This window comes from Natrinema thermotolerans (genome assembly GCF_031165565.1).
Taxonomy (GTDB): domain Archaea; phylum Halobacteriota; class Halobacteria; order Halobacteriales; family Natrialbaceae; genus Natrinema; species Natrinema thermotolerans.
The window spans coordinates 2,736,208-3,180,675 of the sequence record NZ_CP101873.1 but is presented as its reverse complement, the minus strand read 5'-3'; the positions used below and the strand labels follow the sequence as shown (position 1 = coordinate 3,180,675).

Sequence of the window (444,468 nt, the reverse complement as noted above, 5' to 3'; positions counted from 1 at the left end):
TGACCGAGCCACCGACGTTCTCGTTCGTAACCGACATGAACAGTACGTCGTCGCCGACTCGCTCGTGGGCCTCAATGAGATCGGGCATCTGCTTGGAACAGGGCGGACACCACGTCGCGAAGAAGTCGATGAACGTCGGCTGATCGGATGCGGGCACGCGTACCTCGCCGGCCTCGCTGCCCGGCGCGGCGATCGTTTCCACCGTCTGTGGCTCGACGGGGTCGGCGTCTTCGGTATTCCCGAACGAGGGGACGCCGCCGATAGCGACCGCACTCGCGCCACCGACTATACCGAGGCTACCGATTCCGGCGAGTAGCTCGCGCCTGCGCATCTAGCCGTTCACCACCGTTTCGAAATCGTCGATGAGGCTGGATACCTCGATCGAATGGCCCTTGGGATACACACGTTCGACGATCCCCGCTTCGTTGACGAGGAAGATATAGGGGAGATGCGGGAAGGTGTACTCGACGTTTTCGTAATCGTGCTCGTAGTTCTTTTTCAGTGACTCCTCGGGGAGCCCGTAGGTCTCTCCGATGATCGATTGGGCCTTCTCGTACCGCTCGGGACGCAGGAAATGCCAGTTGTCGGCGTCGTAATCGACGCTACGTCGGTCGGCGAACGTCCGTAGTTGCTCCGCGGTATCCCGTTCGGGATCGAACGTCATCGCGAGGAACGCCGCCTCGTCCTCGTAGCCGTTTTCGACCGCAGCCTGCTGTGCGCGTTGCAGTCGTAACGTCAGTGCGGGACACATCCCGTCCGGACAGTTCGTATAAATGAACGTCATCAAGACAGTCCGGTCCCCCTCGAACTGCTCGACGGAAATCGTCTCGTCGGAAAGCGGGTCAGGCAGCGTGACCGACGGGTATTCGTCCCCGTAGCTCGGATGCGTCGCTGCGCTGAGGTCAGTTTCCGGCGGCCCGAGAACGGCATCGGGATGGCCCGCGTCCCCATTGTCGTTCTCGTTTCCCCCCAGCGCCTCACCGAGACAGCCGGCAATACTGGTAAGTCCCGTTATCCCGGCCGTACCGAGGTATGTTCGCCGGTCCATAATCGACTCGAAGGGTGGGCCGATCAAAGGTTCATTGGTTCGGTTCCCGAAGAGCGGGCGATCCTCCGTCCACGGGACACGGATCCGACCACTGATACGACCGGTGAACGAGAGTCACCCTACGACCGGTAGACGAGAGGTCTCTTCGACCCGCGAACCAACAGGCGTTTCATCACCGGTTTCCAACCGTGAGTCAATGAACCGTCGGCGTTATCTCCGCGGCGTTGCCGGGGTTGGAGCGGTCGGAGCCGCCGGCCTCGCCGGCTGTCTCGAGCGGCTGGGCTTCGAAGAGGAATCGGCGTGGGCGAACCCGCCGCTGGTCGAGGACCGCCCGGACGCCGTCTACCTGCCCGCCTCTCGGGAGGAGATGGGCATGTACGGGATGGACAGCGACGGAGATTACGCCCTCGGGCTCTCGTACACGTTTCCGCATCGATTCTGGACCGTCGAGGCGACCAGCGAGGGCAAACAGCTCGTCGAGGTCGACGCCGACGACAGCCTCCATCTCATGCTGACCGTCTGGGACCGGGAGACGGACACCGTCCTTCCGGTGGATCCAGTCATCGAGGTGCGACAGGACGGGTCGCCCGTCGACGCCGGCATCTCGTCGCCGTGGCCGATGATCTCCCAGCGGATGGGGTTTCACTACGGCGACAACATCCGCCTCCCCGGCGAAGGCGAGTACACGGCTCGAGTCCGTGCCGGTCCCGTCTCGGCCGACCGAACCGGTACGTTCGACGGCCGACTCGAGTCGGCCGCGACGCTCGAGGTCGACTTCGAGTACAGCCGCTCGTCGATCAACGATCTCTCGTTCCAGACGATCGACGAGGAGCGGCGAGGGAACCGCGGAGCGTTGCCCCTCATGTCCCACGGTGATGGCGGGGACAGCGACGGGGCCGGAGACGGAAGCGGCGGGATGCCACCGATGGGGCAAGGACCGCCGATCGACGACCTCCCCGGCGAGTCGCTGGGGACCGAACGCAGCGGCGACGCGGCGATCACCGCGATCAGGACCGACGCCGAGCGGTTCGTCGGCAGCGACGGTGGCGAATACCTGGCGGTCTGTCTCAGGACGCCGTATCACGGTATCAGCCTCCCGCTGACGTCACTATCGGCGGCCCTCGAGCGCGACGGCTCGGTCCGCCTGGAAGAGCGATTAACCGAGACGTTAGACGGCGAGTTCGGTCACCACTACGGGCTCGCGGTCGACGATCTCGCCGCCGGAGACCGACTGAGAGTCACCGTCGATTCCCCGCCGCAAGTGTCCCGTCACGACGGCTACGAAACGGCGTTTTTCGAATTCGAAGACGTAACGTATACGGTCTGAGTCGGGACGGGGTTCGCGTCCGCTGAATCGACACTGCGGGTCAACCGCCGGATTCTCCGGCCGTGCTGCCGGAAACAGCTTCTTTCGGGATTCCGGCTCGAGCCGCTGCTATTTTCACGGCAAACCGACGCGGTCCACGTCCGGTCGGACGACTACCGAGTGTCGCGGGGAATCGTTTTCCAGGTAAATCCGATCGTAGCGGGCGAAATCGTTCCGAAACGAACCGCAATAGTTCGGTACGGCTCCGATAACTATCGGGGAGTATCGAATACGACCAAGGCATGTCTCTGTCAACCAATTCGGATATGGATATCGGGTGCCCGGCGTGCGACGCGACGGTCGTCGCGTCCGTGCCTCCGGGGCCGGGAATCCACGCGGAGAGCGATTCGAATCGGCTCCTGGGGAAGGAAACCCGGTGTCGGAACTGCGGTCACGAACTCGAACTCTACTACTATTGAGCGGGCCGTACGGAATCGGTCGACCGAACTGGTCGCCGTCGGATCGGAACCTGAACATCCGGGATCGTGACGACGAGCGAGAGGGCTGCAGTCGTGTGCCACTGGCCCGGACTCGAGGGGGCCGACTACTGGCTCGAGCGGGCGTGTCTCACACCGGGTTTCCGGTGAAATTCGAGAGGGACGCTGGTACTGGCTCGGCATGGCCATGTGGAAACACACCGAATTTCCGGTGAACAGGACCGAATTTCCGGTGAGCAGGTCCAAGTTTCCGGTGGACAGGACTGAGATGGAGGACAGAATCAGTGCAAGAGACGACTCGGTTCGGCACCGATACGGCTGTGACTCGTTCTGATTCATAGTGGAGTCGGATCGATAACAGCCGTGGGGTCGAATCGGCAGTAACCACGGGTTCGAACACCGGGTTTCCGGTGAATCAGCGGAGCGTTTCCGAATCCCCGTTCCGCGGCGGTGCTGTTCTTTTTGTACCGGTACTGTTCTGTCACCGATTCGGTGACGTGAGAACTACCGACTCGACGGGTTTGGCTGGTCCCCGCTCGAGTTCGATCACCCATCGCTCGATGAGGGCCGCTCGATGAACCCGGCAGTTCGACCGGTCGCGCGGTCACACCGTGTTTCCGGTGAAACGGGGCGGCGGCCGCCGCTCGAGAGCGGAGTGGTGAGACACACCGTGTTTCCGGTGAAGCAGTCCGAGACTCATCGACTCACAACAATCCGGTGAATCCGCAAAGCCACTGTAGCCGCCATAGAGGAGTTAATCGACCGACTCAGCGTCTAAGAGGCCGTTCTGAGTAGAGACGAAGTTAGAGATCGAGTAGAGACCGGGTAGAGACCGGAGAATATCTCGAGGGCAATTGACAGCCCTTGATATCCTTTGACTGCCCTCGTGAGTGGTGATTGGTATCCTGTCATGATTATAGCCACATATAAGTAATAGATATGAGTATAGTCCACTAAGTGAATCGGAAAGTACTCTCGAGAGAGATCGAGAACGGATCCAGTCGAATCGGTGGATCACGCCAGCGGCGTTTCCGAGGGTTAAACCGCTCGTTCCACCCGGCTCGAGCGGGTGTGTACGTCCGGAGCGACCGTATTTCGAGCCGCCCCACACCGTGTTTCCGGTGAAACGCACCCCGACTTCGACTCCACCCCAACCCCCCAGTCGCCCCGTTTCACCGGAAACACGGTGTGTGTGTCCGCGACCGATCACCGATCGCAACCGAGGTTCCGGTCTCGAGTCTCCGGACGAGGACGTCCCGATCTGATCGTCAGTTCGGTCCGTAACCGCCCGCTCGGTGCCGAACACGCTCCGTGCGATCGATCCCCAATCCGCCGGGGCGGAACGGAAGTGCTATTTCACCGGAAACACGGTGTCCGACTATGTCGAGTTCCGGCGACGACCTGTTCACCCGCGACGACCCGATCTTCGAGAACAAGGAGCTACTCGAGATCAACCACCTGCCCGAGGAGGGGCGGATCGTCGGCCGGGACGACGAGATCGCCGAACTCGCGAACGCGGTCAATCCGGCGATCTTCGGCCAGAGCCCGAGCAACCTCCTCATTTACGGGAAGACCGGGACGGGCAAGTCCCTCTGTGCGAAGTACATCTCCGAACGGCTCGTCCGGGTCGCCGAGGACGAGGGGATCACGTCGGCCTTCGCCTACGTCGACTGCGCCCAGGACAACACGGAGACACAGGCGGTCCAGACGATCGCCCACACGTTAAACGAGCCGGCGATCACTGATGTCAGAATCCCCGATAAGGGACTAAGTACGTCGACCTACTACAAGCGCCTCTGGACGGTGCTGGACGCCCAGTACGACGTCGCCCTGGTCATCCTCGACGAAGTGGACAAGCTCGACGACGACGACATCCTCATGCAACTCTCGCGCGCGGGCGAGGCCGGCAAGCTCGAGTCGTGCAAGATCGGGGTTATCGGGATCAGCAACAAGATCAAGTACAAAGACCGGCTCGACGAGCGGGTCAAGTCGAGCCTCTGTGAACGGGAGTTCGTCTTCCCGCCCTACGACGCGACCCAGCTCCGGGACATCATGGAGGCCCGCAGCGACGCGTTCAAGGACGGCGTCCTCGAGCCGTCGGTCATCCCGCGGGCTGCCGCACTCGCGGCCCGGGAACACGGCGACGCGCGGAAGGCGATCGACATCCTGCGCTACGCCGGGGAGATCGCCCAATCGGAGGGCCACGAGACGGTTCGCGAGGAGTACGTCGTCCAGGCCCGCGAGCGGGCCGAGACCGACCGGTTCCGGGAACTCATCCGCGGCTCGACGCCTCACTCCCGCTACGTGTTACAGGCCCTCGCGGTCCTGTCGCTCAACACGCCCGACGAGGACGGGTTCCGGACCACCCGGATCTACGACGTCTACGAGGAGATCTGCCGGCAGGAGGGCTCCGATCCACTCTCCCTGCGCCGCGTCCGCGATCTCCTGAAGGAACACGCCTTCCTCGACATCCTCGAGCAGACCCGTCGCAGCGGTGGGAGCGCGGAGGGCAGCTATACCGAGCATCAGTTGCTCGAGGACCCCGAGGTCGTCCGGACCGTCCTCGTCGAAACCGACGAGCCGTAGCCGAGCGACAGATCGGCGGGGCCGCCGTGGAACCGACCCCATACGTGGAACCGACCCCATATCGAATCGAGTTCCGTGCAACGGATCGAACCCTGGAGACCGCAGTCGGCCGACATTTCACCGGAAACCCGGTGTCCCGGCTGCAGGAGCCGATCGTCCGGCACCGAACTCTCCCGCGGCATCACTGCCCCGTCGCCCAGCCCCGCGGGGTGTCGTTCAGCCGTTCGGCTCCGTCCTCGGTCACGGCGACGAGGTCCTCGATTCGAACGCCGAACTCCCCCTCGAGGTAGATCCCCGGTTCGATGCTGAACACCATGTCAGGCTCGAGTTCGCGGTCGTTGCCCGCGGCGATGTAGGGCGGCTCGTGGACCTCGAGGCCGACGCCGTGGCCGGTCCGGTGGACGAAGTCGTCGCCGTAGCCGGCATCCTCGATAACCGACCGCGCCGCGCGGTCGACCGCCCCTGCCGTCACGCCCGGCTCGACCGCCTCGACGGCGGCGTTCTGGGCTTCTCTGACGGTCTCGTGGACACGTTCGTACGCCGCGGGTGGCTCGTCGCCGACCACGATCGTCCTGGTTTGATCGCCCGGATACCGCCCTATAGTAGCTCCACTTCCCTCGAGGTCGGCCGCGACGAAGGCCCCGAAGTCCAGAACGACGGGGTCACCGTTCTGGATCTCCCGCGAGCCGCTGTGGTGGTGCGGTTGCGCGCCGTTCGGGCCGGCGGCGACGATGGTTTCGAACGCCGGTTCCTCACCGCCGTCCGCCGCGAGCAAGCGATCGATCTCGGTCGCCAGTTCCGCTTCGGTGGTCCCGATCAGGTCCGTCCCCCGCTCACGGATTTCGAGCGCGACCCGATCCGCGACCGCGCCGGCTCGCCGCAGCGTCTCGAGTTCGACCGCTCCCTTCCGGATCCGGAGCGGCTCGAGGACGGTCCCCGCCAGTCCGAACGCGGCCTCGGGACACAGGTCCCGCAGGTCCTGAGTAAACGTCGCCCACATGCGGTCGTCGACGAGGACGGTCGGCGGCCCTTCGATCTCTCCCGCGAGGGAATACCCATCGATAACGGCCTCGATGGCCTCGAGCGGGTCGTCCGCATCGGTCCAGAACCGCCGCTCGAGGTCCGGAATCGGAAGCTCGGACAGTTGCGCCTCGTACATCGCCGGCGCGACGATCGCGGGGTCGCCATCTCGAGGGACGAACAGCAGCAGGTGTCGCTCCGAGGGCGACTCCTCGAAGCCGGTCAGATAGGTCAGGTTCGGACTCGGGAAACAGACGACGAGGTCGGCCCCTTCCGCCGTGAGCCGGCGCTTGCAGGCTTCGATGCGGCGCTCGAACGGTGGTTCCATGAACGGGTGTTCGCTCGAGCGGTGAATCAACGTTTGGTTAGTCGGGTGTGAAGGCGGCTCCGGTCGTGAATATCGACTCCTGTCGTGAACATCGACTCAACGATATCGACCGTCCTGCTATCGTGGCAACACGGAGTGGCCACGCCCTCCCCAGCCGATTCGCTCGCTGCTCACGGCTCCCGTTGGTCACCGTTCGCTCTCGAGACCTCCCTCCGGTCGGCCTCGCACCGCTCGCTCATCCACTGACAGAGCAAGCTCTGACAAGCCTTCGCTCGTGAAACTCGCGAAGACCTCGCGCGGTGTCGTCGGCCGTCCTCGGTGGCACTCGTCCGGCCGACAGCGCACGCCACCGCCAGTCGTTTTCCGATTCCGACGACTCGTCCCATCGCCGACCGCACCAGTTTCCCGACGTGACCGTTGCCGCGGGCGGACGGTCACTCGAGGGCGAACGCCGTCGGAAACGTATTAACCCCCCAGCGACCGCAGGCCGCGAAGCAACCCGTCGGGACGCTGTGTCATTACAGCGAATGCGAGTTCCCGAGCGGTTGTCGTCGACGGCTGTACGGAATCGACAGTGCCGGGCCGACGGTCGAGGCCGAACGGACGACGAGTCCGCGACCGGCGGGCCGAGCTGTCCCGGTTCGCTGATCGTCGTCTCGAACCGGCAACCGTATCGTCACGAGTACGACGACGCGGGGCCGCCGACTGAGACTGACGGCGGTGCCCACTCGAGCGCTACTGCCCAGACCCGGTCGATCACGGTCGACGAGCCGACCGGCGGGCTGACAGCCGGGCTCGATCCAGTCGTCAAGCGGACCGACGGGACGTGGATCGCCTGGGGCGACGGCGAGGCGGACTTCGACGTGACCGACGAGCGAAACTGCGTCGCCGTCCCGCCCGGGGAGGAGGACTACACCCTCCGCCGGCTCGATCTCTCCGAGGAAGCGGTCGACTCCTACTACTACGGGTTCAGCAATCGCGTCCTCTGGCCGCTCTGTCACGGCTTTCCCGACCTGATCGAGGACCGATCGAACGACTTCGAGTGGTACCGGACGGTCAACGAGCGGTTCGCCGACGCGGTCGCCGACCACGCGACGGCCGACGCCGTGATCTGGCTGCAGGACTACCATCTCGCGCTCGCGCCGCGGATGATCCGGGAGTCCGTGCCGGCCGGCGCGACCGTCGCCCACTTCTGGCACATTCCGTGGCCGTCGCCGCCGACGTTCCGGCAGTGTCCCGCCGGTGGCCACGTCCTCGAGGGACTGCTCGGCAACGACCTGCTTGGCTTTCACGTCGAGCAGTACGCGGACCGGTTCCTCGAGTGCGTCGACCGGTTCCTGCCGACGGCGACCGTCGACCACGAGCGCCGAACGGTCCGGTACGATGGGGGGCGAACTCGCGTCGTCGCGACGCCGATGGGAGTCGACGCCGCGGCCTACGACCGGGACGCTCGGTCGATCGACCCCGACCGCCTCGCCGACCTGCTCGAGGAGTACGACATCGCCCCCGACACGACGCTCGGGCTGGGCCTCGACCGACTCGACTACACCAAGGGGATTCCCGAACGGCTGGCGGCCATCGAGCGGTTCTTCGAGCGAAACCCCGGCTGGCGCGGCGAGTTCACCTTCCTCCAGAAGGCGACCCCCTCGCGGACCGACATCGAGACCTACCAGCGCCACGGCGACCTCGTCCGCAGCGAGGTCACGCGGATCAACCGCCGCTTCGAGACCGACGACTGGCGGCCGATCGCCTACACCGAGGACTACCTCTCGACGGACGACATCTGCACGCTCTATCGGCGCGCGGACGCCATGGTCGTCAGCCCACTGGTCGACGGGATGAATCTGGTCGCCCAGGAGTACGTCGCGGCCAGCGTCGATGGCGACGACACGCTGGTGTTGAGCGACCGGACCGGCGCGCACGAACGGCTCGGCTCCCACGCGCTGACGATCGATCCGATCGACACCGACGGGTTCGCGGCCCAGCTCGAGGCGGCGCTCTCGATGCCGGCCCACGAACGCCGGCGGCGGATGAACACGCTGCGCCAGCGCGTGTTCGCCGGCGACCTCGAGTCGTGGATGGCTACGCAGTTCGACTGGTTCCGGCGGCTCCGCGACGAGCGGGGTCGGACCGACGCGGGCTCGGACAGCGATTCCGACTCGCGGGAACCCACGCCGCCGGTCTAACGGATGACCAGCTCCGAATCCGGAACCGCCGCTGCCGAGTCGTCGCCCCGGCCGCTCGAAGACGGATTCCCGGCCGTTCGGGAGACACTCGCGGACGCTGAGCAACTGCTCGTCTGTCTCGATTTCGACGGGACGCTCGCGCCGATCGTCGACGATCCCGACGCGGCCCGACCGACCGAGGACAACCGCCACGCCGTCGCGAGGCTGGCCGCCCACCCGGACGTGACGACGGCGGTCGTCAGCGGCCGGGCGCTGCGGGACGTCCGCGGTCGCATCGACGGGCCGGCGATCTACGCCGGCAACCACGGTCTCGAACTCGAGCGGCGGGGATCGATCGCCGTCCATCCCGTCGCGCGGAAACGGGCCGCTCGGATCGACCGCCTCTGTACGGTCCTCGAGACGACGCTCGCGTCGATCCCGAACGTACGGATCGAGAACAAGCGCCTGTCCGGGACGGTTCATTTCCGGTCCGTGCCGACGGCCGCCCGGCCGGTCGCTCGCCGGCTCACGACCGCCGTCTTCGAGGCGTTCAACGATGGCGCGCTCGAACTCTCCCGCGGGAAGCGGATCCTCGAGATCGGGCCGTCGATCCCGTGGGGGAAGGGGAACGCCGTCGAGTTGATCGCGGCCGACGAACCGCGGGGGACGGCCGCCGTCTACGTCGGGGACGACGTCACCGACGAGTCGGCCTTTCGTGCCGTCGAGCCGGACGGGATCGGGGTCCGGGTCGGCGGCGACGGCCCGTCGGCTGCCTCCCGTCGGGTCGAGTCGCCGGCGGGCGTCGCGTCGTTGCTCACTCGACTCGCGGACGGCATGTCGTCCGGTCCCGAGCGGCGACCCTGAGCCGGGCCCGAATCGCCGGGGGCCGTGCGGACATCCCGTCGTCGGCAAGGGGACCGGTTTCGCCACCCGAATAGACCACTCGAAATCTCCGAAAACAACACAAATAAGAAATTTGTTGTCCGGGGCCGAAAGTATTAGTTACCACTGGAAATACAATGGGGACGAGTGTGAACGTGTGTGAAACTCCGACAGCCAACTGATTTCCTGATCCTCGAGGCGCTCGAGGACGAGGGGCGAAACGTCGCGACGAACCTCGCGGCGCATACGGGAAAGAGTCGAAAGAACATCAACACCAGACTCCCGGTTCTCGAGGACTACGGGCTGGTCCGGAAGATCGGCCCCGCGGAACGCTCGGGACTCTACGAGATCACGTCGGCGGGGAAGGCGGCACTGGTGTATCGCGATCAGTACGATGAGGTCGACGACTTCGAGGCGCTGATCGAGGGGCCGAACGCCGGCACTGATGGGGAGGGAGAGCGGGCGAGTTTCGTCCGGGGGGGCGACGACGCCGACGACGGGGAGTAACGTTCGTTCTCCGCGCACCCGCTCCGTACCGACCGGACAACCCAAGGTTCCGTAGCCTGCGGACCGGAAAGCCTGCGAACCGAGTCGTCGCCGACTCGAGCGTCGGTCAGTCGCTGGCCTGGTGACGCGTCACCGGTCGGCCCCATCTCGTCCGTCGGCGGCGAGTTCCTGCCTGGCACACGCGGAAAAGGCGAAATCGAGTCGTCGCTCGCGACCGTCCGTCGGCGGAATCGCGCCTCCACACCGCGTCGGGGAGGGATCGAACCCCGGGTCCCAGGCGTAGGAACTCAGCATCGGCGTCGTGACGATCGCATCGCCCGATCGAACGGCGACGCCGTGGCGGTGGGCCAGTCCGAGCGCGTGCCCGACTTCGTGAAGCAGTACGTGCATCGTCCGCGCCGCCGTCGTGACCGGGACGATCCAGTCGTCGCCGAGCAGGTCGTCGACCGACTCGAGCCGTCCGATGTGTCGCGCGCCGCCGACCGACGCGACGTGGGGAACCCCGTAGCCGGTCGGCGCGTCCTGCATTCCGTCGTCGGTCACCAACAGGTTGACGCTCGAGACGGGGTCGATGTCACGGCGGCCGAGCCGCCCCGACGCGAGCGCCAGCGGCCATTCACCGCGACTGGTGAGACGTGCGGCGTCCTCGGTCGACACCGAAACCGTGCCCCCCACGGTCGGCTCGACGCGCCGCCGCTCGAGCGCGAGCGTCCGTGCGAGGAACGTGCGGACGCGGTCGGCTACCCCGTCGTAGCGACCGGCCCGCTCGGAGAGCCAGATCCGGACCGCGAGGGCGTCGTCGTCGGCCCGCGTCGTATACGCCAGCGTGCCGAGCGACGCCATCGAGCCGACTGCCCCCAGAAACACGCGGCGCTTCACGGCGACGACTTTCGCCGCCGCCGTTCAGATTCTGCGGGTGAACAGAGACACGCATTAGGGTCGATCAGTGACACCGCGTCCGCCCGGCGGCCGTCGGGTATCGACCACGCGGGCGCGGCGACCGGTGACTCTGATCTCGAGTCCGGCCGGCAGTGCGGTCGGCTCGACCGGACGGAGCATGAGCAAGGCGTCCTCGGCGGTTTCGACCAGCCGTCTGTCCGGCTCTCGCTGGCGCAGACAGAGCGCCCACTCGCCGGATCGGAGTTGGGTTCGGACTTGCCAGTCGGTGTAGTACCGACCGTTCGACCCCCTGAGGACGGTTTCATACGGCGACGTCACCACGGAACGCCCACCCTCACTCGGCCCGCCAGCCGCCGCCCGGAAACGGATCTCGGCATTCTCGTCCGAGCCGACCGGGGCCAGCCCCGTCGCCGCTTGGCTTCATATACGCGACTGTTAAGCGATCATGAGTGTCGTGCAAACGAGAACACGGGACACCGAGATCACGGAGTATAGTAGCGGCTCCCGATCATGTCTGTGGATACCATTATCAGGATCGAGTGACTGGGTTCGACCGGCGTCAGTCGGAGTCGCCGCGCGATTGTAACACCATTCGAAACACCACCACCTACCGCGTCGGGATGCGGCGTCGCGCGGTTCCGCTGGCGTCCCGGGACCGAGCGGGTCGAAGACCGGCCCGTCAGTGCCCGGCCCCGTCTCCCGACGCCGCGGTTCCGTGTTCCGCCCGAGTGAGATCCCCCACTCGAGCGGCGGCTCGACGCTCACTCGGTGCTGCTGCCGCCCTCGAAGAACTCGCTGAGGATCGATTTGAGCCCCTTTCGCAGGTGCTGGTGCATCGTCGGCGGCGAGATGTCCATCGCTTCGGCGATGTCCTCGCCGGTACTCTCCCGGGGCCAGTCGAAGAAGCCGCCGTAGTAGGCGAGTCGCAAAGTCGTGAGCTGTCGGTCCGTGAGTTCGTCGAGGATCCGATCGCGGCGCTCCGCTGCCGTCCGCACCGGTCGGTCGACCTCCCGCCTTGCGACGAGTTCGGTGTTCGCGTAGACGACGGTCAACGCGTCCGCGATCTCCCGGATGTCGGCGTCCTGTGAGACTTCGACCAGACAGCGTCCCACGCCGTTCTCGACGACGACGTCACAGATCGTCGCACCGTGGTTCACGAGCGTCCGAACACCCGATTTCGCGAGTCGGATCTCGACCGTACACTGGTCCTCGCCGTCGTGGATGAGTCGGCACTCCTCGACCGAATCGTGGGCGTCGGCCTCGTCGCGGACCGTCTCGCCGTCGAGACCCTCGATCGTGACGTACTGGAACGTTCGCCCGCCAGCGGTCGTCCCCGCCCACTCGAGCGAACAGGTACAACCGTACTCCTCGGAGAGATCGAAGGAAAACGTGTCGCCGCCGTCGATGCGGAACTCGAGTTCGACGACGGTGTCGGCAAAGAGCAGTTGGCGGTTCTTGACGGCCATGATGGTAAAGCCGATCGTCTCGCCGAGCAGGCGGAACCCAGCCCGTTCGCGTTCGCTGAAGGCGTCGTCCCGACTGGCGAGTACCGTCAACACCCCGTAGGTCGCGTCCTCGTGGGTGATCGGGACGGCGATCGCCGACCTGACGTCGTCCTTGCGGGCCGCCTCCCGAAGCGGCTCTGGCGTCGTTTCGTCGTCGAGGATGTGGTTCGTCGTCTGAATCTCGCCCGTTCGGGCGGCTCTGGCGACCGGTCGCTCCCGACCGGTGGCGTACTCGATACCGTCGCTGACCCGATCGAGGTAGGTATCGGCCTCGCCCGTCCCCGTTCGATAGGTGAGTCGGCCCTCGCCGGTTCGTTCGGCGATCCACGAGCCACAGTACAGTTCCGAGTCGACGAGCTGTGTACAGACCTCGCGCTCGATGGCGTCGCGAGCGGGTGCCTCCACCAGCGTCTCGATCACCTGCCGAACCACCGCGTTGATCCGGTTTAACGTCTCGAGTTGGTCCTGTCGGGATCGGAGCCGCCGTTCGCGTTCGACCCGCTCGGTGATGTCCCGGGCCAACCAGACGACGGCGCGTCGCCCCCGGATCCGCTCGTCGATCGGGACGACGCGGGCTTCGAACCGTCGGCGGCCGTCGGTCGTCTCGGCGTCGTACTCGACCGACTGGACCTCGTCCGTTCGGAGGGCCCGATCGAGACAGTCCTGTAACTCCGCGGCGACCTCGTCCGGAAAGGCGTCGTCGAGTCGGCTGCCGCGCAGTTCGTCGACACTGGTCCGGTACAGTTCTGCCGACTCCGAGCGTACTTTCGCTTCCAGATAGGTGCCGTCCTCGCCGATGACGAAAGCCTCGTCGGGCAGTTCGTTCGCGAGGATACGGTGCGGCCGCTCGTCCGTCGTCACACGGTCCCGCGACCCGATCGTCGAGACGATCCGATCGATCGGGTCTTCGTCGCGCTCGCTCGGGACGTAGTCGGTCGCCCCGGCACGGAGTGCCACCGTAGCGAGTCGCTCGCTGCCGTCCTGTGGGGCGACGATCGTCGGCACGTCCGGCGTCTCGGCGTGGACCCGTTGTAACAGCGTCTGGATTTCGCCGGGACAGTCCAGTTCGAGGACCACCGCGCCCGGTGGCGATACCCCCGCTTCGTCTGCGGACGTCAGAGCCGCTTGCTCCGTCGCCGTCGACTCGTCGTCAGTCGCGGGACCCGAGTCGTTCCCCCCGTCCGTTTCGGGCTCATCGACCGACGACTCGAGGATCGACCCGATGTCGTCGGCCGTCGACACCGCTCGAACGGCGCGGTCGGTCGCCTGTTCGAGTCGGGGTCGAAGGCGACTCCGTTCGCTTCGAGCGTCGATCACGACGACGATCGGTCGTTGACAGTCTCCAGTGGTCATCCGTATCTCTCCCGTCGCGTCCGCCGACACCGCTACCGCCTCGCTCCTTTCTGTCACATCGTGACTGTGAAATAAAAGCTTGCTGGTCAGACGGGGTCGATCGGCGCGAACTCGACCGGGCGTGAATGCGCCACGTCGACGCCGGGCGACTCCCTCGAGCGGAGGCCCGCCGAGGGAGCTACGACGAAACCCAACCCCCCCTGTCCCGGCGTCCCGCGACCGATTAGAGTTCGCCTCGTTCCCGCAGCGCATCGATCAGATCGTCCACGAGGGGGTCGACGCCCTCGTAGGGAAAGTCACCGCCGTCGGTCTTGGTGTACAACTCCATCGCGGTCATCGAGAACTCCCCGGTCTCGAACCGCGTACTCGGGCCGTCAGGGAGCGCCGGGATCAGCGTCATGGGGTCCGAAACGGGATAGTCAGCGCCCTCGAACGCGTCGACCAGCTGTTCTCGGAGGTCTGCTTCGACTGTCATGTTAGGTCGTGATTATCCCGCGGGCGCATTAACTTCCGGGTGCGATCGCGGTCAGAGCCGGCGCATGCACTCGGAGCGGAGTCCCCGCTCGGTCGACTCGCCGGCCCTGACCGCGATCGCACCCGTCAGGACGGTCGTTCGGTTGACGTCGGTCTCGTCGAGCGCCATCCTGAACACCAGCACCGCGAGCTGGATCAGCGGGGCCGCGAGCTACCATGGGAGGAAACTGAGGAGAACGCCGGGATTTTCGAGCTTCGATCCGCCGACAGGAACCGATCCCGTGGCTCGAGGATCGCCCTCACTTGCGACCGAAATAGTAGACCCCCAAACATATAGTCGAAACAGTGATTAATCAGCGGGGACGAGTGTTCCCCCATGGCGAAGGATACCGTCAGGTACCCCGACGACGTGGTCGAGGAAATCGACGCACTCGTCGACGACGGTATGTTCGAGAGCAAATCCGAGTTCTATCGCTTCTCCGCGGAATACGTCCTAACCCTGATCAACGACGACCACGACGTCAAGACGTTCAACTTCGACGAGATCAAGGGCGAACTCGATATCAGCGACCGCGACCACGCCGAAGCGCTCGGGGCCGACGGCGGGACCTTCTTCCTCGATGCCGTGATCAACGTCCGCAAACACGGGCTCCGGGGCAACTACGAGGCCGCGGAACGCTTCATCGACACCCACTACGACGAGACTGACCAGGAGTGTATCATCCTCGAGGAACTGCTCGGGACCTACCGCGACGAATCGGCGTAGCTGTCCGTTCGAAGCCCTTCTCCGGGTTCTCACTCACTCGAGAACGGCTCGCCGAGCGCCGCCAGATCGACGTTCTCGGCGACGAGCCGCGCCGCTCGATCGGACGGCGTCGCGCCAGTCCGTTCGGCTCCTCCCGACGGTGATCCGCCACCCACTCCGTTCGTCGGCCGGTCGACGCCGGCCGTCTCCGCGACGTACTCGAGAAAGGCCGCCCGGACCGACTCGTTGTCGAACAGGCCGTGCAGATAGGTCCCCAGCACGTGCCCACGGGCCGCGCTCGAGTCCCCGAGCGGCCGCGTCACGTCGCCGACCGCCTCCGTCCGTCCCGCGTGGATCTCGTATCCCGTCGCGGGGCCGTCCGCACCGGACAGCAGCGGCGACGCCGACCCGTCGACGGGCACCGCGGTCTGCTCGAGGCGCTTCTTACCCTCGAATCGGGTCTCGACCGGCAGCAGGCCAAGTCCCTCGACGACGTCGTCCTCGCCGGTCCCCTCGAGCGCGGCGTTGGTGATGCGCTCGCCAAGTAGCTGGTAGCCCCCACAGAGGCCGACGATCGGGCCGTCGAAGGCCGCGAGCGCGTCGGCGTAGCCGGCGGCCCGCAGCGCCAGCAGGTCGTCGACCGTGTTCTTCGTCCCCGGAAGGACGACTGCGTCGGCGTCGACGCCCGCGAGCGGATCGGTCGTAGCTGGGTCCCCGTCGCGGCCGCCCTCGTCGACCGGGAGATACACCACCGAGACGCCGGGTACCGCCGCCAGCGCCTCGAGGTCGGTCGCGTTCGAGATGCGGGGGAGCCGCGGGACGGCGATCCGGAGCCGTCGGTCGGCCGGCACGCCGTCGTCGTCCCCGACGACGCCGCGTTCCTCGCTGCCGGGGAGGCCGACACTGTCCTCCTCGGGGAGCCCGGGGTCGTCGTACGGGAGTACGCCCAGAATCGGCACCCCGGTACGGGATTCGATCTCCTCGATGCCGGGCTCGAGCAAGGACGGGTCCCCGCGGAACTTGGTGATGACCGCGCCGACGATGCGGTCCCGGAGGCCGTCTGGCACCAACTCGATCGTCCCGTAGAGACTGGCGAAGGCCCCGCCGCGCTCGATGTCGACCAGCAGGAGGATCTCGGCGTCGGCGAAGTCGGCCGTTTCGACGTTCGCGAGGTCCCGATCGTGGAGGTTGATCTCGCCGATGCTGCCCGCACCCTCGGCGATAATCACGTCGTTGTCGGCCGCCAGTCTGCGGTACGACTCCGCGGCAGCTTCGCGCGCGCGAGTCCAGTACTCTTCGTAGTAGGTGCCGGCCGGCACGTGGTCGTGGGCCTCCCCCTGCAGGACCAGTTGGCTCTCGCCGTCCCCGCGTGGCTTGAGCAGGACCGGGTTGCAGTCGGTGGTCGGGGTAGTCCGGGCGGCTCGAGCCTGCACGAACTGGGAGACGCCGATCTCGCCCCAGCGGTCGCCGTCGGCGTTCGCGTTCGGATCACCGTCGCCGCCCGGGTCGGCGTCGGTTCCGCCCTCGCCCTCGGCGTCCGGCCGCACGACGACACGGGCGTTGTTGCTCATGTTCTGGCCCTTGAAGGGGGCGACGTCGACCCCGCGGTCAGCGAGCAGGCGACAGAGGCCGGCCGCGACCGTCGACTTGCCGACGTGGCTCGCGGTTCCGGCGACGAGAAGCGTTCGTGTCATCCGCGTTGGCGGGAGTGGGGAAGCCGGGGGTATCGTCCTATCGGTTCGCGTTCAGCGTCCGATGCTGTCGCGACTCGCGGTCGTTTGCGGCCATTCCCGCAGGAACCGTCGTCACGGAAGCTCGGACGCACACTCGAGCAAATCGTCCTCCGTTTGCCAGGTGCGGAGTCGATCCGCGTCCGCGAGCATCTCGAAGATAGACGTCTGCATCCCGCTGTAGGGGCTTTCCGGGTCGGCTTCCGTTTCGATCTCGTCCGGTTCCAGGCCGTCGTACGTCCGCTTGAAAACGTACGTCTTTTCGAAGTACTGCTCCAGCGCAGTGAAATAGCCCTGTTCGACGAGAAACCCGCCGCTGTCGTGTTCGGACACGCCGACGATGTAATCGGCGTAGTCGGCGAGGAGACGGAACTTGAGGTAGGTATTCGTCCACTCGTTACGGATGTCGACCATCAGGAACGCGTAGCTATCCGTCCGTCGGTTGAGCCTGTCTTTGACGAGTTGCAGGCGATGGATCTCCGGCCGACCGTAGCTGCCGAGAACGAAATACGACCGCCCGGTCGTGAGAAGCGGCGCCAGTTCCGTGACGCTGTGTTTGAGCGCTTCGTACTCCGCCGGCGTCAGCGACGACTCGTGGAGATACGACTCGGCCTTCGCCGCGAGGTCGTCGACCGTCACCGGCTCCTCGCTCATCGCTCGGTTGCACGCCCCTTCGAAACTTCAATTTGCCGACCGAACGAGGGACCGAATCGTATACGACCGATTCGTATTTGAGCGAAACGCTTTTGCACGCACCGAACGAATCCATAGGTATGAGTACCCCGGACCGGCCGCCGGCGGACCTCCAGCGCGTCCGCGAGCGACTGAACGTCGTGACACAGGAGACGCGGTTCGCGCTCGTACAGGACCTCCTGGGTCATCCCGAAGGGCTACCGACGCTGAAGGAACTGGATTACGTGAACCCCAGTAAGAGTCGGACGACGATCCGACAACACCTCCAGCAGCTCATCGAGGCGGACATCGTCGAGGAGGTAACGCTCCCGAACGATCGTCGGCGGAACGATCTCCCCTACAAGTTCTACGGGATCAGCGACGAGGGGCGGGCGTTCCTCGAGGCACACGACCTCTTGCGGGCCGAAGAGACGTTACGGTCCGTCTACGATCGAGTCGAGAAGACCGACGAAATCGAGCGGTACGAAGCCGCACCACGACCGGAGCGATAGGGTCGGCGTCTCCGTAGCAGCTACTCCGTTCTGTATCTCGCGTCCCAGCGCGGTCCGGCTCGGCTCGAGAGGACGATCCCCACTGCCCCCATGACGAGCCCGCCGAGGACGAGGACCGCGGCCAACTCGAGCGACGGCGGGACGACGACGAAGCCGGCCACGAGCGTCGGGACGAGCGCGACGGCGACCCCGACGGTAAAGGTCGCGAAGCGGACGGCGTCGAAGAGGAACTCGTTGGGATCGAAGCCGGCGATGAAGACGGTGAGTCCGTAGTAGTACAGCGCATAGCCGGCCAGCAGCACGGCCCCGACGACGGCGTCGAGTGGCGTCGCGTCGAACCAGACGACGGCGGCGAGATACGGGATCACGGCCGTCGGCGCGCCGACCAGGAGAAAGGCCGTTCGCTTGGCCCGGAAGACATCCGCGATCGAGACGGGGTAAGTGAGGTAGGCCTCGAGCGAGTCGAACTGGGTGAGCCAGTTGTAGGTGGTAAACGCCGAGAGCCCGAGGACGCCGCCGAAGAAGATCCCCGGCGCGGGCGCGACCCCGGTGATCGAGTCGACGACGCCGACCAGGGCGGCCACGAGCGCAAGCAGGATCGTCGACGAGACGAACGGCTTCCAGACCCCGCCCGAGGAGCGGGCGAGATCGAGCAGCGACTTCGTCACGAGGGGCGAATCGGCGACCGGTAGGGCTGCACTGAGCCGGGCGAACCGGTCGGTCGCGGTCCGCGAGGGCCGGCCGTAGGTCGGGTCGTACAGCAGGAGCGAGCCCGCCGCGACGACGAGGGTCGCGGCGGCCAGTCCGCCCGCGGCCGGGACGGTGCCCTCGATCGGGACGAGGAGGCGACGAAGAACCCCGCCCGAGCCGAGCGCCCAGCAGCCGACGGCGGCGAGCCCGATTCCCAGTCCGATGGTCCACGGCGGCACGCCCCGCGTCCGGACCGCGATCAACGCGACGGTCGTCGCCATGCCGACGGTAAAGACCAGAAACAGCGATCCCCAGAACGCGACAAGCGAGAGCGGCGTCGTCGCGGAGAGGCCCTCGGCGACCGCGCCGCCGAGCGCCATCGGCAACACGAACGCGATCCCGTAGAACAGCGCGTCCTTCAGGAGGAAGACGCCGAGCAGCCGCCGGCGCGAGAGCGGCAGCGTCGTCGACGAGGACAGCAACAGCGAGAGTCGACCGAAGACGTTCTCGAGCATGTCCGAGCCGGCGAATCCGGCGGTGCCGCTGTAGAGTCCGAAACCGGCTGCGAGGACGTGGAGACCGACGACGACCGTCCCGGACGCGGTGCCGGTCTCGACGAGCGCGACCGAGCCGCCGACCGCGAGAGCGGCGATCACGAGCGGGAAGAGGGCGAACCGCCAGCCGCCGAACAGCTCGGTGTGCATGCGCCACTCCTCGCGAAAGAGGATCGCGAGCAGTCGACGCGTCGACAGGCCCGAACCGGAACGGCCCGTCCCCGTCGGGCCGGCCGGGTCCGTCGTCTCGCCGGTCATACGTCCAATTGCTCGAGCGCCGGCATGTCTCGCGCGTCCGCGCCCTCGACGCGGTCCAGGAAGACCTCGAGCAGCGACTCGTCGGTCCCGTCGTCGGCGACGGACCGCTCCGTGACGAGTTGACCGTCGGCCACGATGCCGACGCGGGTACAGATCTCCTCGGCGACGTCGATGTTGTGCGTGGAGACGAAAACGGCGTTGTCGCCGGCCGCGTAGGAGACGAGGAACTGCTTGACCTGTTCCTGGACGAGCGGGTCGAGGTTCGCCAGCGGCTCGTCGATGAAGACCACGTCGGGCTCGTGGAGGAAGGCCTGCGCGATCATCACTTTCTGTTGCTGGCCCCGGGAGAGGTCGGTGTGTAACGTATCGAGCTTGCTCTCGAAGCCGAGCCGTTCGGCCCAGCTATCGGTTCGCTCGGCGACCCGGTCCGCGTCGAGGTCCCGGACCTCACCGACGAACTCGAGGTACTCGCGCGGCGTGAGAAAGCTCGGCGGCGACTCCTGTTCCGGGAGGATGCCGACCCGCCGGCGCGTCTCGATCGGGTCCGTCGTCGGATCGGTCTCGAGAACGCTGACCTCGCCCGAATCGGGCTCGATCTGGCCGGTCAACACCCGGATCGTCGTAGTCTTGCCCGCCCCGTTCGGTCCGAGAAACCCGTACAGCTCCCCTCGCTCGACGGTGAACTCCATGCCGTCCACGGCGTCGACGGCGCCGTAGGACTTCTCGAGTCCGGCTACGTGAATCGCACCCATTGAACGCGAAACCGTTTGGAGGATTTGATAATAACTGTGTTGGTAGGGGTATAGTAACAGCGGCTCGAACGGATGAGTGCTGGACGACGCAGTCGGGGATGCAACTGATGTTACTCTCGGAAGTCGATGATGGGAAGTTGCGTCCGGAGACTCGCGAGTAAATACACCACGGACGAAACGAGGACGACCCAACCGACGACGGATGCCACCCCGTGGATGACGCCCGGATCGGCATCGGCAAGGCGGCTGAGGTGATACAGTACCTCGTTCGTGAGTACGACCAAGGTCGACAGAAGCAATAAGACGATCGCGAGTACCCGTTTCGTTCCTCCGCTTAATTCTGCCATTCAATACTTTCCTTTCGTGTTGAACGGGTGAAAGAAATCGTTTCAGTTGATGGCTGGAACCGCAGCCACCGGTGTCTCCGTCGGCGCTCAGAACTCGGTGCCCTGTCGCGCTCGCTGGCCGTCGTCGATCGGGTGTTTCACCTTGCGGACGTTCGTGATCAGGTCCGCGCTGTCGGCGAGATACGCGGGCTCGGTGTGGCTCCCCGAGAGGACGAGTTCGAGATCGTCGGGCTTGGCTTCGACCAACCCCAGCACGTCGTCCTCGGACAGCAACTCCCGGTCGGCGGCGTAGAGGACTTCGTCGAGGATGAGCATGTGCATCCCGGCCTCCGGCTCCGCCTCGAGATCGATCGGTGCGCCGAGGTCGGCCTCGCTGGCCGCCTCGAGCAGTTCGTGGGCGCGCTCGAGGCCGGCCTGTGCTTCGGCCTCGTGGTCGGCCTCGTCGCTGCCGTCGGCCATTCCGTGCCAGCCGTAGTGGCCGAGGTTTTCGTAGCTGATCCCCGGCAGGGCGGCGATGGCGTTGTACTCGCCCCGGACTGCGTCGACGCTCGAGGCCCCGCCTTTCATGAACTGGAGCATGTGGACGCGGTAGCCGTGGCCCGCGGCGCGCATCCCCATCCCCAGCGTCGCGGTCGTCTTCCCTTTCCCGTCGCCCCACCAGACCTGCACGCGGCCGAACTCCTCGGGCGCGGCGGGTTCGATCCGCTCGGCTTCGGGCGTTCGACCCTTCCCGGGCGTGTTCTCGATCGCGGACTCGACTGGCTCCTCGTCGCTCATACGCGGGCGGTCGGGCCGCGCCCACATGTACGTTGCTCCATCGCAGGCGGCATTCTGTGACATACGTAACCAAACGTGTCTTCCGTGTTCGCTCCTAACTCGCGGTCACCGATGTCCCTCGAGTTCTCCTCATCCGACGAGACGCCCGGCTTCGAGTGCGTGATCGCCGCGCTCGACGACTGCGCCTGTCGGGAAATCATCGCGATTCTCGAGGAGCCGATGACCGTCGAGGCGATCGCCGAGGCGACGGATTGCCCGCTCTCGACGACCTACCGCAAACTCGATTGCCTGACCGAGGCCGGTCTCGCCGAGGAGGCCGTCGGCGTCCGGGAGGGCCGCCACCGGAAAGCCCGGTACGTGGCCAACCTCGAGCGGATCTCGATCGGACTCGACGAGGACAACGAGTTGCGCGTCGACGTCGAGTACGCTTCGGGGGCCAGCATCTGGTCCGAACTGCAGGGCGGCCACTGACCGATGGTTCTCACCCCGCGTTAGCTCCCGACGAGATCCGCGTCCGTCGGTCCCTGTCCGTCGAACTCCCGGACGAACTCGTCGAGCCGGTCGGGATCGGACGCCGCCGGCAGCCGCTCGTCCGCGGTGGAACAGTCGGCGTCGACCTCGAGTCGCTCGCAGACGAGGTCCGCGGTCGCCTCGGCCATCCGCCGATAGGTCGTCAGCTTCCCGCCGACGACGCTACAGCAGTTCTCGACGCCGTCGTCCGCGTGATCGAGCAGGTGAAACCCCCGCGAGATGCCCCGGCCGCCCCGCGCGGCTTCGTCGGGTTCGTACAGCGGGCGGACGCCCCACCACGTCCGGACGCGGTCGGCGTCGGCCACCGGCGGGAGCATCGCCGCACACTCCCGGACCGTCTCGGCGATCTCCCAGTCGGCCCGCTCGTAGTCGTCCGGATCGTCGACCGCCACGCTCGTCGTCCCGAGGACGACCTCGCCGTCGTGGGGGACGACGATATCCCCGTCGGCCGGCTCGCGACACCGGTTGAGGACCGGCTCGAGGCCCGCGTATTCGACCGAGACCATGACGCCGCGAGTCGGTCGCATCTCGACGGAAACACCCGCCATCGCCGCGACCCGACCGGCGTGGGGCCCGGTCGCGTTCACGACGTACTCCGGACTGAGCGTCGTGTCGCCGCCGAGCGTGACGGACCTGATTCGGCCGTCCTCGGTCGTCATCGACGTGACCGGTGTGTGCGGACGGATTCGCGCGCCGTGGTCGCGGGCGTCGGCCGCGTTCGCCGCGACCAGTCTGGACGGCACGACGACCCCGTCCGGGACTTCCATCGCGCGTTCGACGTCGGTCGCCAGCTCCGGGACCGCTTCGCGGGCGGCCGCGCCGTCGACGACGTCGGTCGGGATACCGACGTTCTCACAGGCCGCTCGCTTCGCCTCGAAGTACGCCGGATCGTCGGCTGCGAGTTCCACGAAGAGTCCGCCGGTGTCCCGAACGCACTCGCCCGCGATCCGGCGGACGATCCGGTTCTCCTCGAGACACGCCCGGGCCTCCGGCCCGTCGGCCTCGGCGTAGCGTGCGCCGCTGTGCAACAGGCCGTGCGACCGGCCCGAGGTACCCGACGCGAGCCCGTCGCGCTCGACGAGCGTGACGTCGACGCCCCTGCGTGCGAGGTCTCTTGCGATTCCCGCCCCGGTCGCGCCGCCGCCGATCACGAGGACTGTGGGTCGCTCCATACCCGATCGAGGGCGTCCACACTGACGTAGCTTTCACCGATCGAGCGAGACGAAGAGCGAACGGGTCGTGATCCGCTGTAGTCTCTCGACTCGAGGACACCCTACACCCGGTCCTCGAGGATCGACGCCAGTTCTTCGACCCACTCGCGCGTGGGTTCGTTGACCGGGGCGCGGTCCCGTCGTCGCTGACAGAGCGTCTCGGCGTAGGCCTCGAGCCAGTCCGTCGCGGCGACGCCGCGGTCGTCCAGCGCCGACCACCAGCGCCGCCAGAACTCGTCGAAGGTCGTCACGCTCACGGTCACGCCGAACTCCGCCTCGAGGGCCGCGAGCCGGTCCTCGATGGCGTCGTCCCGGACCGGCTCCGAACTGGTCACGAACGCGACCGACTCGGTTTCCGGGTGGGCCTCGAGCTTCCCCCGGATCTCCTGGAGTTCGTTCAGCAGGTACGCCTTGCCGTACTTCGCGTCGTAGGCCTCCCGAACCCTGAACTCGTCGTCGGGGTCGACGACCTCGATGTCAGCGATGTTACCGTGTTTCTTGTCGGCCGAGCGCATCTGCGTGAGCGGCTTCAGGCGGCCGTCGAGCAGCCCCTCGTCCTCGAGGACCTGTGCCAGCGCGTGCATGGCGACCTCGTAGATGCGAGCTCCGTGCTGAGACTGCGCCAGGTGAATGTCGATGACCTGCTTGACCGTTTCGGGGGACGGCTCACCGGCGACGAACCGATCGACCAACTCCAGGGCGTCCTCGTAGACCTCCTCGGCGCGCTCGCCGCGATTCGAGAGGCTGACGATCATGTACTCGAGCGCCTCCAGCGCATCGACCGGGTTGTCGTCCTCGAGGGCCTCGACCAGGTCGCCCCACTGTCGTTGGGCTCCCCGAATGTTCGCCTTGTACTGTTTCGAGTAGGGGTAGTTCTCCGCGAGCGAGCGGGTCATCATCACGCCGTCGGCGTTGACCCGCAACAGGTCTCTGTCCCGGAGCGCCGGGGCGACGTAGTCGCTGTCGATCGTCCGCATCGACAGCCCCTCCCGCCACGAGAAGTGCGCGCTGTTCCGGCTCCCCTTATGGAGTCGGACGCTCTGTGCGGGCTCGAGGGACTTGATTACCAACTGAGTAACGGTCAGCCCGGCGATCGCACGCCCTCGCTCGCTGGTGATCGACTCGACGATCTCGTCGATGAGGGGCCGGATCTCCCCGTCCAGCGCGATCTCGTTCTCGGTTCCGGGGTCAGTGACCCGGTCGAGGACGTCCTCGAACCAGCCGTCCTCGAGGTCGTCTTTGATGCGGTTGTACCGTTCTCTCGCGGCCTCCGACTGCTTTCCTTCCCGATACTCGGTGGTGGTCCCGTCCTCGTCGACGAACACGACGCGGTCGGCGTAGTACCGCACGTGCGGCTCGACCCCGTCGTTCGCGTTCGATGTACTGTCAGCCATCTCTATGTGTCTGCTATGTTCCCCAATATAACTTAAACGTAATGTCCACTGTAACTTCCCGGATTAGTATATAAGTGTATAGTAGTACAATAACCACGCCTACTGATTACAGCGCAGTGTCGTCGGCGAACGGACCCGGTTGCTATCGACCGACCTGCGGCCGTCGCGACAGCCTCCACGTGGCGCGAGACTTCGTGGCTCAGAGCCGTGAGAGACGGATTCGAGGGCGAGATCGACGGCTCGACGGAGCATGGCGAGGCGACGCTAGGCCCGTCGGATTCGACCGGTCCTCGAGGTGCGAAACCACAAGCACTACACTCTTTCAACGCCGGAAACCTATCAACGATGACGCTGCTACCGGGTGGTGGAGATGAGTGATCGGATTCGCGTTGCCAGTCTGTTTACCGGCGCCGGCGGTCTCGATATCGGCTTTAGCACGCTTTCGGAGTTCGACGTCCGCTTTCATACCGACATCGACGATATCGCTATCGACACGCTTCGGACGAACGCCGAGCGGGGCTCCTACATCGACGACGACGCGATCATCGAACGAACGGACATCACGGAGTACGATGGCGGCGACCTCGAGCCCGACGAGGTCGATCTCGTCATCGGCGGCCCGCCGTGTCAGCCGTTCTCCGCGGCGGCCCGCCGTTCCGGCGGCTTCGCCGGTGCCGACAGCGAGGACGGACAGCTGTTTCGCGCGTACGTGAAACTGCTCGAGCGGTGGCAGCCGACGGCCTTCCTCTTCGAGAACGTCTACGGCATCACCTCAGACGAGGAGGACTGGCAGATGATCGTCGACGCCTTCGAGAACGAGGCTGGCGATCCCGGGTATCGCCTGACGGCTCGGACGCTCGACGCCGCGGACTACGGCGTCCCACAGCACCGCGCGCGGACGTTTATCATCGGCGTCCGGAAGGACGTAGACGAGGAGTTTCGCTTCCCGCGACCGACCCACGGTCCCGACTCGCCCGCCGACCGCGACCTCGTAACGGCTGGCGAGGCCCTCGCGGACCTGGACACGGCGGGCGCAGCCGAGGATCCGACCTACGAGATCACGTCGAAACACGCCCATCTGCTGGCCGATATCCCGCCGGGGCTCAACTACAGTTTCTACACGGAGAAGCTCGGCCACCCGGAGCCGGTCTTCGGCTGGCGCTCTCGCTTCTCGGACTACCTCTACAAGGCCGATCCTGACCGGCCCGTTCGGACCCTGAAGGCACAGCCGGGCGCGGCGTCGGGCCCCTTCCACTGGGAGAACCGGAAGTTCACCGAAGCGGAACTCAAACGCCTGCAGGCGTTCCCCGACGACTACGTCCTCGAGGGTTCGTACGGGCAGGTCGTCAAACAGATCGGCAACTCGGTCCCCCCGCGGATCGCCGAGGTGCTGGCGAAAGCGATCGCCGAGGAACTGTTCGGGGCCGACGGGTACGACGACGTGGTGCCGATGCCCGACGGGTACGACCTGAACTTCCGCTCGAGAAAGCGGACCAGTACGGAGGAGTACCGCCGGAAGGCGCGCGAACGGCTCGAGGAACTCGGGCTCTGGGACCCCCGCAACGAACGAAGCGGCCAGCAACGCGGGTTAGAGGAGTACGGCGACTCGAGCGACGACGAGACGGAGCCGGAAGCGACCCGCCGACGGGCCACGCTGCACTACCGCGACCACTTCGAGCGCGAGCGGTTGAGCTATGGCACCGCCGTCGAACCGGACGGTGCGGGCCGGACCTTCGATACGGAAAGCGACGTGGACGGCGCGACCCTCCGCGTGGACATCGAGCGACAACACGGCGGCGAGGGGACGATCGAGATCGTCCTCGAACCGGACGACGGCATCTGGAACGGGATCGGCTCTCTCGAGGTGACCGCGACTGGAGTCGATCTCGACGATGTCTTCTACGTCTGGGATATCGCCGCAACGGACGTAATCGAGCGAACGCGATACGAGAAGTTCATCGACGTCGTCGGGCACTACTCGACCACCCGGCTGGACTACTCGTCGTCGCTCGAGTTGACGGGCGTCGACGCGGGGCTGGTCCCGCGGACGCTTCAGTTTTTCAGCCGAGCGAGCAACTGCAACACGGAGTTTACCCTGGACGAACTCGGCCGTCAGTTGAACGCGACCCACGAGGAACTCGTGGACGCGCTCCGGCAACTTCGCGGGTGGCGCTACGAACTCCGGACGCCGGCGACTCACGAAACGATGCCCGAGGGGAAGGTCCTCTGTACGTACCCGTTCCCTGACATGAACGAACGGTCCCATTTCGATTCCGAGATCGAACTCGACGCGCTCGAAACGCGAACGAACTAACCCCCGACTGCGAGGACGACTCGAGTCCCTGCCACTGGCTGTTCGCGGGTGCATCCAACTACCGGCTAATATTACAACGGCGAACGCCACGTCTGACCCCCGCTAAACTGGGTCCGGATCGCGGTTCGTCCGACAGGGGGCGTGGCGCAACTCCCGCGCTCAATATCGTCGCAGCGAGCGATCGTGATGACACGGCGATCGACCCGGACGATGGAGTCACCGTCGCTGTAACCGGTTACTCCCCCGAAGACTGCCATCTTCTTTCGACAGAGATAGCGGCAGTAGTTTCCGAAACGCCCGAGTCGAGGTATCGCTTGCTCGGGAACCCGTCTTTATCCGTCCGACCGCGTAACCCGAACCCATGACAGCAGACGCGACGAAAAAACGGGGCTCCCGAACCGCGGCCACACCCGCTTTGCAAACCGGACCGGCCGCAATCACGTCGAGCCCGCGGTCGGAGGTGCCCGCGGAATGAGCGACACTGCCGAGTCCGGCGGTTCGGACGAGGAGTCCGATCGAGACGACGGCCACCTCGAGGACGTCGACGTCGGTGCGGGGTGTACCGAGATCTGGGAACACCTCGCCGAGGAGCGCGAGGACTGAGCGCGCCCGTTCACGATCGATTGCCCCCGAACCGCCCCGTGACCGAGCGGTCTCGCTATTGGTTCAGCGCGATTTTCTCCTCGAACCGCTCGCGGACCTTCTCGACTTTCGGGGCCGCGTGCATCTGGCAGTAGGCGTCGGTGGGGTTCTTCTCGAAGTAGTCCTGGTGTTTCTCCTCGGCGCGGTAGAACGTCTCGAGAGGCTCGAGTTCGGTCACGACGTCGTCGTCGTACTCGGAATCGAGGGCCTCGATGTAGGCCTCGGCCTGCCGGTGTTGCTCGTCGTCGTGAGCGAGGACGATCGAGCGGTACTGGGTTCCCACGTCGGGGCCCTGTCGGTTGAGCTGTGTCGGATCGTGCGTGGCGAAAAAGACCTCGAGCAGTTCGTCGTACGCGATGGCGTCGGGGTCGTACTCGACTTGGACGACTTCGGCGTGGCCGGTGTTGCCGGAACAGACCTCCCGATAGGACGGGTCCTCGACGTGGCCGCCGGCGTAGCCCGAGGTGACGGCGTCGACGCCTTCGAGTTCCTTCATCGCCGCTTCGGTACACCAGAAACAGCCGCCGCCGAACGTGGCTCGTTCCATACCCCACAGTAGGGCACGACCGAGGAAAGATGTGACGGGTGGGTTCGTTCGGGCTCCGCGACCCGACCGCTGCTGACCTCGCGAGCCGAATCGCGTGCCAAGGGATTTGACGGTGGCCGACGAACGCCGGGATATGTCCTGGGACACAGTCTCCCTCGAGTACGACGACGATGTCGCAACGCTGACCGTCGACCGACCGGACGCCCTGAACGCCCTGAACGTCGAGACGCTCGAGGCGATGGGGGAGGCGATCGAAACGGCCGCCGACGAGGGCGCACGCGCGCTCGTCTTGACGGGGGCCGGCGACGCGTTCATCGCCGGCGCGGACATCAAATACATGCAGGATCTCGGTCCCGAGGCGGCCCAGAAGTGGGGCGAACTTGGCCACGACGTCGCCGACGCGCTCGAGGCGTTCCCCGCGCCAACGATCGCCGCGGTCAACGGCTACGCGTTCGGCGGGGGCTGTGAGATGGCGCTGGCCTGTGACCTCCGCGTGGCGAGCGAGTCGGCGCTGATCGGCAACACCGAGATCGATCTGGGAATCATCCCCGGCTGGGGGGCCACCCAGCGGCTGCCGCGGCTGGTTGGCGACGAGACCGCTCGCCGGATGATCTTCCTCGGTGAGCGCCTCGACGCCGCGTCGGCCGCGGAGGTGGGGCTGTTCGGCGAGGTCGTGGCGGACGACGAACTCGAGGGGGTCGCCGCGGAACTGGCCGATCGGCTCGCCGCGAAACCGGCCTTCGCGATGCGAACTGCAAAAGCGGCGATTAATCAGGGCTACGAAGGCTCACAGGAGAGCGGCCTCGCGTACGAGCAACGCGCCTTCGCGAGCCTCTTTGGGACCCCGGACCAGCGCGAGGGGATGGCCGCGTTCGTCGAGGACCGCGAGCCCGACTTCGAGTGATCAGCGGTCTTCGACGCGCCACGTGAGCAGAACGCCCTCGTCGAGCCGGTCGACGGCCTCGAGCGCGAGTTCGGGGAAGTCGGCGACAAAGCCCTCGCCGTCGGCCAGCGTCGGGGCGTCCCGGCCACCGATAATCGTCGGGCCGATGAACACCCGTAGCTCGTCGACCAGCCCGGCCTCGAACAGCGAGAAGATGAGTTCGCCGCCGCCCTCGACCATGACCTGCTCGAGGCCCGCCTCCTGCAAGGCCGCGAACGCCCGTAGGAGATCGACCCGCTCCTCCCCCGCGGTGATCAGTTCGGCGGCGTCGGCGAGTGCCGCGCGGCGGTCGACGGGCGCGGCCTCGCTCAGACAGCAGTAGGTCGTCGCCGCGTCGTCGAGGACCGCGGCGTCGGTCGGGGTCCGCCCGCTCGAGTCGACCACGACCCGTGCGGGGGTTTCCGGCTCGCCCCGCTCACGCCGTCGTTCCCGCAGCCGCTCGTCCTTGACCGTCAGGTGCGGATCGTCCGCGAGGACGGTCCCGACGCCGACGACGACGGCGTCGCTTTCGGCCCGGACCCGATCGACGCGGGCGAAGTCCTCGTCGCCGCTGATCGCGAGTTGCTCCCGGCGTCGCGAGGAGAGTTTCCCGTCCGCGCTCATTGCGGCGTTGACCACGACGTGCATACCGCTGCTGCGGGGGGACGGCTAAAGAAATCCCCGCTCGCGGGCTGCCGGCGTCGCGTCGGGTGTCCGCCGACGGGGGTCGGACCGTTTCTCGTGTCGGCTATACGCTACTATATAGCATCGCGTATCCAACATATAAACGACTTATCCGGTTTCGCTGGACGGGTCGGACACGACGCGTGACGACCGCCACCACCCCAGCAGACGACGCGGTATCGTTCGACCACCGTCACATCGCCCTCGAGAACCACGGCGACGTCTACGTCATCGGCGACGTTCACGGCTGTCCGGACGCGCTCGATGCGCTGCTCGAGCGACTGGACCTCGGCGGCAACGACCTCGCCGTGTTCGTCGGCGACCTGGTCCGAAAGGGACCCGACAGCAAGGCCGTCCTCGACCGGGTGCGCCGGTCGCCGCGACTGCTCTCCGTTCGGGGCAACAACGAGCGAAAGCTCATCGAGGGGGCGGCCTCGCTGTCGGCGCTGGGGCCGGCCGACTACCAGTACGTGGAGTCGCTGCCGACCGCGATCTCGTGGGACGGCGGCCTCGTCGTCCATGGCGGGGTCGACCCGGCCCGCTCGCTGTCGGCGCAGTCCCGCGAGGACGTACTGACGATGCGGTCGCCCGAGGGTGACGGCTACGACGGCCCCTTCTGGTTCGACGCCTACGAGGGGCCGCCGCGGGTCTTCTTCGGTCACACCGTCCTCGAGACGCCGATCGAACGGGAGTGGGCGGTGGGGCTCGATACGGGGTGTGTCTACGGCGGCAGTCTCACTGCGTACGACGTCGGGAACGAGCGGTTCGTCAGCGTCGACGGCCCCGACCACGTCGAGCGATCGTCGTCGAAGATCGTCACGCCGGACGGCAGTTGCTAGGGGGTCGGGATGAACGAACGAGATGCGACAGCCGACGACGAGCGGGGTGGAACGACCCCGGAGGAACAGGCAAACGACCAGTCGACCGCCGACGGCTCCGAGTTCGCGTTCCGATCGCTGCTCGACGACGAAGGTGTGACCGCCTCGAGTCCGGCCGAGCGGACCGACGGCGGCGCCGAATCGGAGACCACTGATCGCGCCGGAGACCAGGAGTCCACAGCGGACACCGTGATCGAGGCCGAGTCGGACGCGGGAGCGGGCGCGCCCGGCTCGCGGACCGACGGTGCCGCGGAGACCGACGACGGCAACGCCGAGACGCTGCCTCTCCCCGAGCCGATCGGCGATACTTCGGCCGACGGCGACGGGACCGATCCAGTCGAAGGGAACGACCCGTCGTCCGGCATCGCCGACGTCGACCTCTCGAGCCCGGAGTACTACCTGAATCGCGAACTCAGCGAACTGGCCTTCCAGCGGCGGGTCCTCCACGAGGTCCTCGATTCGGACAACCCGCTGTTGGAGCGCGTGAAGTTCTGCTCGATCGTCACGCGGAACCTCGACGAGTTCTTCCGCAAGCGCGTCGGCGGCCTGAAACAGGGGATCGCCGCCGGCGTCACCGAGGAGACGCCCGACGGGCGCACGCCCCGCGAGCAGTGGGACGCCGTCCTCGAGGCGGCCCGGCCGCTGCTCGAGCGGCAGGCCGAGTGTTACTGCGAGGAGATCCGTCCGGCGCTGGCCGACGAAGGCATCGCCATCGTCGATTACGACGACCTGAGTGCGGCCGAGCGGACGACGCTTCGCGAGTACTTCGAGAGTTCGGTGTTGCCGACGCTGACCCCGCTGACGTTCGATCCGGCCCATCCCTTCCCGTTCATCTCGAATCAGAGCCTCTCGCTGGCGGTGCTGACGCGGGAACGACCCGACGCGGAACTGACCTTCTCGCGGGTGAAGATCCCGCGCAACCAGCTCCGGTTCGTCCAGCTCGGCGACGACCGGCGGTACGTCCTCCTCGAGGACGTCGTCCGGGCGAACCTCGATCTGCTCTTTCCGGACGTCGAGGTGGTCGACACTGCCCTGTTCCGCGTGACCCGCAACGCCGAGGTCCGGCGCAACGAGGAGGTCGCCGAGGACCTGATCGAGACCATCGAGGAGGTCATCGAGGAGCGGCGGTTCGCGGCCGCCGTCCGCCTCGAGATCGAACCCGACGCCCCGCAGGAAGTGCGCGAGATCCTCACGCGGGAACTCGAACTCGACGACCGGGAGGTGTTCGAACTCGCCGGCCCGCTCGATTACCGGGACTTCGCCGACCTGACCGAACTCGACCGCCCCGACCTGAAGCTTCCCGAGTGGTCGCCACAGCCCCATCCGCGGCTGGGCCGGTGTGACGACGCGACGAACGTCTTCGACGCGATCAGCGACCGCGACGTCCTCGTCCATCACCCCTATCACTCCTTCGAGGGAACCGTCCAGCGGTTCCTCGAAGCCGCGGCCAACGACCCCGACGTACTGGCGATCAAGGCGGCGATCTACCGGACCGCCAGCGACTCACGGGTCATCGAGAGCCTGATCGAGGCCGCCCACAACGGCAAGCAGGTCGCGGTCATGGTCGAGTTGAAGGCCCGCTTCGACGAGGAGAACAACCTCGAGTGGGCGAAGAAACTCGAGGAGGAGGGGATCCACGTCGCCTACGGAACGATCGGCTACAAGACCCACACCAAGACCTCGCTGGTCGTCCGCGAGGAGGCCGACGGCGTCCGGCTCTACTCTCACGTCGGGACCGGTAACTACCACTCCGAGACGGCCAAGAGCTACGAGGATCTGGGGTTGCTGACCGCCGATCGGGACATCGGACAGGACCTCGTCAGGCTGTTCAACTACTTCACCGGCCACTCGATGTATCGGGACTACCGGGAGCTGTTGATCGCGCCGGGGAACATGCGCGATCGGTTCGTCGAACTGATCCGGGCCGAGGCCGAGCGGGCCCGCAACGGCGAGGACGCCCGGATCGTCGCCAAGATGAACCGGTTGGAAGACCCCGAACTCGTCCGGGAACTCTACGAAGCCTCAATGGCCGGCGTCGACATCGATCTGATCGTCCGCGATATCTGTCGGCTTCGACCCGGGCTCGAGGGCATCAGCGAGACGATCGACGTCTACAGCGTCGTCGGCCGCTTTCTCGAACACTCGCGGATCTTCTACTTCCGGGCCGGCGGCAAGGACCGGTACTACATCGGGTCGGCCGACTGGATGACCCGTAATCTCGACAACCGGGTCGAGGCGGTGACACCGATCGAGGATCCGCGGCTCCGGGAGCGACTCGAAACGATCCTCGAGACGCTGCTCGAGGACGATCGGAACAGGTGGATAATGCGGTCGGACGGGAGCTACGATCGCTGCCGATCGACGGACGGTTCGTCGACTGACGTTCACGAGACGTTCATGCGGTCGGCGTTACGCCCCGCGGGTCGGGGGCGGATCGATCTCGGCGACTGAACGGTGGGGCGATCGCCGACTGCTGATTGCCAGTTTCAGACTACCAATCGCCGACTACCGATCACCGACGGTTCCCTTTTCCATTTCCGAAACGAGTGCCACCAGCGACGCGGCCCGTCCCTGCCGATACCGAGTCGTTCGAGGCCGTACGGATCCCTCAATAGCACAACTAGCAGCGGCTTTGTACGTTCCGTCGGTCGACTTCGATACGCGCTCTCCCCCGACCATGAACGGATCAACCGGCGGCTACGGCGATCGTTCGACGCGGCAACGGCTCTCGACGGCGACGCAGTACGCGACCGAGACGGCCACCCTCGAGTCGATCGTCGTCCGATACGAGGACCGGGCGGACCGATGTACGATTACGCCGCGTGAGTGTCCGGCCGACGATCAGCTGACGACGTGGCTGTCGGCCGATATCGAGGCGTTCGTCGATCTCGAGGACGTTCGCTGACGACGACCGGCCCGGCGAATCGATCACGATTCGCGCCGACTGTACCCCCCTCTTCGTCGGAGTGATCCCACTCGATATGTGTCTCTACAATTTCTATATAGCACTATGTTTGATAACTATTGTCGATAGATTCGTACTGATGAATAGTTATCTGAGACGGCCTAAAACGTCCGATAGTGGCACTATCTCCCTGGCTAATTCTCTCTATAGACTAGTGGATTTATATTGTTGTAATCAAAATCGGCCCGTATGGAGACGCGAAAGGTCCAGGTGACCGGTGGGTCGACGTATACCGTTTCGCTGCCGAAGACGTGGGCGACCGACAACGGTGTCAGCAGCGGTACGACCGTCGAATTCTATCCCGAAGACGACGAACTGCTTCTCACGCCGGAACGCGAGACGCGCCGGCAGGAAGGCACCCTCGACGTCTCCGGCCTCGAGGGCGAACAGCTCACGCGGGCCGTGATGACGATGTACGTCAGCGGCTTCGACGTGATTTCGCTCGAGGCCGGCCGGATCACGACCGAGCAACGAAGCGCGATCAGGAGTGCGACCCAGCGACTCGTCGGCGTCGAGGTCTTGGAGGAAACCAGCGATAGCGTCGTCATTCAGGACTTGCTCGACTCATCGGAGCTGTCGATCGTCAACGCCGTCACCAGGATGCGGCTGATCGCCCAGTCGATGCTCGAGGACGCGGTGACGGCCCTGATCGAGAACGACGACGCGATCGCCGAGGACGTGATCGAGCGCGACGACGACGTCGATCGGCTCTGGCTGGTCGTCTCGCGGATCTTCCGCGCGACGTTGCGCTCACCACGCGCCGTCGAGGAACTCGGCGTCTCCCGGGAGGACTGCTTCGACTTTCACTCGACCGCCCGGCAACTCGAGCGGATCGCCGACCACGCCGTCAAGATCAGCGACATCGCGCTCAAACTCGACGACCTGTCGGCCGACGTCGCTGATGCCGTCCACGGGCTCCACGCCGAGGCCGCGTCGGTCCTCGAACAGTCGACCGACGCCCTGTTCGCCGAGGAGTCCGACGAGGCCACCCGCCTCGGCCACGCGGCGCTCGAGGCCGTCGTCGAGATCGACGAACACACCCGCAAGATCGACGACATGCTGCGGGATCTCGAGCCCGCACAGGCCCAATCGCTGGGGCTGATCGTCGACTCGCTCTCGCGGAGCGCCGACTACGGCGGTAACATCGCCGAAACTGCGCTGCAGAAGGCCGCCCCACGGCCCTGACGACCGCGGACGATCGATTATCGGGGGACGGTACGCTCGTGGTGTAAACGGCAGAGCCGCAGCTGGCCGCGCTGGCACAACGGAAGAATCAGCGGGCGTTACTCGAGGAGAACGGCGTTGACCTGACCGGTCTGGCCGGGTCGGGACGTAACGCGGGCCTGCCCTTCGCTCGTCTCGATGACGGCACCCTTCGTGATGATGTTTCGGCGGACGTAGTTCGGGTTGGCGTCGTTCTCGACGACGTCCTCGATGTCGGCCGAAACCGTCTCGTCGCCCTTGTTGACGCTTGCGACGTTGGTCGCCAGCGCACGGGTCTTCGTCTCGTTCCCGCGGGCGTCGACGGTGCGGAACCGCGGTTCGCCGACCTGCGTCTCGGTGGGCAGCCGACCGAGTTCGTTCTTCCGGCGCTTTCGAACGTTCTTCAGTCGACCGCCGGTTCGCTTGCGCGTAGAGCGTCCCTGATCCTGCATACACGTACCCAGCCCCGGCGCGTATTTATATGCAACGAGATACACCCCGGCTGCAGGCCACCGGCGCAGTCGCCGGCCGGTCACTCGTCGGCGACAAGACAGTACGCGCGGCCGGGCTCCTCGAGGATCGTCTCCTCGTCGGCGTAGTAGTTCGAGAAGACGCCGCGCTCGGCGTAGTAGATCCGCCCGTCGCGGGGGATCGCACCGCTGGTGACGTGCCCGCGGTTCGCGACTCGCCAGCGCTGGTCGCCGGTCTCGCGATCGAGCGCGTACAGATGCGTATCGTAGGAGCCGACGAGAATCGTCTCGGCGGTGGCCGTGATCGAGCCGATGACGTGCCCGTCCACGTCGGCCGACCACAACTCCTCGCCGGTATCGGTCTCGAGCGCGTAGACGTGGTGGTCGTCGCCCCCGACGTAGACGATCCCTGCCTCGGGGTCGATCGCCGGGTTCGACATGACGACGTCGCCGGTGTCGAACGACCACTCCTCGCTGCCGTCCGCGAGGTCGAGCCGGTAGAACCGACCGTCCCACGAGCCGACGAACGCCGCGCCGTCGTAGACCGGGATCGTCCCCTTGATCTGTGCGCCGAGGTTGAACCGCCCGCCTGCCATCGACTTCCCGTCGGGGCCGCCCTCGCCGCCCGCCTGAAACGACCACGCGAACTCGAGGGAGGGGAACTCCCAGCAGTAGACGACGCCGTCGTTCGAACCCGTGACGAGCCGGCCGGCCTCGCAATCGATCGCGGGCGAGGGGTGGGGCATCCCCCAGAGGCGGTCGTCGCTCCAGACCGGCGTGCCGGTGGCGGCGTCGACCGCCCAGAGCGTCCCGCTGGCCGGGTCGCTGTACTCGGCGAGCAGGTAGAGCGTCCCGTCGACGTACGCGGGACTCGAGCCGATCGCGATCGCGCCGCCGAACTCGCGGGCGGTGGTTCGCCACTGCAGGTCGCCGGATGCGATATCGACGGCGTAGAGCGCGCCGTCGTAACCGCCGATGTAGGCGGTCCCGTCGACGATCGCCGGCGTCCCGTGAAAGCCCAGGCTCCGGCCGGCGCCGGTCTCGAGGTGCCAGCGCTTCTCGCCGGTCGGCGTGACGGCGTCGATCCGGCCGGTGTCGCTGGCCACGAGGACCGTCTCGCCGTCCGGCGTCGGTCGCGGCGTCGACTTGGCCGCGGTGTGTCCGATCCGGTTGGTCGAGAACGACCAGTCGACCCGCACCGCGTCCGGGACGGTCTCCTCGGGGTAGTAGCCGTACCGGCGCAGGCCCCGACGGAACATCGAGGTGCCATCGTCGGCCGGCAACGGAACGTAGCCGTCCGCGTCGCTCGCGGCGGCAGTGATCGCCGAACAGTCCGTCCGCGAGCGGTACCGCCGGTCGGCGCAGCCGGCCAGTCCGACGATCCCGGCCGTGCCGGCGGTGCCGAGCAGTTGCCGTCTGGTGACGCGCGCAGCCGCGGCTGTCCCGCCGTCGTGATCGGCGTCGGCTCGAGGGTCCGCGGCGCGGTCGCTCACGCGTCTACTCCTGTTGGGCGTCGACGACCGCCACGCCCGCGAGGTTCACGATGTCTTTGACCTCGTCGCCCCGCTGGAGGACGTGGACCGGCTTGTCCATCCCGACCAGCATCGGCCCGATGGCGTCGGCACCGCCCAGTCGCTGGAGGAGTTTGTAGCCGATGTTGCCCGACTCGAGGTTCGGGAAGACCAGCACGTTCGCGGGTTCCTCGAGTTCGGAGAAGCCGTACGTGCCCTCGAGGATGTCCTCGACGACGGCGGTGTCGGCCTGCATCTCGCCGTCGACCGTGAAGTCGACTTCGGGGTCGTCCTGCAACATCCGCGCCGCCTTGCGCGGTTTGCGGGTCCCCTCGTTGTCGACGCTCCCGAAGTTCGAGTACGAGAGCAGTGCCGCGCGGGGTTCGATGTTGAACCGCCGCGCCAGTTTGCCGGTCTGTTTGGTGACCTCCGCGAGGACCTCCTCGTTGGGGTCCTGGTTGACCGTCGCGTCGGCGACGAAGATCACGCGGTTCTTGAACGTCAGCATGTAGACGCCGGCGGCGTAGTCGACGTCGTCGTCGGTGCCGACGACCTGCAACGGCGGTCGCAGCGCCGAGGGGTAGTGGTGGGAGAGGCCGGTCAGTAGGGCGTCGGCGTCGCCCTGTTCGACCATCACGCTCCCGAAGTAGTTCGAGTCGCGCTCGACGAGTTCGCCGGCCTCGCTGCGCGTGATCCCCTTGCGGGCCCGCAGTTCGTGGAGCCGGTCGGCGTACTCCTCGTAGTCGCCGACCGAGGGGTCGGCGACGGTCGGATCGAAGTCCAGCCCGAGGTTCGCCGAGGTCTGCTTGATCTCGTCCTCGTCGCCGATCAGGACCGGCAGGGCGATCCCCTGCTCCTGAATCTGGTAGGCCGCGCGGATCATCTTCTCGTTTTCGCCCTCCGCCAGAGCGACCGTTTTGGGGTCGCTCTTGGCCTTGTTGAGGACGACCCGCATCATCTCGCGGGACTTGCCCAGCCGGGCTTCGAGTTCTTCCTCGTAGGCCTCGAGGTCGATCTCGGTACGGGCCGCACCGGACTCCATCGCGGCCTCGGCGATCGCCGGCGCGACGCGGAAGAGGACGCGCGGGTCGACGGGCTTGGGAATGATGTAGTCGGGGCCGTACTGGATCGGGTCGTCGCCGTAGGCCTTGACGACCGCGTCGGGAACGTCCTGGCGGGCGAGTTCGGCCAGCGCCTCGGCACAGGCGACTTTCATCTCCTCGTTGATCTCGGTCGCGCGCACGTCGAGGGCCCCACGGAAGATGAAGGGGAACCCGAGGACGTTGTTGACCTGATTCGGGTAGTCCGACCGGCCGGTGGCCATGATGACGGTGTCGTCGCGAGCGGCCTTGGCCTCCTCGTAGCCGATCTCCGGATCCGGATTCGCCATCGCGAAGACGATCGGGTCCGACGCCATCGACTGGATCATCTCCTGGGAGACGATGCCGCCGATCGAGAGCCCGACGAAGACGTCGGCCCCCGCCATCGCGTCGGCCAGCCCGCCCTCGGGCACGTCGCGGGCGAACTGCTGTTTGTACTCGTTGACGTCGCCGTCCGCGGCGCGGTCCTCGGTGATGATTCCCGAGGAGTCACACATCGTGATGTTCTCCTTCCGGACGCCCAGCGAGACGTAAAAGCGCGCCGTTGCGATGGCACTCGCGCCGGCTCCGGAGAAGACGACCTCGAGTTCCTCGAGGCTCTTGCCGGCGATGTCGGCGGCGTTGAGCAGCGCGGCCCCGGAGATGATTGCGGTGCCGTGCTGGTCGTCGTGGAACACCGGAATGTCGATCTCCTCGCGCAGCCGTTCCTCGACGGTGAAACAGCCGGGTGCTTTGATGTCCTCTAAGTTGATCCCGCCGAAGGTCGGCTCCATCATCTTGATGGCCTCGACGAGCTTGTCGGGGTCCGAATCGTCGAGTTCGATGTCGAAGACGTCGATGTCGGCAAAGCGCTTGAACAGCACGCCCTTGCCCTCCATGACGGGTTTGGAAGCCTGTGCGCCGATGTCACCCAATCCGAGAACCGCCGAACCGTTCGAGACGACGCCGACGAGGTTGCCCTTGGCCGTATACTGGTAGGCGTCAGTCTCGTCCTCGTCGATCTCGAGACACGGCGCGGCGACGCCCGGCGAGTACGCCAGCGAGAGGTCGCGTTGGGTGTTCGTCGGTTTCGTCGTCGAAATCTCGATCTTGCCCGGTGGATCCGTTCGATGGTACTCGAGTGCGTCCTCGTCTAATCCCATATCGGGGACACTGTGGGCGACTACAAAAAACAATGCGAAGGGGAGTTTCGACGGCTGTCGAAATAAACCGTTCCGCGGCCGCAGTTCGCCCGGACAAAAGACGGGGATTCGACCGTTTTATACACTCCGCGGAAGTGTGGTGGGGTATGGACGTCGCGCTTGGTGGGACCTTCGACCCCGTTCATGACGGCCATCGGCGGCTGTTCGAACGGGCGTTCGAACTCGGGGACGTGACTGTCGGCTTGACCAGCGACGACCTCGCCCCGAAGACACGAGACGTCGACCGGCGGGTTCGGTCGTTCGACGAACGGAAACGAAACCTCGAGTCGGAACTCGAGTCGATCGCGGCCGATCACGACCGCACGTTCGAGGTCCGGCTGCTTGAGTCGCCAACGGGGATCGCAACGGAACCGCAGTACGACTATCTCGTCGTCTCGCCGGAGACCCGCGAGGGCGGCACGCGGATCAACGAGATCCGCCGCGAACGCGGCCACGACCCGCTCGAGGTCGTCGTCGTCCCCCACGTACTGGCCGACGACGGCGACATCATCTCGAGTACCCGGATCGTCCACGGCGAAATCGACGAACACGGAAACGTCGTCGACGGGGAGTAAGCGTCGTCGCGGAGACCAACCCGTCGGTGACGAGCGTCAAGCCAACGGCCGATTGCCGTCGGACAGTACCGGCCGATACGGCTTCGTATCGTACAATTACGCCGGGACAGCCCGCTTCTGAGTCGTGGAACGGTCGCGCTACGAAACGATTACCAGCGCGGCGGCTCGAGACCCGCCGCCTCGAGCAACTCCTTCCAGCGCGATTGGATCGAGAGCCGGGAGACGTCGGCGGCGTCGGCGACCGCGCCCTGGGTGCGGCCGTCGCCGGCGACGAGCGAGCCGGCATAGAGGCTGGCGGCCAGGACCGCCCGCTTCGATCGATCCGACTCGGGCACGTCGGTCAGAAAGAGGTCGACCGCACACGAGCGAGCCTCCGTCGACAGCTCGAGGCGGTCGGCGATCGTCTCGAGTTCCGCGAGCCACGGCTCGTACTCGACCCGATCCCGGGCACTGTGCATACCTCCGAGTACCTGCTGAGCCGATATAAACGTGCGGTCACGACGAGCCGTTCGACGAGCAGCCGATCGGCTCGCCGTCCCAACGAGAGACTACCGACACAACGGTCGGCTACGATTCATGGAGTATGTGGACCGTTCGCGGCGGATTCAACTAGGAGCCGACTACTAAACCGCGTGTCGCCCCAACGATCCGTCGACGTACGGCGTGTCGAGTCCACCTCATGACAGAGCCAACCTGCAAACTCGTCTGTACCGGCTGCGGGCTCGAGTTGGCCTACCGGGAGCGCTCGCTGGCCGAACGGGCCGCAGAGTTACACCAGCTCCGGGATTCGGAACACGTGACGTTTATCGTCCCACCGGACTGGTCGCCCGAGGAGCCGGTGACCCACTGTTGAGCGCCGCTTGGCGCGGACCGACAGGTACTTACTCGATTCGTGAAAACTCGAGAGCGAGCGCGGGTAGCCAAGCCAGGCCAACGGCGCAGCGCTTAGGACGCTGTCCCGTAGGGGTCCGCCGGTTCGAATCCGGTCCCGCGCATTCTCCGCGAACAACTTCGTGAGCGAAGAATGCAGTCAGCGGATTCGAACCCTGCAAGGAACGCGCAGCGACCACCGGGAGCGAGCATTTCTTGCTTCGGTTCGAATCCGGTCCCGCGCACTTCCAACCCTGTGCTATCATTCGGTTTTCGCTCTGCATATTGTAATCGTCCCATTGGATAACGAAGACCGACTGTCTGAGAAGAAGTTCGTGGGCTACCACAGCTACCGCGAACAACTTTAGAATGGTTACTCCACTTGGGGAAGTCCGGACAAGGCCCTCCGCTACTCAGCAGACTATGAGAGTGGCTACAGGCCGCCGCGTTCGACTGATGGTCTGGGATTATCACAACGAATATTGGATAGAAGAGGAGAATCAAGGGAATACCGAAATAGTATTTCAAATATCTGGCCAACAAGTACGGGAATAACCATGTTTGGGAAATCATCATCATCATCATTGTTGGCAGAAGCCTTTCACTACTCCCCGAATATCGCGTAAATATTTTAATGAGTCTAAAACTCAAGTATAGTAAGATGGTTTAAAATCTATTTACAAATCTAGCTGTTCAGATTTCTTTCTTCCTAGCTAGCATACATAAAATCTATTCAAATATTTTATTATTGTTTTAGGCTGTATTTCAATACTGAAGAATCGCTTCTGACGGTAGATGGAAATGACTTTCTGCTATAAGATATTTTGATGCCCATATGCTAAAGTCAACAAAGGTACAGAACTACCGTTCAATAGTGGATTCTGGGACTGTTGAGTTAAACCAGAAAATGACCACTATTGTCGGTGGAAACGAAGCAGGGAAAACAAACTTCTTAAAATCGCTGACTTTACTGGGAGATCCGAACGAAATACCTAGAGAGAAGTTATGTGACTACAATAGTGAAAAAATAACTTCAAAGAAAATGGGTGATATACAGGTATTAGAGGTTGAATTACCTTCACAGTCATTAGCGTCAGACTCTAATGCTCATCTCTTCCATCGGAGAAGATATGTACGCGAGGAAGGTTCGAATGATGCCTATTTTATAGAACCGTCAGAGAGCGATGGGTCTTTGGCAACTGTTAAAAGGTATGCTGATGGTACTCATAAGGCAACATTCAACGATCAAGAGGTTGAAAAGAGATATCTTACATCTCTTCTCACAAGTCGAACCCAGCAGTTGGGTAATCAAATCACGGTGGAACAGATCTCGTCTGAATTAGGAATGAGAATCCGTCGCCTAAGAAGAACACCTTTTGAAGAAGACGCTGAGACAGACTTTCAAGATTCATTAGATGATTTGCAGAATTATATTCGTGAGAATAATGAGGTGATTGCAGGGCAGTATGATGAGGAAGAGTCAGCTGGTAGTCATAATGCCGAAAAGCTTATAAGTGAAATAATAGGCATAATAGAATCGTCTCGTGAAGAAAGTGGTATACGAATATATGAGTCTGATTTGCGCCACCTTCCAGATATCCACTACTATGGAGAGATTGATGAGATAAAAGATGAGGTCGCTATTGAGGAACTTAGAGAGAACCCAGAAGAGAATGCTGCCTACTCCGCGATACTGAGTTATGCAGGATTAGAACCGGAGGAATTAGACGACCTATCGTCTGGAGAAATAAGGGATAGGAGACAACGTGCTGGAGAAGAATTTTCGGACCTATTTAATCAGTATTGGAACCAATCAACTATTGATATTGAAATTGAACTTTCAGGTGGTAGGGTCTCACTCCAATTCTATGATGAGTCAAATAAACGAAAAGCGGCATCTGATAGGAGTAGGGGCTTAAGGCGGTTTGTCTCCTTCCTCGCACAGGTCATCTCACAATCAGACTCTCAGTTGGAGAATTCAATAGTTTTGTTAGATAGTCCTGGAGTCCATTTACATCCAGAAGGACACAGAAACTTGCGGAATTCACTAAGTAGATTAGCTGAATCTAATCAGTTAATATTTGCTACACATGCACCATATATGATTGATACGCAAAATCTCACAAGAATTAGAGTTGCACGCCGTCCGGGAGACGGGTCAGGGACAAAAGTACAAAAGTTAGGCCACCAAGAGACACCAAGTGACGATTCATTAGCCTCCGTGAGAGCATCATTGGGGGCAACCTTTTCGGATTCACTCTTTTCCAGTTCGAAGACAGTCTTGGTGGAAGGGTTTGAGGACCGTCTATATCTGAATAGTTTCTCGAAGCTATTCGACAAATTAAATGATGGTGAGTCTTTCCATCCGAATATCCAGATTATAGATTGCGGAGGTGCAACTAAAACGACTTACATGGGTAGATTAGTTGATGCTGAAAATTATGAATATGCTGTTTTCTTAGACGGGGATGAGGAGGGTCGGGTTGCGAATGACCAATTAATAGAAGACGGAGTTCCATCTAAGCATGTCCTCACAGTTTCGGATATACTAACTACTGATGCTGAAGTTACAGTGGAGGACCTATTCTCTCGGGAATTTTCCTCTAAAATTACTGCGGAAGTACATGGACTGTCCTTAGACGACATTGAAGAAGAATTTTACAACTCCGACAAGAGTGTCGTAGAATCGTTGAATGGTGAAATCAAACGAATCCAGGGCATCTCTGACGGCGGTCTGGTAGTGAAAAAGAAAGAAATAGCGAAGCGGATAAGCGAGAAGATATTAGAAAAAGATGATATCGACCTCGATGATGAAACGATTGACAACTTTTCCAACCTGATATCGGAAATAAATCGAATTGTTGCAGATGAAGACGATATTAGTAGTGGTGAACAAACTGGTGAGGGAGAAGAGGATGAAGAAACCAGAACTGAGCTCGAGAACGAAGAATAGGGCCAACATCGGAGGATGAGGCGAATACTACCGATCGCAATAGCGGTCGGCGACCGTCGACTACCGTACGTCTGACGGCCGCTTGGATCGTTTCGACCGCTCACTGCAGAGAGAAACGACGGACAAGCGTCAGACGCTCCATAACGCTTATTCGGGCAGAAACAGGTTGTATGTTCAATGGCCGGGTTAGACGACGTCTTCGGGGACCTCTTTGCGAGTGTCGATGCGGTCGTACTCTTCTCACCCAGCGGCTCCTACTACGAGCAGTTCGTGGACATCGAGGACCTCGACGTGATCGTCGTCGGGACCGAAAACGCCGTCGGTGCGGAGACGTTCGTCGAACTCCCCCTCGAGTTCGGGAACATCTCCGAACGGATCCGATACGGCCTCGAGGGGGCTCTCGAGCAGGGCGTGATCGAGGACGGCGACGAGTTGGCCTGTGCAAGCAGCGTCTTCAGCGACGGGATCGATACCGTCTCCCGAGTCCGGGCCGACGCGGAGACCCGGACGGGGATCTACGACCTGTTCGTCAAGTCTCGGGCCGACCCGGAAGTGGTCAAGTCGGTGCTGGAAGTGGCGATCGAACTGGGCAAGAAGGGCCAGAAGGGCAAGCCGGTCGGCGCGCTGTTCGTCGTCGGTGACGCGGGCAAGGTGATGAACAAGTCCCGCCCGCTTTCCTACAACCCCTTCGAGAAGTCCCACGTTCACGTCGGCGATCCGATCGTCAACGTGATGCTCAAGGAGTTTTCGCGGCTCGACGGTGCCTTCATCATCTCCGACGCGGGCAAGATCGTCTCGGCGTATCGCTACCTCGAGCCCTCCGCGGAGGGGGTCGACATCCCGAAGGGGTTGGGCGCGCGGCACATGGCCGGCGGCGCGATCACGCGCGATACCAATGCGATCGCGATCGTCCTCTCGGAGAGTGACGGCCTCGTCCGGGCGTTCAAGGCCGGAGAACTCATCCTGGAGGTCGATCCGGAGGCGTACTGATATGGTAGAGTGGCAGCCGCTTCTGAACGAACCGGCCGTCATAGCCGCGGCGGTACTGACGCTCGGCCTCGCCGTCGGCTATCTGGTCGGTCGGCTCAACGAGGAACTGCTCTCGGCGTCGGGCGTCCCGGAGGCCGTCGAGGGAACCCCCTTCGAGCGGACCGCCCAGTCGATCGGTACCTCGACGGTCGAGATCGTCGCCCGCCTGAGTTCGTGGTTCATCTACGGCATCGCGGTGTTGACCGCGATCCACATCGCCCAGCTGCTCGACACCGACGCCTTCTGGCTACGGGTCACCGAGTTCGTCCCGCAGCTGTTTATCGCCGTCCTCGTCCTCATTCTGGGGTTTATCGTCGCGGACAAGACGGAACTGATCGTCAGCGAGTACCTCCGTGGCGTCAAGCTCCCCGAAGTATCGGTCATCCCGAAAGTGGTCAAGTACTCCGTCCTCTATGTCACTTTCATCATCGCGCTCGGGCAGGTCGGCGTCCACGTTCTCGCGCTCTTGATCCTGCTGACCGTCTACGCCATCGGCATCGTCATCGTCGGCACCGTTGCGTTCAAGGACTTCCTCGTCTCGAGCGCCGCCGGAATCTATCTGCTTCTGAACCAGCCCTACGGGATCGGCGACGAGATCCGGATCGGCGACCAGACCGGTATCGTTCAGGAGGTCGATCTGTTCGTCACCAAGATCGAGGACGACTCCGAGGAGTACATCGTCCCCAATCGGAAAGTCTTCGAGGACGGGATCGTCCGGATGCGGGACTGACTGGGCCGAGACGGGAACCGACTACTCGAGCGAGAGGCCGGCGTGCCAGCGGTCGGCATCCGCCTCGCGTTTGACGGCATCCATCTTCGCCAGCAAGTGCGTCGCGAGCGTCGCGGTCTCGGCGGCACGGGACTCGCCTTCGGTCCGGAACGCGCCGGTCTCGCGGTTGGCATAGACGGTACAGACCGCGCCGGCCCGGAGCCCGTAGAGGTTCGCGAGGGTCAGGATGGCGCTGGCTTCCATCTCGATATTCTTCACGTTCGCCGCTTTGAGTTCGTCGACTAACTCGTCCGAACCGGCGGCCTCGAAGCCGTCGAACCCGGGCCGGCCCTGGCCCGCGTAGAACGAGTCCGAACTCATCGTCACGCCGGTGTGGTAGTCGTAGCCCAACCGTTCGGCGGCGGCGACCAGCGCCGAGACGACCTCGCCGTCGGCGGCGGCCGGGTAGTCCTCGCGGACGTACTCGTCGCTGGTCCCCTCCTGACGGACCGCGCCGGTCGTGATCACCAGATCGCCGACGGCCATGTCGGGCTGAATCGCCCCGCAGGAGCCGACCCGGAGGAAGGTGTCGACGCCGATCCGGGCCAGTTCCTCGACGGCGATCGCGGCCGACGGGCTGCCGATCCCCGTCGACGTGACCGAGATCGGCGTCCCCTCGTAGCTGCCGGTCGCGGTGCGGTACTCCCGGTGGTGGCCGCGGATCTCGTGATCGTCCCAGAACGCCACGATCTTCTCGAGGCGTTCGGGATTGCCCGGCAACAACACGGTGTCGGCCACGTCGTCGGGGCCGACCTCGAGGTGGTACTGTTCGTCGGCGTTCGGGTCTTCGCTGTCTCGAGTCATCGAATAGCGGCGGTTCGGTGCGACGCTGTATATAAACCCGGGGCGCACGTAGCGACGGTATGGCACGCGGGACGCTCACGGACACCTATGTCGCGGCGATCCAGCACGACCTGGCGGAGCTGCCGGCCGACGCGACCCGGGTCGGCGTCGTCCGCCGGCCGACCTCGTGGTTCCACGCGGCCGTCGACGAGAACCTGCCCGAACTCGGGCCCCCGGAACCGCTCCTCGAGTCGATGCGCGACGCCGAGGAGGACATGAAGATACAGGGGCTTTGCGAGGAGGGTGCCCACAACGCCGCGTGGGAGCAGGTCGGGTTCGGCGAGGCCTACCGGGACCATCTCGAGAGCGACGACAGCGCGCGGGCGGCGATCGAAACGCTCTCCGAGCGGTTGGCAGCGGGCGAGTCGCTGGCGCTGGTCTGTTACGAAAACACCGAGAAAAAGCGGTGTCACCGGACGATCCTCCGGGAGTACCTCGAGGGGTAAGTCGAATCCGTCTCGGGGCCGGCATCGATCGACCGGCGGCTCCGAGCCGCGACGGCGGGTTCGACGGCAGTGGTCTGTCCCGTCACTCGAGCGTTTCTTCGGAGATCGTGTTCGGCAGCAGTTCGCCCAGCGTGTACTCGGTCACGTCGTCGCCGCCCTCGTCACAGATCACGGCGAGGTCGTCGTCGCAGAACTCCGCCAGCGTCTGGCGACACATTCCACAGGGCGTGACGCCGTCGCGCCGATCGGAACTGACCGCGAGCCGCGAGAACTCGCGGTGGCCGTTCTTGACCGCCTCGGCGACCGCGACCTCCTCGGCGTGGAGGCTGTTGCTGTAGTTGGCGTTCTCGAGGTTACAGCCAGTAAAGACCGCGCCGTCGGCGGTCTCGAGGGCGGCACCGACGCGGTACTCGGAGTAGGGGACGTGGGCCCGGTCCTGTGCGTCGCGGGCGGCCGCGATCAAGTCGTTCATGGAGGCCGATTCGACCGGCGGGGACCAAAGGATGTCGGCTCCGACGCCGGTCGTCGACGACCGCTACCGGACGTCCTCGATTGCCGCTTCAATGACCCCGCTGGCCTCGTCGACGAGGTCGTCGACCGACTCGCTCTCGGCGTAGAGACGCACGTAGGGTTCGGTGCCGCTCGGGCGAACCAGCAGCCACGAGGCGTCGTCGAACTCGAGGCGGACGCCGTAGTCGGTGTCGACGGCGGCCTCGGGGAACGCGTCGGGCAGATCGCGCTCGAGGGCAGACATGGCGTCGCTTTTGGCCGTGTCGGGACAGTCGAGACTGACCTTTCGGTAGGGGCGTTCGGTGACCGGCTTCCGGAGCCGGTCGGTGTCGCCGGCCGCGGCGACGAGCGCGGCGACGACCGCCGCGCTTGCGACGCCATCGATCCAGCCGCCAAAGGCGGTGTGGATGTGTTTCCAGGGTTCGGCGGCGAAGGCGATTTCGGTGTCGTCCGAGCCGCGCTCGCGCTCCCGCGCGATCCCCTCGTGGAGTGCCCCGAGCCGGACGCGCTCGACCCGGCCGCCGGCCGCCCGGACTCGCTCGTCGATACGGGCGGAAGCGTTGGGTGTGGTGACGACGACGGGGTCGTCGGCGTCGCTGTCGGCCGTGTAGCGTGCCGCAACCACTGCGAGGATCGTGTCCTCGTGGATCACCTCGCCGTCGGGGTCGAGGACGACCAGCCGGTCGGCGTCGCCGTCGTGAGCGAGCCCGAGATCGAACTCGCCGTCCGCGACGAACGCCGAGAACTCCGAGAGCGTCTCCGGGGTCGGCTTGCTCCCCCGGCCGGGGAAGTGGCCGTCGACGGAGGCGTTGACCGCGACGACCGTCGCGCCGAGGCGCTCGAGGACCTGCGGCGTCGCGAGCGCGCCGACGCCGTTCCCGCAGTCGACGGCGATCCGGAGCCCCGCGAGCGGGTCCGCCGGGGTCGCGGCCTCGCCGTCGGTCCCGGCGTCGGCGAACCGCTCCCGGACGTAGTCGGTGACCGCGTCGCGATAGCGATCCACCACCGCGAGGCGTTCGCCGTCGCCCCACTCGTCCCAGTGGACGGGGCCGTCGTCGGCCGCGACGGCCTCGTCGACGGCCCGCTCGGCGTCGCTGTCGTACTCGACGCCGTCGGCGAAGAGCTTGATCCCGTTGTCCGCTGGCGGGTTGTGGCTGGCGGTGAGCATCACGCCCCGCCGGCCGCGCGAGGCGTAGGCGAGCGCGGGCGTCGGGACCTGCCCCACGCGGCGGACGTCCGCCCCGGCGCTCTCGAGGCCGGCTTCCATCGCCGCCGCGAGCGCCGGGCCGGTCTCTCGCCCGTCGCGGCCGACGACGAACGTCGCCCCGGGTTTGCCGGCGGCTTGGCCGACGGCGAGCGCGAGCGACGGCGTTACCTCATCGACGGGACCGCGAATCCCCGCGGTTCCGAACAGCGTCATATGCGCTCGTTCCGCGAGCAGCCACTTAGCAACGTTGCAACTCGTTGCGGACGGCAAGCGGGGGACTGATGCCGGGCGAAAAGGGGGTTACTCCGCGGGCAGGTCGTCGATCAGTACGACGGCCTCGCCGTCGATCACGGTCGCGTCGTCGTCCTCGTTGCGGACGACCGTCTCGAGGCGGTACTGGTCGTTGCCGAGGGCCTCGACGATCTCGACGCGGGCGGCGACGCGATCGCCGATGCCGACGGGGCCGCTGAACTCGAGGTCCTGTGAGAGATAGATCGTGAGTCCCGGGAGGCGAGCGAGGGCGGCACTGATGAGTCCGGAGACGAGCGTCCCGTGGACGATACGTTCGCCGAAGCGGGTCTCTTCGGCGAAGTCCTCGTCGAGGTGGAGTCTGTTCGTGTCGCCGCTAACCGCGGCGAAGGCCCGGACGTCCTTGTCGGTCAGCGCCTTCTCGAACGTAACGGTGTCGCCGACGCTGATGCCGTCGGGGTCATCGACCGTGCGATCGAACTGCCAGTCGAGGTCGGAGTACTCGATGGAGGGGATCGGCGGTACGATCCTGTCGCCCTCGGAATCGCGGTCGCCGTTGGCGGCGGGGACCATCGCGGAGACGGCCGCTCGGTTGGCCGCGGTCGCGGTTCGGAGGAACCCCCGCGTCATCGCCGACCAAGCGTCGGTCATGGCGGCGAAGTTCTCACCCCCAGTGTTCTCGTGTGACATCTACGAGCGGCTAAGCGAGGGACGTATATGACTTCTTTGGCTGCATTCCGGCCGATCCAAGCCCGTGTTACTGGCCACAAATCGCCGTAAAACTCGATTACGACTCGGTCGTATTCGCCGGTCATCCCGTCGCCATGACGGTCGTGATCGGCGAGCGGTCGGCACCGATGGGACTCGCTCGAGACGGGGACCGTCCGGACGGGTCGGCGACGTGGCCCGGAGTGACCCACTTCGAACCCCCTGAAACCATCTGCTGGTACTAGATGGTATCTAGTGGAAAGCCTTATCATGTCCGCGATCCAATGTACTGTTGATGACGGACGACTCCGACCGATCGCCCTGGTTCCCGCCTGCCATGTTTACCGAGCAGATGCAGGAAGCGGGCGAGCAGGTTGCCCAGTCCCAGCAGGAGATGATGAAGCAGTTGCTACAGGCCAGTTCGGCGAATCCGCTCGAGGACACGTCGGCCTTTGGCCCGATGAACATGGGCACGGCGACGTTCAAGGCCCGCGTCCAAAGCGGCGGTCGGATCAGCATTCCCGAACCCGAACGGGACGCCCTCGACATCGAGGAGGGCGATATCGTCCAGACGATCGTCGTCCCCGTCAAACGCAACCGAGAGGATCAATCATGACCCAGAACCCATTCACCGCAGTCTTCGACGCACAGCGCACCGCACTCGAACAGAGCCAGTCGTTCGCTCACGAGGCCCTCGAGGCCCAGCGCGCCTCGATCAGCGCCGTCGCCGACGTCGTCGAGACGTCGGGCTCGCTGGCCGAGTCCAACGCCGAACTGACCAAGGGCGCGATCCACGCCTACTTCGACGCCCTCGAGGCGTCGATGCCCGAGGAGGCCGCCGAGTTCGACGACCTCCGCGACCTCGTCGACGAGGGCTTCGACTCGGCCACTGAGGCCCAGTCGCAGTCGCTCGAGGCCGTCCTCGAGGCCCTCGAGGAGTCCGAACTCGCCTACGAGGAGTTCGCCGCGAACTACTCCGAAGTCGTCGACTCGTCGTTCGACGCCGCCCTCGAGGCCCACGAGCAGGTCGAGGAGAACGTCGAAGCGGTCGCCGAGGACGTCGAGACCGCCGCCGACGAGTTCGACGCGTCGGCCTGAATTAGGCCCACCCGTTTTTCACCCACCATCCCCAATTTCCGTATATGTCAGACCAACACCAGCCCCAGGCAGGAGACTGGAGCGCGTTCGCCGAACAGTGGAACGAGCAGTTCCTCGACGCACTCGAGGACAACATGGAAGCGCAGGCCCAGTTCGTCGAGCGCTGGTCCGAAAGCGTCGGCGAACTGAGCGAGGACGAGGAACTCTCCGACGGCGTCGAGGGCTATGCCCGTGCCTACGAGACGTGGATGAACGCCTCCCAGCAGATGGTCGATCGGATGAACGACCAGCTCGAGGGCGAGGACGTCGACATCGAGGAGTTCCGTGACATCTGGCTCAACACGGCCAACGAGGCGTTCAAGGACGTGATGTCGACGACCGCGTTCGCCAAGATGACCGGCGAGACCGTCGGCGACGTCCTCGAACTGCAACAGCAGGCCGACGAGGCGGCTCAGGAGACGCTGCACACGCTCGGCTTCGCGACCGAGGACGACATCGTCGAGGTCGGGGATCGGCTCGTCGAACTCGAGCGCCGCCAGCACGCCGTCGAGCAGAAACTCGACCGCGTTCTCGACCACCTAGAGGAGCAATGAAGAACCCCTTCGCAACCGCCCTGAACATGCAACGGCAGGCCTGGGAGGCGACCGCCGACCTGGCCGAGAAAAGCAGCGTCGCACCCGACCGGACCGAAACCGTCGAGAACGTCGGGGTCGGGCAAACGCCCAGCGAGGTCGTCTACGAGGAGAACAAGCTCGAACTCCTCCACTACGAGCCGATGACGGAGGAGCAACACGACATCCCCATCCTCATCGTCTACGCGCTGATCAACAAGCCCTACATCCTCGATCTCCAGCCGGACCGCTCGGTGGTCCAGACGCTGCTCGAGGCCGGCTTCGACGTCTACCTGATCGACTGGGGCGAACCCTCCAAGCTGGATCGGACGCTCGGTCTCGACGACTACGTCAACCGGTATATCGACAACTGCGTCGACGTGGTTCGGGATCGCTCCGGACTGGACGCGATCAACATCCTCGGCTACTGCATGGGCGGGACGATGTCGGCCATGTACGCCTCCTTGTCTCCCGAGAAAGTCGAGAACTTGGCGCTGATGGCCGCCGGGCTCTGCTTCGACGGCGACGGCGGCGTCCTCGAGCTGTGGGGCAGCGAGGACTACTACGACCCCGAGACGGTCACGGCGACGTTCGACAACGTTCCCGCCGAGTTCTTGGACGTCGGCTTCGCCCTGATGGATCCGGTCCAGAACAACGTGACCAAGTACGTCACGTTTTACGACAACATGGAAGACGAGGACTTCGTCGAGAACTTCGCCCGGATGGAGCGCTGGCTGGCGGAGGGGATCGACGTGGCCGGCGAGGCCTACGAGGAGTTCATCCGCGACATCTATCAGGAGAACAAGCTCTACGCAAACGAACTTCGGTTGGGCGGCGAACACGTCGATCTGGCCAACATCGACATGCCCGTCCTCCAGATCGTCGCGGAGTACGACCACCTCATCCCCCCGGCGGCCTCCAAACCGTTCAACGACGAGATCGCCTCGGACGACACCGAGATCCTCGAGTTCGCGACGGGCCACATCGGCATGTCCGTCTCCTCGCGAAGCCACGCGGAACTCTGGCCGGAGGTCTGTGACTGGTTCGAGGCGCGCTCGAACGGGACGGATGAAGGGTCACGCACCTCGGATCGGTCGACCGACCCCGACGCCGCGGACGCGGCGCTGGCCGAGGACGTCGCCGGCAACGAATCGGGTGCCAGCGACCTCGCCGACGGCGGCATCGACGTCGAGTCGGGGACGGATATCGACGCCGAGACGAGCGAGTTCCACGGTCAGGATCGCTCGGACGCGGAGATCGCCGATCGCGGCGAGGGAGACGTCCAGGCGGAACCGGCCGAGCCGGGCGAGATGACCGTCGACGAGGACGTCGTCGAGGAGGTCGCTGGCGAGGACGCGGCCTCGGAGATCGCGTCCGAACCCGACGATCTCACCGATCTCCGGGGCATCGGCGACGCCTACGCAGCGGCGCTCGCCGAGGCCGGGATCGAGACGTTCGCGGAGTTGGCCAACGCCGATGCCGCCGACCTCGCCGCCGAAACCGGGATCTCGCCGACTCGAGTCGAAGACTGGATCGACCAGGCTCGAGAGCGCTGAGGCCGGTGTCGACGATGGGGCGATCCGATCGCCCCGGTCGCCCTCCGGTCGTTTGCACTCACTGTATTGATAGCTAACAGGTCGTTATTTACCATCGGACGTTGAATGTGTGAGTTATGTCCATGGATGGTCGCACCTGCGTTATTACGGGCTCGGCGAAGGGGATCGGTCGCGGCATCGCCGAGTACCTCGGCGAGGAGGGAGCGAACGTCGTCATCAACTACCGATCGTCGGAGGGCGAGGCCTACGAGGCAGTCGACGCCATCGAATCGGCCGGCGGCTCGGCGGTCGCGGCTCAGGCCGACGTCTCCGACCGTGCGGCGGTCGAGAACATGGTCGAGGTCTGCCACGAGGCGTTCGGCCCGGCGGACGTCCTCGTGAACAACGCCGGCATCACAGCCGACAAACAGTTCACCGAGATGTCCCCCGAGGAGTGGAACCGCGTGATGGACGTCAATCTGGGCGGCATGTTCAACTGTACCCAACTGTTCTACGACGACCTCTGGAACGCCGAAGAGGGTCGATTGATCAACATCTCGAGCGTCGTCGGCAAACAGGGCAACTACGGCCAGGCAAACTACGCGGCCGCGAAAAGCGGGATGTTCGGCTTCACGCGGACGATCGCCCTCGAACTCGCGAAGGGGGGATCGACGGCCAACTGCGTCGCACCGGGCTTTACCGCTACCGATATGCTCGAGAGCGTCCCGGACAAGGTGTTAGACCGGATCATCGCGGGGATCCCTCTCGAGCGACTGGCGGAGGTCGAAGACATCGCCGCAGTAGTTCGATTCCTCGCGAGCAAGGACTCCTCGTACGTGACCGGCGAAGTGATCGACGTCAACGGCGGGATGGACCTGTAACGACAGTCGTCGCTTCGTTCTGCGTTCGAACGCGACTCAGTCTGCACTCCCCGGGAGTTTTGAAATCGCGTCCGCCGTTTCCGCGGCGAGTTCCGCGACGATCTCTCCTGCGGGACGAACGTCGTTCGTCAATCCGACGCTCTGGCCGGCAAACAGCGCCATCGATTCGACGTCGCCCTCGACGCCGGGCGTCGCGAGCGCCTCGTCGTAGCGTTCGATGGGGGCACCGTCACCGCTGTCGGTCCGCGCGACGACCTCGTCTTCGCCCGGTCGCTCGCCGGCGGGCGGTTCGCCGGCCTCGCGCCAGCGCTCGAGCGTCTCGTTCTCGAGGACCCGATGCGGCGTCCCCGGCCAGCCCTTGTCGAACAGCGTCGTATAGGCGGTATCAGTCTCGTCGCTCTCGCGGAGCCGCCGCCGGTACTCGTCGTGGACGCGCGCCTCCTCGCTCGCGACGAATCGAGTCCCGAGCCACGCGCCGTCGGCCCCGAGCGCGAGCGCGGCGGCGATCCCTCGGCCGTCGGCGATCCCGCCGGCCGCGACGACCGGGACCTCGTCGCCGACCGCGTCCGCGACCCGCGGCACGAGTGCCGTCGTCGCGACCTCGCTCTGGACGTGGCCGCCGGCCTCGAGGCCCTGCGTGACGACGAGATCGACGCCGGCGTCGACGGCATCGCGGGCCGCCTCGGCGCTGCCGACCGTCTGCATCACCGTCGCGTCCGCCTCGTGGACTCGATCGACGTACGGAGCGGCGTCGCCGAACGAGAGGGTGACGATCGGCGCGCCCGCCTCGAGGACGGTCTCGATGTGGTCGGCGGTGTCGATGGCCGTCGTCGCTTCGTCCAGCACGAGATTGACTGCGAACGGGTCGTCGGTCAGCTCGCGCGTTTCGCGGATCGCCCGCCGCGTTTCCTCGCGATCGCGCCACGTGACCGCGAGGTGACCGAGCCCGCCGCCGTTCGAGATGGCGGCCGCGAGTTCCGGTGTGGTCGCGCTGCCGATCGGTGCCTGGACGATCGGGTACTCGATTCCGAGCAGGTCAGTGAGTCGCGTCTCGAGCGTCATCCGTGACTACGCCTGCCGCTTTTCCTTCTCGAGGACCCGGACGTCCTCGATCCCGGTGTCGGGGTACTGGCCGTCAGCGTCCTTTTCGACGGCCTTGACCATGTCCCAGACGACGTTCAGGCCGGTCGTCACGCCCTCGAGGGCCTCCATCTCGCAGCCGGTCTTGCCGGTGGTCTCGACGGTGACCCGGAGTTCGATCCGGTCCTCGTCGAGGGCGAACTCGGTATCGACGTTCGTGATCGGGATCTGGTGACACATCGGGATCGTCTCCCAGGTGTGTTTGACGGCCTGGATCGCGCCGACGCGGGCGGTCGCGAGGACGTCGCCCTTGCCGACCTCGTCGGCCCGGATCGCCTCGATCGTCGCGGGCTGCAGGCAGATCTCGCCGGCCGCGACCGCGCGGCGCTCGCTGTCGGGCTTGTCGCCGACATCGACCATCTGGACGTCGCCGTCCTCGGTGGTATGCGTGAGATCGTCGGCGCTGCCGTCGTCCGCAGCGTCGGCCAAGCGGTCGTCACTCATCGTCACCACCCCAGAGGACCGCCGGGAGTTCCCCGACCAGTTCCGACGCGAGGAGGCCGTAGTCGTCGCGCTCGGCGAGGCGTTCGCCCGCGAGCCCGTTAACCTGAGCGCCCGCCGCGGCGGCCTCGAGCGGGTCGGCATGCTCGAGCAACGCCGCGACGATCCCGGCGAGCGTGTCGCCGGTGCCGCCGACTTTCATGCCGACGGTGCCCGAGCGACTGATCCGGGTCCGCTCGCCGTCGGTGATCACGTCGTTCGCACCCTTCGCGAGGACGACGTGTCCCAGATCGGCCGCGAAGGCCTCGATCTCGTCGGCCGCGGCCGCCAGATCGTCGGTGTCCGGGCCGCCCATCCGTGCCAGTTCGCCCCGGTTGGGCGTACAGACCAGCGTCGCATCGGTCTCTGACTCGGGGACGACTGCGAGCGCGTCGGCGTCGACGACCGCCCGGCCAGTATAGGCCGAGAGGAACTGACGAGTCGCCTCGAGGGTCTCGTCGGCGGTCCCGAGGCCGGGGCCGATGACGACGACGTTGTCGTAGCGTTCGGCCGTCTCGAGCAGGTCGTCGGCCACATCGGGCGTCAGAACCTCGCTGTCGTAGGGCTGGACGATCAGGTCCTCGCTGTAGCCCTGTATCTCGCCGGCGACGGAATCGGGGGCGGCGACGAAGGACAGTTCCGCGCCGGCCCGCAGGGCCGCCTGTGCGGCCAGCGCCGGCGCGCCCGTGTAGGGACCGCCGCCGATGACGTTGGGGCGGCCCTCGCGACCGTCTGGCCGCGCGAGGGCCACGTCACCGGGGCCGACGAATCGTTCTGCGGCTGCCGGGATGCCGATGTCCGCGACCGTGACCGCCGCGTCGAGATCGTCGAGCCCCGGCTTCGTCTCGTGGAAGGTGACGACCCGGTCGGCGTCGACGCCGTTGTCGGCGTGGTCGCCGCCGTCGGCATCGAAGCCGGAGGGGACATCGACCGAGACGACCGTCGCGTCGGCAGCGTTGATCGCCGCGGCCGCGGTGGCGGCCGGTTCCCGCAACTCGCCGCTGATTCCCGTCCCGAGCATCGCATCGACGATCACGTCCGCCTCGGGGAGGTCGACCGCACTCGAGTCCGTGATCTCGTGTGTCTCGTAGTCGGCCCGCTGGAGGGCCGCCCAGTTCTCGCGAGCGATCTCGGTGCCGATCCGCTCGGCCCGGCCCAGCAACAGCGTCGTGACGTCGTATTCATCGAGAAACCGGGCCGCGACGAACGCGTCCCCGCCGTTGTTGCCACGTCCGGCGACGATGGTAACGCTCGCACCCGGTTCCGCGACCTCGCGGACCGCGCGAGCGACGGCGCCCCCGCTCGACTCCATCAACTGCTTTCGCGGGACGCCAAGCGACGCGGCGTTCTCGTCGACGGCGGCCATCCGTTCGCCTGTAATCATGGCTACTGATTCGACCGGCCGACTGGTGAAGATTGCGGACGACCGGCAGCCTGAAACCGACGCGGCCCCCAGCCCGTCCGTGAACGTCTTCTGGCTCGACGAGGACCCTCGCCTCGCGGCGCGGTACCACTGCGACCAGCACGTCAACAAGCTGCTGCTCGAGGCCGCCCAGGTCCTGTGTACTGCCGCCCGCGAGAACGGCTACGAGGCCGAGTTCCTCTACGGGTCGACTCACGTCGATCACCCCGTCACGCGGTGGGCAACCGAATCGCGGGCCAACTGGCTCCGGCTGCGCGACCACGCCGAGGCGCTCAACGCGGAGTTCGTCGAGCGCTACGACAAGGACGAGCCCCACGCCAGCTGGTCGGTCATCGAACGCATCGACGTCGACGCGATCGCGTTCCCGTCCGCGGAGCCGACACCACGTCCCCAGGCGATGCCCGAGGAGTACAAACGACCCGGCGATCCGGTCGCTGCCTACCGCGCCTACTACGCCGGCGAGAAGGCCGACTGGGCCAAGTGGACGTATACCGAGAAACCGCCGTGGCTCGCGGCTCATTTGTCCGACGCCGAGTGAACCCACGGCATCTCGAGCGGTCTACTCACCCAGCGGTCCGTGATACGTGCCCTCGCGGCCCGCGGGACCCGGACTCGATAACGATTATTCGATTTAATTTCGCCCAGATAACTCTGAACGCATAAGTACTCCCGACCCGTATCGAACACATGAACACGCTCGAAGCAACCGAGCCGATCGACGGCGCCGACGACGAATTTCACGACCCCCCGCTCGCACAACCGGACCCCGACATCCATCTGCCCGGAACGCCGACCGTGTCGTTCATCGAGTACGTCGCGGTCGCTATCCGGACGCTGCGTCGCTGAATCGGCACCGACGTGGCCGCGAAAACGGGGTACCGCTCGACCGACCGTTCCGAGCGACGATTCAGTACCGGATCTCGAACCCGTCCTCGTCTCGAGGCTCCTCGTATTCGACCGTGACGTCGTCGACCTCGGCGGCGGGACTGCCCGTGTGACACCACTCGACCATCGCTTCGACGGCGTCATCGGGGCCCTCGAAGACCGCCTCGACGCGACCGTCCTCGAGGTTTTTCACCCAGCCGTCGACGCCGTTCTCCCGGGCCGTGTCACGGGTGTTCGCTCGGTAGTAGACGCCCTGTACCGTTCCGGAGACGAAAACGTGTGCGCGGGTTCGGTCGGTCATATCCGTGCCCTCGAGCGCGACGGGCAAAAATCCGCGGCCGTTCGGCCGGCGAGTGACGCGATGACGATGTGGCGAACGGCCTGCCTGCGCTTACCGCGGCTCTTCGTAGCGGCGAGCGCCGACGATCATCCGGGCGGCAAGTACGACGACGCCGACGGCGAACGCGATCCAGACCGCGTCCGACCCGCCGAACGAATCGGTGTATTCGACGGCGGCGACGAGGAGAACGAGCGCCGCCACGTACAGCGTATTGGTGCCGATGAAGTCCGCCAGCCCGTCCTCGTCGGTAACCCGCTCCGGATCGTAGCCCGCGATCAGTTCGACCACACCGAAGTACTTGATGAGGACACCGAACGCTCCGATGAACCCTGCAGTCACGAGGAGACCGATGACCGAGTCGGTGGCCATACCGAACAATTGACACTCATCTCACAAAACATTTGGTGCGTTAGTCGCGCGGACCAAGCCAGTACTCGCCGGGTCAGTGGGACGCCCCGTTATTCACCGGTTCGCAGGTGATGGAAGATATAGGTCTGGGCGTACCCCGTGTACTCCCCGCCGAGTCGTTCCCGGATCGCTCGAGAAGTGTCAGCGTAAGACCCGCGATCGCAGTCGGGGTAGTACTCCTCGATCGCCGATCTGATCCACGTATCGAGCGGGACGGCCTCGTCGAAGCCCAGCGAGAACAACAAAACGCAGTCGGCGACCTTCTCACCGACACCGACGAACTGCGTCAGATACTCCCGGGCAGCCTCGTACTCGAGGTCCCGTGCCGCGGCCGGATGTGCCTCGCCGTCGGCGACCATCTCGGCGGTCCGGACGACGTAGGGGGCGCGATACCCTAATCCGAGATCGCGGAGTTCGTCCTCGGTCGCGGCCGCCAGTTGCGCGGGCGTCGGGAACGCGTGGTAGGTCTCACCGTCGAAGGCGATCGGACTGCCGTACTCCCGAGCCAGCGCCCTGACCATCCCGTGGATCCGACTCACCCGCATCTGTGCCGAGCAGATGAACGCGATCAGACAGCCGAAGGGCGGATCCTGAACCAGACGCAGTCCGCGGTGAGCCTCGTAGGCCTCCCGGAGCAGGGGATCGTCCGGTCCGGCCGCGACGATCGCCTCGAGGTCGTCGTCCAGACACAGAAGTCGACGGACGGTCGGCTCGGCGTCGGTCGTCGATTCCCACTCGAGGCGATCGTCGCGAGACCGAACACGGATCACGTCGCCGTCGACGACCGTCGAGTACCACGCGCCGGGGGCGGGGTCCCCGTGATACATCTCGCCGTCCTCGCGTCGCCAGAGGTAGCTCTGTCCGCTCTCGAGCGTCCGATACAGATCGAGTCCACCGGCGAGTTCCGCGAGTTCGATCGTGCCCGTCGCCATTCGTTGGGGCCTTCGCGGGGGCAGGCTTTTGCCTTTCGAACCGACCGGGCCGACCCGGAGCAACAACGCGTTTCCGCCGCTTCCCGGTCGGGCGAACCTTCTTACTGTAGGCCACACATTGTCTAGGTATGAATTGCAGGGTTGTCGTCGAAGCTGCCGTGCCGGTATTCGACGTCGAAACACCGGACGAGGCGATCCGTATCGCCATCTCGAAGACGGGAGAGATGTTGAACCCTGACCTGAACTACGTCGAGATCAACATGGGCGAGCGTACCTCTCCGTCCGGAGAGGAACTGCCCCCCGCGTTCATCGCAGCCGACGAGGCACTCGTCGCGCTCGAACTGGAGATGACCGTCTTCAACGTCGAGCGCGAGGAACACGCCTCCCGAATCGCGCGCAAGGAGATCGGCCAACGCCTCGAGAACATCCCGCTCGAGGTCACGCAAATCGAGATCATCGAAGACGAAGACGCCGAGGACGAAACGGACGACGAATCGGCCGGGACCGAGTCGGCCGACGACGAAGCCGTCGAGTCGCCGACCGACGTCGACGAGGACGAGAGTGACGACGAGGAAATCCTCCCCGAGTTCGAGGATCTCGTCGAGTAGTCGTTTTCGGGGTCACGGACGGCGAATAGTCCGATAGTTGTCCGTCTCGAGTCGGTTGTCGGAGAACGTCGAACCGAGAGAGATGAGACTCCGCAGCGGTTGTGACGATCGGAGGATGCGACGAGTGACTCAGTCGGCAGTAGCGGCGACTGCTTCCTGCTCCCCTTCCTCACGCATGTTCTTCGTGATTCCCCCGGCGAGTGCAAAAACAGCGGCCTTGTGGTCGGTCTTCGATTTGTGGATGGATGTCGGTCGGATCCCTTTCGCTTCGTATTTCTCGAGATCGATCTGACAGTTGTCCCACTCGGCGCACTGGTTCGATACCTCCGCGAGAAGGCCGTGAAGGTGAATGAGCTCCTGCTTCTTCATAACCATCCAGTCCTACCCACTGCAGGGTTATATTATTATCTTGAGTTGCGTTAACACGCGCCTCGTGGCGATCGAACGGCCTGTCATCGTCCGGTACGGTTCGAACGGATCACCTACAACGGCGTAATCACAAGCCGGGATCGAGGTAGAGGTTTATTTCTCGCCGTAATAATTCGTTTCTCCCCACGTTCCGAAATGCTGGCTCCGGAGAGTTAAACGGTGACTACTCGGAGAACGACGGCGGGAGAAACCGTACTGCTAGCCGAGCTGTTTCAGCGTCTGGAGGTCACGATCCGTCCGCATGAACTCGGCGGTCCGGTGGGAGGCATGGCAGTTCGGGCAGTGGAACATCTCCGCAGCTGCGGGGAGTTCGTCCGGGGAGACCTGCCAGTCTTTGGTACATTCGGGACACAGTAACTGGACGGTCGTCGTATCCATGTGACTCCCTTTCACTGGGGGATAGAAAAACGTTGCCGCAGTTTCGGACGGTCGAGAATACCACCCGCTCCGAGCCGACCTGACAGATGACGGTCGGAAGCTTACGCAGGTGCGGCCGTATCGGAGGCCTCGAGCAGTTCCTTGTAGCGGTTGCGGATGGTGACCTCGGAGATACTGGCGACGTCGCTGACCTCGTTCTGGGTGACCTTCTCGTTGGTCAGCAGGGCGGCGGCGTACACCGAGGCGGCCGCGAGGCCGACCGGCGACTTGCCGCTGTGGACGCCCTCCTGTCGCGCGGACTCGAGCAGTTCACGCGCCATGCGCTCGGTTTCGTCCGAGAGGTCGAGGTCGCTGACGAAGCGGGGCACGTAGTGTTCGGGGTCGGCCGGCTTGACCTCGAGGCCGAGTTCCCGAATGATGTAGCGGTACGTGCGGGTCAGTTCCATCTTCTCGACGCGGCTGACCGCCGAAATCTCGTCGAGACTGCGGGGGGTGCCAGCCTGTCGGGCGGCGGCGTACAGCGACGCCGTGGCGACGCCTTCGATCGAGCGGCCCGGCAGCAGGTCCTCCTCGAGAGCGCGTCGATAGATGACGCTTGCAGTCTCGCGGACGTTCTCGGGGAGACCGAGGGCAGAGGCCATCCGGTCGATCTCGCCCAGCGCCTGCTTGAGGTTGCGCTCCTTGGAGTCGCGGGTACGGAACCGTTCGTTCCAGGTGCGCAGGCGCTGCATCTTCTGGCGCTGGCGGCTCGAGAGCGAGCGGCCGTAGGCGTCCTTGTCCTGCCAGCCGATGTTGGTCGAGAGCCCCTGGTCGTGCATCATGTTGGTCGTCGGCGCGCCGACGCGGGACTTCTCGTCTTTCTCAGCGGCGTCGAACGCACGCCATTCGGGGCCGCGGTCGATCTCGTCTTCCTCGACCACGAGGCCACAGTCCGTACAGACCGTCTCGGCGTGTTCGTCGTCCGAGACCAGTCGGCCGCCACACTCGGGGCAGTGTTCCTGCTCGTCGGATACCGCGGTCTCGTCCTCGGTCTCCGCCTCTCGCTCGTTCGTATAGGTTCGGATGCTCGTATCTGTCATGGTGTATCGGGTGGGTTACTCGGGGCTCCCGGGTGGGGTAACCAGAAGAAACCCGGTCGCCTCGGCTAACATAGGGTAAGGCCGAAACGCATATAAACCTTTCGCCTACTTTATAAACTGACCGTATTTTCTATTATATAGGTTCCGGTTACATAGTGATTAATCGTGTGGGATTCCCCACCTTGGACCGAGTGCCGTCGGACGACCCGAGTCGCTACTCGACGGTGAAGAGATGCCCCTCCCTCGGGACGTCGAACAGACCGACTCGGGCCCCCGCGTCCAGCCACGCGTGCCCGTACGAAAACGACGCGAGCGCGTTGACGAGGTCGCCCCGCTCCCGGAAGTGGTTCCCGTCGTCCAGGTACGACGCCGCCATCTCGTAGCAGTCGGCGGCCGCCTCGGCCATCGGCGTACCCTCGGGCGGCGCGACCGTCGCCTCCTCGAGCGCCTCCGCGAGCAACTCCCCGTACCGGTTCGTCTTCTCCTCGAGATCGGCGGCCATGGTCGAGCCTCGTCGCTCGAACCCGTAAGTGCGTCGCCTCTTCGATCCGATCGCTCGAACGGGGGACGGTCGATGCGTCGGGGAGGATGATCACGACGCGGAAATCACCCGAGCGGGAGCGTGAACGCGCCATCACGCCGTCATAGCAAGAGGGAGCGATTGCTGAGAACGCAAGCGGTTTAGGCGCTCTACCCCAACCGTAACACATGAGCGACCAGCCACGCGTCGAGATCTATACGAAGACGGACTGTCCGTATTGCGAGAAGGCGAAGGACCTCTTCGACAGCAAGGGCATCGAGTACGAGGAGTACAACGTCACCGGCGACGACGAACTGTTCGAGGAGATGGTCGAGCGCGCCGACGGCCGCCAGACCGCCCCCGAAGTGTTCATCGACGACGAGCTCATCGGCGGCTGGGACGACACCTCCGCGCTGAACGAAACCGGCGAACTCGACGAGAAACTCGGCATCGCCGAGGAGAGCGACGACGAGATCGTCGAGCACCGCAAACTGATCATCGCCGGCACCGGCATCGCCGGCCTCACCGCCGCCATCTACGCCGGCCGCTCGAACAACGAGCCGCTGGTCATCGAGGGCGACGAACCCGGCGGGCAGCTCACCCTGACCACCGACGTCGCCAACTACCCCGGCTTCCCCGACGGCATCGGCGGCCCGGAACTGGTCAACAACATGAAAGAGCAGGCCAAACAGTTCGGTGCCGACCTGAAAAACGGCATCATCGAGTCGGTCGAGCGCGTCGAGCAAAGCTCGACTGCAAACCAGAACGCGTCGCGTTCTGGTGACGACTCGAGCCGTCCCTTCCGCGTCGAGATGAAAGACGGCGACGTCTACACCGCCGACGCCGTCATCGCGGCCTCCGGCGCCAGCGCCCGCACGCTCGACATCCCGGGCGAGGACGAACTCATGGGCTACGGCCTCTCGACGTGTGCGACCTGTGACGGCGCGTTCTTCCGCGGCGAGGACATGCTCGTCGTCGGCGGCGGCGACGCCGCGATGGAGGAAGCGACCTTCCTCACGAAGTTCGCCGACACCGTCTACATCGCCCACCGCCGCGAGGAGTTCCGCGCGGAGGACTACTGGGTCGATCGCGTCCAGGAGAAAGTCGAGGAGGGCGAGATCGAGATCATGAAAAACACCGAACTGATCGAGATCCACGGCTCCCAAGAGAACGGCGTCGACCACGTCACCCTCGTCGAGAACGAGCAGGGCCACCCCACCGACCGTCTCGACGACCCCGAGACCGAGGAGTTCGACTTCGACGTCGGCGCGGTCTTCTTCGCGATCGGCCACACCCCAAATACCGACTACCTCGAGAACACCGGCGTCGAAACCGACGCCGACGGCTACCTGAAAACGAAGGGTGGCGACGGCGGCGACCAGACCGAAACCGACGTCCCCGGAATTTTCGGCGCTGGCGACGTCGTCGACTACCACTACCAGCAGGCCGTCACCGCGGCCGGTATGGGCTCGAAAGCTGCCTTGGACGCCGACGAGTATCTCGAAGACCTCGAGCGCGCCGAGTCCGCGGCCGGAGAAGCCGAACCCGCCGCGGCCGACGACTAACGAATCGTCCGTTCCGTCGGCTGGATCCCGTTCTTCGGCGCTCGTTCTCACTGCTGTCGCTGTGATCGGTTCGATTCCGTCACACCGAAGCGTCTACGTAGCCCTCGAGGCCGAACGGGGACGACGGTTCGACACCGACTCGGGAAACCAACGGATTATCGCTCACTGGTGCTCTGCTTCGTGGTCTTGCCGCTCGATCGGATAGCGTCTCTGCGTCGAGTTACTGCCGTCTCGATCGAACTGCGACCACAGAGCTAGCTCCGGGTGAACCCGGCAGTTCCGGTGTCGAGACGCGTCTGTCTTTCCCTCGCGGATCCGTCACCTGTCGCTGGTCGGTGTAGCGTCCGATAAAAAACCGCGGAAATTGAGGCCGGCGTGAGCCGGTAGTTGTCAGGCGTTAGTTCTGTCGGCGGAGGGCCAGCATGGCCGCGCCGAGGAGTGCGACGAGTGCGACGCCGACACCGAAGCCGGGCGTTCCGTCTCCGCCGTCGTCGCCGTCTTCACCGTCGTCGGTTCCGTCTTCACCGTCGTCGGTTCCGTCTTCACCGTCGTCGGTTCCGTCTTCACCGTCGTCGGTTCCGTCTTCACCGTCTTTCTCGTCGGTTCCATCTTCACCGTCGTCGGTTCCATCTTCACCGTCTTTCTCGTCGGTTCCGTCTTCACCGTCGGTCTCGTTTCCGTCGTCTTCACCGTCGTCGTCAGAGGTTTCCTCGACGAAGACGCCAGTTGCGTCGTCAACCGAGGAACCGCTGATACGGAAGTTGAGGTTTGCTTCCTCACCGACTTCGCGGTCGCTGAAGTCGACGGAGGCGCTTTCGAAGGTTCCGTCGTCGTTGACCGTGACTTCGGGGTTCTCGAGGAAGCTGCTGGTATCGTCAGCGTTCGTGACGCGGAGGTCGGCGTCCGTGCCGGGTGCGACGTTGGTCTCACCCGAGATGACGACGTCCTCGCCGTTCTCGATTTCGACGTTACCGTCGTCGTTGACGTTGTCGAACGTGGCTTCCGCGTCCTCGAACGTGAACGTTGCCGAGGTACTCTGCGTCGAGTCAGCCGAGTAGTACGGGAATGCCGCGTCATTGCCGTTGCCGTCAGCGCCGCCGAGGAGATCTCGGTTTTCGCCGGCACCGTTGTCACCGAACTTGAAGCGGTCATCCTCGTGCGTCTCGTACTCGATCTCGACGTCGAACTGGTCACCGTCGTCGATACTGCTGGTGAACGGTTCGTCGCTGGTGTCGACGACGATGTACATTTCACCGCTGACGTGGTTGGTCAGGATCCAGACCTCGTCGCTATCCGCGTTTGCGAGGTCGAGCTGGTTCGGTTCCTGATTGCCAGTGGTCGTACTGTCTTCAATAGCGATGTTGACACCCTCTCCCGGCAGATCATCGACGTCCTGGAGGGTGCTGGCTTCGAAGCCATCGCCAAGGGCACTGTACGGGTCGTCCGACTGCAGATTCATCGCGCCGTAGATACCGCTGGCTTCGGCGTTGATGACGAGCTGGTCGTCGATCGCGACGTTTTCGCGTTCGACGAGGTTGTTCTGAAGCTCTGAGATGTCGGAGGTGTCGTCAGCGTTTTCGCTCGGACCGACCCACGTGGTGACATCGCCCAGCTGGGGCGCGGTCAGGTCGAGGGTCGCGTAGCCGATTTCGTTGTTGACGGTGGACTCTCCATCTTCGCTGATGAACTGTCCGTTCTCGTCAACAGTCAGTTCGTAGGTGGCCGGCTGCATCGGCCGCACGAGCTGATCGAACTGATCTTCACCGTTGTTGGTGTTGATCAGGTCGAGGTCGTCCAGGTAGGACCGGTAGTCCGCCTCTGCAGTACCGTCTGCACCGAACGTCGAGTCGGTGTCCTCGTCGTAGAACGTTGCGGCGACGGTACCGGGGTTGTAGTTCATGCTGTTGACAATGTCGTCATCCGAGTAGACGACCTGTCCTTCCTGGACGGGAGTACCGCCCATGGTTTCGGCGCCCGCAGCACGGGTGTTCAGCCAGAAGGTGACTTCGTCGTCATCGTTATCGTCCTCGATGTAGAGGATGTCGATGTAGCCGGCTTCTTCGTCACCGAGCTGGACGTACGCATTGTCAGTGTCCTCGAGTTCGACGGTGAACTGCTGGAGGTCACCGGCGCTCTGCGAGTAGACACTCTGGTCGAAGCTCGCTTCGGCATCAGACTCCGAGACCGTGATGTCGGCGGTTGCCGACGCCTCAGTGTCGCTCACGTTGAAGTCGACCGTGTAGTCGCCTTCGTCAATGCCAGCGAAGTCGATGGTCTCTTCGTCGAGATCAGTATTCTGGACGAGAGCGACCTTTTCGTCGTGGGCGGCAGTATCGTCGTCTTCGTCCTCAGCGTATAGCGCAACGTTGAGGCTACCGAAGGTCTGAGCGTTATCGATATTGTCCGCAGAGGCACGGTCGTTGTTGCCCTGCTCAACGACGGTATCGATGTAGTCGCTCAGGCTGTTGAGGTTATTGTTGTTCTCGATCGTGTCACTGATGGTGACACCCTGAGCTGCGTAAGGGTCTTGAGCGGTCTCCTGATCGACTAGGATGTCGAACAGTTCGGCATCGCTGAGGTCTCCATCAGCACTAACGTTAGTCGTGTAGGTACCACGCGTGGATTCGAGCGTGAGATCGGTTTCGGCGTTCGGACCAGCGTCGGTCACCTGGTCGTCACCGAACTCAGCGGAGAGGTCCTGGACACGGACTTCGAAGGTGTCGGCCATGTCAGGGTTCCGCGGGAGATCGGCACCACGGAGGAAGTAGTCACCAGATTCGAGATCATCGGTCTCGACGACCGGGTTCCCAGCTGCGTCAGTCCCGGTGACTACTGTCTCGAATTCAGCGGTCGAGACTACCGTTCCGTCCTCGTTTGTACTCGTGACCCGGTATAGGTCATACTCTTTATTTTTGGTGATGTCGCCGCCGCTCACGGTGACATCCTGTCCTTGCCATGCTCGATCACTTTGGGTACCGTCAACGTTGTAGTTGACGTCAGCGTTTGCTGCCGCCGCCCCGCCCACGAACGCAGTGGACATGGCGACAACAGAAAGTACCATAAGCGCGGCCAGGATCGCTGCACGACCCTTTTGGCGATAGGTTGTGTCGTTTGTCATTTAGTGTTGTATTATTGTTGGATTTCGGTTGGTTAGCGTGCGATTCAGGAGTGTGAGTCATCGCCGACACTGCACCGCTGGGCTGTCGACTTGGTGACTCACACCGGGTAGGGGTGTCTGATATGTATTAAGCATCCAGTAATAAGCTTTCTGGAAGGGGAGTCATTTGGTAATACGGTACTAATCGTGGTCCGATGTCCGGGACTTCTCGAGAGCAATGCTATTCCTCTATTATCCGATCATCTATTCCGACGCAGATTCCCAGTCCCGTGATTACTCCGGAAAAGGAAACCCCCCAGCAGACGAAACCAGTAATCACATTTTAGACTCGAGATCCTCCCCCACCGTACTCGTGCCTCGAAACACGCGGAAACGGGCACCCTCGGTCGGAAGAAATACCGTCCTATTCTTCAAAATCGCCGTCCCTCTCTGCGCACACGCGTATCTGAAGGTATTTTTCTAACTCGTCGTGGACCTGACCGAGCCACTCGTCGCTGTCGGTACTCGAGCGTCGTAATCCGGCTCCGATGATTGTTGATTGGATCGTCTCCGCAACGGCATCGGGATCACACTCGGGGAAGTCACCGGCGTCGATCCCGGCACGGATCCCCGTCGCAATCGACTCACCGAATAGGCGATCGCTTCGAGTGAAGTGTTCCTGGAACGCTGGATCGTGAATCGCTTGAATCCGGAGTTCGAACATCGCCGATACGAACGCCATCCGTTTGTCGTCGACAGCCGGTGTGAACCACCAGTCGAGTACCTCTTCGAGCTGATCCGAGGGATCGTCGATCCCATCGTGTTTGAGTTTGCCCTCGAAGTGATCGAGAAGAAATTCGAGGCACTCGAGGACGAGATCGTCCTTACTGTCGTAGTGCTGGTAGACCAGCGACGGACTCTTCTCGAACTCTTCACCGATTGCGCTGATAGTAAGGTTCGCGTACCCTTGATCACAGAGTACCCGATAGGTCGCGGCGAGAATCTGCTCGCGCGTCCCGTCTGGGTCACTAAAGACTGGCTCTACCACTATCCTCACCGAATCGAGAGACGCCCATCGACACTTGCTGTGACTGGCTGTTCGAACTGATCCGTTCCGCGCGCAATCATGTGCGTAATCATATCACCCCCCCCATATAAGTACTATGATTGAACGTTCAATCACAATATCTATACGGCAACCATAACTATAGTCTACAATGAGTGAAGTGGGTACTGATAATTGCCTGCTGGTCGAACGTGATCGATTAGACGGTCTTTTTCGGACCATTCAGCCGCGTTTAGGAGGTGTTGTCGGTGCCGACTAATCGCCGAACTATCATCGTGGTTGCTCTTCTCGTAGGCGCCGTCGCCGGGACAACTATTGGCCCTTCGATTGTCGTCGCACAGGAAACCGGCACGAGAAGCGGTGAACTCACGCGTGGTGAACCCGAAATCGACGTTCTCCTCCCGGAACCTGAGGTCACTACTGGAGCCGAACAAACCCTCGAACTACAACTCCATAATGAAGGCGACCTCAAACTTGGCACCCAGCGCGGCCGAGTCCTCACAGCCCGCGGCGTGACTGTCGAGATCATCGACGGGGGACCGTTCGACGTAAAATCGGGGGCGTCATCCACCGGATCGCTGCCGGACGGACAGCTAACGACGGTTGCTCAGCGTGTCGCCGTCCCGGACGACATCGAACCAGGCGAGTACGAGATAACCGTGGAAGTGTCCTACTCCTATACGAGACAAGTTTCGGACGGGTCACAAACAGCCCAGCAACGGTCGGGGAGCGAGCGAGTTGATCTCACAGTTGAAGTACCGGATGAACCCCGTTTTGAACTCGGAACCGCCGAGACAGATGTCCAACCGGGCGCCGACGGCTCGGCGACACTTGCGGTCGAGAACGTCGGTTCCGAGACCGCTCGTCAGGCCCGTGCAACCGTTGCCGGAACCGGGGGGGTGACCGTCGACGGTGGTACCGCTGAAGAGGTACTCGGAAATCTGGAACCCGGTGATACCGAGCAACTCACTGTCGATATCGATATAGCCGAAACGACAAGTGAAGGCTCTAAACCCCTCGAAGTAACGGTTTCGTACCGCGACAGTTCGGGTATCAAGCGGAGCGCCCCACCGGAGATGACGAGCCTTGTTCCCGCTTCCAAACAGTCGTTCTCGATCCGGAACCTCGATGAAACCCTCTCAGTCGGCTACGAGGGGGAAATAACAGGCAAAATAGTTAATGACGGTCCCCGGCCCGTCGACGACGCCGTCCTGGTCGTCGAACCCATGAGCGAGTCGCTGTTCGTCGAGGACACCCGCTACGCGCTGCCGGCACTGAAGCAGGGCGAAGCGACCGAGTTCAGGTACCCCACCGACGTCAGCGGACAGGCCGACGCCGGCGCGCGTCAGCTTCGCTTTACCGTCGAGTACACCGGCAGCGGGGACGCGACGCTGACCGACGGCCCAATCTCCGAGCGGGTGGTCGTCGACGAGCGACGCGACGAGTTCTCGATCGCCGACGACGGCATCTCGGTCAGTCAGGGCGAGTCGAGCGACGCCGTCCTCGAGATCACGAACCAGCGGTCGGAGACGCTCTCGAACATCGACGCCAAACTCTACGCCGACGACCCGCTCGACGCGCCCGATGGCGAGGCGTTCGTCAACAAGCTCGAGCCCGGCGAATCGGCGGAGATCCGGTTCGAACTCGAGGCGACAGAGGACGCGACCGTCGAGACGCATCCGGTAGAACTCGACTTCGAGTACGAAACCGAACGCGGCGAGTCGATTCTCTCGGACACCTATCAGCATCCGATCGAGGTCACGGCCAGCGAAGACGATGGCGGGGGGGTTCCCTCGGTCGTCGTCGGGATACTCGTCGCACTCGCCGTGAGTACGATCGGGATCGCCCTCTGGTATAGACAGGACTGACGATGCCGGACATCGACGCGTTCCGCGACGACGACCCGGGGGAGAGCGAGCCGTCACTGACAGACCGGCTGGAGACGGTGATCACCGAACATCCCCTGAAAGTTGTCCTCGCGTTCGCCGTCGTGACCGTGCTGCTCGCCAGCGGCATCGGTGGCGGCGGGGAGCAACAGGCCGGGACCGATCAGTTCACTGAGGGTCTCGAGGAACAGGAGGCCTACGAGGAGATGCAGGCCGACTTCGCAAGCGGCGCTCGCGACGAGGGGAACGCAACCGCGAGCCTGTTTTTGGAGGACGGCCGGAACGCCCTCTCGAAACCGAACCTCCTCCGGATGCTCGAATTCCAAGAACGGGCGGAAAACGAGGATGGACTGCGGGTCGCATCGACGACGAGTCCGGCGTCACTCGTGGCACGACAACTCGATCCGAGCGCGACAACGCCGGAGACCCAGTACCGTGCCATCGAGCGCGCGTCACAGCGCCAGCTCGAGGCGGCGATCGCGGACGCCGACGAGACGGCGGGTCTCCCGGTAAGTACCGACTTCACCCGCGAGTCGGCCGCAGCGGACGTCGCTCAGGTCGCAGTGACCTACGACGTACCGCCGAACGCGGATACCGACGACACCGCCGAGCTACAGAGCCGAACCGTCGAACTGGCCAACGAGATCGACGGCTACGAGTCGGGGGATAACGTCGTGGTCTTCGGCGACGCGATCATCGAGGAGGAGATGCTGCAGTTGCTCGGCGATACCTCGATGGTCGTCTTCCCCGCGGCGCTCGTCTTGATCCTGTTTTTCCTGCTGGTGGCCTACCGGGATCCGATCGATCTCGGCCTCGGCCTCGTCTCGCTACTGCTGACTATAGTCTGGACGTTCGGGTTCATGGGTCACGCTGGGATTCCGTTCTCGGATTCGCTGATCACGGTCTTTCCGTTGTTACTCGCGGTCGGGATCGACTTCGGGATTCACATCATCAATCGATACCGCGAGGAACGCGCCGCGGGTGCGGCGATCGGCGACGCGATGGGTATCACGACTGGCCAGATGTCCGGCGCGTTCATGATCGTCACCCTCACGACCGTCATCGGGTTCGCCGCGAACCTGACGAGTTCGCTGTCACAGCTTCGCGATTTCGGTATCGTCGCCTCGGTCGGAATTGCGTTCACGTTCCTGATCTTCGCCGTGTTCCTGCCGGCCGGAAAGGTCGGACTGGACCGGCTCCGGGAAGGGACGCGGTTCCCGGCGTTCGGCTCGACCCCGCTCGGTAGCGACGACTCCATACTCGGCCGCGTTCTCCCCATTGGAACGAGACTTGCGAAGATCGCACCTGCCGTCGTTCTCGTGACTGCACTCCTCTTTGGCGGCGTTGCGGCCAGCTACGGGACGGGCGTCGATTCCGAGTTCTCTCAGGAGGCGTTCTTCCCGGACGAAACCCGACTCGATCAGTATGAACGGCTCCCGGGCCCGCTCCAGCCAGGCGAGTACACGTTCCTGACGGTCCTCGACTATCTCGAGGAGGACTTCGATCAGGGGTTCGTGGGGTCGGTGACGGTCTACGTCGACGATCCGGACGTCAGATCGAATACTGCCTTCCGTGAGGTTGATCGCGCGCTACAGGACCCACCGGATGCGTTCAAGGAGACCGACCGGCGCGCGGAGGCAACCAGCATCGTGAGCGTCACGGAACAGCGGGCGGCGACCGATCCCGAGTTCGCGGCGACGGTCAAGCGAACCGACTCGAACGGGGACGAGTTGCCGGACCGGGACGTCGACCGGGTCTACGACGAACTGCTCGAAAGCGACGAGGGGCCACAGTACGTGACCAGCGATCGAAGCGCCACGCGTATCGAGTATCAGGTGGAACCCGACGCCGATCAGTCCGAGGCGACGGCGGCCGCGAAAACGGTCGCCGACGGGATGGACATGGATGCGACTGCGACGGGAACGATGGTCGTCAACCAGGCCGTCATCGACCGGATCACCGAGTCGGCGATGCGGAGTCTGGTCGTCGCGTTCGTACTTACCGCCGTCTTCCTGATGCTCTCCTACCGGTGGCTCGAGGGACGGATGATCTACGGCGTGATCAACCTCGTCCCAGTCCTCGTGACGGTCGCGATGCTCGCGGGTTCGATGCGACTGTTCGACATCCCGCTGTCGCCGTTCAATGCGCCGATCCTGTCAGTCTCGATCGGACTCGGCGTCGACTACACGGTCCACTTTATGCACCGGTTCGTCGACGAATATGAGTCGGGTGCCGATGTCCACGAAGCGCTGCAGGTGACCGTTCGCGGTACCGGAGGCGCTCTGACCGGGAGTATGCTCACGACCGTCTGCGGTCTCGGTGTCCTCTACTTCGCGTTGATTCCGATGATCATGGAGTTCGGACTCCTCCTCGCGATGGGGGTCCTCTATGCCTACCTCACGTCGATCGTCATATTGCCGTCGACGATCGTTGTCTGGGACCGCCTCGAGCGACGGTTCGGTCCGATCGGCGGTGTTCCGTGGTAGGCTTTCGCCGTCCGTTCACACATGCCGGACGCGAGCGCTGTTCACCTACGATTTGCTCTCGCCATCGTGTTATGTGGTCGCGCCCCCTCGAAAACGGTACTCGACTCGCCCTCGAAACGCGACTGAGCGAACGGCCCATAGGGTTGTACACGGCGCGAACGACCGGACCTTCAGCGGTTCTCGCGTTGCTCGACCTTGTTCAGCTCGATCAACAGCCGGAAGATCGCCTTGACGAGGTTCGCGTCGACGTCGAACTGTTCGGCGTTGTCCCCCGCTCGGTCCATGACCTGCTGTTCCTGTGACTCGTCGGTCGTCGGCAGGTCCTGTTCGTCTTTGACCGCCGCGATCGTGTCCGCGACGTAGGTCCGCTGGGCGATCAGCTCGACGATCTCCTGATCGATCGAGCGGATCTCCTCGCGGAGTTCGTCGAGGCTCATCTCGTCGGGCGTGCGGTTCTCATCGTCGTCGGTCGGGTCGTCGGTTGGCTCTCGAGTCATAGTCGTTGCGTACCGTCGGTTCGCGTTTTCAGTAGCCGCGTCCGTCCGTCCCGGTCGGTCCAGTGTTCCTGTACGGCCTCGAGCGCGTCCCGTTCCCCGACGGCGACGTAGCTCGGACCGGTGCCGGACAAGGAGACGCCGGCGGCGTCGGGGAGGGCGTCGAGCATCGGTCCGGTCGGGAACTCGAGGGCCGCGGCGAACGCGAAGCCGTTGACAGTCATGGCCTCGCCGTAGCGGCCGTCGAGTGCGAGTTCTTCGACGAGTTCGGCCATCGGCGCGATCCGTTCGCAGGCCGAGACGTCGGCGTCGGCGCTGTAGGACTGTTCTGGCGGGGTATACACGAGCGCGTGCCAGTCGATCTCCTCGCGGGCGAGCAGGGCGTCGGCCGTGTTGTCGGTCACCGTCACGCCGCCGAGCATGCTGGCGCTGGCGTCGTCGAAGGCACCGGTTACGGTGACGCCGGCGTCGCGGGCGGCCCGGACGCCGAGCCGGCAGGCCTCGATCCGTTCGACCGCGTCGGCGACCTCGAGCGCGTCGAGCGTCGCGAGGACCGTCGCGTTCGCGGCGGCGCTGGAACTCTTCAGGCCGGAGGCCATCGGCACGTCGCTTTCGGTCGTTACGCGGGCGCCGACGGTGGACTCGTCCAGGCCCGCGGCGGCCGCGTACTCGGCGACCGTCAGTTCGACGCAGCGTTCGACGAGCGTCGTATCGGCCTCGGGCCGGCCGGCGACCTCGCCGACGACGTCACCGTCGCCCGTGAGTTCGACGCTGGCCGTCGTCTCGAGGTCGATCGCGAACGCCGACCCGGTGCCGGTCGCGAGCGCGTTGAGTACCGTCCCGGCTGCGGGTGCGACAGCGCGGCCGTCCATACTCGAACACTCTCAGAGCGCGTACTTACGGCTGACGGTCTCGTGGCTACGCGCGTCCGGGCTGGCGGGCAGATTCTCGAGCGGTCTCGATCATCCCGAGCGCGAACGCCTCGAGCGGCCGAACGGACGGGCGACGGAACGCACCCCTTTTCCCCGATCCGACCGAACGGGCGTCTATGAGCGCGCGCAACGACGTCCCCCCCAGCACGATCGGCGTCGATCTGGTCGACGGCGGCGTGGTCGTCGAGTACCACGACGGTCGGGAGGTCTTCTACCACGGCCCGCCGAAACCGGTCGAGGACGCCGTGACGACGCCGCCCGGCAAGGAGGTCCACGTCCTCGTGACCGATCCCGACGGCGTCGAGGGCGTCATGACCTACGTCAACGACCGCAACACCCACGACGACATCCTCGAGTCGACCGGCGTCGGCCGCGTGATGCTCGATCGCAACGACGAAGAAGAGCTGTTCCCCGGCGTAACCGTCGCCACGGAGGCCTACTCGATCCGTGTCGAGGCGGACCCCTCGGTCGTCGACGGCCGGGTGTTCGTCTTCGCCGAGGACGAGATGAGCGAACACGCCTACGAACTCGTCGAGGAGGCCGACTGATGCCGCTGCAGAAGTCCTGGCGCGACCTCGACCGGGACGCGGTCGCGGCCGCACCTGACCGTCCCGGCGTCTACGAACTCGGCGACGGGTCGGGCACAGTACTGGCGGTCGACCACGGCGTCCTCCGGGACGAACTCAAGAGCGCGCTGGCCTACGGGGACGGTGACCGCGTCCGCTGGACCGAAGCCCACACGCTCGAGCGGGCCGCGGAACTCGCCGCCGAGCATCGCGACCGACTCGAGTGACCTACTGGATGTAGGACGGATCGCTGTCGTCGCAGTGTTTCTCGTGGTCGGCGGCGTCCGCCTGTTCGTCGAACAACATCCCGCAGGTCTCGCACTCGTACCAGGTGGCGTCGTCGCGTTCGGTCTGGACGACCATGGTAGTCGTTGGAACGCGAACGACAAAAGGCGTTGCTCCGGTTCCATCGCCCGGGAACTGACCCGCGACGCTATGGTCAGTTCTCGAGTTCGGTCAGTTCCTCGACGTCGGGAATCTTCTCGCTGGCCGAGGTGATCTGTTGCATGCGCTGTTCGTGTTTCGTGTAGGCGTAATCGGCCAGTTCGGACGGGCTCGGGCCGGGGCCGCTCTCGGAGCTTGCACCGCCGTCACCGGCCAGACTCTCCTGGACGAGTGGCACCAGTTCGTCGACCGTCTCCCGAAGGAGGTCCGGCTCGACCTCGCCGTCGCCCACGAGCGACTTGAGTTTGGCCATCCCGAAGCCGACGTGACGACCCTCGTCGCTGCGGACCAGTTTGAGCCCCTCGACCAGCCCCGGTAGGTCGGGAAGTTCGGGCTCGTTTTCGCCGTAGGCAAGCGTGAGGCCGTAGTAGCCGGTCTGGGCGAGGATTCCTTCGATCGTCAGATGGTAGTGACAGTGTGCACGCGCACGGTTTTCGGGAGTATCGTCCTCGAGCAGCCGCGCCATCGCCCGCTCGTTGCGCTCGAACAGTTCGTCGTACGGCTCGTTGTACCACTTCTCGTCGGTCGGCGACGATAGCTCCTGCCCGCGGCGCTTCTCCTCGGCGTGGATGACTTCCCGCCAGTAGCGGTCGAAGAAGTCCGTGTGTTTCGACTCCTCGTAGAGCTGGGTCGTGAGGAACATCTGGTCGTTGATGTCCTCGAGGACGACGGCCAGCGGCGCGAGGTCCTCGGTCACCGATTCTTCGCCAGCGCCGAACAACGCGAGCGACTGCTTGAGCCCCTCGAAGGCCGGCTCGGAGAGTTCGGCCGCTCCCTCGCGGTCTGCCTCGAGATCGACCTCGTGGGGGTCCCAGTGTTTCTCGACCGCGTTTCGGTAGTAGTTGTGCGAGCGAATTCCCGTATCGAGTTGCATTGCCGGCTCGTCAGCGCTCATGCGTGCCCGAACATATGCGTCGGTTCCCGATGAGGCTGTATCTCATGTATTAGGGTGTTTAAGTGCTATCGGGCCGAACGCGACGTATGGGTCTCATCGCGGAGTTCCAACATAACTCGCCGGATATGCCGCTGACGGACGCCGTTGCGGCCGTTCCGGACGTGACGCTCTATATCGACCGAATCCTCGTCGTCGATCCCGATCGGCCGGTCGTCCTCTGTCGCGTCATCGGCGACGAGGAGCGGTTTTCGGCGGCGCTCGCGGACGATCCGACGGTCGAAATGGCCGAGACGATCGACGCGGGCGGGGACGAGGACGCGATGTACCGGATCAGACTCCGGAACCCGCCGCTGCCGATCTACCGAAAGTACGTCGAACTCGGGACGACGCCGCTGGGCGGTATCGTGACCGTCGACGGCTGGTGGGCACGCGCCCGATTCCCCGACCGGGAGGCACTCGCAGAATACCGGGCGTTCTGTACCGAGCGGGGCAGTGACTTCAAACTCGAGCGACTCACCCGTGAGTCGGCGAGCGACGAGCCGCCGTTCGGGCTCACGCACGAGCAGTACGAGGCCCTCGTCGAAGCCCGCGATGCGGGATACTTCGCCGTCCCGCGGGCGGCCTCCACCGAGGAGGTCGGCGATCGACTGGGTATCTCGGCACCGTCTGCCTCCGAGCGGCTCCGTCGCGGGATCGATCGATTGCTCGAGAACGCGCTGTGAGGGCGCTTCCGAGGGGACAATTCTCAAGGCCACCGGCGCGAAAGGAACGGGTATGAGTTCGTCGGAAGCGGACGGCGTGACGCTGTCGGTTCGCGCCGCGGAGAAAGGCGACGCCGGCCGGGGCGTCGCGCGCATCCCCGAGCAGGCGCGGCGACAGCTCGGAGTTCTCAGCGGCGATACCGTCGTGATCGAGGGCACAGAGACGACGGTCGCCAAGATGTGGCCGGCCGACGCGTCCGTCCCGGAGACGGCGATCCAGATCGACGGCGATACGCGCGCGAACGCGGGCGTCCACGTCGGCGATACGGTCGCCGTCCGGGCCAAGGACAAGTCGACGATCACCGACGCCGACCGCGTGACCCTCGTCGCGCCGCCGGGACTTTCCGACCGCCAGCAGCGGGCCGCCGAAACCGACGCGACGAAGCGACTCCGGAACCGACCGGTCCGTGCCGGGGAACAGATCCGGATCGAAGGGATCGACCAGCAACCGTTCAGGGTGACCGACACCGATCCGAACGGCGACGTGCGGATCACCGACGAGACGACGGTCCGGATCGTCGACGCCGGCGCGGGATCGGGTGCTGTCGGCTCGAACGACGCCGGCTCCGGTACCGCTGCCAGCGGCGGTTCGGATACCCGCAACGAAGGGGCCGCGTCCCTCCCGTCCGACGGCGCGACCGACCGCGACGAACCCGGGCCGAGTTCGGGCGTCACCTACGAGGACATCGGCGGCTTGGACGAGGAACTCGAGCAGGTCCGGGAGATGATCGAACTCCCGCTGTCGGAACCGGAGCTGTTCCGTCGTCTCGGCGTCGAGCCGCCGTCGGGCGTTTTGCTGTACGGCCCGCCGGGCACCGGGAAGACCCTGATCGCACGGGCAGTTGCCAACGAGGTCGACGCCAATTTCGAGACGATCTCGGGGCCGGAGATCATGTCGAAGTACAAAGGCGAGAGCGAGGAACGGCTCCGAGAGGTGTTCGAAACCGCCGAGGCGAACGCACCGACGATAATTTTCTTCGACGAAATCGATTCTATTGCGGGCGCTCGAGACGGCGAGGGTGACGCCGAAAACCGGATCGTCGGCCAACTGCTGACGCTGATGGACGGTCTCGACGCCCGCGGCGAGGTCATCGTCATCGGCGCGACCAACCGCGTCGATACGATCGATCCCGCACTCCGGCGCGGCGGTCGCTTCGACCGCGAGATTCAGATCGGCGTCCCCGACGAGGAGGGCCGCCGGGAGATACTCGAGGTCCATACCCGCGGGATGCCACTCGCGGACGACGTCGACGTCGACGCGATCGCGCGACGGACCCACGGCTTCGTCGGGGCAGACCTGGACGCCGTCTCGAGCGAGGCCGCGATGGCGGCCATCCGCGACCGGCCGACCGATACCGACGAGAAACAGGACTGGAACCGGAACCCGACGGTGCGAAAGGCCCACTTCGACGCCGCGCTCGCGTCGGTCGAGCCCTCCGCGATGCGCGAGTACGTCGCCGAGTCGCCGACCACCGACTTCGACGACGTGGGCGGCCTCGAGGCGGCGAAACAGACACTCCGGGAGTCGGTCGAGTGGCCGCTGACCTACGACCGACTCTTCGAGGAGACCAATACGAACCCGCCGTCGGGCGTCTTGCTGTACGGGCCGCCCGGCACCGGCAAGACGTTGCTCGCCCGGGCGCTCGCGGGCGAGACCGACGTCAACTTCGTCCGCGTCGACGGGCCCGAGATCGTCGACCGCTACGTCGGCGAGAGCGAGAAGGCGATCCGCGAGGTCTTCGAGCGCGCTCGCCAGTCGGCACCCTCGATCGTCTTCTTCGACGAGATCGACGCGATCACCGCCGCCCGCGGCGAGGGCCACGAGGTCACCGAACGCGTCGTCTCACAGCTGCTGACCGAACTCGATGGAATGCGGGAGAACCCCAACCTCGTGGTGCTGGCCGCAACGAACCGCAAAGACCAGATCGACCCTGCCCTGCTTCGACCCGGCCGGCTCGATACCCACGTCTTCGTCGGCGAACCGGACCTCGAGGCTCGGAAAAAGATCCTCGCGGTCCACGCCGAGGGCAAGCCGCTCGCCGACGACGTCGACATCGACGACCTGGCGGTCGAACTCGAGGGGTACACCGGTGCCGACCTCGAGGCGCTGGTCAGGGACGCCTCGATGCGAGCGATCCGCGACGTCGCGAGCGAGTACGGGCCGGAAACGGCAAACGAGAAGGCTTCGGAGGTCCGAATCGAGCGCCGCCACCTCGAGGCCGCGCGGGACGCAACCGACCGGCCCTAGCGTCGCGTCACGGGCCGGCGATCCGAGGCCGGCCCGTCGGCGTCGGCGGCTCGGTCAGTGTCGTCACGATCGTCCGTCCGGGGCCACCGAACGCAGTTCGTCGACGGTACCGAGGACGGAGAGGTCGTCGCCGGCCCGGAGGGTCAGGTTGTCCGCCGGGAACGGACGGACCTCGCCGTCGCGGACCACGGCGAGGACGGTCCCCGGAACCCACCCGACGAAGACGTTCTCGAGCGACCCGCCGTCGTCGACGGTGACCGACCTGACCGTCCCATCGGCCGCACGGAGCGCGGCGAGTAGCCGGAAACCGTCGTCAGGGGGGCCAGACCGAGCCGCGAGTCGATACCGGGTGTCAGGCTCGGTAGCGAGTCGGTCGGCAACGTCGGCGTCGACGGCGACGGTCGCGGCGTCGCCATCCGTCGCCCACAGCCGTCCGGTCGCGACGAGGCGACTCGATCCCTCGGCGGTCGCCCAGACTTCGACGGGGTCGCCCGCGCCGACGGCGGGCGCCGGCTCGCCGCGGATCGACACCGCGACGGTTCCCGGCGGGATGGTCGCTGCGATCCCCGACCGGGTTCCCCCGACCGCGAGCCGGTCGATCGCCCCGTCGGCCCCGACCGTGATCGAGACGTGGCCGAGATCGTAATCGCGCTCGAGCCGGCTCGAGAGTCGGGTTCGAAGCGCCGAGTGGGTATCGACCTGCGGTAACAGGACCGTGCTGCCGGCGAGATCGCGTTTGATCGACGGCTCGACGGATGGGGAGCCCGCCGCGTCGTCGATCCGGTCGGGCAGCCGGACGACCGACGGGAGCCGCGCCGACCGAACGAGTGCGGCGATCTCGCCGGTCGCGCCAAGTCGCTCGATGTCGAAGACATCGCGGGCGATCCGATCGCCCACCCGCCGGCCGCCCTCGGCGCTGAGGGCGCTCGCGGCGATCGCCCCGAGGAAGTACGCGGCGGTGGCGTAGTGAACGAGCGGCGTCCCATCGAGTATCGTCGACCGACCGAGCCCGACTGCGTTCAGCCAGCCGACGACGACGCCGAGCCCCGCGAACAGCCCCACGCCAACGGGGAGCGCTCGAGCGCTCGCGACGCGGTAGCCGAACGCGACGACCGTCGCGACAAGCCCCGACAGGAGCGCGAACCCGACGACGGTTCGCATCGCCGTTTCGGTCCACTCGGTGACGACCGCCTGAGCGAGGACGCTCATGGCGACACCCCCGTCGCCGCCTCGACGGGCGGCGGTGGACGCAAGTCGTGATCGTCATCGATGTAACGCTGGAGGGTGACTTTGTCCCCCGAAACGAACACCGATTCCCGGTCGTCGAGTGTCTCCGGATCCGGATCGAGCTGCCACCGGTTCCGGTCGGCAACGGGCTTTGCTCCCGTCGTCTCGGTCGCATCGACATCGGCCGGTGAACTCGCCGCAACGGGATGGATCGAATCGTCAGTCTCGCCCTTGCTCGCCTCGAGCGCCGATGCGATCGTCCCCCCGGAGACGTGCCGGACCGCGTAGTCCGCTCGCTCGAGGCGGGCCAGCGCCTCCCGCTCGGGGTCGTGACCGGTCGCGGGAACGGCGATGCGAGCGTGATCTGCGGCCAGGAGCGGCGTGGCGTCGGGTGCGGGAACGGCGACGGTAACGGTCTCGTCCACATCAGTCGAATCGTCGGCTCCCGTCTCTCGCCCCGGGCGGGCACACCCGTCGACGGACAGGACGGTTCCCGTCGTCGACGCGTCTCGAGTGACGACCTCGACGGTCGTCCCGGGCACCAATCCGGGCGGGAAGGGGGCGGAAACCGAAACCGCACGCCAGCCGTCCGGAACCGCAGCCGCGACGCCGTCGGTCGGCGGTGCAGCGGCGACGGTCGCCCGGCCGCGGCCGTCGATCGATACCGACACGGCGGTCAGGTCGTATTCGGTTCGGAGCCGCGTCGCTAGCCGGGTCTCGAGGGCCGAAAGCGGAAGGTCCGCGGGCAGTCGCCATGCGTCGGCTTCGATCGCCGTCCGCACGTCCGGTGACAGCGGCGGGTAGCCGTCGATATCGCGAACACCGCCGGTTGTCTGGATCCGCACCTGTCCCATGGCATCGACTGCGTCGATGGCTGCGGCCGACAGCGACCGCGTCCGGATAGTCGGCCGATCGGCCCCGATCGGGAGTTCCGCGGCGATGCGCTCGCCCTGACTCGCCGCGGACGCCGAAAGGAGGGCGACGACGAGCGCCGCGGCCCCGAATCGGGGGACCTGCGCTCGACTGACCCCTCCCTCGAGGAGGCCGACGAAATACCCGTTGCACCCGGCGAGGAAGACGCCGAGACCGACGGCGGCCGGGAGCGGGAGTTCGCGATCCCGGCAGTCAGTTACGACGGCGAGGGCACCGACGACGATCGCGGGACCGACGCCGACGACGAAGCCGAACGCGATACCGACGACGAGTTCCGTCGTAATTTCGATCATCGGTGGTAACGGCCGGCGATCATCGGGAAACGACCCGGATGGTCGGGTTCGGTTGCTCGTCGATATAGTTGCTGTCCGACGGCGGGATCACCTCGAGCTGGATCGCCCCCATGTCCTGATCGGCCCGCAGGCTCTGGTCACCGCTGAAATCGAGCTGTGCGTGATTGTCGTCGCCGGTCGGTTTGTCGAGGACGCCGTCGAGTTGCGCCGAGTCGGCGGTCGCGACGATGGTTGCGTCCGAGACGTTGTTCCCGTTCTCGTCGATCGCGTAGACGTCTACCTTCGCGTCGCTTCCGGTCGCGTCCGCCTCGATCACCTGATCGTCGTCGGCGATCTTCACGGTCACTTCCGTATCGCCGACGCTACCGATCCCGCCGAGCATGTTCAGCATGATCGCGAGCGCCGCGACCCCGACGACCAGCGCGATGACTAGCCGGATCGGCAGTCCCTCGATCGCGCGGTCGTCGCGAGCGAACGACGACAGTGATCGATGCGGTCCGTCCCTCGAATCGGACTCAGTCCGGTTCGAACTCATGGGCGTGCTGGCCGCGGCTTCCGTCTTAAACGGTGGGACGCGGGTTCAAATACGAAGCCGCGGGAGTCGGGGCCGTGAGCTTCGTACTCGGTCGCGATGCCGACCGCGAGGACGGCCCCAGCTGTCGGCTCGGTGTCTATCGGGCGCTCGACGGCAGCGACGGCGCCCCGCTCGCGCTCGATCTGGACTCTCCCCACGCGATCGCGCTCGTCGGCAAGCGCGGCTACGGTAAGTCACATACGATGGGTGTGATCGCGGAGGGGCTCGCACGGGCGCATGGACTCGCACCAGTCGTTGTCGATCCGATGGGAGCGTTCGCAACGCTCGCGGCGTCGGCGGACGGCAAGCCGGTTCCGGCGACGGTCGTCGCGGAGCCGACGGTCGCGCCGGCGTCGCTCGACCCCAGGTCGTGGTGTACGCTGCTCGGTCTCTCGCCGGAAAGTGCCGCCGGAAGCCTCCTCTGGCGGGCCGCACAGGCCGAACCTACGATCGACGGCATGCGAACGCACGTCGAATCGGCCGACGCGGCACGCGCCGCACGACGCGCGGCGACGAACCACCTGCGGCTGGCCGACTCGTGGGACGTCTTCGACGCCGACGGGCTCGGCGCTCGAGCGCTTGCCGGTCCCGAAATAACGGTCGTCGACGTCTCCAGTCTCTCGGCCGCCCCGATGAACGCCGTCTGTCGCGGGGTCGCTGAAGCGCTGTACCGCGCCCGCGTCGACGCCGCGGTCGACCGGCTCCCCTGGCTCTTGCTCGACGAGGCCCACACCTTCTTCGACGGCGTGGCCGCACCCGCCCTCGAGACGATCCTGACCCGCGGCCGCGCGCCCGGCGTCAGCCTCGTGGCCGCGACACAGCGTCCGAGCGCGCTCCCCGACGTCGGGATCTCACAGTCCGATATCCTCGTCTCGCACCGGCTTACAGCCGGGGACGATCTGGCGGCGCTCGAGGCCGCCCAGCCGACCTACGTCGGCGGCTCGCTGGCCGACGCCGACCGACTACCGGAGGCCCCCGGCGAGGTCCTCGTCATCGACGACGCCACAGAGACGGTCCACGCGGGGCGGGTGCGGGAGCGAGACACGCCACACGGCGGCGAGAGCCCGGCCGCGAGCGACGTGGTCGTTCGTCCCGACCATAGTAGCCACTGAAAGTCATTGCGCACCCGATCGCACGACGGCTGTGCGATCGGTGTGTAAATCGTTTCGGTTGTTACGATAGCGACCAAACGGCCGTCTCGCGGTTCCGTGGGTATCCGACCGGCGAAACAGCGACGAAAAGGGGGATTCGCGTTACTGGAAGCCGATCCGGCTGCCGCGACGACCCGTCGGATCGGGACCGCCGCCGCCACCGCCGCGGAACTCCTCTTCGATCCGCTCGTAGTAGTCGAGAATGTCGTCGGTGATCGTCGGCCGGACGTTCTCCATGGCCTGCCGGAAGTGTCGCATCTCGACGACGTCTGCCTCCTCGTCCTCGCGCAGCGCCTCGATGGCCGCCTCGCGGGCGATCGACTCGAGGTCGCTGCCGACGTAGCCGTCCGTGATCTCGGCGATCTCGCGCAGGGTGACGTCGGCCGCCAGCGGCGTGTCCTGGGTGTGGATCTCGAGGATGCGTTCGCGGCCGTCGACGTCGGGCTGGCCGATCATGACTAGCCGGTCGAAGCGGCCCGAGCGCAGCAGGGCCGGGTCGATCATGTCCGGGCGGTTGGTCGCGCCGATGACCATCACGTCGCCCATGTCCTCTAACCCGTCGAGTTCGGTCAGCAGTTGGTTGACGACCCGCTCGGAGACGTTCGAGCCGGTCTCACCGCCCCGGCCGGGCGCGAGCGCGTCGAGTTCGTCGAAGAAGATGACCGTCGGCGAGACCTGCCGGGCCTTGCGGAAGGTCTGGCGGATGGCTTTCTCCGATTCACCGACCCACTTCGAAAGCAGCTGCGGGCCACGCACCGAGATGAAGTTGGCGTTGGTCTCGTTGGCGACGGCTTTCGCCATCAGCGTCTTCCCGGTGCCAGGCGGGCCATACAGCAAGACGCCGGCAGGCGGGTCGACGCCGAGCCGATCGAACCGCTCGGGGTTCGAGAGCGGCCACTCGACCGATTCCTGGACCTGGTCCTTGGCGTCGTGGAGGCCGCCGACGTCGTCCCAGGAGATCTTCGGCAGCTCCACGAGGACTTCCCGCATTGCCGAGGGTTCGACCTCGTTCAAGGCGCCGCGGAAGTCCTCCCGTTTGACGATCATCCGGTCGATCAGGCTCGGCGGGATGTCCTCCTCGTCGAGATCGATCTCGGGGAGGTACCGGCGTAGCGCCTTCATCGCCGCCTCTTTGGTCAGGCTCTCGATGTCGGCCCCGACGAAACCGTGGGTCTCGTCGGCCAGGTGACCGAGGCTGACGTCGTCCGAGAGGGGCATCCCGCGGGTGTGGATCTGCAGGATCTCCTCGCGGCCCGTCTCGTCGGGGACGCCGATCTCGATCTCGCGGTCGAACCGGCCCGGCCGTCGGAGCGCGGGGTCGACGCTGTCGACGCGGTTAGTCGCCGCGATGACGATGACTTGGCCCCGGGACTCGAGGCCGTCCATCATCGTCAGCAGCTGGGCGACGACGCGGCGCTCGACCTCGCCGGTGACGTCTTCCCGTTTGGGCGCGATGGAGTCGAGTTCGTCGATGAAGATGATCGAGGGCGACTCCTCGGTCGCGTCCTCGAAGATCTCCCTGAGTTGCTGTTCGGACTCGCCGTAGTACTTCGAGATGATCTCCGGCCCGGCGATAGAGAAGAAACTGGCGGAGGTCTCGTTGGCGACCGCTTTGGCCAGGAGGGTCTTCCCGGTGCCCGGCGGGCCGTGCAGGAGAACCCCCTGTGGCGGCTCGATGCCGAGTTTCTTGAAGATCTGCGGGTGTTTCATCGGGAGTTCGACCATCTCCCTGACCCGCTGGATCTCGTTTTGGAGGCCACCGATGTCCTCGTAGGTGATCCCGCCACCGGTCTTCTCGAAGCCCGAGATCGGCTCCTCGCGGAGTTCGACATCGGTGTCCTCGGTGATGAGGACCACCCCCTCGGGCTCGGTTTCGACGGCGATCAGCGGGATCGCCTGGCCCGGCGACCGCATGAACGGATGGTTCGTCGAGGACATCACCGGAACGATGTCGCGACCGACGACCGGCCGCTTTAAGATCTGGCGTTTCACCATGCCGGCGGCGTCGGAGCCGAACTGGACCGACGCCTCCTCCGGCGGCGCGAGGACGAGCTTGTCGGCTTTCGTCGCCTCGGCCTTGCGGATCGTCACCCGCTCGCCGATACCGACGTCGGCGTTCTGGCGCGTGAAGCCGTCGATGCGGACGGTGTCGGTGTTCCAGTCCTGCCGGTCGGCACGCCAGACCTTCGCGGCAGTGGTGTCTGCACCCTCGATCTCGATGATGTCGCCCGGACTCAGCTTCAGATGCAACAGCGTGTCCGGGTCGAGTCGGGCGATACCACGACCCGAATCGTTCGGGTACGCCTTCGCAACCTCCAGTTGGACTTCGTTCATGATTTGGGGACGGCGATGTAATTGACTCCGATTCGTGCGCGGATAGGTTTTTTGCTAGGGTGAGTCATTTCCTGTGCTAGTATCTACCATACTCACGTCGGACGGGCGGTTACAAAGATGTACCGGCCTCGGTTGGTTTTGGCCCTATCGATACCGCCCCTCGAGCGAGGAGAGATGGCTTTTTGCGTTTTCCGCGCCGAGAACTGGCATGCGAGTCCTCGCGTTCGACGGCCGGATGGGAGCCAGCGGCGATATGATCCTTGCCGCGCTCATAGACGCCGGTGCCGACGCCGACGTCCTCGAGCCGGTAACCGAGGCACTGCCGGTGGCCTACCGGATCGACGACACCGAAAAGACCGGGATCGCGGCCACGACGGCCGACGTCGTCTTCCCCGACGACGATCACGCACACGACCACGATCACGCCGACACGGACGGTGCGCACGGTCACGATCATTCCCACGGCCACGATCATTCGCACGACCAGGCCGACACGGAGGGCGGGCACACACACGAGACGGCAGGCGACGGTACCGACACCCCCGCAGAGGGCCACGGCCCCCATCGCAGCTACCGCGAGGTCTGCGAGATCGTTCGGGAAATGGACCTCGAGCCGGCAGTCGAGCGCGACGCGCTCGCGATCTTCGAACTGCTCGGCGAGGCCGAGGCCGCCGTCCACGGCGCAGACCTCGAGTCGATCCACTTCCACGAGGTCGGGGCCGACGACGCGATCGCGGACGTGGTCGGCGCGGCGGCCCTGTTGCACGACCTCGAGCCCGATCGCGTCGTCACGACCCCGCTTGCGACCGGCGGCGGGACGGTCTCGATGAGCCACGGCGAGTACCCCGTCCCCACGCCGGCGGTGGTCGAACTCGCCCAGTGGGCCGACTGGTCGCTGCGGGGCGGCCCCGTCGACGCCGAACTCCTGACGCCGACCGGCGCAGCGATCCTGGCGCACGTCGCCGACGGCGTCGATTCGCTGCCCGCGCTGGATCTCGAGGCATCGGGCTACGGCGCGGGCGGCTACGATCTCGACCCCCACCCGAACGTCCTCCGCGCGCTGATCGGGGTCGGCGAGGGAGAACTGGTGAAAGACGACATCGCCGTCCTCGAGACGAACCTCGACGACGCGACGCCGGAAGTGCTGGGTGGCCTGCAGGAGACGCTCTCGGACGCGGGCGCGCGAGACGTGTCGATCCTGCCCGCGACGATGAAGAAGTCTCGGCCCGGGCATCTGGTGAAGGTCATTTGTAAACCGGCAGATCGGGAACGGGTCGCTCGAGCGCTGGCCGAGGAGACCGGGACGCTCGGCGTCCGGGATTCGGGGGCCACACACCGATGGATCGCCGAGCGGGAGTTCGAGACGGTGACGCTCGAGATCGACGGCGAGGAGTACGAGGTCAGCGTGAAAATCGCCAGCGATGCTGACGGTGATGTCTACGATGTGAGTGCGGAGTACGACGACGCGAAGGCAGTAGCTCGTAAGAGCGATAATTCGATCCGCGAAGTGGTTCATCAAGCAGAATCCGATGTTATAGCTGACTTGGAATAGAGGGCCACGAGCAGATAGATCTCCAATCGGGTTATAGAGTCCGGTCCAAGTTACCGGATAAAATAAAACCGAATAGGAGGAATTACAGCGTTATTAGCTGAGGATTCCAGCTTCGATCAGGAGTTCGATAATGCTGTCACCGCCGTTGTCGCCGTTGTCACCGTTGTCGCCGTTGTCACCGTTGTCGCCGTTGTCGCCGTTGTCGCCGTTGTCGCCGTCGTCGCCGTCGTCGCCGTTGTCGCCGTCGTCGCCGTCGTCGCCGTTGTCGCCGTTGTCGCCGTTGTCGCCGTCGTCGCCGTCGTCGCCGTTGTCGCCGTCGTCGGCACCGTCACCGAAATCGACGTCAATATCGTGGCCTGCGTCAGCAGCTTGGGTACCGCTCTGGCTGACATTGACGTCACCATCGGTGGTCGCCGTCTGTGCGTTCTGGTTCTGTTGTTGGTTCACCTGAACGCCACCGATGTTATCGTCCTGATTATTATCGTTTATCTGTGCGACTTCTTGGTCTTGATCGACGCTATGTGTTTCTACGTACGTGGAGGTGTCCCCTAGATCATCGAGTTCTCCTTGGGTTTCGACTTCAGCGTCGTTATTGTCATCGTCGTAGTCTCCGGCCGCGGCTGTTCCAGCAGCCCCCATGAAAGCGAGGCCGCCGATCACTGCTATCGTCAGTGCGAGCGTGAGTGCGCGTTTCATTGGTTCGGTCACCGTGTGTGGGCACCACGCGTCGCCACACTGGGGAGACTCTCGAGGGGGCTCCCTCGAGCGACAGTGCTGTCGCTAGTGGCGAATGCGGCTGTCGTCTCCCGGTCGCTCCCCGCTGTGGCGCGTTGCCCGGTCGCTACTCATCACGGGGACCCATTTGAATCCGGCAAACGGTTTCGAGCCGAATAGCGGCATTAGAAAACCTGATACGTCCGTTTATGCGTCCAGGGTAACCGTTCAGCGACCGTAACCAACAACGTGTCGTCGTTTCGACGACCCTATTCGGACTTCCCTCAGCGTTTCGAGGACGGGATTCCGCGCCCCCGTTGCCGAAATCCGCGGTGTGAAACGGTTGTTGATCCGTTTCGCGGCGCTAATACCCGCATTCGATCCCTGAAACGATCAGTAAGCAGATCAATGGCGCGCCAAAGCATTCCTCAATTTTCATTTTCAGTCGAGTGGCGATAAATACGCCCAGACAGGTTCGAGCAAGACGGTTCGGTGAACCGAAGCCGCCGATTTCTCCCCGTAAGTAGCCCCCTTCGGTCCCATAGGCGACTTCATACTCCGGCCAACCTGTCGATAACAAAGTCTGTAATGGGAGAACGGGGGTTTGCGTTGCACAGTTACAGAAACGAAAGACAATCACGACGAATATCAAACACTCAATGACAACCGATACGACGAGACGATCACGAGCTACGACGGTTCTTATGGCCTGTATGCTGGCCTTGTCGATGGCGATGGCTGGCGTCCCGGCCGCGTCCGCGGGCGGTGACGCCGCGTCCAACAGTGACACGGTACACACGCTCGAGGACGGCGACGAGCTGTATCTGGTCTTTGGCGCCGACCTCGGCGATATGTCGCTCGAGGAGTACGTCGAACAACACGCGGACGGGACGAGCAGCTCGGCCGCCGAAGTCATCCAGCACCAAGACGTCGATCAAGTCAACATCAACGAACAGGGGTCGGCGGTCTCGGTCTCGATCGACGGCGGCCAGGCGACGGCCGTCCAGGAGGCCAACCAGCAGAACGACAACGTCCAGACCGGTGAGGCAACGGCCGGCAACGTCGAGGTTCGAACCGCACAGACGCAGTTCGAAAACGTCGGCGAGGTCAACATCATCATCGGCAACGGTGGCGACCAGCAGTTCGACGGCTGGGGCATCAAAGACGAGAAGGGCGACGACGAGACGGTCACCCAGGAAGCCATCGCCGGCGTGACCCAGTCCCAGACGGTCGGTCAGGTCAACTACAACAACCAGAGTACCGCGTTCGCGTACGCCATGAACGACAGCGAGGCGACCGCGCTCCAGCAGTCCTACCAGCGCAACGAGAACCTCCAAGAGGGCATGGCCAACGCCTCGAACGTCTACCTCGGTGACGGCGAGTTCGGACACGCGAAGGACAAGTCCGGCGACGACGGTCCCGGTGTCGGCCAGAGTGCCGAAGCACTCGTCAACCAGTCACAAGACGTCGCCCAGCAGAACGTCAACGAACAGGGCGGTGCGGTTGCCATCGCGATCGGCGAAAACAGCACTGCCACGGCGATTCAGTTCACCGACCAGAGCAACCTCAACGAGCAGTTCGGTAGCGCAACCGCCTCGAACCTGATGGTCTCGTCCCTCGGGATGAACGTCGCCACCGCCGGCGATGTCGACGGCGACGTCCTCTCGACCACGACTGACGCACACAAGCCCGACAAGAAGGACAAGAACGACAACGTGAACGACACCGAACAGACCGCTACCGCGGGTATTGCCCAAGAACAGGCGGTCGAACAGCAGAACATCAACTTCCAGAACACCGCGATGGCACTCGCGGAGAACGGCAGTGAGGCCACCGCGATCCAGCTCGCCTACCAGCAGAACTACAACGCACAGGTCGCCTATGCCGACGCGCTCAACGTCTACGCGAGCCCGGGCTACGTCTCCGACGACGTCACTCGGACCTCGAGTACGACCGTCACGGTCGACGGGAACGCGGGCATGGGCGCCGGCACGTCGTACGACTACGCCGGGAACGCCACGCAGACGAACGACGTCGAGCAAGAGGCCAGCGCCGCGATCGCCCAGCAGCAGATCATCACGCAGCAGAACCTGAACGAACAGCACAGCTCCATCGCAGTCGCCGAAGACGGCGGCAGCGCCGGGAGTTCACAGATCAGCATGCAGGAGAACGAGAACGTCCAGCTCACGTCGGTCGCCTCGACGAACACCTGGGTCGGCGCGTAACCTCTCGATCCGTCACACGGTCGGTTTTCGACCGCAGTGACCGACGTATCCGTTTCTTTTGTCCGGTTTTCCGACGCTACGACGACGGCTCCGAGCCGTCGGTGTCGTCCGTCTCGCGCGACTCGGTTTCCGAGCCAGTTCCATCGTTGCGGTGTTCCGCGAGCGCCTCGTCGATCGTCAACTCGCCGGCGGCGACCCGCCGGGCCAGTGCCTCGTCGATCGCCCGGTTGTGTTCGCTTCGCTCGCGCGAGCGGTCCTTGATGACCTGAATCTCCCCTTCCGTCGGCTCGATCTCGCGGGCGTCGACGACCTCTCCCTCGAGGCGAGCGATGTTGACCGCGGCCAGCACGTCGCCCATCCCCCGCGAGCCCGTTCCCAGATAGGGGGTCGTCCCCGTCTCGTCGACGAGTTCGACCCGGACGTCCTCGAGGTCGGTGACGAGTTTCGCGCCCTCGAGGCGGGAGCCGTCGCCGATCCGGACGACCGGCGAGGGCGCGTCGCTGGCCTCGCGTTCGATCACGTCGACGGCGTCGGAGAGCGGGACCTGAAAGGCGGCGACGACCGTCTCGCCGGTGAGGACGGCGATGCCGGGTTTGCGACCGGGGTCGACGCCGATGATCGTCCGACCGCCGTCGCCGCGGACGGCCGCCAGCGCCCGGTCGACCGCGCGCCGGGGGTCGTCCGGATCGGCGACGACGGTCGTCGCGTTCGCGAAGGCATCGGCGTTGTCCCCGTCGGTGATGACGACGGCCGCCCGGTCCGGTAGCTCTTCATCGAGTTCGATGGTCGTAAACGTCGTTCCGCGGTCGCGAAGTTCGTTGACGACACCGTGGTACACCTCGAAGTCCGCCGTAGCGACGACGATCACGGGCGACTTTCGCCCCCATCGGAGATAAACGTACGCGAACGGATTCCATCGTCGAGACGAGCGGTCGGAGTCGCGAGCGCCGACAGTATCGGGCCACGATCGCCCGCGAGGCGGAGGCGAAGTCCTGCCCCGGCCGTTCCGGGGCCTTTTTGCGCGTCCCCAGTCAACTCGAACCGTGACCGACGAGGCGATCCCGACCGGCTGTGGCCCGGTCGACGAGTTGCTCGACGGGGGGTTCGAACGCGGGACCGTCACGCAGTTGTACGGCCCGCCGGCGGCCGGGAAGACGAACCTCGCGCTGTCTGCCGCCGTCCAGACGGCCGTCGACGGAGGGACCGTCGTCTACATCGATACCGAAGGCGTCTCGGTCGACCGCTTCCAGCAGTTGCTCGAGGGGAGCGTCGACGGGGAAGACCTCGAGGCCGTCGCCTCGCGGATCGTCATCGAAGACGCCGTCGATTTCGAGGAACAGGCCGAGGCCGTCCGCGACGCCGAGGGGTTCGCCGAGCGCGCCGAGTTGATCGTCCTCGATAGCGCGACGGGCTTTTACCGGCTCGAGCGGACCGCCGACGGCGACGAGGGGGAAGCGCTGCGAAGCGTCACCCGACAGGTGACCCATCTGCTCTCGCTCGCGCGCAAACACGATCTCGCGGTCGTGCTGACGAATCAGGTCTTTTCGGACCCGGACTCGGACCGGACCCGTGGGCTGGGCGGCAACACGTTGGAACACTGGACCGGGACCGTCGTCCGCTTGGAGCGGTTCCGGGGCGGGAACCGACGCGCGACGCTGGAGAAACACCGCTCGAAGCCGGCCGGTGAGTCGGTTCAGTTCCGGATTACGGATCGGGGGCTCGAGGGCGGCGAGGAGTCGGCGCGACATTGAGCCACCTCCGGCCGGCCGATGGTCGGTGTCCAGTCCGGAGTTGGAAAAACGAACCCGGGGTCGATGTCGACGCTACAGTTCGTTGAGTTTCCGCAGGAGCTGGCCGCGGTACTCCTCGTCGCTGGTGACGCCCTTGAGTTCGAGGACGTTGCGCTCGAGTTTATCGAGCGCGACGCGGAAGGCGTTCTCCGAGCCGTAGCCCTCACCGGTGCCGGCGACTTGGCCCTTGTTAGTACGCAGTCGGATCTGTGACTGCACGAGCGGCGTGCCGCGGAGTCGCTCTTGGTGTTCCTTGAATCGAACGTGGGCGTGCATCACCTGCATGTCCTGGTACTTGTCGACGACGTCCTCGATGTTCTCGACGATCCCTTCTCGAGTGATGGTATCGAGCATCGAGATGTTGGTGATCTGGACGTCCATGTGTTCCTCCTCGGTGAAGGTCAGCGCCCGCAGGACGTCGGTCTTGGTGATGACGCCGATGACGACCCGGTCGTCGTCGGCCGGCGTGACCATCAGCCCCGCGTAGTCGTTGCCCAGCATCCGCTCGACGGCAGCCTCCGCGGTCGTGTCCAGCGTGGTCGTCTCGACGGGGCTGGTCATGATGTCGTAGACCGGCACGTCGAGCAACCGATCGGAGTCGCCGACCCGATCGCCCGTCGTCGTCGTGTGGTTCTCCCGGATGACGAAGTCGGCGATGTCGTGGGTCGTGACGACCCCAGCGAGGAAGCCGTTCTCGTTCATCACGGGCAGGCGGGAGATGCCGTGTTCGCGCAGGAGATTGATCGCCTTGCCGATCCCGTCGTCCTCGGTGACCGTGACCGGGTCGGCGGTGTAGATGTCCTCGACGGTCAGCGCGTCGAGGTTCTCCAGTACTGCCTCGAGGATCGCGTCGTCGGTGATGACCCCCCACAGCTCGCCGTTCTCGAAGACCGGCGCGACCTTCGCGTTGCTCTCGACGAGGACGCGGGCGGTCTCCCGGACGTCTTCCTGGCGGTCGACCTTGGGCGATGGCGTACTCCGACTGGGCTTCGTGAGTGCCGCCACCTTGGCGTCGTCCTCGACGTGGGACTGGAGGATCTCCCGCTCGCTGATGACCCCCTCGTAGTCCCCGTCGTTCATGACGATAATTCCCTTGGGGTTGCCGTCCTCGAACATGGACCGGACTTTCCCCATTCGCGTCCCGACGTCGACTTCGATGAACTCCGTGGTGGCGATATCAGCGATATTCATCCTTCTACGTGAACGTAGTGCCGCCGGGGTATTTAAGATACTGCCCGTTTTATCCGGGTGGATCCAGCCCGGGTGTTTTTATACTGGCCGTTGAATGGCCGTCGATGTTCGACATCAGCGTCTTCGGACGCTACACCTACCTCGTCACCGAGATCGTCTGGGGGGCCGTCGCTGCCCTCCTGTTGCGCCGGGCCAACGCCGTCCGGAAGGCCGCCGTGACCATCCTCGCGCTGTACCCCATCGCCTACGTCTGGGACCGGTATACCCTCGCCGTCGGCGTCTTCGATATCAAACTCCGGACCGGGATCGACGTCGCCGGCATCCCGCTCGAGGAACACCTGTTCATGGCGGTCGTCCCCGGTCTCGTGATCGGCATGCACGAGACGATCTTCGGCGACGGGGCGGACGGGGTCGCGGTCACGGACCCGTAATCGGTCCCTACCGCTCTCACTCGCTGTAGTCCGTCCCGACGCTCTTGTACCGGCGAGTCGACGGTCGATCCGATGGATGGGAGCCGGTCCGACGGAACGGGACACGACCGCGCCCGGCGGTGCGACCGGGCACTGCTTCGGGGACTCCTGAGTCTCCTCGTCGCGATCGCGCTCGTCGTCTCCCTCGCCGTCGGAACCGCCGTGTTCGCCCCGCAGGTGACCGACGGGCTCGGCCTCGGCGAGGGGCCCGCGCCCAGTTCCGAGCCGCCGCCGGCCGGCGAACGCAATCCGCCGGTAACGGATCCCGACGACCCGGGTACGACCCGGTACGAAACCGACGTCGAGACGATCACCTCGCCGACCGTCGAGGACTTCGTCCACGCCGAGATCAACGAGCGGCGGGCCGAACACGGCCTCGAGCCCCTCGAGTGGGACGGGACCGCCGCGTCGGTGGCTCGCGCACACACTCGCGACATGGGCCAGCGGGACTACTTCGCACATACGAACCCCGACGGCGAGGGGCCGTACGATCGCTTCAGAGACGTCGACGACTACTGTCGGGCCTACGGCGAGAACATCGCCATGACCTGGGTCGATCGACGCGTCGAACGACCGACCGGCGGGGTCGTTCGCTACGAAACGGCCGAGGCCCTCGCGATCGGTCTGGTCGATCAGTGGATGAACTCCACCGATCACCGGCGGGCGATCCTCGAGGAGGGCGAGACGCCAACGTGGGATCGGGCGGGGGTCGGCGTCTACATCGACGAGGACGGCGCAGTCTACGCCGGCCAGAACTTCTGTCGCGAGTGGTAAGCATCGCCACGGGCACGAGTCGGTCGGCGGCTGCCGCTCTCCCCGATACCGGACGACAGGAACTGCGAACGATTTACACGTTCATAGTCCAGACCGTCGTACGAACTGTATGGAGCTTCCGGAGACGGTCACGACGATCTATCGGACGGCGAGCGACCGCGATCTAACCTTTCTCGCGGCCGGCTTCGCTTACTACGCGTTCGTGTCGCTGATCCCGCTGGTCCTGCTCGCACTCGTCGTCGGCTCGCTGCTGGGCGGCGAGGCGGCCGCCGAGCGGCTGATCACTGTCGCCGGGGACTTCCTCCCGGCGTCGGGCGAAGACCTCGTTACCGAAGCCCTGACGACCGAATCGGGACGGGCCGAGGCGACCGTCGTCGCGCTCGTCGTCGCCGCCTGGGGTGCGCTCAAGGTCTTTCGAGGGCTGAGTCTCGCGTTCGACAAGGTCTACGACGAGGTCACCGAAGAGAGCCTCGTCGGACAGCTCGTGGACGGACTGACGGTACTCGTCGCGGGCGCGGGCGCGATCGCGCTGATGATCGGGATCGGGGCAGCGCTCAGGCTCGTCACCGGTACCGTGCCGTTAGCCGACTTCCTCGGCTGGCTCATCCTGCTTGCCGGGCTCATCCTCGTCTTCTTGCCGATCTACTACGTCCTGCCGCCGATCCCCGTCGACGTGGCCGAGATCCTGCCGGGCGTGGTCTTCGCCGCCGTCGGGTGGACCATCCTCCAGTTCGGGTTCCAGCTGTACGCGGCCAACGCCGCCCAGTACGAGGCCTACGGGGCACTCGGTGCCGTGTTGTTGTTTGTTACCTGGCTCTACTTCGCGGGCATCATCATTCTGATCGGGGCCGTCCTCAACGTCGTCCGGGCGAACCCGGCGCTCGCGGAGTGATTCGCCCCCGCCGTCCGGACACAGCTACGGACCCGCCGTTCGACCACCGACAGGGGAAGGATTATGTCGTCGGCAGCGACAGCCACCACCATGAGCGACGAGCGACAATCCGGTCCCTCCACGGCCGACGAGACGGACGCGGCCGACGCCGACTCGGACGACGCCTTAGAGCCCGGCGGCGGTCCCCAGCGGGTCGTCTCCGAGGAAAGCGTCGACGACATCCTCGAGTCGCTGGATTCGACCCGGTCGGATCCCGACTCGAGCGATGGGAACGCCGGCTCGAGCGACGAGGCCGACGATACGGCGACCAGCGAGTCCGTGACGGCTGCGTTCGACGAGGACGACGTTCCGACAACCGATCCCGTGACCGACGACGGCGACGACGAGCAGTCGTCGGCGCGAACGGACACCGCTCCGGCCGACTCCACGGCCGCCGAACCGACCCCGGAGCCGAGTGCGGGCGAGGGTCGCGACAGCACGTCCGCGGACGCCACTGAGACGGAGCCGACGTCGATCGACGACGCTGCCGCTTCGATCCCGGACGACGCCGACCTCGAGGACCTCGCGGCCCGCGTCGAGGCGGGCGACGTGACCGGCGCGGACGTCCGCGCGGCCGAGGCCGGCGAAGGCCGCGAATCGACCCCCGAGATCGACGATGTCGATCTCTCGATGGACGACCTCGAGACGACGGCCGCGTCGGGGTCGGCGGACGACGACTGGCCCGACGACGCCGGCCCACTCGCCGGCTCGGTCGATCGCGACGGAAACGGCGACGGAAGCGACGACGCGTCCGACGACACCCCCGGTCTGCTCGGGCGGCTCAAACGCTTCTTTTCGCCGTAACGCGGCGTCAGCTTGTGATCCTTGCTCGAAGGAGCGCCCGCAGTCACTCAGCCGACCAGTGTAATGAGGACGAACAGCGTCGCGATCGAGGACAGCGTCGTGACGAAGACGTTCAGCGACGCGAACTCCGGGTCGCCGCCGAGTTCGCTCGCGAAGACGAACGTCGAGACGGCCGTCGGCGTGCCGAGCATCACGACGCTGGCGATAAACGTCGCGGTGTCGACGGCCAGCGCGGAGAAGACGAGCCACGCGAGGGCCGGCATCACCACGACCTTGCAGGCGACGACGGCCGCGGTCGTGGCCGCGTCGATCGAGGACCGGTCGATGTCCAGCGATGCGCCAACACAGAGCAACGCGACGGGCAGCGCCAGCGACCCGACGGCGTCGAGACCGACGGCGACAGGTGACGGCACCCCGAGCCCGAGCGACCCGATCGTCAATCCGGCAAGCAGCGTCACGAGGACGGGGTTCGTCGCGAGTCGCCGCAGTTCGCCGGTAACCGTCGCGCCGGCCGCGTTAAGTGTCGAAAGGATGACGACCGTCAGCGGGACCTGAGTCAGTGAGACGACGCCGAGTACCACGCTCGCGATCGCCGTGACCGTCGGATCGAACGTCGCGGCGACCAGCGGCAATCCCAGATAGCCCAGGTTGGAGTGATACGACTGCACGATCGCGACGCTTCGGCGCGCGCTCGAGTCCCGATGCCAGTGGACGACCCAGGCGACCCCCGCGGTTCCGAAGACGACGAGCAAGAGCCCGCCGAGCAGCGCCGGCGAGAGCAACGTGGCGATCGAGCGATCGAACGTCGAAACGAAAATCAGTGCCGGGAGCGCGACGTAGTAGGCGAGGTCGTTCAACAGCGCGGTCCGGCGGTCGTCGAGGACGCCGATCGCTCGGATGCCCGCGCCGCCCACCAGGACGACGAGCAGTGCTAACAGCCGACCGACGACCTCCATACCCCGTCCCAGTCGGTTCCGTGGTTTGTACCGTTCGATCCGGTTCAACGGGGTTTTATAATAGATAACGGGACTGGTATACGATCATGACTGTAAATCGCCGTGACGTGTTGAAGCTCACGGGTGTTTCGATGGCAGCGGGTGCCGCCGGCTGTCTCGGTTCCGGCGACGAGAGCGGCAACGGGAACGAAGACGGCGAGGACTCACCGCCGACGTACGCGCAGTGGCTCACCACCGACGACGAGGGCGCGGTCGGGTTCATCTACATCGACTGGTCGGACTTCGAGGACTCCGAAAGCGACGACGAGACGCAGGACGACGAACTGGGCGAAGAGTATCAGAACGACCCGATGATGGGACTGCCGATGGCCGGAACGATCGCGGCGGGGTTCGCCATCGGGTTCGGTCTCAGTTCGTACGGGCTCACCGGCGTCCTCGAGGCGACCGACTCCGAGGACGTGGAATCGCTCGAGTCGAGCGCCAACGCGACGCTCGTGACGAATCAGGCGGTCGTCCTGCCCGGCGATATCGACACCGACGAAGTGGCCGATATCCTCACCGCCGAACCCGAGTCCGCGTTCGCGAGGCAGTACGAGCGAACTGATGGGATCGACGAGTACGACATCTTCACCCCCGCCGACGGGAGTTCCGACGCGATCGCCGTCGGCGAGGGCGCGATCGTCTTCGTCAGCGGCAACGAGATCGCCGATCCCGTCGCCGCGGTCAAGACGCCGATCGAGGCCGCCGCGGGCGACGCCGAACGGGCGACCGAAGCGGTCGCGGACGTCGAGTGGTTCCTCTCGGCTGCCGGTCATGGTACCGTCGCATACGGGGGCTACGGTGACGAGTTCGAGACCAACCCCAGCGGCGACAGCGGTACTAGCGGTGACGGGATGTTCTCGGACGTGGAATACACCGAACTCGAGGGACTCGAGGGCGGGGTCAGCACGCTGTCGTTCGACGGCGACGGCGGCGGTTCCGGCGAGTTCGCCGCCGTTCTCGGCGACGCGGACGCGAGCGCGCTCGAGGAGTCGCTCGGCGCCTCCGCGGACGAGCGTTCGGTCGACGTCAGCGACGGTCGAGTGACCGCCTCGGCGACCTGGAACTCGGCGACCTGGAACGACGGCGAGTAAGCACCGCGACGAAAGCGACGCCTTCGATGGCGATTCTGCCCGACGGAAGACGCGGACTTCCGACGGGATCGCCCGTCTAGGGGTCGGCTCTTCGAAATCAACTGCTTCTCGAGAACGACGCCTCGAGCGGCGGGTCCCGCCAGTCGAAATCGCGGACGACTACCTCGACGTGATCTCGAGTTCGGTCGCAACCAGCGCTCGAGCCGTAGAAGTGGGGTAGAGCGGATTTGAACCACGTCGAGACGGTCGCCCTCACTACGTTCGGGCGCTGCGGCTCGCCTCGTTCAATCTGCCCGTAACAATCGTTCGAGCGACGCGCTCGTCGCTCAGTTCCTCACGATTTGTCGCTCGAAAAAATGGGTTGGAGCAGATTTGAACTGCCGGCCTCCTCCATGTCAAGGAGGTGTCGTAACCAGACTAGACCACCAACCCTGGTTCGACCTTCGTCCGTGGCCTGCGTCGCCACGTCCGCTGCACTCAATCGTTGCCGGGCACACTAATTGAAGGTTTCGAATCGACCGCCGTACGCGACTCGTCCGCACGCGGCCGGGCGACACGCTTAAGTCGATGTACTGATTTGGGCATTACAAGACAACTACGTACATTGGTGTTCACTATGCAGGACTACGTCGAACGAGTCACGGACGGGCAGGATCTCACGCAAGCGGACGCTCGAGCGGCCTCGACGGCCGTTTTCGAGGACGCGACGGAGGCACAGATCGGCGCGCTGCTGGCTGCGCTGCGAGCGAAAGGCGAGACCGAAGCCGAGATCGCCGGCTTCGCGGAGGGGATGCGTGATGCGGCCCGAACGATCTCGCCGGACCGGGCGCCGCTGGTCGATACCTGTGGCACCGGCGGGGACGACTACGACACGATCAACGTCTCGACGACGAGCGCGATCGTCGCCGGCGGGGCCGGGGTTCCGGTCGCCAAGCACGGCAACTACTCCGTCTCCTCCTCGTCGGGCAGCGCGGACGTCCTGGAGGAAGTCGGCGTCGACGTCGAGGCCGAGCCCCCGGCCGTCGAAGAAGCCATCGAGGAGGACGGTATCGGGTTCATGCTCGCGCCGGTCTTCCACCCGGCGATGAAGGCCGTCATCGGTCCACGCAAGGAACTGGGGATGCGGACGATCTTCAACGTCCTCGGGCCGCTGACCAACCCCGCAGGCGCGGACGCACAGGTCGTCGGCGTCTACGATCCCGACCTCGTTCCGGTCCTCGCGGACGCCTTGGCTCGAATGGACGTCGAGCGCGCGCTGGTCGTCCACGGCGCGGGCACCGACGAGATCGGGATCCACGGCGAGACCGTCGCCGCCGAAGTCGACGGCGAGTCGGTCGAGGAGTACACCCTCGAGCCGGCCGATCTCGGCCTCACTGAACACGACATCGCGGACATTTCGGGCGGCTCGCCCGAGGAAAACGCCGCGGACATGCGCGGGATCGTCGAGGGCGACGTGACCGGCGCGAAACGCGACGTCATCCTCGCGAACGCGGGCGCGGCGATCTACGTCGCCGGCGAGGCCGACTCGCTCGAGGCCGGCGCGGACGCGGCCCGCGAGGCCATCGAGTCGGGCGCGGCCGCCGAGAAACTCGACCAGTTACGCGGCGTCACGGCCCAGCCGACCGGGGACCGATGACCCGGGTCAAGATCTGCGGCCTGACTGATGAGACCGACCTCGAGGCGGCGATCGACGCGGGCGCGGACGCGGTCGGCATCATCTGTGACGTCTCGGTCGACACGCCCCGTGAGGTCTCGATCGAGCGGGCGACGGCGCTGGCGGCGGCGACCCCGCCGTTCGTCACGAGCGTCCTCGTGACGATGCCCGACGGGCCGGCGGACGCGATCGAACTGGTCGAGGAGATCGAGCCCGACGCGATCCAGATCCACAGTGACATCCGACCCGGCGACCTCGCGTACCTGCGCGCGAACCTCGAGGCGGAACTGCTGCTCGCGGTCGATGCCGACGACGCCGCGACCGCCGAGACCTACGACGAGATCGTCGACGGACTGCTCGTCGACACGGGCAGCGCCGAGGGCGGCGGTGGGACCGGCCGCACCCACGACTGGGACCGGACCCACACCGCCACGGCCGACCTCGAGTCGCCACTGATCCTCGCCGGAGGGCTCACCCCCGAGAACGTCGGTGACGCGGTCCGGACCGTCGCGCCCTTCGCCGTCGACGTCGCCAGCGGCGTCGAGGAGCGGGGCGGGGTCAAAGACCACGAGGCCGTTCGCTCGTTCGTCGACCGAGCCAAGACCGCCCGCAAGCGGGCGGAGCCCGACGCGTGACTCCCATGCCCGATCCCAAACCCACCCCCACCGACCGGTTCTCGTTCGATCTCGATCGGGAGGCGTTCTGTGAATACGCCGGCTCGAGTGCCGACCGGGACGACCGACCGGCCGTCGTCCGGACCGTCGCGACCCTCGAGGGCGAGACGACGCCGCTCGCGGCCTACGCCGCGCTCACCGGCCGCTCCGAGGCGAGCGACCGGGAACGCTCACCCTACGCCTTCCTCCTCGAGAGCGCGGGGAAGACCGCCTCGAGCGATCCCGACGGTGCGTTCCGGCCGAGTTCCGCCGACGCCGAGCGCCACGCGCGCTACTCCTACGTCGGCTACGACCCCGAGGCCGTCGTGACGGTCGAATCCGGCGAGGCGACCGTGGAGGCCCTGACCGACGAGGCACCGCTCGATACCATCGACACCGATGCCGAGGGCGACACCGTCGACGCGCTCCGGGCCGCGATGCCCGACGTTCGCCTCGAGAACGTGCCCGATCACGACCGCCAGCATCTCGAGGGCGGGCTGGTCGGCTTCCTGGCCTACGAGGCCGTCTACGACCTCTGGCTCGAGGAAGTCGGCTACGAGCGGCCCGATTCGCGGTTTCCCGACGCGCAGTTCCTCCTGACGACGAAGACCCTGACCTTCGACGAGCGCGACGGGACGATCTCGCTGGTCTGTACGCCCGTTCTCGAGGCCGACGACGACCCCGACGCGGTCTACGACGCGCTCGTCGCGGAAGCCGCCGAGGTGGCGGCGACGCTGTGTGCGGCCGAACCGCCCGAGACCGGCGGCTTCGTCCGCGACGAGGAGAACGCCGGGCCGAAAGCCGCCTACGAGGACAGCGTCCGTGCGGCCAAGGAACACGTCCTCGACGGCGATATCTATCAGGGCGTGATCTCCCGCACGCGGGAACTCTACGGTGACATCGATCCGCTCGGCTTCTACGAGGCGATGCGCGAGGTCAACCCCTCGCCGTACATGTATCTGCTCGACCACGACGATCTGACCGTCGTCGGGGCCAGTCCCGAGACCTTGCTCTCGGTGCGCGGTCGCGAGGTCATGTCGAACCCCATCGCCGGCACCTGCGACCGGGGCTCGAGCCCCGTCGAGGACCGCCGGCTCGCGGGGGAGATGCTGGCCGACGGCAAGGAACGCGCCGAACACACGATGCTGGTCGACCTCGCGCGCAACGACGTGCGCCGCGTCTCGGAACCGGGCTCGGTCCGAGTCGACGAGTTCATGAACGTCCTCAAGTACAGCCACGTCCAGCACATCGAGTCGACGGTGACCGGCCGGCTCGCCGCGGACTCGGACGCGTTCGACGCGACGCGGGCCTCGTTCCCCGCCGGGACGCTGTCGGGCGCGCCGAAGGTCCGCGCGATGGAGATCATCGACGACCTCGAGTCCGAGCCCCGCGGGCTCTACGGCGGCGGCGTCGGCTACTACTCGTGGTCCGGCGACGCGGACTTCGCGATCGTGATTCGGACGGCGACCGTGGAAACCGAGGACGAGCAGGATCGAATCACCGTGCAGGCGGGCGCGGGACTGGTCGCCGACAGCGACCCCGCCGCCGAGTACGAGGAGACCGAACAGAAGATGGGGGGCGTCCTCGCGGCCCTCGAAGAGATCGAACTCCCAGCCGCGGAGCAGCCGTCGGACGGCGAACCCGACGCGACGCCGGAGGTGAGCCGATGAGCGCGACGGCGGCGGACGACCGCGACGCGGCGGGCCGCGACGGCGAGACGGAGCCGCTGACGGTGCTGTTCGTCGACAACTACGACTCATTCACCTACAACCTCGTCGAGTACGTCAGCCAGCAGGCCGGCACCGAGACCGCAGTTCTGAAAAACACCGCGTCGCTCGCGGACGTCCGCGCGGTCGACCCCGATGCGATCGTCATCAGCCCCGGCCCCGGGCATCCGAAGAACGACCGCGACGTGGGCGTCACGATGGACGTCCTCCGGGAGATCAGCCCCGAGGTACCGACCCTGGGGGTCTGTCTCGGCCTCGAGGCCGCCGTCTACGAGTACGGCGGCAGCGTCGGCCGCGCGCCGGAGCCGATCCACGGCAAGGCCTCCGCGGTCGACCACGATGGTGAGGGCGTCTTTGCGGGCTTAGAGCAGGGATTCCGTGCGGGCAGGTACCACTCGCTGGTCGCGACCGACGTGCCGGACTGTCTCGACGTGACGGCGACCGCGGAACACGGCTCGGAGACGCTCGTTATGGGCGTGCGCCATGCGGAATACCCCCTCGAGTGCGTGCAGTTCCACCCCGAGAGCGTCCTCACGGCCGTCGGGCACGACGTGATCGAGAACTTCCTCGCGTTCGCGAAGGAGTGAGGGCGGCGAAAAGGGGGCGTCTCAGAAGAACGGGAGGAAGCCCAGGTCGGTGAAGCCGGTGGCGTACAGCGCCGCCAGCACGACGGCGGCGACGATGCCGATACGGACGGCCAGTTTGATTGCGATCTTGATCGCGACGACGGCGACGGCGAATGCGGCAAGCGCCGCCAGGACCAGGAGGATCGTCGGTCCCGAAGTCAGTGCTTCGATCATGTACGACCCCCCGCACTGGAGGGACGTAATCTTTCTGGAAGTCGTGACTGCCAGTCGCCGATGACTGACTCGCTCGAGCGATCGTTCGGCGCGTCGGACTGTGAGGTCATGAAAGAGAAAACCACCGGAGGGAACCGTGATCACGTCGCAGACAGTCACTTTCAGTCCGGTCTGAAAATGGTTAAGACGGTCGGCCACGTAGGTTCGAGCGACCACGGCAGCGGCCGTTTCACCGGTCGTCTGCTGACCGAACACGACAAGGTGACAGAGACATCTATACAACCTAATTTGTATTACTACAAGAACGGTAGGACTACAACACCACGTTTTATGATGGATGGATGAATACCGAACCTTCGTCACGAATGATGCAAGTCAGGACCCGGACCCACGCCACGATCGACGTACTGCAGCGAGGTAGCGACGAGGTGACGCGCGCATGAGCGACGCCGAGCTCTCCGCGGAAGAGTTGACGCTCCCGATCAAGCGCACCGAGGGGGAAACCCTCGAGGAGCGGTTGACCGACAACGCCTATCACGACATTCTGCCGGCCCGCTATCTCCGCAAGAACGCCGACGGCAACCTCATCGAGGCCCAGGAGGATCTCTTCGACCGCGTCGGCAAGAACATCGCGCTGGCCGAGGCCGTCTACGAAGCCGAAAACCGCGATACTGAGATTACGGTTACGCCCGACCAGCTCAAGCCCGACCACCCGCGACGGGACGAACTCGCCGCCGAGGTGTTCGGCGCGGGCACCACCGCCGAGGACGATGCCGAAGCCACGCTGTCTATCTACAACGTCAACAAGTTCGCCTACGACACCGTCGTCCCCGAACTCCCCGACGAGATCCGCGACCACGTCGAGGACATCGCCGACGAGTTCCAGGGCATGATGGAAAACCTGGATTTCATGCCGAACTCGCCGACCCTGATGAACGCCGGTGACGAACTCCAGCAGCTCTCGGCGTGTTTCGTCGACTCCCCCGAGGACGACATCGACGATATCCACCAGACCGCCAAGGAAGCCGCACAGGTCTTCCAGAGCGGCGGCGGGATGGGCTATGCCTTCTGGCGGCTCCGGCCCTACGGCGACGCGGTCGGCTCGACCGGCGGCATCGCCAGCGGCCCGATCACGTTCATGCGAACGTACGACCAGATGTGCGAGACGATCGCCCAGGGCGGCGCCCGCCGCGGCGCACAGATGGGCGTCATGCGCGTCTCCCACCCGGACGTCATCCAGTTCATCCACGCCAAGAACAAGGACGTCTCGCTGGCCGAGACGCTGCGGCTGAACGACCCCGACGACTACACGCACACCTCCTTCCAGGACGCCTTGGAGGAGGCCCGCGAACTCATCGACGACGACGGACGAGTCCCCAAGCACCTCCGGAACGCGGTCGAGGGTCACCTCTCGAACTTCAACATCTCCGTCGGCATCACCGACGACTTCATGGACGCCGTCAAGAACGGCGAGGAGTTCACGTTCACCAACCCCCGAACGGGCGAACCCCACATCGCCACGGCCGAGACGAAGGAACTCTACGGGATGTTCGGCCTCGGCGACCACGTCGAGGTCGGCGAAGAGCTGTCGATCCCGGCCGAAGAACTCTGGGACGACATCGTCGAGGGTGCCCACGAGAACGGCGAACCCGGCGTCGTCTACCTCGAGCGGATCAACAAACAGCACTCCTTCGACGTCGAGAAACACCCCGACCACCGCATCCTCGCGACCAACCCCTGCGGCGAGCAGCCCTTAGAGGAGTACGAGGCCTGTAACCTCGGGCACATCAACCTCTCGACGCTCGCCGATCTGGAGGCCCCCGACTGGCGCGTCTGGTACGACGACCACGGCGACGAGTACGAGTCGCGAGCCGAGGCCGTCGATGCCTTCCTCGAGGAGGCGATCGACTTCGAGGAGTTCGACCGCCGCATCGAGATGGGCACGCGGTTCCTCGAGAACGTCGTCACGATGAGCGACTTCCCAGTCGAGAAGATCGAGCAGAAGGTCCGGGAGATGCGCAAGATCGGCCTGGGCATCATGGGCCTGGCACAGCTGTACATCCAGCTCGGCATGGAGTACGGCAGCAAAACCTCCAACGAGGTCGCGCGCCAGCTGATGCGCCACATTAACCATACCTCGAAGTGGACCTCCCACGAACTCGCCGAAGAACGGGGCAGCTTCGACGAGTGGGACAACTCCAAGTACGCGAACCCGACCGAGTACCGCGAGTGGTTCGAGAAGCAGACCGGCCTCGACGCCGACGACTGGGAAGACGGCTTCGCCATCCGGAACCACAACACGACGACCATCGCACCGACCGGCACGACCTCGATGGTCGGCAACACCACCGGCGGCTGTGAGCCGATCTACAACGTCGCCTACTACAAGAACGTCTCCGACGACGTCCAGGGCGACGAGATGTTGGTCGAGTTCGACGATTACTTCCTCCGCGTTCTCGAGGACAACGACATCGACGTCGACGCGGTCAAAGAAGAGGCCAAAGAGCAGATGGCCACTAACCAGTTCGACGGGGTCGAGGGACTCTCGACGGTGCCCGACGCCATCGGCGAACTGTTCGTCACGACCGGCGACCTCTCGGCGAAGGAACACGCCGGCGTCCAGGTCGCCTGTCAGGAAGGCGTCGACTCCGCGATCTCGAAGACGGTCAACGCGCCAAACGACTCCACGCTCGAGGACGCCAAGGACGTGTTCGAGTACATCTACGAACACGGCGGCAAGGGCGTCACCTACTACCGCGACGGCACCCGCAGCAAGCAGGTGCTGACCACCCGCGCCGACAACGCCGACTTCGCCGACGAGACCGAGGCCGCACAGGCCCTCGTCGAGCAGATCGACGAGATCTTCGGCGGCCTAACGGCGTTCCTCGAGAGCGAGGAAGTCCAGGACGTCCTCGAGGCGGACGTCGGCGGACTCCTCGACGAGGACGGCGAGCCCGTCCAGGTCGACTTCACCGAGAAGCGCGAGCGGCCCGACGCCCTGCAGGGCGTCAGCCAGCGCATCGACACCGGCTACGGGAAGATCTACGTGACGATCAACGAGGATCCCGAGACCGGTCAGCCGTTCGAGCTGTTCGCCAACATCGGCCATTCGGGTGGCTTCACCAACTCCTTCACCGAGGCGCTGGCGAAGGTCATCTCGACCTCGCTGCGCTCCGGTGTCGACCCCGAGGAGATCGTCGACGAACTCTGTGGGACCCGGTCGCCGAAAGTCGCCTGGGACAAGGGCGAACAGATTCAGTCCATTCCGGACGCCATCGGCACCGCGATGCGCCGGTACCTCGAGGGTGAGATCGACAAGCCGTATCCGAAACAGCAGACCCTTGAGGAGTCGGCCGACGCCGAGGTCTACGACGGGCCGAAGACCGACGGCGGGGCGGCCGCCGCGTCCGCGGACGCCGACGACACGACCCAGGACCTCATCGAGGCCGGCGAGTCGCCGGAGTGTCCCGACTGCGGTTCGATGTCGCTGTACTTCTCCGAAGGCTGCAAGACCTGCGAGTCCTGTGGCTGGAGCGAGTGCTGAGCGCTAACTGAGGGTTTGGTTCCGTTTTCGCGGTCGTTTTTTCGGGACAGCGGACGGGAGCGTCACCGCAAACACCACACTTAGCACCGGCCGGCGCGAACGGCGTCGTATGACTGCCGACGCTGGGGACGGCTCCGCCGGTGGTAGGGAGACGGCGGCCTCGAGCGACGGTACCGGCGCGCCACGGTGTCCCCACTGCGAAGCCCCGATGTACAAGCGCCACTGCAAGTACGCCTGCCCCCAACACGGGGTCATCATCGACTGTAGCGACCCCTTCCGCTGAGCCGTTCTCGTTATTTCGAGCCGAACGCCCGACTCGAGACGCAACTCCCGGCGATGAGCGAGTCGCTGCTCGAGAGCGAGTAGCGACGAGCAGCGGTGGGCTGTTCGTTCAGTTGTCCGTCGACTGGCCGTTTCCCGTTCGGAGCGGGTCTCGCGATCGGAGCGTGCGGTAGGCGGGCCTGGCGAGTAAGAGACAGGCCGCGAGAAGGCCGGCCAGCGAAACTGCCAGCCCGGCGTCGCCGATCCCGCCCGCCGTCGCCGTCGCCGCGGAGGCCCCGACGACGACCGCAGCGATCGTCCATGGGAGTTCGCCGACCGCCGTGCCGACGAGAAACCACCGGAGCGAAACGTCGCTGACCGCCGCGGCACACGTCGCCACGTCCGACGGGATCGGGGCCAGCCGCGAGGCGACGACGCCCCGAAGCGGACCCGCGGTCTCGTAGTAACGACCGACGGCGTCGCCGGCGCGCTCGAGGAGTCCGTCCTCGTCCCACCCGTTCGACGCCGTGGTGACATCCTCGGTCGACTCGTCGCCAGCGAGCCAGCCGACGGCGACAAAGATCGGCAGGACGGTGACGACGACGCCTGCGAGTGCGACCGGAACGCCGACGGCGACACCGTACCCGTAGCCGACGACGGCCGCGAGCGGCGTGGTCGGCCACGCGAGCAGGGGCCGCACGAGATAGAGCCCGGCGACGACGAGGCCGAAGGAAAGCGGATCGGCGGCGAGCGAGTCGACGGCCCCGATTGCCGTCGACGGCGAGACGAGCAGACCCGCTGCGACCATGCCGCTGGCCACGACAGCACCTGCGAGCGCACGTGTTCGTCCCGACTGCATCGATCTGAGATTTCGCTCGAGCGTTGAAACCTTTGTGTCTCGCGGGGCGCGACGAGAACTGCCGCACGTGTTCGCGGCCGTGGCGTCTCGGTCGGGGAGTAGTCCGCAAACCTGTCACGCGGGACCGTCGTCCGCGTGTGATCCGGCCGCAGTCGCCGATCCAAAGGAAAGGGCTTTTATAATCACACTGGATACCATTGAGTGCAGACAGAGACCGCGAGCGTGGGTAGCCAAGCCAGGCCAACGGCGCAGCGTTGAGGGCGCTGTCCCGTAGGGGTCCGCCGGTTCGAATCCGGTCCCACGCATCGCACAGGTGGCTGAGCTCCACCCCAAACCGATGCAGGTGATTTCCCTTCGTGGACATCACCCACGCATAATCCTTTCCGACGCTACACCGACGAGCGACAGCAGTACGGCGCCGATGTGACGTGTTCTCGAGGAGAGCGGCGACAGCGCTATGAGCGGTTCTACTCGGCTCGATGACAGCGTTCGATACCGGGTTCGGTGTCAAACGCCGTCGTGGCTGTCGCGGAAGGTAACCGCTTTCCCGCTTCGCTCGAACGATCGCACATGGAATACGTCCCTCGAGAGCGCGTGCGCCTGCTCACCGGCGTGTTGAGCGTCGTGTCGCTAGCGGTGGTCTTCGCGGCCGCCGGCGGCCGGATCCCTGCCTCGAGCGTGCCCGCCGCCCCGGAGTGGGTCATCGATGTGATTCCGGCGGTCAACGCCGTGATCAGTGCGGTCGCGATCGGGACGATCGCGGTCGGCTGGCGGGCGATCCGCCGCGGTGCGATCGGCCGGCATCGAGTCGCGATGCTGTCGTCGTTCGGGCTGTTCGCGACGTTTCTCGCGCTCTATCTCTATCGACTGACGGTGATGGGCGGACCGTCGGACTTCCCGGGGCCGGCGACGATCGAGCAGTTCGTCTACCTGCCGCTGCTGGCGATTCACATCCTGCTGGCGATCGTCTGTATCCCGCTGCTGTACTACGTCCTCCTGCTTGCGGCCTCGCGGCCGGTCGCGGAGATCCCGGCGACGAGCCACGCCCGGATCGGCCGCGTCGCGGCGTCGCTGTGGCTGGTCTCGTTCTCGCTGGGGATCGTCGTCTTCGTGTTACTCCACGTGGTCTACTGACCGGGTCGGATTCAGTCCAGAATGTCACCGACGCGTCGTGGCTCACCCTGCAGGTTCGGCTGTTCGGCGACGATCTGTAACACCTCGTGGTCGGTCACGTCGTAGTAGGACTTCTCGGTGGCTTCCTCGATCAGGTCCTTCTCGAGACGGAACTCGGTGCCTTCGTAGACGACGTCGACGCCCTCGTCGTCGAATGCGAGCGTAGTCATGGCCGAGAGTACGCAGCGGGGGTGTAAAAGCGAGGCGACTGGTCGCGACGGCCGAGCGCCGGGACCGGCAGACGGGCGTCCGACGGACGACTGACGACGCGCGAGGTTTATTAGGTGGTGCCCCCTTTGGGCCCGAGTGTGGCCTTCAGCAGGGACCCGCTCGACGAACTCGTCGTTCCCGACGGGACGGAAGCCCAAGAGCGCGACCTCGTTACCGACGGGGACGTCCTCGTCGGGGCCCGCTCGACCGTCGGGTTCGGCGTGCGCGGCCGGAACGTGCTGGCCGGCGAGTCCGCCGAGTTCGGCGGCGCGATCGAGGCCGACGGCGACTGCCGACTCGACATGTGGTGTGACGTCGCCGAGAACGTCCTGGTCGGCGAGGACGCCTACGTCGGCGAGCGCGTTCACATCGGCGGCAGGCTCAAAGTCGCCGGCGATCTCGACATCGGCGACGACGTCGAGATCGACGAGGGGTTCGAAGCCAACGGCTGGATCGTCATCCGGAACCCGATGCCGACGATCGTCTTCCTGTTCGTCTATCTCAAGCACTTGCTGTTGATCGGTGAGGAAGACACCGCCCAGCGGCTCGTGTCCGAACTCGTCGAGGACGACGACGGCGACTCCGAGGCCGAACCGCTGGTGATCCCCCGGAACGCGACCGTCGGCGACGACGCTTGGCGCGTCTCGACGCCCGCGACGATCGGCGACGACTGCCGACTCCACGGCAACGTCCGTGCCGAACGGATCGCCGTCGGCACGGACTGCAACATTTTCGGGAGCCTCCGTGCGCGCGGCGACATCACCGTCGGCGAGGGGACCCGCATCCACGGCGACGTGACCACGCGCGAGGGCGACGTCGACGTCGCCGCCGACGCGCGGGTCCTCGGTGACGTCGTCTGTGCGGACCTCGAACTCGGCCCCGACGCCGAGATCGACGGGACGATCCGCGCTGACGGCGAGATCACGATGCGGACGACCGAGCGCGATCGCGAATGAAGCGGACGGCCGATCGCTCCTCGCAGTACTGATTGTCTCCGCTCGAGCGGACGCTACGGACGGAACCTCGGAGCGTCTCGACGGGCGGCCGACAGCGCCGACCCGCCGATCAGCGCTCTCTATCGGCGATTTTCACCCCTATTCTTAATACTGATACTATGATAGAAGGCCACAGCCATGTCAACAATGGTCATATACCGACGGGGGTATTCATGCGATCGATCGTACTGACGAAAGGCGTCCCCGACTTCTCCGAGGGGGCCGTCTCGTTCGACGAGGAGGGCCACTTAGAGCGGGGGAAGACGCCGACGGTGATGAACCCCAACGACGAGTTCGCGCTGCAGGCCGCGCTCCAGACGAAGATCCGCCACGGCGGCCACGTCAGCGGGATGAGCATGGGGCCGCCGGGGTATGCCGAGGTCCTGCAGGGGGCGATGGAGACGGTCTACACCGACGACAGCTACCTGCTGTCCGACCGTGAGCTTGCAGCCTCCGACACGTGGGCGACGGCGATCACGCTCTCGGCCGGCCTCGAGACCTACCAGGAGGAAGTCGCCGACATCGACATCGTCTTCGCGGGGTTCAAGACGGCCGACGGAGAGACCGGCCAGACCGGCCCACAGACCTGCTGGGCGATGGACTGGCCGATCGTCACCCACGTCGTCGCGCTCGACATCGATCCCGACGAGCGGATCCTGCGCGCGAAGCGACTCGTCGAGGGCGACGTCGACGAGATCGAGACGGTCGAAGCGCCCCTGCCGTGTTTCGTCGTCACCGATCCCGAGTTCGAGCCGACCTACCGGACGGCGTCCCAGCGGTTGACCCGCAAGCGGCTCCGGGCCAAGACCGAGGAGCGGGCCGCCGACCACGAGGAGTCCCTGACGACGTGGGACCACGCCGACCTGAACCTCGATCCCGACTACATCGGGCTCGACGGCTCGCCGACGATCGTCTCCTCGGTGGATCCGATCCCCAAAGCACCCTCCGAGCGCGAGGCGACGATGCTCGATCCCGACGCCGGCGACGGCATGGGCGAGGTACTCGAGGAGATCCAACCCTACGCCGCGGAGGCGGGTGATTGAGATGCCGGCCATCGATCCGGACGACCACACGGTAGCGGAACTGACCGACGAACTCGAGACCGTCGACGACGCGGACGAGCTACGGGCGCTCCTCGAGGCCGAGCGGGCTGGTCAGGATCGCGACACGGCCCGCGACGCGGTCCACGGCCGGCTCGAGGCGGTCGGGGCCGAGAGCGACGGCGTCGAGGCGGGCGCCGAGCCGGAAGACGAGTCGGACGCCGAATCCGACGACGCAGAGACGGATGCCGACGAACCCGAGACCGAGGCCGAGGAAGACGACGGCCTCTCCCACCCCACCCGCGACAAGCGACACGTCCGAGCGCTCGCGGACGGCGACTACGCCGACATGTGGGTGTTCTGTGAGACCCAGGGCGGCGAGTTGCTCGAGGTCTCGACGGAGATGCTGGGGAAGGCCCGCGAACTGATGGACGACTTCGCGGACGAGTACGGTGACGAGGAGCGGGTCGTCGCGTTCCTGATGGGCGAGGACTGCGAGGGACTGGCCGAGGAGTCGATCGCCTACGGGGCCGACGTGGCGGTCTATCACGACGACCACAGGTTGGAACGGTTCCTACACAAGCCCTACACCGAGATCGCCTCACACATGGCCCGCGGCGAGGGCTCGATCGAGAGTACCGACTGGCGCGACTACGACAAGCCCCGGTACGTCCTGTTCCCGGCGACGAACAACGGCCGCGACCTCTCGGCGAAGGTCCAGGCCGAACTCGACTCCGGGCTGGCCTCGGACTGTTCGGACCTCTTCATCGAGGAGAACGAGGTCTCGAACCCGGTCAAGACCGGCGAACCGGGCGTCAAGAAGACCTTCGAGAAAGTCCTGCACATGAAGCGGCCGGACTTCTCGGGCTTCGAGTACTCGACGATCCTCTGTCTCGACAACCCCGGTCGGGAGTTTCACCCACAGGGTTGTTCGGTCATTCCGGGCAGCTTCGAGCCCATGGAGCCCGACCACGACCGCAACGGGCTCGTCGTCGAACACGACATGGAACTGGACGATGACTGGTTCCGCGTCGAGATCACCGAGTACGATCAACTCGAGGCCGGGATCGATCTCACGGGCCACGACGTGATGGTCTGTCTCGGGCGCGGGATCGCGGACGATCCGACCCGCGGGATGGAACTGGGGCTCGAGCTGGTCGACGCCTTCGCGGACGCCGAACTCGGCATCACGCGGGGCATCGTCACTTCCTCCTACGAGTTCGAGGGCCACGTCGAGAGCTACGCGACGGAAGAACGCCAGATCGGCGAAACCGGCCAGGTCGTCGCGCCGGACGTCTACATCGCGGCCGGCGTGTCGGGCGCGGTCCAGCACAAGGTCGGCATGGACGAGTCCGACACCATCGTCGCCGTCAACACCGACACCGACGCCCGGATCCGGGACTTCTCGGACTACTTCATCGAAGGCGACCTCTTCGAGGTACTGCCGCGCCTGACCGAGGCCGTCGAGGCCGGTGAGACGGCGCTCGAGGCCGAAGCCGTCGCCGACGGGGGTGAGGACGATGACTGACGAGTACGAACACTACGAGGCGATCGTCGTCGGCTGTGGCCCCGGTGGGGCCGCGGCCGCGGCGCGGCTGGCCGACCACGGCGTCGAGACGCTCGTCTTGGAGCGCGGCACCGAGGCGGGCTCGAAGAACGTCTCCGGCGGCCTGATTTACGGCGAGGAGTCCGCCCCCTACACGCTCGCGGACCTCTTCGATGGCTTCCGCGAAGAAGCGACCGAACGGCCGGTGACGGACTACTACATCCACAACGTGGCCGGTAACAAGGTCAAAACGTACGATCTGACCGACCTCCACGAACACGACACCGACTGGTGTGACGCCGTCCTCCGCCGGGAGATGGACTCGTGGCTCGAGCGCCGCGTCCACGAGAAGACAAGCGAGACGGGCGGCGGCGTGCTGACGAACGTCCGAGTGAACGGCCTGCTCGAAGACGACGGCGAGATCGTCGGCGTCACCTGCGACGAACTCGAGCCGATCACGGCCGACCTGATCGTCGCGGCCGACGGCGTCAACTCCGAACTCGCCCGCGAGGCTGGCCTGATGGACTGGGAGGAGCCCGAGGAGTGGTTCCAGGGGGTCAAGGCCGTCGTCGACGTCGATCCCGACGCGATCGACGACCGCTTCGATATCGGTCCCGACGAGGGCGCTGCCCACCTGTTTTCCGGCGATCTCTTCGACGACGTCCGGGGCGGTGGCTTCCTGTATACCAACGAGGATTCGCTCTCGATCGGGACCGTCTTCCACCTCGATAGCCTCCTCGAGCGGGAGGCCGAACCGCACGAACTGCTCGACGCGTTGCTCACGCATCCGCTGCTCGCCGGCTGGTTCGGCAACGAGTACGACGAACGCGAGTACGCGGCGAAACTCGTCCCCGACTCGAAGAAGGCCGCCCACCGGGAGCCGTACCGCGACCGGCTCGTCCTCGTCGGCGACGCCGCCGGCCAGATGCAGGCCCAGGGGCCGATCATCAAGGGGATGAACCACGCCGTCACCGCTGGCGCGCTCGCGGCCGATGCCTTCGCCGTTACTCGGGGCAACGCCGACCCGGCGGCCGCCGGGCGGCGATACACAAAACTGCTCGAGGACTCCGGCACCATGGCCAAGCTCCGGCCCCGCCGGTACGACCTCGCCCGGACCGTCGGCGAGCGCGACGCCGTGACTGGGGCCATCGAGCGGGTCCTCGACTCACCGCTCGGTTCGCTGGCGGTCGGCAATCCGATCGCGGACCGGCTGCTCGAGCGGGCGTACAACTCGCCGTTGCTGGTGTCGATGCTGCCGGATACGAAGACCGGCTACGTCTCCCTGCCGACGCTGATCGCCGAGCAACACGGCAAGACGATCCACTGGGAGAGCGAGATCGAGCCGCCGACGCTCGAGGAGCGCATCGGCGACCTGACCTACGATACCGACGTGGGCAACCCACACATCGAGTTGCTGGATCAGTCGCTCGACGCCAGCGGCGCGGCGGTCACCGCCTGTCCGGTCAGCGCCGAGGACTTCGGCGGCGGCTGCTACCGCTCGGAGGCGGTCAAGACCAACGGCACCGAGGAGACGCTGGTCAGTCTCGACACCCAGCCCTGCGTCGAGTGTGGCACCTGTGCGGTCGTCGCCGACACGGAGTGGGAACACCCCCGCGGTGGCAAGGGCGTCGAATACAGGGAGGGGTGACGTGAGCCGGTACGGACCGCGGATCGCCGCGCTCGCACGCCGGGCCGAGCGCGAGCGGGCGGCGCTCGACGGGGACGACCGTTCCCCGACGGCGTCGAACCGCTCTCCGGCCCCCGGCGATGCCGACGCCTATCTTCGGGATGGCGTGGGCCCGGCCGTCTGGCTCTACGTCGAGGGCCGGACTGGCGGCCGCACGGTCCCGTTTACCGAGGCCGAACTGGCCGCCCTCGAGACCGCGATGAACCGCTGGCTCGAGTGTTATACGCGGTGTCACGGCGTCGACCTTGAGGCGGCGTTTACGGTCCGGGAGGCGGCGGAACTACTGCTCGAGACGCGAAACGTCGTCGACACGGCCCAGTTGCTGACCCGCGTTCCGGAACGCGACCGGGCGTCGCCGCCGACCGGGTAGTGACCCGAGCCAGTACTCCCGAACGGGAGCTATAGTAGCCGCTGAAACGATTCACACACTGATCGCAACGCCGTCGTTCGATCAGGTGTGCAATGACTTTCAGTGGCTACTATAGTCGGGAAACAGCCACAAATCCCGCGCAGACCGGCTCGTATATGAGTCCCACGCAGTAGACGGGTATTCGACTATTCCCGTTGAGCGCAAAGTCAGCCCGATGGCACGAGACGATCGGTTATCCCGACGGCGAATGCTTCAGTTGACAGGTGTCGCGGCTTCGACGGCAGTCGTTGCGGGCTGTGGTGGCGGTGGTAACGGTGACGACGGTAACGGCAACGGTAACGGGGGCGGTGGGGGCGAGACGATCGAACCCGGTACCCAGATCGAGTTCGACGGACAGACGGCCGGCTGGGTCGGTATCGCGCCCGACTCGATCGCTGACGAGGAGAACCCGACGATCACCCTCCAGGAGGGGGAAACCTACGAGATCGGCTGGACGACCGGCGACGGCGCCGAACACAACATCGCGATCTACGACGAGAACGACGAGGTCGTCGACGACCTCGCGACCGAGCGGGTCACCGAACCCGAAGACCAGTGGCTCGAGTTCGAGGCCAGCAGCGAGATGGTCACGTACATCTGTGAGGTCCATCCGACGACGATGGTCGCCGATATCGAAGTCGAAAGCGGCGGCGGTGGCGGCGGTAACGGCGGGGCCGAAAACGAAAGCGAGGGCAACGAGTCGATGGGGAACGAGACGGAGGGCAACGAAACGGACGGTAACGAGTCGATGGAAAACGAGACCGAGAGTAACGAGTCCGAGTAACTCGGTTCTCGAGCGGGGCGTTCAGTAGATGAGTTCGTCGTCGTTCTCGACCATGTACAGCGTCCGCGCAGCGATGTTGACCGTGTGGTCACCGACCCGCTCGAGGTCGCGGATCGTCAACAGGAGTCGGGAGACGTCCTGCAGAATGCGCTCGACCTCCTCGGTCGAGTCGAGTTCGCGCTCGATGAGGTCGCGAACGACGATCTCGCTGGCCCGTTCGGCGAACTCGTCGAGATCGTCGTCGCGGCCGGCGAGTTCCCGACAGCGGTCGGTGTCTTCGGTGTCGTAGGCCATCATCGCGTCCTCGAGCATGTCGAGGGTCAGTTCGCCCATCTCCTGGACGTCGACGTCGGGGAACAGGTCCCGCTCGGCGTCCATGGTGTACTCGCCGAGGTTCGTCGCCAGATCGGCGATCCGCTCCAAGTCGGTGATGATCTTGAACGAGGCGGCGATAAAGCGGAGATCGCTCGCGACCGGCTGCTGCAGCGCGAGCAAGTCGATACAGTCCTGTTCCAGATCGAGATACATCCGGTTGATCTCGCCGTCGCCCTCGATCACTTCCTGTGCGAGGTCCTCGTCTTTCTGTTCTAACGCGTCCAGTCCCATGCGCAGCCGTTCCATGACGACCTCACTCATGTAGAGGACGTCCTCACGGAGTTCCGTGAGCTTCTCCTGGTAGGATTTTCTGGCCATAGTAGTCAAAGCCGGTCCGTCCTTCATAAATACTGTGTGCGAAGTACTGCTACGGGTCGGCGGCTGCCGGTCGCGGAGGCACTGCGACCGGGTCGGCGATCGTGGACGCGTTACCGGAGCCACTCGAGCGGTGTCGCCGGGAAACGAAGTGGCTCCGGGCGTCGGACGTCGTATTTCATCGCGAGCAAGCCGCCGAGGACGACGGTGACCGCGACGGCCGAGACGGCGGCGTTCAGCAGCAGCCAGTCGACTGACGTGCCATACACCGTATCGTCGATGGGGGCAAGCAGCCGGACGCCGCCGCTGACGAGATCGAGCGCGAGATGCGAACTGACACCGAGGACGGCGGCCCGCCAGGGGCCGACGGCCGAGAGGACCCCGATCAGGACGAGGCCGCCGAGCAGCGAGTGGGTCAGCGCCCGGTGGCTCCACAGCGCTCCGTGGACGGCACCGAGTTCGACCAGCGGCCGAAAGAGGAACGTGTCGGCGTCCGGAGCGGCGGCGGCGAGCGCGGCCACGAGGTACGGGGCCCCGCGCCGGGACCGGGCGACTAGCGCGACCAGCGCCAAACTGCACAGGATGTGGACCCCGGTTGCGACCATTCCGCTCGGTACCACACCGTGTGAGACAATAAATAGCATTCTCAGCGCGGAGGACACATTCCCTCGTCTGACGGTGTGTTTCGGCAGGATTACTCGCTCGAGTGAGAGCGGTAGCGTCGGATCGAACGCGGTGAGCAACGGGAAACGCCGTCGTCGACCGGTGACACCGACTATCCGAACTTGCCGGTGATGTAGTCCTCGACGCGCTCGTGTTCGGGGTTCTCGAAGATCTTGTCCGTGTCGTCGAACTCGACGAGTTCGCCGCCGGTCAGGAAGACCGCCGTCTTGTCGGAGATCCGAGCCGCCTGCTGCATGTTGTGCGTGACGATGACGACCGTGTACTCCTCGGCCAGGTCCTCGATCAGGTCCTCGATCTTCGAGGTCGCGACCGGGTCCAGCGCCGAGGCCGGCTCGTCCATCAGGATCACGTCCGGGTCCGGCGCGATGGCCCGCGCGATACAGAGCCGCTGTTGTTGCCCACCCGAGAGGTCCAGCCCGCTCGCGTCCAGTTGGTCCTCGACTTCCTCGAGCAGCGCGGCCCGCTCGAGGGCGGTCCGGACCTTCGCGTCGACGTCGCCGTCGTCTTTCCCCTGAACTTTCAGGCCGTAGGCGACGTTGTCGCGGATCGACTTCGGGAACGGGTTCGGCGACTGGAAGACCATGCCGATCTTCCGGCGCAAGGCGACGGGATCGACGTCATCGTCGTAGACGTTCTTCCCGTCGAAGCGGAGTTCGCCCTCGACGCGGGCGCTGTCGACGAGGTCGTTCATCCGGTTGATACACCGGAGGAACGTCGATTTCCCACAGCCCGACGGGCCGATGACCGCCGTGACCTGCTTTTCGGGGATCTCGATGTCGACGTCGGAGAGCGCCTGTTCCTCCCCGTAGTAGACGTTCAGGTCTCGGGCCTCGAGCAGCGTTCGGTCGGTCGTCGTTTCCCCGCCGGAATCGGCGGTGTCGGTGAGGCCGTCGGTGCCCGGCGTCGGGGCCGGTTGGTCGTCGGTCGGTTCCGTTTCCGAGGAAGTCATCTGTTCGTTAGTCATTGTCAGGTGCGCTGTTGATAGCGGTTGCGGATGATGATCGCGATCGAGTTGATCGTTAACAGGACGACCAGCAGGGTGACGACGCCGGCGGCGACGACGCCGTACTGGAACTCCGTCTGGGGATAGGACGCCCAGTTGTAGATCTGGAGCGGCATGGCGCTGACTTTGCTGAAGAAGCTGTTCGGCAGTCCGAACACCGTCGTCGGCGCGGCGATCATGATCAGCGGTGCCGTCTCGCCGATCGCTCGCCCCAGCGCGAGGATCGTCCCGGTCATGATGCCGGGCATCGCCCGCGGCAGGACGACGTTGCGGATCGTCTGCCACTTCGTCGCGCCCATCCCGTAGGACGCCTGTCGCTGCGAATCGGGGACGGCCCGAATCGCCTCCTGGGCGGAGATGATCACGATCGGCAGGATGAGCAAGGCGATGGTGAACGCGGCCGCCAGTACCGTCCCGTAGCCGATGTTGAACAGGCCCACGAACAGGCCAAGTCCCAACAGGCCGTAGACGACCGAGGGGACGCCCGCGAGGTTCGCGATGTTGAGCTGGATAAAGCGGGTGAGATAGCCGTCGTCGGCGTACTCCTCGAGGTAGACCGCGGCGCCGACGCCGAGCGGGAAGGTGACCAGCGCGATCATCAGCATGATCGCGATGGAGCCGACGAGCGCGGGCAGGAATCCGGCCTCGTAGGGGTTGGGGTGTGGCGGGTTCGTGAGGAACTGCCAGTCGAGCCAGCCGACGGCGTCGACGGCGACGTTCAGCAGCAACGCCGCGAGCGACACGATGCCGACGAGCGTCGCCGCGAGCGCGAGCAGTCGGAACGCGACGTCTTTCGTCCGGCTGATGCGTCCGAAGCCGTCGGCGGGCGTCTCTCCGGTGTCGGCCGCCATCAGCGATACACCTCCCGATACCGCGACGCGACGAGTTCACTGATCAGGTTCATGACGAAGGTGATGACGAACAGGGTCAGACCGACCGCGAAGAGGCTCTTGTACGCCGGTCCCTGCCCGACGATGTCGCCGGTGCCGATCTGGACCATCGCGGAGGTCATCGGCTGGATCGAGTCGAGGAACATCCCTGCCGGGTCGGTCAGGTCGATCATCCGCGGCGTCTGGCCCGCGGCGATGGCGACGATCATCGTCTCGCCGATCGCCCGCGAGAGCGCGAGGATAAACGAGGAGAAGATCCCCGACAGCGCCGCCGGCACGACGACCGACGTTGAGACGGTAAACTTCGTCGCGCCGAGCCCGTAACTGGCCTGCCGCAGCGAGTCCGGGACGGCGCTCATCGCGTCCTCGCTGATCGAGGACACCATCGGGATGATCATGATACCGACCATGATCGAGGCCGACAGCGCGTTGAACGTCGAGAGATCGACCGGCAAGATCGTGTCGATCGCCGGCGTGACATAGACCAGCGCGAAGTAGCCGTAGACGACCGTCGGGACGCCGGCGAGTACCTCGAGCGCCGGTTTGAGATATGCCCGCTGTCGATCGGAGGCGTACTCGCTGAGATAGATCGCGGTCAACAATCCGATCGGGAGCGCGACCATCGCCGACCCGATCGTGATGACCAGCGTTCCCGAAATCAGCGGGAGGACGCCGAATGCGATCGGTTCGTTCGTCGGACTCCAGCGCGTGCCGGTGAGGAAGTCGACGAGCGGGATCTGTGCGAAGAAGTCGATCGCGTCGAGCAACAGCGTCAGAATGATCGCGACGGTCGTCAGGATCGACAGGAGCGCACACAGCATGAAGAGATAACGAAAGGCGGTGCCCCGTGCCGTGCGGATCCCGTCGTGGGAGAAGTCCGGCTGGCTCATGCCGTTACCTCCTCGATCGCAGCCTCGAGTTTCTCGAGGTTCTCGTCGCGTTTGTCTTCGGTGAGCGGCACGTAGCCGACCTCCGAGACCAAGTCCGTCGCGGCTCGCTTCATGTAGAACCGGACGAAGTCACGGACGGCCGACTTCTCGAGCGACTCCTTGGCGACGTAGATGAACAGGGGTCGCGAGAGGGGCGTGTACTCGCCGTTCATCGCCGTCTCGATCGACGGCTTGACACAGCCGTCACCGTCGTCGACCGAGATCGCCTTGATCGAGTCCGGATTCTCGCTGTAGAACGAGAAGCCGAAGTACCCCATCGCGTACTCCGAGCCCTGCACTCCTTGTACGATCGTTCGGTCGCGCTCGGTCGCGTGGTAATCGCTGCGGTGGTTCGCTTCCTCGCCGATGATGGCCTCGTTGAAGTAGTCGAACGTGCCGGAGGTCGTCGCGGCCCCGTACAGTTCGAACGGTTCGTCGGGCCACTCGTCGTTGATATCGCTCCAGTGGGTCGCGCCGTCAGCACGCCAGATTTCTCGGAGCTGTTCGACGGTAAGACAGTCGATCCAGTCGGCGTTTGGGTTGACGACGACCGTCAGCGCGTCGGTCGCGATCGGAAACTCGATCGGCGTCACATCGTTGTTCCCACACTGTTCAACCTCGGCGTCAGCGATCGTCCGACTCGCGTTGTTAATGTCGGTCCGTCCCGCACAGAAGAAGTTCCCGAACCCACCGCCGGTTCCGGTCTTACTGAGCGAGAGGTTGACGGTCGGATTTTCCTCGGAAAACGAGGAGGCGATCGCCTCGGTCACGGGGAAGACGGTACTGCTCCCCGCGATGTTTACGTTGTTGCCCTCCGCGGCGAAGACACCGGTACAACCGGCCAACCCGCCGGAGAGGCCAACGCCCGCCGCGGCGAGAAAGTCACGCCGACCGAGTCCGGCCGGCAAAGACGCCGTGGAATCTCTCGACATCACCGGATCGAAGTCACAGAGTAGGTAAGTATACTACTATGAGATCTATATAGCACTATGTACTACTGCGGCGATTCACTGGGGCCCAGCCCAGGGCCGGCGACGGCGTCTCGAACGCATACATATGGCAATAGTTGCCACCCACCAATCTAGTGGTGTCTGAAGGTACTTCGGTCCGTCCACTATTCGGCTGAAGACGAGGTGACATATATAGACGAGTCATGCCGAGAACCGAGCGAGAGATGGTGGGCAGTCTCGGGGCCGCTGGTGCCGATGTCGGCGGCGATCCGGTCGGCCGTGGCGTTGTCGCGGTATTCCCCATGAATTCGTTCGAATTGCGCAAACTACGTCAGCAGGGAGCCCACAGCGGACAAAATCAGACGCGACGTGACGTGTCTCTCGGTCGATCGCCGTATAGAGACGACCGTCAGGCAAGCAGCGACGCGTCGTTCTCGAGGGCATACAGCGTTCGAGCGGCGACGTTGACCGCGTGGTCGCCGACGCGTTCGATATCGCGGACGACAACGAGGGTTCGTGAGACGTCCGCGAGAACGGGGCCGGCGGGGCGACCGCCGCTTCCGGCCCCGGACGATCGGCCCCCGACACAGTCGTCGGCGTCGCGACGCAACTCGATGAGCCGCCGGACGACGCGCTCGGCGACCGCCACACAGCGGCGATCGAGTTCCGCGTCGCGCTCGGCGACCGCCCGGCAGGCCGCCGGTTCCTCGTCGACGAACGCCTCGACCGCGGTCTCGAGTTGCTCGAGTGCCAGCGCGGCGATTCGCTCGAAGTCCACGTCCGGCAACGCCGGATCCGAGCCGGTTGCGTCGAGCGTGTACTCGGCCAGATTGGTCGCCAGATCGCCCACCCGCTCGAGGTCGGTGACGATCGTGAACGCGGCGACGACGGTCCGGAGGTCACCGGCGACGGGCTGGTACAGCGCCAGCAGGTCGAGACACTCCCGTTCGATTTCGAGATACCGGTCGTTGACCGCGTGGTCCCGCTCGATCACCTCGCGGGCGAGGTCGCGATCGCTCGTAAACAGCGCGGAAAACCCGTCGGCGAGTTGCTCGCGAACGAGATCACCCATCGAGACGACCGTCTCGCGGAGCCGCTCGAGGCGGTGCCGGTAGTCCTCGCGGGTCATCACCCGAACTTGCCGGTGATGTAGTCCTCGACGCGCTCGTGCTCGGGGTTCTGGAAGATCTTGTCCGTGTCGTCGAACTCGACGAGTTCGCCGCCGGTCAGGAAGACCGCGGTCTTATCGGAGATACGGGCCGCCTGCTGCATGTTGTGGGTGACGATGACGACCGTGTACTCCTCGGCCAGATCCTCGATCAAGTCCTCGATCTTCGAGGTCGCGATCGGATCGAGCGCCGAGGCCGGCTCGTCCATCAGGATCACGTCCGGGTCCGGCGCGATCGCCCGCGCGATACAGAGCCGCTGTTGTTGCCCACCCGAGAGGTCCAGCCCGCTCGAGTCCAACTGGTCCTCGACTTCCTCGAGCAACGCGGCCCGCTCGAGGGCGGTTCGGACCGTCTCGTCGACGTCGACGTCCTTCTCCTGTACGTCCAGTCCGAACGCGACGTTGTCCCGGATCGATTTGGGGAAGGGGTTCGGCGTCTGAAAGACCATGCCGATCTTCCGGCGCAGCGCGACGGGATCGACGTCGTCGTCGTAGACGTTCTTCCCCTCGAAGCGGAGTTCCCCCTCGACGCGAGCGGCGTCGATGAGGTCGTTCATTCGATTGATGGTGCGCAGGAACGTCGATTTCCCGCAGCCCGATGGACCGATGAGCGCCGTGACGCCGTTTTCGGGGATTTCGATGTCGACGCCCTGTAACGCCTGGGCGTCGTCGTAGAAGACGTCGATATCCCGCGCCTCGATCACCGTATCGGCGCCCGCAGGAACGGAGCCACCCTCGACGTCGAGCGAGGAATCGAGTAGTGATCCGCTTGTCGCCTCTGATCCCGCGGTCGGTTCGGAGACCGCCGTTCCGCTGCTGTTCGTTCGCTGTTCGTCACCGTCGTCGGCGTTTCGTGTATCGTTTCGAGTCATTTCAATCGCGTCGCTGGTACTTGTTTCGCAGCAGGATCGCGGTGCCGTTCATCATCAGCAAGACGATGAGCAACACGAGGACCCCGGCCGCGAGGACGCCGTGGTAGAAGTCCGGTTTGGCTAACTGTGCCCACGAGTAGAGCTGTCGTGGCATCGCGCTGAACAGTCCGAAGAACGAGGTCGGCGAGATCCGGACGACCGCCGCGACGCCGACCATCAACAACGGTGCCGTTTCGCCGATGGCGCGGCCGAGCGCGAGGATCGTCCCAGTGAGGATCCCGGGCATCGCCCGCGGCAGAACGACGGTCCGGACCGTCTGCCACTTCGTCGCGCCCATCCCGTAGGCCGCCTGTCGCTGGGAGTCGGGTACCCCCCGGATCGCCTCCTGTGCGGAGACGATGACGATCGGGAGGATCAGCAGCGCGACCGTCAATCCGCCGACGACGACGATCCCGGGCTGCAGGGCGCCGGCCTTGACGAACAGCGCCAGGCCGAGCAGTCCGTAGACCACCGACGGGACCCCGGCGAGGTTCGCGATGTTGATCTCGATGAGTTCGACGACCGACCCGAGTAGTCCGCCGCTCGGCGCGTACTCCTCGAGGTAGATCGCCGCGCCGACGCCGACCGGGAACGCCGCGATCGCGACGACGATGATCATCATCACCGACCCGACGAGCGCGGGATAGATGCCGGCCTCCCGCGGTGTCCGACTGTGCGCGGCGGTCAGGAACTCCCAGTCGAGCCAGACGTTCGGGCCGGCGAACCCGGCCGCGTCAACGACGACGGCACAGACGACTACGCCGGCCGCGATGACGAGCGGCAGCGCGAGTCCGGAGACGCCCTCGCCGCCTCTGAAAACCCGTTCGACGTATAGCCCGACGGGAACGCCGACGACCGTCGTCAGGATGAGCCACGTCGTCCAGGAGACGCCCGCGAGCGGCCCGGCGACGACGCCGAGCGCGGCCGCGGCGATCGTGGCCCCGCCGGCGATCGACCCCGCACGCTCGTTCTCGCGGGCGCGACGGACGTACCAGCCGGCCGCTATCCCGACCGGCACCACGAACGTTCCCAGCAGCGACAGGGGTGCCATCGGGAGAACCGGGAGCGACAGGATCAGCGCACGGAGGCTCGGGACGAGTCCGGGAACCCCGACGATCGTCAGTCCGAGAACGACCACGCCGACCGCGGCCCGCTCGAGCGCACCGGCGTCCCGCGTTCGCTCGTGGACCTCGAGCGCGCCGTAGGCGACGATCGCAGCGATCACGAGCGCGAGCCACTCGTGTGGGCTGACGACATGTCTGAAGACGATACCGACGCCGCCGGCGAGCAGCGCCGCGGCGACGGGCAGTCCGAGCGCCGTGTACGCGACTTCACCCGCCCGTGGATCGGAGCGGTAGTAGTAGAGCGAGAGGACGACCGCCGGGAGCGCGACGGTCGCGACGACCGTCGCCCACCAGGCCGGATCGGCCGTCCCCGGTTCGACCGCGTCGACCGCCACGTAGATGAGAAAGACGAACACGAGGAACAGCGTGAGTACCGTCGCCCCGAGGCAGCTGGCTTTGAACAATAGCCCGCGGAGCTGACTCACTTGTCCGTCCGCGCCGAACCAGGCACCCGTCGACTCGTCGGTCGTCGCCATCAGCGACGCACCCCCGGTGTGGCCGTGGCGTTCGCAGTAATCGTTCGGTTCATTGGTATTCCTCCCTGTATCGAGCGGCGATGCGGTTGCTGAGTAGGTTCATGCTGAACGTAATAGCGAAGAGCGTCAGCCCGATCGCGAACATCGAGTAGTAGCCGGCGGTTCCGCCCGACAGGTCCGTCGTCACCGCCTGCACCATGGCAGCGGTCATCGTCTGCCCGGAATTGAGGAGGTTCGCGAACGGCTGGGACGGGTCGAACATTCGGCCCTGACTGCCGCCGGCGACCACGACGATCATCGTCTCGCCGATCGCCCGCGAGAGCGCCAGAATGTACGAGGAGAAGATCCCCGAGATCGACGCCGGGATGACGATCTTCGTCGAGACCTCGAACTTCGTGGCACCGAGGCCGTATCCCGCCTGGCGTAGCGAGTCCGGCACCGCGCTCATCGCGTCCTCGCTGATCGAGGAGACCATCGGAATGATCATGATCCCGACCATGATCGACGCGGACAGCAGGTTGAACAGGTCCACGTCGAGCCCCAGTTGCTGGAGCCACGGCGTCAGGTACACCAGCGCGAAGAAGCCGTAGACGACGGTCGGGATCCCCGCGAGGATCTCGAGGGCCGGTTTCAGCACCGATCGCATCCGATCGCTCGCGTACTCGCTCAGATAGACCGCGGCCGCCGTGCCGATCGGGATCGCGACGAGCGCCGAGACGATCGTCACGGTCAGTGTGGCAGACACCAGCGGCAGGATACCGAGAATCGGATTTTCGCTCCGCAGAACCCACTCCGTGCCGGTGAAGAAGGCGAGGGGGTCGACGCGGCTAAAGAACTCGACGGCGTCGATCGCCAGCGTAGCGACGATACTGAGCGTCACGAAGACCGTCAGTGCCGCACAGCAGAACAACAACCCGTGGTACAACCGCTCCTTTGCAATTCGTCCGTTCGCCGATCGTGTGAGATCGGCTTCCATTGATGTGTCACTCATTTTCTATTCGGTTTCCCCGAAAAATCGGTCGGCGTTCGCGTTACTCGCCCGCTGCGTCCTCGAGTGCGCTCATGTTCTCATCGACCATGTCCTGGTTCGACGGGACGTAGCCGACGTCGTCGGCGATCCAGTCGGCACTCGAGTTCTCGAGGTAGTAGTTGACGAACTCGTAGACCGGATCTCGCTGGAGTGCGCCCTCGGCGGGGTAGATGAACAACGGTCGGGCCAGCGGGTACGAACCGTCCTGGGCCGCCGACAGGCTCGGCGCGGTCGGCTCGTCGCTTTCGCTCTCCGCGATCGAGAGGGCCTTGACGCGGTCCTTGTTTTCGCTGTAGTAGGCGTAGCCGAAGTACCCCATCGCGTACTGGCTGTTCTCGAGGCCCTGAATGATGGTGTTGTCGTCCTCGGTGCCCTCGTACTCAGTCCGGTGGCCGCCGCCGTTGACGTTCTCGCTGAACCAGTCGTAGGTCCCTGAGGTGGTGTCGGGGCCGTAGAGCTCGAGTTCTTCGTCGGGCCAGTCGGAGTTGATGTCGGACCACGTGGTAGCGCTGTCGTCGCCCCAGATCTGCGCCAGCTCGTCGAAGGTCATGCTGTCGACCCAGTCGTTGTCGGGGCTGACCGCAACCGTGAGCGCGTCGCCCGCGATGTGCATCTCGATCGGTGTGACGTCGTTGTCGGCGCAGTGACTCTGCTCCGCTTCCTTGATCGGGCGCGATGCGCCGTTGATGTCGGCGTCACCGGGACAGAAGTGGTTCTCGAAGCCGCCACCGCTGCCGGTCGGGTCGACCGTGACGTTGACCTTCGGGTTCTCCTCCATGAACCGTTCGGCCATCGCGTCGGAGATGGGGAAGACGGTACTCGACCCCTTGACGATGACTTCCCCCGAGAGTTCGTCGTCGCCGTTCCCGCTGCTCGTGTCGCTGCACCCTGCGATCACGGCCGTCCCGGCGGCGCCGGTTGCGGCGATGAACTTCCGTCGCGATACTGCGTCGCGTCCGAACTGGTTGTCTGCCATCACGTGAGTGATTCGAAGGGGTATAAAAAAGGGATGCTATGAATCATATATATGCGTCAGTGATCACATATCTCTATATAGTCCTATTTCGTCGGCAGCGGGAGGGTCGGAGCGCGGTGTCGAGGCGGCGAACCGCAGTCGATCACGTCATCGAACGATCGCAGCCATCGACGCGAATTCGTCGCTGCGGGCATATGGACCGGGAGAATAGCAGTCCAGGATTCGTCGGGCAACGGTCGGTGTGACGGCCCGCTGGGACCACCGCGATCGACTCGTGTCCCCACCGATCCCACCGGCCTGCTCGAGGGTACGCCGTTCACGGAGCGGCGACCCGGCTGCCACCTGTATCTATATACTGATCTCGTTCACTACCGGGTAGTCCCGTTCGTGTTCATATGCCGTTCGTATTCCGGGATTAGGCGGCGCTGAATCGCCGTTCTATGGGGCCACCAACGGCGCTCTATAGATCCGCGTATATTTATGCCCGAGCGGCCGAAGCCCACCGTATGGAGACGCGAAAGGTCCAGGTGACCGGCGGCTCGACGTACACGGTCTCGCTCCCCAAAACGTGGGCGACGGAAAACGACGTCAGCGCCGGGACGACCGTCGAGTTCTACCCCGAAGACGACGCGCTCTTGTTGACCCCTCAGAGCGACACTGAACGACAGGAGGGGAGCCTCGACATTTCGAGTCTCGAGGGCGAGCGGCTGACCCGGGCCGTGATGACGATGTACGTCAGTGGCTTCGACATCATCAGGCTCGAGGCCGGTCGGATCACGACCGACCAGCGGCGGGCGATCCGGGACGCCACGCAGGGGCTGGTCGGCGTCGAGGTTTTGGAGGAGACGACCGACAGTGTGGTCATTCAGGACCTGCTCGACTCCTCGGAACTCTCGATCGTCAACGCCGTGACCCGAATGCGGCTGATCGCCCAGTCGATGCTCGAGGACGCTGTACGCGCGCTGATCGAGGACGACGACGACATCGCCCACGATGTCATCGAACGCGACGACGACGTCGACCGGCTCTGGCTGGTCGTCTCGCGGATCTTCCGTGCCACCCTGCGATCGCCGCGGGCCGCCGAGGAACTCGGCGTCCCCCGCGAGGACTGCTTCGACTTCCACTCGAGCGCCCGGCAACTCGAGCGCGTCGCCGACCACGCGGCCAAGATCAGCAACATCGCGCTCAAACTCGGTGAGATCCCCGAACCGGTCGCCGAGGCGCTCGAGGAACTGCGAACCGACGCCGCGACGGTCCTCGAGAAGGCGATGGACGCGCTGTTCGCCGAGGGAACCGAGGAGGCGAACCGATTGGGTCACGACGCCCGCGAGGCCGTCCTCGAGATCGACGAACACACCCGCCAGATCGACGACATGCTACGGGATCTGGAACCGGTACAGGCCCAGTCGCTGGGGCTGATCGTCGACTCGCTGTCCCGGAGCGCCGACTACGGCGGGAACATCGCCGAGACGGCGCTGCAGAAGGCCGCTCCGCGGCCCTGATGAAACGATTATACCGCGTGCGCCCATTTCCTGAAGTGGTTTGACGGGAGAGTAGGCGAGAAGAGAAGCGTCCCGCTACTGTGGCAACGGGGAGTCGCCACGCCCTCCCCAGCCGATTCGCTCGTGCCTCCGGCACTCGCTCATCCCTCGCACAGTGTTATCGACCGCCCTCACTATCGTTCGGTCGGCCGACAGCGCGCGCCACCGCATGCCGGTTGCTTGGTTCGAAGTGAGACAGCATCTCCCGTACTGACCGTCCATTTCGGGAGTTATTCGACACTCACGAACGGCTCGATTCGGCGTCCGGCTCGTTCACTTCCGCCCTCCTCCGGGAACGCTTTTTAAGCCCCACCTCCAAAGGAAAACGATGGAACTCGACGATCATGCCGAGGATCTCGCCTCCGACCTCGGTGTCGACAAAGAGGAGGTCAAAGACGACCTGCAGAACTTGGTGGAGTACAGCGTGCCGGTCGACGAGGCCAAACAGAGCCTCCGGCGGAAGTACGGCGACGGGCAGAGCGGCGGTGGCGACACACCGTCGGCGAAGGACATCGCCGACATCACGCCCGACGACAGCAACGTCACCGTCACGGGCGTCGTCCTGACGGCCGGCGAGCGGTCGATCCGCTATCAGGGTGACGACCACGTCATCGTAGAGGGGCGACTGGCCGACGAGTCCGGCGTCATCGACTACACCGCCTGGGAGGACTTCGGCCTCGAGCCGGGCGAGACGATCACGGCGGGCAACGCCGGGGTCCGTGAGTGGGACGGCGAACCCGAACTCAACCTCGGCGAGAGTACCTCGCTGTCGGTCGATTCGGAGTCGCTCGACGTCCCCTACGAGGTCGGCGGCGAGGCACAACTGGCCGACCTCCGGACCGGCGATCGCGCAGTCAGTATCGAGGTCGACGTCCTCGAGTGCGAGCGCAAGACGATCGACGGCCGCGACGGCGAGACCGATATCCTAAGCGGCGTCTTCGGCGACGAGAGTGGCCGCCTCCCGTTCACGAACTGGGACCCTGCGCCGGAGATCGAGGACGGCGGGACGGTTCGTATCGAGAACGCCTACGTTCAGGAGTTCCGCGGCGTCCCCGAAGTCAACGTCTCGGAGTTCTCGACGGTCACCGCACTCGACCGGCGGATCGAGGTCGGGAGCGATACCTCGACGATGGACGTCGCCGACGCCGTCGGAACCGGCGGTATCTACGACGTCGAGGTCGTGGGGAACCTGCTCGCGGTCCGTGACGGCTCCGGGCTCATCCAGCGCTGTCCCGAATGCTATCGGGTCGTCCAGAAGGGACAGTGCCGGACCCACGGCGACGTCGACGGGATCGACGATCTGCGCGTCAAGGCGATCCTCGACGACGGGACCGGTACCGTCACCGTCGTCCTCGACGACGAACTCACCGAGCGGGTCTACGGCGGCACCCTCGAGGACGCCCTCGAACAGGCCCGCGAAGCCATGGATCAGGAAGTCGTGGCCGACCGGATCCGTGAACACATCGTCGGCCGCGAGTATCGGGTACGCGGCCACCTCTCGGTCGACGAGTACGGCGCGAACTTAGACGCCGAGACGTTCGAGGAGAGCGACGACGATCCGGCCGCGCGTGCGACGGCCTTCCTCGAGGAGGTGGACGCATGAGTGCGAACGACGACGAGGAGGTCCCCGGACGGGAGATCGCCTACCGCCTGTTCGCGGCCGAGTACGACGACGCCTCGCTGTCCTACGCCGAGAGCGACGAGGAGCGGGCCCCGAACTACGTGATCTCGCCGACCGGCGCGCGGCTCAACCGCGTCTTCGCGGTCGGCACCCTCACGGAGGTCACGTCGGTCAACGAGGAGATGGTTCGGGCCCGCGTCGTCGACCCGACCGGCGCGTTCGTCGTCTACGCCGGCCAGTACCAGCCCGACGAACTGGCCTTCCTCGAGGGAGTCGAGCCGCCCGAATTCGTCGCGGTAACCGGCAAAGCACGGACCTTCCAGCCCGAGGACGGCGACCAGGTTTACACCTCCCTGCGCCCCGAGAGCATCGCCACGGTCGACGCCGACACTCGGGACCGCTGGGTCGTCAGCGCGGCCGAACAGACCCTCGAACGGATCGGTACCTACGCCGGCGCGGCGGACCTAGACGCGGACGGCGAGGACCTGACCGACGCCCTGCTCGAGGCCGGCGTCGAATCCGGGCTGGCAGCGGGGATCCCACTCGCACAGGATCACTACGGCACGACGCTGGCGTATCTGGCGGCGCTGCGTGAGTGCGCCCGCGAGGCCTGCGAGGTCGTCGCCGGCGAGCGCGATCAGGTGAGCGGGCTCGACCTCGCGCCCGACGCCACGAGTCCCGAGTACGACGTCTCGTTCGCGTCGCTGGCCGATCTCGACGGCCTCGACGCCGACGCGCTCGAGTCCGAACCGGCGGAACCGATGGCGGCGACGGCCGGCGGGAGCGGGGCGGCAACCGATCCCGACGACGCACACTCGGGCTCCGCGGCGGGGACGGCCACCGAGACCGATTCCGGGACCGAAGACGCCGCGATCGACGTCGACGCCGACGGGACGACGACCGATCAGGGAGAGACCGCGGGTGTGGTCACCGAGGACTCGTCAGTCGAGGACGCCGAATCCGAGACCGCGTCCCTCGAGGCCGACGAACCCGAAACCGAGACGGCGGCCGCTGATACTGCGGCCCCGACTCCCGACGACACCGGCGAGTCGACGAGCCCCGAATCCAACGACGGTGACGCCGACGACGACCTCGGCGACTTCGACGCCGGCGAGATGGACGACGGCGGGATGTACGAGATGGACGACGAGGAGCGTGAACAGCTCGAGGAGGAGTTCGGCGCGGAGTTTACGACCGGCAGCCAGGTCGAGGAGCCCGGCGAGGCGGAGATCGATGTTCCCGAGCCGGACGAACCGGCCGACGACCCCGCGGACGCGCCGGAACCCGACGATGCCGATACGGAGTCCGCGACCACCGAAGCGGGCGACTCCGACGCCGACGACGGACTCGGCGCACCGCCCGAATCCGGTCTCGAGGCCGACGGTGCGAGCGACGCGTCGGAGCCCGACGCCGAGCCGGAGGCGGCGGTGACGGCGGACGAGTCGGCCGACGAGGCGGCAGCCGAGACGGACGACACCGAGAGCGACGCGGAACCGGCCGACGACGTTGACCTCGAGGACTACGTCGTGGAGACGATGGAGGAACTCGACGACGGCGACGGGGCCGACCGGACGGAACTGGTCGAGGCAGTCGCCGACGACACCGGAGCCGCCCCCGAGGACGTCGAGGAGGCCATTCAGGACGCACTGATGGGCGGGCAGTGTTACGAACCCGACGACGAGACGCTGAAGGCGATCTGATCCCGAACGGATGCGCGACGATTCCCGCCGCGGCTCGGGGTCGACGGCCCGACCGCTCGTCGAACCCGTCCCCAACGAACCGGCCGCGACCGCGACGATCGGCCGTGACCGCGCCCTGCTCGTCGCCGACTACCACGCCGGCTACGAGGCGGCGTTGCGGTACGAGCGCGGTGTCGACGTCCCCAGTCAGGCCCCGGACCGCCGGGAGCGCCTCGCTGCCCTGCTCGAGCGGATCCGACCCGACCGACTGGTCGTCTGTGGCGACCTGATGCACTCGATCGGCGATCCGGGCGGGGCCGAACGCGGCGAACTCGAGGTGCTGTTCGAGTCGTTCCCGAGCGACCTCGCGGTCACCGTCGTCAAGGGCAACCACGACGGCCGGATCGAGACGTGGCTCGGCGAGAGCGACGATATCAGTGCGACGGTCGAGGTTGTCGCCGGCGCGGGTGTTGCCCGCGGCGACGTCGGCGTCTGTCACGGCCACACCTGGCCCTCGCGGGCCGTCCTCGAGAGCGACGTGGTCTGTCTGGGACACGAACACCCCTGTGTCAGACTCGAGGACGAGGTCGGTGGGAGCCGCGTCGAGCGAGCGTGGCTGCGGGGGCGACTCGCCCCCGACCCGTTTCGCGACCGGTCGGAATACGAGGGCGTGTCGTGGCTCGACGGGGCGGCCGAGCCGCCGCGAGCCGTAGTGATCCCCGCGTTCAACGAACTGGTCGGCGGGACGTGGACCAACGTCGCCGGCCAGTCGTTTCTCTCGCCGTTCCTTCCCACGGGGCTGGCTGACGGCGAGGCGTACCTGCTCGACGGGACCCGGCTCGGTCCCTACGAGTCGGTCTGATTCGACGGCGGGATTCCTACGATCCGATCGAAACGTTTCAATTAAAAACTATTTTGGCGAGAGAGGCCCAACGAGGGATATGTCCCTCCGGAAGCCATCGGCCCCGTTCTTTTCGATCGTCCTCGGCGGATACGTCGGGGCACTCACGCTGTGTGCGACCAGCCGCGTCCTCGGCACGGCGTACACGGCGTTGTGGCCCGTCGCGATCGGTGCGTGTGCCGGGCTGATCGCGGCCGGCTGGTGCCATACGCGGTCCGCGCTCGCGACGACACTCGTCCGAACGCGGTTGTACGTCCTCCCGGTCGCGGTGATCGTCGCCGGAGCCGCCGTCGTCCCGGTCCTCCCAGCGGTCGGCGTGCGCGGCCTCGAGCCGTGGCTCCGCGAGTGGATCGTGGAGTTCTTCGTCTTCAGTTTCGGCGGCGCGGCCGTCTATCTGGTCACGGTAAACCGCCACGTCACCGCGCTCCACGAACGGGAGTCGGTACTGGCCGAGTGGCACGCCCGGCCGGACCGCCGGTATCGGCGGCTGCTCCGCGCTGGCGGGTTCGTTCTCGGGTGCAGCCTCCTCGTCGTCGGGTTCGCACTCGTCTTCGTCCTCGAGCCGAGCGTCAATCCGCTACCCGCGTTCGGCGGTGCCCTCATCGGACAGGCGATCACCGCCGGCCGGCCCCGGACCTACACGCTGTTCGAAAGCGGGCTGTGTGTCCACCGGTCGAGAACGATCAACTACCAGTTCGTGCCCCGATCGCAGTTACGGGCGGTCGATCTCACTGCCGACCGACTCGAGATCGAACGCGGGCTTCCGTGGCCGCTCCCGATCCGGTGTGCCACGGCGACGGTGGCACACCCAGACCGGGTCGCGGACGCGCTCACGCGGGTCCTCGAGTCCGCCCCGGCGACCGACTAACGACGCCGCCGTCGCCGCGCGACGAGACCGCCGCCTACCGCCGAACCGTCTCCGATCTGATCTCGTCGCCGTCGCGCCACTGGAAGTAGTAGTACTCGGTGCCGGCGATCTCGGTCACCGAGACGCTCGCGCGTTCGGGGACGCCGTCGGGGTACGTGGCCGGCCCACCGTCGTCCGGCGACGGGTCGTCTTCGTCGTCGCTTTCCTTCCACGCCGCCAGTTCCTCGAGGTACGCACTCGCCGCGCGAAGCGCCGCCGGCTCTCGGGTCGCGAGTTCGTCGAGTGCCTCGTGGCCAACGCGGTCCAACTCCGTCGGCGGGGTCGGCCGCTCGTCCGCGGTCATACTCGCTGCTGGGAACTGACGGTCCGTAAAACTCGTCGTTCCGTCGAGGCGGTCGTCGGGACCGGCCAGTGACGCGGTGTCACGACCCATATCAGGTCCTAGTATCCATTAGTACCCCAATTACGTGTGGATTTATATACACGAACGAGGTCGCTGAGAGTGACAATAGTCTCACAGACACAGCGGCAAAAGACGCTCGATCCGGTTCCGGACGACCTCGAGTCGGCCCGTGCGAAGTTGGTGTACCTCTACCTCGAGGTGGCGGAAGGCGCGACGATCGAGGAAGTTGGTGAGATACTGGCGATGAAGAAGATCAACGTCCTGAGCGTGTTGCACTCGCTGGTCGACGCCGGCCACGTCGAAAAACGGGAGTCGGCCTACATCGTCGCGAACTGAGCGGGCGACGACGAGCCGCGGAGACGGGAGCGTCGGCTGACTGACGACTGGCGGGACGAAAATCGGTTTCTCGGCGTGCCGTCGCGGTCGCCGGTTCATACGGTCTCCTGTCCGTCAGTACTGGTGGGACCGCAGGACGGTCGCGGTCCCACCGGGACATCGGGACAGCAAACCGTCTCAGAAGGTCTCGAGGTAGCGGTCGATCTCCCACTGGGAGACGTCGACGAGATAGTCCTCGAACTCCTGGCTCTTGGCCTCGACGAACTTCGGCCCGACGTGGTCACCGAGCGTCTCGTAGATGACCTCGTCCTCCTCGAGGGCCTCGACGGCTTCGCCGAGGTTGGTCGGCAGCGTGTCGATGCCGTACTCCTCGCGTTTTGCCTCGTCGAACTCGTAGATGTTCTCCCGGATCGGGTCGGGACACTCGAGGTCGCGTTCGATCCCATCGAGGCCGGCGCTGATGAGCGCGGCGAGCGCGAGATAGGGGTTACAGGACGGGTCGGGGAAACGCGCCTCGATGCGCGAGGCCGCCGGGACCCGCGCGGCCGGCTTGCGGATCAGCGCCGAGCGGTTGCGGTCGGACCACGCGACGTAGACCGGCGCTTCGTAGCCGGGCACGAGGCGCTTGTAGCTGTTGACAGTCGGGTTCGAGACGGCCGTGATCGCCGGTGCGTGTTCGAGGATCCCGGCGATAAATGACTGTGCGGTCTCCGAGAGGTCGAACTGGCCGTCCTCGTCGTGGAAGGCGTTTTCGCCGTCCTCGAACAGCGAGAGGTGGGTGTGCATTCCCGAGCCGTTGATGCGCGGGATCGGCTTGGGCATGAAGGTGGCGTGCTGGCCGTGCTGGGCGGCGATCGCGCGGACTACTGTGCGGAAGGTCCCGACGTTGTCGGCCGTCGCGAGCGCGTCGTCGTACTCGAAGTTGATCTCGTGTTGGCCCTTAGCGACTTCGTGGTGGCTCGCTTCGATCTCGAAGCCCATCTCCTCGAGGCCGTAGATGATGTCGCGGCGAACGTCGCTGGCGAGGTCCTTCGGCGCGAGGTCGAAGTAGCCGCCGTGATCGCCGGTCTCGGTCGTGGCGCGGCCGTCCTCGTCTTCCTCGAACAGGAAGAACTCCGGCTCGGGCGCAGCGTTGACGGTGTATCCCATCTCGTCGGCGCGCTCGAGGGTGTTCTTGAGGACGCGGCGCGGGTCGCCCTCGAAGGGTTCGCCCGTCGAGGTGTCGATGACGTCACAGATCATCCGGGCCGAGGCCCCGTTCTCGCGGTTTTGCCACGGCAGGACCGCGAACGTCTCGGGGTCGGGCTTGAGCCGCATGTCCGATTCCTGAATGCGGACGAACCCCTCGATCGAGGAGCCGTCGAAGTAGATTCCCTCGGTGAAGGCCTTCTCGGCCTGTCGAGCCGGCACGGAGACGTTCTTGACAGTTCCCAGAATGTCCGTGAACTGCAGGCGAAGGAAGTCGATGTCTTTCGCCTCGATTTCGTCCAGTACCTCCTCTTCGGTAGCGGTTAGGTTCCCGTTCGTCATCTTCTGCTCGCTTATGCCAACGGATTCTACTATTAAAGCTCTACTGTTGTGGGCGAATATACGCAAATATAGCAAAAAGTGGCCGTACGTCGATTATAATAGGTAATATTCGGTGGGTGGCTGACATCGGCAGGAAGACGGCGATGAAATTGAATAGTTGTGGAGCGGCCGCGTCCCAGCCGCCGGCAATCAGCACCGAGATCGGGTACCTGGATCGAGAAATGTCAGAAGTTAGATTGCTTGGATTCGAGCAGGTGCCGGACCGTCACCGGCGTTCGAACCGCCCGCTCCCACGCTGCCACTGGTTCGGACGACGGCCGCTCACGTGACCGCTCCGTCCGGCGCGGGCGCTTCGTGAGCGTCGTCTCACACTCCGGACAGACGTACGCGACGCAACGCTTTCGCGACTGGAACACCCAGTCGCCGTCGATCGGACTCGAGTGATCACACTCCCAGCAAAACAGCGTCACCTTTCTCAGTGTCGACGTGCCGTCGTCGTGGGCAGTTGTGGGCCGGGTCATCGAGCGTGGGTACAGGACCGACGCATAAAGTTACACTCCGTGCAGCGTTCACACAATACAGCGAAACGGTGAATCCGGTCCGCGACAACGTCTCCGCACGTTCGAAATGAGACGCGTTCACACCGGACAATCGCGTGGCCATCCGACGCGACCGTCGCTCGAGGGTCACCGTCCGTCAGGGGTTTCAGCGACCGAGTCGTACCTGGGATATGGCCGCGACCAGTAAACCGCGTCAGCTCGAGACCGGCGACGACGTAGACGAGTTCGTGGCGAGTCACGACGTCGCGCTCGTGGAGTTCTACACGAGCGGCTGTGCGCTGTGTCAGGCGATGGAACCGGTCCTCGGCAACGTCGCTCGCGCAACCGATGTCTCGATCGGGATGGTCAATCCCGGCGACGACATCGGCCTCGTCGACCGGTTCGACATCCGGTCGGTACCGACTCTGATCCTGTTCGAGGACGGCGAGGAGGTCGCGCGGCTGGCCGACGGATTCCAGGGCGGCGATGCCGTCACCGACTTCCTCGAGTCGAACGTTCCCGAAGCAGTCGACGCCGACTGACCGGCTTCCAAGGTCCGCCGCACGTCCGAGAACCCTTATGCCCGCTCGCTCGCATGCCTTTCCTATGCCCGACGAGGAGGGGGCCGACCTGCTCGCGCTCCGGTGTGACGCCGTCGCTGACTTGGACGACGCGGCGGTCCGCGACGCCCTCGAGTACTTCGGTCCGGACCTCGTCTACGTCGTCCGGGAGTCGTCTGACGTCCGCGTCGTGAGCCGGGTCCGACGGGCCGCCGACTGTCCCGTCGTCGCCGCTGCCGGCCCCGCGGAGATCCGGACCGAAACCGTCGCGGGGACCTCGTTCGTCTTCGCACCGTCGACGTCCCTGCTGGCGGACGCGCCACCCGCCGACTACGTCGTCTGTGACGACCTCGAGCCGACGACCGACGCCGTCGCGCTCGAGGCGAGGCTCGCCGGCCGCGAGGCGATCGGCCGCTACCGCGCTCGCTCGAGCGGAGAGACGACGTTTCTAACCGGCGCGCTCACAGCGAGCTACGACCACGTCTGGGAAACGACGGTCGACGGTGTTCCGGTCCGGTTGCCGATCCGCGGGGTCGCTCCGCTGGAACGGTCGGGAGCGGTCGAACTCGCTTGCCTCACCTGCGGTCGAACCGGCTCGGTCGCGGTGTCGTCGGTCCCGGCCGACAGGTTCGGACTGGGGGCGCTGTCGGGCGTCGGTCCGACGATAGCCCGGCGGCTCCGGGACACCGGCTACGGGACGCGCGCAGCCGTCGCCACGGCGTCCGCGACGGAACTGTCCTCGATCGATGGGATCGGCCCGTCGACGGCCCGCGAGATCGTCCACAGCGCACGAGCGCTCGCCGACGGCCGCGTCGTCCGGACGACGGCGGAGCCGCTCCCGCCGACCGGCGACGCGACGCCGCTGTTCGTCGACATCGAAACCGACGGGCTCCGGCCGACGATCGTCTGGTTGATCGGCGTCTACGATCCCGACCGAGAGGCGTACGTCGACTTCGTGGACACCGAGCCGTCCCGCGAGGACCCGGGGCAAGCGACCCGCGAGTTCGTCTCGTGGCTGGCCGCCGAGTACGATGCCCCCTCGCTGGTCGCGTGGAACGGCCACGGGTTCGATTACGACCACCTCGAGCGCTTCATCGCCCGCTACACGCCCGAGTACCGCGCGTACTGGCACGATCACGTCTCGATGTACGACCCCTACGACTGGGCGGTCCGCCGGGACAACGCCGTCCTGCCGGGTCGAACGAACCGGCTCGAGGACGTGGCCGCCGCACTGGGCCGGGACCGAACGGGGGCCGCGGCCGCGCTCGACGGCAAAACGCTGGCCGAGCGGCTCCGGCGGCTGCTCGAGGGCTCGAGCGAGCCGGAAGCCCCGACCATCGACTGGATGGCCGCCCGCCGGTACTGCGAGGCGGACGTTCGCGAACTGGCCGCGGTCTACGAGGCGATCGCCTCGGCCCCGACTGCGACTGCATCGCCGGATGCGGACGGATCCACAGCGGAAACGACACAGACCGGACTCACCGACTTCTAACATGCCAGGAGACACCGACGGACCGATCGACGGCCAAGACGACACCGGCTCGGACGGCCTCGCCTTGACCGCCGAGGAACTCCGCGAGACGTATCCCGACGCCCGCTACGGCGGACAGTGCCGCGAACGGTTCATACTGCCGGCCGAATCCGCCGATCACGTCCCCGCGAGGGAGGTACTGCCGCCCGACCTCGCCGCAAAGCTCGCCGTCGATCCCTGGCGCCATCAGGCCGACGCTCTCGCGGCGCTCGAGCGCGGCGAGAGCGTCTGTGTCACGACCTCGACGTCCTCGGGGAAGACCTACGTCTACGCGCTGGACATCGCGCGGCGGTTCCGGAAGGACCCGGACGTGCGTGCGCTGCTGGTCTACCCGACGAAGGCGCTCAGCCGCGATCAGGAGCGGGAACTCAACGACCTGTTCGACGACCTCGGGCTGGACGTCACGGTCGGCGTCTACGACGGCGACACCAAACAGCGGGAGAAGTCCCGCATCCGCGAAGAGGCGAACGTCGTCATCACGAACTTCGCGGGGCTGAACCAGTACCTCGAGGGCCACCACCGCTGGGCCGCGTTTCACGCGGACTGCGACCTGCTCGTCGTCGACGAAGCCCACGCGTGGACCGGGATCAGCGGGATGCACGCCGCCTGGATCCTCCGGCGGGCCCGACGGGTGATCGAGTGGTACGGCGGCGACCCCCAGTACGTCCTGACGAGCGCGACGATCGGCAACCCGGCCGACCACGCCGAGGCGCTGACGGGCGAGCCGGCGACGGTGATCGACGAGGACGGCTCCCCGAGCGGCCGCCGCCACCTCGTCTTCTGGGATCCGCCGGCCGACGACGCGAGCGAGGGCGGTGGCGACGGGAACGACGAGGGGGACGACTGGCGACCGAGCAAACGCCCCGCCACCGTCGAGGCCCCCGAGGTGTGGGCCCATTGCTGTTATCACGGCGTTCCCTCGCTGCTGTTCTGTGACTCGCGGAAGGGGACGGAACTCGCCGTCGGTCGCGCACAGGAGTTCCTCGAGACGCCGTCGCTTCCCTACAGCGGCATCGCCGATTTCGCCGCGTACAACGCCGGCCACGGCAAACGATCGCGGCGAGGTACCGAAAACCGCCTCAAGAGCGGTGACCTCGACGGCGTCGCGACGACCAGCGCGCTCGAGGTCGGCATCGACGTCGGCGGGATCGACGGCACCGTCCTGCTGGGGTATCCCGGCTCGAGACAGTCGTTCTGGCAGCGGATCGGCCGCTCGGGACGTGGCGAGCGCGAGGCCCTGTCCGTGTTCGTCCCGAGCCACTCGACGCTCGATCAGTACGTTCGCAATCACCCCGAATACCTGCTCGAGGAGGAACCGGAAAGCGCGGTCGTCGACCTCGAGAACAACCCGGTCTACCTGCAGCACCTGCGGTGTGCGGCCCAGGAGCTACCCCTGCGCCGCGCGGACGCGGCCCGGTTCGGCGGGCGCGATCGGCTCGAGCAGGCCGTCGAGTACGGCCGCCGGACGGGCGACTTCGAGGGCTCGCTCGCGGGTGGGATCACCTACGCCCACCGCGACCGGCCACAGGACGAGATCAGCCTCTACGCCTCGGGCGGGGATTCCTTCGAGGTCCGACTGGCCGGCGAGGGCTCGATCGACCATCAGCCGATCGGCCGCGCACGCGCGTACCGGGACTATCACGAAGGCGCGACGGTGCTATACCGTGGCGACCAGTACGAGGTGGTCGAACTCCGCGAGGACCGCCCCCGGCCGTACGTGGAACTCGAGGCAGCCGACCTCGACTACTACACCCAGTCCCAGCGCCGGACGACGATCTACGACACGGAGATTCGGGAATCCCGCGACGTTGGGGACTTCCGGCTCAACTGGGGGTACGGGACGGTCACGGTCCACCACGAGACGTTCTCGAAACGCGACCTCGAGTCGGGCGACGTCCGCGCGGTCGGCCTCGAGACCGGCGTTCCACCCCTGGAGATGCGCACCCAGCTGTGCTGGGCCGAAGTCCCCGCGGACGTGGAACGAGCGGTGACGGCCGCCCACAGCGACTATCACAACGATGAGTGCGAGGAGCTGCCCCCGCGGCTCCACGGCTACCTCGGGGGGATCCACGCCGTCGAACACGCGATGATCGCCGTGACCCCGCTCGAGTTGACCGTCGATGCGGCGGATCTCGGCGGGCTCGCGACCAACCGGCTCCCCGATGGGACCGACGCGAGCGGCTGGTTCATCTACGACGGGATCGAGGGCGGGCTGGGCTTTTCCCGGCGCATCTACGAGGAGTACGAGGCGGTCGCACGGCGGGCCCGCGATCTCTGGGTCGACTGCGACTGCGGTCGCGACGAGGGCTGTCCCGCCTGTCTCATGAGCGATCGCTGTGGGAACGACAACCGGCCCCTGTACGGCCCCGCCGCGCGGGACGTGTTCGAGGCGCTGCTGGACGAGGGCAGCGCCGACTACCGCTCCGACCTCGCGGACGAGGACCGCGACGAGCGCCGCCCGCCCGCGTCGATCTCGTAGCGGCTACTCCTCGGGCGCTAACTCGCTGGGGTCGAGTTCGCCCGCGAGGTAGCGTTCACCGGCGTCGGTAACCTCGTAGACACCGGGCATGTGCCGCTTCAGGAGGCCGTATTTGGCCAGTTCCCGGCACCGATAGGCGGCGAAGTTCGCCGGACAGATCCCCGCCTCGTCGAACTGGTTCGGTTCGAACACGTCTTCGGACTGCATGAACTCGAGGATCCGCTCGTCGGCGGGGTCCATCCACTCGGCGTCGGTTTCCGCCTCGTCCGGCTCGGTCTCCTCGTCGGCCGCGCCGGACGCGTCACTCTCGGTCTCGACCGACGGGTCGGCGTCGGCGTCGGGAGTTGCGTCGTCCATGTGCGTACGTGACGGTTCCAGTCCGGGAGTATGTTTGCGTATCGATCGACCGGATCGCGCCGTCCCACCGGTTCGGACGGGATCGGCCCCGCCGGTCCGTCCGCATCGGCGACGGGATCGACGGACCGCAGGCTACGACCCGCGCCCGTCGGGCACGCCGTAATCGACGTGGACGTTCGGGGTCGCCGCCGGTTCCCGGCCCGTGATCCCGCGATCGACGAACGTGACGTCGGTCAGGTCGCCGGAGAACCGAACCGTCACCGTCTCGGACTCGACGGTCCCTTCGACGCTCGTGCCGGAGCGGACGGTCACGTCCGCCGTTCCGGATTCGGCGGCCAGTTCGATCCCGCCGTCGACGGTGATCTCGAAACTCGAGGGGGTTCCCTGCCCGATGATCGTCAGCGTGTTCGGATGACCGACTGCGCCGGCGTCCGACGGCGTTCGCGTCGCCGCGATCGTCGCGGCCGGTTCGGTTTCGGCCGGCAGCCGCGTTCCCTCGTCCGTCTCGGTGGGACGTCCCTCTTGGTCGACCGTCGCGTTCTGGCGTGTCATCTAGTGAACGCAGTCGAGGATGGACGCATAAACCTTCCCACTGAACTAACGGTAAGTAAAGACGAAATATAACCGCTCGAGCCGGAAACGAGCGGCGTTTTGTGATCGGGCGCGTCGGTGTGGCTACCGGAACGGGACGCCGTCGGCGGTCGGCGCATCGGGGTGAACGTGCAGGGGGAACGACTGTGATACCAGCCGCCGTACTCGAGAGGGATGGACTCGAAACGACCCGACGTTCGACTCGACGACGCGCCCGACGAAGAAGGACGCGTTACCGCACGGAAACACGAGGGATCGTCCGGTTCACTCGTCGACAGACTCCGCCGATTCTTCGGCCGGTGACGACACCGGCCGTCACTCCGTGTTCTCGAGCAGTCCGAGTTCGTCCGCGACCAGGTCCGCGATCCGATCGGCGATTTCCGGGTCGACTTCCGCGACGGCATCGCCGTCGTGAAGTTGGTCGTTGTGTCGTTCGATCGCGTCGGCCACGTCCGAGAGCGGGACGCGGGAGGTCGTCTCGCAGTCGGGACAGACGATGGGAACGCGGGGGGTCTCGTCCGAATCGTTCGCGGTCGTCATTTCCCGGGTGTCTCGCGTCGACCGTCAAAACCTAATTGGTTCCGGCGGCCGACTATAACCCGTCACTCGGGACCGACTGCGTCGCGAGGCCGCCACCCCGAAACGCCGGACATCGGGATCGGGTAGTCGATCGTCATGGAATACCATACCATATCGGCCGTTCGACGGATTCTACCGGCGATTTTCGCGTCGTTCCCGACGCGTTGGCCAGCAGAATTATTGTGGTTCGAACCAATCGTCCGATAGACGGGGGTACGACAGTCTGTCGGTGGGGCCACCCACTCGATCGTCACCCCGTCGTCACACAACGGAGCTCCATGGTTCCCGGCTACATCCGGTAGCCGTTCCCTGTCTTTCGTCTCCTCGAGTTCGAAAGCGACGCATCCCGGTAACCGCCCGCCTTAACCGCGACGGCGAGCGAGGACGGCAACGGACAGCGCGACGAGCGCACTGACGACGCCGAAGCCGGGCATCCTGTCATTGCTCTCGGCATCCCCGTTGTCGTCACCAGTTTCGCCGTCCGATGCCGGGTCGGACCCGTTCGGTGGATCGCTCGAGTTGTCGGGGTCGAACCGCTCGTCGGCGGGGGCGTCGAGTTGCAGGACGACGACCACCTGGCCGTGGGTCGAGTTCTCGGCCGCGTTGTATGTCCAGCTGCCGCCCGCCTCTTCGTAGGACTCCGCGGCGGCGACCGGGTCGATATCGGTGTCCCAGCCGTCGCCCGCCGGTTCCTGTTGGATATAGCCGGCGACGTCGATTCGGTCGGCGTATTCGCCGCTGATCTCGGCTTCGCCGTAGGTGAGGGTCGCGTCTTCGGGGTTCCCGTGGAACTCGAGGCAGTGGGAGTCCATATAGCCGTCGCCCTGTGCGACGTCCGGACTGGTTCCGAACTGATCGCCGTCGAGCGGGAACTCGTAGTGGTCGTCCATGGGGAACTGGACGGTCATCGGATCGGCGTCGGAGTGCCACGTCGTCGCGCCGCCGGTCGGGACGGTCACGGACGTGTTCGGCACCGACTCGCCGATGACCGGCTCGCCGTTTTCGTTGACCAGCGAGACGCAGACTTTCCCGGAGCCGTCACCGAGATAGGGGCTCCGGTACTCGTCGCGCGGGTTCTCGTAACTGACCCAGCTGCCGTCGTCGGCCGCCGCCTCGAAGTAGGGATCTCCCTTCTCGGGTGCGGGGTCGACGTATGCCGCCTCCGAAACGGTCCCGTTGTCGTCCGGATCGGCCTGCGCGGCGACCGCCCCGGAACCCGCCGCGACGAGGCTGCCGATCACGGCCAATCCGAGCCCGAGCGCGAGGAGCGTTTGCCACCGCTTCGGGCCGTCCGTACCGCGTGCGTCGGCCATGGTTATGCGCCCCTCTCCGGCTCGATTCTCCGGGCGTCGAGCGGGCGATCGATCAGCGTCGACGACTGTCGTTTACTTCTATATGTCATCGACCTGCCGTACCGGATCGGCTATCCTATATATGAGCCGCGTACTCGAGCGGTAGCAGGTCGTTACGAGGCGTAGGCGGTCGTTTGAATGATCGGTGGCCGTCGAAACCGACACCTACTGCTGGCTCCGACACCCGAGCCGGACGGCCACGACTTTGCTGGCGAGACGACGGCCGGTCCGTCGGTTCGTCGGCTTCGATTGCCGGTACGATCGATGAGAGTTGCGTATTATCCAATAAGTGGTGATCATATAGAATATTATCTTGACTGTTTTTGAATGGTTAGACTTAACATCCATCACTTGGCACTGCGTGGTATGGCAGGAAACGACAGTGACTTCGAGCGGATCCTGACGAAGAAAGATCTCTTCGTACTCGCGTTCGGCGCGATGATCGGCTGGGGATGGATCATCCAGACCGGGTTCTGGATCGACGAAGCGGGCGTGGCCGGGTCGGTACTCGGCTTCGTCGTGGGCGCGGTCATGGTATGCGTCGTCGGACTGATCTACGGTGAACTCACGTCCGCGATGCCGTTCGTCGGCGGCGAACACGTGTACAGTTTCCGGGCGCTCGGCCCGCTCTGGTCGTTCGTGTGTACGTGGTCGCTCGTCCTCGGCTACGTCGGCGTCGTCGTCTTCGAGGTCGTGGCGCTGCCGTCCGCAATGGCGTTTATCGTGCCCGGGTTCAACGTCCTCGAACTCTGGACGGTCGCCGGCGAACCGGTGTACGCGTCCTGGATCCTCGTCGGCGGGATCGGAGCGATCGTGATGACGGGGCTCAACTACCGCGGCGTGAAACCCGCGGCACAGTTCCAGACGCTGCTAACGCTCGTCATCGCCCTCGCGGGCGTCATGCTCGTCATTGGGTCCCTGTTCAACGGACAGACCCAGCCGAACCCGCCGCTGTCGGACGTCGGGACGGCCGGCGTCGCCACGGTCGCGATCATGACGCCGTTCATGTTCGTCGGCTTCGACGTCATTCCCCAATCCGCCGAGGAAGCGGACGTCCCGCCCCGTGTCATCGGGCTTCTCATTCCGGCGGCGGTCTCGCTGGCCGCGCTGTTCTACGTCGGCGTGATCTGGGCGTCCGGGCAGGCCATGCCCGGCGTCGAACTCGTCGAGAGCCCGCTGCCGGCTGCCGCGGCCATGGAAACGATCTTCAGCAGTCAGTTGATCGGCCGCATCATGGCACTGGCCGGCATCGCGGGTATCCTCACGAGCTGGAACTCCTTCCTGCTGGGGGCCAGTCGCGCCGTCTTCGCGCTCGCCGATTCGGGGATGATCCCGCGGCGGATCAACGCGCTCCACCCCGAGTACAACACGCCCTCGACGGCGATCGTCCTCATCGGCGGACTCTCGATCTTCGCGCCGCTGTTCGGCGAACAGATGCTGGTCTGGATCGTCAACGCGAGCGGGCTCGGCCTCGTCGTCGCCTGGTTCCTCGTCGTCGTCTCGTTCCTCGTTCTCCGCTACCGAGAGCCCGGCCTGAACCGCCCGCTGAAGCTCCCGTTCGGATACGCGTTCGGGGCCGCGGGGCTGGTCCTGACGCTCGGCTTCATCGGCCTCTATCTCCCGGGCGGGCCGTCCGCGCTCGTCTGGCCCTACGAGTGGGCGATCGTCCTCTGCTGGACGCTGCTCGGCGTGGTGCTGTATGGAATCACCTCGACGGACTCGGAGATCGAACTGGCCGATCTGGAGCCGAGCGAACTCGAGTGAGTGCTGCGACAGTCCGTCGGGAGTCAGTCCTCGTCCGCGGTCGACTCGACTAACGTCTCGAGTTCGAAGTCGTTCAGCGGATGCGGTTCGTCCTTGACCGTTTCGACCACGAACTGCGAACTCGTGCGAACGACCTCGTCGATCGCCTCGTAATCGCTGATGAGACGGTTGACCATCTCCCGGTCCGCCAGATGTGCGATGACGATGAAATCGGTGTCCCCCATCGTGAAATACACCTGATTGGCCCCTTCGATGGCGGCGAGTTGCTCCCCGACGTCCTCGTGATACTGTTCGTCGTACTCCGCGATGACTTCCGTGACGACCGTGATCTCCAGTCCCAACGCCTCGAGGTTGACGTCCAACAGGTCGTTGGTCACGACGCCGTCCTCCTTGAGTTTCGTGAGCCGGTAGTGGACGGTCGATTTCGGGATATCGGTGTACTCCGAGATCTCGTCGGGGCTTCCCGTTCCGAGTTCCGCGACGGCCTGTAGAATGCGAACGTTTCGCTCGTCCATGTCACGGATATTCGTCCACTCCGATAAACAACATTCGAATATCGGGTCCGTCACCGGACGAAAATCGGATGGCGTTCGATGGCTCGGCCCGGCGCAGAGTCCGATCGCTCCGACGGCGTCGCGGAGGCGGGGCCAGATCTGTGTATTGAGTTCTAGATACTATAGTTTATTAGGACCCAGTCTAGAAGTATGTAGTATGTCCGAACAAGAGCCCAGGAGAGCGGCCAATCGCGAATCGAACGCGGCCGTCGTTTCGGCCTACGAAGACCACATGATGCCGATCTGGAAGTCGCTCGATGTCCCCGTCAAACGGGCCTCGGGCTGTACGCTCGAGGACGTCGAGGGCAACGAGTATCTGGACGTCTTCGCGGGGATCGCGGTGACGAACGTCGGCCACGGGAACGAGGCCGTCGTCGACGCCGCCAAAGACCAGCTCGAGGAGTTCGTCCACGGCTGTTCGTACGTTCATCCCAACGAGCCGGTCGCCGATCTCGCAGAGCGGATCGCCGACGTAACGCCGGGCGATCTCGAGAAGACGTTCTTCTGTAACTCCGGGACGGAGGCCGTCGAGGGCGCGGTCAAGCTCGCGCGGAAGTACACCGGATCGAAGGAGGTCATTTCCCTCGAGATGGGCTTTCACGGCCGGACGCTTGGTAGTCTGGCACTGACGGGCAACAAGTCCTACAAGCAGGGGATGGCCCCGACGCTCAACGACGTCGCCCACACCGCGCCGCCCTACGGCTACCGGTGTCCACGCTGTGAGGGCGGGGAGTGTAACTCGGGGTGTGCCGACGAACTCGAGCGCGTGATCGGCTCTCATACGAGCGGCGACCTCGCGGCGATCGTCGTCGAGCCGGTCATGGGCGAAGCTGGGATCGTCGTGCCGCCGGAGGGCTGGCTCGAGCGGGTCCAAGAGATCGCTCACGACCACGGCGCGTTGCTGATCGCCGACGAGGTCCAGACCGGCTACGGTCGGACCGGCGAACTGTTCGCGAGCAGCCACTTCGACGTCGAACCCGATATCCTGACCCAGGCCAAGGGGATCGCGAACGGGCTGCCGCTCGGGGCCTTTATCGCCACCGCGGAGATCGCGGACGCCTTCGAGTCCGGCGACCACCTCTCGACGTTCGGCGGGAATCCGGTCGCCTGTGCGGCCGCGCTGGCGACGATCGACGAACTGCAGGACGGGATCGTCGACGACGCCCGCGAGCAGGGCCAGTGGCTCGCCGACGAACTCGGCGCGCTCGAGGACGAGTACGACGTCGTCGGTCAGACCCGCGGGCTCGGGCTGATGTGGGGCGTCGAACTCGTCGATCCGGAAACGACGGGACCACAGAACGTGTCGCCGGCCCCGGACAGCGACCTCGCGGCCGCCGTCAGCGACTACCTCCGCGACGAATCGAACGTCGTGATGGGGGTCGGCGGCTACTACAAGAACGTCATGCGGTTCCAGCCGCCGCTGACCATCTCGCGCGACCAGTTGCAGTACGCCGTCGACGAACTCCGTGCCGCGCTCGAGACGGTCGCCTGAGCCGACGGCGTCGACCGAAAGGAACGGGGGCGTGCCCGGGTGGCTGTAGAGTTGGCACGAGGGGTGAGTGACACGCCGATTGATCGTCGGGAACGGGACGACTTAGCCGTGTATAAGTGACCAATACAGCACTATAGACGGTCAGTAATGAGTACGGATCACACACGTCCGCCACGCCATCGCCGGCCCGCCGCTTTTGGGTCGGGTAGCGATAGCTCGAGCCATGAGCGACGGACCCAGCCGCGACCGGGCACAGGACAGCGCGGAACGACGGAAAGCCGAGCGGGCCGACAACACGGAGTCGATCCTCGAGGCCGTCGAACGCGATCTCGGGGAGCTGGAGTATCCGGTCACCAGCGAGGAGTTGGCGACGGAGTACGCCGACGAGCCGATCGACATGCCAAACGAGACGGAGTCGCTGGGGAGCGTCTTCGACCGGCTGGCGGGCGAGCAGTTCGACTCCCCCGAAGCGGTCCGGGAGGCGGCCTACGGCGAGATCACCGGCGAGGCCGGCGGCCCGAACGAAGCCAACCCCGAACGCGACCTCCGAGAACTCGACGAGGGGAAGGGGGACTCGCTGACCGAGAGCGGCGGGGACGACCACTGACCCGACGGCGGGATCGTGCCCCGTCGCGGGCCGATCGACGGACCGCCGCGCCGTCGGTCGGATCGTGAGAGATAGTAGCCGCTGAAACGATGGACACGCCGACCGCGATGCGGTCGTGCGATCAGGGTGTCCACTGACGGTCAGTGGCTGCGATAGCAGAACGGATTTACGTTCGCATCGCCTGTTTTCGCGTATGGATTACGAATCGAGCCTCGACCGCGCGATGGAGGACGTCCCCGATATCGGGGGCGACGAACAGCGACTGCAGATCCCCGATCCCGAGCCACAGAAAGACGGTGCGTTCACCCGCGTCACGAACCTCGACGAGATCGCGGACGTCCTCTCGCGGGACACCGAACACGTCCACCGGTTCATCCAGCGCGAACTCGGTACCAGCGGCAAGCTCGACGACGGCCGAGGCCGGTACAACGGCACCTTCTCCCAGCAGGACTTCGATGCGGCTATCGACGCCTACGTCGACGAGTACGTCCTCTGTTCGGAGTGTGGCCTGCCGGACACCCGCCTCGTCCGCGAGGACCGCACGCCGATGCTGCGCTGTGACGCCTGTGGTGCCTTCCGCCCGGTGACCAAGCGCTCGACGGCCAGCCAGCAGCAACAACAGCAGGAGGCAGTCGAGGAGGGCAAGACCTACACCGTCGAGATCACCGGCACCGGCCGCAAGGGCGACGGCGTCGCGGAGAAAGGCGAGTACACCATCTTCGTCCCCGGTGCCGAGGAGGGCGACGTGGTCGATATCTACATCAAGAACATCTCCGGGAACCTCGCGTTCGCTCGGCTCGACTGAGTTCCCCCTTTTCGCCGCACTCGCGGTTTCGACGACACGACCCAGCGTGACGATAGTCAGCGGGCCGACTCGGGGACCGCCTCCGGCAGACAGACGACCTTTTCGCGGCCGACCCGGTAGCGGGCGATCACGCCTTCGTCCTCGAGTTCGGTCAGGAGGCGGCTGAGCGACGCCGCCGACCAGCCGTACCGGTCGGCGAATCGGTGCTGTTTGATCCGACCGCCGTGTTCGACCAGCACCGCCCTGACGTATTCGGCGGGCGTGAGACCGTACGCGACGAGGTCGCCCCTGCTGGTCGGCCCATCGTCGGGGTCGACGATCCCGGTCGCGATCGACGACTCGTCGTCCGACCCACCTTCGGCAACGGCCGCTCGGTCGGCACTCGTCCGGCCGTCGGTCGCGTCACCAGTCCGGGACCGACCCGACTCGAGCCGATCGCGAGCGGTCGATCGCCCCTCGCTGGTCCCGGTCGCACTGAACGCGTCGGTACAGGCTCGAACGGTCCGGCCCACGGCCGTCGTGAGCCGGGATCGGATCGGCACATGTCGTTGGGACATCGTACGTCCGACTGGCCGCGACGGTTTCAAAGGGGTATGCACAAAACAATCCAAAAGGTCGTGACCCGCCACCGACGGACCGCGAAATTAAAGTCAGATTGTGCTAGTCACACCACTGTGGGAGTATCGTTCGACCTCTTCGAGACCTTGGTAGACGCCGACAGACCGACCGACCCGGCCGCCGCGGTCGCGGCCGAACTCGAGAAGCGGGACGTTCGAGTGCCCGACGACTGGGCCGACGCCTACGCGGAGCCACACATCGATGCACCCGAGGGTGCGGAGATCCCGTTACCGGCTCACGTCTCGCGGGCGCTTGCAAGCCGCGGCGTCGACTACGAGGGGAACGCGGCCAGACGGGCCGTCGTCGCGGCGTTCGATCCGGACGTCGAGACCAGGCCGGGCGCACGCGAGGCGGTCGCGGCCGCCCGCGAGCGCGGTCCCGTCGCGATCTGCTCGAACTGCAGCGTCCCGGAACTCGTCGGTCGCACGCTCGTCCGCTCGGCGTTCGACCGCGACGATTTCGACGCCGTCGTCTCGAGCGTGGGCTGTGGCTGGCGCAAGCCAGCCCCCGAGATCTTCGAGTTGACCGCCGACGAACTGGGCGTCGCGCCTGCCGACCTCGTCCACGTCGGCGACGACCCCGGCACCGACGGCGGGGTCGAGGCCGTCGGCGGCATGGCGTTGCTCCTCGAGGAGGTGTCGCTCGCGGACGTTCCCGACCGGCTGGCCACGGTGTCGGCCGACGAACACAGCAGTAATGACTGAACGCTGCCCCGCTCCGACTAGCATGGAGGCGACGCCGGTGTGCTGACGACGCTTGCGGTCCTCGGGCTGGCGTTCAGCCTCGACCTGCTGATCGGGGAGCCGCCGACGGCCGTCCACCCGGTGGCCTGGTTCGGCCGACTCGTCGACGCCGCGGACCGGAACTGGGCCGGCAGCGAGCGGGGACAGCGGCTGGTCGGAGTCGCCGTCGCCGTCCTCACACCGCTGGTCCCCGCCGCCGTCGCGGGCGGTCTCGTCCTCGTGGCGACGCCGCTGCATCCGATGGCCGGTCCCGTCACCGCCGCGCTCGTCCTCTTTCTGACGACCAGCCTGCGCTCGCTGCTCGAGCTGACCCGGGACGTGGTGGCGGCGACCGACGGGGACCCTGATCGAGCCCGCGAGCGGGTCCGCGGGCTGGTGGGCCGGGACACGTCCACCCTCTCGCCGGCGGGGCTCCGTAGCGCGGCCGTCGAGAGCGCGGCCGAGAACCTCGCCGACGGGCTGGTCGCGACGCTGGTCCCCTTCGCCGTCCTCGCGCCGGTGTCGCTGCCGGCCGCCGCGGCGGCCGCCGCGTGGGTCAAGGGCATCAACACGCTCGACTCGATGCTTGGCTATCCCTCGAAGCCGATCGGGACCGCGAGCGCCCGACTGGACGATCTCGTCATGTTCCTTCCTGCACGTCTCGCGGCCGTCTCGATCGCCGTCGCCGCGGTCGACCCGCTCTCGCTCGCCCGCGCTCGAGCGTGGGCGCAAACTCCGCCGTCGCCCAACTCCGGCTGGCCGATGGCGACGCTAGCCTGTGCGCTCGGCGTTCGCCTCGAGAAGGTCGGTGTCTACGACCTCAACCCCGACGCCGACCTCCCGACGCTGGCCGAGGGCGAGCGGGCCGTCGCCGTCGTCGGCCGCGCGGCCGTCGTCGCGATCGCCGTCGCGGTCGCGCTGGCGGCCATCGTCACGACTGTGCTGACACCGTTTGCCCCCGGACTCGAGCCGCTGCGCGCGATACTGACGACCGGCGACGCCGCCCCGGCGGAGGTGGTCCGATGGGCCTGATCGGTCGTTGGATCGGTGCCCTCCGTGGCGGGCTGGGCTTTCTGACCCGGTTGCCGGTCGGCTACCGCGACGGGGACTGGACGGCCTTCCGGACGACGCCGGCGGCGTTCCCGGTCGTCGGCCTCGTGGCCGGAACGCTCGCGGCGCTGCCGCTGCTTGCCGTCGGGACGCTCGCGGCACCGACCGTCGCGGTGGGGTATCTGCTCTCGGTCTACGCCGTGACGGGGATCCACCACCTCGACGGGATCGCGGACCTGGGCGACGCGCTGGTCGTCCACGGCGATGCCGAGCGCCGCCGCGAGGTGCTGAAGGACACGACGACTGGCGTGGGCGCGCTGCTCGCGGTCGCGATCACCGTCGCTGTACTGGCGCTCGGCGGTCTCGGGCTGGCCGGACTGTCGGTCCCCGCGGCGGTCGGCGTCGCGATCGGTGCGGAGATCGGCACGAAACTCGGGATGGCCGCGATGGCCTGTTTCGGCCGTGCCGCGTACGAGGGGATGGGCAAGGGGTTCACTGACGCCGCCGCGCCGGGATCGTTCCTGCTTCCCCTCACGATCGCCGTCGCAGCGGCCGCCGGCGTCGGCACTGCGCTCGCCCGGCCGCTCCCCGTCGCGGTCGCGCTGGCCGGTGCCGTCGCCGGCCTCGCGCTCCCGTGGTACTGGGCCGATCGCCACCTCGGCGGCATCAACGGCGATATCTTCGGCGCGGCCAACGAGATCGGCCGCGTCGCCGGCGTCCATCTGGGGGTGATCGCGTGGACGCTGTCGTGATGTGTGGCGGGAAGGGGACCCGCCTCGAGAGCCCCCACGAGAAGCCCCTGCACCCGATCGCCGGGACTCCCATGATCGATCGCGTCCTGTCGGCGCTTAGCGAGAGCCGGATAGAGACCGTCTACGCCGCCGTTTCGCCGAACGCGCCCGAAACCCGGGCACACCTCGAGAACCGCGATGGCATCCGGACGATCGAGACAGCTGGCGACGGCTACGTGGCTGATTTGATGACCGTCCTCGAGCGACCCCCCCTTGAGGTGCCGATCCTGACCGTCGCCGCCGATCTGCCGCTGCTCGAGCCCCCGGTCCTCGACCGGGTCCTCGCGGCCCACGGCGACGACTGCGGTTCGCGGACCGTCTGCGTCCCCGCGGCGCTCAAGCGCCGGCTGGGCGTCAGCATCGACTCGCGGCTCGAGCCCGAGGACCACCTCTCGCCGACCGGCGTCAACGTGGTCGGCGCGACCGACGATTCACCATCCATGACCGACATCCACTACGATCCACGACTCGCAGTGAACGTGAACCGACGCGAAGACGCACGGCTCGCGGCCGGCCGGCTGCGGACCCGGGGCGGAGAGGGTCGCTGACCATGCGTGTGGTCCTCCCCGCCGGAACGACCGAGACTGCCCTGATCGACGGCATCAGCGCCGCCGGGGCCGCCCCGGAGCTGATGGAACACACGCCCTCCGCGGACGTCGAGATCCTCGCGTACGGGGAACCCGTCATGTCGCCGGTGACGCCGGTGAGCCCGAACGGCTGTCCGACGCCCGCGGCCGTGACCCGCGCCGTTCGCGAGGTCATCGACTTCGACGTCGCGGTCGTCGACGCGGGGCTCACCCAGTCGACGGCCGCGCCGACGGTCGATCTGGGCGTCGAACCCGGGACCGACGTCCGTGAGGCCGTCGCCGTGCCGTCGGCGGACGCGGTCTTCGACCGCGCCTACGACTACGGCGTGAGCCTCCCCGACGACGAACTGCTGATCGGCGAGACGGTCCCCGGCGGCACGACGACCGCGCTCGGCGTCCTCACCGCGCTCGGCGAGCCGACCGCCGTCTCATCGTCGCTGCCGGAGAATCCGATCGAGCGCAAGCGCCGCGTCGTCGACGAGGCACTGGCCGCGAGCGACCTCGAGCCCGGCGACTGCGAGGGCCGCCCGCTCGCGGCGATCGAAGCGGTCGGCGACCCCGTTCAGCCGACGGTGGCCGGGATCGCCGCCGGCGCGCTCGAGGCCGGCACCGCGGTGACGCTGGCCGGCGGCACGCAGATGATCGCCGTCGCCGCCGTCCTGCGTCACGCCGGGATCGACGCCCCGCTATCGATCGCGACCACGTCGTTCGTGGCCGACGAGCAGGGCGACCGGCTCGAGGCGGCCTGTGAGCAGGTCGGGTGCGATCTCACCGTCACCGATCCCGGCTTCGACGGACGCGACCACGTCGCGATGGAACGCTACTGCGCCGGCGAGGCCAAAGAGGGCGTCGCCATGGGCGGCGCGCTCTCGCTGGTCCCCGACGATGAGATGGCTGCGGTCAGGGACCGGCTCGAGGCGGTCTGTGCCCGGCTCGGGATCGACGGTACGGGTGAAGGGAGTTCAGTGGCGGAGGGGAGCCGTGGACCCTGACGCGATCCAACGCGGGGAGCGGGTCCCTCACGGCGGCGAGACCGACCGGGACCTGCTCGACTTCTCGGCCAACACCAACCCGCGGACCCCCGACGGGGTCGCGGACGTCTACACGGCCGCGCTCGAGGACTCCAGACGCTATCCGGACGACGACTATCCCGAGTTCCGGGCCGCCGCGGCCGAATTCGTCGGCTGTGCCCCCGAGCGGGTGATCCCGTCCCCCGGCGGGCTCGCCGCGATCCGGCTGGCCATGGAGTCCGTCCTCGAACCGGGCGACGAGGCGCTGGTGCCGTACCCGAGCTTCGGCGAGTACGCCCGGGAGATCCGGCTGCAGGGGGCCACGCCGCGGTTCGTCCGCTACGACGACCTGCTCGACCTCGGACCGACCACCCTCGAGCCGTGCGCGCTGGCGGTCGTCTGTACGCCGAACAACCCGACCGGCGACGCCGTCGACCCGGACGCGCTCGCGTCGTTCGCGGCCCGCTGTGCCGCGGCCGACACGACGCTCCTCGTCGACGAGGCGTTCCTCGGGTTCACCGACCGGCCGTCGATGGCGCGGTTGGACCGCGAGAACGTCGTCGTCGCGCGCTCGCTCACCAAGCTCTTCGGGCTGCCGGGGCTGCGGGCCGGCTTCGCCGTGGCGAGCGGCGACCGACGCGACGCGCTCGAGACCGCCCGTCGATCGTGGTCGCTCGGCACGCCGGCGGCTCGCGTCGGGACGCATTGCCTTCGACAGGACGACTTCGTCCGAGACACGCGCGAGCGGGTCGCGGACGAGCGTGACCGGCTTCGTGAGGCCCTCGAGACCCGGTTCGACGTCCACCCCTCGGAGGCCCCGTACCTGCTGTGTGATGTCGGCGACCGCGACGTGGCGACGGTGATCGCCGACGCGCGGGCCGCCGGCGTCGCCGTCCGGGACGCGACGACGTTCCGTGGGCTGGATTCACACGTCCGCGTCGCCGTCAAGGACCGCGCGGCGAACGACCAACTGCTCTCCGCGCTGGGCGTTCGCGACGCCGACGAGGGCGGCGACGACTGACGATGTCCGACCCCGACCCGGCCTACGGCGCGATCCGACGCGACGGCGTCCTCCGCGTGGGTCGGCCGGCCACCGAGTGGCTCTCGACCGGGCCGAACGGCGGGCGTCAAACGGCCGATCACGCCTACAACATCTCGGTGCCCGAGGGCTGGGAACGGACGGATCTGGCCGCCTACGTCGGGGAACGCCTCGAGCGAGCGGGCTTTGACCCGGCGGGTACGATGCGCCGCGGGCCGGCCCTGCTGACCGGCGTCGATATCGACGACGCGCGCGGCGCGTGCCGCGGGCCGGTCACGGTCTACGCGACTGCCGGGATCTCGAACCCAGCCGCGTTACCGATCGAGCGGTCACGCGAGGCGGCGGACCGAACCGACGGGGGCGATGCAGACCCCCTCGCACCCGACGAGGCGGCCCAGGGACAGGGTCGGGGGACCGTCAACGTCGTCGTCGGTACGACCCGGTCGCTCGCGCCGGGCGCGCTCGAGAACCTGATCGCCGTCGCCGCGGAGGCCAAAGCCGCGACCTTGCTAGCAGAAACCGGGTTTCCGGGGACTACGACCGACGCGATCGTCGTCGGCCACGACCCCGAGGGCCGGCCGGCCGAGTTCTCCGGCAGCGGGACCGAGGTCGGCGCCGCGACCCGCGCCTGCGTTCGAGACGCCGTTCGGGCGTCGCTCCGGGCCCACTACGCCGACCGCGACGCGGACGCCCCGGACTCGGTCATCGACGCCACCTACGGCGTCTCCACCGACGGCCGTGCCGCGGTCTTTCGGCCCCCGCTCGAGTGACCTCTCGAGCGACGGTCATCGACGGTTCGGCGACGGCTACAGAACGCCGACGTACTGCAGGCCCGCGATCAGCACGATCGCGACGACTAAGACGAGTTTGAACAGCCAGGGCGGAACGTCCTTCCGGATTCGGAGGGCCCAGTCCATGCAGGAAAATGTGATTCTAGTCACAACAATCTTCGGTCGGGTTCCGAGCGCGAACCCGCGACGTCGGTTCGCCACACCGCGGCGGTTCCAACCCGACAGTTAACCCGTCTCGAGCCCAACCGTCGGCCGATGGACGATCCGTCAGGGACCGACGACCAACCGGGCGAGGACGACCCGAGGGCCATCCGGTCGATCGCGCTGTCGCCGGAGGACGCCGTCGATGCCTACGTCTACGGCCGGGAGAACCCCGGTGACGCCGTCCTCCGAGTCACGCCGCCGTTCCACGGCCGGATGCGGGCCCGGATCCACGTCTACCGCCGCGACGACACCGAACTGACCGGCGCAGTACATCTCCCGCCGGCTGACGTCATCGCCGACGATGTCGTCGCCGACTACCCCGACCTCGAGTCGGCGCTCGCCGACGCGGACGCCGACCCCGACTCCGACGCGGCCGAGCGGATCCGAAAGCGACACGCCGAGTCGGTCGCGGCGTGGCGAGAGCGCGCCCGCGAGGCGATCGTCGAGACGGTCGCCCTCGAGACCGACGAGGGGTCGCGGCGGGTCGAGATCAAGACGGTGGGGTGACGCGGCGCGACCGCGTCCGCCGACCGGTCCGACTCGAGGCGCGGCCTTCGGCCTCGAGCGTCGCTCCGTCCCGCACTTTCACTTCCACTCCGGACGGATCGGTTTGATGAACAGTCGGTCTCACTGTACGGTATGCAACTGACACTCGAGCGGACCGACGACCGAACCGAGCGCAGCGAGGCCGACACCGCCGTCACTGCGGCCGCGGACCCGGCCGGCCGGCAGCGACGGCGCATCGACGTCACCGACCGCCGCGCGGCGGGCCTCGAGGCGTTCGTCCGGACGAACGTCGATACCGACGCCGTCTCGCTCGAACACCGCGGCGGTCGGACTTACCTGCTGCTCGAGGACTGACCTCGGGGAGTCGCGACCCGCGTCGCTCGAGCGGCCGCTGTCGCCCCGTATAAATAGTCTCGGCGTGACCGGAAGAAGACTCCTTAGAGGCGCTGCAGTCGGACCTCGTCGTCGGAGATCGACTCGACGTGGTCGTCGTCGAGCGGGTAGGTGTCCTCGTCGCGGTCGCCCCAGCCGAGTTTCGACTTGATCGAGTCGGTCATTCCCGGGTCGGGATCGACGTGGGCGGTCCCGCCGCTGACCGATTTGACCATGCCGATCTCATCGCCGTTGGCATTGACGACCCGTTTCCCCTCGTCGTCGTCGGTGAAGTGTGCGGACATGCACGTTCCCCTCCGCGGGGCGTCGCGGTATAGACTGGCCCTGCATCTGCCCGGGATCGCCGACCCGCCGGGCCTCGCGACGAGTCGATCGACCCGACCCGCTCCGCAATGGAACCGGTACGACTAATCGGCAGGAACCGACACCGCCGGTAATGAAACTCGCGCGGATCGCGACCGACGACGGACCGGTATCGGGACGGTACGAGGACGGCGTCGTTCACGCCGACGACGGGGTCTACGAGGTGGGGACGGACGCCGACTTCCTGCCGCCCTGCGAGCCCTCGGCGCTGTACTGTATCGGCCGAAACTTCGCGGCGACCATCGACCAGATGGAGTACGAACGCCCCGAGGAACCGGACTTCTTCATCAAGCCGCCGGCGTCGCTGGTCGGCCACCGGGATCCGGTTCCCTATCCGTCGTTCAGCGACGAGGTGACCTACGCCGGCGAACTCGCGGCCGTCATCGACGAACCCTGCCGGAACCTCTCCGAGGACGAGGTCCCCGAAGTCGTCCGGGGCTACACGATCATGAACGATGTGGACGCGCTCGATCAGGGTGGGCGCACACCCAGGAAGGCCTTCGACGCCTCTGGCCCGCTGGGCCCGTGGATCGAAACCGCCGTCGACCCGACCGGGATCGACATGTACACCGACGTGGCCGGCGAGCGCCGCCAGGAGGCCAACACCGAACTGATGCTGTTCGATCCCGACGAGATCATCGCGTATCTCTCCCAACGGGTCACCTTCCGGCCCGGCGACGTGGTCTCGTTCGGCAGTCCGGCCAACCCCGGCCTCGTCGACCCCGGCGACACCGTCGAGATTACCTACGAGGGCGTCGGCACGCTCCGGAATACCGTCGTGAACTCGAGCGAGCGCGAGACCCTGCCGCTCGAGGGAGAGTCCGTTCGAGCATAGTTCGTCGCGCGAATGCACCGGCCGGTCCTACGACCGTCTCCCCGAACCCCTATCATCGAAGGGCAAACACGGATGCCTCAAGCGCCCCTAATTGGACCGATGTCGATGGACGAATTCGACCTAGAGGAACTGCTCGAGACAGGTGGGCCACAACTGAAGACGAGTCTCCCCGGCGTGGTCGTAACGACGAAACTCACCGACGCGGATGCGGACGAACTGGAAGCGGTTCACCGCCGGCAACTGGAGTACGCGCTCGAACACGCCGAAGAAGCGAAGGAAGCGACTCGAATGTGATTACGGGCGTCGGGTCCGAAAAAGTCGCGTTCTAGAGTGACACTCCGCAGCGCCGAACGGCGTGCGTGACGGGACGTGACCGGTCGACCGCCGCTCGACGAGAGACCGAACCGCCGGGTAGAAAGGCACTTCACGGCGACCGCCCACCGACGACACGTGAGCGCCGACACCCGACGCGTCGAGGTCTACCCCGGCCGCGAGGTCGTCGTCGAGTTCGACCCCGAACTCACCTTCGAGTGCGTCGACGACTGCACGTGGTGCTGTCACCATGGCGTGTTGCTGTACGATCGGGACCTCCTCGAGTTGGCCCAGCGGGCGAACCTCTCGGAGACGACGACCGACTTCCGCGGCGAGAAGTTCGTCACCCGCGAGCCCAAAGAGCGCGACGACCACGTCGCCGAGGACGGCCACGCCTGTGCCTTCCTGCGCGAGGACGGCCTCTGTACGCTCCATCTCGAGGAGGACTGGAAACCCACCCGGTGTTCGGTCTTTCCACTCGCCGTCCGGCTCGAGGACGGTGACCTCCACGTCGACATTCGGGACTCGGCCCACGACCACTGCGAGGGACTGAACGTCAGCGAGCGGTCGGTCATCGACAACCTCGATGCGTTCCTCCCGGAAGTGCTGTGGGACCTCGAGAACCCCGACTCGGACCGGGAACTGTAGCGGTGCCCCCACCGAACCTCCCGTAAATGGCAAACGGCCGTCAGCTATTTTCCCGTGACAGATAAATAGATGAACAGTATCGTGGGGAGAGCTACCACGACTCTCCAAGCGTTTAAAGGGCTGCCGCACGTAGTTAAACTGTGACAGAAGACTCCGGGCGGCGGAACCTCCGTATGCCCAACAGCGACGAAGTATTCGCCGTCGTAACCGAACACCTCGGTGGCAATCACGTCCAACTGCGGTGTGAAGACGGCAAGGAACGGCTCGGCCGCATCCCCGGGCGCATGAAATACCGCACCTGGATCGAGCCAGACGACATCGTCGTCGCCGAGCCGTGGGACTGGCAGGACGAGAAGGCCACGATCGAGTGGCGCTACACCGGCCAGGACGCGGATCAACTGCGTCGCGAAGGCCACATCGATTGAACCACGCGACCGGGTCCGACAACTACTAGCTTTCTCTCGAGACGACGACCTACCTAGCAACAGCTCCTCCTCGAGCCGTGAAAAATCGGACGACGAGGCCGACTGTGTTAACAGAAGTACACCCAGTAGGTGTGGCCGTCCGAACAGGTAACCGTCGTGTGGTCGCCAAACGCCGCGACCGACTGCCGTATCTTCACATCGACCTCCTCACGTGGAAGGGAGACCGTCGCGCTCTCCCCGCAGTGCGGACAGGTGACCGCTTTCGTCGCGATTGCTTGCATTGTCGTTCCCCGTGGTATAGTATGGCACGAGGGAGCATAACTGTTCGTCGCGGTCCGATCGCTCGCGGTCGACGCGTGTCGCGGCGAAACTGATCTACCGGACGGCGAACGCCGTTACGTTCGACCGTCGGTCCGTGCCTCGACGCGCATTTCGACGTACCGATCCGCCCACGTCCGGACGTGCCGCCGGATGGACTCGCGGACGGTCGAGATGAGTCCGTCCGTCGGGGCGTGATCGACGTGATCGGCGTCGTCCTCGAGTGCGGACTGCTCGCCCGGCTTCCGTGGCCCTTCTGGAAAACTCATCGTGCTAGTACGTACCGTAGTTAGTGTGATAAAGATTGAGGATATTTCCGCCACGCGGGAGCCCACGAGCGCGCTCCACTGTCTTCAGCCGCACTTGCCGCCATATGAACGGGTCACATGGACGGGACAGACGAAAATACTCTTGTTTCGGACCTCCGATAGCAGCGTTCACGCCTCAATGACCGATACGTCAACGTCGCCGAGCATCCAAAAGACGCTCCTCAAGTACCAACACGTGTTCGTGTTTCTCGCGCCGCTTTTGTTCGTCGTCGGCGTCTACTTTGTCGCACCGACCCCGGCGGATGCCGGGACTGGCTACTGGCTCGAGTACTGGTGGCTGTTCGTCGCGTTTCTCATCGGCGCGACCATCGTCAACACCGTCGGGATCAGCGGCTCCGCGCTGTTCGTTCCCTTCCTCATCTTCGTCTTCCCGCTGGTCGCGTATCCGCTCGAGCCGAACACACTGGTGAAGATCGGCCTCATCAGCGAGTCCTTTGGCCTCTCGAGTTCCGCGCTGGCGTTTATCCAGTACGGGCTGGTCGATCGACGGCTCGGGACGGCGCTGATCCTCGGTGGCGTTCCGTTCGTCGTCGCCGGAGCCCTGCTGTCGTTCGTCATCCCGGAACCGCTGTTTCACGCCCTGCTCGGGGTCGCGCTCCTGGCCGCGGCGTACCTCCTGCTCAAGGCGAACCTCAGTCACGAGGAGCCCGGCGGTGGCGGCGGCGACGAGGCGGTGGCGGCCGACGGTGGCGCCGCCGAGTTGCCAAACGACGCGAACAAGCTCGGTCCCGCGGGGGTCGAAACGAACGACGCGGGGACCGTGACGCGGGTCGACCGTGACGGCAACGACTACCGCTACTCCCGGAGCGGCTACCTCGAGCGGTTCGCCAACTACAGCGTCGGCGGCGTCTTTCAGGGCCTCGCCGGGTTCGGAATCGGTGAACTGGGCATTATCTCGATGCTCCGGACCGACGTCCCCGTTCGCGTCGCGATCGGGACCAACCACATCGTCGTCGCAACGACGGCCGTGTTGGCCTCGCTCGTTCACGTCTTCGGCGGCGGGCTCGTGCCCGGCGGACACACGATGGACCTCGCCTCGACGCCGTGGAATATGGTCGTCTGGACGGTTCCCGCGACGACGCTGGGCGGACAGATCGCCCCCTACGTCTCGGCGGCGCTCGATACGAGTACCATCAAGAAAGGCGTCGGCGGCCTGTTCGCGATCATCGCCGTCGCGCTGTTCCTGATGGCCTCCGGCGGGATCTGAGCGGGACGTTCGCTACTCGCCTCGAGATCGGTTCCACCTCGAACCGCCGACCGAGGCCCCGTGTCACCGGGTCGCCTGTTTCCACTCTCGGAGCCCGACGGTCTCCCCGTCGAGCGCCGTCGGGTCCGCCTCGGTCGCCGCCCAGACGAACATCGGCGCGACGGAGTCCGGATCGCGGCCGGTCCCGCCCGAGAGGTCCGTCGCGACAGTACCGGGATCCAGACAGCCGACGACGTACTCGGTGTCCGCGGCGAACCCGCGAGCTACCGCCTCCGCCGTCGCCTTCGAGATCGCGTAGGAGCCGTAGCCCGCGCTCCCGTCTCGAGCGACCGCACCCGTCGGGACGAGGGCCCGCGCGCCGTCGTTCAGGTGGGGCAGCGACTCGCGGATGGTCGCGTACGCGCCGCGCCCGTTCGTCCGCCAGTGGTCGTCGAACGCCGAGTACGACTCGTCGTCCATCGGCGTCCGCCCCGGTTCGCCGTGATAGACCCCTGCCGCGGGAACGACGACATCGATTCCGCCCTCCGAGCCCGCTCGCGCGGCGGTCTCGGTCAGCCGTTCCACGTCGTACTCGTCCCGGACGTCGGTCCGGTGCCCGTCGGCGGTCCCGCCCGCCCGCTCGAGGTCGTCGATGGTCGCCGCGACGTCGTCGGCGTCTCGAGCGCCGACGACGACGGTCGCCCCCTCGGTCGTGAACGCTTCGGCGACGGCACGGCCGATGCCGCGCGTACCGCCGGTCACGACGGCTGTCGTTCCGTCCATACGTCCGCTACGCGAGCCAGCCACAGGAATCCCCGGGGAACGCACGGCTGCCGGCGGACGGAAGCCGTCCATCGCTCACCCTCCCCGATAACCGGTCGGGTTCCCTACCTATGTGTGAACCACGTTTAACACAGGTCGGCTACTCATGTCGACCATGCAATCGCTGGCCGGTGAGTCGGTCGTCGTGATCGGGAGCGGGATCGGTGGGCTCTCGACGGCCTGTTATCTCGCCGATGCGGGTGCCGACGTACGCGTCATCGAAAAGAACGAACAGCTCGGCGGCCGGGCGAGCCGACTCGAGAAAGACGGGTTCCGGTTCGATATGGGGCCCTCGTGGTATCTGATGCCCGATGTCTTCGAGCGCTTTTTCGCCGAGTTCGGCCGGACGCCGAGTGACTATTACGACCTCGAACACCTCGATCCACACTATCGGATCTTCTTCAAGGACGGAGACCGGGTCGACGTCACGCCGGACTTGGAGCGGACGAAAGACGTCTTCGAGGAGTACGAACGGGGGGCGGGCGAGGCCCTGGAGCGATACCTCGAGAAGTCCAAAGAGAACTACGAGGTCGGGATGGAACACTTCGTCTACGAGGACCGGCCGCGGCTGCGGGACTACCTCGATCTCGACGTCGCCCGACAGGCTCGCGGCCTCTCCCTGCTGGGTTCGATGCAGGGCCACGTCGAGGGCTACTTCGACCACCCGAAACTCCAGCAGATCATGCAGTACACGCTGGTGTTTCTGGGCGGTTCGCCGACGAACACGCCGGCGCTGTACAACCTGATGAGCCACGTCGATTTCAACCTCGGCGTCTGGTACCCCGAGGGCGGGATCGGCGCGGTCATCGACGGGATCACGGACCTCGGCCGGGAACTCGGCGTCGAGTACGAGACAGGTCGCCCGGCGACGGAGATCAAGGGACGTACGGGCGGGTTCGAGGTCGAGACCGCCTCGGGACCGATCCCGGCGGATCTGGTCGTCAGCAACGCCGACTACGCTCACACCGAACAGGAGCTTCTCACCCCCGAACGGCGCGGCTACGACGCCGACTACTGGGAGGACCGGACCTACGCGCCCTCCGCCTTCCTGCTCTATCTGGGCGTCGAGGGTGAGGTCGACGAACTCGCACATCACACGCTCGTGCTGCCGACCGACTGGCAGGACCACTTCGACAAGATCTTCGAGGACCCACAGTGGCCCGACGACCCCGCCTACTACCTGTGTGTCCCCTCCGAAACGGACGACACCGTCGCGCCCGAGGGCCATAGCACCCTCTTTGCCCTCGTCCCGATCGCACCCGGCCTCGAGGACACACCCGAAATCCGCGACGAGTACCGCGATCGGGTCCTCGCGGACATCGCCGCGAACACGGGCACCGACCTCCGAGACCGGATCGTCCTCGAGGAACGGTTCACCGTTTCCGACTTCGCGAACCGGTACAACAGCCACGACGGGACGGCACTGGGGATGGCCCACACCCTCCGCCAGACGGCGCTTTTCAGGCCGCCACACCGCTCGAAAGAAGTCGACGGACTCTACTTCGTCGGCGGCGATACCACGCCCGGAATCGGCATGCCCATGTGTCTCATCAGCGGCGAACTGACCGCCGACGCGGTCCTCGACGATCACGGGACCGCACGCACGCCGTGACGGCCGCTCGAGCGGTCCGGCGGACCGAACGCACCGGGCGACGCGTTCGCTCGGAGCGAGACGACCGACCGCGCCGCGGACGTCGGCGCGGGACAGCCTCGAGACCGCATCGATGACCTCGGAACCGACCGCAGCGGGCGAGACCGACCGCGGCGAGCAGCTGTCGTACCTGCTGTCGCTTTCGCGGCCGCGGTTCTGGCTCTATCTCGCGGGGCCGGTCGTCGTCGGCGTCGCCTACGCCGCCGACGCCCCCGACGAGCTGTTCACGCCGGCCACGGTCGCGCTGTTCGTCTACTTTCTCCTGCCGGCCAACGTCTTCCTCTACGGCATCAACGACCTCTACGACCGGGAGATCGACGCCGCGAACCCGAAAAAGGAGGATCGGGAGACGCGCTATCGAGGACAGGGGTACGTCCCGGCGGCCGTCGGGCTCTGTGCGGCGCTGGCGATCCTGCTCGTCCCGCTAGTCGGGGCGGCCGCGGTGCCCTGGCTCGCGGCCTTCCTCCTCCTCGGGGCGGCCTACAGCGCCCCGCCGGCGCGACTCAAGACGACGCCGCTGCTCGATTCGGTCTCGAACGGGCTCTACGTCACGCCCGGGATCGCCGCGTACGCGGCTGTCGCCGGCACCGGACCGCCCCTCCTCGCGATCGGCGGCGGCTGGCTCTGGGCCATGGGGATGCACACCTTCTCCGCGATCCCCGACATCGAACCGGACCGCGAGACGGGGATTCGTACGACCGCGACGATCCTCGGCGAACCGCGGACCTACGCCTACTGCGGCGCGTGCTGGCTCGCCAGCGCCGTCGCCTTCGGCGCGATCGACGTTCGACTGGGCGCGTTGCTCCTCGTCTATCCCGCGCTCGTGGCCGCCATCGCGACCGCGAGCGTCGCCGTCGACCGCGCGTACTGGTGGTTCCCGGCGATCAACACCGTCGTCGGCGCGGCGTTGACTATGGGCGGGCTCTGGAGGCTGCTGTATGGATAGCGGTGAGCCGACCGCGCCGGGGTCAGAGTCCGATGCCTCGAGTCCGCGTTCCGGCGACGCGACCCTCGACGATTCGACCCGAGCGACCGTCCAGCGCCGCCTCGAGGCGCTGATCCGCGAGAACCGGTTTACCATCGCGGTCGTCTTCCCCGTGATCGGTGCGGTGACGCTGGTCGCCAGCGCCGAGGGGCTGCTCCCGGCGGCGCTGTCGTACAACCCGCTGCTGATCCTGTTCGGGACGCTGGTGATGCGCTCGCCGCTGGTCGTCGCCCTGTTACCGCAGGTCGACAGACGGGCGGCCCTGCCGTTGACCGTCCTGATCGCCTACACCTACGGGATCGAACTGCTGGGCGTTCGGACGGGCTGGCCCTACGGGACCTTCGAGTACGGGATCAGCCTCGGGCCGATGCTCGGCGGCGAGGTGCCGCTTGCCCTGCCGCTGTTTTTCGTCCCGCTGGTGTTGAACGCGTACCTGCTGACGTTGCTGGCGCTTGGCGACCGGGTTGCTCGGCTCGTCCCCCGACTGCTCGGCGCAATCGCCGCCGTGGTAGCGGTCGATCTGGTCCTCGATCCGGCGGCCGTCGCCATCGGCTTCTGGTCGTACGTGCCGCCCGGCGGCTACTACGGCGTCCCGCTCTCGAACTACCGAGGCTGGCTCCTCTCTGGGACCGTCGCCGTCGTCCTCGTCGAACTCGCCTTCGACCGGCGGGCGCTCGTCGACCGCGTCCGGGCCTGCGAGTTCGCGCTGGACGACCTGGTGAGCTTCGTCCTCCTGTGGGGTGCGATCAACCTCCTCTATACGAACTGGCTGGCGGCCGGGGTGGCCGGCGCGTTCTGTCTCGGCCTGCTCCGGACCGACCGCTACGACCTCGGGATGGTCCGAGGAACGTAACGGGGAGTCCAGCCGGCGTCGAACGCAGTCGAGTATGCCGGCCACTCGCTTTTGCTCGTGGCCCTCGTGGCCCCCGTATGGCGACCAAAGAACCCCTCGAGTGTCCGGTCTGTCGCGAGCCGCCAAGGGCCGGCCGGCAACTCGAGGACCATCTGGTCGACGAACACGAAAAGCGCAAGCTGGCGAAGTTCATCGTCGCCGAGACGGCGGCGCTGACGACCGACGACGTCTCGGAGTGATCAGACGAACAGGCTCGAGATGGCGTCGCCCAGCAGGAGTAGTAACACGACTGCGGCGACGGTTATCGCGAGCCAGACGCCGAGACCGATCGCCGTCGTCCGGGCCATGCGTTTGTCGTTGCCGGTGATATCGGACCCTGTGTCCGTGGACATACCGTCGGTTACGGGACCGGTCACAACGAAGGAATAGCCACCATATCGAGGGGTTTCAAAAGCTACCGCGTCGGGATACCGTCGCCGTGTTCGGGCCCGTGACGGCTGGGCTCGCGGGTCGGCACCGCCGACACCCGCTGGAACACCGCTTCCGGATCCCGGTTCCAGTGCCAGTGCCAGCGCGTCTTCGCGAGACACCACAGCTTCCGAGCCGTCGACAGCGACGGCTCGGCGGAGAGGACGTCGTACTCCTGGGCGCGGATGAGCGAGTGGTGTTCCGCATAGAGGACCGCCGCCAGCAACACGGGCAGCTGGCAGTCCTCGGGGAGATACCGGATGCCGGCGACCCCTTCTCGGTAGAGATCCTCGGTTCGTTTGAGTTCGGCCTCCATCGCCGCCGCGAACGACTCGGAGTGTTCGAGGCGTTCGACCTGCGCCGGATCGACGCCGTGTTCACGAAGCGTCTCCTGTGGGATGTAGATCCGATCTCGCTCGACGACGTCTTCCCGAACGTCCCGCAGGAAGTTCGTCATCTGGAACGCCTCGCCGAGTGTCACCGCGTGGGGGATCGCCGTCTCCTCGGCCTCGGGCTCCATGATAGCGGTCATCATCACGCCGACCGCAGCCGCCGACCCGCGCATGTACGACTCCAGGTCCGCGTAGGTCTCGTACCGGTGGGTGTCGATGTCCGTCGCCATCGCGTCGATGAAGACGTCGACCTCGCGGTCGCTGATGCCGTATCGCTCCCGAAGCTCGACGAACGCCTCGAGGACCGGATCGTCGGGCTCGCGTTCTCCCAGTGCCTGTTCCCGGAGTTCCTCGAGTTGTGCGCGCTGTTGGGCCGGGTCGACGCCCGCGGCGTCGTCGACGACCTCGTCGGCGATCCGAAAGAACGCGTAGAGGACGTGCGTGGCGTGTCGCACTCGCTCGGGGAGAAACCGCGTCGCGAGATAGAACGTCTTCCCGGTCCGCTTCTGTATCGCCTTGCCTGCGTCGATGTGTTCCTGTTGCATTCTCTGTTGCTGACCCTACCCGCCGGCGAACGGATGTATACGGTACGACAGGAGAGTATAAAGTAGCATACCCTCACTATGTTCAGAATCGCTGTCGGACGACGGTCCCGCTCCCGACACAGTCCCATCGACCGACGGATCGGACTGCCATGAGTCGGCTCCGGTGTGACTGCAGGACGGAGACGGTCGCACCGGGAACTCGGGACACCGATCCGTCTCAGTCGAACAGTTCCTCGAGGACCTTCCGCTGGGCGGTCCGGAGGTGCTGGTGGAACGTCGACCGGGAGATATCCATCGAGTCGGCCAGTTCCTCGCCGGAGATGTCGCGGGGCCACTCGAAGTAATTCGCGTGGTACGCCTTTCGCAACGCCAGCAACTGCCGGTCGGTCAGCGACGACTCGAGCCGCGCCGAGACGTCGTGTGGCCGTTGGCTCGGCTCCTCCTGTTCGTGGTAGCTGATCAGTTCGACCCGATCGTACCGACGTTCGAGGAGGTCGTACGCGGAGCGAGCGGACCGGCTGTCGGGAAACTCGACGGCGAGGTCGGCGACGCCGTCGCTGACCGACAACTCCTGTACTACCGCGCCGTGTTCGTTCAGCGCCGTTACTGGGCCGTCCCCCGCGGTGACCTCGAGGAGGGTCCCGCCGTCGTTTTTCGAAAGGACCGAGAGGTCGCGGACGTCCGCGTCCGGTGCGAGGACCGCCTCCTGGTCGATCTCGCGATCGGCATACAGGAGCAACTGCGGCGTCTCGTCGGCGTCGTAGGTCAGCCCGCGGTAGCTGATCGTCGCATCGACGCGCTCGGACAGCGACGTGACGAACAGCGACGGGTCCTCGACGGCGGCCTCGATCGAGACGACGGCCTCGCTCGTGAGCATCCGCCTGGCCTCGAGGGCGTTCATCGCGGTCGCGACCGTCCCAGCGAGCGACTCGAGGACCAGCGACTCCCGCTCGTCGAAGGCATCCGTTTCGTCGGCAAACACCACGAGGACGCCGTAGGTCACGTCGCCGTAGGCAAGCGGCAACGCGGCGACCGACTGGAACCGCTCGCCGGCTCCCACGGGCCACCAGCGGTCGGCGTCGTCGAACGCGTCGATATCGTCGATCACCTGTGGCTCGCGGTCGACGAAGGCCCGGACGGCGGGATGGGACTCGTCGCTCTCGAGGACGAGTTCGTCGTCCTCGAGCGGGACGTCGTCGCGACTGTCCCACTCGCGGGGCGAGAGCCGCTGTCTCGTGACGTCGACCCGGCCGGTCCAGGCGAGGACGTACGGATCGGTGTCGGTCAACCGCGTACAGACGTCGCGCTCGAGGGCCGCCCGGGTCTCCGCACCGACCGCCGCATCGGTGATCTCGGTGACGAGCCCGTCGACCCGCTCGAGGACGTGTTCGACGGTTTCCCGTTCCGCACGGATTCGGCGTTCGTTCTCCTCGGCGGCGATCTCGGCCAGTTTCCGGTCGGTGATCTCGAGGTGAACCAGCGACGCCAGCCGCCGGCCGTCGTGTGAAAACCGGGTGACACGCATCAGGAACCAGCGCTGCTGATCGGGCGAGTGACACGGGTACTCCATCGAAAACGCGTCCCGGTCGCCCGCGAGGACGGCCTCGATCCCCTCGACCGCCCGCCGGGCGTGTTCGTCCTCGGCCGTCGTGGCGTTCGCGAGGTAGTCGACACCGACGTGATCCGTGGGACCGTCCGCGGGACCGAACTCGCGCCAGGAACGATTGGTCAACAGGATCTCTCCGTTCTCATCGATGAGTGCGACGGTGATCGGAAGGTCCTCGAGCGCCGACGCAGCGAGTTCGTGCCGAGTGCCCATCGGTCCGACGTACGGGATTGGCCCTCTTAACACGATTGGACGGTCGTGCGTGCTGGACCGAACCGCTCGGCCCCAGCATCTCGGCGATCCTCGCCCCACCGATGTCCGACGAGCAGACCACTGTGAGCGACGTCAGCGACTGCTCATGCTCTCATCGAGACGTTTAATTGGCTGTTTGATAGTTTCGACAACGCTTTTATTACTGTTCGTGGACGGCTCCCACGGAGATCCGGCGTCCCGGACTGCCGAACCGACGACTCGAGCGCTGAATCGGGCGGCCCGCCGGCCCGCGGCTCGCCCGTCGACGGGCGCTCGAGGACGGCGGCCGATCCGTCGAGCCGATCTCCGAACTCGTCCACGCGACCGCCGGTCGTGGTCGTCGTTCGGTCGCCGACTGACCGGCGGTCGCGCCGTCCACGCTTTCCCCTGTCAGACGCGGTCGCGGCCGATCGTCGCGATCGGCCGCTCGACCCGTCGGAACCGGTGAGAGATCTCCGAATGTGAACAAATACCTATGTATGGTCATGACATAGAGTAGCTCATGGCACAGGATCAAGCGACGCGCGGACGGTCACGGTGTCGCAACTGTGGCTTCGAAGCACCCGGCGGAGACGACGACTGGCGGCGGATCGAGGTCCCGAAACTGGGCCGGATGACCCAGTGTCCGGACTGTGAGAGTACGGACGTCATCACCACCCGCTGAGTTTCACCCGACGAGCGTCGGGCCGGCCACGAACAGACTCTTCAACGGCTCGCCCCTACTGCGGGTATGAGCAACGAACCAGCGGAAACCCCGTCGGGCGACGAGGAGTGGCGCGACCGACTGAGCGACGAGGAGTACCGAATCCTCCGGGAAGCGGGAACCGAGCCGGCGTTCAGCGGCGAGTACGTCGACCACAAGGAAGACGGCACCTACGCCTGTGCCGGCTGCGGTGCCGAACTGTTCGACTCCGAGACGAAGTTCGAGTCCGGCTGTGGCTGGCCCAGCTTCTACGATACCGACAGCGACCGGGTCGAAACCCGCCTCGATACGAGCCACGGGATGCGACGGACGGAAGTGGTGTGTGCGAACTGCGGCGGTCACCTGGGTCACGTCTTCGACGACGGCCCCGAACCGACCGGCAAGCGATACTGCATCAACTCCGTCGCGCTGGATTTCGACGACGAGTGATGGCCCGACTCGAGGGGGCTTCGCCGGCGACTGCACATGGACGGGCCACCGGCCGTCGTTCGGACGGGCTGCGGCGGTAGCGACTGCACGGCCGACCGGTAGCGACCGCCGAGTTCCGAGATTCAACCCGAGCGGCAAATAGGGCCGGTATCTAAACGAAACTGGCCCATTATGTCCAATATTCAACCACCAATCGATCTCCTTCCGGAACATTCATACTTCAGGTGGCGGAACGGTCGACCATGACGCCCGAAGCGACACCGGTCGGACGAGAGGCGGACAGGGCGAGCGACGTCGTCGCCGCGGTCGACGAGATCGACGGTCGGCCGCATCTCGTCGTCGCCGACATCGCTCGAGACGACGCCTGGATCGCGATGGCCGAGTCGGCGGCCGTCGCCGTCGAAGACCACCGGTAGGCCGCTCGGGAGTTTTCTCACGCCGTCGCGGGCTTCGCCAGCGACCGCTCTCGCCCTCGCGATGCGCCTACGGATCGTCGACGGTAACGGCGACACGGACGTTATCCGGCGGGACTCGAGCGGCGAACGCGTGTCGATTCCAGCGAGCGCGACCGGACCGATGGGTTCTATCGGCCGGAGGTCGTATCGGGAACGATGGCTTCCGAACGGCCGCTCGATGGCGCTCGACTCCTCGTCGTCGCACCCACCGAAGCGAGACCCGAGCCGCTGGCGAGCGTCCTCGACGACGACGCGTTCGACGCGACCGCGGTGTCGACCGCCACGGCGGCGCTCGAGCGCCTCGAAACGACGTCCGTCGACTGTCTGTTGACCGTCCAGTCGCTCCCGGATCGGAGCGGGCTCGCCCTCCTCGAGGCGGTCAGGGAACGCGAGCCCGACCTGCCGGTCGTCCTCGCACCGATCGACGGCGACGAGTCGGTCGCGAGCGCGGCGATCGCCGCGGACGTCTCGGCGTACGTCCCCCTCGACGGCTCCCCCGACGGACCGGACGAGGACCTCCGGCCGGCGATCGAACGGGCGCTGTCGGCCGCCAGCGGTCGCCGGTGGCGGCGGGACCGCGCTCGAGCGTTCGACGCCGTCTTCGACGATCCGGAGGCGTACGGCTGGCTGCTCGCGCCGGACGGGACCGTGCGGCGGGCCAACGAGCCCGCGCTCGAGGCGATCGACGCGACCGCGACCGACGTCCGCGGCCGCCCCTTCGCGGACCTCCCGTGGTGGGAGGCGACCGTCGACGGGGATGCGGTACTCCGAAACGCGATCGAGACGGCCGCGAGCGGGGAGACCGCACACCGGGAACTGACGCGCGTCCGCGCCGACGGTGCGGGCGTCTCCGGACGGGACGGGGGCGACGCCGCGGGGGAGACGGCCGATCCCGACCGGGGTCGAACGTTCGACGTGACCGTCCGCCCGATCCGCGACGAGTCCGGGACCGTCGTCTCGCTGTTCGCGCGGGCGAGCGACGTCACCGAGCGCGCCCGCCTCGAGCGGGAGTTACGCGAGTCCGAACAGCTACACCGCGTGACGCTCAACAACATGACCGATACGGTCCTCATCACCGACGACGACGGGGCGTTCACCTACGTCTGTCCGAACGTTCACTTCGTCTTCGGCTACTCCGACGACGAGATCCACGAGATGGGGACCATCGACGAACTGCTCGGGCCGGACCTCTTCGACCGCGACGAACTCGAGGCGGCCGGCGTCCTGACCAACATCGAGTGTACCGCCACCGACAGGGCGGGCCGGGAACACACCCTGCTTGTCAACGTCCGGGAAGTCTCGATTCAAGGCGGGACGACCCTCTACAGTTGCCGCGACGTGACGACGCGGAAACGCCGCGAGGAGGCGCTGACGGCGCTGCACCGAACCACCCGCAAGCTGCTGTACGCCGAGACGGACCGCGAGATCGCCGATATCGTCGTCGACGACGCGACGGACGTTCTCGACCTCGAGGCCAGCGCCGCGTACCTGTTCGATACGGACGAGAACGTCCTGCGGCCGGCCGCGTCCTCGCCGGCCATGGAGCGGTTACACGGCCCGGTCCGGGACCATCGGGCGACGGACGACAGCGTTCCCGGTCGCGTCTTCGTCGACGGCGAGAGCCGGTTCTTCGCGGACGTCCACGAGTCGCCGTCGCTTTCGAACCCCGGAACCGAACTGCGAAGCGTCGCGTACGTTCCGCTCGGGGACCACGGCGTCTTCGTCGCGGGCTCGAGCGAGCCGGACGCCTTCGACGACGTCGCTCGCGAGTTGACGGACCTGCTGGCCACGACCGCCGAGGCCGCGCTCGACCGCGTCGGGCGCGAGCGAACGCTGCGCGACCGCGACCGCGAACTCGAGCGGCGCAACCGCCAGCTCACCCGTCTGAACGGAATCAACGAGATCATCAGGGACCTCGATCAGGCGCTGGTCGGCGCGGAGACCCGCGACGAGATCGAACGCGCCGTCTGCGACCGGCTCACGACCGCGGATCGGTTTTCGTTCGCCTGGATCGGGGCGGCCGACGCCGGCGACGACCGACTCGCGATCCGCGCCGACGGCGGCGCGACCGAGGGCCGATCGTATCTCGACAGCGTGTCGCTCTCGCTGACCGAGGGCACCGAGCCCGCGGTCAGGACCGCGACCGACCGGGCGGTAACCGGCGTCGCGAACGTCGCCGACGGGCTCCGCGAGGAACCGTGGCGGTCGGAGGCGCTCGCCTGTGAGTTCCAGTCCGCCGTGAGCGTCCCGCTGTCCTACGACGACTTCACGTACGGCGTCCTGACCGTCTACGCCGATCGGCCCGACGCGTTCGACGAGATGGTCCGGACCGTCCTCGCCGAACTCGGGGAGACGATCGCCGCCGCGATCGCCGCCGTCGAGCGCAAGCGCGCGCTCCTCTCGGACTCGAGTACGCGCCTCGAGTTCGCGGTGGGCGACGAGACGTTCCTCTTTACCCGCCTCGCCCGGCGGACCGACTGCACCGTCTCGTTCGACGGCGGCGTTCGCCACCGCGAGGACGGCGCGACCGTCGTCGTGACGGTCGCGGGCGCGTCGCCAGACGACGTCGCCGCCGCGGCCACGGACCTCGTCACCGTCGATGGGGCGCGGGTCATCGGCCGCGACGGCGACGGGGACGGCTCCGACGAGGACGTCGGCGGGGCGGTCCTGCTCGACCTCTCGCGGCCGGTTCTCGCACTGCAACTCGCGGACCACGGGGTACTGCTGCGCGGCGTGGAAGCGACCCCCGACGACACGCGCGTCGTCGTGGACGTCCCCAGTTCCGTCGACGCGCGGGGCGGTGCCGACGTCGTCTCGACGGTGTTCTCCGAGGTCGAACTGCGGTCGAAGCGATCCGTCGAGCGGACGACCCCGCGTGACTTCCACGCGAGCCTCCGCGACCGGCTTACCGACCGCCAACTCGAGGTCGTGCGGCTCGCATATTACGGCGGCTACTTCGAGTCACCCCGCGCGCAGTCCGGCGAATCGATCGCCGAGACACTCGACATCTCGCCCGCAGCGTTTTACCGGCACGTCCGGACCGTCCAGCGGAAACTCTTCGCGATCGTGTTCGACGAGATCGGACTGCCGGCAAACCCGTCTCGGGGGGTTGAATAGTGAACCCCCACTAATCGCCGACGCTAGCTATCTGACGAATAGGTTCATCCTAATATCCCTATTATTCCTAAGTGCGACGAACGCACGATCAGCCGCGCTCGTCATCTCTCACATGCAACACAAAGACGCCGAACTCGACCCCGAGACGGAATCGACCTACGAGTGTTTCGAATGCGGTACTGTCGTCCGCGCTGCCGCGCCGGACGCCTGTCCCGAGTGCGGGGCCGAAATGCGAAACCGGCGCACACCGATCGAGTAACGATGTCATCACAAAAGCGTTCTTCGCCGTCGAACCGGGAAGCAACGGCTGAATCGTCCGACCCGGAAACCGCACTCGAGACGGCACGCCGGCAACTCGATCGTGCCGCCGCCCGACTGGACGTCGACGACGCGGCCCTCGAGCGGCTGCGCCACCCCGCGTCGGTCCACGAGGTAACGGTACCCCTCGAGCGCGACGACGGATCGGTCGAGGTCTTCACCGGCTACCGGGCCAAACACGACAGCGTTCGCGGCCCCTTCAAGGGCGGGCTGCGCTATCATCCCGACGTGACCCGCGACGAGTGTGTCGGGCTCTCGATGTGGATGACCTGGAAGTGTGCGGTGATGGACCTGCCCTTCGGCGGCGCGAAAGGCGGGATCGTCGTCGACCCCAAGCGCCTGAGCGACGACGAGACCGAACGGCTCACGCGGCGGTTTGCACAGGAACTGCGCGACGTGATCGGGCCGAAGACGGACATCCCCGCGCCGGACATGGGGACCGATCCGCAGACGATGGCGTGGCTGATGGACGCCTACAGTATGCAGGAAGGCGAGACCATCCCCGGCGTCGTCACCGGCAAACCGCCCGTCATCGGCGGCAGTTACGGCCGCGAGGAAGCGCCAGGCCGAAGCGTCGCCATCGTCACTCGGGAGACCTGCGAGTACTACGACTACCCCCTCTCCGAGACGACCGTCGCCGTTCAGGGCTTCGGCAGCGTCGGTGCCAACGCCGCCCGCCTGCTCGCCGACTGGGGCGCAACCGTCGTCGCCGTCAGCGACGTCAACGGCGGGGTCTACGACCCGGACGGGATCGACGTCGCGGCGATCCCCTCCCACGACGAGGAGCCCGAAGCCGTCACCCGGTTCGCGGCCGGCCTCACCGAGGACGACAGTCCGCGCCGGCTCTCGAACGAAGAATTGCTCGAACTCGACGTCGACGTTCTAGTCCCAGCCGCGATCGGCAACGTCATCACCGCCGACAACGCCGACGCCATCGCCGCGGACATCGTCGTCGAAGGTGCCAACGGCCCGACGACGTTCGCGGCCGACACCATCCTCGAGGAACGCGGGATCCACGTGATCCCGGACATCCTCGCGAACGCGGGCGGCGTCACCGTCTCTTACTTCGAGTGGCTCCAGGACATCAACCGCCGCGCGTGGGCGCTCGAGCGGGTCAACGAGGAACTCGAGTCCGAGATGGTCCGGGCCTGGACCGCCCTGAAAGACGAGGTCGAACGGGCGGACGTCTCGTGGCGCGACGCCGCCTACGCCGTCGCGCTCGAGCGGGTCGCCGAGGCCCACGAGGCGCGCGGCCTGTGGCCGTAACACGACCGTAGAAACGGCCCACTGTCGCCGCATCTCGAGACCCGTCGCCCCGTGATTTCGGCCCTCTATCGTTTCCGCGTGGCTCGGAGTCCGTTTGGATCGGGCGATCCGCGTTCCGATCGATCGCTGGTTGGCCGTCTCACTCGAGGTATTCGAGCGCTTCGTCGTCACTGACCTGGCCGAAGGTCCGGTAGTACTGGCCGACGGCGCGGAAATCGGCCGGCGTCTCCAGCGCGATGATCTCGTCGGCCTCCCGCTCGAGGTCGTCGATCGCGCGCGGGGAGCCGACGGGGACGGCGAGCCCGACCCACTCCGGGCCGGCCTCGCGGACCTGTCGGAGGCAGGCGGTCGCGGTCGCGCCGGTCGCGACGCCGTCGTCGACGACCAGCACGCGTTTTCCCGCCAGCTCCGGCAGCCCGTCACCCTCGCGGTAGCGGTCGGCCTTCTCGCGGGCGTTTGCGGCTTCCTCGGTGCGGATTTCCTCGAGGTATTTTTCGTCTGGATCGAGCCGCTCGAGCAGGCCGTCGTTGTACCAGACGCTACCGTCGCTGGCGACGGCACCCAGGGCCACCTCGGGGTTTTCCGGCGCACCCAATTTACGGGCGACGACCACGTCGATGTCGGCCGCGAGCGCGTCGGCGACCGGCCGCGCGACGGGCAAGGCACCGCGGGGAATCCCGAGGACGACGTCGACGTCGAGGCCACGACCTACGAGCGCTGCGGCGAGGCGGTCGCCGGCGTCGGTTCTGTCCTCGAACATGGCTCGAGCTACGACGGCGATCCATATTAGCTTCCGCCGTCGGTGCTGGCCACAAACCGGAACTCGCCTGCCGAACGGCTACACGGGACCGCTCGGGACGTAAGATATGGGTCGCCTCCAGCAAACGCTCTCGAACGTCAGCGACGACACTGGACGGGACAACGGCCGCGTCGGTATCGTCGGCGGCAGCGTCGCGTATCCGAACCAGCCCGCGCTGGCCGGGCGTGCGGCGCTGCGGACCGGCTCCGACCACGTCCGGGCGTTCGTCCCCGAACCGATCTACGAGGTCGTCGCGGGCCACTCACCGAACCTGCTCGTCGACCACTACGGCCGCGAGTCCTTCGCCGACGGCGCGATCGAACGGGCGCTCGAGGTGGCCGAGTGGGCCGACGCCGTCGTGATCGGCCCCGGCCTCGTCGACGCCGATCCCGACGCGGTATGCGAAGCGGTCGACCGCATCGAGACGCCGACCGTCGTCGATGCGCTGGCGATCGAACCCGCCCTCGAGGCCGACCTCTCGAACGTGATCCTGACGCCCAGTGGCTCCGAGGACGACCCGATCTACGAGGCCTACGGCTCGCTCGAGGCCTTTTCCGAGGAGACCGGCGCGGTCGTCACACTCACGGGCGGGGTCGACGAGATCGTCGCCGAGGGCGACCGGATCGAAAACGAGACCGGTACGTCGGCTATGACCGTCGCCGGCACCGGCGACACGATGGCCGGAATCACGGCCTCGCTGCTCGGGCAGGGGACCGACCGCCGGGAGGCCGCCGAGTTGGGCGCGTGGATCCTCGGCAAGACCGGCGAACTCGCGACCGCGGCGTACGGCCCCGGCGTCGTCGCGACCGACGTCATCGAGCGCATCCCCAAGGCGATCCGGTAGCCGCGAGTGCCGCTCGATCAGGACTCCCGCCGTCTTCGGAGCCGGCCCCGTACGATCGGCGTCGCCGGAAGGACGCCGACCCGGGTGCGTTCGATCTCAAGGACGTCGAACGCGTCGTGGCTGACGAACCGCTCGACGGTCTCGCGGTTCAGCTGACAGCCGCCCGCAGCCCGCTCCCAGATGGGGTTCAGTCGGTCCTGTACCCGCGCGCGCCAGCCGTCGTTGCGGACGTGTTCGAGAAAGCGCAGTTCCCCGCCCGGCGCCAGCACGCGGGCGACCTCGTCCAACGCTCGGTCGGGGTCACCGATCGTACAGAAGACCAGACTCGAGATCACGGTCTCGAACGCGTCGTCGACGTACGGCAGCGACTCCGCGCGGTCGTCCCGGAGCTGGGTCCGCAGGGCCGACCGGTCGGCCGTCGATGCCGCCCGACGGCGCATGTTCGGGTCCGGCTCGACGGCGTGATACTCGAGGTCGTCGTCGCCGCCCGCGGCGACGTAGGGGATCATCGCGCCCGTCCCCGCGCCGAGGTCGAGGACCCGCCCCGAGAGATCGGCCGCGAGATACTCACGGTGAGGGCCGACCAGCAGTCGGTCCGGCATACACCGGTCATAGAGGGCCGCAAAGCAGGGGTGGTCGATTCGCCGTTCACCCATTGTGCGCGAAGAGAGACCGCTTCCCATTGTGACTCGGTCCAACCGACGAGGGCCCGACTGATACCCGTTTTCCCGCCCGCTCGAGACTCCGGGGGTGTTCCGGCCTACTCTCGAGCGGTTTATGACCGAACACGCCGGTAGTCCCCGTATGAGCGACGATCGACTCCGCATGACGCCAGGGCCGACCGCGGTGCCGGCCGCCGTCCGCGACCGGATGGCCGAACCGACGCCCAACCCCGACGTCGAGCCCGAATTCTTCGAATTCTATCGAGACTTGACCGACGACCTCGGGGCGATCTACGGCGACGACGACATCGTGATCCTCGGCGGCGAGGGCATCCTCGGCCTCGAGGCCGCGGTCGCCTCGCTGGTCGAACCCGGCGACCGGGTACTGTGTATCGCCAACGGCCCCTACGGCGAGGGCTTTGCGGACTTCGTCGAGAGCTACGACGGCGAGGCGGTCGTCTGTGACTCCCCGTGGCGCGACTCCATCGATCTCGCAGCCGTCGAGTCTCACCTCACGGACGGCTCGTTCGACGTCGCGACGATGGTCCACTGCGAGACGCCGACCGGCGTCCTGAACGACCTCGAGCCGGTCCTCGATCTCCTCGAAGACCACGGCGTCATCAGCGTCGTCGACGCCGTCTCCTCGCTCGGCGGGACGGCCGTGCCGACCGACCGGATCGACGTTTGTCTCGGCGCCTCCCAGAAGTGTTTCAGCGCGCCGCCGGGCCTGACCGTCGCCTCGGTCAGCGACCGCGCCTGGGCGACGATCGAATCGTTCGAGACCCGCGGCTTCTACACCGATCTCGAGCCCTGGCGCGACGCCGCCGACGAGGAGTGGTTCCCCTACACGCACCTGTCCGCGAACCTCTACGGACTCGGCGCTGCGATCGACCTACTGCTCGAGGAAGGACTCGAGACCGTCTTCGAGCGCCACGAGCGGGCCGCACGGCGGTGTCGCGAGCGGGCCGCCGACCTCGGGCTGTCGGTCTACCCCGACGACGCCCGGCCGTCGCCGACGGTGACCGCGCTCGAGGTCCCCGGCCGGGCAGAGGCGCTGCAGCGGACGCTGGCCGACGACCACGACGTCGTCCTCGCGACCGGGCTCGGCGACCTCGCCGACGACGTCCTCCGGGTCGGCCACATGGGACACAACGCTCGAGTCGACCGGGTCGAGCGAACGATGGACGCGCTGGCGACCGTCCTCGAGGAGTGACGCGGTCGGGCCCGTTACCTGTCGGCACGAGGCGGCGTTCCGGGACGACCCGTCCCCGATCTCGCGTATCGACGTTCCACTCTCGTTATTTGTCCGCGATTCCGACAATATCACCAGCAATATATGCTATATAAGGTTACAGACGCGGAGTGTACCGGGACGAAAACAAACAACAATTAAGGTCATACATCACACTGTGTCTGTCTAGAGGTACCATGACACAGGTCATATGGATCATCGCGGCAGTGCTGGTAACGTTCACTGTGGGGTACGTAGGGTACTCTCGATATCTTACACGTTTCGTCGAACTCGACGAAGACGCGGAGACGCCGGCACACAAGTACGAGGACGGACAGGAGTACGTCCCGTCGAAGAAACCGGTTCTGTTGGGACATCACTACTCGAGTATCGCCGGTGGGGCACCGATCGTGGGACCGATCACGGCCGGGGCGATCTGGGGCTGGGTGCCCGCGCTACTGTGGATCGCCATCGGGAACCCGCTGATGGGCGCCGTCCACGACTTCGTCTCGCTGTCGGGCAGTCTGCGCCACGAGGGGAAGTCGATCGGCTACATGATCGGGGAGTACGTCGGCGAGAGCGGGAAGAACATGCTGCTGTGGTTCGCGTTCCTGACGATCATCCTCGTCGTCGCCGTCTTCGCGCTGGTCGTCGGGATCGTCTTCAACGCCTATCCACAGGTCGTGACGGCGTCGCTGCTGTACATCGGGTTGGCGCTCGCCTTCGGCGTCTACCTCTACCAGTTCAACGGCCCGTTCATCCCGGGGACGATACTGTTCGTCGCCGGGGTCTTCGCGGCCGTCTGGGTCGGCCTCGAGTACCCGCTCGCGCTCTTTGCCGGCGACTATCCCTCGGGCACCATCGTGCTGTTCGGCGGTGACGGGAGCTGGGTGCCCGGTGCCGCGGCGCTGGAGGGAATCGGCGGCGGCAACACCGCCGGCTGGGTGCCGATAATTCTGGTCTATGCGGCGGTCGCGAGCGCGCTCCCGGTGTGGGTGTTGCTCCAGCCGCGTGACTACCTGTCGTCGTTCCTGCTGTACGCCGGCGTCGGTGGTGCGACCCTCGCGATCATCGTCGGCACGTTCTTCGGGACGGCCAATCAGGACCTCGTCATCGACAGCTCGATCGCCGCGTTCGAAGGGTTCTGGGGCGCGGAAGCGGCCGGCTACGCGCCGCTGTTCCCGCTGCTTTTCATCACGATCGCCTGTGGGACGATCAGCGGGTTCCACTCGCTGGTCTCCTCGGGGACCACGGCCAAACAGCTCGACAAGGAGACCGACGCCCGCCTGATCGGCTACGGCGGCATGCTCGGTGAGGGCCTGCTGGCCGCTGTCGCGCTCTCGACGCTCGCCGTGTGGGGCGCGCCCGACGTCGGCGGCGGCATCGGTGCCGCTCTGCCGAACTTCGCCTCGGGCGGCGGCGTCATCCTCACGAGTTTCGGCGTCCCCGAGACCGCCGGCGCCGTGTTCATGGCGCTGGTCCTCTGTAGCTTCCTGCTGACCTCGACCGACACGGCCGTCCGCCTCGGCCGGTACATGATGGAAGAGATCGTCGGCACGCCCGCCGGACGGACCGACACGGGGCTGAACGCGGACCCGCGATCGTTCGTTCGCGGCCGGTACACCAACCCGATCGTCCAGGCCGTCCCGGCGTACCTGCTGGTTATCTCCGGGCAGTGGGTCGTCCTCTGGCAGCTGTTCGGCGGTGCGAACCAGCTGCTGGCCGCGCTTGCCCTGCTGACCGCGACCGTCTGGCTGGCCAACTGGGACGACAGCAAACAGCTCGTCTCGACCGGCGTCCCGATGGCCGTCATGGTCACGATCACCGTCCTCGGGCTCTCGATTCTGGTGTTCTACGAGAACCTCTACCTGAACCTGATCGAGGGCGGTGCAGGAACCCTCAGCGAGCAACTCTCCGCGGTCGTGCAGATGGCGCTTGGCCTCGTCCTCATCGGCCTCGCGCTCGCGCTCGTCAGGCTGGGCTACCGGAACATCAGCCGCGTCCGTCGCGGCCCCGAGACGCCCGCCGCCGAACCCGGCGACGACTGACGTCGTCCTCGCCGATCCGTTCTTTCGCCGTGTCTCGTGGACCGACAGTACCGCGTCTCGAGTCACTCGAGACCCCCAGCCGTCTGCGACACGCACATCCGTCGGCGACCCGCACCGCCGACTGTGGGTTCGAACGATCGCTCCGAAATCGTCGCGGACGGCGGCGACTGATCTCGTGTCGTCGACGTTGCCATCCGAGCGAAAACGGGCCCGCCGGTTACTGCCAGAACCGCTTCGCGAACCGCGAGAGAAAGCCCTCGTCGGGCGTCGTCACGTCGTCCCAGAGGGTAAACGCCTCGGCCACGTCGGCGGCCTCGCTGGCGACGTGGTCCTCCTTCTCGGGGACCACGACGACGAGGTTCACCTCGTAGTGGCCGTGATAGCCGAACTTCAGGAGAGTCCGATCGCGAAAGTCCCCAACGAACGCGCGGACGTCGTCGGAGAGTTCGTCCGCGACGAGGACGAACGAGAAGTCCGTCCCGAAGTGTTCCTCGTCGGGGACGACCCGCTCGTCCGCGAGATCGTGGCCCAGATCGACGAGTCGCTCGAGTTCCGCGACCGTCGGCCGAGACTCCCGACGGGCAAAGAGGTACTCCTCGGCCTCGTGGTCGGCGTAGGACAGCGCCGGGTGGAAGAACTGCTTCTGGCTGCGGACGCGCAGCTTCCCGTAGAGGTCCCAGCGCTCGCCGCCGGCCCGGTGGTCCTTCTCGAGGTCGTAGTTGTACAGCAGTCGGTCGGACACCCGGTCGAGGTACTCGTCCTCCCAGTCGGGGACCCCCTCGCGGATTTCGGCCGGCAGTTCCGCCGGTGCCCGCTCGTCGCTCATCGCGCGGCGACGGACCGCGGGCTGGTTCGGTCGCGATCCGGCGTCGGCTCGGTTCCGGTCGGATCCGTGACGGGGTTTCGCATACCACTCGTTGCGCTCGGAATATCAAATACCCGTCGGTGGACGGCGAGCCGGCGCTGCGGCGCTCGAGCGGTAGGCTTTAGCCGCCGGAGCTGTTTCTTCGTGTAAGGAGTTACCATGGGGAGCAAACGGACCGAAGCCTGTGGCCGGTGTTCGATGTCGACGGTCGTCGACGTCGCCTCGAGCGACGAGGACGACGCTCGCGACCCGTTCGGCGAGGACGCGATCGAGGTCGACGACGAGACACTCCGGCGCGTCTCGCCGGGCGCGTGGATCGGCCGCGTGACCGATCGGATCGACGACCTCGGCCACCGACTCATTTACGGCCGCTGACCAGCCCCGCCGGCTCCGCGAGCGAACGGGCCGCCGGTCAGGACATCGTCACGAGATACGTCAGCGCGAACAGCAGTATCGCCGCCGTGGCGACATTGATAGGACTGAACTCGAGGACGTCCAGAAAGGACAGTCCCCAGACGACCGTCCAACCGAACAGCGTCGAGAGGACGGCGTTCATCACGAGCAGGACCCGCGGGTCGCCCTGCGAGGATGATACGCCGGCCTCGAACCCCTCGCGGTCGGAGTCCTCGTCGTTCATACAGGGAGACGGCGGCACCGCCACTTATAGCTTCGCCGGCGGGACGCGTCGGACGGGCCGGAAACCGCACGGTCTAGCTCTTTGCCGCTCGAGTCCGAACGGCGGGTATGCAACTCCGTAATCGCGACGGCACGCCCGTCGATCCGGTCCCGTTCGGCGTCGTGGTCGGACTCGCGTTCATGGCCCTGCTGTCGTTCGGGCCGCTGTACGGACAGGCGCTGGGCCTGTCCCTCGAGGCGGCGATCTGGCTCTCGACGGCGGTGTTCGTCGTCACCGCCGCCGGCGCCTTCTACCGGCAGATCTGGACCGCTCGGCCCGAACTCGACTGCGAGGTTGCGGCCGCGGTCCGCGCACGGCGGGTGTTCTATCTCATTCCGATCCTCGGAGCGCTGCTCGTCGCGCTGTCCGTGCCGCTCGTGGTCGGCTGAGACGGACCGCCCCGGATCGGTAGCGCACCCCGATCCGCGGTCGTGTGTCTATGATACACTGTCGCACGATATTAGTGGCCGCCGACCGAACGACCCCGTATGGGACTCATCGACTCGGTCAAAACGGCCCTCAGCTCGCCCGCGCCGAAAGAGCGGCCCGACGACGGCTCCACGGGAGCCTACTGGTGTGACGACTGCGCCGTCCGCATCAGGGACGTCGACCTCGAGGGGGAGCCGGTCTGCCCGGACTGCGGTTCGGAGATGCGCTTCGAGCGCGCGACCGGTCGCGACTGTGCGTGTTGAGACGGGACCCGGTCACGGCTCACGGACGACGACGGCCGCCCCCTGCTCGTCGGGGAACGGCCCCTCGAGGGCGCCCTCCCACTCCGCGTCGGTGACCAGCGCGTCCTCGAGGCCCTTCCGCAGCGCCGCCTCGTCGTAGTCGGTGCCGATGAATACCAGTTCCGTCCGCCGGTCGCCGTGTTCGTCGTGCCACTCGAGATCGGGACGATTCGACCGGTACATGTCGCGCTCGACCGCGGGCAGGCTGGCGATCCAGGGACCCTGTGCGGTGGCCCGGACCGAGGGGCCAGCCCCCGCGATCGAGACCCGCATCTCGTTGTCGGCGAGCCACGCGGTCCCCTTCGAGCGGACGATCGACCGCGGCAGTTCGCGGAGGACGGCGGCGAACCGCTCGGGGTGAAACGGCCGCCGGGCCCGGTAGACGAACGAGGAGACGCCGTAGACTTCGTCGGGGTGGTGATGGCCGTGGTGGTCGTCGTGACGGCCGTCGCCCTCGTGGTCGGTGCCCTCGCCATCGGTCGACTCGAGTGCGCGCTTCCAGCCCGGCAGGTCGGTCACCCGATCCGGGTCGAACAGGCCGGCACCGAGCAGTCGGTCGGGATCGACCGCCGCAAACTCCGTGCGGATCGTCTCCGCGTCGGGCTGGAGCGCACCGACGAGTTCTTCGGCCTCCTCGAGTTCCGCCTCGGTACAGCGATCGGCCTTGTTGAGCAACACGAGGTTCGAGACCTCGACTTGCTCGACGAGCAGGTCCGAGAGCGGCCGATCGTCCTCGTCGCCGCGGCGTTCGGGAGCGTCCTCACCGGCGAAGGCCTCGAGGAAGGCGGGGGTATCGAGGACGGTCACGAGCGTGTCGACGTCGTACAGCGCCGCGACCCGGGATTCGGTCGTGAACAACCGTGCGACGGGTGCGGGCTCGGAGATCCCCGACGACTCGACGATCAGGTGATCGAACGAGCGATCGCGGGCCAGCCTGACCACGGCGGTCTCGAGGTCGTCCTGCAGTTCACAACAGATACAGCCGTTCGAGAGTTCCGCGACGCCGTCGTCGAGTTCGAGTTCCGATCCTTCGGCGACGAGGTCGGCGTCGACGTTGACCTCCCCCATGTCGTTGACCAACACTGCAAGCGACCGGTCGCCGGCGTTCGACAGCAGATGGTTCAAAAGCGTCGTCTTCCCCGCCCCGAGACTGCCCGAGAGGATCGTGACGGGACGTCCGTCGTCCGTGTCCGTTCTCATAGCCGGATAACAGACGCCGGAACGTCTTGAAAGCGAGCCACGAGGGTTTTTAGCGTTCGATACACAGATACAGGCATGGATCTGGCCGACCGGATCGACGCGTTTCGCGAGACGCTCGAGGAGTGGCTCCTGGGGCTCTATCACGGGATGATCTCGCACCCAGCCTACGAGAAGATCGAGAAGGAAGCCGAGGACGCCGAGGACGCGTTCATCCTGGCGTGTTTCCCGGACGCCTTCGGCATCCCGTCGCCGGTCTCCTACTACACCGCCGAACTGCTACCCTATCTCGAGGACGAGTTCGAAGCGTGGGAGCGGCGGCTGTGGGACCGCGGCACGTACCTCGAACGAAAGGGCCAGCAGTACCACTTCTGATGGAACCGTTCGTCTTCTTCGGCGGCAAGGGCGGCGTCGGCAAGACGACGGTGTCATGTGCCTACGGGCTCAAGTGCGCCCGCGACGGCCACCGCACCCTCGTCGTCTCGACCGACCCCGCCCACTCCGTCACGGACGTCTTCGACCAGCCGTTCGGGGACTCGCCGCGACCGGTCGAGGGGGTCGATCGACTCGAGGCCATGCAGATCGACCCCGAGGACGAGGTCACCCGGCACTTAGACGAGATCCGGCAGGACCTCTCCGAGCAGGTGTCGGCCTCGATGGTCAACGAGATCAACCGCCAGCTCGAGATGGCTCACGGGACGCCGGGGGCCTACGAGTCAGCGCTGTTCGACCGGTTCATCGAGGTGATGCGCACCGCCGACGACTACGACCGGGTCGTCTTCGACACCGCGCCCTCGGGCAGCACGCTTCGCCTGCTCGGCCTGCCCGACCTGCTCGAGGACTGGATCGACCGGCTGATGTACAAGCGCCGGACCAGCATCGACCTCTTCGAGAAGGCCGCCATCGGCAACAACGAACCCCGCCGCGTGATGGAGGGCGACCCCGTTCTAGCGCGACTCGAGGAGCGCAAGTCCTTCTTCGAGTTCGCCGGGTCGGCGCTGCACGACGACGCCGCGTTCTTCCTCGTCCTCAACCCCGACGAACTGTCGGTCAACGAAACCCGCCGCTCGATCGCCGACATCCGCGAAAAGGACCTCGCCGTCCGTGGACTCGTCGCCAACAAGCTCACGCCGTCGCCGGACCCCGACGAGAACGGCCGGGGCGCACGCTACCTCCGCGAGCGGGTCGCGACGGAGGAGGAACGCCTCGAGACCATTCGGTCCGAGTTCGAGCCGCCGCTGGTCGCCGAAATCGGCTGGCGAAGTTCGGAGGTCAAAGGCGACCTACTCGACGACGTCGCCGCCGAACTCGATATCGCGACCGCGGTCGAGCCGCCGACGCACGTCTAGCCCCCGTTCGAGTCGACTGCGCGAATCTGATACGCCCATACATACCACCCCAGCGACGGAGGGAAACCCGTTTACGCTGGCCGCGCCACGGACGGATAATGAGTACGAGTTACCGAATCGGACTGGTCGGCAAACCGTCCGTCGGCAAGTCCTCTTTCTTCAACGCCGCGACGATGAACGACGTGCCCGAGGGGGCCTACCCGTTCACGACGATCGACCCCAGCGTCGGCGAGGCCTACGTCCGCGTCGACTGTGCGGCCCCCGAATTCGACGAGGAGTGTACGCCCAACGTCGGCTACTGCGACCACGGCACCCGCTTCGTCCCCACGAAGCTCGTCGACGTGGCCGGGCTCATCCCCGGCGCACACGAGGGCAACGGGCTGGGCAATCAGTTCCTCTCTGACCTAAACGAGACCGACGTCCTCGTCCACGTCGTCGACTTCTCCGGACAAACCGACGCCGAGGGCGAACCCACCGAGGGCCACGACCCCCGTGACGACATCGACTTCCTCGAGGTGGAACTCGATCAATGGTATCTCGACGTCCTCGAGAAGGGGATCGAACGCTACGAATCGGGCTACACGACCGAGGACGACGCCATCGAAGAGGAACTCGCCGAGCAGATGAGCGCGTTCAAGACCACCGACGACGAGATCAAGCGCCTGATCCGGCGGGTCGATGTCGGCTTCGAGCCCGAGGCGTGGGACGACGAGGACAAACTCGAGCTGGCCCGCGAGATCCGCAAGGAGACCAAGCCGATGGTCATCGCGGCGAACAAGATGGACACGCCCGAGGCACAGGAGAACTACGAGGCGATCGCGAACGATCCGGACTACGATCACCTGACGATCGTGCCCTGTAGTGCCCACGCCGAGAAGGCGCTGAAATCGGCCGACAAGGCCGGCGTCGTCGACTACCGGCCCGGCGACGACGACTTTGAAATCACGGGCGACGTCTCCGGCGACCAGGAACAGGGACTCGAGCAGATCCGGGACTTCCTCGACGAGTTCGGTGCGACGGGCGTCCAGGCGGCGCTCGAGACCGCGCTCTTCGACGTGCTGGGCGTGACGCCGGTGTTCCCCGGCGGTGCGAACGGGCTGGGCAACGAACGCGGCGAAGTGTTGCCAGACTGTTATCTGATCCCGCCGAACTCGACCGCGGAGGACTTCGCCTACAGCCTCCACTCCGATATCGGCGACGGGTTCCTGCACGCGATCGACTGTCGGACGAACCGCCAGCTCGGGAAGGACTACGAGGTCGAGTCCCGGGACGTGATCGAAGTTATCACGACGAACTGACCGACCGCAGGAGTCGCCAACTGCGGGACCTTCCGCACGTCGCCGGCCCGGCCTGACCGGAAGAGCCCAGCATGCGTCCCCGTTCGGGGCGACTACGGACGACAGCAGAGCTGTCACGCACTTCCTGCCGACGACCGACCCGGCCAACGCTGCGGTCCGTCGAAGTACGACAAAAGATGCGGCGAGGTCAGTGGTACACGGCGCGGATCACTTACGGATAACCGCTGGAATCGTTACTCCCGCGATGGAACGACGTGACCGATCGAACCGCTGGTACCGTCGTACGAGAGCATCGCGTACCGGATTTCGTCGGCATCGACGGAAACGGTATCTCCCTGTTCGAACTCACCGTCGATTTCCTCGCCGAGGTCGATCTCGCTGAAGCCGTCTTCGGTCATGACCCGGAGGGTAAGCTCCGACGCGGCGACCGAATCGCCGCCGACGTGTTCGATCACGCCCTGATCCTCGTCGAACTCGAGTTCGATCCGCGGTCGCGGATGGGTTCCGCTGACACGGACATCGTCGTCACCCCAGACGACGGTGACATCCGATCCGGCCGCAACGTCGTCGACTTCGATCGTCGCCCCCGAAGAGACAGTGTCCGCCTCGTCGGCCCACTGCGTCTCGGCCGGCTCGTCGTCGATCAGCAGTTCGTACGCGTCGGCCGGGCGCTCGCCGTCCTCGAGTTCGAGCGTCGCCGAGAGCGTCTTGCGCTCGAAGTCGTAGTCGAAGGCCACGGTCCCCGGCGGCTGGGCACGGAAGTGTGCGATACTGTCTTCCATGGTCGTTCCGTCCCAACAGACGAGAACGGTGTCACCCGGCCGAATGTCCTCGAGCGTCGTCCCGTCGCCCGAACGCATCGTTCCGGACCACGGCTGAGCGGTGGTTCGTGGCTCGACTTCCTCGTCAGGGGAATGGTACCACGGTCGTTCGTCGTAGACGGCGATGGAAACCCGCTCGCCCTCGAGCGGGAACTCGTCCGCGTACTCGACGGTGGGCGTTCCGGCGTCGACGTCGTAGTCGTATTCGAACTCGAATCGATCGAGGATCGACGTCCCGCTCGTGCTGCTCCCGGCCGCGTGGTCGTGGGTGAGGGTGATCGATAGGTTCGGCTCGACATCGTCCATGTCGATGACGATCGTATCTCCCTCTTCGAGGGTGCCGTGGCTGTTGGTCCAGATATCGCGGTCGTACTCCTCGCCGCCCACCTCGAGCGTGAGATCCTCGACCGGGGTCGGATCGCCGCGTCCGATCTCGATCTCGAGTTGGTCGTCCTCGAGATCGATGTCCTCCTCGGGCCGGAGACTTCCCGGGCTCTCGTGGTCGTTGGCTTCCCGTTCGGCGGCGAGATCGCGCTCGGCGGTGATGGTGACGAGCGACCCGTCTCGTTCGACCGTCGGCTCGCCGGTGAGCGCCATGTAGCGCAACTCGCTCGTGAGCGTATCGACCAGTTCGTCAGTGATCTCCGTAGCGTCCGCGAAGGCGACGCCGATGTTCACCTCGAGGGTATCCGGATCGAGGACGGTCGTTGCTCGGGCACTGTATTCGATGGCGGCGTCGTCGGTGAAGTCGGGGAACTGATACCCCTCGCCGATCTGGACCGTGTAGTCGGCATGCTCCCCGTCGAAGAGGCCGAACGCCTCCTCGAGCAGGGGTTCGGCGTCCAGCAGTCGCTTGGCCTCGCCCGCGTTCGCCGCGAGGGCCTCGCCGATCCGCTCGTCGTTTTCGGCGGCGACGACGACCGTCTCGGTGACGGCGGCGACCATCTCGTTGTCTTCGCGGCGCTCGTACTCGACGCCGCCGTCGGTCTCGCGAATGTCGCCGTCGTCCTCGAGTTCGAAGTCACCGGCGATGACGACGATCGGCATCGAGAACGCATCGTCGTCGGTCGCGTAGACGAACGCCTGCTTCGAGATCGACTCGGGGTCGATCCCAAACCCGCTGCCCGTCGACATGTGTCCGTAGGGGTCGTTGGCCTTTCGCTGCTGCTCGAGATCCCTCGTCACAACTGCCATCGAGTCCGATTCGGCCGAGGCCGGGAAATAGTCGAAGAGGGAGTCGAACGCCGGCGAGCCGACATCGTTGGTGGACCGTCCGTCCGTCGCGCTGACAGCGTTTCCTGCCAGTGCGACGGTCATCGTCGTGCCGATACTGCCGAGGAGGGTTCGGCGGGGATACTGCGGCATACGATCCGATTTCGTTCCCCGCACCACAAGTAGGTTTTCATAACTTTCTACGTTAGAAACAGGTTCGGTCGATCGGCCCCGATCGACGATTCCACCGCCCGGCGATCCAGTCCCGAGCCGTTACTCGAAACCGGTCTCGGCCGACTCGAGCAGATTCGTGAGTTCGCCCCGCCGTTTCCAGGCGGCGATCCGATCGCCGAACGGTAGGGGGGCGGCGAGTTCGACCGCCGAGCGGGCGGTGAGTCGGGTCCGTCCGTGGTCGACGGGGTCGATCTCGAGCCACGTCTCCATCGCCGAAAAGGGGCCGCGCTCGCTCTCCTGTGTGTAGTAGATCGTCCCGTCGCGGTCCTCGAACCGCAGCGGCAGTTGCAGTCCCGGGCCGCTGGCGACGACGACCGTCGCCCCGTCCCGCTCCTCGACGCGTTCGATCGCGAAACTCCCCTCTGCCTCGACGATCGTCGCCGGCTCGAGCCACGCCGACAGCTCGGTCGGAGCCGCAGCGACGACTCCAGAGACCGTCACATCACGCATATCGGCCCCACGGACGGAACGGCCATAAACGTCGGTCGTCACGGACTTCACGTTCGGCTCGGGGCGTCTCGCTCGTTCCGTCGGTGTCTCAGCTCCCGTCGTGACCGAGTCCCGGCGAATCCGTACCGAGGCGACAAGTTCTCCTGCCGGGCCCGCTATGTCCCGGTAATGAGTCTGGGGCAGCCCTCCGCGTACCGCCCGACGAAACCCGACGTCGCGGTGTTCGTCTCCGGCGTCACCAGTATGGGTCTCGAGATCCTCGCGGGCCGGATCATCGCCCCGCAGTTCGGGAACAGCATCTACACGTGGGGGAGCATCATCACCGTCTTCCTCGCTGCACTGAGCCTGGGTTACTGGCAAGGTGGCAAACGTGCCGATACCGCCTCGAACGCGCGGATGAGCTGGCTCCTGCTGGGGACGGCCGGCTACGTCGCGATCGTCGTCTACGCCAGCGATCAACTCCTGCTCTCGGCGTCGACGCTGCCGCTTCCGGCCCGCTACGCCTCGCTGCCGGCGGTCCTGATCCTGTTCGGCCCGCCGACCTATCTGCTTGGCTTTATCAGTCCCTACTCGGCCGAACTCTCCGAGAAAGAAGGCACCGGCGAGGCGTCGGGCCACGTCTACGCGCTGGGCACCATCGGCAGCATCGTCGGCGCGGGCGCGACCACGTACTTCCTGATTCCGTCGCTGGGAATCGACGCGATCGGGCTGCTGTTCGGGTTCATCCTCGTCGGCACCGCGTTCGCGTTGACCCTCCCGCGGGTCGCGCCAAGACCCGCGGCCGCGAGCATCGGCATCGCCCTGCTGTTGGTCGTCGCCGGCGGCGTCGGCCCCGTCGCCTTTGACCACCGCGGCGACGTCGTCTACGAGACTCAGACGGCCTATCAGGAACTCGAGGTCATCGACGACGGCGACGTGCGAACGCTGTATCTCGACGGTGCGCGCCACAGCGCGATGGACCTCGAGGACCCGGACCGACACGTTTTCGAGTACACGCGGTACTTCCATCTGCCGATGCTGATGACCGACGACCCCGACGAGGTCGATGACGTGTTGTTCATCGGCGGGGGCGGCTACACCGGCCCGAAGGACTTCGAGCGGCGCTACGATGTCGATGTCGACGTCGTCGAACTCGACCCCGAGGTGACGCAGGCGGCCAAGGAGTACTTCCGCCTCGAGGAGGGCGAGAACATGACTGCCCACACCGAGGACGGCCGGATCTTCCTGCAGGAGACCGACGAGACCTACGACCTGATCGTCCTCGACGCTTACCAGAAGGATCAGGTTCCGATCCACCTCACGCAACTGGAATTCATGGAACTCGTCGAGGACCGACTCTCCGACGACGGGGTCTTCCTCGCGAACGTCATCGCCGCGCCCAGCGGGGCCGGCTCGGCGTTCTACCGGGCCCAATACAAGACCATCGACGAGGCGTTCCCCTCGACCTACAGCTTCCGGACCTCGAGTCTGGGCTCGGTCCAGAACATCGAGGTCGCCGCGACGAAGGCCGACACCGAGTTCACCGAAGACGACCTCGCGGCCCGCAACGAGCGCCGCGACCTGCCGATCGACCTGAGCGACGAGGTCGACGCGTACATGGACGACCCGAACACCGACGACGTGCCGGTGTTGACCGAGGATCACGCGCCCGTCGACAACCTACAGGCGTCGACGATCGGCCAGGAGTACGTCATCGAGGAGACCGACGAGGACGAGGCGGAGCCGGAACCCGCCTCGATCACGGTCGGGCCGGACCCGCTCGCGACGGCGCGGCCTGCGGCGGGGCTCGAGCAGATCCAGCAGACACACACTATAATTGAATGAACACAGTTTTGTGAGACTCCGGAGAGTATACATTCGGAGACTATACTTTCGTAAAGACAGTAAAGTATAGCAATACTTTTTGAGTGCGAGATACTAGTATCCCGTGTAGGCACCGCCAATAGACCACGCCTACATCCGATACGATAAATCAGGATGGCTGGCCGCCCCAGCGGCCAGTTAATTGCCGCCTGATTCCTCAGTCGAGGCGGCGACCGCGACGGCGATAAGCGCCCAACCCAGCGCATTTCCCTGTGCCACCAGGGTCACACCGCCCGTCGCGAGCGCCGCGCGGACGTTTGGAGGCACGCTACTTCACCTCCTACCGACTCTCTTGTTTAGCCACGCAATTCGGTGATGCGTGGGTGGTCATCGACCACGCCAGTATGGTCGTGTAGTCGACATAAAAAGCCACCCTTTACGCGCGGGTGTCCAAGCCGAACCTAATCGGCGAGATCGTCGACCGAAAGCGGCGTCGCGGTCCGCCAGTAATGATCCAGCGAGTCCTCGGCCCACGCGCGGACGGCGTCGTCGTCGGTATCGACGGAGGCCCGCAGGATGCCGTCCTCGTCGCGCAGGAGGAGGTAAACGAGGTCGTCGACGATCATGATCGCGATCGGAACGCCCTCCTCACGGACCCTGATCTCGGCGTCCTCGGCCGTGAGCAGGGCCTCGAGCCGGTCGCGAAGCTCCGACTCCTCGGCGAGCGCCTCGATCGCGTTGCGGCCGAAGACGCCCCGAAAGCGCTGGTCGCCGCCGATCACGCGCTCGCTGACGACCCGTAGCGCCTGTCCGTTGAACGTGTGTGAAAACGTCCTGATTTCGTCGCCATCGCGGACGAACTCGAGCAGTCGCGAGAGCGGCGCGTTCGGCCGCGTCGCCGTCGGGACGGTGATCGTCGCGTCCGAGAGCCGCCGGAGGTCGAAGTCCATCGCATGGGTCGGCAGGTAGTCGACGATGTCGCGGAGTCGCCCCTCAGTCTCGAGGATCTCCTGCAGGTCGGTGAACCCCTCGGCGACGAGTCGGCCGGTCGCGGTCGCGACGTACTCGCTGCCCTCGTGTCTGACCCACGACCGGTCCTCGAAGTCCCCGAGGATCCGGCCCAGCGTCGCCTGCGAGGCCCCCGTTTCGTCGGCCAACTCCCTGCGCGTGTGCCGCCCCGCCGAGAGCAGCTCCAGCACCGCGACGCGGTTCTCCGAGAGCGCCAGGAACTCGATCTCCTCGAGCGCCGATTCCATACGTCACCTCTCCGGGCCGAGACCAAACCGTTTTCGCACCGTGAAAGGGTTTCACGGCCCGCGCGGGTGTCGCGTCGCCGGTCCCTTTCCCGGCCCGCCCACATTTCTTGCTCTGAAATCGTTTCTGAACGAAACTATATACCCGACGTTCGTACGTCCGTGTACGATGATCTCCACTCTTCACGCGTCGCCCGGGTCCGGGTCGGCGCATGCGGTTCGCACGGTGGTGACGACGCCGTGGTAGCGCGTCGTACTGCCGTCTTCTTCGCCCTCTCGAGCCTGTTTTTCGGCGGCACGTTCGTCGCCGCGAAAGCCGGGCTTGCGTACTTCCCGCCGCTGCTGTTCGTGGCGTTCCGATTCGACGTGGCCGCCGTCATCATGCTTGCCTACGTCGGGCTGACGACCTCGCGGGCGGACCTGTTTCCCCGGACCCGCGGCGACATCGGAGCGATCCTCGCGACCGGCGTTCTCGCGATCGGGCTGACCAACGCCTTGCTGTTCGTCGGCCAGCAGTACGTCACCAGCGCGGTGGCTTCGATCATGTACAGCCTCAACCCCATCATGACGCCGATCTTCGCCGCGTTCTTCCTCTCGGACGAGCGGCTCTCCGCCCGCGGTGCGGCCGGGATGGGGCTGGGCCTGCTCGGCGTCGGCCTCGTGGTCAGCCCCGACCCCGCGAACCTGCTCGGCGGTGCCGTCGGCAAGGGGATCCTCTTCGTCGGCGCGATCGCCGCCGCGCTCGGGGCCGTGCTGATCCGTCGGGCGGACAGCGACCTCTCGAGTACGGTCCGGGTCGCCTGGGGGCTGCCCTTCGCCGCGGCGCTGTGTCACCTGCTCGCCTGGACGGGCGGCGAGTCGGCGGCCGCGATCGACTGGACCGTCGAAGCGGTCGCGGCACTGGGGTACGTCAGCGTCTTCGCGGGCGTCCTCGCCTACATCGCCTACTTCGGCCTGATCGACGCGGCCGGCGCGATCCGCGCGAACCTGATCTTCTACGTCGTGCCCGTCGTCTCGACGCTGGGTGGCTGGGCGCTGCTTGGTGAGACGATCGACGCGCTGGCGGTCGCCGGCTTCCTGACGATCTTCGCCGGCTTCGCGGTGCTGGGCAGCAAGTCGGTCGATCTCCGCTCGCTGCGCGAGCGGCTCACCCCCGACCCGCGGCTGCCCGACGACGAAACCCCAGTCAGGGACGAACCCCGCGGCTACCGGTCGGACTGACGGTTAAAACAGCGACAGCTCGCCGGTCACGCTGTCGACGCGGTCGTCGGCCGCCGGGCCGACTGCCAGCGCGGTGACGGTCCCCGGCTCGAGTTGGGTGTGGCCGGCGTCTCGGATCAGTCCGGTGGGAATCCCCTTTCGCTCGGCGATCTCGGAGAGTTCGTGAAGTTGGCGCTCGCTCTCGCCTTTCAGGACGACCTTCTTTTGGCCCCCCTCCTTCCACTGGTCTCGCAGTTGCCGATCGGCGTTCTCGTAGGCCGACAGCGACGCGTGAGCGACCTGTGCGGCGAGCTTTCCCTGTCCCATCCCGATATCCGTGCGAGCGACGATGGCCTGTTTCATGGCCTATTCGAGGACGTCGATGCCTTTAGCGGTACCTATCGATCGCTGCGACGGACGCCGGCGAGCCGTCAGTGAACGACCTCGCTCTCGCGGAAGTACTCCCGTTCCGTTCGTCTGGCCTCGGGCCCCGCCTCGACTAGCGTCGGTTCGTCGATCGGCCTCTCGAACCGGTCGGGATCGGGCTCGACCCGTTCGATCATTGCCGAGAATACCGATCCCCGGCGGCCGCTCGCCGAGACGAAACCGCCGTACTCCCGCTCTTCCCGGGCGGTCTCGTCGGGGTCGGGGAACTCCTCGCGGATGATCTCGGCACCCGCTTCGAGATACGTCGCCGCCCGCCGCTGGGAGTAGTAACTCTCGTCGTAGTAGGTTTCGGCGTACTCCTCGTCGAGGTCGTCCGTGGAGTGTTCGGGCGACTCGTATCGGATCGCCTCGGTCGTCTTGTGCCCGTTGGCAAAGCGGATGTTGACCGTGAAACTGTTCGGATACCGGAGGACCAGCGGCGCGTACAGCATGTCCGTGATCGTGGCCTGCTGTTGGGCGCGCCAGGCCCCCTCGAGGTAGTACGCGGCGATCGCGCCGATGCGGTCGTCGCGATCCCCGCGATGATACGCCCGTGCGACCGCCTTGTAATCGTCGCCGACGATCCGTCGGAGTCGCCGCTGGAAGCTTTCGGCGGCGTGATCGAACTGTGCTTCGTAGGCGTCTAACACGGTCACTTCGGGATCGGCGAGCAGGTCCGCTTTCCGCTCCAACGCGGCCGCGATCGTCAGCATGTTCTCGTGGAACAGCCGCTCGGCCTCGAGATCGGGGAGCGGAACTCTGACCGCCCGCTGGTGTAGGACTTCCGTGTCCCCGTTGAATCGGCCCTGCCTCCCACTCATGGACCCACCTTCATCGTACAGCGTTATAATCGGTTAGGCCGTCCGTCGTCGGGTTACAGGCGCTTGAATTGTACCAACATCATAAATGATGTAAACCGTTGGCTCGACCGAGGGTCGCCGGTCACCCGTGGATCGAACCGGGACCGCGCCGCGAGCGACGGCGGACCGAGGACTTTAGGGTGCCGTGTTCGCTCCCTCTCGATATGATCCTCTCCGACGCGGACATCCTCGACCGACTCGAGGCCGGCGACCTCGTCGTCGAGCCGTTAGACGACCCGGAACTGCAGATCCAGCCCGCGAGCGTCGACCTCCGACTGGGCCGGGAGTTTCTCGAGTTCCAGCGGACGAACATCCCCTGTATTCACCCCAACTCCGAGGACGAAGTCGACGATTACGTCTCCGAGACCGTCGTCGACGAGGACGACGACTTCATCCTCCACCCGGGCGACTTCGTGCTTGGGACGACTCACGAGCGCGTCGAGATCCCGGCGGATCTGATCGCCCACGTCGAGGGCCGGTCCTCGCTGGGCCGGCTCGCGGTCGTCGTCCACGCTACCGCCGGCCTCTGTGATCCCGGCTATCGCGGCCAGATCACGCTGGAACTGTCGAACTTGGGTTCTGCACCCGTCGCGCTCACGCCGGGTATGCGGATCTCCCAGCTCACCTTCACCGAACTCAAGACCGAAGCCGACCGGCCTTACGGGAGCGAGCGGGGCTCGAAGTATCAGGACCAGAGCGGACCGCAGGCCTCCCGGATCGAGAGCGACGACGAGTTCGGCGGCGACCAACTCGAGCGCGGGGACGCGGACGGCGAGTGAACCCGGGGCTGGAACTCGATCCGCCCTCGAGACGTCGGCACGCCGTTTCGATCCCGACCGGCCGCCGAACCGTCTCCCGGTCGCTTCCCCCGCGGATCACCGACCGGCCATCGCAGGCACGACCGACTTATTCTGAGTCGCGGTAGCCGACGGTATGTGCGCCGTCTTTTCCGACGACGATATCGACAAACCCGTCGAGAACGCCACCGGCGAGACCGTCGGTATCGTCGCGGCGGTCGCGGGCGACGTCGCTCACGTTCGGCCCGACCCGTCGGCCGTCGAGTCGATCAAATCCTCGCTTGGGTGGGAGAAAGGAGCCCGGTATCGCGTCACGCTGGAGCGAGACTCGGTCCGTGAGATCACTCCCGATGCGGTCCGGCTCGAGGGTGGGCTGCCGACGGAACCGGCCGCGACGCCCGACGCGGACGCCGACTCCGGAAGCGACGGCGGTCGGGGACTCGAGTAGCGGTCGTCCGCCGTCGCCGTAATGGGCCGGGCAGACCACTAAGGTCGCTCTCGTGATATCCCCATCGGCTATGGACTGGACAGGCGAGGACCCCGACGAGACCGGCGTCGACGTCGCCGGCCCGTCGGACACCGACTCGATCGTGTTCGTACACGGCGCGATGTTCACCCGAAAGATGTGGCTCCCCCAGACGCGGGCGCTTTCCGAGGAGTACCACACCGTCGCGCCCGATTTACCGGGCCACGGCACCCGCGCGGGGAAGCCGTTCCGGATGGAGCCGGCGATCGACGTCCTCGAGGCGATCGTGGACCGGCATACCGATGGCTCCGCGACGCTCGTCGGGCTCTCGCTGGGGGGCTACGTGGCGACGGAGTACGCCTACCGCCATCCCAGCACGGTCGACGGGCTGGTGCTGTCGGGCAGTAGCGTCAACCCGGTGAACACGATGGAACTCGGCACACGAGTGAGCGGCGGCGTCGCGCGACTACTCACGAAGCCTAACCTCGGGAAACGGGCCGTCGAGACACTCGCCACCCGCTGGGTCCGACAGCGTGATCTCGCGCCCGATATCGAGCGCGAGATCATCGACGCCGGCTTCTATCCCAAACAGTTCGGCGACGCGGGGCCGGACATCGCCGGCCGCGACTTCCGGGCTGCGCTCTCGACGTATCCCGGCTCGACGCTGCTACTCAACGGAGAGAACGACAAGCTCATGCGCCGCGGCGAGCGCGATCACGCCGCTGCGGCCCGTGACGGCCGGGTCGAAGTGCTGGCGGGAGCCGGCCACATCTGTAACCTCCACCGGCCCGAGACGTACGCGAATCGGGTACGGCGGTTCGTCCGCCAGACCGCTCGCGTCCGGTAACTATCGGCGGTCGCCGACCGCATCGCGGAGCCGACCGGGGAGGCCGAGGAGGGAAATGCCGAAGCCGATCAGGACCATCAGGACGTAGAGGCCGAGCGTCGAGGTCCAGACGACGAGCATCGCGAGGATCGCCCAGCCCCCGTTGAGGAAGTAGAACGCGCCGATCGACATCGCCGTCCCGTAGAGCAAGACGAGGTACGGTCCCCAGTCGCGGGCGTGGCCGCGTCGGACCCGACGGCGGACGTAGCGTTTCAACTCGCCCTCGAGGGACTCCTTCCGGACGGTGCGCTCTTCGACGTCGGACTCGAAGTCGTCGACGCGATCGCGGAGTCGCTCGATCTCCTCGCGTAGCGCCGCCGGATCGTCGGCTCGATCGCGGGTTCGGGCGCTCGCGCTCGATTCGCGTGCGCGGTCGCTCGCGCGGTCCTCCGTGGCTCCCTCGTCGGCGCCCGTGGCGTCGTCGGTCATCGCTTCTGTCGGAATCTGTCGTCGGCCGGGACTTTGTAGCTGCCGATCCAGTTCACGGTCGGCCAGCACCGCGTTGACAACCGCCGCGAAGACGAGGATGATCGCACCGACGTACAGCCAGACGAGGACGAGAAAGACGGCCCCGAGCGCACCGTAGACCGCGTAATCGGAGAGTAACCCGGCGTATAGCGAGAACGTGCGGCTCAGAACGAACCAGCCGACTGCGGCGATGACCGTTCCAGGTGCCGCCTCGCGGATCCCCACGTTCGCGTCCGGGAAGATCACGTACAGCGGCAGGAAGGTGACGAACAGCCCCAGCACGACGAACAGTTGGCCGACGACCGCCACTGCGAACGACACCTCGAGCCCCGGCAGGAACCGAACGACCAACTCGAGCGCTCCCAGCAGCGCGAGGCCGGCCGCGATGGCGATCGAGACGATCATCGCGTCCCAGATCGTATCGAGCAGCGACTTCTCGCCGACCGTGTCGTAGACCTGCGAGAAGGCCCGATCGAGGCCGCGGAGGACGCGGCTCGAGCCCCACAGCAGGCCGAGGATGCCGACGACGGTCGCCCCGCGACGACCCGTCTCGTCGGTGACGGCGTCGGCCAGCAGCGTCTGGGCCTGAACGGTGAGAATGTCGGTCGCGGCCGCGGAGAGGCGGTTCGCGAGCGCTTCGCCCCCGACCGACGCTGCGAGCCCGAGCGCCAGCAACATCAGCGGCACCAGCGAGAGAAAGCCATAGAAGGCGACCCCGGCCGCCAGCAGCGTCAACTGTTGGTCCTTCGCCAGCCGAAGGACCCGTCCCGTCAGATCCACCCCTCGTCCCCGATCGATCACGGCCCGCCGTTCGAGGTCCCACCCAATATGTAATCGCACGACACAGGGATCCAACGGGCTGTTACGCCGGACGGCCCCGACAGTACCGTCGGGCTGATCCGGGTCGGCGTCCCGTAGCGGTCGGTTTCGGCCGCCGATCGGAGACCGGCGACGGCGGCTCGATCGCGAACTTCTTTCTGTCGGGAATCCAACGCCATCGCATGGAGCAGCGACGCTGTCCCGACTGCGGCGTGACGATGAAAGAAACCACCGTCCGCGACACCGAGGGAATGCGCCTGTCGATCACGACCGGAAAACGTGACGGACTGTTGGGAAAGATGGGGGTCCAGAACACGGCGAAAGTACAGGGCGTCTGCTGTCCCGAGTGCGGGCTCGTTCGCCTCTACGCCGACCTCGAGTGAGCAGCGTCGGGGCCCTGTTCGAGTATCCGGAGTCGCGCTGTCGGGATGCAGATGGGTTCGCTTTCGCATCCGTTCCGACACCTGGCTAACCGTCAGAAAACGGTCCATCGGGTCGGTCGGGCCAGTGCCGACAGGAGCCGCGTCGATCGTGGGTCGGTACCACAAGTATGCCGCCGGCTCAGTGACGCCGTACAACGCCGCGATAAAAATCGGATCAGCTGGGTCGACCAGCTTGCCGGTCGTCGGTCTCCGGCTCCGAGCGGGGCCGTTCTCGGTAGGTGTTGCGACCGAGCATCGATTTCATTGGGCACTGCTGCGTGCGAGCCGTGATCGTCAGCACCGCCCCGACGACGAGTGCGAGGACGGCGAGTGCCATCCCGAGGGTTCCGGCAGCGATCGAGAGCAATCCAGCGAGGGCGGCGATACCGACGACCAGTAGCACCGGGCCGACAAGGAGTCGAGTCCGACGGTCGTATCCACCGACGTTTTTTTCCATGGTTTCTGTCACCATGCACACATACGGCAGCTAACTATTTGACATCCTCCTCCGCGTTCACGCGGAGGAATCCCGAGCGGTGGGAGTTTCAGGTCTGCAGTCCAGTCACCGGACTACCAGTCCTTTCGGGCGCGGGTAGTCCCACAACGTCGGACTGGTGGACTGCTGGCGGTGCCAAACCGCCGTTACCCCTATCCTCAACCGTGTACGGCGTCCCAGTGTTGTTTTTGCCACGGGGACGCCGGCAGGCGTCAGCAGAGTCGGGGGTATCGTGATGCTCGCTTTGAGCAGTCGGCACGGACACACTCTTCTGGAATGTGCGTTCACCGACTGCCCTTTCCGGACACTGCCTCGTTACGTGGGCGGACAGGCCGCCTCCGAAGGACGGTTCGGAATCCGCTCCGTTCCGACCGATTCCTGCTCTTCAGTAGGGCGGTCTGTCACTTAAACGTCACTGTGGGAAACTCACGGCGGGCGTTTGAACGGTGGGACGTTTCCCAGAGTGACGGCGCGTATCCACGGCCTGAAGGGCGTGGTATTGCGCCTGTTCAGCCTATAACGCATGCATATCGTTCATTGATGCAATCAGTTGTTGCTGGTGTTCAGTCATGGCTCCGCCGCGTCGATCCGGTCGGTTACTCGTATATTCTCGATGCGGGACTTGTCCGCTTCGCCAGCAATCAGTGCGTACGGCTCGGTGGGGACGCGCGCTCGGCGACTCACACGGTGCGCGGTGACGCTGGATTAGTCGAGACCGTCTTTCGTCGCCGCCTTGACCTCGCCGACGCTCGCGTCCGTCTTGAACGTCGTCCCGCCGTAGTGGGCCCGGGACGCCGCGTGGCCGGCCTCACGCAGATCCGCCAGGAACTCGTCCATCGCGTTGGCGGGCAGCCCCCAGTTCCGACAGAGCTTGTGCTGGTCGTAGTGGGTCGGCGTGTCGAGTTCCGCCGCGAGGGTGTCACAGAGTTCGCGGGCCTCGGGCGCGGTATCGAACGTGTACGGAATTTCGTCGCGGACCGCCCCGATGAACGACGGGTCCTGCACGGGGCCGAGCCAGACCGGGCCGGCCGCGAGGACGCGGGTCCCATCACAGTGGGGACAGCGCTCGAGTGGATCGGCGATCAGCCCGGGGTCGGCCTCGCGGTAGAGGCAGTCTTCGCAGTGGTAGAGGTGGCCTAACTCGTCGATCGCGGCGTCGGCCGCGGTGGCTTTGTGGGTCAGCTCGAGGTAGGTCCGGACGTAGTGGCTGGTCGCGTGGGTGAGCAGTGGTTCGACGCCGACGTCGAACCGGGCCGCGCTGCGGGCCAGCGCCGACATGAGGGTTCGGACGCCCATCTCGGCGTGGTAGTCGGTGTTTCGCGGCACTGCGGAGTAGGAACGCACGCCGCTGTTGAAGTGTGCGCCACACATCGGCGCGGTATCAGTCGCGGTGATACAGACCAGATCCCGGCAGTTCGCGAACGCGGCGTCGGCAAACGGCATCGGCGTCCCGTAGGGATCGAGATCGATCACGTCGAACGGCTCTTCGTGCATCAGCGCGTTGACGTTGCGGTGTTCGACCCGCCCCTCGCAGTCGTTTCGCTCGAGGTTGTCCCGGGCGAGGGAAACCGCTTCCTCGTCGACGTCACAGCAGGTCACGTCCCAGCCGTCGGCCGCGGCTCGAACCCCGCGGACGCCGCTTGCGGTCATCGCGTCGAGATACGTCTCGGCGCGATCCTCGCGCTCGCGGTAGGCCCGCAGCGTCGCGATCGTCAAGTCCCGGTTCAGCTCCTGTCGCGGGTTGTAGAAGACCGCCTCCTCGATGCCCTCGGTCTGCTCGCCGGGGACCTCGAGATCGACCCCGCCCTCGGTGACGCGCATACCACGTCTCGTGGGTAGCGGGCGAAAAGCGGTGTGGTCTCCCGGCGGCGGCCGATGGGGAGACGGCGGGCCAGCGGCGGACAACCAAACCGATTTTACAGTTCGGCGCACAGTCACGGACGTGTCGGAGGCCAATCCCGTCGAGCGATGGCAGGCGAGTCTCGAGGAGGCCGGCGAGCTGACGCCGGAGATCGTCGGGACGATCACGCGGGTCCACGGCGACCGCGGGGCCCAGGCCATCGAGGCGGTCGGCGAGAACCGCGTGAAGTCCTATCGCGATTTCACCATCGTCGTCGGCTACGAGGACGAGTATATCGTCGAGGACGGCGGCTGTACCTGCAAGGACAGCGAGTACAACTTAGACGCCGACGACCCCACCGAGAAGTGCTGGCACTCCCTTGCGGTCGCCATCGCTCGCCGGGTCGGCCACGTCGACTACCACGATATGTGGTACTCCGAGGTCCGCGAACTGCTCTGAGGGCGTCGGTCTCCGTTCCTACAGAACCAGACGGAGTGAGCGAATCGACGAGAAGTGTCTCTCTCCTCGTCGCCACGATGGCAGCACGCTCGCGGCCGATATCGTTCACCGTGATCGAGAGCGCTACTCGGACTCGTTACAGGCGGCGATGATGACCTCGGGGTCGTCGATCAGCCGATTCTCCATGTAGTTGCCTTTCCCCTTTCCGGCCCACTTGCGCTCCTGATCGATGATCGAGAGGAACTCGAGTTCCGAGAGGATATCGCGAACCCGACGGAGCTTCAGGTGTTCCGAGCCGTCCCGATCGCAGAGACGTTTGTAGAGGTCGTACGCCTCGTTGGTCGTCACCGGCGCGTCGTCGCCCTCCTTTTGTTGGGTCAACAGCGCCATCGCCTCGAGGACGAGTTTCGCGTGACTGGGGCTTTTGGATATCAGTTCGGCCAGCCGGCTGGTCTCCTCGCGCTCGTGTGCCTGATCGACGCAATCCTCAGTGACCGTCTCGAGGGCGTTCTCCTCGGCGATCTCACCCGCAAAGCGGAGGATGTCGATCGCCTTCCGTGCGTCACCGTGTTCACGGGCCGCGAGCGCTGCAACGCGGGGAACGACGCCATCCTCGAGGACGCCCTCGTGAAACGCATCGGACCGTGAGCGCAGGATTTCCCGGATCTGGGTCGCATCGTACGGCGAGAAGACGTACTCGCGTTCACAGAGGCTCGATTTGATGCGCTCGTCCAGCGAGTCCTTGTACCGGACCTTGTTCGAGATTCCGATAACGCCGACGGTACTCTCGGTGAGTTTGCCGGACTCGACCGCTCGAGAGAGTTGCATCAGGATGTCGTCGTCCTCGATCTTGTCGACTTCGTCTAAGATGATCAGAGCGACGTCGTAGCAGGTGTCGACGATGTGCCAGAGACGACGGTAGTATTCGGCCGTACTCAGTCCCGAGTGTGGAATCGAGACATCGGTCTTGGACTGGTCGTTGAGTTGGTGGCCCGTGGACTGCACTGCTTGCGTTTCCGTCGACTCCTGGAGGCAGTCGACGTACGCGACGCCGATCGAGACGTCGTTGCCCTCCGCGCGCTCGATCGCCTGATTCGTGATGAACTTCGAACACAGCGACTTCCCGGTTCCTGTCTTCCCGTACACGAGGACGTTGTTCGGCGTGTTTCCTCGAGTCGCCGGTTTGATCGCGTTCGCGAGGTTGGTCAGTTCGTCCTCGCGGCCGATGATTCGATCGCCGTCCGGGAGGTGTGAAACCTGCAGCAGCTCCTTGTTCCGAAAGATTTCGTTCTCACTGCCGAAGTAGTCCGTCGAATCCGACATTCGGGTGCCAGCTCCTTTCGGCGTCGACTACTTAACCGTTCGGAACCGGACTGCCGCTGTATAGTCTACAATTCCCGTCCAGAGTCGACAAATACCGGAAAATAACACCCCAGAGTGCCGCTGTATCGGCCTAGTATCACCCCTCAATGCCGCTGTATGGGTTGCACTTGGCTGCGGTCGCCACTCCCGTCGAAGAACTGCAACCCTGTCGGAACCCCGGAGTGCCGCTGTATGGACGGGCGCGTCCCTGGGTACGGCTGTGGAGGCGCTGCGAGACATCGTCACGCGGTGGCGAACCCCGGAGTGCCGCTGTATGGCACGGCGGCCGCGTGACGACGGACGCGAACCGGACGGCGGCGAGTCGCCAGCGGTGTCCGCAGGGTCAGACGACCGTCGTCGGCGGGTTCCGGCTCGAGCCGTCGAATCGGACGGATACCGTCTTTCCGCTGTATCGGATAAAAAGAGTTTCTATTGGACGTGAGGCAGTTGGTTTTCACCCCTCGGTGCCGCTGTATGCGGAGACACACACCCCGCGTTGCCGCTGTATAGCTGTGGTGGCGGCCGTGGACTCGAAGCGGGGGTCAGATACCGACCCAGAGATCGGGTCGAACAAACGAAGATCAGGTGAGAAATCAGGCCAAACGAACGAGAGATCGGGCCGAACGAACGACAAGACACGGTGCGGCACCGATTACGGAATCCGTACCGACCAGCAGTGACTCCGACGTGGACCCGACGATTCGGCCGAGAACGGCGCAAAAGCGACGGGAGCGTTCGTCTCGAGCGGCGAAGACCGCGTCCAAGACCAACTGGACGCTACCACTTCCAAGACACTCAATGGACGGTCACACAGGACTCGTATATACTATTGGTGATTTTTGATCGGCGTTGGTATCGGTGTGGGAAGCGCTTTCGGCAGCGTACGGCAATCCGTGAACCGGAATCTGGGGATTTCTCGAGGAAGACGGAATCTCACGGATCGATACAGCGGCAACGCGGGGTGTGTCCCTTCGCTACCTACCGTCCGTATTCGTCTTCGAACCGATGCGGAATTCGCGTACGAGTCGCCGAGGGAGCGTGCGGCAGAGAAACAACCGGCATTACGAAGCGATCGCCGCTATGCAACTACCTCGTTTCGGTAGCTGTTCGCGTCCTGGCGGGACTACTCCTCGGCGCAAATCTCTACGAAGTTCCGCAGGATCTGTAGCCCCGTCTCGCCGCTCTTCTCCGGGTGGAACTGCGTGCCGAAGACGTTCCCTGACTCGTTCGCGACGATCGAGGGGAACTCTCGTTCGTAGTCGGTCGTCGCGACCGTCGCCGCTTCGTCATCGGGAGCCGCGTAGTAGGAGTGAACGAAGTACGCGTAGTTCCCATCGACGCCCTCAACGAGCGGGTGATCGCGCTCGACCGAGAGTTCGTTCCAGCCCATGTGGGGAACCTTCTGACCCTCGGCGAAGCGAACGTTAGTCCCGGAGATCAGGTCCAGTCCCTGGACGGCGGAGTCGCCGTCGGTCTCGCCCTCCTCGCTCGAGGTCAGCAACATCTGCATCCCGAGACAGATGCCGAAGAGGGGGGTCCCTTGCTCGGCGACTGCGAGGAGATCCTCGCGGAGCGGGTCGGCGTTCTCGACGCCCTCGCGGAACGCGCCAACGCCGGGCAGGACCACCCCGTCGGCCGCCTCGAATGCGGCCGGATCGTCGGTGATCTCGACGTCGGCACCCGCACGTTCCAACCCGCGGGTGACACTGCGGAGGTTCCCGAGTCCGTAGTCGACGACGACCACGGACGCGAGGGACTGCTCCTGTGGAGACGAAACGGAGTTCATACCGGTAGTCGGAACGGCGCGGTGAAGTGTATTGCCCTTCGGTGAATTTCTACGACGGTCAGCCCTCGAGCGCCGCGGCGACCGTCGCCGTGGCGTCCGGGGCCGAGCGCGCGACCGACTCGAGCCAGACGTACTCGCCGTAGGCGCCCGCGATCGCCTCGAGGTCCGACACGGTCGCGCGGGCCAGCGTCTCGTCGACGTCGGCGAGCGCGATCACGAGCGATCGGGCGAGCCACGTCTCGAGCGGCGAGTCGTCCCCGAGGGAAGCGACGGCGTCGATCGCCGCCCCTCGCGCCTCTCGCACCGCGTCGGCGCCGTCGGGAAACAGCTCGTCGCCGCCGTCCAGTCGGTCGACGATCGGTGCGACCGCGCCGACGGCCGCCAGCGTCCGCTCGGTCAGACAGATCGCCTGCGGCGTCGACGACACGTCGCCCTCCCGCGACGGAAGCGGCCCGGTCCAGACACGATCGAACGTCTCGCCGAGTTTCCGCGAGAGCAGCCGAACGCCGGGCTCGTCGGGGTTCGCGTCGCGATCGAGCAGCGTGACGGGATCGACGGGAGCCAGCCGCTCGCCCTCGCGGGTGTAGTCTGCGATTCGGTCCCGCACGTGCGGACCGAGGGCGTCGACGGCGCGCTCCAGGTCCGCGGCGATCGATCGCGGCTCCGCGAGGGAGTCGACGTAGCGTGTCCGGATCGCGTCGCCGGCACGGATCCTGCGCCACCGTCGCTCGAGGAATCGCGTCCACCGGCCCGCCCGAATCGGATCGACGGGATCGGGCGGGTCTTCCACGAGGTAAAACCAGGCGTCCAGTGGCCCGTATACGGCCGCGCCGGCCGCCGGCCCGGCGGCCGCGGCCGGCAGCGAATCGGTGAACGCGGCGCGATCGGTCGAGAGTTCGGCCCGAGAGATCGTCACGTCCTCGAACGACCGCTCCGACGTGATCGCCGCCCAGACGCCCGCGGCCCCGGCGGCGTGTCCACAGGCGTCCGCGGCCGCTTCCGCCTTCGAGATCGTGTCCGCGCGGTCGGACAGCCGGTCGAGCGCCGTCCGCGCGTCCGATCGGTCCGAGTCTATCGCGGCACGGATCTTCCCGTTCGGGACCGTTTTTTCGGTGAGCGGCTCCGGAATCGGCTCGAGAAGGGCTTCGACGCGCGTCGCGAACGCCGCGAGCCGATCGGCCGATAACGCGACCGGGATGGGATCCGGCCGATCGGGGAGGGCGGCGTCGGTCACCGACTCGAGCCCGTCCGCGTCGAACGGCGGCGGGTCGTCCCAGAACCGATCCTCACCGAGACAGCCTGCGGCCGTCACGGCGAGCCCGCCGGCGGCCACGGTCCGCATGGCGGTCCGTCTCGAGCAGCGGCGGCTGAAGCGTCGGTCGTCCCCGCCGCTCATGTGTCACTGGCCTCCGAGTCGTTGCCGTCGATCGTCTCCCAGTCCCGTTCCCCGCTCCGACACGAGGACGGTCCGCTCGAGTCGGTACCGGTCAGGTCGCGCTCGAGGACCGCCGGGATCCGGACGAACAGGCCGAGCGTCTCCCGCCTGCCCGCGACGCAGGTTTCGTCGGGCGCTCTGAGTTCGGAACAGTACTCGAATTCGACGCGGCCGGGCGACCAGCTGACGGACCGGAGACGGTACCGGGAGCAGGACGCGATACCGCGCTCCGTGACGAAGACGGTCGCCTCGTCGAAGTCGGTCTCCTCGAGGAACGTCCGCGTCGCGTCGACGTGGTCGTCCGGCACGGCGTCGGCGAACTCGAGCGACGCGGCGCGGTCGGCCGTCCCGACGAACTCCCGGACGAACTGCCGGTCGTCGTGGCCGTCCGCGTCGACGACCACCGGCCCGTTGTCGGGGTTCCGCGGCGTAGAAACGGGCGGTTCGGAGACGGTCCCCGACGGACCGCTCGATTCCGCCCCGGTCCCGTCGGAACCGAGGCCGCCTCGATTCGCACAGCCGGCGAGAGCGGTCGTCAGCGCGAGCCCGCCCGCGAGGACTGCACGTCGTTGGGGAGCCATCCGGCTACCCTTCGGAGAATACTGGTAAATATTTTGTCCCCTACGGGTGAAATACACTCGAACCCGTGATCGTCGGTCCGGCAGTCAGAACCCGTCGAGCCGGGACTGTCCGCCCTCGCTCTCGGTGACGCCCGCCAGCTCGGCCGCTCGCTCGACCGCCTCCTCGAACGTCTCCTCCTGACTGCGGTCGTACAGCGTCGCCGCAGGATGGACACAGAGTAATACGCGCCGCGGCGTCCCGTCGATCCGGACCTCCTCGAGCGAGCCAGCCTCCTTGGTCACCGCGACGGATCGCTCGAGCAGGTGTTCGCTTGGCACCTTCCCCAGCGTGACGACGACTTCGGGGTCGACGGCCGCGATCTCGCGCTCGAGATAGCCCCGGCAGTTCTCGAGTTCCTCGGTCGTCGGGTCGCGGTTCTCCGGCGGCCGACAGCGCACGCAGTTGGTGATGCGGACGTCGATCCGGTCGAGGCCGGCGGTCCGGAGGGCGTCGTCGAGAACGGATCCGCTGCGGCCGACGAACGGCTCACCCTGTTCGTCCTCGTTGGCACCCGGCCCCTCGCCGACGAACAGCAGGTCGGCGTCCGTGGGACCGGTTCCGTTGACGATCCGGCTCCGCGAGTCGACCAGCGCCGGACAGCGCGTACACTCCGTGACCCGACAGTCCTCCATTTCCATACCGGTGGCTGTGACGGGCGGCTACTACGTCTTTCGGGTCGCAGTTGCAGACCGATCGTCGGCCACAGCCCGGGCCACACTCCGGCCATCCTCCCCCTCCCGTACCACTTACTCGAGCGATCGGGCGTACGCGTCCGCGGCGCGAGCCGCCTCGCGCGCGACCCGGATCGGCTCCGGACGACCGCCTTCGGGCGTGAACCCGCGGACGACCGACGCAGCCGCAGCCGGCTCGAGGCCGACCGCTCTGACGTAGACCGTCTCGTCGTTGATCGACACCGCGTGGCGCTCGGGCAGCGACCGGTAGGTCTCGAGTCGCGACTCGAGATCGGGTCCGGAAAAAGCCTCCCGCAGACCGTCCTCGAGGCCGTCGCTGGCCTCGAAGGTCACTGCGATGACCGGTCGGTCGACCGCTTCGAAAAGACGCGTGAGATCGAGCAGGTTGTACCACGCGGGGGCAACGGTGCCGAGCAGCACGTACCGGGCGTCGGGACGGCCGAGGTCGTCGACCAGCCCGGCAACGGAGCCGGTGCCATCGGTGCCGCCGACGCGACAGGAGCCGTACGCGAACCCATCACAGACGCGGTCGGCGCGGACGACGGCACCGGCGATCGTGCTTCGATTCCGATCGCGATCACCGCGGTACGATTCGGCGATGCCCAGCGCCCGTACCCCGGCTTTCATCGCTCACCCGTCGTCGTCTTTGATCTCCTTGAGCCGGTCGAGCAACTCGTCGCTCGAGGCACCGTTCTCGAACTCGATGGTTCCGTCGTGGCTGTTCGCTCCCGACTTCACTGCGTCATCGTCGTCAAAATCGGCGTCGACTTCCTGCTGTTCGGATTCGTCGTAGCTCCCGAATCCCATACACCGAGTACTATGGGATACCGATTGAAAAATTCAGTGGTCACCAGTTTATGAGGGTTTCCGAACCGCTGTAGTCACGCGTGAACGGGGTCAACCCCGACAGTTAGATACCGTTATATAAGAAAGAAAGGACGAGCGGACGAGGGCGTTCCACAGCGATGACACCGTTTTTGCCGTCGGCCCTCGAGTGACCGAGTATGGAAGTCGTTCACGTCACCGAGGGCGCGGAAACGTTCACTTGTAACGCATTCCTCGCGATCGGCGAGGACGGGCACACGACGCTGGTCGACGCCGGCGCGTGGGACGGCGTCATCGACGAGGTTCGGAGCCACACCGACGGCGTCGACGCCGTCGTCATGACCCACCAGCACGGTGATCACGTCGAGCGACTCGAGGCCGTCGTCGACGCCTTCGACCCCGAGGTCTACGCCTACGCGGACCACCCGACCAGGACCCACGCCATCGACGACGGTGACACCGTCCGGATCGGCGACGAGGAGTTCGACGTGGTCTACACGCCCGGCCACGCCGACGACCACGTCTCCGTAGTCTCCGAGTCATCGCTGTTCTCCGGCGACGTGGTCGTCCACGACGACGGAGCCTTCGATTACGGCAGCTTCGGCCGGACCGACATGGCCGGCCAGTCCCGCGAACGGCTCATCGAGAGCATCCGCGACCTGCTCGAGCGCATGCCCGAGGGAGTCGAACACATGTACGCGGGCCACGGCGGCGTCTTCCACGGGGACGTGCGCGACGTCGTGGAAACGGCGCTCGAGCGGGCGGCAAAGCGCGAGCCGAAGTATCCCGACGAGTAGCGTCGCGAACGACCACCGGAAGTAAGCGGGTTTTTAGTCCAGATGTTTGCCGTGAGCGGTCGGCGAAGCCGACCCGAACGGGAAACAGGTGGGTGCGAAACGGCGCTCGAGCGGGCGACGAAGCTACCCTGTCGAGTAGCCGGACCACGCGGCCGGGTTCGGTCCCGGCATCTTGGGGCGCTCGTAGCTCCTGCAGTTACGGATCCGTGTCATGCTGGGTCGTTACGTATTGCGGGCTTGCCTCGGATCGCCGGAAAAGATCACGAAAACAAAGCATTAATCGAACAATACGACGCCTAGAACTTAGCCCGCGCGGCGATTGGCTCGGAACGCACGATGTTCGACGAACAGGTCGCGAGTGCGACAGGGGCACTGGTCCAGATGCAATCGGGACAGAGCGGGGCGGTGACACGGATCCAGAACGACGCGCTGTTGAGTGCGTCGCTATGGGTAAACGTTGCACTGGCGGGCCTGTCGGTACTGCTTTTCGTGTATATGTCCCGCAACGTTCGAGCGCATCGGGCACGGCTGATCTTCGCCGCGACGGTTCTGATCCCGTTAGTATCGATAGCGAGTTATCTGGGGATGCTATCCGGCCTCACGGTCGGACTGGTGGAGATGCCGGCCGGCCACGCGCTCGCGGGCGAGGCGGTCCTCAGCCAGTGGGGGCGGTATCTCACGTGGACGCTGTCGACGCCGCTGATCCTGTTGGCCCTCGGGCTGCTGGCGGGGGTCGACGCCGCTGACCTGTTCGTCGTCATCGCCGCCGACGTTGGGATGTGTGTGACCGGTCTCGCGGCGGCACTGATCACCTCGTCGTACGCGTTCCGATGGGTGTTCTATGCCGTCAGTTGCGCCTTCTTCCTCGTGGTCCTGTACGCGCTACTCGTGGAGTGGCCGGTGGACGCCGCGGCCGCCGGAAGCGACGAGATATTCGCTACCTTACGAGCGATGACCGTGGTGTTGTGGCTCGGGTACCCGATCGTCTGGGCGCTCGGGGTCGAGGGCTTCGCACTCGTCGAGTCGACTGCGCTCACCTCGTGGGGGTACTCGCTGCTCGACATCGGCGCGAAGTACGTCTTCGCGTACCTGCTCTTGCGCTGGGTCGCCAGCAATGAACGCGTGATCGCGGGGGTCACCCACGCCACTGCGGCCGATACCGGAACGTCCGCCGACGACTGATCACGACCCGACCTCGTTCCGTGTCGTCTTCGGCCCGTCGACCGACCAGCGGACTCGTTTAGTGCTGTGACTCGTCGGCCTGAACGTCGAAAATACGCCGTAAGGTGCGGAGGCGATCCCGAAACGGTCGCCTCCGAGACCGAGCCGGTTATGCCGCGCGCGGTTCCTTCGCCTTGGGGCGAAGCTTCTCGTAGCCACACTTGCGACAGCGCTGGGCTCGCTTGGAGTTGCGAGCGTTACAGCGCATGCAGATCATCTTCTCGAGCGTCCGTTTCTCAGCGGCGTCGAAACTGGCCATACCCCGGCTTCGCCCGTGGCCCATTTAACGGCTGTGATTGGGGTCGCCGCGGGAAGGCGGCCGCAAAAAGGTTCCTGAGGCAACATTTAGGGCCGGCCAGCGTGTCCGCTCGAGTAATGACGACGGAATCGATCCGGTGGACGATGGGGCCGCACAACAGCTGGCTCTCGCGGCTCGCCGCGTACGCCCCTTATGCGATCGGTGGTGGGCTCGGGCTCGTCGTGCTACTGAGTCTCGCGGTTTTCACGCTAGTCGGCGCGGTCACCGGATCGACGCTGGCGCTCGTCGTGGTCCTGGGGCTCGTCGGCGGTCCGATGTCCCTGCTGTACTGCTGGCTACTCGTTCAGTACGGGACGAACGGCTCCAAGTGGATCGTTCAGTACGCGGGAACCGACCGACTCACGAAACGCGGAATCGTCGTCGCGACGGCCGTCGGTGCCGTCCTCATTGCGGGCACGATCGGCACTGTACCCGAGCTAACGCTTGCGTTGTTCGTCCTCGGGTTCCTGTCGATGGTGTTTCTCGGCCCGCTTACGGCGACGGTCACGCTCGAGCTAGACGAACGACGGCTGCAGCTGGGTGGGGACGACGATTTCGGCGGGCCAACGGTGATCGACCTCGAGAACGTGATCGGTGTCCGGCGGCTCTCCCTGGGACCGCTCTCACGGTGGCAGTTCGTCGTGATCCGACGAGTCCACGGTCCGCCGCGTTTCGTCCCGGTGCCGGATCGACATGCTGTGGCCGTCGGTCGTGCGCTCGAGTGGGGGCTCGCGGCGACGCCGACGGCGCCACCGAAGACGGCCGGCACGACCCGTCCGATGCGGATCGTCCTGGCGGCCATCGGGAGCGGCTTCCTCGCGCTCGCGGTCGGGTTCGCCGCCCTCGTCGCCCGAAGTGGCGACTCCGCTGGCGGTCGAGCGTTCGTTCCAGTCGTCCTCTTCGTATCGTTCGCCGCCGTCGCGCTCGGTTACGCCGGGTACGAGTCGTGGCTCGCACGGCGGCCGGCACCGCCGAGCGACGAGAACACCGGGTGAGCCGCCGCGCGTCGGGAGTCACTCCTCCTCGTCGGCCAGATAGTCCTCCTGGACCGCGACGACCTCGCTCGAGTCGGTACACTCGCTGTAGCGACGCAGCGGTTCCTCGTTTAACGTCAGGAAGGTCTCGCCCCAGCGGAACGGCTCGAGCAGTTCCTCAGCGCGGTCGTACTCGTCGAAAATACAGCAGGCCGCGGCCAGCGCCTCGACGGTGGTCAGCCGGAACGGCCGGCCGTAGTTGATCGGATTCGCGGCGACGAGGAAGGGCAGCGCCCGGTGGACGCCGCGCATCTGGAACGACGCCTCCTCGGCGGACTCCCACGAGCAATCGAGGGCGACCAGCGTGTCCAGCCCTTCCTCGCGGTCGGCCGGCGAGAGCGCCTGCTCGGCGTGGGGGTTGAGAACGACCCCGTAGGGCACCTGCCCCATCGACCGGTAGAGGGTCGCCTCGTCGAACTGCTCGAGGCGACGCGCGGTACACTTCTCGGGGTCGTCGTCGCCCTCGTAGTAGACGTGACACTCCACGGCCGAACACAGGTCGGCTCGGGACAAAAGGGTCGCGAACCGCGGTCGAATCGGCCGCTCCGGAAGCGAATCCGCGTCGCGTCCCTCGTTGACTCCGGCCGACGGCGCGGTCGGTGCCGCCGATCCGACTCGCTCGCTCCGTGCGATCGGTGTGCATATGGCAGTCGTAGGCCGAACGAGTGATATGCTCGAGACGGGGGCAACCGCACCGACGTTCGACGGGCCCGCAGCGATCGACGACGAGATCCGTCACGTCACGTTCGACGAGGTGACCGCCGACAGCGGCGTCGTCCTGTTGGTCTTTTACCCGGCCGATTTCAGCCCGAGCTGTACCGAGGAACTCTGTTCGCTCCGCGATCTCGACCTGTTCGGGCTCCAGAACGACGTTTCGATCGTCGGGGTTTCGACCGACTCCGCGTTTAGCCATCGGGCGTTCGCGGACCGCTACGACCTCGACTTCCCGCTCGTGTCGGACGGCGATGGCTCGATCGCGGCGACCTACGGCGTCCTTTCGAACGACCAGTACGGCCACCAGCAGGCGGCCAAACGCGCCGTGTTCGTCCTCGACGGGGAGCGGACGGTCCGCCGTGCCTGGTCGAGCGACGACCCGCAACGACAGCCGCCCCTGGCGGAGATCCGCGCGACGATCGAAACGATCTCCGACGACGATGCGGCCGTCGAGCGCTATCGGATCGCACACACCCACTACCGCGAGGGCGTGACGGAGTACGAGCGGGGCCGCGAGGCGTTCGCGGCCGAGGACTGGGTGACGGCAGCCGCCGCCTTCGACGCCGCCGTCGAGCCGCTTACCGACGCACTCGAGGCGTTCGACGCGGCCAGACGGTATGCGGACGACGAAGCGGTGGCCCGGATCGCGGAACGGGCGAACGAACAGGCGACGGATCGGCGCAACGCCGCGAAGTGGTACGCGAGCGCGGCGGACCACTACGGCCGCGGCGACGAGGCGACCGGCGACGACTATCGGGCGGACGCCGACCCCGTTCACGCCGCCGTTACCGACCGCGAGGAGCCGCCCGAACCCGAAACCCTCCTCGAGACCGTCGACGGGGACTCCGCGGACGACTGATCAGACGACGACTGATCCGACGCCGAGTGATCGGAGAGTCCCACTCTTTTGTCAGTCGCGACGAAACGTCGTGTATGAACCCCGCCACCCTCGTCAGGCGCTACTACGATGTCCTCGACGATCACGACTACGAGGCGCTCGAGACGATTCTCGACCCCGAGTTCGTCCAGCGCCGCCCCGACCGCACCTTCGACGACCGGGCTGCGTTCGTCGCGTTCATGCGTGATGAGCGGCCGAATCCGGACACCGACCACGAACTCGAGACCGTCATCGCCGACGGCGACCGCGTCGCGGTGCAGGGCCGCGTCGTCGACGACGGCGCGACGCTCTTCGAGTTCGCGGACGTCTTCGAACTCGCGGACGATCGGATCGTCCGTCTCGAGACGTACTCGCGATAACGCGATCCCACCGGCCGAGCAGGGCCTCGCGCTGCCGGCTCTCCTCAGCCGTCGAGAACGATCATTTAACTGAGACGCCGCCCAAGCGAAGCGTATGTCCCTGTCAGATTACGTCGCCGCCGTCGTGGCCGTCCTCCGTCGCCGGCCAGGTGATTTCCTCCCGGCCTATCTCATCGGTGCGTCGGTCCCCGCGATCGTCCGCACCGTCCCGTTTCTGGCCGTCGCCGTCGCGTACCTCTTTCTCGCGACGACCGGCCGCCTCGAGACGATTCGGACCCACCTGACCGACCTCGAACAGCCGCCAACCGATCCCAACGCCGATCCCGAACAGTTCGAATCGTGGGCGGCCGGCCTCGAGCCGGTCGTCGATCAGCTGGTGACGCCGCCGCTGCTCGCGCTCGCTGCGGTGACGGTCCTCGTGAGTATCGCGCTGTTCGCGTTCGCCTCGGCCGCCGTCGCCGCGGGCCAACTCGGGGCCTGTTACGGGCGGCTTCGGGACGAGCGCGGACTCGTCGCCGCGCTCTCCGGCGCTCGTCGGTACTGGCCGCGCTTTCTCGGCCTGTTCGTCCTCGAGCTACTGTGCTGGGCGGCTATTCTCGTCGCCGTGGGGACCGTGACCGCAGTGGTCGCCGGCAGCGTCTCGCTGTTGGGCGGGTTGGGCCTGCTGGCCGTCCCAGTCGTGTTGCTGGCCGTCGGCGTCGCGATCATCGCGCTCCTCGCGATTCGCGCCGTGTTCGCGTTCGCCCCGGTCGCGGTCGTCGTCGACGACGCGGGCGTCGTCGGCTCACTACGGCACGCGGCCGGCTTCATCCGCAGACAGCCGGTCGAGGCTGGCTTCTACTACGTCATGGCCGTCGGGGCGCTCCTCGCGCTCTCGACGGTCTCGGGACTGCTCTCGCTCGTCGACGTCGTCGCCCTCGGCTCGCTGCTCACGTCGCTCGTTCTCTTCCCGGCGCTGGACCTGCTGAAGACGGCCGTCTACTGCGGCTATCGCGACCGGCTCGAGCCGCCCGCGTCGCCGACCCGCTCGCTCCGGGGGCAGTTCGGGGCCGGCCTGGCACGGGGCTGGTCGTCGCTGACCGCGTTCGTCCGCTCGCATCCGGGCACCCACGCGCTGGTCGTCGTCCTCGCCGGGCTGAGTTTCTGGGCCGGCTGGCTCGTCGCCGACCCCTACGCCGGCACCGTCGAGGCCTCGATCGCCGCCCGCCTCGAGGGGCACTTCCCGCCCGCGGCGGCCGTCGAACTGTTCGGCAACAACTGGCTGGTCGCGCTCTCGACGGCCTACGGCGGGCTCGCGCTCGCCGTCCCGGCGATCGTCTCGCTGCTGTTCAACGGTCTGTTTATCGGGGCAATCGCCCGCCTCGAGGCCGACCCCACGCAACTGGCCGCGTTCGTGGCTCCCCACGGCGTCCTCGAGATTCCGGCGATCCTCGTCGCGGCGGCGCTGGGGCTCTCCGTCGGGGCGGCCGGGTGGCGGACCCTCCGGGGACGGGCCGGCCGAGTCGAGTTGGCCGACACCCTCGAGCGGGCGTTCTGGGTCCTGGTCGGAATCGGCATGGTACTCGCCGTTGCGGCGCTCATCGAGGGGTTCGTCAGTCCGTACTACTACCGCCTGTTCCTCTAACCGATCGGGCGGTCGAGCAACGCCGGCCGAACCATCGACCGCGGCGACCCGTGGGACTCGAGGCGGGACATCTCGGACGCAGGACTCCGTAACGGTGATCGTTACTGATAGGCCTCGAACTCCTCGCCGAACAGGAGGAAATAGCCCGTCCCGAGCAGTCCGATGGCGGTCGCGACGGTAAAGGCGACGACCGGGTCGCCGGCGAACAGTTCGGCACCGGTCAACGGGTTGGGAACGCCGTCCCAGAGCAGCCCACCCAGCGCGGCGCTGGGAATCACGATCAGATTTCGCAGCAGGTAGTACGCGCCCGTAACCCGACCGCCGGCACCTCGTTCGGCGGGGCCGACGATCAGCGCCTTGTGCGCCGGCAGCCCGGCGAACCGGAGCCCGGAGAAGGCAAAGAGAACCGCGAGGACGGCCGCGTCCGGCGGCGCGTTGATCAGCAGGATCGGGAAGATCGCATAAACCGCAAAGCCGATCGCGACGACCGGCTTGAGCCCGACGCGCTCGGCCGCCCGCGCGACCGGAATCATAGTCACCAGGGCCACGAGCATCTCGATCCCCAACAGCACCCCGAAGTACGACTGCGGCGAGAGATCGAGTACGCCGATCACCGGCAGCGACAGCGAGAGCCCGACCTCGAGAAAGCGCGTGACGACGATCACGAAGAAGATGTAGACCATCCCGTTCGCGAACCGGACGAGCGTGTCGGCGACCAGCAGCGGGCGCAGTTCCGCCGGCAGCGCCCGGAGGTCGGCGAGCAGTTGCGAGACGCCCTCGAACTCCGAACCGATGTCGTCGCCTGCGGGATCGTAGAGCCGGTGCTGAACCAGCGTTCCCAGCGCGCCGAAGGCGACCGCGACGACCAGGATCAACTGGAAGGCGGTGACGATCCCGCCGTCGCTCGAGCCAAAGGGGTAAAAGAGCGCGGCAGCAAGCAGCGGGCCGACGAGGAAGGCAGTCCGGCGGAACGTCTCGGTGCTGGCGAAGCCGGCCGCCAGCCGCGACGGGGGAACGGCTTGCTTGACGATGGCGAAGGTCGCCCCGAGCCCGAAGGACTTCCAGGCCTGTGCGAGTACGAGCCCGAGAAAGACCGCGACGATCACAAGCGAGGTCGGCCCGACCGAGACGCCTGCCAGCGCCGGCGCGACGAGCCAGACGCCGAAGCCGACCGTCGAACACAGCCCGAACGCGGTCAGTGCGTACCGTGAGCCGATCCGATCCGAGATCGCACCACCGGGATAGGGATACACCGCGCTGATCACGTTTCCGAACGAGCCGAACAGGCCGACGACCAGCCCCGTGGCCCCCAGCGCGTAGAGGTACTCGCCCATGTACCGACTCGTCATCTGAAACCCCAGACTGAAGGCGAACATCGCCACCGAGAGGACGAGGACGTCCCGCTCGAGCGAGACGAACTGCCGGAACGGATCGAGCGCGTCGGCCTCCTCGGACGACTCCCGCTCGAGGCTCATACCGCTTAATGATCGGGCCGCCGGCTTGAACGTTGGTCCGCGACGGGCCGTTCCCGATCCGGCAGCCGGCTCGGTCCGGTTTGGCTGACAGTATCGACTGAAGGGAAGGGCTCATTAGCCAGCAGTGTGAGGTAGTGGATAATGGCTTCGTGGAAGCGGGATTTCGCGAGCGGGCTGATCGTTCTCGGCCCGATCTTGGTCACGCTCTATGCGATCTACTGGCTCTACGGACTCGTCGCCGGGCTGACGCCCGGACTCATTCTCGATCAGTCCGCGCTCGAGGCCTTTATCGCCGGCACCAGTCAACAGGCGATACAGACCCGCGAGCAGATCGCGCAGTTCCTCCGCGTGATCGTCGCGCTGACGGTCTTTATTATCCTGACGTTCTCGGTCGGCTATCTGATGCGGACGACGATCGGCGGCCTCGTCGAGCGGCTCGTCGACAACATCGCCAACCGCGTGCCGGTGATGCGGGTAGTCTACAACGCCTCGAAGATGGCCGCCGAGACGGCCTTCGGCGAACAGGAATCCCTGCAGAAGCCGGTCAAGATCGAGACCTGGGAGGGGCTCCGGATGACCGCGTTCAAGACCGGTAAAGTGACCGACGACGGGCGCGAGGTACTGTTCTTACCGACGTCGCCCAACATCACGACCGGCTACGTCGTCGAGGTCGAGTCCGACGAGATCACCGAACTCGACGAGGACGTCGAGGACGCCCTGACCCGCGTTCTCAGCGCCGGGTTCGGTGACGCGAACCGGCGCGGAATGGACGCCGGCGTCTCGATCGACGTCATCGACGAGGCCGGGCGGACCGGGTCCGATGACGACTAACGAAATTTTACCCTGCGGTCTATCGCGGCCGCGGCACCGCCGCGGCCGCGATGTCCCTCGGTGAAATCTTCAAAAGAGCGCGAAGCGCTCTTTTGGACATCGCGGGATCTTCGATCCCGCTCAGTTTCGATCAAAAGCACTCCTCCCTCCGTTCCGTGACGCTTCGCGTCACTCCACATCGGTCGTCGGCCCGCTCCCTCCCTTCGGTCGCTCGCGGTGAATTCGGGTGAGTGCCTGCCCTTCCCCGGGTCACGCGCCTCTCGTGGTACTCGAGGCGCGCTCCCGGCCACGAAATCAGTTTCTCGAAGTAAAACGCCCCCTCCAAAACAGATGCGAACCGATCTAAACCGACTCGAGAGCCGCTATTCGATGTCGACGAACTCGAACCACTCGTCGTACTCCTCGGGGGCCTGCTCGACGATGTCGAAGAACTGCTGTTGGATCTCCTCGGTGACGGGGCCGCGGGAGCCGTCCCCGACGACGACGTTGTCGACTTTCCGGATCGGCGTCACTTCGGCGGCCGAGCCGGTGAAGAACAGTTCGTCGGCGGTGTTGAGTTCGCCCCGCGAGATCGAGACGTCGTCGTGGACAGTGTAGCCCAGTTCCTCCGCGATCCGAATGACCGCATCGCGGGTGATCCCGTCGAGGATCGACTCCGAGAGGCCGGGCGTGTAGATCTCGTCGTCGCGCACGAGGAAGACGTTCTCGCCGGGGCCTTCGGCGACGTTACCCTCCTTGTTGAGGACGATCGCTTCCGCGTAGCCGTTCCGGCGTGCCTCCTCGCCCGCGAGCATACTGTTGACGTACAGGCCCGTGGTCTTGGCGTTGGTCGGGATCTGGCTCGAGGCGTGTTTCCGCCACGAGGAGATCATCACGTCGATGCCGTTCTCGAGGGCGTCCTCGCCGAGGTAGGCTCCCCACGGCCAGGCGGCGATGGCGGTGCGGGTCGGACAGTCCTTCGGACTGACCCCCAGCGAGTTGTAGCCGTAGAAGGCGACCGGGCGGATGTAACACGACCGCAGTTCCTGGCGCTGGATGAGTTCCTTCGTCGCCGCGGTGAGTTCTTCCTTCGAGTGTTCGATGTCCATCTCGTAGGGCTTGGCGGACTGGAAGAGCCGATCGAGGTGTTCCTCCCAGCGAAAGAGTGCGGGGCCGTTTGCGGTGTCGTAACAGCGCGCGCCCTCGAAGACGCCGCTGCCGTAGTGGAGTCCGTGCGTGAGAACGTGGACCTGCGCGTCGTCCCAGTCGACGAACTCGCCGTCCATCCAGATCGTGTCGACGTCCATCTCGTCGAATCCCATGATCAGAAGTGTTACAAGCCACCGTACTAAGTGTTCGCGATTCGACCTGCGTGTGGTCCCGTCGGCGCTGTCGCCGTCGTCGCTGCGTTGTCGGCAGCCAGCGGTCGGTGGCCGACTCGAGACAGCGCTCGAATCGGTGGACTATCGACAGCGCTCGAGGACCTCGCTGCCCTCGAGGTAGGCGAAGCCGTGGCGGTCGGCGTAGTCGCGAGCGTCGGCCGGGGAGAGCGCGTCACCGGTCTCGTCGTCGAGCATCTCACAGACGACGACGGCGGGCGAACGGCCGGCGGCGTCGGCCAGCGCGAGCCCGAGTTCGGTGTGGCCCTCGCGCTGGGCCAACAGGTCCGGTGCGCCCTTGAGCAGGTGGACGTGGCCGGGGACGCGGAACTCCTCGGCGAACGCGGTCGTCTCGGGCGTAGCGGCGGCCGCGCCCAACTCCCGAATGGTCGTCGAGCGGTCGTCGTCGGTAATTCCGGTGTAGGTGTCGCGGTGGTTGACCGTCAACGAGAACGACGAGCGGTCGTCGTAGCCGAGTTCGTGGTCGGCCGTCGCGGGGTGTTCGACCGCGTCCGAGTAAAACGGGAGGTCGAACGCCTCGGCGATCTCGTAGCCCAGCGCGACGCAGATCAGCCCGCCGGCGTCGTTGCGCAGTCGGGCCACGGCCTCGGGAGTGACGGCGTCGGCGTGGTAGATCAGGTCCGTCTCGCCCTCGCGGTCGGCCGCGTCGTGGACGAGGATCGGCTCGCCCGTCCGAAGCGACTCGAGTGCGCGGTCGAACGCGTCGGCGGTCGGCCCGGCACCCGCGCTGCCGTCGGCGTTGGACTGCGGACCGGCGTGATGACCCGTCATTCGCGATCACCCACCGAGACGGTGACGTGATCGCCGTCCTCAAGGTCGAGTTCGTCGCGCAGCTTGACGGGAGCGATCACCTCGAGCTGGTCGTCGTCGTGGTGGGTGCGCTCGGGGGCGATGGTGTAGGCGTCGTCGTAGGTCGCGCCGTCGGCGGTCTCGATCGTCGCGGGGTAACAGACGGCGGGACCGTAGGTCCGGTCGTCGGATTCCCAGCCGTCGATCGGGACGGGTTCGAGGGAGGCCATCGCGCTGCGCCGGCGGACGCTGTCCTCGCGCAGGTCGACGTTGAGCGTCCCGGGGAACGGCTCGTAGCCGAGCCGGTCCTCGAACTGGCGCTGGTAGCCCGGCAGGGAGATGTAGTGGCGACCCTCGCCCATCCCGCTCGTGATGGTTCCCTCGAGCGAGATCTGTGAGTCCGTCTCGAAGATCCGCCGGTAGTCCTCGTACTCCGCGTGGAGGGCTCGCTCGCCGGTGTCGGTGATCGCGACCCACTGGCCGTCGCTGACGGTGTCGCGCTCGAGCAGGTCGGCGCTCTCGAGCCGTTGGAGACGTCGCGAGGCGGTCTGGTTCGAGGCGTCGAGCCGCTCGGCGAGGCGAGAACAGGAGATCTTGACGTCACCCTCGAGCCCGCCCTCGAGCGCGAGGAGTTTGAGCACGGCGAGTTCGTCGTGCCCGACGGCGGACTCCGTGAGTACTGACATACTCGTCCCTATTGCCCATGTGGGTAAAAGCATACCGAATGTGGCATGCGTAACGAAACTGTGACGGAGTTCACGAGCGTTTATCGCGTATTCCGGAGTTGGGGACCGAACGGAAAAACCCACCGCCTCCCATGATCGGTCGGGCTACAGTTCCCGCGCGATGTAGTCCGCGATCCGCGTGACGCGGTCGGGGTCGGTCGTCCAGAAGCCGTCCCAGACGCGGGGTTCGGTCTCGAGACAGACGAGTGCGGTGCCGACGGCGTCGGGTGCCCTGCGATCGTCGGGATCGAAGACGACGAACCAGCCGTCTCGGTACTCCGGCCCCGTCCCGGTGTGAACCGTCGCGTCCAGTTCCGGCGGACAGCCGTCGTCGACGCCGTAGACGTGAACGTCGACGTCGGTTTCGGCGAGTTCCGCGTAGGTCTCGTAGGTCCCGATCTCGTCGTCGATGCGCGAGAGTTGCTGGAACGCGCTCCGTAACGTGCCGCTGCCGGCCGCCCAGGCCCGCTGTTCGATATACCGCGAGACGACGATCAACAGGAGTTTTTCCTTGTGTGCGAGCGGGTAGCCACGCAGTCGGAGCCGGGTGCCTTCCAGCCCCGCCAGCACGTCGGGGAAGGCGATCTCGCCCATGCCGCGCGCGCCAGTGACGAACAGGTCCGAGTTGATCGCGAGGATCGCGTCGTACAACGTACGCATCGGCGAGGCCGCGACCGGCTGCCCGTCCTCGAGCAACACGGCCGTATCGCCCTCAGTTGCGAGCGCGTCGTCGATTTCGGGGTCGGGATCCGATCCGATCGCACCGGCTTCGGCCCGTTCGACGGCGATCGGCTGGCCCGCGAACGCGTCGGAGAGCATCTCGGCGAGCGGGCCCGTGGAACCGTCGGCGACGATCGCGATCGTCCGATCGGGCGAACCGACGTCGTCGATGAACGATCGGAGAGTCACTGGAGAACGTTCATCCGTTCGGTACGTAAGTGTTGTCGCCGCCGTCGGATCGGATCGACGACCCCGTTTCCCGCGCGGTGGCGATGCGGTCTCGGAGTCGATCGATCGACCCACCTGACGTATCAGACGGAAAGAAAGAGCGTGTCAGGAACAGTGATCGAATCGAGGCCGCGAGCGGCCGTGTCCACATCGGGCGCGCGATCAGTGTCGGGTGTGACCGTCGACGCCGGCGAGCGGAGCGGCCGACACGGCCGGCGGGACGCGGCTAATCGCCCACGACCGGATCGCGCTCCCAGAACTCGCTGCCTTTCTTCAGCTTGGGGACCCACGTATCGCCGGTCTTGGCGAGCAAGGCGACGCGGGAGGCCGGCACCTCTTTGACCTCGTCGAATGCCGGCATGTATTCGCCGACCCGCTCGGCGAAGTCCACGACCGCCTCGTGGTCGGGCATCGCCGAGCGGTCGAGTCGACCCTGTGAGTGGCCGACGTGCATGTACGCCTTCAGTTCGATGAAGTCCGGATCGGCCTGCTGGTAGAAGCCGGCGTACCAGTCCGGGTGGTGCATGTTCTCACCCTCGACGAGCGTCGTCCGGAGGACGGTCCGGGTCTCGTCTTTCGCGGCGAGAACGTCCATCGTCTCGAGCAGGCGCTCCCAGGCGTCGTCTTCCATCGCGCCGACGACCTGATCGAAGGTGTGGCGCTCGGGGGCGTCGACGCTGACGTAGAGTTGCGTCGGGTCGCACTCCCGCAGGACCTCGGGCCGGGTGCCGTTCGAGACGAGGAAGGTGGTGATATCCCGATCGTGGAAGGCCTCGATGAGTTCGGGCAGGTAGGGGTAGAGCGTGGGCTCGCCGTCCAGCGAGATGGCGACGTGGCGCGGTTCCATCGCCTGCTCGAACACCTCGCGGGGGACCTCGTCGTTGCCGCCGAAGCCCGAGAGCAGTTTCTTCTGGAGCCGGATCGAGGCGTCGACGACTGCCTCGGGGTCGTCCCACTCGACGTCGTCCATCTCGTAGGCGTGGCCCTGGTGGTCGCGCCAGCAGAAGACACAGCGCTCGTTGCACTTGACCACCGGCGTCATCTGGATACAGCGGTGGGACTCGATGCCGTAGAAGATGTTCTTGTAACACTTCCCCTCGCCGCGGACGGCGTTTGCCGTCCAGCCGCAGGTCTGGGCGGCCGTGTGGCTCTCGCTGTGGTAGTTCGGGCTCGAGACCTGTGCCGGCCCGCCGTCGTCGCCGTCGGCGGTGGCGTCGGCACCTGCGTCGCCCCCGGGGTTCGCGGAGTCGCTCATGTTGGCGGTCGTTGGACGGGACCCGTCAAAAGGTGTGTGGTGTCGGGGACGGTCGGCGCGGGACCGCCACCTACTCCTCGCCGGAGCGGTCGCTCGAGGAGTCGCCGCCCGGGCCGTCGGGCAGCGCGTGCGGATCGGCGGGTTCGTCACCGTGTCTCGCGTCGTCGCGCTCGAAGAGGTACAGGGCCGGGCCCGCGATCACCATCACGAGCAGGCCGGGGATCGGGACGTCCGGCGGCCCCAGGTACGTGACCAGCCCGCCCCCGCAGGTGACGAACACGAACCCCGCCCACAGCGCCGGCCGCGAGATCTCGAGGCGGCTCGCGTCCCGGTAGACGGCGGCCGCAGCGGCGATGACGATCGCGAACCCGACGACGGCGACGGCGACCGCCTGCAGCGAAACCATACTCGGACTTACGACAAGGAAGGGAAAAGCGTTCTGAGACCCGGTTCGCGGCCCTGTCGTGTGTTCGGTCCGGCGGTCGGCTGCCGGCTTCCGTACGAAAGCCTCGCCCTCTTTCCCGTACCGATCCAAGCGATGACCATGATTGGGGCCTACACGATCGGCAAGAAAGCAGTCACGTTCGGTTACAAACGCTACGGGGTTCCGGGAGCGGTCGCCTCCGGCGGTGCGGCGCTCGCGGGCTATCTCGTCGTCCGCCGGGCGCTGCAATCGTCGACGAACGACGGGAGCGTCGACTCGGCGATCGACGCGGGCGAGATCCAGTCGGCGGTCGAGGAGAAGGGACTGGGTGCGGTGACGGACAAAGGGACGCTCGACCGGGCGATCAACGAGGACGAAATCGGCTCGCCGTTCGACATGGGCGACGTCCAGTCGTCGGCCGCGGATGAGACCGACGAGTTCGCCGAGGGGGCGGGCGAGGGCGACTCGAGCGCCGGGAACTGAACCTGACGGACCGCGAGTTCGATTTCAGCATGAGCCAGCGAGACAGCACCACCGAGACCGACGAGGAGCCGGCAGACGAGCGACGCGTCGCGGGGATCGACGATGCCCTCGCCGAAGCGCTCGATACCGTTCGAAGCGGCGTTCGATCGGGCGCGCCGGCCGGTGCCGCCGGCTTCGCGAGTCTCCTGAGCGGCGTCCGGGCGCTGCGACGCGGCGACCGCGGGCACGGCTATCTGCGGCTCGGCGCGGGCGGGCTCCTCCTCGCGATCGCGATCGACCAGCGCCGGGCGGCTCGCGACCGGACCGGCGTCGAGCCGTCGGACGTCGCCAGTACGTCACCCGACATCGAGGGTCTCGAGGGGCGGGAACGAAACGCCGGTCGCGAAGACCACGCCGGCGGCGACGCGGCCAGCGAGGTCGCCAGGACATCGATCGACATCGAGGACGCGGCCTCGAGTCCCGAGTCCGGTGACGCCGCGAGCGGGCCGACCACTGCGGCCGAGTCCGGCGACGCCGAGCGCGAACCGGACGCTGCCGAAGTTGCCGAACCCGAAGCCTACGAGCAGTTGGGCGCGGCGGCGTTCGACGAACACAGCAGCGAGGTGCCGGTCCCCCAAACCGCGTTCGACCGGACGATCCTGTCGCTGGGGTCGGAGGTCTTCTGGGGGATCCGCGAGGCCGGCGACGCCGTCGTCGTCTCGGGGCAGTTCGATCCGATTCAGGACGGCGACGGGATCCGGTACGTCGCCAGTTCCGAGGTCGACGGCGAGCGGTCGCTGACGGTGCCCGACACCGTGTTGAACCACTGGGATGCGGTCGCCGGCGGCGGGCTGGCCGTCGCCTCGGGTGACGACCTCGTCTTCCTCACGACCGACTCGCTGGGGGCGGCCGGCCAGATACGGGTCGTCCCCGAACAGTGGCTCGAGGACGTCATCGAGAACGGCGAGTAACGATCGGCGGTCGCGGCGCGGTCCCCCTGACGGCGACTACGACCCGCGGACCCGCTCGAGGACCGCGAGCGTCCCGTCGGCGTGGACGGCGTCGAGGACCTCGTCGGCGGCCGCTTTCGCCAGTTCGTCGGCGTTGCCGACGGCGACGCTCCGGCCGACGGCCTCGAACGTCGAGACATCGTTGACGGAGTCGCCGACCGCTACGCAGTCGGCGAGGTCGATCCCGACGCGGTCGGCGATCGTCTCCAGCCCCTCGCCCTTGTTCGGATCGGTGTCCTTGACGTGGTAGGCGTAGCCGGTGTCGATCACCTCGAGGCCGTGGTCGGCGGCGATCTCGCGCAGGGGCTCGAGCGGCTGTTCTAAATTGACCGCGATCTCGGTTTCGCGCCAGCGGTTGACGGTGTCTTCCTCGCCCCAGCCCAGGTCGTAGCCCGCCGCGCGGTACTCCTCGGCGACGGCCCGGGCGGCCTCGCGATCGGCGGTGAAGAAGACATCGTCGCCGGTGTAGACGACGCCGCCGTTCTCCGCGACGACGAGTTCCGGAATCCCGACGAAATGACAGAGGGCGACAGGGTAGGGAAACGCCTTCCCGGTGGCGATGACGACCGGGGCCTCCCACTCGCGGATCGGATCGAAGACGCGGGGGTCGATGCCCCACCCCTCCGGGCGGGTGAGCGTCCCGTCGATGTCCAGCACCAGCGGCGGATCGGCGGTCATACCGAGCAATGGGTAAGCCGGCCCCTAAAACGGTCGGATCGGTGGACGTAGTCGCCCCGACGGCGACTCGCGCCTCGTCGTCGCTGCTCGAGCGTAACTGAGATGCCGTTCGTCGAAAACGCGAAATTCTGGCCGCTCAGAGAGCGAGATAGCCCGCGTTGGGGAGCAACCCGGCCAGATAGAGGACACCGAGGACGAGCATGAACTCGGCGATAGCCATCGCCGGCGGGTCGACGTGTGTCCCGGAGTGGGAGTAGAACACGCGCTGGCTCACCTCGCCGAGCAGGCCGCTGATCGCGCCGAAGGCACCGGCGGCGAGCAACGCGACCAGTTCGCTGCCCATCGCGGGCATGGCGATCACCGCGCCCACGGCACCCAGCAGCGTGATGTGATGGGTGACCGGGATCTTCTCGACGCCGAGGTTGAGAAAGAGCAGGCTCATGGCTGAGATCGCGTAGCCCATGAAGATGCTCCCGGTCTCGAGCCAGATGTAGCCCCCGAGCAGCCCGCCGACGATCCCGATGGCGGTCACGCCGGCCCACTTGTACTGGTGGGGGAGCCAGGGTTCGGTCGTCAGCCGGTCGGTCTCGGTGCCGCCGTCGGCGGCCATGCGCTTTTCGTCGCGCTCGAACGGCGACATGTCGAGGACGCTCGAGCCGCCGACCCGGCCCACGATCGGGTAGCCGAACGCGAGTCGGGCGAGGAAGGCCGTCGCGACGACCGACAGCGCGATGTTGTCGGTCGGGAAGCCGAGCCCGCCCATGACGCGCGTGATGAGCATCCCGAGCGCCCCGAAGACGGCCCCGACCGCGAGGATGTCCGGTTTCGTGCCGAACGCGTAGAGGATGTCTTTGCCGAAGTGGTAGTCCCAGTCGTCGGGTTCCATCTCGGGATACTTCCGGCCGGCGTAGGCCGTCGCGGCGACGCCGCCGGCGAAGGCGATGTGGGGGCCGGTGACCGCGCCGAAACCGATTACCCCCGTGATGTCAGTCGCGACATCACCGCCGAGTTCGCCCTCGAGGACGGCCAGCCCCTCGCCGAGGAAGACGACGAAGCCGGTGAAGACGAACGAGGGAAGGGCACCGAGGGCCGCGCCGAACGCGCCGCCGGCGAGGGCGGCGATGAGCAGGACGGCGAAGGCCTCGAGTTCCATGCCGACGATGGGGACGGTAACGAGCGGCTGCAACATCGTTACTCCTCCTCGTCACGCGCCCAGTCGCGCGAGCGCTCGACGGCGTCGTTCCAGCGTTCGTATCGGCGGTCAGCGCGGTCGCGGTCCATCTCGGGCTCGAACTCGGCGTCGACCTGCCAGTTGCTCCGCAGTTCGTCGGGATCGTCCCAGTAGCCGACGGCGAGGCCGGCCGCGTAGGCCGAGCCCAGCGCCGTCGTCTCGTCGACGACGGGGCGGACGATCTCCGAGCCGATGATATCGGACTGGAGTTGACAGAGGTAGTTGTTCTTGACCGCGCCGCCGTCGACCTTCAGCGATCGCATCTCGATGCCCGAGTCGGCCTCCATCGCCTCGGCGACGTCGCGAGTCTGGTAGGCGATCGACTCGAGCGTCGCGCGAACGACGTGTCCCTTGCGGGTGCCGCGGGTCATCCCGACGATGGTGCCGCGGGCCCGTTGGTCCCAGTGGGGTGCGCCCAGTCCGGTAAAGGCGGGGACGACGTAGACGCCGTCCGTCGAGTCGACGCTGCGGGCCAGTTCCGCCGTCTCGGCGGGATCCTCGATCAGCGTCATGTCCTCGAGCCACTCGATGGCCGCGCCGGTGACGAAGATCGACCCCTCGAGCGCGTACTGGACCGGTTCGCCCGAGCGCTGGAACCCGATCGTCGTCAGCAGCCCGTGATCGCTCTCGACGGCCTCGTCACCGGTGTTCATCAGGAAGAAGGAACCGGTGCCGTAGGTGTTCTTGGCGTCGCCGGCGTCGAAACAGGTCTGGCCGAACAGTGCGGCCTGCTGGTCGCCCAGTGCGCCCGCGACCGGCACCTCGGCCTCGAGGAACCCGTCAGGGTCGGTCGTGCCGTACGTGTCGTCGTCGCTGGAGGGCCGGACCTCGGGCAACATCGCCTCGGGGATCGAGAACTCCTCGAGGAGGTCGTCGTCCCATTCGAGGTCGTGGATGTCGTACAACATCGTCCGCGAGGCGTTCGTGACCTCGGTGACGTGGTTCCCGGTCAGGTTGTAGATCAGCCACGTGTCGATCGTCCCGAACAACACGTCGCCTTTCTCCGCGCGGTCGCGGATGTCCTCGGGTCGGGCGCGCTCGAGTTTGATCGGATCGGCGTTATCGAGCAGCCACTCGGCCTTCGTCGCCGAGAAGTAGGCGTCGGCTTCGAGGCCGGTCTTCTCGCGGATCGCCTCGACTTTCCCCTCCTCCTCGAGGGCCTCGACGCGATCGGTGGTTCGGCGGTCCTGCCAGACGATGGCGTTGTGGACCGGTTTCCCGCTGTCGGCGTCCCAGAGGACCGTCGTCTCCCGCTGGTTGGTCACGCCGATGGCCGTGAGCTGGGACGGGGCGATCCCCGCCTGTCCGAGCGCTTGCTGGATCACGGCTTTGGTGTTCTCCCAGATCTCCATCGGGTCGTGTTCGACCCAGCCGGGTTCGGGGTAGATCTGTTCGTGTGTCTCGTAGGCGTTCGCGACGACCTGGCCCTCGTGATCGAACACGATAAACCGGGTCCCGGTCGTTCCCTGGTCGACCGCTCCGACGTACGTTGTGTCTGTCACTGGTAGTCACCTCGTACCGCCACGCGATTCGTTTACTGCCGGTCGCGTGATACCAGTAAACGACACCGACGATCGTTATAAATGTTACCAACGATTTCACGAACGATGGGGAATAAGTGGATCAAGACAGTAAGTTCGCCGCCAAATCGCCGTCAGTGACGGTGTGGGAAAAGTGAGTTACGAGTGTTAGCTCGGCGGCGATAAAATAAAGAGTGGGGTGACCGTAGGTCCGGTGAACGAATGGCACGGGACACCGAGGTCCTCGTCCTCGGCGGCGGCTCGACCGGCTGTGGGATCGCCCGCGATCTGGCGACCCGCGGTCTCGAGGTCACGCTCGTCGAACGAGGGACCCTCACGGACGGAACCACCGGTCGGATGCACGGCCTGTTACACAGCGGCGGCCGCTATGCCGTCTCCGATCAGGCCAGCGCGACCGAATGTATCGAGGAGAACGAAACGCTCCGGGAGATCGCCGGGCACTGCGTCGAGGAGACCGGCGGCCTGTTCGTACAGCGGCCCGAGGACTCGGACGACTACTTCCGGGAGAAACTCGAGGGCTGTCGCGACTGCGGGATTCCGGCCCGCGTCCTCTCGGGGCGGGAGGCCCGCGAGATCGAACCGTACCTCGCCGAGGACGTCGAGCGGGCCATCGAGGTCCCCGACGGCGCGGTCGACCCGTTCCGGCTCTGTGTCGCGAACGCCGTCGACGCCGAGGCCCACGGCGCGCGGATCGAGACCCACGCCGAGGTGATCGACCTCCTGCGCGAGGGCGACGACGTCTACGGAGTCGAGGTCCGCCACGGTGCCGGGCCCGGCAAGCGAAGCGACGCCGCGGCCGGGACCACCGAGGAGATCACCGCCGAGTACGTCGTCAACGCGACCGGCGCGTGGGCGGGCCAGATCGGCGCGATGGCCGACTTAGAGATCGAGGTCCGTCCGTCCAAGGGCGTCATGACGATCATGAACGTCCGGCAGGTCGACACCGTCATCAACCGCTGTCGGCCGAAGGGCGACGCCGACATCATCGTCCCCCACGAGACGACCGCGATCCTGGGGACGACCGACGAGGAAGTCGCGGATCCGGACGACTACCCCGAGGAACAGTGGGAGGTCGAAGCGATGATCGACACGCTTTCCGAACTGGTGCCGATCCTCGCCGAATCGCGGACCATCCGCTCGTTCTGGGGCGTGCGCCCGCTCTACGAGCCGCCGGGAACCGGCACGCAGGATCCGACCGACATCACGCGGGACTTCTTCCTGCTCGATCACGCCGATCGCGACGGCGTCGCCGGTATGTCAAGCATCGTCGGCGGCAAGTTCACCACCTACCGGGCGATGGCCGAGGAGATCGCCGACCACGTCTGTGCGAAACTGGGCGTCACGGCCTCGTGTTCGACCGCCGACGAACCCCTGCCCGGCAGCGAGAACCTCGCACGGCTCGAGGCGGGGATGGACGACTTCGGGCTGCGCTCGCCGGTGGCCCGCCGGAGCAAGCAACGGCTGGGGAGCCGGGCGCGCGAGGTCCTCGAAACCGACGAGCCGAACCCGGTGATCTGCCAGTGTGAGGGCGTGACCCGCGCGGAGGTCCGCGACGCGATCGAGGGATCGGGGGCAGACCTGAACGCGGTCCGCATTCGGACGCGGGCCTCGATGGGGAACTGCCAGGGCGGGTTCTGCTGTCAGAACATGGCCCACGAACTCCACCCCGAGTACGACGAGGCGACGGTCCGGGCGGCGCTCGACGAACTCGTCGCCGAGCGCTGGAAGGGGCAACGTCACGCCCTGTGGGGCGAACAGCTCTCGCAGGCGATGCTCAACTACGCCCTGCACGCGACGACGATGAACCGGGATCGAGACCCCGCGGACGCGACCGGGGAGATCGAGTTCGCGGCGTTCGACGGCGGCGGGGCTCGAGAAGCCCGGGGGGACGACTGAATGGCCATCGAAGACGACGTCCTCGTCGTCGGCGGCGGGCTGGCCGGTGCGACCGCCGCACTGGCTGCGGCCGAGCGGGACGTCCGGGTTCGGCTCGTCTCCCACAAGGAGAGTACGCTCCGTCACGCCAGCGGCCTGATCGACGTGCTGGGCTATACGCCGACGGGCGAGGGCCCGCTCGCGGACCCGTTTTCGGCCCTCGCGGACCTCCCCGAGGGCCACCCCTACGAGCGAGTCGGGGCCGAGGCGGTCCGCGACGCCCTCGCCTTCTTCGACGAGATCGCAGGCGAAGCCTACGCGGGCGCACACACCGACGCGAACGCGCTCGTCCCGACCCACGGTGGCACCGTCAAGCCGACCGCGCGGTACCCGACCGCGACCGCCGCCGGGCTGGCGAGCGACGACCGCGACGCCCTGCTCGTCGGCTTCGCGACGCTGCCGGACTTCGAGGCCCCGCTGGCGGCGGCCCATCTCGAGGCTGCCGGGGTCCCCTTCGACGCCCGCGGGGTCACGGTCCGCTTTCCCGGTATCGAGCGCGACGACGCGAAAGTCACGCGCTATGCCCACCTGCTCGACCGCGACGAACCCGTCGAGACGGCGGCCGGCGAGTCCACCGCGCGTGCGGCGCTGGTCGAGACGGTTCGCTCCCGCCTCGAGGGCGAGTCCCGCGTCGGGTTCCCGGCGATCCTCGGCGACGACAGCGCCGACGCGGTCAGGGCCGATCTCGCCGACCGGCTCGGCGTCGACGTCTTCGAGGTCCCGATGGGACCGCCGAGCCTCCCCGGACTGCGCCTCGAGGACCTGCTGTTCGACGCGCTCTCCGACGCGGGCGTCCGCGTGACGACGGGGGTCCCGGTCGTCGACTACGAGACCGGGGCCGACGGCGCGGGCTCGAGCGGCCCCGCGCGGATCGACCGCGTCACCGTCGACCGCAACGGCAGCGAGGTTCCCCACAGCGCGGACCAGTACATTCTCGCGACCGGCGGGCTCGTGGGGAAGGGCGTGCAGTCCGACCGCGAGCGCGTCTCGGAACCGGTCTTCGACTGTCACGTCCCCCACCCCGCCGACCGCTACGACTGGTTCGTCGACGATGTCTTCGGCGATCAGCCCTACGCCCGCTTCGGCCTGCCGGTCGACCGCGACCTCCGCCCGCTCGATGCCGACGACGCCCTCGAGTTCGCGAACCTGCGCGCGGCCGGCGCGGTCCTGGGCGGCTACGACTTCGCGGCCGAGAAGTCCGGCAGCGGCGTCTCGCTTGCGACGGGCTACGTCGCGGGTCGGCGCGCCGCGGAGGGGTGTCGATGAACGAGACGACGGATTTCGGACGACTGATTCAGGTGATCCAATGAGCGACGCAGAACGACCGACCGACGACAGTGGCGACGAGTTCGAACCGATCGAGGTCTTTCCGGAGGCCGGAGAGACCGACCTTCGACCGGGGGCCGACGACTGCTACAAGTGTTCGACCTGCGATACCGAGTGTCCGGTCGCCGAGGTCGACGACGAGTTCCCCGGTCCGAAGTTCCAGGGGCCCGAGCAGTGGCGGCTCAAACGACAGGACGATCACGACATCGACGAGTCGGTGATGAAGTGTTCGAACTGCATGCGGTGTGACAGCGCCTGTCCATCGGACGTGCCGCTCTCGCAGATGCACAACACCGCCCGCGCCGAGTACGTCGAGGAGAACATGAGCAAACTCTCCCGGGAGTACTGGCGCAACCGGATGCTCGCGAACTACCGCCGGCTCGCCCCCCTCGGGGCCATGTTCCCTCGGACGGCGAACTTCGTGACCGGGCTCTCTGCGACCCAGTGGCTCGGCGAGAAACTGTTCGGGATCGCCGGCGAGCGGGAGTTCCCCGAGTTCGCAACCGAGACCTTCCGCGAGTGGTGGACCGCACGGGGCGGCGCACAGGTCGAGAACCCCGACAAGCGTATCGCATACTTCCACGGCTGTTACTCGAACTACAACACACCCGAGGTCGCGAAGGCGCTCGTCCGCGTCTACGAACACTTCGGCTACGAGATCATGGTCCCCGACCAGGACTGTTCGGGAACGCCGATGTTCGCCAACGGCATGCTCGAGGACGCCCGTCGCGCCGCCGAGACGAACGTCCGGGAACTCGCCGCGGCCATCGAAGACGGGGCCGATATCGTCGCCTCCTGTAGCTCGTGTTCGATGTCGCTGCGCCAGGAGTACCCCGAACTGTTCGATTTCGAGGACACCGAGGCCGTCGCCGAGAACACCTGGGATGCCGTCGAATACCTGCGGGTCCACGAGGACCTCGAGGCCGAACTCGAGGGAACGTCGGTCGGCGAGGAGTTCGACGACTTCGCCTACCACGCACCGTGTCACGCCCGCAATCAGGGGCTCGACGGCCAGACAGTCGAACTGCTCGCCGCCATCGACGGCGTCGAGGCCCACGACGTCGGCGACTCCTGTTCGGGCATCTCCGGCACCTACGGCTGGAAGGAAGAGAACTACGAAACCTCCATGGAGATCGGCGCGGAGATGTTCGACCACATGGACGAGGCCGACGCAGAAGCAGGGTTGACGGAGTGTCCGACCTGCTCGATGCAGATGGAACACGGCACCGGCTACGAGATCACCCACACCCTCGAGGTGCTGGCTGCGGCGCTCGTCGGGGACGGGACGGGCACGAACGCGACGGGGGCACGCGCGGAGTAATGGACCTGCAGGAACGGATCGCCAGACGGCGGTCGGCCCGGGAGGGGAGACGGCTCGTCGTCGACCGTAACACGCTCAGCCCGGTCGTCCACCGGCCGGAGCCGATCGGCCGGGGCCCGGTCCTCGAGCAGTTGCTGGACGCCCTCGAGCCGGTCTTCGACGGCGAGTTGCCGCCCCCGGTCGCCGTCGTCGGGCCGCCCGGCTCCGGGACGTCGGCGATTACGACGGCGCTGTTCGACGCCATGAACGAGGGGTTCGGCGGCTCGAGCCGTGCTATCGAGACGACGACTCGGGGCGGCACCACCGGCCCGGCGACCTGGTTCGTCACCGTCGACGGCCGCCGGGTCGGGAGCCCCTTCGCGTTCTATCGCGCGGTGCTGTCCGGGCTCTCGAGCGAGCGGGTCCCCGAGAGCGGCGTCGGGACCGACGACCTGCGTGACCGGCTTCGCGAGCGGCTGACTCGCGGCGATCGGCGCGCGGTCGTCGCAGTCGACCACCACGATGAGTCCGAGGCCCTCGGCCCGGATCGAGCCCGCGAACTGCTTGCGCCCGTCACAGAGCGAGTCACCGTCGTCGCGGTCGGGGCGTCCGAACCGGCCGGCCACGAGGGAGCGACCGTCACCGTCCCGGCCTACCGGGATCACGAACTCGTCGACGTGATCACCGATCGCGTCTCGACGGGGCTCGCCGCGGGCGCGCTCGATCACGACGCCGTCCGCGACCTCGCAGCCTGGGCCGACGGGAACGCCCACGACGCCCTGGCGGCGCTGTTCGGTGCGGCCGTCCTCGCCAGCGAGGACGACGCCGATCGGATCGAGCGGCCCCACCTCGAGCGGGCCCGCGCGGCCGTCCCCGATGACGGCGTCCACGTCGGCCGGGCGCTGGCGCTTTCGGAAACCCGCCAGCGGGTGCTGTCGGCACTGGTCGCCCTCGAGCCGGACGACCGGCCGATCGACGAAATCGCGGCCGCCATCGCCGACCGGTCGTCGCTGACCGCCGGGACCGTCGAGCGGTTCCTGTACGAACTCGCGGACCGGGGCGTCGTCGAACGAATGCCCGTGGCGGTACGGTCGGGCGGCAGCGGTCGCCGGCCGAGTACGGTCGAGCCGCGGTTTCCGACGATCGCGTTCCGCGCGCTGACGACGGCCGACGGCAACTGATCGACGCGCTAGCCGGCAGGGTCGTCGTACTCGAGTCCGCTTGTGTATCGGTTCGCCAGCAGAACGGCGACGACGCCGACGGCCCCCGCCGCCACCGCAATCGGCAGCGTCGCGGTCGGTTCCGAGCCGACGTTGGTCGCTATCTCGGTCGCCGGCAGGCGCAACGCCCCGACCATCAAACTCACCAGAAAAGCGAGCGTCGCTGCCCGGTAGGACTCGAGCGCGCGTCGAACGACGTGTGCCATCGTAAACAGGCCGATCACCGTCCCGAGCAAGTACAGCGCGACGACGGTCCCCGACTCGACGACCGACCCGGCGGTCCCGCCGCCGGCCAGCCCGAGCAGGCCGTCGACGAACGCGGTCAGCGTCGCAGTCATGAACTCGTACTGGCCCAGTAGCAGCAGGAAGAAGGCCCCGGAGATCCCCGGGAGGATCATCGCACAGACCGCGATCGCACCCGCGAGGACGACCATCGCCGGCCCGTGTGAGACGCCCGTTGCCGTCACACCCGTGATCGCGGCGGCGATCGCGATCCCCGCGATCGAGACGGCGAGTCGCCGACCGGGCCAGCGATCGATCTCGCCGTACAACACGATCGCCGACGCACTGATCAACCCGAAGAAGAAGCCGTAGGTCGGCACCGGATACTCGGTTACCGCGGTGTGTAACACCCGCGACAACACCACGATCGCCGTCGCGATCCCCAGTCCGAGCGCCGCCAGAAAGCCGGCGTCGATCCGCTCGAGTTCGGCCCGCAGGGCCGCCCGCTGGGCCGGCTCGTGGAGCCGCCACGCCGATCGAAATTTTCGGGGATCGATCGTCGTGATCGCCCGAATCAACCGATCGTAGATCCCGAGAATCAGTGCGATCGTCGCGCCCGAAACGCCGGGGACGACGTCGGCAGATCCCATGGAGAACCCCTTCAAGTAGACGGCGAAAAGCTCCCGCATCGTCGGTATTTGGGGCGGATCTCGCAAAAGCCTTCTTCCCGCTGGGTGTCCGATCGGCGAGCGACCGATCAGCTCGCCGGCTCGGCGGCGATCGGCGCGACGGCCGCCGCCGTCTCGTTGTCCGTCGATCCGTCGCCGGCCGTGCCGTCGTCAGTCGACCCGCCGTCGTCCGTCTCGTTGCCGGTCGTTTCGTTCCCAGCAGTTTCGTTGCTCTCGTTACCCGTGTCGGTCTCGATCTCCTCGAGGGTGACGTCGACCGACTCGCCGTCGACGACGGCCGGTTCCGGAACCGTCGTTTCGCCGCCGTACTGGACGGTCTCGTTGCCGGAGGGCGCGATGGCCCGAACGGTGTAGTTGCCCAGCGCCTCGACGCTGCTGTCGGTGTAGCCGTCCTCGACGCCGAGTTCGTCGTTCGTCGCGTACGGGACAGTCACCTCGAAGCTGCCGTCCGCGTCCACGTCGGCGGTCTGTCTGTAGGCGAACGTCCGTCCGGTGCCGGTCTCGAGCGGGACGCTGACTACGGCCGTGGCGTTGTCGGCGTCGATCGACTCGGCGTCGACGCTACCGGTGATCGTCGCGCCCGCGACGCGTTCGTAGGTCTTGACTCTCGACTCGACGTGGGCATCCCACATCGGAACGCCGAGTTGCTGATACACCTGGTCGTTGCTTCGGGCCTGTGCGAGCTGTTGTTGAATCGCTGCCGTCTGGTTACTCCAGCCGGTGTCGAGGTTCTGTCCGGTCGCCCGGTTGTACCGGCTAATCGGCAGGGAGTAGTGGGGGAGTCGCTGATTGCCCACCTGCATCCCGCCGACGATCGCGTAGTCGTCGCTCTCGTGAACCAGCCGGTAGTGTTCCATGCCGGCCGCGTCCTGCCGATACAGCGACGCGGTCGTCGTGTTCTCGTAGACCTCATTTCCGCTCGGAAGCTGGATCGAGCTGTTTCCAGCTTGGAACTGTTCGCTCTGAACGTACGCGCTGTAATCGGGCCCGGACCACGCCGTGATCGCACTGAACTTCCCGCCGGCCATCTGGTCGTCGATCATCACGTATCGGATCCCTTCGCCCTCCTGAGAGTCGTTGCCGACGGCTCCCTCGAGTTCCTCGGTCGATCGATTCACGACGGGTTCACCGGCGGCGATCCCATCGAGGATCAGTTCCGCTTCCGCCTCGGACTGGGCAGTCAAGAACTCGGAAGACGACCGCGCGTTCTGCTGGAACGGGTTCGAATGGGGGATCCGTTCGCCCTGGGTCGTTATCAGGTGGCCGTAGTCCCACCACGACATGACGCCGTAGGCCCCGTCGGGATACTCGTAATCACCGTCCTCTGGGGTGTAGCTCCCGTAGTAGTCGAGCGTATCGGCGTTGTTCGCACCGCCGTAGTTACCCGGTGCCGGCGTGTTCTCCGCGAGCCACTCGTTGGACTCCTCCCAGGCCATCGCGTCGGGGTGCGGTCGAGCGCCCTCGGCGTTCCCCCAGGCCGTTCCCGATGCCAGCGGCGGTAACAACGGCGCAAACAGTAACAAGACCACGAGGATGACGACGACCACCTGATAGGTCTCGATCGACCTGAGCGATTCGATGCCGCCCCTGATATCGAGATCGAACAGCCGAACCACGTCCGCGACGAACGCGGCGTTAACGACCGCGACAGCGAGAACGAGGTAGTACGCAAACCGAAGCTGTGTGGCCGCCATACTGGTCAGGAACAGTGACCAGACGATCACCAGCGTATACTCGGCGCGATACTCGCGGCCGAGAAGCGGCCGCACGACGAGCAACACGAGCCCCGCAACCATCGTGTAGAACGCGGCACCGAACTCGTCGAAGACGTGAGAGAGGAACTGATCCGGTGGCTTGGCCTCGCCGATCGTGAGGTCCGTTGCCGTCCCGCCGATCGGGAGAACCCGGCGCACCGCGTTGCCGACGATCGTATCGAACAGGCCGGGCAGGACGAGCCACGCCCCCACTCCGATCGCACCGAGGAGGCCCGCGATGGCGACGGGGTAGTACTGGCGCTCGAGATCACGGTTGTTCCACTCACGGGCGAGCCACGCCATGAACACGCAGCCGGCGGCCACGAGGAAAGCAGCGAGTGGCTGGAGGAGGCCTAACGATGTCGATCCCGTACTGCCGGGCCGTTCGATCAACAGGATCGACAGCAGCCCCGTGACGCCAAGGCTTACTGCCCCGACGAAGGCGACGTGGTCGGGCGAAACGCCCCGGAGATAATCGACACAGAGCTGTACGGTAAAGAAGACGCCGAAGATCCCGATCAGAAGAATCGCCGACGGCCAGACCCAGATATACAAGGTCATCGCAATCCCCGCGAGCGTGCTGTAGACGAGTGGGGACCGGAGGGTATCCCAGTCGCGGTCGACGACGAGTTCGTAGATCGGCTTGTCCCGTTCGGCCACGCGCAACGCGACCATCATCGCCAGGACCGCGATCGCCATGAACAGCACCTCGCCGACGTGGTGGTCGAGCTGCCCCACCAACGAGCGCCGAAGGAAGGTCCCGGGCGCGAGAGCGAGGACGAGAACCGAAACGATGCCGCCGATCGTCCCGCCGAGTCGCCGCCCGGCGTAGAAGACCGGGATCGCGACGAGCGCGGCCATGACCGGAATCGCAAGCAGCGAAACCGTATACAGGGTCTCGGGCGACGGATCACCGAGGCCGACGATCATCGCTACCGTGACGATGAGTTGGTCGAACAGCGTCCCGAACTGGCCCACGTAGTTGCCGGACGGGAATCCGGTCCAGACCTCGTAGGGCATCGTGTGCGGGTAGTTTTCGGCAGTCCAGTTGATCGTTCGCCAGTGATACCACGAGTCGATACCGGACAGCGCGGGCTGTCCGCCGTCCGTGACGAATCGGTCGTACATCTGGGTTCGGACCCAGACCATAAACAGCATCACGACCCCGACGACGGGGATATGATACCAGTCTCGCCACGCCTCGAGGGTGGAGGTTTCTGCTCCCTCGTCGACGTGTTCGGTGTCCGTACTCATTAGGTTCCACCAGACCCAAGCCAAGAATAAGCCTTGTCATATACGCGTCGCCGTTTGATACCCCGTCTAACGACGGAGTCGGAGCGACGATACTCCGGTTTTCGGACCGTTCCTCCGCCGAGCGGGTTACTGAAGGAAAAGGCTTATTCTCTCCTCTCCGAAATCGAGTCCCGATGAAGGTCTCCGTCGTCATCTGTACGTACGCGATGGACCGGTACGACGTCTTCTCGGAGTGCGTCGACAGCGTCCTCGCACAGACCTACGACCCCCTCGAGATCGTCCTCGTCGTCGACGGCAACGAGCCGGTCTTCGACCGCGTGAGAGATGATTACGGGGGCCTCGAGGACGTCGTCCTCCACTGTAACGACGAGAATCAAGGCATCTCCTACAGCCGGACCCGCGGAGCCGAGATCGCGACCGGCGACGTGGTCGCGTTCATCGACGACGATGCCGTCGCCGAAGAGGACTGGGTCGCGGAATTGGCTCGAGTCTACGCCGAAACTGACGCTATCGCGGTCGGCGGCCACGTCGCCTCCGACTGGGTGACCGAAAAACCCGACTTCTTCCCCGCGGAGTTCTACTGGCTCGTCGGCTGTGACGAGCGCGGGATGGGCGATCACATGGAGGAGCTTCGCAACACCTACGGTTCGAACATCTCCTACCGGCGGGACGTCTTTCTCGCCGTCGGCGGCTACGACGAAAATACGGGCCGGAAAGGCGACCGTCACATCCAAGCCCACGAAGCGCCGGTCTGTATCCGGATGGCGAACGCGTACGGTAAGGGCGTGATCTACAACACCGACGCCGTCGTTCACCACAAACTGTTCGATTATCGGGGCGACTTCCAGTGGCTCGTATTCCGAGCCTTCTGGCAGGGCTACTCGAAACGGATCATGGACCTGCTGTTACCCGAGGCGAAAGGCGACAAAAACGAGTACCTGCAACAGCTCATGCTCGAGTTCGTTCCGGATCGGCTATCCGACCTCTTGCGACGCCCGTCGAGTGCGAAGGTCAAACAGCTTGTTACGATCTTCGTGTTCACCGCTGCGGTCGGCTTCGGCTACCTGTATGGGCTTGCGGAAGTGGATCGGGCGGAACTGACCGCCGAGCGTGACACGCCGAGCGGCGCGTGACTGCCTGCAGTCGACTCAATCGCCGGTTTCGTACGACTCGTACCAATCGGGCGTGATATCGGCGCTCGCAACCGCGGTATCGACTGCCTCCCGCATCCCCTCGTGGAACGCATCCACGGAGAACCGGTCGGCGAAGGCGGCGATCTCCGCCGGCGACCACTCGACCCCCTCCGTCTCGAACCGGCGGATCGTCTCGGCCAGCGAGGGTCCGGATTCGCCCGCTCGCGTGTGGCAGTAGCCGTTCCTCCCGTCGACGACCTGAAACTGTGTCATCCCTTCCTCGACGCCGAGCAGCGGCGTGCCGGCCGCCAGCGCTTCGACCGGGGCGATCCCGAAGTCTTCGTCGCGGCCGTTGAACACGAAGGCCTTCGCGCCCGACAGTAGACGTCGTTTCTCGGCCTCGTCGACGTAACCGAGAAACTCGATGTTGTCGCCGGCTAACTGCTCGAGGCGCTCGCGTTCGGGACCGTCGCCGGCAACGAGCAATCGACTCTCGAGGTCGTTGAACGCTCTGACGATCCCGTCGACGTCCTTGTGCCAGTCCAGTCGAGAGAGGGTCGCGTAGTACTCGCCGGTCTCCTCGTCGTCCGGATCGTACTCGTGGGTATCGACGGGCGGATAGACGACGCTGATCTTCTCGCTCGGCACGCCCCAGTAGCGCTCGAGGCGGCGCTTGACGAGTTCGGAGTTGACGACGTAGCGATCGGGACGGTGGGTGTTGTGGTCGAACAGGACCCGGATCGCGTAATGAAGGAGCAGTCGGAGCCGGGGGAACCGAGCGGATTCGACCGCAGTGATCTGGTCGGACTGTCTGCGGTTCGTGTGATGGATGTAGGCGACCCAGGTCTGCTCGGTCGGGGCGACGTAAAACAGCGGCTCGTTCCCGCTGGTGACGAGGATGTCGTACTCCCGGAGCGGCTCGGCGAGCTGCCATCCCACGAGATGCGCGAGCTGTCGCGCCAGCCCGCCCCGCTCGAGGGCCCGGTTCAGTAACCGGCCCTGGATGAGCTGTTCGGCCTCGATATCGGTCGGCTCGATCGACTCGTCACGCCAGCCGACATAAAAGGGTGCGTCCTCGAAGACGCGGGCGAGTTCCCAGGCGAGGCGATCACCGCCACCGTTGGCGTGTTCGCCCCAGTGTGCGACCGCCAGTCCTCGGCCGCCAGGTCCGAAATCGATCATTACACCCGTCTTCTAAACCGACGGCCATATCCTTCACGGGTTGATCGGTGGCTGCGGGGGCGCCGTTCGCCGTCAGTCACGCAGAACTCGCTCGTATACCTCATGAAACTGTGGCACGACGACATCGGGGTGATACCGGTCGTCGACGAACTGCCGATTTTCCCGGCCAATCCGGTCACGGTTTGCAGCGGCGTATTCGATGCTCTCGCTCAGACTTGCCGGATCACCGGGCGTCGCCAGTAGTTCCGACTGCGGGACGGTGTCGGCCGGGCCGCCGATATCGGTCGCGACGACGGGCAATCCGGCCTGCATCGCCTCGAGAATCGTCCGGCCGAACGGCTCCGGCCAGACGCCGGGGTGGACGAACACGTTCGCGTCAGCGTACGCCCGTGTGACCTCCTCGTAGGGGACCGAACCGGTGAACTCGATCCTGTCGACCGCGGCGGTACCCGCGGCCCGCTCCGTCAGGGCGTCCCGCTCCGGACCGTCGCCGACGACCGTCAGTTCGACCCGCTCGGGGAGCCGGTCCATTGCATCGATCAGATACCGAACGCCTTTCGTGTCCCGAAGATAGCCGACGTACAGCAACCGGACCCGGTCCGTCTCTTCGGAGCCGTCGTCCGGGACGGAAAACGACGGATCGAGCATGTTCGGGATCACCTCGTAGTCGGCGTCCCCGAGGCCGTTGTTCCGGTAGACCCGTTCGACGGCGCTGCTGAGCGGCAGGAACAGGTCGATGTTCGACAATTGTCCAAGCAGGCGGGGCCGTTCGAGACGCAACAGTGTCCGCTCGTACACTCGACGCTTGAGCGACGGGGTCACGTTCACCTCGGCCCAGTCGACGAGCGGATATGCATTTAGCGTCGCCACCGCGGGAACGTCGAGCGTCGCGGAGAGCCGTCCCACGGCGGGATGGAGATGCATGTTGTACGCGTGGATCACGTCGGGGTCCGGCCCGACCGCCCTGAGCTTCCGGTAGGCGATCTCGTTCGGCAGGCTGTAGGGGTACTGGGGGACGTCCGCGAGCCGGAAGACCGGAATCCCCCCGACCGTCTCCGTCGACTCGCCGTCGAACGAGTAGACGACGACTTCGTCGACGGCGTCTCGAGCGTGGAGTTGTTCGGCGAGCAGTCGGGCACTAATCTCACCGCCGCCGGCGTGGGTCGGCGGATATCGCGGGGTAACGAGGGCAAGTCGTGTCATTCGTCGTCTCTCATCGGCGTTCAGGCGGCCGGCTCGCTTCGACGAAGTAGTTTGCCCGCCGATCGCCGAGATACTCGAGGTCAAATCCCAACTCCCGAAGAAGCGTTTCGACCTCGTCGGCGCTGCCACCGATCTCCCGTACTTTCTCCGTGTGTATTTCACAGAAAACGCGGCGACAGTTCGGATCGCCGAGCGTCTCACGGAGCCCGTCGAGCGCGAGATATTCGGCCCCTTCGATGTCGACCTTGCAGACGTTCGGCGGCTGGAGGCCGTGTTCGTCGACGAGATCGTCGCCGCGTCGCGTCTCGATCTCGAGGGTCCCGTCGCGGCCGTCGGCGAACTGGTGGCCCGTCCGTCCGTTCACGGTCATCCGGGTCGTCCCGTTCGCGTCCGAGAGTGCGACGTTAAACGTCTCGACGGGAACGTCGTTTCGGTCGACGTTCCGACGGAGGACATCGTACGCCTCCGGCGTGGGCTCGAAGGCGACGGCCCGTCCCGAATCCAGTCGATCACCGATCAGACAGGAGTAAATACCGACGTTCGCACCGATATCGTAGAACACGTCGTCTGCCTCGACGGCCGAGAGGACGCGTTCGATAAGCGCCCGTTCGGAACGGATGTCGTCGACGAAGTCGTGGCGGTCCAGACGGTGGCGGGACATGTCGAACTCGGCGCTTACGTCGCTGACGGTATACTGTTTGTATTCGGGTTTCGTCAGCTGATAGAGCGGATCGAGGTATCCCCCGAACTTCTTTCGGGCCTCATTCGCGACTGCCCCCGCACCCTCGGAGCGGAACAGTCGATACGCCCGATGCAGGAGAGTCATGGTTATCTCATAACGCCGGCTTTGCTACAAGTAGCTGACGCTCCGTCTTCACATTTTGTAGCCGAGCGCTTCGAGTTGCTCTGAGAGAGTCCCGTCGGCGTCGTTCTCCTGTGGCGCTTCGAACTCCGGAGTATACGTACCGGTGTCAGTCGCGGACGTCTCTACCCACGGGACGGTCCGGACTTTCGGATGCATACTGCCGGTTTTGTGACCGAACTCCCAGTACTCACCGAACGCTTCGCCGTGATCGGCCGTGATGGCCACCCGCTCGGCGTCCATGTTCTCCAACAGGAGTTCGACATCGTCGAGGACGTACCGGAGTTCGTCCAAGTACGTTTCCCAGACCGTTTCCTTGTCGCCGGTATCGCCGAGATACCCCCACCAATCCCGCTCGTGTTCGTGCAGCGGCCGGTCCGCTTCGAGTGCGCGCGCCATGTAGGGTGGATGGGGTTGGAGATAGTGGAGAATAACGCGTTCGAAGTCCTCGTTGCGGACAACGTCGATGCCCCGGTCGGTCACGTATCGGGGCGGAGTTCCACCCTCCGTATGTCCCAGCGGCCCCGATTCACCGACGGATTCGTATTCGAACAGGTACTCGCATTTCCCGAGCGTCGCCACGTCGACGGTTGGAACCCTGTCCAGAAGGTCATACGTGAAACTCCTGTTCGCAAGCGACGTGGCGTCGGGATCGCCGGTGTCGAGGATCGGCTCGGTGAAGACATTGGCGGAGAGATACGCGGTGTCTCGGATCGCGGCTTCGTGGCGTTCGACAAACGTCTTGGCGATCCATTCGGGGGATCGGCCGCCGACCGACCGGATACTGCCGACCGACGAGATAAATTCGTACTCGTCGGCGACCGCACGAAGGGCGTCGACACGACAGGTATCCAGCAGGATCAGAACGTCCCATTCTCGCGTGAAGACGTTCGTCCCGATGGTCGTTACCGTGTTCGCATATGTCATCGGGATTCGATAGAGCAGTTCGTAAACGGTCTCATCGACGGCCTGATCAGGGTTCTTCAGAGCCTTCTTTAGATTGTCGACGCTCACTTCGTGCCGCAGCATTGATCTGAAATAGCCGACAGCGGAGATAATATTTGTGATGGGGGCTGACGCCGTCCCCCGCGAGAACCGTGTCGTCGAGTCACCATCACTTATACCCTAACGAACGGAGCCGGTCCTCGACCGTCGACGAGTCGCCACGCTCGACCGCAATCGGGTCGTCACTTGTGACCTCCCGTCGCTTATCCGTCGGCAACTCCAGCCACGGGACGACGTACAGCGTCCGGTTCCGGAGGTACTTGTGTGAGTGACCGAACTTGGGGTTGGTCAACGGCGTCAGCTGATCACCGAGCATCTCCCCATGGTCGGCCGAGATAACAGTCTTACCGAACAGTTTATCAGTCAGTGACGAGACGTGTTCGAGAACGATATCAAGCGTCTCGCGATAGGCCTGTCGAGCCTCATCGATCGGGATTTCCCCGCGTTCGACGAGAGTCGCAAACGAGGGCTGGTCGGTCCGTGCTCCGGTCTCGGCGATATTTCTATTGAACCCCCTGATCTCGTATGCCTCTTGGAGAGATTTCGCCGTTTCGCCGAGGTACGGCCGATGAGGTTGCATGAAATGGGCAATGATACGCTTGTCCGGATACTGTCGGTGTGCCTCGAGGACCGCATCGGCGACATCCTCCGGAAGCACGGTTTCGTGGTCGTCATCCCAAGCATCAAGATAGAGCGGCCATACCGCATGGAAAACATCGTCAGACAACTTCTCGGTATGTGGATTCGCAGTCACGTAGACGGTGTCGTGGAACTGTTCCCCGACGAAGTTCCCCTGCATAAACTCCCAACTCCGGCCGCCGTGTGAGACGACGGCCGAAAGGTCGCCGGACATCGTGTTTTGTGCTTCAAACCGGTCGTACCGGCAGGCGTCAAGGAGAATGAGATTGTCCCAATCCTGTTCCATCACGTCGATTGCGTCACCGCTGTGGCGCAGGTCGAACGCGATTCGCTGGAGTTCCCAGAGGGCGTACTCCGGCCTTCGAAGCGCTTTTTTGAGATTCTCAAACGTGTATCGTTCCATCATGTACTGGGTCAGATGTCGTCTACTTCAAACTCCGGTTTGGTGGTTACGGCCCATACTGTATGTACTTTTGTCACGGTAGTCGGGGCCGGTTTGACCGATAGCATTAAGATTCAGAAGGAGGAGTTTCAATTGAATACTTAAACACTATGCCGGACCTCGATCGGGAGCATATACTGAAAGGACTGAAAAATCCGTCTCGAGTAGTCGATTCGGTCTTACTCGACTATCTATACAGAATTCCAGCGATCGCCGTCAACGGCCACCGAACGATCGGAACGAACGTGTTCGATCGTGAGTGGGACGTCCTGATCCTCCTCGATACGTGTCGAGTGGATGCTATGCGTCTCGTCCAAGACGAGTACGACTTCATCGATACCGTCGATAGTATCCGGTCGGTCGGGGGTGCATCCGCCGAATGGCTCGCTCGGACGTTCGACGAACAACACCTCGATCAGATCCGGGAAACCGCGTTCCTCTCGGCGCAGAGTCATATCCAAGAAGTATTAGATACGAAGGTCCACGAGACCGATAGCGATAGACCGTTGCCGTTTAAGACGCTTCGACTCTTTCCATCCGTAGACATAACTGAACTCGGGAAGGCGGAATACCTGTTCAAATTCGAGACCGTCGGAGAAGAAGGGCCGTTCGGACACACGGAAGGTAACACACCCCCCAAATACGTGACCGACCGCGCGATCTCGGTCGGGCGCGAACACGACTTCGATCGACTCATCCTTCAGTATCACCAACCGCATACGCCCTGGTTTTCGAAAGCACTCGCGGAGGATCGCGACCTGCAATATCACGAGTACGATTGGTGGAACTATTACTACGAGACGGGGGATCTCGAGAGTATTTGGGAGGCGTACATGAGCGATCTTCGGTTCGTTCTGGACGACATCGAACTCCTCTTGGAGAACCTGGACGCTGACCGAGTAGCGATCTCCTCCGACCACGGCGAGGCGTTCGGGGAGTACGGGATCCTCGGCCACAAACTCGGAAGTCTTCACCCCCAGATCCGAAAGGTCCCGTGGGTGATCACGTCCGCGGAAGACAACGAAACCTACGAACCGACGGTCGAGGAACCGAACAACGCCCGGATGTCCCGAGAAGAACTCGACGAACAACTAGAGGCATTAGGGTACAAAGTTTGAACGACTAACGCCCGTTCTCTGAACCGAAACGTTATTTTCTCGGAGGGAAGTCCCCCATCGTATGCGTCATCATCTCCGCAAAGCGAGGGAACTCTACGCCAGCGGAGGGTTACTCCGAACCGCTAGGAGCGTGTTGCGATACGTTCCTATCGAACTCAACAATCTCGTCTTCCAACTCCGACACGGAAACGGAACCCGAATTATGTCCGAAGACTGGGATAATTTGTTGATTCTAGATGCCTGTCGCTACGATATGTTCGCGGATCGGATCGATCTCGACGGGAAACTGGAGTCGCGGATCTCGTTAGGATCCAGTAGCGAGGAGTTCCTCGAACGGAACTTCGCCTCCGGGAAATTCCACGATACCGTCTACATCAACTCGAATCCGTACATCCCGCGTCTGGATCTCGATGAGAGTACCTTCCACGCCGTCGTCGACTGTCTGGGTGAGTGGGACACGGAGTTACAGACCGTGACCCCGGAAACAGTCGCTCAAGCGGCGGTAGACGCCCATGAGACCTACCCCGACAAGCGGCTGATCATTCACTTCATGCAGCCACACGCACCGTTCATCGGCGAACTCGGTCGTAACATGGCCGGCGGCGGGTGGACGATGGATCACGATGTGGAAGAGGAACCGGGGATCTGGAATCAGCTTCGCGACGGCACCGTCGACGTGGACTTAGCGACAGTCTGGGAAGCGTATCTGGAAAACCTCGACGTCGTACTCGCGGAGGTCGCCGACCTGCTCGAGACGCTTGACGGGAAGTCGGTAATCACGGCCGACCACGGCAATTTCGTCGGGGAACGGCTGTCGCCGATCCCGAGCCGCCGAAAGTACGGGCATCCGTACGGCGTCCACGCCGAGGAACTGGTCAAGGTCCCCTGGTTCGTCGTCGAAGGCGACGGCCGCAGGGAGATCCGATCGGAACCGCCTGTCGAGCGGGAAAGCGTCGATGAGGAAACCGTCGACGAGCGTCTCGAGGCGTTGGGGTATCGATGACCGGATATCTCGTCCAGCACCGACGGCGATCGGTCCCACCGAAACCGATAGCGGATTCGCTCACAGGAACATGATTCCGACCGAGTTCAGCCCTCGAAAGCTAACACGAAAGCTCGCGGCCGACGGAACCAGGGAGTCGATCGTCGCAGCCGGCGATTTGTTGACCCGGAAACGTCTTGGTCGGCCCGTCTTCGATCCGCTCGTCGAACGCGGCGTCGTTCGGACCGTCTCCCGGGACGCCCTCGAGTCGATCGCGAGTGAAACCATCACGGTTCCGGGAGACGACGGTGAGCAATCACCCCCGTTCGTCGCGCTCGTCGAGAACGGATGCGTCCTCTCGGAAACCGGACTGGCACTGACCCCGCAACGCGAGATTGTCGAGGAAAGTGCCGCCGCGCCGGACCAAGCTCAGCAGGCGATGATGGCGATGCTCTCCAGACAGTTGTTCTACGGCGACGCCCCGCTCCGTGGCCTGCTATCGGGATATCGCCGTCGCGACTTCCGCGGGGCCGACTCGCTGGACACCGCGGCGCCGCTTATCCCACGGTATCCGAACTACTACCACTGGATCGTCGAGACGGTTCCGAAGCTCCGCTATATCCGAGCGTTCGAGGACGCGACCGGCGAGCGCGTGACACTGCTGATACCACCGGGCGCGCCGCCGTTCGTTGACGAAACGCTCGAACTACTCGAGTGGCCCCAGTCGCGGATCCAGACTGCGACGAAACCGGCATACAACATCTCGCGCCTCGTCGTTCCGTCGTTCCCGGAGCGGCGTACCGACGACTTCGCGTGGCTCCGCGGAGAGATACTCGACCGCGCACCCGAGACGACGCCGGAGAGCGGCGACAACGTCTATGTCTCGCGTGCCACTGCCGTCGAACGTCGCGTGGTAAATGAAGCGGAGGTCATGGATGTCCTGTCGCAGTTCGGCTTTTCGTGCTATCGGCTGGAGGAACGGTCACTCGAGCGGAACGCGCGGCTGTTCGCCGACGCGGACGTGGTCGTCGGTCCCCACGGGGCCGGCCTCACCGACATTGTCTTCGCCGATGACTGTACGCTCGTAGAACTGTTCGGCGACAAGGTCAAACAGCCCTACCGGTTGCTGGCGGCGACGCTCGGCGTCTCGTACGAACCGATGTACTGTCGGGCGGCGTCGACCGACATCGTCGTCGACACCACGGCGCTGGAAGAAACGATTCGAGAAATACGGTGCCAGTAGCGTCTTCCTATCGGCTGTCGGCCGCAAAGGGGACGATGTTGGAACGACGAAAGTGCCTTGAACAGGGGCAGCATCCATTCAGACATCCGTATACACCAGTAGCATGAATAATCACTATACACTCGAGAATTTGAAGCGGGCGATACGAAACCCGGTTCTGATCGGCCGAGAGGCCGTTCGATTGGCTAGCTGGCCGGTACACGAGGGCTACGGTAAATACACCGACCGAAAATACGGGGAAGGGCTCGACGTGATGGCAGAGGACTGGGATAACCTGCTCATTCTCGACGCCTGTCGGTACGACTATTTCGAGCGTCTCAACACGATCGACGGGACGCTTTACAAGGCGTCGTCGAAAGGGAAGAAAAGTTGGGATTTCATGCGGGAAAACTTCGCAGTCGGGGCGTTTCACGATACCGTCTACGTGACGGCGAATCCGTTTTCGACCGATCTCGACGAGGACACGTTCTATCACATCGATCACCTGCACGCCGATCGATGGGACGAAGACATCGGAACGGTCCAGCCGGACGATGTCGTCAGCGCGGCGATCGAAGCCCACGAACAGTTCCCCAACAAGCGGCTCATCGTTCACTTCATGCAACCTCATCGGCCGTATCTCGGGGAGACGGCTGATGAACTACGGCGTCGATTGGACCTGCAAGGGTACGGCCGACACGATGAGGGAATTCAGATCTGGGGCGCAGTCAAACAACGAGACGTGACGTTTCAGGAGATCCGTGACGCGTACACGGAGAGCCTCGAGATAGCGCTCGATCACGTCGAAGAACTGCTCGAGAAGGTTTCCGGGAAGTCCGTTGTCACCGCTGATCACGGGGAGATGCTCGGCGAACGGGTCTTCCCGTTCACGAGCCGTGTCTGGGGTCACATGGAAGGGTTCAGTACGCCGACGCTCCGCGAGGTCCCGTGGCTGGTCATCGAGGCGGACGACCGCCGCGAGATCCGCAGTTCGGACCCCATCGAATCCGAGAGGGATCTCGACGACGACGAGATAGCGGACCGGTTGGAAGCCTTAGGGTACGCTGATTAGCGGCGCGGGTTCGATAGCGGCGACGGCACACCACCAGAGCGGTCCCGGTCCGGTCGGCGGTCGGGTCCGTCACGACGGCCTCGTGAGAACTCATCAGTTCGGCTCGAATCGACGGATCGAAGAACCCATGCGCGGATAGATCGAATCAATGCCCTCTCAGTGACCACATATGCGTCTCGGCCAAACCTCCATCATATATTTTATTTCGAAATTCTTCGCATCGGGACTCGGATTTCTGGCAACCATCTATATCGCCAGAATGCTCGGTGCGGGTCCGCTCGGCATTTATAGCGTTGCCATCGGCCTCGTGTCGTGGCTCGCTATCGCGGGGAAAGTCGGACTGTCCGGAGCGGTCTCGAAGCGGGTTTCGGAGGGACAAGATCGGGGCGAGTACGCACTCGCGGGAGCGACGATTATCTTCAGTCTGTTCGTGCTTATTGCGTGTGTACTTGTGTTGTTCCGAACGCAGATTGTCGACTACGTCGGGTATCCGGCCACGGGATACATCGCGTTGATCCTGCTGGTAGTTCTCCTCAATAGTCTTATAAACTCACTCCTCGTCGGGTTACATTTAGTACACGTAAGTGGCGTTCTATCCCCGGTGCGGACGGGAAGCCGAGCGCTGCTTCAAATCGCACTCATCGCCGCCGGTGCGGGCACGGCCGGCCTGTTTGTGGGGCACATCGTCGGGTACTGTCTCGTCATTGGTGTCGGCGGTTACTTCATTGCACGAAACGTACCGGACCTCTCCCGACCCAAACGCCGACATTTCGAACAGCTCGTCGACTTCGCGAAGTTCTCTTGGCTCGGGAGCCTCCAGTCACAGATGTTTAGCTACACCGACATCATCGTCCTCGGGGCGTTCGTGTCCTCGGGGCTGATCGGCGTCTACGCGGCAGCCTGGAACATCGCGGAGTTTCTCATCCTGTTTAGCGGCGCGCTCAGTTCGACCCTGTTTCCCGAAATGAGTTCGCTCTCAGCGAAGGAGGATCCACAGGCCGTCGCACGAATCGTCGAACAGTCGCTCTCGTTCGGCGGGCTCTTTCTGATCCCCGGGTTGTTCGGCGGGACGTTGCTCAGTGAGCGTATTCTCCGGATCTACGGCCCTGAGTTCCCGAAGGGAGCGACCGTCCTGATAGTGCTGATCGTCGCGAACCTCTTCATGGGGTATCAAAACCAGTTGTTGAACACCCTCAACGCGATCGACCGTCCCGACCTCGCTTTCAGGGTCAACGTCGTGTTCGTCGGCCTCAACGTCACGCTCAACGTCGTGTTGATCTCCCTGTATGGCTGGCTCGGCGCGGCGGCTGCGACGACGGTATCGGTTGCGGCCAGCCTCGTACTGGCGTACTACCACGTGGACGCGATCATCGACTTCGCAGTCCCGACGGGTGAGATCGCCAAACAGTGGTTCGCTGCCGTCCTCATGGCCGGCGTGGTACACGCCGGACTCCGGACGGAGGCGACCTATGGCCTACTCAACCACAACGTCGCGACCGTCGTGTTGCTCGTCGGGCTCGGTGCCGGCGTCTACTTCGCTGTGCTACTGGCAATCTCGGCGGAGTTCCGGACGGTCGTCGACCAGAACGTCCCGTTCAACCTCCCAGTCCTTTCGAGCGGCTAGTCGGACGTAGTTGCCACCGGCCACGACTGCTGCTATCTCCCAAAGTATTTGTCCCGCTCTTTCGACCCATTCGTTATGCAAGCAGTCGTTCTGGCCGCGGGCAAAGGAACCCGCCTCCGGCCGCTTACCGAAGACAAGCCGAAGGTTCTCGTCGAGGTCGACGGAACCCCCCTCATCGAGGACGTCATGGACAACCTCATCGAGATCGGTGCGACCGAGTTCGTCCTCGTCGTCGGCTACATGAAAGAGAAGATCATCGAGCGCTACGGCGACGAGTACCGCGGCGTCCCTATCACGTACGCTCACCAGCGCGAACAACTCGGACTCGCTCACGCCATCCTGCAGGCGGAACCCCACGTCGACGACGACTTCATGCTCATGCTCGGGGACAACGTCTTCCGAGCGAACCTCGGGGACGTGATCAACCGCCAGCGGGAGGAGCGGGCAGACGCTGCCTTCCTCGTCGAAGAAGTTCCCTATGAGGAAGCCTCGAGATACGGTGTCCTCGATACCAACGAGTACGGGGAGATCGTCGAGGTAACGGAGAAACCGGACGACCCACCGTCGAACCTCGTCATGACGGGGTTCTATACGTTCACGCCGGAGATCTTCCACGCCTGCCATCTCGTCCAGCCCTCCGACCGCGGCGAGTACGAACTGCCGGACGCGATCGACCTGCTGATCCAGTCGGGACGGACGATCGACGCGATCCGGATGGACGGCTGGCGCATCGACGTCGGCTATCCGGAGGATCGAGAGAGAGCAGAAAAACGACTCGCCGAACCCGAGAACGACGACGACCAGTAACGGGACGACCGAACGATCGATCGTCCGTCGTCTCGAACCCAAAAACCACTAATCGATACTGCTCGACACACCGTTCATGAACGTCTCTATCGTCGGCAGCGGCTACGTCGGTACGACCGTCGCCGCCTGTCTCGCGGATCTCGGCCACGACGTAGTCAACGTCGAAATCGACGCGGACATCGTCGCCAGCATAAACGCCGGTGAGGCACCGATTCACGAGTCCGGGCTCGCCGAGCGGATCGCCGACCACGCCGGCACCCGTCTCCGCGCGACGACCGACTACGATGCCGTCCGCGAGACGGACGTCACCTTCCTCTGTCTCCCGACGCCCCAGTCCGACGACGGGAGCCTCGATCTCGCGATCATGGAAGCCGGGGCGGAGTCGCTCGGCCGCGCCCTGGCGGGCAAGGACGACGACCACCTCGTGGTCGTCAAGAGTACGGTCCTGCCCGGGACCACCGAAAACGTCGTCGCGCCGATCCTCGAGACGGAGTCCGGAACCCCAATCGGCGAGGGGATCGAGGTCGCCATGAACCCCGAGTTCCTCCGGATGGGAACCGCGGTGCGGGACTTCCTCGAGCCCGACAAGGTCGTCTTCGGCACGGCGAGCGACGAAGCGGCGGCCACCCTCCGCGAGCTGTACGCCCCGATCCTCGAGGGCGAGGCGCTACGCGCCTCGAATAACGCGAGCGGTGGTGAACCGCGAGCGCGCGATGGGACGGATCTGGTCGAGACCGACATCCGCGAGGCCGAACTCATCAAGTACGCCAACAACGCCTTCCTCGCGTCGAAGGTCTCGCTGGTCAACGAACTGGGCAACGTCGCCAAGGCCTACGGTGCGGACGCCTACGAAGTCCTCGAGGCGGTCGGGCTCGATGATCGGATCTCCGAACGGTTCATGCGCTCTGGCCTGGGCTGGGGCGGCTCCTGTTTCCCCAAGGACGTCAACGCCCTGCGGGCCGGTGCCCGCGAACAGGGGTACGAGCCGGAACTGCTCGATGCGACCGTCGCGGTCAACGACGGACAACCGCGGCGGCTCGTCGCCCTCCTCGCGGACCACGTCCCCCTCGAGGGTGCCCGCATCGCGGTACTCGGACTGTCGTTCAAGCCCGGGACTGACGACATACGCAAGTCCCGCGCGCTGGACGTGATCGACGCCCTGACGGCACGGGGCGCGGACGTCGTCGCCTACGATCCGGTCGCGATCGAGAACGTCCGGGCCGACTATCCCGACATCGAGTACGCCGACTCGGCGGAGGGCGCGCTCGCGGACGCGGACGGCGCGGTCGTCGCCACTGGGTGGCCGGAGTTCGACAGGCTCTCGTTCGATGGCATGGCTCGCAGAGTCGTGGTCGATGGCCGCCGGATCGACATCGACGAGGACGCACTCGAGGTCTACGAGGGGCTGACCTGGTAGCCCGCTGATCACGGAATTGGGTCTCAGTCAGCCGCCGTTCCGTCCCCGTAATGCTCGCGTCGGCGATGATCGCCCGAGCGAGAGCAGGGCCGCCCGCCGATCGAACAGCGCCCCGATCGCAGTCGAATCGCCCGTCGCCGTTACACGAGTCGCCACGGCGCTGGGGTCAGTTAAAAGCCCGCCAGTGATCAATCAGCAACCTTTTGCAGTTACGCCGGGGAGTAGTCACCGATGGAGGATGACGTGGTACGTTCGGGTTCGGCCCTCCAGCCGGACGGCGGGGGGATCGTCGCGATGACCGACGACTCCCGCGAGATCGCCCCCGACGAGGTCTGTATCCTCATTCCCACGCTCAACGAGGCGGCCACGATCGGCGACGTGATCGAGGGCTTTTACGACGAGGGATACACGAACGTCGTCGTCATCGACGGTGACTCGAGCGACGAGACCCGCGAGATCGCCCGTGATCACGGTGCCGAGGTGATCGTCCAGTCGGGCAGCGGAAAGGGCCAGGCCGTCCGCGAGGCCCTCGAGTACATCACGGTTCCGTACGTGTTGATGCTCGACGGCGACGGGACCTACGATCCGGCCGACGCCGATCGGATGATCGAACCGCTTTCCCGGGGCTACGAACACGTCATCGGTAACCGATTCGCAGACATGGACGACGACGCGATGCGGGCGCTGAACGGGTTCGGCAATCGCGTGATAAACCGCGCGTTCGGGTTCGTCCACGGCGCGAACTACGAGGACATCCTGTCGGGGTACCGAGCCTTTACCGTCGACTCCTTCGAGCGCCTGTCGCTCGACTCGGACGGCTTTACGATCGAGACCGAACTCGCCGTCGAGTGTGTCAAACACGGGATCGAAACGACCGTCGTTCCGATCAGTTACAGTGCCCGTCCCGAGGAGTCCGAAACCAACCTTCACCCGGTCAAAGACGGCGGCACCATCCTGCTCGCGCTGTACTCGCTCGCCAAGACGAACAATCCGCTGTTTTACTTCGGGAGCCTCGGCGTCACCGGCATCGTCTCCGGCGGCCTCATCGCGATGTACGTCCTCTGGGAATGGATCCAGTACCAGCAGAGCCACGAGGTCATCGCACTGGTCTCGGCGGCCGCTATCATCCTCGGCGTACAACTGCTCATGTTCGGCGTCCTCTCGGACATGCTCGTCACGCTCCACCGCGAGCAACGTCGCCGCCTCGAGCGGATCGCTCGAGACGAGCCCGAGGAGTAACGGCCGTTCGAGCGGCGTCACCGAGCGGGCGTCGAGACGCCCCCGGCTATCGCTCTCGTGGTCGATAACGCACCGCGACGGTTCGAGCAACTCGTTCAGAAAGGCAACAGTGAACGGACCTGTGCGACGACCCCACCCGAACGGTTCCGCCGATACTCCTCGAAAGGCTCGTGGAGCGCGTTCAGCAGTTCCTGCCGGGACTCGAACTGTCGGGCCGGGACCCGCTCGAGCATCTCGGACAGCGCCACGTCGTTGCCGTGGACGTCGTAGGGAATGCGCTCGTGGCCGAGTGCCGCGTTGACGTCGTCTTTCGTGGCCGGAAAGCGCAGCTCGGCGTCCTTGAGGCGGGCGTCGACGGCCGCGATGCCGAACTCGATGCTGTCGGGTTCCTCGTCGTCGCCGCTCGATGGTGGCCGGACTCCCATACCTGTACCTCTCGATACGGAGCCGGATATAAAAATGGCTGTGGAGACGGTCGAGGTCGACGGCGATCGGCCGGGGGACGACCACGGGACGAGTCACCGACGAACGTCGCCCGTCGACACGCCTTTGAGGACCGCGACGGAGTATGGCGTATGACCGAATACACCACTGTGTCGATCCCGAAGGACCTCGCGGACCGCGTCGAAGAGACCATCGAGGGCACGAGCTTTCAGAGTACGAGCGACCTCGTCCGGTTCCTGCTTCGTAGCATCGTAATCCAGCACCAGAAGGAGGGCGAACTCACCGAAGCGGAGTTCGAAGAGATCACCGAACAGCTCCGCGGGCTCGGCTACCTCGAGTAGACCGTGGCTCCCCGGTCGCATCGTTTCGTGTGGATCGACCGGCCGGGCCGGAGCCGCTTCGATCCGGCGACGGCGGGGTAGCGTTTTTGCCGCTCGAGGGCGCTAGCGTCGACTGGAGGGAGACCGATGCCACACGTTCCGAACTTCCCATCCGAGGATACCGACGAGTCCGAGGACGAACGGCGTGAACGGACTCCGGGGAGCATCATCGACCGAATCATCGATAACGGCGAGTTGCCGGTCACGACCGGGATCTGACGCTCAAGCCACCAGTCGCTTCGTTTTTCCGCCCGTGGTGTCGACGCCGTTCGAACCGACCGCGTGTGTCAGTCCGTCAGTGACTTCCCCGGCGGCGTGGCGTCGACGATCTCGAGGGGTTTGCGGCGGCCGCTGCGGTCGAACGCCGCGAACGAGTTCTCGTCGGGCTTCCACGGCGGGACGGCCACGAAGACGATCTCCGCGAGGTCGTCGCGGCGGGTCACTGCGAGTTCGCCGACGGGATGGGAGACGAACTGCCCCTGTGTCTGGCGGGCGGGCGTCGACAGGTTCACGCCGAAGACGGCGTTGACGGCGTTGCCGGGGTCCGGCAGGAAGAAGTCGGTAAAGACCGGCGTCTCCGGCGGGAGGTCGGCCGCTCCCTCGAGGTCGCCGGCCGGCGAGACCGAGACGCCGGTCGTCAGCTCGTCGGGGTCCGCATCACTGGCCAGATCCAGCAGGACGTCGACGAGACCGCGAGTGACGTAGACCACAGGCGTCCTATGGGGGGCTGCTAGTTAGATGTATTCCCCGACGTGACCCTCGTTCAGAACGGCAACATCTCCCAGACGGTCCCCGCGTACAGCCGCGGGGCCCGTTTTCGCGATCTCGAGAGCGCGGCCTCGAGGACGGTCGCCGCGTTCTCCATCACGCCGGCACCGTGGCCGACGAGAACGCGTTCGGGAGCGACACCGCGAAGCGCCGACCGGGGCGGTTTCAGCCGCAGGGCCGGATGGACGCCGAGCGTCTCGTCGCCGGTCAGGAAGTAGTCGACGGATCCGACCGACTCGGGGACCATGAGCGTTCCGTCGGCCGGATTATAGAGGGCCATCTCCTGCCAGAAGCGGTTGTCGACGACGGTGATCGCCCGGAGCCCGGTGTCGGAGAGTTCGTCGTCGAACCGGGCGACCGCGGCGTCGATGTCGCCGGTGACGCCGTTGAACCACTCCGGGAGGTAAACCGGAACGTCGTGGCGGTTCGCGATCGTCGCGGCGTCGCGTTTGTGTCGGTCCAGTCCGACGACGACGCCGGCCACGTCGCCGAACTCGGCCAGGAGGTCGTCGAGCCCCTCGGCGTCGACCGGGTCGATCACCCAGACCTCGCCGTCGATCTCGAGGGCGTGGCTGGCCCGTTGCATCCGTTCGTCGGGGTGAGCGATCCAGCCGATACCGCCGTCGAATCGGTCGATCTCTCGGAACTCCGTCGCTCGTTCGTCGGCGCGAAAACCCATGTCGTGTGTTATGGGCCACCGACGCATAAACGTCGGTAAACTCCGTCTCACACGGCCGTCGTTGTCGACAGCCCAAGCGCAACGCGGCGACGCTTCTATGCGCCCGTCGCCCGTACGGTCGGCCATGCTATCCGGGCTGGCCTGGCTGGCGCTCGAGGCGAAGTACCTCGAGCCGGCAGCGGCGTTCTACGAGGAAACACTGGGACTGACCGTGCGCGAGCGCGGCCCCCGCGAGGTCGTCTTCGCGGCCGGCGACACCGATCTCGTCTGTCGCCGGCCCGACGGGATTCCGCGGGGCGGGCTCCACACCCACTTCGCGTTCTCGATTCCCGACGCCGAGTACGACGACTGGTGGGAGCGACTGAGCGAGGGCTACGACCTCGAGGAAGCGCAGTTCGGGCCCGCTCGATCGCTGTATCTGTACGATCCCGACGGCAACTGCGTCGAACTCGGGCAACAGGACGTGGCCGGGCCGGGCATCGACGGGCTCTTCGAGGTCGTCCTCGAGGTTCGCGACCTCGAGCGCGCCCACCGGTTCTACGAGGCCCTGGGCTTCGAGACGGTCGACGAGGGCGACGACCGCAAGCGTGTGCGGCTGCAGGGTCCGATGGCGCTGGAACTGTGGGAACCCCACCTCGGCCTCGCCGACGCCCGCGGCGGCGTCCACGTCGACCTCGGGTTCGAGACCGACGAGCCGGCCGCGGCACTCGCCGCCGTCCGGGACCGGACCGGCTCGCTCGAGCGCGAGGCGGATGACGAGGTCGTCGTCCGGGATCCGGACGGGCACGTCCTGACGTTCACCAGCGGCTGAGTGGGCTGACCACGTGGTCTCGAGAACAGTCTCAGAGGCGCTCGGTACTTACGTCCACGCCCGGCGGCGTCACCAGCAGGAACCCCCGGAAGTGAACGAGGTTGCCGCCCTCCTCCCTGACGTCCCGCGCGAACCCCGCGGCCAGCTCGTTGACATCGCCCTCGACGTTCAACACGAGGACGTTCCCCTTCGAGATCGTCTCGAGCCACTCCTCGGCCGGGGTTTCCCCGTCGAGGACGCCCAGTACGATGCTGCCCTCGATCTCGAGTTCGTCGTCGATGTGTTCCTCGACGGTCCGGAGGTCGAGGTCGAAATCGCTCATGCGCCGTGGATGGCAGCGCGACGAGAAAAACGTTCGCCATCGACCTTTTGCTCTGCGGGCCAGCAAAGCTGGCCCTCGGCAAAAGGTCGATCAAAAGCCTCCTCCCTCCGTTTCAGGCGCTCGAAGAGCGCCTTTCACATCGGTCGTCGGCCCGCTCGCTCACTTCGTTCACTCGCGGTTATCACCTCATACTCAGTCCATCGGGAACTCCTTCTGGAACCCGCGAAACTCCGTGCGGTGGGCCTCCTCGTCGGCGAGGATCGTCACCGCCACGTCCTCCGTAACGGGATCGTTGGCCTCGGTCGCGGCCTCGATCAGCGACCGGTAGGTCTCGATGGCGTCCGCTTCGGCCTCGAGGACTCCCTCGATGACCGACTGGACGTCGGTCGTATCCTCGGGCGGCTGGAGGCTGTGCTGGTTGGCTTCGAACGACTCCGAGCCCGGCGGCGACTCGTCGAGCTGTTTCAGCCGCTCGCCGAGTATTCTGGCGTGGTCGAGTTCCTCCTGAATGTCCTCCTCGAGGCTCGTCTTGACCTCCTCGGCGTGGATGCCATCGAGGACGATCGCGTTGGTCTGGTAGTTCATCACGGTCTCGAATTCGTCGATGTAGGCGCCGGTCAGCAGGTCGGTGATCTCGTCGGTCGTCATGCCGCCGGTCCCTACCACAAGAGGGTATAAAGTGTTCATCCGCGCGTCTGCCCGCCACGACGACCGCCCTCGAGGCTCGACGACGAGTCGGATGAAAGTGGACGACCACGCACTTATTACGGCTGCTGTGGGGACTACATCTAACGTTCTGGAACGAACACGATACTGGCTGCCCGAACGTTCACCGCGGAGCGCGCGCCAGCGCTTGCGAGCGACGAACCGGCCCCGATCGGCGACGAAACGGGGGCGATCGCGGTTCGTTCGGGCCGATCGGACGGAATACCACATACTATACTAGGTCATATATGTCGATAATATGCCGCTGCCGTCATGCGATTCTTCGATTCTTCACGATCGATCGAGAACGTTCAGTCCGCCGACGGCTCCGTCCGCAGCGGTAGTTTTATATACCTCGTCGCACCTCGGGTTGAGATACAATGTCTTCACAAGACAGCCCATCCTCTGACAACAGTCAGGGGGGTCGAGTTCTTCCAGGGCACGTTAGATTCCACTGACGAAATAGAGTCAGCACGTGTCTTCGATACGACCCTCCGGGACGGCGAACAGTCGCCCGGCACATCGTTTTCCTACGACGACAAACGGCAGATCGCGTCCATCTTGGACGAGATGGGAACCCACGTTATCGAAGCCGGGTTCCCCGTCAACTCCGACGCGGAGTTCGAAGCCGTTCGTGATATCGCTTCGGCAACCAGTTCGACGACCTGTGGCTTAGCCCGCGTCGTCGACGGTGATATCGAAGCGGCCCTCGATTCCGGCGTCGAGATGGTGCATACGTTCGTCTCCACCAGCGACGTCCAGATCGAGGACTCGATGCATGCCACCCGGGAGGAAGTCGTACAGCGCGCAGTCGAGTCGGTCGAACGCATCAAAGAGGCAGGCGCGACCTGCATGTTCTCGCCGATGGATGCGACCCGGACCGACGAGGAGTACCTGATCGACGTGATCGAAGCGGTCACCGAGGCAGGCACCGACTGGATCAACATCCCCGACACCTGCGGGGTCGCGACACCGACCCGATTCCGGGCCATGATCGAGAAGGTCTGTGCCCACACGGACGCGCGGGTCGACGTCCACACCCACGACGACTTCGGGCTGGCCACCGCCAACGCGCTGGCCGGCATCGAAGCCGGCGCGGCACAGGCGCAGGTCTCGGTCAACTCGATCGGCGAGCGGGCCGGCAACGCCGCCTACGAGGAGTACGTGATGGCCGTCGAGTCGCTCTACCAGTGCGACACCGGGATCGACACGACGCGCATCACCGAACTCTCGAGCGTCGTCGAGGAGAAAAGCGGGATGGACACGCCGGGCAACAAGCCCGTCGTCGGTGCCAACGCCTTCTCCCACGAGAGCGGCATCCACGCCGCCGGCGTCATCGAGAACTCCGACACCTTCGAACCCGGCGTCATGACCCCCGAGATGGTCGGTGCCGAGCGCCGACTGGTCATGGGGAAACACACCGGGACCCACTCGGTCCGGGAGCGACTCGTCGAGCGCGGCTTCGAGCCCACCGACGAGCAGGTCAAGGCGGTCACCCGCCGCGTCAAAGACTACGGGGCCGAGAAGCGCCGAGTCACCGTCGACGACTTAGAGCGCTTCGCCGAAGAGGCCGGCGTCGAGCGCCGGAACGAGGAGGAGGTGCGGATCTGAGCGATGTCCTCCCCGTTTGCCACCCGCCGCGAGCAGCGGCTGTCGCGTTCGATCGGGCACACTCGTAAGGGTTATGTCCCTCGAGGGAGCTACGTAGACAGTAATGACGGTCCGCGCTTCCCTGTCGATGTCCGCCAACGCGGTCGACAGCAGCGCGTTCGGTTCGATTCGTATTGTAGGGGCAGTATAGCCCCTCATATAGTACTTCGTCGCTTCAGACCCGAATTCGCCGCATCGTTCTTCGAGCGATCAGCGACCCACCAGATGACACACTACCGTACACCACTCGATCGCCAGCAAACGGCGGGAGACAACCGATGAGCGAACGCGCAGCAAAGGTCACACCGACCGACGAAGAACAGGACGACGAGCAGATCACCGACAGCGCCGCGCCCGATGCGGCCACCGAGGAGCCGGCGGCCGGCACCGAGACGACGACCGATCCCGTCACCTCGGGTGCCGAGGCCGTCGTCCGCGCGTTGGAGAACGCGGGCGTCGAGTACGCCTTCGGCGTACAGGGCGGGGCGATCATGCCCGTCTACGACGCGCTGTACGATTCGGACATCTACCACGTGACGATGGCCCACGAGCAGGGCGCGGCCCACGCGGCCGACGCCTACGGCATCGTCTCGGGCGAGCCGGGCGTCTGTCTGGCCACGTCGGGGCCGGGTGCGACCAACCTCGTGACCGGCATCGCCGACGCCGACATGGACTCGGATCCGATGCTTGCGCTGACCGGACAGGTCCCGACGGAGTTCGTCGGCAACGACGCCTTCCAGGAAACCGACACGACCGGCGTCACGACGCCGATCACGAAGGACAACACCTTCGCGAGCGGCTCCGACACCGTCGGCAACGACGTCAGCGAGGCCTTCGCGCTGGCCCGTGAGGGCCGGCCGGGGCCGACCCTGGTCGACCTGCCCAAAGACGTCACCAACGGCGAAACCGACCGCGAACCCGACGAACCGAAAGTGCCCGACACCTACGACGTTCAAGAGCGGGCCGACGAGGAGATCGTCGCGGCCGCCGCGGAACGGATCGAGAACTCCGAGCGGCCCGCCCTCCTGCTGGGCGGGGGCGTCATCAAGGGCGAAGCCAGCGAGGCCTGCCGTGAGTTCGCGATCGAACACGAGATCCCGGTCATCACCACGATGCCCGGCATCGGTGCCTTCCCCGAGGACCACGAGCTGTCACTCGAGATGGCGGGGATGCACGGCACTGGCTACGCCAACATGGCGATCTCCCACTGTGATACCCTGATCGGGATCGGTACCCGGTTCGACGACCGCCTGACCGGCGGCATCGAGACCTTCGCGCCCGAGGCGGAGGTCATCCACGTCGACATCGATCCCGCGGAGATCTCGAAGAACATCCACGCGGACTACCCGCTGATCGGCGACGCCGAAACCGTCGTCGAGCAGTTAGACGAGGCGGTCGACGACTCGCCGGAAGCCACAAAGTGGCGCGCTCAGTGCCAGCAGTGGAAGTCCGACTACTCGATGGCCTACGACGCGCCGAAGGACAAGCCGGTCCAGCCGGAGTTCGTCGTCGAGGCCCTGGACGAGGCCACCGACGACGACACCATCGTCACGACCGGCGTCGGCCAACACCAGATGTGGGCCTGCCAGTACTGGACCTACACCGAGCCCCGCACATGGGTCTCGAGTCACGGGCTCGGTGCGATGGGCTATGGCCTGCCGTCGGCGATCGGCGCGCGACTGGCGGCCGACGACGACCAGGATGTCGTCTGTATCGACGGCGACGGCTCGTTCCTGATGACGATGCAGGGGCTGTCGGTCGCGGTCCGCGAGGACCTCGATATCACGGTCGCCGTCCTCAACAACGAGTACATCGGGATGGTCCGCCAGTGGCAGGACGCCTTCTTCGAGGGCCGACACGCCGCCTCGGACTACGGCTGGATGCCCGAGTTCGACAAGCTCGCCGAGGCCTTCGGCGCGCAGGGGTACCGGATCGACGACTACGACGACGTCGCCGACACCGTCGCGGACGCCATCGCGTACGACGGCCCCTCGGTGATCGACGTCCACATCGATCCCGACGCCAACGTCTACCCGATGGTGCCAAGCGGCGGCGACAACGGCCAGTTCGCACTCACGGAGGACCAGCTATGAAGAAGGGACTCGAGGGCCCACCACCGGAGGACCGACCGACACCCGCGGGACGGCGCAACAAGCAGGGCATCCGCATCGACCCCGAGGTCGAAGCGACCCACGAACCCCGTCGGACCGTCATCTCGGCGCTGGTCGAACACGAGCCCGGCGTCCTCTCGGACGTCTCGGGACTGTTCTCGCGCCGCCAGTTCAACATCGAGAGCCTCACCGTCGGGCCGACCGAGGACGACGATCGCGCGCGGATGACGATCGTCGTCGAGGAGCCGGATCCGGGCATCGACCAGGTCAAGAAGCAACTGCGCAAGCTCGTGCCGGTCATCGCGGTGCGCGAACTCGAGCCCGACGCCATGCGCCGGGAACTCGCGCTGATCAAGGTCGACGCCGCCGACCCCGCACAGATCGCCGCCGTCGCGGAGATGTACGGCGGCAAGACCGTCGACTCGAGCCCGCAGACGGCGACGGTCGAGGTCACCGGTGCGCGCCAGAAGATCGAGGCCGCGATCGAGACGTTCAGTCAGTTCGGGATCCGGGAGATCTCCCGGACCGGGACGACGGCGCTGGCCCGCGGAACCGACCCGACAGGGACGGCCGGCGCGACGGCACAGCCCGCCGACGAGGCGAACCACGACGAACCCTACACAGCAGACGATGACTGACGAATTCACCACCGACATCTACTACGACGATGATGCAGACGTATCGACGCTCGACGACGAGACCGTGGCCGTGCTGGGCTACGGGAGCCAGGGCCACGCCCACGCGCTGAACCTCCACGACAGCGGGGTCGACGTGGTCGTCGGCCTTCGCGAGAGTTCGTCCTCGCGCTCGGCCGCCGAGGCCGACGGCCTCACGGTCGAGACGCCCGCCGACGCGGTCGCAGCGGCCTCCTACGTCTCCGTGCTGGTGCCCGACACTGTTCAGGCGGACGTCTACGAGAACGCCATCGCGCCGAACCTCGAGGCCGGCGACACGCTGCAGTTCGCCCACGGGCTGAACATCCACTACGCCCAGATCGAGCCGCCGGAAGACGTCGACGTGACGATGGTCGCGCCCAAGAGCCCGGGTCATCTCGTCCGCCGCAACTACGAGAACGACGAGGGGACGCCCGGTCTGCTCGCGGTCTATCAGGACACGACGGGCGATGCGGACGAACGGGCCCTCGCGTACGCGAAAGGGATCGGCTGTACCCGCGCCGGCGTCATCGAGACGACGTTCCGGGAGGAGGTCGAGTCCGACCTCTTCGGCGAGCAGGCCGTCCTCTGTGGCGGCGTCACCTCGCTGGTCAAACACGGCTACGAGACGCTGGTCGACGCCGGTTACTCGCCGGAGATCGCCTACTTCGAGTGTCTCAACGAACTCAAACTGATCGTCGACCTGATGTACGAAGGTGGCCACGCCGAGATGTGGGACTCCGTGTCCGACACCGCCGAATACGGCGGTCTGAGCCGCGGCGATCGCATCGTCGACGAGAACGTCCGAGAGAACATGGAGGAGACCCTCGAGGAGATTCAAAACGGCGAGTTCACCCGCGAGTGGATCCTCGAGAACCAGGCCGGTCGCCCGAGCTACAACCAGCTCCGGGAGGCCGAGAAGAACCACGAGATCGAGCAGGTCGGCGAGCGCCTGCGGGACCTGTTCGCGTGGGCAGAGGAAGACACCGAAGACGAGTCCGTCCAGGTGCAGGCGGACGACTGAAAGCAAACCCATGACAGCAAACGACAACACGGACACGATAGCCGAGATCAGCCACACCAACCCCTACACCGGGGAGACGGCCGGTCGCCTGTTCAACCGCGGCCCGATCGTCGCAGCGGACGGTGGGACACCCGATGCGACCGAACCCGCCGACACTGACGAGGCCGACGAACGGACCGACACGAAAGAGACGATGCGCGACGTCGACCACACGCCGCCAGGGGACGCCGCGGACGCGAACCGCGTCTTCGAGCGCGGCCGAACACAGCCCGTAGAGGACGAGGAATGAGCGAGGGCACACTGTACGACAAGGTCTGGGATCGACACAAAGTCACCACGCTGCCGACCGGACAGGACCAGCTGTTCGTCGGGCTCCACCTCATCCACGAGGTCACGAGCCCGCAGGCCTTCGGGATGCTCCGCGAGCGCGACCTCGAGGTCGCCTACCCCGAGCTGACCCACGCGACGGTCGACCACATCGTCCCGACGGCCGACCAGTCCCGACCCTACGAGGAGGACGCGGCCGAGGAGATGATGGCCGAACTCGAGGAAAACGTCCGCGAGGCGGGCATCGAGTTCTCGGACCCGACGACGGGCGATCAGGGGATCGTCCACGTCATCGGCCCGGAGCAGGGACTAACCCAGCCCGGCAAGACGATCGTCTGTGGCGACAGCCACACCTCGACCCACGGTGCCTTCGGCGCGCTCGCCTTCGGCATCGGGACCTCCCAGATCCGCGACGTCCTCGCGACGGGGACCGTCGCCATGGAGAAACAGAAGGTCCGCAAGATCCAGGTCGACGGCGAACTCGGCGAGGGTGTCGAAGCCAAGGACATCATCCTCGAGATCATCCGCCGACTCGGTACCGAGGGCGGCGTCGGCTACGTCTACGAGTACGCCGGCGAAGCCATCGAGAGCCTCGGGATGGAAGGGCGGATGTCGATCTGTAACATGTCCATCGAGGGCGGCGCTCGCGCGGGCTATGTCAACCCCGACGAGACCACCTACGAGTGGCTCGAGGAGACGGACTACTTCCAGGAGAATCCGGAGCGCTTCGAGGAACTCAAACCCTACTGGGAGTCGATCCGCTCCGACGAGGACGCCGAGTACGACGACGTCGTCCACATCGATGCGAACGAACTCGAGCCGGTCGTCACCTGGGGCACCACGCCCGGCCAGGGGATCGGTATCACGGATCCGATCCCGGAGCCGGAATCGCTGCCCGCGGAGAAACAGGATACCGCCCGACGCGCGCAGGAACACATGCGCGTCGAGCCCGGCGAGACGATGGAGGGCTACAATATCGACGTGGCCTTCCTCGGCTCCTGTACGAACGCCCGCCTGCCGGACCTGCGACGCGCCGCCCGGATCGTCGAGGGACGGGAGGTCGCCGACGACGTCCGCGCGATGGTCGTCCCCGGCAGCCAGCGCGTCCAGAAAGCCGCCGAGGAGGAAGGCCTCAAAGACACCTTCGAGGAGGCCGGCTTCGAGTGGCGCAATGCCGGCTGTTCGATGTGTCTGGGGATGAACGAGGACCAGCTCGAGGGTGACGAGGCCTGTGCCTCCTCCTCGAACCGGAACTTCGTCGGCCGCCAGGGCTCGAAGGACGGCCGGACCGTCCTGATGAACCCGCAGATGGTCGCCACGGCGGCGATCACCGGTGAAGTGACCGACGTTCGCGAGCTGCCGGAGACGGAGGTGACGGCATAATGAGCGACGAGGTCGAAATCCCCGAAGTCGACGCGGTTTCGGGGTCAGGCATCCCGATCCGGGGCAACGACATCGACACCGACCAGATCATCCCCGCCCGCTTCATGAAGGTCGTCACCTTCGACGGGCTGGGCGAGTTCGCGTTCTTCGACCTGCGGTTCGACGACGACGACGACCAGAAGGACCACCCGTTCAACGAGGACCGATTCCAGGACTCCTCGGTGATGGTCGTCAACAGCAACTTCGGCTGTGGCTCCTCGCGCGAACACGCCCCGCAGGCGCTGATGCGCTGGGGCATCGACGCGATCATCGGCGAGAGCTTCGCCGAGATCTTCGCCGGAAATTGTCTGGCGCTCGGCATCCCGACCGTCACGGCCGACAGCGAGACGATCGAGGAACTGCAGGACTGGGTCGACGCGAACCCCGACGGCGAGATCGAGATCGACGTCGAGGCCGAAGAAGTCACATACGGAGACGAGACGATCGACGTCACCGTCGACGACGCCCAGCGCAAGGCCCTCGTCGAGGGCGTCTGGGACACGACGGCGCTGATGAAGTCAAACGCCGGCGCGGTCCGCGAGACGGCTCGCGAACTGCCCTACGTCGACGACGCGGCGATTCCCGGAGCGGAATAACGCCGTTCTCGACTCGTTTTCGCGCCGTTTCTCGACCTGTAGCCACCGTTCGATCGGTTTCGCCGTCCCGCTCATCGCGTCCTCGAGCCGCGTCTCGAGAAACGGTATCACACTGAAAGCGGCAGGGAACCACTGACACCGCGAGATATTTCGGCTCCAGTCGACTACTGGTGGGTATGTCTCGGTATCTAGACGGCGCTCTTTTCGCGTTACTCGCCGTTCTCTGGGGGTTTTCCTTCCCGGCGATCTCGGTCGGCCTCGAGTACCTCCCGCCGCTGCTCTTCGCGGCCGCCCGGTACGACATCGCGGCGGTCCTGTTGCTGACCGCGGCCGTCGTCCGGGTCGAAAAGTGGCGCCCGACCGCGCGGAACGATCTGGCGGCCGTCGCGGGCGGCGGCGTCTTCCTCATCGCCGGCAACGGCCTGCTCTTTCTGGGCCAGCAGACGGTTCCGAGCGGCGTCGCCGCGATTTTGCAGGGGCTGGTGCCGATCATCACCGCGCTGTGGGCGATCCCGCTGCTGGGCGAGCGCCTCTCGCCGCTGGGGGCCGTCGGCGCGGCGATCGGCTTCCTGGGCGTCGGCCTCGTGATCCAGCCCGATCCGGCCAACCTGCTCGCCGGCGATACCGCCTCGAAGTTGCTCATCGTCGGGCAAGTCTGTAGCGTCGCGCTCGGTGGCGTGTTGATCCAGCGGGCCGGCCCGACGCTCGAGCAACTGCCGCTGGTCGGCTGGTCGATGCTCGTCGGCGGCCTCGTCTTGCACGCGGTCAGCCTCGCGGTCGGCGAGTTTCCCAGCACCGATGTGATCGGCCCCGTCTCGATTGGCGCGTTGCTCTATCTCGGGGTCTTCGCGACCGCGATCGCCTTCATGATCTACTTCCGCGTCCTCGCGGAACACGGCGCGTTCGAGGCGGCGCTGATCGGCTATCTGGTCCCGATCGTCGCGACGGTCGCGAGCGTCGTCTTGCTGGGCGAGGAGATCGGCATCCTGACCGTCGCCGGCTTCGGACTGGTCGCGGTCGGCTTCGCCCTGCTCAAGCGGCGCGCGATCGCCGACGCGGTGGGGTTCTCGACGGGCGTCGGAAGCCCCTGATTGGCGAGTGGGTCGGGACAGTCGGCTCGAGCCGCGAGTGGCATGATACCGGTATCGATACCCTCTTTTCGGCCCCGCGACGATGATTGGGCATGACACACGAGATCGCCGTCATCCCGGGCGACGGAATCGGACAGGAAGTAACGCCGGCCGCCGTCGAGGTACTCGAGGCCCTCGAGCCCGACTTCGAGTTCGTCGAGGCCGAGGCCGGCGACGCGGTCAAAGACGAGACCGGTGAGGCGCTGCCACAGGAGACCTACGACCTGGCGGCGGCGGCCGACGCGACGCTGTTCGGTGCGGCCGGCGACACGGCCGCGGACGTCATTCTGCCGCTCCGGGAGGCGGTCGATTCGTTCGTCAACGTCCGCCCGGCGAAGGCGTATCCCGGCATCGACGCCGTCCGCCCCGAGACGGACCTGATCTTCCTCCGGGAGAATACCGAGGGCGTCTACGCGGGCCACGAGGATCGACTGACACAGGACGTCTCGACGCTGACCCGCGTCGTCACGGAATCCGCGTCGGAGCGGCTCGCCGAGTTCGCCTGTGACTACGTCGCCGGCGACGACCACGACGGGTTCTCGATCGTCCACAAGGCAAACGTCATGCGCGAGACGGACGGGCTCTTCCGCGATACGGTCAAAGGCGTCGCCGACGAGAACGGCGTCGAGACCGATCAGGTGCTGATGGACGCCTTCGCAACGCGGGTCTGTCTCGACCCCGAACAGTTCGACGTCGTCGTCTGTCCGAACCTCGCGGGCGACGTCCTCTCCGACCTCGCTGCGGGACTGGTCGGCGGCCTCGGCCTACTGCCCTCGGCCAACATCGGCCCCGACCGCGCCCTCTTCGAGCCGGTCCACGGCACCGCGCCCGACATCGCCGGTGAAGGCGTCGCCAACCCCGCAGCGACGATCATCTCGGCGGCGATGTTGCTCGAGTACCTGGGCTACGACGACGAGAGCGACCGGGTCCACACGGCCGTCGAGGCAACGCTAGAAGACGGCCCGCGAACGCCGGATCTGGGCGGTGACGCCTCCACCGAGGACGTGACCGCGGCGATCATCGATCGCCTGTAACGGGGGTCACTCGCCGTTTTTTAGTAGCACGGGGTCGCCCAACACCGCATGGATCGGAACGATCGGGCCGTGACGGCCTTCGTCATGCTCGGCCACGCCACGTTCCACACCTACGAGCTGGTGATTCCGATCTTCGTCGCCATCTGGCTCGAGACGTTCTCGACGACACCGGCGTTTCTGGGGGCCGTCGTCGGCGCGAGCTACGCCCTCGTGGGAGTCGGCGCACTCCCGAGCGGTCTGCTTGCCGACCGGATCAGTTCCAAGGCGCTCGTCCTAGCTTGCTTGCTCGGCATGGGCGCGGCGTTCGCGGTCGTCGCTGCCGCGCCGACGCTCGCCGTACTGACGGTCGGGCTCCTGTTGTGGGGGCTCGCCGCGAGCCTCTATCACCCGGCCGGACTCGCGCTGCTCAGTCGCGGGGCGAAGGCGCGCGGGACTGCCTTCGCCTATCACGGCGCCGCGGGCAACGTCGGCGTCGCGACCGGGCCGCTGCTCGCGGCGGTGGCGCTCGCGTTCGTCGGCTGGCGGGCCGTCGCCGCCCTGCTGCTCGTTCCCGCCCTCGCCGCAGCGGCCGTCGGCTGGCGACTCGAGTTCGACGAGACCGCCGGGAGCGCGGCCCGCAACGCGGCTGCCCCCGATGGCGACCGCGAGCAGCCGCGCAGTCTGGCGGCGTTCGTCGCCAGTTCGCGGCGGCTGTTTACCGTCGGCTTCGCGCTGGTTTTCGCGACGGGGATCCTCTACGGCGTCTACTACCGCGCGGCGTTTACGTTCCTGCCGGAGGTCCTCGCCGATCTGTCGCTGTTCGACCCGGTGGCGCTTGGCGGCCGCTCGTTCGAACCGAGCCAGTACGTCTACTCCGGGCTCTTGCTCGTGGGCGGCGTCGGTCAGTACGTCGGGGGCAAACTCGTCGACCGCGCGCGACTCGAGACGGTGTTGCTGGGCGGCTACGCGGCCCTCGCCGCCGTCGCGCTCGCGTTCGTCCCGTCGACGAATGCGGGGCTCGCGCCGCTGCTGGTCGTCGGGGGAATCCTCGGCTTTCTCACCTTCATGATCGCCCCGATCAATCAGGAGGCGATCTCGGCGTACACACCGGCCGACGCGCGGGGTCTCTCCTTTGGCTACTCGTACACGGCGATCTTCGGCGTTGGCGCGGTCGGCTCGTCACTGGCCGGGCTCGTCCTGACGCGATCGACGCCGACTGTGCTGTTCGTCGTCGTTGCCGCCTGTGCCGCGGTCGCCGCCCTCATCGGCGGAACGCTCCGCCGTCGCTCCGGCCGACGGTCCCCCGACGGCGTGACGGCGGACGACTGAGACGGATTACTGTCACTGTTTCCCGGTGTACCCGCAGGACGATCGCGGGGACACCGGTACTGACTGACAGGAAACCGTATGAGCCCGCCGCGACGGCGGTGTGAAACCCGTTCCGGCCCGAGAGTTATCACGGGGGCCGTGGTACCGGCGGCCATGTCTCGAGACGACACCCTCGCCGGGGTCGACTCACGGTTCGTCGAAACGGAGCGATTGGGGACCCACTATCTCGAGTCGGGGGAGCCCGACCGGGCCGGGGACGCGGGCGAGGCGGTCGTGTTCCTCCACGGAAACGTGTCGTCCTCCCGTTTCTTCGAGGACGTGATGGCGGCCCTCCCCGGCCGCCACCGGGCGATCGCACCCGACCTCCGGGGGTACGGCGACTCGGAGCCGAAACCGGTCGACGCGACGAACGGGCTCGGCGACTTCGAGCGGGACCTGGACGCCCTGCTCGGCGATCTCGACCTCGCGGAGCCGGTCGTCCTCGTGGGCTGGTCCAACGGCGGCGGGGTCGCGATGCGGTACGCGATCGACCACCCCGAGGCGGTCGCGGCCCTCGTCCTCGTCAACCCGCTGTCGCCGTACGGCTTCGGCGGGACGAAAGACCTCGAGGGAACGCCGTGTTTCGACGACTACGCCGGCTCCGGCGGCGGGATCGGCAACGATGCCTTCGTCGCCGGGCTGGCGGATCGCGACCGTGGCGTCGAGGGCCAGACCTCGCCGCGGAAGGTCCTGCGAACCTACTACGTCGATCCGACCCACGAGTTCGACGCCGAGCGCGAGGAGTCGTATCTGACCGGGATGCTCGATACCGCGACCGGCGATGGGAACTACCCCGGCTCGTCGAACCCCAGCGACAACTGGCCCGGCATCGCCCCCGGCGAAACCGGGGTGAACAACGCCATCTCGCCCAAGTACTGCGACCTCGAGGGAATCACTGAGATCGACGCCGATGCCAAGCCGCCCGTGCTGTGGATCCGCGGCGATTCAGACCAGATCGTCTCGAACGCCTCGCTGTTCGATCTGGGGACGCTCGGCCGAATGGGCGAACTCCCCGACTGGCCCGGCGAGGACGTCTTCCCGCCCCAGCCGATGGTCGACCAGACCCGTGGCGTCTGCGAGCGCTACGCCGGCCGCGGCGGCGAGTTCGAGGAGATCGTCTTCGGCAACACCGGCCACGCGCCTCATCTCGAGGTGCCGGGGGACTTCGGCGATCGGCTCGAGTCGGTGCTTCGGGGCTGAGATCGTGGCTGCGGTGTGACGGGTCAGGACTTCGAGTTCCGCTTCGAAATCGCGTCGGCATCGGCCGCCGCTTCCTCCCGTTCGTCGGTCGCGCCCTCGCTGCGCATCGTCCGCAGCGTCGAGAGGCCGCGCTTGCGGGTGACGCCCTTTGAGATCCTGACGCCGTCGAAGGTCCCCTCCCAGCGGTCGTCGCCCGCGCCGAGGTGGTCCATGTAGTACGCGAACGCCCCGAGCCACAGCAAGACGGCCGTCAGTACGAGGAAGGCAAGCGCCGAGACGAGCGCCGACGGGTCGACGACGCCGACCGGAATCCCGGCGACGGCGTAGACGAACGCGGCGATTACCATGAGGACGGTGATCGTCGCGAACATGTCGTTGACGGCGGTCACCCGGGCGTTGTACTCGATCCACCGACCGTAGCTGCGCAGCAGTCGCACCTCGAACCGGTCGGCGTCGGCAGCCGGATCGGCCCGTGCCGTCGCGAGTGCGGCCTCGACCGCGTCGCCGTCGATCCCGCCCCGGAGGTTCGAGGCGGTGTAGGTCACGCCCGCGAGTCCTGTCGAAATCAACAGCAGGAGTGCACTGGCGATCGTGAAGGCGTTGACGAACGGCGCGATATCGATCGTCGTCTGGACGACGATCGAACCGCCGGTGACGACGAGCCCGACCAACAGGAGGTTCGCCTTGAGGATCTCGATCGCCTTCTCGTCGATCTCCTGGACGCGTGCGACCTGATAGTCGAACGTCGACCGGAGTTCCTCACGGGCCAACTCGAGGGTCTCCCGATCGAGGGCGTCCCGCTCGCCGGCCGCCGACTCCTCGGCGTCGCGCCCGTCGTCCGTGGCCGCCGGACCGCTCATGGGCCATCCTTACCCGCACCGACCGTAAATCCCCCGGCGTCCGTCCCCGGTCGTCGCAGTCAGGCGATATCGAGGGACTCCCTGTCGGCACCGGCCAGTTCCTCGAGCGCGTCTGCCTCGAGCAAGTGACACTCGCCGGGGACGACGAGCAGATGCAGCGGGTCGCCGAACTCACGGTCCGCGAGCTCGGTCATGGTCCCGGCCTCGACGAGCGGGTCGGGGCTACCTGCGCGGGCCACGACGACCCCGACCAGGTCGGGATACGCCGCGGCGAGCAACTCGGCGCCGACGTCGGCGGTCATGTACTCGTCCTCGTCGGTCCGCTCGTGGCCGATCTTGTCGTCAGAACGCGACGCGTTCTGACTGCTGGTTGGACCTCGTCCAACCTTGATATCGAGGTAAACGACCGTATGAAGCCCGGCAGCCCGATTCGCGTCGATCGTTTCGGTCACGCTCGCGGGGAGGCCGTCGGCACCGTGGGCGTAGGGAAACGGCAGCGTCGTCGCCTTCCCGAAGCGATAGTTCTGGAGGCCGGTCAGCGCGCTGGTGGCCGTCTGAGCCGTGACGCCGTGGATCACCCGCGTTTCGATCCCGCGGTCGTGGGCCCGCAGGCGCAGGTCGACGTGGGTCGTCGAGATCATCGTGTCGCCCGCGGTCAGGAAGGCCACGTCCTCGGCCGCCGCTGCCTCGAGCATGTCCTCGGGGTGTTGTTCGACGCCCGCTCGGTCACGGACTTCGATCTCGATGTCGTGGTGGGACTCGAGGTCCTCGATCGTCGTCCCGATCAGTTCGCTGGTGTAGAACTCAGCGTAAACGCGGTCGGCCGCCTGGAGCGCCTCCCGGCCCTCGACGGTGATCGATCGCTCGTCGTAGAGCCCGAGGCCGATGAACGTGAGCATACGAGGCCGTAGTCGTAGCGCGCGGAATACGTTTTCGAGACGACGATTTCCGGTGCGAACCGCTCAGAACCCGATGTGGGAGGTCGACGCCGGGCCGTCGTCCTCGTCTTCGTCTTCGATTTCGCCCTCGTGGGCGAAGCTGAAGTCGTCGTCGGTCAGATAGACGACGCCGTCCCCGACGGTGACGTCGACGGACGGCAGGGTCGTGTCGGCCGCCTCGCCGTTGTCGCAGTAGCCCGAGCAGCTATCGAACATCGAGCCGTGTTTCGGGCAGATGATCTGGCCGTCGCGCATCGCCGCGCCGCGACCCGTGTCGAGCCGCTGTGCCTCGTGCGTACAGCGATTGATCCACGCTTCGACCCCTTCTTCACAGGGGACCAGAATCGCTTCGTCGGGTTCGCCGTACTGATCGCGGATCGTAAACAGCCACGATCGGTTCTCGTGGACCGTCTCCACGGTCGTGAGTCGCGTCCCGTCCATTTCGAGGAACGTTCGTGCGGCGAGCGGAAAACGTTCCCGACGACCACACTGTTCTATATACCCGTAATTGATTTACAGTACCCTCCCGCCGATCGTCGGCGAAAACGTCAGCGTTACGGCGACCGGCCGGCCAGTTCGGGTATGGAAGTCCCGTGCGTTCGCGTCGCCCGCGAGGAGGGGGAAGCGGTGCGGTCGGCGCTGGCCGACGCGGACCTGATCGACGACGACTACGAGATCGCCGTCGAGGACGGTCGCCTCTACATCCCGGTCGCCGATCCCGACGCCGCGGCCGGGGTGCTCGAAGACGGCGAGGTCGTCTCGCGGTCGGTCGCCGAGCGCGACCAGCAGACGACGCCCGCGGACCTGCTCGCGTTCGACCCCACCTACGAACGGCTCGGCAGGGCCGCCCTCATCGACGAGGACGATCCCGAGCGCGCGCGAGCGATCGCCGACGCCGTTCTCGAGTCGGATCTCCCCGTCGAGACGGTGCTGAACAAGGCCTCGAAGGTCAAGGGAGAGACGCGGGTCCGGGACTGGGAACTGCTCGCGGGCGAGAACACCGAGGTCGTCCACCGCGAGTACGGCTGTGAGTTCCTGCTTGATCTCGCCCAAGTCTACTTCTCGCCGCGGCTCGCGACCGAGCGCCACCGCGTGGCAAAACAGGTGAGCAGCGACGAACGAGCCTTCGACATGTTCGCCGGCGTCGGCCCCTTCGTGATCCCGTTTGCCAAACGCGGCGCTACGTGTGTCGGCGTCGATCTCAACCCCGACGCGATCGAGTATCTCCGCGAGAACGCCGCCCGCAACGGCGTCGAAGAGCGGGTGACCGCCATCAACGAGGACGTTCGTGAGGTCGCGACGGAGTACGCGGACTGGGCCGACCGACTCGTGATGAACCTTCCCCACAGCGCCGACGCGTTCCTCGAGGCAGCCGTCACCCTCGCGGGCGACGACTGTACCCTCCACTACTACGACATCCAGCACGAGGACGACCCGTTCGGGCCCGGCGAGCAGGCGATCCGCGCGGCCGCCGAACCCGAGTACAACGTCACCGTCGAGACCCGCCACACCGTCCGCTCGTATGCACCCCACGAGCTGAACGTCTGTCTGGACGTGCGCCTCGAGCGGTGACTCGAGTAACGGGCTCGAGGGCGTAACTCCCTCCCATGACCGGATCGATTCGCAACCCTTATGATCGGTATCGGTCCTATAATCGAGTGCGCGCCGGAGTAGCTCAGACTGGCAGAGCGAATCCTTCGTAAGGATTAGGTCGAGGGTTCAAATCCCTCCTCCGGCTCTTTCTGCGACGGACGTCACGCCCGGAGCGACCCGCTGACCGACGACGCGGCTATCTGTAGGGAGCGGGCGACTCCGCAGCGACCAGGCGCGACTCGAACTCCGCCACTGAACACACCTCGAGGTCTCCCTTGCGTTCTTTCTCGTGAACGTAGTCGACGATCGCCCCGAAGTCGTCGACGTGGTACTCGGCGTCGGCGAGGTCCCCCATCGAGTGAAAGAGCAGCGTGAGGACACCGTCGTGACGGATCGTCAGATCGAGCAGCCGCCTGGCTTCGGCCGGGTCGGGGTCGCCGCGCCGCGGGGCCAGCAGCCGGTTGGGGACCCGGCCGGTCGCCGGCCACCCCGCGGCGAACCCGAGCCGATGGTACTCGTCGACGAGTTCGAGCGTGGTGGCGTCGTAGTCGCTGTACGGATAGGCGAAGTACTCGGCACCACCCTCGAACCCGTGGTCGACGAGCCACTCCTTACCCCTGCGGATACGCGCTTCTTGGATCGCCGGCTCGAGACTCGAAAGTGAGTCGTGGCTATCGGCGTGGCTCCCGACCGTCCACCCGCTGGCTTGTAACTCGGCGAGTTGGTCGAGATCGAGCGCGTCGCGTCCCCCGATGGAATCCGGATTGACGAACGTCGTCGCGGGGTAGCCGTGTGACTCGAGGATCGGTGCCGCTTGGGTGTAGTCGGTGACGCTACCGTCGTCGAACTGGAGGAGGACGACGGGAGTGTCGGGGCGAGGCGTCCGCGCGAGATGGTCACACCAGAGCGACAGCGACTCGCCACCGCCCGTATAGGTGAGGATCCGGAGTTCGCTGACGGCCGAGCGATCGCAGCCCCCGTCGTGATCGATCCCGAAGGGATACGACTGGAACGGCACTCCCGCACGAACCGGTGCGCGGAGGTCGAGCCGGTTGCCGTCGGTATCGAACAGCTGAATCCGAGGGTAGATGGCTGCGGTGGCACGGAGCGCCAGCGAGAGCCCGTCGCCGGTCAGATCGACCGGCTCCGCGAACGACCTGCGGATCGCGCCGCGCCTGTCCCGCGGTCGGACATCGATCCGCGCGGCCTGTGTCCCGCTGTAGTAGGTCGCGTCGTCAGCGGTCAGCGTTCCGCCGTCGCTGGTCCACGGCGACAGGTCCTCGAAGTCCTCGAGCGGGGACGGATCGACGGCGTCGGACGCCGCGTCCTCGGCGGGGTCGTCGTCCGGGTCGACGTCGCTCGGTCCGTTTCCGTCCGGTTCGATTCCCGTCGAGTCGTTGCGCGGGGCACTCGTCGACTCACGCGAGAGACACCCCGCGACGCAACTGCCGAGTCCGGCGATCAGGAGATTACGGCGGCGCATTACCGTCTCAAGCGGGCCGGCGGGTATTCGTTAAGAGCAGTGAATATCATCGTAACGGGATCCTACCGACGGATTACGTGCTGGCTGTGGTCGGTGACCGGGAGGTCAGGTAGCGGCCCGCCGGTGGATCTGCGCCCCACTGCCGACCGCGGATAAACCAATTATAGCGATATCAAATCGATGATGGTGGGACCGAGACGGTCCGAACCCGCCACTGGAGAACGGGGCGGCTCGAGGACGGTGTTTACCGCGACCGACGGCTCGAGTGGGGAAATATCAGTTCTGAGCGGTCGCGAATGCGCGAGGATCAGTAGAACGCGGACAGCGCGAGACAGAGGGCGAACGCGAGGACGGGGTAGTCGAGGCGGGAAAAGGCGAGGGGCGGCAGCGTGGGGTTCCACGCGAAACACCGTGCGCGGAGCGCGAGCGAGAGGCGGTCGGCCCGGTCGAAGGCCCGCGTCAGTCCGAGCATCCCGACCGTGCTGATCCGGTCGATCGTGCCGCGTTCGGTCCCCAGCCGGGCGGCCATCGCTTCGCGGATCGTCCGGAGATCGCCCTGTAGGACGGGGAGGAACCGAAAGACGAGCGCGATCCCGATCCCGAGCAGTTGGCCGGGTTTGCCGGGAATCGTCCGCTGGATCGCCGCCCGGGAGTCCCGGACCGGCGTCGACCGGACGTACGCCGCGCTGACCAGCAAGATGAGGAGGACCCGATAGCTCGCCAGTCCCGACGTGAGGGCGTCCGCGCGGTCGAACCAGGGGGAGCCGATCGTGACGCCAGCCAGCACCGGCGCGATCGCGAGGACCACGAGCGCGTACCGGTAGGCGGCGACGGTCCGGCGGAGCGAGACACGCGCCGCAGCCAGCACGACGACGGTCACCGCCGATAGCACCAGCAACGCTCGAGGCGTCGGATGGGCCAGTGCAGTCGCCGCGAACCCGATCTGGACCGCCAGCTTGCTCCGGGGGTCGAGCCGGTGGGCCAGCGTCTCGTCCGGTTCGTAGGTCAGCATCGGCAGCCCCCGAACGCGCGTGGTGGGAGTAACAGTTCGGTCATCGTGATCACCGGTCTGGAACGCGGACCTCGAGGCCAGCGAGGTCCTCGAGCGCGTCGTCGGGCGAGCCGTCGATGGCCACCTGTCCGTCCCGCATCGCGATCACCCGGTCGGCCAATGTCAGTACGTCCCGCAGGTCGTGGGTCGCGAGCAAGACCCCGGTGCCGTCGGCCGACAGCGCCGCGAGTCGCTCGAGGACCGAGCGGCGCGCGGGTTCGTCGAGGCCGGTGAAGGGTTCGTCGAGGACGAGGTGGGAAGGGTCCATCGCGAGCGCGCCCGCGATGGCGACCCGGGACTGCTCGCCACCCGAGAGGGCGTCGATCCGGTCGTCTTCCCGGCCGGCCATGTTGACCGCCTCGAGGGCGGCGTCGACGCGGCGATCGATCTCGGCTCGCTCGAGGCCGAGGTTTTCGGGGCCGAAAGCGACGTCCGCACCGACGGTCGCCGAGACGAACTGGTCGCGGGGGTGTTGGAAGACCATCCCGACGCTCGAGCGGGCGGCGATCAGGTCGTCGGAAACGGGCGTGCCGTCGACCAGTACCTCGCCGCTGTCGGGCGTCAAGAGGCCGTTGCAGTGACGCAACAGGGTCGTCTTCCCGCTGCCGTTTGCTCCCGCCAGCAGGCCGAACTCGCCGTCCTCGATCGTCAGCGAGACGTCCTCGAGGACCGAAACGTCCTCGAACGCGTACGAGACAGACCGAAACTCGATCATCGGCTCGCCCTCCGGACGGTCACGTCGGATCGATGCGACCGGCCTTGACGATCGCGATCGCGGCGACGATCTTCAGCAGGTCGCCCGGGACGAACGGGACGACCGCGAGCTGGAGCGCTTCGATCGCACCCAGTTCCAGCACGTACCCGAGCCACGCGGTCCCGAGGCCGTAGATGACGATCAGCGCCGCGAGCAACACCGCGGCGATGACCGGCGTCGAGGTGTCGGCGGGGTCCGCGAGGTCGTCGGTGCCGTGAACCGCGAGCCCGATCAGTATCACGGCGAGGGGGTAGGCCCAGAGATAGCCACCGGTCTCACCGATCAGGACGCCGATCCCGGCGGTCCCGTTCGCGAACACCGGGATCCCGATCGCGCCGGCGGTCAGGTAGAGCCCGATCGAGACCGTCCCCCAGTACGGGCCGAGATACAGCCCCATCAGGTAGACCACGAGGACCCCCAGCGATATCGGGACCGGCGACAACGGGATCGGGATCGATCCCACCACGGCCGCGGCCCCCATCAGTGCCGCGAGGACGGCCGCCCGTGCGAACGAGCGGACGGCGTCGTCGTCGACTAACTCGACCGAATTCCGTTCCGTTGCCATACCCCCGCTCTCTCGTAAACCCGGATCAATACTTCGGTTTCCGAAACCTCCAGTAAGGCCGGTGACAGAACGGCTCGAGCGGCGGTTCGAACCGGGACGGCCCGGCCGAAACAGGGCGCTTCGTTCCAGTTCGCGTGACGGTCCCGGACACCGCTCAAGGTGGGAGAAAGCGGTGAGAGAGGCTACCTACGGTGGGTTCTCGCGGACCGGAAAGCGGTAATCCCTAATTGTGCCGCCGTGCTAACCGAAACGACCGGCCGTGCTTATGGCTCGCTTCGACCCCGTGATGTGGGATGGGAGTCCGTACTGCGAGCGCCGAGCGGGGCCGTAACGGGTGGTGGGCAACCGAACGCATCGCTGACGGGACGGCGGCGGTGACTGTGGCGTCGGCGACCGGCGGGGGCAACCGATGAGCCGCCGCCGGATCGCCGCGGTCGTGGTGATCGCCGCCGCGATGATCGCCAGCGTCGTCGCCGTGCCGCTGCTCGGGGGGCTCGGGGGGATCGGCGGGGCCGACGCGGGAGCGGAGACGGACGCTGCGTCGCCACCCGGTCCCGAGGCACAGGCACAGTTTCAGAACGAGAGCGGGAATGACGCGGCGGGCGGAAACGGGTTCGATCCGATACGGCTGGAGTCGCCCGAGACCGAGGGGACGGAAACCGACGCGGACGCCGGCGGGACGAACGCGGCGGCGGCACAGAGCGACCGCGAGAATGCCGTCGAAGAGGGCGTCAGCGAGGGGATCGCGCTCGTCCAGTCCCAGGGAGTCGAGGTGACCCAGGCACAGCGAGCGGCGGCGCTCGAGGGTGCGCGCCAGTCGGTGTCGCAGTTCCAGACCGTCGAGGCCGAGCAGGTACAGGCGGCGACGGCGGGGGCCGTTCACGGAACGTTGATACAGCAACAGTCGGTCAACGTCACGCAGGTCCAGTACGCGGTCGGCGGCGCGACCGGCGGGGCGCTCACGCAGTCCCAGTCGGCCAACGCGACCCAGCTTCAGAGCGCGAGCTGGGGGGCCGCACACGGCGCGATCGCCCAGAGTCAGTACGTCAGCGTCGAGCAATTGCAGGTTGCCACCAGGGGCGCGGCCGCCGGGGCCGCCAGCGAGGCGGGCGCGAAAGACGTCGGCGCGGTCCCGAGGATTCAGGAGGCCGCACAGGGGGCCGCCTACGGTGTCCTGACGCAGTATCAGTCGATCTCGGTCGAGCAGCGCCAGCGAGTGACCCTCGACCACGTCCAGCACGCCGCGGCCGGCGCTGCCGCCGGCGCGCTCGAGGGGAGTACGACCGCCGCCCTCGAGCAGCGCCAGCGAATCGATCTGCGACAGGAGCAGCGGACGGAGACGAGACAGGGCCAGCGCGTCGACGCCGAGCAGCGCCAGCGGGTGACGATCAAGCAGATACAGAAGGCCGCAGCGGGGGCGGCGAAAGGCGCACTCGTCCAGAAACAACGGGTGTCGGTCGAGGGAACGCAGGCCGCGGCCCGGGGCGCGGGTCGGGGATCGCTGACGCAGGTGCAGTCGATCCGGATCGAGCAGGTCCAGCGGATCTCGATCACGCAGGTACAGGAGGCCTCCTTCGGTGCCGCGAAAGGCGCGATCTCGGGGAGTCAGGACGCGACCGTCGAGCAGGTGCAGGCGGCCGCGGACGGGAGCGCCGGCGGAGTCTTAGTCCAGCGACAGTCGGTGTCGGTCACACAGATCCAGGCCGCGGCCGTCGGGGCCGCGGAGGGTGCGGTAACGGCAGCCGTGCAGCGACAGTCGGTGACGGTCGAGGGAGTCCAGGCCGCCGCGTTCGGTGCTGGTCAGGGTGCAGTGAGCCAGACGCAACTCGTCGACGTGACGCAGGTCCAGCGGCTCGCGTACGGCAGTGCCAGCGGGGCCCTCGTTCAGGCACAGGACGCGTCGGTCACGCAGGTCCAGGTGGCTGCCAGCAGTGCCGCGACGGAGACCGCTCGAGCCGTCCAGTCCCAGCGGATCAGTATTACGCAACTCCAGACGATAACGCAAGAGGCCGCGGCCGACGCGACCGCCTACGCCGTCTCGGAGGATACCGCCGACGTCACGGTGATCAGCCAGCACGTCGAGATAGAGGTCGAGCAGCGCATCGAGACGGTCGACCGGATCGAGGGCACCGCGTCGATCGACTTCCCCGATCAGGAGAGCGACGGGGACGCGGTCACCGTCGACGACGTCTCGCTCTCGGAGGGCGGATTCGTCGCCGTCTACGATGGCGTCGCCGTCGACACCGATCCCGACGCGATCGTCGGCGTCTCGAGCTACCTCGAGGCCGGTGATCACGAGAACGTGACCGTCGACCTCGAGGAGTCGCTGAACGAGAGCGGCCCGCTTGTCGCGGTCGTCCACCACGACACCGACGGCGACGAGGCGTTCGGCTACGTCGAGTCCGACGGCGAGGACGACGTGCCGTACGTCACCGCGGGCGGCGCGCCGGTCCTCGACGGTGCGTTCGTGACCGTTGCCGACGAGCCCGCCGAACCCGAGGCGACGCTGTCGGTCGACGATCAGGAGGGCAACGGGACGACGCTGACAATCGACGAGGCGAACGCCTCCGTTCCCTACGTCCTGACTGCGGCGTACGACAACGAAACCGTCGGGAGCGAGCCGTTCGCGGCCGGTGAGAACGTGACGAACCACACGCTCGAGCTGGAGCCGCCCCTCGAGGAGAACGCCAGCGTCGCGGTAGCGATCGTCGGCGAGGACGGCGCGACGCTCGCGAACGAGACGATCGAGTACACCGTCGCGAACGGCACCACCGAGCCCGAAGCGACGCTGTCGGTCGACGACCAGGAAGGCGAAGGCGAGTCCCTCGAGATCGACGCGGCGAGCGCGACGGTACCGTACGTCCTGACGGCCGAGTACGACGGGGAGCGGGTCGATAGCGAACCGTTCGAGGCCAACGAGACGATCGCGGAGACGGCGATCGATCTCGAGCCGCCCCTCGAGGACAACGCGAGCGTCGACGTCTCCGTTCGAGCGGCCGCGGACGACGCGATCCTGGCGAACGACACGATCGAGTACGCGGTCGTCGAGCCCGAGCCCGGCGAGCCGACGGCGAACCTCTCGGTGGCCGACCAGACCGGCGACGGGGAGACGCTGACGATCACCTCGGCCAACGCCTCCGTCGAGTACGCGCTGACCGTCGCCGACGAGAACGGAAGTCGGCTCGCGGAGACCGAGCGCTTCGCGGCCAACGAGACGATCGGCCCGCGGGAAATCGCCCTCGAGCCGCCCCTCGAGGAGAACGCGACGCTCGAGGTGTCTGTCGTCGCGGCCGAGGACGGCACGCCGATCGAGACTGACGAGGTGGCCTACACCGTCGACGGGGCGGTCCCCGACTTCGGCGTCGAGTTCACGAACTGTTCGCGGGCGGTCGTCGAGGCCGAACTCGAGGCGGGCGAGAGCGTCGCGGCGAGTACGGGCTTTTACACCTCCGGTGGCTTCGGCAACACCATCATTGAGGACTTCGTCACCGCCGGCGAGAACGTCGAGGCCCCCTTCGACGGGACGATCGTCTTCGAGATCGGCGACGAACGGAACGTCACGACCGACGGCGACGAGGTGACCGTCGAGGTTCCCGACTACGGTACCTTCGGGACCTACATCTCCGGGATCAGTTCGCCCGAGGCGGCCCCGTTCGCGTCGATCGATCACCCGAACCCCGACCTCGAGGCCTGTAACGACGAAGTCCGGCCCGAACTCCCGTCGTTGTCGGTCGAGGAGACCGAGCCCACGGCGGATGGGGACGCGATCGACGTGACGTTCGGCTACGAGAACCCCAACGACGCGGCGGTCGCGGCGAACAGCGAGTTCGTCGAGGGGACGACTACCGACGAGCCCCCGAGCGGGTTCGAACCCGGCGAACACGAGTTCACCGTCGAGTGGACGCCAGAGAGCGACGCCGAGCGCCTCGTCTGGCGGGCCGATTTCACGAACCACGGCTACGAGGAACCGGTGACCGTCGCGACGCCGCCCGCCGGCGAGATCGGGGCGTCCGAGCCCGCCGTGTTCGCCGTCTCGATCGCGTCGGTAACCAGTCCGGTCGAGCAGGGACAGGAGATCACAGTCGAAAGCGAGATCGAGAACGTCGGCGGCGAGGCGGGCACGCAAGAGGTCGCGCTCGCGATCGACGGGACCGTCGTCGATACCGAATCGGTCTCGCTCGAGGCCGGCGAGAGCCAGTCGGTCGCGTTCGACGCCGAAACCGAGGGGCTCGAGCCCGGCGAGTACACGCTCGCGGTGGCAAGCGACGACGAGACCGACGAGACGACCGTGATCGTCGAGGCGAGCGACGAGCCGGCGACTCTCGCGGTGACCGACCTCTCAGCGCCCGAGAGCGCCGAGCCCGGCCAGCAGGTGACGGTGACTGCAACCGTCGAGAATCAGGGGGATCTCGAGGGGACGGACACGGTGACCTACAGCGTCGACGGGCAGCCGGTCGCCGAGGCGACCGTGACGCTCGCTGGCGGCCAGTCGGCCGAAATTCCGTTCACGTCGTCGGTACCCGAGGGCACGTCGACGCATACGGTCGCGACCGACGACGACGAGGCGTCGGTGGTGATCGAGGCGGCCGCGCCGGCGACGACGGACACGGACGGCGGGACGGAGGCCGGTGACGATGTGGGGACTACCGCTGCTGGTGGGACCGACGGCGGAGCGGCACCCGGTCAGGGGACCGAACCGTCGTCCGAAGAGTCCGGACCGCCGAGTGAGACGGGGGCGGCGGAAGTGCCGGAGGCGGCCGAGGAGCCGAGATCCGAGACGAACGGACCGTCAGCTAACGGACCGGCCCTCGGCGGCGAGGGGACTGGAGACGCCGGAAACGAGACTGCCGGATAGACCCCGATCGCGTCGTTCTCGAGGGCGTTTCGACCGCTACGCGGTGAGCTATCGAGAGAACAGTGCCGGTGCCGCGAGTGCCGTCAGTGCTGGTGGCCGGTCGCTTCGCCGAACGTGACGCCGAACCGCTCCTCGAAGAGGTCCATTACGCGTTCCTCCTGTGCCTCGAGTTCCGGATCGGCGTCCTCGCCGTGATGGACGATGTGGTGAGCGCGGCTGGCGAAGGACAGCAGCATGACGTCGCCGACCGTCTCGACGTCGGTCTGGTCTCCCTCGGCGACGAGGTCGACGAGTCCCGACGGAATCGTCACGTCGTCGGTCGCGCCGTCTTCGGAACTGATCGAGAAGGTCGTCGTCTCGACTTCGTCTGTCATACTCCTACGGTCGGGAACCGCACCTAAAGGTGCTGTGGCTTGCAGCGAATGCACCGCCACTGCGGCCTCCGGTGACAGCCGGTCCCCCGTGGTGTTTTTGCCGATCGGCGGCGAACGACCGGGTATGCCATCCGTCGAACTCGAGGCGGAGACGATCGAACGGTTGGATGAGCTACGCGTCGACGACGAGTCCTACGACGAACTGGTCACCGAGTTGATCAACATCTACGAAACCAGCGAGTACACGATGTTTCACGCCGGTGACTGATACGGTTTCCTGTCAGTCGGTACCGGTGTCCCCGCAGGACGGTCGCGGGGACACCGGTAACCAGCGACAGTAATCCGTATGAGCGTCCCACCGGTGTCCGCATTGTCGGCTCAGCGCCCGTCGGCGACGCTCTCCCGAACCGACTCCCAACGGCCCTTCGACTCGAGGTGTGACTGGAGTTCGTCCGCGTACTCCTGGGTGAGCCGCTCGGCCGCTTTCCGCTGCTCGGCCTCGGCGGAGCCGTCGTCCCCGCCCATACCGAGCGCGCCCATGATCGAGTCGACGATCCCGCCGCCCGACGAGTCCGATCCCCCGGGTCCGCCAGGTCCGCCGGCCATCGCACCCATGCCGGCCTGCACGTTCTCGAGTTCGGGGATGACGCCGTCGAGTTTGTCGGTGTCGGCGACGATCCGCGCTCGGTCGGGCTCGTCTGGGTGTTCGATCTCGAACTCCGTGGCGGTCATGATCAAGCTCCACTGCTGGTTGGAGAACTGCGACTCCTCGATCCGCGCCGAAAACTCCTGATCGACGGTCATCCGCTCGCCGACGATCCGGTCCGTCCACGGGTTGTCGCTCATGCCCCTCGGTTGGCGCGGCCGCTGTATCAGCGTTTCCCTCCCTCTCGCCTGCGAACGGCAGGACCGGTCGGTCGCGAATCCGTCAGTTCGACGGATGGTCGTTCCTGTCAGAAAAACACTCATATAGTGATCTGTTGTATGGCACCATATAGCATAATGTATGACTGCATCCTCGTCCCGACCGACGGCTCCCGGGAGGTCGAACGGGCCCTCGAGTACGCGTTCGACCTCGCACAACTGCACAACGCGACGATCCGTGCGCTCTACGTCGTGAACGCCGCCGGCTACGGCGGGCTGCCGATGGAAACCGCACTCGAGGGCGTCAGCGACGCGCTTCGGGGCGAGGGACGGGCGGCGGTCGATCGGGTCGCGGAACTCGCGCCGGACGACGTCACCGTCGAAACCGAGGTTCGGGAGGGGTCACCGAGCCAGGTCATCGTCGACGAGGCCGGACCCGAGGCCTGCGATCTGATCGTGATGGGGACACACGGCCGCGGGGGAATCGACCGGCTGCTGCTCGGTAGCGTCACCGAACGGGTCGTCAGGCGTGCCTCGGTGCCGGTCCTGACAGTACAGGTCGATCCCGACGATCTCGAGGATCGGCCCGAGGAGCCGCGACTTACCGCCGAGTAACGCCATTTGCTGACCTGTTCGACGAGGAAAGCAGTCGACGGATCACAGCGTCCGTTCAGCGCCGTGACAGCCCTGTGGCCTATTCGTCGCTCTGAAGCGCCTCGGGGAGGAACGGCTGCACGTCCCCGTGAACGAACTCGATATAATCGTCGCTCAGCCGCCGGCAGAACAATCGGAACTCGCTGTCCGAGCGGATGGTATCGAGTTTCGGCTGTCCGGAACCGGGATCATAGTAGGCGGGAACGAACACGACCGTCTCGCTCTCCGGATCTTTCTCGACGATAAGCAGGTAGAACATGCTACTGTCCGCCGCGCGAAACACGTCCACGTCGACGAACGAACAGTTCTCGGTTAGCGATTCAAGATTCTCGTACTCGGGCCCTGGAAGGAGGACGTCGAGTCCCGTCCGCTTCTCGGAGTCCACGAGTACGGCGTCTCCGGGATGGAGTTCGAGGGCCGTCCAACCGCGGTCACGGTACTCGTCAGCGATCGCTGCCATCTCCTCGATGACTGACTGCCAACCGGACTGAGCTTGCACGTTGTTCGAGGTGTCGCTTGCCGGGTTGTCGCTCATGTCTGCACCGCGTGTACCATCGGAGATAAACGTTGTCCAAGTCCCACAAGCTATTTCTTCACTGCCTCGAGAAGTGCTGTCAATGTCCGATCTTTTATCGCTCTCCGGGCTCCGGACGCAGTTCGATACCAAACGCGGTGCGGTCAAGGCCGTCGATGGCGTCGATCTCACCGTCGAGGAAGGTGAAACCGTCGGTCTCGTCGGTGAGTCCGGCTCTGGGAAGAGCGTAACCGCACTCTCAGCAATGGACCTCGTAGACGACCCCGGCGACGTCGTGGCCGGACGCGTGTCCCTGCGGAGCGCGGCACTTGCCACGGATCTCGCAGCCGAGTTCGACGATGCCGTCGTCCCGTACCCCTTCGAACTCGTGGACGCAGTCCGAGAACTCGTCGCGGACCTTCGATCCGGCCAGGGAGGCGACTTGGCCGGACCGGAACTTCGCGGCATCGCCACCGATCTCGCTGCTCACGACGATCCATCGGACCTCGCACCAGCCCTCCAAACCGCTGCCGACCGACTGGATGACGGGACGGCGCAGTCCGTCATCGCGGACGACCTCGAAGACACCCTTGAGGATGCCGACAACGGGTTCGTCTACGTCGACGGAGCAGCACGTGAGCAGTTGGAGAGTGGCGTCGACGCCGACGAAATCGCGGTTGAGGACGGCGTCATCGACCTAACGGATGCGCCTGAGGAGGCGATGCGAAAGGTCCGCGGTAGCGAGATGGGGATGATCTTCCAAGACCCGATGACGTCCCTAAATCCCGCGGTTACCGTCGGCGAACAGGTCGCGGAGTCGCTCCGACTCCATCAGTACGGCGAACGGAAGCGGGACACGTGGCTGAACGCCGTCCGAGAGATTCTCCCATCGATCAGAGAGAACGAACACGACGAGGAGGTTATGGAGGATGTTGTCGAAATCCTCACCGAGGTCGGCATTCCGGAGGCGACTACGCGCCTTGAGGAATACCCCCACGAGTTCTCCGGCGGAATGCGCCAGCGCGTCCTCATCGCAATCGCACTCGCATGTCGGCCGAGTCTCCTCATCGCTGACGAGCCGACGACCGCCCTCGACGTGACCATTCAGGCTCAAATTCTCGACCTCATCGACGACCTTCAAGAGGAGTTCGGGATGTCGGTACTGATGATTACCCACGACCTCGGCGTCGTCGCGGAGACCTGCGACCGGGTCGCAGTAATGTACGCCGGCGAAATCGTCGAGGAGGGTCCCGTCGAGGAGATCTTTTCCGATCCGAGCCACCCGTATACGTACACGCTGCTCGAGTCTATCCCGACGGAGGAGAAAGACCGCTTGACACCTATCGAAGGCAACGTCCCTGACCTCATCGACATGCCCGATGGATGTCACTTTGCCGATCGATGCCCGTGGGCCCAGCCCGAGTGTCGCGAGGGCGAAATTCCGTTCCGCCAGCACGGTCCCGATGACGTCGATCATCGGGCAAAATGTCTCTTCAATTCCTTCGACAAGGACGAGTACGGCAACGACGGCGTCGCGTCCGCAACCGACCACGAAATCGGTGAGCCACTCGTCGAACTCCGCAAGATGCGGAAATACTATCAGCAGGAAGACGGAATTCTCGACCGGTTCATCGACGAGCAACCGAGCGTGAAAGCCGTCGACGGCGTGAGTTTCGATATTCACGAGGGCGAGACCCTCGGACTGGTCGGCGAATCGGGCTGTGGCAAGTCGACGGCGGGTCGCGCCATTCTCCATCTCAACCGGCCGACGGACGGAACGGTAGTGTTTGCCGGCGATAATCTCGGAGACCTCTCGAAGTCGGAGTTGCGGGAGAGGCGCAAGGACATGCAGATGGTGTTTCAGGACCCGATGTCGAGTCTCGATCCGCGAATGACCGTCGGAAAGACCATTATGGAGCCGCTGAAGATCCACGGCCTCCCCGAGACCGATCCCGACGTGGTGACACGCGCGGACGTTTCGACGGCCGGTATCTCGCCGGACGCAGTCTCCGTTGACGTCGCGGACAACGTGGACGCGTTACTCGGGAGTACCGATGGAGAAACCGTCGTCCCCGTGACCGTCACCGTGGCTGACGGCGATGTCACCGTAGATGTCGAGGGCGCGCTCGGCGTGACGACGGACGTGACGCGCGACAACGGCCGAATCACGAGCGTACACGTCGACATTTCTGCAGGCGACTCGAAGCGCATACTCCGCCGTCGCCGCGTCATGCAACTCCTCGAGGAAGTCGGTCTCGACGCGGGTCAATATGGTCGCTATCCTCACGAACTCTCCGGTGGGCAGCGCCAGCGCGTCGGTATCGCTCGTGCCCTCGCAGTTGATCCGGACTTCATCGTCGCTGACGAGCCGGTGTCGGCGCTTGACGTCTCCGTGCAGGCACAGATCATTAACCTGCTCGAGGACCTGCAAGACGAGTTCGGGCTGACGTACCTGTTCATCGCCCACGACCTCTCTGTTGTCCGGCATATATCGGACCGCGTGGCCGTGATGTACCTCGGCGAGATCGTCGAAGTTGCGGACACCGACGAGCTATTCGCGGAACCGAAACACCCCTACACGAACGCCTTGCTGTCGGCGATCCCCGAGCCGGATCCGCTAACAGCCACCGACGACCGGACCATCCTGAAAGGCGACGTGCCGTCCCCTATCGATCCGCCATCCGGCTGTCACTTCCGGACGCGGTGCCCGTCGATCATCCCGCCCGAGGATCTCGACATCCAACAGGAGCGCTACCGAGAAGTCATGTTCTACCGACAGCGAGTCGAAGCCCGTGACATCGACCTCGAGGCGGCCAAAGAGAGAACACCCGAGGAGACGCCATCGCCGCGTGCGGTTACGGACGGTGGCAACGACTTCGCCGCCGCGCTTGATGCACAGTTCTTCGACGGGCCCCTATCGGGTCGCGCTCGCGAGGCAGTCGACGAGTCCTACCGCCATCTCGCTGACGGCGACTGGGAGGCCGCCGAAGCCGCCCTCGCGGACACGTTCGAGAGCGTCTGCGAACGAACTGACCCCACACTCGCCGACGGTGCCCATCCGGCTGCCTGTCATCTCTTCAACCCCAGCGAGTAAGCGACTCGGCCTTCGTCGCCAGACTGATTGGAACGGTGGGCGGGCATACTGATCGAACAGATTCGCGGCCGTTCCCACCACAATACTATATTTTTATAGCGATAACTGCTCAGCTTATCTCGATACAAACCTACGGGGAGTTGTAAATCGTTTTCGCCCAATTTTGTCCGGTACCATTATATACATGGCACCAAGTTGTGGTGCTATGTCAGGCCATAACGATGCGGTATCCAGACGTGGTTTCCTGAAGTCGGCCGGAAGCGCGACTGTCGTCGCAACTGCAGCGAGTTCCATGTCAGGCTGTCTCGGTGGGAACAGCGGGAGCAGCGGGACGCTCCGGTACGGACGCAGTTCGCATTCGGACACCCTTGACCCCCAGAACACGACCAGCGGCGAAGTCTCGAAGGTCACGAACCAGATTTACGACGGCCTTATCGACTTCGAGCCCGGCGAGGCAGCCATCACGGAGAGTCTCGCAACCGACTGGACGATGGAGGGCGAAGACGTCACGATCGAACTGCGCGAGGACGCGCAGTTCGACGACGGCTCTGACTTCACCGCCGACGACTTCGTCGCAACCTACCGGCGATTCGTCGACGAAGAATACGAGTACTACTTCGAGGATGCGTCCGCATACGGACCGTTCACGCTTGGGAACTGGATCGACTCCGTTGAGACCGACGGAGACTATACGCTGAACATTACGCTCACGCAGCCGTACGCACCGTTCCTGCGTAACCTTGCGATGTTCGCCGCCGTCGTCCTCCCGCAGGACGGAATCGAGGGAGATTTCGACTTCAAAACGGACGCCAACGGTACTGGTCCGTTCCAACTCGAGGAACTCGACGACTCGAACGGTCGTATTCTACTGACCCCCAACGACAATTACTGGGGCGATGCCCCGAACGTGGAGGAACTCCTGTTCATCGAGCGCGGCCAGAACTCCACGCGGACGCAAGCCCTCGTCGAAGGCGAACTCGAGATCATCGACAACCTCGGACCCAACAACATCGGAACAGTCGAAAGTTCCGATGCCGCCGAAGTCCAGTCTGGGCAGGGGATCAACGTCGGCTACATGTCGCTCAACCAGTCCCGCATGGAGGAATTCCGCGACCCGGATGTCCGGCGGGCAATCAGTTACGCCATCGATACCGAATCCATCGTCAACGAAGTATACTCGGGCATCGCCGAACAGGCCGACCAGCCGTGTCCGCCGGCGCTGTTCGGACACAACGACGATCTCAGCCCGTACGCCTACGACCCTGACGAGGCACAGTCATTGTTGGACGAGACCGAGTACAGTGACGGGTTCTCGTTCAACTTGACGACTTTCCAGAACGCTCGTGGGTACAATCCGGCACCGCTTCCGACGGCGGAGACTATCCGAACGAACCTCAGCGAGATCGGCATCGACGTCACGATCGACGAGCGACAGTTCTCGGACTACCTTACCTACACCTCCGAAGGGAAACACGACGCGTCCCTCGCTGGCTGGTATACGGACAACGCCGACCCTGACAACTTCTACTACGTCCTGCTTCATCCCCAGGTTGAGTCCCCCGACGGACAGGACTGGGTCGACTGGGGTACCGAGGGCTACAACACGTCTAACCGGTCCGCGTGGGCGAACCAGGAGTTCATGGACCTCGTTGAGGAAGCCCAGCAGACGGCAGACCAAGACGGGCGTGCCGAACTCTACCACGAGGCGGCCCAGATCGCCCACGACGAGGCTCCGTGGGTCTTCATCGACTACGCCGACGAGATCCGCGGTGTCCGCAATAACGTCAGCAATTACGAGGTTTCGGCCATCGGTGGGCCGCACCTCCACCTGGTCGAACTCGAGTAACACGGCCAGTTGACGAGAGCTTTTTAAACTTATAAACATATCTCAGAATAATGGTCTCAAAGCGGTTCGTTGCCAAACGTCTGCTGTTGCTCGGTCCGGTGCTGTTCGGGGTAGCAACGGTAGTCTTCGCCATCCTCCAACTCTCGCCAGGTGATCCCGCGGTCGCAATCGCGGGCGAACGCGCGAGTCAGGAGTACATCAACCAGGTTCGAACTGATCTTGGACTCGATGATCCTCTGTGGCAGCAGTACGTCCGGTTCCTCCGAGACACTGCGACGCTCGAGTTCGGAGAGTCCTACAAGATCCGGCGCGGCGCCGACGTAAGCGAAATCCTCGCCGATCGGCTTCCGATTACCATCGAACTCGCCATACTCGGTCAGATCGCGGGCCTTCTGTTCGGGCTTCCCCTTGGCATCCTGAGCGCCGTCAAGAAAGATACGTTGACCGATCACTTCTCGCGGATCGGCGCACTTACGGGCATCAGTGTCCCGATCTACTGGAGCGGTCCGCTCCTCATCCTGCTGTTTGCACAGTTCCTGGGTATCCTCCCGACGAGCGGCCGTATCGGATCGACACACTTCATCGACTCGACAACCGGATTCATCCTCATCGATACACTACTGGCCGGAGATCTGGCAGCATTTCAGTCCGCAGTTCGCCATCTGCTCATGCCGGTTCTCGTCCTCGGCGTCTACTCGATGGCGTTTATCTCCCGGATGATGCGGTCATCGATGCTGGAAGTCGTTCGTCAGGACTACATGCGGACGGCCCGCGCGAAAGGACAGGGCGCGAAGACGACGATCATGAAACATGGTCTCCGGAACGCGTTTATCCCTGTCATCACTATCATCGGGATCCAGTTCGGATCGATGCTCGGCGGCTCCGTCCTGACCGAGACGGTGTTCGAAATCAACGGTATTGGGACGTTGCTCGTGGACGCGATCAACAAGAGCGACTATCCAGTGGTACAGGCGACCGTTCTCGTGTTCGCGTTCATGTACACGATAGTGAACCTTTTCGTCGACATCACGTATTCCATCCTCGACCCACGAATTGACCAATGAGTACTGAAACCCAATCACCAGACATCGAGCGCAGTACCATCGAGCGTATCCGCGCCAGCCCGTTCCTCACGGAACTCCTGTCGAACCGCCTTGCCGTTATCGGCCTCACAATCATTGGCGCGATGTTCGCCGTCGCCATCTACGCGCGGTTCGCGTACGACCTCGGTGCGATCGTCAACACACAGTTCGGGACGAATCCGACGAAGGCAGCGCCCAGCAGCGGGTTCTGGTTCGGGACGGACGGACAAGCTCGCGACATCTTCCCGCGCGTGCTGTACGGCGCGTGGTACGCACTGAAATTCGGGACTGCGACTGTCCTCGCGTCCACGTTCCTCGGCATCACTGCCGGCATCATCGCAGCGTATTACGGCGACCTCACGGACAACATAATCATGCGGACGATGGACGTGCTTCTATCGTTTCCGTCGCTGTTGCTTGCCCTGGCACTCGTCACCATCTTCCCCGAGTCGCTGGGGCTGTGGCGTGCTGTTGCCGCGCTCACGCTCGTGTACACGCCGCGATTCGCCCGCGTCGTCCGCGGCGCAGCGCTGAAAGTCCTCGAGGACGAGTACATCGAGGCGACGCGCGCACTCGGCGCGACCGATCCACGGCTGCTGATTCGTCACGTCCTGCCGAACTGTCTGGCTCCGATCACCGTTCAGTCGACGTTGAACTACGGTCTGGCAATTATCGATATCGCGGCGCTGTCGTTTCTCGGCTTCGGCGCCAAACCTGGCGACCCCTCGTGGGGAATGATGCTCTCGGAGGGCGTCACACGGGGCCTGTTCTCGGGCGCGTGGTGGTGGTCGTTCTTCCCTGGTCTGTTCCTCGCACTCACCGTACTCGGGTTCAACCTCCTCGGTGACGGAATGCGAGACGCCCTGGATCCACGCATGCGTGATGCCGTCGACTGATCCCGGCGTCCCCGTCTCGGGGGGCTACGTCGAGCGGACTCGCCGGCTCGTGACCGCAGCCGCTCGCTGGGTGACGATCGGGGCCGCACTCGGGACAACGATCTCTCTCGGGCTACTGGTTGTCCTGTCGCCACGAACAGCGACCGACACGGCGTTCGCGTTCGGTACGCTACTACTCGGATTCGGCGTCACCGCGTGGTCGACGGCAGTCGGTCTCGGGCGAACCATCGAAGGGATGAGAGACCGACTCGATGTGAGTTCCGGATGGACAGAGGCCGGCGCTCGCGAGGCGTTTTTTGTGATGTCGTGGACGGGAGCAGGGTGGGTGGTCGCCGCGGCTGGCTGTTCGATACTGCTCGGCGTGTGATCCGCCCACACTGGTCGCTTACGGCGTTGCTGTTGGTGCCAAGCAGACGTGAGTGTTCACGCCGAGCGGCTCTGGTCTCTGTCAGTGATCACGAGTTTCGGTCCGATCCATGACAGTCGAACCGATTACTGTTCAGACGGGACGGAGGTGTTCGCAGTCGCCCGCCGACACCGTCACCCGCCCGTCGTCGGTTTCGACTACGAGCGCGCCCGACTCGGTCACGTCGACCGCCTCCCCGACGATCTCGCCCGCGGGGCGGTCGACCCGCACCCGCTGGCCGAGCGTCAACGCCAGTTCGCGCCACGCGGGAACGACCCTCTCGAGGTCGTTGCGGTGGTCGTCGAAGGACTCGAGCAGGCGCTGGACGAACCGCCGGCGGTCGACGTCACCCGCCTCCTCACGGATGCTGGTCGCGCCCTCGGGCAGCGCGTCGGCGTCGATGTTCGCGTTGATGCCGGGCCCGACAATGACCCACTCGACGCGGTCGGTCTCGCCTTCCATCTCCGTGAGAATCCCCGAAAGCTTCCGGTAGTCGCCGTCGTCGCCGACCGGGACGACCACGTCGTTGGGCCACTTGATTCGAGCATCGACGCCCGCCTCGCGGGCCGCTCGCGCCGTCGCGACCGAGATCGCGAGCGTGTACAGCGGGGCCTGCGCGGCCGCGATATCGGGCCGGGTGACGACGCTCAGCCAGACGCCGCCCGGCGGCGCCGTCCACTCGCGCTCGAGGCGGCCGCGGCCGCCGGTCTGTTCGTCTGCGAGGACGACCACGTCGGTCGCGCCCTCGCCCGCGAGTTCACGCGCCCGGTCGTTGGTACTCCCGACGGAGTCGTGATATTCGACCGAAAACGGGGCCTCGAGCCCGAACTCGACTGCGGGTGCGTTGTACGCCTCGATCTCGCCGAGATCGTAGCCGTTCGGCCCGCTCTCGATCTCGAAGTCCGCCTCGCGCAGCGCCTCGATGTGCTTCCAGACGGCCGCCCGCGAGACGTCGAGGGCGTCGGCCAGTTCCGGCCCCGAAACCGGACCGTCGGCAAGCGCCTCGAGGACCGCGCGTCGCGTGTCGTTCATACCCTCGAAAGGGGGGCGCGATCACTTCAATCGGCTGGATCACCGGTCGTGTGACCGCGGCGACGCGGCGGTGACGAAAAACGAGAGACGACCCCGGTCAGTCCCGGAGTTCGCGTAGCTTCTCGCGACCAGGCGCGATCAGTTCGTCGAGGTAGGTCGCCAGCGTCCCCTTCGCGTCGGCGGGGTGGAGTTCGCCGGACTCGAGATCGGCTGCCAGCGACTCGTAGCCCTCGTAGGTCAGGTCGCCGCCGTACTCTTCGGGGCGTTCGACCACGACCTCGTCGAAGCGGGGGAAGACGTGGTACTCGAAGAGTTCGAGGACCGGGTTCTCGCGCTCGTTGCCCTCGTCGTCGGGCTCCGGATCCCGCGTTGGGGGACAGTACGCCGAATTGACCTTCTCTTCTACGTCCGCGGTCGAGTCCTCCATCGAGATCGTGGTCCCCTCGCTCGAGGACATCTTCCCCTCGCCGGTCGTGAGGTCGGCGAGGATGGGGGTGTGGATCGCCGGCCGGACCTCGTAGTCGAGCTCCGGCAGTTTCTCGCGGGCGAGCATGTGGACCTTCCGCTGATCGAGCCCGCCGACCGCCAGATCCAGATCGAGGTACTCGATGTCGAGCGTCTGCATCAGCGGGTAGACCAGGTGGCTCACCTTGGCCGTCTCGTCGCCCTGAATCTCGGCCATCGCGCGCTGGGCTCGGTTCATCGTCGTCGCCTGCTCGAGGGTGTGCAGATCGCGGGTGTACGCCTCGTCGAACTGGAACGTCGAGCCGTAGACGAACTCGGTCCGCTCCTCGTCGAGGCCGTACGCGAGGAACTGGGCCTTCATCCGCTCGGCAGTCGCCCGGATCTCCTCGAGCGACCCCTTCTCGTTGAGGTAGGCGTGGGCGTCCGCCAGCAGGATCACGACCTCCATGCCGGCTTCCTGGAGGTCGATGAGCTTGTTCGCGGTCAGGAGATGCCCCAGATGGAGGACGCCGGAGGGTTCGTAGCCGACGTAGGCCCGCTTGCCCTTGGGATCCTCCGTGAGGTCGCGGACCTCCTCATCGGTGACGACCTCCTCGGCGTTTCGCGTGAGTAACTCGTAGGCGTCCATGTACGGAGGGAACCGGAGGAGGAATTTATACCTCCTGATACGGTCTACTGTCAGTCATTGCCGGTGGGACCGCGACCTACCCTGCGGTCCCACCGAGAAATCGGGACACAACCCGTATGAAAGGCGCTCGAGTCGATGCGCCGAACCCGAACGGCGGTTCCGATCGGCGGGTTCAGGACCGACTCGAGCGATGGTGTCGGTCGACCACTGAGTCGCGACCGTGCGGTCAGAGATCGCCCGACCGGATCCGCTTCTCGGCGTCCTCGAGCGCGCGCTCGCGGTCGAAGTCCGCGATAATCGCACGGAGGGTAGCCTCATCGGCGTCGGCCAACTCACGCGCGTGATCGGTCATGTTCGGTACCGCGCGGATGATGTTGTCGACGATCGGGACGTCGGCCACCTGCGGTGATCGCGAGAGGGGGTTGAGATCGATGACGATCTCGGTCTTGTCCATCTCGTCTAAGGCTTCCGCGCGATCGCCGTCCTCGAGGGGAACCAGCACCACGTCAGCCGCGTAGATCCCGTCGGCGTCGACCTTCGCCCGCTGGTGATCGAGGTTCGGGATCCGTGCGTCGGCCTCGAGCCCTTTCACGTCGTCCGCGCCGTGGTCGCGGAGGTGGTCGGCGATGGCCTCGATGCGCTCGGGCGTCCGGTTGAAGAGGTTGACCTCGAGGTCGGCACCGGTTGCGTCGGCGAGTTCAGCCATCTCGCCAGGGACCAGCGCCGCGACGTTGCCGTTGATCGAGAGGACGGGACGGTCGGCCAGCAGGAGGTGTGCCGCGGCCGCCCGTTCGGCCGCGTCGGCGCTGGGAATCGTCTCCTCGCCGAGCAGATAGTCGAAGGCGCTGCCCCGCCCCTCCGCGTGCATCCCCTGGAGGTGGGTGATCCCCTTCTCGACGCCCCGCTCGATGCGGTGACGAGTGAGCAGATCCTGGTATCTGGGGTGGTCTGCCGGGATCTCCTCCTCGTCTTCGACGTCGGCGGAGACGCTGTCGTAATCGGTCACGATCGATCACTGGGTTCGATCGATAAAAAACGGCCCGATCGCCCGCCGAGTCGACTCGAGCGAGCGCCGCGTTCCCGCGGCGAAACGGACCGGTCAGTAGTCGGTGCGAGCCGCTGGCGCCGTCACTCGGTGAAGGTGATCCAGCCGTCGGGGGCCTGTGCCTTCACGTCGTTCATCGCCTCGCGGGCCTCGGTGCGGTTCTCGTAGGTCTGGGTACTCTCGGCCATCGTCGCGCCGTACTCGTCGATCAGCTGCCAGACCCAGCCGTCCTCTGCGGTGTGGAGTTCGAACGAGACGCTGTCGATCTCGAGGATGCTCGCCGACTCGATCAGCCCGCGGACGTCCGCGAGGGCGTCGCGGGCGTCGTCGGCCGTCTCGTGGGTCTCGGAGCCGGTCGCGACGGTGCGGCCGTCCTCGTCGATGAGCCGCCACTGCCAGCGGTCCTCCTCGTCGGCGACGAGTTCGAAGGAGGCGACGTCGAAGTCGACGCGGCCGGCCATCGGCGCGAGCTGGCGGACCTCCTCGATCGCCTCGAGCAGGGTCTCGCGATCGGGTTCGGAGTCGACGGCCTCGGCGATAACGGTCCGCTCGGCGTCGACGAGTTCCCACGACCAGCCGTCCGCGTCGTCGACGCGGATCGCCGCGTCCTCGATCGCGAAGATCGGCGCGTCGGCCGCGTGTCGCTTGAGGTCCTCGACGCCGTCCATCGCGGCCTCGCGGTCGCCGTAGGAGACGGTCGCGTCGGCGATCTCCTCGCGGTCGCGATCGAGCAGTCGGAAGCGCCACTCGTCGGTGCCGTAGAGCTGGACCGAGACGTCGCCGATCGTGTGCCGGCGCGCCGACACAGCGGCCTCGCGCACGTCGTCGAGGCTGTCGACCAGTTCGTCCTGTGTCGGGTGTGCCTCGCCGTCGACGGCGACGGTCTCGCCCGAGGGCAAGACGAACCGCCAGTGCCAGTCCTCGGTCGCGTACGGCTGGAAGATCGCCCGGTCCATCGTCCGCACGTCCGAATCGAGATGCTCGAGCAGGCGGTTCATCGCCTGGCGGGCGGCCCCGCGGGTCGGGTGGGTCGCGGGGTCCTCGGCGACGAGCTTGCCGGCCTCGTCGATGAGCCGCCAGCCCCACTCGTCGTCCTCGTTGACGAAGAGTTCGAACGCCGCGGTCTCGATCTCGAGCAGTTCGGCCTCGGGGGCCTGCTCTTTCAGCGTCATCATCGCCTCGGCGGCCTCGCCGCGGGAGGTGTGTTCAGCGCCGCTGTCGGCCAGAACGTTGCCGTCCTCGTCGATGAGCCGCCAGCGCCATTCGCCGGAGTCGGCCTCGTAGACCTGGAAGGCGGCGTTCTCGAACTCGATGAGTTCCGCCTCGCTGGCCTGCTGGCGGACCCGCTCGATGGCGTCGGTCGCCGACTCGGCGTCGGGATGTGGTTCGGTACTCGCGGCGACGACGTCGCGGTCGTCGGTGACGAGCCGCCAGTGCCACGGGCTCGCATCCTCGGCGTCGGGGGCGTCGACGGCCGTCCCGCCGTCGGCCGCCGGTTCGGGCTCCTCGATTGCCGCGGGGAGGTCGTCGTCGGGCGTCGAGGCGGCGCTGCCGGTGTCGACGTCTTCGGCCGGATAGACCTCGTACTCCGCGTCGTCGATCTCGACGACGTCGGCGTCGGCAGCGTTGTCGCCGAACCGCTCGGTCCACGTATCGACCGCGAGACGGTCGTCGGTCCCCTCGGGGCTTCGCGCGACCACGTGTTCGGTCTCGTCGACGAGCCGGTAGCGCCACTCTTGGCCGGACTCGTAGAGTTCGTAGGTCGGCTCGCCGGCCACGGTGACCGACGCCGACTCGAGTTCAGGCAAGAGTGCCTCGGCCGCCTCCTCGGCGTCGCGCCGGGAATCGAAGGCGTCGGTACTGGTCGCGAGGACGTCGTCGGCGGCGTCGACGATCCGCCAGCTCCAGCCGTCGGCCCGCTCGCGGAGTTCGACGCCGACGTTCTCGACGTCGAGGACTCGCGCTCGATCGAACCGTTCGGCGAAGGTGCGGGCGGCCTCTTCGGCCCGTTCCTGGGTCGAGTGGCCCGTCTCGCTCGAGGCCAGCGGCACGCGGTCGTCGTCGACCAGTTGCCAGTACCACTTGTCGCGGCGCTCCTCGTAGGTAAAGGCCGCCCCCTCGATCTCGATTACGTCGGCGTCCGGCCCCTCGTCTTTGAGGAAGCTCACCGACTCTTCGGCCCCGTCGCGCTCGTCGAACTCGCCGGCACAGGCACCGACGATCGAACCGTCGTCGCGCGCGAGCGTCCACTGCCAGGTGCCGTCGCGGTCCTCGTAGAGCCGGAACGCGGAGGTCGTCAGCTCCATCAGCCCCGCGGAGCTGATCTGGGATTTCACCCGCTCGATCCCCTCCGTGGCCTCCGGCCGCGTCACCGCACTCTCCGTACTCTGGGCCAGGGCCTCGAGGTGGAGGACGTGCCACTGCCAGTCGCCGTTGTCGTCACGGAAGGCGGCGAATTGGGCGCTTTCCATCGCGTCGCCGGTGAGGATCGGCGGGTCCTCGGTCTGGCCTTCCTCTTCGACGAACATGCCGCGTTGGCCGGTCAGAATAGGGACGAGGGCCGTCACCCCCGCGATGATGCCGATCCCCAACGTGTAGACGGAGATCACCTCGACGCTGTAGTCGACGCCCAGTTCCCGCCAGTTGTTCGGATACGCCCACCCGAAGAAGCCGACGCCCGCAAACGAGACGAGCAGACCGACGAAACTCGCCTGGATTCCCCGTTTCCGCACCGGTAACATCAGTACGATCCCGAACAGACAGAGCGCGAGTCCGGTCGCAGCGGTGATCCCGGAGGCCCTGATCAGCGTGTACGGCTCCCCCTCGCCTGCGTACCCGACGACGAACGTCGCCACGCCCGCGGCCCCGATGACGTAGCCGACGATGAACAGCCAGTAGCCGTAGACGTCCTTGCTCGAGTCGGGTTCCCCGACGTAGTGTTCGTACAACTGAAACAGGTTTTGGTGAATGTCAGTGCGTGAAGCCATTTCGAAACTTGGCCCGATAACTCGAACGTACCATAATAAATTTTTGGCCAATGTTTTCGGTTCTGGTATTTCCAGCGCCCCACTCTCTCACCGAAACCCGGCAGTCGATTTCCGCCGTCGAATATCCGTTCTCGAAACGACGGGATGGCAGTAACCGGTCCGAGACGAACCCTCTGTATTACCTTTGTGAAAAATAGCAGTGGAACGAACGGCGACTCGAGCGGGCCATCGGCGGCTCATCGCGGAAAGCGAGACGCATCCGGTTCGCCGTCCTGCGGTTTCTCGATATATCTATATGGCAGCTGATACGAGTGTGGCGTACTTAAACGCGACGGGCCCCGGATCTGTCGCGTGGCACCGGCGCTTGTCGACGGCGCGTGAACGCGCTCGTCTCTCGTGGACACGACAGTCACCGAAAAGTGGCAACAATCGACCGATATCGGGACCCGCTCACTTCAGAACCGCACCGGCGGGGTGGGTCGCACAGACCGAGGGCTCGTAACCGGCATCGGAGAGGCCGGTCCCGAGCGCGAAGACCGTTTCGCCGAGCATCGCCATCGAGGCCTGCCCGTCGGCGTCCGACACCTCGGCGATCGTTTCGCGGACCCGATCGGTCAGCAACTCGGCGTCGCGGGCAAACAGCCGTGAAGCGTACATGAACGACAGCAGCGTCGGTTCCTCGACGACGCGGGAGAGCGCCTCCTGCCCGGCCGCGGTCAACTGTTCGGTATCGCCCGAGAGAACGTCGGCCGTCGACAGCTCCCCGAATGTGACGTACTCGACGCGCGCCCGGGCGGGGACGGCGTCGAGTTTGTTGTCCTGTGGCCCGCCCGGCTCGAGGCGGATCGGGACGCCGCCGTGGGCCTGTGCGACGACGTCACCCAGCCCCGTCCCGGCCTGCACCTCGGCCCCGTGTGCGATCGTGACGAGTTCGTTCATCGAGAGCTTGCAGCCGAACACGCGGTTCGCGGCCAGGGCCGTTCCGAGCGCCATCGCCCCCGAGACGCCGAACCCGGACCCGATCGGCAGCTCCGAGGTCGCGTCGATCCGAGCGCTCACGTCGAGCGTCTCGAGGACGGTCTCGACCGGTTCGATCTCGATCTCGACATCGTCGAGGAAGACCGTCGTCTCTGCCGCTCGTTCGACCGTCACCTCGACACCGTCCGTAAGCGTCAGTCCCGCGCCCCGTGAGCCCGCCTTCGTCGGGTCGTCGTCCGGGTGGGCGCTGAAAAAGCCCGTAACGTGGCCAGGAACGAACGCCGTCGCCTCCTCACGCATTACGCCCCCGCTTTCTGCCCGAACGATATAACCTTGCAGGTTCGCGCCCGCACGCGCCGTATTCCAATCGGTCCATCGCTCTCCCTACGAGTTCCATTGAAAGTCATTGCATAGCCGCCGTTCGAACGGTGTGGAAACCGGTTCAGTAGTATGGCCTGGCCGACTCGAGGCGAGGGCTGTGCCCGCCCTCGAGCGAGTCAGGCTATCGGGCCCGGGCGGTGGTATCGATCGTCCGCGGAGATAGTCGTCTGTCTACCCGGTTTTGAATACGCTCTGTATGGAGAAGAAAACTACAATCATCGGTTCGTCGAAGGATCGGTCCGCATGCCAAATAATGACATGTCCAATGACGTTCCAGCTGTGACCGAATCGACGACCGACCGACGGACCCTCCTGAAGGCCACCAGCACGACGTTGATCGGCGGTGCGGGACTGACCGCCGCCTCCGGCTCGGCGTCCGCGCAGTCCCTCGGCCCGGACACGATCGAGGTCGACGACGGCTGGTTCGGCTGGAGCGCCGACGACGACCTGCCGGTCACGGACGAACTGCTGGTGTTCATTCACGGCTGGTTCGGCGATACCACCGTCTCGAGTCAGGCCGCCGACGTCAGGGACTCGCTCGTTGCCGGCGGCTATACGCCCGACGAAACCGTCGCAATCGAGTGGCCCGCCACCACGCTCAACTACTTCGGTGCCGAAAGCGATACCGAGGACGTCGGCGAGGTCGTCGCCGGCCTCATCGAAGACTTTTCCGACGCCGGCGGCGGGAACGTCCGGCTGGTCGGTCACTCGCTGGGCGGCCGCTGTGTCTACTGGACCGCGACGAATCTCTCGGACGGCTACGAGATCGAGACCGTCGCCGGCCTTGGCACTGCCGCCGACGGCTCCGAGATCTGTGGCGACCCGTGGAACCCCGGCCTCAGCAACGCGTGTGCGGTCCGGAACTATCACTCCCAGAACGACTCGACCGTCGGCTCGGCCTACGGTGGGTTCGGTGACACCGCACTTGGGACCGAAGGAGCCGGCTGTGATCCCGGCTCGAACTACACCGATGTCGACGTGACCGATAGCGTCGGCAGTCACCTCGCGTATCTCGGCGACGACGCCGTCGGTTCGGAGCTGGCAGCTGCCATCAACGGCGGCTCCTGTGACGACTAGTGGAGCTGGCACTCACGAGTCGTCGGCTGTGACGAAGTCGTGGCTCCGAGGCTACGGACCCGAGACCGTTCTCTCGCTCGAAGCGCGTTCCCGACACATCCCGCGTCACGTATCGGTACTGATCGGCGGGCGGTACCGATAGCGAGGTTGACAGCGTCGGTGTGGCACGGATCGCTCGTCCGACCTGTCCTTGCCGCTCGAGTCCCGTTAGTGCCCGACGTCTTCGTTCTACGGACTCAGTCGTTGGCGATCATGCGGAACCGTGCTTCGCTTCCGCTTGGGTTCCGCTTGCTCTCAGGTTTGTCGCCTACGGCGACAAACGCTGACGATCTCGAGGAAACCGACTCGCGCTACGCGCTCGTGGTTTCCACGCGCTCCCAGAGACGTCGTCCTACGGACTCAGTCTCTGGCGATCACGCGGGAACAGCACCGCTTCCCGGATGTTGTCCAGCCCGAGGATCGTCATGAGCAGGCGCTCGCCGCCGAGGCCGAAGCCGGCGTGGGGCGGCATGCCGTACTTGAACATCTTGGTGTAGTACTCGAACTGGTCGGGGTCGAGCCCCTGCTGTTCGAAGCCCTCGATGAGCTTCTCGTGACGGTGTTCGCGCTGACCGCCCGAGACCAGTTCCATCCGCGGGTGCATGAGGTCGAAGCCGGTCGACAGTTCGGAATCGTCGTCGTGGTCCTTGATGTAGAACGGCTTGATCTCGCTGGGCCAATCGGTGATGAAGTAGTGGCCGCCGACGTCCTGCCCGAGGGCCTCCTCGGCCGGCGTCGAGAGGTCGTCGCCCCAGACGAGCTGCTCGTCGAGTTCGCCCGTGGCGTTGATGCGCTCGAGGGCGTCCTCGTAGCTGATACGCGGGAAGTCGCCCTCGGGAACCGCGAAGTCCTCGGCGAGGTCGAGTTCCTCGAGCTGGTCGCCGAAGTTCTCCTGGACGGACTCGTAGGCGGCTTTGACGATGCCCTCGGCGACGTCCATGGCGTCGGTATGGTCACAGAACGCGCCCTCGAAGTCGATCGAGGTGGCCTCGTTCAGGTGCCGCGGCGTGTTGTGTTCCTCCGCGCGGAAGATCGGGCCGATCTCGAAGACCCGCTCGACGTTCGAGCCCGCGACCAGCTGCTTGAACAGCTGTGGCGACTGGTTCATGAAGGCCTCCTCGCCGAAGTAGGTGATCGGGAACAGTTCCGTCCCGCCCTCGGTCCCCGTCGCGACGATCTTCGGCGTGTTGATCTCCGTACAATCGTAGTCGCGGAACTGGTCACGGACCGCACGCAGCACGTCCGAACGGATCTCGAAGACCGTCTGGACCTCCTCCTTGCGGAGGTCGAGGGTGCGGTTGTCCAGTCGGGTCGAGAGGTCGGCGTCGACCTTCTCCGAGGGGTCGAGCGGCAGTTCGGGGTCGGCGGGGGCGACGACCTCGAGCGACTCGGGCGTGACCTCGACGCCCGTCGGCGCGCGGGGCTCTTCCTCGACGTCGCCGGAGACCTTGATGACGCTCTCGCGGGAGACGTCGAGTCCCGTCTCGACTAACTCCTCGTCCATCTCGTCTTTCTCGAACTTGATCTGGATCTTGCCCGAGCTGTCTCGGAGAATCAGGAACGCGATGCCCCCGAGGTCGCGGATCTCGTGGACCCAGCCGGCGACGGTGACGTGGTCGCCCGGCTCGGCGTCGGCCGTGTAGGTTCTGTCCTGCATACCACTCGATTCACGCAGGCGCAACTTAAGCCCAGCCGTTCGGATCGAGGGTAACGTTTTGCCGCATCGGAAACGATACGACCCGTATGGACGACCTCGAGCGACTCGCGACCGCGGTTCGGGATGCGGACACCGCCGTCGCCTTCACCGGTGCGGGCATCTCCGCGCCGTCGGGCGTGCCCACGTTCCGGGGTGACGACGGCGTCTGGGAACAGTTCGATCAGGGGCAGTTCGCGTACGGCCGGTTCCAGCGCGATCCCGAGGGGTTCTGGGCCGATCGAGTCGACCTCCAGCGAGCGATGTTCGACGGCGAGTTCGAGCCGAACGCCGCTCACGAGGCCGTGGCTGCGATGGGACGGGACGGCCACCTCGAGGCGGTCCTGACCCAGAACACGGACGGCCTCCACGGCGACGCCGCGGCGGCGGTCGACGAGGGGAACGACGCCGAAGCGGACGGCGGGTCCGGCGCGACGGCCGACGAGCCGACGGTCCTCGAGTTACACGGCAACTCCCAGCGGGTCCGCTGTACGGACTGTGGGAAACGCACGGACGGCGACCCGATCTTCGAGCGGGCGGCCGGCGGCGAGTTGCCGCCGACCTGCGACTGCGGCGGCGTGTTCAAACCCGACGTGGTCCTCTTCGGCGAGCAGTTGCCCGGTGCGGTCCTCCAGCGTTCCCGGTCGCTTGCGCGCGAAAGCGACGCCTTCCTCGCGATCGGCTCCTCGTTGGTCATCGAACCCGCCGCGTCGCTGCCCCGGCTTGCCGCCTCGACCGGCGGGACCGTCGGGATCGTCAACCTCGAGTCGACCCCGTGTGACGACGTCGCCGACGCGGTCGTCCGCGAGGACGTGACCGAGGCGCTCCCTCGCCTGCGGGAACTGATCGTCGAATAGTCCGGGATCGGGCGGACTCAGTCGACGACGTGGGACTCGACCAGCCGAGCCTGTCCGCGTCGCAGCCGTTCGCTGACCGCCTGATTCGAAATCTCGAGTTGGGAAGCGATCTCGGCTAAGTCCGTCTCGCGGGGGACCTCGAAGAAGCCGCGTTCGTGGGCCAGCGACAGTGCCTCCCGCTGGCGGTCCGTCAGCGTGGGGTCGCCGGCCCGTCGCGAGCGAGCGTCGGTCTCGGCGAGTCGGCGGAGTTCGACGGAGACGCCTTCGTCGACGAGAAAGTCGTGATACCGGCCGAACGATGCCCGGTCGGGAAACCGCATCTCGACGTTCCAGCGACCGTCCGCGCCCCGGCACTCGAGCAACTCGCCGCCGGCCGCGACCCACTGGCGGTACGCCCCGACGACGTTCGTCTCGCTTCGCTGTAACCGGTAGAGGTCGCGGCCATCCCCGCCGGCGATCCTGTCGAACCGAGCGACCGTCGGGTCGGCGGCCAGCGCCCGCTCGAGCCGGTCGCGGTCCCGACAGCGGAGCCAGCAGAACGCGATCGGGCGGTCGGGATCGAGCGCGTACTGGCGCTCGAGGGCGACCTCGAGCGAGGGGAGGGCGTCGAAGGTCGGCGCGAGGACCAGCGACGGCGACGACGCCTCGAAGGCGACGTGGAGACTCATGCGGGGTCGTCCACCGCGAAGCGATAAAACAGTTGAGGCTACTGTCGGGTTTACCAACCGGTCCGGTGTGTCGTTAGGCGTCGTTGGCCGCGTCGACGGTCTCGCGGACCGCCTCGATCCCCTCGTCGTGTGCGAGGTCGCCGACGACGATAACGTCGGCGTACTGGGCCATCGAGTACGCGGAGTCGTAGTCGTGGATGCCGCCCCCGTAGAACAGCGTCGACTCGTCGGTCGCCTCGCCGGCGGCCTGGACGACGCCCTCGTCGCCGAGGGTGCCCGAGTACTCGACGTAGACGATCTCCTGTCCGAACATGTGTTCCGCGACGGTCGCGTAGGCGGCGACGTCGTCGGCCCCGAGGTCGCAGTTGGCCTCGGTCAGCTCCGCGACGTCGGCCTCGGGGTTCATCACGATGTAGGCCTCCGTCGTCGTCCGCTCCCAATCGAGTTCGCCCTCGAGGCGGACCCACTCTTTGTGGGCTTCGGTGATCCAAAACGGCGAGCCGGCGTTGAACACAGTCGGAATGAGATAGCCGTCCAGCGCGTCGTCCTCGAGGACGACTTCGGGGTTGGACGGCTCCTGATAGAGAGCAACGTCGTGTTCGGCACAGGCCTCGATGACGGCGCTCATGTTCTCTTCAGTGATACCCATGGTCCCGCCGACCTCGATGGCGTCCGTTCCGGTCGCACAGAGGTCACCGTAGGTCACGCCCTCGGGCAGCTCCTTGTCCGGATCGAGCTTGAGAACGTGGTTCCAATCGTCCCAGGGGGCAGTCATACCGCGTCGTTTCCCGACAACCAGCAAAAACGCTACGGAACGACCCCGACGCGAGGGACGCGGTCACACGGTGGGGGCAGTGGCCCGGCCGGCTCGAGTGCGTCGTTGGTCGACTCGAGCGCGCCGCGGCCCTCGGGCGCGATCGGGTCCACCTCCGGGTCGCGAGCGGACTGGTTCCGTCGCGACGATCGAGCCGTGATCGGCAGCAAGCGGGTCGAGCGAGGCCGATCCGGCCTATAGCTGTTCAGCGCTGACGGCCCGCATCGAGCTGTCGTTCTCGACCTCCCAGATCCGCAGCACCAGGTGTGCCTTACAGTAGTATTCGGCGGTCTCGAGGCCAGTCTCACCGTTCTCGAGGACGAGCTGGCACGTGACCCCGTTCGAACACTCTGGTGAATGTTCACACATTTGAACTCGGTTCGTCTACTCGTCTCGGAGTCAAGGCTCTGTCGGTGAAAGCGTTCGGTTCGCCGTGCCCAACTGGGCGCCCGATAGCGGTTATACCGGCTGTATTCGGCGGTATTACCCGGTACTGGGGCTGTCTAAATGCCCTGTCCCATCAGGTGGCTTCGCAACACGTCGGCCTCCTTGTTGCCCGCGCCCGTCGAGACGATCACGACCGTCTCGTCGCCGTCGAACGCACCGCGGTCGGCGAGTTCCCACGCGCCGCTGGCGGCCGCCGCCGCGCTCGGGGTCGGCTCGAGGCCGGTCGTCTGGGCCACCCGCACGGCCGCCTCGAGGATGTCGGGGTCGTCGGTCGCGACCGCGTCGCCGTCGGTCTCACGCAGCGCCTCGAGGACCCACGAGCCGGCCGGCGGGTCCGGAATCTCGAGTTCGCCACAGATGGTGTCGGGGCGCTCGACGGGGTCGAGGTCGTCGCGGCCGTCGGCGACGGCGTCCGCGATCGGGGCACAGCCCGACGCCTGCGCGGCGTAGAGTGTGGGCATCTCGTCGATCAGTCCCAGTTCCTCGAACTCGCGGGCGGCCTTGGCGAGGCCGACGATCCCCGTCCCGATCCCCGTCGGGTAACAGATCGCGTCCGGAACCGTCCACTCGAGGTCTTCGACGAGTTCGTAGAACAGGGTCTTGATCCCCTCGTGGCGATAGGGCGTCTCGAAGGCTCGCAGCGAGTACCAGTCGTCGTGTTCGGCGAGCGCCTCCTCGTACGCGCCGACGGCGTCGCCGTAGCGACCGCCGACCACGTTCATGTCGCCGCCGTGAACGTTGACCATCGCCTTGTTCGTAAAGCCCGAGCGCGAGGGGAGGTAGGCGTGGGACTCGAGGCCGGCCCGGCCCGCGTAGGCCGCCGCGGCCTGACCGCCGTTGCCCGTCGACGGGAGCGCGACGTCGTCGGCGTCGCTCCGGGTCGCGGCCGTGACCGCAAGCGACGCACCGCGGTCGCGGACCGAGCCCGTCGGGTTCCGGCCTTCGTCCTTGAGCAGGACTTGCTCGACGCCGAGTTCGTCGGCCAGGTCGGGACAGTCGACCAGCGGCGTCGCGCCCTCCCGGGTCGTGACCGCCGTCTCGCGGGCAAACGGCAGCAGTTCGGCGTAGCGCCACTGCGAGTCGGCCGGCCGACCCTCGAGCGTCTCGCGATCGAGGTCGATCGCGTCGTAGTCGTAGCGCGGGTCGAGCGGACCGTCACACTCGGGACATCGGTGGGCCTCGGCGGTGGCCTCGATGACGGTCCCGCAGTCGACGCACTCGAGCCCCGCGACGGCGTCAGTCGTCTCCATACGCGATCCTTCGGGGCGGCGAACTAAGGGTTGTCCATCGGCGTCGCGCGTCCCGGCATCGGCGACGACGCCGGGGCTGTCGGATCGGAAGACGAGAGGAAACGACGAAAGAGAGACCGGTCAGTTGTCGCCGGACTTCGACTGCCACTCGTAATCGCGGCGCTTCGAGGACTTGCCGAAGCCACACGACGAGCAGACCTTCTTTTTGGTGTGGTAGGACTTCTCTCCGCAGCGACGACACTTGGTGTGGGTCGTCTTGTTCTTCTTTCCTTGGCTCGGGGTTCCTGCACCAGTCATGGAGTAATCGAGACGACGTTGTCGCCGCGTATAATGGTTGTGTCTTCGGCCGGAGCCTCCTGATCGACGCCCTCGACGGGGATCGTCACGTCCTCGAGGACGAGGTTCATGTGCTGGTCGTACCCGGAGAGATCGCCGACGTACTCGTCGCCGCTCTTGAGTCGTACCGTGACGCGTTCGCCGAGCGACGCCTCGAGGACGTCCAGCGGTCGTCCACTCATACGCAACACGGCTGGTGATGGACACTTAATCGTACCGGTCCCGGCTCCGACGAGGGCCGTTCAGCGGCGAATAACACGATGTTTCCCACCCGGTCTTGCGGATCTCGCGGCCGTTACTGATAGCAAGCTGACTGGTGTCGGGACGGTCGGCAACGCGCTCTCACCGGTCCGCCGATTCCGCGGCGGCGTGTTTCAGGAACTGTGGCGTCGAGACCGCATCGAAGACGGCGAGCGCCAGAACGAGCAGTCGCGTCGTTCCGTCCAGAAACAGCACCGCGATGGCGGCGATGAGGGCACCGCTGGCGAGGCCCACTCCCCAGCGGGTGGTGGGATCGTGCAGGTTCATACGCGAACTAGTGTTTCGTTCCGGTATAAAGCGGTTGTAGTTTATCAATTAGGGAACCATGAACCGCGAACGGTCGGGTCCGGGACTCGAGGGGTAGCCGGCCCGTACGCTACTGCTACCCCATACCTAACCAAACGGCTAAGTGTGTACTCGTGGACCTTCCGCTCATGGGAGATAAAAAGTTCACCCTCGTAGAGTTGCACATCGACACCCCCCAGATCGGCCTCGGCTCGGTCGGCGAAGCACTGCCGATCGGATCCACGGAATCGGCGTCCGAAGCCGACCTCGAGACTGAATCCGACGAAAGCGACGAGGAGTCCGGTGGGAGCGGGAAAAGTGCCGTCGGCGCGCTGGTCGCACTGGTCGTCCTGATTGGTATCGCCGCGGCCGCCAAGAAGTTCCGCGGCGACGACGAGGAGTCCGACCTCGAGGCCGACGAGGAACCCGACGTCATCGTCAACTGAGCGCCACCTGACTGATCGCCGGCCGGCGTCGGACCGACCGGCGGTGAATCGGCCCCACTGAGCCGAACGCTTTTGCGGGTCCTTCCCCTATTTGGGGTCGTGAATCTCTATCGTAGCGCCCGGGCAGTCGCCGGGGCGTCCGGTGACGACGCGATCGACTGGCGATCCGCCGCGGAGGCCGCCAAGGCCGCGACCGAGCCCGGCTCGCTCGCGCTCGAGGACGGCGAACGCGAGGCCTACGCCCGCGACGTGCGAGACGCCAGGGCGGCCGTCCGCGCCGTCTCCGGGGCCGAATTCGACGTCCCCGAGACGATCGAGATCCAGAACCGCCACCACTGGATCGACGCCAACGTCGCCACCTTCGAACGGGTCATGGGCGCCCTCGAGACCCACACCGGTACGTTCCCTGGGATCGCGCGGACGATCAACACGGGGACGATGACGGTCATGCTCTCCTTTCTCGGGCGGAACGTCCTCGGTCAGTACGATCCGCTGTTGCTCGCCGACGCCCCGACCGACGACCACGCGCTGTATTTCGTCCGACCGAACATCCTCAACGCGGCCGACCAACTCGACGTCGACGCCGATCGATTCCGCCGCTGGATCGCCTTCCACGAGGTGACCCACGCCGCCGAGTTCGGGGCCGCACCGTGGCTCTCCGACCACCTCGAGACCCGCATGGAAGACGGGATCGCCAACCTCTCGGAGGGATCGTTCGACCGCGAGGCGTTCCGTGATCTCGACGCCGCCATGACCGTCGTCGAGGGGTACGCCGAACTCCTGATGGACCACGCCTTCGACGACGAGTACGAGGACCTGCGGCGAAAACTCGACGAGCGCCGGCAGGGCCGGGGCCCGATCCAGAAGGTCTTCCGGCGGCTGCTCGGCCTGGGGCTGAAAGAGCGCCAGTACGAACGCGGCAAGGACTTCTTCGAACACGTCGTCGCGGTCCGGGACCTCGAGACGGCCAGTCTCGTCTGGGAGGGGCCGGAGTACCTGCCGAGCCACGACGAACTCGACGCGCCGGGGACGTGGCTCCGGCGCGTCGACCGCTGACCCGAATCTCCCGTTTTCCCTCGCGTGGTGGTCGCCCGGACGCGTTCAGCCGGTCGTGATCCAGATCAGGTACCAGAGCAACGCGCTCCCGGCGACGATGCCACCGAGGATCGCCGCGACGATCACGACCGGTGACGCCTCGCCCTGAAACGCGACCAGCCCGCCGGATAGGCCGACCAGCAACACGAAAGCGACCTTGAGCTGGGTGGCTGCGTCCGAGACGCCGCTCGAGCCTGACGGCTCCCGTCCCCGTCGGCTCATAGCTCGTGGGGGGCGCTGACGTGCATGAGCGCGAACTGCCAGTCGGGCGCGCTCGAGTCGTCTGCCGGAACCAGCGTCCCGCTCCAGCGGCTGTCGAATCGGCGTCGGTCGCCGCCCTCCGTGTCGGTCCAGGCCATCGTCACCTCGTCGGCGAAGGTCGCGACCGCCTCGCGCCGATCGACGACGAGGCGGCGGCTCTCGATCGTCCAGTCGGCGGTCGTTTCGGTCTGTTCCCCGAGGGCCGCGGCGACGGCCCCGCCGCCGAACAGCGACTCGCTGATCCCGAACTTCACCGTCGACTCGTCGGCGAGGAAGTACGGCTCGAGGGGGTCGCCGTTCCGGAGCGCGTCGTAGTAGTCGCGGACGACGGCCTCGGGGCTCGCGGTCGCTGACATGGCTGTATCCTCGACGGCCGTTTTCAAAGAGCCATCGGACGCGGATGCGGGAGCGGTCTCGAACGAGGGAAAAGATTTTGCATACGCATACGTATTCCCATACATGGGAGACACGTCGATCCGCGTTTCGGACGAAGCGAAAGACCGACTGGATCTCCATAAGCGTGAGGACGAAAGCTACGAGGACGTGATTCTACGACTCACGGAAGGCGACAAGTGGGCCGGGTTCGGCGTCCTTTCGGAAACGGACACGGAAACGCGGGCGGGGCTGGAGACGATGCGAGAAGAGTTGCGGGCGGGAACGAGGGACCGAATCGAGGAATCAAAGTAGATGCTCGTACTTGATAACAATCTTCTCAGCGATTATCTCGACGGAACCGACGACGCTCGTCGCTTCCTGCAGCGGTACGAACAGGAGGCGTGGGGAGTGCCGGCGATAGTCCTCTACGAGGCGTACATGGGTGCCGTACACGGCTACATCGACGGCACCCCGGACGCGATTCGACGGGCCGTCACGTCGTCGATGGACGTACTCGACGTGACCGCACGGACGGCCGACGAGGCCGCATCGTTGCAGAGCGAATTGCTGGATCGAGGCGTCCCGGCGGACCACCCGGACGCGCTCATCGCGGCGACCGCTCGCGAACACGGAGCGACGTTCGCGACCGCCGAGAAACACTTCTGGGACGACGAGGTGCAGTCGGTCCTCTCCGTCGCGGAATACGATCCGTACTGAACGCGAACGCCTCGACCGCGGTCCCGACCGCTACATGAAGCCGCGATCGACCTCGTCGGTCTCGATCAGGTCCTCGAGTTCGGCGTCGAGCAGTTCGTCGGCCTCCTCGAAGCGGTCGGCGAGGGCCGCGAGGTCGTCGGGTCGGTCGTACTGATCGTACTCCATCGGGCCGAACGCGGGACTCTCGAGCGCCTCCATCACGTCGTCGAACAGGTCCTGGGGTCGGGTCGGCGCGTCCGCGTGGGTTTCCAGCACCGTCTCGAGGCGCTTGCCGACCGTCTCGGCCTGCTCCTCGTCCTCGGGGGGTGACTGGACCGCAAAGCGGCCGCCCGACTCTCTCTCGGGCATGAACGACCCGATCTCGTCGTCGATGTTCCGGGCGACGCGGGTGCCGACACCCCGTACCTCGAATGGGTTTTTCGCGTACGTTTTCAGGAAGAAGACGCCGGCCCGGGGATGCGCGAGGTACATGTCTTCGCCGACGCCGCCGGCGCGGTCGCCGGCGACTGCGCGCCAGTCCTCCGGATCGACGTCGCGCTCCGTGACGTCCTCGAGTACGTCCTGCCACTCGCGTATCCGCATAGGCGAGGGTTGGATCGCCGGCAGAATGAACGTATCGGTTCCACCGAAAGACGCCGAGAACGGACTGTTACGCCCCGCAACGGACCGTTCCGGAACCGAAAGGAATACACTGGCCCCGCCGACAGAGACGGTAACCGACGCTTTCCCTATGTCCACTCGTCGCTCACCGTCGCTCGTCGATCTGTTCCGCGCTGCACCCGCCAAGAGTTCGCTGCTGACGATCGCCCCGCTGGCGCTGGCGCTGGGCCAGCTCTGGAACGGGTACGTCAACGGCGTCTCACCGATCGTCTCGGTCGGCTTCGCCGTCGTCATGGTCGCCTTTTCGGTCGTCGCGATGGGCCATCACGCCGCCGAACACCGGCTTCGCCGGCTCGAGGCCGACCCTTAGATCCCCGTGCCGGAGTCGGTCGCGACCGTTCGGGCCCCGCGGGCCTCGTAGGCGTTGTACCCCGCGAGCCCGGCGATCAGGAGCCCGGTCACGAGCGTACTCCAGAACAGCCCGCCGGTCATCCCGAGCAGGGCGGCCGAGACGATCAGCCAGATCCCGAGGAGGGCGACCAGCGAGGCGATGGCGGGGCTGAGCGGGATGTCGTTCGTCACCCGATAGTAGTTGTAGCCGGCAGCCAGCGCGACCGCGAGTCCGACGAGGACGTCGTTGGACGCGGGAGCGCCACCGCTCTGGAAGACCAGCACCGAGAGGGCGACCCACGCGCCGAGGACGGCGACCAGCAGACTGACGACCGAGGTCTTGCGCCGGCGCTCCTCGCTGGCGACTTGCGTCGACTCGTCTCGCGGGTCGCGGCCGCCGGGCCGCTCTCCGTCACCGACCCCGGTCCCCGAGTCGATGTCGGCCGACGCCGATTCCGGTCGGTTGATCGGGCCGTCGTCGGTCGGCGGCTCGTCGCCGGCCCCGGGCCCGTCGCCCCGCCGACGATCGTCGCCGTTCGGGTCACTCATAGTACCGGACGTTCGGGGCCTGATCGCAAAAACGGCCCGTCCGTTCCACTCGCGGCCGGCCGGGAACGAAACCCGGGAACGCCGGTAAGTGAATGTTATCGTGGGCATCGCGTCCCGCGAGCGAGGAAACGAGCCGGTCGCCACCGGGACCGATAGCGTTTTTGATCGCTCGCTCGTGACGATAGCTGTGTACGTACGCGGAACCGTCGCCGGCGAGGTCGACGTGCGAACGGTGTCGACGAGCTACGGCGAAAGCGATCTCGCGGAGGTCCCGGTCCGGCTCGCGACCGACGACGAGCCCACCGGCGACGCCACGCCGACGCGCAGCGACGGCGGCACGGCGGCCGTCGCGGACGGCCGCGAAACGACGGTGACGCTCTGGAACAAGTGGACCGAGTCGGCCGAGCTGCTCGAGCCGGGGATGGAACTGGTCGTGACGAACGCGAAAGAGGAGGAGTATCAGGGCGAGACCAAGTACGCGACGACGGGCGAGTCCTACGTCGTCGTCGAACCCTCCTTTCTCGTCAGCGTCACCTCGATCCGCAACTGGGTGGAGTGTCCCCGGCTCTACTACCTGAACAAGCTCTCCGGGGTGCCGCTGAACTACCCCGTGGTGAAAGGGACGCTCGTCCACGAGGTCTTCGGCGACCTGCTTCGCGGGCGCAACCTCGAGGAGTCGATCGACGCCCGCGTCGAGGAGCGAGGCCTCCAGTTGGGGCTGTTAGGCGAGACGCCCGACGCGGTCAAAGAGGAGATCCGGGAGAACGCCAAAGCGATCGAGGGCTGGCTCGAGCAGGGCCGGCTCACCGAGGAAGACAGTTGGCGCTCCGAGCAGTTGCTCATCAGCGAGACCTTCGGCATTCGAGGCCGGGCCGACGCCGTCCGCCGGGGCGCGCCGGTCGAACTCAAGACCGGCAAGAACCTCAAGAAGGAACCGCGGTTCAAGGACAAGGTGCAGGCTGCCTGCTACGCACTCCTGCTCGAGGAACACGGCGGCGACGTCGATATCGGGACGCTCCTCTATACGAAGAACTCGGCGCTGGATCGCAACGAGGAGACCGGCGACCTGACCCCCGCAAAGGAGTTCACGATGGGCGACGGCTTGTTGCAGTACGTCGTCCGCCTGCGCAACGAGATCGCGGCGATGGAGATGCGAGGCGAGGTTCCGACCGGCTACGAGGCCGACGCGAAATGCGAGTACTGCTTCGAGCAGGACACCTGCATGGTCGTCTCCGGACGGCTGGATCAGGAGTCGAAGGCCGGCCAGATCGGGCAGGCGCTGCCGGCCGAGGAACGCGAGTACTTCGACCGGTTCTACCGAGCGATCGAGGAGGAACGGCGCGAGGTCCACCGCGAGTACGCCAAGCTCTGGGAACAGACCGCGCAGGAACGAGCCGACGACGACCGCGCGCTGATCGACCTCGAGTTCGTCGCAAAACGGCCGCTCGAGGGCGGTCGCTGGGAGCTGCGGGCGCGCCGGACTGGCGGCGCGAACTCGAAGCTCCGCGAGGGCGACCTGGTGCTGGCCAGCGACGGGGACCCCGTTCGGGGCGACTCGGAACTCGCGCGGATCGAGCGACTCGACGACGAGGTCGTGATCACGGCGGACGAGCCGGTCGCGGTCACCCGGCTCGATGTCTACCCCTCCGAGCTGACGACCGACCGGCTGCTCGTCGCGATGCACGACGCGCTCCTGAAAGGCGACGAACGGCGCAAGGACGTCCTGTTCGGCCGCGCAGAGCCCGAGTTCGAAGCGATCGAGGAGACCTTCATCGACAACAACGAGCGCCAGAACGAGGCCGTTCGGAAAGCCGTCGGTGCCGAGGACTGCGCGCTGATCCACGGCCCGCCGGGGACCGGGAAGACCTACACCATCGCCCGAGCCATCCGCGCGATGGTCGAACGCGGCGAGCGCGTCCTGCTGTCGGCCTTCACGAATCGCGCCGTCGACAACGCTCTGGAGGCCCTACTCGAGCAACTCGAGGACGTCATCGACGAGGACAGCGTTGCGTCGGAGACGCAACGGAGTGGAGACGGCGAAGCCGTCGACGTCGTCCGCGTGGGGTCGGAGAGCGGGGTCAGCGACGAGATGGAGCCCTACCGCCTCGAACGGGCGGGCGAGCCCGCCGATCGGGTCGCCGAACTCGAGGACGCGCAGGTGGTGGCGGCGACGACCGCGACCTGCGGCTCGCGGATCATGAAAGAGCAGGCTTTCGATGCCGCACTGGTCGACGAGGCCGCCCAGCTGACCGAGCCCGGGACCTGCGCGGCGATCAACCTCGCCGAGCGGTTCGTGCTGGTGGGCGACCACGAGCAGCTGCCGCCCGTCGTGCGCGCCGAGAACGACCTCACCGAGTCGCTGTTCGAGCGCCTGGTCGAGCGCTACCCCGACGCCGGCGTCATGCTCGATCGCCAGTACCGGATGAACCAGCGCATTCAGGTCTTCGCCTCCACCGAGTTCTACGACGGACAGCTACGGCCGGCGACGCCCGAGGTCGCCGGACGAACGCTGGACGACCTCGAGGGCGTCTCCCGGGACGCCCTGCCCGAGACCCTGTCCGATCCCGTCTCGTTCGTCGACGTCGAGGGAGACCGGAGCCAGTATACCGACAGCGAGGAGGCCGCACGAATCGCCGACCTGATCGAGCGCTACGAGGCGGCTGGCCTCGACCGGTCGGAGATCGGCGTCATCGCCCCGTTCCGAGCGCAGGTCTCGGAGATCTCGAGTACGGTCCCCGACGACGTCACCGTCGACACCGTCGACCGCTTCCAGGGCTCGAGCCAGGAGGTCATCATCGTCTCGTTCACTGCGACCGGCTCGCTCGAGGGGCCGATCTTCGAGGACTACCGGCGGATCAACGTCGCGCTGACACGGCCCAAGCGGGCGCTGGTGTTGGTCGGCGACTCGTCGGCGCTCGCGAGCGATCCGGTCTACGAGCGGATGCTCGAGTGGGCGCGGCAGTAACGGGCCCACAGAGAGTCAGTAGGCTGATATTTTTCCCATGAGCTATAGGTATCGCTACTAACCACCTCGCCTGCGTCGGTATGAACGCGGCAGCCCGGTGATTCAGATGACTCAGCGAGACACCGCCGCGGCGGGCGACTGCCCGGCGTTCGAGCGCGACGACGAGACGTATACCGCACGGTACGACTGGGACGATGCGGACACGCCATCGTCCTCGATCGTTCGGGCGGTTGCAGCCGTCAGAGGCACTGACCCGACGACCATGCAGCCACTGTACGAGGCGGTCGAGACGACCGCCGTCGACCGGCTCTTCGATCGACGGCCGCGAGCGCGGCCGGAGCGACTCTCGCTCTCCTACGAGGGCTGTGTGGTCGCGGTCTATGGAGACGGACGGATCGTCGTCGCTCCGTCCGACTGATCGAACGGCCGGCGATCGACCGCGTCCTGGCGGTCAGTTGGCCTCGTCGTCGGCCCTGTCCGCGAAGGCCATCGCGAGGAGTTTGCGCTCGGCGGCGTGGATGTGTTGGGAGAACGTCGGCGACGCGATGCCGAGTTCGGCCGCGACGTCCTCGCCCGAACACTCGCGGGGCCAGTCGTAGTAGCCGGCTTCGAACGCGGCCTCGAGGACTTCCCGCTGGCGGTCGGTGAGTCGGGCGCGCAGTTCCTGCCGGAACGCGGTCCGGCTGAACGGCGTCGTGAGCGCGTCGGTCTCCCGCTTCGCGACGAACGTCGCTTCCGGCACGCGCTCGAGGAACGCGTCCGTGATTTCGCCGGCGTCGTCCCGCGGCGGTACTTCGGCGACGATCCGGCCGTCCCCGTCGCTGCCTCGAACCGTCCGCGGCAGCGCCCCCAGTTCGGCGAGTTCCACCGCGGGGCAGTCCTCGGCGACGAGGAACTCAAGCAGCGCGCCGCTTTCGTGTTCGCGGAGGGACCGAACGTCGGCGCTCTCGTGGTCGTCGGCGAGGTCCGCGACCCGGGACGGCTTGGCCTCGGCCACGGTGAAGAACTCGGCGTAGCACCCGTTCCCGCGGGGGATCATCTCCACCAGTTCGACGCGACACTCGAGTTCGGCCGACGCCCGGACGAACGGATACGCGGGCGCAGTGATCTCGAACTCGATCTCCCGCACCCGCGGCGTTCGGTCGCGGTTTCGTGTATCGTTCATACTGGGCCACTGTCCGGCCAAATGGTACCTGCTATCAAAGTGATTCCGACGGGGAACGTCCCGATCGGTGAAAACGGTCCGACGCGATCGTCAGTACGGGACCCGCGAGACGCGTCCGCCGAAACGAACGTTTAGGTAGCCGACGCGTCACGTGCCGGCCGAGATGCGACTCGAGGCCCAGAGCGAAGCGATACGCGGCGTCGTCCCGAACGAGTACGCGGAGTTCGTCGTCTTCGTGACCGAACTCGGCGGGACGACCGCGCTCATGGTTTTGCTCGCCGTGCTGTTCTGGTGTGTCGATCGCCGCCGCAGCGCGCTCGTGATCAGCTACGCGGTGGCCGGACTGGCGCTGTTGCTCTCGCTCAAGGCGCTGTTTGCCCTCCCCAGACCGCCGGCCGACGTCATGCCGATCCCCCTCGAGAGCGAGCGCGAGGGCTACGGCTTTCCGAGCGGGCACGCCTTCGCTGCGGCGGTCGTCTACGGCGGCCTCGTCTCGGCGTACGACCGGGCGGGTGACCCGCGGGCGCTGGCGGTCGCCGCGGCGCTTGTCGCCCTCGTCTCGCTCTCGCGGGTCGTCCTGGGGGTCCACTATCTGGGTGACGTGATCGTCGGCGCGGCGCTCGGGGTCGCCTTCGTCGCCGCCATGGACCGGGTCACGCGCGGCGATCCAACGATCGGGTTCGCGATCGCGCTCGCCTTCTCGGCGCCCGCGTTCGTCATCGCCGGCGGACGGGAAGACGCCCTGCTCGGTCTCGGGGGCGCGCTCGGCGGGCTGCTGGGCTCGCGGCGACTGTCCGCCCTGCCGGCACTGCGCTCCCGACTCGAGGCGGCCGTCGTCCTCGTCGTCGGCGTCGGGTTCGTCGCGCTCGTTCGGGGACTCGAGTCCATCGTCACGACGGTCGAACCGCTGTTGGTCGTCCTGTACGCGATCCTGGTCGCTGGCATCTTTCTCGTACCGGCCGCCGTGGGGCAACTCGAGATCGGCCCGCTCGAGTCGACGCGGTCGTGAATCGATCCCGTTCGGGATCGGCGTCCGCGGGACGTTCGTACTGTCGGCAGGCAGTCACTACGACGTCGGTCGCGAACTCGCCCACGTCTCCGGTGTGCCGGGACCGACGGGGATTTACCGCCGGTGCGGGCGTAGGAGCAGTATGCTCGAGGCGTTTCATCCGCGTCGGCCCGGCGGCCGCGTCGCGATCGTGATCGTCACCGTAATCGCACTCACGTCGATCGCAACCGGAATCGGTGCGATTCTCACCCGACCGGCCCTCGAGGGTGGCGGCTCGCTCGCCGATCTCCAGACCGCGGCGGAGTTCAGCGGGACCGTCGTCGGCTTCGCGTTGCTCGTCACCGTCTGGGGAATGCGCCGTGGCTACCGGGTGGCGTATCTCGTTGCCGTGGGCCTCGTCTTTCTCTCCGGGGCACACGGCGTCGCCCAGTTCCGGGCGCTCTCTCTCCCGCTCGTACTCCTCTCGATCGGCGGGCTCGTCGTTCTCGTAACGGCGAGCCGACGGTTCACGCGTGCGAGCCACCTCAACGCGACCCAGGTCGGCGCGCTGCTTGCAATCGTCGGCGTCTGCTGCTACGGAACGGCCGGTGCGTACGCGCTCCGAAGCGGGTTCGACGGGGTCGAGGGCGTCGTCGACGCGGTGTATTTCACCGTCGTGACGGCGAGTACGGTCGGCTACGGCGACGTCCACGCGAGAACCGAGGCGGCGCGGCTGTTCGCCGTCTCGCTGGTCGTCCTCGGTCCGGCGACGCTCGCGGCCACGGCCGGCAGTCTGCTCGGTCCCGCGGTCGAGGCGCGTCTCGCGCGGGCCGGCCGACGCGCGACGAGGCGCGGGAATCGAGCGGTCGGTGACGATCACGACGGGTGGCTCCACGACGGATCGCGGGTCGTCGTCTTCGGGGCCGGCGAGACGATTCGGCCCGTGATCGCGGCGCTCGCCGGACGGGCATCGATCACGGTCGTGACCGACGAAAAGTCGACCGCGGTGCTACCTGACGGTGTCGAGTCGATCGACGGCGACCCGACTGCGGAGCGGACGCTCGAGCGCGCCGCCCTCGACACCTGCAACGCGGTCCTCGTCGGAGCCGGGACGCGAGATCAGACGCGGCTGGTGGCGGCCGCCCGGTCGGTGACGGACGCGCGAATCGTGGCGCTCGCCGACGGTAGGACGGTCGAATCGCTCGAGCGGGCCGGTGCGGACGTCGTCGTCGACCCCGAAGCCCTGGTGGTCGAGGCGACGCTCGGCGCGCTGTCGGACCGCGGCGGGAACGGGAGTCAGTCGTCCGCGTCGGCCCGCTCCCAGAGCGGGTAGAGGTCGTCCTCGATCGGCCCGGTGATCGGCTCGCCGTCGAGGACGAGTGCCGGGTCGCCCCCCTCGAGTCCCCGCACCGTGCCGATTTCGGCGGCCTCGATTCCCGCGTCCGAAAGCGCCTCGAGACGGTCGTCGACGGCGTCGCCGGGAACGGTCGCGACCAGCGCGCCGGAGCCGAAGATCCGCAGCGGGTCGACCCCGGCCGCCTCGCACAGCGTCGCGGTCGCCTCGCGGACCGGTACTGCCTCGCGGTCGACCTCGAGGCGGACCTCGGAGGCGCGGGCCACCTCGAGCAGGCCGGCCGCGACCCCGCCCTCAGTGGGGTCGTGCATCGCCGTCGCGTCCGCGCGGACGAGCCGGGCCTCGGGGGCGACGCTGATCTCGTCGAGGAACGACTCGGCGCGCTCGCGCGTCTCGGGATCGATCCCGAGGTCGTCGCCGAAGTCGGCCGCGAGGACGGCCGAGCCCTCGAGGCCTGCCGCCTTGGTCAGGATCACCGCGTCGCCGGGCTCGGCCCCGCCGGTCGGGACGAACCGATCCGTCGCCCCCATCGCCGTCAGCGAGAGCAGCGGCCGCTCGAGCTGGTCGACGTACTCCGAGTGGCCGCCGACGATCGACGCGCCGATCTCGCCGGCGGCGGCGTGGAGGTCGTCGGCGATCTCCTCGAGGAGGGAGCCGTCGGCACTGCCGTCGGCGTCGCTCGGGAGCAAGACGACGGCGGTCAGCCAGCGCGGGTCCGCGCCGGAGACGGCCACGTCGTTCGAGGCGACGGAGACGGCGAGCGTGCCGACCGCCGAGGCGGCCAGCGAGATCGGGTCGGAGCTGACCACGAGCGTCCCCTCGCCGTCGGGCCAGTCGATCGCGGCGGCGTCCTCGCCGTCCGCGGGCCCCTGAATCACCGTCTCGTCGGCCGTCTCCGTCCGCTCGAAGACGTGCGCGAGCAAGTCGTCCGGACTCACCTTGCCGGGCATACTACGATCTGGGACGATTCGGGGTTTGTAGCTGTCGAAGGCGTCGCTTCTCGAGGTCGTGTCCGAAACAGCGGTCCTAACGGACTCGCGGTACCGATTGAAACGGGACGAAACCGGGCCGCTCCAGCCGATGTCAGTTCTCGGGCGCGACCGCTTGCATCGTCTCGCGGACCTGGTCCTCGTCGGCCCCGCGCGGGAAGCTGACGGCGATGGCGTCGAGGCCGTCGACGTCCTCGTAGCGCTCGAGTTGCTCGCGGGCGGTCTCGGGGCTGCCGGCCGCACAGAGGTCGTCGAGGATGTTCTCGTCGACCAGCTCGAGGGCGTGTTCGCGGTCGCCGTCCTGCCACGAATCGTAGATCTCGGTGGCCTCGTCGTAGCCCTGTCGCTCGAGGGCGTCGCGGTAGAAGGTACCCATGCCGCCGACGTAGAACCCGATGTGCTGGCGGGCCAGCGCACGGGCTTCCTCGGGGTCCTCGAGCGCGCAGGCGGTGACGCCGGCGGTGACCTGGACGTCGTCGGGGTCGCGGTCGCCGAGGTCGGCCCCGCGTTCGATGTCCGCGATTCGCTCGTCCATCCCGTCGGGAGTGAGCATGATGCCGTGCCAGCCGTCGGCGAACCGGCCCGCGAGTTCGACGGCTTTCGGTCCCATCCCCGTCACCTCGATCGGGGGCGAGGTTTCCGGTGGCTCACACCGCAGCCGGAACCCCGAGAGGTCGAACTCGTCGCCGTCGTAGTCGACCGTCTCGCCGGAGAGAACCTGCCGGACGATCTCGACCGTCTCGCGGGTGCGCTTGAGCGGGTTGCCGAACTCGACGCCGTGCCAGTTCTCGATCACGACGGGGCCACTCGGACCGAGCCCGAGCCGGAAGCGGCCCTCGGAGAGTTCCTGCAGCGTCGCCGCCGTCTGGCCGAGCAGGGCCGGCGATCGCGAGTAGGTGTTGAGGATGCTCGAGCCGATATCGATCTCCTCGGTGCGTTCGGCCATCGCCGAGAGGACGGTCACGCCGTCCCGACCCCACGTCTCGGGGAGCCACGCGCAGTCGTAGCCGCCGTCCTCGGCGGTCCGTGCGTAGTCGACGATCGAGTCGATCGTCGGCTGTGCAGCGACCGGAAGGTGGACATCTCTGTCTGTCATCGTTGTCCACAGACGAAACCGTCCCTTTTGGGTGTATGGGAACCGGCGGCGTGGGGACGGCCGTTTACGCGTCGCCGAGGCGGTCGTCCCCGGGCCGGATAAAACCGGGCCGCAAGCGTCGCGTTCGCGCGCTATTCGACGATGAACCCGCTGGCCAACTCCAGGACTTCCGAGCGAGACCGGGGCTGGTCGAAGGCCATCGGGAACCCGATCTCGCCGCTCAGCTCCCGCAGGTAGGAGGCGTGTCGCGCCTCGACGCTGTGGATGCTCAGCGCCGGCGGAATCAGTGCCGCGTTCTCGATCGACGGCGCGGCGCCCGCGTAGGCCGAGACGCCGATGTCCTCGAGCGCGGCGGCGGTGGCGACGAACTCGGCGGGGTCCTGTACGGCCGTTCCGAAGTCGAACTCCGGACTCGAGACGGGATCGCCGCCGAGCGCTTCGATCGTCTCGGCCAGCGTCTCCACGTGCGTGATCTCGTGATCCCGAACGACTCGGAGGCGATTGACGACCGGTGCCCCCTCCGGTCCCAACTGCTCGAGGGCGGCCTCGTCGATGTTCCGGATGCCGCGGGTGTAAAACACCGCTTCGAGGTACTCGAGCGTAAGCGCGTAGTTCAGGATCGCGATGTCGTTTTCGAACTCGTCCGGCACCGCCTCGGGCGGTTCATCGACGGGGTCGTCGGCTGTTTCGTTCGATTCGTTGTGATAGTCGTCGCCGCCCGCCGCCGCACTGCCGGCAGCGCCGGTGGCCAATACGCCTGCGAGTCCGCCGAGGACGGGTCGACGACCGAGGTCGAACCGATCCGAATTGTCCGTCATTGGTGGGTAGTACCCGGTCGATCAACTCTCGAGACGCCGCTAAATAGCGAGTAATCGTTTCCGCGTCTAACGTGGAGTTCCGACAGTCGACCTTTCTTGCTTCGGTCACCCTACCCGTATAATGGTGGCGGTACACGAACCGGTCCGTCTCGGACTGAAGAAACCGCTCGTTTTCCGAGACGTGTCGTCGAAAACGCGTGTCCGTCCGCGGGTGAAGACCCCGCGTTCGGCGGTCGTCCGCGGGGCGACCACCGATCGAACGGCCCGGTCTCCGGCGTGCGCGCGTCGCCGGCTACACGTCGTGGTCTTCTTCGATCTGCGGGACGCCCTGGGCCGTGATCGTCTCACCGACGATGTACGACGAGGCCGGACTGGCGAGGAACTGGGTGAGGTCGGCGATCTCCTCGACGGTGCCGATCCGCCGTGCAACGTCCGTGCGGTCGATATCGTCCGCGGAGACGCCCATCTGGCTCTCGACGCCGGGCGTGGCGACGAAGCCGGGCGCGATACAGTTGACCCGAACGTCGTCGTCGGCCCACTCGTAGGACAGCGTCGTCGTGAGGTTGATGACCGCGGCCTTGGCCGCGCCGTAGGGGCTCATCAGTGGTGAACCGCGCTGGCCCGCGACGCTGGCGAGGTTGATCACCGCACCGCCGCCGTCCTTGAGATGCTCCGCGGCGGCGTGGGTGCAGTGATAGGTGCCGTTGATGTTGATGTCGACGATCGTCTCCCAGCCGTTCGGGGAGATGTCGTCGAAGCCGGCCATAAAGGAGGCCCCGGCGTTGTTGACCAGCACGTCGAGTCCGCCGAACTCCTCGACGGTGGCCTCGACGAGCGCCTCGACGGCCTCGCGGTCGGTCACGTCACACTCGACGGCCAGCGCCCGCCCGGGACTGTCGCTCTCGTTGATCCCCTCGGCGACCGGATCGACGTTGTCCTGTTCGCGCGAGCAGACGACCACGTCGACGCCGTCCGCGGCGAACCGCTCCGCGATCGACTTCCCGATCCCGCTCGAGGACCCGGTAATGATGGCGACGTCGCCGTCGACGCTGAATCGGTCGGTACTCATACGCGATCACCGGCGACTGCGTGCGTGTTGGTTTCCATTGTTAGCCCCAACTGGCTATTTGCAGTAACTGTTAATAAAGATGGGTATGAATACCGTACCGTTAAGTGAATGCGAATCACCTGCACACATACTCATCCGACGGCGATCGGTCACCGACCGTCGCCGGGACCCAACCCATGAGAGGAACCACGCGAGCGAGCGGCGGATTCGACCAGACGAGTACGGAGACGGACGAGAGCGAACCGACCGACGGCCAGGGGTCGCGCCGATGAGCAGTGATGGAGCCGATGGCGCGGCTGCCCGAACGGACTCCGAGTGGGAGGCCGTCTTCTGGGACATCGGCGGCGTCATCCTCGGGCTCGAGTCGGTACAGGGCGCCCACGCCGAGTTCGTCGCGCAGCTCTGTGACCGCTACGACCTCGAGACAACCGTCGAGGAGGCCGTCGAGACGTGGCGGACGACCGTGGGCGACTACTTCCGCGAACGCGACGGCACCGAGTTCCGGTCCGCACGCGAGGGCTATCACCGCGCCGTCGCGGCCATCGTCGGCGAGGAGGTCCCCCGCGAGGAATGGGAGCCCCTGTTCGAGGAGATCGTCGCGGCGTCGATCGAGCCGGTGCCGGGAGCCGTCGAGGCGATCGAACGGCTGGCCGAGCGGGACCTCCACGTCGGCGTCGTCAGCGACGTCGACGACGCCGAGGGAAAACGGATGCTCGAGCGGTTCGGCGTCCGCGAACACTTCGACTCGATCACCACCTCCGAGGAGGTCGGCTACACCAAACCCGACCCGGCCATGTTCGAGACGGCCATCGAGAAAGCCGGCGTCGCCCCCGAGCGGTCGCTGATGATCGGTGACCGCTACGATCACGACGTGAAAGGAGCCGACGAGAGCGGCCTGCACGGCGTCGCCTTCGGTGCCGAGGACGGCCCCGCGGTCTCCTATCGGATCGAATCGCCCGAGGAAATCCTCGAAATCGTCGACGGGACACGAGACGGGTAGCGTTCTCGAGCGGCGTATCGATTCGAAACATCGGGCAGGACGTTCCCGACGGTCGCCCCGCCCGGTTCGGACTCGGTTGCCACCGCGTCGTCCGCGAGTCGGTATGTTGCATGGTAACTTCCATCCCGCAAACATTGTAAAAGAGAGTTCGTGGCGTAACTATTTTCGTAAAGGGGGAGATATAGTAGCACACGACAATGCCCACTGCAAAGCGAACCGCCACGAACGACACCGTATCGGCCCGCGACGACGGCCATAGCACCCACCGGTTCCCATGAGCGAGAACTACTACGAACGCCTCGTCGACGAGGACGCGCTGGTCGCGTATCTGGGGGAACACCTCGGCGAGGTCGACGAGTACGACATCGCCCGTCATCAGGAGGGCCACTCCAACGAGACGCTGTTCGTCACCTGGGGCGACCGGGAACTGGTCATCCGCCGGCCGCCGCCGGGCGAGACCGCCGATACGGCCCACGACGTCATTCGCGAATATCGAGTGACAAACGCGGTCGCCGACACCGACGTCCCGGTACCGACGCCGGTGCTTGCCTGTGAGGACCACGACGTCATCGGCAGCGACTTCTACGTGATGGAGCAACTCGAGGGCGACGTCCTCCGGGAGGACGAGCCGGAGCGGTTCGCCGACCCCGATCACCGTGAGCGCGTCGGCGAGGAACTCGTCGACACGCTCGCGACGATCCACGACCTCGACTACGAAGCGATCGGCCTCGAGGAGTTCGGCCGCCCCGAGGGGTACACGCAGCGACAGGTCGACCGCTGGGGTAAACAGCTCTCGTGGGCGTTCGAAGTGACCGAAGACGAACGCGAGGTTCCCGACCTCCACGAGGTCGGCGACTGGCTCCGCGATAACGTGCCCGACGAACACCCACACACGCTCGTCCACGGCGACTACAAGCTCGACAACGTGATGTTCGGGCCGGGGACGCCGCCGGAACTGATCGGCGTCTTCGACTGGGAGATGGCCACGCTGGGCGATCCTCGGGCGGACCTCGGCTGGATGCTGTCGTACTGGCGCGACGCGAAGGATCCCGATCCCGAACTCCCGGAACTGGTCACCCGGTTCATGGAACGGGAGGGGTATCCGACCCGCCGCGAACTGGTCGACCGCTGGGAATCGCGGACCGGCTACGAGTTCGAACACGAGCGGTTCTACCGCGCGCTCGCGGTGTACAAACTCGCCGGGCTCGGCGAGATGTTCTTCCGACGCTACCTCGAGGGCAACAGCGACGACCCGATGTACCCGAAGATGCGCGATCGCGTGCCGGCGCTGGCCGCGCGCGCCAAACGGATCATCGAGGGCGACGAGCCGCTGTAGGCTCGCGTCGTCGGGCCGGTTTTCTTCGGACGGGACACGCGTTCAGCGGTCGCGATAGCCATCGGACGCTGCCGGCACGCCACCACGACGTCGGTCGGCCGGTCCGCGCGAAACGTCGACGCCGCGGAACGGGCGCGTGCGAGCCGGCCGGTCGACCCGTCCGCTCGGCCGCTCCCCGACCGCCGTTACCGACGGTCGCGATGAACGCGAATCGACGTACGTGATGTGCAACGGCCGACAACGGGCTTAACATTGCTAATTCGGTTCGGTGGTATTAAGACGGTTCCCGGCAATGGAACGACCATGTCACTGGACAGCATCGACCGCGTGGCAGTACTCGGCGCGGGGAACATGGGGCACGGAATCACCGAAGTGACCGCGATGGCCGGCTACGATGTCACGATGCGTGACATCAAAGACGAGTTCATCGAGGACGGCTACGAGTCGATCAAGTGGAGCGTCGAGAAACTCGAGGAGAAGGAGATGCTCGAGGACTCCGCCGAGGAGGTCCTCGGCCGGATCGACACGACGACGGATCTCGAAGAAGCGGTCGCCGACGCCGACCTGGTCATCGAGGCCGCGCCCGAGGATCTGGACCTGAAACACGACATCTTCACCGACCTGGAGGAGTACACCAGCGGCGATACGCTACTGGCGACCAACACCTCGAGCCTGCCGATCTCCGACATCGCGGAGGCCGTCGATTCCTCGGAGCGCGTACTCGGCCTGCACTTTTTCAACCCGCCGGTCAAGATGGACCTCGTCGAGGTCATCTACGGCGAGGACACCAGCGACGAGGCGGCGGAAGCCGGCTACGAGTGGGTCGAGTCGATCGACAAGACGCCGATCTACGTCCGCAAGGACGTCCGCGGCTTCGTCGTCAACACGATCGTCGGCCCCTTCGGCGGCGAACCCGCGTTCATGGTTTCGAACGACGAGGCGACGATCCGCGAGGCCGACGCGACGATGGTCCACGAGCGGGGCTATCCGATGGGGCCGTTCGAACTCGGCGACCTCACCGGTATCGACGTCGGCTACCACGTCCGCAAGGAGGGCGACAGCCCGATCCCGCCGATCACCGAAGAGAAAGTCGAGGCCGGTGACCTCGGCCAGAAGACCGGCAAGGGCTTCTACGACTACGAGGACGGCGACGGCGCCGACTACGAGCCCGAGGACGCGGGCGACTTCGACTGGCTCCGCGTCGAGGCCCGCATGATCAACCGCGCGGCCTTCCTCGTCGGCGAGGACGTCGCAACCCCCGAGGAGGTCGACACCGGCGTCCAGCTCGGGCTCGGCTTCCCCGAGGGTATCTGCCGACGCGCCGACAAGATCGGCCTCGATACGGTCCTCGAGAAGCTCGAGACCCTCTACGAGGAGACGGGCGAGGACCGCTTCGAGCCCCACCCGTACCTCGAGCAACTCGTCGCGGAGGGCAAGACCGGCGAGGAAGCCGGCGCGGGCTTTTACAGCTACGACGACGACAGTCTCGGTCCCTACCACGACCTGAACTACGCCCTCGAGGACGGCGTCCTCTCCGTCGAACTCGACCGGCCCTCGCGGATGAACGCGCTCTCGGACGACCTGCTCGCCGAGATCGACGACCTGTTCTCGAACGTCGACACCGACGAAGTCCGCTGTGCGACCATCGAGGGCGCGGGCGATCAGGCGTTCTGTGCCGGCGCGGACGTCTCCGGCTTCAGCGACGCCGACCCGACCGACCTGATGGACGTCACGCCGGCCTTCGAGACGGTCAACGACTTCGAACGGCCCGTGCTGGCGAAGATCGACGGCTTCTGTCTCGGCGGCGGCCTCGAACTCGCGCTGGCCTGTGACCTGCGGGTCGCGACCGAGCGCTCCTCGTTCGGCGCACCCGAGATCAACCTCGGCCTGATCCCCGGCGGCGGCGGTACCCAGCGACTCACCCGCGTCCTCGGCGAGACCCGCGCGAAGGAACTGGTCTTCCGGGGCAACCACATCGACGCCGACCGCGCCGAGGAGTGGGGCCTGATCAACCGCTCGGTCGAGCGCGAGGACTTCGACGACACCGTCTCCGAGTTCGTCGACGACCTGGCCGGCGGCCCGCCGATCGCCCTCAAGATCGCCAAGAAGGTCATGAACGAGGGCGAGGACGCAAGCATCGCGGCCGCCGTCGCCATGGAGAGCCAGGGCTTTGGCCTGCTTTCCAGCACCGAGGACGTCCTCGAGGGGACCGCGGCGTTCGCCGAGGACCGCGAGCCCGAGTTCGAGGGCAAGTGACATGACCGACGGACCGGACGACCCGTCTGCGTGGCCCGAATGGGACTCGTTCGTCCAGAGCCACGGCTACCTGTCGTGGCTCGACATCGGGGTCGACTACCTCGAGGACGGGCGCGCGGTCCTCGTCATCGAGCAGAACGAGGACTTCGAGAACCCCATCGGTACTGACGGGCCGGATCCGGTTCACGGCGGCATCGTCGCGACGCTGATCGATACCTCGAGCGCGTTCGCGCTGCGGAGTACGTTCGAGAACCCCAGTGAGTCCCATCTGACGACGACCGATCTCAACGTCTCGTATCTGCGGCCGGCGACCGGTGACCTCCGCGCCGAGGCAGAGGTCCTCCGGGTCGGCGGTTCGACCGGCGTCACGGACGTGACGGTGACGGGCGACGACGGCGAGGCCGCCGTCGGCCGCACCACCTATCGGCTCTTCCGGGACGGTATCGACAGCGAATAACGCGTCTCGAGCGGCCGTGTCCCGACTCCCGGAGCCGTCGTGGTTCCGGCCGTCGAGACCACTCGTGGGTTCGATTTTCCGCGTGTCGACGGACCGTCGCTGTGAAAGCGAATATCAGTCGCTACGATCCTCGCCCAGTTCCTCGTAGATCCGCGGATCGGTCTGGAACTTGAGGACGTTGTGGATCGCCGAGTTACGAATGTTGGCGATGACTGCGCCGTGTTCGGAGTAGCAGTCGTGGATCCACTGGGACACCTCCTGTCGGTCGCGGAACATCATGATCGTCTTCCACTGGTACTCCCCGTCCGAGAGGAAGAAAAACAGGGTGTGTTTGTCCTGCTTGATGTACTCCATCGCGTCGCGCCAGTACTCGTCGAAGTGTTCGGGATTGAACTTGAACTCGAACAGCGCAAAAATATAGTACTCCTCGTTGGGGATGATCGCCTCGCGAAAGACGCCCTCGTCGCGCATCCGCCGGATCGACTCGCTGACGGTGACGTGAGAGACGTCGATATCGTACTCCGATTCCAGTACCTGTGTCAGTTCGCGCGAGGACAACTGCGGATCTGCCGAGAGTTCACTCAGGATCGCGATATCGCGGTCCTTGAACTCCCAGTTCGGTGGGTCGCCGCTCATGTTACCGTGAGTTTCGTTGCGGGCATGATTTTATGGTTCCGCTCCCGCGAGGAACTCGCGGAGCCGCTCGGCGTACGCATCCGATCGGTCCTCGGGGACCCAGTGGTAGGCCGCCGACAGCGGCGCGAGTTCGGCGTCGTCGATGTCACCGGCCAGTCGCTCGGCGTAGCTGTAGGGCTGCATCACGTCATCTTCGCCCCACAGCAACAGCGTCTCGGCGTCGATCGCCCCGTAGTCGATCTCGGTCGTGTGGTTCGTGTTCGTTGCAACGGCGTTGCGGACCAGCGACAGGTGGCCCTCGTCGGTCAGCCACGGCGCTTTCATGCCCGCAACGAACTCGGAGTCGGCCTCGCCGTAGGCCCCCTCGACGAACGCCGCGTCGAGGCGGCCCTCGAGTTCATCGCGGTCGATGTCGGCGGTCGCGGGCAGGCCCAGATTCGAGACGAACTCGACGGGCCAGGAGTCATAGCAGACGGCGTTCGAGAGGACGAGCTGATCGACGATCCCGGGGTTGTGCGCGGCGAAGCGCAGCGCAACGCCGCCGCCGATGTCGTGGGCGACCAGCGCGATCTTCTCGAGACCGAGATCGTCGATCAAGGCCTCGAGGACGCCCTCCTGGGCGCGGATCGAGCGGTCGAAGCCGTCGCGCATCGCGGAGTTGCCGTAGCCGGCCATATCGAGCGCGATCGTCCGGCGGTCCTCGGCGACCGGCGGGACGACGTCACGCCAGAGATACGACCAGGTCGGGATACCGTGGACGAAGACGACCGGCGGTTCGTCGGCGTCGGCGGGACCGGCCTCGTGGTAGGCGATCTCGAGGTCGTGGTCGTCGACCGAGACGGTTGTGGCCGACTGTTCGTCGGCCCAGGTCTCGTGGTCGACCATCTACCGATCACCCGGTGTCGCCGTTCGGTTGGGGTCGCGGACCGGCTCAGTACTCCCAGCGCCGTCTCGTATGGCAGATACTCGCATTATCATTGGTGACATGCCACCAATTCAGTTTCCAAGATAAAGTCAGTTTGGGAGCAGACTACCGCTGTTAACTCGGTCGCCGAACGACGGCGGGGACGCGGTTCCATCGACCGTCCGGGCGGATCGCTACTCCTCGTCCGATCCGGTGGTAATCCCCGCCAGCGACTCCTCGCCGATCTCCTCGAGGACCCGCTCGTGGAACGACTGGAGGGCCGCGCTCTCGTCCTCGGCGAGGACGACGTCGCTTGCCGATAGCGTGGCCAGCCCGAAGGCTCGCGGCGTCGGCGAGTCAAGCGGCTGCCGGGTGAGTTCGATCCCGCCCGCGTCGATGGCGGCGACGATGGCCTCGATTTCGTCGACGTTGAGTTTGTCCTCGAGGATCTCGCGGTAGGTCTCCTCGATTACCGCAAAGTCCTCGAGATCCTCGGCGAAGCCAAGCAGCATCTCGCTGGAGACCTGCTGTTCGCTCGCCGACTTCTCGTAGCCCTTGTAGCGTTTGAGGATCATCAGCGCGCGGGTCGCGTTGATCCGGAAGTACCGCTGGAGCAGGTCGGTCCCCGACAGCGAGGCCCGGAGATCGTCCCGGACCTGGTCGGCCTTGAGGTCGGCGAGGATCCCCTCGAGGTCGACCTTCCGGTTGAGCGGCATCGAGAGGACGAAGCCGTTGTCCGCGACGGCGACGCGGACGTTGGCCGTCGCCTCCTGGGCGCAGCGATAGGCCAGCAGCCGGGAGAAGCCGTCGTTGACCTTCCGGCCGTACGCCGAGTGGACGTAGTAGTGGCGCTCGTACTCCTCCCGGTCGCGGACGACTTCGACGGCGAGGCGGTCGGGCGTGCTGACGCTCTCGGGACCGGCGTATCGACACTGGTGGTCGAACAGGCGAGCGATCGCGCGCACGCTGTCGTCGTCGAGCGGGAACTCCCGGAGCCACGCGCGGACCCGCGGCGGCCCGCCGGCCGCGTAGCGCTCGAGGAGGTCTCCCTGAAACGTCAGGATCTCGCGGCCGAGATCGTACGACAGCGGCAGGCGTTCGGAGTACCACGAGGGGACGGTCGGGCGCGCGCTCGTCCGGTCGACGTAGACTTTCGAGCCTCTGCGGTAGCGAAACTCGAAGTGGTCGCCCCCGAGGACGAAGACGTCGCCTTTCTCGAGAGTGTCGAGGTAGTTCTCGTCGAGTTGGCCGACCCACTCGTCGCTCGCGCGCGTGTAGACATCACAGGTAAACGAGTCGGGGATGGTCCCGATGTTGGTCATATAGATGACCCGCGCGAGGCGGCCGCGCTTGCCGATCAGTCGCTGACCGACCGGATACTCCTCGTGGTGGTGTTGGCCGTCGGGCGGGTCGTTCTCGTCGCGCCAGACCTTCGCGTAGACGTTCTTCTCCTCCAGCCCGGCGTAGTCGGCCGTGAGATAGCGCATGAGCGACTCGTACTCCGCCTCGGCGTAGTTCCGGTATGGATACGCCCGCCGGAGCGTCGCCTTCAGTTCGGACTCGGGGCGGATCTCGGCGATGGCCATCCCGTAGACGTGCTGGGCGGCCACGTCCTGGGCGTTCTCGGGGATCGACACCGAGTCGACGAACCCCTCCTCGGCCTTTTTGAGCATGACCGCACACTCGAGGAGTTCGTCCCGGTCGAGCGCGATGACGCGGCCGGTGACGGTCTGGCCGACCCGGTGGCCAGCCCGGCCGACCCGCTGGAGCAGGGCGGCGACCGATTTGGGCGAGCCGACCTGGACCACGAGGTCGACGTGGGGCATGTCGATCCCCAGCTCGAGGCTGGTCGAGGAGGTGACGACGTCGAGGTCGCCCGACTTCAGGCGGCCCTCGATGTCCTGTCGGACCTCCTTCGAGAGGCTGCCGTGATGACAGCCGGAGTTTCCCTCGTCGTAGGCGTCGAACCGCTCCCGGAGGTTGTGCAGGACCCGCTCGGCCCCCGAGCGGGTGTTGGTGAACACGAGCGTGTTCGTGTGGGCCTGTATATGATCGTGGAGCATCCGGTAGAACCGGTCCTGGACGACCTCGCGGGGCGTGTTGATCAGGTCGTCGGTCGGACACTCGAGTTCGATGTCGAACTCGCGGGCGAAGCGGGCGTCGACGATCTCGTAGTCGCGGGCGGACCCACCGGGCTCCCGGCAGCCGACCAAAAACTCCGCGACCTCCTCGAGCGGTTCGATCGTCGCCGAGCAGCCGATCCGGGTGATCTCGCCATGGGCCATCGACTCGAGGCGCTCGAGGCTGACCGAGAGGTGGGTGCCGCGCTTCCCCGCGGCCAGCGAGTGAATCTCGTCGACGATGACGTACTCGACGGTGCGGAGCTTCTCGCGGAACTTCGGCGAGTCGAGCAGGATCGCGAGCGTCTCGGGGGTCGTGTTGAGGATGTGGGGCGTCTCCTCGAGCATCTTCTGGCGCTCGCTGTCGTCGGTGTCGCCGTGACGGATGGCGTGGCGGATCTCGCCCATCCCCTCGCCGTCGCGTCGGTCGACGACGGATTCGATCCCCTCGAGGGGCACCGTCAGGTTGCGGTGGATGTCGTTGGCCAGCGATTTGAGCGGCGAGACGTAGAGACAGTAGACCGAGTTCTCGAGGCCACCGGGAGACGCCGTCTCCCGAGCAGACGGACTTCGTCCGTCGACGTCGGACGACTCGCGGTCGCGCCGGTAGAGTTCGTCGATGATCGCGGTAAACGACGCGAGGGTCTTGCCCGACCCCGTCGGCGCACAGATCAACGTGTTCGTCCCCGCGTGGACGTTCGGGATCGCGCCCCGCTGTGGCGGCGTGAAGAAGCCGCCGTTCTCGGGGACGAACTCGCCGAACTCCTCGATCCACCACTCTTGGACGGCGGGCTCGAGCGAGTCGAAGACGTCGCGGTCGGCGATCGTCGTGGTGTCGGGATCGAAGGGCAACTCGGCGTCGGCAACCGGCAACTCGAGGCCGTCGTTCCCGTCCATGCTCGTCGTCTCAGGGGGCGGCGTGTAAGAGGGTTTGGACGGCGCAGTGAAAGTGAAATCGCTGGCGGGGACCGCGCCGACGGCAGTCGCGCCGGGGGGCCGACGGCCGATGACAGTCACGGGGGAGCCACAACACAGATATCCCCTCGTTCGTGACTGTCAGGAAATGCTATCGTCGCGAGCCCTGACCGCCTTCGTTCTCGTCATCGGCCTGCTCACCGCGGGGGTCGTGGCGGGAACGACGGTCGTCGACCTCGACGGCGACGGGCGGTCGGTCGTCGCAGAGGTCCGGGACGGGACCGCACCGCTCGAGGCCGACACCGACGGTGACGGCCTCGACGACGACGTGGAGAGCCGGTTGGGAACGGATCCGACTGCGGTCGATACCGACGGCGACGGGCTCGAGGACGGCACTGAGGTGAACGAGTACGGGACCGATCCGACGGCGACCGACACGGACGGCGACGGCCTCGACGACGACGCGGAACTCGACGAGTACGGGACCGACCCCACCGCGGCCGATACGGACGGCGACGGGCTGGACGACAGTGTCGAGGTCGGCGAGTACGAGACCGATCCCACGGTCGCGGATACGGACGACGACGGCCTCACGGACGGCCTCGAGGTCGAGGCTGGCACGGACCCCCACGACAGCGACACGGACGACGACCGGCTGAACGACGCCGCGGAACGCCGTGAGTACGGCACCGACCCGACCGCTCCGGATACGGACGGCGACGGGCTCGAGGACGGCATGGAGCGGCACTTGCACGGGACCGATCCGACTGCGGCCGATACGGACAGCGACGGGTTGGACGACGGCGCCGAGGTCGACGAGTACGATACGGATCCGACGGCAGCCGACACGGACGGCGACGGCCTCGAGGACGGGACGGAGATCCACCGAGGGGACCGTCTCCCCGACGCGGATCCGCTTCGGACGGATGTCTACGTCGAGATAGACACCATGGAGGGAACCGACCTCTCGGAGGCAGAAGCCGATCGGATCGTCGACCGGTTCGCGGACGCCCCGCTCGACAACCCGGACGGATCGACGGGTGCGGACCTCCATCTCGTTTTCGACGAGACGGTCCCCTGGGAACGCGAGACGGACGTCGACGACCTGACGCGGTATCGGTCCCAGTACTTCGACGGCTCGGGCGCGGGGTATCACTACCTGGTGATCGTCGACGACGTCGCGGGCGGGACGGCGACGACGAACGTCATCGGGAAGGCGACGCTGGGGACCATGATGGTCGAGGATCAGCCCGAACGCCACGAGACCGGTTCGACGGCGATGCACGAACTCGGCCACTCGCTCGGTCTCACCGACGGGGACTTCGAGGGAATCGACTCCGATCAGTACGCCTTCGCACAGTACCCGAGCGTGATGAACTACAACGCTCCGAGTGACTACTACGGCTTCTCCACCGGCGGCGGCTACCGGGACTTCGACGACTGGGGCTATCTGGCCGAGTCCCTGTTCACGCCGGATACGACGGCCGTGACGGCGGAGTAGTTGCCACGGCCGAGCGGGCCCTCCCGGCCGGATCGACGCCGCGAACCGTCCCGTCCCGGATCAGTTCTCGTTTTCGCTCGGCGTCGATCCCGCGGCCGAGACGTCCGCGGAGAGATCTATCTCGCCCGAATCGTCGATATGGATCCGGTGACCGCGATAGGAGAACTCGACGGCGACGGGCGTCCGCGACCCGTCGCCGACCGGCCGATACAGCGCGTCCAGCGCATCGGTATCGACGACCGCGTGCAACGGCGGCTCGAGATCGATCGGATCGACGCCTTCGCGTGCCGCCACCCCCTGTACAACCCGAATGCTGGTCGGAACCGTCGTGGGCATATGTCAGCGACCAACGACGATGTAAATAAGCCCCTCGATCCTTTGCTGACGCACGGCAGACGCACGTCAGACATACATCATATTTGTGTCAGTAGTGGCCCACTCGAGCGATTGTATCCGAACGCATCACCGGAGGTAGAAATCCCAAATACGTTTATACCCGTTCTCCTTACACGTATATAGCCCAGCGGAGCTGGTGTCACGGCCGCCCGGCACCAGTGGGCTGTCAGAGGCATTCCACCCACCGTCGAGCGGCCGTCTCTTGGGCGTCACGACGGCCGTTCGGTCACGCTTCCGGGCGTCGCAGTTGTATTTTTTCGGTCGGCTCGGTCAGCGGTTCGAGAGGTCGTCGCCGCTCAGATCGTGATCTCCCGCTCGAGGACGATCGACTCCGAGCGCGACGTGTACGCGACACCGGTGAATTCGATCGTAGTATCCCCCGTGGGCCCCTCTTCGACGGTGAGCCGCTCGCCGCTTTCCGTGACGGTCCGTTCGATCGCCGAGTCCGTCGTCGCGCCGTCGGTGATGTCGTCACCGCTGGTTTCGGCCGTGATCTCAACGCGGTCGCTCGAGCCGATATCGAGGACGACTCCCGTCACCGAGCCGTCGTCGATGCCGGGCGCGACCGCCGTTTCGATCGAGGCGCGGGCACCGCTCTCGAGCAGGTCGCCGAAGCCGAGGAAAGACGTCCCGATGGCGGCCGCCAAGACGATGACGACCGCAACCATGAGAACGGTCGAGACGACCGGGCTTACCCCCGGTCGTCCGCCCGTCGTGATGGACTGTCGCCGCTAGTCATCGACCCACCCCTGGATCGAGTCGTCGCATGGCCCGCAAGCCCACCCCGGCTCGCGTCGGGCTGCGACGGTGTCGGTAGCGCGGTACGGCGTCGGCCGCCGTTGGCACCCACCAGCCGCTGTCGTCACCTGTTCCCCCCGGTCGATCGTCGCGTCCCCCATTTTCCACCACCCCGCAGCCCCCGGACGGTCCTCCTGCTCGAATCCGTGTCGGCCTCGAGCAATCGCGGTCGAACCCCTGCTCGAGCGCTGTCGGTCGAGACCGCCCGTGACGGCTGCGAGTGTATCCCATCGGTGGAAGCCCCATATAGGTACCAGATAGTGGTCCCGGTCCGGCCGAGCGATACGGTGCGGCCGTTTTCAGACGTGATAATCAAAGGCCACTGGAGTGCTTACAGCACGGGCTTGAAGCCACACAGCTGTATGAATAGTCGAAGGAACGAGCCGCGAAGAGTTGAACACGTGGAATCTTTCGAGTGGAACAACCGAGGTGCCACAACAGGACACGGCGTCATCCAATTTTGCGTCGCAAAAGTGGGACCGCCGAGAATTGAACTCGGGTCCTACGGACCCCATCCGCAGAGGATACCACTACCCCACGGTCCCGCACGTGAACCGATGGCCGTCTGCCGCTTAAGGGTGTCGTTTCGAAGGCGGTGCGGTACCCGGTTTCGTACCTCTAGACGAGTACTCGCTCGAGGTCGACGACGACGCCCTCGTCGGCGTCCGGGCTCGCGACCAGTTCGCCCAGACAGACCGCTGCGTCGTCGGGCGTGTAACAGGCGACCAGCGACCCCTGCTCGATCCCGTCGTCGGCCTCGATGACGCCGGGGCCGTAGACCGGCGCACCATGTGCGATCTCGCGGGCGGCCGACTCCGCGACGACGACGCTGGGGATTCCCTCGAGGATGCGTTCGGCGGGGTCGACGACGTCGAACAGCGGCTCGGGATCGTCGTCTTCGACCCAGAATGCCAGCGCATCGAGGAAGTCGTGGGCCGAATGCAGCGTCCGATCGTCGAACGGATCGGTGGCGGTCCGACGCAGGTGGCCCATGTGCCCGCCGGTGCCAAGCGCCAGCCCCAGATCGTGACACAGCTTGCGGACGTAGGTACCGCTCTCACAGCGGATCCGCAACAGGAGCCGGCGCTCCTCGGCCTTGAGGATCTCGAGGTCGTAGATCTCGCGCACGCGCAGGCGACGCGCAACGGCGCTTTTCCGCGGCGGCTTCTGATAGATCGGCCCCTCGAACTCGGCGACGACTGATTCCGCGTCGGCCGGCACCGGCGCGTGGCACTCGAGGACGGCAGTGTACTCCTTTGCCCCCTCGAGAAACACCTGTGCGAGGCGGGTCGCATCGCCGAGCATGACCGGCAAGCAGCCGGTTACTTTGGGATCGAGCGTCCCCGCGTGGGCGGCGCGATCGATCGTCGCCGCTGCCCCGCGATCGGCGAGCGTCTCCGCGACCGCGTCGCGAAGCCACCCGCTGACCTGATGCGAGGACGGACCGGGCGGCTTATCGAGATTGACGACGCCGAAGGTGAGTAACTCGGCGGGTGATCGCTCCGCCGGTGGGCCACGGAGGCTCATTCGAAGCCGTTCTCGAGTTCGACGCGTGCTTTCCCCTCGTCGCCGTTGGCCGCGTAGCGTTCGACGGCGGTGACGAGCATATCGAGGACCGCCTCGGGCTCCCAGCGGGCCGTGTTCACCGATAGATCGTAGATCGTCAGGTCCCGGATATCGATGCCGTAGTACTCCTGATAGCGCTGGGCCTCGCTGGCCTCGCGGGCCTTCGTCTCCTCGGTTGCCCGGGCCGGGTCCTTCTCCTCGCGCTCGGCGATACGTTCGCCGCGGACTCGTGCCGGTGCGTCGAGCCAGAACCGGAAGTCGGCCTGGTCGCCGGCCAGCCAGCCGGCGAGTCGCGACTCGAGGACCAGATCGTCCTCCTCGACGGCGATCTCTCGCAGTCGCCGGTCGAGGTCGCGATCGATCTCGTCGTTTTCCTCGGCGAGTTTGTTGAACTCGAGTGGGGTATACCCCCGCTCGTCGGCGAGTTCACGGAAGATGTCGCCGCCGCTGACGTGGTCGAGATCGAAGGCGTCGGCGAGCAACTCCGCGGTCGTACTCTTCCCGCTACCCGGCGGGCCGGAGACGGTGAGTAACATACCTTATCTGGGGAGGGTGGCACTAATGAGACTTTTCGTCTCCGCTGTCGGCGGAATTCCGACGACGGTGGGCGTTCGATCCGAAGCGCGGTGCGGCCGGGCTACGACGGGGACATGTTGATGTCCAGTGCTTTCCGGATAAGCTGATTGCAGGCCATCGAACACAGGAAGTACCAGAAGAGCCACACTGGGATGAATCCCTGCAAGCGGTCGCCCCACGAGACCTCGCCGGCGAGCGGGATAACGACTATCTCGCTGCTGATCCCGCCGTACATCTTCCAGTACATCCACAGGAACATCGGGATCGTAAAGAGCATGATCCAGACCATCGGCCGGAACTGCTCTTTGAACATGCCGAGGTTGTCGGCCATGGCTTCCATCTGCTCTTCGCGTGCGCGTTCGATCTCGTTCTCGAGGCGTTCGATCTCGGCCTCGCTCGCGCCGCGTTCCTCGGCCTCCTTTTTCTCCTGTCGGAGGTCCTTCTGCTCTTCCTGAACGGCTTTCATCCGTTCCTGATATTTCGCCATGATCTCGGGGTTCATCAGGTTCGCCTGGAGCAGCGAGGAGTAGAGGCCGGTGATCAGTGCAACCGAGAGGATCACGGCGTAAAACGGCAACGCCGCGTCGAGGGGTCCGAGCGCGAGGTCGAGCGTACTCCCGACGACGTTGCGGATCGAGTCGAACCAGTAGCCGGGCATCAACAGCAATGCGCCGACGCCGGCGAGTTTGTCCCACTGTGACCAGCTCGATTGTTCCTCGTCGATCTCGATGTCGGCGGCCGCGCCCCCGCCGTCGCCATCGCCGTCGAGCGCCCGGTCGAAGGCCTCGCGGTCGGCGATTTCGAACCCGTCGTCGCCGTCGACTAGAACGCCTTTTTCGATCAATCGCCCCCACTGTCCGCTCGTCAGGTCGTCGCTGACGTCGGCCCATTGAACCTCGCCACCGTTCCTGTCGGCTTCCTCGCGGATGGCCTCGAGGGCCGCCGCCATCGAGGAATCCTCGCGGACGAGGGCGTCGATCTTTTCGGCTGTACGCGTCATCTGCTTGGGCTAGGGCACGTCGGCTATACAAGTGTTTTTCTTCGGTACTCCCGCGAGGACGGACTGGCAATCGGCCGATCGGTGAGCCATACCGACGACGGGACACTCTCAACGTCTCGGCAACTCCATTCGTCGAGTTCGGACCGAGATAAACAGTTTGATCGGTCGAACGTTTTATCATAAGGTTTCCCAAACGGGTAGAGTGTATAAATGGGCTTCCGAAGAGCTGACGGACCGGCCGCTCCGTCACAGCGGGGACAGAGCGCGATACTCGCGCTTGTATTGCTGATCGGAATGGTCGCAACGATCAGCATCGGCATTCTGCTCGTCGCCGGGGACGTTATGACCAGCACGGAACAGCGGGCCGAAACCGAACGCATCGAGCAGTCGTTCGTGGAGATGAGCCAGCAAATGGCGACCGTCGCCGCTGATGGTGACACATCACGATCGATGACATTCGACGCGGGTGAGAAAGGAGCGATCGTCAAGACCAATACTGCCCACATTAACATCACGGGCAACGGGGTCAACGAGTCGATCCGCGTCGGCGCGATCGAGTACGAAGGCGACGACGGGACCCGACTCGCTTATCAGGCTGGCGGCGTCTTCCGCGAAACCGGGTCGGAGACGCAAGTCGTCTCCGAACCGCCCCTCAAGTACGACCAGCGTACCCACACGTTCTCGTTCCCGGTGGTAGAACTCGACGAGGAGACGACGCTCAGTTCGGGCGACGTTCAGTTCGATCAGACTGATAACACGGAGTATGCGAATTCGACCTATATCGAAGAGAGTCCGATACGGGTCAACATCACCAGCGAGTACTGTGTCGGTTGGCAGACGTACTTCGAGGAGGAGACCAACCAGATCAACGGCAAAGCGGTACAGGAAACCTGTAGTGAGGGCGAACAGGATACCCTTCGCGTCGAACTCGGCAGATTGGACATTGCGGAAGGAACCTTCGAGGAGGGGATCGTTGCCGGAAACGTGTCGGGAGACACGGAGGATGTCGATATAGTCGAAAAAGATAGAGAGACCCCACCGGCGCTCGACCCGATAATCAGCCGGATGGTCTCGGAGATGAAAGACAACGATAGCGTTACGGATCTGAGCGACGTCGGGGATACGGCGACAAGCGGCACCTACTACGCCGAAAGCGCTAGGATCAGTGACGAATTGACGTTCGATCTTGAGGACGGTAACGCGACGCTCGTAGTCGAGGAGGAACTCATCGTAGACGGCGGTAGCTTAACCGTCGAAAACTGGGACCAACCCGGCACGGATCACGCCCTTCAGGTCTATGTGAAAGACGGGATGCACGTCGACGGCGGGAACGGCGAGATGTGTGTCGCTCCGTGTACGAGCGGCGAGGTCGATTCGGAGCAACTGCAAGTGTACGGAACGTCGGAGACCCACATGGCCATCGGGACCGGGAAGGCGTACTTCGAGGGGGTCATGTACGCACCGGGGGACGGAACGTTCGACGAGACGAACGACTACATCAACAAGGAAGGACAGCTCGTGATTCAGTCGAACGGCGACATGGACGGTTCGATCGTCGTCTCATCGGCCCATATTCAAAGTAACGCGCCGGAGGGGATGTACGACCCATCGCTCGAGACGTTCAGTCCCGAGATATCTCCCGAAGGGTACGTTTTACCCCCGAAACTCTCGTATCTCAACATCGCCAAACACACGATCGAAGTAGAAAACACCTAGTCGCCGTCCGGACGACGGCGACGAACGAACCGAGCGAAACCGTCTACGCCGCGTCTTCGATCGTCGCCTTGACTTCGTCCCAGACCGCGTCGGGGGCCTGCTCGCCGTCGATCCGCTCTAAGTCGCCCTGCTCGTCGTAGTACTCGATGACCGGCTCCGTGTTCTCGTGGAAGACCGACAGCCGCTCGCGGACCGTCTCCTCTGTGTCGTCGTCGCGCTGCTCGAGGCGAGCCTCGACCTCGGGGTCTTCCGGCGGGTTGTACTCGACGTGGTAGATGTCGCCCGTCTCGGGGTCGAGTCGCCGGCCGGTCAGCCGGTGGACGAGTTCCTCCTCGCCGACCTCGAGATAGAGGACGACGTCGAGGTCGGTCATGTCCTCGAGTTCCTCGGCCTGCTCTATGTTCCGCGGGTAGCCGTCGAGGACGAAGCCGTCGGCCTGGCTGAGTGCTTCGTCGACGATCGCGTTGACGACATCGTCGGGGACGAGTTCGCCCTGGTCCATGTATTCGCCGGGCGTGTCGTACTCGGTGTCCATGTCGGAGATGTCCATCTCCTTGTTCGATCGCAGCGCGTCGCCGGTCGTGATGTGATCGACGCCGAACTCCTCGGTGATCTTTGCACTCTGGGTGCCCTTCCCTGCCCCGGGCGCACCGAGGATCAGGATTCGTGGCTGTGCCATACGACACCGTTTACGGGCGTCACATAAAGTCTTAAAGAATCGGGCACGTCCGTCGGTGTATGACCCGCTTCGACGCCGCCGAACCCGCCGAGCGCCGGAAACTGTACGTCGACGCCATCACCGCTCATCGTGAGCGAAACAGCGCGTTTTGTACCTTCGAGGTCGACGAGAGCGAACTCGAGGCCAACGCTGGATCGGGAGCGGAAGACACCACGACCGACGAGGCGACCACCGATCCGGGCGTCCCCTGGATTCAGTTCGGTGACGGGACGATCAACCTCGACTGTACCGACGCGGAACTCGAGTCGGTAAAGTCCCGCCTCGAGGCGTTCCCCGCGTTCAAGATCGACGATCTCCACCGTCCCGAGGAGGCCGAGGGAGTCAATGTTCGGATCAGCGCGAAAGCGGATCCGAACCGGATCGCACAGTTTCTCGATGACGTCTTCCTCGAGGTGTACGAGCTGCCGTCGACGGTTCGGGTCTGGGTGGTCGAAATATAAGCGCGGGCGAGAACTGAAGCTGCCGCATCCCGGTTTGATCGGCTCCGTTTCGCGTCCCCTCCGGCACTGGAAGCGAACAAGTTCGCCAAAAGCCACATGTCGAAGAGTAACATGTGCCCAGCAAGACACGATGGTGGTCTATCGGCGATAGAAAGAAGGGTATCGGGCCCAACCCCACAGTGATGAATCGAGACAGTTGGTGGTCGTGTCGTCGCCCGAAACAGGGGTCGGACGTTGCGACCGCCAGACCGTATCAGTCGGGCGGTTTCCAAATAGATAAGTGCCCTCAGCAATCATCCTCCGACATATAACCGGCATTCAAAAGAGATGAACACACTCTACAGCGCACTCATCGCACCGATGCAGCGGACCCGCGTCGACGTGTTCGAGAATATCTTCCTGGTATTCCTCGGACTCGGGACGCTCGTCGGCATCGTCGTGGTCGCGTACACTTTGTACAACGCGTACAAGTACCGCGACACCGGCGAGCCTGCGGGCGACGACGAAGATCTGCCATCGGTCGGGGAGTTACCGACGGGCGGAAAGGGCGGCAAGAAACTGTTTCTCTCGTTCGGCATCAGCGCCGTCATCGTCATTTCGCTGGTGATCTGGACGTACGGGATGCTCCTGTACGTCGAAGGGCCTGACGAGGTGCAGGAAACCACCGAGGTCGAAGTTACCGGAGAAGGCTTCGCCTGGTTCTACGAGTACGAGAACGGGATCGAGGCAAGTGGAACGTTGCGAGTGCCCGCGGGAGACCGTGTCTGGTTGCAGGTAACGTCGGGTGACGTCTGGCACAACTTCGGCATACCCGATCAACGGGTGAAAGCCGACGCGATCCCCGGCGAATACGACAAGACGTGGTTCCAGGCCGATGAACCCGGCAAATCCGAGATCGAGTGTTTCGAACTCTGTGGCGAGTACCACACCTCGATGGTCGGGACGCTCAATGTGATGTCTGAAGACGAGTACGACCAGTGGATGGACAACCAGCTGACGATGCAGTTCACCATGGTCGATGGAAACGAATCCCGAGTCACCGAGGGCTACGAGCTGACCCTCGAGCATCAGGAGAACGACTCCATCGAGGACCGCAGCTTCACGGCCGAGGAGTTCGACAACGGCACGATCGAGATCACCGACATCGAACAGGCCGGCCAATACAACGTGACGATCGAGTCGACCAACGGGCAGTTCGAGACGGTTGAAGACCAGTTCGACATGACTGGTCCGGTCGACGAGAGCTACACGCTCGAGATGAACGAGAGTGAAAGCAATGCAAGCGAAGCGAACGACGGAGGTGAGAACTGATGGGTGACCTTCCGCCGAAACGGTCGATCAAGCGGTGGCTGGTCACGACCAACCACAAAGACGTCGGTATCCTCTATCTGACGACGGCGATGTTCTTCCTGCTGTTCGGTGGCCTCCTTGCGCTGCTGTTTCGCGCACACCTGTGGAAGACCGGCGGCACCGGACTGCTGACGAACGACCAGTACTACCAGGCCGTTTCCGGACACGGACTCATCATGGTCTTCTGGTTCCTCTCGCCGATCGCAAGCGGCTTCGCTAACTACTTCGTGCCGCTCCAAATCGGTGCGAAGGACCTCGCGTTCCCCCGACTGAATGCGCTGAGCTACTGGTTTTACCTGTTCTCTGGCATTCTGATGGGGATTTCGTTCTTCCAGGGTGGCTCGTTCTCCGGCGGCTGGACGATGTATGCCCCGCTGAACGTGCCGACCTATACCCCGGCGATGGAGGCGATGACCGGCGGTAACGCAATGGTCCTTGGCTTGGTCTTGTTCTGTATCTCCATCACGATAGGGACGGTGAACTTCCTGACTACGATGCACCGATCCCGTGCGGAAGGACTCGGTCTATGGAACATGCCGATGTTCTCGTGGTCGTGGCTGCTGACCGCTTGGATGATGCTGTTTGCGTTCGCAGCGCTGCTGGCAGCCGTGCTACTGCTTTCGGTCGATCGGCTGTTCCTCACGCAGTACTTCGCGACTGATCAGGGCTCGAGCCTGCTGTGGGCGCATATCTTCTGGTTCTTCGGCCATCCGGAGGTGTATATCGTCTTCTTCCCGGCTCTGGGGATCATGTTCGAGACGTTCCAGACGTTTACCGGACGACGACTCGTCGGCCGGAAGTGGGTCATCATCGCGATGGTCCTCGTGGCCGTGCAGTCGTTCCTCGTCTGGATGCACCACATGTTCCTGTCGACGATCAACCTCCCGATCAAGACCCTGTTCATGGCGACGACGATCGGGATCTCGTTACCCTTCGACCTGATGGTCTTCGCGCTGATCTACACGATGGTCAAGGGGCGGGTCCGCTTTACGACGCCGTTCCTGTTCTCGCTTGGCGCGCTCGTGTTGTTCATCCTTGGTGGTATCACGGGCGTGTTCCTCGGCGCCGTCGTGCTGGACTACGAGTTCCGTGGCACCTACTGGGTCGTCGCTCACTTCCACTACGTGATGGTCTCGGGCGTCACGGCACTGATGGGCGGCATCTACTACTGGTGGCCCAAGATCTCCGGGAAGATGTACTCCGAACGGCTCGGAAAGCTCAACTTCGCCGTCTATTTCATCGGGTTCAACCTGCTGTACTTCCCGATGTTCATGGCCTGGGAGACGCCGCGTCGCGTCTTCCACTACGGCGAGGGCGCACAGCTCTACCACCAGCTGGCGACCGTCGGGGCGTTCGTGTTCGGGGCTTCGTTCCTGATCATGTTCTACACGCTCGGGAAGAGCCTGATCTCCGGCCCCGACGCGCCCGATAACCCGTGGACCTACTCCCGGACCGCAGAGTGGGCGATCCCATCACCACCACCGCTCGAGAACTGGACCGACCGCCCCAGCTACGCCAGCGGCCGCCTCGAGTTCGTCGACGACACTGCGACCGCGACCGACGGCGGCGTCGCACAGGAAGCGACCAGTGCAGCGACGAGCCACGAGGAGGAACACGCCGACCACGCCAGTATCTGGCCGCTCGGTATCGGTGTCGCGACGTTTACGTTCTTCCTCGGACTCAGCGGTATCACGCCGTACGTCTTCTCGTTCGTCGAGTCGCATATCCACAGCGAGGTCGGTAACTTCGTGACGCTCGATTCGGCACCCGCACAGAACATCATCTATCCGGCCCTCATGGTTCTCGGAGTGGTGATGCTCGGGGTCTCGCTGTTCCAGTTCGGCCGCGAACAGTTCGACGCACCCGAGATGGCGGTCGCCGAACGGTGGCCCTTTGGCGGCGTCAGCAACCAGAAGATGGGCGTCTGGGTCTTCCTGGCCTCGGACGTCGTCGTCTTCGGTGCCGCCATCGGAGCGTATCTCTTCATGCGCATCCACATGGGCTGGGACGCATGGCATCTCGATGCCATCACCGAGGCCGGCCTGTTCAACACCTACGTCCTGCTGACCTCGAGTTTCACGGTCATCCTCGCACACGTGATGGCCGAGCGCGAGAACAAGAAGGGACTGCTCGGTGCGCTGAGCGCGACGGTCCTGCTTGCCCTCGTGTTCATGGGCGTCAAGGCCTTCGAGTACAGCAGCAAGTTCGCTGACGGTCACTACTGGTTCAGCGGGATCGAGTACTCGTTGTACTTCGTGACGACCGGGCTCCACGCCCTGCACGTCATCCTCGGGGTTCTGGTCGCGCTGTTCATGATCTACCGTGTCCTCTCGGTCGATGCCTACCTTGAGGACCACGCGCCCGTCGAGTCCTTCGGACTCTACTGGCACTTCGTCGACATCGTCTGGGTCTTCCTGTTCCCGCTGTTCTACCTGATGTAAGGCCCGCGCCGACGCGGGCTTTCGCCGTGCGGTCGTGATTTTGCGTTCGAACGCTTACGGGCAATCGTGCAGTCTCGATGCTTCCTGTCGCCGGTACCGATTGGCAAGTAGCTCCCGCCACCACTATAGTAGCCACTGAAAGTCATTGCACACCTGATCGCACGACTGCGTCGCGATCAGTGTGTAAATCGTTTCAGTGGCTACTATAGCACCACGTACCCCGGGCCCGTACTGCGAGTATGAGCGAGGCCATTCCGGTAACCGTGATCACCGACGAGAGCGAACGCGTCATCGAAGTAGCGTCCGGCACGATCCTTCGGGATGCGCTGCTCGAACACGGGTTCCCCGTTTACGGAACGGTATCACGGGTTGCCAACTGCGGAGGACGGGGTCTGTGTTCGACCTGCACTGTCGAGGTCGACCCCGCACCGGAACCGACCCACTGGCACGACGCTGCGGCGGTCCGGTTCGGCTATCCGCGGCTCTCCTGTTGTCTCACGGTCGAGGAGCCGCTGACGGTCCGCTGTCTCGACAAGCACGTGTGGGGGCAGCTCCTCCCGCGTCGGCCTTCGTCGGAGTCCTGACTGCGTGTCGTCGACCGACAGCCGCCGCGATTACTGGTCGCCCGGTCGATACCGAACCAGAACGACGAGGCCGAGACAGACCGCGAGCAACGCGACGCTCGCGATGACGGCCACAGTCGAGAACGAGTCGCCACCGAGTTCGGTATCGCTCGAGCCGTCGGTGGTCGGGCGGCTCGTTCCGCGAACGGGTGCGATCGTGTCCGCGGCAGCGCTGGCGTCGACGATGCCCGCGCCGTAGCGAGTCGCGATCGTCTCGCTGTCGGCGTCAGCGGGCACTCGAGCGGTCCGGGTGAGCGCGGCTTCGATCTCCGTCGGCGTCGCGTCGGGTGCGATCGATAGCAACAGGGCGGCCGTCCCGGAGACGTGTGGCGTTGCCATGGACGTTCCCGGAAGCGACTCGTACCCGCCGCCAGGAGTGGCGCTCGTGACGGCGACACCGGGTGCGACGACGTCGGGGACGGTGTACGACGACGGGGCCGTCCAGTCAACCGAGGATCCGACCCACTCCTCGCGGGCGATGTGTTCACCGCCCGAGAACGGCGGGACGGTCCCGGTCGAATCGACCGCGCCGACGGTGAGCGTTTCGTAGACGTTGCCCGGGCTCCCCGAGGTGTCTGGCCCCTCGTTTCCGACCGCGCCGACGACTACGACGCCGCTCGCCCGCGCGTTTCGGACCGGATCGATCAGCTGAGCGTATCGGCCGGTCGCCCCGAAACTCATGCTGAGAACGTCGGCGTCTCGCTCGACGGCCCACTCCATCCCGGCGACGATCTGGGCGAAGGTCCCGCTCGTCTCGTTCAGGACGAGTCCGTGAAGCAACTCGGCGTCGGGGGCCACGCCGATGGCGGTCCCGCTCGCGGCCCCGCCGGCGACCGTCCCGCTGACGTGAGTCCCGTGGACGCCGGTGTCGTGTGGCACCGACTCGACCCGCTGCCCAGTCGCGTCGAACTCCGCCCAGCCGCCGGGAAAGGTCGGATCCGACGGATCCTCGGTCGCGAGGTCGATATCGGGGTGGTCCGGGTCGACGCCGGTGTCCAGCACTGCGACGCGGACGCCCTCGCCGCGGGCGTCGTACTCGTCCCAGACAGCGGGTGCGTTCACCTGCGCGATTCCGTTCGTCGTTCGCGACTCGTGCGCAGCCGACGCCGTCGCCGCGGTCGGGCTCGATGTCGTCGCGTTCGCGCGTGCCGGGGGTTCGGGGACCGAGACCACGATGTTCTCATGAACCGCCTCGACCGCGTCGAACCGGTCGAAGGTCTCGTACGCTACCCGTTCGGTGTCGACCTCGAGGACCACGGCGTTGGTCAGCCAGAAGCGCTCTTCGACGGCCAACCCCCGTCTGTCGTCGGCGTACTCGAGCAGGGGATCCTGGGTTGCCTCGGCGTGGGCCTCGAGCCGTCGTTCGGCCTCGGCGTCGCTTACACCGTCGGGAACAGTCGGCTCGGTGAGCCTGACGACGACCTCGACGGTGGGGCCGTCGGTCGGCAACTCGTCGTCGATGACGATCGAGTCGTCCGCAGCGGCCGTTCCGGGGTCGGCGGATCCGGCCACCCCGAGGGCAAACGGGGTGCTGAGGGAGACGAGTAGAAGGAAGACGATGACGAGGGTTCCGAGGGCGTCCGGGCGAGGGAAGCCAGCGACCATGTGACCGGTACTGTGTAATCAGCGGGGAAAGAGATTCTGGAGACCGAACTGGTCGGCAAACGGCACGATCTACCCGGCCCAGATGAGCGCGTAGATGAACGTAAACAGGAAGTAGACCAGAAACACCGAAATAGCGGTCTTGAAATGGAAGGTAAACAGGTCGTACTCCTCGTCGTCGCGTTCCTCGCCGAAGGCCTCCTGCTCCGCGTCCGTACACTCCTCGGCGTGTTCGACCCCGACGTGGAAGGTGGCATAGCGGTCGGACCGAAACGGCCGCCCGCAGTACGGACAGGTCGCTTCCGGGCCGTCCGTCGGCACCTCGTACTCCGGCTCGAGCGCGCGTTCGGTCGCCATTCGGTCGGTCGTTACGGCGGCGCGAAGAAGTGATTGCCGGTTCGGAACACCGCACCGACCGACGGATCATCACAACGGCTCGTCGATCGGACGGGCCGTCAACTCGGGACGTAGGGCGGGCTCATCGAGCCCTGTGAGACGAGATACAGACTCGCCATCGTGAAAAAGACCATCACGACGATCAGCGGGTACTGGCTCCTGATCGACTGCAGTTTCCCGGGAAACAGGTCGAAGGAGACGGTGTGGCTGACCCACACCGCGAGGACGTGGCCGAGCAGGATGCCCGCGATCTCGACGTAGCCGAACCAGCCCGGCAGGGCATAGCGCGTCGGGTTCGGCGGCGGGTTCAGCGGCATCGCCACGGCGTCGACCAGCGACGGCCACAGCGAGAGCCCGAAGCCGACGTAGTGTGCGAGGTGGTAGCCGGCCGCGATGGCAAGCAGCGGGGCGGCGAGTCGCAGGCCGAGATACTCCCGTGAGAGATACGTCTCGGCCCGCTCACGGGTCCGGTCGACGGCGATCCAGTAGACCTTCCAGAAGGCCGCGAACCCGCCCGCCAACAGCGCCAGATAGACCAGTCCCGGCGGCAGGCCGATCCCGACCAGCGCCTCGATCGTTCGGACGCCGACCGGCGTGACGATGAAGCCGCTGTAGGTCAGCTCCCAGACCAACGCCAGCACGAAGGCCACGAGCGATCGGTCGGTCACGAGGTCGGCCTCGCTCAAGCGTGCGCCCGGAAACCGAAGCTCGAGTCCGTCGTCGGTCCGCTGGATCGGGGCAACGGCCCCGTAACACCGGAACCACAGCGACAGCGGATCCCCGCGACGGAACCACGTCTCCGGGGAGAACACGACCGCGCCCGAGAGGGTAAACAGCGAGTACATGACGATGACGAACGTCAACACCACGGGCGACGACGTCAGCGGCGCGACCACCTCGAGCCAAACGAACGCCAGCAGGGCGATCACGGCGGGCCAGGAACGGTAGGCCTCCGGGTAGGGCTCACCCGCGCTCGGCAGGACCTCGGCGATTCGTCGCCAGGGGTTCAACGCGGGCCAGGGGTCCCCGACCGTGTACGTGACGATCGTCAACAGCGCGCGGCCGCCGGCGAAGGTCACGAGGACCGTCGCGCTGACCAGCCCGATGTTCGGTCCGAGGACGCCGACGACGAGAATGCCGGCCAGTCCGAGGAGTCCGACGACGCCAAGCAGCAGGCCACCGGCCGACTCCAGCCGCTTTGCAGGTGACTCGAGGGTGCGATCGTGATACGCCCCGATGACCTCCCGGTCGGTGACGAGCATGGTCAGAAGCGCCGAAGCACCGACCGCGCCGCCGCCGGTCGCGAGGTAGAGCCACGTCGGCACGGAGACGTCGCTGCCGCCGGTGAGACCGGCGGCGACGTTGCTGGCGGCGGCGACGCCGGCACCCACAGCCAGCGCGACGAACGCGACTGCGAGGCCGATACCGAACCGGCGGACGAAAGCCGACCGTCCACTCATTGGCGGCGATTCGGGCTGGTCGTCCATCTACGTGTCGTTTCCAGTTCCCGGGTACCGCCCACGGCGAGCGGTGGCTACGTCGCGGGGGCACGTTCCGTTGGGGTCATATGAGGAAGGTATAAGTATCCGTCGCCCACATTCACCACCAATGGCGAGCATTCGGACGTACAGCCTGATTTACGTGGCACTGCTACTGCTGGCTACGGGGAAGTTCGTTTTCTTCCACTTCCCGGATATCTTCACCTACGAGATGGCAATAATCGGGACGATGATTCTGGCGGCCATCAAGGTCTCGTTGATCGCCGGCTACTTCCAGCACCTGAAAGACGAACCCCGCTCGATCACCTACATGATGCTCACCGCAGCGTTCATGGTCGTCCTGCTGACCCTCGCTGCTGGGTACTCGATTCAGTAACCGCGCCGTCTCGTCGCAACGATCGGGCACGTCCTTTCTCCCGCCGATCGGGTGGGATTCGTATCGTCTTTAGCGTCGCTCGAGTGACCTCTCGACTGTCACAGCCACGTTCAAACTCGACATCACCGATTGGTTCTGGAGCCCCACGAATCGGACAGCACCGTTTTCCACGAGGAGATGAACCGGGTGACACAGGCCCCGAAACTGGAACCACGACCGACTGAGAGCGCCGGGTAACCGTTCTCAACGTTCGGTACGGACGGCAAACGAGCGCGGTTTCACGTTGCCGAGTTGTATTGATGGGGCCGTCCTCGAGGCCGAATTCGATCGTCCCGGACCCATTATCCGTCACTCGGCTCGAATCCCGTGGCAGCCTGACGACGGAATCCTCCACCCACTCGGGAATCGACTCCAACTGCGTCGCGGAGACAGTCGAGTCGGTCATCGGTTTATACTGACGCTTGCTGATTCCCTGAGAAAGCCGTCTCGACGGCGCTTCGGCGATGCACCGCTCGCGGTGGATCGTCTCGACGAGAGAGAGCTACCACATGCAGAATCGACCCGGCTCGACCCTCTCGTTCGGTCCGGATCGGGTACGAGAAGCAGCGAGCCTCGAGAAGAGCGTCGCTATCGGGCGGTGAAAACGAGGAAAGGCAGGTCGTCGGGAGACGGCGAACGGTTTACTCGTTGCCGAACATCTGGCGCATCATCGGGTGCATCTCCATGAGCTGTTCCTCGGCGATCTCCTCGTACAGCTTGTACGTGATCGAGACCGCGAGCAGCAGCCCCGTCCCGGAGACGGAACCGATGGTACCGAGCATGTTCGCCCAGACGGCCAGCAGGCCGACCAGTGCGCCGCCGATGACGGTCACTTGCGGAATGTACCGCTCCATGACCTTCTCGATGACGCCGACGTTCTGTCGGAAGCCGGGGATCTGCATCCCGGAGTTCTGGATCTGCTTCGCCGTCGATTCGGGCCCCATGTCGGTCGTTTCGACCCAGAAGATGGCGAAGATCGCACCGCCGACGACCATGAACGTGACGTCGATACCGATGCGGATCAGCACTTGCCACCACTCCTGGGAGACGTTCGCCGTGAACCACATCCAGTCCTGCGGCGAGTAGATCGGCGACACGTAGTAGAAGAACCCGCCGTCGGGCTGGCCCTGCGAGTAGGTGCCGAGCCAGGCGGGCATGCCGCTCCACTGCCGGTTGAGGATCTGGCCCATGAACTGGACGTTCGCCTGCACGGCGCGAACGAGGATCATCGGCAGGACGCTCGCGTAGATGAGCTTCACGGGGAAGCGACCGCGAGCGCCTTTGACGCGAGCGTGACTCAGCGGAATCTCGACGCGGACCGACTCCGCGTAGACGACGATTCCGAAGATCAGCAGCGTCGTCAGTAGTGCGATGAGCTGTCCCTCGCCGATCAGCAGCGTCTGGAGTCCGCTCGCCGAAACGAGCGATCCGACGTCGACCTGACCGGTCAGGATGCGATACCAGTCGAAGAGGAACCCGCCCTGTGCGGGCTGGACGAGCCCGGTGACCAGTCGCTGGCTCACGCCGGCGATGATGAACAGGCCGATCCCGCTCCCGACGCCCCACTTGCTGACGACCTCGTCCATGTAGAGGATGAGGATCCCGCCGACGAGGATCTGGGCGAACATCAGGAGCTGAACCTGTGTTCCCTCGAGAGCGAGGCCGCCGAGCTGCAGCGTTTGCTGGGCTGGCAGGAAGCCGCCGGCGAACACCATCGGAAGCCCGGTCAGGATCACCATCATGACCACCAGCAGCTTCTGGAGCCCCTGATAGAGGACCTGGTCCCGCGGATCGTCGGTGTCGAGTCCGAGCAAGTTCGCCCCGCCGAGCAACTGTAAGACGATGCTCGCGGTGACGATCGGGCCGATACCGACCTGCAGCACCGACCCCTGTGAGCCCGCGAGGATCGCGCGGAACTCGCCGAAGAGGTCGTTTGCCCCGCCGGACTGCAGACCGAGCAGCGTGACGTTCGTCAGGAAGAAGTACAACATGAGGATGCCGGCCGTCCACATCAGCTTCCGCTTGAAGGGGACGTGCCCCTCCGGACGGCGCACTGCTGGCATCCGCGTTAGGACCGGTTCAGCGGCTTCCTTCCATCCCATATGTTAGTCCTCGTCCTGTTCGTCGTCGGCGTCGTCCTCCTGTGCGCGCTCCGTGAAGACGGCCTCGCCGCCAGCGGCCTCGAGCTTCTCTTCCGCCGCGTCGGAGAAGGCATCAGCCGTGACGGTCAGTTCGTTGCGAACCTGTCCTGAACCGAGGACTTTCACTTTGTCGACCTCGTGGCCGTCCTCGACGATATCGCGAGCGTCGAGAGCGTAGCCACCGTCGGTCTCCTCGGCGAGGTCCTCCGCGACATAGAGGATCGCGTCCTCGTCTAGCTTCTGGACGTCGATCTCCGCGACCGTTTCGCGGATGTCGTGGGGACGCTTGAAGCCGTGTTTGCCCTTCGGTTCGTAGTTGTGGAACTCGTGTTTGCTGCGCCCGGCACGGCCGCGACCACCGCGGTGGCCCGCACCGCGTCGGTTCTTGTGGGAACCGCCGCTGTGGGTCCGCGATCCGCGCTGGCGTCGTTTTTTGCTCGTCATGGTTATCGCATCGATTCTAGCAGGTCGTTAATCTGCCCCGTTGTATGCTTTCCGAGTTGGCCGCCCTCGATGGTCGGCTTCTTGATACCCTCGTGACCCCCCCGCGGTGGGTGGAGTCGAAGCGTCGGTGACAGCCCTTCGTCACGAAGGGTCGTCTCCTCCGCCAGGAGCGCGTCGGCCAGTTCACCGAAGTCGTCGTACTCGGTGTTGTCGGCCAGCCACGCTTCGTCGACATCTGCCTGGTCGCCCTCGAGGGGTTCGGCTCGCTTTGCGAGCAGCGTCTCGAGGACGTCGGTGTCGGGTTCGCCGTGGGCGACGTAGTCGTTGACCTTCGCGATCATCCCCTCGTAGGCGTCGGTCTCGGGGACGAGCGCGCAGTGGTTGACGCTGTGGATGTTGAGCATCTCCAGCGTGTCCTGGACGTCGTCCTGTCGGTTCACTTCGCCGCGAACCTGAACGATCGCCTTCATCACTCGCTCACCTCGGCTTCCTCACGGTTGGGTCGGCGGCGCGGGTGCCGCGACTGGGAGGCGTTTTCGAGTGCGTTGTAGGTCGCTTTCGCGAGGTTGACCGTCGTTCGCGTGTTGCCGTGGCTCTTCGTCCAGGCGTTCTCGATGCCGGCCAGCTCGAGGACGTGACGGACGGTGTCGCTGGCGGCCAGCCCCAGCCCTTCGGGGGCGGGGATGAGCTCGACTTCGACGGAGCCGGCCTTGCCGGTCGTCCGTCGGGTCAGCGAGTGTGGCCGGTCCGAGCGGTCCTCCCAGGAACCCGAACCGCGGGGGACCTGGATCATGTTCAGCTTCGCGATACCGATGGCCTTCTGGATGGCGGAACCGACCTGGTCGTCGCGGCCTTCCGCGTAGCCGATGAAGCCGTCGCGGTTGCCGACGGCGACGACACAGCGGAACTTCACGCGTCGCCCGGAGTCGGTCATCCGCTGGACCATGTTGATGTCCAGTACTTCGTCTTCCAGCCCGGGGAGGAGCTGATCGACGAGTTCGGGCTCCTTCAGCGGGAGGCCCGAGTTGAGGGCGTCCTCCATCGTCTCGATGTCGCCCTCCTGAACCATTCGGCCGAGACGGGTAACCGGTTCCCATCCGCCGTCGTTGTAGTTGTTTCCACTCATTCTAGGATCTCCTCTCGTACCTCGTCGAAGTGTTCGGGGAGGTCAGTCGCGTCGAACTCGCCGCTGTAGAGCGGCTCGTCTAGCTGCTCGGCGTACTCGGCGATGTGTTCGCCGCGAGTGCGCGACCAGTCCGCCAGTACGCTGTCGTTGTGCGGGATCTCGAGGCCGGCGTCGATCGCCCCCTCCTGGACCGCAAACACCTTGTTGCCCGGCGTCGCGGTGTTGAGGCCGATGTCCAGCACTGCCTCCTCGATCCCGGCTTCGACGGCTCGCTGGCCGGCCAGCAGGCCGGTCAGATACGCCGCCGAAATGTTGCTCGTGGGTGCGTCCCAACCGTACTCCTCTAGATCGCTCGAATGTGCGCTTGCGAGCGTCTCGTCTCCCTGAGGTCCGGGAGTGATCAGCTGCGCCGTAGTATGCTTGTTGCTCTTGCGAGCGACGAGGCGGGGCTTGCCCGATTTCAGCAGGCGCAACCTTTGGTGGTAGTCCGTCCGGACCTCACGGCGACGCCGCATCGGTACTTTGTATCGTGGTCCTGTCGCCATTATTGGTCACCGTAGTTGTCGTCGATGTAGTTCAACAGGTACCGGACGCTACGGAACTCCCCACCGCCAGCCTTCTTGTAGAGCTCGCGGTACTGCGTGGGCGAGAGTTCGCCCTTGTCGCGGAGTTCACGCAGCTTCCGACGCTGTGCGCGAATCTTGTCCTGCCACTCGTCTTTCTCGTTCTGGCGTGCGCCTTTCTTGCCGCGGCGCTTGCCCTGACCTTTCTGGTGGCCGTAGGCGCGTTTCGCGTTGCGCTCGCGGGCGCGACCGCGGGAGTTGCCCGAGGGGTCGTCGGCCTGAATGCGTCCCTCGTCGACGAGTTCGCGGATCTCGTCGCGGGTGATCGCTTCGGCGATGTCGCCCTGGGCGTCGGGGTCGAGCCAGACGCGGTTTTCGCCGACGTCGAGGACGTCGGCTGCCAGTCGCTTCTGTGCGGAGAGATCAGTCATCTGCTTCCACCTCGACTTCCTCGTAGGTCGGGTTCAGGACGCGGACGCCCTGCTCCTCTGCTTGCTCCTCGATGCGTTCGCGCTTGCGCGCGCCGACCGAGGAGGCGATCCGGACCGCTTCGCGGGAGCCGTCGACGCCCTCGAGGTCGTCCGTGTTCTCGACGTAGACTTCCTCGAAGCCGCTCGGGTGCTTCCCGCGGACTTCCGTCGGCGTGCGGTAGCCGGCCTGGACCTTCGGGCCCTTGCCCTTGACGCCGCGGCGCTGCTTGGACAGCGTCCCGCGGGGTCGACGCCAGGATTCCGGCGTCCGCTTTTTCTTGTGGTAGTCCTGCCGGTTGAACTGCGGCTTGCCCTCGCTTTTCCGTCGGTTGAGGAGTCGCTCCTCCTCCTCGGAGAGATCGGGCGTCTTCTCGGTCAGCCCGCGGGGCTGCAGTTCGGTTTCGACGTCTTCGTCCGGCTCTTCCTCTTCGGCGCCTTCGTCTTCGATCTCGGCCTCGGTCTCCTCGGTGACCTCGAGGTCACCGACGTCGGCCTTGATACGGGCCGCAAGCGCGTTGCCGACGCCGTCGGCCTCGGCAAGGTCGTCCTGATCGGCTTCCTTGACGTCCTGAATGGACTCGAAGCCGGCGTCGCGTAGTGCGTCTGCCTTGCTCGCGCCGACGCCGCTGATGTCCTCGAGTTCCTGGGGTTCGTCGTCTGCCATCTATCAGGCACCTCCCTTGGCGGGTTTGTTGGTGATGTAGACCCCGTCCTGGAAGATACGGGTGTCCTTGCCGCTGACCTTCGTCAGCTGCTCGATGTCGGCCGCCGTCTGTCCAACGTCTTCCTTGCTGGGGCCGGACAGGACGAGCTGCTCGTCGTCGACGGTAACCTCCGTCTCACCGTGGATAGTCGTTCGTCGCGGTGCCTTTTCGCCGAGGAAGTTCTCGATGACGACCTCCTCGCCCTCCACGCGGACCTGCATCGGGAAGTGAGAGTAGAAGACCTCCATCTCGTACTCCCAGCCCTCGGTCACGCCGTGGAAGGCGTTGGTGATGTGGCTCTCGAAGGTGCCGACGGTCGAGTTCGTCTTCGCGTCCTCGACGCCGCTTTCGATGACCACCTGGTCGTCGTCTGTCTCGACGGTCACGTCGGGGTACCAGAGGCGCCGCGAAACGGCACCTTCCGGACCTTCGACGGTCACGTCGAACCGATCGACCTCGACGGTTACGTTTTCGGGGATTTCCAGTTCAACTCGCATGGTTAGTAGACGTATGCGATCACCTGGCCCCCAATACCCTGCTCGCGTGCCTCGTAGTGGCTCATGATGCCACTGCTCGTCGTGACGACGAGCGCACCGAAGTCTCGAGCCGGGAGATAGCGCTTCTCCCACTTCTCGAAGTCTTCAGCGCCAACGGCGTAGCGGGGCTTGATAGGGCCGCACTCGTTGATCGCTCCTTTCAGTTCGACCTCGAACTGACCGGCTTTGCCGTCGTCGACGTACTCGAAGCCGTCGATGTACCCGCGGTCGTAGAAGACCTCGAGTACGCTGCCGATCTCGTTCGAGGCGGGCGTTACCTCGTGGGTGAGATGACCCACACTCTCGGCGTTGTCGAGTCCCGAGAGCGCGTTGCTGAGTGGATCGTTTCCGGTCATGTTATCGATACTTCTTGAATCCCATCTCGCGGGCGATCTCGCGGAAGCACTGTCGGCAGAGATTGATGTCGTACTTGCCGACGAGTCCTTGCTCGCGACCACAGCGCTGACAGGACTCGATCTGTCCCGTCCGCTTTGCGGCGTGCTCGCCCGTGCGGTCGTCGTCCGCTTCTGTTTCGCTTTCACTCATCGTCTGCCTCCACGCTGACGTCGAAGTTCGCCCTGATGAACGCGAGCGCGTCCTCGGGGGTCAGTCGGTGCTTCGACGGGATCGACCGGGTGGCCTTGTCGCGCTTGGCGATCCGGTAGCCCGGACGCACCAGGTTGACGGTGACGTCCAGCCCGAAAATCCCGACGTTCGGGTCGTACTCCTGGCTCGGGAAGTCGGTATGTTCCTCGACACCGAAGCTGAAGTTACCCGTGTCGTCGAACTGGGCCGGGGAGAGTTCCGTCAGCGGCAGCGCCTTCTCGAGGAACTCGTAGGCGTCGTCGTCACGAAGGGTGACCTTCGTGCCGATCGGATCGCCCTGGCGAATGCCGAAGTCGGGTTCGGTCTTTTTCGCCTGGGTCCGGACGCTTTCCTGCTCCGTGATCTCCTCGATGATGTCTTCGGCTTTCCCGAGTTCGCGACCACCTTGACCGACGCCCATGTGGACGACGACCTTCTCGACGCGCGGTTCGCGCATCTCGTGGAAGTCGGCTTCGGCTTCGCTCATTCGTCATCACCCGTGAAGTTCTCGTCGATCACGACGACGTACTCCTCGACGGTCTCGAAGCCGCCGTCGTCCGTCGAGACGCCGACGCGGTTCGAGCCGCTGCCCGGCGTGACGTCGATCGCGTCGACCTCGCCGATCTTGCCACCGTGGTTGCCACGGACGGCCGTCACGAGCGCCCCCTCCTCGTAGGGGAAATGGGCGACGATCGATTTGTCGTCGTTGTCGATGACGATCGAGTCGTTTGCCTGGTACTCGTCATCGTCGACGAGGACGTTGGTCCCGTCGTGCAGCGTGAGCTGCGTGTCGCCGCCGGGAACCTGCTGTTTGCCCTCGATCTTGCCGAGGCGGCTCTGGGCCGACTCCTCGTCGATCTCGGTCAGCGCGAGCCGACCGCCCTCGTCGGGGAAGACGCGGTAGTACTCCCCGCGACCGGGGAACGCGACGATGTCGAACATGCCGATCGGGCGCTGTTCGTCGTTGATCGCGTCGCCGTTGATGAGGATCGCGTCCTCGCTCAGGGCGTACCGTGCTTCCTTCCGCGAGTCCACGTAGCCGAGGACGTCCCGCAGGAGGACGACGAGCGGCACGCCGTCTTCACCGTGGGGACCGGCGTCGGCCTTGACCGTGAAGGTCTCGGTCTTTCGCTCGACCGGCCAGGACTTCGGTACCGATAGTCGTTTCTGGTGTTTCGTCATTCGCTATCACCTTCGAGACGCGCCTCGCGACGCTCGTCCTCGAGGTCGAGGTCCGTGATCCGGACGTTCGACGGGTCAAGCGGCCGCGGCACTTCCTCGCCGTCGGCCGTCTCGACGGTCACGTCCTCGACGTGAATCGTTCCGTCCTCGAGGATCGCGCGGATGACCTCGCCTTCGTCGCCGGCGTGGTCGCCGCGCATGACCTCGACCGTGTCGCCCGCGTTGACGCGGGTTCGACGGGTGTCGTACTCCTCGCGGAGGTCGTCGGACAGCGTCGCGTGCAGCTGCTTCTGTCGCTTGTGCAGCGGCGCGCGTTCCGTCTGCGTTCGCTGTTTGTGTGGTTGCTCGGTCATATCTATACGATCATCGTCGCCGTGCTGGCGATTGCTCCGAAGCGTTCCGCGACTTCGCGGGCGATCGGCCCCTTGATCTCCGTACCACGGGGCTCTTCGTTCTCGTCGATGATGACCGCCGCGTTGTCCTCGAACTTCAGTCGGGTGCCGTCGGGCCGGCGGATCGACTTCCGCTGGCGGACGACGACGGCCTCGAGGACCTGGCGGCGCATCTCCGGGGTACCCTTGGTGACCGAGACAGTCACTTTGTCACCGATCCCCGCCTTCGGCTGGCGGTTCTTGGTGCCGTGGTAGCCCGCGACGCTGATGACCTTCAGCTCACGCGCGCCGGTGTTGTCGGCACACGTGACCAGCGAGCCCTTCTTCAGGCCCTGCGTGACGTCGGCCTTCATCGCCTCCATCACTGATCACCCTCTTCTGCGGCGGCGAGGTCCTCGTCGGAAAGCGCCGGCTCAGGCTCGGCCTGGCTGGTCAGCTCCGCGAGGTCCTCGGCGGTCGCTTCCTCGGTTACTTCGACGACCACGTGCGATTTCGTCTTCGACAGTGGTCGGGTCTCTGCGATCTTGACCGTGTCACCGACCGAGAGCGGCTCGAGCACGCCCGGTACGTGTGCCGGGATGCGCGAGCGTCGTTTCATGTGTCGGTCGTACTTCGGGACCGCCACATCGTACTCTCGCTCGACGACTACGGTCTTGTCCATGTCCGTCGAGACGACCGTCCCCTCGAGGATCTGCCCTCGAACGGAGAGTTCGCCGTAGAACGGACACTTCTCGTAGTCGTATTCCTCCGGGTTCTCTGGTTCCGGAGGGGTGTCAACGTCTAGTCCTATTGCCATGGTGAGTCACCATTCGTTTCCGTGCGTCGGGCGGGTCGTGAGAGCAAGCGCGATCCATCGACCGTAACGTAGGCTACATCCTCGCCGGCGCTATCTACAGCAGCGGCGCAATCGTCCCCCGCTGCAGGTTGAGTGTCGGCCAGTTTGGACGCAGTCCCCGACCCCTTCGTGAGGTCGGCGGCGTCATCTGTGATCGCGAACTCGAACGTCGAGCCCGATTTCGGCACCATCACCACCCGAGACTCGCCGCCGTCACGGATCTCTACGGAGAGGGTCTTGGTCGTCTCGATGACGACGCGTCCCTCTATGCCCACCCGCGAGGAGTCGTCGCTCTCGACGACTCGGACGGGGAGCCCGTTGAGTTCGTGTCGCGGCAGCGTTTCGGGTGTTAGTGCCATTGGTGTGTGGTTATTCGTCGGTCGCTTCGTCCGCTACGTCGCCTTCCTCGCGCTGGATCGTCTTGATCCGCGCGATGGTGCGACCCAGCTCGCCGATGCGGCCCGGGTTCTCCGGGGCCCCACCGGCGGCGAGGACGGACTTCTGGTTCAGCAGTTCGGTCTCGAGTTCCTCGAGTTCTTCCGCCCGCTCGGCGGGCGTCATGTCGCGGATCTCTTCGACGTGGAGGATCGCCATCAGGCGTCACCTCCCTCGTCCGCGTCGTCGTCGGCCTCTTCCATCTCCTCGACGAGTTCCTCGGCCTCGGCTTCGACGTCTTCCTCGAGTTCCTCGAGGTCTTCCTCGACGTCCTCGTCGCCGCCGGGGACTTCGACCTCGTCGAACTCCTCGTCGCCGTCGACCTCTTCCTCGATGACCTCCTCGACGACGTCTTCGTCGAGGTCGGCCTCGGCGTCGGCCTCGTCGGCGTCCGCAGCGTCAGCCTCGGCCTCGGCGGCCTCGGCCTCCTCGGGTTCGCCCTCGAGGAGTTCCTCGACGCCGCCTTCCTCGTTGACCTCGACGGCGTCGGGGACGATCTCTTCGGGGTCCATGTCTTCGCTGACCTCGAAGTCGTCGGGCAGCTCCGCACCCGGCGGGATGATCTTGACGTCGACACCGATGGTGCCGAGTTTCATGACCGCGACGCCCTGGCCGTGGTCGACGACCGTCTCGGCGGGCTCGCCGTTGTGCTTGATGTAGCCGCGGTTGAACTTCTCGACGCGCGATCGAGCGCCCGTGACCTTCCCCGACAGGACGATCTCGGCACCGAGCGCGCCGGCTTCCATGATCCGGTCGATCGTCGTGTGACCGGCCTTGCGGAAGTACCAGCCACGCTCGAGTGCGTTGGCCAGTCGATCCGCGACGATCCGTGCGTTCAGGTCGGGTTCTTCGACCTCCTGCACGTCGATCTGGGGGTCCTCGAGGTTGAACCGCTCCTCGAGGGTCGTCGTGACCTTCCGGATGTTCTCGCCGCCCTTGCCGATGACCATCCCGGGCTTTTCGGCCTTGAGGACGATCTGGGTTCCCATCGGCGTCTTGGCGACGTCCATACCACCGTAGCCCGCACGGCCGAGTTCTTCCTGGAAGAACTCGTCGATCTGGGACCGCTGCAGGCCGTTCTCGATGAATTGATGTTCGTCAGCCATTAGCTATCGTCCTCCTCCTCGGTCTCCTGTTCTTCGACGACGATCTCGACGTCGACCTCCGGCGTGTTCCACGAAGACGCACGCCCCATCGCGCGGGGCTTGCGGCCCACGGACTCGCCGATCTTGTGGGCGGCGACGTGGACGATCTCCATGGACTCGCCGTCGAAGCCCTGATGGTCCGCGTTGGCCTCGACGTTCTCGAGCAGGTCGAGGAACTCCCCCGAGACCTTCTCGGGGTACTTGCCGGCGTCCCAGCCATCGACGTCGGAGCGATGCCCCGCGCCGGCGTTGTGGGACTTGAACGGGACCGACTGCTTCTCGTCGATTACGTCACGGAGGTACGCTTGGGCCTCGCCGACGGTCTTGCCCTTGATCTCGCGTGCGACCTCCTTGCTGTGCTTGTGGCTCATATGACGCTCCCGAAGCATGGCTTTCGCCGTGGCGTCGGGATCCGCGTCGACTGAGTAGTTGATTCCCATACGATAATCACTTCAGTGGGACGAACTTCGACGATCGGGTCGCGCCGATGCCGGCCTGACCGTGTTCGACGGAGGTCCGTGTCAGCTGGAACTCGCCGAGGTAGTGGCCGATCATTTCGGGTTCGACGCGAACGCGCTCGAAGGCCTGTCCGTTGTAGACCTCGAAGGTCAGCCCGACGAACTCGGGCAGGATCGGCATGTCCCGGAGATGCGTTCGGATCGGGTTGTTCGCCGTTTCCTCTTCGCCCGCTTCGCGGGCCTCCTCGAGCAGTTTCTCCTTTTCGACGGAGAGACCGCGTTCGATACTTCGCCGCTGTCGTGCGGGGAGCAGTTCCACGACCTCGTCGAGCTCCATCGACTGCAGCTCCTCGAGCGTGTGACCGCGGTAGGTGAACTCACCTTCGCGGCCGGTTCGGTACTCCTGACTCATTTGTTGCCACCTCGACCGGTGCTTCGGGATGCGATGTCACCGACCTTCCGTCCCGGCGGGGCGTCCCGAGAGACGGACTTGGGTTGGCCGGGATGCTGTCGGCCGCCGCCACCGAACGGGTGGTCGACGGCGTTCATCGCGACACCGCGGACACGGGGCCACTTCGTGCCCCGGGCCTTCATCTTGTGGTACTTGTTGCCTGCCTTGACCATCGGCTTCTCCGTGCGGCCGCCACCGGCGACGACGCCGATGGTGGCACGACACTGCGGATCAAGGCGCTTGACCTCGCCGCTGGGAAGCTGAATGACCGCCGCCGACCGGTCGTGGGTGATCAGGTCGGCGTTGGTCCCCGAGGCGCGGGCGAATCGGCCGCCGTCGCCGGGGTTGGACTCGACGTTACAGACCGGAACGCCCTCCGGGATCTCGGCCAGCGGCAGCGTGTTGCCGGGCTTGATCTCGGCGGAGACGCCGACCTGCAGTTCCTCGCCGACCGAAACGCCCTCGGGGGCGAGGATCAGTCGCTGGTCGCCGTCTTCGAACTCGACGGCGGCGACCGGTGCGGATCGGGCCGGGTCGTGTTCGATGTCCACGACCGTCCCGCGCACGATGTCGTCGTCTTCCTCTTTCTTGTGGTCGAGCTTCGCCTTGTATCGGTGGGACGGGGCACGGAACGTCGAGGTCCCGCGGCCGCGTCGTTGGCCCTGAATGCGTCGTCCCATGTTCAGAACACCCCGATTCGCGAAGCGACTTCCTGAGCGTCGTCTTCCTCGGAGAGGCGGACGATCGCCTTCTTTTTGCCGTTCATCGTTACCTGCGTGTTGATGTTCTCGACGGAGATTTCGAACCGCTCCTCGACCTCGTCCCGAATCTCGGGCTTGGTCGCGTCCGGATTGACGACGAACTGGAGCTTGTTCTCGAAGTCCATGTCGTTCATCGCCTTCTCCGTGACCAGCGGGTGTTCGATGGCCGAACTCATCGCTCGGCCACCTCCTCGAGCGCGCTTTCGGTCCAGACGGTGAGCCGTCCGGGCTGGGCGCCGGGTGCGAGATCCTCCGCGTTGACCTCGGCGGCCGTCGTCACGTCGGCACCGGCGAGGTTCCGGGCCGCTCGGGACGGGCCGGTCTCGCTGGCGGTGACAAAGAGGATCGACGTCGGCGTCTTGTACTTGCGGCCGCGGGCTTTCCCCTGACCGGAGCGGACGCTGCGTCCCTCGTCGGCGCGTTCGATGTCGTCCGCGAGGCCGGCTGCCTCGAGGAAGTCGACGACCTCGCGGGTCTTCTGGAGGTCCTCGAACTCGTCGTCGACGACGACGGGGATCTCGGCGTCTTCGTCGAACTCGTGGCCGCGCTCGGCGACGAGTTCGGCGTCGGTCGTCGCAGCGATGGCGCTGCGGACGGCCAGTTTCTTTGCTTTCGTGTTGATCGATTCGGACTGGTCCTTCTCGGCTTTGGGCGGGTGGGCCTTGCGTCCCTTGACGGCCTGGGGAACGCGGCGAGCGCGACCCTCCTGTCGTGGGACGTGGGCCATCCCGCGGCCGCTACCGAACGATTCGGCCGGCGTTCGGAGGCCGGCGAACTCGTCGGAACCGTAGTCCTGTTTTCGGTTTGCCTGCGCGGCGCGAACGGCACGAGCGATCAGGTCCGGGCGGTACTGGGTCTCGAAGACCGCCGGGAGCTCGATCGTGTCCGCGTCCGAGCCGTCCAGGTTTCGTACTGTTGCGTCCATGTGTTATCCCTGGTTGGATGCGGTGGAGACGTACCGGACCTCGGGATCGAGGCGCGGCTGGTCTCCGGGTCGGATCGCCGGGCGGAAGCGTACGAGACGCTGCTGTGGCCCGGGGAGCGAGCCCTTGATCAACGCGTGCGGGCCGTCGACCTCGCCGTAGTTGACGAAGCCGCCGTCGACCGTCGCGTCAGCGCCCTCGCCGATGTCGACGAGGCGCTTGTTCAGTTCCGTCCGCTGGTGGTAGCCGGTCTGGCCCTGCTGGGGGACCGTCGAGCGGACGCGGGAGGGGTTCCAGGGGCCGAGGTTGCCGATGCGGCGACGCCAGCCCTGCCGGGCGTGTTTGCCCTTGCGTTTCTGGACGCCCCATCGCTTGACGGGACCCTGAGTCCCTTTCCCTTTCGTGACGCCGCTTGCGTCGACGTACTCGCCGGCGCGGAACACGTCGTTCATGACGTGTTCGCCGCCGTCGGCGACGGTCTCGAGGGCGAAGTCGACGCGCTCCTCGACGGAGCCGCCGCCGACGCGCGTTTCCATCACGTCGGGTTTCTTCTTCGGTACCGAGGGAATCTCGGTGGGCACCGTATGCGTGATGACGCGGACGTCGTCGACGCGTCCCTCCGAAAGGAGGCCCCGAAGCTCGTCTTCGGCGGCGTCGACGTCGTAATCGTCACCGGGAATGTCGAGAACCCGATCGAGTTCCGGAACGAACTCGTCGGTCCAGACCTCGGTAATCGGCTTCTTCCCGTACGGTGTGTCTTCGTACGCTCGCAGCGCGACCGCGCGCATCGGCGGCGTCTCCACGATCGTCACGGGGACGGTCTCTTCCATCCCTTCGGTCGGCGAGTTCGCTTTATCGTCGACCATGACGACGTGGGTCATGCCGGCCTTGTAGCCCGCGAAGCCCTGCAGCGTCGGCTGTCCGTCAGTGTCCGGCCACGAATTGAAACGCGGGACCTCGCTGGTCGCACGCTTTCGTGGGCCGAACCCGAGTGAGCCTTTGCGTGGTGTATTTGCTTGTGGCATGCTTTCACTCTCGCAGTGAGAGGGACGCGAGGGTAGCGAACAGAGCCTCCTCCGTTCGCACGACCTCGCTTCCCTGATCCGGAACCGTGTTTAGCCAGAGGTCGAACCCCGGATCGGCTGTGGGTTCGACTCCGTCATCCTCGCCGGCGGCCGCGTCCTTCGGGGCCCCGACGGCGGATGCCTCGATTTCGAGGATATCCGGCAGCCCTCGTTCGGGCGCACCGAACGCGACGGTCATCCCATCGCCCTCGATACGTCCGGCCAGCGTCTCGAGCCGCCCGACGGTGAGTTCTTCACCGAATCGGGAGGCGGCGATACGGACGCCGGCGTCCTCACGGCCGAGTGCTGTCGAAAGGTCCGTCCGCTCGACGGCGAGCCCCGGAAGGGGAACGTCTTCGAGTTTCGCCCGGACCGGTCGTCGCGAAGAGATCCTGACGGTCACGCGCTCCCCCTCCTCGACCGCCATTTTCGGCGGTACGTTGAGGGAGATCGGGTGTTGCAGTCCGCAATTGACCCGGACGCGCCCTTCAGGTCCGACCTCGGTCACGATCCCTTGTCTTGACGACCCCGAACCGTTCGATTCGGAGCCGGTCTGTGACACCGCGCGGAGCGGTGGCAAGACGCCCGCATACTCCAGTTCGTCCCGCATCCCCCACGCCTCGTTGCGGAGGTAGGGGGGCGTCGCGGCGTACCGCAAGACGGTTTCCACGAACCCGCCGTCGAACCGCCCCGTCTCGCCGTCCCGGTCGGGATAGACGAGCAGGCGGTCGGCCCGGAAGACCGTCGCCGCGCGGGCGACGTATCCGAGTTTGCGAGTAGCCTCGCGTTTGTCCTCGGCTTCCCGGCTGAGCGACGACGGCACGAGTATGCTGACGGTCATGCCGAAACGCTTCGGCGCCGCGTCACTAGACTGTAGCGATGTATTGCGGAGAGGGTCTTAAAAGAATAGCGGATTCGATCCCGGCTGTCAACGGCTCACACCGACGAATTCGTGCCGAACGGACACACACTCGCGTGTGACGACTAGTCACGATCGACCGACGTCCGACCCGGCCCATGTTGCCGCCTTTGGGGCGGAACTGTCGGCCCGATAACTCGGGAATCGCCATGCTGCAGCATGGCGATGCGGGTTCGATTCGCAACCCTTATACATCCATCCGACAGTAGGTATGAGTGCAGCGAGGCGCTGCGGGCGCTGGTAGTGTAGTGGTATCACGTGACCTTGCCATGGTCACAACCTGGGTTCAAATCCCAGCCAGCGCATTTCTGTCGTACTCAACTCCGTTAGTGACGGAGATCGTCCTGAATCTTAACGAGAGATGTCTCAGTCCGCGAGCGAGCGGAACCGTCTCCGTGTCGTTCGAACTCCGGCCAGCGCACTTCTCCGAAGCCGACGCCTCGAGCGGCCGCGATACGCGATCGCGCGGGTGCGGTGAGTTCGGAACACCTCCTCGAGTCGGCGCGGCTCCGACGGATCGGCACACGGAGAGTCGTAGCGACCGTTCGTGGGCGACGGCTTCGGCGGCGGCCAGCTAGTCGATCGTCACGACGTCGGGCCCGGTGTCAGTCTCACCGCCCTCGGCGGCGAGGTCCTGCAGGGCCAGTTTCAGGTTCCATTTGTTGGCCTTCCAGACGGCGTCGAAGGCGACGCCGAGGACGGGAACGGAGCCGATGACGGTGTCGACGCCGACGTTCGCGATCATGCGCACCAGCGTCGATAGCGAGACGCCGAGCCGTGCGGCCTCGGCGACGAGATACAGCGAGACGGCCCCCGCGACGGTGTCGCCCGCGCCCGGGAGGATGCCGACGATCGGGTCGAGACCGATCCTGAAGTCCGTTCCCGGAACCGGCACCCCCTCGTCGAGGGCGTGTGCGACGACGCGCATTCGCGTGACCGCCGCGTCGTCGACGGCCGCAGGGAGGTCGTCGATAAGTGTCTCCAGGTCCGAACGCCGCTCGGTTGTGTCGGAAGCCATGGGAACGATTGGACGCCCGTGTGGATAAGGACGCGGACGGACGTGGCAAGCGGGCATGGATATTGATGGGCATCGTACCGGCGACGGGTCGGGAGCCGATGGCCGGCAGGCGTCGCGAACGCGCGGACGGATCGCCGCGCTCGAGCGAGACGATCACGATCGGCGTTCGACGCCAGTCCACCGGCGGAGATCGACGAGCCTAACCGGCGCTTTCGCGGGCAAAGTTCGAATTTGCCCCGAGACAGCGGACGGGAACCGGTGCTTACCCCCGCTCGAGCGGTCGTGAACGACCGTGATAGACGGATGCCAGCGTATTTTCATTCAATTACTAATCCGCGGACGTATTTCACGTATGAGTACTATTGTCGCCTGCGAGTGGCTTTTATACTATGAGTAACTACGGTCTAATACACGATTGAACGATCAGATATAGCAATGCAGACAGAAATCTCACCCGCAGCGGGCACGGACGATCTCCAGTACGACCAGCCCAACGATCGGTACGTCTTCCACCACGATCCCGACGGTACCGCGACGATCACGACGACGATCGTCCACGCGCTCGCGTCGATCGCGGAGACCGACGTCTCCCAGGGGGAGTTCTCCCTCTACGACAGCGTCGACCCGGACGCGCTCGATCGAATCTTCGGCAAGAAGGCCGACGGCACCGAACGTACCGGCGGCCACATCGCCTTCACCGCCCTCGAACACGAGGTGTACGTCTACGCGAACGGCGACGTCATCATCTACCCACCTGCGGAGACGCCTCGAACCCCGACGACGAACTGAGGCCACACGTCCAGTCCTGATCGTTTTTCCGGCGACGCTCGCTCCCCAGCGCCGCGACCGGCCGAACCGACGAGCGTCCGCGATCGAACCGACGCTCGAGCGGGCGATCAGCGGCGAAGCCGGCCGCATGGCACGGCTTTAGGGTACTCCCGATCATCACCGCCGCCCATGACGGTAGTCGCGCTCTTGAGCGTCGCACCGGTGATCGAGGACAGCATGGCCGGCGAGGTCGCGAAGGCGGTCGACGCCCTCGAGGACTTCGACGTGAGCTACGAGACGAATCCGATGGGGACGGTGATCGAGGCCGAGAGTACCGACGAACTCTTCGCGGCCGCGCAGGCGGCTCACGACGCGGTCGACGCCGACCGCGTGAGTACCGTCCTGAAGATCGACGACAAGCGCACTCGTGAGGTCGACGCCGCGGAGAAGGTCGCGGTCGTCGAGGACCACCTCGGCCGACCGGCCCGAAGCCGGGAGGAGTGAGCGATCGACGACCCGGTCGACGGTAGGTTCTCGAGGCGGAACACCCGGCACCGATCTGACAGCCGTCAGCCACTGGTCGGACACGAACGGACAAACGGTTTTACCCCGGAGGCTGAATCCCGCCCCATGGAAAGTCTCAATCGCATGGCGATCGAGCTGGTCGACGAGGCCCTCGACTACGCCGAGGAGTTGAACATCGGAGGCTACGACCTCGAGAACGAATCGACCGTCCTGGACTTCGGCCTGGAATTCGACGGCGGTATCGAGGCCGGCCTCCTGCTGACCGAGATCCAGACCGCCGGGATGGCGACGCCGAGCTACGAACTCGGCGAACTCGGGGACGCGTCGATCCCCTACGTCGAACTCTCGACCGACCAGCCGGCGCTCGCGCTGCTCTGCTCGCAGAAGGCCGGCTGGGAGCTGACGACCGAGGACTTCGAGGGGCTGGGCAGCGGTCCAGCCCGGGCGCTGGTCGCCCGCGAGGAGGAGTTCCGCCGGATCGGCTACACCGACGCCTTCGATCTGACGGCACTGGCCCTCGAGACCGAACAGGAGCCGACCGCGGCCGCGGCCGAGCAGGTCGCCGACCTCGCGGAGGTCGAGACGAGCAGCGTCTTCCTGCTTGCCTACCCGACCGCGAGCCTCGTCGGCTCGATCACCAACGCCGCCCGCGCGGCCGAACTGGCGACCTTCCGGCTCTCGGAACTGGGCTACGACCCGCTTGATATCGTCTCCGCGACCGGGCGCGCGCCCGTCGCGCCCGTCGCGGGCGACGAGCGCACGGCCATCGCGCGCACGAACGACGCCATCGCCTACGGCGGCCGCGCCCACCTCACCGTCCGCGAGGACGCCGACGTCTTCGACTCGGTGCCCTCGACGGCCGCGGAGGACCACGGCCGTCCCTTCGGCGAGGTCTTCGACGACCTCGACTGGGACTTCGAAGAGGTGCCGTCGGATCTCTTCGCGCCCGCGACGGTGACGATCGACGTGATCGGCGGGCCCACCTACGTCCACGGCGAGACCGACGAGGACCTGCTCGTCGACTCCTTCGACCTGTAGCCGTGCGGTTCAAGCCGGTCCCCGAGCCGCCCGCCGACTTCGAGACCCTCGAAACTGTCTACCGCGCCCTCCCCGCGGCGGTCGACGACGTCGACGACTGCTGTGCCCACCTCGTCGAGGAGACGCCCCTCGAGGACCGCGAGGAAGCCGCGACGTGGCTCACCTTCCTGCGTGCGCTCGAACTCGCGGTCGAAGAGTCGGGGAGTTTTCGCCGCCGTGAGACGGGTTCGAGCGGGGACGCGGCCGAGCCGGCGGTACTCGAGCGCGAGCGGCTCGGCCGGGCGTTCCGGGCACGCGTCGACGGCGCCGACGCGGTGTGTACCGCGCTCGAGGACGCCGTGGAACACGGTCCCACGAGCCCCGACTCGCAGGCTCGACGGGACGCCGACGAGCCGCTGACCGTCGCCGAGGTCGTCGAACGGCTCCGCGAGGATGGCTCGAGCGCCGATCGGCGGCGGTCCGGCCGCCCTCGAGTCGATCCGGAGCGGACCGAACGGCTCCTCGAGTGGGCGGTACTGCTGGGGCTTGCCGAGCGAGTGGACGACGGCTATCGGGTCGCACTCACGCGCGAGTAGAAAATCTCGAGGCGTTACTCGTCCGAGAGCCGGCCGGGCGACCAGTCGGCGTCGAGTTCCGTGTGGGTGTACGGCTTCGCGTCCTCGCCGGCGTAGGTCGCGACGAGCTGGCCGTCGCCCTCGAGGTGGTACTTGTAGGTGGTCAGGCCCTCAAGCCCGACGGGACCGCGGGCGTGGATCTTGCCGGTGCTGATGCCGACCTCGGCACCGAGACCGAATCGGTAGCCGTCGGCGAAGCGGGTCGAGGCGTTGTGGAAGACACTCGCCGAGTCGATACTGCGCATGAACGTCCGCGCGCGCTCGTCGTCCTCGGTGACGATCGACTCGGTGTGTTTCGAACCGTGGGTCGTGATGTGGTCGATCGCGGCCTCGAGCGAGTCGACGACCGTGATCGAGACGATCAGGTCGCCGTACTCGGTGTCCCAGTCGTCTTCGGTCGCGGCCGCGACGTCGACGATCTCGCGCGTGGCCTCGTCGCCGCGGATCTCGACGTCGGCGGTTTCGTAGCGGTCGGCGATCGCCGGCAGGAACTCCGCGGCGACGTCTTCGTGGACCAGCAGGGTCTCGACGGCGTTACAGACGGCGGGGTACTGGACCTTGGCGTCGTAGGCGATGTCTTCGGCCATCGAGAGGTCGGCCGCGTCGTCGACGTAGACGTGACAGATCCCCTCCGTGTGGCCCAGCACGGGAATGCTCGTGTTGTCCTGGATGTAGCTGACGAACGCGGAGCTGCCCCGTGGCATCAGGAGGTCGATCGAATCGTCCATCTCGAGTAAGGCGTCGACGTCCTCGCGGGCCTCGATGTGCTGGGCCCAGCCGTCGGGGACGCCGGCGTCGGCGGCCGCCTCCTCGATGGTCTCGAAGAGGATGCGGTTGGAGTGCAGCGCCTCGCTGCCGCCCTTGAGGATCACGGCGTTGCCGGACTTGAGCGCCAGCGACGCGATCTGGACGAGCGCGTCGGGCCGGGACTCGAAGACCGTCCCGACGACGCCGATCGGGACCGCGACCTTGTACAGCTCGAGGTCCTCGTCGAGTTCCCGCGCCGAGAGGGTCCTCCCGAGGGGGTCGTCTTGCTCGGCGACGCTGCGAACCATGTCGGCGATGCTCTCGATTTTCGACTCCGAGAGCTTCAGTCGGTCGACCAGCGCCTGCGTGTACTCGCCTTCCTCGAGCAGCCGCTCGCCCTCTTCGACGTCTTTCTCGTTTTCGGCGAGGATCTCGTCGGTTCGGGCCTCGATGGCGTCGGCGATCTCGTACAGCGTTGTCTTCCGCTCCTCGTCGGACAGTTTCGCCAGCTCGAGGGCCGCGCCCTGTGCCTCCGCGACGTCGGCTTCGATGTCGGTTTCAGTCATCGCTCACACCGTTGATGGGAACGAATATGGTACCCACGGGCTTGGCAGTAGCGATCTTCTCGAGGACGTCGGGCGCGGTCGACTTCGCGATGACCGCCGGGACGCCGTGTTCGCTGACGTCGCGTGCCCCCTCGACCTTGGTCTTGATGCCGCCGAAGCCGTCGGACGTGGTCTCGCTGATGATCCCTTGAACGTCGTCGTAGTTGGTGCCGACGGCGTCGATGCGCTCGGCGTCGTCGTCTTCCTTCGGGTTGCCGGTGTAGACGCCGCCGACGTCGGTCAGCGTCACTAACAGATCGGCGTCGACGCCCATCGTCGTCGCCGCCGAGAGCATGTCGTTGTCGCCGATTCGGATCTCCTCGGTCGCGACGGCGTCGTTCTCGTTGATGATCGGGACGACGCCCCAATCGAGCAGCGTCTCGATCGTGTTTCGCAGGTTCGTGAAGCGTTCGGGGTTCTCGAGGTCGTGCTGGGTCAAGAGCAGTTGTGCGACCTTTCGGCCGTAGCGGTCGAAGCTCTCCGTGTAGCGGTGCATGAGGAGGCTCTGGCCGACGGTCGAGAGGGCCTGGGACTCCTCGACGGTGCCGCTCGACTGTTCGATTCGACCCGTCCCGGCCCCGATCGAGCCCGAGGAGACGAGAATGACTTCTTTGTCCCGCTTCAGGAGGTCCTCGAGGTCGTCGACGAGCTTGTCGAGTTTCCCGTCGTCGAGATTCGAGTCCTCGTCGGTCAGGGAGTTGGTCCCGGCCTTGACGATCACCCGGTCGGCGTCGGCCGCCAGCCGTCGTGCTTCCTCGACGCCCGACTCCTCGAGTTCCTCACGCATCGTTCTCATCGCCGAACTCGGCGGCCAGTTCCGCGGATCGTTCTTCGGCCGCCCGGACCGCCGCGGTGACGTCCGCGTCGGCGTCGCTGTCCCACAGGACCTCCATACCCTCGATGGTCGTCCCGTTGGGTGAGCAGACGGCGTCGATCAGTTCCTCGGTGCTGCGGTCCGACCGGAGGACGGTCTCGGCCGCGCCCTTGAACGTCTGGGCGGCCAGCGTCTCCGCGTCCGACTCCTCGAGGCCGCCCTCGACGCCGGCCTCGGCCATGGCCTGAATGAGATAGAAGACGAACGCGGGGCCGCTCCCGTTGACGGCGGTCGCGGTGTCCATCTGTCCCTCGTCGATTTCGGCGAACTCGCCGACGTCGTCGAGCAGCTGCCGCACCTCGCCGGGGATGTCGTCGCCGGTGACGGCCGCGGCCATATCGCCCGTCTCGGCGGCGAGGTTCGGCATGATCCGGACGACGTTCGCGTCGGTCCGGGCCTCGACGTAGTCGGTCGGGACGCCCGCGGCGATAGAGAGCAGCGTCTGGTCCGGCGAGAGATCGAGATCCGAAAGCACCGCGCCCACGATGTCCGGCTTCACGGCAACGACGACGACGTCGGCGTCGGTCACCGCTTCGGAGACCTCCGAAGTCGTGTGATCGACGTAGTCGGCGACCGACTCGAGTGCGTCGGGATCGAGGTCACACGCGGTCACCGTGTGATTCCCCGATCGATGGAGGCCCTTTATCAGGGCACTCCCCATGTTGCCACAACCGATAACGCTCGTCTGTACCATCTTGCTCTAACGGAGGAACCGAGGCGGTCATACCAACTTTGGTTTCGTTCGGTCGGGAGGACCGTCGCGTTTCCGGAGCCGACGGCGATCGTCTCGTCCCGGAGCGGTCAGCCGAGCCCGAGGATGACCGTCGAGATTCCCTCGACGATCGTCTCCCAGACTGAGAACCCCGTCAGGAGCTGTAACAGCGTGTCGAGCCCGAAGAAGAGGAACAGTCCCGCACCGGCGAAGTGGGCCAGCTTGGCGTCGAAGCGATGGGAGAACCGGTGAAAGAAGTACGCGTTGACCGCGCTCACGGGGACGATCGCGAGCATCTCGCCGGCCCAGATCGCGGGCCGGGCCCCGTACTCGAGCGCTAGTCCGATCGTGACGAGTTGGGTCTTGTCCCCGAATTCCCCGACGGCCATCAGGGCGAAAATCGGGACGAACCCCCGGAGGTACGGCGGCACGTCGTAGCCGAGCAGCGAGACGTCGACCGCGTCGGTCGTCGCCGCGCCGCCGTTTGCCGCCACCGGTCGCCGACTCGTGCCGGGTGCTGACCGGACGAGCAACGCCGCGAAGACGAGGAACAGTCCCGCCGTGATCGCCTCGAGGTAGACGGCGGGCACCACGCCCTGGATCGCCGCGCCGAAGGCGATCTCTATGGCCGTCCAGCCGGCGAAGGCCGTCGCTGCGGCGGCGACGACGATTCGGGGATCGTATCTGGTCGCCAGCCCCGCGATGATGAACTGGACCTTCTCGCCGGGAAGAACCGACAGCTGCAGGACGAACGCGGCGACGAGGATCTCGAGCCAGCCGGTCATACGAGTCCCAACCACTGCGGACGCTCGACGACGACACCAGTCACGGCGTGGTTTAGCTGCGTCTAATTAATACGTTTTGCGGACGAACGGGCGCAAAACCTGCCCGATCCAAACGCCGATCGATCTAAGCCCGGTCATTCGGCCGCTCGAGGGAGAGAACGAAACCCGAACGCCCGGTCACTCCATTGGGGTGACGTCGGTCACCGTCCCGACGCCCTTGCTGCGACCCTCACGGAAGACGAACTTCTGGCCCTCCTCGACGAGGTACGGGCGGAACTTGAACCTGACAGTGGTCGTCCCCGAATCGCCCGGCAGCAGCCGGCCGTTCTCCGGATAGAAGGCCGCGGCCTCGCCGATCGTCTCGAGGTGGACGACGGGTTCGTACCCCTCACCGATCCGGGTGGGGTGGTTCAGCACCATGACCTCGGCCTCGAACTCCCGGACGGGGTCGGGGTCGGCCTCGCGGGGAAGCAGGACCATCCCGCGCTCGATGGCGCTCTCTTTGATCCCCTTCAAGGCGATGCCGACGATCCGGCCGGCCTGCGCTTTGTCGACCCGGTGGTAGTGCATCTCGATCGATCGGACCTCGACTTCCTGAAAGCGGCCATCGGCCATCGGCCCGATCAGGAGTTCGTCGCCGGCCTCGACTTCGCCGGCCATGACGGTGCCGGAGGCGACCGCGCCGACCCCCGTAACCGAGTAGCTGCGGTCGACGTACATCCGGAACTCGCCGGTGTCCTGGGACGTCTTGGGGAGTCGGTCGAACAACTCATCCAGCGTCTCGAGGCCGTCCATGGTGATCGCGCTGGTCTCGACGATCGGAACGACACGCTCGCTGATCTCGTCGACGGCGGCGTCGACGCCGTGACGGGAGACGCGAAGCGGCGACTTGTCGACCTCCCGGAGGAGCCGCTCGACCTCGCGTTCGACCTCGTCGACGCGTTGCTGGTCGACGGTGTCGGTCTTCGTGATCGCGACGATCGTCGGGAGGTCGGTCGCGAGCAAGACGCCGAGGTGTTCCCGCGTGGTGCGGGTGGGGCCGTCGTCGGCGGCGACGACCAGCAGGCCGTAGTCGAGTTTCTGGCCGACGAGTCCGCGGATGGTCGTCCGGAGCCACGGCTCGTGGCCGACCGTGTCGACGAAGGAAACGAGCCGGTCGGCGTTCTGGACGACGTCCGCGCGGTCGGCCTTGCGATTCGGATTCCGGACCCGGACCGGCCCCTCATCGTCGAAGCCGTAGACGGCGTAGGACAGATCGGCGGAGAGGCCCCGCTCGACCTCGTGGGGCTGGACGTCGAGGAAGGCCCGCGTCGCGCCGTCCCCGTCGTCGGCTTTGCCCGTGACCAGCGACCCGACGAGCGTACTCTTCCCGTGGTCGACGTGGCCGGCGGTCCCGACGACGACGTGTTCGTCGTCGGTCTCGAGGACGCCGCCCTCCCGGACCTGTGCGACGCCGACGAGCCCCTCGTTTATGCCCCACGTCTGGACGTCCTCGATGTGGGCGTCGGCCTCCTCCGCGAGCAAGGAGAGGACGTCCATCGTCTCGGAGAAGGTGTCGGGATCGATACCGGCGAGACCGCCGTCGTCGGTGACGCCGACGACGTAGGTCGCCTCGCCGTCGCCCGAGAGGAGTCGATGTCGCAGTTGCGCGGCGAGGCTCTCCCGCCGCCCACCCTCGAGGTGGACGTCCCGTGACAATCGCTCTTTGAACTCGACGTTGCCACCGTCCTGTTCGCCACGGTCCAGGGCCCGCTCGAGGAGGGCCCGGTCACGGCTCATGTCCACTGGTAGGCAGGCACACGGCAAAAGCCTTCTCGTGGTTTGGGACAGTATAGCACAGTAGGCCGCCCGATTCGGGACGGCCGACGTCTGCCAGTCGAGCGTGCCGGGCCCGGTTTCAAGCCCCTCGAGCGCGTACCCTCGCTATGAGCGTTAGCGGCCTCTGTCAGATCTGTGAATCCCGGCCCGCACAGGAGCGGTGTTCAAACTGCGGGACGCTGGCCTGCGAGGTTCACTTCGATGAGAGCATGGAGCTGTGTGCCGACTGCGCGTCGCAGGCCCAGCCGGGGCCGGGCAACGACGACGTGGAGATCAACCGGTTCTGAGCGTGACCTCGATCCGCGACCTGCTGGGCGAGGCGGTCGGCGTCGGGCAGCGGTACCGCCTGCGCCTCGAGGAGCGCGACGGCGTCCTCATCGCCGCCCACCCGAACGACTCGAGTCCGATGGACATCGCCGTCGTCGAGGGACTGGACCGGCTCGAGGAGCGACCACCAACTGACCCGGTGACGGTCGAGATCGTCGATCGGGTAGTCGACGGGCGGATCGCGGGGCGGGTGGTCGCGTCCGGTCCTCAAAACGCGTAACGTTTTGCCGTTCTCGTTGCTGTGTCCCGGACTGTCGCTCCCCCGATACTGCTCGAGGACGGCCTCGAGATCGTCCCAGTCACTCGAGTCGAATACGGACAGTGGAACGATCGAAGCGATAGACAGTGGCCCATGTTCGACGAAGGACACGTCTCGAACGATACGGTCGACTTTCGTCGTCTATCGTACTGATCGGTCGCTCACTCTTCGTTGTGAAGGTTCGTAACGTCCATCACGTCCTCGAGCGGCCGGATCTCGAAGTCACTATCGGCAACCACGTATTCGTCCCCGGTCGAACGTGCAGTTGCGGCGATCATGGCGTCTCGGTGGGACAGTTCGCTTCCGTCCTCGATAGCCTCATTCTGTAACCGTGAGGCTTCCAAAGCCAGCTGTTCGTTGAACTCGAGCGCCTGCACACCGCTGAATTTCTGCCGTTCTTCGGTCGGGTCGAAGTCCGGCGATCCCGCGGGCCCGTTCAGGACCTCGAACACGCAAATCGTCGACGTCCACCACGGCTGTCGTTCATCGAGATACTCGATGACAGTTCGGTCGTTCCGCAGGTATTCGATGATGGTCGAACTGTCGAGAAACGTCATCGCCAGTTCTCCCGAGACTTCCTGATCGACTCCTTTGCCCGTTCTGCTTGCTCGTCCGACCATGCCCCGGCTTCGATCGGTTCTTCAGTAGCGGTGACTCGTTCTAAGAATTCGTCCCAGGTTTCGCCGTCTCGCTTCAATCGGTCCAACCGTTCTTTGGTGGCCGAATCGACCGGAATAGACGTTCGACTCATATGAATTCATAGTGAATTCATCTTTGTAGGTGTTTCGCCGGCGCGAGGAGTACGTCGACCACCGCTGTACCGACGACGATCACTGACTCGAGATCAGTGCGATCGCCTCGAGCGCGCCAGCTACTATCGGTACTGATTGAGCCGCTTCTTGAGTCGCTTCGCGGCCTGCCCGCTGGCCCTCGCGAAGTCTTCCCCATCGTTTTCCCCGGCGAAAATGATTCCTCGTGAGGAGTTGACCAGTCCAACACCGTCGGCCAGTCCGTACTCGACGGCTGCCTCGGCGTCGCCGCCCTGCGCGCCGATCCCGGGCACGAGGAAGGGCAGATCGGGCACCTGCTCGCGCAGTTCCTCGAGTTCCTCGGGCTTGGTCGCGCCGACGACGAGCCCGACGTTGTCGTTCTCGTTCCAGAGGTCCGCGAGCGCGGCGACCCGCTCGTAGACGGGTTCGCCCGTCTCGAGTTCGAGGTCCTGAATGTCGGCCCCGCCCGGGTTTGAGGTCCGACAGAGGACGAAGACGCCGGCTTCCTCGTTCGAGAGAAACGGCTGCAGCGAGTCCCGGCCCATGTAGGGGTTGACCGTGATCGCGTCCACCTTCTCGAGCAGTTGGGCGTACTGGCGGGTCGTGTTGCCGATGTCGGCCCGTTTGGCGTCTAACAGAACCGGCACGTCCTTGCCGTGGGCGTAAGCGATGGTTTCCTCCAAGGCGGCCCAGCCGTCCGGGTCCTCGTAGAAGGCGGCGTTGGGCTTGAACGCGGCGGCGTGTTCGTGTGTCGCGTCGATGATGCGGCGGTTGAACGCCCACCGGGGGAGGTCACGATCCTGCAGGTGGTCGGGGAGTCGCGACGGGTCGGGATCGAGCCCGACCGAGACGACGCTGTCGACCGTTCGGATGCGGTCGTGCAGGCGATCGAAGAAGTTCATGGCGGGAGTGGCCCCGCGACGGTCGAAAAGGTTGCTATCCGGGCCGCCCGAACCGGCGGTCCGCCGACCCATACGCTGCGAGCGACGGCCGCGTCCCGACGCCGTTCCAAATCCTTCAGGCATCACGTACTTCGTTCGTATCCTGATCGAACACTGTATGGATAGCCGACGGAAATCGCAGTCGCTCTCGAGTCGCCTCCGCGAACGGGTCCGATCGACGCTGCTGGTGCCGGGACGCTCGCGGGACACGGAGACGGACGGTGGCACCGACGCGGCGGAAGCGTCGGCAGGGGACCGCGGCGGGGACCCGGACGCGCCCGGCAACCTGTTTCACTGTTCCAAATGCGGGATCGTCTACATCGACGCCGAGAAGCGGGTCTGTTCGCAGTGTGAAACCGACGTAGAACGGGTTCGATCGACGCTCGCCTGTAACCGGTAGGCCGCGAGCGCACTGCCGGCGGTCAGACGGTCGACTGTACGTCACTGACGGTGCAACCGCGACGCTCTGCGGTTGCACCGGGACATCGTTCCAGCGAACCGTATCAGGCCTCGAGGATCTCGATCAGGTTCCCCTCCGGATCGCGCAGGAACATGATCGTGGTCCCGCTCTCGGTCGTCCGCGGCCCGCTGATCGTCGGCACGTCGTCGGGGAGGTCGGCGGCGAATGCCTCGAGGTCGTCGACCGAGAGCCCGACGTGGGAGGCCCCCGGCTGGTTGAGCCCCGCCGCCGGCGAGCCCCGGGCTTCCGGCTCGTACTCGACGAGCTCGATCCGGACGCCGTCGGCCTCGAGGTGAGCGAAATCGGCGCTCGCGCCCTCGACTCCGACGGCCTCGGCAAAGGCCTCGCCGCCGACGCCGAACCGATCGACGACGGTGAGACCGAGCGTATCGCGGTAGAACGCGAGCGTCTCCTCGAGATCGCTGACCGTGAGGCCGACGTGGTGGGCACTGCAGTCTGTCATGAGTCGGTCGTCCCAGCGCGAAGAAAAAACGCTTCCGTCTGCGGGCAGCGGTCGGGGGCCGGCGCGGCGGCGTCCACCGCTTTACGCCATCAGTCGTCCGCCATCGAAGCGAGGTCACTCGCCTGCTGTCGCAACGCGGCCGGCATCGCGGGAACGTCGCTCGCCGAAACCGCCCCTTCGGCCTCGAGTTCGTCGAGGGACTTCGGGAACGCCCGCAGTTCCGTGTGGATCGCGAGGCCGGCCTTCGCGCCCTGGCCCATCGCGACGGGGATCTGGTTGTGGCCGGGCGTCAGGTCGCCGACGGCGTAGAGTCCGTCGACGCTCGTGCGCCCGTGATCGTCGACCGCAACCGTACCATCGTCATTGATCGCAGCGCCGAGTGACGCCGCAAGGTCGTTGTTGTAGTCGCTGCCGTACATCGCGAAACCGCCCCGGTACTCGCGGACGCTCCCGTCCTCGAACTCGAGCGCCTCGAGCCAGCCGTCGTCGCCGTTGCGGACGCCAGTCACGTCCTCGTGGACGATATCGACGGGGTGGCCCTCGAGCAGGGTCGCGGTCTCATCGCTCCAGGTCGGCTCGTCGCCCCGCAGCAGCAGGTCGATGTCGTCGGTGAAATTCAGCATGATCATCGCGACGTGAGCCGCGCTCTCACCCGATCCCATCACGTAGACCGACTCGTCGACGAACATGTAGGCGTCGCAGTGCAGACAGTAGTGCAGCCCGCGGCCGGTCCGGGGCAGCGGCGGGTCGGGCCGCTCGTCGCTGAAGCCGGTCGCGAGGACGACGCGGTCCGCGACGGCGGGCCCCTCGGTCGTCTCGAGGTCGAACGAGTTGCCGGCGCGTTCGATACCGGTCACGAACTCCCGCCGGTAGTCGGCCCCGTAGGACCGGAGCTGATCGACGGCCGTGGAGAGGAACTCGTTGCCCGACACCGACTCCGGGGTGCCGATGACGTTGTGCGTGTCCTGCATCATGGCCGCGCGGCCGCCGCCGCGGTCGAAGACGGCGGTCTCGTGGCCGAGCCGCGCGGCGTACAGCGCGGTCGTCAGTCCCGCCGGGCCGCCGCCGACGACGGCGACGTCGTACCGGCGGTCCGCTGCGATCGAATCGCGGGTCGTCCCATCTGACTCACTCATGGTAACTCGGTTACGACCGCTCACGTATAACTGTCAGCTATCGTTGAGGTAACCCGGTTACTGGCCGGTAAGTGACCCGCGCCAGCCCGACTATCTGGGTCGAACGGTAACTGATAGTAAGTCAGTAACAGGTGGTAACTATAAACGACTCCAGCACCAACTCACATGCATGGAAGAGTCGACGCGGGAACTCGAGGTCTGGTGTGCTGGCGAAGAATGGTGCCCGATCACCTCGACTGCGACGCTGCTGGGCAAGAAATGGCATACTGTTATCATTCACCGCTTGCTCGCCAACGGCCCGCTCGGGTTCAACGCCCTCGAGACGGAGGTCGACGGTATCTCGAGCAAGGTCCTCTCGGACGCCCTGGAGGACTTGGAGGAGAAACGGCTCGTGAACCGCGAGATCGTCAGCGAGAAACCGGTCCGCGTCGAGTACTCGCTGACCGACCTCGGCCAGTCGCTCGAGCCCGTCATCACGGAGATGCGTGAGTGGGGGCGCGAACACCTCGCGGCCGCGGCGGACGAATCGGAGTCGATCGCCTGATCGGACTGCTGGAACGATGTCCCGGTGCAACCGCAGGCGGTCACAGTTACATCGGAAACGACCGACGGTAGTCCGCTAGATCCGGCGTCCCTGCGGTCCGGTTCGGTGCCGGGCCGAGACAGTCCGGTCAGTAGTTATGTAGCTCCCCAACGATACGGTCGGTATGCGCGATCCGTTCGTCGTCGTCGGCGGTGACGCAGCCGGAATGTCCGCGGCGAGCAAGGCTAGACGCGAGGCACCGGACCGCGAGATCGTCGTCTTCGAGAAGGGGGAGTGGGTGTCCTACGGAGCCTGTGGGCTCCCCTACTACGTCAAGGGGGAGATCCAGTCGCTCGAGGACCTCGTCTCGGTCACGCCCGAGGAGTTCCGCGAGGAGCGCGACATCGATCTCCGGACGGGCCACGAGGTCGTCGCGATCGACACCGAGGCCCGGACGATCACCGCCGAGAGCGAGTCGGGGACCGTCACACAATCCTACGGCGATCTCCTGATCGCGACTGGCGCGGAAGCCGTCGTCCCGTCGATCGACGGCACCGACCGCGAGGGCGTCTACACGCTCGGCTCGATGAGCGACGGGAAGGAACTCCGCGAGTACGTCGCCCGCGCCCGCGACGGCGAGGGCCTTCAACAGCCCGATCGGGGGCCGGCCTGTCGCTACCTCGAGGACTGTACCGGGCCGGTCGGCGTCGTCGGCGGCGGCTACATCGGGATCGAGATGGCGGAGGCGCTGGCCGAAAACGGGTTCGAAGTGAACCTCTTCCAGCGCGGCGACCGCGTACTGAAAGGCTTCAGCGACGAGACCAGCGAGTACGTCGCCGACCACCTCCGGGAGGAAGACGTCGCGCTCCATCTCGGTGCCGAGGTCAGGGAACTCGCGGGCGGCGACCGCGTCGAGGCCGTCGTCACCGCCGACGATCGGGTCCCGGTCGAGATGGCCCTGCTCGGTACCGGCGTGCGACCGCGGACGGCCCTCGCGGACGCCGCCGGGATCGAACTCGGCGAGACCGGCGCGATCGCGGCCGACGCCTACCGCGAGACGAGCGCCCCCGACGTCTACGCCGCCGGCGACTGCGCGGAGGCGACCCACGTCGTTACGGGCGAGCCGACCTACGTCCCGCTCGCGCTGACGGCCAACCGCCACGGGCGCGCGATCGGGCAGACGGTTACCGGAACCCCGACCGAGGGCGGCGGCGTCGCCGGCACGGCCGCTGTCAAGGCCTTCGACGTCGAGGCCGCCCGTACCGGACTCGTGGACCACGACAAGGCCCGCGCGGCCGGCTTCGATCCCGTCAGCGAGACGGTGACGGCGAAGTCGCGGGCTGGCTACTACCCCGACGGCGGGAACGTCCGGCTCACGCTGACCGCCGACCGCGACTCCGGACGCGTCCTCGGGGCCAGCCTCGCCAGCGAGTACGGCGAGGGCGCGGTCCATCGGAGCCACGCCGTCGTCGCCGCGCTCTCGGAAGGCGCGACCGTCGCCGACGTGGAGAACTACGACCTCGCGTACGCGCCGCCCTTTAACACCACCTGGGACCCCGTCCTCGTGGCGGCGAAGGTCCTCGGCGGGACCCTGCAGGACTGAGTCGCTCGAGTCGGTCGGCGCTCGACCCGTTTCGCCGGCGATCACGCGAGGAAAACGAGGGGGCTCGTCGGATCGTCAGCAGCCAAGTGCGTCGGCTAGGTCGTGGAACGACGTGACGGTCAGGTCCGGATCGCCGGCGATCGCCTCCCACGGGCGCCCCTTCCGATCGACCCACGCGCCCTGCATGCCGGCGTGTTTCGCGCCCATGACGTCGTACCAGCCGGCGGTGACGTGGACGATCCCGTCGATCGGGGTGCCGGTCCGGGCGGCCGCGTGGCGGTAGAGTTCGGCGGCCGGCTTGAACGTCTCCACCTCGTCGGCGCTGATCGTGTCCGCGAGGAGGTCGCCGATGTCGGCGTGTGTGACCATCGAGGAGAGCATGTCGGGGTCGCCGTTCGAAACGACATAACAGTCGTAACCGCCCTCGCGGAGTCGTTCGATACCGTCGCGGACGTCGTCGAAGACCTCGAGTTCGTGATAGACCGCCAGGATTTCGTCGCGCTCGTCGGGGTCGACGTCGACGCCGTGGACGTCCAGCGCGTACTGCAAAGCGTCGCGGTTCATCTCGTAAAACGGCTGGTAGGCGTCGAGGACGTTCGCGACGAGCGTGTACTCGAGCGATCGGAGCCGCCAGAGCCGCGAGATCGGTTCGGGATCGTCGACCCGGTCGGCGAGCGCCCGTTCGGCCGCGTTGACGTCGACGATGGTGCTGTACGAGTCGAACGTCACGGTCTCGACCGCGTCGGGATCGAACGCCATGGGTCCCCCTACGTCCCCGGGCCGGTAATTCGTGTGGTCGGCGGGCAGCCCGGCCCCGATCGAAGTCGAACGCTTGCTCGCCGTCGAGCCCCATCCGTCGGGGAGTCGTCCCAGCGAGGGAGAGCTGTGGGCTGACTGTGGACAGCGGCCGGCGCGGTCACTCCCACATAAAATCGCTCACGAGACCGGGAACAACCGTCTTCGCGAAGTGGGAGGCGAGGACGACGACGATCGGCCCGAGGAACAGCCCCCACCAGCCGAACGCGAGCGTGCCGAGGAAGTAGCCCAGGAGGACAAGCCCCATGTGGACGCCGCTGCGCGCGGAGAGGAACGACCGCGCGAAGAAGTCGGGGATGGTGTCGACGACGACCAGCGTGAGCGCGAAGAAGACGAGCGGGTGCCAGAGCGGCTTCGGCGTCGTCAGCGCGACCCCGAGGAGGACCAGTCCGTAGGGCACGTAGACGATCTTCATGCCGACCGCCGGGACCAGCGTCCCGATGCCGATGAGCAGGGCGAGCAGGACGGGCGTCGGGACGACTGGGCCGCTCGAGGCGACGAAGTTGAGGCCGTAGTAGACGACGACGGCCGCACCGGCCGCGACCACGATGACCGCCAGATTGCTGAGAAAGACCGTCTCGAGGTCGTCGTCGACCGCCTGCGTGTACGAGACGATGTCGTCGTCGTGGTCGACGCTCTCGTAGAACCACTGTCGCAGCTTCCAGTCGTCGCGCAGGAGATAGAAGAGGAAGGTAAGCATGAGGAAGAACCGCGCGAGGACCCCGAAGACGGCCGCGGCGACCGACTGCAGCCGGCCGATAACCCCCGGTAGGTCCTGCCGGAGGACGCTCGTGACCGAGCCACCCGAACCGGAGGTGATCGCCTCCCGAAGCTGATCGATATTTCCCCGTCTGGCCACCCGCAGATACGGCTGGAGCGTCGACCGGACGACCTCGAGGTCGCTCGTGGAGAGGAACTGATCCAACTCCCTGAGTCCGACGACGATCGCGTAGCCGACGACGGCCAGCATGGGGAGGATGACGAACAGTATCGTCGCCGTCGCCGTCACGTTCGGGTGGTCGATGACCCGATCGATCTGCCGGTAGAGCGGCCGAATAGCGTAGTATAGGAATACCGCGAAGAGGAGGGGGCCGATATATCGGAAGAGAGCGAGCCCGATCAACGCCGCGAGGACGAGTCCGAGTACGACCCAGGCGACGCGCTTGCCGTCCCAACTATCGAAGACGCCCATGGGAACTGCCACAGGGGTCAGGGCCAAAAACGCCCGTTACGGGCCGTGTCACTGTAATTAGTTCGTGACCGTCACCTCGAGGTATCGGATCGGGAACGGCGACGCTACGCGACGACGGCCCGGACCTGCAGGTACTCGACCCGGATCGCGTTGTCGCCGAACCAGTCCTCGAGCGCCCCCACGGCGTCCCGGCGGAGCGCGGCCCGGGCCTCGTCGTCGTCCATCCGTCGCAGGACCGGCGAGAGCGGCCCGGACTCCTCGGCGAACTCCCGCCAGAAGTGCCGCGGCGTCGCGTACCGAAAGTCGAGCAGGCGTCGCTGGAAGGACAGGTCGGCGACGTCGGAAAACCGCTCGCGGACGAAGTCGGGCTCGCCCCACTCGAGGTGGGCCCACGGATCGCTCGGCGGTGCCGTGACGTGGTCGGTCAGGACCTCGGTGAGGTCGCCGACGACGCCGCTCGGCGACCACGCGGTGAAACAGACCCGGCCGCCGGCGGTCGTGACCCGCCGGAGTTCCGTCCCGGCGCGGGTCGAGTCCGGCGCGAACACGTGCCCGAAGTTCGAGAGGACGACGTCGAACGCGTCGTCGGGAACCGGGAGCGTCTCGGCGTCGCCGACGAGCCAGCCGATGTCGTCGTGGCCCGCGAGTCCGGCGTTGTCACGCGCCAGCTCGAGCATCTCGGGGGCGAGGTCGAGACCGACCACGTCGGCACCGGCCCGGCGGGCGGTCAACGCGGCGTTGCCGGTTCCACAGCCGACGTCGAGGACGCGGTTGCCCGGATCGATGCCGGCGGCGTTGACCAGTCGTGCGATGGCCGGTAGCATGTTCGGTGCCATCGCGGGGTACCGGCCGGCCGACCAGACGTGTCTCGCCGATCGGTCGTCGGCGTCGGTCGGATCCTCCATGACCGATGGTCGGTCGCCACGCACAAAAGTCGATAGCCGGCCCGACCGCCCACCCCTTCCGTGTCGGGGCCACTGTTTTGTGGCCCGCTCCCGTGGCACTGCTATGACGAGAACGGCCGTCATCGCCGGCGTCGGTCCCGGACTCGGTGCATCGCTCGCCCGCAAGTTCGTCGACGAGGGCTGTCGGGTCGGGCTGTTCGCCCGCTCGGACGACTCCCTCGAAGCCCTCGCAACCGAGCTGGGCGACGACGCGCTCGCGGTCCCGACGGACATCACGGACCCCGAGGCGGTCGCGGCGGGGTTCGACGCGGTTCGCGAGGCGTTCGGCCCCGTCGACGTCCTGATCAACCACGCCAGCGGCGGCTCATGGAAGGGACTGCGAGAGATCTCGCCGGACGAATTCGAACGCGCGTGGCGCGTCTCGGTCCACGGTGCGTTGCTGTGTTCGCAAGCGGCCGTCGACGACATGCTCGCCGGGGACGGCGGAACGATCGTCTTCACCGGCGCGACCTCGGCGGTTCGGGGCCGCGACGGTGCGATCGGCTTCAGCGCGGCGAAGTTCGCTGTCCGGGGGATGGCCGAGTCCATGGCTCGAGAACTGGGTCCCGAGGGGATCCACGTCGCCCACGTCGTGATCGACGGCGGAATCCGTCCGCCCGAGATGGACGACGCCGCCGAGGCATCGGGGTATCTCGATCCGGACGCCATCGCGGACTCCTACTGGCACCTCGTGACCCAGGACCGGTCGGCGTGGACGCTCGAGTTGGACCTGCGACCCCACGTCGAGGCGTTCTGAATCGGGCGTCTCGAACACGGACCAGCGTTATTGTCGCGGCGGTCGTCCGTGCGGTATGACTCGCGTCGCACTGATCGCCCACGACGAGACCAAGCCCGATCTCGTCGAGTTCGCCCAGACCCACGAAGCACAGCTCCGAATGTACGACCTGGTCGCGACCGGGACGACGGGGAAGCGGCTCCGCGAGGAGACGGACCTCGAGGTCGAGCGCAAGGAGTCGGGACCGCTCGGCGGCGATCTGATGATCGGTGCCGAAGTCGCGGCGGGGGAACTCGACGGGATCGTCTTCCTCCGGGACCCGCTCCGGGCCCAGCCCCACGAGCCCGACATCTCGGCGCTGTTGCGGATCTGTGACGTCCGCGATGTCGCGCTGGCGACGAACCGCTCGTCCGCGGAGTTCCTCATCGAAGGGCTGGCCGAGTAGCCGGCCGACCGCCGGGCCGCGGGGGCGGTATACTACCACGACCCGATACGGCAGAGCCACGACGGTCGCCCGGAAGGGATAGTTTCAACCGGCTCGAGCCCCCTCACGTATCCATGCCACGCGCGGTCGTCTTCGACCTCGACTACACGCTCGCCGTCCCCCGGCGGGACCGGACGACCATCCTCGAGGAAGCCGCGACCGCGACGGGCGCGCCCTCGCTCTCCCGCGAGGCCTACCTCGAGGCCCACCGCCGGAACCTCACCAGCGAGACGCGCGAACCCATTTTCGAGGACTTGCTCGCGGACACCGACAGCGACGCCGATCCGGCCGCCGTCGCGACCGCGTATCGGGAGACGATTTCGGACTCGCTCGAGCCCCTGCCCGGCGTCGAGGCCATGCTCGCCGATCTCCGAAGGAGCTACCGCGTCGGCCTGCTGACCAACGGCCCCGTCCGCGCCCAGCGGGACAAACTCGAGACGCTGGGCTGGGAGGACGCCTTCGACGCCGCCCTGGTGACCGGCGAACTCGAGGCGGGCAAACCCGATTCCCGCGCCTTCGAGGCGATCACGGACGAACTGGACGTTGCGCCCGGCGAGGCGGTCTACGTCGGCGACGAGGTCGAGGCCGACGTCCAGGGCGCGACCGAGGCCGGGATGGCGGCCGTTCAGGTGCTGCTATCGGACGGACCTGCGCCGGATTCGAGAGCCGTCGCACACCTCGAGCAGGCCGATCTCGCGGCGGCGTTGCCGGGTGTTCTCGCGGCTCTCGAGTGATCGGGCACTGAATCCGCAGGCCGTTTCCCCTGATCTGTGAGTAGAAATTAGTAAGTCATAGATGGCGAACTAACGGTATGGACGACGCGACTCGAGTGCAGTTCAAGCGACTCTTCGCCGGCGCGGTACTCATGCTCGTCGGGATAGAAGTCGTTCAGATGGGCGGAATGAACAGGAACCTCACCACGCTCGCGCTTTACGCCGTCATTTTCGGCGCGGGGGTGTTCGCCCACGGCTACTTTACGCCCACGTCACAGTCGACTCGAAACGAGCGCGAGTAGCCCGTCGCGTCACGTCTCGGCTCGGTCGTCGGCCTCCTCGAGCGCCCGCCCGACCCGCTGGACCACGTCGGTCGCCCGCTTGACGGCGGCCCCGCTCTCGAGGAAGACCAGCGTCTTCGGCGGCTCGGTCGCCTTGGGTCGGACCCGAAGCTCGAGGTCCGTTGCCGTGTCGGCCGCTCGGTCCTGTGCCGCCTCGAACTCGAGGCGGGCCCGGTCCTCGTGAACGAACACGCGGGCGAGACGCTCGTCGCGGTAGGTGACATCGTACGCGCGAGTGCCGTCGGCCGACGGCTCGACGTCCCGGTCGGCGTTGGTCACGGCGACGCGCTCGAGCAGGCCGTCCTCGCGGCCGTCGAGTTCGCTCGAGAGGAGTTCGGCGATGCGGCGACCGTCGGTGATCCGGTCCTCGACCATATCCAGTCGGTCGTGACGGCGGGATTTAGTACCAACTGAAACGGGTTCCACGCTGCTCGCACGCGAAGTCGCTATGAGCGGCCGAACTCGGCCGCTCATAGCCGGCGTATCGCGAGCAGGTGGGCGATGACTTTCAGTCGGTACTAACAGTCCCCTTCGGTGTCGAAGACGGCCTCGCGGGCGACCGGGGCGAGGTCGTCGACGTCGATCCCCTCGCGGCGGGCGTAGACCACCGCGGCGGCCTCGATGGTCAGTCCCAGCTCCCCCTGGAGGGTGTTGATCGCCCCGACGGCCTCGTGTTTCTCCATGCCCTCAGCGACCAGCGAATCGAGGACGCGTTCGAACGCCGACCGTTTCCGCAGGAGGTCCTCGTCGGGGTCGAACTCCTCGGGGATCGTCACCTCGCCCGGCTCGAAGGCCACCGCGAGCCCGTCGTCGGTCCGGTCGAGTAGCCCCTCCTCCGTCGCGATGTCGATCAGCCGCTTGGCCTGATCGGGGGAGAACCAGTCCCGATCGAGCGAGAGCGCGACGACGAACTCGTTTTCCTCGAGCCGACGGCTCCCGTGCTGGATGAACGGGGCCGCGACCGCGACGCGGAGACTCATCGGCGACGACTTGCTCGAGCGGCGAGAAAACGATGACGGTTACGGACGGTCCGCGCTCGCGGGCGGCCGCGGGCGATCAGTCGGAGGCGCGGCCGCCGCCACCGCTGTTCCGATCGGCCCGGGACGGCGGGGGGAACTCGCCGGCGGTCGGCTCCGGCGTCTCGGGAAGCACGCAGCGGTCGGGCTCGCGGTTGACGTGGCGGTACTGGTCGGGCGCGTTCGCGAGCGGGTGGGCGGGGTTCTGATCGCTGTCGATGCGGGCGGCCCGCACTTCGTCGAACCCGTTGAGACGGGCGCGGATCCCGCGCCAGTGATACTGCGTCGCGGTCGGGACGGAGACGGGGCGGGGCGACTTCCCGTCGGGGTGGCGCGTCGCGAGGATGGTACTGTTGACGTTGCTGGCGAGCGCGTCGTGATCGATGAGGACGCCGACCGCGGCGTCTCGCGGCGCTCGAGCGGCCAGTACGTCGAGCCCGAGATGCAACGCCCGATACTCCGCGACGTTGTTGTCCGGCGGCGTATCCGCGGTCGCGATCCGTGCGACGCGGGTACCGTCGCGGGTTTCGATAACGGCACCCAGCCCGCCACCGGCCTCCCGGAAGGACCCGTCGGTGGCGACGTAGAAGTCTCGGTGGTGGGTCCGCGGGGGGTGGGCGATGTGAGGCGTGGGCGACTCGTCGAACAGGTCCCGCAGTGCGGGCCGGCCGTGAGCGGCCATACGCCCACGTAGGCCGGTCGCCGACTTAACTATTCTGTCCCTGATAACATGTGCCAAACAGACGCATACGGAGACGAATCGGCACCGAACCGTCGTTCTCGGGTCACACTCGAGTGTTCTTCGTCGCGACGAGCTAGGCGAGCGACGACGACAGTCGAACCCCGGCCGATCGGGATGGTATTGCTGCACGTTCGAAATCGAGACTGTCACGAAACGGTGTACGAACGGCTAATTCGGCGGTATCGTCCGATACGTGGCTCGTACGACCGACACCGGAATCGAGGGTGAATCGGGACTCGAGCGGACCCAATCTGTATTGGCAGTAGGTGTAATACCACTGGGTGCCTGCTCGACGTATGAACCAGACGAACGCGAGCCGGATGGAAGCGGCCTGTTCCCTTCTCGCCGAGTCCGAACGCCGGTATCTCCTCTATCAGCTGGCCGAGGACACCACCGCGAACCTCGAGGACGTCGTCACGCAGGTCGCCGCTTGGGAACTCGACGCCCGTCCCGCGACGATCGGGAAGGAACAGCGCCAGCGGATCTACGTCTCGCTGGTCCACAACCACCTCCCGCGGCTCGCCGACTACGATATCATCGATTACGACCTCCGCAGCGGCGACGTCGTCCTCGATGACGGGTTCGACGACATCAAACCCCTGCTCGAGCAGTTCAAACAGACCGAGGAGAAAGTCGAGATCCGCGAACTGCCCTCGCTCTGAGACCCCGTCCCGGTGGCGGCCGATCGACCGCCGGAGTCGCCGCTGGCGTCGACTCGAACCGAAATTCATAGGCACTTTCTCACGGAACAGTCACCGTGAGCCGATATCAGACCCTCTCGCTCTTTCTGGTGCTTGCAGCGTTGTGGGGAGCAGCGTTCGTCGCGATCAGCGCCGGGCTGTCGCATCTCCCGCCGATACTGTTTGCGGCGCTTCGATACGACATTGCCGGACTACTGATGCTCGGCTACGCGGCCGCCGTCGCCGACTGGCGACCGCGCGATCGGGCCGGCTGGTGGCAGGTCCTCGTCGGTGCCGGGCTCCTGATCGCGGCCTACCACGCATTCCTGTTCGTCGGCCAACTGCACACGACCGCCGCGGCGGCCGCCATCGTCGTGAGTCTCTCGCCGGTCCTGAGTACTGGGTTCGCTCGGGCGCTCGTCCCCACGGATGCCCTCTCTCCCGTCGGTCTCGTCGGCGTCGTCGTCGGACTCGTCGGCGTTGCTATCGTCGTCCGCCCCGATCCGGGCAGCCTGCTCGCGGCGGACGCCGTGGCCAAGGGACTGGTCTTCTGTGCCGCGCTGGCCTTTGCCCTCGGTAGCGTCCTCACCCGCCGCATCGACGCCGACCTCCCGATCGAGACGATGGAGGCCTGGTCGATGCTCGGCGGCGCGGCCATGCTCCATCTCGTGAGTCTCGCGCTCGGCGAACCGATCGTGCCGGCCGATTGGATCCACCCCGAGGCGATCGGCGCGCTCGCGTACCTCTCGGTGGGGGCCAGTGCCGTCGGCTTCCTCATCTACTTCGAACTGCTCGAGCGGCTGGGTGCCGTCGAGATCAACATGGTGTCCTACGTCGCTCCGATCGTCGCGGCCGTGGTCGGCTGGCTCTACCTCGGCGAGGTCGTCGACGACGCCGCACTGGTCGGGTTCGGCGTCATCGTCGTCGGCTTCCTCCTCGTGAAACGCCGGGCGATCCGCCGGGAGCTGGGGCAGGTCCGGTCCCGAGAGGCGAGCGAGTAGGCGGCCCCTACCGGCGATGGGCGTGACCGACGTACAGCGATAGCAAGTTGCCGGCGAGCAGGCCGAGAAAGAGCCCGCCCTCGAGCGCCGAGGAGAGACCGGTCGCGAGCAGGGGGAGGTAGGCTGCGGGGAGAACGATCGCCGCCCAGAACCCGACGGCGCGAATCGGCGTCGCCAGTCCTGGGACGGCCCGCTCGAGGAGGCCGTGGTCCTCGTCGGAGCGGCCGTCCGGCGCGTTCGGGCCCGCGGATCGTCGGTCGTCGAGGGAGGGAGGACTCGCCATCGAACTCGTCGATCGATCGTTGCCCGCCGCGGTGCATATACCGGGTCGACCGTTTCGTCGGTTACCCCGGATTCAGCCGGACTCGGCCGACGGAACGGTCCGTTTACCGACGGAAACGACTCGTTCATCGTCACGATGAGCGGTGCCGAACGAACCCGGTCGGAGGTTTATCCGTGATCGCGGGGCAACGCTCGCCATGAGCGACATCGAACGGATCGAACAGCGGCTGTCGGCGCTCGAGCGCGCGGTCGTCGACGGCGACTCCGAGGTACCGGCGCTCGAGGACCGCGCGTCGCTCGCCGCCGACCTCGAAACGGCCGTCGAGCGCCTCGAGGCACACGACCGACGGCTCGCCGATCTCGAGGGACGCGTCGACGCGGTCGAGGGTGCCGTCGGCGGCGTCGAATCGGTTGACGACGCGGTCGAACGGCGGGCCAACGCGGCCGTGGCGGCGGTCGACCGGCTCGAGTTCCGCATCGACGGCCTCGAGCGAGCCCTCGAGAGCCACCACGATCGAAACGGTTCGCGGTCCGGTTCCGAACCGGGAGACGAGGGGGCGGCCGAGCGAGCAGCGCCGAAATCGACGGCCGACGCTCGAGACAAACGCGAGTCGGGGAGCCCGCCCATCGCGTCGACGGACGCGGCCGGGGAAAGCGGTGAACGCCCCGGCGTCGAACGGACCGTCGAGGCGATCGTGTCGACGGCCGACGACGACGACGGACGCTCGAGCGACGACCCGCTGTCGGAGGGCGAGGTGGACGGAGCGGCGGCCGCGGACGGAGCGGCAGCCACGGACGAGGCGGACGGGACGACCGGCATCCTCGGATCGCTCCGGGACAGACTCCCGTGAACCGCTACGTCGTCGCCGCCGTCCTGACGGTCGCGCTCGCTGCGCTCGCCGCACCGGCGATCGAGCGGGGTGCGACGATGAACACGCACCGGCAGGTCGAGACCGGGATCGCATCGGTCGACGACGCCGCGACCGATCTCGTCGCCACCGAGGAGCCGTCGCCCGACGGCCACCCGAACCCCCGACGAGTCGTCGAGTTGACGCTCCCGCGTCGCTCGCTTACGACCGTCGCCGTCGACCACGTTCGGATCGTTCCGCGGGCCGACCGACGCGCCACCGTCGTCCGGTACGCGCTCGCGGACGGACGGGTCCGTGAGACGATCATCGACGAACGGATCGTCGGGGGCGATCCCGACGACACCGAGCCGTTCGTAGTCCGTGAGCGTGGCGAGAACAGGCTCGCGTTGACGCTTCGGACCGACGCGGACGGGAAGCCGGTCGTCGTCGCGAGCCGCCTGTGAGTTTAAATCGGATGCCGCGGCCAGCGCCGGTATGTTACAGAACCCACCCGAGCGGCTCCGCTCGGTCGTCGATCGCGTCGACGGCACGCGGCTCGGTCTCGGGGGCCTCTTCGACAACTGGGGCGACGAACCGGACGCCGGGTGTACGTGTCGAACGGCCGTCGAAGCGGAGACGCTCCGGATCGACGCGAGCGACTGCGACGGCCGCCTCGAGTCGGCCGTCCCCTGTCGCCGGACCGCGATCGAGGCACTCGCCGACCGCGAAGCGAACGCGATCGTCGTGCGATCGAACGGCCTCGAGCGCCGGTACGCAGACTGCGGCGTCGCCCTGCTCGGTTCGGCCGGCCGGTTCGTCGCGCTGCGTGGCCATCGCGACGACCGGCTGGCGTCGGCCGCCGCTCGGGACCCGCTCGCCGTCGGCGAGGAACTCCGGACCCGAGTCGGTCCGATCGCGGACATCGGCGTCGAATCGGGACTCGTGGCGGCTGCCGAGCGCGCCGAGGGCTACGAGTCGGCCCTGACCGCGACCGTCGGACTCACGATCGGTCACTACTTCGTCGATCGGTCGATCGCCGACGGAGCGCGTCTCGTCGATGCGCGCTCACTGTCGACCGGCAGCGAGGCGCGGATCTACGACCGCCCCGACGAGACGCCGCAGTACGCCCTCGAGATCGTCGATACGACCCTCTCCGAGAGTGACCGCCGGCTCCTCCTCGAGGGCTACGAGGCGATCGCCGAGGGTGTCGTCGAGGGGGACCGGGCGGGACCGCGGGCGATCGAACGCGCGAGCGGGGAGCCGGCCACCCCCCAGCTGGCAGGCGTTCTCACGAAGCATACGGCCGGCTACGGCGTCCTCGAGGACCTGTTCGCGGACCCGCGCGTGACCGACGTCTTCGTCACCTCGCCGGTCTCGGCGAACCCGATCCGGGTCGTCGTCGACGGGGAGTCGATGCCGACGAACGTCTCGCTCACTCGAGCGGGCGCACAGGCACTTGCGTCCCGGGTTCGACGCACCAGCGGCCGGGCCTTCTCCCGGGCGAGCCCGACCGTCGACGCGACGGCCGCGCTCGAGAACGGGACCGGCATTCGAGTGGCCGGCGTCACCGAGCCGGTCGCCGACGGGATCGCGTTCGCGTTCCGGGAGCGGCCGGACGAGCGGTTTACCCTCCCTGCGCTGGTCGCGAACGGAACGGTGCCGGCGGGGGCCGCGGCGTTGCTCTCGGTGGCCGTCGAGCGAAACGCCGCCGCCCTGATCGCCGGTACGAGAGGGGCCGGCAAGACGACGCTGCTTGGCACGCTGCTGTACGAACTTCCGCCGGCGACGCGGACGGTCCTGATAGAGGACACGCCGGAGCTGCCCGTCGACACGTTACAGTCGGTCGGTCGGGACGTACAGGCGCTCCGGACCGGTACTGGTGACGGGCCCGAAATCGCCCCGGACGAGGCGCTCAGGACCGCCCTCCGGCTGGGCGACGGCGCGCTCGTCGTCGGCGAGATCCGCGGCGAGGAGGCGGGGGTCCTCTACGAGGCGATGCGAGTCGGGGCCAACGCCAACGCCGTCCTCGGTACGATCCACGGCGACGGGGCCGACGATGTCGCCGAACGGGTCGTCACCGACCTCGGCGTCGAACCCTCGTCGTTCGCCGCGACGGATCTGATCGTGACCGTCCAGACCCACCGGACCCCCGACGGCCGAACCCGCCGCCTCGCCGCCATCGAGGAGGTGATCGACGACGGCGACACCCACCGGTTCGAACCGCTGTACGAACTCGAGGGCGAGGACGCGGTCGCGACCGGTCGGATCGACCGCGGCGAGAGCCGGCTGGTGGACCGGCTCGCCGGACCGACCGAGTCCTACGCCGACGTACGCCGGGCGCTCGCGTCCCGGACGGCACTGCTCTCGCGGCTCGCCGGCGAGGGCCGAACGAGTCCCCGCGCGGTCACGCGAGCCTACGCGGACCGGACCGACGAGTGATCTCGCGATGACGTCCGTGCCCGTCGTTCGTACGCTGGCGGCGCTGTACCCGGCCGAGGTCGACGCCAGTGACGGCCTCGCGGAGTCGCTGTCGTTTACCGGTTCGCCCCACGACCCCGAGACGGTCGTCAGAGCGGGATACGGGGCCGGAATCATCGCCGCCGTCCTCCCGCTGGGACTGTTGCTGACGCCGGCACCGCTCCCGTTCGTGGCGTTTTTCGTCCTCATGGCCCCGGTCGCGGCGATCCACACGGTTCACTCGATCCCCCATCTGCAGGCGGCGTTTCGCCGGACCGAAGCCCTCGGCGACACGCCGAACCTGATCGGCCGGGCGGTGTTGCGCATGCAGGTCCAGCCGGCCCTCGAGAGCGCGATCCGGTTCGCAGCTGACACCGGCTCGGGCCCGCTGTCGCGGAGTCTCGACGCGCACATCGATCGAACGATGGGCACCGCGGGGACGGGGCTGCTGGCCTTCGCCGAGGAGTGGGCCGAGTGGTTCCCGGCGTTACGGCGGTCAGCACACCTACTCGCGACCGCCCAGGACGCTCCGGAAGCCGAGCGGTTGCGGACGCTCGATCGCGCGCTGTCAGCCGTCCTCGACGGCACGCGTAGCCAGATGGCCGAGTTCACGTCGGCCATTCGTGCGCCGGCGACCGGACTGTTCGCCTTCGGGATCATGCTCCCGCTCGCGCTGGTTTCGCTGGTCCCGGCGGTGCCGATGGTCGGCTATGCCGTCAACATCTGGCTCGTCGTCCTCCTGTACAACGTCGTGCTGCCCGGTGCGCTCGTCGGGGCCAGCCTCTGGCTGCTCGTCCGCCGGCCGGTCGCGTTTCCGCCGCCGACGATCGGTCACGACCACCCCTCGCTCCCCGATCGGCTCCGACTGCGGCCGCTCTGGGGTGTCGCCGCCGGCGGCAGCAGCTATCCCGTTCTCGTCGCGGTCGGTCCTACACACCTCGCGCCCGTCGCCGCCGTCGGTCTCGGGCTCGGGGTCGCGCTGCTCGTTACCTACCGGCCGATCCTCGCGGTCAGACACCACGTCCGCGACGTCGAGGCCCACCTCACCGACGCGCTGTACGTCGTCGGCCAACAGGTCGCCGAGGGGGAATCCGTCGAGTCCGCCGTCGAACTCGCCGGCGACCGGGTCCCCGGCGAAACCGGCGCCGTCTTCGAACGCGCGGCCGGCCTCCAGCGACGGCTTCAGACCGGCGTCAGGGAGGCCTTCCTCGGCGAGTACGGCGCGCTCCGATACGTTCCCAGCCCGCGCGCTCGCGGGACCGCCGCCCTGCTTGCGATCGCGGCCGACGAGGGGAAACCAGCGGGTCGCGCCATCGTCTCCATGGCCGACCACCTCGAGGAACTCGAGACCGTCGAGGCCGAGACCAAGCGGAACCTCGAACAGGTGACCGGGACCCTCGACAACACCGCGGCGTACTTCGCGCCGCTCGTGGCCGGTGCCACCGTCGGCATGGCCGACATGATGGCCAGCGACGCACTCGTCGCGTCTGGCGAGGTCGACGCGGCCGCCTTCCCCACGGAGTCGTTGGGGATCGTCATCGGGGTCTACCTGCTACTGCTGTGTGTCATCATCACGCCGCTCTCGATCGCGCTGCGTCACGGGATCGACCGTGCCCTCGTCGGCTATCACGTCGGTCGGACGCTCGTCTCCGCGATGGTGCTGTACGTCGTGACGGTGGCCCTCATCGGTGCCGTCCTCTGACCGCTCGCTCCCACTTCCGTCCGGCCCGGGTCGGCTCCCCACCGCGACTGAGGTTTAAATACGAACACGCGGCCAGCGAGGGCATGCACCTGGAAGCACCGATCGACGGCTGGTACGTCTGGCTCGCCGTCTCCATCGTCAGCGCCGCCGTCGGTACCGTTGCGCTCGGTCTACCGACCGGCCCGCCACCGGACGCGAACCGAGCGGCGAACGCCATCGAGGAGACGGCTGGCAGTCCCTACGAGGCGAGTTCGACCTACGACCACGACGCGACCGCGATCAAGGTCACCGGCCGCACCGTCGCGATGCGAAACGAACACGGCACGACGCGGGCGACGCTCACCTACGGCCATGTGGTCCCCGTCACGGGGAACGAACGGCTCGAGAACGTCTCCGCCGGCCGTGCCGTCGAGGACGAGTACGCGGCGGCGGTCGAGGATCCGAGTCGGAACGCGATCGATGCCTTTCTCGCGGACGTCGAATCGGCATACGAGAGGAACGGCGACGAGTGGCGGCCCGCGAACGGGCCGTTACGGACCCGGACCGTCGCGACGAGGCCGCTTCCAACGGTCAGTGTTGCCGTCGATATCGAGCGCGTCCCCGGCGACCAGACCCACGAAGTTACCATCGAGTACGAATCGACCGCGGAAACCGGGATACGACTGCGGGCAGACGGGAGTGGCGATCGAGGACGCATCGACGAAACGGTCACCGCGACATCGACGAGGAAGACCGAGACGATCGTCCACGACGAGTTCGAGGGAGCGCCCGCGATGTCGTTCCCGATCGACGTGCGGGTCGAAGCCGGCGGCACCGAGCTGTGTACCGTAACCGTCCGCGCCGATCGAGGGGACGAGACCGTCGCGGTCTGTCCGCCCGGCGGGGAGACCCTCGAGACGACCGGTGTCGACGACCGAGGCTACGTGAGTCGCGATACGGAGGCCGATTCGTTCTATGTCACGCTCGTCGATGTCTGACCGGGGACAAACCGATCCCCTCGCCGCACTCGTCGCCGTCTCGGCGCTTATCGCCGGGATCGGTCTCTACGGGCTCTATCTCACCGATACCCTTCCCGGAACGACCGATCGAACCACCGAAACGACGGCGCTCGAGCGGATCGCCGACGACCTCGAGAGCGACGGCGTCGTTCGCGCCTACGACGGCGACCTCGCGGGCGGAATCGAGACCGAGTCCTTGCCACACGGTCGGAACGTCTACGTCCGGCTCACGACCGTCGCCGACGGCCGCGAGAGCGTCGTCGGAACCGCCGCGTTCGGAACGGACGGAACGTCACGCCAGAGTGCGATCGATGACGAGGAACTCGACGGCCCGCCCGACGAGGCCGGCGTGGCCGAGCGCTCGATCGCCGTCGCGACGGCTCCCGGCGACGTGCGACGCGGGACGCTGCTCGTGGGGGTGTGGAACGGATGAGATCGGACCGAGCGGTGAGTACGGTCATGGACGTCGCGATGGCACTGTTGCTCGTCAGCGCGAGCGTCCTGTTGCTCGGTACCCACCTGTACGGGACCACGCCCGACCCCGACGGGGACCGAGCCGACCACACGGCCGCGGTACTCGGCGCGACGACCATCAGCGTCCAGTACAGCCTCGCCGACGCCGATCCAGTCGCCGAACGACCCGGCGGATACCACCGGACCGAGTACGGGTCCGCGACCGGCCTGCTTGCGGACGCGGCCGTCGCGAACGCCCGCATCGACGGGACGCCGATCCGCCCCACGGGCGACGAGTTCGAGGCCGCCGTCGACGCCGCCATCGGGAGCGCACTGATCGGGTCCGACCGCGAGTTCTACGCCGTCGCCGAGTGGGAACCCTACGAGAACGCCTCGATCAACGGGACGGCGACCGCCGGCGAACGGCCACCACCAACCGCGGACGTCTCGAGCGTGACGCTGACCGCTTCGAGCGGACTGCCGGCCGTCGACGCCGACGAGATCGAACGCGCGTCCCTCGAGGGCGGGACCGACTGGAACGACCGCCTTGGGGATCGAACCGACCTCGTTGCGGATTCCGACTCGGCCGGTTTCGAAGCCGCGGGTATGGTCCTCGGGGACGCGATCGTTCGCGGCTACTTCCCACCCGAGGAGACGCAACTGGCACTCGAGAGTCAGGGGCTGTCCCACGACCTCGCCGTCTTCCAGTACGAGCGCATGGTCGCGCCACTCGAGTACGAGTTCTCCGGGACGACGAACCCGGCCCATCACGGCCCGCTCAAACGCGAGAAAGCGGACGCTCTCGAGGCGAACGCACAGGTTCGCCGCGGGATCGCTGACGCGGACCGATTCGGCCGGGACGGGCTCGGAGAGTGGCTCTCAGAGGACCTGCAGGACGCCTTCGCCGAGGAAATCGCGACGATCGACGACGAATACAGCGGCGCCGCCCGCGACGAGCGGATCGCAGCGCTGCTCGCCGACGAGGTATCGACCGCCGACGTAACCATCACGATTCAGACTTGGTAAGATGACCGACAGTCAACCCACAGTTTCGATCGCAGCAGACAACCGCGCCCGAGTTCCGTTCGCCCTGATCGCAGTTCTCCTGTTGATCAGTAGCATCGCCATCGTCGGCGTCCTCGGCTCCAGAGACACACCCGAGGTCGAGACCGAACAAGCAGTGGCCATCGACCGCGCCGAATCGGTCGCCGTCTCGGAGTTGCGGCGATCGGTCCTCCGAGCGACCGAGGCAGCCGCAAGCGCACCCGTCACGTCGACCGACGGTGCGAGCCCGACCGTCGAAGCAGCGTTCGACGATGACGAACCCGTCTTCGACCAATACCTCAAGCTCCTCGTCTACCGGGAGGTAGCCGAATCGTTCGCGACCACTCCGCAACAGGTCGGCCACGATACCGCCGCTGGCGTCACCATCGACCGTATCGACTGGAACGACAGCGACGATCTCGCAGCCGCGATCGATCGTATCTCGCTCGAGCGACCCGACACCGGCGTCCTTACCGTCGAGGTCGCAGACGTCGAACTCATCGGGAACGAAAGCGACGGCGAACCGATCACCGAACGCCGCGATCTGACCGTCTCGGTCGCGACCCCGCTCTACCAGCTCAAGGACCGAACCGACGAGTTCCAGCGCCAGCTCAACACCGGCTTTTTCGAAACCGACGAGTACGACGGCCTCGGTCGATATACGGCTGCCCGGCTGTTTCCCTACACCTGGGGCAAGGCCTACTACGACCGCCTCTCGAGCGGCCAGCCGGCGTTCGATAACCTGACGCCCAACGACCACACCGAGGTCATGGTCAACGACGCTATCTTCGGCCTGCAAGAGCGAACCTTCGGCACGACCGACCCCTACAAGGACCGCGCCATGCTCCAACCGACGCTGTGTATGGCCGGCGATCTCACCTCGAACGCGGGCGACATCGAGACCGAGGACTTCGTCGCTAACGACAGTGCCCTCGCCAACGAGACCGACCTCTGTAACACCGACCTACTCGATCAAGACGGTGCGCTACCTGACCCGCCGACCGTTCAGGAGATTGCACTGACGATGCTCGAGGACAACGTCGAAACCGATGTCGAGGTTCAGGCTCATCCGTTCGCCGATCTGGGGTATATGCAGATGGCGGCTGGGATGGATATGGCGCAGATCGAATCGAAATTTAACGACTCACTTATGAAACATGGTGGCTTCACTGACAGTTATCTCGATAGCTATTTCTCCGACAAATTAAATAACCAGGGAATAGCCGATAGAGTTGGAAATTTTCGAGGAGAAAATGACGGGACTTTATCCGATTTCGAAGATACATTTTCGAGAGATTATCCACGTAACTCGGAGATACAAGGAGTGATAAATGACATATATCAGATTGACACAAAAACACGAGAAAGCGGTCCGGTTAGGTATAATCAATTACCGGATCCATCACCGGCAGAAGATTGGGCACAAAACCCGGGAAATTGGACAGGCCCCTTCAATGTAACACGCTACGCCAATCCTTCACAAGCGAATTCTGATGTATCGGTCAATATATTGGAAGAACATAATAGTGCCAGCTTTGACAACCGGGGTTTCGCTGAGATCGATATCGAATACCAGAATTCTATCGGGGTTAGTGCTGATTGGGAACACGAAGATAGAAATCAATCCCCGCATACGCATTGGAACTGGAAGGACAATATTACATATAGTGCAAGCTACACGATCACTGGAGATCTGGTTTCTGATGACATCGACATTGAACGGGAAGGGCGCGGAATTGAATCACCATTCCGATCTGACTCGTGGAACGAAGAATATGGATCTGTTAGCAACTTTGAGGGTGCCAAAACGAGAGCGGTCAAGGAAACCTTCGACCTCGACGCGACGACTGTCCGTTCACAGGAACGAGAACTCGAACGGGAACTCGAAAGTTCGAGTGCATCGATAATTACGAAAAGCGATTTTGAGAGTGAAATACCCTATTCAGCCGACCCAAATGTTGATATTAGCCCACGGAACGAAGAGGAACTCTACGAATGGGCGCTCTCCGAACTCAATCATACGCACTATGAAGTCATCACGCGTGCCGAGCCACATCGAACTGACATCTGGAACATGGTTGAACAACCGAGTCCGCTCGAGAAAACCGAAAGCAACGTCCGTGATCTAGAGCGAGGGTTAGTGTACCAGAACGCGTCTGAACCGTACGCGAACACCGCCGATCTCCTGCGAGCAGAAGTCCGCAAACAGTACTTCGAGAACACGTACGATAATATCGAGAAGGTAAGCGGCTGGCACGACACGACGCTGGGCGAGAGCAGTGCGATACTCAACGATCTCCTCGGGGGACTGCTCGATACCAGCAACGACCTTCTCGGGGGACCGGTAGACTTTGTCGACCGAACGATGGATCCCGAAACACGACCCGAGGACACACAGGGGTCGCTCGAGGAGTCCCCACTAATAGAAGACGTGAATTACCAGATCGAAGGATCACCGACGTACCTCTCTTTGGAGACGGTCAACCGAACTGAGGTGCCAGCAGTACGCCCCGACAGTGGTGAGATGCTTTCGATCGACGAGATCAACGAGACGAAACACGCACCTATGGGTACCGGGTATCTCGATGGAATCGGCCATCCAGGATTTCCCCTCATGCCGTGGCCGTCGTTGTTTTACTTGCAACTCGATGCGTATTACCTCGAGGTACAGGGCGAATACGCACGGTTCGAAGTACGATCTACCGACGGTGATCCGACGGGCGCTACAGGATTAACGTACGTCCGGCAAGACACTGAGGCGACAGTCGATACACCCACTTGGGCAGCACAAGACGAGCTTGCAGTCGGTTCCGTTGAACCGATTTCGTTCGAGAATGAGCTTGTAATTCCAATCATTGTTCCAAGTCCACAGCTGCTAACAAAGGGAACCCCTGGCGTCGGCGATACATGGCGATACAAAGCCTCAAACTCACCGCAAAAGAATTGTTCGACGGCCTGGAACGAAGTTGGTGCTGGATTCGAGAACAGTAGTAGCTGTATCTCAAGTGGGAACCTTCCGGTAAATAATTAAGCATCCTCTACAGCATAGACGTTCCCTTCTGCTGTAGGAACATAGAGTGTCCCATTGGAAATAGCAGGTGGTGCCCTAATTGATTCACCACTCTCCTGTCCAAGGTCTTTAACTCGCCACTTTACAGTACCATCTTCCGTATTGAAAGCGACCAGATCATGATAGCTAGACACATATACTATATCATCGGTGATTACGGGCTTCGCACTTACACTATACCGAAGGTTTTTTGGACTCCATTCAAAACTCTTGTTTTCAATATTAATAGCGAAAAAGTCCTGTGTCCCTGTTCCACCGCCGCCGAAATAGACTGTTCCTGATGCTACCGATGGACTACACTTTATTGGTTCATCAATCTCTAGCTCCCATTTTTTAGACCCAGATTCAATTGCATATAGCCGATGATCCTCACCACCAAGATAGACTGTCTCATCCAAGACAACTGGATCGCTTTCACCTAATGGCTCTTTTGTAGAACTGTTGAATTGCCATTGGACGCTACCATCCACAATGTCTACTGCATAAATAGAGTTCTCACTAACAAAATATGCATTCCCGTTATCAACGGCAGGGACATGTGTATATGGATAGCTCCCTTGGTGGTTACGCATATCATGGAGGGTGCTTTCGTCACCATTCTTTAGATCAAAATAGTGAAGGAATAGGTTTTGTATGCCGATGACGCCATCATTCACCGGCACGGGATTGACGCTACTGATCCCAATGTCGTTCCGCCATCGTATTTCGCCGTCCTCGAGATCGGCCGCAACGATCCCATCTCTCGTGCCAGCGAACACTCGGTCATCGCCAGCAGCGGGATGCGCCGCAGGAGACGCGTTGACTTCTTTTTGCCACTCGAGTTCCTCCGTTTCTAGATCGACCGCGTATAAGTGAGTATCCGCAGCGACATAGAGCGTGTCGTCGACGATGACGGGGCTGTTACTGATCGATCCCTCGCCTTCGAAGACTTTCCGCAATCGCACTTCGTCACCGGTTGGACCGGTCGCCGTCGGATGATACCCCGTGTTCTGTGGGTCAACGCCGTACATAGGCCACGTGTCGGCTGAAAGCGTGTCGTCGTTCTCGGGTTCGTCCTCGTTCGTTTCGGAACTGTCGCTCGTACAGCCAGCGAGGACCGAAACGCCGGCAACGGTACTGGCACAACTCGCCAGCCAGGTCCGGCGAGTTCGGTTCGGTTTCCAACTCATAGTATAATCTCAAAATTAAACCCATACTGTAAAATCTTTATCCTCTATCCAGACTGTGATTTCCGAGAGGTAACACCAGCCCGTGACGGACCGACAGATGATACGCGGATCCGGCAGCACTGAGCGAGCGACCGAAACCAACTCGAGAACGGCGAGACGGAGCGGGCGGACGTTCAAAAAGGAAGCCGCGGGACTGTCGCTATGATCGCTATCGCAGGAGCGAAAGGCGGCTGTGGAAAGACGGTGACGACGATCGGACTCGCGGAGGCGGTCACACGGGAGACGACGACGGCGATCGCGGTCGATGCCGACCGCCAATTACCGAACCTCCACGTGGCCGGTGGCGTCGATCGGGAGCCGACGCTCGCGGCGCTCGAGTCCGAGTCGGCCGTCGCCGAGACGGTCGTCCAGTCGAGCCCGCGGACGGACGACGCGGGGCTGGTCGCGGCACCGGAGCCGTCCGACCGGGTCGACTTCGAGGCAGCGTTCGATCGGCTCGAGAAGGCGGCCGAGCGGGCGTTCGTGGATTGCCCGTCGGGTGCGGGCCCGGACGTCGTCGAAGCGCTGTCGGCCGCCGACGGGGTGATCGTGGTCACGACGGAGACGGAACGCAGTCTCACGGCCGCCGAGACGACGATCGAGATGGCGCGCCGGCTCGAGGTGCCGATACTCGGCGCGGTGGTGAACCGGTGCGACCGCGTGCCGGAGGTGATCGACTCGTGGACGCGGGTCCCGGTTCTGGGGCGGGTTCCGGAGGGGGAAGCACCGCTGACTGACGAGGCGACGCGGGAGGCCTACGAGGGGATCGCACGGACGATAGAGCGACGATTGGCTCCGGATCGGACGCCGGTAGCGTACGACGAGGAGTTGCTGCCGACGGGGATCGACGCGCTCGATCGCGCGCTCGGGGGCGGACTGGAACCGGGATCACTCGTCGCGGTCGTCGCGGAACCCGCCAGTCAGTCGGAGCAGTTGCTTTACGGAACGACCGCCGTCCGCGGGACGCTCTATCTGTCGACCGAGCGGTCGACGGCGAACGTCTCGCGGGCGCTCGAGGCCGCGGCGATCGAGACCGGGAACCCGACGGTGCGCCGCCTCGGTGGCGAGACTGGGCTCGACGACGCGGCGGAATTGCTCGAGACGCTGCCGGCGTCGTCGACGCTCGTCGTCGATCCGACGAATGCGATGGAGACCGCGGACCGGGCGACGTACGTCTCCTTTCTCGACGCGCTCACGGAACGGCTGGTTGCGACGGAGAGCATCGGCCTGTTGCACTGTCTCGAGGGGCCGGCGGTGCCGGCGAACCGGACGGCGACGCTTCACGCCGCCGACGCGGTCTTCGAACTCGAGTCGGAGCCGGCAGCGGATGGGACCGACCATACACTGTCGATCTCGAAGTTCAGAGGTGACAACGCGGGGACCGAACGGATCCGGCTCGCGTTCGACGGCCGGTCGCCGGCGTCGATCGAGGCGACCGACAGCCGATCCTGAGAGCCGAGTCCAGTTATCGGCTGGACGGTCGGTATCGGGTTATGCTAGTCCAGCACGGCCGGCGATCGATCGTGAGCGTCGCTCCGATCGGGATCGTGCGTCGTACAGCGCTCGAGCCGCCGGGCGAGGGCCCGAAGGGGTTCGACCGCCGGGCAGTCGGGAGCGACGGCGGCAACGGGACGTCCGCGCCGCTGTGCGTCGGCAACGGCCGACCGCTCCTCAAGGGTGCGTACCGGGGCGCTGACGGTTCGTTCGATGCGCTCGGCGATGCCGTCGGGGACCGCTCCGGACGTCCTGTTGAGGGCGACGGCGGCGACCGGCGTCTCGAGGTCGAGTGCGACCTGTCGCGTTCGCATGGCGTCGGTGAGTGCGGGTTCGGTCGGGGTCGTGACGAGAACGGCCGCGTGGGCGCTCGCGAGTTGTCGGCCCACGTCGCGTGCCAGCCCGGCGGGGCAGTCGATCACGACGCGGCCGAACTCGCGTTCGAGCCGTCGAACGATCCGCGGGAACGCCGACAGATCGGCCGCGCGGGCACCGGCGAGCGTTCGACCGCAGGGAAGCAGCCGAACCGGGCCGTGCCGGTCGACCGCCTCGAGCGGGTCGGTACGGTCGGCCAGGACGTCGTGTAGATCGGGGCCGCCGCCATGGGAAAGGTCCGGGGTCGTGAGGTCGCCGTCGACGACGACCCCGTCCAGTTCGTACGCGAGGTTCAATGCGAGCATCGACTTGCCGACGCCCCCTTTCCCGCCGGTGATCGCGACGATCATCGCTCCCGTCCGACGACGGTCGGTGTCGGTTTCCACTCGGTCAGCGAGGCGAGGATGGCCGCCGGCCGCGGGGAGCGGTCGCTCGAGGCCCGTCGGTGATCAGTCACGGCCAGCGGCGGTTCGACCGGCGACGCCGGGCTCGCGAAGCCGATTCCGTGACGGCGGTCGGGTTCGATCACGCCCTCCCAGACGGCGTCGGTCCACGCCGCAGTCCGATCGCCGTCCGTCGGCGGCCAGACGGGGCCGTCGAGTCGGCTCTCGAGTCGGACGCGCTGTGGGGTCGTCGCGGCGGTTTCGATCGTCGCCGACACGAGCGTCACGCCGTCGATGCGGTCGGTCTCCCAGTCGAGGTCGATCACGGCCGCGTTGGCCGCCCGCTGTCGGATAAAGGTCCGCTCCCGGTCGCGGCCGAGCGGGATCGGTGCAGGCGCGGCCGCGAAGTCGTTACTCGTCCCGACCGTCTGAGCCAGAGCCCGAACCGACCTCGAGGTCGAACCCTCCGAGGTCGCCGGGACTCGACTCGAGGACGACGGTTTCGCCGGCGGTCATCGAGTCGCCGATATCGACGGCGACGTCCTCGACGTCGACGGTCGGCGGAAAGAGCAGGTCGACGCGGCTGCCGAAGGCGATATGGCCGATGCGGTCGCCGCGCTCGAGGGCGTCGCCGCGCTCGGCGTAGGGGTGGATCCGGCGGGCGAACGCGCCGGCGATCAGGGTCACCTCGGCGTCGGAGTCGGGTTCATCGGGATGGGACGTCGACTCGTCGGTCTCGACCGCAGCGGAGTCGGCGTCTTCGGGGGACGGCAGGTTCGGCGAGTCGGTCTCGAGGCGGACGTGGACGCGTTCGTTGCGGTCGGACTCCTTCGAGAAGGCGGGGCGGTTGGCACCGGAGACGTGTTCGACATCGGTAACGCGGCCGGCGAAGGGGGCGCGGACGACGTGGACGTGCCAGACGTTCATGAAGATTCCCAGCCGGACGCGGTCGCCCTCTTCCCGGAGGACCGAGACGTTCCCGTCGGCCGGCGAGACGACGCCGGTCGGCGGCGGGGTACGGTCGGGATCGCGGAAAAAGGCGAGAGTACCGGCGCCAACCGCGAGCGCGACGAGGCTCGCGGTGACGCTGATAACGAGTGCGAACGGGGCGGCGAGTAGCGGAACGATAGCGTACTTCCAGGCCCCCGGCGCGACGTTCATGGGAGAACTGAGGCGACCGACTCGTATGGCCGTTACGGATGGCACGAGCCGGACAGCGGGTACAGACGAAGGGGCGTTCAGTCCCAGAACGACTGGGTCCGGGCGTACTCCCGCTCTTTCGAGAGGATGTCGCGATAGAACTCCGCTTCGTCCTCGCGGAGTTTGTTGATGATCTGGGCGGCGTTGTGCGGCCCGACCCCGCGGGCGGCCATCGCGATCACGGCCTGCTTGCCGTGACTCTGGACGAGGCTCGCGGCCCGGAACGCGCGTTCGGTCATCTTCTGCTGTTCCTCGTCCTTTTCTTGCGCTCGGACGGCCTGTACGACCTCGTCGGCCCACGGGTTCAGCGAGGCGATCCGGGTCGAGCCACACTCCGGGCACTCGGGCTGGTCGGCCACCCGCTTGACTTTCGTCTTCACCTTCCACTCCGTACAGTGGGTACACAGCAGGATGACCCGATCGTTCTGCAGGCGCTCCCGGACCGTCTCGATGACGCTGGCGTCAGCGTTTTCGGGTGCGAGCAGTTCCTTGCCGCCTGACGACCGGCCCCCCTTCCCGATCGGCGTGTGGCCGCGGTGGGTCACCAGTTCGAGGTCGCCCGACTGGAGCCGCTCGAGGACCGCACTCGCACGTTCGATATCGAGGTCCTCGTGGAACACCTCCCGGATCGCTTCCTCGTACATGGGGGTGTCCTCCAGGGCCGCCAGCAGGCGATCGTTCGAGAGTCGGCCCGAGCCCTGCCAGCGCTTTAACGCGCCGAACTTCGCCGAGACCTGCGCCAGCCGGAAGGCGAGCGCGTCGGAATTTTTGAGTCCGAGTTCGACGATCGCCTCGACGTGGTCCGGGTCGGTCTCCTCGATGACCTCGAGTACCTCACTGGTCGCGATCGAGTTCGGCACCTCGAGTTCGATCCGGTAGGGATCCGTCTCGAGGCCGACCGAGGAGCCGGCCCGCTGGCCCAGCAGCGCCGACAGCACCCGGCCAAGGGTCTCGTTGGCCGTGTGGCCGAAGGGCGCGTTGCAGACGATCGTCCGCCCGCGGCGCTCGAGGACCAGCCGGTCGGCCGTCGGCATCGGCGCGTCGGCCTCGACCTGTTGTGCGAGTTGCGTGCAGGCCTCGGTCAGCGTGTACTCGTCAGCCGGATACCGACCCGTGAGTTCCCGGCCGACCGCGGCGGCGTCGGCCCCGGCTGTGAACTGGGGTTCGGCGACGGCCCGGATCTCGCCGACTTCCCCCGCGACGGCGGCGGGGACGGGGATCTCCTGGCCGATCCACGAGGGGACTTCGCCCGCGGGATCCTCGATCGGGCTGACCTTGACCGTCCCCTCCTCGTCGTCGATCTCGGCGATCCGCCACATCTCGCCCCGTTGGATGAACACCTCGCCGGGCTGGGCGAAGTTGACGACGAAGCGCTCGTCCAGGGTCCCGATCTGGCCCCCCGAGGCGATGTCGTGGACCTCGTAGGTCTCCTCGTCGGGGATCATCGAGAGGTTCGCGTAGACGTACTGCCACGTACCGCCGGTGGTCTCGATGCGGTCCTCGCCCTCGTCGAACCAGAGGATTCGATTGCGGTCCAGTTCCCCTGCGATCTCGCGGATCGTCGCCTCGGGGACGTTTCGGAACGGATAGGAGCGAGTGATCGTCTCGAGCGCCTCGTCGAGGTACGTGTCGCCGCGGCTCTGGACGATCGCGGGCAACTGGTTGGCGACCACGTCCAGGCTCCCCTCGTGGATCGCCGCCGGTTCGACCTCGCCGTCGCGGGCCCGTCGGGCGATCGACAGCGCCTCGAAGGTGTCGTCCGGGCGGGTCGTCACGATCGTCCCGCTCGAGACCTCGTCCTGTCGGTGCCCCGCGCGGCCGATCCGCTGGAGGAGTCGGGTGACCTGTCTGGGGCTCTTGTACTGGATCACGTGATCGACCTGTCCCACGTCGATGCCCAGTTCCATCGACGAGGTACAGAGGAGCCCGTCTATCTCGCCGGCCTTGAACCGATCCTCGACGTCGATCCGGGCCTCCTTCGAGAGCGATCCGTGGTGGACACCGATCGGGAGGTCGAGTTCCTTGAATCGCGACCCAAGCGCCTCGGCGGTCTGGCGGGTGTTGACGAAGATCAGGGTCGACTCGTGATCGGCGACCAGATCGCGGATCAGCCGGACGTGGCTGGCGGTATCGGCTTCGGTCATCAGTTCCCCGGCCAGCCGCTCGTCCTCGTCGGTAACCGCGGGCTCGCGGACCGTCACGTCGACGTTGCTCCCCACGTCGATCTCCCGGATCTCGCAGGGTCGGCCCCCCGTCAGGAACTGCCCGACCTCGCCAGGATCGCCGACCGTCGCCGAGAGTCCGATCCGCTGGAACGGGCCGGCGAGATCGCGCAGTCGCTCGAGGCCGATCGCCAACTGCGCGCCCCGCTTGGAGGCGGCGAGTTCGTGGACCTCGTCGATCACGACGTGGGAGACGTCGGCGAGCGCCTCGCGCAGCCGCTCGCCGGTGAGCATCGCCTGCACCGTCTCGGGCGTCGTGATCAGCACGTCCGGCGGGTCCTCGGCCTGCTTGCGCCGCTGGTAGTCGGTGGTGTCGCCGTGGCGGACGTCGACTGCGAGGTCGAGGTACTCGCCCCACCACTCGAGGCGCTCGCGCATGTCGCGATTGAGCGCCCGCAGCGGGGTGATATAGAGTGCGCCCAACCCCTCTGGCGGTCCTTCCTCGGCGACCAGATGATCGAAGACGGGCAACATCGCCGTCTCGGTCTTGCCGCTCCCGGTGGGCGCGATCACCAGCGTGTTCTCGCCGGCGGCGAGCGGCGGGATCGCCAGCCGCTGTGGTGCCGTCGGTTGCGAAAAGCCGCGTTCGGAGAGCGCCCCGCGGACCGTCGCTCCGAGGTGCGTAAACGCCGCGACGTCCCCGTCAGTCATCGGAATACGGTAGGGACGAGCGGCGGATAAGCACCACGTTTCCGGTGACTCCGAGGGCCCCTCGAGGGTCGTCTCACTCCTCGGGTTCGTCGGCGTCGATCTCGTCGGCGAGGTTCTCGGCGACCCCCTCGTCGACCGCCATCTCGCCGGGTTCCACGGGTTCGTCCCCGGCATCGGGCTCGATTCGTTCGGCGATCCCCGCGTCGGAGAGATCGCCGTCGGTGGAGTCGGCCGTTGCCTCGCCGTCGTCGATGGCGGCGCCGCTCGAGTCCGTCTCGGAGCCGCCGGATTCGGCTTCGCTGTCGCCCTCGAACCCGGTCACGTGGTCATTTCCCTGTTCCTCTTCGGACGGGGTGACGCCGGGGTCGAACGCCGAGGCCTCGCTTCGAGGGCCGTCGATCGTCGTCGGCGTGACGTCGCGATCGGTGGCCTGCAGGCGGTTCCGTATCGTGTCGACCGACGAGTCGTCGGGGACGGCGTCGGCGGCACGGTCCGTGACCCCCTCGGGGAGTACCTCCTCCATTTCCTCCTTCGCCTCGTCGACCGACTGGATCGGGACGTCGTCTCGCGGCCCGAGTAGTCGCAACACGGCGTACGTGACGGTGAGCAGGCCGATTGCGGTCAGGAGATGGCGGGCGAGCCCCCGCAGGCGTGACGCGGTCGTCGATCCCGCGCCGGCCGTCCGCTGTCGCTCGCTATCGGGTGTTCGTACTCGCATCGCGACCCGTACGGCTCCGGCCCCCAAGTGGCTTCGGCGTGGATACGCCGGCAGGGTTGTCGGACTCCAGCCGTCACTCAGGCCTCGAGGTGTTCAATGCGGGCGTAGCGGCCGGCCCGCCAGCCGGCAACGAGCGCAACGACCGTCCCGACGGCCAGCGCGAGCGCGAAGCCGCCGGCGTAGACCGCGGGCGGCGTCCGGAGCAGGTCCTCGAAGCCGAGGACCGACGCGGAGAGCCGGTTCAGCCCGATCACGGCCGGCGGCGTCGCCGCCAGTCCGAGGAGGCCGCCGAACAGCCCGATCAACAGCCCCTGTGTGCCGATCACCCCGGCGAGCAGCCCGCGGGAGAGCCCGATCGCCCGCAGCGCCGCGAGCTGCTCGCGTTGCTGGTGGGCGACCAGCGCGAACAGGTTGGCCGTCAGGACCGCCCCGCCGAGGACGGCCAGCCCGACCAGCGTGATCCCGCTGGCGAGGACGATCGATCGCTCCTCGAGGACGGACTGGATCTGGTTATCGCTGGTCCGAACGTCGTACTCGGGGTACTCGGCATCGAGGTCGGCGGCGACGGTCTCGCGGTCGGCGTCGTCCGCCACGTCGGCGGTGATGAACGTCGCCCGATCGGTCCCGTCGGTGCCGGCGACGGCCTGCAGGTCGCCCAACGGGACCGTCACGGCCGGCGAGCCCAGATACTGCGAGTAGTAGCCGGAGATTCCGATCACCGTGAACTCGTGGTTCGCCGCCGTCTCCCGGCTGGTGCCGACGTGGATCGTGTCGCCGACCGAGACGCCGAGGTCCTCGGCGACTCGCGGATCGATCACGATCTCCTCGCGCTGGGGGTCGTCGGGCGGCGGCGTCGCCGCAGTTTCCGGATCGACCTCGAACCCGTTGCCGGCCTCGAAGTCGAACCCGTCGTGGGTCTCCTGGACGCCGACCGCGGGGTGGCGCTGCAAGTTCGAGGGCTCTGTCCCGACGTAGACGTCGTACATCGCGATCGGCGACGCGGCGTCGACGTCCTCCCGTGCGGAGAGTTCGGCCGCCCTCGCGTGTGCCCCCGAGATCGGGTTCGCCGTCCCGCTGGCCGACGGATCGACCGGTTCCCGCGAGATCCAGATGTCCCGTCCGGCGTTGTCAAGCCCCTGCTCTCCCTTGTTGACGACGCCGACGCCGAGGCTGGCCAGGACCGTCACCGACAGCACCGCGAGCGTGACCGCGAGGACGGTCAGCGTCGTCCGGCCGGGCGCGCGTCGGAGCTGTGCAAGCGCCAGTCCCGTAACAGCCCGAAGCCGGACGATCGCCCCGCGAACGCTCATCGTCCCACCTCCGCCAAGACCGACGTTCGCGCGGCCACCGCGAGCGGGTACGGCACGGCGACCAGTCCCGCCAGGAGGGCCACGGCGATCCCGTAGGGAACGAACAGCGGATGGAACTGCGCAACCGCGCCGGGCGCGACGGTCGCACCGGCGACGGCGTTGACGCCGGCGATCCCCGCCGCGCCGAGCGCGACACCCACGACGGCCCCGACGAGCGTGGTGAGCCCCGTCGAGACGGCGACGACGGCCAGCCGGCCGCCGACGGGGACCCCGACCGACTCGAGGACGGCAAGCGTCCGCCGATCCTCGTCGACGGCCATTCCCGCGGTCGTCGCGACGAAGGAGGCACAGATCGTCAGGCCGACGAGCAACGCCACGGCGCTCGCCGCGAACGCCAGCCCGTCGTCGAACAGCGCGGCCGGATCCGTGCTGCCGGCCACCGTCACCGACGCGTCGGGATAGGCGTCGTCGGCGGCCGACTCCGCCGCGGCGGGCTCGCCCCAGACGAGGACCCGATCGGCGAGTTGGCCATCGTCGGCACCCGACAACGACTGCAGTTCGCTCAGGTGAACGAGCGCAACCGGTGCATCGCCGGCAGCCCCGTCATCGGCAACGGCCGCGACAGTCACCGTTGGGGTGGTCGCGGGCGTGTTCGCTTGATCCTGCCCCGGCATCGATACCGCCACCTCGTCGCCCTCCGCGGCCTCGAGGCGCTCGGCCGCGGTCGGCGAGAGGACGATCCCGCCCGCCCGCGGCCCGTCGTACGAGCCGTTGGCGTAGTGGGGATCGCCCGCTTCTAAGGCCGCCGTCGGCAGCCCGGCGACGGTCCGGGACTCCCCGTCGGGAACGACGCCGACCACCCGGACGGGTCGGGGCTCGCCCTCGTCGGACTCGAGGTGGACCGTCTCGACCAGCACGGGCGAGGCGTGATCGACCCCCGGCGCCGATCGAAGTTCGCGGGCGCGGTCGTTGCTCGCCCCGAGCCGCAGCCCCTCGACTCCGTCGACCGCGGAGAGCGTACTGCCGTCCTCGGCGGTTATCCGCACGGTCGCGTCGTCGTCGCTCGCCGTCCCGCCGTCGGCCAGCGCCAGCGCGACGCCGGTCACGACGAGCAGGAAGGCGACGGTCAGCGCGACGGTCGCGATCGTCGACGCGATCCGACCGCCCGTCGTTCGGGTCGCCCGCTGCCACCACCGCGTGGCCGTCAGACCGACGAGTCCCCGCCAGCGCGTCCGTCGCCGTGATCCGTCCGGCGACACGTCGTCGCCCTCATCGGACATCGTCCACCCGTCCGTCGCGCAACGAGACGATCCGGTCCGCGACCGACAGCGCCCCCTCGTCGTGGGAGGCGACGATCACCGCCCGATCGCGCCCGACGTCGGTCAACAGCTCGAGGACGGTCCGACCGGTCGCCGTGTCGAGTTCGCCGGTCGGCTCGTCGGCCACGATCACGTCGGGATCGGTCGACAGCGCCCGCGCGATCGCCACGCGCTGGCGTTCGCCGCCGCTGAGTTCCCCCGGAAGATGCGTGGCCCGATCGCCGAGCCCGACCGCCTCGAGCAGCGACTCCGCCCGGTTCCGGCGATCGGCGCGGGGAACCCCCGCCTGCACGAGCGGCAGGGCCACGTTCGCGCGGGCCGACAGCGACGGCAGGAGATAGAATCGCTGGAAGACGATCCCGATGTGGCGCCGTCGCAGTCGGGTCCGCTCCGCGTCCGACAGCGCCGTCAGGTCGGTTCCCGCGACCTCGACCCGGCCCGCCGTCGGGACCAGCAGCCCCGCGACGGCGTGCAAGATCGTCGACTTCCCGCTTCCGCTCGGCCCCTCGAGGCCGACGATCGCTCCCCGCGGCACGTCGATGGATACCCCCCGGAGCGCGGTCACCGTCCGGTCCCCGCCCGAGCGGAACCGTCCCCCCGTCGATCCGTACTCGTGTCTGACGTCCGCGAGGCGAACGGCGCTGGCCGATTCGCGGTCGTCCGTCCGATCCCTCATCGACGATCGCGAACCGCGTACTGACTGGTTTGACATCCTCGGCGATCTCACCGACAGCGACGCCGTCCCGGCTCATTGTTTCGACCCGTCTACCCCAGTCAGCCCCGTGTTACAGGAATTTTCGCCGACACGAGCGGGCCTCGGGGTCGCTCGAGCGGCCGGGCTCGGGAACTGTCCGGGCCGTTGGAATCGGATCCGCGATCGACCCGCATCGGCCGACGATATCGACCCGTAGGCAGGGATTGTGTGGGCGGGACCCCGCGAAAGGGTGCCGTACAGATCAGTGACGATTGACGTTTGCGGCCGCGATTCAATCGTCGCGCCCACGGGACCTCGATATCGTCCCATGGATGGCGGTGTGTTCGATCCACGTCGATCGCGTTTCGGTGGAACCCGTCCCCTCTCCCCGGATTATCAGGACACTGATTCCGTCTCGTACCACCCGTCCGCTCCTCGGGTCCGTAGGAGCGACACCGGCTGCGTTCGTAACAGAACTGACCACATCTGCAAAATACGCGAGTCGTGTTCGGGTATTCACACCACCTTTCGAGTACTAAACCATATTTTCGACGTATGGGCCAGATAGTACATACCTCTACTCGGCGAATCGATTCATGAATGTCGATCAAAAAGCCGCTGTTCGCGCTCGTAGCACTCAGTGTGTTACTCACCGGTATTGCCACACCGGTACTGGCACACGAAACACAGGCCGTCGACGGGTACGACGTCACCTTCGGTGGGGCGGACGAACCCCTCATCACCGACGAACGGATGTGGCTCGAGTTCGAGATCGTCGACACCGAGACCGGCACGCCAGCGGCGGGCCACGCCGAGAACCTAACCGTCTCCGTCCAGACGTCCGAGGCCGAGAAAACCCCGCTCGAACTCAGCGAAAAACACGGGGAGCCCGGCGTGTACGAAGCACCGGTCGTCTTCGCGGAACCGGGCGACTACGTCGTCCACCTCGAGGGACATCTCGACGGAGTCGACGTCCACACTCACTTCGAAAAGACGGTCACCGATCGTGCCGAGTTGGAATACCCGGCCAGCGAATCGGAAGCCGCCGGCAACAGTACTGACTCCCAACCCAACGACGAGCGGCCCGACGAAGCCGGGTTCGGTTCCGGAAGTATCGCTCTCGCCGGACTCGGTCTCGGCACCGTTATCGGTGCAGTCCTCCTGCGGAGACGACGCTAACCCGCCTCACGTTTCGCGACGGACAGCCCCGATATCCGTCTCCGAAAGCGGTCGTCAGACAGTCGGACTCCCCCGAACGCGACCGCCGCGTTGAACTCGAGTGGAAGGGGAACCACCGAAATGCGACGCTCTGTACGGGCGTCGATGACGCTGCTATCGAGTGCCCTGGCATGATCGTCACGCTGGCCACCCCGACGACTCCAAAATTCGCCCGCAGGCGTCTACCCGGCACTGGAACCAAGTTCCACTCCGAATTTAGCCTCCGATATTGGAAACGCGAAATCAGCAGTAAGGCCGCTATGAGTGACGAAAAAGCCAGTATCCGGTTCGACTGTGCTTCGGCGAGAATCCGAGTCCGCCCTCCCCGATTTGAACGGGGGGCAAGTCGATCTACAGTCGACTGCTCTACCAGTCTGAGCTAAGGGCGGGCACTCCAACGTAGCCGCCCTCGTACACATAAGGGTTATTATTCGCACCGGCTGCGACGTGTCACGAAGCGTGAACGGCAGCATGATTGATATGGGATGCGTGGCAACAGGGGAGGTAGTTCGAGCATGAGCAAGATCACGTTCCGCGCGGACGACGACCTCGTCGACCGACTCGAGGCCCTCGAGGTCTCCAAGAGCGAGGCGATGCGGGAGGCGCTCCGGGCGTACCTCGAGGGGGACCGCGGCGAGTCGGCGTCGGAACGTGACGGGGAGACGGCGATCGACGACCTGGTTCGCGCACGCGTGGACGAACGGCTCGACGCCCGACTGCGGGAGTTGGGGCTCGAGGCCGCGGGCTCGCGCATGTCCGACGGCCACCGGGACGTGACCGTCTCGGTCTCGCTGACGGGCGCTCACGGCGAGTCGGTCGACGACGTCCGACTCGAGGCCGACCGATCGCGCGACCCGGCGTCGGACGACGCCGAACACAGACAGTTGGAGCCACGCGAGGAGACGGACGCTGCCTGTACCCAGTGTGGGGAGACGCTCGAGGGCGATCACGTCTACTGTCCGAACTGCGGCGAGAAGGCCGCCCGACGGCTGTTCTGTGACTGCGGCGACGAGGTCCGCTCGGACTGGTCGTTCTGTCCGGGTTGTGGTCGTCGGACGCCGGCGGCAGACGTTCTCGAGGCGGACACTCGCCAGCGCTGACCGGTGTAAGACACTGAACGTCAGTCTCGGGGAAAGTTTTATTATCTGTGCCAAACATCGACTTAGTCGCGTAAGACGGATTGTCTTACACCCGTCGACAAGACGGGAAATCGCCCGACTTCGGGTGGTTTCGACGTAAGACACGCCGCGTCTGACAGGGGCGCGCCACCGTCTTACCCCCAACGGGGAATACAACCATGGAGCGTGTGACACTGCGAATCCCGAAACAGCAGATCGAGGAAGTAGAGCAACTGGTCGACGCGGGCGAGTTCCCGAACCGGAGCGAGGCGATCCGGTCGGCCGTCCGCGAGATGATCAACGAACAACGGGAGGCTCCCAACGAGCAGTCCGGCAAACGCAACTGGGCCAAGGTGTAACGATGCAGGATATCGTTCAGGACGCCTTAGAGAACGCGGAGGAAGAGGCCCGGGAGATGGACGTCTCGATGGACGACGACGAGTTCGGCGATCCACGGATCGTCATCGTCGGCTGTGGCGGTGCCGGCAACAACACCATCAACCGCCTGTACAACATCGGCGTCGACGGTGCCGACACGATCGCGATCAACACGGACAAACAGCACCTCAAGATGATCGAGGCCGACACGAAGATCCTCGTCGGCAAATCCCTCACCAACGGGCTCGGTGCCGGTGGCGACCCCTCGATGGGTGAACGCGCCACCGAGATGGCCCAGGGGACGATCAAGGACGTCCTCGGCGACGCGGACCTCGTGTTCGTGACCGCCGGGATGGGCGGTGGCACCGGCACGGGTGCCGCCCCCGTCGTCTCGGAGATCGCCAAAGAGCAGGGTGCGATCGTCGTCGGCATGGTCTCGACGCCGTTCAACGTCGAACGTGCCCGCACGGTCAAAGCCGAGGAAGGCCTCGAGAAGTTGCGCGAGCAGGCCGACTCGATCATCGTGTTGGACAACAACCGGCTGCTCGATTACGTCCCGAATCTGCCGATCGGGAAGGCGTTCTCGGTGATGGATCAGATCATCGCCGAGACCGTCAAGGGGATCTCGGAGACGATCACCCAACCGTCCCTGATCAATCTGGACTACGCCGACATGTCCACGATCATGAATCAGGGCGGGGTCGCAGTCATGCTGGTCGGCGAGACCCAGGACAAGAACAAGACCGACGAGGTCGTCAAGGACGCGATGAACCATCCGCTGCTTGACGTCGACTACCGCGGCGCGAGCGGCGGGCTCGTCCACATCACCGGCGGCCCCGACCTCACGCTCAAAGAGGCCGAGGGAATCGCCGACAACATCACCGAGCGCCTCGAGGCCTCGGCGAACGTGATCTGGGGCGCGCGCATCCAGGAGTCCTACAAGGGCAAGGTCCGGGTCATGGCGATCATGACCGGCGTCCAGAGCGCGCAGGTACTCGGTCCCACCACCCAGAAGCAGGCCGACAAGTCCCGCGCGAGCATCGAGGGCATCAACGAGGCCGACTTCGACGCGAGCAACAACGTCGAGGCCGGTGGCTCCGGCTTCGGTGCCCAAAGCGACGGCGGCCGCGAGAAAGTCGACCGCCAGAACGGCGTCGACGTCATCCGGTAATCGCGACGGGACCACGACCGACACACCACCGCCGATCGGTTCCGTTTTTGACCGGCTTCGCTTCCGATTCTCACGGGGAGTGGCGACGGATATCGCAGTCTCAGTACAACGTATCGGCTTTCGTCGTCCACAACCGCCGTTTACGACCGTATACGGAGCGAACGCGACGAACGGATCGGCGGACTCGAGTCAGGCCAGCGACTCGAGCAGCGAACACTTCCGACAGACCTCGCGCGTCGTCGTCGAGCCACACTCGACGCACTCCTGTAGGTCGGCACCGTCGTCGCCGCTGTACTCGTCGGCGGCGATCGACGCGAGATCCTCGTAGCCAGCCAGGATCGAGTGACGGGTACCGGGGTGGTTCTCCTCGAGATCGTACAGCAGTTGCTGGATCTCGCCGCGATAGGCCTCGCTGGCGTGGGGACACTCGGTGATGTGGGCCGGCAGGTCGTTGATGTGGGCATAGAGGGCGACCTCCTTCTCGGGAACGTCACGCAGCGGTTTCGCGCGCGGGACGAACTCCTCCTGTTCGCCCCGTTCCGAGAGGGGGCCGAGGCTGGCGTCGAAGTGTTTCGCGATCTGTTCGACGTCGCCCTCGAGGAAGTTCATCAGCGCGGTCTGGGCCTCGTCGTCGAGATTGTGGCCCGTCAAGAGGAGATCGGCCCCGAGTTCCTCGGCGTACTTCTCGAGGAGATCTCGCCGGAAGACGCCACAGTAGGCACAGGCGGCCATGTTTTCGGGGTCGTCCTCGACGACCTCGTCCATGCGGACGCCGAACTCCTCGGCGTAGCTGACGAGTTCGTGGCGGATGCCCAACTCCTCGCTGAGTTCGACGCAGGCGTCGACGGACTCGTCGCGGTAGCCCTCGATGCCCTCGTGGATGGTCAGCCCGACGAGTTCGATGCGGGGGTCCTCGGCGAACGTTTCGTGGAGGATCTGCGTGAGGACGACGCTGTCTTTCCCGCCGGAGAGGCCGATCACCCAGGTTTCGGGATCCTCGGGCGTCGCGTCGTGTGGGACGAGATCGTCCCGTCGGACGCGCCGCCGGACCCGCTTTTCGACCGACTCGCGGAAGTGATCCGCACAGAGATGGGAGCCGGAGTAGGCGGCGTGCATGACCGCGTCCTCGTCGCATCGGGTACAGTCCATTAGCGGCCCGTTGTCGGTCGCCGCCAATCACGGTTTCGTCTGCCGGAGCGTGGCGGCCGTCTCGAGCGGTGAGCGGGCGTCCGTCCCACCGCCGCTTCTGGCAGCCGTCTCGGTCGACACACGTCGCGACCTATCCGGATCGTTCCGTCGACCGGATCAGACGGGAACTCGGTCCCGGTCCTCGACGGCATCGGCCCCGTCCTCGAGCGCGGCCAGCAGGGGGTCGACGTACCGGTCGCGGCCCGGCGAGGAGAACAGTTCGTGGCCGCCGTCGTAGAGGACGACGTGGTCGGCGGGCACCCGCTCGCCGATCGGTCGCAGGTCGATGACGGGATCGCGCAGCGAGCAGAAGACGACGGCGTCGTGATCGATCGTCAGCAGCTCCCGTTGTGCGCGGCGGGTCTCTCGAATGAAAGCCGGCGACACCCACGACGGGGTCGTCTCGAGTTGGTGATCGGTCGCCTCCTGACCCAGGTCCTCGCGGTCGAAGCCGCCGGTCGGAAGACAGGGGAACGCCGTCGGGAGCTTCGAGACGGCCTCTAACACCGGTTCCGGAAATCCCTCGCCGTACCCCCACCACGGGCTCAGATAGACGTGGTTGTCCGCGCCGTCGAGGGCCTGTGCCACCAGCGAGCCGGCGCTGTGGCCAAGCAACTGATAGCCCTCGAGGTCGCGGACGTACTCGGCGACGGGCTCGAGCCAGTCGGCTTTGAAATCGTCGATGTTCGTCGGGAGTTCGAACGCGTGGACCCGATAGTCGGCCGCGGTCAGCTGTCCGATGAGCCAGCTGACGTTCTCGTGGGTCCAGCGGTTACCCCAGCCCATGACGAAGACGAGTTCCGCGTCGCCGTCCTCGTTGAAGATCCGGTGTCGCATGGGTTTGCGTTCGCCGCGAACCGGTAAAAAACCTGATCTCTCGAGCCACCGCTCGTGACGGTCGTGGCCGCTGACCGCAGGTCGGTCGCGGGTCCGGACAACGATGCGGTCGCGACTGAGAAACGACTTTGCGCGTCCGGCCCCAACGGCGACCGATGAGTGGATTCGATCGGGCGAGAGCGGTCGACCGTCTCGAGGACCTCGTGGAGACCGTCGCGAGCGAGCGGATGCCGGTCCCGGTCCGGGAGGTGTGGACGTTCGGCGACGTCGCGTTGGGTCTCGATCCCGTCGAGCGGCTGGACGTCTACGTGACCAAGGACGTCCTCATGCGCGACGACAGCGACAACGGGGCGGTAGACGCCGACGCGATCGCCGCCGAATACGGCGTCGAGGGGATCGGCAAGTCGGTCCGGGCCGACTGGGCCGCCGACCACCCCGAGTATCTGCGAGCCAACGCGAACGGCCACGCCGCGCCCGAGCAGTGTCTCGCCGCCCACCTCCTCGAGGAGGACGAACCGGTCCATCTCGAGGTCTGTAACGCCGCCTTCGAGGACAACGTCACCCAGCGGCTGCGCGGCGCGCGCCTGCGGGAGGACTACACGCAGTTGCTCGATCCCCGCGGCGTCTGTCTCTGGGCCGAAGGCACGCGAAGCGACGAGGCGTTCCGGAAGCTCCGGGAGGGCGAACTGGCCCTGCCGACGCTATCGGCGGCCCTCGAGATGCTCGGACTGGACGACGCCGAGGCCGAGACCGCGGCGCGGGAACTCCACGCGTGGCGAGAGCAACAGGACGGCGTGACAGTTCGTGGCGACGTGGTCTGACGACTGTTAGCGATCGATCGAAGCGCCCTGTATCTCAGCGACCGTCTCGCGGAGCAACTCGAGCCGGTCGGCGATCCGCTCGCGGTCGGCGTGGACGACGCCGCTGTCCCGCTCGTACTCGAGCAGCCCGGCGTCTTCGAGTTTCGGCAGGTGGAGGTGGCGCAGTTCCGTCGCGACGGTCCGCCGATCGAGGTCGTCCGCCGCCGATGCCCGGTCGACGATGTAGTCGGCGATCTCCGCGTGGTCGAGACGCGTCGTCTGCGTTCGCATGGCGTACCGGCAGACGGATCGGCGGTACGGATCGCTTAACGCGGCGAGCGACCGATCGATCAACGGCTGTGCTTCGCTACTCGCCCCGTCCTGGTGAGTCATCGTCCGTCACTGGGACAGCCCGTCGGATAGTTGCGGCGCGGCAGTATTCACGCTATTTATCAGTCCCTGGCGTGCGTTCGGCCGAAACCGAGAAACGGCACGGTGTCTTACGTCGGTATCTCGGATGCTACTCGCGACGCTGCTGATCGACTACCCCATTCTTCGCAACGCGTTATCGCACGCTCCCGGTGTGACCGCCACGTGGGAGCAGTCGGATCTCACCGCGGACGGCGACCACCGAATGCTCGTCTGGATCGACGGCGACGACGACGAACGGGCGGCCTTCGAGGCGGGTCTCGAGGCGGACCCGACCGTCACAGCGTCCCTGCAGACGGCCGCGTTCGACGACCGGTGGCTCTACCAACTCGAGTTGACGCCCGAAGGAACGGAGGCGAGCGTCTATCCGACCGTGATCGAGGAGGGCGGCGTCTTACAGGAGGCGTCCGTGACCCACGAGGGCTGGTTCTTTCGCGTCGCCTTCCCCAGTGACGAGGCGCTCGAGCGGTTCCACGGGTTCTTCCTCGAGCGCGGTTTTGAGGTCGACGTCCGGAAACTCCGCGACACCCGCGAATCCGCCGGCGGTGGGGACGCCAGGTCCCAGTTCGGCCTGACGAGCCGGCAGCGCGAGGCACTCGTCGCCGCCGTCGAGGTGGGCTATCTGGATATTCCGCGGTCCTGTACGCTGGCAGAACTCGGCGAGCGACTCGGCATCTCACAGAACGCGGCGTCGGAGCGGTTCCGTCGCGGCGTCGAGACGCTCGTCGAGAACACGGTGTACGACGACCGGTCGCCGTAGTCGGGGTCAGGCGGGCGAGATCCGGGACGGAGACCGTCTTGCCCACCTCACTCCTCGGGCGTGACGCCGGGGACGGGGATCGGATCCGGGGTGTCGGGCACGAGCCACGCGGGCACGACGCGGGTGAGGACGACCATCCCGGCCAGTTCGACGAGCGTCTGGGTGACGACGACCGCCGGTGCCAGTTCGTACCTCGCCGGAAGGGCAAGCGCCAGCGGCAGAACGACCAGCGAGTTCCGGGTAACGGCGGTGAAGACGAGCGCACGGCTCGCGCCGGTGTCCAGCCGGAGCAGCCCGGCCGCGAGCCGGCCGAGAAGCGGCATGACGACCAGAAAGGCGACGTAAACGGGTACGACGGCCGCGATCCCCTCGATCGAGTCCCGTACCCGCGGGAGCTGCGAGGCGATCACGACCAACAGGGTCGCGCCCATCATCGGGACCGGCAGCCACCCCATCGCCGACTGCCAGCGGCGGGCGGTCGGCGAGCGGGTCGCCCCGATCTCGGTGACCCACGCCAGCGCCAGCGGCAGCGCGATCAACAGGAGAAACGCCTCGAGGAAGGGGCCGGGCTCGACGACGGCCGCGATCCGCTCGCCCATGAACAGCCAGAGGTACGCGGGCAGAAACAGCAGTTGTAGGAGCATCAGGGCCGGCGTCGCGGCGGTGAGTTGTTCGGCGTCACCCCCGGCGAGGTCGGTGAACGCGATCACGTAATCGATACACGGCGTCAACAACACCATGAACGCGCCGACCAGAACGACGGGCTCGTTCGGGAGGAACCGGGTGAGCCCGTAGACGACGATCGGGACGACGAGGAAGTTCAACACGAGCGCCCCGGCCATGAACCGGCCGTTGGTGATCGCCGCGCGAAACCGGACGAAGGGGATCTCGAGGAAGGTCACGTAGAGCAACACCGCCAGCACTGGCGTGATGAGTGGCTGGAAGACCGACGCCGCCGACGGTCGTCCCAGCCCGATTCCGACGGCGACCGCGACCGCGACCGCGTAGACGGCGATCTGGTGGCGCTGTACCCACGCTCGTGAACGCATCGCGCGGTCGTTCGGTCCCCGACCGGAATAGGGCATCGACGGGCCCGTCGGCGGGCTCGGTCCCGGTCCCGCTCGAGGGCGACGCGGAGCCGACCCGCGTCGCGTTCAGACGTCTCGTCGCCCGAACCACAACTGACTCGCCGCGAGGAGGACGGCGGTCATCGCCACCAGGATCCCCGCGCCGAGAAGGTCGTAGGTGCCCTCGAGCAGGACGGCGTTGGGATCGTAGTACCGCATCGGTGCGATCGCGCCGACGGCCTCGGCGTCGGTCCCCGACAGCAGCGATTCGGAGAGAAAGAGCGCGAAGGTCACGCCCAGCGCCACCCGCTGGGCGATCGCCGCCCGATCGACGATCACGGACGCGAGCAGACCGATCCCGGCGCAAGCGAACAGATAGGGGATCGAGAACAGGTGGACCGCGAGGACGTCGGCGGCGGGGATCGGATGGTCGATCAGTCGCGCGCCGACGTAGACGACCAGCGGCGGGAGGAGGTTGGCACCGACGATCGGGACGGTCATCGCCCCGAACCGCTCGGCGACCAGCCGCCGTCGGGAGATCGGCATCGCCAGCAGCACGTCCATCCGCCCGCGGTCGACGTCGTCGGCGATCGTCCCCGCAGTGCTGTAGGCCAGATACAGCCCCAGCATGATGATCCAGCCGAAGGTGTAGAGTTCGAACGAGAGAAAGCCCGCCAGGCTCGTCATCGTCTGGACCCCCATCACCTGCAGGATCGGCTCGGGATAGGCCGCCAGCAACTCATTGAGGTCGATTTCGGCCTCGAAGGAGGGGTAAACCCAGACGACCATCGCGGCGAGCAAGGAGAGCCCGATCGAGAGATACAGGCTGCCCCGGATCCGGCGGCGGCCGTCGTAGGCAGTCAGTTCAAACATCGTCCGCACCCCCGCTCGCCGCACCGGGCCCCACGGCCAGGTCCGCCCCGTTCGGTTCATCCCCGTCACTATCGTCGTAGAACCGCATGAAGACCTCGTCGAGCGGCGCTTCCTCGATCGACAGGTCGTGCAATCGGTACTCCCGGAGGGCCGCGAGCAGGGCGTTGACGTCGCCGGTGAACGTGAACGCGTATTCGGTCCCGTCGCTCGGCCCCGTGTCGGACTCGATGCCGTGGACCCCGTCGATCTCGAGGGCGTCGACCGGGATCGACTCCGCGGCGTGCAACCGGACGAACTTGCCGCTCCTGTCCAGCAGCGATTCCACCGGCTCGACCGTGACGAGCCGGCCGCCGCGGATGATGCCGACGCGGTCGCACAGCTTCCGCACCTCGCTCAGGATGTGCGAGGAGAAAAACACCGTCAGTCCGCGCTCCCGTTCGGCCCGGACGAACTCGTTGAACCGCTGTTGGAGGAGGGGATCGAGCCCGCTGGTCGGCTCGTCTAGAATCACCAGGTCGGGATCGTGCATGAACGTCGTCACCAGCCCCAGTTTCTGGACGTTGCCGCGCGAGTACTCCCTGATTTCGCGATCGAGCGGCGGATCGAACAGCTCGAGCAACTCCGCGCTTCGCTCGTCGCCCTTGAGCGATGCGTGGAGGTCGAGGACCGCCCGGCCGGTCGCCGTCTCGTCGAACCCCGGATCGTCGGGGAGGTAGCCGAGCCGGCGTTTGGCCGCGAGCAGTTGCGCCTCGTCGGTCACGTCGTTGCCGAGCAACCGAGCCGTCCCCGCGGTCGGCGAGAGGAACCCGAGCAGCGTCCGGATCGTCGTCGTTTTCCCCGCGCCGTTGGGGCCGAGATAGCCGAAGATCTCCCCCTCCTCGACAGTGAACGTAACGTCGTCGTTGGCGAGTACCTCGCCGTAATCTTTCGTGAGGCCCTCGAGTTCGATCGCTGCCATACCGGCACCCTCGGCGGCCATCCGTATGTAATATGGCGGTCGTTCCCGTCGCCACTCGACCCGACTGCGTCGATCGCGATGGGCACACCACCGTTTGCACCGACCGCGACCGAATCAGGGGACGATCTGCGTGAGGAGCGTCGCCTCGATCCGTCGCAGGTGGCCGCCGACCGTCCCCCCGGTACAGCCAAGCGCCTCGCCGATGTCCTCGTGTGTCACCGCCCGCGGAACGTCGTAGTACCCCATCTCGACGGCGGTCCGGAGGATCTCCTGCTGGCGACCGGTCAACTGGGAGAACAGCCGGTCCGTGTTCGGTTCGTACCGGCCCGTCTTGAGGAGCTTGAGCCTGATCCCGTCGGGAACGTCCGGAACGGCCTTCTGGAAGCTCTGTACGTCACCGATCATCGTGACCCGGAGGCCGCCGCGGCGCGTGAACTCGAGGGGCGTATCGTAGATGAACTCGAACTCCCTGAGCATGCTCAACAGCCCGACGAGCCGGTCGTCGGCCTCGAGGTGGACGTAGGCGTGGTGTTCGCCGTCGGCGCTCGAGAGCTGGTGCTGATTGACCATCGACGACGCCGACAGGATCGACTCGAGAACGTCCCTGTCGCCCGAGAACTGATAGAGCGCGACGATCGTCTCGTCGACGAGGAGGTTGACGTTGTGGAGGAGTTCACGCGTCACGTCCGGATGGTCGGCGATCCGTCGATGGAGCGGGTGCAACCCCTCGTCATCAGGGATGATAACACATTTCGCGTATCTCATCGTCCGACAGTCACGACATCGTGCATGTATTTTTCAGTATCGGTCGGCAGTATAGAACGGTCGGGAGTGAACTGTCGGGCCGATCGGCCACGCGCTCGTCGATGCAGCCTGTTTCGGTCGCATGCTCCGACAGGGGAGGGACGTTCCAATAGGAGTTACCCCGCGTTTCCACGATCATTTATATCAGGAGCGGCGACGGAGTGAGTTCCCGCAAACGGCTGGAGCCGATTCCCGAGGCGGACATCCATCAGCGCCATAATATTCTCTCCGACTGCGTTATAAATGTCCCAGCATACGAGGGGGAAAAATGATTGAATACCGTGTTGGGTGTGGACTTGTGACGTTCGAAATGAGGCCGCGATATCGGAGCGGACACGGTGTGAGCGCAGCGAATAGAACGAAAGCCGCCGAACCGATCGTCCGGGGGTGGGCCTAGTATGTACCGCCGAAAGCGACTCGCGACCGGGACCTGTGCGTCGTTCCTGGTCGTCGCCTTGGTCGGTCTCGTCGTCCTCTCGTCGGGGACGGCCTACGCGACGGCGATGGCCACCGCCAGCGGCAGCGGCTTTACCGTCACGGCCGACGAGATCAGATCGGACGACTTCCTCCTCTATCCCAGCATCGGGGAGAACACCGAAGGGACGACGCCGGTCGCCGTCGTCGAACAGCGCGGCGTCGAGATCGACGGCATGGTGCTGAGCGGTGAGAAGTCGATACCCATGATCGACGGCTCGATGGAGATTTCCTTCGCCGCCGACGGGACGGTCAAAGCGGACGAGCAGTACATCAAACTCACCGACCTGAAGGCAGAAGAGGCGAAATTCAACGGACAGGTCGTCAACGCACAGGCGACCGACAACCCGGAACAGCAGTTCCAGCAGACGGCCGGTGGCAACGCCGATCCCGAGGACGGCTACCTCACGAACATCTCCGGGGAACAGCCCGGAATGGTGCAGGAAGACGTCGAGATGGAAGCGGTGTATCTCGCCTCGAACGAGATCTCACTCCCCGGTCTCGACGTCGACGTGGAGTACCACCCCGACGGGTGATCACCCATGTCGCCCGAAAACGAGCAGGACGAGACCGATACGCTTCCCGCACGGGCCAGGAGCCGGTGGAGCAGGGTCAGCCAGTGGAGCGGGACCAGATGGGGCCGGTTCAACACCTGGCGGGCCGGACGGCCGTTCCTCGGTGGGCTCTTGCTGTGTCTGGCCGGCGTCCTGATCACCTGGGTACCGATGCAGATCCTGCCGGATCTCGCCTTCATCGGCGGACAGATGGCGGGCTTTCTCGCGATCGGTGCCCTCTTCGGCGTGTTCGTCTTTCTGACGGGGATCTACGTGCTGGTCAAGCCGGCACACGCCGACGTCGCCGGCGTCGTCGGGACCGTCCTGTCGATCTTCTCGCTGTTCGGATCCCTCGGCGGGTTGCTGGTTGGCATGCTGCTTGGGATTCTAGGCGGGAACCTCTGTCTCGCCTGGAAGCCACGCGACGAAGTCGTCGACGACGCCGTCTCGGAGCCAAGCGTCGTCGACAAGGCGGCGGCCCGGATCGACGCGGGGTTCGGTCGCCTCGCCGGACGGCTACTCCTGAGTTGCCGTGCGGGCATCGACCGAATCAAACGGTGGGGTACCGACGAGTGACGACGAGACGAACCCGACCGAGGGACCGCCACGACGTATGACCCGGGCCGGTGCGTTCGTCGTCGTGGTCGCGGTCGCCCTCGGTGGTGTCATGGTCGGCCCGTCCCACGTGGCCGGGCAGGCCGACGAGCAAGCCATCACCGTCGACCTCGGTACGGTCGAGGGCGCGACCGTCTGCGTCCAGCAACTTTCGTCGGACACCAACCGGATCGTTGTTCGAGGCGACGACGGAAACGTCACGATTCACTTCGACGAAACCAGACGCGTCGAACTCGAGGAGACGCGATCCGCCGAGGGAGAGATCGTGTTACGAACGGACCGGCAAAACGAGGCGCTCAACGATCTCGCGGCGGCCGATGAGTGTTTCACGGCACAACAGACCGACGTCGTCGTTGACGCCCGCTCGGTCGAGTTGCGAAACCTCTCCGTTACCGGGTACACCGTCGAGGTCGGCCCGGAACGCGACGTCCCCGCACCCGCCCCGTTCGACCCACCGCACGACATCGGTGGGCAGAACGACGGTGGTGATCGAGAGGACGAAACCGAGAGCCGAAGCAACGAGACCGACCGTTCGGCCAACGAGAGCGTTGGAGGAAATGAAAGCGTTGGGGGAGGAAACGAGAGCGTTGGTGGAAATGAAAGCGTTGGAGAAGGAACCGAGAACGCTGGAGGAAACGAAAGCGATAGCAGAGACAATGAAAACGACGGCCACGACGGCGGTGATATCCGAGACAACGAAACCGAAACTCGAGGGAACGAGACCGATGGGCTGGACAACGAAAGTGACGGCCTGACCAACGAAAGCGACGGGGCCACGAGCGATTCGGCTGGCGACTTGCCGTCGAACGAGTCCGGTAGCGAGCGTCCGAACGGCGATGAACAGACGGCAACCCCGACCTCCCCTGAGGCTGACGAGAACGACACGGAGACGCCAGCGCGGACTGGAAATCGATCGACGGACGACGGAGTCAGTGACGAGCGGGAAAGCGAACCATGAGCGATCACGAGACGAACGACGTCGAGGAGTACGCGCCGTCCTTGGCAGCGATCGACTCGCGGATCGTCCTCGGAGCCGCCGCCGTCGGGGTGTTCGTTTCCTTTACCTCGCTTCTGGTACCGGTCTTAACGCGGGTCGGGGGCGGTATCGTCGCGGGATTTATCGCCGCGTACGCCGCCGGGCGGGTCGTGACCGGCCTCGCGTACGCGGTTGTCGCGAGCGCGCTCGTCGGTGGCCTCGCAGGCTTCTTCATGGCGTTTCTCGGCGCGCTCTCCGGGCTGTACACCGAACCGCCGCTGTTCGTCCTCACCTCGGTCGGGCCGGTCAGTCCGGGGCTCTCCGGGCTCGGGCTTCCGAGCGTCGTCCTACTCGCCGTCGCCTTCTCGCTGCTGACTGCCATCGACGGCCTCGTCGGCGGACTGGTCGGCAGCGGACTGCGGGCGCTCTCTCCGTGGTGAGAAACGGCGCTCGGGACGTCCGGACTCGCAAACGCAGCCACAGTCCGTCGCGGGTGACGATCCTCGCCACCGAAACGGTTCACTCGGACTCGCAACGCCTTGCGCGAAACAGTCCGTCGTGACCGGCAGTGGCTACGATCGGGGGACTCTGCCCACGGTAACGAAAAATGGGACCGCTTCCATCCGGCGATACTCCTCCGCTTCCATCTGCTCGATGACGGTCCATCCCATCTCCCGCCACGAGCCGCGGAGGTCGTCGTACTCCGCCTCGGTCAACGGCCCCGAGAGCATCGTCTCCCGATCGTCTGCCAGCCCCGCACCGGTCGCTTTCCGGCGAGCGTCCCGCAGTGCCCCCTCGCTGTACGGTGGTTCGACCGTCCGGACGTGATCGTACCGGCGCGTCTCGAGGACCGCGAGCCCTGCATCGTCGAACGCCTCGCGGGCGTCGGCCCCGAGCGCGACGTCCGTCGGCACGCCATCGATGTAGGCCCCGCGTGCCCGCCGCTCAAGGTCGCCCTCGGCGTCGACGCTCGAGTCGATCTCGACCGCGGCATTGTTCGGTTCCACAGCCGCGACGAGGTCCGTCGAGACGCGAGCGAACTCGGCGATTGCGGCCGCGGGATCGGGCAGGTTGATCAGCAGCGCCTGACAGACAACGAGGTCGAACGTGTCGTCCGGAAACGGCAGCTGGAAGGCGTCGCCGGCGACGACCGGGATGTGAGCGTCGGCCGCCGAAAGCAGGTCCGGGTCGGCGTCGCAGCCGATCACCTCGCCCGACGACTCCGCCGCGAGGACCCGGCTCAGTTCGCCGGTCCCACAGCCCACGTCGAGGATCCGGTCGCGGGTGTCGAGGGCCAGCGGCTCGAGGGCCTCGCGGGAGTCGGCCCACATCCCCTCGCGGGTCCGGCTGAGGTAGGATTCGGAGAACTCGCGCACGGGCCCCGATAGCGGTGTCTCGAGTAAAAACGGGTCGGTTTCGCGAAGCGCCGGCCTATGCGTCGTCGCGCAGTTCCCGGACCTTTTCGATGTTCCACGCGAAGCCGCGGCCGTCCTCGGTCGGCGTCTCGAGGGCAAAGGGAAGCTCCCGCAGGTCGGGGTGGTTGACGATCGCTTTCATTCCGTCCTCGCCGATGTAGCCCTCGCCGATGTGGGCGTGTTCGTCCTTGTGGGTGCCCACGTCGTGTTTCGAGTCGTTGAGGTGAATGTACTCGAGGTACTCGAGGCCGACCACGTCGTCGAACCGGCCGACGGTCTCGTCGACCGCCTCGGACGTCGTGAGGTCGTTGCCCGCGACCAGCGTGTGGGCGGTGTCGATACAGATCCCGATATCGGTCTCGGTGCGATCGATGATCCCCGCCAGATGGTCGAACTCGCCGCCGAGTTTCGTCCCGCTGCCCGCGTCGGATTCGATGAGGATCTGCACGTCCTCGGGTACCTCGAGGTCGTCGATCAGGCTCGCCGCGTTGTCGAGGCCGCCCTCGACGCCCGCGCCGGTGTGTGCCCCGAGGTGGACGTTGACGTAGGGAATTCCCAGTCGCTCGGCGGCGTCGAGTTCCGCCTGCATGCTCTCTTTGGACTTCCGGCGGAGGTCGTCTTTGGGCGTACAGAGGTTGACGAGATACGAGGAGTGGATCACCCACGGCCCCTCGAGTTCCTCGTCGGTCTCTTCCCGGAACCCGTCAGCGGCCTCGTCGCCGATTTCGGGTTGTTGCCAGACTTGTGGCGAGGTGGTAAAGATCTGGCCACAGTTGCCGCCGAAAGCGAGTTGGCGGTGGACGGCGTTGCGGAGATCGTCGTACGGCGGTGTTTCGTCGTCGGAAGAGACGCGCGAGCCGGAGATCGAGACGTGTGCGCCGACCTTCATCGTCATGCCTGCCGGTCAGTACCGGGCCGTGATAGGTATAACGGACCGCCCCGATTCGATCGACTGACGGTGTCGCTCCGACCGGCCGCCGGACCTGCCGTGGCGCGTGCTGTGCGACGGTTCACCGGTAACGAACCGTCGCGCGGTGTTCTCCTGCGATCTACTGTCGGCCATCGCGGTACGGCACGCGCTACCGAACCGCCCGCTCGAGCCGTGCTTGGCGTCTTTCCGTCACTGCCCACCCACTTCGAGGACCTCCCGATCACGGACCCATTCGTCGGCCCCGAACTTCCGGGCGGCGAGATCGCGGGCCGCCTCGAGTTCGCCCTCGCGCCAGGTCGATTCGTCGGCGTCACACCAGTCACCCAGCGCGCCCGCGATCGCGTCGACGGCCGTCTCGCGATCGACCCCGACTTCGTCGCGGACGCTCGTTACCCGGTCGGTGAACGTCGACTCCGCGAGGTCGGTGTCGAAGACGCCGACGTGGGCCTGGGGCTCGAGGGCGTAGCTGATCGAGCCGTGCTGAATGACGACGTCTCGCTGGCGGTACTGGGCGTTACCGCTGATTTTCTTCGCGTCTTCACCCGCGCCGGCGGGCGCGACGATGTCGTGGGCCGGGTTGATGTCCCGCAGATAGCACGAGGGCTGGTAGATCGCATCCTGCTCGGCCGCGGCGAAGTCGGCGTCGACGCCCAGTCGGTCGAACGCCTCGAGGATCGGCTCGCAGAACAGTTCGTAGCAGTCCATCAGATCACCCGGGACCTCGTCGGCGGGCGCGACGATCGTATAGGAAATGTCGGCGTAACGGTCGTGATAGATCCCGCCGCCGCCGGTCTGTCGGCGGGTGACGTCGATCCCCTCACGGTCGCAAAACGCCCAGTCGACGGTGTCGGCATCCTGTCGATACCCGAGCGAGAGCGTACTCGGCTCCCACGAGTAGGTGCGGACGGTTCGAACGCCGTCCTCGAGGGCCGTCCGCGCGGCGATCTCCTCGAGGGCCATCTGCGTCGCCCCGTCGCGGGGCTCGTCCCGGATTAGCCGCCAGTCCCGATCGGTGCGGTCGGTCATACGTGAGGCAATGGGGACGAGATGGAAATCGATTCCGACGTACCTCGGTTTTCGTATATCGGTATTCGATTTATCCCGGCCGAGCGTCGGGTCGAACCGCGGTGGCACCGTGGCTCCGAGCCACCCCATGCGCCGATCCCGTCCCAGTCGGCATCACCAGCCCGAGTCGCGTCGCCGACACCGGAGCCGCGTCACGCCGTTTTTACGTACACGCCGGCTATCGGCGCGTATGGTGCGCAACGTCGCCGGGTTGCTCCCGGAACTCGAGGACGAGGACTTCTATCTCCTCTCGGGCGTCGAGCAGGGGATGCGCTTCTCCGAGTGGGTCCAGCGGGAGAAGCTCCCGAAGTTCGCCGACCTACCCGACGAGGAGGTCGAGTACCGCCTCGAGCGGTGTCTCAAGCGCGGGCTGGTCGAGCGAAAGACGATCCAGTACGAGGGGTATACACTGCAGTTCGAGGGCTACGATACCCTCGCCTTGCGGGCGCTGGTCGAACAGGATACGATCTCGGAATTCGGCTCACCGCTTGGCGTCGGCAAGGAAAGCGACGTCTACGAGGTCCGCTCCTACAAGCCGCTGGCCCTGAAGTATCACCGCGAGGGGTATACGAACTTCCGGGAGGTCCACAAGGAACGCGACTATACCTCCGACAACGATCACGTCTCGTGGATGTACACCGCCCGGAAGGCGGCCGAACGCGAGTACGACATCCTCGAGGAACTCTACCCCGACGTGGCGGTCCCCCAGCCGATCGGGCAGAACCGCCACGCCATCGTCATGGAGAAGATGGACGGCGTCGAACTCTCGCGAACACGGCTCGAGGACGAGCAGGTGCTGGGCGTCCTCGAGTTGCTCGTCAGCGAGATCGCCGAAGCCTACGAGACGGGTTACGTCCACGCGGACATGAGCGAGTACAACGTCTTCGTCGACGAGGGCGGCGTGACGATCTTCGACTGGCCCCAGGCGGTCCCGACCGACCACGAGAACGCCGGCGAGTTCCTCCGGCGCGATCTGACCAACATCGTGGGCTACTTCCGGCGGAAGTACCCCCAGCACGTCCCCGACGACCTCGAGGCCGACGATCTCGCTCGCGAGATCGAGGCCGGCGCGTTCGACTCGCTCGAGGTCGACGCGTAGCCGCACCGATACCGGAGGACTACCAGTCCGGAACGCGGTTCACGGCGGTTCGATCAGCCCGTCGAACGATCTATTTTCGTTGTCATCGCCTCGAGCGGTCCCCGACCCGACTGGGTGGCCACCAGCCGGCGCGGGAGAACCCCAAAACAGCGAGCAACCCCAAGCGAGAGCAGGCGCGCTTCACCGACCGCTTCCGGAACGGTCCCTCGAGGACAACAGCGGTGGTACCGTCGTTCGGCCCAGTCGTGGGAGTCGTCGGACGGTCCATCGTAACCATCCGACCGGTACCGTCAGCGGTTCTTCTCGGACACGTGCTATCTGATAAACCAAATGAAGATATATCAAATTGGTGTTCGGGATGTTGTGAAGATGGGTCTATGATGCACAGGTTTCGGATCTAAGCGACTGCAAGAAGTTGCCGAGCGAGTCGCGAAACGCGCTTCTGAGAAACCTGTCGAGTGGTGTTCACGGATCCGATAGAAAATCGCCGGTCAGACCGGCCCGCCGCTCACGATCGAGCAAATTCAGAAGAAACGAGAGCGTAGTCAAGCGGACCGAGGACGGAGTTCTCCTTAGCAAATCAGGAACGAGTTCGAAGAGACTGCTGGCTTGTTGCCTCCCTCGCCGTGTAGTTGCAATTGCACGAGGACATCCACGAGTCGCCAGCAGTTGTACAGCACGCGGGCGAACGCGAAGTCGAAGTACTGAAATTTCGAACCCGTTCACTCATTTCCACCTCTCTCGAGCGGACCGACCAAGCCTTTGACGCATGAGATAGCGTCTCGTTCATTATGATAACGGTGAGTAGTCGGTTTCCTCGACCCAGTCACTGTCCGCGTCGTCCAGCCGTATGATTTTAGCTCTCGCGGTAAACGGTTGGTCGAAAGTCGGTGAATCGGCTGTGAATGCATGTGCCAGCGTCTGTTCATCGTTCTCCTTCTCACGAACTTTGAATGTCCGCTCCATGCCCCAGTTGTGCATGTTTTCGAACAATAGCTCGACATCAATTGTGACTTCTCCGTTGCCGTCCCCTTGTCGTTCAACTGTAGACAGAACGAATATCGTCTCTGCATCCGGCTGGTACGACCGAACACTATGAAGAATGAACGTCGGCAATGAGTTCTCACTAAGCACGCAACCGGCTGTAGCCATGACCGTAAACGTACTAGCCGAAGCCAGAAATGTACGACGTCTCATTACTATATTACTCCAGTGTGGGATTGGTTTTTCATATTTGGGAAGCTATTATAGTCCATATGAACTTGATTTACTTAACCATTTTCGTTAGTACACAAATAGATATAATTATAACATCAGTATAAAACCACTGTAGCATATAATTTTGTATAGAAATTAAATAAGATTTATATGCTTATAGATAAATCATCTGCTATGGAAGGAATGTCATCCAGAAGAAAATTCTTGAGAACAGTCGGAATAAGTGGTTTAGGACTGTCTACGTCCAGTACGGCGCTTTCAATATCCGCAATCGCGGATATGGATTCTGAGTACGATGCCTGTCCTAACGGTTGCCCTGACCCTTGGGAGCGAAAAGAACTTGATGATGTTGACTCGTATACAGGGCCACAAGTGTATGGGGAGGGTGATTTTACGATCACTCTCTCGAGTAGCGTAATTGTCCATGAGCCAATATGGCGTCCTAGCATTAGTCAGTGGGCTATTGATATCAGCGTAAGTGGGACGACGGACTGCCGATTTGTCGACGACGATTCCCCTGCTGAGGAGATGTGGTGGCACGAGTGTAAAGTATCCGATATATCTATAGATAATATAGGTACAAAAAATAATGAGAATTGGGCAGGTGTAAAGATTGGTAGTGGTGAATCCCCTGCTGATTACGAAAACCTGAAAACAGTTGAATCAGGGATTGGAGTAGCAATTGGTGCCCTCAACACTCACGTAGGAGTTGCGTATGGGACTACTCAATTCTTAATGTCCATGCTTGAACAATTTGGGGACACAAATAATGTGAATAGAAAGTACAATGTTGACGCACCTAGAGGAGGAGGATATCAACACCACACTGGATATTATCACAAATACTCTGCTGAAGTGGATTCTGGAGAAGAAATAGATCACACTGTGACCGATCTCGCTGTTGCATATCCAGAATATCCGGTTCAAAATTCGTTCTCTGTTATCTCAGAAGCACCCCCTTATGACGACCATCCTCTATCCAAAATGGGATCCTCCGATGTAGAATCCGAATATGGTATTGAACAGTATAACCCAGAAAACGCAGAAGCTATAAAAAGAAAAAATCCACGCGTCGCAAGCGTGCTTGAAGAGGAAGAATCTCCGATTTATGTTGCTCATGATTGGGATGCCTCAATTCAAGCAATATCAAATCATGAACCAGAAGAACTAATGAATAAATACGATTACCTAAACTGGTAAATCCCGAGACAATCAGGATCTTACGTGTATCGACTGCAGTTACCAGAGGCACGCTAAAATGAATGTTACGATTCACATCGCACAGAGGAATGTATAACCTCCACTATTTTTTCGGAAACGAGAACCACGACACGCTCGGCGACGAGTTCCGAGAAATCATCTGTGTTGACAGCGATAACTGAATTGTTTTTCGAATTCTGATAGAAACCCAGAGTTCACTCGCAAGCAGAGTTGCGAGAGAACCCTCAGACGGGAGAGTAGTCCCCACTGAACCTGTGCATTATTTCTCACCCTCGCAACACCATGGAGTTCACATCGACGGACACACCACGCGATCGGTCGTCGATGCGAGGCTCCCGCGAGCGATACTCACCGTTTCGACGCCGCGTTCCCGGAGTTCGAAGCGCTTATACTCGAGAGCCGGGAAGAGAGGGTAGACTCGCTGGTTCGCGGGCATCAGCGGGCACCTGCACGACGCCGCGTCACAGGTCGGGATGTGATCCGCGGGGCTCGGCCCCGGTCGGGATTGAACCAGCAAACGCCCGCGGGTGAATACAATGGCAGAAAGCTTCTATTCCCACATCAAGGACGCATGGAAGGACCCCGACGACGGCAAGCTCGGGGAGCTGCAGTGGCAGCGCAAACAGGAGTGGCGCGACCAGGGCGCCATCGAGCGCATCGAGCGCCCGACGCGACTGGACAAGGCACGCGAACTCGGCTACAAGGCCAAACAGGGCATCGTCGTGGTCCGGGTCTCGGTCCGGAAAGGGACCGCCCGGAAGGAACGGTTCACCGCCGGTCGGCGCTCGAAGCGCCAGGGTGTCAACCGCATCGGGCGGCGCAAGAACATCCAGCGCATCGGCGAGGAACGCGTCTCCCGGAAGTACCCCAACCTGCGCGTTCTCAACAGCTACTGGGTCGGTGAAGACGGCTCGCAGAAGTGGTTCGAAGCGATCCTCGTGGACCCGAACCACCCCGCAATCGAGAACGACGACGACCTCAGTTGGATCTGTGACGACGATCACACCAACCGCGCGTTCCGCGGCCTCACCAACGCCGGCAAGGCCAACCGTGGCCTCAACAACCGTGGCAAGGGCGCGGAGAAGGTCCGTCCCTCCAACACCGGCGGTCAGGGACGCGCGAAGTAACGCGCAGTCACGACGGCAAACCAACACGTTTCTTTTGCGACCGACTTCGACAGCGGCCGCGCTGCCGTGTCCACGTGAGGCCGCCCGCGCGGACGAGGTGGGCACGATTTCGAGTCCCACCGAAAGCGACCGAACGGACGCTGGCGGCAACTCCCGTACCGTCGGATTCAGAGGTGGACTTATTCGGTAGGCCGATGTACCAGCGCGCATGGCAGACAACGTCCTCGTGGCGGTCGACGACTCGAACCAATCGACGGAAGCCCTCGAGTTCGCTTGTCGCGAGTATCCCGATGCGACGATCACCGGACTTCACGTCCTCGATCCGGGCGACTTCTACGCCGTGACCGGCGTGGAGGGAACCGCGATGGCCAACTACGACGAGATACAGGACCATCACGAGGAACGGGCCGAGAACATCCTCGAGACGGCGCGAGAGCAGGCCGCAGACCACGGGCTCGAGATCGAGACGGACCACGTCGTCGGCGGCGTCTCGCGGACGATCGTGGATTACGCGGCCGAACACGACATGGACCACATCGTGATCGGGAGTCACGGTCGGACCGGCGCGAGCCGCATTTTACTCGGGAGCGTTGCCGAGACGGTCGCTCGGCGGTCGCCGGTCCCGGTGACGATCGTTCGCTGATCCGGCCGCCGCTCGCTCGAGACGAATCGAACGAACAGTGGCCACTACCGAACGATAGCGTCGGCTCAGTGGGTACGATAGCGACAGCGGAGAAGACGTGATCGGTCGGCTTACGCCGAGATGGTCTGACTTTCCTGTTCGCTCTCGGTCGAGCGCATATCCAGATCGGCCATCAGCGCGTCGATGGCCTCCTCGGGGTCGGTCTCGGAGTCGAAGACCCGATCGAACCCCATCTCGCGGAAGAACTTGCGGGTCTCCTCGAAGTCGTCCTGTCCGACGGCGAGGTTGCCGCCGATGTAGGTCGTGACATCGAGGTCGGACTCGGCGATTCGCTGGTGGAAGCCCTCACAGTCCTGTTTGGCGTGGCCGTAGAGCGACGAGACGAGTACAGCCTCGGCATCGTTGGCGGACGCGGCTTCGACGAACTCCTCCTGGGAACTCTGAACCCCCAGATTGACGACGTCGAATCCGGCTGCCTCCAGCGCCTGTTCCAGGATGGTGATCCCGACGACGTGAGCGTCGGAACCGATCACGCCGAGGATGACTGTCTCGGTCATGTGCGTACCACCACAAACTGGAGGGACCACCATAAACCTAATGATTAATAATGTGCCAATCGTTCACACGGTTCCCCTCGGGCGGTTTCTCGAGGCGTTTTAACGAACGTGGCGTCGAAAACAACGCTTTCACGTTTCCGGTCTGGAACACTGCGCGTTCGTTCCGTGGACGGACGAAATGCAGGGCGGGCGGTCAGTCGTTCGTTACCCGGCCCGTCGTCGGGGCGACGCTCGTGAGCGCACCGACCGGCGCATCGGTCCGACCGCGGGCGCGTTCGATACCGTCCTCGCCGGCGGCGATGAGCGCGAAAACGCCGGCGACGTCGGCTTCGGCGGTGTGAGCGATGTCCAACAGGAGTTCCTGCGTCTCGCCCGAACGGATGAGATCGTCGACGACCAGCACCGACTCGCCGGGATCGATGGCCGAGGCGGGCAGGTAGTAAGTGAGTTCGATCCCCGACTGCAGGCGCTGGCGGGCCTCGATGAACTCCTCGACGGCGGTTTCCTTGCTCTTTTTCGCGTAGGCACAGCGGACCCCGTAGTAACTCGCGAGCGCGGCCGCGAGCGTGATCCCGTCGGTCGCGGCGGTGAGAACCACGTCCGGTCGATCGAAGTCGAACCCGTTGGCCACGACGGGCGCGGCCAGGTCGAGGAACGGCTGGTCGAAGACGGTCGCGCTGTTGTCGACGTACCCCTCGTCGTCGACGGCGATTCGCGCGTCGAGTTCCGCCGCCAGCGCCTCCCGACCGAGTTCCTCGACGACCTCGCGCGCGCGATCGGTTCCGGGGAGAACGTGCCCGTTGACGTAGCGGTTGAGATCGCCCGCCGGAAGCCCGGTCGTCTCGGCGAGTTCGTCGTAGGTCCGGGTCTCCTTTAACATCCGCAGTACGTCGACCGCTCGCAGCTGGAGGGCTGCTTTCTCGGCTCTGTTCATACAGATATGCACGATTCCGTAACTATGGGTATTACGATCGAAGACATGCCGTCGATCACCACAGATATGTGTTGTCCGCGGCGGCCGCCGGCAAGCCGACTCGAAATCACATGCCCCGTGATCATTCTGAGTCTCCACCGGCCGATGGGTTTCATCACGCTCGAGGCACCATAACTGCGGAACGACGTCGAAAGAGCGGTCACCAGCGCCAGCTCATGATCGAGATCGAACGTCTCGAGCATGTCCGTTCATATCCACGTGTCGCCAGGGTACCGATGCTCTTTTGATCGGTCGGCACAGTCGTCGAGCGATGTCTGCTGTGGGCGTCGTCACGAATCAGTGGGCCTCGGTTGTAGATATCCTCTACTGTTTCATCGCACTCAACCAGAAATTATCATGATTAGAAATAGCTAGAACGAATGGGAAATTAGCAACCAAACGGTCATCAAAATTACAATAATTGGTTTTTCACCTTCATATATTTCATTCTGTGTTATAATATAAGATAGATGCTATTATATAATTGCTAACTATTTGTATGAATGCGATGAGAAAAAGACCAAGTAGACGTGCGATACTTCGATCGACAGGTGTTACACTTACTGCGCTCTCGGCCAGGATTCATCGGAGGCACCTACTCGGGCAAGGGAGTCGGTATCGAGGTCGATGGCTACCACATGGCCTACGATAACGGTCCTACCGGTGATGAAACGGAATGGACACCAACGGCGACGACGGGAATTATGCTCGAGAAAGGACCGAGTTCGTCGATTACACTCGGCTCTCCGCGATGTTTACATACGTCTGGAAAGGGAGTCGAACGAAACCAGATATCTCGGTTGGATATCCGCCGTCGTTCGATATCTCGGCAAACTCAGAGCGATTCGAAGCGTACCAGCGCTTCCAACATACTCGAGGTGCAGACGACACTGACCGAGATACGTTCGAAATACGGGTCGACGAGGTACTCTAATCGACCATACTGATTGATAATTAATTGTATTTGACTCCTTGATTCAGCACGTTCACTTACACTCGATGATATTATTATGAGACAGGATAGAGAGCCATCTAACCATTTATGAACGAAAACAAATTGCACTATCGGCGTGGATTTGTCGGGATTGTAGCAACTACGGTAATTACTGCAACTGCCGGCTGTCAAGACTTGCTCTACGACGAGGAACATAAATATGAGAATAAAGCACAGATTGTGCTAACCAATTCATATTACGAGAACGAGACGACGACGTTCGAATTTACAGCCAGAGCGGAGAACGGCACCGTCATCTACGAAGACAAACGCGAAGTGACAAAGAGTATTCATTTATCACCGACCCGATCCCCGATGAGATCCGTACTGTCGAGTACCGAACCGATGACGGTGCAAACGGTGTCGTTTCTGTACCTACCGAACCGGAATGTCCACCACATCCGAGCATTCCCCGGGGAATCATCCTTTACTATGGAGATGAGCGGGAGATGACGTATCGAGAAGAAGTACCCAGCTGTGACTAACTGCACGCGGATAAATTCACGAACACCGAGGTCAACATTGCAGTACAGCCTGCGACGCTACTCGTCCTGCAGGAAGTCCGGCTCCGTCCGCTGCTCGTCGCGCTCGGCCTCGAGGTGCTCCCGGAATTCGTCGATCTCGACGTCGTACTCCTGGTCCTCGAAGCGGTCCCGCACCGAGATGTTGCCGTCTTCCTCCTCGTTGTCGCCGACGATGATCTGATAGGGGACGCGGTCGTCGTGGGCCGCGCGGATCTTCCGTTCCAGCGTACTGTCGCGGCCGTCGACTTCGACGCGGAAGTCATCGAACTCGTTTGCCACGCGGTGGGCGTAGCCGAGGTTGTCGTCGGAGATCGGCAGCACCCGGACCTGCTCGGGCGCGAGCCACAGCGGGAATCGGCCCTCGTAGTGCTCGATGAGCATCATGAAGAACCGCTCGTAACTGCCGTAGAGCGCGCGGTGGATCATGACCGGGCGGTGTTCCTCGTTGTCCTCGCCGACGTAGTTCAGGTCGAACCGCTCGGGCATGTTGAAGTCCAGTTGGACCGTGGGGCCGTCCCACGAGCGGCCGATGGCGTCCTCGAACGCGAAGTCGATCTTCGGGCCGTAGAACGCGCCATCACCCTCCTCGACCTCGTAGTCGTGGGCGCGGTTCTCGAGGACGTTCTCGAGTTGCTCCTCGGCGCGGTCCCAGATCTCGTCGCTGCCGACGGACTTCTCGGGGCGCGTAGCCAGCGCCATCTCGTAGTCGAGGTCGAACGTCTCGAGGACGTCGGTGATCATGTCCATGATCTCCTCGACCTCCTGTCTGATCTGGTCGGGCCGGATGAAGAGGTGGCCGTCGTCGATCGTGAAGGCCCAGACCCGCGAGAGTCCCGAGAGTTCGCCGCGCTGCTCTTTTCGATAGACCTTGCCGTTCTCGGCGTAGCGGATCGGCAGGTCCCGGTAGCTCCAGGAGTGGTCCTGGAAGATGGCGGCGTGGCCGGGACAGTTCATCGGCTTCAGACCGAACTCGTCGTCGCCGACGTCGAAGATGAACATGTCGTCCTGGTAGTTCTCGTAGTGGCCCGACCGGTGCCAGAGGTCCGTCTTGAAGACGTGAGGCGTCTCGACGTAGTCGTAGCCCGCGTCCTCGTTTAAGTCCTTGACGAACCCCTCGAGTTCCGAGAGGACGGTCTTCCCGGCGGGGTGATACAGCGGCAGTCCGGGGCCGGTCACGTCCTGGATCGAAAAGAGATCCATCTCGTTGCCGATGCGGCGGTGGTCCCGCTTTTCCGCCTCCCGTTTGCGCTCGAGGAAGTCCTCGAGGTCGCTCTCGTCCTCGAAGGCGGTCCCGTAGATGCGGGTCTGCATCGTGTTGTCCTCGTCGCCGCGCCAGTAGGCCCCGGCGATCTCGAGCAGTTCGACGACGCCGATCTCGCCGGTCGAGTCGACGTGGGGGCCGGCACAGAGGTCCTCCCATTCGCCCTGTTTGTAGAACGTGACGGTGTCGTTCTCGTCGGCGAACTCAGAGAGCAACTCGAGCTTGTAGGGCTCGCCCGCGAGGCGTTCTTCGGCCTCGTCGATCGAGACGACCTCGCGCTCGATGTCGTAGTCCTCGTCGATGATCGACTCGATCTCGGCCTCGAGGTCGGCGAGGTCCTCCTCGTCGATCTCGAGGTTGTCGAAGTCGTAGTAGAAGCCCTCGTCCGTCGGCGGGCCGATCGCGAGTTTGACCGCGTCCTCGTCGTAGAGGCGCTCGACCGCCTGTGCGAGACAGTGGGCCGCCGAGTGGCGCATGACCTCGAGGTACTCCTCGCTACCGTCGGTGATGATCTCGAGTTCGGCACCGTCGTAGGCCGGTTCCTCCTTGGCGACGAGGTCGCCGTCGAGCTTGCCGGCGACGGTGTCGCTGCCGAGGCCGGGGCCGATCTCGTACGCACAATCCTCGACGGTGGCGTCGTCGTCGACCTCGAGTTCGGAGCCGTCGGGCAGTACGACCGTTATCCGTTCCTGTGACTGGGAATCTGATTCTGACATGGGTGTAGCTGGTGTGGGTGTTGTAACTGCGTGGAAAACGCCGGTGGCGTGTCCGTCGACGGGCGAGCCGATCCCACCGTCTGTCGGTCGATCACGGCCGACACAACAAACGGTAGGTGTGAGTTAGAAGCGGGCATGAGCCCGGCGTGTAAAACGGACACCTACCATCGTGGCTACGCGTAGTCTCGAGTGGGGTAAAAGCGTTGTGATGGTATGCGATGGGGGCGTTCGAATCCAACGCGTGGCGGTACGACGGGGACCGAGCAGGTCGTGTGGTGAGTAACGAAACCGAACTTCAATTCGAAGAGGACGGTAGCACGTCACCGTCTCAGAGGAGATACTGGAGGTTTTCGTGGAGAAGAATCAACATCATTATGGCCAAAATGAGGCTCGCGATCACTTTTCCAAGCCCGTATATGCCGTACTCGAACGCGGTCCATCGTTTTGATCTGTCGTAGATGACGAATTCGGATTCGTTCGGTCCGGTATCGACGATTATCTCATCAGTCCCCCACCCGGTATCGGTCCGCTTGTAGCCTGTAATGTAGACCGTGTCGCCGATATCCAGTCGGCGTTCGACGAATCGATTGTGGTTCCGTAGGAAATGCGATATTACGGGATGAATCAGCGTGTCCGGCGGTCGTGTTTCCGGATGCCGTTGCATGTACTCCTTGACCGGCGTCGGGGTATCGCTCAGCGGCGCGTTGTAGTACGATTCCGGCGTTAATTCGAACGTCGCACCGGCCGGATCGACGAGTACCCGTCCCGTTTCGTCTTCGACGTAGAATTTCGTGTACTCCGTCCCCTCGTCGAGTATGTCGAATTTCCCGTCGTCCGACCGCCGCGCGTCGTCCGGACCCGAACCCGGCCTCCCCTGCGCGCTGTATGTGTATACGAGACAGTCCGTTTCGGTGAACGGTCCGGTAACGGTTCCGTGTTCATCTGACGGTACTGCCTTTCCTTCCACTTCGATCGGTCCTCTTTGGGCGGTAATTTCGTCGATGGATTGTGGAGTAGTGGTAACGATCGTCCAAAACGTTTGCAGATCACGCGCGCCGAGGTAGCAAAGATAGACTGCAAAGACCAGAAATGCGGGAATGAATACAATAATCAGAAAGAGGACTACTACGATCTCAGCCATCGTCCGATGTATTGTTATATAATCTAAATTTAGATAATATAAATAGTAGTGTTTCTGTCGAGAGCGATGGTACGGTTTCAGTATCGACACACCGTGGTGGCACAGTAATTCCGCCGAGTCGCTTCGAAAGAGTATCAGGTACCGGTACTCGTTTTTCCCTTCCCATTGACGATGGGATATGCGCGCCAAGGCCGTCCTTTTCGACTTCGACAACACGTTCTATCCCTACGCGCCGTGTAATCGAGCAGGGAAAAACGCCGCTCGAGAGGCCGCGCGGGAACTGGGCTACGACTTCGATCGCGAGGGGTTCGAGGCGTTCTATCAGACGGGCCGGCGGGCGATAAAGCGCGAAGTGCCCGGCACGGCGGCATCTCACGATCGGTACCTCTACTTCAAAGGCGCGCTCGAGCGCCACACCGGCCGACCGAAGCCGACCGAGGCGCTCGCGCTCGGCGAGGCATACTGGACGGCGTACATCGACGCGATGGAACTCGTTCCGGGTGTCGAGGCGACCCTCGAGTCGCTTCGGGACCGGGGGATCGACGTCGGGATCGTCACGAACTTCACGGCGCGAACCCAACTCGAGAAACTCGAGGCGGTGGGGCTCGGTGACGATCTCGACCTGCTGGTGACCTCCGAGGAGACGGGCCGCGAGAAACCCGGCTCGGTCATGTTCACCCTGGCGCTGTCGCGCCTCGATCGTCGCCCGTCCGAGGCGGTGATGGTGGGCGACAACGTCGAAGCCGATATCGTCGGGGCCAACGCGGTCGGCCTCGAGACGGTGCTGTTCAGCGCCGACGGTGACGACCCCGACGGGCCGCTCGAGGGCGACCGGGAACCGGACCATCGGATCGATTCGGTCGCGGCCCTGCCGGAGGTGGTGCTGTGATCCTCGAGCCCGAACGCCGGGCGGTGGTCGAGTCTGCCCCGGAACTCGCGGAACTGACGCCCGGGCGAACGGGTAATTTGAGCGTTCGCGACGGCGAGCGCGGCGACGCCTTCGCGGTCACGCCGACCGGCGTCCCCTACGATGGTTTCGGCGTCGAGGACGTCCCGGTCGTCGGGACCGACGGCGAGGTCCGCGACGGGCGGATGGCCCCGAGCAGCGAGGTGCCGATGCACGCCGCGATCTACCGGCGCGAGGACGTCGGCGCGATCGTCCACACCCACTCGCCGTGGGCGACGACCCTGGCCGTCGCCCACGAGCCGCTCCCGCCGGTCCACTACATGATCGTCGCGGTCGGCAAGCGCGTCCCGGTCGCCGAGTACGCGCCCTACGGTACCGACGAACTCGCAGCGAACATCGTCCGGGCGATGGCCGAGGCCGAGGCGACCGCGACGCTCGTCGAAAACCACGGCCTCGTCGTCACGGCGTCGGACATTGAGACCGCGCTCGAAAACACGCATCACGTCGAGAGCCTCGCGCGCCTGTACCTCCAGACCCGCGCGGCCGGCCTCGAGCCGACGACGCTCTCGGACGCGCAACTCGAGACGGTCCTCGAGAAGTTCGCGTCCTACGGGCAGTAGCCGTCGATCCCTGACGAATTCACTGCGAGTCGAGCAGGTCGCTCGCGGTCACCAGCGCCTCCATCTCGATGCCGGCGTCTTCGACGTTCTCGCGGCCGCCTTCCTCTCGGTCGACGACGACCAGCGCGCGCTCGACGGTCGCGCCCGCCTCCCGCAGCGCCTCGACGGCTTCGACGAGGCTCGTCCCCGTCGTCACGATGTCCTCGACGACGACGACTTCCTCGCCGTCCTCGAGGCGGCCCTCGACGAGGTTGGCCGTCCCGTACTCTTTGCGCTGCTTGCGCGCGATGACGTAGGGGACGCCGGCCGCGACGCTGGTCGCCGCCGCCAGCGGGACCCCACCGAGCGCGACGCCGCCGAGTTTGTCGTCGGGTGCGAGCCGCTCGGCGAAGGCCTCGCTGATGGCCTCGAGACAGTCCGGCTCGGTCTCGAAGAGGTACTTGTCGACGTAGTACTCGCTGGTGCCGCCGTGGGAGAGTTCGAACTCGCCGAACTGCACGGCGTCGGCCGCGCGGAGGGCGTCGATGAGGTCCTGATTCGTCATGCTCGAGAGGGCGCGCCGGACCGAAATAAGCGGTGTGGAACGCGGCCGACGGGCGCGATGGAGTCGGGTTCGTGCCGCGGTCACCGGGAAGCAGCGGGTTCCCGGCTGCCGCTGCAGGTAGGTTTTTGTCCTCCGAGAGAAGTGTGCCCCACGATGACACCATCCAGATCCGACGAGCCGCATCCGGACGTACAGGCGTTTCTCGAACTCTACGAGTCGCTCGACACCCCCGAGTTCAGCGAGATTTCGCCAGTGGAGGCCCGCCAGATGTTCGAGGAGATGCGCGTCACTGACGAGCCCGACATCGAACTCGCGTCCGTCGAAGATCACACGATCGACGGGCCACACGGCGACCTCGTCGTCCGGAGCTACGACCCCGGCACCCAGGGCGAGGACCGGCCGCTGATCCTGTACTTCCACGGGGGTGGGTGGGTCGTCGGAAGCGTCGATACCCACGACGGCGTCTGCAGGAAACTGGCCAACGACACCGGGTACCCCGTCGTCAGCGTCGACTACGGGCTCGCGCCGGACCACCCGTTCCCCGAGGGCCTCGAAGATTGTTACGCCGCCCTCGAGTGGGTCGCCGAGGAAGCTGACGAACTCCGCGCTGATCCGGACAGGATCATCGTGGGCGGCGACAGCGCCGGCGGCGGCCTCGCGGCGGGACTGTCGCTGCTCGTCCGGGATCAGGGCGGCCCCGACATCGCCTATCAGCTGCTGATCTACCCCAGCGTCGGCGACGCGCCCGCAACCGAAGCCTACGAGGAGAACAAAGAGGGCTATTTCCTCACCGAAGCGGACATGGAGTGGTTCCGGGACCACTACTTCGAGACCGAGATCGAGATGGGGAATATCTACGCCTTCCCCCTGTTCGCGGCCGACCTCTCGGGGCTGCCGCCCGCGACGGTCCTCACTGCCGGCTTCGACCCGCTTCGCGACATCGGTGCGAACTACGCCGACCGACTCGAGGACGCGGGCGTCCCCGTCGAGTACCACAACTACGACGACATGATCCACGGGTTCTTCAGCATGATCTCCGATCCCATCGACCTCGATCGCGCCCACGAGGCCTACGAGGCGGCCGTCGCGGACATGCGGGCGGAACTGGAGTAAGCGGCCGCGAACGCTCGTTTTCGCCGCCGGTACTCGCGTCGGCTCCGAGCGCCGTCACTCGAGCGAGCGCTCGACGACCGAGACGCCCTCGAGCGCCGCCAGTTCCTCGAACACGCCCGCGAGATGGGCGGGACCGCTGCCCGCGAGACCGATCGTCACGGGCGTTCGGTTGGGGTCGTCGACGGCGGTCCGGCGGGCGCGCTCGAGGACGTCGAGTTCGGCCCCTTCGGATTCGACCGTCTCGACCACTGTCCCGACCGCCGTCGGCCAGCCCGCGAGCGCGAGTCTGGCCTCGGCGTAGCGCCCGAGTTCGTGGAGGCCGGTCCGAGTCAGTTCGGCGTGGTCAGTGAGATCGACGTTGCCGCCCGAGACGACGACTGCGACGCGGTCGCCCTCGAGGTCGAGATCGTCCGAGAGCGCGGCGGCAAGCGGTGTGGCCCCGGCGGCCTCGGCGACGGTCTTGGCCCGTTCGGCGAGCAGGGTCACGGCGGCGGCGATCTCACGGTCGCTCACGCTGACGGCGTCGTCGACGACCTCGCGGGCGATCTCGAAGGTCGTCTCGAGCATGCGGGCGTCGGCGATCCCCTCCGCGACGGTGTCGACCGTGTCGAGTTGGCGGATCTCGTCGGCCTCGAGTGAGGGCTTGGCGTGGGCGGCCCCCTCGGGCTGGACACCGATCACCCGCGTTTCGGGGTCGATCGCTTTCAGTACCGTGCCGATGCCGCCGATGAGCCCGCCCCCGCCGATCGACACGAGGACGGTATCGATCTCGGGGAACTGCTCGCGCAACTCGAGGCCGATCGTCCCCTGTCCGGCGACGACGGCTTCGTCGTCGAAGGGGTGGACGAACGTTTCGCCGGTCTCGGCGGCCCGCTCGAGCGCGTACTCGTAGGAGCGCTCGTAGATGTCGCCCTCGACGACGACCGCGGCCCCGTAGCCGCGGGTGGCCTCGATCTTCGCCGCGGGGGTGATCTCGGGGACGACGATCGTCGTCTCGATCCCGAGCAGATCGCCGGCCAGCGCCACGCCCTGGGCGTGATTGCCCGCGCTCGCAGTGATTACCCCCGCCTCGCGCTCCGCGGCCGAGAGCTGTGCCATCCGGTTGTACGCCCCGCGGATCTTGAACGAGCCGGTCCGCTGAACGGTCTCGAGTTTGAGCCCGACCGACGCCGCCCCGCTCATCTCGGCGAAGGTCCGGGAGGTGTCAAGCGGCGTCCGATGGACGACGTCGGCGATGCGCTCGCGGGCGGCTTCGACATCCGCGAGCGTGACCGGGGGGTCGTCCGCACCGCTCGCCGCGTCGCCCCCGTTCATTCACCGGCCTCCGCGCTCGCGTCGTCGGCCGGCGTCGCGTCCCCCGTGTCGACCTGTGGGACCGGATGCCGGGCCTCGAGTTCCCGGATCGTCCCGACCAGGACGTCGACGCCGTGCTGGAGGCTCCGTTCGTCGACGTCGAAGGTCGGCGTGTGGTGGCTCGTGGGATGGTCGGTGCCGACGATCATGTACGTCGCCAGCCCGCCGTCTTCCTGAACCCGTTCCATCAGGAAAGTCGCGTCCTCGCTCGCGCCGAAGTCGGCGGCCGGCACCACGTGGTCGATGCCCGCGACGCCGCCGGCGACCTCGCCCACCAGCGCCTGCAGTTCGGGATCGCTGTCGGCCCGGGGTGACTCGCTGACCACCTCGACGTCGGCCCGGCAGCCGTGCATCTTTGCCGCGGACCGCATCGTCCGCTCGAGGCGGCGTTTCATGTACTCCATCAGCTCGGTGGTCTCGCCGCGGGCCTCGGCTTCCATGTGGGCGCGTTCGGCGATGACGTTGCTCGCGGTACCGGCCTCGGCCTTGCCGACGTTCACCCGCGTCATCCCGTCGCTGTGGCGGGGAATCCCGTAGGCGTTGACGATCCCCGCCCCCATGGCGTGCATGGCGTTTGCCCCCTCGTTCGGGGCCTTGCCCGCGTGCGCGGAGGTCCCCTCGATCGTCACGTCGACGTGACACATCGCCAGCGGCTTCTCGATCCCGGCGATCACCTCGCCCGTGGGATGGTCGAGGCCGACGTGGACCGCGAGCAGGTAGTCCAAGTCGTCCGCGAACTCGCTTTTGGCCATCGGACAGCCCCCGCCGCCGGTCTCCTCGGCGGGCTGGAAGAAAACCACCAGTCGGCCCGCGAAGTCGCTCTCGGCGATGGCCTCGAGGACGGCCAGCCCCCAGGTCATGTGGACGTCGTGGCCGCAGGCGTGCATCGTGCCCT

458 protein-coding genes, 7 tRNA genes and 1 pseudogene (2 of these 466 cut by a window edge) are annotated in these 444,468 nt (G+C 65.8%); 225 read left to right on the top strand and 241 right to left on the bottom strand.

Annotation, left to right across the window (positions count from 1 at the left end; all coding sequences use genetic code 11):
- Both NP511_RS16400 and NP511_RS16395 read right to left on the bottom strand, forming a co-directional pair.
- Positions 1–331, bottom strand: the 5' portion of a protein-coding gene (locus NP511_RS16400; protein WP_006650326.1) for a TlpA family protein disulfide reductase. 212 nt of this gene lie to the left of the window's left edge; only the first 331 of its 543 coding nucleotides appear in the window; its start codon is at positions 329–331; the stop codon falls past the left edge of the window.
- Positions 332–1,048, bottom strand: a complete 717-nt coding sequence (locus NP511_RS16395) for an SCO family protein (protein ID WP_049966314.1) — start codon at positions 1,046–1,048, stop codon at positions 332–334. It lies immediately after the preceding gene.
- A gap of 196 nt (positions 1,049–1,244) precedes the next feature.
- Between NP511_RS16395 and NP511_RS16390 the strand changes: the two genes are divergently transcribed.
- Together NP511_RS16390 and NP511_RS16385 are read left to right on the top strand one after the other, a co-directional pair.
- Entirely contained in the window at positions 1,245–2,375 is a 1,131-nt protein-coding gene (locus NP511_RS16390) for a DUF7350 domain-containing protein (RefSeq protein ID WP_049966313.1), read from the top strand.
- A gap of 1,856 nt (positions 2,376–4,231) precedes the next feature.
- A complete protein-coding gene (locus NP511_RS16385) occupies positions 4,232–5,437 on the top strand; it encodes a Cdc6/Cdc18 family protein (RefSeq protein WP_006650323.1) in 1,206 nt (401 codons plus the stop codon).
- Between the two features lie 181 nt (positions 5,438–5,618).
- Here the strand turns inward: NP511_RS16385 and NP511_RS16380 are convergent, their stop codons facing one another.
- Complete coding sequence (locus NP511_RS16380; protein ID WP_049966312.1) at positions 5,619–6,785, bottom strand: M24 family metallopeptidase; 1,167 nt, start codon at positions 6,783–6,785, stop codon at positions 5,619–5,621.
- A 527-nt stretch (positions 6,786–7,312) separates the two neighbouring features.
- On the opposite strand from NP511_RS16380, the gene NP511_RS16375 reads away from it, so the two are divergent.
- The 3 genes from NP511_RS16375 (at position 7,313) to NP511_RS16365 (ending at position 10,339) form a co-directional block, all read left to right on the top strand.
- The gene (locus tag NP511_RS16375; RefSeq protein WP_049966311.1) at positions 7,313–8,971 is read left to right on the top strand and encodes an alpha,alpha-trehalose-phosphate synthase (UDP-forming); all 1,659 of its coding nucleotides are present in this window, start codon (positions 7,313–7,315) and stop codon (positions 8,969–8,971) included.
- 3 nt (positions 8,972–8,974) lie between these two features.
- The gene (otsB, locus tag NP511_RS16370) at positions 8,975–9,814 is read left to right on the top strand and encodes a trehalose-phosphatase (RefSeq protein ID WP_049966310.1); all 840 of its coding nucleotides are present in this window, start codon (positions 8,975–8,977) and stop codon (positions 9,812–9,814) included.
- A 177-nt stretch (positions 9,815–9,991) separates the two neighbouring features.
- The gene (locus NP511_RS16365; RefSeq protein WP_006179644.1) at positions 9,992–10,339 is read left to right on the top strand and encodes a winged helix-turn-helix domain-containing protein; all 348 of its coding nucleotides are present in this window, start codon (positions 9,992–9,994) and stop codon (positions 10,337–10,339) included.
- A 129-nt stretch (positions 10,340–10,468) separates the two neighbouring features.
- On the opposite strand, the gene NP511_RS16360 is transcribed toward NP511_RS16365, so the two are convergent.
- From NP511_RS16360 to NP511_RS16345, 4 genes are all read right to left on the bottom strand, one after another.
- Positions 10,469–11,218 carry a zinc metalloprotease gene (locus tag NP511_RS16360; protein ID WP_049966309.1) on the bottom strand — a complete coding sequence of 250 codons (750 nt, stop codon included), beginning with the start codon at positions 11,216–11,218 and terminating at the stop codon, positions 10,469–10,471.
- 54 nt (positions 11,219–11,272) lie between these two features.
- Positions 11,273–11,560, bottom strand: a complete 288-nt coding sequence (locus NP511_RS16355; RefSeq protein ID WP_084158306.1) for a hypothetical protein — start codon at positions 11,558–11,560, stop codon at positions 11,273–11,275.
- 440 nt (positions 11,561–12,000) lie between these two features.
- Positions 12,001–14,097, bottom strand: coding sequence for a bacterio-opsin activator domain-containing protein (locus NP511_RS16350; RefSeq protein WP_049966906.1), 2,097 nt, complete (start codon positions 14,095–14,097; stop codon positions 12,001–12,003).
- Positions 14,098–14,320: 223 nt separating this feature from the next.
- A complete protein-coding gene (locus tag NP511_RS16345; RefSeq protein WP_006179648.1) occupies positions 14,321–14,572 on the bottom strand; it encodes an MTH865 family protein in 252 nt (83 codons plus the stop codon).
- Between the two features lie 375 nt (positions 14,573–14,947).
- On the opposite strand from NP511_RS16345, the gene NP511_RS16340 reads away from it, so the two are divergent.
- Positions 14,948–15,337, top strand: coding sequence for a ribbon-helix-helix domain-containing protein (locus NP511_RS16340; protein WP_006179649.1), 390 nt, complete (start codon positions 14,948–14,950; stop codon positions 15,335–15,337).
- A gap of 29 nt (positions 15,338–15,366) precedes the next feature.
- On the opposite strand, the gene NP511_RS16335 is transcribed toward NP511_RS16340, so the two are convergent.
- Together NP511_RS16335 and NP511_RS16330 are read right to left on the bottom strand one after the other, a co-directional pair.
- The gene (locus tag NP511_RS16335) at positions 15,367–17,010 is read right to left on the bottom strand and encodes a cobyric acid synthase (protein ID WP_049966308.1); all 1,644 of its coding nucleotides are present in this window, start codon (positions 17,008–17,010) and stop codon (positions 15,367–15,369) included.
- 111 nt (positions 17,011–17,121) lie between these two features.
- Entirely contained in the window at positions 17,122–17,700 is a 579-nt protein-coding gene (locus NP511_RS16330; protein WP_049966307.1) for a DUF8170 family protein, read from the bottom strand.
- Between the two features lie 119 nt (positions 17,701–17,819).
- Between NP511_RS16330 and NP511_RS16325 the strand changes: the two genes are divergently transcribed.
- Positions 17,820–18,230, top strand: a complete 411-nt coding sequence (locus tag NP511_RS16325; protein ID WP_006649405.1) for a helix-turn-helix domain-containing protein — start codon at positions 17,820–17,822, stop codon at positions 18,228–18,230.
- A gap of 20 nt (positions 18,231–18,250) precedes the next feature.
- Here NP511_RS16325 and NP511_RS16320 read toward each other — a convergent pair whose 3' ends face one another.
- The 3 genes from NP511_RS16320 to NP511_RS16310 all read right to left on the bottom strand — a co-directional run bounded on the left by NP511_RS16320 (position 18,251) and on the right by NP511_RS16310 (position 21,608).
- A complete protein-coding gene (locus tag NP511_RS16320) occupies positions 18,251–19,732 on the bottom strand; it encodes a hypothetical protein (protein ID WP_049966306.1) in 1,482 nt (493 codons plus the stop codon).
- Positions 19,729–20,484, bottom strand: coding sequence for an ABC transporter ATP-binding protein (locus NP511_RS16315; RefSeq protein WP_049966305.1), 756 nt, complete (start codon positions 20,482–20,484; stop codon positions 19,729–19,731). The genes NP511_RS16320 and NP511_RS16315 overlap by 4 nt, the downstream gene beginning before the upstream one ends.
- A gap of 434 nt (positions 20,485–20,918) precedes the next feature.
- A complete protein-coding gene (locus NP511_RS16310) occupies positions 20,919–21,608 on the bottom strand; it encodes a cob(I)yrinic acid a,c-diamide adenosyltransferase (RefSeq protein WP_049966303.1) in 690 nt (229 codons plus the stop codon).
- A gap of 111 nt (positions 21,609–21,719) precedes the next feature.
- Here NP511_RS16310 and NP511_RS16305 point away from each other — a divergent pair, with 111 nt between their 5' ends.
- Positions 21,720–22,079: a winged helix-turn-helix domain-containing protein gene (locus NP511_RS16305; protein ID WP_049966302.1), complete on the top strand. Its 360-nt coding sequence runs from the start codon at positions 21,720–21,722 to the stop codon at positions 22,077–22,079.
- A gap of 20 nt (positions 22,080–22,099) precedes the next feature.
- On the opposite strand, the gene NP511_RS16300 is transcribed toward NP511_RS16305, so the two are convergent.
- Both NP511_RS16300 and NP511_RS16295 read right to left on the bottom strand, forming a co-directional pair.
- Positions 22,100–23,311, bottom strand: coding sequence for an FAD-dependent oxidoreductase (locus NP511_RS16300; protein WP_049966301.1), 1,212 nt, complete (start codon positions 23,309–23,311; stop codon positions 22,100–22,102).
- Between the two features lie 101 nt (positions 23,312–23,412).
- The gene (locus NP511_RS16295; protein WP_049966300.1) at positions 23,413–24,744 is read right to left on the bottom strand and encodes a hypothetical protein; all 1,332 of its coding nucleotides are present in this window, start codon (positions 24,742–24,744) and stop codon (positions 23,413–23,415) included.
- Between the two features lie 370 nt (positions 24,745–25,114).
- Between NP511_RS16295 and NP511_RS16290 the strand changes: the two genes are divergently transcribed.
- A complete protein-coding gene (locus NP511_RS16290) occupies positions 25,115–27,058 on the top strand; it encodes a DNA cytosine methyltransferase (RefSeq protein WP_084158305.1) in 1,944 nt (647 codons plus the stop codon).
- 471 nt (positions 27,059–27,529) lie between these two features.
- Positions 27,530–27,661, top strand: coding sequence for a hypothetical protein (locus NP511_RS16285; RefSeq protein WP_006649395.1), 132 nt, complete (start codon positions 27,530–27,532; stop codon positions 27,659–27,661).
- Positions 27,662–27,716: 55 nt separating this feature from the next.
- On the opposite strand, the gene msrA is transcribed toward NP511_RS16285, so the two are convergent.
- Positions 27,717–28,247 carry a peptide-methionine (S)-S-oxide reductase MsrA gene (gene msrA / locus NP511_RS16280; RefSeq protein WP_049966299.1) on the bottom strand — a complete coding sequence of 177 codons (531 nt, stop codon included), beginning with the start codon at positions 28,245–28,247 and terminating at the stop codon, positions 27,717–27,719.
- Positions 28,248–28,380: 133 nt separating this feature from the next.
- Here msrA and NP511_RS16275 point away from each other — a divergent pair, with 133 nt between their 5' ends.
- Positions 28,381–29,151: an enoyl-CoA hydratase/isomerase family protein gene (locus tag NP511_RS16275; protein ID WP_049966298.1), complete on the top strand. Its 771-nt coding sequence runs from the start codon at positions 28,381–28,383 to the stop codon at positions 29,149–29,151.
- On the opposite strand, the gene NP511_RS16270 is transcribed toward NP511_RS16275, so the two are convergent.
- On the bottom strand, positions 29,152–29,817 hold the full coding sequence (locus NP511_RS16270) for a 2,5-diamino-6-(ribosylamino)-4(3H)-pyrimidinone 5'-phosphate reductase (protein ID WP_049966297.1): 666 nt from the start codon (positions 29,815–29,817) through the stop codon (positions 29,152–29,154). It lies immediately after the preceding gene.
- A gap of 179 nt (positions 29,818–29,996) precedes the next feature.
- On the opposite strand from NP511_RS16270, the gene NP511_RS16265 reads away from it, so the two are divergent.
- The 4 genes from NP511_RS16265 to NP511_RS16250 all read left to right on the top strand — a co-directional run bounded on the left by NP511_RS16265 (position 29,997) and on the right by NP511_RS16250 (position 34,881).
- Positions 29,997–30,692: a metallophosphoesterase family protein gene (locus tag NP511_RS16265; RefSeq protein WP_049966296.1), complete on the top strand. Its 696-nt coding sequence runs from the start codon at positions 29,997–29,999 to the stop codon at positions 30,690–30,692.
- Between the two features lie 9 nt (positions 30,693–30,701).
- Entirely contained in the window at positions 30,702–33,182 is a 2,481-nt protein-coding gene (gene ppk1 / locus NP511_RS16260; RefSeq protein ID WP_049966295.1) for a polyphosphate kinase 1, read from the top strand.
- Between the two features lie 226 nt (positions 33,183–33,408).
- On the top strand, positions 33,409–33,636 hold the full coding sequence (locus tag NP511_RS16255; protein ID WP_006649389.1) for a DUF7511 domain-containing protein: 228 nt from the start codon (positions 33,409–33,411) through the stop codon (positions 33,634–33,636).
- 249 nt (positions 33,637–33,885) lie between these two features.
- Positions 33,886–34,881: a phosphate uptake regulator PhoU gene (locus NP511_RS16250; RefSeq protein ID WP_006649387.1), complete on the top strand. Its 996-nt coding sequence runs from the start codon at positions 33,886–33,888 to the stop codon at positions 34,879–34,881.
- Between the two features lie 98 nt (positions 34,882–34,979).
- Here NP511_RS16250 and NP511_RS16245 read toward each other — a convergent pair whose 3' ends face one another.
- The 3 genes from NP511_RS16245 to NP511_RS16235 form a co-directional block, all read right to left on the bottom strand.
- Positions 34,980–35,351, bottom strand: a complete 372-nt coding sequence (locus tag NP511_RS16245) for a 30S ribosomal protein S8e (protein WP_006649386.1) — start codon at positions 35,349–35,351, stop codon at positions 34,980–34,982.
- 80 nt (positions 35,352–35,431) lie between these two features.
- Complete coding sequence (locus tag NP511_RS16240; protein WP_049966294.1) at positions 35,432–36,862, bottom strand: outer membrane protein assembly factor BamB family protein; 1,431 nt, start codon at positions 36,860–36,862, stop codon at positions 35,432–35,434.
- A 4-nt stretch (positions 36,863–36,866) separates the two neighbouring features.
- A complete protein-coding gene (locus NP511_RS16235) occupies positions 36,867–39,122 on the bottom strand; it encodes an NADP-dependent malic enzyme (RefSeq protein ID WP_006649384.1) in 2,256 nt (751 codons plus the stop codon).
- Between the two features lie 146 nt (positions 39,123–39,268).
- Between NP511_RS16235 and NP511_RS16230 the strand changes: the two genes are divergently transcribed.
- Positions 39,269–39,736 (top strand): phosphopantetheine adenylyltransferase, encoded by a 468-nt coding sequence (locus NP511_RS16230; protein ID WP_006179674.1) that lies wholly within the window; start codon positions 39,269–39,271, stop codon positions 39,734–39,736.
- Between the two features lie 149 nt (positions 39,737–39,885).
- Here NP511_RS16230 and NP511_RS16225 read toward each other — a convergent pair whose 3' ends face one another.
- Positions 39,886–40,194 (bottom strand): transcription initiation factor IIB family protein, encoded by a 309-nt coding sequence (locus NP511_RS16225; RefSeq protein WP_006179675.1) that lies wholly within the window; start codon positions 40,192–40,194, stop codon positions 39,886–39,888.
- A gap of 221 nt (positions 40,195–40,415) precedes the next feature.
- Here NP511_RS16225 and NP511_RS16220 point away from each other — a divergent pair, with 221 nt between their 5' ends.
- The 5 genes from NP511_RS16220 to NP511_RS16200 all read left to right on the top strand — a co-directional run bounded on the left by NP511_RS16220 (position 40,416) and on the right by NP511_RS16200 (position 45,318).
- Positions 40,416–40,589: a hypothetical protein gene (locus NP511_RS16220; RefSeq protein ID WP_006179676.1), complete on the top strand. Its 174-nt coding sequence runs from the start codon at positions 40,416–40,418 to the stop codon at positions 40,587–40,589.
- Between the two features lie 57 nt (positions 40,590–40,646).
- Positions 40,647–40,731: transfer RNA gene (locus NP511_RS16215), tRNA-Leu, on the top strand.
- Positions 40,732–41,441: 710 nt separating this feature from the next.
- The gene (locus NP511_RS16210) at positions 41,442–43,559 is read left to right on the top strand and encodes an AAA family ATPase (protein ID WP_084158304.1); all 2,118 of its coding nucleotides are present in this window, start codon (positions 41,442–41,444) and stop codon (positions 43,557–43,559) included.
- 177 nt (positions 43,560–43,736) lie between these two features.
- Entirely contained in the window at positions 43,737–44,549 is an 813-nt protein-coding gene (gene dacZ / locus NP511_RS16205; protein ID WP_006649381.1) for a diadenylate cyclase DacZ, read from the top strand.
- Between the two features lies 1 nt (position 44,550).
- A complete protein-coding gene (locus NP511_RS16200; protein ID WP_006649380.1) occupies positions 44,551–45,318 on the top strand; it encodes a mechanosensitive ion channel domain-containing protein in 768 nt (255 codons plus the stop codon).
- Positions 45,319–45,339: 21 nt separating this feature from the next.
- On the opposite strand, the gene NP511_RS16195 is transcribed toward NP511_RS16200, so the two are convergent.
- Positions 45,340–46,161, bottom strand: a complete 822-nt coding sequence (locus tag NP511_RS16195; RefSeq protein WP_049966292.1) for a nucleoside phosphorylase — start codon at positions 46,159–46,161, stop codon at positions 45,340–45,342.
- Positions 46,162–46,220: 59 nt separating this feature from the next.
- Here NP511_RS16195 and NP511_RS16190 point away from each other — a divergent pair, with 59 nt between their 5' ends.
- A complete protein-coding gene (locus NP511_RS16190) occupies positions 46,221–46,646 on the top strand; it encodes a DUF488 domain-containing protein (RefSeq protein WP_049966291.1) in 426 nt (141 codons plus the stop codon).
- 82 nt (positions 46,647–46,728) lie between these two features.
- Here NP511_RS16190 and cdd read toward each other — a convergent pair whose 3' ends face one another.
- The 3 genes from cdd to NP511_RS16175 all read right to left on the bottom strand — a co-directional run bounded on the left by cdd (position 46,729) and on the right by NP511_RS16175 (position 49,302).
- A complete protein-coding gene (gene cdd / locus NP511_RS16185; RefSeq protein WP_049966290.1) occupies positions 46,729–47,118 on the bottom strand; it encodes a cytidine deaminase in 390 nt (129 codons plus the stop codon).
- A 63-nt stretch (positions 47,119–47,181) separates the two neighbouring features.
- Positions 47,182–48,576, bottom strand: a complete 1,395-nt coding sequence (locus NP511_RS16180; protein ID WP_049966289.1) for a phosphohexomutase domain-containing protein — start codon at positions 48,574–48,576, stop codon at positions 47,182–47,184.
- A gap of 87 nt (positions 48,577–48,663) precedes the next feature.
- Entirely contained in the window at positions 48,664–49,302 is a 639-nt protein-coding gene (locus NP511_RS16175) for a MaoC family dehydratase (RefSeq protein WP_049966288.1), read from the bottom strand.
- A 134-nt stretch (positions 49,303–49,436) separates the two neighbouring features.
- Here NP511_RS16175 and NP511_RS16170 point away from each other — a divergent pair, with 134 nt between their 5' ends.
- From NP511_RS16170 to NP511_RS16145, 6 genes are all read left to right on the top strand, one after another.
- Positions 49,437–49,565, top strand: a complete 129-nt coding sequence (locus NP511_RS16170) for a hypothetical protein (RefSeq protein WP_257720313.1) — start codon at positions 49,437–49,439, stop codon at positions 49,563–49,565.
- A gap of 50 nt (positions 49,566–49,615) precedes the next feature.
- Complete coding sequence (locus tag NP511_RS16165) at positions 49,616–49,936, top strand: AbrB/MazE/SpoVT family DNA-binding domain-containing protein (RefSeq protein WP_006649374.1); 321 nt, start codon at positions 49,616–49,618, stop codon at positions 49,934–49,936.
- Positions 49,933–50,418 (top strand): hypothetical protein, encoded by a 486-nt coding sequence (locus NP511_RS16160; RefSeq protein ID WP_049966287.1) that lies wholly within the window; start codon positions 49,933–49,935, stop codon positions 50,416–50,418. Before NP511_RS16165 ends, NP511_RS16160 begins: the two co-directional genes overlap by 4 nt.
- Before the next feature lie 44 nt (positions 50,419–50,462).
- A complete protein-coding gene (locus NP511_RS16155) occupies positions 50,463–51,011 on the top strand; it encodes a poly(R)-hydroxyalkanoic acid synthase subunit PhaE (protein ID WP_006179686.1) in 549 nt (182 codons plus the stop codon).
- A complete protein-coding gene (gene phaC / locus NP511_RS16150; protein WP_049966285.1) occupies positions 51,008–52,585 on the top strand; it encodes a class III poly(R)-hydroxyalkanoic acid synthase subunit PhaC in 1,578 nt (525 codons plus the stop codon). Before NP511_RS16155 ends, phaC begins: the two co-directional genes overlap by 4 nt.
- A gap of 116 nt (positions 52,586–52,701) precedes the next feature.
- A complete protein-coding gene (locus NP511_RS16145; protein WP_006179688.1) occupies positions 52,702–53,445 on the top strand; it encodes a beta-ketoacyl-ACP reductase in 744 nt (247 codons plus the stop codon).
- A gap of 36 nt (positions 53,446–53,481) precedes the next feature.
- Here NP511_RS16145 and NP511_RS16140 read toward each other — a convergent pair whose 3' ends face one another.
- From NP511_RS16140 to NP511_RS16130, 3 genes are read right to left on the bottom strand one after another with little or no spacing between them, the layout of a single operon-like run.
- The gene (locus NP511_RS16140; RefSeq protein ID WP_049966284.1) at positions 53,482–54,507 is read right to left on the bottom strand and encodes an NAD(P)H-dependent flavin oxidoreductase; all 1,026 of its coding nucleotides are present in this window, start codon (positions 54,505–54,507) and stop codon (positions 53,482–53,484) included.
- Positions 54,508–54,513: 6 nt separating this feature from the next.
- Positions 54,514–55,029, bottom strand: coding sequence for a cyclic pyranopterin monophosphate synthase MoaC (gene moaC / locus NP511_RS16135; RefSeq protein WP_049966904.1), 516 nt, complete (start codon positions 55,027–55,029; stop codon positions 54,514–54,516).
- Positions 55,022–56,449 (bottom strand): bifunctional ADP-dependent NAD(P)H-hydrate dehydratase/NAD(P)H-hydrate epimerase, encoded by a 1,428-nt coding sequence (locus tag NP511_RS16130; protein ID WP_049966283.1) that lies wholly within the window; start codon positions 56,447–56,449, stop codon positions 55,022–55,024. The genes moaC and NP511_RS16130 overlap by 8 nt, the downstream gene beginning before the upstream one ends.
- Before the next feature lie 79 nt (positions 56,450–56,528).
- On the opposite strand from NP511_RS16130, the gene NP511_RS16125 reads away from it, so the two are divergent.
- Entirely contained in the window at positions 56,529–57,026 is a 498-nt protein-coding gene (locus NP511_RS16125; RefSeq protein ID WP_049966903.1) for a hypothetical protein, read from the top strand.
- 149 nt (positions 57,027–57,175) lie between these two features.
- Positions 57,176–57,334 carry a hypothetical protein gene (locus NP511_RS16120; RefSeq protein WP_158413757.1) on the top strand — a complete coding sequence of 53 codons (159 nt, stop codon included), beginning with the start codon at positions 57,176–57,178 and terminating at the stop codon, positions 57,332–57,334.
- A gap of 61 nt (positions 57,335–57,395) precedes the next feature.
- Here the strand turns inward: NP511_RS16120 and NP511_RS16115 are convergent, their stop codons facing one another.
- The 3 genes from NP511_RS16115 to NP511_RS16105 all read right to left on the bottom strand — a co-directional run bounded on the left by NP511_RS16115 (position 57,396) and on the right by NP511_RS16105 (position 59,053).
- The gene (locus tag NP511_RS16115; protein WP_049966902.1) at positions 57,396–57,674 is read right to left on the bottom strand and encodes an acylphosphatase; all 279 of its coding nucleotides are present in this window, start codon (positions 57,672–57,674) and stop codon (positions 57,396–57,398) included.
- Positions 57,675–57,764: 90 nt separating this feature from the next.
- Positions 57,765–58,082, bottom strand: coding sequence for a DUF3784 domain-containing protein (locus tag NP511_RS16110; RefSeq protein ID WP_049966282.1), 318 nt, complete (start codon positions 58,080–58,082; stop codon positions 57,765–57,767).
- An 89-nt stretch (positions 58,083–58,171) separates the two neighbouring features.
- Complete coding sequence (locus NP511_RS16105; protein ID WP_049966281.1) at positions 58,172–59,053, bottom strand: DNA-3-methyladenine glycosylase family protein; 882 nt, start codon at positions 59,051–59,053, stop codon at positions 58,172–58,174.
- A 128-nt stretch (positions 59,054–59,181) separates the two neighbouring features.
- Between NP511_RS16105 and NP511_RS16100 the strand changes: the two genes are divergently transcribed.
- The gene (locus NP511_RS16100; protein ID WP_006649364.1) at positions 59,182–59,661 is read left to right on the top strand and encodes a DUF555 domain-containing protein; all 480 of its coding nucleotides are present in this window, start codon (positions 59,182–59,184) and stop codon (positions 59,659–59,661) included.
- 129 nt (positions 59,662–59,790) lie between these two features.
- Here the strand turns inward: NP511_RS16100 and NP511_RS16095 are convergent, their stop codons facing one another.
- The 4 genes from NP511_RS16095 to NP511_RS16080 all read right to left on the bottom strand — a co-directional run bounded on the left by NP511_RS16095 (position 59,791) and on the right by NP511_RS16080 (position 62,049).
- Positions 59,791–60,030, bottom strand: coding sequence for a UPF0058 family protein (locus NP511_RS16095; RefSeq protein WP_006179697.1), 240 nt, complete (start codon positions 60,028–60,030; stop codon positions 59,791–59,793).
- Positions 60,031–60,288: 258 nt separating this feature from the next.
- Complete coding sequence (locus NP511_RS16090; protein WP_006179698.1) at positions 60,289–60,468, bottom strand: DUF7836 family putative zinc-binding protein; 180 nt, start codon at positions 60,466–60,468, stop codon at positions 60,289–60,291.
- Positions 60,469–60,569: 101 nt separating this feature from the next.
- Entirely contained in the window at positions 60,570–61,547 is a 978-nt protein-coding gene (locus tag NP511_RS16085; protein WP_006649363.1) for a transcription initiation factor IIB, read from the bottom strand.
- A 214-nt stretch (positions 61,548–61,761) separates the two neighbouring features.
- Complete coding sequence (locus NP511_RS16080) at positions 61,762–62,049, bottom strand: DUF357 domain-containing protein (RefSeq protein ID WP_049966280.1); 288 nt, start codon at positions 62,047–62,049, stop codon at positions 61,762–61,764.
- 206 nt (positions 62,050–62,255) lie between these two features.
- Between NP511_RS16080 and grxC the strand changes: the two genes are divergently transcribed.
- Positions 62,256–63,632 carry a glutaredoxin 3 gene (gene grxC / locus NP511_RS16075; protein WP_049966279.1) on the top strand — a complete coding sequence of 459 codons (1,377 nt, stop codon included), beginning with the start codon at positions 62,256–62,258 and terminating at the stop codon, positions 63,630–63,632.
- 397 nt (positions 63,633–64,029) lie between these two features.
- Here the strand turns inward: grxC and NP511_RS16070 are convergent, their stop codons facing one another.
- Positions 64,030–66,360, bottom strand: a complete 2,331-nt coding sequence (locus tag NP511_RS16070) for a BGTF surface domain-containing protein (RefSeq protein ID WP_308986942.1) — start codon at positions 66,358–66,360, stop codon at positions 64,030–64,032.
- A 793-nt stretch (positions 66,361–67,153) separates the two neighbouring features.
- Positions 67,154–67,777 (bottom strand): TetR/AcrR family transcriptional regulator, encoded by a 624-nt coding sequence (locus tag NP511_RS16065; RefSeq protein WP_049966277.1) that lies wholly within the window; start codon positions 67,775–67,777, stop codon positions 67,154–67,156.
- Positions 67,778–68,871: 1,094 nt separating this feature from the next.
- Between NP511_RS16065 and NP511_RS16060 the strand changes: the two genes are divergently transcribed.
- Both NP511_RS16060 and NP511_RS16055 read left to right on the top strand, forming a co-directional pair.
- Positions 68,872–69,663, top strand: a complete 792-nt coding sequence (locus NP511_RS16060; protein ID WP_308986941.1) for a COG1361 S-layer family protein — start codon at positions 68,872–68,874, stop codon at positions 69,661–69,663.
- A 2-nt stretch (positions 69,664–69,665) separates the two neighbouring features.
- Complete coding sequence (locus NP511_RS16055; RefSeq protein WP_049966275.1) at positions 69,666–72,167, top strand: efflux RND transporter permease subunit; 2,502 nt, start codon at positions 69,666–69,668, stop codon at positions 72,165–72,167.
- Positions 72,168–72,337: 170 nt separating this feature from the next.
- Here the strand turns inward: NP511_RS16055 and NP511_RS16050 are convergent, their stop codons facing one another.
- Together NP511_RS16050 and NP511_RS16045 are read right to left on the bottom strand one after the other, a co-directional pair.
- Positions 72,338–72,664, bottom strand: coding sequence for a chorismate mutase (locus tag NP511_RS16050; RefSeq protein WP_049966274.1), 327 nt, complete (start codon positions 72,662–72,664; stop codon positions 72,338–72,340).
- Positions 72,661–73,533 (bottom strand): shikimate kinase, encoded by an 873-nt coding sequence (locus NP511_RS16045; protein ID WP_049966273.1) that lies wholly within the window; start codon positions 73,531–73,533, stop codon positions 72,661–72,663. Before NP511_RS16045 ends, NP511_RS16050 begins: the two co-directional genes overlap by 4 nt.
- A 176-nt stretch (positions 73,534–73,709) precedes the next feature.
- On the opposite strand from NP511_RS16045, the gene NP511_RS16040 reads away from it, so the two are divergent.
- Together NP511_RS16040 and NP511_RS16035 are read left to right on the top strand one after the other, a co-directional pair.
- Positions 73,710–74,141, top strand: a complete 432-nt coding sequence (locus NP511_RS16040) for a DUF5796 family protein (protein ID WP_049966272.1) — start codon at positions 73,710–73,712, stop codon at positions 74,139–74,141.
- Complete coding sequence (locus tag NP511_RS16035; protein ID WP_006649357.1) at positions 74,141–74,386, top strand: DUF7508 domain-containing protein; 246 nt, start codon at positions 74,141–74,143, stop codon at positions 74,384–74,386. Before NP511_RS16040 ends, NP511_RS16035 begins: the two co-directional genes overlap by 1 nt.
- Before the next feature lies 1 nt (position 74,387).
- On the opposite strand, the gene NP511_RS16030 is transcribed toward NP511_RS16035, so the two are convergent.
- Both NP511_RS16030 and NP511_RS16025 read right to left on the bottom strand, forming a co-directional pair.
- Positions 74,388–74,522, bottom strand: a complete 135-nt coding sequence (locus NP511_RS16030) for a DUF7128 family protein (protein ID WP_049966271.1) — start codon at positions 74,520–74,522, stop codon at positions 74,388–74,390.
- A gap of 76 nt (positions 74,523–74,598) precedes the next feature.
- Positions 74,599–75,498, bottom strand: coding sequence for a ribonucleotide-diphosphate reductase subunit beta (locus tag NP511_RS16025; RefSeq protein WP_049905653.1), 900 nt, complete (start codon positions 75,496–75,498; stop codon positions 74,599–74,601).
- An 86-nt stretch (positions 75,499–75,584) separates the two neighbouring features.
- On the opposite strand from NP511_RS16025, the gene NP511_RS16020 reads away from it, so the two are divergent.
- Together NP511_RS16020 and NP511_RS16015 are read left to right on the top strand one after the other, a co-directional pair.
- Positions 75,585–76,220 carry a helix-turn-helix domain-containing protein gene (locus tag NP511_RS16020; protein ID WP_049966270.1) on the top strand — a complete coding sequence of 212 codons (636 nt, stop codon included), beginning with the start codon at positions 75,585–75,587 and terminating at the stop codon, positions 76,218–76,220.
- A 52-nt stretch (positions 76,221–76,272) separates the two neighbouring features.
- On the top strand, positions 76,273–78,507 hold the full coding sequence (locus tag NP511_RS16015) for an AAA family ATPase (RefSeq protein ID WP_049966269.1): 2,235 nt from the start codon (positions 76,273–76,275) through the stop codon (positions 78,505–78,507).
- A gap of 63 nt (positions 78,508–78,570) precedes the next feature.
- Here NP511_RS16015 and NP511_RS16010 read toward each other — a convergent pair whose 3' ends face one another.
- The 3 genes from NP511_RS16010 to NP511_RS16000 are packed head-to-tail and all read right to left on the bottom strand — an operon-like array spanning position 78,571 to position 81,495.
- Complete coding sequence (locus tag NP511_RS16010) at positions 78,571–79,716, bottom strand: DUF8167 domain-containing protein (protein ID WP_049966268.1); 1,146 nt, start codon at positions 79,714–79,716, stop codon at positions 78,571–78,573.
- Entirely contained in the window at positions 79,713–80,960 is a 1,248-nt protein-coding gene (locus tag NP511_RS16005; protein ID WP_049966267.1) for a DUF8167 domain-containing protein, read from the bottom strand. Before NP511_RS16005 ends, NP511_RS16010 begins: the two co-directional genes overlap by 4 nt.
- Before the next feature lie 19 nt (positions 80,961–80,979).
- The gene (locus NP511_RS16000; protein WP_006649351.1) at positions 80,980–81,495 is read right to left on the bottom strand and encodes a DUF7382 domain-containing protein; all 516 of its coding nucleotides are present in this window, start codon (positions 81,493–81,495) and stop codon (positions 80,980–80,982) included.
- A 74-nt stretch (positions 81,496–81,569) separates the two neighbouring features.
- On the opposite strand from NP511_RS16000, the gene NP511_RS15995 reads away from it, so the two are divergent.
- Complete coding sequence (locus tag NP511_RS15995) at positions 81,570–82,646, top strand: ATP-binding protein (protein WP_049966266.1); 1,077 nt, start codon at positions 81,570–81,572, stop codon at positions 82,644–82,646.
- A 141-nt stretch (positions 82,647–82,787) separates the two neighbouring features.
- On the opposite strand, the gene NP511_RS15990 is transcribed toward NP511_RS15995, so the two are convergent.
- Complete coding sequence (locus NP511_RS15990; RefSeq protein WP_006179730.1) at positions 82,788–85,019, bottom strand: CDC48 family AAA ATPase; 2,232 nt, start codon at positions 85,017–85,019, stop codon at positions 82,788–82,790.
- A gap of 208 nt (positions 85,020–85,227) precedes the next feature.
- On the opposite strand from NP511_RS15990, the gene larC reads away from it, so the two are divergent.
- Positions 85,228–86,571 carry a nickel pincer cofactor biosynthesis protein LarC gene (larC, locus tag NP511_RS15985; protein ID WP_049966265.1) on the top strand — a complete coding sequence of 448 codons (1,344 nt, stop codon included), beginning with the start codon at positions 85,228–85,230 and terminating at the stop codon, positions 86,569–86,571.
- 93 nt (positions 86,572–86,664) lie between these two features.
- On the opposite strand, the gene NP511_RS15980 is transcribed toward larC, so the two are convergent.
- The gene (locus tag NP511_RS15980) at positions 86,665–87,231 is read right to left on the bottom strand and encodes a hypothetical protein (RefSeq protein ID WP_308986940.1); all 567 of its coding nucleotides are present in this window, start codon (positions 87,229–87,231) and stop codon (positions 86,665–86,667) included.
- 758 nt (positions 87,232–87,989) lie between these two features.
- Between NP511_RS15980 and NP511_RS15975 the strand changes: the two genes are divergently transcribed.
- Complete coding sequence (locus NP511_RS15975; RefSeq protein ID WP_049966263.1) at positions 87,990–89,510, top strand: hypothetical protein; 1,521 nt, start codon at positions 87,990–87,992, stop codon at positions 89,508–89,510.
- Positions 89,511–89,586: 76 nt separating this feature from the next.
- Here the strand turns inward: NP511_RS15975 and NP511_RS15970 are convergent, their stop codons facing one another.
- Positions 89,587–90,378, bottom strand: a complete 792-nt coding sequence (locus tag NP511_RS15970; RefSeq protein ID WP_006649344.1) for a hypothetical protein — start codon at positions 90,376–90,378, stop codon at positions 89,587–89,589.
- 175 nt (positions 90,379–90,553) lie between these two features.
- On the opposite strand from NP511_RS15970, the gene radB reads away from it, so the two are divergent.
- A complete protein-coding gene (gene radB / locus NP511_RS15965; protein WP_006649343.1) occupies positions 90,554–91,261 on the top strand; it encodes a DNA repair and recombination protein RadB in 708 nt (235 codons plus the stop codon).
- Between the two features lie 72 nt (positions 91,262–91,333).
- Here the strand turns inward: radB and NP511_RS15960 are convergent, their stop codons facing one another.
- The gene (locus tag NP511_RS15960) at positions 91,334–92,491 is read right to left on the bottom strand and encodes a CBS domain-containing protein (protein ID WP_006649342.1); all 1,158 of its coding nucleotides are present in this window, start codon (positions 92,489–92,491) and stop codon (positions 91,334–91,336) included.
- Between the two features lie 104 nt (positions 92,492–92,595).
- Between NP511_RS15960 and NP511_RS15955 the strand changes: the two genes are divergently transcribed.
- The 4 genes from NP511_RS15955 to NP511_RS15940 all read left to right on the top strand — a co-directional run bounded on the left by NP511_RS15955 (position 92,596) and on the right by NP511_RS15940 (position 95,470).
- Positions 92,596–92,922 carry a lycopene cyclase domain-containing protein gene (locus tag NP511_RS15955; RefSeq protein ID WP_049966262.1) on the top strand — a complete coding sequence of 109 codons (327 nt, stop codon included), beginning with the start codon at positions 92,596–92,598 and terminating at the stop codon, positions 92,920–92,922.
- 72 nt (positions 92,923–92,994) lie between these two features.
- The gene (locus NP511_RS15950) at positions 92,995–93,735 is read left to right on the top strand and encodes a CAP domain-containing protein (RefSeq protein WP_049966261.1); all 741 of its coding nucleotides are present in this window, start codon (positions 92,995–92,997) and stop codon (positions 93,733–93,735) included.
- A gap of 109 nt (positions 93,736–93,844) precedes the next feature.
- Positions 93,845–94,627 carry a YihY/virulence factor BrkB family protein gene (locus NP511_RS15945; RefSeq protein WP_006179740.1) on the top strand — a complete coding sequence of 261 codons (783 nt, stop codon included), beginning with the start codon at positions 93,845–93,847 and terminating at the stop codon, positions 94,625–94,627.
- 90 nt (positions 94,628–94,717) lie between these two features.
- Positions 94,718–95,470 (top strand): hypothetical protein, encoded by a 753-nt coding sequence (locus NP511_RS15940; RefSeq protein WP_049966260.1) that lies wholly within the window; start codon positions 94,718–94,720, stop codon positions 95,468–95,470.
- A 47-nt stretch (positions 95,471–95,517) separates the two neighbouring features.
- Here NP511_RS15940 and NP511_RS15935 read toward each other — a convergent pair whose 3' ends face one another.
- Positions 95,518–96,426: an AEC family transporter gene (locus NP511_RS15935; RefSeq protein ID WP_049966259.1), complete on the bottom strand. Its 909-nt coding sequence runs from the start codon at positions 96,424–96,426 to the stop codon at positions 95,518–95,520.
- A gap of 86 nt (positions 96,427–96,512) precedes the next feature.
- On the opposite strand from NP511_RS15935, the gene NP511_RS15930 reads away from it, so the two are divergent.
- On the top strand, positions 96,513–97,559 hold the full coding sequence (locus NP511_RS15930) for a hypothetical protein (protein WP_233274354.1): 1,047 nt from the start codon (positions 96,513–96,515) through the stop codon (positions 97,557–97,559).
- Positions 97,560–97,916: 357 nt separating this feature from the next.
- Here the strand turns inward: NP511_RS15930 and NP511_RS15925 are convergent.
- Positions 97,917–97,991, bottom strand: a tRNA-Val gene (locus NP511_RS15925).
- Between the two features lie 184 nt (positions 97,992–98,175).
- On the opposite strand from NP511_RS15925, the gene trpD reads away from it, so the two are divergent.
- Genes trpD through trpG form a run of 4 tightly spaced genes read left to right on the top strand, consistent with a single transcriptional unit; the run spans position 98,176 to position 102,180 of the window.
- Positions 98,176–99,195, top strand: a complete 1,020-nt coding sequence (gene trpD, locus NP511_RS15920; protein ID WP_049966257.1) for an anthranilate phosphoribosyltransferase — start codon at positions 98,176–98,178, stop codon at positions 99,193–99,195.
- Positions 99,192–99,848, top strand: coding sequence for a phosphoribosylanthranilate isomerase (locus NP511_RS15915; RefSeq protein WP_006649334.1), 657 nt, complete (start codon positions 99,192–99,194; stop codon positions 99,846–99,848). The genes trpD and NP511_RS15915 overlap by 4 nt, the downstream gene beginning before the upstream one ends.
- 5 nt (positions 99,849–99,853) lie before the next feature.
- A complete protein-coding gene (gene trpE / locus NP511_RS15910; RefSeq protein WP_049966256.1) occupies positions 99,854–101,536 on the top strand; it encodes an anthranilate synthase component I in 1,683 nt (560 codons plus the stop codon).
- Entirely contained in the window at positions 101,533–102,180 is a 648-nt protein-coding gene (gene trpG, locus NP511_RS15905; protein WP_049966255.1) for an anthranilate synthase component II, read from the top strand. The genes trpE and trpG overlap by 4 nt, the downstream gene beginning before the upstream one ends.
- Positions 102,181–102,201: 21 nt before the next feature.
- Here the strand turns inward: trpG and NP511_RS15900 are convergent, their stop codons facing one another.
- Complete coding sequence (locus NP511_RS15900; RefSeq protein WP_006649331.1) at positions 102,202–102,393, bottom strand: hypothetical protein; 192 nt, start codon at positions 102,391–102,393, stop codon at positions 102,202–102,204.
- Between the two features lie 60 nt (positions 102,394–102,453).
- Here NP511_RS15900 and NP511_RS15895 point away from each other — a divergent pair, with 60 nt between their 5' ends.
- The 3 genes from NP511_RS15895 to NP511_RS15885 all read left to right on the top strand — a co-directional run bounded on the left by NP511_RS15895 (position 102,454) and on the right by NP511_RS15885 (position 106,220).
- Complete coding sequence (locus tag NP511_RS15895; protein ID WP_136396899.1) at positions 102,454–102,738, top strand: hypothetical protein; 285 nt, start codon at positions 102,454–102,456, stop codon at positions 102,736–102,738.
- A gap of 94 nt (positions 102,739–102,832) precedes the next feature.
- Positions 102,833–105,937 carry an adenosylcobalamin-dependent ribonucleoside-diphosphate reductase gene (locus NP511_RS15890; RefSeq protein WP_049966253.1) on the top strand — a complete coding sequence of 1,035 codons (3,105 nt, stop codon included), beginning with the start codon at positions 102,833–102,835 and terminating at the stop codon, positions 105,935–105,937.
- Positions 105,938–106,046: 109 nt separating this feature from the next.
- Entirely contained in the window at positions 106,047–106,220 is a 174-nt protein-coding gene (locus tag NP511_RS15885; RefSeq protein WP_162834898.1) for an HVO_2523 family zinc finger protein, read from the top strand.
- A gap of 108 nt (positions 106,221–106,328) precedes the next feature.
- On the opposite strand, the gene NP511_RS15880 is transcribed toward NP511_RS15885, so the two are convergent.
- Complete coding sequence (locus tag NP511_RS15880) at positions 106,329–107,057, bottom strand: TVP38/TMEM64 family protein (protein WP_233274353.1); 729 nt, start codon at positions 107,055–107,057, stop codon at positions 106,329–106,331.
- 220 nt (positions 107,058–107,277) lie between these two features.
- Between NP511_RS15880 and NP511_RS15875 the strand changes: the two genes are divergently transcribed.
- A tRNA-Leu gene (locus NP511_RS15875) sits at positions 107,278–107,362 on the top strand.
- Between the two features lie 265 nt (positions 107,363–107,627).
- A complete protein-coding gene (locus NP511_RS15870) occupies positions 107,628–108,191 on the top strand; it encodes a DUF420 domain-containing protein (protein WP_049966251.1) in 564 nt (187 codons plus the stop codon).
- A gap of 11 nt (positions 108,192–108,202) precedes the next feature.
- Here NP511_RS15870 and NP511_RS15865 read toward each other — a convergent pair whose 3' ends face one another.
- Complete coding sequence (locus NP511_RS15865; protein ID WP_006179753.1) at positions 108,203–108,400, bottom strand: DUF5800 family protein; 198 nt, start codon at positions 108,398–108,400, stop codon at positions 108,203–108,205.
- 138 nt (positions 108,401–108,538) lie between these two features.
- Here NP511_RS15865 and NP511_RS15860 point away from each other — a divergent pair, with 138 nt between their 5' ends.
- The 6 genes from NP511_RS15860 (at position 108,539) to NP511_RS15835 (ending at position 114,901) form a co-directional block, all read left to right on the top strand.
- On the top strand, positions 108,539–109,396 hold the full coding sequence (locus tag NP511_RS15860; RefSeq protein WP_049966250.1) for a polymer-forming cytoskeletal protein: 858 nt from the start codon (positions 108,539–108,541) through the stop codon (positions 109,394–109,396).
- Positions 109,397–109,608: 212 nt separating this feature from the next.
- The gene (locus NP511_RS15855) at positions 109,609–110,478 is read left to right on the top strand and encodes an electron transfer flavoprotein subunit beta/FixA family protein (protein WP_049966249.1); all 870 of its coding nucleotides are present in this window, start codon (positions 109,609–109,611) and stop codon (positions 110,476–110,478) included.
- Between the two features lies 1 nt (position 110,479).
- Positions 110,480–112,003 carry an electron transfer flavoprotein subunit alpha/FixB family protein gene (locus NP511_RS15850; protein ID WP_049966248.1) on the top strand — a complete coding sequence of 508 codons (1,524 nt, stop codon included), beginning with the start codon at positions 110,480–110,482 and terminating at the stop codon, positions 112,001–112,003.
- Positions 111,996–113,669 carry an FAD-dependent monooxygenase gene (locus NP511_RS15845; protein WP_049966247.1) on the top strand — a complete coding sequence of 558 codons (1,674 nt, stop codon included), beginning with the start codon at positions 111,996–111,998 and terminating at the stop codon, positions 113,667–113,669. The genes NP511_RS15850 and NP511_RS15845 overlap by 8 nt, the downstream gene beginning before the upstream one ends.
- A 1-nt stretch (position 113,670) precedes the next feature.
- A complete protein-coding gene (locus NP511_RS15840; protein WP_006649322.1) occupies positions 113,671–114,078 on the top strand; it encodes a DUF8055 family protein in 408 nt (135 codons plus the stop codon).
- A gap of 247 nt (positions 114,079–114,325) precedes the next feature.
- Complete coding sequence (locus NP511_RS15835) at positions 114,326–114,901, top strand: cupredoxin domain-containing protein (protein WP_049966246.1); 576 nt, start codon at positions 114,326–114,328, stop codon at positions 114,899–114,901.
- A 21-nt stretch (positions 114,902–114,922) separates the two neighbouring features.
- Here NP511_RS15835 and phoU (NP511_RS15830) read toward each other — a convergent pair whose 3' ends face one another.
- From phoU (NP511_RS15830) to NP511_RS15780, 11 genes are all read right to left on the bottom strand, one after another.
- On the bottom strand, positions 114,923–115,594 hold the full coding sequence (phoU, locus tag NP511_RS15830; RefSeq protein ID WP_006649475.1) for a phosphate signaling complex protein PhoU: 672 nt from the start codon (positions 115,592–115,594) through the stop codon (positions 114,923–114,925).
- 110 nt (positions 115,595–115,704) lie between these two features.
- Positions 115,705–116,196, bottom strand: a complete 492-nt coding sequence (locus NP511_RS15825; protein WP_049966245.1) for a metal-dependent hydrolase — start codon at positions 116,194–116,196, stop codon at positions 115,705–115,707.
- A gap of 170 nt (positions 116,197–116,366) precedes the next feature.
- Entirely contained in the window at positions 116,367–117,239 is an 873-nt protein-coding gene (gene pstB / locus NP511_RS15820; RefSeq protein ID WP_049905674.1) for a phosphate ABC transporter ATP-binding protein PstB, read from the bottom strand.
- Between the two features lie 2 nt (positions 117,240–117,241).
- Positions 117,242–118,129, bottom strand: coding sequence for a phosphate ABC transporter permease PstA (pstA, locus tag NP511_RS15815; RefSeq protein WP_006649478.1), 888 nt, complete (start codon positions 118,127–118,129; stop codon positions 117,242–117,244).
- The gene (pstC, locus tag NP511_RS15810) at positions 118,129–119,058 is read right to left on the bottom strand and encodes a phosphate ABC transporter permease subunit PstC (protein WP_006649479.1); all 930 of its coding nucleotides are present in this window, start codon (positions 119,056–119,058) and stop codon (positions 118,129–118,131) included. Before pstC (NP511_RS15810) ends, pstA (NP511_RS15815) begins: the two co-directional genes overlap by 1 nt.
- On the bottom strand, positions 119,055–120,029 hold the full coding sequence (locus NP511_RS15805) for a PstS family phosphate ABC transporter substrate-binding protein (protein WP_049905684.1): 975 nt from the start codon (positions 120,027–120,029) through the stop codon (positions 119,055–119,057). Before NP511_RS15805 ends, pstC (NP511_RS15810) begins: the two co-directional genes overlap by 4 nt.
- 427 nt (positions 120,030–120,456) lie before the next feature.
- Positions 120,457–121,176, bottom strand: a complete 720-nt coding sequence (gene phoU, locus NP511_RS15800; RefSeq protein ID WP_049966244.1) for a phosphate signaling complex protein PhoU — start codon at positions 121,174–121,176, stop codon at positions 120,457–120,459.
- Entirely contained in the window at positions 121,176–122,087 is a 912-nt protein-coding gene (gene pstB / locus NP511_RS15795) for a phosphate ABC transporter ATP-binding protein PstB (protein WP_049966243.1), read from the bottom strand. Before pstB (NP511_RS15795) ends, phoU (NP511_RS15800) begins: the two co-directional genes overlap by 1 nt.
- 1 nt (position 122,088) lies before the next feature.
- The gene (gene pstA / locus NP511_RS15790) at positions 122,089–123,726 is read right to left on the bottom strand and encodes a phosphate ABC transporter permease PstA (RefSeq protein WP_049966242.1); all 1,638 of its coding nucleotides are present in this window, start codon (positions 123,724–123,726) and stop codon (positions 122,089–122,091) included.
- 49 nt (positions 123,727–123,775) lie between these two features.
- Positions 123,776–124,717: a phosphate ABC transporter permease subunit PstC gene (gene pstC, locus NP511_RS15785; protein WP_049966241.1), complete on the bottom strand. Its 942-nt coding sequence runs from the start codon at positions 124,715–124,717 to the stop codon at positions 123,776–123,778.
- A gap of 40 nt (positions 124,718–124,757) precedes the next feature.
- The gene (locus tag NP511_RS15780; RefSeq protein ID WP_049966240.1) at positions 124,758–125,732 is read right to left on the bottom strand and encodes a PstS family phosphate ABC transporter substrate-binding protein; all 975 of its coding nucleotides are present in this window, start codon (positions 125,730–125,732) and stop codon (positions 124,758–124,760) included.
- Between the two features lie 506 nt (positions 125,733–126,238).
- Here NP511_RS15780 and NP511_RS15775 point away from each other — a divergent pair.
- From NP511_RS15775 to NP511_RS15755, 5 genes are all read left to right on the top strand, one after another.
- Positions 126,239–127,234, top strand: coding sequence for a phosphate signaling complex PhoU family protein (locus NP511_RS15775; RefSeq protein WP_006649488.1), 996 nt, complete (start codon positions 126,239–126,241; stop codon positions 127,232–127,234).
- 367 nt (positions 127,235–127,601) lie between these two features.
- Positions 127,602–128,876, top strand: coding sequence for a Single-stranded DNA binding protein (locus tag NP511_RS15770; protein WP_049966239.1), 1,275 nt, complete (start codon positions 127,602–127,604; stop codon positions 128,874–128,876).
- Positions 128,873–130,594, top strand: coding sequence for a hypothetical protein (locus NP511_RS15765; RefSeq protein WP_049966238.1), 1,722 nt, complete (start codon positions 128,873–128,875; stop codon positions 130,592–130,594). Before NP511_RS15770 ends, NP511_RS15765 begins: the two co-directional genes overlap by 4 nt.
- Before the next feature lie 10 nt (positions 130,595–130,604).
- Complete coding sequence (locus NP511_RS15760; RefSeq protein WP_049966236.1) at positions 130,605–131,435, top strand: metallophosphoesterase; 831 nt, start codon at positions 130,605–130,607, stop codon at positions 131,433–131,435.
- Positions 131,436–131,514: 79 nt separating this feature from the next.
- A complete protein-coding gene (locus NP511_RS15755; protein WP_049966235.1) occupies positions 131,515–132,342 on the top strand; it encodes a hypothetical protein in 828 nt (275 codons plus the stop codon).
- 34 nt (positions 132,343–132,376) lie between these two features.
- Here the strand turns inward: NP511_RS15755 and NP511_RS15750 are convergent, their stop codons facing one another.
- Positions 132,377–132,685, bottom strand: coding sequence for a hypothetical protein (locus NP511_RS15750; RefSeq protein WP_049905716.1), 309 nt, complete (start codon positions 132,683–132,685; stop codon positions 132,377–132,379).
- Between the two features lie 165 nt (positions 132,686–132,850).
- On the opposite strand from NP511_RS15750, the gene NP511_RS15745 reads away from it, so the two are divergent.
- A complete protein-coding gene (locus NP511_RS15745; protein WP_006179775.1) occupies positions 132,851–133,081 on the top strand; it encodes a MarR family transcriptional regulator in 231 nt (76 codons plus the stop codon).
- A gap of 177 nt (positions 133,082–133,258) precedes the next feature.
- On the opposite strand, the gene glnA is transcribed toward NP511_RS15745, so the two are convergent.
- Together glnA and NP511_RS15735 are read right to left on the bottom strand one after the other, a co-directional pair.
- Positions 133,259–134,611, bottom strand: coding sequence for a type I glutamate--ammonia ligase (glnA, locus tag NP511_RS15740; protein ID WP_049966234.1), 1,353 nt, complete (start codon positions 134,609–134,611; stop codon positions 133,259–133,261).
- A gap of 224 nt (positions 134,612–134,835) precedes the next feature.
- Positions 134,836–135,132, bottom strand: a complete 297-nt coding sequence (locus NP511_RS15735) for a DUF8106 domain-containing protein (protein ID WP_084158300.1) — start codon at positions 135,130–135,132, stop codon at positions 134,836–134,838.
- Positions 135,133–135,341: 209 nt separating this feature from the next.
- Between NP511_RS15735 and NP511_RS15730 the strand changes: the two genes are divergently transcribed.
- The 3 genes from NP511_RS15730 (at position 135,342) to NP511_RS15720 (ending at position 139,720) form a co-directional block, all read left to right on the top strand.
- Positions 135,342–135,692 (top strand): thioredoxin family protein, encoded by a 351-nt coding sequence (locus NP511_RS15730; RefSeq protein ID WP_006649495.1) that lies wholly within the window; start codon positions 135,342–135,344, stop codon positions 135,690–135,692.
- Positions 135,693–135,756: 64 nt separating this feature from the next.
- The gene (locus NP511_RS15725) at positions 135,757–137,202 is read left to right on the top strand and encodes a ribonuclease H-like domain-containing protein (RefSeq protein ID WP_049966233.1); all 1,446 of its coding nucleotides are present in this window, start codon (positions 135,757–135,759) and stop codon (positions 137,200–137,202) included.
- Between the two features lies 1 nt (position 137,203).
- Positions 137,204–139,720 (top strand): DEAD/DEAH box helicase, encoded by a 2,517-nt coding sequence (locus tag NP511_RS15720; protein ID WP_049966232.1) that lies wholly within the window; start codon positions 137,204–137,206, stop codon positions 139,718–139,720.
- Between the two features lie 3 nt (positions 139,721–139,723).
- Here NP511_RS15720 and NP511_RS15715 read toward each other — a convergent pair whose 3' ends face one another.
- The 4 genes from NP511_RS15715 to NP511_RS15700 all read right to left on the bottom strand — a co-directional run bounded on the left by NP511_RS15715 (position 139,724) and on the right by NP511_RS15700 (position 142,560).
- A complete protein-coding gene (locus tag NP511_RS15715) occupies positions 139,724–140,077 on the bottom strand; it encodes a hypothetical protein (protein WP_049966231.1) in 354 nt (117 codons plus the stop codon).
- A gap of 132 nt (positions 140,078–140,209) precedes the next feature.
- The gene (locus tag NP511_RS15710) at positions 140,210–140,629 is read right to left on the bottom strand and encodes a hypothetical protein (protein WP_049966230.1); all 420 of its coding nucleotides are present in this window, start codon (positions 140,627–140,629) and stop codon (positions 140,210–140,212) included.
- A gap of 354 nt (positions 140,630–140,983) precedes the next feature.
- A complete protein-coding gene (locus NP511_RS15705) occupies positions 140,984–141,208 on the bottom strand; it encodes a DUF8149 family protein (protein ID WP_006649500.1) in 225 nt (74 codons plus the stop codon).
- 401 nt (positions 141,209–141,609) lie between these two features.
- Positions 141,610–142,560: a PGF-CTERM sorting domain-containing protein gene (locus NP511_RS15700; protein WP_049966229.1), complete on the bottom strand. Its 951-nt coding sequence runs from the start codon at positions 142,558–142,560 to the stop codon at positions 141,610–141,612.
- A 405-nt stretch (positions 142,561–142,965) separates the two neighbouring features.
- Between NP511_RS15700 and NP511_RS15695 the strand changes: the two genes are divergently transcribed.
- Entirely contained in the window at positions 142,966–144,363 is a 1,398-nt protein-coding gene (locus NP511_RS15695; protein ID WP_049966228.1) for an APC family permease, read from the top strand.
- Positions 144,364–144,386: 23 nt separating this feature from the next.
- On the opposite strand, the gene NP511_RS15690 is transcribed toward NP511_RS15695, so the two are convergent.
- Complete coding sequence (locus NP511_RS15690; protein WP_006179786.1) at positions 144,387–144,878, bottom strand: Lrp/AsnC family transcriptional regulator; 492 nt, start codon at positions 144,876–144,878, stop codon at positions 144,387–144,389.
- 196 nt (positions 144,879–145,074) lie between these two features.
- On the opposite strand from NP511_RS15690, the gene NP511_RS15685 reads away from it, so the two are divergent.
- The 3 genes from NP511_RS15685 to NP511_RS15675 all read left to right on the top strand — a co-directional run bounded on the left by NP511_RS15685 (position 145,075) and on the right by NP511_RS15675 (position 147,821).
- Complete coding sequence (locus NP511_RS15685; protein ID WP_049966227.1) at positions 145,075–146,409, top strand: aspartate aminotransferase family protein; 1,335 nt, start codon at positions 145,075–145,077, stop codon at positions 146,407–146,409.
- A 223-nt stretch (positions 146,410–146,632) separates the two neighbouring features.
- The gene (locus tag NP511_RS15680; protein WP_049966226.1) at positions 146,633–147,016 is read left to right on the top strand and encodes a DUF5789 family protein; all 384 of its coding nucleotides are present in this window, start codon (positions 146,633–146,635) and stop codon (positions 147,014–147,016) included.
- A gap of 193 nt (positions 147,017–147,209) precedes the next feature.
- Complete coding sequence (locus NP511_RS15675) at positions 147,210–147,821, top strand: translation initiation factor IF-2 subunit beta (RefSeq protein ID WP_006179789.1); 612 nt, start codon at positions 147,210–147,212, stop codon at positions 147,819–147,821.
- 56 nt (positions 147,822–147,877) lie between these two features.
- Here NP511_RS15675 and NP511_RS15670 read toward each other — a convergent pair whose 3' ends face one another.
- Positions 147,878–148,378, bottom strand: coding sequence for a helix-turn-helix transcriptional regulator (locus NP511_RS15670; RefSeq protein ID WP_049966225.1), 501 nt, complete (start codon positions 148,376–148,378; stop codon positions 147,878–147,880).
- 117 nt (positions 148,379–148,495) lie between these two features.
- Between NP511_RS15670 and NP511_RS15665 the strand changes: the two genes are divergently transcribed.
- The 9 genes from NP511_RS15665 to NP511_RS15625 all read left to right on the top strand — a co-directional run bounded on the left by NP511_RS15665 (position 148,496) and on the right by NP511_RS15625 (position 155,494).
- Positions 148,496–149,143, top strand: a complete 648-nt coding sequence (locus NP511_RS15665; RefSeq protein ID WP_049966224.1) for an HAD family hydrolase — start codon at positions 148,496–148,498, stop codon at positions 149,141–149,143.
- A gap of 39 nt (positions 149,144–149,182) precedes the next feature.
- The gene (gene cbiB / locus NP511_RS15660) at positions 149,183–150,193 is read left to right on the top strand and encodes an adenosylcobinamide-phosphate synthase CbiB (RefSeq protein WP_049966222.1); all 1,011 of its coding nucleotides are present in this window, start codon (positions 149,183–149,185) and stop codon (positions 150,191–150,193) included.
- Positions 150,184–150,963, top strand: coding sequence for an adenosylcobinamide-GDP ribazoletransferase (gene cobS, locus NP511_RS15655; RefSeq protein ID WP_006649510.1), 780 nt, complete (start codon positions 150,184–150,186; stop codon positions 150,961–150,963). The genes cbiB and cobS overlap by 10 nt, the downstream gene beginning before the upstream one ends.
- Positions 150,963–151,550, top strand: coding sequence for an NTP transferase domain-containing protein (locus NP511_RS15650; RefSeq protein ID WP_049966901.1), 588 nt, complete (start codon positions 150,963–150,965; stop codon positions 151,548–151,550). Before cobS ends, NP511_RS15650 begins: the two co-directional genes overlap by 1 nt.
- Before the next feature lie 2 nt (positions 151,551–151,552).
- Complete coding sequence (cobT, locus tag NP511_RS15645; RefSeq protein ID WP_049966221.1) at positions 151,553–152,581, top strand: nicotinate mononucleotide-dependent phosphoribosyltransferase CobT; 1,029 nt, start codon at positions 151,553–151,555, stop codon at positions 152,579–152,581.
- On the top strand, positions 152,571–153,620 hold the full coding sequence (gene cobD, locus NP511_RS15640) for a threonine-phosphate decarboxylase CobD (protein WP_049966220.1): 1,050 nt from the start codon (positions 152,571–152,573) through the stop codon (positions 153,618–153,620). The genes cobT and cobD overlap by 11 nt, the downstream gene beginning before the upstream one ends.
- A 2-nt stretch (positions 153,621–153,622) precedes the next feature.
- Positions 153,623–154,408 (top strand): adenosylcobinamide amidohydrolase, encoded by a 786-nt coding sequence (locus tag NP511_RS15635; protein ID WP_049966219.1) that lies wholly within the window; start codon positions 153,623–153,625, stop codon positions 154,406–154,408.
- A gap of 276 nt (positions 154,409–154,684) precedes the next feature.
- A complete protein-coding gene (locus NP511_RS15630; protein ID WP_049966218.1) occupies positions 154,685–155,140 on the top strand; it encodes a DUF8009 family protein in 456 nt (151 codons plus the stop codon).
- Positions 155,141–155,272: 132 nt separating this feature from the next.
- Positions 155,273–155,494, top strand: coding sequence for a hypothetical protein (locus NP511_RS15625; protein ID WP_049966217.1), 222 nt, complete (start codon positions 155,273–155,275; stop codon positions 155,492–155,494).
- An 83-nt stretch (positions 155,495–155,577) separates the two neighbouring features.
- On the opposite strand, the gene NP511_RS15620 is transcribed toward NP511_RS15625, so the two are convergent.
- Complete coding sequence (locus tag NP511_RS15620) at positions 155,578–155,817, bottom strand: hypothetical protein (RefSeq protein WP_049966216.1); 240 nt, start codon at positions 155,815–155,817, stop codon at positions 155,578–155,580.
- Positions 155,818–155,969: 152 nt separating this feature from the next.
- Here NP511_RS15620 and NP511_RS15615 point away from each other — a divergent pair, with 152 nt between their 5' ends.
- From NP511_RS15615 to NP511_RS15600, 4 genes are all read left to right on the top strand, one after another.
- Entirely contained in the window at positions 155,970–156,731 is a 762-nt protein-coding gene (locus tag NP511_RS15615) for a fumarylacetoacetate hydrolase family protein (protein ID WP_049966215.1), read from the top strand.
- A 99-nt stretch (positions 156,732–156,830) separates the two neighbouring features.
- The gene (locus tag NP511_RS15610; RefSeq protein WP_136396898.1) at positions 156,831–157,025 is read left to right on the top strand and encodes a hypothetical protein; all 195 of its coding nucleotides are present in this window, start codon (positions 156,831–156,833) and stop codon (positions 157,023–157,025) included.
- Between the two features lie 156 nt (positions 157,026–157,181).
- On the top strand, positions 157,182–157,691 hold the full coding sequence (locus tag NP511_RS15605; protein WP_049966213.1) for a YkgJ family cysteine cluster protein: 510 nt from the start codon (positions 157,182–157,184) through the stop codon (positions 157,689–157,691).
- A 173-nt stretch (positions 157,692–157,864) separates the two neighbouring features.
- Entirely contained in the window at positions 157,865–158,116 is a 252-nt protein-coding gene (locus tag NP511_RS15600) for a translation initiation factor eIF-1A (protein WP_006649520.1), read from the top strand.
- Between the two features lie 107 nt (positions 158,117–158,223).
- Here the strand turns inward: NP511_RS15600 and NP511_RS15595 are convergent, their stop codons facing one another.
- Together NP511_RS15595 and NP511_RS15590 are read right to left on the bottom strand one after the other, a co-directional pair.
- Positions 158,224–158,397 (bottom strand): hypothetical protein, encoded by a 174-nt coding sequence (locus NP511_RS15595; protein ID WP_162834897.1) that lies wholly within the window; start codon positions 158,395–158,397, stop codon positions 158,224–158,226.
- A gap of 114 nt (positions 158,398–158,511) precedes the next feature.
- The gene (locus tag NP511_RS15590) at positions 158,512–158,703 is read right to left on the bottom strand and encodes a hypothetical protein (RefSeq protein WP_006649522.1); all 192 of its coding nucleotides are present in this window, start codon (positions 158,701–158,703) and stop codon (positions 158,512–158,514) included.
- A 178-nt stretch (positions 158,704–158,881) separates the two neighbouring features.
- Here NP511_RS15590 and NP511_RS15585 point away from each other — a divergent pair, with 178 nt between their 5' ends.
- Positions 158,882–159,970, top strand: a complete 1,089-nt coding sequence (locus tag NP511_RS15585; protein ID WP_049966212.1) for a sulfite exporter TauE/SafE family protein — start codon at positions 158,882–158,884, stop codon at positions 159,968–159,970.
- 63 nt (positions 159,971–160,033) lie between these two features.
- On the opposite strand, the gene NP511_RS15580 is transcribed toward NP511_RS15585, so the two are convergent.
- Positions 160,034–160,732, bottom strand: coding sequence for an SDR family NAD(P)-dependent oxidoreductase (locus tag NP511_RS15580; protein WP_049966211.1), 699 nt, complete (start codon positions 160,730–160,732; stop codon positions 160,034–160,036).
- Positions 160,733–160,886: 154 nt separating this feature from the next.
- Between NP511_RS15580 and NP511_RS15575 the strand changes: the two genes are divergently transcribed.
- The 4 genes from NP511_RS15575 to NP511_RS15560 all read left to right on the top strand — a co-directional run bounded on the left by NP511_RS15575 (position 160,887) and on the right by NP511_RS15560 (position 164,499).
- Positions 160,887–162,383 (top strand): phytoene desaturase family protein, encoded by a 1,497-nt coding sequence (locus NP511_RS15575; protein ID WP_049966210.1) that lies wholly within the window; start codon positions 160,887–160,889, stop codon positions 162,381–162,383.
- 112 nt (positions 162,384–162,495) lie between these two features.
- Positions 162,496–163,368, top strand: coding sequence for a prenyltransferase (locus NP511_RS15570; RefSeq protein WP_049966209.1), 873 nt, complete (start codon positions 162,496–162,498; stop codon positions 163,366–163,368).
- On the top strand, positions 163,361–164,260 hold the full coding sequence (gene cruF / locus NP511_RS15565; RefSeq protein ID WP_049966208.1) for a bisanhydrobacterioruberin hydratase: 900 nt from the start codon (positions 163,361–163,363) through the stop codon (positions 164,258–164,260). The genes NP511_RS15570 and cruF overlap by 8 nt, the downstream gene beginning before the upstream one ends.
- Before the next feature lie 77 nt (positions 164,261–164,337).
- On the top strand, positions 164,338–164,499 hold the full coding sequence (locus tag NP511_RS15560) for a hypothetical protein (RefSeq protein WP_006649528.1): 162 nt from the start codon (positions 164,338–164,340) through the stop codon (positions 164,497–164,499).
- Here the strand turns inward: NP511_RS15560 and NP511_RS15555 are convergent, their stop codons facing one another.
- From NP511_RS15555 to NP511_RS15545, 3 genes are all read right to left on the bottom strand, one after another.
- Positions 164,500–164,652, bottom strand: coding sequence for a hypothetical protein (locus NP511_RS15555; protein WP_006649529.1), 153 nt, complete (start codon positions 164,650–164,652; stop codon positions 164,500–164,502). It lies immediately after the preceding gene.
- Between the two features lie 62 nt (positions 164,653–164,714).
- Positions 164,715–165,665 carry a phytoene/squalene synthase family protein gene (locus tag NP511_RS15550; protein WP_049966207.1) on the bottom strand — a complete coding sequence of 317 codons (951 nt, stop codon included), beginning with the start codon at positions 165,663–165,665 and terminating at the stop codon, positions 164,715–164,717.
- A 217-nt stretch (positions 165,666–165,882) separates the two neighbouring features.
- Positions 165,883–167,484 carry a bacterio-opsin activator domain-containing protein gene (locus NP511_RS15545; protein ID WP_049966206.1) on the bottom strand — a complete coding sequence of 534 codons (1,602 nt, stop codon included), beginning with the start codon at positions 167,482–167,484 and terminating at the stop codon, positions 165,883–165,885.
- Positions 167,485–168,025: 541 nt separating this feature from the next.
- Here NP511_RS15545 and NP511_RS15540 point away from each other — a divergent pair.
- From NP511_RS15540 to gdhB, 6 genes are all read left to right on the top strand, one after another.
- Entirely contained in the window at positions 168,026–168,187 is a 162-nt protein-coding gene (locus tag NP511_RS15540) for a hypothetical protein (protein ID WP_006179815.1), read from the top strand.
- 66 nt (positions 168,188–168,253) lie between these two features.
- Positions 168,254–168,655 (top strand): peptide-methionine (R)-S-oxide reductase MsrB, encoded by a 402-nt coding sequence (msrB, locus tag NP511_RS15535; protein WP_006649533.1) that lies wholly within the window; start codon positions 168,254–168,256, stop codon positions 168,653–168,655.
- Positions 168,656–168,897: 242 nt separating this feature from the next.
- Positions 168,898–169,071 carry a DUF7556 family protein gene (locus NP511_RS15530; protein ID WP_006649534.1) on the top strand — a complete coding sequence of 58 codons (174 nt, stop codon included), beginning with the start codon at positions 168,898–168,900 and terminating at the stop codon, positions 169,069–169,071.
- Between the two features lie 195 nt (positions 169,072–169,266).
- Entirely contained in the window at positions 169,267–172,227 is a 2,961-nt protein-coding gene (locus tag NP511_RS15525) for a bacterio-opsin activator domain-containing protein (protein ID WP_049966204.1), read from the top strand.
- 112 nt (positions 172,228–172,339) lie between these two features.
- Entirely contained in the window at positions 172,340–172,486 is a 147-nt protein-coding gene (locus tag NP511_RS15520) for a rubrerythrin-like domain-containing protein (protein ID WP_006179819.1), read from the top strand.
- Between the two features lie 2 nt (positions 172,487–172,488).
- The gene (gdhB, locus tag NP511_RS15515; protein ID WP_006649536.1) at positions 172,489–173,811 is read left to right on the top strand and encodes a glutamate dehydrogenase GdhB; all 1,323 of its coding nucleotides are present in this window, start codon (positions 172,489–172,491) and stop codon (positions 173,809–173,811) included.
- Between the two features lie 139 nt (positions 173,812–173,950).
- On the opposite strand, the gene NP511_RS15510 is transcribed toward gdhB, so the two are convergent.
- Entirely contained in the window at positions 173,951–174,571 is a 621-nt protein-coding gene (locus NP511_RS15510; RefSeq protein ID WP_049966203.1) for a phosphoribosyltransferase, read from the bottom strand.
- Positions 174,572–174,677: 106 nt separating this feature from the next.
- On the opposite strand from NP511_RS15510, the gene NP511_RS15505 reads away from it, so the two are divergent.
- On the top strand, positions 174,678–175,454 hold the full coding sequence (locus tag NP511_RS15505; RefSeq protein WP_049966202.1) for an NAD(P)H-hydrate dehydratase: 777 nt from the start codon (positions 174,678–174,680) through the stop codon (positions 175,452–175,454).
- A 17-nt stretch (positions 175,455–175,471) separates the two neighbouring features.
- Here the strand turns inward: NP511_RS15505 and NP511_RS15500 are convergent, their stop codons facing one another.
- Entirely contained in the window at positions 175,472–176,110 is a 639-nt protein-coding gene (locus NP511_RS15500; RefSeq protein ID WP_049966201.1) for a class I SAM-dependent methyltransferase, read from the bottom strand.
- A gap of 148 nt (positions 176,111–176,258) precedes the next feature.
- On the opposite strand from NP511_RS15500, the gene NP511_RS15495 reads away from it, so the two are divergent.
- Both NP511_RS15495 and NP511_RS15490 read left to right on the top strand, forming a co-directional pair.
- Positions 176,259–177,329 carry a pyridoxal-phosphate-dependent aminotransferase family protein gene (locus tag NP511_RS15495; protein ID WP_049966200.1) on the top strand — a complete coding sequence of 357 codons (1,071 nt, stop codon included), beginning with the start codon at positions 176,259–176,261 and terminating at the stop codon, positions 177,327–177,329.
- 215 nt (positions 177,330–177,544) lie between these two features.
- Positions 177,545–179,395, top strand: coding sequence for a carbon starvation CstA family protein (locus tag NP511_RS15490; RefSeq protein WP_006649541.1), 1,851 nt, complete (start codon positions 177,545–177,547; stop codon positions 179,393–179,395).
- Positions 179,396–179,612: 217 nt separating this feature from the next.
- Here the strand turns inward: NP511_RS15490 and NP511_RS15485 are convergent, their stop codons facing one another.
- Complete coding sequence (locus NP511_RS15485) at positions 179,613–180,221, bottom strand: DUF8052 family protein (protein WP_049966199.1); 609 nt, start codon at positions 180,219–180,221, stop codon at positions 179,613–179,615.
- Between the two features lie 198 nt (positions 180,222–180,419).
- Here NP511_RS15485 and NP511_RS15480 point away from each other — a divergent pair, with 198 nt between their 5' ends.
- Positions 180,420–180,635: a DUF8007 family protein gene (locus NP511_RS15480; protein ID WP_049966198.1), complete on the top strand. Its 216-nt coding sequence runs from the start codon at positions 180,420–180,422 to the stop codon at positions 180,633–180,635.
- A gap of 37 nt (positions 180,636–180,672) precedes the next feature.
- Here the strand turns inward: NP511_RS15480 and NP511_RS15475 are convergent, their stop codons facing one another.
- Positions 180,673–180,897, bottom strand: a complete 225-nt coding sequence (locus NP511_RS15475) for a DUF8107 family protein (protein ID WP_006179828.1) — start codon at positions 180,895–180,897, stop codon at positions 180,673–180,675.
- Positions 180,898–181,004: 107 nt separating this feature from the next.
- On the opposite strand from NP511_RS15475, the gene NP511_RS15470 reads away from it, so the two are divergent.
- Together NP511_RS15470 and NP511_RS15465 are read left to right on the top strand one after the other, a co-directional pair.
- Positions 181,005–181,325: a hypothetical protein gene (locus tag NP511_RS15470; RefSeq protein ID WP_049966197.1), complete on the top strand. Its 321-nt coding sequence runs from the start codon at positions 181,005–181,007 to the stop codon at positions 181,323–181,325.
- 99 nt (positions 181,326–181,424) lie between these two features.
- Positions 181,425–181,628 (top strand): hypothetical protein, encoded by a 204-nt coding sequence (locus NP511_RS15465; protein WP_006179830.1) that lies wholly within the window; start codon positions 181,425–181,427, stop codon positions 181,626–181,628.
- A gap of 12 nt (positions 181,629–181,640) precedes the next feature.
- On the opposite strand, the gene NP511_RS15460 is transcribed toward NP511_RS15465, so the two are convergent.
- Positions 181,641–182,867 (bottom strand): CobW family GTP-binding protein, encoded by a 1,227-nt coding sequence (locus NP511_RS15460; RefSeq protein ID WP_049966196.1) that lies wholly within the window; start codon positions 182,865–182,867, stop codon positions 181,641–181,643.
- A gap of 75 nt (positions 182,868–182,942) precedes the next feature.
- On the opposite strand from NP511_RS15460, the gene NP511_RS15455 reads away from it, so the two are divergent.
- The 3 genes from NP511_RS15455 to NP511_RS15445 all read left to right on the top strand — a co-directional run bounded on the left by NP511_RS15455 (position 182,943) and on the right by NP511_RS15445 (position 185,511).
- Positions 182,943–183,239 carry a DUF7990 family protein gene (locus NP511_RS15455; protein ID WP_049966195.1) on the top strand — a complete coding sequence of 99 codons (297 nt, stop codon included), beginning with the start codon at positions 182,943–182,945 and terminating at the stop codon, positions 183,237–183,239.
- On the top strand, positions 183,239–184,213 hold the full coding sequence (locus NP511_RS15450) for an ArsA family ATPase (RefSeq protein ID WP_049966193.1): 975 nt from the start codon (positions 183,239–183,241) through the stop codon (positions 184,211–184,213). The genes NP511_RS15455 and NP511_RS15450 overlap by 1 nt, the downstream gene beginning before the upstream one ends.
- 98 nt (positions 184,214–184,311) lie before the next feature.
- Complete coding sequence (locus NP511_RS15445) at positions 184,312–185,511, top strand: redox-regulated ATPase YchF (RefSeq protein WP_049966192.1); 1,200 nt, start codon at positions 184,312–184,314, stop codon at positions 185,509–185,511.
- Positions 185,512–185,744: 233 nt separating this feature from the next.
- Here the strand turns inward: NP511_RS15445 and NP511_RS15440 are convergent, their stop codons facing one another.
- Together NP511_RS15440 and NP511_RS15435 are read right to left on the bottom strand one after the other, a co-directional pair.
- Entirely contained in the window at positions 185,745–187,697 is a 1,953-nt protein-coding gene (locus tag NP511_RS15440; protein WP_049966191.1) for a hypothetical protein, read from the bottom strand.
- Positions 187,698–187,817: 120 nt separating this feature from the next.
- Positions 187,818–188,228 (bottom strand): hypothetical protein, encoded by a 411-nt coding sequence (locus tag NP511_RS15435; RefSeq protein ID WP_049905698.1) that lies wholly within the window; start codon positions 188,226–188,228, stop codon positions 187,818–187,820.
- 168 nt (positions 188,229–188,396) lie between these two features.
- On the opposite strand from NP511_RS15435, the gene NP511_RS15430 reads away from it, so the two are divergent.
- Positions 188,397–190,052 carry a spermidine synthase gene (locus NP511_RS15430; protein WP_049966190.1) on the top strand — a complete coding sequence of 552 codons (1,656 nt, stop codon included), beginning with the start codon at positions 188,397–188,399 and terminating at the stop codon, positions 190,050–190,052.
- A gap of 440 nt (positions 190,053–190,492) precedes the next feature.
- On the opposite strand, the gene NP511_RS15425 is transcribed toward NP511_RS15430, so the two are convergent.
- Positions 190,493–191,287: a helix-turn-helix transcriptional regulator gene (locus NP511_RS15425; RefSeq protein ID WP_049966189.1), complete on the bottom strand. Its 795-nt coding sequence runs from the start codon at positions 191,285–191,287 to the stop codon at positions 190,493–190,495.
- Between the two features lie 237 nt (positions 191,288–191,524).
- Here NP511_RS15425 and NP511_RS15420 point away from each other — a divergent pair, with 237 nt between their 5' ends.
- On the top strand, positions 191,525–192,505 hold the full coding sequence (locus NP511_RS15420; RefSeq protein WP_049966900.1) for a DMT family transporter: 981 nt from the start codon (positions 191,525–191,527) through the stop codon (positions 192,503–192,505).
- Positions 192,506–192,508: 3 nt separating this feature from the next.
- Here NP511_RS15420 and pth2 read toward each other — a convergent pair whose 3' ends face one another.
- Positions 192,509–192,847, bottom strand: a complete 339-nt coding sequence (gene pth2 / locus NP511_RS15415) for a peptidyl-tRNA hydrolase Pth2 (RefSeq protein ID WP_006179840.1) — start codon at positions 192,845–192,847, stop codon at positions 192,509–192,511.
- 68 nt (positions 192,848–192,915) lie between these two features.
- Entirely contained in the window at positions 192,916–193,731 is an 816-nt protein-coding gene (locus NP511_RS15410; protein WP_049966188.1) for a hypothetical protein, read from the bottom strand.
- A gap of 203 nt (positions 193,732–193,934) precedes the next feature.
- On the opposite strand from NP511_RS15410, the gene dcd reads away from it, so the two are divergent.
- The 3 genes from dcd to NP511_RS15395 all read left to right on the top strand — a co-directional run bounded on the left by dcd (position 193,935) and on the right by NP511_RS15395 (position 195,880).
- Positions 193,935–194,549: a dCTP deaminase gene (gene dcd / locus NP511_RS15405; protein WP_006179842.1), complete on the top strand. Its 615-nt coding sequence runs from the start codon at positions 193,935–193,937 to the stop codon at positions 194,547–194,549.
- A 154-nt stretch (positions 194,550–194,703) separates the two neighbouring features.
- Positions 194,704–195,015 (top strand): hypothetical protein, encoded by a 312-nt coding sequence (locus tag NP511_RS15400; RefSeq protein ID WP_049966187.1) that lies wholly within the window; start codon positions 194,704–194,706, stop codon positions 195,013–195,015.
- A 70-nt stretch (positions 195,016–195,085) separates the two neighbouring features.
- A complete protein-coding gene (locus NP511_RS15395; protein ID WP_049966186.1) occupies positions 195,086–195,880 on the top strand; it encodes an alpha/beta fold hydrolase in 795 nt (264 codons plus the stop codon).
- Here the strand turns inward: NP511_RS15395 and NP511_RS15390 are convergent, their stop codons facing one another.
- Complete coding sequence (locus tag NP511_RS15390; RefSeq protein WP_049966185.1) at positions 195,881–197,188, bottom strand: YihY/virulence factor BrkB family protein; 1,308 nt, start codon at positions 197,186–197,188, stop codon at positions 195,881–195,883.
- Positions 197,189–197,388: 200 nt separating this feature from the next.
- Between NP511_RS15390 and NP511_RS15385 the strand changes: the two genes are divergently transcribed.
- A complete protein-coding gene (locus NP511_RS15385) occupies positions 197,389–197,589 on the top strand; it encodes a hypothetical protein (RefSeq protein WP_006649558.1) in 201 nt (66 codons plus the stop codon).
- Between the two features lie 214 nt (positions 197,590–197,803).
- Here the strand turns inward: NP511_RS15385 and NP511_RS15380 are convergent, their stop codons facing one another.
- Positions 197,804–198,085 (bottom strand): YgaP family membrane protein, encoded by a 282-nt coding sequence (locus NP511_RS15380; protein ID WP_049966184.1) that lies wholly within the window; start codon positions 198,083–198,085, stop codon positions 197,804–197,806.
- Between the two features lie 744 nt (positions 198,086–198,829).
- Positions 198,830–199,945 (bottom strand): tRNA (guanine(26)-N(2))-dimethyltransferase, encoded by a 1,116-nt coding sequence (locus NP511_RS15375; protein WP_049966183.1) that lies wholly within the window; start codon positions 199,943–199,945, stop codon positions 198,830–198,832.
- A gap of 121 nt (positions 199,946–200,066) precedes the next feature.
- Here NP511_RS15375 and NP511_RS15370 point away from each other — a divergent pair, with 121 nt between their 5' ends.
- On the top strand, positions 200,067–200,423 hold the full coding sequence (locus tag NP511_RS15370; RefSeq protein ID WP_006649561.1) for a zinc finger SWIM domain protein: 357 nt from the start codon (positions 200,067–200,069) through the stop codon (positions 200,421–200,423).
- 123 nt (positions 200,424–200,546) lie between these two features.
- Here the strand turns inward: NP511_RS15370 and NP511_RS15365 are convergent, their stop codons facing one another.
- The 7 genes from NP511_RS15365 to NP511_RS15335 all read right to left on the bottom strand — a co-directional run bounded on the left by NP511_RS15365 (position 200,547) and on the right by NP511_RS15335 (position 207,126).
- Entirely contained in the window at positions 200,547–201,746 is a 1,200-nt protein-coding gene (locus tag NP511_RS15365; protein WP_006179849.1) for a Cdc6/Cdc18 family protein, read from the bottom strand.
- A 1,162-nt stretch (positions 201,747–202,908) separates the two neighbouring features.
- Positions 202,909–203,571 (bottom strand): imidazole glycerol phosphate synthase subunit HisH, encoded by a 663-nt coding sequence (gene hisH, locus NP511_RS15360; RefSeq protein WP_049966182.1) that lies wholly within the window; start codon positions 203,569–203,571, stop codon positions 202,909–202,911.
- Positions 203,572–203,629: 58 nt separating this feature from the next.
- Positions 203,630–204,967 (bottom strand): hypothetical protein, encoded by a 1,338-nt coding sequence (locus NP511_RS15355; RefSeq protein WP_136396897.1) that lies wholly within the window; start codon positions 204,965–204,967, stop codon positions 203,630–203,632.
- Positions 204,964–205,587, bottom strand: a complete 624-nt coding sequence (locus tag NP511_RS15350; RefSeq protein ID WP_049966180.1) for a hypothetical protein — start codon at positions 205,585–205,587, stop codon at positions 204,964–204,966. The genes NP511_RS15355 and NP511_RS15350 overlap by 4 nt, the downstream gene beginning before the upstream one ends.
- An 84-nt stretch (positions 205,588–205,671) precedes the next feature.
- Positions 205,672–206,259, bottom strand: a complete 588-nt coding sequence (locus NP511_RS15345; protein WP_049966179.1) for a uracil-DNA glycosylase — start codon at positions 206,257–206,259, stop codon at positions 205,672–205,674.
- Between the two features lie 114 nt (positions 206,260–206,373).
- Positions 206,374–206,946, bottom strand: a complete 573-nt coding sequence (locus tag NP511_RS15340) for an endonuclease dU (RefSeq protein ID WP_049966178.1) — start codon at positions 206,944–206,946, stop codon at positions 206,374–206,376.
- 3 nt (positions 206,947–206,949) lie between these two features.
- On the bottom strand, positions 206,950–207,126 hold the full coding sequence (locus tag NP511_RS15335) for a DUF5786 family protein (RefSeq protein WP_006649567.1): 177 nt from the start codon (positions 207,124–207,126) through the stop codon (positions 206,950–206,952).
- Between the two features lie 197 nt (positions 207,127–207,323).
- Between NP511_RS15335 and NP511_RS15330 the strand changes: the two genes are divergently transcribed.
- Together NP511_RS15330 and NP511_RS15325 are read left to right on the top strand one after the other, a co-directional pair.
- Positions 207,324–207,941 (top strand): MBL fold metallo-hydrolase, encoded by a 618-nt coding sequence (locus NP511_RS15330; protein ID WP_049966177.1) that lies wholly within the window; start codon positions 207,324–207,326, stop codon positions 207,939–207,941.
- Between the two features lie 336 nt (positions 207,942–208,277).
- The gene (locus NP511_RS15325) at positions 208,278–209,123 is read left to right on the top strand and encodes a bacteriorhodopsin (RefSeq protein WP_049966176.1); all 846 of its coding nucleotides are present in this window, start codon (positions 208,278–208,280) and stop codon (positions 209,121–209,123) included.
- 148 nt (positions 209,124–209,271) lie between these two features.
- Here NP511_RS15325 and NP511_RS15320 read toward each other — a convergent pair whose 3' ends face one another.
- Complete coding sequence (locus NP511_RS15320; protein ID WP_006179857.1) at positions 209,272–209,421, bottom strand: 50S ribosomal protein L40e; 150 nt, start codon at positions 209,419–209,421, stop codon at positions 209,272–209,274.
- Between the two features lie 116 nt (positions 209,422–209,537).
- Here NP511_RS15320 and NP511_RS15315 point away from each other — a divergent pair, with 116 nt between their 5' ends.
- On the top strand, positions 209,538–210,455 hold the full coding sequence (locus NP511_RS15315; RefSeq protein ID WP_049966175.1) for a hypothetical protein: 918 nt from the start codon (positions 209,538–209,540) through the stop codon (positions 210,453–210,455).
- An 18-nt stretch (positions 210,456–210,473) separates the two neighbouring features.
- On the opposite strand, the gene NP511_RS15310 is transcribed toward NP511_RS15315, so the two are convergent.
- The gene (locus tag NP511_RS15310; protein ID WP_049966174.1) at positions 210,474–210,980 is read right to left on the bottom strand and encodes a DUF367 family protein; all 507 of its coding nucleotides are present in this window, start codon (positions 210,978–210,980) and stop codon (positions 210,474–210,476) included.
- A 184-nt stretch (positions 210,981–211,164) separates the two neighbouring features.
- On the opposite strand from NP511_RS15310, the gene NP511_RS15305 reads away from it, so the two are divergent.
- From NP511_RS15305 to NP511_RS15295, 3 genes are all read left to right on the top strand, one after another.
- On the top strand, positions 211,165–212,067 hold the full coding sequence (locus NP511_RS15305) for a redoxin domain-containing protein (RefSeq protein ID WP_084158297.1): 903 nt from the start codon (positions 211,165–211,167) through the stop codon (positions 212,065–212,067).
- Between the two features lie 74 nt (positions 212,068–212,141).
- A complete protein-coding gene (locus NP511_RS15300; RefSeq protein WP_049966173.1) occupies positions 212,142–212,465 on the top strand; it encodes a nuclear transport factor 2 family protein in 324 nt (107 codons plus the stop codon).
- A 94-nt stretch (positions 212,466–212,559) separates the two neighbouring features.
- On the top strand, positions 212,560–214,089 hold the full coding sequence (locus NP511_RS15295) for a stage II sporulation protein M (RefSeq protein WP_049966172.1): 1,530 nt from the start codon (positions 212,560–212,562) through the stop codon (positions 214,087–214,089).
- A gap of 101 nt (positions 214,090–214,190) precedes the next feature.
- Here NP511_RS15295 and NP511_RS15290 read toward each other — a convergent pair whose 3' ends face one another.
- Complete coding sequence (locus NP511_RS15290) at positions 214,191–215,564, bottom strand: MFS transporter (protein ID WP_049966171.1); 1,374 nt, start codon at positions 215,562–215,564, stop codon at positions 214,191–214,193.
- A 141-nt stretch (positions 215,565–215,705) separates the two neighbouring features.
- On the opposite strand from NP511_RS15290, the gene NP511_RS15285 reads away from it, so the two are divergent.
- Positions 215,706–216,395 carry a DUF502 domain-containing protein gene (locus NP511_RS15285; RefSeq protein ID WP_006649577.1) on the top strand — a complete coding sequence of 230 codons (690 nt, stop codon included), beginning with the start codon at positions 215,706–215,708 and terminating at the stop codon, positions 216,393–216,395.
- A 362-nt stretch (positions 216,396–216,757) separates the two neighbouring features.
- Here the strand turns inward: NP511_RS15285 and NP511_RS15280 are convergent, their stop codons facing one another.
- From NP511_RS15280 to NP511_RS15255, 6 genes are all read right to left on the bottom strand, one after another.
- Positions 216,758–217,696: a branched-chain amino acid transaminase gene (locus NP511_RS15280; RefSeq protein WP_006649578.1), complete on the bottom strand. Its 939-nt coding sequence runs from the start codon at positions 217,694–217,696 to the stop codon at positions 216,758–216,760.
- 141 nt (positions 217,697–217,837) lie between these two features.
- Positions 217,838–218,545, bottom strand: a complete 708-nt coding sequence (gene ribB / locus NP511_RS15275) for a 3,4-dihydroxy-2-butanone-4-phosphate synthase (RefSeq protein WP_049966170.1) — start codon at positions 218,543–218,545, stop codon at positions 217,838–217,840.
- Positions 218,542–219,249, bottom strand: coding sequence for a DUF120 domain-containing protein (locus NP511_RS15270; RefSeq protein ID WP_049966169.1), 708 nt, complete (start codon positions 219,247–219,249; stop codon positions 218,542–218,544). The genes ribB and NP511_RS15270 overlap by 4 nt, the downstream gene beginning before the upstream one ends.
- Positions 219,250–219,393: 144 nt before the next feature.
- Positions 219,394–220,197 carry a DICT sensory domain-containing protein gene (locus NP511_RS15265; protein WP_049966168.1) on the bottom strand — a complete coding sequence of 268 codons (804 nt, stop codon included), beginning with the start codon at positions 220,195–220,197 and terminating at the stop codon, positions 219,394–219,396.
- A 265-nt stretch (positions 220,198–220,462) separates the two neighbouring features.
- Complete coding sequence (twy1, locus tag NP511_RS15260; RefSeq protein WP_049966167.1) at positions 220,463–221,491, bottom strand: 4-demethylwyosine synthase TYW1; 1,029 nt, start codon at positions 221,489–221,491, stop codon at positions 220,463–220,465.
- 70 nt (positions 221,492–221,561) lie between these two features.
- Positions 221,562–221,897 carry a hypothetical protein gene (locus NP511_RS15255; RefSeq protein ID WP_049966166.1) on the bottom strand — a complete coding sequence of 112 codons (336 nt, stop codon included), beginning with the start codon at positions 221,895–221,897 and terminating at the stop codon, positions 221,562–221,564.
- Between the two features lie 138 nt (positions 221,898–222,035).
- On the opposite strand from NP511_RS15255, the gene NP511_RS15250 reads away from it, so the two are divergent.
- Both NP511_RS15250 and NP511_RS15245 read left to right on the top strand, forming a co-directional pair.
- A complete protein-coding gene (locus NP511_RS15250; RefSeq protein ID WP_006649587.1) occupies positions 222,036–222,398 on the top strand; it encodes a hypothetical protein in 363 nt (120 codons plus the stop codon).
- A gap of 29 nt (positions 222,399–222,427) precedes the next feature.
- Positions 222,428–223,348: a hypothetical protein gene (locus NP511_RS15245; protein ID WP_049966165.1), complete on the top strand. Its 921-nt coding sequence runs from the start codon at positions 222,428–222,430 to the stop codon at positions 223,346–223,348.
- Positions 223,349–223,384: 36 nt separating this feature from the next.
- Here NP511_RS15245 and NP511_RS15240 read toward each other — a convergent pair whose 3' ends face one another.
- The 3 genes from NP511_RS15240 to glpK all read right to left on the bottom strand — a co-directional run bounded on the left by NP511_RS15240 (position 223,385) and on the right by glpK (position 226,798).
- A complete protein-coding gene (locus NP511_RS15240; protein WP_049966164.1) occupies positions 223,385–224,065 on the bottom strand; it encodes an HAD-IIB family hydrolase in 681 nt (226 codons plus the stop codon).
- 136 nt (positions 224,066–224,201) lie between these two features.
- Positions 224,202–225,254 (bottom strand): DUF7973 family transport facilitator, encoded by a 1,053-nt coding sequence (locus NP511_RS15235; protein WP_049966162.1) that lies wholly within the window; start codon positions 225,252–225,254, stop codon positions 224,202–224,204.
- 2 nt (positions 225,255–225,256) lie between these two features.
- Complete coding sequence (glpK, locus tag NP511_RS15230; protein ID WP_049966161.1) at positions 225,257–226,798, bottom strand: glycerol kinase GlpK; 1,542 nt, start codon at positions 226,796–226,798, stop codon at positions 225,257–225,259.
- A gap of 240 nt (positions 226,799–227,038) precedes the next feature.
- Here glpK and glpA point away from each other — a divergent pair, with 240 nt between their 5' ends.
- From glpA to NP511_RS15210, 4 genes are read left to right on the top strand one after another with little or no spacing between them, the layout of a single operon-like run.
- Positions 227,039–228,733 (top strand): anaerobic glycerol-3-phosphate dehydrogenase subunit GlpA, encoded by a 1,695-nt coding sequence (glpA, locus tag NP511_RS15225; RefSeq protein ID WP_049966160.1) that lies wholly within the window; start codon positions 227,039–227,041, stop codon positions 228,731–228,733.
- On the top strand, positions 228,734–230,038 hold the full coding sequence (gene glpB / locus NP511_RS15220; RefSeq protein ID WP_049966159.1) for a glycerol-3-phosphate dehydrogenase subunit GlpB: 1,305 nt from the start codon (positions 228,734–228,736) through the stop codon (positions 230,036–230,038).
- Positions 230,039–230,078: 40 nt separating this feature from the next.
- The gene (locus tag NP511_RS15215) at positions 230,079–231,419 is read left to right on the top strand and encodes an anaerobic glycerol-3-phosphate dehydrogenase subunit C (RefSeq protein WP_049966158.1); all 1,341 of its coding nucleotides are present in this window, start codon (positions 230,079–230,081) and stop codon (positions 231,417–231,419) included.
- Complete coding sequence (locus tag NP511_RS15210) at positions 231,419–232,579, top strand: Cdc6/Cdc18 family protein (protein WP_049966157.1); 1,161 nt, start codon at positions 231,419–231,421, stop codon at positions 232,577–232,579. Before NP511_RS15215 ends, NP511_RS15210 begins: the two co-directional genes overlap by 1 nt.
- 8 nt (positions 232,580–232,587) lie before the next feature.
- On the opposite strand, the gene NP511_RS15205 is transcribed toward NP511_RS15210, so the two are convergent.
- Positions 232,588–233,529: a DUF368 domain-containing protein gene (locus NP511_RS15205; RefSeq protein WP_049966156.1), complete on the bottom strand. Its 942-nt coding sequence runs from the start codon at positions 233,527–233,529 to the stop codon at positions 232,588–232,590.
- Between the two features lie 68 nt (positions 233,530–233,597).
- Positions 233,598–236,537: an oligosaccharyl transferase, archaeosortase A system-associated gene (locus NP511_RS15200; RefSeq protein ID WP_049966155.1), complete on the bottom strand. Its 2,940-nt coding sequence runs from the start codon at positions 236,535–236,537 to the stop codon at positions 233,598–233,600.
- 173 nt (positions 236,538–236,710) lie between these two features.
- Between NP511_RS15200 and aglG the strand changes: the two genes are divergently transcribed.
- Positions 236,711–237,670: a glucosyl-dolichyl phosphate glucuronosyltransferase gene (aglG, locus tag NP511_RS15195; protein WP_049966154.1), complete on the top strand. Its 960-nt coding sequence runs from the start codon at positions 236,711–236,713 to the stop codon at positions 237,668–237,670.
- A 15-nt stretch (positions 237,671–237,685) separates the two neighbouring features.
- On the opposite strand, the gene NP511_RS15190 is transcribed toward aglG, so the two are convergent.
- The 5 genes from NP511_RS15190 to NP511_RS15170 form a co-directional block, all read right to left on the bottom strand.
- Positions 237,686–238,852: a glycosyltransferase gene (locus tag NP511_RS15190; protein ID WP_049966152.1), complete on the bottom strand. Its 1,167-nt coding sequence runs from the start codon at positions 238,850–238,852 to the stop codon at positions 237,686–237,688.
- Positions 238,853–238,924: 72 nt separating this feature from the next.
- Entirely contained in the window at positions 238,925–240,055 is a 1,131-nt protein-coding gene (locus tag NP511_RS15185) for a glycosyltransferase family 4 protein (protein ID WP_049966151.1), read from the bottom strand.
- 10 nt (positions 240,056–240,065) lie between these two features.
- A complete protein-coding gene (locus NP511_RS15180; protein WP_049966150.1) occupies positions 240,066–240,881 on the bottom strand; it encodes an FkbM family methyltransferase in 816 nt (271 codons plus the stop codon).
- 48 nt (positions 240,882–240,929) lie between these two features.
- A complete protein-coding gene (locus NP511_RS15175; protein ID WP_006649602.1) occupies positions 240,930–241,946 on the bottom strand; it encodes an alkaline phosphatase family protein in 1,017 nt (338 codons plus the stop codon).
- 85 nt (positions 241,947–242,031) lie between these two features.
- The gene (locus NP511_RS15170) at positions 242,032–242,964 is read right to left on the bottom strand and encodes a hypothetical protein (RefSeq protein WP_233274352.1); all 933 of its coding nucleotides are present in this window, start codon (positions 242,962–242,964) and stop codon (positions 242,032–242,034) included.
- A 341-nt stretch (positions 242,965–243,305) separates the two neighbouring features.
- Here NP511_RS15170 and NP511_RS15165 point away from each other — a divergent pair, with 341 nt between their 5' ends.
- From NP511_RS15165 to aglJ, 8 genes are all read left to right on the top strand, one after another.
- Positions 243,306–244,121, top strand: a complete 816-nt coding sequence (locus NP511_RS15165) for an alkaline phosphatase family protein (RefSeq protein ID WP_233274351.1) — start codon at positions 243,306–243,308, stop codon at positions 244,119–244,121.
- Positions 244,122–244,182: 61 nt separating this feature from the next.
- Complete coding sequence (locus NP511_RS15160; protein WP_308986939.1) at positions 244,183–245,124, top strand: hypothetical protein; 942 nt, start codon at positions 244,183–244,185, stop codon at positions 245,122–245,124.
- Positions 245,125–245,284: 160 nt separating this feature from the next.
- On the top strand, positions 245,285–246,346 hold the full coding sequence (locus NP511_RS15155; RefSeq protein WP_308986938.1) for a glycosyltransferase family 61 protein: 1,062 nt from the start codon (positions 245,285–245,287) through the stop codon (positions 246,344–246,346).
- Positions 246,347–246,599: 253 nt separating this feature from the next.
- Positions 246,600–247,397 carry an alkaline phosphatase family protein gene (locus NP511_RS15150; protein ID WP_049966147.1) on the top strand — a complete coding sequence of 266 codons (798 nt, stop codon included), beginning with the start codon at positions 246,600–246,602 and terminating at the stop codon, positions 247,395–247,397.
- Positions 247,398–247,566: 169 nt separating this feature from the next.
- Positions 247,567–249,021, top strand: coding sequence for an oligosaccharide flippase family protein (locus tag NP511_RS15145; protein ID WP_049966146.1), 1,455 nt, complete (start codon positions 247,567–247,569; stop codon positions 249,019–249,021).
- A gap of 75 nt (positions 249,022–249,096) precedes the next feature.
- Positions 249,097–249,828: a UTP--glucose-1-phosphate uridylyltransferase AglF gene (gene aglF / locus NP511_RS15140; RefSeq protein ID WP_049966145.1), complete on the top strand. Its 732-nt coding sequence runs from the start codon at positions 249,097–249,099 to the stop codon at positions 249,826–249,828.
- Between the two features lie 76 nt (positions 249,829–249,904).
- Entirely contained in the window at positions 249,905–251,245 is a 1,341-nt protein-coding gene (aglM, locus tag NP511_RS15135; protein WP_049966144.1) for a UDP-glucose 6-dehydrogenase AglM, read from the top strand.
- A 231-nt stretch (positions 251,246–251,476) separates the two neighbouring features.
- The gene (aglJ, locus tag NP511_RS15130; RefSeq protein ID WP_006179893.1) at positions 251,477–252,484 is read left to right on the top strand and encodes an S-layer glycoprotein N-glycosyltransferase AglJ; all 1,008 of its coding nucleotides are present in this window, start codon (positions 251,477–251,479) and stop codon (positions 252,482–252,484) included.
- 95 nt (positions 252,485–252,579) lie between these two features.
- On the opposite strand, the gene NP511_RS15125 is transcribed toward aglJ, so the two are convergent.
- A complete protein-coding gene (locus NP511_RS15125) occupies positions 252,580–252,909 on the bottom strand; it encodes a DUF5789 family protein (RefSeq protein ID WP_006649611.1) in 330 nt (109 codons plus the stop codon).
- A gap of 150 nt (positions 252,910–253,059) precedes the next feature.
- Between NP511_RS15125 and NP511_RS15120 the strand changes: the two genes are divergently transcribed.
- Positions 253,060–253,269, top strand: coding sequence for a ribbon-helix-helix domain-containing protein (locus NP511_RS15120; protein ID WP_006186097.1), 210 nt, complete (start codon positions 253,060–253,062; stop codon positions 253,267–253,269).
- A 126-nt stretch (positions 253,270–253,395) separates the two neighbouring features.
- A complete protein-coding gene (locus NP511_RS15115; protein ID WP_257720311.1) occupies positions 253,396–253,527 on the top strand; it encodes a hypothetical protein in 132 nt (43 codons plus the stop codon).
- 68 nt (positions 253,528–253,595) lie between these two features.
- On the opposite strand, the gene NP511_RS15110 is transcribed toward NP511_RS15115, so the two are convergent.
- Both NP511_RS15110 and NP511_RS15105 read right to left on the bottom strand, forming a co-directional pair.
- Complete coding sequence (locus NP511_RS15110) at positions 253,596–254,018, bottom strand: JAB/MPN domain protein-containing protein (protein ID WP_049966143.1); 423 nt, start codon at positions 254,016–254,018, stop codon at positions 253,596–253,598.
- A 53-nt stretch (positions 254,019–254,071) separates the two neighbouring features.
- A complete protein-coding gene (locus tag NP511_RS15105) occupies positions 254,072–254,755 on the bottom strand; it encodes a hypothetical protein (protein WP_049966142.1) in 684 nt (227 codons plus the stop codon).
- A gap of 124 nt (positions 254,756–254,879) precedes the next feature.
- Here NP511_RS15105 and NP511_RS15100 point away from each other — a divergent pair, with 124 nt between their 5' ends.
- Positions 254,880–255,566 carry a VOC family protein gene (locus NP511_RS15100; protein ID WP_049966141.1) on the top strand — a complete coding sequence of 229 codons (687 nt, stop codon included), beginning with the start codon at positions 254,880–254,882 and terminating at the stop codon, positions 255,564–255,566.
- Positions 255,567–255,597: 31 nt separating this feature from the next.
- Here NP511_RS15100 and NP511_RS15095 read toward each other — a convergent pair whose 3' ends face one another.
- Entirely contained in the window at positions 255,598–255,888 is a 291-nt protein-coding gene (locus NP511_RS15095; RefSeq protein WP_006179899.1) for a DUF5779 family protein, read from the bottom strand.
- A 192-nt stretch (positions 255,889–256,080) separates the two neighbouring features.
- Positions 256,081–256,536: a ferritin-like domain-containing protein gene (locus tag NP511_RS15090; RefSeq protein WP_006649615.1), complete on the bottom strand. Its 456-nt coding sequence runs from the start codon at positions 256,534–256,536 to the stop codon at positions 256,081–256,083.
- Positions 256,537–256,866: 330 nt separating this feature from the next.
- On the opposite strand from NP511_RS15090, the gene NP511_RS15085 reads away from it, so the two are divergent.
- From NP511_RS15085 to NP511_RS15035, 11 genes are all read left to right on the top strand, one after another.
- A complete protein-coding gene (locus tag NP511_RS15085) occupies positions 256,867–258,204 on the top strand; it encodes a LeuA family protein (protein ID WP_419894492.1) in 1,338 nt (445 codons plus the stop codon).
- Positions 258,205–258,521: 317 nt separating this feature from the next.
- Positions 258,522–260,336, top strand: coding sequence for a biosynthetic-type acetolactate synthase large subunit (gene ilvB, locus NP511_RS15080; protein ID WP_049966140.1), 1,815 nt, complete (start codon positions 258,522–258,524; stop codon positions 260,334–260,336).
- Positions 260,333–260,992: an acetolactate synthase small subunit gene (ilvN, locus tag NP511_RS15075; RefSeq protein ID WP_049966139.1), complete on the top strand. Its 660-nt coding sequence runs from the start codon at positions 260,333–260,335 to the stop codon at positions 260,990–260,992. The genes ilvB and ilvN overlap by 4 nt, the downstream gene beginning before the upstream one ends.
- Complete coding sequence (gene ilvC, locus NP511_RS15070) at positions 260,985–262,031, top strand: ketol-acid reductoisomerase (protein WP_049966138.1); 1,047 nt, start codon at positions 260,985–260,987, stop codon at positions 262,029–262,031. Before ilvN ends, ilvC begins: the two co-directional genes overlap by 8 nt.
- Positions 262,032–262,041: 10 nt before the next feature.
- A complete protein-coding gene (locus NP511_RS15065) occupies positions 262,042–262,320 on the top strand; it encodes a DUF7989 family protein (RefSeq protein ID WP_006649619.1) in 279 nt (92 codons plus the stop codon).
- A complete protein-coding gene (gene leuC, locus NP511_RS15060) occupies positions 262,317–263,741 on the top strand; it encodes a 3-isopropylmalate dehydratase large subunit (RefSeq protein WP_006649620.1) in 1,425 nt (474 codons plus the stop codon). The genes NP511_RS15065 and leuC overlap by 4 nt, the downstream gene beginning before the upstream one ends.
- Positions 263,741–264,376, top strand: a complete 636-nt coding sequence (gene leuD, locus NP511_RS15055) for a 3-isopropylmalate dehydratase small subunit (protein WP_049966137.1) — start codon at positions 263,741–263,743, stop codon at positions 264,374–264,376. The genes leuC and leuD overlap by 1 nt, the downstream gene beginning before the upstream one ends.
- Positions 264,377–264,552: 176 nt before the next feature.
- Positions 264,553–265,467 (top strand): DMT family transporter, encoded by a 915-nt coding sequence (locus NP511_RS15050; RefSeq protein ID WP_049966136.1) that lies wholly within the window; start codon positions 264,553–264,555, stop codon positions 265,465–265,467.
- A 92-nt stretch (positions 265,468–265,559) separates the two neighbouring features.
- Positions 265,560–266,540 carry a 3-isopropylmalate dehydrogenase gene (leuB, locus tag NP511_RS15045; protein WP_049966135.1) on the top strand — a complete coding sequence of 327 codons (981 nt, stop codon included), beginning with the start codon at positions 265,560–265,562 and terminating at the stop codon, positions 266,538–266,540.
- A 48-nt stretch (positions 266,541–266,588) separates the two neighbouring features.
- Positions 266,589–267,848 (top strand): MFS transporter, encoded by a 1,260-nt coding sequence (locus NP511_RS15040; protein WP_049966134.1) that lies wholly within the window; start codon positions 266,589–266,591, stop codon positions 267,846–267,848.
- A 153-nt stretch (positions 267,849–268,001) separates the two neighbouring features.
- Entirely contained in the window at positions 268,002–269,087 is a 1,086-nt protein-coding gene (locus NP511_RS15035; protein WP_049966133.1) for an alpha/beta hydrolase, read from the top strand.
- Positions 269,088–269,110: 23 nt separating this feature from the next.
- On the opposite strand, the gene NP511_RS15030 is transcribed toward NP511_RS15035, so the two are convergent.
- The 3 genes from NP511_RS15030 to NP511_RS15020 all read right to left on the bottom strand — a co-directional run bounded on the left by NP511_RS15030 (position 269,111) and on the right by NP511_RS15020 (position 271,326).
- Entirely contained in the window at positions 269,111–269,947 is an 837-nt protein-coding gene (locus NP511_RS15030; protein ID WP_049966132.1) for a hypothetical protein, read from the bottom strand.
- 59 nt (positions 269,948–270,006) lie between these two features.
- Positions 270,007–270,846: a diphthine synthase gene (dph5, locus tag NP511_RS15025; protein ID WP_049966131.1), complete on the bottom strand. Its 840-nt coding sequence runs from the start codon at positions 270,844–270,846 to the stop codon at positions 270,007–270,009.
- A 63-nt stretch (positions 270,847–270,909) separates the two neighbouring features.
- Complete coding sequence (locus NP511_RS15020) at positions 270,910–271,326, bottom strand: Rieske (2Fe-2S) protein (protein WP_049966130.1); 417 nt, start codon at positions 271,324–271,326, stop codon at positions 270,910–270,912.
- 141 nt (positions 271,327–271,467) lie between these two features.
- Between NP511_RS15020 and NP511_RS15015 the strand changes: the two genes are divergently transcribed.
- Both NP511_RS15015 and NP511_RS15010 read left to right on the top strand, forming a co-directional pair.
- The gene (locus NP511_RS15015) at positions 271,468–272,457 is read left to right on the top strand and encodes a class I SAM-dependent methyltransferase (protein WP_049966129.1); all 990 of its coding nucleotides are present in this window, start codon (positions 271,468–271,470) and stop codon (positions 272,455–272,457) included.
- 92 nt (positions 272,458–272,549) lie between these two features.
- Positions 272,550–272,623: transfer RNA gene (locus tag NP511_RS15010), tRNA-Thr, on the top strand.
- Positions 272,624–272,674: 51 nt separating this feature from the next.
- Here the strand turns inward: NP511_RS15010 and NP511_RS15005 are convergent.
- The 4 genes from NP511_RS15005 to NP511_RS14990 all read right to left on the bottom strand — a co-directional run bounded on the left by NP511_RS15005 (position 272,675) and on the right by NP511_RS14990 (position 276,331).
- Positions 272,675–273,961: a polysaccharide deacetylase family protein gene (locus tag NP511_RS15005; protein ID WP_049966128.1), complete on the bottom strand. Its 1,287-nt coding sequence runs from the start codon at positions 273,959–273,961 to the stop codon at positions 272,675–272,677.
- A gap of 307 nt (positions 273,962–274,268) precedes the next feature.
- Positions 274,269–274,973 carry an energy-coupling factor transporter transmembrane component T family protein gene (locus tag NP511_RS15000; RefSeq protein WP_049966127.1) on the bottom strand — a complete coding sequence of 235 codons (705 nt, stop codon included), beginning with the start codon at positions 274,971–274,973 and terminating at the stop codon, positions 274,269–274,271.
- A 49-nt stretch (positions 274,974–275,022) separates the two neighbouring features.
- Entirely contained in the window at positions 275,023–275,727 is a 705-nt protein-coding gene (locus NP511_RS14995; RefSeq protein WP_049966126.1) for an energy-coupling factor ABC transporter ATP-binding protein, read from the bottom strand.
- 19 nt (positions 275,728–275,746) lie between these two features.
- Positions 275,747–276,331, bottom strand: coding sequence for a biotin transporter BioY (locus tag NP511_RS14990; RefSeq protein ID WP_006649682.1), 585 nt, complete (start codon positions 276,329–276,331; stop codon positions 275,747–275,749).
- Between the two features lie 409 nt (positions 276,332–276,740).
- On the opposite strand from NP511_RS14990, the gene NP511_RS14985 reads away from it, so the two are divergent.
- Positions 276,741–281,186: a DUF7282 domain-containing protein gene (locus tag NP511_RS14985; RefSeq protein ID WP_049966125.1), complete on the top strand. Its 4,446-nt coding sequence runs from the start codon at positions 276,741–276,743 to the stop codon at positions 281,184–281,186.
- A gap of 83 nt (positions 281,187–281,269) precedes the next feature.
- On the opposite strand, the gene NP511_RS14980 is transcribed toward NP511_RS14985, so the two are convergent.
- Positions 281,270–281,560: a DUF7545 family protein gene (locus NP511_RS14980; protein ID WP_006179924.1), complete on the bottom strand. Its 291-nt coding sequence runs from the start codon at positions 281,558–281,560 to the stop codon at positions 281,270–281,272.
- Positions 281,561–281,684: 124 nt separating this feature from the next.
- Between NP511_RS14980 and NP511_RS14975 the strand changes: the two genes are divergently transcribed.
- Positions 281,685–281,828: a DUF7557 family protein gene (locus NP511_RS14975; RefSeq protein WP_006179925.1), complete on the top strand. Its 144-nt coding sequence runs from the start codon at positions 281,685–281,687 to the stop codon at positions 281,826–281,828.
- A gap of 110 nt (positions 281,829–281,938) precedes the next feature.
- On the opposite strand, the gene NP511_RS14970 is transcribed toward NP511_RS14975, so the two are convergent.
- Positions 281,939–282,406, bottom strand: a complete 468-nt coding sequence (locus NP511_RS14970) for a DUF5799 family protein (protein ID WP_049966124.1) — start codon at positions 282,404–282,406, stop codon at positions 281,939–281,941.
- 156 nt (positions 282,407–282,562) lie between these two features.
- On the opposite strand from NP511_RS14970, the gene NP511_RS14965 reads away from it, so the two are divergent.
- Positions 282,563–283,039, top strand: a complete 477-nt coding sequence (locus tag NP511_RS14965; protein WP_006649685.1) for a universal stress protein — start codon at positions 282,563–282,565, stop codon at positions 283,037–283,039.
- Between the two features lie 79 nt (positions 283,040–283,118).
- Here the strand turns inward: NP511_RS14965 and NP511_RS14960 are convergent, their stop codons facing one another.
- Entirely contained in the window at positions 283,119–283,613 is a 495-nt protein-coding gene (locus NP511_RS14960) for a DUF7529 family protein (protein ID WP_049966123.1), read from the bottom strand.
- Positions 283,614–283,695: 82 nt separating this feature from the next.
- Here NP511_RS14960 and NP511_RS14955 point away from each other — a divergent pair, with 82 nt between their 5' ends.
- From NP511_RS14955 to NP511_RS14935, 5 genes are all read left to right on the top strand, one after another.
- Positions 283,696–286,686 carry a dipeptide ABC transporter ATP-binding protein gene (locus NP511_RS14955; RefSeq protein ID WP_049966122.1) on the top strand — a complete coding sequence of 997 codons (2,991 nt, stop codon included), beginning with the start codon at positions 283,696–283,698 and terminating at the stop codon, positions 286,684–286,686.
- A 205-nt stretch (positions 286,687–286,891) separates the two neighbouring features.
- Positions 286,892–288,532, top strand: coding sequence for an ABC transporter substrate-binding protein (locus tag NP511_RS14950; protein WP_049966121.1), 1,641 nt, complete (start codon positions 286,892–286,894; stop codon positions 288,530–288,532).
- 50 nt (positions 288,533–288,582) lie between these two features.
- A complete protein-coding gene (locus tag NP511_RS14945; RefSeq protein ID WP_049966120.1) occupies positions 288,583–289,596 on the top strand; it encodes an ABC transporter permease in 1,014 nt (337 codons plus the stop codon).
- Positions 289,593–290,510: an ABC transporter permease gene (locus NP511_RS14940; RefSeq protein WP_049966119.1), complete on the top strand. Its 918-nt coding sequence runs from the start codon at positions 289,593–289,595 to the stop codon at positions 290,508–290,510. The genes NP511_RS14945 and NP511_RS14940 overlap by 4 nt, the downstream gene beginning before the upstream one ends.
- A 49-nt stretch (positions 290,511–290,559) precedes the next feature.
- Complete coding sequence (locus NP511_RS14935; protein WP_233274349.1) at positions 290,560–290,877, top strand: DUF7268 family protein; 318 nt, start codon at positions 290,560–290,562, stop codon at positions 290,875–290,877.
- Positions 290,878–291,009: 132 nt separating this feature from the next.
- Here NP511_RS14935 and NP511_RS14930 read toward each other — a convergent pair whose 3' ends face one another.
- The 5 genes from NP511_RS14930 to NP511_RS14910 all read right to left on the bottom strand — a co-directional run bounded on the left by NP511_RS14930 (position 291,010) and on the right by NP511_RS14910 (position 298,351).
- Positions 291,010–291,948 carry a biotin--[acetyl-CoA-carboxylase] ligase gene (locus NP511_RS14930; protein WP_006649686.1) on the bottom strand — a complete coding sequence of 313 codons (939 nt, stop codon included), beginning with the start codon at positions 291,946–291,948 and terminating at the stop codon, positions 291,010–291,012.
- 97 nt (positions 291,949–292,045) lie between these two features.
- On the bottom strand, positions 292,046–293,041 hold the full coding sequence (locus NP511_RS14925; protein ID WP_049966117.1) for a tyrosine--tRNA ligase: 996 nt from the start codon (positions 293,039–293,041) through the stop codon (positions 292,046–292,048).
- A gap of 226 nt (positions 293,042–293,267) precedes the next feature.
- Complete coding sequence (locus tag NP511_RS14920) at positions 293,268–294,047, bottom strand: 4-phosphopantoate--beta-alanine ligase (protein ID WP_049966116.1); 780 nt, start codon at positions 294,045–294,047, stop codon at positions 293,268–293,270.
- 122 nt (positions 294,048–294,169) lie between these two features.
- Complete coding sequence (locus NP511_RS14915; protein ID WP_049966115.1) at positions 294,170–297,073, bottom strand: YegP family protein; 2,904 nt, start codon at positions 297,071–297,073, stop codon at positions 294,170–294,172.
- Positions 297,074–297,523: 450 nt separating this feature from the next.
- On the bottom strand, positions 297,524–298,351 hold the full coding sequence (locus NP511_RS14910; RefSeq protein WP_049966114.1) for a pantoate kinase: 828 nt from the start codon (positions 298,349–298,351) through the stop codon (positions 297,524–297,526).
- A 324-nt stretch (positions 298,352–298,675) separates the two neighbouring features.
- On the opposite strand from NP511_RS14910, the gene NP511_RS14905 reads away from it, so the two are divergent.
- On the top strand, positions 298,676–299,509 hold the full coding sequence (locus NP511_RS14905) for an alpha/beta hydrolase family protein (protein ID WP_049966113.1): 834 nt from the start codon (positions 298,676–298,678) through the stop codon (positions 299,507–299,509).
- Positions 299,510–299,900: 391 nt separating this feature from the next.
- Here NP511_RS14905 and aspS read toward each other — a convergent pair whose 3' ends face one another.
- Positions 299,901–301,205 carry an aspartate--tRNA(Asn) ligase gene (gene aspS, locus NP511_RS14900; protein WP_006649693.1) on the bottom strand — a complete coding sequence of 435 codons (1,305 nt, stop codon included), beginning with the start codon at positions 301,203–301,205 and terminating at the stop codon, positions 299,901–299,903.
- Between the two features lie 86 nt (positions 301,206–301,291).
- On the opposite strand from aspS, the gene NP511_RS14895 reads away from it, so the two are divergent.
- Positions 301,292–302,098: an SIR2 family NAD-dependent protein deacylase gene (locus tag NP511_RS14895; RefSeq protein WP_049966112.1), complete on the top strand. Its 807-nt coding sequence runs from the start codon at positions 301,292–301,294 to the stop codon at positions 302,096–302,098.
- Positions 302,099–302,115: 17 nt separating this feature from the next.
- Here the strand turns inward: NP511_RS14895 and NP511_RS14890 are convergent, their stop codons facing one another.
- The 7 genes from NP511_RS14890 to NP511_RS14860 all read right to left on the bottom strand — a co-directional run bounded on the left by NP511_RS14890 (position 302,116) and on the right by NP511_RS14860 (position 306,141).
- Positions 302,116–302,766 (bottom strand): helix-turn-helix domain-containing protein, encoded by a 651-nt coding sequence (locus NP511_RS14890; RefSeq protein WP_049966111.1) that lies wholly within the window; start codon positions 302,764–302,766, stop codon positions 302,116–302,118.
- A gap of 73 nt (positions 302,767–302,839) precedes the next feature.
- Positions 302,840–303,541 carry a phosphoglycerol geranylgeranyltransferase gene (locus NP511_RS14885; RefSeq protein WP_006179938.1) on the bottom strand — a complete coding sequence of 234 codons (702 nt, stop codon included), beginning with the start codon at positions 303,539–303,541 and terminating at the stop codon, positions 302,840–302,842.
- A 234-nt stretch (positions 303,542–303,775) separates the two neighbouring features.
- A complete protein-coding gene (locus tag NP511_RS14880) occupies positions 303,776–303,949 on the bottom strand; it encodes a hypothetical protein (RefSeq protein WP_006179939.1) in 174 nt (57 codons plus the stop codon).
- 134 nt (positions 303,950–304,083) lie between these two features.
- Entirely contained in the window at positions 304,084–305,277 is a 1,194-nt protein-coding gene (locus NP511_RS14875; RefSeq protein WP_049966110.1) for a threonine synthase, read from the bottom strand.
- A gap of 120 nt (positions 305,278–305,397) precedes the next feature.
- Positions 305,398–305,574, bottom strand: a complete 177-nt coding sequence (locus NP511_RS14870; RefSeq protein WP_006649697.1) for a 50S ribosomal protein L37e — start codon at positions 305,572–305,574, stop codon at positions 305,398–305,400.
- Positions 305,571–305,795 carry an LSM domain-containing protein gene (locus NP511_RS14865; RefSeq protein WP_006179942.1) on the bottom strand — a complete coding sequence of 75 codons (225 nt, stop codon included), beginning with the start codon at positions 305,793–305,795 and terminating at the stop codon, positions 305,571–305,573. Before NP511_RS14865 ends, NP511_RS14870 begins: the two co-directional genes overlap by 4 nt.
- Positions 305,796–305,955: 160 nt before the next feature.
- On the bottom strand, positions 305,956–306,141 hold the full coding sequence (locus NP511_RS14860) for a hypothetical protein (protein WP_006649698.1): 186 nt from the start codon (positions 306,139–306,141) through the stop codon (positions 305,956–305,958).
- Between the two features lie 167 nt (positions 306,142–306,308).
- Here NP511_RS14860 and NP511_RS14855 point away from each other — a divergent pair, with 167 nt between their 5' ends.
- A complete protein-coding gene (locus tag NP511_RS14855; RefSeq protein ID WP_049966109.1) occupies positions 306,309–306,605 on the top strand; it encodes a hypothetical protein in 297 nt (98 codons plus the stop codon).
- A 99-nt stretch (positions 306,606–306,704) separates the two neighbouring features.
- On the top strand, positions 306,705–307,661 hold the full coding sequence (locus NP511_RS14850; protein WP_049966108.1) for a zinc-dependent metalloprotease: 957 nt from the start codon (positions 306,705–306,707) through the stop codon (positions 307,659–307,661).
- A 45-nt stretch (positions 307,662–307,706) separates the two neighbouring features.
- Here NP511_RS14850 and NP511_RS14845 read toward each other — a convergent pair whose 3' ends face one another.
- Together NP511_RS14845 and NP511_RS14840 are read right to left on the bottom strand one after the other, a co-directional pair.
- The gene (locus NP511_RS14845) at positions 307,707–307,922 is read right to left on the bottom strand and encodes a hypothetical protein (RefSeq protein ID WP_049966107.1); all 216 of its coding nucleotides are present in this window, start codon (positions 307,920–307,922) and stop codon (positions 307,707–307,709) included.
- The gene (locus tag NP511_RS14840) at positions 307,919–308,317 is read right to left on the bottom strand and encodes a nuclear transport factor 2 family protein (RefSeq protein ID WP_049966106.1); all 399 of its coding nucleotides are present in this window, start codon (positions 308,315–308,317) and stop codon (positions 307,919–307,921) included. Before NP511_RS14840 ends, NP511_RS14845 begins: the two co-directional genes overlap by 4 nt.
- Here NP511_RS14840 and NP511_RS14835 point away from each other — a divergent pair.
- Both NP511_RS14835 and NP511_RS14830 read left to right on the top strand, forming a co-directional pair.
- On the top strand, positions 308,316–308,648 hold the full coding sequence (locus tag NP511_RS14835; RefSeq protein ID WP_308986937.1) for an antitoxin VapB family protein: 333 nt from the start codon (positions 308,316–308,318) through the stop codon (positions 308,646–308,648). The genes NP511_RS14840 and NP511_RS14835 overlap by 2 nt on opposite strands.
- Entirely contained in the window at positions 308,649–309,053 is a 405-nt protein-coding gene (locus tag NP511_RS14830) for a PIN domain-containing protein (protein WP_049966105.1), read from the top strand.
- Between the two features lie 30 nt (positions 309,054–309,083).
- Here the strand turns inward: NP511_RS14830 and NP511_RS14825 are convergent, their stop codons facing one another.
- The gene (locus tag NP511_RS14825; protein ID WP_006649705.1) at positions 309,084–309,635 is read right to left on the bottom strand and encodes a hypothetical protein; all 552 of its coding nucleotides are present in this window, start codon (positions 309,633–309,635) and stop codon (positions 309,084–309,086) included.
- A 148-nt stretch (positions 309,636–309,783) separates the two neighbouring features.
- Between NP511_RS14825 and NP511_RS14820 the strand changes: the two genes are divergently transcribed.
- Positions 309,784–310,023, top strand: coding sequence for a hypothetical protein (locus tag NP511_RS14820; RefSeq protein ID WP_006649706.1), 240 nt, complete (start codon positions 309,784–309,786; stop codon positions 310,021–310,023).
- Here NP511_RS14820 and NP511_RS14815 read toward each other — a convergent pair.
- A complete protein-coding gene (locus NP511_RS14815) occupies positions 310,020–310,592 on the bottom strand; it encodes an SPW repeat domain-containing protein (protein WP_049966104.1) in 573 nt (190 codons plus the stop codon). The two genes, NP511_RS14820 and NP511_RS14815, sit on opposite strands and share 4 nt — an antisense overlap.
- A gap of 187 nt (positions 310,593–310,779) precedes the next feature.
- Between NP511_RS14815 and NP511_RS14810 the strand changes: the two genes are divergently transcribed.
- On the top strand, positions 310,780–313,557 hold the full coding sequence (locus tag NP511_RS14810; protein WP_049966897.1) for an AAA domain-containing protein: 2,778 nt from the start codon (positions 310,780–310,782) through the stop codon (positions 313,555–313,557).
- A gap of 106 nt (positions 313,558–313,663) precedes the next feature.
- On the top strand, positions 313,664–313,975 hold the full coding sequence (locus NP511_RS14805) for a HalOD1 output domain-containing protein (protein WP_006179958.1): 312 nt from the start codon (positions 313,664–313,666) through the stop codon (positions 313,973–313,975).
- Between the two features lie 33 nt (positions 313,976–314,008).
- On the opposite strand, the gene NP511_RS14800 is transcribed toward NP511_RS14805, so the two are convergent.
- Positions 314,009–314,722 carry a helix-turn-helix domain-containing protein gene (locus tag NP511_RS14800; protein ID WP_049966103.1) on the bottom strand — a complete coding sequence of 238 codons (714 nt, stop codon included), beginning with the start codon at positions 314,720–314,722 and terminating at the stop codon, positions 314,009–314,011.
- A gap of 163 nt (positions 314,723–314,885) precedes the next feature.
- Between NP511_RS14800 and NP511_RS14795 the strand changes: the two genes are divergently transcribed.
- Both NP511_RS14795 and NP511_RS14790 read left to right on the top strand, forming a co-directional pair.
- Positions 314,886–315,731 (top strand): phosphatase PAP2 family protein, encoded by an 846-nt coding sequence (locus NP511_RS14795; protein WP_211249113.1) that lies wholly within the window; start codon positions 314,886–314,888, stop codon positions 315,729–315,731.
- Positions 315,732–315,873: 142 nt separating this feature from the next.
- Positions 315,874–317,043: an ion channel gene (locus NP511_RS14790; RefSeq protein ID WP_049966102.1), complete on the top strand. Its 1,170-nt coding sequence runs from the start codon at positions 315,874–315,876 to the stop codon at positions 317,041–317,043.
- On the opposite strand, the gene NP511_RS14785 is transcribed toward NP511_RS14790, so the two are convergent.
- The 4 genes from NP511_RS14785 to NP511_RS14770 form a co-directional block, all read right to left on the bottom strand.
- Entirely contained in the window at positions 317,007–318,014 is a 1,008-nt protein-coding gene (locus NP511_RS14785) for an AIR synthase family protein (RefSeq protein ID WP_049966101.1), read from the bottom strand. The two genes, NP511_RS14790 and NP511_RS14785, sit on opposite strands and share 37 nt — an antisense overlap.
- Positions 318,015–318,147: 133 nt before the next feature.
- On the bottom strand, positions 318,148–319,149 hold the full coding sequence (locus NP511_RS14780; RefSeq protein ID WP_049966100.1) for a TIGR04024 family LLM class F420-dependent oxidoreductase: 1,002 nt from the start codon (positions 319,147–319,149) through the stop codon (positions 318,148–318,150).
- 131 nt (positions 319,150–319,280) lie between these two features.
- Positions 319,281–319,967: a ferritin-like domain-containing protein gene (locus NP511_RS14775; RefSeq protein WP_049966099.1), complete on the bottom strand. Its 687-nt coding sequence runs from the start codon at positions 319,965–319,967 to the stop codon at positions 319,281–319,283.
- Positions 319,968–320,259: 292 nt separating this feature from the next.
- Entirely contained in the window at positions 320,260–321,036 is a 777-nt protein-coding gene (locus NP511_RS14770) for an SDR family NAD(P)-dependent oxidoreductase (RefSeq protein ID WP_006649717.1), read from the bottom strand.
- Positions 321,037–321,304: 268 nt separating this feature from the next.
- On the opposite strand from NP511_RS14770, the gene NP511_RS14765 reads away from it, so the two are divergent.
- From NP511_RS14765 to NP511_RS14750, 4 genes are all read left to right on the top strand, one after another.
- Positions 321,305–322,036: an HAD family hydrolase gene (locus NP511_RS14765; RefSeq protein ID WP_049966098.1), complete on the top strand. Its 732-nt coding sequence runs from the start codon at positions 321,305–321,307 to the stop codon at positions 322,034–322,036.
- Between the two features lie 274 nt (positions 322,037–322,310).
- Complete coding sequence (locus NP511_RS14760) at positions 322,311–323,372, top strand: phosphotransferase family protein (protein ID WP_049966097.1); 1,062 nt, start codon at positions 322,311–322,313, stop codon at positions 323,370–323,372.
- Positions 323,373–323,675: 303 nt separating this feature from the next.
- Positions 323,676–325,628 (top strand): 3-hydroxyacyl-CoA dehydrogenase/enoyl-CoA hydratase family protein, encoded by a 1,953-nt coding sequence (locus NP511_RS14755; RefSeq protein ID WP_049966096.1) that lies wholly within the window; start codon positions 323,676–323,678, stop codon positions 325,626–325,628.
- 1 nt (position 325,629) lies between these two features.
- On the top strand, positions 325,630–326,085 hold the full coding sequence (locus tag NP511_RS14750) for a PaaI family thioesterase (protein ID WP_006649721.1): 456 nt from the start codon (positions 325,630–325,632) through the stop codon (positions 326,083–326,085).
- 114 nt (positions 326,086–326,199) lie between these two features.
- On the opposite strand, the gene NP511_RS14745 is transcribed toward NP511_RS14750, so the two are convergent.
- From NP511_RS14745 to NP511_RS14735, 3 genes are all read right to left on the bottom strand, one after another.
- Complete coding sequence (locus tag NP511_RS14745; protein WP_049966095.1) at positions 326,200–326,721, bottom strand: Lrp/AsnC family transcriptional regulator; 522 nt, start codon at positions 326,719–326,721, stop codon at positions 326,200–326,202.
- 30 nt (positions 326,722–326,751) lie between these two features.
- Positions 326,752–327,606 carry an alpha/beta fold hydrolase gene (locus tag NP511_RS14740; protein WP_049966094.1) on the bottom strand — a complete coding sequence of 285 codons (855 nt, stop codon included), beginning with the start codon at positions 327,604–327,606 and terminating at the stop codon, positions 326,752–326,754.
- Positions 327,607–327,819: 213 nt separating this feature from the next.
- Positions 327,820–330,642, bottom strand: a complete 2,823-nt coding sequence (locus tag NP511_RS14735) for an ATP-dependent helicase (RefSeq protein WP_049966093.1) — start codon at positions 330,640–330,642, stop codon at positions 327,820–327,822.
- A gap of 166 nt (positions 330,643–330,808) precedes the next feature.
- Here NP511_RS14735 and NP511_RS14730 point away from each other — a divergent pair, with 166 nt between their 5' ends.
- Entirely contained in the window at positions 330,809–332,161 is a 1,353-nt protein-coding gene (locus tag NP511_RS14730) for a zinc metalloprotease (protein WP_049966092.1), read from the top strand.
- Between the two features lie 60 nt (positions 332,162–332,221).
- On the opposite strand, the gene NP511_RS14725 is transcribed toward NP511_RS14730, so the two are convergent.
- The 6 genes from NP511_RS14725 to NP511_RS14700 form a co-directional block, all read right to left on the bottom strand.
- A complete protein-coding gene (locus tag NP511_RS14725; protein ID WP_049966091.1) occupies positions 332,222–332,497 on the bottom strand; it encodes a HalOD1 output domain-containing protein in 276 nt (91 codons plus the stop codon).
- A 356-nt stretch (positions 332,498–332,853) separates the two neighbouring features.
- A complete protein-coding gene (locus tag NP511_RS14720; RefSeq protein WP_049966090.1) occupies positions 332,854–333,225 on the bottom strand; it encodes a hypothetical protein in 372 nt (123 codons plus the stop codon).
- Between the two features lie 604 nt (positions 333,226–333,829).
- Positions 333,830–333,900, bottom strand: a tRNA-Pro gene (locus NP511_RS14715).
- Positions 333,901–333,973: 73 nt separating this feature from the next.
- Entirely contained in the window at positions 333,974–334,882 is a 909-nt protein-coding gene (locus NP511_RS14710; RefSeq protein WP_049966089.1) for an RNA-guided pseudouridylation complex pseudouridine synthase subunit Cbf5, read from the bottom strand.
- Positions 334,879–335,457: a (d)CMP kinase gene (gene cmk, locus NP511_RS14705; protein ID WP_006179983.1), complete on the bottom strand. Its 579-nt coding sequence runs from the start codon at positions 335,455–335,457 to the stop codon at positions 334,879–334,881. The genes NP511_RS14710 and cmk overlap by 4 nt, the downstream gene beginning before the upstream one ends.
- 101 nt (positions 335,458–335,558) lie before the next feature.
- Positions 335,559–336,497 carry a DUF106 domain-containing protein gene (locus tag NP511_RS14700; RefSeq protein ID WP_006651041.1) on the bottom strand — a complete coding sequence of 313 codons (939 nt, stop codon included), beginning with the start codon at positions 336,495–336,497 and terminating at the stop codon, positions 335,559–335,561.
- A gap of 294 nt (positions 336,498–336,791) precedes the next feature.
- Between NP511_RS14700 and NP511_RS14695 the strand changes: the two genes are divergently transcribed.
- On the top strand, positions 336,792–338,213 hold the full coding sequence (locus NP511_RS14695) for a DUF7289 family protein (protein ID WP_049966088.1): 1,422 nt from the start codon (positions 336,792–336,794) through the stop codon (positions 338,211–338,213).
- A gap of 43 nt (positions 338,214–338,256) precedes the next feature.
- Here NP511_RS14695 and NP511_RS14690 read toward each other — a convergent pair whose 3' ends face one another.
- Positions 338,257–338,892 carry an adenylate kinase gene (locus NP511_RS14690; RefSeq protein ID WP_049966087.1) on the bottom strand — a complete coding sequence of 212 codons (636 nt, stop codon included), beginning with the start codon at positions 338,890–338,892 and terminating at the stop codon, positions 338,257–338,259.
- Positions 338,893–338,951: 59 nt separating this feature from the next.
- Here NP511_RS14690 and NP511_RS14685 point away from each other — a divergent pair, with 59 nt between their 5' ends.
- From NP511_RS14685 to NP511_RS14670, 4 genes are all read left to right on the top strand, one after another.
- Positions 338,952–339,392 (top strand): DUF7975 family protein, encoded by a 441-nt coding sequence (locus tag NP511_RS14685; protein ID WP_049966086.1) that lies wholly within the window; start codon positions 338,952–338,954, stop codon positions 339,390–339,392.
- 327 nt (positions 339,393–339,719) lie between these two features.
- Positions 339,720–340,703, top strand: coding sequence for a cytochrome c oxidase subunit II (gene coxB, locus NP511_RS14680; RefSeq protein ID WP_049966085.1), 984 nt, complete (start codon positions 339,720–339,722; stop codon positions 340,701–340,703).
- Positions 340,703–343,183, top strand: a complete 2,481-nt coding sequence (locus NP511_RS14675) for a cbb3-type cytochrome c oxidase subunit I (RefSeq protein ID WP_006651036.1) — start codon at positions 340,703–340,705, stop codon at positions 343,181–343,183. The genes coxB and NP511_RS14675 overlap by 1 nt, the downstream gene beginning before the upstream one ends.
- A gap of 239 nt (positions 343,184–343,422) precedes the next feature.
- Positions 343,423–343,767 carry a 2Fe-2S iron-sulfur cluster-binding protein gene (locus NP511_RS14670; RefSeq protein WP_006651035.1) on the top strand — a complete coding sequence of 115 codons (345 nt, stop codon included), beginning with the start codon at positions 343,423–343,425 and terminating at the stop codon, positions 343,765–343,767.
- Between the two features lie 30 nt (positions 343,768–343,797).
- Here NP511_RS14670 and NP511_RS14665 read toward each other — a convergent pair whose 3' ends face one another.
- The 3 genes from NP511_RS14665 to NP511_RS14655 all read right to left on the bottom strand — a co-directional run bounded on the left by NP511_RS14665 (position 343,798) and on the right by NP511_RS14655 (position 347,291).
- The gene (locus NP511_RS14665; RefSeq protein WP_049966084.1) at positions 343,798–345,411 is read right to left on the bottom strand and encodes a S8 family serine peptidase; all 1,614 of its coding nucleotides are present in this window, start codon (positions 345,409–345,411) and stop codon (positions 343,798–343,800) included.
- A gap of 69 nt (positions 345,412–345,480) precedes the next feature.
- Positions 345,481–345,765 (bottom strand): DUF7410 domain-containing protein, encoded by a 285-nt coding sequence (locus tag NP511_RS14660; protein WP_049966083.1) that lies wholly within the window; start codon positions 345,763–345,765, stop codon positions 345,481–345,483.
- 98 nt (positions 345,766–345,863) lie between these two features.
- Positions 345,864–347,291: a hypothetical protein gene (locus NP511_RS14655; RefSeq protein ID WP_211249112.1), complete on the bottom strand. Its 1,428-nt coding sequence runs from the start codon at positions 347,289–347,291 to the stop codon at positions 345,864–345,866.
- 121 nt (positions 347,292–347,412) lie between these two features.
- On the opposite strand from NP511_RS14655, the gene NP511_RS14650 reads away from it, so the two are divergent.
- A complete protein-coding gene (locus NP511_RS14650) occupies positions 347,413–347,679 on the top strand; it encodes a cytochrome C oxidase subunit IV family protein (protein WP_006179994.1) in 267 nt (88 codons plus the stop codon).
- Positions 347,680–348,359: 680 nt separating this feature from the next.
- On the opposite strand, the gene secY is transcribed toward NP511_RS14650, so the two are convergent.
- Genes secY through NP511_RS14525 form a run of 25 tightly spaced genes read right to left on the bottom strand, consistent with a single transcriptional unit; the run spans position 348,360 to position 362,774 of the window.
- On the bottom strand, positions 348,360–349,820 hold the full coding sequence (secY, locus tag NP511_RS14645) for a preprotein translocase subunit SecY (protein WP_015298766.1): 1,461 nt from the start codon (positions 349,818–349,820) through the stop codon (positions 348,360–348,362).
- 3 nt (positions 349,821–349,823) lie between these two features.
- The gene (locus NP511_RS14640; protein WP_049966082.1) at positions 349,824–350,303 is read right to left on the bottom strand and encodes an uL15m family ribosomal protein; all 480 of its coding nucleotides are present in this window, start codon (positions 350,301–350,303) and stop codon (positions 349,824–349,826) included.
- Positions 350,304–350,305: 2 nt separating this feature from the next.
- Positions 350,306–350,773 (bottom strand): 50S ribosomal protein L30, encoded by a 468-nt coding sequence (locus NP511_RS14635; protein WP_049966081.1) that lies wholly within the window; start codon positions 350,771–350,773, stop codon positions 350,306–350,308.
- Positions 350,773–351,429: a 30S ribosomal protein S5 gene (locus tag NP511_RS14630; RefSeq protein WP_006179999.1), complete on the bottom strand. Its 657-nt coding sequence runs from the start codon at positions 351,427–351,429 to the stop codon at positions 350,773–350,775. The genes NP511_RS14635 and NP511_RS14630 overlap by 1 nt, the downstream gene beginning before the upstream one ends.
- Positions 351,426–351,974 carry a 50S ribosomal protein L18 gene (locus tag NP511_RS14625; RefSeq protein WP_006180000.1) on the bottom strand — a complete coding sequence of 183 codons (549 nt, stop codon included), beginning with the start codon at positions 351,972–351,974 and terminating at the stop codon, positions 351,426–351,428. Before NP511_RS14625 ends, NP511_RS14630 begins: the two co-directional genes overlap by 4 nt.
- Positions 351,974–352,423 carry a 50S ribosomal protein L19e gene (locus NP511_RS14620; RefSeq protein ID WP_006651029.1) on the bottom strand — a complete coding sequence of 150 codons (450 nt, stop codon included), beginning with the start codon at positions 352,421–352,423 and terminating at the stop codon, positions 351,974–351,976. The genes NP511_RS14625 and NP511_RS14620 overlap by 1 nt, the downstream gene beginning before the upstream one ends.
- Positions 352,416–353,126, bottom strand: coding sequence for a 50S ribosomal protein L32e (locus NP511_RS14615; RefSeq protein WP_006651028.1), 711 nt, complete (start codon positions 353,124–353,126; stop codon positions 352,416–352,418). Before NP511_RS14615 ends, NP511_RS14620 begins: the two co-directional genes overlap by 8 nt.
- 3 nt (positions 353,127–353,129) lie before the next feature.
- Complete coding sequence (locus NP511_RS14610) at positions 353,130–353,663, bottom strand: 50S ribosomal protein L6 (RefSeq protein ID WP_006651027.1); 534 nt, start codon at positions 353,661–353,663, stop codon at positions 353,130–353,132.
- 2 nt (positions 353,664–353,665) lie between these two features.
- Positions 353,666–354,058, bottom strand: a complete 393-nt coding sequence (locus NP511_RS14605; protein ID WP_006180007.1) for a 30S ribosomal protein S8 — start codon at positions 354,056–354,058, stop codon at positions 353,666–353,668.
- Position 354,059: 1 nt separating this feature from the next.
- Positions 354,060–354,248 carry a 30S ribosomal protein S14 gene (locus NP511_RS14600; RefSeq protein ID WP_006651026.1) on the bottom strand — a complete coding sequence of 63 codons (189 nt, stop codon included), beginning with the start codon at positions 354,246–354,248 and terminating at the stop codon, positions 354,060–354,062.
- Complete coding sequence (locus tag NP511_RS14595; RefSeq protein ID WP_006180009.1) at positions 354,241–354,774, bottom strand: 50S ribosomal protein L5; 534 nt, start codon at positions 354,772–354,774, stop codon at positions 354,241–354,243. Before NP511_RS14595 ends, NP511_RS14600 begins: the two co-directional genes overlap by 8 nt.
- Positions 354,771–355,469 (bottom strand): 30S ribosomal protein S4e, encoded by a 699-nt coding sequence (locus NP511_RS14590; RefSeq protein ID WP_006651025.1) that lies wholly within the window; start codon positions 355,467–355,469, stop codon positions 354,771–354,773. Before NP511_RS14590 ends, NP511_RS14595 begins: the two co-directional genes overlap by 4 nt.
- A complete protein-coding gene (rplX, locus tag NP511_RS14585) occupies positions 355,466–355,822 on the bottom strand; it encodes a 50S ribosomal protein L24 (protein WP_006651024.1) in 357 nt (118 codons plus the stop codon). Before rplX ends, NP511_RS14590 begins: the two co-directional genes overlap by 4 nt.
- A 2-nt stretch (positions 355,823–355,824) precedes the next feature.
- A complete protein-coding gene (locus NP511_RS14580) occupies positions 355,825–356,223 on the bottom strand; it encodes a 50S ribosomal protein L14 (RefSeq protein ID WP_006180012.1) in 399 nt (132 codons plus the stop codon).
- Positions 356,223–356,657: a 30S ribosomal protein S17 gene (locus tag NP511_RS14575; RefSeq protein WP_006180013.1), complete on the bottom strand. Its 435-nt coding sequence runs from the start codon at positions 356,655–356,657 to the stop codon at positions 356,223–356,225. Before NP511_RS14575 ends, NP511_RS14580 begins: the two co-directional genes overlap by 1 nt.
- A complete protein-coding gene (locus NP511_RS14570) occupies positions 356,648–357,055 on the bottom strand; it encodes a ribonuclease P protein component 1 (RefSeq protein WP_049966080.1) in 408 nt (135 codons plus the stop codon). The genes NP511_RS14575 and NP511_RS14570 overlap by 10 nt, the downstream gene beginning before the upstream one ends.
- A 10-nt stretch (positions 357,056–357,065) precedes the next feature.
- Complete coding sequence (gene rpmC / locus NP511_RS14565; RefSeq protein ID WP_006651022.1) at positions 357,066–357,290, bottom strand: 50S ribosomal protein L29; 225 nt, start codon at positions 357,288–357,290, stop codon at positions 357,066–357,068.
- On the bottom strand, positions 357,290–358,237 hold the full coding sequence (locus NP511_RS14560) for a 30S ribosomal protein S3 (protein ID WP_049966079.1): 948 nt from the start codon (positions 358,235–358,237) through the stop codon (positions 357,290–357,292). Before NP511_RS14560 ends, rpmC begins: the two co-directional genes overlap by 1 nt.
- Positions 358,237–358,716: a 50S ribosomal protein L22 gene (locus NP511_RS14555; RefSeq protein WP_006180017.1), complete on the bottom strand. Its 480-nt coding sequence runs from the start codon at positions 358,714–358,716 to the stop codon at positions 358,237–358,239. The genes NP511_RS14560 and NP511_RS14555 overlap by 1 nt, the downstream gene beginning before the upstream one ends.
- Positions 358,717–358,723: 7 nt before the next feature.
- On the bottom strand, positions 358,724–359,146 hold the full coding sequence (locus tag NP511_RS14550; RefSeq protein WP_006180018.1) for a 30S ribosomal protein S19: 423 nt from the start codon (positions 359,144–359,146) through the stop codon (positions 358,724–358,726).
- Positions 359,143–359,865: a 50S ribosomal protein L2 gene (locus NP511_RS14545; RefSeq protein WP_006651019.1), complete on the bottom strand. Its 723-nt coding sequence runs from the start codon at positions 359,863–359,865 to the stop codon at positions 359,143–359,145. Before NP511_RS14545 ends, NP511_RS14550 begins: the two co-directional genes overlap by 4 nt.
- Before the next feature lie 2 nt (positions 359,866–359,867).
- Positions 359,868–360,122 (bottom strand): 50S ribosomal protein L23, encoded by a 255-nt coding sequence (locus tag NP511_RS14540; RefSeq protein WP_006651018.1) that lies wholly within the window; start codon positions 360,120–360,122, stop codon positions 359,868–359,870.
- Positions 360,119–360,871, bottom strand: a complete 753-nt coding sequence (gene rpl4p, locus NP511_RS14535) for a 50S ribosomal protein L4 (RefSeq protein WP_049966078.1) — start codon at positions 360,869–360,871, stop codon at positions 360,119–360,121. The genes NP511_RS14540 and rpl4p overlap by 4 nt, the downstream gene beginning before the upstream one ends.
- Before the next feature lie 3 nt (positions 360,872–360,874).
- Positions 360,875–361,894: a 50S ribosomal protein L3 gene (locus tag NP511_RS14530; RefSeq protein ID WP_006651017.1), complete on the bottom strand. Its 1,020-nt coding sequence runs from the start codon at positions 361,892–361,894 to the stop codon at positions 360,875–360,877.
- Positions 361,895–361,898: 4 nt separating this feature from the next.
- Positions 361,899–362,774, bottom strand: coding sequence for a putative RNA uridine N3 methyltransferase (locus NP511_RS14525; RefSeq protein WP_006651016.1), 876 nt, complete (start codon positions 362,772–362,774; stop codon positions 361,899–361,901).
- A 312-nt stretch (positions 362,775–363,086) separates the two neighbouring features.
- Here NP511_RS14525 and NP511_RS14520 point away from each other — a divergent pair.
- A tRNA-Gly gene (locus tag NP511_RS14520) sits at positions 363,087–363,157 on the top strand.
- Positions 363,158–363,426: 269 nt separating this feature from the next.
- Here NP511_RS14520 and NP511_RS14515 read toward each other — a convergent pair.
- Positions 363,427–363,870 (bottom strand): DUF4112 domain-containing protein, encoded by a 444-nt coding sequence (locus tag NP511_RS14515; protein WP_049966077.1) that lies wholly within the window; start codon positions 363,868–363,870, stop codon positions 363,427–363,429.
- Between the two features lie 435 nt (positions 363,871–364,305).
- On the opposite strand from NP511_RS14515, the gene NP511_RS14510 reads away from it, so the two are divergent.
- The 4 genes from NP511_RS14510 (at position 364,306) to NP511_RS14495 (ending at position 366,776) form a co-directional block, all read left to right on the top strand.
- Positions 364,306–364,659 (top strand): HalOD1 output domain-containing protein, encoded by a 354-nt coding sequence (locus tag NP511_RS14510; RefSeq protein ID WP_006180025.1) that lies wholly within the window; start codon positions 364,306–364,308, stop codon positions 364,657–364,659.
- Between the two features lie 168 nt (positions 364,660–364,827).
- Positions 364,828–365,142 (top strand): MTH1187 family thiamine-binding protein, encoded by a 315-nt coding sequence (locus tag NP511_RS14505; protein WP_049966076.1) that lies wholly within the window; start codon positions 364,828–364,830, stop codon positions 365,140–365,142.
- A 126-nt stretch (positions 365,143–365,268) separates the two neighbouring features.
- Positions 365,269–366,201 carry a methenyltetrahydromethanopterin cyclohydrolase gene (mch, locus tag NP511_RS14500; protein WP_049966075.1) on the top strand — a complete coding sequence of 311 codons (933 nt, stop codon included), beginning with the start codon at positions 365,269–365,271 and terminating at the stop codon, positions 366,199–366,201.
- 2 nt (positions 366,202–366,203) lie between these two features.
- Positions 366,204–366,776 (top strand): double winged helix-containing putative transcriptional regulator, encoded by a 573-nt coding sequence (locus NP511_RS14495; protein WP_049966074.1) that lies wholly within the window; start codon positions 366,204–366,206, stop codon positions 366,774–366,776.
- A 14-nt stretch (positions 366,777–366,790) separates the two neighbouring features.
- Here the strand turns inward: NP511_RS14495 and NP511_RS14490 are convergent, their stop codons facing one another.
- From NP511_RS14490 to NP511_RS14470, 5 genes are all read right to left on the bottom strand, one after another.
- On the bottom strand, positions 366,791–368,128 hold the full coding sequence (locus NP511_RS14490; protein WP_049966073.1) for a glutamate-5-semialdehyde dehydrogenase: 1,338 nt from the start codon (positions 368,126–368,128) through the stop codon (positions 366,791–366,793).
- A complete protein-coding gene (proB, locus tag NP511_RS14485) occupies positions 368,121–368,954 on the bottom strand; it encodes a glutamate 5-kinase (RefSeq protein ID WP_006651009.1) in 834 nt (277 codons plus the stop codon). The genes NP511_RS14490 and proB overlap by 8 nt, the downstream gene beginning before the upstream one ends.
- Entirely contained in the window at positions 368,947–369,702 is a 756-nt protein-coding gene (proC, locus tag NP511_RS14480; RefSeq protein WP_049804844.1) for a pyrroline-5-carboxylate reductase, read from the bottom strand. Before proC ends, proB begins: the two co-directional genes overlap by 8 nt.
- Positions 369,703–369,842: 140 nt before the next feature.
- Positions 369,843–370,538, bottom strand: a complete 696-nt coding sequence (locus NP511_RS14475) for a TMEM165/GDT1 family protein (RefSeq protein ID WP_049966072.1) — start codon at positions 370,536–370,538, stop codon at positions 369,843–369,845.
- A gap of 177 nt (positions 370,539–370,715) precedes the next feature.
- Positions 370,716–372,317 carry a GTPBP1 family GTP-binding protein gene (locus NP511_RS14470; protein ID WP_049966071.1) on the bottom strand — a complete coding sequence of 534 codons (1,602 nt, stop codon included), beginning with the start codon at positions 372,315–372,317 and terminating at the stop codon, positions 370,716–370,718.
- Positions 372,318–372,463: 146 nt separating this feature from the next.
- Here NP511_RS14470 and NP511_RS14465 point away from each other — a divergent pair, with 146 nt between their 5' ends.
- Positions 372,464–372,643 carry a hypothetical protein gene (locus NP511_RS14465; RefSeq protein ID WP_015298763.1) on the top strand — a complete coding sequence of 60 codons (180 nt, stop codon included), beginning with the start codon at positions 372,464–372,466 and terminating at the stop codon, positions 372,641–372,643.
- Between the two features lie 2 nt (positions 372,644–372,645).
- The gene (locus tag NP511_RS14460) at positions 372,646–372,903 is read left to right on the top strand and encodes a hypothetical protein (RefSeq protein ID WP_049966070.1); all 258 of its coding nucleotides are present in this window, start codon (positions 372,646–372,648) and stop codon (positions 372,901–372,903) included.
- Between the two features lie 200 nt (positions 372,904–373,103).
- Here NP511_RS14460 and NP511_RS14455 read toward each other — a convergent pair whose 3' ends face one another.
- The 3 genes from NP511_RS14455 to pyrF form a co-directional block, all read right to left on the bottom strand.
- Positions 373,104–373,499, bottom strand: a complete 396-nt coding sequence (locus NP511_RS14455) for a PIN domain-containing protein (protein WP_049966894.1) — start codon at positions 373,497–373,499, stop codon at positions 373,104–373,106.
- The gene (locus NP511_RS14450) at positions 373,496–373,693 is read right to left on the bottom strand and encodes a DUF7557 family protein (RefSeq protein ID WP_076782722.1); all 198 of its coding nucleotides are present in this window, start codon (positions 373,691–373,693) and stop codon (positions 373,496–373,498) included. Before NP511_RS14450 ends, NP511_RS14455 begins: the two co-directional genes overlap by 4 nt.
- A gap of 123 nt (positions 373,694–373,816) precedes the next feature.
- Positions 373,817–374,614 (bottom strand): orotidine-5'-phosphate decarboxylase, encoded by a 798-nt coding sequence (pyrF, locus tag NP511_RS14445; protein ID WP_049966069.1) that lies wholly within the window; start codon positions 374,612–374,614, stop codon positions 373,817–373,819.
- A 157-nt stretch (positions 374,615–374,771) separates the two neighbouring features.
- Here pyrF and NP511_RS14440 point away from each other — a divergent pair, with 157 nt between their 5' ends.
- Positions 374,772–375,053 carry a hypothetical protein gene (locus NP511_RS14440; protein ID WP_049966068.1) on the top strand — a complete coding sequence of 94 codons (282 nt, stop codon included), beginning with the start codon at positions 374,772–374,774 and terminating at the stop codon, positions 375,051–375,053.
- 103 nt (positions 375,054–375,156) lie between these two features.
- Here NP511_RS14440 and NP511_RS14435 read toward each other — a convergent pair whose 3' ends face one another.
- Both NP511_RS14435 and NP511_RS14430 read right to left on the bottom strand, forming a co-directional pair.
- Positions 375,157–375,576, bottom strand: a complete 420-nt coding sequence (locus tag NP511_RS14435; protein ID WP_049966067.1) for a VOC family protein — start codon at positions 375,574–375,576, stop codon at positions 375,157–375,159.
- An 89-nt stretch (positions 375,577–375,665) separates the two neighbouring features.
- Positions 375,666–376,712, bottom strand: a complete 1,047-nt coding sequence (locus tag NP511_RS14430) for an NAD(P)/FAD-dependent oxidoreductase (protein WP_049966066.1) — start codon at positions 376,710–376,712, stop codon at positions 375,666–375,668.
- 169 nt (positions 376,713–376,881) lie between these two features.
- On the opposite strand from NP511_RS14430, the gene NP511_RS14425 reads away from it, so the two are divergent.
- Both NP511_RS14425 and NP511_RS14420 read left to right on the top strand, forming a co-directional pair.
- Complete coding sequence (locus NP511_RS14425; RefSeq protein ID WP_049966065.1) at positions 376,882–377,256, top strand: winged helix-turn-helix transcriptional regulator; 375 nt, start codon at positions 376,882–376,884, stop codon at positions 377,254–377,256.
- A 163-nt stretch (positions 377,257–377,419) separates the two neighbouring features.
- Positions 377,420–378,838, top strand: a complete 1,419-nt coding sequence (locus tag NP511_RS14420) for an FAD-dependent oxidoreductase (RefSeq protein WP_049966064.1) — start codon at positions 377,420–377,422, stop codon at positions 378,836–378,838.
- A gap of 75 nt (positions 378,839–378,913) precedes the next feature.
- On the opposite strand, the gene NP511_RS14415 is transcribed toward NP511_RS14420, so the two are convergent.
- The 3 genes from NP511_RS14415 to NP511_RS14405 form a co-directional block, all read right to left on the bottom strand.
- Positions 378,914–379,597 carry a haloacid dehalogenase type II gene (locus tag NP511_RS14415; RefSeq protein WP_049966063.1) on the bottom strand — a complete coding sequence of 228 codons (684 nt, stop codon included), beginning with the start codon at positions 379,595–379,597 and terminating at the stop codon, positions 378,914–378,916.
- Between the two features lie 157 nt (positions 379,598–379,754).
- Positions 379,755–380,846 carry an AI-2E family transporter gene (locus NP511_RS14410; protein ID WP_049966062.1) on the bottom strand — a complete coding sequence of 364 codons (1,092 nt, stop codon included), beginning with the start codon at positions 380,844–380,846 and terminating at the stop codon, positions 379,755–379,757.
- Between the two features lie 104 nt (positions 380,847–380,950).
- Positions 380,951–381,751 carry a class I SAM-dependent methyltransferase gene (locus tag NP511_RS14405; protein WP_049966061.1) on the bottom strand — a complete coding sequence of 267 codons (801 nt, stop codon included), beginning with the start codon at positions 381,749–381,751 and terminating at the stop codon, positions 380,951–380,953.
- A 103-nt stretch (positions 381,752–381,854) separates the two neighbouring features.
- Here NP511_RS14405 and NP511_RS14400 point away from each other — a divergent pair, with 103 nt between their 5' ends.
- The 4 genes from NP511_RS14400 to NP511_RS14385 all read left to right on the top strand — a co-directional run bounded on the left by NP511_RS14400 (position 381,855) and on the right by NP511_RS14385 (position 384,025).
- Positions 381,855–382,547, top strand: coding sequence for an SDR family NAD(P)-dependent oxidoreductase (locus NP511_RS14400; RefSeq protein ID WP_049966060.1), 693 nt, complete (start codon positions 381,855–381,857; stop codon positions 382,545–382,547).
- 55 nt (positions 382,548–382,602) lie between these two features.
- Complete coding sequence (locus NP511_RS14395) at positions 382,603–382,971, top strand: methylglyoxal synthase (RefSeq protein ID WP_006650970.1); 369 nt, start codon at positions 382,603–382,605, stop codon at positions 382,969–382,971.
- Positions 382,972–383,084: 113 nt separating this feature from the next.
- Complete coding sequence (locus NP511_RS14390; RefSeq protein WP_049966059.1) at positions 383,085–383,744, top strand: HAD family hydrolase; 660 nt, start codon at positions 383,085–383,087, stop codon at positions 383,742–383,744.
- Between the two features lie 77 nt (positions 383,745–383,821).
- Positions 383,822–384,025, top strand: a complete 204-nt coding sequence (locus NP511_RS14385; protein WP_049966058.1) for a hypothetical protein — start codon at positions 383,822–383,824, stop codon at positions 384,023–384,025.
- Positions 384,026–384,034: 9 nt separating this feature from the next.
- Here the strand turns inward: NP511_RS14385 and NP511_RS14380 are convergent, their stop codons facing one another.
- From NP511_RS14380 to NP511_RS14370, 3 genes are all read right to left on the bottom strand, one after another.
- A complete protein-coding gene (locus NP511_RS14380) occupies positions 384,035–384,439 on the bottom strand; it encodes a DUF7993 family protein (protein WP_049966057.1) in 405 nt (134 codons plus the stop codon).
- Between the two features lie 143 nt (positions 384,440–384,582).
- The gene (locus NP511_RS14375) at positions 384,583–385,044 is read right to left on the bottom strand and encodes a DUF2240 family protein (protein WP_049966056.1); all 462 of its coding nucleotides are present in this window, start codon (positions 385,042–385,044) and stop codon (positions 384,583–384,585) included.
- 76 nt (positions 385,045–385,120) lie between these two features.
- Positions 385,121–385,762: a ribonuclease H family protein gene (locus tag NP511_RS14370; protein ID WP_049966055.1), complete on the bottom strand. Its 642-nt coding sequence runs from the start codon at positions 385,760–385,762 to the stop codon at positions 385,121–385,123.
- A 356-nt stretch (positions 385,763–386,118) separates the two neighbouring features.
- Here NP511_RS14370 and NP511_RS14365 point away from each other — a divergent pair, with 356 nt between their 5' ends.
- Complete coding sequence (locus tag NP511_RS14365; protein ID WP_049966054.1) at positions 386,119–386,484, top strand: DUF7344 domain-containing protein; 366 nt, start codon at positions 386,119–386,121, stop codon at positions 386,482–386,484.
- 95 nt (positions 386,485–386,579) lie between these two features.
- Positions 386,580–387,503 carry a DMT family transporter gene (locus NP511_RS14360; protein WP_049966053.1) on the top strand — a complete coding sequence of 308 codons (924 nt, stop codon included), beginning with the start codon at positions 386,580–386,582 and terminating at the stop codon, positions 387,501–387,503.
- Positions 387,504–387,510: 7 nt separating this feature from the next.
- Here NP511_RS14360 and NP511_RS14355 read toward each other — a convergent pair whose 3' ends face one another.
- On the bottom strand, positions 387,511–387,786 hold the full coding sequence (locus tag NP511_RS14355) for a DUF8028 family protein (RefSeq protein ID WP_006650963.1): 276 nt from the start codon (positions 387,784–387,786) through the stop codon (positions 387,511–387,513).
- 196 nt (positions 387,787–387,982) lie between these two features.
- Here NP511_RS14355 and NP511_RS14350 point away from each other — a divergent pair, with 196 nt between their 5' ends.
- The 8 genes from NP511_RS14350 (at position 387,983) to NP511_RS14315 (ending at position 398,318) form a co-directional block, all read left to right on the top strand.
- The gene (locus NP511_RS14350) at positions 387,983–388,636 is read left to right on the top strand and encodes a DUF7310 family coiled-coil domain-containing protein (protein ID WP_049966052.1); all 654 of its coding nucleotides are present in this window, start codon (positions 387,983–387,985) and stop codon (positions 388,634–388,636) included.
- On the top strand, positions 388,633–389,097 hold the full coding sequence (locus NP511_RS14345) for a DUF7311 family protein (protein ID WP_049966051.1): 465 nt from the start codon (positions 388,633–388,635) through the stop codon (positions 389,095–389,097). Before NP511_RS14350 ends, NP511_RS14345 begins: the two co-directional genes overlap by 4 nt.
- A gap of 31 nt (positions 389,098–389,128) precedes the next feature.
- Positions 389,129–391,072 carry an ATPase, T2SS/T4P/T4SS family gene (locus tag NP511_RS14340; protein ID WP_049966050.1) on the top strand — a complete coding sequence of 648 codons (1,944 nt, stop codon included), beginning with the start codon at positions 389,129–389,131 and terminating at the stop codon, positions 391,070–391,072.
- Between the two features lie 7 nt (positions 391,073–391,079).
- On the top strand, positions 391,080–392,792 hold the full coding sequence (locus NP511_RS14335; protein WP_049966049.1) for a hypothetical protein: 1,713 nt from the start codon (positions 391,080–391,082) through the stop codon (positions 392,790–392,792).
- A gap of 83 nt (positions 392,793–392,875) precedes the next feature.
- Positions 392,876–393,769 carry a DUF7283 family protein gene (locus tag NP511_RS14330; protein WP_049966048.1) on the top strand — a complete coding sequence of 298 codons (894 nt, stop codon included), beginning with the start codon at positions 392,876–392,878 and terminating at the stop codon, positions 393,767–393,769.
- A complete protein-coding gene (locus NP511_RS14325) occupies positions 393,747–394,223 on the top strand; it encodes a DUF7285 family protein (protein ID WP_049966047.1) in 477 nt (158 codons plus the stop codon). Before NP511_RS14330 ends, NP511_RS14325 begins: the two co-directional genes overlap by 23 nt.
- Positions 394,220–395,269, top strand: a complete 1,050-nt coding sequence (locus tag NP511_RS14320) for a DUF7284 family protein (RefSeq protein ID WP_233274348.1) — start codon at positions 394,220–394,222, stop codon at positions 395,267–395,269. The genes NP511_RS14325 and NP511_RS14320 overlap by 4 nt, the downstream gene beginning before the upstream one ends.
- A gap of 1 nt (position 395,270) precedes the next feature.
- Entirely contained in the window at positions 395,271–398,318 is a 3,048-nt protein-coding gene (locus NP511_RS14315) for a DUF7286 family protein (RefSeq protein WP_049966045.1), read from the top strand.
- Here the strand turns inward: NP511_RS14315 and NP511_RS14310 are convergent.
- Positions 398,315–399,526: an outer membrane protein assembly factor BamB family protein gene (locus tag NP511_RS14310; protein ID WP_084158295.1), complete on the bottom strand. Its 1,212-nt coding sequence runs from the start codon at positions 399,524–399,526 to the stop codon at positions 398,315–398,317. The genes NP511_RS14315 and NP511_RS14310 overlap by 4 nt on opposite strands.
- Before the next feature lie 201 nt (positions 399,527–399,727).
- Between NP511_RS14310 and NP511_RS14305 the strand changes: the two genes are divergently transcribed.
- On the top strand, positions 399,728–401,017 hold the full coding sequence (locus NP511_RS14305; protein ID WP_049966044.1) for a DUF7125 family protein: 1,290 nt from the start codon (positions 399,728–399,730) through the stop codon (positions 401,015–401,017).
- A gap of 44 nt (positions 401,018–401,061) precedes the next feature.
- Here the strand turns inward: NP511_RS14305 and NP511_RS14300 are convergent, their stop codons facing one another.
- The 8 genes from NP511_RS14300 to NP511_RS14265 all read right to left on the bottom strand — a co-directional run bounded on the left by NP511_RS14300 (position 401,062) and on the right by NP511_RS14265 (position 409,949).
- Positions 401,062–401,784 carry a MinD/ParA family ATP-binding protein gene (locus NP511_RS14300; RefSeq protein WP_049966043.1) on the bottom strand — a complete coding sequence of 241 codons (723 nt, stop codon included), beginning with the start codon at positions 401,782–401,784 and terminating at the stop codon, positions 401,062–401,064.
- The gene (locus NP511_RS14295; RefSeq protein WP_049966042.1) at positions 401,781–402,143 is read right to left on the bottom strand and encodes a DUF7857 domain-containing protein; all 363 of its coding nucleotides are present in this window, start codon (positions 402,141–402,143) and stop codon (positions 401,781–401,783) included. The genes NP511_RS14300 and NP511_RS14295 overlap by 4 nt, the downstream gene beginning before the upstream one ends.
- Before the next feature lie 85 nt (positions 402,144–402,228).
- Positions 402,229–402,978, bottom strand: a complete 750-nt coding sequence (locus NP511_RS14290) for a protein sorting system archaetidylserine decarboxylase (protein WP_049966041.1) — start codon at positions 402,976–402,978, stop codon at positions 402,229–402,231.
- Between the two features lie 77 nt (positions 402,979–403,055).
- The gene (locus tag NP511_RS14285) at positions 403,056–405,890 is read right to left on the bottom strand and encodes a DEAD/DEAH box helicase (protein ID WP_049966040.1); all 2,835 of its coding nucleotides are present in this window, start codon (positions 405,888–405,890) and stop codon (positions 403,056–403,058) included.
- Positions 405,891–405,963: 73 nt separating this feature from the next.
- Positions 405,964–406,608 carry a polysaccharide deacetylase family protein gene (locus tag NP511_RS14280; protein WP_049966039.1) on the bottom strand — a complete coding sequence of 215 codons (645 nt, stop codon included), beginning with the start codon at positions 406,606–406,608 and terminating at the stop codon, positions 405,964–405,966.
- Positions 406,609–406,685: 77 nt separating this feature from the next.
- Positions 406,686–407,918: an ABC transporter permease gene (locus tag NP511_RS14275; protein WP_049966038.1), complete on the bottom strand. Its 1,233-nt coding sequence runs from the start codon at positions 407,916–407,918 to the stop codon at positions 406,686–406,688.
- A complete protein-coding gene (locus NP511_RS14270) occupies positions 407,915–409,198 on the bottom strand; it encodes an ABC transporter permease (RefSeq protein WP_049966037.1) in 1,284 nt (427 codons plus the stop codon). Before NP511_RS14270 ends, NP511_RS14275 begins: the two co-directional genes overlap by 4 nt.
- On the bottom strand, positions 409,188–409,949 hold the full coding sequence (locus NP511_RS14265; protein ID WP_049966036.1) for an ABC transporter ATP-binding protein: 762 nt from the start codon (positions 409,947–409,949) through the stop codon (positions 409,188–409,190). The genes NP511_RS14270 and NP511_RS14265 overlap by 11 nt, the downstream gene beginning before the upstream one ends.
- Positions 409,950–410,531: 582 nt before the next feature.
- Between NP511_RS14265 and NP511_RS14260 the strand changes: the two genes are divergently transcribed.
- Complete coding sequence (locus NP511_RS14260; protein WP_049966035.1) at positions 410,532–411,110, top strand: FixH family protein; 579 nt, start codon at positions 410,532–410,534, stop codon at positions 411,108–411,110.
- Between the two features lie 354 nt (positions 411,111–411,464).
- Here the strand turns inward: NP511_RS14260 and NP511_RS14255 are convergent.
- A tRNA-Tyr gene (locus tag NP511_RS14255) sits at positions 411,465–411,538 on the bottom strand.
- A 126-nt stretch (positions 411,539–411,664) separates the two neighbouring features.
- Between NP511_RS14255 and NP511_RS14250 the strand changes: the two genes are divergently transcribed.
- The 3 genes from NP511_RS14250 to ftsZ all read left to right on the top strand — a co-directional run bounded on the left by NP511_RS14250 (position 411,665) and on the right by ftsZ (position 413,816).
- Positions 411,665–412,249 carry a double zinc ribbon domain-containing protein gene (locus NP511_RS14250; protein WP_049966034.1) on the top strand — a complete coding sequence of 195 codons (585 nt, stop codon included), beginning with the start codon at positions 411,665–411,667 and terminating at the stop codon, positions 412,247–412,249.
- Positions 412,250–412,446: 197 nt separating this feature from the next.
- The gene (locus NP511_RS14245; protein WP_006180079.1) at positions 412,447–412,626 is read left to right on the top strand and encodes a ribbon-helix-helix domain-containing protein; all 180 of its coding nucleotides are present in this window, start codon (positions 412,447–412,449) and stop codon (positions 412,624–412,626) included.
- Between the two features lie 2 nt (positions 412,627–412,628).
- The gene (ftsZ, locus tag NP511_RS14240) at positions 412,629–413,816 is read left to right on the top strand and encodes a cell division protein FtsZ (protein WP_006180080.1); all 1,188 of its coding nucleotides are present in this window, start codon (positions 412,629–412,631) and stop codon (positions 413,814–413,816) included.
- Positions 413,817–414,005: 189 nt separating this feature from the next.
- On the opposite strand, the gene ncsA is transcribed toward ftsZ, so the two are convergent.
- Complete coding sequence (gene ncsA / locus NP511_RS14235) at positions 414,006–414,965, bottom strand: tRNA 2-thiolation protein NcsA (RefSeq protein ID WP_049966033.1); 960 nt, start codon at positions 414,963–414,965, stop codon at positions 414,006–414,008.
- 156 nt (positions 414,966–415,121) lie between these two features.
- Positions 415,122–415,841, bottom strand: a complete 720-nt coding sequence (locus NP511_RS14230; RefSeq protein WP_049966032.1) for an alpha/beta fold hydrolase — start codon at positions 415,839–415,841, stop codon at positions 415,122–415,124.
- A 155-nt stretch (positions 415,842–415,996) separates the two neighbouring features.
- Here NP511_RS14230 and NP511_RS14225 point away from each other — a divergent pair, with 155 nt between their 5' ends.
- On the top strand, positions 415,997–416,662 hold the full coding sequence (locus NP511_RS14225; protein ID WP_049966031.1) for a DUF7095 family protein: 666 nt from the start codon (positions 415,997–415,999) through the stop codon (positions 416,660–416,662).
- 6 nt (positions 416,663–416,668) lie between these two features.
- Here the strand turns inward: NP511_RS14225 and NP511_RS14220 are convergent, their stop codons facing one another.
- Positions 416,669–417,034, bottom strand: coding sequence for a DUF7344 domain-containing protein (locus NP511_RS14220; RefSeq protein ID WP_006650939.1), 366 nt, complete (start codon positions 417,032–417,034; stop codon positions 416,669–416,671).
- A 124-nt stretch (positions 417,035–417,158) separates the two neighbouring features.
- Between NP511_RS14220 and NP511_RS14215 the strand changes: the two genes are divergently transcribed.
- Positions 417,159–417,830 (top strand): helix-turn-helix domain-containing protein, encoded by a 672-nt coding sequence (locus tag NP511_RS14215; RefSeq protein ID WP_049966030.1) that lies wholly within the window; start codon positions 417,159–417,161, stop codon positions 417,828–417,830.
- A 47-nt stretch (positions 417,831–417,877) separates the two neighbouring features.
- Here NP511_RS14215 and NP511_RS14210 read toward each other — a convergent pair whose 3' ends face one another.
- From NP511_RS14210 to NP511_RS14195, 4 genes are all read right to left on the bottom strand, one after another.
- Positions 417,878–418,879, bottom strand: coding sequence for an arsenic resistance protein (locus NP511_RS14210; protein ID WP_049966029.1), 1,002 nt, complete (start codon positions 418,877–418,879; stop codon positions 417,878–417,880).
- Positions 418,880–418,984: 105 nt separating this feature from the next.
- On the bottom strand, positions 418,985–419,770 hold the full coding sequence (locus NP511_RS14205; protein ID WP_049966893.1) for an ABC transporter permease: 786 nt from the start codon (positions 419,768–419,770) through the stop codon (positions 418,985–418,987).
- A complete protein-coding gene (locus NP511_RS14200) occupies positions 419,763–420,728 on the bottom strand; it encodes an ABC transporter ATP-binding protein (protein ID WP_049966892.1) in 966 nt (321 codons plus the stop codon). The genes NP511_RS14205 and NP511_RS14200 overlap by 8 nt, the downstream gene beginning before the upstream one ends.
- 114 nt (positions 420,729–420,842) lie before the next feature.
- Entirely contained in the window at positions 420,843–421,493 is a 651-nt protein-coding gene (locus tag NP511_RS14195) for a helix-turn-helix domain-containing protein (protein ID WP_049966027.1), read from the bottom strand.
- Between the two features lie 437 nt (positions 421,494–421,930).
- Between NP511_RS14195 and NP511_RS14190 the strand changes: the two genes are divergently transcribed.
- The 4 genes from NP511_RS14190 to NP511_RS14175 are packed head-to-tail and all read left to right on the top strand — an operon-like array spanning position 421,931 to position 424,591.
- Positions 421,931–422,542, top strand: coding sequence for a DUF6230 family protein (locus NP511_RS14190; RefSeq protein WP_049966026.1), 612 nt, complete (start codon positions 421,931–421,933; stop codon positions 422,540–422,542).
- A 6-nt stretch (positions 422,543–422,548) separates the two neighbouring features.
- Positions 422,549–423,136: a DUF6114 domain-containing protein gene (locus NP511_RS14185; protein WP_049966025.1), complete on the top strand. Its 588-nt coding sequence runs from the start codon at positions 422,549–422,551 to the stop codon at positions 423,134–423,136.
- A 37-nt stretch (positions 423,137–423,173) separates the two neighbouring features.
- The gene (locus tag NP511_RS14180) at positions 423,174–424,133 is read left to right on the top strand and encodes a hypothetical protein (RefSeq protein ID WP_049966024.1); all 960 of its coding nucleotides are present in this window, start codon (positions 423,174–423,176) and stop codon (positions 424,131–424,133) included.
- Positions 424,130–424,591 carry a hypothetical protein gene (locus NP511_RS14175; RefSeq protein WP_049966023.1) on the top strand — a complete coding sequence of 154 codons (462 nt, stop codon included), beginning with the start codon at positions 424,130–424,132 and terminating at the stop codon, positions 424,589–424,591. The genes NP511_RS14180 and NP511_RS14175 overlap by 4 nt, the downstream gene beginning before the upstream one ends.
- A gap of 132 nt (positions 424,592–424,723) precedes the next feature.
- Here NP511_RS14175 and NP511_RS14170 read toward each other — a convergent pair whose 3' ends face one another.
- The 3 genes from NP511_RS14170 to NP511_RS14160 form a co-directional block, all read right to left on the bottom strand.
- Positions 424,724–425,527 carry a class I SAM-dependent methyltransferase gene (locus NP511_RS14170; RefSeq protein WP_049966022.1) on the bottom strand — a complete coding sequence of 268 codons (804 nt, stop codon included), beginning with the start codon at positions 425,525–425,527 and terminating at the stop codon, positions 424,724–424,726.
- 55 nt (positions 425,528–425,582) lie between these two features.
- Positions 425,583–426,455: a deoxyribonuclease IV gene (locus NP511_RS14165; RefSeq protein WP_049966891.1), complete on the bottom strand. Its 873-nt coding sequence runs from the start codon at positions 426,453–426,455 to the stop codon at positions 425,583–425,585.
- A 231-nt stretch (positions 426,456–426,686) separates the two neighbouring features.
- Positions 426,687–427,523, bottom strand: a complete 837-nt coding sequence (locus NP511_RS14160) for a lipoate--protein ligase family protein (protein ID WP_049966021.1) — start codon at positions 427,521–427,523, stop codon at positions 426,687–426,689.
- A gap of 229 nt (positions 427,524–427,752) precedes the next feature.
- On the opposite strand from NP511_RS14160, the gene NP511_RS14155 reads away from it, so the two are divergent.
- Positions 427,753–428,661: a serine/threonine-protein kinase RIO2 gene (locus NP511_RS14155; RefSeq protein WP_049966019.1), complete on the top strand. Its 909-nt coding sequence runs from the start codon at positions 427,753–427,755 to the stop codon at positions 428,659–428,661.
- A gap of 508 nt (positions 428,662–429,169) precedes the next feature.
- On the opposite strand, the pseudogene NP511_RS14150 reads toward NP511_RS14155, so the two are convergent.
- Both NP511_RS14150 and NP511_RS14145 read right to left on the bottom strand, forming a co-directional pair.
- Positions 429,170–429,374, bottom strand: a pseudogene (locus tag NP511_RS14150) (hypothetical protein); the annotation flags it as partial.
- A gap of 76 nt (positions 429,375–429,450) precedes the next feature.
- Positions 429,451–429,813, bottom strand: coding sequence for a hypothetical protein (locus tag NP511_RS14145; RefSeq protein WP_049966018.1), 363 nt, complete (start codon positions 429,811–429,813; stop codon positions 429,451–429,453).
- Positions 429,814–430,053: 240 nt separating this feature from the next.
- On the opposite strand from NP511_RS14145, the gene NP511_RS14140 reads away from it, so the two are divergent.
- The 3 genes from NP511_RS14140 (at position 430,054) to NP511_RS14130 (ending at position 432,870) form a co-directional block, all read left to right on the top strand.
- On the top strand, positions 430,054–431,079 hold the full coding sequence (locus NP511_RS14140) for a hypothetical protein (RefSeq protein ID WP_136396896.1): 1,026 nt from the start codon (positions 430,054–430,056) through the stop codon (positions 431,077–431,079).
- Positions 431,080–431,636: 557 nt separating this feature from the next.
- Positions 431,637–432,227, top strand: a complete 591-nt coding sequence (locus NP511_RS14135; RefSeq protein WP_006180099.1) for a 50S ribosomal protein L15e — start codon at positions 431,637–431,639, stop codon at positions 432,225–432,227.
- Between the two features lie 208 nt (positions 432,228–432,435).
- On the top strand, positions 432,436–432,870 hold the full coding sequence (locus tag NP511_RS14130; RefSeq protein ID WP_049966017.1) for a universal stress protein: 435 nt from the start codon (positions 432,436–432,438) through the stop codon (positions 432,868–432,870).
- A 110-nt stretch (positions 432,871–432,980) separates the two neighbouring features.
- Here NP511_RS14130 and glmS read toward each other — a convergent pair whose 3' ends face one another.
- The 5 genes from glmS to NP511_RS14105 all read right to left on the bottom strand — a co-directional run bounded on the left by glmS (position 432,981) and on the right by NP511_RS14105 (position 439,036).
- Positions 432,981–433,427, bottom strand: coding sequence for a methylaspartate mutase subunit S (gene glmS / locus NP511_RS14125; RefSeq protein ID WP_006180101.1), 447 nt, complete (start codon positions 433,425–433,427; stop codon positions 432,981–432,983).
- A 193-nt stretch (positions 433,428–433,620) separates the two neighbouring features.
- The gene (locus tag NP511_RS14120) at positions 433,621–434,361 is read right to left on the bottom strand and encodes a phosphoribosyltransferase family protein (protein WP_049966015.1); all 741 of its coding nucleotides are present in this window, start codon (positions 434,359–434,361) and stop codon (positions 433,621–433,623) included.
- The gene (locus NP511_RS14115) at positions 434,358–434,603 is read right to left on the bottom strand and encodes a hypothetical protein (protein ID WP_049966014.1); all 246 of its coding nucleotides are present in this window, start codon (positions 434,601–434,603) and stop codon (positions 434,358–434,360) included. Before NP511_RS14115 ends, NP511_RS14120 begins: the two co-directional genes overlap by 4 nt.
- 1,333 nt (positions 434,604–435,936) lie before the next feature.
- Positions 435,937–437,895 (bottom strand): threonine--tRNA ligase, encoded by a 1,959-nt coding sequence (gene thrS / locus NP511_RS14110; RefSeq protein WP_049966012.1) that lies wholly within the window; start codon positions 437,893–437,895, stop codon positions 435,937–435,939.
- A gap of 328 nt (positions 437,896–438,223) precedes the next feature.
- On the bottom strand, positions 438,224–439,036 hold the full coding sequence (locus NP511_RS14105; RefSeq protein ID WP_049966011.1) for a CBS domain-containing protein: 813 nt from the start codon (positions 439,034–439,036) through the stop codon (positions 438,224–438,226).
- A gap of 178 nt (positions 439,037–439,214) precedes the next feature.
- On the opposite strand from NP511_RS14105, the gene NP511_RS14100 reads away from it, so the two are divergent.
- Positions 439,215–439,925, top strand: a complete 711-nt coding sequence (locus NP511_RS14100; protein WP_049966010.1) for a ribulose-1,5-bisphosphate 5-phosphatase — start codon at positions 439,215–439,217, stop codon at positions 439,923–439,925.
- Positions 439,922–440,563, top strand: a complete 642-nt coding sequence (locus tag NP511_RS14095; RefSeq protein WP_049966009.1) for a ribulose-1-phosphate aldolase — start codon at positions 439,922–439,924, stop codon at positions 440,561–440,563. Before NP511_RS14100 ends, NP511_RS14095 begins: the two co-directional genes overlap by 4 nt.
- Before the next feature lie 19 nt (positions 440,564–440,582).
- Here the strand turns inward: NP511_RS14095 and pyrE are convergent, their stop codons facing one another.
- Positions 440,583–441,107, bottom strand: coding sequence for an orotate phosphoribosyltransferase (gene pyrE, locus NP511_RS14090; protein WP_049966008.1), 525 nt, complete (start codon positions 441,105–441,107; stop codon positions 440,583–440,585).
- Positions 441,108–441,260: 153 nt separating this feature from the next.
- Here pyrE and NP511_RS14085 point away from each other — a divergent pair, with 153 nt between their 5' ends.
- Entirely contained in the window at positions 441,261–442,220 is a 960-nt protein-coding gene (locus NP511_RS14085) for an alpha/beta hydrolase (protein WP_049966007.1), read from the top strand.
- Between the two features lie 54 nt (positions 442,221–442,274).
- Here NP511_RS14085 and ilvA read toward each other — a convergent pair whose 3' ends face one another.
- On the bottom strand, positions 442,275–443,534 hold the full coding sequence (gene ilvA, locus NP511_RS14080; protein ID WP_049966006.1) for a threonine ammonia-lyase: 1,260 nt from the start codon (positions 443,532–443,534) through the stop codon (positions 442,275–442,277).
- Positions 443,531–444,468, bottom strand: the 3' portion of a protein-coding gene (locus tag NP511_RS14075; RefSeq protein ID WP_049966005.1) for an amidohydrolase. The gene runs 403 nt beyond the window's last position; only the last 938 of its 1,341 coding nucleotides appear in the window; its start codon lies beyond the right edge, outside the window — the gene reads right to left on this strand; its stop codon occupies positions 443,531–443,533. Before NP511_RS14075 ends, ilvA begins: the two co-directional genes overlap by 4 nt.

Coding starts and splice junctions, on each gene's coding strand:
- NP511_RS16395 (WP_049966314.1), bottom strand. CDS start 1,048: ATGGACCGGCGAACATACCTCGGTACGGCCGGGATAACGGGACTTACC.
- NP511_RS16390 (WP_049966313.1), top strand. CDS start 1,245: ATGAACCGTCGGCGTTATCTCCGCGGCGTTGCCGGGGTTGGAGCGGTC.
- NP511_RS16385 (WP_006650323.1), top strand. CDS start 4,232: ATGTCGAGTTCCGGCGACGACCTGTTCACCCGCGACGACCCGATCTTC.
- NP511_RS16380 (WP_049966312.1), bottom strand. CDS start 6,785: ATGGAACCACCGTTCGAGCGCCGCATCGAAGCCTGCAAGCGCCGGCTC.
- NP511_RS16375 (WP_049966311.1), top strand. CDS start 7,313: ATGCGAGTTCCCGAGCGGTTGTCGTCGACGGCTGTACGGAATCGACAG.
- otsB (WP_049966310.1), top strand. CDS start 8,975: ATGACCAGCTCCGAATCCGGAACCGCCGCTGCCGAGTCGTCGCCCCGG.
- NP511_RS16350 (WP_049966906.1), bottom strand. CDS start 14,097: ATGACCACTGGAGACTGTCAACGACCGATCGTCGTCGTGATCGACGCT.
- NP511_RS16345 (WP_006179648.1), bottom strand. CDS start 14,572: ATGACAGTCGAAGCAGACCTCCGAGAACAGCTGGTCGACGCGTTCGAG.
- NP511_RS16340 (WP_006179649.1), top strand. CDS start 14,948: ATGGCGAAGGATACCGTCAGGTACCCCGACGACGTGGTCGAGGAAATC.
- NP511_RS16335 (WP_049966308.1), bottom strand. CDS start 17,010: ATGACACGAACGCTTCTCGTCGCCGGAACCGCGAGCCACGTCGGCAAG.
- NP511_RS16330 (WP_049966307.1), bottom strand. CDS start 17,700: ATGAGCGAGGAGCCGGTGACGGTCGACGACCTCGCGGCGAAGGCCGAG.
- NP511_RS16325 (WP_006649405.1), top strand. CDS start 17,820: ATGAGTACCCCGGACCGGCCGCCGGCGGACCTCCAGCGCGTCCGCGAG.
- NP511_RS16320 (WP_049966306.1), bottom strand. CDS start 19,732: ATGACCGGCGAGACGACGGACCCGGCCGGCCCGACGGGGACGGGCCGT.
- NP511_RS16315 (WP_049966305.1), bottom strand. CDS start 20,484: ATGGGTGCGATTCACGTAGCCGGACTCGAGAAGTCCTACGGCGCCGTC.
- NP511_RS16310 (WP_049966303.1), bottom strand. CDS start 21,608: ATGAGCGACGAGGAGCCAGTCGAGTCCGCGATCGAGAACACGCCCGGG.
- NP511_RS16305 (WP_049966302.1), top strand. CDS start 21,720: ATGTCCCTCGAGTTCTCCTCATCCGACGAGACGCCCGGCTTCGAGTGC.
- NP511_RS16300 (WP_049966301.1), bottom strand. CDS start 23,311: ATGGAGCGACCCACAGTCCTCGTGATCGGCGGCGGCGCGACCGGGGCG.
- NP511_RS16295 (WP_049966300.1), bottom strand. CDS start 24,744: ATGGCTGACAGTACATCGAACGCGAACGACGGGGTCGAGCCGCACGTG.
- NP511_RS16290 (WP_084158305.1), top strand. CDS start 25,115: ATGAGTGATCGGATTCGCGTTGCCAGTCTGTTTACCGGCGCCGGCGGT.
- NP511_RS16285 (WP_006649395.1), top strand. CDS start 27,530: ATGAGCGACACTGCCGAGTCCGGCGGTTCGGACGAGGAGTCCGATCGA.
- msrA (WP_049966299.1), bottom strand. CDS start 28,247: ATGGAACGAGCCACGTTCGGCGGCGGCTGTTTCTGGTGTACCGAAGCG.
- NP511_RS16275 (WP_049966298.1), top strand. CDS start 28,381: ATGTCCTGGGACACAGTCTCCCTCGAGTACGACGACGATGTCGCAACG.
- NP511_RS16270 (WP_049966297.1), bottom strand. CDS start 29,817: ATGCACGTCGTGGTCAACGCCGCAATGAGCGCGGACGGGAAACTCTCC.
- ppk1 (WP_049966295.1), top strand. CDS start 30,702: ATGAACGAACGAGATGCGACAGCCGACGACGAGCGGGGTGGAACGACC.
- NP511_RS16255 (WP_006649389.1), top strand. CDS start 33,409: ATGAACGGATCAACCGGCGGCTACGGCGATCGTTCGACGCGGCAACGG.
- NP511_RS16250 (WP_006649387.1), top strand. CDS start 33,886: ATGGAGACGCGAAAGGTCCAGGTGACCGGTGGGTCGACGTATACCGTT.
- NP511_RS16245 (WP_006649386.1), bottom strand. CDS start 35,351: ATGCAGGATCAGGGACGCTCTACGCGCAAGCGAACCGGCGGTCGACTG.
- NP511_RS16235 (WP_006649384.1), bottom strand. CDS start 39,122: ATGGGATTAGACGAGGACGCACTCGAGTACCATCGAACGGATCCACCG.
- NP511_RS16230 (WP_006179674.1), top strand. CDS start 39,269: ATGGACGTCGCGCTTGGTGGGACCTTCGACCCCGTTCATGACGGCCAT.
- NP511_RS16225 (WP_006179675.1), bottom strand. CDS start 40,194: ATGCACAGTGCCCGGGATCGGGTCGAGTACGAGCCGTGGCTCGCGGAA.
- NP511_RS16220 (WP_006179676.1), top strand. CDS start 40,416: ATGACAGAGCCAACCTGCAAACTCGTCTGTACCGGCTGCGGGCTCGAG.
- NP511_RS16210 (WP_084158304.1), top strand. CDS start 41,442: ATGCTAAAGTCAACAAAGGTACAGAACTACCGTTCAATAGTGGATTCT.
- dacZ (WP_006649381.1), top strand. CDS start 43,737: ATGGCCGGGTTAGACGACGTCTTCGGGGACCTCTTTGCGAGTGTCGAT.
- NP511_RS16200 (WP_006649380.1), top strand. CDS start 44,551: ATGGTAGAGTGGCAGCCGCTTCTGAACGAACCGGCCGTCATAGCCGCG.
- NP511_RS16195 (WP_049966292.1), bottom strand. CDS start 46,161: ATGACTCGAGACAGCGAAGACCCGAACGCCGACGAACAGTACCACCTC.
- NP511_RS16190 (WP_049966291.1), top strand. CDS start 46,221: ATGGCACGCGGGACGCTCACGGACACCTATGTCGCGGCGATCCAGCAC.
- cdd (WP_049966290.1), bottom strand. CDS start 47,118: ATGAACGACTTGATCGCGGCCGCCCGCGACGCACAGGACCGGGCCCAC.
- NP511_RS16180 (WP_049966289.1), bottom strand. CDS start 48,576: ATGACGCTGTTCGGAACCGCGGGGATTCGCGGTCCCGTCGATGAGGTA.
- NP511_RS16175 (WP_049966288.1), bottom strand. CDS start 49,302: ATGTCACACGAGAACACTGGGGGTGAGAACTTCGCCGCCATGACCGAC.
- NP511_RS16170 (WP_257720313.1), top strand. CDS start 49,437: ATGACGGTCGTGATCGGCGAGCGGTCGGCACCGATGGGACTCGCTCGA.
- NP511_RS16165 (WP_006649374.1), top strand. CDS start 49,616: ATGACGGACGACTCCGACCGATCGCCCTGGTTCCCGCCTGCCATGTTT.
- NP511_RS16160 (WP_049966287.1), top strand. CDS start 49,933: ATGACCCAGAACCCATTCACCGCAGTCTTCGACGCACAGCGCACCGCA.
- NP511_RS16155 (WP_006179686.1), top strand. CDS start 50,463: ATGTCAGACCAACACCAGCCCCAGGCAGGAGACTGGAGCGCGTTCGCC.
- phaC (WP_049966285.1), top strand. CDS start 51,008: ATGAAGAACCCCTTCGCAACCGCCCTGAACATGCAACGGCAGGCCTGG.
- NP511_RS16145 (WP_006179688.1), top strand. CDS start 52,702: ATGTCCATGGATGGTCGCACCTGCGTTATTACGGGCTCGGCGAAGGGG.
- NP511_RS16140 (WP_049966284.1), bottom strand. CDS start 54,507: ATGACGCTCGAGACGCGACTCACTGACCTGCTCGGAATCGAGTACCCG.
- moaC (WP_049966904.1), bottom strand. CDS start 55,029: ATGAGTGACGACCGCTTGGCCGACGCTGCGGACGACGGCAGCGCCGAC.
- NP511_RS16130 (WP_049966283.1), bottom strand. CDS start 56,449: ATGATTACAGGCGAACGGATGGCCGCCGTCGACGAGAACGCCGCGTCG.
- NP511_RS16120 (WP_158413757.1), top strand. CDS start 57,176: ATGAACACGCTCGAAGCAACCGAGCCGATCGACGGCGCCGACGACGAA.
- NP511_RS16115 (WP_049966902.1), bottom strand. CDS start 57,674: ATGACCGACCGAACCCGCGCACACGTTTTCGTCTCCGGAACGGTACAG.
- NP511_RS16110 (WP_049966282.1), bottom strand. CDS start 58,082: ATGGCCACCGACTCGGTCATCGGTCTCCTCGTGACTGCAGGGTTCATC.
- NP511_RS16105 (WP_049966281.1), bottom strand. CDS start 59,053: ATGGCGACGGGCACGATCGAACTCGCGGAACTCGCCGGTGGACTCGAT.
- NP511_RS16100 (WP_006649364.1), top strand. CDS start 59,182: ATGAATTGCAGGGTTGTCGTCGAAGCTGCCGTGCCGGTATTCGACGTC.
- NP511_RS16095 (WP_006179697.1), bottom strand. CDS start 60,030: ATGAAGAAGCAGGAGCTCATTCACCTTCACGGCCTTCTCGCGGAGGTA.
- NP511_RS16090 (WP_006179698.1), bottom strand. CDS start 60,468: ATGGATACGACGACCGTCCAGTTACTGTGTCCCGAATGTACCAAAGAC.
- NP511_RS16085 (WP_006649363.1), bottom strand. CDS start 61,547: ATGACAGATACGAGCATCCGAACCTATACGAACGAGCGAGAGGCGGAG.
- NP511_RS16080 (WP_049966280.1), bottom strand. CDS start 62,049: ATGGCCGCCGATCTCGAGGAGAAGACGAACCGGTACGGGGAGTTGCTC.
- grxC (WP_049966279.1), top strand. CDS start 62,256: ATGAGCGACCAGCCACGCGTCGAGATCTATACGAAGACGGACTGTCCG.
- NP511_RS16070 (WP_308986942.1), bottom strand. CDS start 66,360: ATGGCCGACACCTTCGAAGTCCGTGTCCAGGACCTCTCCGCTGAGTTC.
- NP511_RS16060 (WP_308986941.1), top strand. CDS start 68,872: ATGACGAGCCTTGTTCCCGCTTCCAAACAGTCGTTCTCGATCCGGAAC.
- NP511_RS16055 (WP_049966275.1), top strand. CDS start 69,666: ATGCCGGACATCGACGCGTTCCGCGACGACGACCCGGGGGAGAGCGAG.
- NP511_RS16050 (WP_049966274.1), bottom strand. CDS start 72,664: ATGACTCGAGAGCCAACCGACGACCCGACCGACGACGATGAGAACCGC.
- NP511_RS16045 (WP_049966273.1), bottom strand. CDS start 73,533: ATGGACGGCCGCGCTGTCGCACCCGCAGCCGGGACGGTACTCAACGCG.
- NP511_RS16040 (WP_049966272.1), top strand. CDS start 73,710: ATGAGCGCGCGCAACGACGTCCCCCCCAGCACGATCGGCGTCGATCTG.
- NP511_RS16035 (WP_006649357.1), top strand. CDS start 74,141: ATGCCGCTGCAGAAGTCCTGGCGCGACCTCGACCGGGACGCGGTCGCG.
- NP511_RS16030 (WP_049966271.1), bottom strand. CDS start 74,522: ATGGTCGTCCAGACCGAACGCGACGACGCCACCTGGTACGAGTGCGAG.
- NP511_RS16025 (WP_049905653.1), bottom strand. CDS start 75,498: ATGAGCGCTGACGAGCCGGCAATGCAACTCGATACGGGAATTCGCTCG.
- NP511_RS16020 (WP_049966270.1), top strand. CDS start 75,585: ATGGGTCTCATCGCGGAGTTCCAACATAACTCGCCGGATATGCCGCTG.
- NP511_RS16015 (WP_049966269.1), top strand. CDS start 76,273: ATGAGTTCGTCGGAAGCGGACGGCGTGACGCTGTCGGTTCGCGCCGCG.
- NP511_RS16010 (WP_049966268.1), bottom strand. CDS start 79,716: ATGAGCGTCCTCGCTCAGGCGGTCGTCACCGAGTGGACCGAAACGGCG.
- NP511_RS16005 (WP_049966267.1), bottom strand. CDS start 80,960: ATGATCGAAATTACGACGGAACTCGTCGTCGGTATCGCGTTCGGCTTC.
- NP511_RS16000 (WP_006649351.1), bottom strand. CDS start 81,495: ATGAGTTCGAACCGGACTGAGTCCGATTCGAGGGACGGACCGCATCGA.
- NP511_RS15990 (WP_006179730.1), bottom strand. CDS start 85,019: ATGAACGAAGTCCAACTGGAGGTTGCGAAGGCGTACCCGAACGATTCG.
- larC (WP_049966265.1), top strand. CDS start 85,228: ATGCGAGTCCTCGCGTTCGACGGCCGGATGGGAGCCAGCGGCGATATG.
- NP511_RS15975 (WP_049966263.1), top strand. CDS start 87,990: ATGGCCTGTATGCTGGCCTTGTCGATGGCGATGGCTGGCGTCCCGGCC.
- NP511_RS15960 (WP_006649342.1), bottom strand. CDS start 92,491: ATGAATATCGCTGATATCGCCACCACGGAGTTCATCGAAGTCGACGTC.
- NP511_RS15955 (WP_049966262.1), top strand. CDS start 92,596: ATGTTCGACATCAGCGTCTTCGGACGCTACACCTACCTCGTCACCGAG.
- NP511_RS15950 (WP_049966261.1), top strand. CDS start 92,995: ATGGATGGGAGCCGGTCCGACGGAACGGGACACGACCGCGCCCGGCGG.
- NP511_RS15945 (WP_006179740.1), top strand. CDS start 93,845: ATGGAGCTTCCGGAGACGGTCACGACGATCTATCGGACGGCGAGCGAC.
- NP511_RS15940 (WP_049966260.1), top strand. CDS start 94,718: ATGAGCGACGAGCGACAATCCGGTCCCTCCACGGCCGACGAGACGGAC.
- NP511_RS15935 (WP_049966259.1), bottom strand. CDS start 96,426: ATGGAGGTCGTCGGTCGGCTGTTAGCACTGCTCGTCGTCCTGGTGGGC.
- NP511_RS15930 (WP_233274354.1), top strand. CDS start 96,513: ATGACTGTAAATCGCCGTGACGTGTTGAAGCTCACGGGTGTTTCGATG.
- trpD (WP_049966257.1), top strand. CDS start 98,176: ATGCAGGACTACGTCGAACGAGTCACGGACGGGCAGGATCTCACGCAA.
- NP511_RS15915 (WP_006649334.1), top strand. CDS start 99,192: ATGACCCGGGTCAAGATCTGCGGCCTGACTGATGAGACCGACCTCGAG.
- trpE (WP_049966256.1), top strand. CDS start 99,854: ATGCCCGATCCCAAACCCACCCCCACCGACCGGTTCTCGTTCGATCTC.
- trpG (WP_049966255.1), top strand. CDS start 101,533: ATGAGCGCGACGGCGGCGGACGACCGCGACGCGGCGGGCCGCGACGGC.
- NP511_RS15900 (WP_006649331.1), bottom strand. CDS start 102,393: ATGATCGAAGCACTGACTTCGGGACCGACGATCCTCCTGGTCCTGGCG.
- NP511_RS15895 (WP_136396899.1), top strand. CDS start 102,454: ATGACTGACTCGCTCGAGCGATCGTTCGGCGCGTCGGACTGTGAGGTC.
- NP511_RS15890 (WP_049966253.1), top strand. CDS start 102,833: ATGAGCGACGCCGAGCTCTCCGCGGAAGAGTTGACGCTCCCGATCAAG.
- NP511_RS15885 (WP_162834898.1), top strand. CDS start 106,047: ATGACTGCCGACGCTGGGGACGGCTCCGCCGGTGGTAGGGAGACGGCG.
- NP511_RS15880 (WP_233274353.1), bottom strand. CDS start 107,057: ATGCAGTCGGGACGAACACGTGCGCTCGCAGGTGCTGTCGTGGCCAGC.
- NP511_RS15870 (WP_049966251.1), top strand. CDS start 107,628: ATGGAATACGTCCCTCGAGAGCGCGTGCGCCTGCTCACCGGCGTGTTG.
- NP511_RS15865 (WP_006179753.1), bottom strand. CDS start 108,400: ATGACTACGCTCGCATTCGACGACGAGGGCGTCGACGTCGTCTACGAA.
- NP511_RS15855 (WP_049966249.1), top strand. CDS start 109,609: ATGCGATCGATCGTACTGACGAAAGGCGTCCCCGACTTCTCCGAGGGG.
- NP511_RS15850 (WP_049966248.1), top strand. CDS start 110,480: ATGCCGGCCATCGATCCGGACGACCACACGGTAGCGGAACTGACCGAC.
- NP511_RS15845 (WP_049966247.1), top strand. CDS start 111,996: ATGACTGACGAGTACGAACACTACGAGGCGATCGTCGTCGGCTGTGGC.
- NP511_RS15835 (WP_049966246.1), top strand. CDS start 114,326: ATGCTTCAGTTGACAGGTGTCGCGGCTTCGACGGCAGTCGTTGCGGGC.
- phoU (WP_006649475.1), bottom strand. CDS start 115,594: ATGGCCAGAAAATCCTACCAGGAGAAGCTCACGGAACTCCGTGAGGAC.
- NP511_RS15825 (WP_049966245.1), bottom strand. CDS start 116,196: ATGGTCGCAACCGGGGTCCACATCCTGTGCAGTTTGGCGCTGGTCGCG.
- pstB (WP_049905674.1), bottom strand. CDS start 117,239: ATGACTAACGAACAGATGACTTCCTCGGAAACGGAACCGACCGACGAC.
- pstA (WP_006649478.1), bottom strand. CDS start 118,129: ATGGCGGCCGACACCGGAGAGACGCCCGCCGACGGCTTCGGACGCATC.
- pstC (WP_006649479.1), bottom strand. CDS start 119,058: ATGAGCCAGCCGGACTTCTCCCACGACGGGATCCGCACGGCACGGGGC.
- NP511_RS15805 (WP_049905684.1), bottom strand. CDS start 120,029: ATGTCGAGAGATTCCACGGCGTCTTTGCCGGCCGGACTCGGTCGGCGT.
- phoU (WP_049966244.1), bottom strand. CDS start 121,176: ATGACCCGCGAGGACTACCGGCACCGCCTCGAGCGGCTCCGCGAGACG.
- pstB (WP_049966243.1), bottom strand. CDS start 122,087: ATGACTCGAAACGATACACGAAACGCCGACGACGGTGACGAACAGCGA.
- pstA (WP_049966242.1), bottom strand. CDS start 123,726: ATGGCGACGACCGACGAGTCGACGGGTGCCTGGTTCGGCGCGGACGGA.
- pstC (WP_049966241.1), bottom strand. CDS start 124,717: ATGAGTGACACATCAATGGAAGCCGATCTCACACGATCGGCGAACGGA.
- NP511_RS15780 (WP_049966240.1), bottom strand. CDS start 125,732: ATGGCAGACAACCAGTTCGGACGCGACGCAGTATCGCGACGGAAGTTC.
- NP511_RS15775 (WP_006649488.1), top strand. CDS start 126,239: ATGGAGACGCGAAAGGTCCAGGTGACCGGCGGCTCGACGTACACGGTC.
- NP511_RS15770 (WP_049966239.1), top strand. CDS start 127,602: ATGGAACTCGACGATCATGCCGAGGATCTCGCCTCCGACCTCGGTGTC.
- NP511_RS15765 (WP_049966238.1), top strand. CDS start 128,873: ATGAGTGCGAACGACGACGAGGAGGTCCCCGGACGGGAGATCGCCTAC.
- NP511_RS15760 (WP_049966236.1), top strand. CDS start 130,605: ATGCGCGACGATTCCCGCCGCGGCTCGGGGTCGACGGCCCGACCGCTC.
- NP511_RS15755 (WP_049966235.1), top strand. CDS start 131,515: ATGTCCCTCCGGAAGCCATCGGCCCCGTTCTTTTCGATCGTCCTCGGC.
- NP511_RS15750 (WP_049905716.1), bottom strand. CDS start 132,685: ATGACCGCGGACGAGCGGCCGACCCCGCCGACGGAGTTGGACCGCGTT.
- glnA (WP_049966234.1), bottom strand. CDS start 134,611: ATGACGAACGGGAACCTAACCGCTACCGAAGAGGAGGTACTGGACGAA.
- NP511_RS15735 (WP_084158300.1), bottom strand. CDS start 135,132: ATGACCCGGCCCACAACTGCCCACGACGACGGCACGTCGACACTGAGA.
- NP511_RS15730 (WP_006649495.1), top strand. CDS start 135,342: ATGGCCGCGACCAGTAAACCGCGTCAGCTCGAGACCGGCGACGACGTA.
- NP511_RS15725 (WP_049966233.1), top strand. CDS start 135,757: ATGCCCGACGAGGAGGGGGCCGACCTGCTCGCGCTCCGGTGTGACGCC.
- NP511_RS15720 (WP_049966232.1), top strand. CDS start 137,204: ATGCCAGGAGACACCGACGGACCGATCGACGGCCAAGACGACACCGGC.
- NP511_RS15715 (WP_049966231.1), bottom strand. CDS start 140,077: ATGGACGACGCAACTCCCGACGCCGACGCCGACCCGTCGGTCGAGACC.
- NP511_RS15710 (WP_049966230.1), bottom strand. CDS start 140,629: ATGACACGCCAGAACGCGACGGTCGACCAAGAGGGACGTCCCACCGAG.
- NP511_RS15705 (WP_006649500.1), bottom strand. CDS start 141,208: ATGACGACCGCGAACGATTCGGACGAGACCCCCCGCGTTCCCATCGTC.
- NP511_RS15700 (WP_049966229.1), bottom strand. CDS start 142,560: ATGGCCGACGCACGCGGTACGGACGGCCCGAAGCGGTGGCAAACGCTC.
- NP511_RS15695 (WP_049966228.1), top strand. CDS start 142,966: ATGGCAGGAAACGACAGTGACTTCGAGCGGATCCTGACGAAGAAAGAT.
- NP511_RS15690 (WP_006179786.1), bottom strand. CDS start 144,878: ATGGACGAGCGAAACGTTCGCATTCTACAGGCCGTCGCGGAACTCGGA.
- NP511_RS15685 (WP_049966227.1), top strand. CDS start 145,075: ATGTCCGAACAAGAGCCCAGGAGAGCGGCCAATCGCGAATCGAACGCG.
- NP511_RS15680 (WP_049966226.1), top strand. CDS start 146,633: ATGAGCGACGGACCCAGCCGCGACCGGGCACAGGACAGCGCGGAACGA.
- NP511_RS15675 (WP_006179789.1), top strand. CDS start 147,210: ATGGATTACGAATCGAGCCTCGACCGCGCGATGGAGGACGTCCCCGAT.
- NP511_RS15670 (WP_049966225.1), bottom strand. CDS start 148,378: ATGTCCCAACGACATGTGCCGATCCGATCCCGGCTCACGACGGCCGTG.
- cobS (WP_006649510.1), top strand. CDS start 150,184: ATGGGCCTGATCGGTCGTTGGATCGGTGCCCTCCGTGGCGGGCTGGGC.
- NP511_RS15650 (WP_049966901.1), top strand. CDS start 150,963: ATGTGTGGCGGGAAGGGGACCCGCCTCGAGAGCCCCCACGAGAAGCCC.
- cobT (WP_049966221.1), top strand. CDS start 151,553: ATGCGTGTGGTCCTCCCCGCCGGAACGACCGAGACTGCCCTGATCGAC.
- NP511_RS15635 (WP_049966219.1), top strand. CDS start 153,623: ATGTCCGACCCCGACCCGGCCTACGGCGCGATCCGACGCGACGGCGTC.
- NP511_RS15630 (WP_049966218.1), top strand. CDS start 154,685: ATGGACGATCCGTCAGGGACCGACGACCAACCGGGCGAGGACGACCCG.
- NP511_RS15625 (WP_049966217.1), top strand. CDS start 155,273: ATGCAACTGACACTCGAGCGGACCGACGACCGAACCGAGCGCAGCGAG.
- NP511_RS15620 (WP_049966216.1), bottom strand. CDS start 155,817: ATGTCCGCACACTTCACCGACGACGACGAGGGGAAACGGGTCGTCAAT.
- NP511_RS15615 (WP_049966215.1), top strand. CDS start 155,970: ATGAAACTCGCGCGGATCGCGACCGACGACGGACCGGTATCGGGACGG.
- NP511_RS15610 (WP_136396898.1), top strand. CDS start 156,831: ATGTCGATGGACGAATTCGACCTAGAGGAACTGCTCGAGACAGGTGGG.
- NP511_RS15600 (WP_006649520.1), top strand. CDS start 157,865: ATGCCCAACAGCGACGAAGTATTCGCCGTCGTAACCGAACACCTCGGT.
- NP511_RS15595 (WP_162834897.1), bottom strand. CDS start 158,397: ATGCAAGCAATCGCGACGAAAGCGGTCACCTGTCCGCACTGCGGGGAG.
- NP511_RS15590 (WP_006649522.1), bottom strand. CDS start 158,703: ATGAGTTTTCCAGAAGGGCCACGGAAGCCGGGCGAGCAGTCCGCACTC.
- NP511_RS15585 (WP_049966212.1), top strand. CDS start 158,882: ATGACCGATACGTCAACGTCGCCGAGCATCCAAAAGACGCTCCTCAAG.
- NP511_RS15580 (WP_049966211.1), bottom strand. CDS start 160,732: ATGGACGGAACGACAGCCGTCGTGACCGGCGGTACGCGCGGCATCGGC.
- NP511_RS15575 (WP_049966210.1), top strand. CDS start 160,887: ATGCAATCGCTGGCCGGTGAGTCGGTCGTCGTGATCGGGAGCGGGATC.
- NP511_RS15570 (WP_049966209.1), top strand. CDS start 162,496: ATGACCTCGGAACCGACCGCAGCGGGCGAGACCGACCGCGGCGAGCAG.
- cruF (WP_049966208.1), top strand. CDS start 163,361: ATGGATAGCGGTGAGCCGACCGCGCCGGGGTCAGAGTCCGATGCCTCG.
- NP511_RS15560 (WP_006649528.1), top strand. CDS start 164,338: ATGGCGACCAAAGAACCCCTCGAGTGTCCGGTCTGTCGCGAGCCGCCA.
- NP511_RS15555 (WP_006649529.1), bottom strand. CDS start 164,652: ATGTCCACGGACACAGGGTCCGATATCACCGGCAACGACAAACGCATG.
- NP511_RS15550 (WP_049966207.1), bottom strand. CDS start 165,665: ATGCAACAGGAACACATCGACGCAGGCAAGGCGATACAGAAGCGGACC.
- NP511_RS15545 (WP_049966206.1), bottom strand. CDS start 167,484: ATGGGCACTCGGCACGAACTCGCTGCGTCGGCGCTCGAGGACCTTCCG.
- NP511_RS15540 (WP_006179815.1), top strand. CDS start 168,026: ATGGCACAGGATCAAGCGACGCGCGGACGGTCACGGTGTCGCAACTGT.
- msrB (WP_006649533.1), top strand. CDS start 168,254: ATGAGCAACGAACCAGCGGAAACCCCGTCGGGCGACGAGGAGTGGCGC.
- NP511_RS15530 (WP_006649534.1), top strand. CDS start 168,898: ATGACGCCCGAAGCGACACCGGTCGGACGAGAGGCGGACAGGGCGAGC.
- NP511_RS15525 (WP_049966204.1), top strand. CDS start 169,267: ATGGCTTCCGAACGGCCGCTCGATGGCGCTCGACTCCTCGTCGTCGCA.
- NP511_RS15520 (WP_006179819.1), top strand. CDS start 172,340: ATGCAACACAAAGACGCCGAACTCGACCCCGAGACGGAATCGACCTAC.
- gdhB (WP_006649536.1), top strand. CDS start 172,489: ATGTCATCACAAAAGCGTTCTTCGCCGTCGAACCGGGAAGCAACGGCT.
- NP511_RS15510 (WP_049966203.1), bottom strand. CDS start 174,571: ATGTTCGAGGACAGAACCGACGCCGGCGACCGCCTCGCCGCAGCGCTC.
- NP511_RS15505 (WP_049966202.1), top strand. CDS start 174,678: ATGGGTCGCCTCCAGCAAACGCTCTCGAACGTCAGCGACGACACTGGA.
- NP511_RS15500 (WP_049966201.1), bottom strand. CDS start 176,110: ATGGGTGAACGGCGAATCGACCACCCCTGCTTTGCGGCCCTCTATGAC.
- NP511_RS15495 (WP_049966200.1), top strand. CDS start 176,259: ATGAGCGACGATCGACTCCGCATGACGCCAGGGCCGACCGCGGTGCCG.
- NP511_RS15490 (WP_006649541.1), top strand. CDS start 177,545: ATGACACAGGTCATATGGATCATCGCGGCAGTGCTGGTAACGTTCACT.
- NP511_RS15485 (WP_049966199.1), bottom strand. CDS start 180,221: ATGAGCGACGAGCGGGCACCGGCGGAACTGCCGGCCGAAATCCGCGAG.
- NP511_RS15480 (WP_049966198.1), top strand. CDS start 180,420: ATGGGGAGCAAACGGACCGAAGCCTGTGGCCGGTGTTCGATGTCGACG.
- NP511_RS15475 (WP_006179828.1), bottom strand. CDS start 180,897: ATGAACGACGAGGACTCCGACCGCGAGGGGTTCGAGGCCGGCGTATCA.
- NP511_RS15470 (WP_049966197.1), top strand. CDS start 181,005: ATGCAACTCCGTAATCGCGACGGCACGCCCGTCGATCCGGTCCCGTTC.
- NP511_RS15465 (WP_006179830.1), top strand. CDS start 181,425: ATGGGACTCATCGACTCGGTCAAAACGGCCCTCAGCTCGCCCGCGCCG.
- NP511_RS15460 (WP_049966196.1), bottom strand. CDS start 182,867: ATGAGAACGGACACGGACGACGGACGTCCCGTCACGATCCTCTCGGGC.
- NP511_RS15455 (WP_049966195.1), top strand. CDS start 182,943: ATGGATCTGGCCGACCGGATCGACGCGTTTCGCGAGACGCTCGAGGAG.
- NP511_RS15450 (WP_049966193.1), top strand. CDS start 183,239: ATGGAACCGTTCGTCTTCTTCGGCGGCAAGGGCGGCGTCGGCAAGACG.
- NP511_RS15445 (WP_049966192.1), top strand. CDS start 184,312: ATGAGTACGAGTTACCGAATCGGACTGGTCGGCAAACCGTCCGTCGGC.
- NP511_RS15440 (WP_049966191.1), bottom strand. CDS start 187,697: ATGCCGCAGTATCCCCGCCGAACCCTCCTCGGCAGTATCGGCACGACG.
- NP511_RS15435 (WP_049905698.1), bottom strand. CDS start 188,228: ATGCGTGATGTGACGGTCTCTGGAGTCGTCGCTGCGGCTCCGACCGAG.
- NP511_RS15430 (WP_049966190.1), top strand. CDS start 188,397: ATGAGTCTGGGGCAGCCCTCCGCGTACCGCCCGACGAAACCCGACGTC.
- NP511_RS15425 (WP_049966189.1), bottom strand. CDS start 191,287: ATGGAATCGGCGCTCGAGGAGATCGAGTTCCTGGCGCTCTCGGAGAAC.
- pth2 (WP_006179840.1), bottom strand. CDS start 192,847: ATGAAACAGGCCATCGTCGCTCGCACGGATATCGGGATGGGACAGGGA.
- NP511_RS15410 (WP_049966188.1), bottom strand. CDS start 193,731: ATGAGTGGGAGGCAGGGCCGATTCAACGGGGACACGGAAGTCCTACAC.
- dcd (WP_006179842.1), top strand. CDS start 193,935: ATGATCCTCTCCGACGCGGACATCCTCGACCGACTCGAGGCCGGCGAC.
- NP511_RS15400 (WP_049966187.1), top strand. CDS start 194,704: ATGTGCGCCGTCTTTTCCGACGACGATATCGACAAACCCGTCGAGAAC.
- NP511_RS15395 (WP_049966186.1), top strand. CDS start 195,086: ATGGACTGGACAGGCGAGGACCCCGACGAGACCGGCGTCGACGTCGCC.
- NP511_RS15385 (WP_006649558.1), top strand. CDS start 197,389: ATGGAGCAGCGACGCTGTCCCGACTGCGGCGTGACGATGAAAGAAACC.
- NP511_RS15380 (WP_049966184.1), bottom strand. CDS start 198,085: ATGGAAAAAAACGTCGGTGGATACGACCGTCGGACTCGACTCCTTGTC.
- NP511_RS15375 (WP_049966183.1), bottom strand. CDS start 199,945: ATGCGCGTCACCGAGGGCGGGGTCGATCTCGAGGTCCCCGGCGAGCAG.
- NP511_RS15365 (WP_006179849.1), bottom strand. CDS start 201,746: ATGTCGGATTCGACGGACTACTTCGGCAGTGAGAACGAAATCTTTCGG.
- hisH (WP_049966182.1), bottom strand. CDS start 203,571: ATGAACTCCGTTTCGTCTCCACAGGAGCAGTCCCTCGCGTCCGTGGTC.
- NP511_RS15355 (WP_136396897.1), bottom strand. CDS start 204,967: ATGAGCGGCGGGGACGACCGACGCTTCAGCCGCCGCTGCTCGAGACGG.
- NP511_RS15350 (WP_049966180.1), bottom strand. CDS start 205,587: ATGGCTCCCCAACGACGTGCAGTCCTCGCGGGCGGGCTCGCGCTGACG.
- NP511_RS15345 (WP_049966179.1), bottom strand. CDS start 206,259: ATGGAGGACTGTCGGGTCACGGAGTGTACGCGCTGTCCGGCGCTGGTC.
- NP511_RS15340 (WP_049966178.1), bottom strand. CDS start 206,946: ATGAAAGCCGGGGTACGGGCGCTGGGCATCGCCGAATCGTACCGCGGT.
- NP511_RS15335 (WP_006649567.1), bottom strand. CDS start 207,126: ATGGGATTCGGGAGCTACGACGAATCCGAACAGCAGGAAGTCGACGCC.
- NP511_RS15330 (WP_049966177.1), top strand. CDS start 207,324: ATGGAAGTCGTTCACGTCACCGAGGGCGCGGAAACGTTCACTTGTAAC.
- NP511_RS15325 (WP_049966176.1), top strand. CDS start 208,278: ATGTTCGACGAACAGGTCGCGAGTGCGACAGGGGCACTGGTCCAGATG.
- NP511_RS15320 (WP_006179857.1), bottom strand. CDS start 209,421: ATGGCCAGTTTCGACGCCGCTGAGAAACGGACGCTCGAGAAGATGATC.
- NP511_RS15315 (WP_049966175.1), top strand. CDS start 209,538: ATGACGACGGAATCGATCCGGTGGACGATGGGGCCGCACAACAGCTGG.
- NP511_RS15305 (WP_084158297.1), top strand. CDS start 211,165: ATGCTCGAGACGGGGGCAACCGCACCGACGTTCGACGGGCCCGCAGCG.
- NP511_RS15300 (WP_049966173.1), top strand. CDS start 212,142: ATGAACCCCGCCACCCTCGTCAGGCGCTACTACGATGTCCTCGACGAT.
- NP511_RS15295 (WP_049966172.1), top strand. CDS start 212,560: ATGTCCCTGTCAGATTACGTCGCCGCCGTCGTGGCCGTCCTCCGTCGC.
- NP511_RS15290 (WP_049966171.1), bottom strand. CDS start 215,564: ATGAGCCTCGAGCGGGAGTCGTCCGAGGAGGCCGACGCGCTCGATCCG.
- NP511_RS15285 (WP_006649577.1), top strand. CDS start 215,706: ATGGCTTCGTGGAAGCGGGATTTCGCGAGCGGGCTGATCGTTCTCGGC.
- NP511_RS15280 (WP_006649578.1), bottom strand. CDS start 217,696: ATGGGATTCGACGAGATGGACGTCGACACGATCTGGATGGACGGCGAG.
- ribB (WP_049966170.1), bottom strand. CDS start 218,545: ATGACGGGTCATCACGCCGGTCCGCAGTCCAACGCCGACGGCAGCGCG.
- NP511_RS15270 (WP_049966169.1), bottom strand. CDS start 219,249: ATGTCAGTACTCACGGAGTCCGCCGTCGGGCACGACGAACTCGCCGTG.
- twy1 (WP_049966167.1), bottom strand. CDS start 221,491: ATGAGCGACTCCGCGAACCCCGGGGGCGACGCAGGTGCCGACGCCACC.
- NP511_RS15255 (WP_049966166.1), bottom strand. CDS start 221,897: ATGGTTTCGCTGCAGGCGGTCGCCGTCGCCGTCGTCGGGTTCGCGATC.
- NP511_RS15250 (WP_006649587.1), top strand. CDS start 222,036: ATGATTGGGGCCTACACGATCGGCAAGAAAGCAGTCACGTTCGGTTAC.
- NP511_RS15245 (WP_049966165.1), top strand. CDS start 222,428: ATGAGCCAGCGAGACAGCACCACCGAGACCGACGAGGAGCCGGCAGAC.
- NP511_RS15240 (WP_049966164.1), bottom strand. CDS start 224,065: ATGACCGCCGATCCGCCGCTGGTGCTGGACATCGACGGGACGCTCACC.
- NP511_RS15235 (WP_049966162.1), bottom strand. CDS start 225,254: ATGTTGCAGCCGCTCGTTACCGTCCCCATCGTCGGCATGGAACTCGAG.
- glpA (WP_049966160.1), top strand. CDS start 227,039: ATGGCACGGGACACCGAGGTCCTCGTCCTCGGCGGCGGCTCGACCGGC.
- glpB (WP_049966159.1), top strand. CDS start 228,734: ATGGCCATCGAAGACGACGTCCTCGTCGTCGGCGGCGGGCTGGCCGGT.
- NP511_RS15215 (WP_049966158.1), top strand. CDS start 230,079: ATGAGCGACGCAGAACGACCGACCGACGACAGTGGCGACGAGTTCGAA.
- NP511_RS15210 (WP_049966157.1), top strand. CDS start 231,419: ATGGACCTGCAGGAACGGATCGCCAGACGGCGGTCGGCCCGGGAGGGG.
- NP511_RS15205 (WP_049966156.1), bottom strand. CDS start 233,529: ATGCGGGAGCTTTTCGCCGTCTACTTGAAGGGGTTCTCCATGGGATCT.
- NP511_RS15200 (WP_049966155.1), bottom strand. CDS start 236,537: ATGAGTACGGACACCGAACACGTCGACGAGGGAGCAGAAACCTCCACC.
- aglG (WP_049966154.1), top strand. CDS start 236,711: ATGAAGGTCTCCGTCGTCATCTGTACGTACGCGATGGACCGGTACGAC.
- NP511_RS15190 (WP_049966152.1), bottom strand. CDS start 238,852: ATGATCGATTTCGGACCTGGCGGCCGAGGACTGGCGGTCGCACACTGG.
- NP511_RS15185 (WP_049966151.1), bottom strand. CDS start 240,055: ATGACACGACTTGCCCTCGTTACCCCGCGATATCCGCCGACCCACGCC.
- NP511_RS15180 (WP_049966150.1), bottom strand. CDS start 240,881: ATGACTCTCCTGCATCGGGCGTATCGACTGTTCCGCTCCGAGGGTGCG.
- NP511_RS15175 (WP_006649602.1), bottom strand. CDS start 241,946: ATGCTGCGGCACGAAGTGAGCGTCGACAATCTAAAGAAGGCTCTGAAG.
- NP511_RS15170 (WP_233274352.1), bottom strand. CDS start 242,964: ATGGAACGATACACGTTTGAGAATCTCAAAAAAGCGCTTCGAAGGCCG.
- NP511_RS15165 (WP_233274351.1), top strand. CDS start 243,306: ATGCGTCTCGTCCAAGACGAGTACGACTTCATCGATACCGTCGATAGT.
- NP511_RS15160 (WP_308986939.1), top strand. CDS start 244,183: ATGCGTCATCATCTCCGCAAAGCGAGGGAACTCTACGCCAGCGGAGGG.
- NP511_RS15150 (WP_049966147.1), top strand. CDS start 246,600: ATGGCAGAGGACTGGGATAACCTGCTCATTCTCGACGCCTGTCGGTAC.
- NP511_RS15145 (WP_049966146.1), top strand. CDS start 247,567: ATGCGTCTCGGCCAAACCTCCATCATATATTTTATTTCGAAATTCTTC.
- aglF (WP_049966145.1), top strand. CDS start 249,097: ATGCAAGCAGTCGTTCTGGCCGCGGGCAAAGGAACCCGCCTCCGGCCG.
- aglM (WP_049966144.1), top strand. CDS start 249,905: ATGAACGTCTCTATCGTCGGCAGCGGCTACGTCGGTACGACCGTCGCC.
- aglJ (WP_006179893.1), top strand. CDS start 251,477: ATGGAGGATGACGTGGTACGTTCGGGTTCGGCCCTCCAGCCGGACGGC.
- NP511_RS15125 (WP_006649611.1), bottom strand. CDS start 252,909: ATGGGAGTCCGGCCACCATCGAGCGGCGACGACGAGGAACCCGACAGC.
- NP511_RS15120 (WP_006186097.1), top strand. CDS start 253,060: ATGACCGAATACACCACTGTGTCGATCCCGAAGGACCTCGCGGACCGC.
- NP511_RS15115 (WP_257720311.1), top strand. CDS start 253,396: ATGCCACACGTTCCGAACTTCCCATCCGAGGATACCGACGAGTCCGAG.
- NP511_RS15105 (WP_049966142.1), bottom strand. CDS start 254,755: ATGGGTTTTCGCGCCGACGAACGAGCGACGGAGTTCCGAGAGATCGAC.
- NP511_RS15100 (WP_049966141.1), top strand. CDS start 254,880: ATGCTATCCGGGCTGGCCTGGCTGGCGCTCGAGGCGAAGTACCTCGAG.
- NP511_RS15095 (WP_006179899.1), bottom strand. CDS start 255,888: ATGAGCGATTTCGACCTCGACCTCCGGACCGTCGAGGAACACATCGAC.
- NP511_RS15090 (WP_006649615.1), bottom strand. CDS start 256,536: ATGACGACCGACGAGATCACCGACCTGCTGACCGGCGCCTACATCGAC.
- NP511_RS15085 (WP_419894492.1), top strand. CDS start 256,867: ATGCGATTCTTCGATTCTTCACGATCGATCGAGAACGTTCAGTCCGCC.
- ilvB (WP_049966140.1), top strand. CDS start 258,522: ATGAGCGAACGCGCAGCAAAGGTCACACCGACCGACGAAGAACAGGAC.
- ilvN (WP_049966139.1), top strand. CDS start 260,333: ATGAAGAAGGGACTCGAGGGCCCACCACCGGAGGACCGACCGACACCC.
- ilvC (WP_049966138.1), top strand. CDS start 260,985: ATGACTGACGAATTCACCACCGACATCTACTACGACGATGATGCAGAC.
- NP511_RS15065 (WP_006649619.1), top strand. CDS start 262,042: ATGACAGCAAACGACAACACGGACACGATAGCCGAGATCAGCCACACC.
- leuC (WP_006649620.1), top strand. CDS start 262,317: ATGAGCGAGGGCACACTGTACGACAAGGTCTGGGATCGACACAAAGTC.
- leuD (WP_049966137.1), top strand. CDS start 263,741: ATGAGCGACGAGGTCGAAATCCCCGAAGTCGACGCGGTTTCGGGGTCA.
- NP511_RS15050 (WP_049966136.1), top strand. CDS start 264,553: ATGTCTCGGTATCTAGACGGCGCTCTTTTCGCGTTACTCGCCGTTCTC.
- leuB (WP_049966135.1), top strand. CDS start 265,560: ATGACACACGAGATCGCCGTCATCCCGGGCGACGGAATCGGACAGGAA.
- NP511_RS15040 (WP_049966134.1), top strand. CDS start 266,589: ATGGATCGGAACGATCGGGCCGTGACGGCCTTCGTCATGCTCGGCCAC.
- NP511_RS15035 (WP_049966133.1), top strand. CDS start 268,002: ATGTCTCGAGACGACACCCTCGCCGGGGTCGACTCACGGTTCGTCGAA.
- NP511_RS15030 (WP_049966132.1), bottom strand. CDS start 269,947: ATGAGCGGTCCGGCGGCCACGGACGACGGGCGCGACGCCGAGGAGTCG.
- dph5 (WP_049966131.1), bottom strand. CDS start 270,846: ATGCTCACGTTCATCGGCCTCGGGCTCTACGACGAGCGATCGATCACC.
- NP511_RS15020 (WP_049966130.1), bottom strand. CDS start 271,326: ATGGACGGGACGCGACTCACGACCGTGGAGACGGTCCACGAGAACCGA.
- NP511_RS15015 (WP_049966129.1), top strand. CDS start 271,468: ATGGAAGTCCCGTGCGTTCGCGTCGCCCGCGAGGAGGGGGAAGCGGTG.
- NP511_RS15005 (WP_049966128.1), bottom strand. CDS start 273,961: ATGCGCCGCCGTAATCTCCTGATCGCCGGACTCGGCAGTTGCGTCGCG.
- NP511_RS15000 (WP_049966127.1), bottom strand. CDS start 274,973: ATGCTGACCTACGAACCGGACGAGACGCTGGCCCACCGGCTCGACCCC.
- NP511_RS14995 (WP_049966126.1), bottom strand. CDS start 275,727: ATGATCGAGTTTCGGTCTGTCTCGTACGCGTTCGAGGACGTTTCGGTC.
- NP511_RS14990 (WP_006649682.1), bottom strand. CDS start 276,331: ATGGCAACGGAACGGAATTCGGTCGAGTTAGTCGACGACGACGCCGTC.
- NP511_RS14985 (WP_049966125.1), top strand. CDS start 276,741: ATGAGCCGCCGCCGGATCGCCGCGGTCGTGGTGATCGCCGCCGCGATG.
- NP511_RS14980 (WP_006179924.1), bottom strand. CDS start 281,560: ATGACAGACGAAGTCGAGACGACGACCTTCTCGATCAGTTCCGAAGAC.
- NP511_RS14975 (WP_006179925.1), top strand. CDS start 281,685: ATGCCATCCGTCGAACTCGAGGCGGAGACGATCGAACGGTTGGATGAG.
- NP511_RS14970 (WP_049966124.1), bottom strand. CDS start 282,406: ATGAGCGACAACCCGTGGACGGACCGGATCGTCGGCGAGCGGATGACC.
- NP511_RS14965 (WP_006649685.1), top strand. CDS start 282,563: ATGTATGACTGCATCCTCGTCCCGACCGACGGCTCCCGGGAGGTCGAA.
- NP511_RS14960 (WP_049966123.1), bottom strand. CDS start 283,613: ATGAGCGACAACCCGGCAAGCGACACCTCGAACAACGTGCAAGCTCAG.
- NP511_RS14955 (WP_049966122.1), top strand. CDS start 283,696: ATGTCCGATCTTTTATCGCTCTCCGGGCTCCGGACGCAGTTCGATACC.
- NP511_RS14950 (WP_049966121.1), top strand. CDS start 286,892: ATGTCAGGCCATAACGATGCGGTATCCAGACGTGGTTTCCTGAAGTCG.
- NP511_RS14945 (WP_049966120.1), top strand. CDS start 288,583: ATGGTCTCAAAGCGGTTCGTTGCCAAACGTCTGCTGTTGCTCGGTCCG.
- NP511_RS14940 (WP_049966119.1), top strand. CDS start 289,593: ATGAGTACTGAAACCCAATCACCAGACATCGAGCGCAGTACCATCGAG.
- NP511_RS14930 (WP_006649686.1), bottom strand. CDS start 291,948: ATGAACGACACGCGACGCGCGGTCCTCGAGGCGCTTGCCGACGGTCCG.
- NP511_RS14925 (WP_049966117.1), bottom strand. CDS start 293,041: ATGGACGCCTACGAGTTACTCACGCGAAACGCCGAGGAGGTCGTCACC.
- NP511_RS14915 (WP_049966115.1), bottom strand. CDS start 297,073: ATGGCTTCACGCACTGACATTCACCAAAACCTGTTTCAGTTGTACGAA.
- NP511_RS14910 (WP_049966114.1), bottom strand. CDS start 298,351: ATGCGTGAGGAGGCGACGGCGTTCGTTCCTGGCCACGTTACGGGCTTT.
- NP511_RS14905 (WP_049966113.1), top strand. CDS start 298,676: ATGCCAAATAATGACATGTCCAATGACGTTCCAGCTGTGACCGAATCG.
- aspS (WP_006649693.1), bottom strand. CDS start 301,205: ATGCAGGACAGAACCTACACGGCCGACGCCGAGCCGGGCGACCACGTC.
- NP511_RS14895 (WP_049966112.1), top strand. CDS start 301,292: ATGGACGACCTCGAGCGACTCGCGACCGCGGTTCGGGATGCGGACACC.
- NP511_RS14890 (WP_049966111.1), bottom strand. CDS start 302,766: ATGAGTCTCCACGTCGCCTTCGAGGCGTCGTCGCCGTCGCTGGTCCTC.
- NP511_RS14885 (WP_006179938.1), bottom strand. CDS start 303,541: ATGACTGCCCCCTGGGACGATTGGAACCACGTTCTCAAGCTCGATCCG.
- NP511_RS14880 (WP_006179939.1), bottom strand. CDS start 303,949: ATGTGTGAACATTCACCAGAGTGTTCGAACGGGGTCACGTGCCAGCTC.
- NP511_RS14875 (WP_049966110.1), bottom strand. CDS start 305,277: ATGGAGACGACTGACGCCGTCGCGGGGCTCGAGTGCGTCGACTGCGGG.
- NP511_RS14870 (WP_006649697.1), bottom strand. CDS start 305,574: ATGACTGGTGCAGGAACCCCGAGCCAAGGAAAGAAGAACAAGACGACC.
- NP511_RS14865 (WP_006179942.1), bottom strand. CDS start 305,795: ATGAGTGGACGACCGCTGGACGTCCTCGAGGCGTCGCTCGGCGAACGC.
- NP511_RS14860 (WP_006649698.1), bottom strand. CDS start 306,141: ATGAACCTGCACGATCCCACCACCCGCTGGGGAGTGGGCCTCGCCAGC.
- NP511_RS14855 (WP_049966109.1), top strand. CDS start 306,309: ATGGGAGATAAAAAGTTCACCCTCGTAGAGTTGCACATCGACACCCCC.
- NP511_RS14845 (WP_049966107.1), bottom strand. CDS start 307,922: ATGAGCCGACGGGGACGGGAGCCGTCAGGCTCGAGCGGCGTCTCGGAC.
- NP511_RS14835 (WP_308986937.1), top strand. CDS start 308,316: ATGGCTGTATCCTCGACGGCCGTTTTCAAAGAGCCATCGGACGCGGAT.
- NP511_RS14840 (WP_049966106.1), bottom strand. CDS start 308,317: ATGTCAGCGACCGCGAGCCCCGAGGCCGTCGTCCGCGACTACTACGAC.
- NP511_RS14830 (WP_049966105.1), top strand. CDS start 308,649: ATGCTCGTACTTGATAACAATCTTCTCAGCGATTATCTCGACGGAACC.
- NP511_RS14825 (WP_006649705.1), bottom strand. CDS start 309,635: ATGCGGATACGCGAGTGGCAGGACGTACTCGAGGACGTCACGGAGCGC.
- NP511_RS14820 (WP_006649706.1), top strand. CDS start 309,784: ATGTCCACTCGTCGCTCACCGTCGCTCGTCGATCTGTTCCGCGCTGCA.
- NP511_RS14815 (WP_049966104.1), bottom strand. CDS start 310,592: ATGAGTGACCCGAACGGCGACGATCGTCGGCGGGGCGACGGGCCCGGG.
- NP511_RS14805 (WP_006179958.1), top strand. CDS start 313,664: ATGACTCAGCGAGACACCGCCGCGGCGGGCGACTGCCCGGCGTTCGAG.
- NP511_RS14800 (WP_049966103.1), bottom strand. CDS start 314,722: ATGAACGATACACGAAACCGCGACCGAACGCCGCGGGTGCGGGAGATC.
- NP511_RS14795 (WP_211249113.1), top strand. CDS start 314,886: ATGCGACTCGAGGCCCAGAGCGAAGCGATACGCGGCGTCGTCCCGAAC.
- NP511_RS14790 (WP_049966102.1), top strand. CDS start 315,874: ATGCTCGAGGCGTTTCATCCGCGTCGGCCCGGCGGCCGCGTCGCGATC.
- NP511_RS14785 (WP_049966101.1), bottom strand. CDS start 318,014: ATGCCCGGCAAGGTGAGTCCGGACGACTTGCTCGCGCACGTCTTCGAG.
- NP511_RS14780 (WP_049966100.1), bottom strand. CDS start 319,149: ATGACAGACAGAGATGTCCACCTTCCGGTCGCTGCACAGCCGACGATC.
- NP511_RS14775 (WP_049966099.1), bottom strand. CDS start 319,967: ATGACGGACAATTCGGATCGGTTCGACCTCGGTCGTCGACCCGTCCTC.
- NP511_RS14770 (WP_006649717.1), bottom strand. CDS start 321,036: ATGAGTACCGACCGATTCAGCGTCGACGGCGACGTCGCCATCATTACC.
- NP511_RS14765 (WP_049966098.1), top strand. CDS start 321,305: ATGAGCAGTGATGGAGCCGATGGCGCGGCTGCCCGAACGGACTCCGAG.
- NP511_RS14760 (WP_049966097.1), top strand. CDS start 322,311: ATGAGCGAGAACTACTACGAACGCCTCGTCGACGAGGACGCGCTGGTC.
- NP511_RS14755 (WP_049966096.1), top strand. CDS start 323,676: ATGTCACTGGACAGCATCGACCGCGTGGCAGTACTCGGCGCGGGGAAC.
- NP511_RS14750 (WP_006649721.1), top strand. CDS start 325,630: ATGACCGACGGACCGGACGACCCGTCTGCGTGGCCCGAATGGGACTCG.
- NP511_RS14745 (WP_049966095.1), bottom strand. CDS start 326,721: ATGAGCGGCGACCCACCGAACTGGGAGTTCAAGGACCGCGATATCGCG.
- NP511_RS14740 (WP_049966094.1), bottom strand. CDS start 327,606: ATGGTCGACCACGAGACCTGGGCCGACGAACAGTCGGCCACAACCGTC.
- NP511_RS14735 (WP_049966093.1), bottom strand. CDS start 330,642: ATGGACGGGAACGACGGCCTCGAGTTGCCGGTTGCCGACGCCGAGTTG.
- NP511_RS14730 (WP_049966092.1), top strand. CDS start 330,809: ATGCTATCGTCGCGAGCCCTGACCGCCTTCGTTCTCGTCATCGGCCTG.
- NP511_RS14725 (WP_049966091.1), bottom strand. CDS start 332,497: ATGCCCACGACGGTTCCGACCAGCATTCGGGTTGTACAGGGGGTGGCG.
- NP511_RS14720 (WP_049966090.1), bottom strand. CDS start 333,225: ATGGTTGCGGTCGTCATCGTCTTGGCGGCCGCCATCGGGACGTCTTTC.
- NP511_RS14710 (WP_049966089.1), bottom strand. CDS start 334,882: ATGAGCCTCCGTGGCCCACCGGCGGAGCGATCACCCGCCGAGTTACTC.
- cmk (WP_006179983.1), bottom strand. CDS start 335,457: ATGTTACTCACCGTCTCCGGCCCGCCGGGTAGCGGGAAGAGTACGACC.
- NP511_RS14700 (WP_006651041.1), bottom strand. CDS start 336,497: ATGACGCGTACAGCCGAAAAGATCGACGCCCTCGTCCGCGAGGATTCC.
- NP511_RS14695 (WP_049966088.1), top strand. CDS start 336,792: ATGGTCGCAACGATCAGCATCGGCATTCTGCTCGTCGCCGGGGACGTT.
- NP511_RS14690 (WP_049966087.1), bottom strand. CDS start 338,892: ATGGCACAGCCACGAATCCTGATCCTCGGTGCGCCCGGGGCAGGGAAG.
- NP511_RS14685 (WP_049966086.1), top strand. CDS start 338,952: ATGACCCGCTTCGACGCCGCCGAACCCGCCGAGCGCCGGAAACTGTAC.
- coxB (WP_049966085.1), top strand. CDS start 339,720: ATGAACACACTCTACAGCGCACTCATCGCACCGATGCAGCGGACCCGC.
- NP511_RS14675 (WP_006651036.1), top strand. CDS start 340,703: ATGGGTGACCTTCCGCCGAAACGGTCGATCAAGCGGTGGCTGGTCACG.
- NP511_RS14670 (WP_006651035.1), top strand. CDS start 343,423: ATGAGCGAGGCCATTCCGGTAACCGTGATCACCGACGAGAGCGAACGC.
- NP511_RS14665 (WP_049966084.1), bottom strand. CDS start 345,411: ATGGTCGCTGGCTTCCCTCGCCCGGACGCCCTCGGAACCCTCGTCATC.
- NP511_RS14660 (WP_049966083.1), bottom strand. CDS start 345,765: ATGGCGACCGAACGCGCGCTCGAGCCGGAGTACGAGGTGCCGACGGAC.
- NP511_RS14655 (WP_211249112.1), bottom strand. CDS start 347,291: ATGGACGACCAGCCCGAATCGCCGCCAATGAGTGGACGGTCGGCTTTC.
- NP511_RS14650 (WP_006179994.1), top strand. CDS start 347,413: ATGGCGAGCATTCGGACGTACAGCCTGATTTACGTGGCACTGCTACTG.
- secY (WP_015298766.1), bottom strand. CDS start 349,820: ATGGGATGGAAGGAAGCCGCTGAACCGGTCCTAACGCGGATGCCAGCA.
- NP511_RS14640 (WP_049966082.1), bottom strand. CDS start 350,303: ATGACGAGCAAAAAACGACGCCAGCGCGGATCGCGGACCCACAGCGGC.
- NP511_RS14635 (WP_049966081.1), bottom strand. CDS start 350,773: ATGAAGGCGATCGTTCAGGTTCGCGGCGAAGTGAACCGACAGGACGAC.
- NP511_RS14630 (WP_006179999.1), bottom strand. CDS start 351,429: ATGAGTGGAAACAACTACAACGACGGCGGATGGGAACCGGTTACCCGT.
- NP511_RS14625 (WP_006180000.1), bottom strand. CDS start 351,974: ATGGCGACAGGACCACGATACAAAGTACCGATGCGGCGTCGCCGTGAG.
- NP511_RS14620 (WP_006651029.1), bottom strand. CDS start 352,423: ATGACTGATCTCTCCGCACAGAAGCGACTGGCAGCCGACGTCCTCGAC.
- NP511_RS14615 (WP_006651028.1), bottom strand. CDS start 353,126: ATGGCAGACGACGAACCCCAGGAACTCGAGGACATCAGCGGCGTCGGC.
- NP511_RS14610 (WP_006651027.1), bottom strand. CDS start 353,663: ATGCGAGTTGAACTGGAAATCCCCGAAAACGTAACCGTCGAGGTCGAT.
- NP511_RS14605 (WP_006180007.1), bottom strand. CDS start 354,058: ATGACCGGAAACGATCCACTCAGCAACGCGCTCTCGGGACTCGACAAC.
- NP511_RS14600 (WP_006651026.1), bottom strand. CDS start 354,248: ATGAGTGAAAGCGAAACAGAAGCGGACGACGACCGCACGGGCGAGCAC.
- NP511_RS14595 (WP_006180009.1), bottom strand. CDS start 354,774: ATGAGCGAAGCCGAAGCCGACTTCCACGAGATGCGCGAACCGCGCGTC.
- NP511_RS14590 (WP_006651025.1), bottom strand. CDS start 355,469: ATGACGAAACACCAGAAACGACTATCGGTACCGAAGTCCTGGCCGGTC.
- rplX (WP_006651024.1), bottom strand. CDS start 355,822: ATGACCGAGCAACCACACAAACAGCGAACGCAGACGGAACGCGCGCCG.
- NP511_RS14580 (WP_006180012.1), bottom strand. CDS start 356,223: ATGGAGGCGATGAAGGCCGACGTCACGCAGGGCCTGAAGAAGGGCTCG.
- NP511_RS14575 (WP_006180013.1), bottom strand. CDS start 356,657: ATGGCAATAGGACTAGACGTTGACACCCCTCCGGAACCAGAGAACCCG.
- NP511_RS14570 (WP_049966080.1), bottom strand. CDS start 357,055: ATGGCACTAACACCCGAAACGCTGCCGCGACACGAACTCAACGGGCTC.
- rpmC (WP_006651022.1), bottom strand. CDS start 357,290: ATGGCGATCCTCCACGTCGAAGAGATCCGCGACATGACGCCCGCCGAG.
- NP511_RS14560 (WP_049966079.1), bottom strand. CDS start 358,237: ATGGCTGACGAACATCAATTCATCGAGAACGGCCTGCAGCGGTCCCAG.
- NP511_RS14555 (WP_006180017.1), bottom strand. CDS start 358,716: ATGGGAATCAACTACTCAGTCGACGCGGATCCCGACGCCACGGCGAAA.
- NP511_RS14550 (WP_006180018.1), bottom strand. CDS start 359,146: ATGAGTCAGGAGTACCGAACCGGCCGCGAAGGTGAGTTCACCTACCGC.
- NP511_RS14545 (WP_006651019.1), bottom strand. CDS start 359,865: ATGGGACGACGCATTCAGGGCCAACGACGCGGCCGCGGGACCTCGACG.
- NP511_RS14540 (WP_006651018.1), bottom strand. CDS start 360,122: ATGAGTTCGGCCATCGAACACCCGCTGGTCACGGAGAAGGCGATGAAC.
- rpl4p (WP_049966078.1), bottom strand. CDS start 360,871: ATGGACGCAACAGTACGAAACCTGGACGGCTCGGACGCGGACACGATC.
- NP511_RS14530 (WP_006651017.1), bottom strand. CDS start 361,894: ATGCCACAAGCAAATACACCACGCAAAGGCTCACTCGGGTTCGGCCCA.
- NP511_RS14525 (WP_006651016.1), bottom strand. CDS start 362,774: ATGACCGTCAGCATACTCGTGCCGTCGTCGCTCAGCCGGGAAGCCGAG.
- NP511_RS14515 (WP_049966077.1), bottom strand. CDS start 363,870: ATGGCTTCCGACACAACCGAGCGGCGTTCGGACCTGGAGACACTTATC.
- NP511_RS14510 (WP_006180025.1), top strand. CDS start 364,306: ATGCAGACAGAAATCTCACCCGCAGCGGGCACGGACGATCTCCAGTAC.
- NP511_RS14505 (WP_049966076.1), top strand. CDS start 364,828: ATGACGGTAGTCGCGCTCTTGAGCGTCGCACCGGTGATCGAGGACAGC.
- mch (WP_049966075.1), top strand. CDS start 365,269: ATGGAAAGTCTCAATCGCATGGCGATCGAGCTGGTCGACGAGGCCCTC.
- NP511_RS14490 (WP_049966073.1), bottom strand. CDS start 368,128: ATGACTGAAACCGACATCGAAGCCGACGTCGCGGAGGCACAGGGCGCG.
- proB (WP_006651009.1), bottom strand. CDS start 368,954: ATGCGTGAGGAACTCGAGGAGTCGGGCGTCGAGGAAGCACGACGGCTG.
- proC (WP_049804844.1), bottom strand. CDS start 369,702: ATGGGGAGTGCCCTGATAAAGGGCCTCCATCGATCGGGGAATCACACG.
- NP511_RS14475 (WP_049966072.1), bottom strand. CDS start 370,538: ATGACCGGCTGGCTCGAGATCCTCGTCGCCGCGTTCGTCCTGCAGCTG.
- NP511_RS14470 (WP_049966071.1), bottom strand. CDS start 372,317: ATGAGCCGTGACCGGGCCCTCCTCGAGCGGGCCCTGGACCGTGGCGAA.
- NP511_RS14465 (WP_015298763.1), top strand. CDS start 372,464: ATGAGCGTTAGCGGCCTCTGTCAGATCTGTGAATCCCGGCCCGCACAG.
- NP511_RS14455 (WP_049966894.1), bottom strand. CDS start 373,499: ATGACGTTTCTCGACAGTTCGACCATCATCGAATACCTGCGGAACGAC.
- NP511_RS14450 (WP_076782722.1), bottom strand. CDS start 373,693: ATGAGTCGAACGTCTATTCCGGTCGATTCGGCCACCAAAGAACGGTTG.
- pyrF (WP_049966069.1), bottom strand. CDS start 374,614: ATGAACTTCTTCGATCGCCTGCACGACCGCATCCGAACGGTCGACAGC.
- NP511_RS14440 (WP_049966068.1), top strand. CDS start 374,772: ATGGATAGCCGACGGAAATCGCAGTCGCTCTCGAGTCGCCTCCGCGAA.
- NP511_RS14435 (WP_049966067.1), bottom strand. CDS start 375,576: ATGACAGACTGCAGTGCCCACCACGTCGGCCTCACGGTCAGCGATCTC.
- NP511_RS14430 (WP_049966066.1), bottom strand. CDS start 376,712: ATGAGTGAGTCAGATGGGACGACCCGCGATTCGATCGCAGCGGACCGC.
- NP511_RS14425 (WP_049966065.1), top strand. CDS start 376,882: ATGGAAGAGTCGACGCGGGAACTCGAGGTCTGGTGTGCTGGCGAAGAA.
- NP511_RS14420 (WP_049966064.1), top strand. CDS start 377,420: ATGCGCGATCCGTTCGTCGTCGTCGGCGGTGACGCAGCCGGAATGTCC.
- NP511_RS14415 (WP_049966063.1), bottom strand. CDS start 379,597: ATGGCGTTCGATCCCGACGCGGTCGAGACCGTGACGTTCGACTCGTAC.
- NP511_RS14410 (WP_049966062.1), bottom strand. CDS start 380,846: ATGGGCGTCTTCGATAGTTGGGACGGCAAGCGCGTCGCCTGGGTCGTA.
- NP511_RS14405 (WP_049966061.1), bottom strand. CDS start 381,751: ATGGAGGATCCGACCGACGCCGACGACCGATCGGCGAGACACGTCTGG.
- NP511_RS14400 (WP_049966060.1), top strand. CDS start 381,855: ATGACGAGAACGGCCGTCATCGCCGGCGTCGGTCCCGGACTCGGTGCA.
- NP511_RS14395 (WP_006650970.1), top strand. CDS start 382,603: ATGACTCGCGTCGCACTGATCGCCCACGACGAGACCAAGCCCGATCTC.
- NP511_RS14390 (WP_049966059.1), top strand. CDS start 383,085: ATGCCACGCGCGGTCGTCTTCGACCTCGACTACACGCTCGCCGTCCCC.
- NP511_RS14385 (WP_049966058.1), top strand. CDS start 383,822: ATGGACGACGCGACTCGAGTGCAGTTCAAGCGACTCTTCGCCGGCGCG.
- NP511_RS14380 (WP_049966057.1), bottom strand. CDS start 384,439: ATGGTCGAGGACCGGATCACCGACGGTCGCCGCATCGCCGAACTCCTC.
- NP511_RS14375 (WP_049966056.1), bottom strand. CDS start 385,044: ATGAGTCTCCGCGTCGCGGTCGCGGCCCCGTTCATCCAGCACGGGAGC.
- NP511_RS14370 (WP_049966055.1), bottom strand. CDS start 385,762: ATGGCCGCTCACGGCCGGCCCGCACTGCGGGACCTGTTCGACGAGTCG.
- NP511_RS14365 (WP_049966054.1), top strand. CDS start 386,119: ATGAACCAGACGAACGCGAGCCGGATGGAAGCGGCCTGTTCCCTTCTC.
- NP511_RS14355 (WP_006650963.1), bottom strand. CDS start 387,786: ATGGCGAGTCCTCCCTCCCTCGACGACCGACGATCCGCGGGCCCGAAC.
- NP511_RS14350 (WP_049966052.1), top strand. CDS start 387,983: ATGAGCGACATCGAACGGATCGAACAGCGGCTGTCGGCGCTCGAGCGC.
- NP511_RS14340 (WP_049966050.1), top strand. CDS start 389,129: ATGTTACAGAACCCACCCGAGCGGCTCCGCTCGGTCGTCGATCGCGTC.
- NP511_RS14335 (WP_049966049.1), top strand. CDS start 391,080: ATGACGTCCGTGCCCGTCGTTCGTACGCTGGCGGCGCTGTACCCGGCC.
- NP511_RS14330 (WP_049966048.1), top strand. CDS start 392,876: ATGCACCTGGAAGCACCGATCGACGGCTGGTACGTCTGGCTCGCCGTC.
- NP511_RS14325 (WP_049966047.1), top strand. CDS start 393,747: ATGTCACGCTCGTCGATGTCTGACCGGGGACAAACCGATCCCCTCGCC.
- NP511_RS14320 (WP_233274348.1), top strand. CDS start 394,220: ATGAGATCGGACCGAGCGGTGAGTACGGTCATGGACGTCGCGATGGCA.
- NP511_RS14315 (WP_049966045.1), top strand. CDS start 395,271: ATGACCGACAGTCAACCCACAGTTTCGATCGCAGCAGACAACCGCGCC.
- NP511_RS14310 (WP_084158295.1), bottom strand. CDS start 399,526: ATGAGTTGGAAACCGAACCGAACTCGCCGGACCTGGCTGGCGAGTTGT.
- NP511_RS14305 (WP_049966044.1), top strand. CDS start 399,728: ATGATCGCTATCGCAGGAGCGAAAGGCGGCTGTGGAAAGACGGTGACG.
- NP511_RS14300 (WP_049966043.1), bottom strand. CDS start 401,784: ATGATCGTCGCGATCACCGGCGGGAAAGGGGGCGTCGGCAAGTCGATG.
- NP511_RS14290 (WP_049966041.1), bottom strand. CDS start 402,978: ATGAACGTCGCGCCGGGGGCCTGGAAGTACGCTATCGTTCCGCTACTC.
- NP511_RS14285 (WP_049966040.1), bottom strand. CDS start 405,890: ATGACTGACGGGGACGTCGCGGCGTTTACGCACCTCGGAGCGACGGTC.
- NP511_RS14280 (WP_049966039.1), bottom strand. CDS start 406,608: ATGCGAGTACGAACACCCGATAGCGAGCGACAGCGGACGGCCGGCGCG.
- NP511_RS14275 (WP_049966038.1), bottom strand. CDS start 407,918: ATGAGCGTTCGCGGGGCGATCGTCCGGCTTCGGGCTGTTACGGGACTG.
- NP511_RS14270 (WP_049966037.1), bottom strand. CDS start 409,198: ATGTCCGATGAGGGCGACGACGTGTCGCCGGACGGATCACGGCGACGG.
- NP511_RS14265 (WP_049966036.1), bottom strand. CDS start 409,949: ATGTCAAACCAGTCAGTACGCGGTTCGCGATCGTCGATGAGGGATCGG.
- NP511_RS14260 (WP_049966035.1), top strand. CDS start 410,532: ATGTCGATCAAAAAGCCGCTGTTCGCGCTCGTAGCACTCAGTGTGTTA.
- NP511_RS14250 (WP_049966034.1), top strand. CDS start 411,665: ATGAGCAAGATCACGTTCCGCGCGGACGACGACCTCGTCGACCGACTC.
- NP511_RS14245 (WP_006180079.1), top strand. CDS start 412,447: ATGGAGCGTGTGACACTGCGAATCCCGAAACAGCAGATCGAGGAAGTA.
- ftsZ (WP_006180080.1), top strand. CDS start 412,629: ATGCAGGATATCGTTCAGGACGCCTTAGAGAACGCGGAGGAAGAGGCC.
- ncsA (WP_049966033.1), bottom strand. CDS start 414,965: ATGGACTGTACCCGATGCGACGAGGACGCGGTCATGCACGCCGCCTAC.
- NP511_RS14230 (WP_049966032.1), bottom strand. CDS start 415,841: ATGCGACACCGGATCTTCAACGAGGACGGCGACGCGGAACTCGTCTTC.
- NP511_RS14225 (WP_049966031.1), top strand. CDS start 415,997: ATGAGTGGATTCGATCGGGCGAGAGCGGTCGACCGTCTCGAGGACCTC.
- NP511_RS14220 (WP_006650939.1), bottom strand. CDS start 417,034: ATGACTCACCAGGACGGGGCGAGTAGCGAAGCACAGCCGTTGATCGAT.
- NP511_RS14215 (WP_049966030.1), top strand. CDS start 417,159: ATGCTACTCGCGACGCTGCTGATCGACTACCCCATTCTTCGCAACGCG.
- NP511_RS14210 (WP_049966029.1), bottom strand. CDS start 418,879: ATGCGTTCACGAGCGTGGGTACAGCGCCACCAGATCGCCGTCTACGCG.
- NP511_RS14205 (WP_049966893.1), bottom strand. CDS start 419,770: ATGTTTGAACTGACTGCCTACGACGGCCGCCGCCGGATCCGGGGCAGC.
- NP511_RS14200 (WP_049966892.1), bottom strand. CDS start 420,728: ATGGCAGCGATCGAACTCGAGGGCCTCACGAAAGATTACGGCGAGGTA.
- NP511_RS14195 (WP_049966027.1), bottom strand. CDS start 421,493: ATGAGATACGCGAAATGTGTTATCATCCCTGATGACGAGGGGTTGCAC.
- NP511_RS14190 (WP_049966026.1), top strand. CDS start 421,931: ATGTACCGCCGAAAGCGACTCGCGACCGGGACCTGTGCGTCGTTCCTG.
- NP511_RS14185 (WP_049966025.1), top strand. CDS start 422,549: ATGTCGCCCGAAAACGAGCAGGACGAGACCGATACGCTTCCCGCACGG.
- NP511_RS14180 (WP_049966024.1), top strand. CDS start 423,174: ATGACCCGGGCCGGTGCGTTCGTCGTCGTGGTCGCGGTCGCCCTCGGT.
- NP511_RS14175 (WP_049966023.1), top strand. CDS start 424,130: ATGAGCGATCACGAGACGAACGACGTCGAGGAGTACGCGCCGTCCTTG.
- NP511_RS14165 (WP_049966891.1), bottom strand. CDS start 426,455: ATGAAGGTCGGCGCACACGTCTCGATCTCCGGCTCGCGCGTCTCTTCC.
- NP511_RS14160 (WP_049966021.1), bottom strand. CDS start 427,523: ATGACCGACCGCACCGATCGGGACTGGCGGCTAATCCGGGACGAGCCC.
- NP511_RS14155 (WP_049966019.1), top strand. CDS start 427,753: ATGGTGCGCAACGTCGCCGGGTTGCTCCCGGAACTCGAGGACGAGGAC.
- NP511_RS14145 (WP_049966018.1), bottom strand. CDS start 429,813: ATGGCTACAGCCGGTTGCGTGCTTAGTGAGAACTCATTGCCGACGTTC.
- NP511_RS14140 (WP_136396896.1), top strand. CDS start 430,054: ATGGAAGGAATGTCATCCAGAAGAAAATTCTTGAGAACAGTCGGAATA.
- NP511_RS14135 (WP_006180099.1), top strand. CDS start 431,637: ATGGCAGAAAGCTTCTATTCCCACATCAAGGACGCATGGAAGGACCCC.
- NP511_RS14130 (WP_049966017.1), top strand. CDS start 432,436: ATGGCAGACAACGTCCTCGTGGCGGTCGACGACTCGAACCAATCGACG.
- glmS (WP_006180101.1), bottom strand. CDS start 433,427: ATGACCGAGACAGTCATCCTCGGCGTGATCGGTTCCGACGCTCACGTC.
- NP511_RS14120 (WP_049966015.1), bottom strand. CDS start 434,361: ATGAACAGAGCCGAGAAAGCAGCCCTCCAGCTGCGAGCGGTCGACGTA.
- NP511_RS14115 (WP_049966014.1), bottom strand. CDS start 434,603: ATGCTCGAGACGTTCGATCTCGATCATGAGCTGGCGCTGGTGACCGCT.
- thrS (WP_049966012.1), bottom strand. CDS start 437,895: ATGTCAGAATCAGATTCCCAGTCACAGGAACGGATAACGGTCGTACTG.
- NP511_RS14105 (WP_049966011.1), bottom strand. CDS start 439,036: ATGGCTGAGATCGTAGTAGTCCTCTTTCTGATTATTGTATTCATTCCC.
- NP511_RS14100 (WP_049966010.1), top strand. CDS start 439,215: ATGCGCGCCAAGGCCGTCCTTTTCGACTTCGACAACACGTTCTATCCC.
- pyrE (WP_049966008.1), bottom strand. CDS start 441,107: ATGACGAATCAGGACCTCATCGACGCCCTCCGCGCGGCCGACGCCGTG.
- NP511_RS14085 (WP_049966007.1), top strand. CDS start 441,261: ATGACACCATCCAGATCCGACGAGCCGCATCCGGACGTACAGGCGTTT.
- ilvA (WP_049966006.1), bottom strand. CDS start 443,534: ATGAACGGGGGCGACGCGGCGAGCGGTGCGGACGACCCCCCGGTCACG.